Source organism: Pantoea sp. WEP (genome assembly GCF_041678305.1).
Taxonomy (GTDB): domain Bacteria; phylum Pseudomonadota; class Gammaproteobacteria; order Enterobacterales; family Enterobacteriaceae; genus Pantoea; species Pantoea dispersa.
This window is the reverse complement of record NZ_JBGNXB010000001.1, coordinates 632,775-1,094,147: the sequence shown is the minus strand read 5'-3', so window position 1 is coordinate 1,094,147 and position 461,373 is coordinate 632,775. Positions and strand designations below refer to the sequence as shown.

Sequence of the window (461,373 nt, the reverse complement as noted above, 5' to 3'; positions counted from 1 at the left end):
CATCGGCGTCGTCTCCACTGACTCGCTGAAAGCGGCACTCGCCGCCGGTGAAGGGCTGGATAACGCGCTGCTCTACGCACCGCTGGCGGTGCCTGCCGATACCTCGCTTAACGATTTACTCTCTCACGTCGCGCAGGCGCCCTGTGCGGTGCCGGTGATCGGCGAAGATCAGCAGTACGTCGGTATCATTTCCAAAAGCACGCTGTTACGCGCTTTAGATCGTGAAGGAGCCCAGCCATGAATGCACAAAACGCCAATCCATGGGAAAGCGCCAGCCAGACCAGCGCACCACCCGCCACCAGCAACGCCGCCGCAGCCAGCAGCGATCCGTGGTCCGCGACAGGTAGCAGCACGCCGGCTGACAGCAGCGCCAGCGCCGCCGATGCCTGGGGCAACGCCGCCGGCAGTACATCGGATGCTGCCAGCAGTGGTGGACACGATGCCGTCAGCAGCGCCGCCAGCAGCAGCGACTGGCTGAGCAGCGCACCGGCCGCGGCACCGGATCACTTCAGCCTGCTGGATCCGTTCCACACCACGCTGATTCCGCTGGATCGCTGGGTCACCGAAGGCATCGACTGGGTGGTAACCCATTTCCGTCCGCTGTTTCAGGGCATTCGCGTGCCGGTGGATTATATCCTCAGCGCCTTCCAGCAACTGCTGATGGGGCTGCCTGCGCCGGTGGCGATCGTGGTGTTTGCGCTGATTGCCTGGCAGATTGCCAGCCCGGCGATGGGCCTCGCCACGCTGATATCGCTGGTGCTGATTGGCATGATCGGTGCCTGGTCCCAGGCGATGGTGACGCTGGCGCTGGTGCTCACCGCCCTGCTGTTTTGCGTACTGATTGGCCTGCCGCTTGGCATCTGGCTGGCGCGCAGTGAGCGCGCGGCGCGCATCGTGCGGCCCCTGCTGGATGCGATGCAAACCACGCCAGCGTTCGTCTATCTGGTGCCCATCGTCATGCTGTTTGGTATCGGCAACGTGCCGGGCGTAGTGGTGACGATTATCTTTGCCCTGCCGCCGGTGGTACGTCTCACCATACTCGGCATCAAGCAGGTGCCGGCTGACCTGATCGAAGCCAGTGAATCTTTCGGTGCCAGCCCGCGCCAGATGCTGTTCAAGGTCCAGCTGCCGCTGGCGATGCCGACCATTATGGCTGGCGTCAATCAGACACTGATGCTGGCGCTGTCGATGGTGGTCATCGCCTCGATGATTGCCGTTGGCGGTCTGGGCCAGATGGTGCTGCGCGGTATTGGCCGTCTCGATATGGGGCTCGCCAGCGTGGGCGGCGTCGGTATCGTGATCCTCGCCATCATTCTCGACCGCCTGACGCAGTCAGTAGGTCGCGACAGCCGCAGTCGTGGCAGCCGCCACTGGTACAGCAGCGGGCCGCTGGGTTTGTTGCTGCGTCCATTCAGTAAAAAAGCCTGATTTCTTTGGGCGGCCCGCTGCGGTCGCCCGTCTCCGACGTCACACGTAAAATAAGGAATGACTATGCGCAAGACAGCTCTATTCGCCGCCGTCCTGACCACGGTTGCCGCGACGCACGTGTCCGCCGCCGACCTTCCGGGCAAAGGCATTACCGTTAAACCGGCTCAGAGTACCATTTCCGAAGAGACCTTCCAGACGCTGCTGGTGAGCCGCGCGCTGGAGAAACTCGGCTACACCGTTGAGAAGCCGAGTGAAGTGGATTACAACGTGGCTTACACCACCATTGCCGGCGGCGATGCCACCTTTATCGCCACCAACTGGCAACCGCTGCATGACGACATGTACAAAGCCGCCGGCGGTGATAATAAATTTTATCGCCAGGGCACCTACGTCAGCGGTGCCGCGCAGGGTTACCTGATCGACAAGAAAACCGCCGATCAGTACCACATCACCAACATCGAGCAACTGAAGGATCCGAAGCTGGCCAAACTGTTTGATACCAATGGCGATGGCAAAGCAGACCTGACCGGCTGTACGCCAGGCTGGGGCTGTGAAGCGGTGATTAACCACCAGATCGAGGCCTACAAACTGAGCGATACCGTGGTACACAACCAGGGTAACTACTCGGCGATGATTGCCGACACCATTACGCGCTTTAAACAGGGTAAACCGATTCTCTATTACACCTGGACGCCATACTGGGTGAGCGACGTGCTGAAGCCAGGCAAAGATGTGGTGTGGCTGCAGGTGCCGTTCTCCTCACTGCCAGGCGCGCAGAGCACAGTGGATACCAGACTGGCCAACGGCGCCAACTATGGCTTCCCGGTGAACACCATGCATATCGTGGCCAACAAAGCCTGGGCGGAGAAGAATCCGGCGGCGGCAAAACTGTTTGCTGAAATGAAGCTGCCGATTGGCGACATCAATGCCGAGAACGCCGCGATGCATGCCGGTCACGCCTCAGAAGCGGACATCAACGGCCACGTTGACGGCTGGATCAAAGCTCATCAGGCGGAATTTGATAAATGGGTCAGCGACGCCATGGCGGCGGCGAAATAAGCCCGCGCGGCACCCCGTCTCAGCCACGTGGTGCCGCCATTTTCCGCCCTTCCGCCCCGTCAGTAAGCGAAGCGTGCGCTATAGCGTACTGGTACGTCCTGTTAATTAACACAACATTGAAATAATTTTTTGGGTTACTATTACCCACATATGATTATTTACCCGCTTTTCCCACCAGCTATGTCTCCTTTCCGCCGCCCGCATCGGGTCCGTCGCGCCAGGATGAGTCTGCGTTATCGGTGGCATTCACCCTGCCACATGCCGGTTATACGGCAGACGACGAACGGAATTCATCACGCCGCTGGTGCTGGCGCGTTACCCGGACTAACCGGTGCCTTGTCGATTAACCCATTGATTTACTCCAGCAAAGCCGGCCGGGAAAAGTGTTTAGAAAACGTAAAGATCAATGCAAAGTGGTGAGCGATACTGTTCATTAATGATTGGCTTTGTTATGGTTAGCCACACAGTTATTCACCTAAGTTATTTTTACTCGCGAAATTATTCAATCCACTGAAGGTTTCGCTTAGTGAATTGATGACGATGGCGGCTTTGTCTGCAAAGCGGCTGGTCAGGGCGCAGAGCCCAGGGTTATGGACCGACCTGGAACGCCAGGTGCTGACAGTGTGACGGTGCAAACAATCACAGGCGGAAAATATGACTACGCTTAATCTGTCACCCTCATTATTATATTTGTTGCAACTAAGAGGTTTTTAATGGAAAGCTCGTTTACTCCCATTGAGCAGATGCTAAACATCCGTGCTAATCGCCACAAAGATTTTCCGCTGCAGGAGATCATCCTGACCCGTCTGTGCATGCACATGCAGGGCAAGCTGCTGGATAATCGCAACAAAATGTTGAAGGCGCAGGGAATTAACGAAACTTTATTCATGGCGCTGATTACGCTGGACGCGCAGGAAAACCAGAGCATTCAGCCTTCTGAGCTGAGCTCGGCGCTGGGTTCTTCCCGCACCAACGCGACGCGCATCGCTGATGAACTGGAAAAGCGCGGCTGGATCGAGCGTCGTGAGAGCGATAACGATCGCCGTTGCCTGCACCTGCACCTGACGGAAAAAGGTAACGAATTCTTACGTCAGCTGCTGCCACCACAGCATCAGAGCCTGCAGTATCTGTGGTCTTCGCTGACCGATACCGAGCAGGAGCAACTGGAAGCCATCACGCGTAAGTTGCTTAACCGTCTCGATAAAATGGACGAAGATCAGGTTATCGCTTCCCTGTCGCGTTAATAGCAAGAACTGCGACACAATCACCCACCGAAATCGCTATTTTAATCCCCTTTTATCCGGCCAGCGTTGCAAACGCTGGCTTTTTCGACTCGGGCGACCGTGTTGATGGATCAACACATCCCGACTAAATGGCAAACGTGGAGAACGACATGAGTGCGACAGCGGAAGCTCAAAGCCCGCAACAGCCCGCGAACAAAAAGAAGAAGCGCAAAGGTGCGCTGATCCTGCTGGCTATCGTGTTTATCGTGATTGGTGTGGGTTATCTGGCTTACTGGTATCTGGTGCTGCGCCACTTCCAGGAAACCGATGACGCCTACGTGGCAGGCAACCAGGTGCAGGTGATGGCCCAGGTTTCCGGCAGCGTGAATAAAGTGTGGTTCGAGGATACAGATCGGGTGAAAAAAGGCGACATTCTGGTGTCGCTGGATAAAACCGATGCGCAGCAGGCATTCGAGAAAGCGCAGACCGCGCTGGCCACCAGCGTGCGCCAGACGCACCAGCTGATGATCAACGGCAAACAGTATCAGGCCAGCATCAAGCTGCAACAGACCGCGCTGGATCAGGCCGAATCCGACCTGAAACGTCGCGAGCCGCTCGGTGCCGCCAATCTGATTGGTCGCGAAGAGCTGCAGCACGCACGTGATGCCGTGGCCACGGCGAAAGCCCAGCTGGACGTGGCGATTCAGCAGTACAACGCGAACCAGGCGATGATCCTGAATACCGACCTCGAAAACCAGCCGGCGGTAAAACAGAGCGCCGCTGAGCTGCGCGATGCCTGGCTGGCGCTGCAGCGCACCGACATCCGCAGTCCGATGGACGGCTATGTCTCGCGTCGCAGCGTGCAGGTCGGTTCACAGATCTCCACCAGCACACCGCTGCTGGCGGTGGTGCCGGCCACCAACCTGTGGGTTGACGCTAACTTTAAAGAGACGCAGCTGGCAGGCGTGCGCATCGGTCAGCCCGCCACGGTCATCAGTGATATCTACGGCGATGATGTGGAGTATCACGGCAAAGTGGTGGGTCTGGATATGGGCACCGGTAGCGCCTTCTCGCTGCTGCCAGCGCAGAACGCCACCGGTAACTGGATCAAAGTGGTACAGCGCCTGCCGGTGCGTATCGAACTCGATCCGCAGCAAGTGGCGCAACATCCGCTGCGTATCGGCCTCTCCACGCTGGTGAAAGTAGATACCCAGAACAAAGATGGCGCCGCGCTGGCCAGCAATGTCCGCACCCAGGCCGCGTATGAAAGTAACGCGCTGGCAATCGACCTTGCGCCGGTTAACCAGCTGATCGCTGACATTGTCCGTGCCAACGCGCAATAACCTCGCGGGAGGCTGTTATGGCACAAAAGCCGCTTGAAGGTGCGCCGTTAGTTCTGATGACCATCGCCCTGTCGCTGGCGACGTTCATGCAGGTACTCGACTCCACCATCGCTAACGTGGCGATCCCGACCATCGCCGGTAACCTCGGGGCGTCCAACTCGCAGGGCACCTGGGTGATCACCTCTTTCGGGGTGGCGAATGCCATCTCGATCCCGATCACCGGCTGGCTGGCAAAGCGCGTCGGTGAAGTGAAGCTGTTCACCTGGTCGACCATTCTGTTCGCGCTGGCCTCATGGGCGTGCGGCATGTCCGAAAGCCTGGAAATGCTGATCTTCTTCCGCGTGATTCAGGGCGTAGTGGCCGGTCCGCTGATTCCGCTGTCGCAAAGTTTGCTGCTGAACAACTACCCGCCGGCCAAGCGCAGCGTGGCGCTGTCGCTGTGGGCGATGACGGTGATCGTTGCGCCGATCTGCGGTCCGATTCTCGGTGGCTGGATCAGCGACAACTATCACTGGGGCTGGATCTTCTTCATCAACGTGCCGATTGGCGTGGTGGTGGTGATGCTGACGCTGCAAACCCTGCGCGGGCGCGAAACCAAAACTGAGATCCGCCCGATCGATATGGTCGGTCTGGTGCTGCTGGTGGTGGGGATTGGTTCTCTGCAGGTGATGCTTGACCGCGGTAAAGAACTCGACTGGTTTGGCTCAACCGAAATCATCGTGCTGACGGTGGTCGCGGTGGTGTCGCTGGCCGTGCTGCTGGTGTGGGAGCTGACCGACGATCACCCGATTGTCGATTTGTCGCTGTTTAAGAAGCGAAATTTCACCATCGGCTGTCTGTCGATCAGTCTGGCTTACATGCTGTACTTCGGCTCGATCGTCCTGCTGCCGCAGCTGCTCCAGGAGGTATATGGCTATACCGCCACCTGGGCAGGGCTGGCATCGGCGCCGGTGGGGATCATTCCGGTGATTCTGTCGCCGATCATTGGTCGCTTCGCCCATAAGCTCGATATGCGGCGGCTGGTAACCTTTAGTTTTATCATGTACGCGGTGTGCTTCTACTGGCGTGCGTATACGTTTGAGCCGGGGATGGATTTCGGTGCCTCCGCGTGGCCGCAGTTTATCCAGGGGTTCGCGGTAGCCTGCTTCTTTATGCCGCTGACCACCATTACGCTGTCCGGCTTGCCGCCAGAGCGTATGGCGGCGGCCTCCAGCCTGTCGAACTTTGTGCGTACGCTGGCGGGTTCAATCGGAACGTCAATCACCACCACCATGTGGACAGACCGCGAATCGATGCACCACAGCTACCTGTCGGAATCGGTTAATCCATTCAATCCAAATTCGCAGCAAATGTATGATCAGCTGCAAAGCATGGGCATGACGCAGCAGCAGGCGTCGGCTTATATCGCCCAGCAAATTACTAATCAGGGCCTGATTATCTCGGCTAACGAGATCTTCTGGGCATCGGCGGGGGTGTTTTTGGTCCTGCTGGTTCTGGTGTGGTTTGCCCGACCGCCGTTTGGCGCGGGCGGCGGCGGCGGTGGCGCGCACTGAGTGACAGAAACAAAAACGGGCCACAGCGGCCCGTTTTTTTATTTATGCGTTCTGACGCCACCATTCGGCGAGCAGGATACCGGTCGCGACCGAGACGTTGAGGCTTTCAACGTTGCCGGTACCGCCAATCGACAGGCTGATATCGCCCTGCTGGAATGCGCTGTCTGACAGACCTTCACGCTCCTGACCCAGTACCAGTACCATTTTGGCTGGCAGCGCTGCCTGCGCCAGCGGCGTACCGGCGTGGCTGGACGTGGTCACGATGGTGTAACCGGCTTTGCGGAACGCTTCCAGACCCGCAGCAAAGCTTTCGCCGCTGATTGCCTGGACGTGCTCTGCACCACCTTCGGCCGTGCGGACTGCGGCACCCGACTCCAGCAGCGAGGCATCATTGACCAGCAAACCTTTGACGCCAAAGTGCGCGCAGCTGCGCATGATACCGCCAAGGTTGTGCGGGTTGCTGACATCTTCCAGCGCCAGTACGCAGTCTTTGCTCTGCGCCTGCTGCAGCCATTCCGCCACCGGCATGCCCATGCGCTTCTTAATAATGAAGCACACGCCGCCGTGGTGTTCAGTTCCGGACGCTTTCGCCAGCTCGGCGTCGTCCACCACGTGATAGGCTTTGCGGTTTGCTGCCAGCCAGCGCAGGGTTTCGCGGAAGCGCGGCGTGACGCTTTGCACGAACCAGGCACGGACGATGCTTTCGGGACGGCTCTGGAACAGCGCCTGGCAGGCGTTTTCGCCGTATACGCGCGTCTCTTCCTGACGCTGACGGCGAATCAGTTCCGGGTCGATAACCGGCTTGCTGCTGGCCGCTTCGTCACCCGCATCCGCTTCAGCGGCGACTGGCGGACGTGACACGGTGCGCCACGGTGAATCACTGAAGCCGCGATCGTCCCGATCGCTGCGGCGACCGCGCGCGCTATCGTCACGCGGACCACGCGAACGCCCGGCATCATCGCCACGGGTGGTGCGCGGACGACCGCTCTCTTCATTATTACGGGTGCTGCGAGGACCAGAGCGACGATTCTCTTCCTGGCGCGCAGCAGGACGGCCGCCTTTGCCGGTACGGGGATTTGGCTTCTGACCGCCCTCCTCATCACGTACGTACATCACTTTTACCTTGCCGCTTTTGCCTTTAAATTCGTCGTTCATCTGTTCCTCCAGCATTGAGAGCGCGAAGATTACCTGATGTGTCGGCGCTTAGCTATCAACTATTGAACCTATTGCTTAATCCAGATTGAGCATAGCATTCAACCTTTTCATAATGTTCACCAATCCTAAGATTTACAGGTCCGGTTTGAGGTGACGATGAATACTGTATGTGCCTCCTGTCAGGCAACTAACCGCGTTCCAGAAGAACGTCTGGCCGACGGAGCCAAATGCGGTCGCTGCGGCGATGCGCTGTTTAGCGGTGAAGTGGTGAATGCCACGGCGGCCACGCTGGATAAATACCTGCAGGACGATCTGCCGGTCGTGGTCGACTTCTGGGCGCCATGGTGCGGCCCGTGCGTGAACTTCGCGCCGGTGTTTAAAGACGTCGCCGACGAGCGGCGCGGCAAAGTGCGCTTCGTGAAAGTGAACACTGAGGCGGAACCTGCACTCAGCACGCGTTTTCGCATCCGCAGCATCCCAACCATTATGCTGTTCAAAAACGGTGAGATGGTGGACATGCTGAACGGTGCGATGCCGAAAGCGCCATTCAACGAATGGCTCGACGAATCACTCTGATCCCCCAGGGCCAGCCACGCGCTGGCCTTGTTTTTGCCCTTCTATTACACTGGCGTTTTTCCCTGTCCGCGATGCTATGTCTGAAAATGCCGTCCTGCGCCTGCGTGCGCAGCGTTTAGCGCGTGCCACGCGCCCGTTTCTCGCCCGAGGCAACCGCGTGCTGCGCTGTCAGCGCTGCCTGCTGCCGCATAAAAACTGTCTGTGCGCGACCCTGCAGCCGCAACAGGCGCGCAGCCGGTTTTGCCTGGTGATGTTTGATACTGAACCAATGAAACCCAGTAATACCGGCCGGCTGATTGCCGACATTCTGCCGGAAACCCAGGCCTTTGGCTGGTCGCGCACCGAGCCCGACGCCGCGCTGCTGGCGGCAGTGCAGACGGCGGATTATCAGCCGATGGTGGTTTTTCCCGGTGCCTACGCCGATGCCGATCGCCAGGTGCTGACCACGCCGCCCACCGGCGGCAAGCCCCCGCTGTTTATTATGCTCGACGGTACCTGGACCGAAGCGCGCAAAATGTTCCGCAAAAGTCCGTGGCTGGATAGCTTTCCGGTGATGTCACTGAATGTGGCGACGCCGTCGCGCTACACGCTGCGCGAAGCCCACGCGCCTGGCCAGCACTGTACCGCCGAAGTGGCCGCCGCGCTGCTGGAACAGGCAGGTGACGCCTCGGCGGCGCAGGCGTTGCAGCAGCACTTTGAACGCTTTCGTCAGGCCTATCTGGCCGGTAAACCCCACCATCCAATACACGCGCAAGCAGATAATTTCTGAAGCTGGCTCGCAGCCTGACATCGACAAATCGGCAACCGGCGTAAAAGCGTTTACAATCATGCCAATCCCGAGAGCAGGAGCGAATGATGAGCCAACGTGGACTGGAAGCGCTGTTACGACCGAAATCAATTGCGGTGCTGGGTGCGTCGATAAAACCGGGCCGCGCTGGCTATCTGATGATGCGCAACCTGCTGGCGGGCGGCTTTGGCGGTCCGGTGTTGCCGGTCACGCCCAAATACAAGGCGGTCAGCGGCGTGCTGGCCTGGCCGGATGTGGCCAGCCTGCCCTTCGCCCCCGATCTGGCGATTATCTGCACCCACGCCAGACGCAATCTGGAACTGTTACAGCAGCTGGGAGAAAAAGGCTGTAAAGCCTGCATCATTCTCTCCGCGCCGGCCAGCCAGCTGGAGGCGCTGAAAGCCTGTGCCAGCCAGTGGCAGATGCGCCTGCTGGGCCCCAACAGTCTGGGCCTGTTAGCCCCCTGGCAGGGGCTGAATGCCAGCTTCTCACCGGTACCGATTGCGAAAGGACGCATCGCCTTTATTTCGCAATCGGCGGCGGTGTCCAACACCATTCTCGACTGGGCGCAACAGCGCAACCTGGGCTTTTCGTGGTTTATCGCACTGGGCGACAGCCTGGATATTGACGTCGACGACCTGCTGGATTTTCTTGCACGCGATGGCAAAACCAGCGCCATTTTGCTCTACCTGGAACACCTGAGCGACGCCCGGCGCTTCGTTTCTGCCTCGCGTAGCGCAGCGCGTAATAAACCGATTCTGGTGATCAAAAGCGGTCGCAGCCATCAGGCACAGGCGATGATCGGCACCGCCAGCGGACTGGATGCCGCCTGGGATGCCGCCATTCAGCGCGCCGGTCTGCTGCGCGTGCAGGACACGCATGAGCTGTTTTCCGCCGTGGAGTCGCTCAGCCACATGCGCCCGCTGCGCGGTGAGCGCCTGATGATTATCAGCAACGGGGCCGCCCCGGCAGCGCTGGCGTTAGATGAACTCTATGCGCGTAACGGCAAGCTGGCGACGCTGGATGAGCCCACGCTGCAGGCGCTGGCGGCCCTGCTGCCGGAGGGCATCGGGCGCGGTAATCCGCTGGATTTGAAAGATCATGCGACGCCCGCGCTGTACGTGGCCTGCGTAACACAGCTGCTCGACAGCCATGAACTGGATGCACTGATGATCATCCATTCACCCAGCGCCGTCTCTCCGGCCAGTGAAACCGCCGCGCAGATTATTGCGGCGGTGGCCGCGCATCCGCGGGGTAAGCAGGTGACGCTGCTGACCAACTGGTGCGGGGAACACTCTTCGCAGGAAGCCCGCCGCGCATTCACCCAGGCTGGCATTCCGACCTGGCGCACGCCAGAAGGTACGGTGACGGCGTTCATGCACCAGGTTGAGTATCGGCGTAACCAGAAACAGCTACGCGAAACGCCAGCGCTGCCGCTGGGCCTGACGCAAAACAGCGCCGAGGCACATCAGCTGCTGCAACAGGCACTGGATAGCGGCATTACCACGCTGGATACGCACGAGGTGCAGCCCATACTGCAGGCTTACGGGCTGGCGACGCTGCCAACCTGGATCGCCAGCGACAGCCAGTCTGCCGCTAAGATTGCCGACCAGATTGGTTATCCGGTGGCGCTCAAGCTACGCTCGCCGGATATTGCGCATAAGTCGGATGTACAGGGCGTGATGCTCTATCTGCGCAGCGCGGCAGAAGTTGAACAGGCAGCAGACGCCATCTTCGATCGCGTGCGTGAAACGCATCCGCAGGCGCGCATTGACGGCCTGCTGGTGCAAAGTATGGCGAACCGCGCCGGTGCACAGGAGTTGCGGGTGGTGGTTGAGCATGACCCGCTGTTTGGCCCGATCATCATGCTGGGCGAAGGCGGTGTGGAGTGGCAACCGGACAAGCAGGCCTCCGTAGCGTTGCCGCCGCTGAATATGACGCTGGCGCGCTATCTGGTGATTCAGGCACTGAAGAGCGGCAAAGTGCGCAGCCGCAGTGCACTGCGACCGCTGGACATCACCGGTCTGAGTCAGCTGCTGGTGCAGGTATCAAACCTGGTGGTCGACTGTCCGGAGATTCAGCGGCTGGATATTCATCCGCTGCTGGCATCCGCCAATACCTTTACCCTGCTGGACGTGACGCTGCAGCTGGCTCCGTTTCATGGCGACAGTGAGGCGCGGCTGGCGATTCGTCCCTATCCGCACCATCTGGAAGAGCAGGTACAGCTTAAAGATGGCCAGCGCTGCCTGTTTAGGCCAATTCTGCCGGAGGATGAACCGCAGCTACGCGCCTTCATCGCCCAGGTCACCAAAGAAGACCTTTACTATCGCTACTTCAGTGAGATCAATGAGTTTACCCACGACGATTTGGCGAACATGACGCAGATCGATTACGACCGGGAGATGGCGATTGTCGCAGTACGCCAGCATAACGGTGCCGATGAGATCATCGGCGTGACGCGCGCGATCTCCGATGCTGACAATATCGACGCAGAATTTTCGGTATTGGTGCGTTCCGACCTGAAGGGTCTGGGCATGGGCAGACGGCTGCTGGAAAAGATGATCCGCTATACACGCGATCACGGCCTGCAACAATTGAACGGTATCACCATGCCGCACAATACCGGCATGATTACCCTGGCGCGAAAACTCAATTTTCGTGTGAATATTCAACTGGATGATGGCATTGTCAGCCTGAATTTACCGCTGGCTGACACCGGCGACCTGGCTGTAGAGAAAGGTAAAAATCCTCCTTAACCGGCCGGTTGATGTTATTATTTACCGTTAGGATCATGATTTGATGGCAAAAGGCCATACAATGAACAGAGAAGAAGTGCACTGTGATGTTGTCTAAATTCAAACGCAATAAACACCAACAACACCTCGCACAGCTGCCTAAACTGTCACAGTCCGTGTCGGATGTGACCACGCTTTACTCGCCCGCCGAGTTTCGTGAAACCCTGCTGACGAAAATTGCTACGGCAGAAAAACGCATCTGCATCGCCGCGCTGTATCTGGAAAATGATGACGGCGGGCGCAGCATCATGCAGGCGCTGTATGCAGCCCGTCAGGCGCGCCCGGAACTGGATGTCAGCATTCTGGTGGACTGGCATCGTGCGCAGCGCGGCCGTATCGGTGCCGCGCGCGGCCTGACGAATGCCGACTGGTATTGCGAAATGGCGGCGCAGCATCCCGATATCGCGATTCCGGTGTATGGCATTCCGGTGAACACCCGTGAAGCGCTCGGTGTTCTGCATCTGAAAGGCTTTATCATTGACGATACGCTGCTCTACAGCGGTGCCAGCCTGAACGATGTTTATCTGCATCAGCATGACAAATACCGTTATGACCGTTATCAGCTGATCCGAAATCCGCAGCTGGCGGACACCATGTTTCAGTGGATTGGTGAGAATCTCAAACATTCTGAGGCCGTTAACCGTCTCGACCAGGCCGAACGTCCCTCCAGCCCGGAAATCAAGAATGAAACCCGCCAGTTTCGCCAGGAGCTGCGCAGCTTCAATTATCAGTTTACCGGTGATGCTGGCAACGAATCACTGGCCGTCACGCCGCTGGTCGGGCTGGGTAAACGTAGCCTGCTGAACAAAACCATCTTCCATTTAATGCCCTGCGCCGAGCGTAAGCTCACGCTGTGCACGCCGTACTTTAACCTGCCGGCCATTCTGGTGCGCAATCTGATCCAGCTGCTGCGTCAGGGCAAAGAGGTCGAGATCATCGTCGGCGATAAAACCGCCAACGATTTCTACATTCCGCCACACGAGCCGTTCAAGATTATCGGTGCGCTGCCCTATCTGTATGAAATCAACCTGCGTCGCTTTCTCAGCCGGTTGCAGTATTACGTCAATAACGGCCAGCTGACGGTACGTTTGTGGAAAGATGGCGACAATAGCTATCACCTGAAAGGCATCTGGGTTGATGACGAATGGATGATGATCACCGGTAATAACCTCAATCCGCGCGCATGGCGACTCGATCTGGAAAATGCGGTGCTGATTCACGATCCGCTCAACCAGCTGGCAGAGCAGCGCGATAAGGAACTGGCGTTGATCCGTCAGCACACCACGGTGGTGAAACATTTCCGCGAGCTGGAGAGCATCTCTGATTATCCGGCTAAGGTGCGTAAGCTGATTCGCCGTCTGCGTCGCATCCGTATCGATCGCCTTATTAGCCGTCTGCTGTAGCCGATGCGTGCGCTCATCCTCTGTGCGGGATTACTGTGTAGCGGATGTGCGCATGTGGCGCAGGACAGCTGGACCGGCCAGGATAAGGCGCAACACTTTTTCTCCTCTGCCGCCCTGGCTGCCGCCGGCAGTGAGATCTCTCAGCATCAACACCAGGGGCGTGGGCAAAATCTGCGCTTCGGCCTGCTCTTTTCGCTAAGCTTCGGCGTAGCCAAAGAAGCCTGGGACAGCCGCCATGCCGGGAGCGGCTGGAGCTGGAAGGATCTCAGCTGGGATGTCGCCGGTGCGGCCAGCGGCATTGCCCTGTGGAACCTGAGCCAGTAGTCACAGTGCAATCCCCTTCCCTTTGCGGTGCAGCATCAGTGATACCAGAAATGCCAGCGCGCCCATTGCCGAGACATACCAGAAGAAGGTGGTTTCGATGTCGTGCTTCTTCAGCAACAGCGCCACGTATTCGGCCGAACCGCCAAAGATAGCATTAGCTACCGCATAGGAAAGCCCTACGCCGAGCGCCCGCACTTCCGGCGGGAACATCTCCGCTTTAAGGATGCCGCTGATCGCAGTGTAGAAACTGGTAATAATCAGCGCCAGCATCACCAGCACGAACGCCAGCCCGCTACTTTGCACATTCTGCAGCAACATCAAAATCGGCACGGTACAGATAGCCGCGCCAGCGCCGAAGATCATCATTGATGCCCGCCGGCCAATCTTATCTGACAGCGCACCCACAATCGGCTGAATCAGCATGAATACCAGCAGCGCGCCGGTCATCAACGCACTGGCGCTGCGCGCATCCATACCCGCCGTGTTCACCAGATATTTCTGCATGTAGGTTGTGAAGGTATAGAAGCTCAGCGATCCGCCAGCGGTAAAGCCAAGCACCATCAGGAAGGCGCGCGAATGGTTACGCAGCAGGCCAAGAATGCTGCCGGCATCGCGATGTTCCCGGTGCTTTTTCTCGGAGGTTTCATTCAGTGAGCGACGCAACCACAGAGCGACCACGGCCAGAACCGCGCCAAGAAAGAACGGAATACGCCAGCCCCAGCTGCGCAGCGCTTCATCACTGAGGATTTGTTGCAGCACCACGACCGTCAGCACGGCTAACAGCTGACCGCCAATCAGGGTGACGTACTGGAACGACGCGTAGAAGCCTTTGCGCCCTTCCAGTGCCACCTCACTCATGTAGGTAGCGCTGGTACCATATTCACCGCCCACCGATAAGCCCTGAAACATGCGCGCCAGCAGTAAAATCACCGGTGCCGCAATGCCTATTTCGCCATAGCCGGGTAAACAGGCGATGACCAGAGAACCAAAACACATCATGCATACCGAGATCAGCATCGAACTTTTTCGGCCGTGACGGTCCGCGATGTAGCCGAATAGCCAGCCACCGATAGGACGCATTAAGAAGCCCGCCGCAAAAACGCCGGCCGTTTGCAGCAGCTGGGTGGTAGTGTCGCCGGCCGGGAAAAATACATGGGCAAAATAGAGCGAGAAGAACGAGTAGACGTAGAAATCAAACCATTCGACCAGATTGCCGGACGACGCGCCGACAATGGCCCAGATGCGTTGTTTACTGACGGCTGCCGCTTCCGGCTGGGCCGATTTTTGTTGTAAGTCGGTCATCTTTTACCTCATTTCCTTGCGAAGAACATCGCTAAAGCAATGAGTAAAGCATCTGAGGGCGGCGCGGGGGAATCAGAGCCCGTTCAGGATGACAAAATGTGACAGAGCTGGAGTTTTAGGGAGAGATTTTGCAAGGGGTGAAGTGGATTTAGCGATCGCCAGACGTAAAAAAGCCCCGGACTCTCGTCCGGGGCTTTTTTACTTATTTGATGCCTGGCAGTTCCCTACTCTCGCATGGGGAGGCCCCACACTACCATCGGCGCTACGGCGTTTCACTTCTGAGTTCGGCATGGGGTCAGGTGGGACCACCGCGCTGTTGCCGCCAGGCAAATTCTGTTTTCGTCCGCGTCTTTCGCGCTCTGACTGCGTTGCCCCGCTCGCGCCGCTCAGTCACATACTCGTGTATGCTCCTTCACGTCGTCTCGCGTGCCGCCTTGTCACAGCACAAAATCCACTGGACGTAATCCGGTGAACAAAGCTGAAAATTCTTTCGGTCTCTCGGACCAAAACGCCTCTGGCGTTGTAAGGTTAAGCCTCACGGGTCATTAGTACCGGTTAGCTCAACGCATCGCTGCGCTTACACACCCGGCCTATCAACGTCGTCGTCTTCAACGTCCCTTCAGGACCCTTAAAGGGTCAGGGAGAACTCATCTCGGGGCAAGTTTCGTGCTTAGATGCTTTCAGCACTTATCTCTTCCGCACTTAGCTACCGGGCAGTGCCATTGGCATGACAACCCGAACACCAGCGGTGCGTTCACTCCGGTCCTCTCGTACTAGGAGCAACCCCCCTCAATTCTCCAGCGCCCACGGCAGATAGGGACCGAACTGTCTCACGACGTTCTAAACCCAGCTCGCGTACCACTTTAAACGGCGAACAGCCGTACCCTTGGGACCTACTTCAGCCCCAGGATGTGATGAGCCGACATCGAGGTGCCAAACACCGCCGTCGATATGAACTCTTGGGCGGTATCAGCCTGTTATCCCCGGAGTACCTTTTATCCGTTGAGCGATGGCCCTTCCATTCAGAACCACCGGATCACTATGACCTGCTTTCGCACCTGCTCGAGCCGTCACTCTCGCAGTCAAGCTGGCTTATGCCATTGCACTAACCTCCTGATGTCCGACCAGGATTAGCCAACCTTCGTGCTCCTCCGTTACGCTTTGGGAGGAGACCGCCCCAGTCAAACTACCCACCAGACACTGTCCGCAGCCCGGATTACGGGCCTACGTTAGAACATCAAACATTAAAGGGTGGTATTTCAAGGTTGGCTCCACGCAGACTGGCGTCCACGCTTCAAAGCCTCCCACCTATCCTACACATCAAGGCTCAATGTTCAGTGTCAAGCTATAGTAAAGGTTCACGGGGTCTTTCCGTCTTGCCGCGGGTACACTGCATCTTCACAGCGATTTCAATTTCACTGAGTCTCGGGTGGAGACAGCCTGGCCATCATTACGCCATTCGTGCAGGTCGGAACTTACCCGACAAGGAATTTCGCTACCTTAGGACCGTTATAGTTACGGCCGCCGTTTACCGGGGCTTCGATCAAGAGCTTCTCCTTGCGGATAACCCCATCAATTAACCTTCCGGCACCGGGCAGGCGTCACACCGTATACGTCCACTTTCGTGTTTGCACAGTGCTGTGTTTTTAATAAACAGTTGCAGCCAGCTGGTATCTTCGACTGGCCTCGGCTCCGGGAGCAAGTCCCTTCACCTACGCGCCAGCGTGCCTTCTCCCGAAGTTACGGCACCATTTTGCCTAGTTCCTTCACCCGAGTTCTCTCAAGCGCCTTGGTATTCTCTACCTGACCACCTGTGTCGGTTTGGGGTACGATTTCGTGTTACCTGGAGCTTAGAGGCTTTTCCTGGAAGCAGGGCATCAGTTACTTCACCGCCGTGGCGGCTCGTCATCACGCCTCAGTGTTAAAGAAGACCGGATTTGCCTGGTCTTCACACCTGCACGCTTAAACCGGGACAACCGTCGCCCGGATAACCTAGCCTTCTCCGTCCCCCCTTCGCAGTAACACCAAGTACAGGAATATTAACCTGTTTCCCATCGACTACGCTTTTCAGCCTCGCCTTAGGGGTCGACTCACCCTGCCCCGATTAACGTTGGACAGGAACCCTTGGTCTTCCGGCGAGCGGGCTTTTCACCCGCTTTATCGTTACTTATGTCAGCATTCGCACTTCTGATACCTCCAGCGTGCCTCACAGCACACCTTCAGCGGCTTACAGAACGCTCCCCTACCCAACAACACATAGTGTCGCTGCCGCAGCTTCGGTGCATGGTTTAGCCCCGTTACATCTTCCGCGCAGGCCGACTCGACCAGTGAGCTATTACGCTTTCTTTAAATGATGGCTGCTTCTAAGCCAACATCCTGGCTGTCTGTGCCTTCCCACATCGTTTCCCACTTAACCATGACTTTGGGACCTTAGCTGGCGGTCTGGGTTGTTTCCCTCTTCACGACGGACGTTAGCACCCGCCGTGTGTCTCCCGTGATAACATTCTCCGGTATTCGCAGTTTGCATCGGGTTGGTAAGCCGGGATGGCCCCCTAGCCGAAACAGTGCTCTACCCCCGGAGATGAGTTCACGAGGCGCTACCTAAATAGCTTTCGGGGAGAACCAGCTATCTCCCGGTTTGATTGGCCTTTCACCCCCAGCCACAAGTCATCCGCTAATTTTTCAACATTAGTCGGTTCGGTCCTCCAGTTAGTGTTACCCAACCTTCAACCTGCCCATGGCTAGATCACCGGGTTTCGGGTCTATACCCTGCAACTTAACGCCCAATTAAGACTCGGTTTCCCTTCGGCTCCCCTATGCGGTTAACCTTGCTACAGAATATAAGTCGCTGACCCATTATACAAAAGGTACGCAGTCACCTAACAAGTAGGCTCCCACTGCTTGTACGTACACGGTTTCAGGTTCTGTTTCACTCCCCTCGCCGGGGTTCTTTTCGCCTTTCCCTCACGGTACTGGTTCACTATCGGTCAGTCAGGAGTATTTAGCCTTGGAGGATGGTCCCCCCATATTCAGACAGGATACCACGTGTCCCGCCCTACTCGTCGGACTCACAACTCATGCATCTTCGTGTACGGGGCTGTCACCCGGTATCGCGCGACTTTCCAGACGCTTCCACTGATGCACAAGCTGATTCAGGTCCTGGGCTGCTCCCCGTTCGCTCGCCGCTACTGGGGGAATCTCGGTTGATTTCTTTTCCTCGGGGTACTTAGATGTTTCAGTTCCCCCGGTTCGCCTCGTTAACCTATGTATTCAGTTAACGATGATGCACAGAGTGCACCGGGTTTCCCCATTCGGACATCGACGGCTGTAGCGGTTCATATCACCTTACCGTCGCTTTTCGCAGATTAGCACGTCCTTCATCGCCTCTGACTGCCAGGGCATCCACCGTGTACGCTTAGTCGCTTAACCTCACAACCCACAGGCGTTTTGCAACGCTGCAGACTGCAAGCATTTGAGAGACCCGAACACATCGTAAATTTCATTCTTATTACGGAGAATGAACACGACGTGTCGTTTCAATTTTCAGCTTGTTCCGGATTGTTAAAGAGCAATAACTTCGCAATGCATTCAGTAAATGCATTCTGAAGTTGTATCAACGCGGGTTCGTTGATGGTGGAGCTAAGCGGGATCGAACCGCTGACCTCCTGCGTGCAAGGCAGGCGCTCTCCCAGCTGAGCTATAGCCCCGATGAGTGTTGTAAAACGCATGAGTACCAAGGAGAATCATTTTTCAGGCAAGGCGCAGTGTCGCGACGCATAGTCTTCTATGCGAGCGGCGCTGTAACGCAGCATGAGAAATGATTTGGTAGGCCTGAGTGGACTTGAACCACCGACCTCACCCTTATCAGGGGTGCGCTCTAACCACCTGAGCTACAAGCCTGCAGGCGTTTTACGCTCTTCTCTAAAGTTCATCAGACAATCTGTGTGAGCACTTCGCGGGAAGGTATCTTCAGGTAAGGAGGTGATCCAACCGCAGGTTCCCCTACGGTTACCTTGTTACGACTTCACCCCAGTCATGAATCACAAAGTGGTAAGCGCCCTCCCGAAGGTTAAGCTACCTACTTCTTTTGCAACCCACTCCCATGGTGTGACGGGCGGTGTGTACAAGGCCCGGGAACGTATTCACCGTAGCATTCTGATCTACGATTACTAGCGATTCCGACTTCATGGAGTCGAGTTGCAGACTCCAATCCGGACTACGACGCACTTTATGAGGTCCGCTTGCTCTCGCGAGGTCGCTTCTCTTTGTATGCGCCATTGTAGCACGTGTGTAGCCCTGGCCGTAAGGGCCATGATGACTTGACGTCATCCCCACCTTCCTCCGGTTTATCACCGGCAGTCTCCTTTGAGTTCCCGGCCGAGCCGCTGGCAACAAAGGATAAGGGTTGCGCTCGTTGCGGGACTTAACCCAACATTTCACAACACGAGCTGACGACAGCCATGCAGCACCTGTCTCAGAGTTCCCGAAGGCACCAAAGCATCTCTGCTAAGTTCTCTGGATGTCAAGGCCAGGTAAGGTTCTTCGCGTTGCATCGAATTAAACCACATGCTCCACCGCTTGTGCGGGCCCCCGTCAATTCATTTGAGTTTTAACCTTGCGGCCGTACTCCCCAGGCGGTCGACTTAACGCGTTAGCTCCGGAAGCCACGCCTCAAGGGCACAACCTCCAAGTCGACATCGTTTACGGCGTGGACTACCAGGGTATCTAATCCTGTTTGCTCCCCACGCTTTCGCACCTGAGCGTCAGTCTTCGTCCAGGGGGCCGCCTTCGCCACCGGTATTCCTCCAGATCTCTACGCATTTCACCGCTACACCTGGAATTCTACCCCCCTCTACGAGACTCAAGCCTGCCAGTTTCAAATGCAGTTCCCAGGTTAAGCCCGGGGATTTCACATCTGACTTAACAGACCGCCTGCGTGCGCTTTACGCCCAGTAATTCCGATTAACGCTTGCACCCTCCGTATTACCGCGGCTGCTGGCACGGAGTTAGCCGGTGCTTCTTCTGCGGGTAACGTCAATCGGCGAGGTTATTAACCTCACCGCCTTCCTCCCCGCTGAAAGTACTTTACAACCCGAAGGCCTTCTTCATACACGCGGCATGGCTGCATCAGGCTTGCGCCCATTGTGCAATATTCCCCACTGCTGCCTCCCGTAGGAGTCTGGACCGTGTCTCAGTTCCAGTGTGGCTGGTCATCCTCTCAGACCAGCTAGGGATCGTCGCCTAGGTGAGCCATTACCCCACCTACTAGCTAATCCCATCTGGGCACATCCGATGGTGTGAGGCCCGAAGGTCCCCCACTTTGGTCTTGCGACGTTATGCGGTATTAGCTACCGTTTCCAGTAGTTATCCCCCTCCATCGGGCAGTTTCCCAGACATTACTCACCCGTCCGCCACTCGCCACCCAAAGAGCAAGCTCTTCTGTGCTGCCGTTCGACTTGCATGTGTTAGGCCTGCCGCCAGCGTTCAATCTGAGCCATGATCAAACTCTTCAATTTAAAGTTTGATTTGCTGCAACCAGTGCAGCGATGCTCTGTGAATTAAACTTCGTAATGAATTACGTGTTCACTCAGCAAAGACTTGATATTTTTTACGTCCGGAGACGCTGATATCAATCCTGCGAGTGCCCACACAGATTGTCTGATAAATTGTTAAAGAGCGGTGCGACGCGGCGTTCGGCCTGCTGTCGCGAGGTGGCGTATATTACGCTTTCCTCCCTCAGAGTCAAACACTTTTTTTTCAGCGTTTTTCTCCGGCGGGGTGAATCGCTTCACGCCCTGCTGAGCCGCCTGCGTTGCCGCTTTGCCGTCTCAGTGGTGGCGCATTATAGGGACTTCGTTTCGCCTGACAAGCGCTAATTTGCAGTTTTTGTGCGACCGCTCACTTTCCAGGCAACACGTTGCAAAAACCAGCTGATTCTTGCGAAACAGCATAAAAAAACGGGCCCTGAGGCCCGTTTTTGTCACGTTGCGTTATTGGTGCGCGACGATGGCATCGTCCTGCACATCCATTTCGATGGTTTTTCCCGGAACCAGCGCGCCAGACAAAATCTTCTGCGCCAGCGGGTTTTCAATCTGCTGCTGGATGGCCCGTTTCAATGGCCGCGCGCCGTAAACCGGATCGTAACCATTTTCGCCCAGCAGTTTCAGCGCCGCGTCGGAAATGTGCAGCTGATAACCGCGCTCTTCCAGACGCTGATACAGCCGCTGCAGCTGAATCTGCGCAATCGAGGCAATATGTTTTTCACCCAGCGGATGGAATACCACCACCTCATCAATACGGTTGATAAACTCCGGACGGAAATGGTGTCCGACGACCGTCATCACCACATCTTTCATTTCCGCGTAATCAAGCGCGCCGAAACGTTCCTGAATCAGATCCGAACCGAGGTTAGATGTCATGATCACCACGGTATTGCGGAAGTCCACGGTGCGCCCCTGACCATCGGTCAGACGCCCGTCGTCCAGTACCTGCAGCAGAATGTTGAATACATCCGGATGCGCTTTTTCCACCTCATCCAGCAAAATCACCGAATAAGGGCGACGACGCACCGCCTCTGTCAGGTAACCGCCCTCTTCATAACCAACGTAGCCCGGAGGTGCCCCGACCAGACGCGACACCGAATGTTTCTCCATGAATTCCGACATATCGATACGCACCATCGCGTCGTCGCTATCGAACAGAAAATTAGCCAGCGCCTTACACAACTCGGTTTTACCGACACCGGTCGGTCCAAGAAACAGGAACGATCCGATTGGCCGGTTCGGGTCAGACAAGCCCGCGCGGCTACGGCGAATGGCGTTCGATACCGCTTCAACCGCTTCGTCCTGGCCGATAACCCGGGCATGCAGCTCCTGCTCCATCCGCAACAGTTTATCGCGCTCGCCTTCCATCATGCGGGCCACCGGAATACCGGTCCAGCGCGCCAGCACATCGGCGATCTCGACATCCGTTACGCGGTTGCGTAACAGCTTCATGGTTTTACCTTCAGCCTGCGTGGCGCTTGCCAGCTGTTTTTCCAGCTCCGGAATTTTGCCGTATTGCAGTTCCGACATCTGGCCAAGGTCACCCACACGCCGAGCCTGCTCCATAGCCAGACGCGCCTGCTCCAGCTCGGCTTTGATGTTTTGCGTGCCGGTCAGCGAGGCTTTTTCCGCTTTCCACTCTTCTTCGAGCTCAGCATATTCGCGCTCTTTCTGATCCAGCTCGCTTTCCAGCATCTCCAGACGCTTAACGCTGGCATCATCCGATTCTTTCTTCAGCGCCTGCTGCTCCAGTTTGAGCTGGATGATACGCCGTTCGAGACGATCGAGCGGTTCCGGCTTGGAGTCAATCTGCAAACGAATACTCGACGCCGCCTCATCAATCAGGTCGATGGCTTTGTCCGGCAACTGGCGATCGGCAATATAGCGGTGCGACAACGTTGCCGCAGCGACAATCGCCGGATCGGTAATTTGCACATGGTGATGCAGCTCATAACGCTCTTTCAGGCCACGCAGAATGGCGATGGTGTCTTCCACGCTCGGTTCGGCGACGAACACTTTCTGGAAACGGCGCTCCAGCGCGGCATCCTTCTCAATGTACTGGCGATATTCATCCAGCGTGGTGGCACCCACGCAGTGCAGTTCACCGCGTGCCAGCGCCGGCTTCAGCATGTTGCCGGCATCCATCGCGCCGTCGGCTTTGCCTGCGCCGACCATGGTATGCAGCTCATCGATAAACAGAATGACGTTGCCTTCCTGCTTGGCGAGGTCGTTCAGTACGCCTTTCAGGCGCTCTTCAAACTCGCCGCGATATTTCGCGCCGGCCACCAGCGCGCCCATATCCAGCGCCAGTACGCGCCGGCCTTTCAGCCCTTCCGGCACTTCGCCGTTAATGATGCGCTGCGCCAGCCCTTCAACGATGGCGGTTTTACCGACGCCCGGTTCACCGATAAGCACCGGGTTGTTTTTGGTACGGCGCTGCAATACCTGAATGGTGCGGCGAATCTCTTCGTCACGCCCGATAACCGGATCTAACTTGCCGAGCTCAGCGCGCTCCGTCAGATCGATGGTGTATTTTTTCAAAGCCTGGCGCTGATCTTCAGCCCCCTGATCGTTCACGTTTTCCCCTCCCCGCAGTTGCTCGATGGCCTTAGCGAGTTTGTCCGCCGTGGCACCGGCAGACTTCAGTAAGTCCGCCAGCGAGCCGCGCGATTCGAGGGCCGCCAGAACAAATAATTCAGATGAAATAAAGTTGTCGCCGCGCTTTTGCGCCAGCTTGTCGCACAGATTCAGTACACGGACCAAATCCGCTGATGGCTGAACGTCGCCGTCGGTCCCTTCGACCTGTGGCAAACGATTGATGGCTTGTTCGATGCTGGTACGCAGGCTAGCGACATCCGCCCCCGCCGCGCTGAGCAGCGGACGTACCGATCCACCCTCCTGGTTGAGCAGCGCGCTCATCAGGTGCAGGGGTTCGATGAATTGATTATCGTGTCCCAGAGCAAGGGACTGTGCATCGGCCAGGGCCAACTGGAATTTGTTGGTAAGACGATCCAGACGCATGATTCCTCCCATTACAGGTCAAAATGCTACTGGAGATTAAATGAGGTCATCCCTCAAATTTTCAAGGTTAATGACCTGAGTTGTGAGCAAAAAATACGCTTACTGGATCGTCTTGCGGCGTAAGGTTATCTCAGCCAAATCAAAGTTGCCATACGCCCGGTGATTCCGTCGCGTCGGAAGGAGAAAAAATCGGCGCTTTCCTGATAGGTGCAGCGCGCGTCAGCCGTGACAGATCGCACGCCAGCGGCCTGCAGACGCTGGGTTGCCAGCAGCCAGATATCGGCAAAATATTTCTCACCGGCCGGGCGAAAAGCCGCATCGGCAGCGGCATCCTGCGCCAGGAACGCACTGCGCACCTCGGCCCCCACTTCAAATGCCTGCGGACCAATCGCCGGACCGAGCCAGGCATGAATCTCGCTCTCCGGGCAGTGAAACTGTGCCAGCGTCTGCTCCAGCACCCCATGACACAACCCGCGCCAGCCGGCATGTGCCGCGGCAACTTCGCTGCCATCATGGCTGCAAAACAGCACCGGCAGGCAGTCGGCGGTCATCACTGCACACACGACGCCGCTTTCCCGCGTTATCACCGCATCGGCACGCGGCACGGCCGCAGCCGCCGGCAGACGCGCCACCGTCTGGCCGTGTACCTGCTCCAGCCACTGCGGCATCGCCGGTAGCGCCAGTTGCTCGACCACGCGCTGACGATTGTGCATCACGCAATCCGCCTCGTCCCCGACGTGCGCGCCAAGGTTGAGGGAATCCCATGGCGCAGTGCTAACGCCGCCGTGCCGCGTGGTCGAATAAGCCTGCACGCGCGCCGGCGCTGGCCACTGCGGCACGATCCAGTCACTCATAGCCAGTCCAGCTGATCGCGGAACTCGTCGGTATCGGCTTTCAGTGCCTCAATCAGATCAACCATGTCCTGCGGCAATGACGCGTGCCACTCCATCTCAATCCCGGTGATCGGATGATAAAGACGCAGCATAGTGGCGTGCAGCGCCTGGCGGTCAAAACCGCGCAGCGTACTGATAAAAGCCTCAGAAGCGCCCTTTGGCGGACGCGGACGACCACCGTACAGCGGATCGCCCACCAGCGGATGATTAATGTGCGCCATGTGCACGCGAATCTGGTGAGTACGGCCGGTTTCCAGGCGCAGGCGTAAGCGCGTATGGGCGCGGAAATGCTCCATGATGCGATAGTGCGTGGTGGCCGGTTTACCCATCGGATGCACCGCCATGTGGGTACGCTTGGTAGAGTGACGCGCCATCGGCTCATTCACCGTACCGCCGGCGGTCATGGTGCCAATCGCCACCGCTTCATATTCACGGGTGATTTCACGCAGCTGCAGCGTTTCAACCAGATGCGTCTGCGCTGGTACCGTTTTGGCCACCACCATCAGTCCGGTGGTATCTTTATCCAGACGGTGCACGATGCCGGCGCGCGGCACGTCGGCAATCGCCGGATAGTGATAAAGCAGCGCATTCAGTACCGTGCCGTCCGGATTACCGGCGCCAGGGTGGACCACTAAGTCGCGCGGTTTGTTGATCACCAGGATGTGGTCATCTTCATAAACAATATCCAGCGGAATATTTTGCGCTTCCCAGCGCTGCTCCTCTTCGATCTCGGCATCAATCGCCACCCGCTCACCGCCGAGTACTTTCTCTTTCGGTTTATCGATGATGGTGCCGTTGACGCTGACCCGACGCTCAAGGATCCACTCTTTTATGCGGGAACGTGAATAATCAGGGAACAATTCCGCCAAAGTCTGATCTAAGCGTTGTCCAAGCTGTGCTTCGGACACCGTTGCGGTGAGTTGAACTTGTTGTGCCATATACAGCTTCTTCGTTAACGTTGGGTTTTCACGGCGATGCCGTTTAATATAATGTGCTATCGTACTGGTCATTACCGGGAGCTATACGGACAGCTTCCGCCATAACACTTTGAGGATAATCATTTCGTCATGACGCGTATGAAACATCTGGTGGCTGCTGCCACACTGAGCCTGGCACTGGTGGGCTGTTCCGGCTCATCGGACCCGGTCCCGGACAGCCCGCCGTCTGAAATTTACGCCACAGCGCAGCAAAAGCTGCAGGACGGTAACTTTAAAGCGGCGATTAAGCAACTGGAAGCGCTGGATAACCGTTATCCGTTTGGTCCTTACTCGCAGCAAGTGCAGCTGGATTTGATCTACGCGTACTACAAAAATGCCGATCTGCCACTGGCGCAAGCCGCCATTTCCCGCTTTATGCGCCTGAACCCGACGCACCCTAACATTGATTACGTGATCTATATGAAGGGCCTGACGGACATGGCACTGGATGATTCCGCGCTGCAGGGCTTCTTCGGGATCGATCGTTCCGACCGCGATCCTACCCATGCGCGTGATGCATTCCGTGACTTCTCTCAGCTACTGCGCGGCTATCCGAACAGCCAGTACGCGGCAGATGCGCAGAAACGTCTGACGTTCCTGAAAGATCGCCTGGCGAAGTATGAGCTCTCCGTGGCGCAATTCTATACCAAGCGCGGTGCCTATGTCGCCGTTGTTAATCGGGTTGAAGGTATGATGCGCGATTATCCGGACACCCAGGCCACGCGTGACGCGCTGCCGTTGATGGAAAATGCCTATCGCCAGCTGCAGCTGACGACGGAAGCCGACAAAGTCGCGAAAATCATTGCGGCGAATAGCGCGTCCTGATTTTCGTGCCATTAAAAAAGCAGCCGCTGTGGCTGCTTTTTTTGGTCAGAAAACCGTCTGAAACGGATTTTTCCGCTACGGTTAACTCATCAATCTTGCCCCTATCCCCGCTGTGCATCAAGCTTTTTTCGCCCTTTTCCCGGCCTTTCTCACAATTCGCTGGCATTGACAAAAAGTGACATTCCAATGTGATCCAGATCACACATTTTCCTGATTTGCGCGGTATGCTGGTCCTACCCAGACGGAAATGACAGAGAGGTTTAACTATGATTCTGAACATTACCAGCAAACAAATGGAAATCACTGCGGCTATCCGCAACCATGTCGAAGACCGTCTCGCCAAGCTGGAAAAATGGCAAACCCACCTGATAAATCCGCACATTGTGTTATCGAAAGAGCCGAAAGAATTTGTGGCCGATGCCACCATTAACACACCAAACGGCACGCTGGTCGCCAGCGCGAAACACGATGATATGTATACGGCCATCAATGACCTGATCGCCAAGCTGGAGCGCCAGCTAAATAAAGCACAGCACAAGCCTGAAGCACGGCGCGCCACCAGCAGTGTTAAAGATTTCACCCCTGCCGGGTAATTTATCGCTATTCAGCAACGCGCCTGCGGGCGCGTTTTTTATTGACAGCTTTTAAGCTGTGCGGTTACTCTCAGTCCACTTTATTGCCGGAATTGATCATGAAACTGCTGCCGTTCTTCTTCGCATTCTTTTTTACCTTCCCCTGATTGGGAGGCGATTCGTCGTGTGAAAATGAATGCGAAGACGAACAACAAAGCCTCCCAACCGGGAGGCTTTTTTATTGGACATTTTACAGGTGAGCCCTATGAATCCCGAGAATCCGCTGCTGGCGTTACGCGATAAGATCAGCGCCGTCGATGCCAGGCTGTTAACGCTGCTGGCTGAACGGCGCGCGCTGGCCGTTGAGGTAGCGCAGGCTAAGCTGGCCACCCATCGCCCGATTCGTGACGTCGAGCGCGAACGCGCCCTGCTGGAAAACCTCATCGCGCTGGGTAAAAAACATCAGCTGGATGCGCACTACATCACGCGCCTGTTTCAGTTAGTGATTGAGGATTCGGTGCTGACCCAGCAGGCGCTGCTGCAGAAAAACCTGAATCATCCACATGCGCACGCGCCGCGCATCGCCTTCCTCGGCCCAAAAGGCTCCTATTCGCACCTTGCCGCCCGTAAATACGCCACGCGCCACTTCGATTCGATGGTGGAAATGGGGTGTCTGAAATTCCACGACATCATTCAGCAGGTTGAAAGCGGTCAGGCGGATTACGCGGTGATGCCGATTGAGAACACCAGTTCCGGCTCGATCAATGATGTATACGATCTGCTGCAGCAAACGTCGCTGTCGATCGTCGGCGAGCTGACCATTCCTATCGAACACTGCGTGCTGGTCAGCGGTAATACCGATTTGCAGCAGATTGAAACCGTGTATAGCCATCCGCAGCCGTTCCAGCAGTGCAGCCAGTTCATCAACCGCTTCCCGCAGTGGAAAATCGAATATACCGAGAGCACGGCGGCGGCGATGGAGAAAGTAGCCGCGATGAACTCGCCGCACGTGGCCGCGCTGGGCAGTGAAGCCGGCGGTGAGCTGTATGGTCTGCAAGTGCTGGAGCGCAACCTGGCGAATCAGCAGCAGAACCATACCCGCTTCATTGTGCTCGCGCGTAAACCGATTGAAGTCTCCAGCCAGGTGCCGGCCAAAACCACGCTGATTATGGCGACGGGCCAGCAGGCCGGCGCGCTGGTTGAAGCACTGCTGGTGTTGCGTAATCACAATCTGATCATGAGCAAGCTGGAAAACCGGCCAATCAATGGTAACCCTTGGGAAGAGATGTTTTACATTGATGTGCAGGGCAATCTGCAGTCGGAGAACATGCAGCAGGCGCTGGAAGAACTGCGCGCGCTCACGCGTTCACTGAAGGTGCTGGGCTGTTATCCCGGTGAGAACGTGGTACCGGTAGAACCGCGTCTGTAAATCAAAAAGGCATCCTCGCGGATGCCTTAATCATTACTGGCGACTGTCGTTGGCGGAGCGCAGCATGCTGCGGCTCTCGACAAGGAAGCGTTTCGCGTAGTCACCAAACCAGTGTTCCACACGCTCAAAGCTGTTGATGAACGCCTGTTTATCGCCCTGCTCCAGCAGCGTGATGGCTTCACCAAAACGCTGATAGTAGCGTTTAATCAGCGCCAGATTACTTTCCGACGACATGATAATGTCGGCGTACAGCTGCGGGTCCTGCGCAAACAGCCGCCCCACCATCGCCAGTTCGAGGCGATAGATAGGCGAGGACAGCGCCAGCAGTTGATCCAGATTGACGTTCTCTTCCGCCAGATGCAAACCATAAGCAAACGTGGCGAAGTGGCGCAGCGCCTGAATGAACGCCATGTTCTGATCGTGCTCAACCGCACTGATGCGGTGTAAGCGCGCGCCCCACACCTGAATCTGCTCCAGGAACCACTGATAGGCTTCCGGCTGACGGCCATCGCACCATACCACCACCTGCTTCGCCAGGCTGCCGCTGTCCGGACCGAACATCGGATGCAGTCCCAGTACCGGACCGCTGTGTGCCGCCAGCATCGCCTGCAGCGGACGGTTCTTCACCGACGCCAGATCCACCAGAATGCAGTCATCAGGCAGCGCTGGCAGATCGGCAATGATCTGTTCGGTCAGATGGATCGGCACGCTGATGATCACCATGCCCGCATCGTGCAGCAGTTCATCCGCGCGCGGCCAGTCATCTTTATCGAGAATACGCACCTGATAACCGGAGAGCGTCAGCATCTTCTCGAACAGACGTCCCATCTGACCGCCGCCGCCGACAATCACCACCGGACGCAGTTCAGGACACAGCGTTTTGAAGCCTTTGTCATTTTCATGCGCATAGGATTCACGCATCAGACGACGCAGTACATCTTCGATCAGGTCCGGCGACACGCCGAGCGCTTCCGCTTCCTGACGACGCGAAGCCAGCATACTGGCCTCGCGCTCAGGCACATAAATAGGTAAACCGTAGCGGCTTTTGACTTCGCCGACTTCGGCCACCAGCGCCAGTCGTTTCGCCAGCAGCCCCAGCAGGGCTTTATCTACTTCATCAATTTGATCGCGCAGCGCGGTCAGTTCAGCCACCATGACTCATTACACCTCGTGTGACAGACGCGCCGACAGCACTCCCTGCAGATCCTGATGGATTTCACGCAGCAAAGTTTCAGTGGTTTCCCAGTTGATGCAGGCATCAGTGACGGAAACCCCGTACTTCATCTCGCTACGCGGTTGCTCAGAAGACTGGTTGCCTTCGTGAATATTACTTTCCAGCATCAGGCCAATGATGGAGCGGTTTCCATCTTTAATCTGCGCGATAGCCGATTCGGCTACGCCAGGCTGACGGCGATAGTCTTTGTTAGAATTGCCATGGCTGCAATCTATCATTAAGGCCGGACGCAGTCCCGCTTTCAGCATCTCTTTTTCGCACTGCGCGACATCTTCCGGGCCGTAGTTTGGCGCTTTGCCGCCGCGCAGAATCACGTGACCGTCCGGGTTGCCCTGGGTTTGCAGCAGGCACACCTGACCGGCCTGGTTAATGCCGACAAAGCGGTGCGGCATCGCGGCGGCGCGCATGGCGTTGATTGCGGTGCCGAGGCTGCCATCGGTGCCGTTTTTGAAACCCACCGGCATCGACAGGCCAGACGCCATTTCACGGTGCGTCTGCGATTCGGTGGTACGCGCCCCAATCGCCGACCAGCTAAACAGATCGCCGAGGTATTGCGGGCTATTGGGGTCGAGCGCTTCGGTGGCCAGCGGCAGGCCCATTTCCACAAGATTGACCAGCAGCTGACGCGCAATGTGCAGGCCGGCTTCCATATCAAACGAGTTGTTCATGTAAGGATCGTTGATTAACCCTTTCCAGCCGACGGTGGTACGGGGTTTTTCAAAATAGACGCGCATAACGATATACAGCTGATCCTTCAACTGTGCAGAGAGTGTTTGTAACTGACGAGCGTAATCCAGTGCGGCTTCGGAATCGTGGATCGAGCAGGGACCGCACACCACCAGCAGACGCGGATCGCGACCCGCGATGATATCCGCGATGGTCTGGCGGGAAGCGGCAATTTGCGCTTCCTGCGCCGCAGTCAGCGGGAACTTCGCTTTCAGTTCCTGTGGCGTAATTAAAATCTGTTCGTCGGCGATATGCACATTGTTCAGCGCGTCTTTTTGCATGATGGCGATCCTTTTTCACTCGTTATGCGGTTTTACGATCCTCACTGAGGATGACGCTTACTTTACCACATCATGTAAATCATGCAATCCATGCATGTACACTTTTATTACCACCCCCTTTTGAACCACAAAATAAAAGTAATTTAAAATATATAAATCATGCATTTAACAACATGATGGTCTGTAAGACCCATCAAACACCTATGTAAAGTTATAATTACACCCATCTGGCCAGGCCAGATGTTTTTTCCTTACGATATCGCTAACATGCTGTTATCCATTTAATTAGTTCAGGATCGCTCTATGTCCATCCCTGAAGTCGCCCTGCGTCCCTTTATTCTGCAGGATGCTGAAGCGTTTACGCATGCCGTTAATCAGTCTCTGAACAGCCTGCTGCCGTGGATGGTATGGGCACACACAGATTACAGCGTCGATGAAGCCGTGAGCTGGATCAATTTCACCCATCTGCAGCGTCAAAAGGGTGAAGCTGAAGAGTTCGCGATTGTCGATGGCAACGATCGATTGCTGGGCGGTGCTGGCTTACGTTATGCGCGCCAGCCCGGCGAGTTCAGCGCGCTGGGCTACTGGGTTCGCAGCGAGGCGCAGCAACAGGGCGTTGCCCGCCGGGCGGTGGCACAGCTGGTGAATCTGGCGTTCGCCCAGCCACACATAACTGTGCTGGAGATTCTTGCTGCAGAAGAGAATCACGCCAGCCGCGCCGTGGCCCTGCGCAGCGGCTTCTCGTTTGTGGATTACCGCTACGGGTTGATTGTGCTGGAGAGCGGTCCGGTCAACACGGCGATCTATCACCTCAGACGCCCATAAAAAAAGGGGCTGGCCTTATGGCCAACCCCTTGTTTGCTATTAACTTTGGGATGTCGCTTACGCGCCAAGACGCTCTTTGATACGAGCTGACTTACCGGTACGCTCACGCAGGTAGTACAGTTTGGCTTTACGCACAGCACCACGACGTTTGACAGTAATGCTGTCAATTACCGGAGAGTGAGTCTGGAAGACACGCTCAACGCCTTCGCCGTTAGAAATCTTGCGAACAGTGAATGCAGAGTGCAGACCGCGGTTACGAATAGCGATAACCACGCCCTCGAATGCCTGCAGACGTTTCTTAGAACCTTCAACGACCCATACTTTCACTTCCACGGAATCACCCGGACGGAAGGAAGGTACGTCCTGTTTCATCTGCTCTTGTTCAAGTTGCTTGATAATGTTGCTCATAATTAAATCTCTTATCCTGGGTAAACTGATAGTCAGGGAAGATTACTCTTCCACCTCATCGTTTTGTTGCTGCTGATGTTCCCGCTGGAACTCACTTAGCAACCTTGCTTGCTCTTCAGTCAGAGCCAGGTTTTCCAGAAGTTCAGGTCTTCTTAGCCAGGTACGGCCCAGCGACTGTTTCAGGCGCCAGCGGCGAATATCGGCATGGTTGCCCGACAGCAGAACTGGCGGAACCTCCATCCCTTCTAACACTTCAGGTCGGGTATAGTGCGGGCAATCCAGCAAACCTTCCGAGAACGAATCCTCATCGGCTGACGCCTGTTTCCCCAGCACGCCAGGAATAAACCGGGCGACCGAGTCAATTAACGTCATTGCTGGCAGCTCACCGCCACTGAGCACGTAATCACCGATTGACCATTCTTCATCAATCTCAGTGTGAATCACACGCTCATCTATCCCTTCATAACGACCGCAAACCAGAATTAACTTCTGACTGGTCGCCAGTTCGCAAACACCTTGCTGGTCAAGTTTGCGACCCTGAGGTGAAAGATAAATCACCTTAGCGCCTTCTCCCGCCGCCGCTTTCGCTGCGTGGATAGCATCCCGTAAGGGTTGCACCATCATCAACATCCCCGGTCCGCCGCCGTAAGGACGATCGTCCACGGTACGGTGCCGGTCGTGCGTGAAGTCACGTGGACTCCAGCTCTCTATGTTGAGCAGGCCATTTTTTACTGCCCGGCCAGTTACCCCGTACTCGGTAATAGCGCGAAACATCTCTGGAAACAGGCTAATAACACCAATCCACATCGCGTTCGCCGTTACGTTACCGGATTGTCCGGAGATCAAAAACCAGGATCCCAGTCTACTTCAATGGTGCCAGTAGCGAGATCGACTTTCTTGATAACCTGTTCATCAAGAAACGGTATTAACCGCTCCTGTACACCGAATGCATCTTTCAGGTTTGCCTTTACGACGAGAACGTCGTTCGAGCCGGTCTCCATCAAATCAATGACTTTGCCCATCTCGTAGCCGTCGAGGTTTACCACTTTGCAACCCATCAGGTCTTTCCAGTAGTAATCGCCCTCTTCCAGCGCCGGCAGCTGCGTGGAGTCAACCGTAATTTCGCAATTGGTCAACTGTGTCGCAGCGTCCCGATCGTCAATGCCTTTGACTTTGATGATCAGGTCCTGATTGTGGTGCTTCCAACCCTCAAGCTCGACCTGCTGCCATTGACCGGCGCGCTGGATAAACCAGGGTTGATAGTCGAAGATGCTTTCAGCGTCTTCAGTGGAGGAAAACACTTTGAGCCAACCCCGAATTCCGTAAGCGGCACCCATTTTGCCCAGAATGATTGGGTTAACGGGAGGCTGTGCGGCAGGTTTACTGCTCATGCTCACCACCGTGACAGATTAAGCTGCTTTTTTTGCTTCTTTGATCAGCGCGTTAACGCGATCAGAAAGCGTTGCGCCCTGGCCAACCCAGTGCTCAATACGGTCCAGATCCAGACGCAGGCCTTCAGCCTGACCAGAAGCGATCGGGTTGAAGAAACCTACGCGCTCGATGAAACGACCGTTGCGAGCATTGCGGCTGTCAGTGACGACGACCTGATAGAACGGACGCTTTTTAGCGCCGTGACGTGCCAAACGAATGGTTACCATAACATCCTCTTTAGTTAATAAAACAACCGGGCCCCATCGAGGAACGGGGCCCGGGTGCAATATAAAAAGCCCGAAAATTTTACTCATTTTGGCGCAAAAAGCAACCTGAGTGTCTCACTTTTCTGGTTCGGGCTGTGTCGCCTTAGCGGCCGGGGAATCCTGGCGGCATCATGCCTTTCATGCCACGCATCATTTTGGCCATGCCGCCCTTCTTCATTTTCTTCATCATGCGCTGCATATCATCAAACTGCTTCAGCAGTCGGTTGACGTCCTGCACCTGCATACCGGAACCTGTAGCGATACGGCGCTTGCGCGAACCTTTGATGATCTCTGGCTTCTCACGCTCTTTGCGCGTCATCGAATTGATGATGGCTTCCATGCGCACCAGCACTTTGTCATCCATCTGCGATTTAACGTTATCCGGCAGCTGGCCCATGCCCGGTAGTTTGCCCATCAGGCTGGCCATGCCGCCCATGTTGCGCATCTGCTTAAGCTGCTCCAGGAAGTCGTTGAGATCGAAACCGTCGCCGGTTTTCAGCTTCTTCGCCAGCTTTTCCGCCTGCTCGCGGTCAACTTTGCTCTCGATATCTTCAATCAGCGACAGCACGTCGCCCATGCCGAGAATGCGCGACGCGATACGGTCCGGATAAACGCCTCCAGCGCATCGGTCTTCTCACCCATCCCCATAAATTTGATTGGCTTGCCAGTGATGTGACGAATCGACAGCGCCGCACCGCCGCGCGCATCGCCGTCCACTTTGGTCAGGATCACACCGGTGAGCGGCAGCGCTTCGTTGAACGCTTTCGCGGTGTTGGCGGCATCCTGACCGGTCATGGCATCGACGACAAACAGCGTTTCAACCGGATTGATCGCGGCGTGCACCTGTTTGATCTCATCCATCATCGCTTCGTCAACGTGCAGACGGCCAGCGGTATCCACCAGCAGCACATCGTAGAACTGCAGACGCGCTTCTTTCAGCGCGTTGTTAACGATATCCACCGGCTTCTGGCTGAGGTCGGACGGACAGAAATCCACACCGACCTGCTGCGCCAGGGTTTCCAGCTGTTTGATCGCCGCCGGGCGGTAGACGTCCGCAGACACCACCAGCACCTTTTTCTTGTGCTTTTCGCGCAGGAATTTACCGAGCTTACCGACGCTGGTGGTTTTACCGGCACCCTGCAGGCCCGCCATCAGCACCACGGCCGGCGGCTGAGCATTGAGGTTCAGCGCGTTATTTTCGGCCCCCATCGCCGCAACCAGTTCGTTGCGCACGATTTTGATAAACTCCTGACCCGGCGTCAGGCTTTTGTTTACATCCTGCCCCACCGCGGCTTCTTTCACGCGGTTGATGAAATCGCGCACTACCGGCAGCGCAACGTCCGCCTCCAGCAGCGCCATACGCACTTCGCGCAGCGTATCTTTGATGTTGTCTTCGGTCAGCCTTCCGCGGCCACTGATATTGCGCAGGGTTTGCGACAAACGATCGGTTAAATTATCAAACATGCTCTCTCACTTAATAGCGTAGCGAGGCCGCCAGGGCGACACAATGCGGCGGATTATAACACGAAGCCAGGCCGATCTCTGCAATTGACCGTGAGATCGTTTGGAGCCTGCTGCCGCTGGCGCTATACTGCTTTTTTCCTTATCTGACCGACACCTGAAAGGATCTATGTTCGTTTTCGCGATCGTGGCGCTGTTCGCCTACTCTCTCAGTCTTGCATTGATCATTCCGAGCCTGCTGAAACGCAACAGCGGCTGGCGGCGTTTTGCCGTGTTATCCGCCTGCGTGGCGCTGATTGCCCATGCGGTAGCGCTGCAACAACGCATATTTGCCGTCGATAATGGACAAAACCTTAGCCTGCTGAATATTGGTTCGCTGGTCAGTTTGCTCATCTGCGCCATCATGACTATCGTCGCGTCGCGCAATCGCGGCTGGCTGCTGCTGCCGATTGTTTACAGTTTTGCGCTGATCAATCTGGCCTTCGCCACCTTTGTGCCAAACGCCTTTATCACCCATCTTGAGACCACGCCTGGCATGATGGTGCACATCGGTCTGTCGCTGTTTGCCTATGCCACGCTGATCATCGCGGCGCTGTATGCGCTGCAGCTGGCGTGGATCGACTATCAGTTAAAGAACAAAAAGCTGACGTTCACCCAGGATATGCCGCCGCTGCTCAGCATCGAGCGTAAGATGTTCCACATCACGCAGATTGGCGTGGTATTGCTGACGCTGGTGTTGTGCACCGGCCTGTTCTTTATGAATAACCTGTTCAGCCCGGAAAACATTGATAAAGCGGTGCTGTCGATTATCGCCTGGTTTGTCTACATCGTGCTGCTGTGGGGCCACTATCATGAAGGCTGGCGCGGTCGCCGTGTGGTGTGGTTCAACTGCGGCGGTGCGCTGCTGCTGACCATGGCCTATTTCGGCAGCCGCGTTCTGCAGCACCTGCTCACCTCTCACTAAAGGAATTTTTGCGTTGGAACATGTTTCAACCACCACGCTCATTATCACGCTGATCATTATGGTACTGGTCTCGGCCTACTTCTCGGGTTCAGAGACCGGCATGATGACGCTCAACCGCTACAAACTGCGCCACAAAGCCAAAAGCGGCAACCGCAGCGCGCGTCGCGTTGAGAAACTGCTGCGTCGCCCCGACCGTCTGATTAGCCTGGTGCTGATCGGCAACAACCTCGTGAATATTCTCGCCTCGGCGCTCGGCACCATTGTCGGTATGCGCCTGTACGGCGATGCCGGCGTGGCCATCGCCACTGGCGTGCTGACCTTCGTGGTGCTGGTGTTTGCCGAAGTGCTGCCTAAAACCGTCGCGGCGCTCTATCCGGAAAAAGTCGCGTATCCCAGCAGTTTTCTGCTGGCGCCGCTGCAGTACGTGATGCTGCCGCTGGTGTGGCTGCTCAATACCATTACCCGCATTCTGATGCGCATGGTGGGCATTAAGACCGAAGGGTCGATTAACTCCGCCCTCAGCAAAGAAGAGCTGCGCACCATCGTGTATGAGTCCCGCTCGCTGATGTCGCGCCGCAACCAGGACATGCTACTGTCGGTGCTGGACCTTGAAAAGGTCAACGTTGACGACATCATGGTGCCGCGCAATGAGATCGTCGGCATCAATATCAACGATGAGTGGAAGTCGATCGAGCGTCAGCTCAGCAACTCACCGCATGGCCGTATTGTGCTGTTCCGCGACTCACTGGACGATAGCGTCGGCATGCTGCGCGTGCGCGAAGCGTGGCGCATGATGGCCGAGAAAAAAGAGTTCAATAAAGAGCGACTGCTGCGCGCTGCCGATGAAATCTACTACGTGCCGGAAGGTACGCCTCTTAACGTGCAGCTGGTAAAATTCCAGCGCAATAAGAAGAAAGTGGGGCTGGTGATCGATGAGTACGGCGACATCAAAGGACTGGTTACCATCGAAGATATTCTGGAAGAGATCGTCGGCGACTTTACCACCTCTATGTCACCGTCACTGGCCGAAGAAGTGATGCCGCAAAACGACGGTTCGGTGCTGATTGAAGGCAGCGCCAACGTGCGGGAAATCAATAAGGCCTTCAACTGGACGCTGCCGGAAGAGGAAGCGCGCACCATCAACGGTATGCTGCTGGAAGCGCTGGAAGAGATCCCGCAGATGGACACGCAAGTACAGGTTGGCCATTACGACATTGATATTCTTGATGTGCAGGACAACATGGTGAAGCAGGTGCGCATCACGCCGCATCAGCCGCTGAAAGCGTCCATCGGTTCCTGAGACGATAAAAACAAAACGCCGCGATAATCGCGGCGTTTTTTATGGCTGAAGCGGCAACTAGAGTTGCAGCTCTTTGAGCTTTTCAGCCGGCAGCTTCAGATCTTCGTTACGGTTGACGCCAATGTCGTGCGCCAGCACGTTGCGCGCAATCTGCTGCGCTTCGTCCAGCGAGTGCAGCTTGTAGCTGCCGCACTGGTATTCGTTCAGTTCCGGAATCTGGTTCTGATCTTTTACCTTCAGCACATCTTCCATCGCACCTTTCCACGCTTTTGCCACGCGCTGCTCGTCTGGCGTACCAATCAGGCTCATGTAGAAGCCGGTGCGGCAGCCCATCGGTGAGATATCGACGATTTCCACGCCGTCACCGTTGAGGTGGTTACGCATGAAGCCCGCGAACAGGTGCTCCAGCGTGTGGATGCCGCGTTCGGTCAGGATGTCGATGTTCGGACGGCAGAAACGCAGATCGAAAACGGTGATGGTATCGCCATGCGGAGTGTTCATGGTCTTCGCCACGCGTACCGCTGGCGCGCCCATGATGGTGTGATCAACAGTAAAACTATCCAGTAGTGGCATACGTCACCTCCTGTTTTGAGATTTTTTTTAAAACGATGAAACTTTTCTGTTCGCCCAACGTCTGAATATATGAAAGACGCGCATTTGTTATCATCATCCCTGACAACAGAGATGTTAATTTAGGCCACAGTGATGTGGCCATTTTCTTTTCTAGCCTTCGCGACCTGCCAGATAGCTGGCAAAATCCAGTGTATCACTCTGCTCCAGCTGCTGCTGTTTCAGCACCGACTCCTGCGCCTGACGGCTAAAATCGGCTTCGGTGAGAATTTCCAGCGGCTCTTCGCACAGCAGATGACGATACTGCTCGGCCAGCGCCACGCCGGCTCCGGTCAGCCCCTGCTCTTTAATGGCTTGCAGAATGCGCGCCGAATAGGTTAGCTCAGGATCGTCAAACGACGCTACCAGTTGATCGCAAACCTGTTGATATTGCGTGCTGCCGTCGTTGCTATCCAGCACTTCAGCCACCCGGCGCAGATCGGCAAACAGCGCTTTACCGACATCAACCAGCAGATGTTCCGTATCACTGCAGCCCACGCCGATCACCTGACCCGGCTTGCGCCCTTCCAGCACCACGCGGTTCCAGTTTTTCCGGCTGCACAGCAGCTCATCTGCGCTCATCTCCGGCGCATCGGCCAGCGTACACCAAATCAGGAACAGATCGAGGAAGCGCGCCTGATCGGCGTCCACACCGATGGCAGAGAACGGGTTGATGTCCAGCGAACGCACTTCAATGTACTCAATGCCGCCGCGCAGCAGCGCATCGGACGGCGCCTCACCCGAGCGGGTCACGCGTTTTGGACGAATCGGTGCGTACAGTTCGTTCTCGATTTGCAGCACGTTGGTATTGAGCTGCAGCCAGTTGCCCTTCGCGTCTTTGGTGCCCATCGCCGCATATTCGGCAGACGGTGTTTTGATCGCCGCTTTCAGCGCAGCGACATACCCTTCCAGCGAATTGAAGGTAATGCCCAGCCCGCTTTGTGATTTATTGGTGTAGCCCAAATCACTCAGGCGCAGCGACGTGGCATACGGCAGCCACAATGTTCCTTCGCCGTTGGTTTCGAACGGCAGCTTACTTTCCCGTCCCTGCAGGAAGGAAGAGCAGATGGCTGGCGAAGCGCCAAACAGGTAAGGAATCACCCAGCCGTAGCGATAGTAGTTGCGAATCAGGCGCAGATAGCCCGCCGAGATGGTCTCTTTGCCGCTCTCCGCGTCTTTGACATCCGCCCACTCCTGCCAGAACGACAGCGGCAGCGAGAAGTTATAGTGCACGCCAGAAATAATCTGCATCAGCGCGCTGTAGCGATTTTTCAGCCCCTGACGATACAGGGTTTTCATTTTGCCGATATTGGAGCTGCCGTACTGCGCCAGCTCAATGTTGTCCACATCTTCAACATAGCCCGGCATACTGAACGGCCACATGCGCTCGTCGCCCAGCTCGCGCGCCACGTGACGGTGGATGTCGCGCAGAAACGCCAGGGAGCGATCGATGTTCTGATCCACCGGGGTGATGAACTCCAGCAGCGTTTCAGCAAAATCGGTGGTAATCCAGTCGTGCTTCAGCGCTGAACCCAGCGATTCAGGGTGGCCAGTATTAGCCAGATGACCATTCGGCTGGACGCGAAGTGTTTCACGTTCAATGCCACGGCCGATACCCTTTAACGCGTCGGGATGCGCTTCCAGCCAGGAGAGCGCTTTTGATACGTCCGGGATCACATTAACCTCCCGCTGTGTGAATAATTTATTTTTGTTCAGCATAATGTTAACCGTAGCCTCGAATCTGTGCGAATCAATGCCACCATTGCATACCTTGTAAAGTGGCGGTCGCGATAACGATATAACGCAGCGTTTTACCCAGGGCGAGAAACAGCACGCAGGGCAGCCAGGAGAAGCGCAACCACCCTGCGAGCACGCAGAGTAAATCGCCCACCACTGGCAGCCAGCTAAACAGCAGCGCTGCGGGTCCCCATCGTTGTAGCCACGTCATTGCTGTGTCGTGCCATCGCCCCTGCCCTGTTGCTGGCATCAGGCGACCAAGAAGAATGTTGGTCAGGCCGCCCAGCGTGTTTCCCACTGATGCAGCCAGTAACAATCCATAGACCGCCCCTTTCTGGGCGATCAATAACGCAATCAGCACCGCTTCTGAGCTGCCCGGAAGCAGCGTTGCACTCAGAAAGCTACTGCCGAATAACGATCCATACGTCAGAAATTCATTCACAGTAAACGGACATCAACCACATCCATGCCCGCCGCTTTAGCCGCCTGCACGCCAAAGTCAGCATCCTCGAATACCACGCAGCGCGCAGGCGCAACGCCCATCAGCTCTGCACAGCGTAAGAAGGTATCAGGCTGCGGCTTATGACGCTGGACATCGTCCGCGCCGACTACCGCATCAAACAGATGATAAACGTTGAGCGCTTCCAGCAGCGCTTTGGCTAAGCTGTGTTCGCTGCCGGTGCCAACCGCCATCGGACGGCGACCGTGATAGGCTTTGACCACCTGCATCAGCGGCAGCGGACGCACGTCTTCCAGCAGCATCGCTTTCAATGCCGCCGTTTTCTCTGCCGCCAGCTGATGCGGATCGTGCTGTGCCTGATTCTGTTCCAGAATGTAGCGGGCCAGTTGCCAGGTGGGTGCCCCGTTGAATGCCACCATCTTTGCTTCGTCCATGGTGAAACCATAGCGGCTCAGCACCTGCTGCCAGGCTTTTCGATGTGTCGGCTCGGTATCAAGAATGGTGCCGTCCATATCGAAAATCAGGGCGTCATAGTGGTCGTACATTGTGACTCCATTAACACCACAAAATGAGCCATTACTTTAGCGTAATGCGCTCAGGTTGTCGCCAGGCAGTCTTAACCGCAAATGCTTTGAAAGCATTAGCAATTTTCGTTTTCAGAATAAGGTCAGAGCGCGCGACCGGCGATAAATGGCGGTAAATGCAGTGATTTTTTTATGGAGACGGCGCGTGAGAAAATCTTTCGGAATGCGGATGTTGAATCGGGTCAGGAATGAAGCGGAACAGCGCACAAGGGCAGTTTACTTTTTATTAGATGGTGCATCCAGGAGGATGATTCGGCTGGCGCCTCACCCTGCGGGCCGTTGCTGAAGCAACGTTATCCTCCTTAGTACGTCCTGAACGATTATCGCATCATGACACACTGAGGCACTATCAATCTTGCAGAAGATGGTGCATCCAGGAGGATTCGAACCTCCGACCGCTCGGTTCGTAGCCGAGTACTCTATCCAGCTGAGCTATGGATGCATTGAGATTTTCTTTCGATGAACAAACTGAACAGACTTGAGAATAACATAGAGAATGGTGCATCCAGGAGGATTCGAACCTCCGACCGCTCGGTTCGTAGCCGAGTACTCTATCCAGCTGAGCTATGGATGCATTGAGAGATTTTCTTACGATGGACTAACTGAAATCAACCTGGGAATAATACAAAGAATGGTGCATCCAGGAGGATTATTCGGCTTGCGCCTCACCCTACGGGCCGTTGCTAAAGCAACGTTATCCTCCTTAGCACGTCCTGAACGATTATCGCATCATGACACACTGAGGCACTTTCCATCTCGGAGAAGATGGTGCATCCAGGAGGATTCGAACCTCCGACCGCTCGGTTCGTAGCCGAGTACTCTATCCAGCTGAGCTATGGATGCATTAAATGATTCTTGTACAACGCAGGGTGCTAACAACTCACCATGAAAGGAACTGCTCGTTCACTCTTACTACTCTGAAGTAAATACCATATCCGAAGATGGTGCATCCAGGAGGATTATTCGGCTTGCGCCTCACCCTGCGGGCCGTTGCTGAAGCAACGTTATCCTCCTTAGTACGCCCTGAAAGCTCATCGCTTCATGACACACTGAGGCACTTTCCATCCCGAAAAAGATGGTGCATCCAGGAGGATTCGAACCTCCGACCGCTCGGTTCGTAGCCGAGTACTCTATCCAGCTGAGCTATGGATGCATCGGAAAATGGCGGTGAGGCGGGGATTCGAACCCCGGATGCAGCTTTTGACCGCATACTCCCTTAGCAGGGGAGCGCCTTCAGCCTCTCGGCCACCTCACCTTACGCGTTCTTGCGAACCGTGCTTTTGAACTTTGTTTCCGCTCATCGGCACTGCGTGGCGCACATATTACTTTCCCGGACTTATAAGTCAAACAATTTTTCCCGACTTTTTACCGATTCAGGTTTGATTGCGCAAATGACGTGCAATCCGCATGTTTTGCCGACAAAAAGAGTGATTTATCAACAGTAAAAGCGTGCAGCAGCCGACATAATTCGCGGAAAAATCAGGAGAGCGTGAACGGATAAAAACAACGACGGGAGGAAGAGAAGCGGTAGCGCCTCGCCATATAGCGAGGCACTGAATACGTTATTGAGGTGTAATCTGTGTTTTTTCAGCCTGGATGCGCTGATAGATCTCTTCACGGTGAACCGACACTTCTTTTGGCGCGTTTACGCCTATGCGGACCTGGTTACCCTTAACACCCAGCACCGTTACAGTTACCTCATCACCAATCATGAGGGTTTCACCAACTCGACGAGTTAGAATAAGCATTCTTTGCTCCTTGAAAGATTAAAAGAGTCGGGCCTGTTCGGTCTCCCGGCCATATCCATCATATAACGCTGAACAATGCCTATGACAAATACACCATTGTGTTCTGCCATGCCAATACATTCTGCTGATAGTTAGTTTAGCCGAAATACACTACATCAACCGGACTTTGTCATTACCTGGTGCACACCGCGTTAAAAAGCGCCGAAACAGATGTTCCTGGCGCTCTTCACGATGCTTAATTTTATTTCGTTACAGCCGGTTACTCACCCACTCCGGCACGCCAGCCAGCGCGCCAGAAAGTGCCTGGGCGTCGGTTCCGCCTGCCTGCGCCAGGTCCGGACGCCCGCCGCCTTTACCGCCAACCTGCGCAGCCAGTTCGCCAATCAGCTCACCGGCCTTCACCCGATCGGTCAGATCTTTGGTGACGCCAGCAATCAGCGACACCTTACCTTCTGCAACGGTTGCCAGTACGATGACAGCAGAACCAAGCTGATTTTTCAGATCGTCCACCATCGTGCGCAGCATTTTTGGCTCGACATTGCTGAGTTCGCTTACCAGCAGTTTCGCGCCCTTCACCTCAACCGCTTTGCTACTCAGTGAAGCGCTTTCCTGCGCCGCTTGCTGATCGCGTAGCTGTTGCAGCTCTTTCTCCAGCGCACGCACGTTTTCTACCAGTCCGCGCACTTTCTCGTTCAGATTACTGTGGTTGGCTTTCACCACCTGAGCAATGTCGGTTAGCTGATCGCTCTGCGCATGCAGTTGTGCAATCGCCGCTTCACCGGTCACCGCTTCGATACGGCGAATACCCGCCGCCGTACCGGCTTCGCCCTGAATGCGGAACAGGCCGATGTCACCGGTGCGGGCCGCGTGCGTACCGCCGCACAGCTCAATGGAGTATTCGCCCATGCTGACCACGCGCACACGCTGATCGTACTTTTCACCGAACAGCGCAGTGGCGCCCAGCGCTTTCGCCTCTTCCAGGTCCATCACGTTAGTGGTGATAGGCAGGTTGCGGCGAATCTGGGCGTTAACGATATCCTCAACCGCACGAATCTGCTGCGGCTTCATGGCTTCGCCGTGCGAGAAGTCAAAACGCAGATACTTGTCGTTGTTAAGCGAGCCTTTCTGGCCAACGTGATCGCCCAGCACTTCGCGCAACGCTTCGTGCATCAGATGCGTCGCGGAGTGGTTAAGGATGATGCGGGAACGACGCACTTCATCGACCTGCGCCTGCAGGCGATCGCCCACCCGCAGCTGACCCTGGCGTAGCTTACCGATATGACCAAAGGCTTTGCCATATTTTTGCGTATCCTGCACGCTAAATTCAGCATTTTGCCCGGTCAGAGTGCCGGTATCGCCCACCTGGCCGCCAGACTCACCGTAGAACGGGGTCTGATCCAGAATCACCACCGCATCCTGCCCGGCAGCTACCTGCTCAACCTGCTGGCCGTCCACAAACAGCGCCTGCACCGTCGCCTCAAGCGACAGGTGGTCGTAACCTTTGAATTGAGTCGGCGTATCAAAGCGGATAACCGTGTTGTAATCGGTACCGAAGCCGCTGGCTTCACGCGCACGCTGACGCTGCTGCTCCATCGCCGCTTCAAAGCCCGCTTCGTCAATCTTCAGATTGCGCTCACGGCATACGTCAGCAGTCAGGTCCGCCGGGAAGCCGAAGGTGTCATACAGACGGAACACTGTTTCGCCGTCGAGGGTGTCGCCTTTCAGCTTCGCCAGCTCGTCGTCCAGCAGTGCCAGGCCACGCTCCAGCGTTTTAGCAAACTGCTCTTCTTCATTTTTCAGGGCGTTCTCAACGTGCTTCTGCTGACGCTTGAGATCCTCACCTGCTGCGCCCATCACCTCGATCAGCGGAGCCACCAGTTTGTAGAAGAACGCTTCTTTCGCGCCCAGCATGTTGCCATGACGCACCGCGCGACGAATGATGCGGCGCAGCACATAGCCACGGTTTTCATTCGACGGGATGACACCATCGGCAATCAGGAAGGCACATGAACGGATGTGGTCGGCGATCACGCGCAGTGATTTGTTGTTCAGATCGGTGGCGCCGGTTACCTGCGCCACCGCATTAATCAGCTTCGCGAACAGATCGATTTCATAGTTGGAGTTCACATGCTGCAGTACCGCGGCGATACGCTCAAGGCCCATACCGGTATCCACCGACGGTTTCGGCAGTGGCTGCATGGTGCCGTCGGCCTGACGGTTGAACTGCATGAACACGATGTTCCAGATTTCGATATAGCGATCGCCATCTTCTTCCGGACTGCCCGGAGGGCCGCCCCAGATATGGTCGCCGTGATCGTAGAAGATTTCGGTGCACGGACCGCAAGGGCCGGTGTCACCCATCTGCCAGAAGTTGTCAGAGGCGTAAGCACCGCCTTTATTATCGCCAATGCGGATAATACGTTCGCGCGGTACGCCGATGTCATTGGCCCAGATTTCAAAGGCTTCGTCATCGGTTTCGTATACGGTTACCCACAGACGCTCTTTCGGCAGCTTAAACCACTGCTCGCCCGTCAGCAGTTCCCAGGCGTAGGCAATGGCTTCTTTCTTGAAGTAGTCGCCAAAGCTGAAGTTGCCCAGCATTTCAAAGAAGGTGTGGTGACGCGCGGTGTAGCCGACGTTTTCCAGGTCATTGTGCTTACCGCCGGCACGCACGCAGCGCTGCGACGTGGTGGCACGCGAATAATCGCGCTTGTCCTGACCAAGGAAAACGTCTTTAAATTGCACCATGCCGGCGTTAGTAAACAGCAACGTCGGATCGTTGTTTGGTACGAGGGAGCTGCTGGCTACAACCTGATGTCCCTTGCTATGAAAAAAGTCGAGAAACGCTTGACGGATCTCAGCAGTGCTCTTGCTCATAAAATTCCTGGAATCACGCTAACGAACGTTCCCTTTCGCTGGCAAACCGCATGCGCCCGGCCCGCCACTGACTGAGGAACAAAAAGTGGGAATAAGATAAATTTTCTTCAATGGGAAGTAAAATCCCATCGCCTTTCAGTCGTCAATATTTCTGAAAATCGCCTGAATGTCTTCCATCATAAAGCCTTTCGACATCAGAAAGCGCTGGACTTTGCTTTTTTCCGCCCAGCTTTGCGGCAGCGGTTCGCCGAATTTACGTTTAGCGACCTCGGCCGCGCACTGGCTCCAGTCAACCTCGCTATCGAACAGCGCCTGGTTGATCTCATCACGGTCGATGCCTTTTTGCTGCAGCTCCATGCGCACCCGCTGTGGACCATAGCCTTTGCGCGCTCGACTCTGAATAAAGCGTTCAGTAAAACGCTGGTCGTTGAGCCAGCCATTCTCCTGACACCAGTCGAGCACTTTCTCCAGCAGCACTTCCGGTATCGGCTGGCTCTCCTGTTGCTGCAGCCAGGCCGCACGCTGATTGTTCAGCTGCAGTTTGCGTTTCAGCTCGTCGCGGCTATGGTCGCGCTGCGACAAAATACGCATGGCACGATCGAGTACCCGGGAAAAGGTTGGCTCCGGAGCCTGTGATGAGGTCGATGACATAGGATTACCTTGTTGTGACTGTTGCGCAGGGTAAAGCAAGAAGGCAGAGAGGAAAAGCACGGGCGGGAAAAAGCAAAACGGGAGCATTGCTGCTCCCGTGGGTATGGTTAGAAATCTTCGTTGGTTTCGCTGGCTTCTTCGTATTTATCAGCCGCGCTATCCGCTGTCGCCGCTTCTGCCGTTGCACCGGTCAGCAGCATGTCACGCAGCTTAACGTCGAGCTCATTGGCAATCGCCGGGTTCTCTTTGAGGAAGTTGGTGGCGTTCGCTTTACCCTGGCCGATTTTATCGCCGTTGTAGCTGTACCACGCACCGGCTTTTTCCACCAGCTTGTGCTTCACGCCGAGGTCAACCAGCTCGCCGAAGGTGTTGATGCCTTCACCGTACATGATCTGGAACTCAGCCTGCTTAAACGGTGCTGCCACTTTGTTCTTCACCACTTTAACGCGGGTTTCGCTCCCCACCACTTCGTCGCCCTCTTTAATGGCGCCGATACGGCGGATATCCAGACGCACGGAGGCGTAGAACTTCAGGGCGTTACCACCGGTGGTGGTTTCCGGGTTACCGAACATCACACCAATCTTCATACGAATCTGGTTGATGAAGATCAGCAGCGTGTTGGACTGCTTAAGGTTACCCGCCAGCTTACGCATCGCCTGGCTCATCATACGCGCAGCCAGACCCATGTGCGAATCACCGATTTCACCTTCGATTTCCGCTTTCGGCGTCAGCGCCGCCACGGAGTCAACGATGATCACGTCTACCGCACCCGAACGGGCCAGCGCATCACAGATCTCCAGCGCCTGCTCACCGGTATCCGGCTGCGAACACAGCAGGTTATCAATGTCGACGCCCAGTTTCTTGGCGTATACCGGATCCAGCGCGTGCTCGGCATCGATAAAGGCACAGGTTTTGCCTTTACGCTGCGCAGCAGCAATGACCTGCAGGGTCAGCGTGGTTTTACCGGAGGACTCAGGTCCGTAGATCTCAACGATACGGCCCATTGGCAGGCCACCTGCGCCCAGCGCGATGTCCAGCGACAGGGAGCCGGTAGAGATGGTTTCAACATCCATCGAGCGGTCTTCACCCAGGCGCATGATGGAGCCTTTACCAAATTGTTTCTCAATCTGGCCCAGCGCGGCAGCTAAAGCCTTCTGTTTGTTCTCGTCAATCGCCATTTCCACTCCTAATCATGCCGGGTGAGCGGGCACCGTGTATGCCTGCTCGTTCTGTTGCCGCTAATTATACTGTATAGTCATACAGTATCAAGTTTAATTTGTCAGAAATTCATCCAGCAGCGCCTGCAGCGCCCAGCTGACCGACTGACGCCGGACAGCATCGCGATCGCCGGTAAACTGCTGGCGCTGTGCCAGCACGCGGCCCTCCGGACCTGCCAGCGCAAACCAGACGGTACCGACCGGCTTTTCTGCCGTGCCGCCATCCGGTCCGGCGATGCCGCTCACCGCAATACCATAGCCAGCACCGGCCGCGGCACAGGCACCGGTCACCATTTCGCGTACCGTTTGCTCACTGACGGCACCGTGCTGCGCCAGCGTCGCCGCCTGCACGCCAACCATCTGCTGCTTAGCCTCATTGCTATAGGTAACGAAGCCGCGCTCAAACCACGCCGAACTGCCGCTGATATCAGTAAACACTTTGGCAATCCAGCCGCCGGTACAGGACTCCGCCGCCGTCACCGTCGCCTGACGATGCCTGAGCTGTTCGCCAATACGGCGGCTGAGCTGCTGAAGTTGTTCGTCGTTCATCGCCTTCTCCTGTTGTGGCGCTTCACGTTAGCAGTAAATGGTGCGGCGACAAGCCCTTTTCAACCGCCGCCGTCGCATTTTGCGCGCTGCGTTCCGGCAGGGTCAGCGCGTTTTCACCGCCACCATAAATAAACGCGGAAAGGCCAGCAAAACCTGTCCATTACTGCGCGTCGGGTAAGCGGGCAGCAGCGCCTGATGATAGTCGTGTAAAAAGTCCGCCTGCTGCGCCTCATCCAGCGCGGCAAGGAACGGACGCAGCCCGGTGGCACGCAGCCAGCTGATGATCGCCTGCGCATCCGCCATCGGGTGATAGTAAGTGGTGCGCCAGATATCGACCTGACAGCCTGCATCGCCTAATAAATCATAGTAGCGATCGCTGCTCAGCAGGCGTTTGCGTTCTGCCGCCTGAGGCGAAATATGCGCCTGCCAGCGTGAGCTGGCGGCCACCTCACGCATCAGACGATGCGACGGCTCCTGCAGGTTATCCGGCATTTGCACCGCCAGTGCACCGCCCGGTGCCAGCTGGTTGACCAGATGCGGCAACAAGGTTTCGTGGTCGGTCAGCCATTGCAGCGACGCGTTGGCATAAATGACCTGTTGCGGCTGCTCAGGCTGCCAGCTGCGGATATCGGCCTGACGAAAGTCACAGTCCGGCAGGCGTTGCCGCGCCTGTTCCAGCATCGCCTCAGAGCTGTCGATGCCGGTGATGTGCGCCTGCGGCCAGGCCTGCGCCAGCAGTTCCGTGCTGTTGCCCGGGCCACATCCCAGGTCCGTAGCAAAGCGCACTTCGTTGACGGGAATACGCGCCAGCAACTCCTGTGCCGGGCGCGTACGCTCAGATTCAAACTGACGATACAGCTGGGGATTCCAGTCTTGCATAGCAACGCTCCTGTCTGTGTGGAAGAGTCACACACTACCTGTTTTGCTGCGCGAGGCGCGAAGAGAAAAGTGCGGTTGCCGAAAAAGTGTGGATGGCGCAGCGGAGTCAGGTGCTGCAGGCTCAGGCGTGGTGATAGCGCGCAGGAGTGCGGATGTCGTTGCTCCCGCATCCTGCGGGGAAAAACAACAGGACGGCGCATGGCCGTCCTGCAATTAGTTTTTTTTCACAAACTCAGATTTGAGTTTCATCGGACCGAAGCCGTCGATTTTGCAATCGATATTGTGGTCACCTTCAACCAGACGGATGCTTTTCACTTTAGTGCCGATTTTCAGGGTGGAAGAGCTGCCTTTCACCTTGAGATCTTTCACTACGGTTACGCTATCGCCATCTGCCAGCAGGTTACCGTTGGCATCGCGCACTACCAGCCCTTCGCTGCTGTCATCCGCGCTGGCGGACCAGATATGGCCGCAGGAGGGGCAGTTCAGGTTATCACCCTCCTGCCAGGTGTAATCTGCCTGGCAGGCCGGGCAGGCAGGTAAAGTCGTCATACATATTCCTCAGTGGTCGGTATGCGATGAAGAAGGCACCGCAAAACGGGCGCCATCTTATACCCTCATACTTTATAAGGACAGAATTAAAGCATGTTGCCCTGACGCGCCTGGGCGACCGCCTGCCCCAGCTGCCATACCGCCATGGCATAGTGCGTGCTGTGGTTGTAGCGCGTAATCACGTAGAAATTAGGCAGACCGTACCAGTATTGATAGCTGGTGCCGAGATCCAGCCGCAGCAGGCTGACCTGGCTGTTGCCATCCAGCGAACCCTGCGGTGCCAGACCGCTGGCAGCCAGCGTATTCACTGAATAAGAGGTTTTGAAACCGTTCTCCAGCGCCGGTGCCTGACCGCTGGCGGGCACGGCGACGTTTTCACCGGAACGCCAGCCGTGCGCTTTAAAGTAGTTGGCAACGCTGCCGATGGCATCCACCGGATCCCACAGATTGATATGGCCGTCGCCGTTAAAATCGACCGCATACTGCTTATAGGAGGACGGCATAAACTGGCCGTAGCCCATGGCACCGGCGAAAGAGCCGCGCAGATCCAGCGGATCGTCCTGCTCGGTGCGCGCCATCAGCAGGAAGGTTTCCAGCTCGCTGCTGAAGTAAGCGGCACGGCGCGGATAGCTAAACGAGAGCGTCGCCAGCGCATCCAGCAGACGGGTTTTGCCCATCACCCGACCCCAGCGTGTTTCCACCCCGATAATCCCGACGATGATCTCCGGCGGTACGCCATACACCTGCTGGGCGCGCTGCAGCGCATCCTGATATTGATTCCAGAAGGCGACGCCGTTCTGCACGTTATCCGGGGTGATGAATTTATTGCGATAGCGAATCCACGCGCCGTTCGGCCCGCTCGGCGGCGTATAGCTCGGCGCCTGCTGATCCATCAGGCGCAGCACGTAATCCAGTCGCTTCGCCTGGCCAATGACCGCATGCAGCTGGTCGCGGTTGAAACCGTGCTTCGCCACCATCTGATCGATAAATTGTTCTGCCGCCGGATTACCGGCAAAGTCGCCAAACATCGGCTGAATGGCGTGAGAAGGTTCCAGTAAAAACCCCCCTTTCGGTGCAGGCACAACGGCGGATTGCTGCTGGGGGGCAGGCTTACTGCTGCAGGCAGCAAGCAAACAAATAAGCGGAAGAAGAGCAACCTTAAAACGCATCGGATATCCATAAGCCAGATGAAACACGAATGCTCATGGTAATCGTTCAACGAAGCGACTTACAGAGCAATGTCGTAAATTTACGCCCGTTGTGATTCTGCAGTTATGACCAGCCATATCTCTGCTCAGGTAATGAAAACGCCGCAGAGGTAAGGGGTGCACTGACCGAACTGACACTCACCTGTAGCGCGGCAGCGGCAGCGCCCGGCCGCGCTAAGCGCCGAATTTGCGTGCTGGCTCCACAGTTTTCCCCGCCGCGTAAAATTTGCTTTTTACCGCCTGTCGCAATTTGATATGGTCGCCAGCCAGAAACATCGGCTGGCGGATGAAGCGGGCTGCGCAAAAATGCTAACATCTGCCCTTTCGTTATCCGCCAGTGTGATAACCATCCATCCCCGGCTGCCCCTGTCCAGCCAGCGGAAATCAAAAGAGTGAATCCTGAGTGAGAATGAGATGAAAGGAGCAGAGCAAATGGACTTCAGTGGCCACACCCCCATGATGCAGCAATACCTGCGCCTGAAGGCCGATCATCCTGACATCCTGCTGTTTTATCGCATGGGCGATTTCTATGAGCTGTTCTACGACGATGCCAGACGCGCATCGCAGCTGCTGGAGATCTCGCTGACTAAGCGCGGTGCGTCCGCCGGTGAACCAATCCCGATGGCCGGCGTGCCCTATCATGCCGTTGAGGGCTATCTGGCGAAGCTGGTGCAGCTGGGCGAATCGGTGGCGATCTGCGAGCAGATTGGCGATCCGGCGCTGAGCAAAGGGCCGGTTGAGCGTAAAGTGGTGCGCATTGTAACGCCCGGCACCATCAGTGATGAAGCGTTACTGCAGGAGCGCCAGGATAACCTGCTGGCAGCCATCTTCCAGAGCCAGCGCGGTTTTGGCTATGCCACGCTGGATATCAGCTCCGGGCGTTTCCGCCTTAGCGAGCCGGGCGATGTCGAGACCATGGCGGCCGAACTGCAGCGCACCAATCCGGCAGAGCTACTTTATCCGGAAGATTTGCAGGCCATGACGCTGATCGATCAGCGCCGCGGGCTGCGGCGGCGTCCGCTGTGGGAATTCGAAATCGACACCGCACGTCAGCAGTTAAACCTGCAGTTTGGCACGCGCGATCTCAGCGGCTTTGGCGTCGAGCAGGCGCATCTGGCGCTGCGCGCGGCGGGCTGTCTGCTGCAGTATGTCAAAGATACGCAGCGCACCTCGCTGCCCCATATTCGTTCACTGAGTATGGAGCGCCAGCAGGACAGCGTCATTATGGATGCGGCTACCCGGCGCAATCTGGAAATCACCCAGAATCTGGCGGGCGGCAGCGAAAATACGCTCGCGGCGGTGCTGGATAAAACCGTCACGCCGATGGGTAGCCGCATGCTGAAGCGCTGGCTGCATATGCCGCGGCGCGACGTAGCCACCATCACGCGCCGCCAGGAATCAATTGCCGAACTGCAGTCGCTGAGCGAAGAACTGCAACCGGTGCTGCGCCAGGTGGGCGATCTGGAGCGTATTCTGGCACGTCTGGCGCTGCGCACCGCGCGTCCGCGCGATCTGGCACGCATGCGTCATGCCTTCCAGCAATTACCTGAACTCAATACCCAGTTAGCGGACGTGGCAGCGCCCCATCTCAACGCGCTGCGCGATCGGATGGGGGATTTCAGCGAACTGCGCGAACTGCTGGAAAGCGCCATTATTGAATCGCCGCCGGTGCTGGTGCGCGACGGTGGTGTTATCGCGCCCGGCTATAACGCCGAGCTGGACGAGTGGCGCGCGCTGGCCGACGGCGCCAGCGACTATCTTGACCGCCTGGAGATTCGCGAGCGCGAAAAACTGGGGCTGGATACGCTGAAGGTTGGCTTCAATGCTGTGCACGGCTATTACATTCAGGTCAGCCGCGGACAGAGCCATCTGGTGCCTATCCATTACGTTCGCCGCCAGACGCTGAAAAATGCTGAGCGCTATATCATTCCCGAACTGAAAGAGTACGAAGACAAGGTTCTCACGTCGAAAGGCAAAGCGCTGGCGCTGGAAAAGAGCCTGTATGACGAGCTGTTCGATCGCCTGCTGCCGCACCTCGAAGCGCTGCAGCAGAGCGCCGCGGCGCTGGCGAACTGGACGTACTGGCCAACCTGGCCGAGCGCGCCTGGACGCTCAACTACTGCCGCCCGGTGCTGCAGGAGAAAGCCGGGATTCGCATCACCGCCGGTCGCCATCCGGTGGTGGAACAGGTGCTGAAAGAGCCGTTCATTGCCAACCCGCTGTCGCTCTCAATGCAGCGTCGCATGCTGATCATTACCGGCCCCAACATGGGCGGTAAGAGTACTTACATGCGGCAGACGGCCCTGATTGCACTGATGGCCTGGATCGGCAGCTATGTGCCAGCGGAAGAGACGGTGATCGGCCCCATCGATCGCATCTTTACCCGTGTCGGTGCCGCTGACGATCTCGCCTCCGGTCGCTCTACCTTTATGGTCGAGATGACCGAGACCGCCAACATTCTGCATAACGCCACCGAAAACAGCCTGGTGCTGATGGACGAAATCGGCCGCGGTACGTCCACTTATGATGGCCTGTCGCTCGCCTGGGCCTGTGCCGAAAGCCTGGCGAATCGCATCAAAGCCATGACGCTGTTTGCTACCCACTACTTCGAGCTCACGACCCTGCCGGAGAAAATGGAAGGCGTGGTGAATGTGCATCTTGATGCGGTGGAACACGGTGACACCATTGCCTTTATGCACAGCGTGCAGGATGGCGCCGCGAGCAAGAGCTACGGCCTGGCCGTGGCGGCGCTGGCCGGGGTGCCGAAAGAGGTGATTAAGCGTGCGCGTCACAAGCTAAAAGAGCTGGAAGCGCTGTCGGGCAGTTCTGCCGGCTCAACGGTGGAGGGCTCACAGCTGCCGCTGCTGGTGGCGGAAACCTCGCCGGCAGTGGAGGCGCTGGAAGCGCTCGATCCGGACAGCCTGACGCCCAAACAGGCACTGGAGTGGATTTACCGTCTGAAAACCCTGATGTAATCAGTCACCGGCGCGTTCGCGGCGCGCCGGCCTGAATGACAGGCATAAAAAAACGGTGACCTTATGGTCACCGTTTTTATTGCCAGCTACGGCTTATTCGCGGAACAGTGCTTCGATATTCAGACCCTGCGTCTGCAGAATTTCGCGCAGACGACGCAGACCTTCAACCTGAATCTGACGGACACGCTCACGGGTTAAACCGATTTCGCGGCCCACATCTTCCAGCGTTGCCGCTTCATAGCCTAACAGGCCGAAACGACGTGCCAGCACTTCACGCTGCTTGGCATTGAGTTCAAACAACCACTTAACGATGCTCTGTTTCATATCATCGTCCTGCGTGGTGTCTTCCGGACCGTTGTCTTTCTCATCGGCCAGGATATCCAGCAGCGCTTTCTCGGAATCACCGCCTAACGGCGTATCAACCGACGTAATGCGCTCGTTGAGACGCAACATACGGCTTACGTCGTCAACTGGCTTGTCCAGCTGCTCGGCGATCTCTTCCGCACTCGGCTCATGGTCCAGCTTATGCGACAGTTCACGCGCGGTACGCAGGTAAACGTTCAGCTCTTTAACAATGTGAATCGGCAGACGAATAGTACGGGTTTGGTTCATGATAGCCCGTTCAATGGTCTGACGAATCCACCAGGTGGCATAAGTTGAGAAGCGGAACCCGCGTTCCGGGTCAAACTTCTCTACGGCGCGAATCAGGCCGAGATTCCCCTCTTCAATCAGATCCAGCAGCGCCAGACCACGATTGCTATAACGGCGGGCAATCTTTACCACCAGGCGTAAGTTACTTTCGATCATGCGACGACGAGAAGGAATGTCACCGCGTAATGCGCGACGGGCGAAGAACACCTCTTCTTCCGCCGTTAACAGTGGTGAATAACCAATCTCGCCGAGGTAAAGCTGCGTCGCATCCAGAACGCGTTGCGTCGCACCTTGTGACAGCAACTCTTCTTCAGCTACTTCATTATCACCAGGTTCGTTCTCAACGAGAGCCTTCTCATCAAAAACCTCAGCTCCGTTCTCCTCGAATTCCGCATCATCGTGTAACTCATTAACTTTCAGCGTATTCTGGCTCATAAGCGGCTCCTACCCGTGATCCAAGGGCAGAACACCTAAGGTTCTGCCGGATTATCGCTGCGGTAAATAACGCAACGGGTTTACGGATTTCCCCTTGTAACGAATTTCAAAGTGCAATCTTACTGAACTGGTTCCGGTGCTACCCATGGTAGCGATTTTTTGCCCCGCCTTAACTTCCTGTTGTTCCCGGACCAGCATGGTATCGTTGTGGGCGTAGGCACTCAGGTAATCATCGTTGTGTTTGATGATGATTAAATTACCGTACCCGCGGAGCGCGTTGCCTGCGTATACCACTCTTCCTGATGCAGTGGCGACGACAGGTTGTCCACGCGACCCGGCGATATCGATCCCTTTGTTTCCGCCTTCCGCAGCGGAGAAGTTATCGATGATCTTCCCATCAGTCGGCCAACGCCAGCTTCCCACTGGTGTTGTGCTATTAGTTGTGCTGCTAACTGTGGGCGGTGCGGTAACCGGAGCTGTGGTCGTTGCCACATTATTTGCCCCTTTCGACGGCAGCATTTTCCCGCCTGTCGAACCCGAATCATCAGAATACGTAATAACAGGTTGCTGTGCAACAGGGGTGGATTTAATTTGCGTCTGATTCGATGCCACCGGAACGCCGCCCTGCGTGGCATCCGCTGCGGTTATCGCGTTACCACCGGTGATGGTCTGACCGTTACCGTTACCCACCTGTAACGTCTGCCCGGCGCTCAGGCTATAGGGCGCCGCGATATTATTGCGCTGTGCCAGATCGCGGAAATCATTGCCGGTAATCCAGGCAATATAGAACAGCGTATCGCCTCGCTTAACGGTGTAGGTTTCACCGCCGTAGCTGCCTTTAGGAATATTCCCATAATTGCGATTGTACACAATACGACCATTTTCGGTGGTCACATTATTATTGCCACTAACCATTCCACCTGCAGGCGCGGCTGATGGTGTACCACCGCTTAACATTCCACCACGCGGCATCGCCGGCACGGTGCTGATTCTGCGCGGCGATCATGCCGCCGCCTGTGGTGGGAGCTGCAGCCATACCGCTATCACCGCTGTTGCTGCCAATCTGGCTGATGGGGGCTTGTGTGTTGTCGCCAGAGCTACAGCCTGCCAGCCAAAAACCGACCAGTGAAAGTGCCGCCAGACGGCGTAATTGAAATACTGTGCTTCCCGTGCTCATTGATCCCCCGTGATGGCAATCCTGGATAAAACTGTGTGTCGACGTTGACCGCATGATTCACTAGCTGTGCCGTCAAAAACGCGCTTTCGCATTGATTAACAAGGATAGTAACAATATCAACTGCGCCATGCCATGTAACGATTGTGAAGAAATACGTAAGATGGCTTTATGCCAGATCGCCCTGAACCAGCGGCACAAAGCGCACCGGCTCAATCGTTTCTTCAATGATTTCACCACCCTGACGACGCAGGCGCTTAAGTACCTGCTGGTCCTCACCCACCGGCAGCACCATTTTGCCGCCTTCTCCCAGTTGCGCTATCAGCGCAGTCGGAATTTCTGGCGGTGCGGCAGTCACAATAATGGCATCAAACGGACCCCGCGCGGCCCAGCCCTGCCAGCCGTCGCCGTGGCGTGTGGAAATGTTATGCAGATCGAGCTGCTTCAGGCGGCGTTTCGCCTGCCACTGCAGCCCTTTGATGCGTTCAACCGAGTAAACGTGGTTAACCAGATGCGCGAGAATGGCGGTCTGATAACCCGAACCGGTGCCAATTTCCAGCACGCGCGAGGTCGGGTTCAGCTCCAGCAGCGCCGTCATACGCGCCACCATATAAGGCTGAGAAATGGTCTGGCCGTTGCCAATCGGCAGCGCCACGTTCTCCCAGGCTTTATGTTCAAAAGCCTCGTCGATAAAGCGTTCACGCGGGACATCAGCGATGGCTTTCAGCAAATGCTCATCGTGAATACCCTGCGTGCGCAGTTGGGCCAGAAGCGTTTCGATGCGCCGGTTTACCATGCCGGATTCACCTCAGCCTGGTACAGTCCGTCGCCTGCCCTCTTCCGCGTCGCGCCGGCGCCAGGATCAACCTGTCGTAATGTCTTCACGCCAGGGAACACGCCAATGCCGGGAGTCTGAATTCCATCATCGTTGCTGAGCCGTATCCGCATCTGATTCTGACCTTTTTCATTAACCGGTCCACCGACCGCCGCGCCCGTTTTGCGCCTTCAGCGGCGCAAGCGGTCCTGCGCTGGCGGCACAAGGATGTTTGCATTCTAGCGGTGAGGCGCGGGAAGTGGTAGGCGTAAATCACGCAACCGTCGGCAGTTGTCGCAACAATAAGCAGTCAAACGCAATGGCACCCAGTAAAAAGCCCGGCGAAAAGCCGGGCTGATTTATCACCTCAATGACGATCCGGTAAGCTCACCGCATACAGATACCAGGCCGAGTGCGGCAGCCAGCCTTCCGCCCAGCGCCAGTCGTCATCCTTCCGTGTGACCGCATAACCTTCATCAAAGGCGATGCCGTCCGCCACCTGATTCGACGCGCCGGTGATGCCGTTAACGATACCGCCTGGCAGCGTGGTGTATTTCCACGAATTGAAGAACAGATAGCTGATGTGACGATAGCCGCTGCCGGTCAGCATGCTGACGTCGTACGGATTATGACCGAGGATCCAGTTGAGCTGATCCCAGGCATAGTTCTGCAGCTGCTGCGTAAAGGCTTTATCGTCCGCGAACAGCGGCATCGCCTGACGGGCGGCGGCGGCCAGCGACGCGATACGCGCGTTTTCGCCCTGCCACCACGGCGCAGCTTCGCTGTCATGCGGGAAGAAGAAGCTGGTGCGCTTCACGCCGTCTTTCAGCTGAATCAGCTGGCGCGCATAGCCAAACGGGTTACTGCTCTCTTTAGTCACCGCCAGCTCAAAGCCCAGCGAGCGTTTTACCGTCTGGCGGATGTTCGCCTGCTGCGCCTGCGGCGCGATGCGCGCATACTCCAGCAGTGCGATCACCGGCAGACCGGCATCGGACGGATGGAAGAACGGGCGTTTTTCGCCGTCGGCACGCCAGTAGTCATGCCAGTTATCCAGCGACGTCAGTCGCGCCATCAGGCTCTCCGCGCGCTGCTGCGCCGCAGCCAGATAGACCGCTTTTTGCGAGGCACGATACAGCTCGGTTGCCGCCAGCAGCGCAGTGTAATCATCCACGATGTTCTCTTTGCCGTCGTTCACCATGCGCAGATTATTTTTCTGCAGGAAGGCAAAGGCATCTTCTGCGGTTTGCAGATACTGCTGCCGCGTGAAATTGCCGTCATTCTCCATGGTGCTGGCCAGCGCCAGCGCGGCAATTGACATGCCGGCACCGGAGCGGAAGCTGGCCTGCCACGCCAGCGGGCCGACCGCCTCCTCTTCAACAATGGTGGAATCTGACTCCTTCTCTTTGATCTGCGTGCGCCAGTTGGGATTGGCGATCACCCGGTCCTGAGCCAGCTTCTCTTTGCCCGGCGACGAGATCGCCTGGAAGAAGGATTCCCCCGGCCGCTTCATGCGCACCAGGAAATCGGCACCGTACAGCCCTTCGTCGAGCATGCGCCGGCGATACTCGTCAAAGTTCGGGTTGTCACGCGCACCAAGATTTTGATAACCGCGCAGTAAGCTCCACGCCACCAGCGGCGCCTGCTGCGGATTGAAATAAGAGGTCAGATTCTGGTGCGACAGGTGCACGCCGTAATCGCCGGTGGCGTCATACCAGCCGCCGTGGACGTCAACCGTACCGCTGCCGGTGCCCGGTGGCAGCGGCAGTTTGCGGTCCGCCTTATCGAACAGGCCGGTGACGCGCTGGCTTTTGAAATAGGCAATCACATCGGACAGCGTATAGCGCTCGAGCAGATCGGCACCAATAATGAACGGCCCGGAGCGCACATCGCCGTCGCTGCTGGTGGTTTGCAGCACGTAGCGGCCCGGCGTTTGCCAGCCTGAGAAGTCGGCACGATAGAAGGTGCGATCGCCCCAGCCCGGCACGTCACCCTGCGGCTGCAGCGTGCCGCTCAGCACCGCTTTATTGGTCTCATTATCCAGCAGGGTAAATTTCACCGGCGGTTTAGCGCGCGAGTCGCCGGTCAGCTGCACGATGGCGTTTTTCGGCGCAGCAACATCGTAGCCGACCTGATTGATTAAAACGTGGGTTTCGGCGTGCGCCAGCCCGGCCAGTAACAGCGCTGCGGTCAGCGCGGAGAAGCGAATCCTCATGGTCATCATCCTTAGTGTCGTGAGTGATTGAACAGGCTAAAAGGGGCAATCATCATGAATTTGACGTCCTTTTCATCCTGGAAAACGTTGCCATAGCCGCCGCCCCAGCTGGGGTTATCGCTATGGTTGTTGTAGGCGGTGAGATGCAGCTTAAATACCGTGTCTTTGGCCCAGCCGGACTGCACCTGCCACACCAGATCGCCATTGATGGCGGTTTCCGTCAGACGCTGATGCTGCGACCAGTCGCCACCGCGCGCCGGTTTACCGTCCCAGCCCCAGGCAAACGAGCCACCGATGCTGACGCCCGGCCAGACGATGTCGCTGAGATCGATCATCAGGCCTGCAAACAGCGCTTTTTCGCCGTCGGCGTTGAAGTCAGAGCGCGAATCCCACCACATATCGATGCGGCCCGCGGAGTTGGGATAGATCGGCGTCATCGCCACGGTGTAGTAACCCTGTTTCCCCGGTGCGTGTACCGCGCTGCCCTCGAGCCGGAACTGGTAGCGATCCCACTGGTACGCCAGCGTCAGGCCCTGCTGCCAGGCAAACTCATCGTAAACATCATGGCGACCGGTACGATCCTGCGAGCCGTAGAACTGCCAGCTGACGCTGAACGGGTTATCCCACAGCGTGGTCTGACGCGCCGCTTTGGCGAAATATTTGTCGAGATAATGCGGAGATTCACCCCACGCCAGCTCCAGCGTGTTGCCGTTTTTGAAGTCATACTTCGCGCCCAGCGAGTGCAGATAAGGAATGCGTGTTTGCCGGTCGATTTCGCGAAACTCGTACATTTTGCGATACCACGGTGCTTTGTACTTGTTGGCGCCCATCCACGACAGCGACAGCGCGCCGGCAGCGCCATAGTCATAGACTGCCCCGACTTCCACGCCCTGGTAGGTGCCGGGCAGAAATCCCCACTGGGTGCCAAGCAGCGTCTGGCCGCTCGGCTGGATATAACCGGCCCGCAGCCAGTAGTCGCTGGCTTTGAGTTTCAGCGCCGCACGGTAGAGATCCAGCCCGTTACGTTCGCCGACGCCACGGTCTTCCCACATCGAAGGCCCGTGACTGAAGCTGATCTCGTTGGGATGCGCCGGGCTGCCTTCAAACAGATCCCAGGTGGCGAAGGCCGCCACATCAATGCCCACGGTATCGGCCAGATAGCCGGACTGATAATCGAGCGCGCCGGTCAGCGTGCTGTGATGCAGGTTGGTCTGATAGTGCTGATAGTGCGCGCTGTGCGGATCGAGATCTTTACGCTCACGGTGGCGCTGCCAGTAATAGACGGTGCCCTCCAGCGTGCTGTCTTCAACAAATCCTTCCGCCAGCGCCGGCGGTGCCGCGCCCAGCATCAGGGTGGCCAGCGGCAGCAGCGCTGCCTTTTTTCTCCTGGTGAATGTGTTCATGACCTTTCCTTAAGGTGCACGCGGCCCTGCGAAGCAGCCGCATGCGATTTCCCTGTTTTGGTGTTAACGAATCAGCGCATCAGGCGCCGGTTTTATTCACGCTGCGCAGCGTCCAGCGGCCGTAAATCAGCGTCAGAATGAATGGGGTGAGGAAAGCCACGGCAATTGCCGCCACTTCATAGATCATCTTCGACTCAGGGCCTTCGAACAGGCCAAGTTCAAACACGTTCAGCACCGGCAGGAAACTGTAGGTTTTCACCTGCAGCAGCCCGGTGATGCCACCGCCGAGCGCCGCGCCGATGCAGCCGAAGATAAACAGCATGCGGTACTTGAGATTGACGCCGTACAGCGCCGGTTCGGTGATGCCAAAGAACGCTGACAGCGACGCCGAGATTGCAATCTGCCGGTCGCGCAGGCTGCGGGCGATGAAGATCGCGCCGGTAACCGCGCCAAACTGCCCCATCACCGCCGACATAAACATCGCCATGATGGTGTCGTAGCCCTGCACCTGAATATTGATCAGCGCCAGCGGGATGATGCCCCAGTGCACACCAAACACCACAAATAGCTGACCAATGCCCGCCAGCAGTGCGCCGGAGATCATCGGGCTGAGCTGATAGAGCCAGCTGTAGCCGCTGGCGATGCCGACGCCAACGTAATCCGCCAGCGGGCCAATCACCGTGAACACCACAAAGCCGCAAATCAGCAGCGACAGGCACGGCACAAATACCAGCGCTGCCACCTCGGGGATCCACTGTTTCAGCCGGCGCTCAACCTTGCTCAGTAGCAGTACCGCCAGAATCGCCGGAATCACCGCGCCACCGTAAATCTTCAGGCTGATGCTCAGGCCGAACAGCGCGAAGTGCGCCGGCAGATCCGGCTGGGTCAGCGGAAACACCATCGCCGCCGTCAGCGCCAGCGCGGTGAAACGGCTGGCACCGAAACGGTCTGCCGCGGTAACCGCAATAAACAGCGGCAGAAAGACAAACACCCCGCTGGCCAGCGCGTTGAACATGGCGAACAGCAGGTCATCGTCCGCCACCCAGCCCTGCGTCTGCAGCAGCACCATGATGCCTTTGATCACCCCGATGCCGGCCAGTACGCCAATGTAGGGCGTAAAGATAGCGCCGAGCGTGGCCAGCATTTTACCCGCGACGCCGCGCTCGTCTTTGCCGGGCTTCACCGGTTCGGCCACCGGCGCTGCGCCCTGCTGCATCGCCTGATACAGCTGTTCGACCTGCGGCCCGACCACAATCTGCAGCTGCCCGGACGCGTTCACCACGCGGATGACGCCCGGCAGGCTACTGATGGCCGGCATATCGACACTGGCCAGATCGTTTATCGTCAGCCGCAGCCGCGTGGCGCAGTGTGAAATGTGGCTGATATTATCGTCGCCGCCGACCTGTTCCCTGATGGCCTGCGCCAGCTTCACGTAATCGAGTTTCATTGTTGTTATCCTTATGGCTCGCGCCCGGCGTTAGTCGTAATCACCCGGTTTGGTTTTGCTCTTCATCGCCACGCCAAAATCAGTGAATATGCGCTGCGGCAGATTGTTGCCTTTGGCTTCAGCGATGTGATGCGCGAGGATCTGGAACGGAATCACCATCAGCAGCGGCGCTATCCATTCGCTGACCTCCACGCCGAGCGCCAGCGTGCGCGCATCATCGCTCTCCCCGAGACACAGACTCCAGACGTGCGGCGTCACGCGCTGCTCATACTGGCGCAGCAGCTGCAGGCGTTCGCGCACCGGCGCCTCGACGTCGATAAAGAACAGCCGGTGCTGCGGATTGATTTCGAAATAGGGGCCGTGCATAAACGCTTCCAGTTCAATGCCCTGCGACGGCACGCGCACCGTTTCGCTGAATTTGGTCTCCATCTCTTTGATCACGCCAATCGCCGGACCAAAGCCAATCGAGATAAAGCGTGGCGCCGCAGTGAGATCGTCCTGCCAGCGCTGCCAGAAACGCTCGGTGCGGGCGATGATGTCCGGAATCGCGTCGACGCCGTGCTGCAGTTGCGTCAGCGCCTGCTGCTCCTGCTCTGCGCTGAGGCGACCGCTGTGGCGCGCACTGTGCACGCCAATCAGCATCAGCGTCAGGATCGTGGCGACATAGCCTTTGGTGACATACCCGACGCGCTCTTCGCCGTTCATGATGTCTACGGCGTGATCCACCGCCTGCGCCAGCGGACTGGTGATTTTGCTGGTGATGCCCCAGGTTGCCACGCCGTGCTGTTTTTTCAGCGCGTCAATCGCCGCCAGCGTCGAAGTGCTCTCGCCGCTCTGTGAAATCGCGATCACCAGATCGGTCGCCGGATCCCACTGCTCGTAGTGCTGAAAATGGAACGGCTCCTGCACGCTGATGCGTACGCCGGTCAGTTGCTCAACGTAATATTTGGCGCTGAGCGCGGCGTTGATGCTGGAGCCGGTGGCCAGAATCAGCACTGTTTTTGCCTTGCCCAGCACCGGTAATCCCTGCGGATAGCACGCCAGCAGATGGCTCAGCACCTCGGGTTGCTGGTGGATGTAGGTCATCATGGTGGGTTTCATTACCGCTCCTTAAACTGTTTTCCCGCCAACCTGAAAACGTTTTCAGGTTGCAAGCCAACTTATTTAATGGCGCATATTAAGTCAACGTGAGGATCGTGAAATTGCGATCGCGCTAACAAAGCGCAACGAAAGCAGGCGGAACGTTTAAGGGGAGAAGATCAGGCGGATTCGCCGGGGATCAATACCGGCTTTAGCGGTGCGCTGCAGCGCGCGTGCGGGCTTAAGCTGCCGTCCAGCTGCGCCATCATCATGGTGATAATGTTTTGCCCCAGCTGCGGATTCTGGTGATCGACACTGGTCAGGCGCGGGATAAAATACTCGCTGCCGGGGAAGCGCTCGCAGCTGATGACCGCTACCTGCTCAGGCACGTCAATGCCGCGATCGCGTAACGCGCGGATCGCGCCCATCGCCACGCGATCGTTGATTGCCACCAGCGCCTGCGGTTGCTCTGCCTGCTGCCACAGCGTATCAATCGCCTGATAGCCGTGTTCAGGATAGAAGTTATTCAGGCAGATCCAGCTGTCGCGCGGCGTAATGCCGGCCTGCTGCAGCGTGGCGTGGAAATGACTGACGCGCTCGCGCGTCACCCACACTTTGCGCGAGCCGCCAATAAACGCGATATCACGCAGGCCGCGCGCCAGCAGGTGATTCACCGCCAATCCGACGCAGTGCTGCTGGTCGCGCATCACGCACGGCCAGCGGCCAGCAGGATGCGGCTGCCCCACCACCACTACCGCCATTTTGTCCATCAGCGACTCCAGCAGCGTCAGGTAGCCGGCCGGAATCGGCGCATAGTCGCTGTGGCCGCCGAGCACGATCACCCCATCGATCTGGCTATCGATAATCGACTGAAAAATCGCGCTTTCGTCATCGTCGTGCTGAGGGCTGCGGTTGGCCGACTGGGTATCGTACAGGGTGATTTTGTAACCGATGGCCAGACAGGCCTGCTGAATCTGCGCCACCAGCGTGACGAAGTAAGGGTTAGTGATGTCAGAGACGATCACCGCGAGCGTGTAGCTCTGGCGCGATATCATGCCGCGCGCCATCAGGTTGGGGCTGAATTGATGCTCGGCGATCACCTGTTCCACCCGCGTGCGGGTTTTTTCCGATACCCACGCATGCTTGTTGAGCACGCGCGAGACGGTGGTAATCGACACACCGGCGAGTACGGCAATATCCTTGATGGTGAGATTTTTGCTCATCGTCGCCGGGTTCGCTTATTCGTCGCCGAGCGGGGCCGCCGCGCCGTTGCTCAGTAGCTCACGCACTACGCTGGTGGCAAAACTGCCGGCCGGCAGCCAGAACTGCAGCTCGAGCGTGACGTCATCCCACCAGTTCCACTGCAGATCTTTCGGCACCACCAGCATGGCGCGCCGCGCCGCATCGACGCGTTCACGCTCCAGCAGGCCGAGCAGATCGGCCGCGCCCGCCAGCTGCTGCTGTTCAAACGCCAGCGTTTCGCCCTGAGTGCCCGGCTCGCCGCGCCCGGCCAGCGGTGCGGTAATGCGCAGCTCGTGGTTATCCACACGCTGCTGCAGCGCAGGTAACTCGTCCGCCTGGGCAACAAACCAGCTGCCGCGCCCGCTGAGCTGCAGCGCATCGCCGGGCTGCACGCGATCCAGCGCACCGTCACGCTGCAGACGCGCGCTGGTCAGCTGATTGAACAGCTGGCTGCGCGCCGCCGACAGCAGAATGCCTTTCATACTGCGGTCGCGTGGACGGAATTTCTCCTCTGCCCACAGGCGCGCCTGCGTCAGGTTATTGCCGCCGCGGCCAAAGCGCTGTTCGCCAAAGTAGTTGGGCACGCCCTGCTGCTGAATCTGCTGCAGCCGCGATTCCACCTGCGCGCGATCGGACACCTGACGTACCACCAGACGAAACGCATTGCCCGCCAGCGCGCCGGTGCGCAGTTTACGCTTGTGGCGAATCACCTGCAGGATCTCCACGCCTTCCAGCTGGAAGCCGGCAAGGTTGGGCATCGCCGTGCCCGGCATGCGGAAGCACAGCGTCTGCTCGGTGACCGCGTGGCGATCTTTCATGCCGGCATAGCTGAGATCGCGCTGATGCACGCCGAGAAATTTGGCGATCGCCTCAGCGACAAAACGCGTGTTGCAGCCAATTTTGCGGATGCGCACCAGCAGCTGCTCGCCTTCGCCGTCATAGGGATAGCCGAGATCTTCAATCACCACGAAATCTTCGGGACTGGCTTTGATCACCCCGGTGGCAGCGGGCACGCCGTGCAGGTAGAGCAGCTCACTCATGCCCGATCGGCCTTCACCAGCAGCGCCACGGCTTCGCAGGCGATGCCTTCACCGCGACCGGTGAAGCCCAGCTTCTCGGTGGTGGTGGCTTTGACGTTGACATCATCCATGTGGCAACCGAGATCTTCGGCGATATTGACGCGCATCTGCGGCACGTGCGGCAGCATTTTCGGTGCCTGAGCGATGATGGTGACATCGACGTTGCCGATGCGGTAGCCCTTCTGCTGGATGCGACGCCAGGCTTCGCGCAGCAAACCGCGGCTGTCGGCGCCTTTGAATGCCGGATCGGTGTCCGGGAACAGTTTGCCGATGTCGCCCATCGCCACTGCGCCCAACAGCGCGTCGGTCAGCGCATGCAGCGCCACATCGCCGTCGGAATGCGCAATAAAGCCCTGTTCGAAGGGAATACGCACCCCGCCAATCACCAGCGGACCTTCGCCGCCAAACGCGTGCACGTCAAAACCGTGACCGATACGCATCATGCGTGCTCCTTTAACTGAATCTGAGTGAGATAGAAGGCCGCCAGCGCCAGATCTTCCGGCCGCGTTACCTTAATGTTGTCGCTGCGTCCGCTGACCAGCTCAGGATGATAACCGCAATACTCCAGCGCCGAGGCTTCATCGGTGATGGTCGCGCCTTCATTGAGCGCGCGCGTCAGGCAGGCGGTCAGCAGCGCATGCGGGAAAAACTGCGGCGTCAGCGCATGCCACAAATCATCGCGGTCGACGGTATGCGCAATGGCACCTTTGCCGGGCTCCGCGCGCTTCATGGTGTCGCGCACCGGTGCCGCCAGAATCGCGCCGACTTTGCTGTGTTCACGCACCGCCAGCAGACGCGCTAAATCATCGGGATGCAGACACGGACGCGCCGCGTCGTGCACCAGCACCCAGGCACTGTGGCGGATGGTTTGTAATCCAGCCAGCACCGATTCGGCGCGGGTTTCGCCGCCGGTGACGCGCAGTACGCGGGCATCCTGCGCCAGCGGCAGGCTATCGAACCAGCCGTCATCCGGGCTGATCGGCACCACCACCTGCTTTACCGCCGGATGCGCCAGCAGGCGCGCCACGCTGTGCTCAAGCAGGGTTAACGGACCGATGGTGAGATACTGCTTCGGACAGGCGGCCTGCATGCGGCTGCCGATACCGGCAGCCGGCACCACGGCAATCACATCCGCAGAGGAAGAGAGCTGATTCATGGTTTATCGTTGTTGGTTCTGCGCCGCTTGTTGCGCATTACGTTTGTTTTGGTCTGGCACCAGACGATAGAAAGTCTCGCCAGGCCTGATCATGCCCAGCTCGCTGCGTGCGCGTTCCTCAATCGCCTCTGAACCGCCATTGAGATCGTCAATTTCGGCAAACAGCTGATCGTTACGCGCTTTGAGTTTGGCGTTATTCGCCTGTTGTGACGCCACGTCTTCGCTGACGCGCGTGTAATCATGGATACCGTTCTTGCCCAGCCACAGAGAGTATTGCAACCATCCCAGCAGCACGAGCAGCAGTAACGTCAGTTTTCCCATCCCCGCCCCCTGAAAAACGGCTCAATCATCCCATAACTTGACGCCGGACTCCACTGCGGCAGCGAAAATGGCGCGCAAGCAGATTTGTCTGGACAAATAATGACGGGAAAAGCGCCAGACGGCAGGTAAAGTTTTGTAACCTGCCGATGCGTTTGCACATCAGCGCCGGATTACCAGCCGGAGAGAAAGGAGAACAGCAGCCAGAACAGGCACACCACCACCAGGGCGGTGATCAGGCCGCTCCACCACAGACGGCCACGCAGCATCAGGCTGAGCACGATGCCAATCAGCACCGAAACCGGCAGCAGCGCGAGGAAAAAAGGCCAGGTGTAGAGAAAGAAAAACAGCGTGTTAGAGCCGTACAGCAGAAACGGGATGCCCAGCGCACACCAGTACGAGAGAAAGCCGATCACGCCGCCCGGCAGCGATGAGCGTGGCTCATCCGGGGTGCGTTCATCTTTGCGTGCCAGCATGGGGGTAACGTTCTGCATAGAGATCCTGTTGACGCTAAAGCGCGGCAAACCGTGAGATTTGCCGCTGTCGGTTCAGGATCTGATGATATCGTGGTGGCGCAGCAGGTCTAACAATTGGCCGGTCAGTTTTGTAACCAATTGTTCACCATCCAGCTGGATTTCCGGCGCGTCCGGCGCCTCGTAAACGCTGTCGATACCGGTGAAGTTACGTAGCTCGCCGGCACGGGCTTTTTTATACAAGCCTTTCGGATCGCGCGCTTCGCACACCGCCAGCGGCGTATCGACGAACACCTCGATAAACTGCCCGTCACCGAGCAGATCGCGCACCATCTGGCGCTCGGCACGGTGCGGCGAGATGAACGCCGTCAGCACCACCAGTCCGGCATCCACCATCAGTTTCGCCACTTCACCCACGCGCCGGATATTCTCTTTGCGGTCTTCATCGCTGAAACCGAGATCGCGGCACAGGCCGTGACGCACATTGTCGCCGTCCAGCAGATAGGTGCTGACGCCCAGCCGGTGCAGCGCCTGCTCCAGCGCACCGGCCACGGTGGATTTACCCGAGCCTGAGAGCCCGGTAAACCACAGCACCACGCCACGATGGCCGTGCTGCTGTTCGCGTTCAGCGCGCGTGACCGGATGGTCATGCCACACCACGTTTTCGTCGTGCTGCGCCATTACTGACCGCCCAGCAGGTCGCGTGCGTTCCAGTGCGGGAAGTGACGCCGCACCAGCGCGTTCAGCTCCAGCTCGAAATCACTGTACTGGCCAGCCTGACTGCGCGCGGCGCTCAGCGGCTGATGGATCATGCCGGCACCGACGGTCACGTTGCTCAGGCGATCGATAAAGATCATGCCGCCGGTCACCGGGTTCTGCTGGTAAGCATCCAGCACCATCGGTTCATCAAACGTCACTTCTACCAGACCGATGCCGTTGAGCGGCAGGCTGTCGACCGCGCGTTTTTCCAGCGTATTGATCTCCACCTGATGGAGAATCTTTTCGATGCGGCCACGCGCTTTCTTGCCGGCAATTTTCACTTCATAGCTTTGTCCCGGCTGCAGCGGCTGTTCCGCCATCCACACCACGTCGACGGTCGCGGACTGCACCGCCTGCAAATCGGCTGCGGCATCCACCAGCAGATCGCCACGGCTGATGTCGATCTCATCGTTCAGCACCAGGGTAATCGCCTCACCGGCGGCCGCCTGCTGCAGGTCGCCATCAAAGGTGACGATACGCGCAACGCTGGATTCCACGCCGGACGGCAGCACTTTCACTCGCTGGCCGACGCTCACCACGCCCGATGCCAGCGTACCGGCATAGCCACGGAAGTCGAGGTTCGGCCGGTTAACATACTGCACCGGGAAGCGCATCGGCTGCGTGTCGACCACACGCTTCAGCTCTACCGTCTCCAGCACGTCGAGCAGCGTCGGGCCGCTGTACCACGGCATGGTTACGCTCGGGGTGGCGACGTTATCGCCTTCCAGCGCCGACATCGGCACAAAGCGGATATCGAGATCGTCCGGCAGCTGCGCGGCAAAATCGAGGTAATCCTGTTTGATCTGCTCGAAGGTCTCCTGGCTGTATGCCACCAGATCCATCTTGTTGATCGCCACCACCAGATGTTTGATGCCCAGCAGCGTGGCGATAAAGCTGTGGCGACGGGTCTGATCCAGCACGCCTTTGCGCGCATCGATCAGCAGGATCGCCAGATCGCAGGTTGAGGCACCGGTCGCCATGTTGCGGGTGTACTGCTCGTGCCCCGGCGTGTCGGCGATGATGAACTTGCGCTTCTCGGTGGAGAAATAGCGATAGGCCACATCGATAGTGATGCCCTGCTCGCGCTCGGCCTGCAGGCCATCAACCAGCAGGGCCAGATCGAGTTTCTCGCCCTGGGTGCCGTGGCGTTTGCTGTCGTTGTGCAGCGAGGACAGCTGATCTTCATAAATCTGGCGCGTATCGTGCAGCAGACGGCCAATCAGCGTACTTTTGCCGTCGTCGACGCTGCCGCAGGTGAGGAAACGCAGCAGGCTTTTGTGTTGTTGCGCGGTCAGCCAGGCTTCAACGCCGCCCTGCTCGGCAATCTGTTGGGCAATAACGGTATTCATCGGCGTCTCCTTAGAAATAACCCTGACGTTTTTTCAGTTCCATCGAACCGGCCTGGTCGCGGTCAATCACGCGCCCCTGACGTTCACTGGTGGTGGAGACCAGCATCTCTTCAATGATTTCCGGCAGCGTCTGCGCCTCGGATTCCACCGCGCCGGTCAGCGGCCAGCAGCCGAGGGTACGGAAGCGCACCATACGCTGCTTAATCACTTCTCCCGGCTGCAGGTTGATACGATCGTCATCAATCATCATCAGCATGCCGTCGCGCTCCAGTACCGGGCGCGGTGCAGCCAGGTACAGCGGCACGATTTCGATGTTTTCCAGGAAGATGTACTGCCAGATATCCAGCTCGGTCCAGTTGGAGAGCGGGAACACGCGGATGCTTTCGCCTTTGTTGATCTGGCCATTGTAGTTGTGCCACAGCTCCGGACGCTGGTTCTTCGGATCCCAGCGGTGGAAACGATCGCGGAACGAATAGATACGCTCTTTGGCGCGCGACTTCTCTTCGTCACGGCGTGCGCCACCGAATGCCGCATCAAAACCATATTTGTTCAGCGCCTGCTTCAGGCCCTCGGTTTTCATGATGTCGGTGTGTTTGGCGCTGCCGTGCACGAACGGGTTAATGCCCATCGCCACGCCTTCCGGGTTACGGTGCACCAGCAGCTCTGCGCCCATCGCTTTCACGGTGCGATCGCGGAACTCGTACATTTCACGGAATTTCCAGCCGGTATCAACGTGCAGCAGCGGAAACGGCAGCGTGCCCGGATAGAAGGCTTTGCGCGCCAGATGCAGCATCACCGAGGAGTCTTTACCGATGGAGTACATCATCACCGGATTGCTGAACTCGGCCGCCACCTCGCGGATGATATGGATACTCTCTGCCTCCAGCTGGCGCAGATGAGTGAGACGATTTTGGTCCATAATTTTTCCTCAAGCCAAATTGACAACGGCGGACTCGCGAGCCCCCTGCTGTGCCGAATGTTGGAACCAGGCAAGTTGCCCGTGCAGATTCACCACTTCGCCAATCACTAATAGCGCTGGCGTTGGCGCGGCAGCAGCCAGCGCCTCGAGTTGTGCTAAGGTGCCGGTCAGCACCTGTTGATCCTGACGCGTGCCGCGACCAATCACCGCCACTGGCGTTGACGGCGCGCGGCCGTGTTCGATCAGCCCGGCGGCAATTTCCGCCGCTTTCACCGTGCCCATGTAAATTGCCAGCGTCTGACGCGCGCGCGCCAGCGACGGCCAGTCGATACCGTCGCCGTCGGCGCGGCAGTGACCGGTAATAAACAGCACGCTCTGGGCATAATCGCGGTGGGTTAACGGAATACCGGCATACGCGGTAGCACCCGCGGCCGCGGTGATGCCCGGCACCACCTGGAACGGAATGCCCGCCGCCTGCGCCGCCTGCAGCTCTTCGCCGCCGCGGCCAAAAATAAACGGATCGCCGCCTTTCAGGCGCACCACGCGCTTGCCCTGCTGCGCCAGCGTCACCAGCAGCTGATTGGTCTCTTCCTGCGGCACCGAATGGGCGCCGGCGCGTTTGCCGACGCAGATACGATCGGCATCGCGTCTTACCAGCTCCAGCACCTCGTCGCTGACCAGATGGTCATACAGCACCACGTCGGCCAGCTGCATCACCTGCAGCCCGCGCAGCGTCAGCAGACCGCTGTCGCCCGGTCCGGCACCGACCAGCGTGATTTCACCCTGATTATCGGAGGTGTTTTCCAGTTCACGATCGAGCGTGCGGCGCGCCTCGTTGACGTTACCCGCCGCCATCTGGCTGGCAAACAGGCCATTAAAAGCCCGCTCCCAGAAGCGACGACGGTCAGACATTTTGTGGTAGCGCTGTTTGACTTTGTCGCGCCACTGACCGGCCACTTCGGCCATCTGTCCGAGATTGGCGGGCAGCAGCGCTTCGATTTTTTCACGCAGCAGACGCGCCAGCACCGGCGCGGTGCCGCTCGAGGAGATCGCCACTACCAGCGGTGAGCGGTCAACAATCGACGGGAAGATAAAGCTGCATTTTGGCTGGTCGTCGACCACATTCACCAGCTTGTGGCGCGCATTAGCGGCATCAAATACCTGCGCGTTGAGGGCGTTATCGTCGGTGGCGGCAATCACGAGGAAAACATCGTCCAGCTGCGCCGCGTCGAAGTGCTGAGCAATCCACTCGATGGCGTTAATGTCGCGCAGCGCCTGCAGTTCATGGCCGAGCTCGCGCGCGGCTACCCGCACGTGCGCACCGGCACGCCGCAGCAGCTCAATTTTACGCGCAGCGATTTCGCCACCGCCGACCACCAGCACCGGACGGCTTTTGAGATCGGCAAAGAGAGGCAAGTAATCCACGTTAACCTTGTTAGTTTTACAATAAGTTAACGCGACTATACGTCCCCGCCTTCTGGCAGATGAAATTACGAATTAGCATGAGTAGTTACCAAATGGAATAACGCACCGGGATTGCTGATAACAATTTGTGCTTAACAAATGATATTGCTGGTGTTTCGGAGCGATACAAATTGTGCAGGCGGCGTCACAGTTTCATACTAACTCAGAATTTTTTTACCCTGACGGGATGTCAGAAAAGGACAACCACTATGTTTGCCACTCTCCGCCGCAGCGTGCTGGCAGCACTGATTGCCGGCGGTTTGCCTCTTTTGGCGCAGGCTGCAGCGATCGCCCCTGGCCACTTTGCCGAACAGCAGCTGCGTCACATCGCTACCTATTTCCCCGGCCGCATGAGCGGCAGCCCCGCCGAGCTGATGACGGCAGATTATCTGCAGCAGCAGTTCACCCAGCTTGGTTATCAGAGCAATACCCGGCAGTTCAATACCAGCTACAACTGGCTGGAGAAACAGGGCATCACGCGCCGCCATAAAGTGACGGCGACCTCGGTGATCGCCGCACGCGCCGGCAGCGTGCCGCAGGAGATTCTGATCGTCACCCATCTGGATACCTGGACGCCGCTCAGCCAGCACGAGGCAGACAATAATCTCGGCGGCCTGCGTTTGCAGGGCGTGGACGATAACGCTTCCGGGCTGGGCGTGATGCTGGAGCTGGCGCAGGCGCTGAGTCAAACGCCGCTGCACTATGGCGTGCGCTTTGTGGCACTGAGCGCAGGCGAAGCCGGTTTACACGGTATGGATGATTATCTGGCGCGCATGAGCGTGCAGGAGAAGAAAGATACGCTGCTGGTGATCGATCTGAATAGCCTGATCGTTGGCGATCGCCTCTACTTTAATAACGGCATGAATACACCAGCGGCGGTACGCAAGCAGACCAGCGCGCGCGCCCTGCAGATTGCGCACCGTTACGGCATCACGGCCGCCAGCCACGTGCTGACCGCACGCGATTACCCGGGCGTTAATCCGTTTGATAAAGCCGGGATTCCGCTGCTGGACGTTACCGCAGCCAACTGGGCGCTGGGCAATAAAGCCGGTGAGCAGCAGCGTGCACGTTCACCGCATTTTCCGGAGGGTACGGTGCGCCACCAGACCGGGCGCGATAATCTGACTTACATCGACCACTGGCTGCCGGGGCGCATCCATCAGCGCACGCGCGACAGCGTACGCATTTTGCAGCCGCTACTGACGGAGCTGGCTAATCCGACGTTGTAAGATCTTGCCGGTTTTTGCGGGTGCGCACCGCTGCGCACCCGCAGCAATTGCGCCCGTCAGCCTTCGTGTAACCCGCACTCGCGTTTGAGGCCGAAAAAGCGCGTCTCTTCCTCGGCCATCCCCGGCTCCCATTTGCGTGTGGTGTGCGTATCGCCCACGGAGAGGTAACCTTCGTCCCACAGCGGATGGTACTTCAGCCCATGCTGCTTCAGATACTGGTGCACCTGACGGTTGTCCCAGTCGATGATCGGCAGGATTTTGAACACGCCACGCTGCACGGCCAGTACCGGCAGGCTGGCACGGCTGCCGGACTGATCGCGGCGCAGGCCGGCAAACCAGGTCTGCGCACCCAGCGTTTGCAGCGCGCGGTTCATCGGCTCGACTTTGTTCAGCTGGTTGTACTGCTCGATCCCTTCAACGCCCTGCTCCCACAGCTTGCCGTAGCGCGCTTCCTGCCAAGCCGGTGAGGTTTCGGCGCGGAAGATCTGCAGATTCAGGTTCAGCTGCTGCGTCAGTTCATCAATGAAGCGGTAGGTCTCAGGGAAGAGATAACCGGTATCGGTGAGGATCACCGGAATATCCGGGCGCTGCTGCGTGACCATGTGCAGCAGTACCGCCGCCTGAATACCAAAACTCGACGACAGCACAAAGGCGCCCGGCAGCTGCTCCAGCGCCCAGCTGACGCGCTGTTCGGCAGAGAGCTTTTCCAGCTGGACGTTGCTTTCCGCCAGCGCCATGATGCGATCGACTTTGCTGCCGCTGTTCAGGCTGGCGAGATCGGGTAGTGTCATACTGCCTCCGGGTCCCAGAAATCACGGGCGGGATCGACCACCGGCTGCACAATGCCCGCGCGAATCACGAAGTCACCAAACCCTTCATCCGCCGTGCGCTCGCTGGCCCAGCGCGCCACCAGCTCATCGATGCTGGCGAGGATTTCGTTTTCCGTGATGTTTTCGCGGTACATGCGCGGGATGCGCGTGCCGATGCGATTACCACCAATATGCAGGTTGTAACGGCCCGGCGCTTTGCCCACCAGGCCCAGTTCGGCCAGCATGGCACGCCCGCAACCGTTCGGACAACCGGTAACGCGTAACACTATGTGCTCTTCGCCGACGCCGTGGCGGTGCATGATCTCCTCCACTTTGCTGACGAAGGACGGCAGGAAGCGTTCGGCTTCAGCCATCGCCAGCGGACAGGTCGGGAAGGCCACGCAGGCCATGGAGTTTTCACGCTGCGGCGTGACCGCTTCCATCAGGCCGTGCTCACGCGCAATGGCTTCGATCTGCGCTTTCTGCGCCTCTGGTACGCCGGCCACAATCAGGTTCTGATTGGCGGTCAGGCGGAAATCGCCCTGATGCACTTTGGCAATCTCCGCGATACCGCGCTTCAGCGGACGGCCCGGATAATCCAGCAGGCGACCGTTTTCGATAAACAGCGTCAGGTGCCATTTCTTGTCGATGCCCTTCACCCAGCCGATGCGATCGCCACGGGTGGTAAATTCGTATGGGCGAATCGGCTCGAAGGTCAGGCCGGCACGCTTCTCGACTTCGGCTTTAAAGGTCTCGACGCCGACGCGCTCCAGCGTGTATTTGGTTTTGGCATTTTTACGATCGGTACGGTTACCCCAGTCGCGCTGCGTGGTGACCACCGCTGCAGCCACATCAAGGATCTTCTCCACCGGCAGATAGCCAAACTCGCTGGCGGTGCGCGCGTAAGTGGCTTTGTTGCCGTGCTCAATCGACAAGCCGCCGCCGACCAGCAGGTTAAAGCCAATCAGCTTGCCGTTCTCCGCAATGGCGATGAAGTTCAGATCGTTCGCGTGCAGATCGACATCATTGTGCGGCGGCACCACCACGGTGGTTTTAAACTTACGTGGCAAATAGGTCTCACCGAGGATCGGCTCCTGATCGGTGGTGGCGACCTTCTCCTGATCCCACCAGATCTCGGCGTAGGCGCGCGTCTGCGGCAGCAGGTGCTCGGAAAGCTTTTTCGCCCACTCATACGCTTCCTGATGCAGCTCTGACTCCACCGGGTTCGAGGTACACAGCACGTTACGGTTGACGTCGTTAGCGGTGGCCAGCGCGTCCAGTCCGACTTCATGCAGCATCTGGTGAGTTGGCTTGACGTTCTTCTTAAGAATGCCGTGAAACTGGAACGTCTGACGGTTAGTCAGGCGAATGCTGCCGTACAGCGTTTTGTCGGTGGCAAATTTGTCAATCGCCAGCCACTGCGTTGGCGTGATGATGCCGCCCGGCAGACGGCAGCGCAGCATCATGGCATGACGCGGTTCCAGCTTCTGCGCAGCGCGCTCGGCGCGGATGTCGCGGTCATCCTGCTGGTACATGCCGTGAAAACGGATCAGCAGGAAGTTATCGCCGGTAAAGCCGCCGGTCAGGCCATTGTCGAGATCTTCTAAAATGGTGCCGCGCAGGTAGTTGCTCTGCTTTTTCAGACGCTCGGCGTCGGAAAGTTTGCCTTCAACCACCAGCGGTCCAGGATGTTTTTCGCTCATTAGTAAACGTCTCGCTGATAACGGCGCTCAATGCGCAGCTCACTTAAAAATTCGTCAGCGGTTTCACGATCCATGCCGCCGTGTTCGACCACCACATCCAGTAATGCCTGTTCAACGTCTTTCGCCATGCGATTGGCGTCGCCGCAGACGTACAGGTGCGCGCCCTCTTCAATCCAGCGCCACACTTCCGCTCCTCTGGCGCGGATTTTATCCTGTACGTAAATCTTTTCGGCCTGATCGCGTGACCACGCCAGATCGATATGGGTCAGCAGACCGTCTTTAACGTATTTCTGCCACTCTACCTGATAGAGGAAATCTTCGGTGAAGTGCGGATTACCAAAGAACAGCCAGTTTTTACCGCTGGCACCGTCGTTTTCACGCTGTTGCATGAAGGCGCGGAACGGGGCAATACCGGTGCCCGGGCCGATCATGATCACCGGCGCATCCGGATTGGCCGGCAGGCGGAAATTATCGTTATGCTCGATGAACACGCGGATTTCGCCATCTTCTTCCAGCCGATCGGCTAGCCAGGTGGAAGCGCCGCCGCCGCGCTGACGGCCGTCAATTTCATAACGCACCGCGCCGACGGTAATATGCACTTCGGTTTCGCTCTCCGCCTGCGACGAGGCGATGGAGTAAAGCCGCGGCGTCAGCGGACGCAGCAGGCCAGTCAGCTGGCCAGCGTTCAGTTCGGTGGGCGCCTGGCGCACCATGTCGACAATCGGGAAACTCTGCGCGAAGCTTTGCAGCTTCGGCTTGTCGCCCGCCAGCGCCAGCAGCGCCTCATTGCGCGACAGGGCTGCATACTGCTCGACGATCTGCGGCGTGTTGACCGTCAGCTCAAAATGTTTCTGCAGCGCCTCGGCCAGCGGCAGGGTTTCTCCGCGCACCTCGACCTGCTCATCGCCTTTCAGCCATACCAGCTGCAGCAGCTCCTGTACCAGTTCCGCATCGTTTTCATACCATACGCCGAGCGCATCGCCTGGCTGGTAACGCAGACCGGAATCCCCCAGATCGATTTCGATATGGCGCACGTCTTTATCTGAGTTGCGACCGGTAATTTTCTGGTTCAGGGCAAAGCTGGCGGTGAGTGGCGCTTCTTTGGTGTAAGGACTGCTGTCCACCTGGTTGACGCTGCCAGCCGCGCTGGCTGCCAGCTGCGCTGCCGGTTCCGCCGGCACGCGCGCTTTGAGAATATCGGTGAGCTGCAGACGCCAGGCGCTGGCCAGTTCGCTGTATTCAACATCGGCATCCACGCGATCCAGCAGGCGTTCGCCGCCCAGTTCAGCCAGACGCTGGTCGAAGTCTTTACCGGCCTGACTGAAAAATTCATAGGAGGTATCGCCAAGACCAAACACGGCAAAGGCGGTATCACTCAGCTTCGGCGCTTTCTTCGACAGCAGGAATTTATGCAGCGCCACCGCCTCTTCCGGCGGTTCGCCCTCGCCCTGCGTTGAGGTCACGATGACCAGCAGTTTTTCCTGACCGATCTGTTTGAATTTATAGTCGCCGGCATTCACCAGGTTGACGCTCAGTTTCGCCGCCAGCAAATCGTCACGCAGCTGCTCGGCCAGCCGGCGCGCATTGCCGGTTTGGGAGGCGGAGATCAGCGTAATGCCCGGCACCTCAGCGGCGACTGGCGCAGGCGCGGCAACGGTGCCCGGTGCCTGATTAACCATGCCCCAGAAGTAGCCCGAGAGCCATGCCAGCTGCGTTGGATTGAAATCGGTGGTCGCGGCCTGTAAGCGCGCAATTTGCTCCGGGGATAGCGGAAGCATCGCTGGGGGTGCCTGAGTCGTCATCGCGTTAAAAATTCCAGTGTCAGAAATCCGTACCGGGAAGCGGCGGAAGAGTGGGTAGGTTACCGGCCTGTATATTAACGATTAAATAAGGCTTCGACATAATAAATAACCAAAATGACTAAGTGGTTTTTTGGGTCAGACTAACCAGTAAAAGTGGTAAATAAAGTTGTCGTAATTCAATCAGTTAATTTACGGCGTAAACGGCAGATCGGCAGAAATGCCCTTTTCAGCGCTGGCGGGTGCGAAAAATCTGCTTTTCAGGTAGACTTCAGCGGTTTTTACGTCTGAGAGCCATTATGTCTACCACGCTGTTTAAAGAGTTCCAGTTTGAAGCGGCCCACCGCTTACCTCACGTGCCGGAAGGGCATAAATGCGGTCGTCTGCACGGCCATTCATTTCTGGTGCGACTGGAAATTACCGGTGAAGTGGATGCGCATACCGGTTGGGTAATGGATTTTGCCGAACTAAAGGCGGCGTTCAGGCCGATCTACGATCGCCTCGATCACCATTATCTCAACGATATTCCCGGTCTGGAGAACCCGACCAGCGAAGTGCTGGCGAAATGGATCTGGGATGAGATGAAGCCGATTCTGCCTGAGCTGAGTGCGGTGATGATCAAAGAGACCTGCACCGCAGGCTGCGTCTATCGCGGCTGACAGTCGCGGGAAAGGTCAGAAGGTCGCCATCAATGGCGACCCTACGGTGTAATGCGATTTACAGGGTGCGCATTGATGCGCATCGGCTACCATTGGCCAGGTCGCCATCAATGGCGACCCTACGGTGTAATGAGTTTGTAGGGTGCGCATTGATGCTTACCCGCCACAATGGCGTTGATTTTGCCGGGTGCGCATTCGGTGAATCAGGCGATGTTCAGGTATTTGTGCGTCTGCATCGAAAGCCGCCAGTTGCGGGCAATGCAGGTTTCGATACACAGTCTGGTCGCCGCCTCGCCACGGCTGATGGGCTGCAGCGCCACAATGCGTTTTTTCTCATCCTGCAGGCCAGCCAGCAGCGCATCCAGCGCTTCCACATCCCGCTCACGCGCCACCGGATGTTTAATCTCATCGGCACGCTGCAGCGCCTGCGGCAGCACATCGTAGCCACCCCGCATGTTCACCTTCGGCGACACCGTCACCCAGGTGGCAGCGGAACAGTGCACTTCATGCGTGCCGCTGGTTTCAATCTGACACTGAAAACCGGCCGCTTCCAGCGCTTCGGTCAGTGGACGTAAGTCAAAAATTGCCGGCTCACCGCCGGTGATTACCACATGGCGGGCGGTCCAGCCCTGACGCTGAATGCTCTCAATCAGCGTGGCCGCATCGGCGCTGCCCCAGGCATCGCTCTCCACGGTTTTGACCAGAATGTCCCCCAGCGACGTCTCCCGATCCGCCCGCGTTTCCCAGGTATGTTTGGTATCACACCAGCTACAGCCCACCGGACATCCTTGTAAGCGGATAAAGATGGCCGGCACGCCGGTGTAAAAACCTTCGCCCTGCAGCGTCTGGAACATTTCGTTAATCGGGTAGAACATTTTTTACTCACGTCAGAAATTCGAGGCGCAGATTATGGCAGATTTTGTGCGTCGCTTCACAGCTGCTTCGTGCCATAAAAAGCAAAAGCCCCGCACGAGGCGGGGCTTGATGTCAGGCGATGTGGCCATTTAGCCACATCCGCAGCGATTACGCCTGGCCTTTAACTTCTTTCAGACCGTTGAACGGCGCTTTGTCACCCAGCGCTTCTTCGATACGAATCAACTGGTTGTACTTAGCAACGCGGTCAGAACGGCTCATAGAACCGGTTTTGATCTGGCCAGCGGCAGTACCGACCGCCAGGTCAGCGATGGTCGCATCTTCAGTTTCGCCAGAGCGGTGAGAGATGACCGCGGTGTAGCCAGCGTCTTTCGCCATCTTGATCGCAGCCAGGGTTTCGGTCAGAGAACCGATCTGGTTGAATTTGATCAGGATAGAGTTAGCGATGCCTTTCTCGATGCCTTCTTTCAGGATTTTGGTGTTGGTCACGAACAGGTCGTCGCCCACCAGCTGAATTTTGTCGCCCAGCACTTTGGTCTGGTAAGCGAAGCCGTTCCAGTCAGACTCATCCAGACCGTCTTCGATAGAAACGATTGGGTACTGTTTGGTCAGGTCTTCCAGGAAGTGGGTGAACTCTTCAGAAGTGAAGGCTTTGTTGCCTTCGCCAGCCAGCACATATTTGCCGTCTTTGTAGAATTCAGATGCTGCGCAGTCCATCGCCAGGGTGATGTCTTTGCCAAGCTCGTAGCCTGCTGCTTTAACAGCTTCGGCGATAACGGCCAGCGCTTCGGCGTTTGAACCCAGGTTTGGCGCGTAGCCACCTTCGTCACCCACCGCGGTGTTCATGCCTTTGGCTTTCAGGACTTTAGCCAGGTGATGGAATACTTCAGAACCCATACGAATGGCTTCTTTCACGGTTTTCGCGCCAACCGGCTGAATCATGAACTCCTGGATATCAACGTTGTTATCCGCGTGCTCACCACCGTTGATGATGTTCATCATTGGCAGTGGCATAGAGTATTTGCCCGGGGTGCCGTTCAGTTCTGCAATGTGTGCGTACAGTGGCAGACCTTTAGAAGCCGCTGCTGCTTTCGCTGCTGCCAGAGAAACCGCCAGAATGGCGTTTGCACCGAAGTTGGATTTGTTGTCAGTACCGTCCAGCTCGATCATGATCTTATCGATGTTCGCCTGGTCTTTGGCATCTTTGCCTTTTACCGCGTCAGCGATTGGGCCGTTAACCGCAGCAACCGCTTTGGTTACGCCTTTGCCCAGGAAACGAGACTTATCACCGTCACGCAGCTCCAGTGCTTCGCGTGAACCAGTTGATGCACCTGATGGCGCAGCAGCCAGACCAACGAAACCGCCTTCCAGATGCACTTCTGCTTCTACAGTCGGGTTGCCACGGGAGTCGATGATTTCGCGACCGATGACTTTAACGATTTTGGACATTCGATTTTCCTCAGTACAAGTTAGTCAATCCTAAGACAAACAACGCGCGAAAAGTTCGCGCGCTGTTCGTTAAACTCTTACTTCGCTAAACGCTTCTGGTGCTCCTGCGCGGCTTTCACAAAGCCAGCGAACAGCGGATGACCATCACGCGGAGTCGACGTGAATTCCGGGTGGAACTGGCAGGCTACAAACCATGGATGATTCGGGATCTCGATGATCTCCACCAGTTGATCGTCGCCGGAACGGCCTGCAATGTGCAGACCCGCCGCTTCAATCTGCTTCAGCAGCAGATTGTTTACTTCGTAACGGTGGCGATGACGCTCAGTAATGACGTCAGAGCCGTACAGCTGGCGCACTTTACTTTCCGGCGTCAGCTGGCACTGCTGGCTTCCCAGACGCATGGTGCCGCCCAGATCGCTCTGCTCGGTACGCTGTTCAACGTTACCGTTTTCATCGCGCCATTCGGTGATTAACGCAACCACCGGGTACTTACAGTCTGGCACAAATTCAGTGGAGTTGGCGCCTTCCATCCCGGCCACGTTGCGCGCGAATTCCATCAGCGCAATCTGCATGCCAAGGCAAATGCCGAGGTACGGAATGTTGTTTTCACGCGCGTATTGCGCGGTCAGCAATTTCCCTTCCACACCACGGTAACCGAAGCCACCAGGAATCAGGATAGCATCAAGATCTTTCAGAATTTCGACGCCGCGCGTTTCCACATCCTGCGAATCGATCAGCTTGATGTTCACGGTGACGCGATTTTTCAGGCCGCCGTGCTTCAGCGCTTCAATCACAGATTTGTAGGCATCCGGCAGTTCGACATATTTGCCGACCATACCGATGGTCACTTCGCCGCCCGGATTGGCTTCTTCGTAAATCACCTGCTCCCACTCGGCCAGATTGGCTTCCGGCGCGCTCAGGTTAAAACGCTTGCAGATGTAATCATCCAGACCCTGCGATTTCAGCAGGCCCGGGATCTTGTAGATCGAATCTACGTCTTTCAGCGAGATAACCGCTTTTTCCGGCACGTTACAGAACAGGGCGATCTTCGCGCGCTCGTTAGCCGGCACCGCGCGGTCTGAACGGCAAATCAGCACGTCAGGCTGAATACCAATCGACAGCAGCTCTTTAACCGAGTGCTGAGTTGGCTTGGTTTTCACTTCACCCGCCGCCGCCATGTAAGGCACCAGCGTCAGGTGCATATACATGGTGTGTTCACGGCCAACATCGACCGCCATCTGGCGAATCGCTTCCAGGAACGGCAGGGATTCGATATCGCCCACGGTTCCGCCGATTTCCACCAGCACGACGTCATGACCTTCGCCACCTTCAATAATGCGCTCTTTGATGGCGTTGGTGATGTGTGGGATAACCTGAATGGTCGCGCCCAGATAGTCGCCGCGACGCTCTTTGCGCAGCACTTCTGAGTAGATACGGCCGGTAGTAAAGTTGTTGCGGCGCGACATTTTGGTACGGATGAAGCGCTCGTAGTGACCTAAATCCAGATCGGTCTCGGCCCCGTCATCGGTGACGAACACTTCACCGTGCTGCGTAGGGCTCATGGTACCCGGATCGACGTTGATATACGGATCGAGTTTCATGATGGTCACATTCAGACCACGTGCTTCAAGGATGGCTGCGAGGGAGGCTGCGGCAATGCCTTTGCCCAGAGAGGAAACGACCCCGCCGGTCACAAAAATATAATTCGTTGTCATGCTGAACCTGAGAGTTTAGGTTTAAAGACGGTGGAATAACCAGGACGGGAAAACAGTATACCCGAAGTCGTCCGCAGCCACAATTGATGAATCACACCATCCTCCTCGCATTACAGCCTGTAACATAGCGGAGAGTGCCGGGTGAAATGTTGACGTACGTCACAAAGTTGCCGACTGGCTGAATCGAGTAAGCTCAGGCGGTGATTTTATGCGCAGAGCTGGAATAATCACCGGCGCTGCGCAGAAAGGTTGAATTAGGTTATTCGCCGGCTTTGACCTGCTGCCAGGCGGCTTCCATCTGCGCCAGCGTAGCCTGTTCCATGCTCAGCCCCTGGGCCTGAATAATATTCTCTACCTGACGAAAGCGGCGCTCGAACTTGTCGTTGGCCTTTTGCAGCGCGGTTTCCGCTTTGCTGCCGAGATGGCGTGACAGATTGACGGTAGCGAACAGCAGATCGCCAATCTCCTCTTCCAGCTTGTCGCTGTCCACTACCGCCTGCTGGGCTTCATGCATCACTTCGTCGATCTCTTCATGCACTTTATCCAGCACCGGCCCGAGGCTGTCCCAGTCGAAGCCTACGCTGTGACAGCGCTTCTGAATTTTATAGGCGCGCATCAGCGCCGGCAGCGCTTTCGGGATATCGTCCAGCACCGAGTGCTGCGACTTCTCCGCACGCTCGCGCTGCTTGATCGCCTCCCAGTTTTTCAGCACCTCGGCCGTGGAATCGACCTGGACTTCGCCGAAGATGTGCGGATGGCGACGCTCAAGTTTGTCACTGATGGCGTTGCAGATGTCATCGAAATTGAAACGCTGCTGCTCCTCGGCCATGCGGGCGTAGAACACCACCTGAAACAGCAGATCGCCCAGTTCGCCGCGCAGATCGTCAAAGTCTTCGCGCTGGATGGCGTCGATAACTTCATAGGTCTCTTCCAGCGTGTACGGCGCAATAGAGGCAAAGGTCTGCTGGCGATCCCACGGGCAGCCGCGCACCGGATCGCGCAGGGTTTGCATGATGGTGAGCAGGCGGTTTAAAGCAGTCATGAAAGTCCCCGGAACAACAAGATAAAAGCCGCCATTAATGGCGACCCTGCAGGGTAATTACGCGGTTTTGCCCGGGTGCGCATTGCTGCGCACCGGTCTCAGCAGGGCTTAATTTAAGCGGCGCGCATCGATAATATCCGGCACCTGATTAAGGCGCGCCAGCACGCGCCCCAGCACCTGCTGGTTATAAATCTCGATATCCATATCGATGGTGGCGAGCTGCTTTTTGGTGTCGCTGCGGCTGGACACGCCCAGCACGTTGACCTTTTCATTGGCCAGAATGGTGGTGATGTCGCGCAGCAGCCCGCTGCGATCGTTGGCCGTCACGCGTACCACCAGCGAATAACCGCTGGAGTAACTTTCGCCCCACACCGCATCGACAATCCGTTCCGGCGCATGCGAAATCAGTTCGCTGAGCTGATCGCAGTCGGCGCGGTGAATCGAAATGCCGCGCCCCTGGGTAATAAACCCGACAATATCATCGCCCGGAATTGGCTGGCAGCAGCGCGCAATGTGGTGCAGCAGATTGCCGACGCCCTCCACCACCACGCGGCCACTCTCTTTACGCGCCGACGACGGCTGATGCGATTTCTGCGTCAGCTGACGCAGCGCCTCGCGATCTTCCTCTTCAGCGCTCGGCTTGTTGAGCTTCGCCTGCAGGAAGTTAACCATCTGGTTAAGACGGATATCCCCGCCGCCAATCATCGCCAGCAGCTCATCCTGCGAGCTGACGTTATAACGCGGCAGCAGCAGCTTCTCGGCTTCGCGCATGCTGATATCCAGCTGGCCCAGCTCGCTATCCAGAATCTGCCGGCCGGCCGCGATATTTTTGTCGCGATCCTGTTTACGGAACCAGGCATGAATCTTCGAGCGTCCGCGGCTGGTGGTGATATAGCCGAGGTTGGGGTTCAGCCAGTCGCGGCTCGGGTTCGGCTGCTTCTGGGTGATCACCTCAATCTGATCGCCCATCTGCAGCTGATAGGTAAAGGGCACAATACGGCCGCCGATTTTGGCACCGATGCAGCGATGACCAATATCACTGTGAATGTGGTAGGCAAAGTCGAGCGGCGTGGAACCGGCCGGCAAATCGACCACGTCGCCCTTTGGCGTAAACACATAAACGCGGTCATCAAATACCTGGCTGCGCACCTCTTCCAGCATCTCGCCGGAATCCGCCATCTCTTCCTGCCAGGTAATCAGTTTACGCAGCCAGGCGATGCGCTCTTCGTGCCCTGCGGCACCGCGTGCGTTGCTGGCCGTCGGTCCTTCTTTGTACTTCCAGTGTGCCGCGACGCCCAGTTCAGCGTCCTCGTGCATCTGACGGGTACGGATCTGAATCTCGACCGTTTTGCCCTGCGGGCCCAGCACTACGGTATGAATCGACTGATAGCCGTTTGGCTTGGGATTGGCGACGTAATCGTCGAACTCGCTAGGCAGATGACGATACAGCGTGTGGACGGTACCGAGCGCGCCGTAGCAGTCCTGCAGACGTTCAGCGACGATGCGCACTGCGCGCACGTCGAACAGCTCATCAAACGCCAGCGACTTCTTCTGCATTTTGCGCCAGATGCTGTAGATATGCTTGGGACGGCCGTAAACTTCCGCACGCACGCCCTCTTTTTGCATCTCTTTACGCAGGTTATCGACGAAGTTATCAATGTATTGTTCACGATCGATGCGGCGTTCATGCAGCAGTTTGGCGATGCGTTTGTATTCGTCAGGATGGAGATAGCGGAAGCAGTAATCTTCCAGCTCCCATTTGAGCTGGCCGATACCGAGACGGTTGGCCAGCGGCGCATAGATGTTGGTGCTCTCTTTCGCCGCCAGCACGCGCTCATCTTCCGGCGCATCTTTCATCTCGCGCAGATGGGCGATACGCTCTGCCAGCTTGATGACCACGCAGCGGAAATCTTCCACCATCGCCAGCAGCATGCGGCGCACGTTATCCACCTGCTCTGAGGCCATTGAGTCGTTGTGAATGGCTTTCAGCTGGCGGATGGCATCCATATCGCGCACGCCGTGCACCAGCGAGACGATGCTTTTGCCAAAGGCCTTCTCCAGATCCTCTTCGCTCACCACGCCCGCATTGGCCAGCGGGAACAGCAGCGCGGCGCGCAGACTGTCGATGTCCATACTGAGCATGGTGAGAATTTCCACCATCTCAATACCGCGCCACAGCAGCAGAGCCTGATCTGGATGGTCGTGCGTTTCGGCTTCACAGTAGCGCCATGTTTCCGCCAGTCGTTCGCAGGATTGCGGATTACTGATACTCAAGCTGGCGATCCACTGGTCAAGGGCAAATTCCCCGGCCGTATTTAAATGCGCACTTCTAACCGCAACCATATCCTCTCCTGCCACAGCGACTTAAACATCGCTTATGTTTTGCTAAACAGCACCATGGATTCGAGATGGCTGGTATGAGGGAACATATCCAGCATCGCGACCCTTTCCAGATGGTAGCCCGCTGACAGTAATGTCTGACTGTCGCGGGCAAGTGTTGTCGGGTTACAGGAAACATAGACCACGCGTTGCGGCGCAAGTTTAACGATATGCGACATCACGCCCGCGGCCCCGGCACGCGCCGGATCCAGTAACACCTTATTAAATCCCTGCGCCGCCCAGGGCTGGCGCGAGACATCTTCCTCTAAATTGTGCTGGAAGAAGCAGACATTTCTGAGATTGTTAAGCTGAGCATTATACTCTGCCTGGCGCACTAATGCTGCAACGCCCTCCACACCCACCGCATTTTGTACGAACTTTCCTAGCGGCAATGTGAAGTTGCCCATGCCGCAGAACAGATCGAGCACCCGATCGTCCGGCTGCAGATCCAGCCAGGCAATCGCCTGTGCCACCATCTGCTGATTCACGCCATCGTTGACCTGAATGAAATCCTGCGGGCTAAAGGTTAGCTGCAAATCAAACGAGCGATAGTAAGGCTGCTCCGCGCCGAACGCCTGCAGCGCGTCACTGCCGTCCGCCAGCCAGATCATCAGCCGGTGCTCATGCGAAAAACGTTCCAGTTTTGTCCGGTCTGCAGCGGAGAGCGCATCAAGATGGCGCAGCACCATTAGCGGACCGTTATCCGCCAGCACCAGTTCCACATGCCCCAGCCGTTTCACTGCGTGCAGGCGGCTGAGACAGTGGTGCAGCGGCTGCAGCAGCGCCTCAAGCTCGGGCACCAAAACGGGGCATTGCGTCACATCAATCAGATCGTTACTGCCCGCCTGACGGAAGCCCATCTGCAGGCGCTGCTGCTTCGGCAGCCACTGCAAACCGAGACGCGCGCGCCGGCGATAGCCCCAGGGCGCAGCGCTGATGATCTCATCAACCTGCACCGGCAGCGCCGCTTCCTGACTCAGCATGCGGCCCAGCGCCCGCGCTTTGCTCTCCTGCTGCAGCGCCACGGACACGTGCTGCTGCTGGCAGCCGCCGCACACGCCGAAATGGATGCAGCGCGGTTGCTGGCGCTGCGGGCTCGGTTGTGTAATCTTTCTGGCTTTGCCGCGCGCAAACTGACGCTTGTCTTCGGTCAGGATCACCTCGGCCTGTTCGCCGGGTAGCGCGCCGCTGACAAACAGGGTTTTACCGTTATGGCGCGCCACGCCCTGACCAAAGGGATCGAGCTCGTCAATGGTGACGCTGAGACGTTGCTTCGTCGTCACGCGCTGTTTTGCGGAGTAAAATTGCGCCATAGTATTGTGAATTCTCAGTTTTCATTAGGTGTGCAGCCGTACGCGGTTTTTGCACAGGGATAAAATGCCAGGAGTCGCCAGGCCACAATTATGACCAAATACAGCCTGCGGGCGCGAATGATGATTCTGATACTGGCGCCGACGCTGATGATTGGCCTGCTGCTCAGTACCTTCTTCGTGGTGCACCGCTACAACGAACTGCAGCACCAGGTGCGCGATGCCGGCGCTAACATTATCGAACCGCTGGCGGTGTCGAGCGAGTACGGCATGACGTGGCATAATCGTGATGCGATTCGCGAGCTGGTCAGCCTGCTGCATCGCCGTCATTCCGATATTGTCCGTGCCATTACGGTTTTCGACAACAACAATCACATCTACGTCAGCTCCAATAACAACCAGAACCTCGCGCTGCTGCAAAAAGCCGATATTTCCACGCTGGCGGATGGCGTGTCGGTGGAGCGACACGGCAACCTGATGGTGCTGCGCACGCCGATCATCTCTGAACGCTATTCGGTGGACGAACTGCCGGGTGAAGACGCCAAGCCGGCAGGCAATCCGCTGGGTTATGTGGCGATTGAGCTGGATCTGCAGTCGGTGCGGCTGGAGCAGTACAAAGAGGTGTTTGTCGCCACTCTGCTGCTGCTGTTTTGCCTGTGTATCGCCATGCTGTTTGCCTATCGACTGATGCGCGACGTCACCGGCCCGATTCGCAATATGGTTACCACCGTGGACCGCATCCGGCGTGGCCAGCTCGACAGCCGCGTGGATGGCTACATGCTGGGCGAGCTGAGCATCCTGAAAAACGGCATCAACGCCATGGCGATGTCGCTCACTGCCTATCATGAAGAGATGCAGCAGAACATCGATCAGGCAACCTACGATCTGCGCGAAACGCTGGAGCAGCTGGAGATTCAGAACGTCGAACTGGACCTGGCGAAAAAGCGCGCCCAGGAAGCGGCACGCATCAAGTCGGAGTTTCTCGCCAATATGTCGCACGAGCTTCGCACGCCGCTCAATGGCGTGATTGGCTTTACCCGCCAGATGCTGAAAACCGGGCTGAGCACCAACCAGCGTGATTACATGAGCACCATTGAGCGTTCGGCCAATAACCTGCTCAGCATCATTAACGACGTGCTCGATTTCTCCAAACTGGAAGCCGGTAAGCTGGTGCTGGAGTCGATCCCGTTCCCGCTGCGCGCCACGCTGGATGAAACGCTGGTGCTGCTGGCACCGTCCGCGCATGAGAAAGGGCTCGAGATCACTGTGTGCCTGGAGAAACAGGTGCCGGATAATGTGATTGGCGATCCGCTGCGTCTGCAGCAAATTCTGATCAACCTGATTGGCAACGCCATCAAATTCACCGAGCGCGGCCACATTGATCTGCGCGTCGAGCTGCGTCATCTCAGCATCACGCGGGCGGAACTCGAGATTCAGGTGCACGATACCGGCATTGGTATCTCTGAGCAGCAGCAGTCGCAGCTGTTCCAGGCCTTTCGTCAGGCGGACGCCAGTATTTCGCGCCGTCACGGCGGTACCGGTCTTGGCCTGGTGATTACGCAGAAACTGGTGCACGAAATGGGCGGTGAAATCGCCTTCCACAGCCGGCAGAATCAGGGCTCCACCTTCTGGGTACAGGTACATCTGGATCTCAATCCTAATGCACCGGCGATTCCACGCATGCTGGACGATCTGCACGCCACGCCGCTGGCTTATATCGAACCCCACCCGGCGGTGGCGAAAGCGGTTCAGGAGATGCTGAGCATTACGCCTCTGCAGGTGCAGCACTTTGCCAGCCTTGACGATCTGCCCGACGCCCACTTCCCGCTGCTGCTGATGGGGCTGCCGGTCAGCGATCCGCATCCGGCTACGCTGTCCGATGCGCTGATTGCCCGCCTGCGCGCACACGCCGACTCGGTGCTGCTGGCGCTGCCGAGCGAAATGATGCTGTTCGCCGATGATTTGCGCGCGCGCGGTATCGCCGGCTGCATTGCCAAACCGGTGTCGCTGACGCGTTTGCTGCCGATGCTGCTCGATCTCAACATGCGTCACAGCGACGCCGCCCCGCGCGGCGTAAGACAGCCGCTGACGGTGATGGCAGTGGATGATAATCCGGCCAACCTGAAGCTGATCGGCGCATTGCTGGAGGAGCAGGTCCAGAACATCATTCTGTGCGACAACGCCAGTCAGGCGATTCATCAGGCGCGGCAGCAGCGGCTGGACGTGATTCTGATGGATATTCAGATGCCGGACATCGACGGCATCCGCGCCAGCGAGATCATCCGCAGCCTGCCACAGCACGCCAGCACGCCGATTGTCGCGGTCACGGCGCATGCGCTGGATGGCGAACGCGAGCAGCTGATCGCCGCCGGCATGAATGATTATCTCGCCAAACCGATTGATGAGGACAAGCTGAAGCAGCTGCTGCAGCGCTATGCGCCGGGCAGCGTGGCGAGCGCGGTACGACAACCGGCGATCGCGCCCTCACTCGACTGGGCGCTTGCGCTGCGCCAGGCGGCGAATAAAGCCGAGCTGGCGCGCGATCTGCTGCAGATGCTGCTGGATTTTCTGCCGGAAGTGGAGCAGCGCGTGGCGCAATGTATGGCGCAGAATGACGTCGATGGGCTGCGCGAGATTATCCACAAGCTGCACGGCAGCGCCAGCTACAGCGGCGTGCCGCGGCTGAAACAGCTGTGTCAGCAGCTGGAGAAGAGTCTGCATCAGGAGAGCGATATCGCAGCGCTGGAACCAGAGCTGCTGGAGCTGAGCGACGAGATGGCGAATGTGGCGCGCGAAGCGCGTCAGGTGCTGGGCGTGGTGTAGTCAGGGTTGTGGGTTGTGGGCTGGGCCCTCACCCTAACCCTCTCCCGGCGGGAGAGGGAACCGTGCGGTGCGATGAAGAGGAACAGCGCGAAATCCAAATCCGTGCACCATCAGCCCCCTCTCCCGCCTGCGGGAGAGGGCTGGGGTGAGGGAAAAACCGCACCGCCTCCCCCCTACAACCCCTGCCCCACCTTAATCGTGGCAGCAACATTCCTTGCCGTCAGGCGGACATTCTGCGCGGCATTGGCCAGCGCCTCTTCCAGCGAACAGATACCCGACAGCACGCTGTACACCGCGTCGATCCCGTGCTGATGCACCACACCGACATCCGCCGTCAGGCTGCCGGCAATACCGATCACCGGCTTATTGAACTGCTTCGCCACCTGCGCTACGCCAACCGGCACTTTGCCGTTGACTGACTGACTGTCGATGCGCCCTTCACCGGTAATCACCAGATCGGCATCCTGCACCTGCTGCGCCAGTCCCAGCGCTTCGGTGACAATCTCAATGCCGCGCCGCAGTTCCGCGTGGCAAAACGCATGCAGCGCCGCGCCCATGCCGCCGGCAGCGCCACCGCCGGCGATGTGCAGCACATCAATATCCAGGTCGCGCTGAATAATCGCGGCGTAATGGCCGAGCGCGGCATCCAGCTGCTGCACCAGCTGCGGCGTGGCCCCTTTCTGCGGGCCAAAAATCGCCGACGCCCCCTCTTCGCCAATCAGCGGATTGGTCACGTCGCACGCCACTTCAATGCGGCACTGCAGCAGGCGCGGATCCAGATCGGCGATATCAATCTTCGCCAGCTGCGGCAGTGCCCCGCCGCCATAGCCAATCCCGCTGCCGTCGCTGTCCAGCAGCCGGGCACCGAGCGCCTGCACCATGCCGGCACCGCCGTCGTTAGTGGCGCTGCCGCCGATGCCGATGATGATGTGATCGACGCCGCGATCCAGCGCATTTTTGATCAGTTCACCGGTACCGTAGGAGGTGGTGATCAGCGGATCACGCTGTGCCGCAGGCACCAGCTCCAGCCCGCTGGCCGCCGCCATCTCAATAAAGGCGGTACGCGCATCACCGGATAATCCGTAAAACGCGTCGACCGGCTCGCCGAGCGGCCCGGTCACCGTCAGTCTGACGATGTTGCCCTGGGTTGCCGCCACCATTGCTTCAACCGTGCCTTCTCCGCCGTCGGCGACCGGTATTTTGACATAGTCAGCGGCGGGGAAAATTTCGCGAAATCCCGCTTCTATCGCGGTAGCCACTTCCAGGGCGGACAAACTCTCTTTGTATGAATCCGGTGCGATGACAATTTTCATAGGCAATCCGAGCGCGGTAGATGACGGAAATCCGTCTGGCTTAGGCAGTACAGCGTCCGGCATCCGCAGACACCGGACGCGGGCACTACCGGGTGATCTCAACTTTGGCTAATTTTTCATAATAGCAAGCCAGCGCGCTATGATCGGACGTACCCTGCCCGTCGACTTTTAGCGCCTGCATCATCTCCATCACCGCCGCGGTCAGCGGCAGATGTGCGCCAATGCCGTGTGAGGTATCAAGTGCATTGGCTAAATCCTTGATATGCAAATCGATACGGAAGCCAGGCTTAAAGTTGCGATCCAGCACCATGGGCGCTTTGGCATCCAGCACGGTGCTGCCCGCCAGACCGCCGCGAATCGCCTGGTAAACCAGTTCCGGATTGACGCCGGCTTTGGTGGCCAGCGACAGCGCTTCTGACATCGCGGCAATGTTGAGCGCCACAATCACCTGGTTGGCCAGTTTAGTGACGTTGCCCGCGCCGATATCGCCGGTGTGCACCACCGAACCGGCCATCGCCTTAAGAACATCGTAGCACTGATCAAACAGCGCTTTATCGCCGCCGACCATTACCGACAGCGTGCCTTCAATCGCTTTTGGCTCACCGCCGCTCACCGGCGCATCCAGCATTCTGATGCCTTTTTCTGCCAGCGCATCATGCACTTCGCGGCTGGCCAGCGGCGCGATGGAGCTCATGTCGATCACCACCAGCCCCGGCTTCGCCCCTTCGATAATGCCGTTCTCGCCCAGACACACCTCTTTCACCTGCGGTGAGTTCGGCACCATGGTGATCACCACATCAACCTGCGCGGCCAGCTCTTTCGGCGTTTTCGCCACGGTGGCACCCAGCTCCACCAGTTCGGCTTCGTTGCTGGCGTTGTGGTCGCGCACCACCAGGGTGTAACCGGCTTTCACCAGGTTTTTACTCATCGGTTTGCCCATGATGCCGAGGCCGATAAATCCAATTTTCATTGCCTTTCCCCTTCGTCAGTTACTGCTTAAATTTGTCGCACAGCGCCTGCGTGGCGTGGCGGAAAACACCCAAATCGCTGCCGACGGCAACAAAGCTGGCACCCCATTCGAGATAACGGCGTGCGTCAGCCTCCACCGGCGCCAGAATCCCGCTCGGCTTACCGGCGGCTTTGGCGCGCTCAAGGATGTAACGGATCACTTTCAGCACTTCCGGATGCGCCGGCTGGCCGAGATAGCCCAGCGCCGCTGACAGATCGCCCGGGCCGACAAAGATGCCGTCTACGCCGTCCACCGCCGCGATGGCGTCAATGTTGTCCACCGCCTGCTGAGTTTCGATTTGCACCAGCACGGTGATATTGTCATTGATGGTGGCGTTGTAGTCCGCCAGCGTGCCGTACATGTTGCTGCGATGCGAAACCGACACGCCGCGAATACCGGCTGGCGGATAACGGGTCGATGCCACCGCGCGCGCCGCCTCTTCTGCGGTTTCCACGAAAGGAATCAGGAAGTTATAGAAGCCAATATCCAGCAGACGCTTGATGATGATCGGCTCATTGCACGGCGGTCGCACCACCGGCGCGCTCGGGCTGCCTTTCAGCGCCATCAGCTGCGGAATAAAGGTGGTGATGTCGTTCGGCGCGTGTTCGCCGTCCAGCACCAGCCAGTCAAAGCCCGCCAGCCCCAGCACTTCCGTGGTGAGAGGATTGGCAAGGGCGCACCAGCTGCCAATCAGGGTTTCCCCTGCCAGCAAACGACGACGAAAAGGGTTGGGCCAGGCATTGCTCATGATCTCTACTCCTGTTATTTAGCACCGCCGCCCGCGGGCGCGCGGAATAAAATCAGCGCACCAGGCACGGACGCTTGTTATCAAATGTCCAGTTCGGCACGAGGAACTGCATCGCCTGCGCATCGTCGCGCGCGCCCAGTCCATGCTGCTGATACAGCGCATGGGCCTGCATCACCTGATCCATGTCCAGTTCGACACCGAGACCCGGCTTCTGCGGCACCTGCACCATGCCGCCCTTGATCTGCAACGGCTCTTTGGTCAGGCGCTGGTTGCCCTCCTGCCAGATCCAGTGGGTGTCGATGGCGGTAATGGCGCCCGGTGCGGCGGCGGCCACATGGGTGAACATCGCCAGCGAAACATCGAAATGGTTGTTGGAGTGCGAACCCCAGGTCAGGCCGAAGTCGTGACACATCTGCGCCACGCGCACCGAGCCCTGCATGGTCCAGAAGTGCGGATCGGCCAGCGGAATATCGACCGACTGCAGCGACAGCGTGTGGCCCATCTGGCGCCAGTCGGTGGCGATCATATTGGTGGCGGTAGGCAGACCGGTGGCGCGCCGGAACTCGGCCATCACTTCACGTCCGGAGTAACCCTGTTCAGCGCCGCACGGATCTTCTGCATAAGCCAGCACGCCTTTCAGCTGTTTACCGAGCAGGATGGCCTCATTCAGCGACCAGGCGCCGTTGGGATCGAGCGTCACGCGCGCCTGCGGGAAACGCTTCGCCAGTGCGGTTACTGCTTCGGCCTCTTCACCGCCGCGCAGTACGCCGCCTTTCAGTTTGAAATCGTTAAAGCCATATTTTTCATAGGCGGCTTCTGCCAGGCGCACCACCGCGTCCGGCGTCAGCGCTTCCTCATGCCGCAGGCGATACCAGTCGCACGGATCATCGGTCTGGCTCTGATACGGCAGTGACGTTTTACGGCGATCGCCGACGTAAAACAGGTAGCCGAGCATCTCGACACGGTCACGCTGCTGTCCTTCGCCCAGCAGCGACGCCACGTTGACGCCCAGATGCTGGCCGAGCAGATCCAGCAGCGCCGCTTCGATGCCGGTCACCACGTGAATGGTGGTGCGCAGGTCAAAGGTCTGATTGCCACGCCCGCTGGCATCGCGATCGGCAAAGGTGGTGCGCACCAGGGTGAGGATATTTTTGTACTCGCCGACGGTTTTTCCGGTCACCAGCGCCGCCGCGTCTTCCAGCGTCTGACGGATTTTCTCGCCGCCGGGGATCTCGCCCACGCCCGTGTGGCCGGCGTTATCTTTCACAATCACGATATTGCGGGTAAAAAACGGCGCGTGGGCACCGCTCAGATTCAGCAGCATGCTGTCGTAACCGGCCACCGGAATGACCTGCATTGATGTAATTTTCGGGGTGTGACTCATTTCCTGCTCCTTATGCATGGCGGCGTCCAAAAGCCGGACGCTTGCGGTCGAACGACCATCCGGGAACCAGATATTGCATTGCCGTGGCGTCATTACGTGCGCCTGCCGGCAGCGATTGATACAGGGCGTTAGCCTGGCGCAGGCGATCCCAGTCCAGCTCAACACCGAGGCCGGGCTTGTCCGGCACGGCAATTTTGCCGTTGCGGATCTGCAGCGGCTCTTTGGTCAGGCGCTGATCGCCCTCCTGCCAAATCCAGTGGGTATCGATGGCGGTCGGTTTACCCGGTGCCGCTGCGCCGACGTGGGTAAACATCGCCAGCGAAATGTCGAAGTGATTATTGGAGTGGCAGCCCCAGGTCAGCCCCCACTCATCACACAGCTGCGCCACGCGTACCGCGCCGCTCAGCGTCCAGAAGTGCGGGTCGGCCAGCGGAATATCGACTGCGTTGAGCATCACCGCGTGGTTCATCTCACGCCAGTTGGTGGCGATCATATTGGTGGCGACCGGCAGACCGGTGGCGCGGCGAAACTCGGCCATGACTTCGCGCCCGGAATACCCCTGCTCGGCACCGCACGGATCTTCGGCATAGGTCAGCACCTCGTGCAGGCCTTTGCACAGCGCGATGGCTTCATCCAGATGCCAGGCGCCGTTGGGATCGACGGTGATGCGCGCGTCCGGGAAACGCTGCTTCAGTGCCACCGCCGAGGCAATCTCCTGCTCGCCCGGCAGCACGCCGCCTTTCAGTTTGAAATCTTTGAAGCCGTACCTGTCCTGCGCCGCTTCGGCTAAGCGCACCACCGCGTCCGGCGTCAGCGCCTCCTGATGGCGCAGGTGATACCAGTCGTGACCGGCCGCGTCGCCGCTCTGATAGGGCAAATCAGTCTTACGCCGATCGCCAATGTAAAACAGGTAGCCCAGCACCGTGACCTCATCGCGCTGCTGACCTGGCCCCAGCAGCTCGGCCACTGGCACGCCGAGGCACTGGCCGAGCAGGTCGAGCAGCGCCGCTTCCAGCGCCGCCACCGCATTGACCCGCAGCTCAAACGTCCAGGCACCGTTGCCGAAGGTATCGAAATCCGCCGACTGGTTACCTTTGTGCACCTGCTGCACCAGCCGGTTCATGCGCGCCACCTGCTGCCCTTTCACCTGCGGTATTGCCGCGACCAGCGTCTCATAGATGGTTTCACCGCCCGGCGCTTCGCCGACGCCGGTGTGACCGGCGCTGTCGGTCAGCACCACGATATTGCGGGTGAAGCAGGCGCTGTGCGCGCCGCCGATGTTGAGCAGCATGCTGTCGTAACCCGCCACCGGAACCACCTGCATGTCGGTAATCACCGGGGAACTTTGCGTATTCATATTCGGTTCCTTATGACCGGGGTTTGAGTTCGACACGTTTGATATCGCCGGTTATCACCAGGAAGCTGAACGCCGCCACAAACGCATGGATGCCGACATAAATCAGCGCCCCTTCAAACGAACCGCTGGTGGCGATGATGTAACCAATGGCAATCGGCGTGACGATGCCAGAGAAGTTACCGAACATATTGAACAGGCCGCCGCTCAGGCCGCTGATCTCTTTGGGTGCGGTATCGGCCATCACCGCCCAGCCCAGCGCGCCAATGCCTTTACCAAAGAACGCCAGCGCCATAAACAGCACCACTACCCATTCGGTTTCGGTGTAGTTACACATCACCATGCTGATGGAGAGCAGCATACCGATGACAATCGGGGTTTTACGCGCGATGTTCAGCGAGCCGGTTTTACGCATCAGGTAGTCTGAAATCACGCCGCCCAGCACGCCGCCGAGGAAGCCGCAGATGGCGGGAATCGAGGCGATCATGCCGGCTTTAAGAATCGACATGCCGCGCGCCTGCACCAGATACACCGGGAACCAGGTAATAAAGAAGTAGGTCAGGGCGTTAACGCAGTACTGACCGAGATAGATCCCCCACATCATGCGGGTGGAGAGCAGTTGCTTAATTTGGAACCACTTCTCATCCCAGCTCACTTTACGCTCGGCTTTCTTCGCATCCATGTTGATCAGCGCACCGCCCTGCTCCATGTACTCCAGCTCGGCTTTGTTCACGCCAGGGTGATCGTTCGGGTCATGAATTACTTTCAGCCAGATAAAGCTGAGAATGATGCCCAGCCCGCCCATGAACCAGAACACGTGCGCCCAGCCCACCTCGGCCACCAGCCAGCCCATGATCGGTGCGAAAATCACCGTGGCGAAGTACTGGGCGGAGTTAAAGATGGCGACGGCGGTACCGCGCTCCTGCGCCGGGAACCAGGCAGCAACAATACGGCTGTTACCCGGGAAAGATGGCGCTTCCGCCAGCCCCACCATGAAGCGCAGCAGGAACAGCGACACCACAATGCCGAAGCCGCTAAAGATGTCGACGAAGCCCTGCAACAGGGTAAACAGCGACCACAGGAAGATGCTCCAGAAATAGACACGTTTGGAGCCGAAGCGGTCCAGCAGCCAGCCGCCAGGAATCTGACCAATAACGTACGCCCACGAGAAGGCGGAGAAGATGTAGCCGAGGCCGACGGAATCGAGACCGATCTCCTTCGACATCGCCGAACCGGCAATCGAAATGGTGGCCCGGTCACCGTAGTTGAACGAGGTGACGATAAATAACATCACCACAATCCAGTAACGGGCGTTGGTGCGCTTCTGCACCGCTGCCGCTGTCTGGCTGTAACTATTCATGATGCACTCCTGAAATATAGCGAACGCTACATTCACTCTGACTGCATACACATCGCGTTGGGTATCAGAATGATGTTGGGTTAAACACGGCGATTGTTGTTATGGCAAAACGATGATGCGTCGTGACGAATAACCAAACGTTGAAGAACGGCAATCAGTATAGGAACAGCATCGCCGCGAAACACTGGAGGAACGCCCGAGGATAATCATCAATCCGGCACGATTTTGTGGCATTTGCCCATAACGCTGCGGCGTGGCTCACGGAACCCGCTATCCAGCCACCAGATTGCTGCAAAAGTGAACAGCAAGCGTACGCTTTGTGAGGCTCTTCACTTGCGTTTGGTAAAACGAACCAAACTGCGCGCCGATCGCGGCACAAAGCCAGTCAGTTGCACAATGCGCGGGTGAATACCCCTGCTTATACTGAGGCTGGCAAATAACGATGATGTGACGGACGTGATTTCAACCGCACCGCTATGACCGGTGCGACGAACCGGAAGGTGAGCAATGAACCGACCTCTGACAGACAAACCGCGCTACATTAAAGTGCACGACGCCGATAACGTGGCGATTGTGGTCAACGATCAGGGATTGCCCGCAGGCAGCCGCTTTGATGACGGTCTGCAGCTGACTGAGCATGTGCCGCAGGGGCACAAAGTGGCGCTGAGCGATATCGCCCTCCACGGTGCCATCGTGCGTTACGGTGAAGTGATTGGCACAGCGCTGCGCCCGATTGCGCGCGGCAGCTGGATTGAGGAGTCGCTGGTGGCGCTGCCCGCCGCCCCACCGCTGGCCAGCCTGCCGCTGGCAACTAACGTGCCGCCGCCCCTGCCACCGCTGGAAGGATACACCTTTGAAGGCTATCGCAATGCCGACGGCAGCGTCGGCACGCGCAATCTGCTCGGCATCACAACCAGCGTGCACTGCGTGGCGGGCGTGGTGGATTACGTGGTGCAGCTGATTGAGCGCGATTTGCTACCGCGCTACAGCAACGTCGATGGTGTGGTGGCGCTCAACCATTTATATGGCTGCGGCGTGGCGATCAACGCACCGGCGGCGGTGGTGCCGATTCGTACCATTCACAACCTTGCACTGAATCCTAATTTTGGCGGCGAAGTGATGGTGGTGAGCCTCGGCTGCGAGAAATTACAGCCGGAGCGCCTGCTGACCGGCACACCGGACGTACAGGCCATTTCGCTGGATGAGCGCGATATCGTGCGCCTGCAGGATGAGCGTCACGTGGGCTTTGGCGCGATGGTCGATGAAATTCTGCAGGTGGCCGAGCGCCATCTGAAAAAACTCAATCAGCGTCAGCGCGAAACCTGCCCGGCGTCAGCGCTGGTGGTCGGCACCCAGTGCGGCGGCAGCGATGCGTTTTCCGGCGTGACGGCCAATCCGGCGGTTGGCTTTGCCTCGGATCTGCTGGTGCGCTGTGGTGCGACGGTGATGTTCTCGGAAGTGACCGAGGTACGCGATGCGATCCATCTGCTGACGCCGCGTGTGGTGAACGAAGCGGTGGGCAAACGGCTGCTGGAGGAGATGGCGTGGTACGACGATTATCTGAGCCAGGGGCAAACCGACCGCAGCGCGAATCCGTCGCCGGGCAATAAAAAAGGCGGCCTGGCCAATGTGGTAGAAAAAGCGCTGGGCTCAATTGCCAAATCCGGCCGCAGCCCGATTGTCGAAGTGCTGTCACCCGGACAGCGCCCGACGCAGCGCGGGTTGATTTACGCCGCCACGCCGGCCAGCGATTTTGTCTGTGGCACCCAGCAGATGGCTTCCGGCATTACGCTACAGGTGTTCACCACCGGACGCGGCACGCCTTACGGTCTGGCGGCGATTCCGGTGATTAAAATGGCGACGCGCAGCGCGCTGGCGAACCGCTGGCATGACCTGATGGACATCAATGCCGGCACCATCGCGACGGGCGAAGAGAGTATTGAACAGGTCGGCTGGCGGCTGTTTGAGCTGATTCTGGATATCGCCAGCGGACGTAAACAGACGTGGTCAGATCGCTGGGGAATCCGTAATCAGCTGGCGGTATTCAATCCGGCACCGGTGACGTGAGGTGCAAAATTAACTTTCGGCGCGATCGGTTCCCTCTCCCGCCTGCGGGAGAGGGTTAGGGTGAGGGCCTGATTTACAACAACTTACCCCAGCTCTCCACCCACGGCGTGGTCACTGACTCTGGCTCCGGATTTTCCGTCGCATCCACCAGCAGCACCTCGCCAATACGCTGCGCCTGCTGCTCCTGCAGCGTGGCATCAAAGGTCTTACCGGCCCCACAGAAGTGGTCGTAACTGCTGTCGCCTAAAGCGATCACGCCATAGCGTAGCTCTGGCTGATAGCCCAGCTCATCGCGCACCTGCACATACAGTCGCGCGATATTGTCCGGAAAATCGCCCTGCCCGGTGGTCGAGGTAACAATTAACGCGACCTCTTTGCTGTAAGCCTGCCAGTCGGCCAGTGACGGATCTTCAAACACCTTCACCTCATGCCCCTGCGCTTCCAGCACCGGCTGCGCCTCTTCGGCAACCAGCAGCGCGTTGCCGTATACCGTACCTGTAAAAATGCCAATCTTTGCCATTTTGCCGCTCCTTTATTCTGTCGGCTTATCCTGGACTGCCTCAGCGGCAAACTCAACCCTCGGCACCTCGGGCAGTTGCTGCTGCCAGCCAAACGATTGCAGCATCTGCTGCCAGACACGATCCAGCCCGGCGCGAATCACCAGCGGTTCGCCGGTCACCGGATGCGTTAGCGTCAGCGCACTGGCGTGCAGCATCAGTCGATCCATGCCAAAGTGGGCTGCGGCACCGCGGTTCTGCCGCAGATCGCCGTGCGAGCTGTCACCAATAATCGGATGACGCAGGTGCGCCATATGGCGTCGCAGCTGATGCTTGCGCCCGGTGTGCGGCGACAGCTCAACCAGCGTATAACGTGCGCTGGGGTACTTGCCGATAGCCACCGGCAGTTCCGCCTGCGCCAGCGCGCGATAATCGGTGACCGCCGGCTGCGGCGCGCGCGGTTCCGTGACAAACTTGTCCGCAATTTTATCCAGCTCTTCCACCAGCGGATAATCCAGCGTTGCGCTACCGTCCAGCCAGCCGCGCACCACTGCGTGATAGGTCTTCTGTATCTGATGCTGTTCAAACTGCTGCGCCAGCAGCCGCCCGATTTCGCTGGAGAGCCCCATCAGCAGCACGCCAGACGTGGGACGATCGAGGCGATGCGCGGTAAATACGTGCTGACCAATCTGATCGCGCACCGTCTGCATCACCACCACTTTCTCTTTGCGATCAAGCCAGCTGCGGTGCACCAGCCAGCCCGCCGGTTTATTCACCGCAACCAGCCATGCATCCTGATAAATGATCTCCAGCATCAGGCATCCGGCGGCGCAAACAGCGCATCAAGCTGGCTGAGCGTCAGCAGCAGCGCTGCATGGCCCGGCGTGGTGGGCGGCAGGGCCATCTCATAATAAGGCGTAACGGCGAAGTTTTGCGGCAGCGCGGCGCCGGCGTCAAGCAGCGCCTGCATGCGCGGCAGCAGGACCCACTGCAGCCATTCGAGCGGCTGCAGGGTATCGAGACAGAAAGGTTGCGTGCTATTAAAGGCTTCCGCCGCCGGGGCGTGCGTCTGCCAGTGGCCGTGTTCGCGCATCACCGCTTCGACCTGCTGCAGCCGCTGAATAATCAGGTGCGTCGACATACGCTACCTCCGCGTCAAAAAGGGGCGGCAAGCATATCATTAGTGGGTGCGCGCGCAAAAACGGCATAAAAAAAGGGAGCACTGTGATTACAGTGCTCCCGGTTCGTTTGCAGCATTCCCGCCACCGCGGTGCTCCCTGCTCATCCATGACAACTGTTCCTGCGCTTTCCGTCGCCTGTCATCTTGACATTGGTCCTTAGCATCCTGGCCCGCCACATCCCGCGTGGCTCTCATTCTCCATCCTGGAGGTGTCCTTTACTCACTCCGGAGTGTCCTGCTTCATCCTGAAGCCTTCCCTGTGACGTAAACTCCGTTACGTTCCTGCCGCCTGGCTGACATTCTCCTGAACGTCTCTCAATCCGTGGCTTCCTGCCAGTGGTGACTATTCTGGCAGAAACCATCGCAATAACAAGTCAGTAAGCGCCGTTAAACGATTAAGCCATGTCTATATTTTCGGATTGATGCCATAACTGCATGATTCACAATATTTTTACATTGCGGACTTCCGGAAGTCTGCACAATGTTCTGGCGATCTCGCACAACAGTTGTGAGAGATCTCTTACAAAGGCTGCGAGAAAAGTCTGCAACTCACGAACTAACCGGTTGTAAAGCATTAAGAAATTTCTGAATATCCACCGCCAGTTTCTGCCGCTTCTTCGTACCCGGCTGCTCCACAATTACCTCGCCGGTCAGATTACACACCGCGATAACATCCTGCTCTGAATCTGTCGTGGCGATAAACAGCGTCGGGCTCTGTTTCAGACGGCGCTTCATCACCAGATGACCAATCAGGTTCTCCTGCAGGCGGGTAAAATCGTCCTCGCTCCACACCTGCAGCAGCGTCAGCGGCTGCTGTGCAAACTGCGCGTGCATGTCGCCGGCAAATTGCGTGGTATAGAACGTGGTGAGGTCCGGCTGCAGCTGAATATCCAGTGCGCGCTCAACGGCTGCCAGCGAGGCTGGCAGGGTAAAATCCTGCGGCTGCCACAGGACACGCTCATCCAGTTCACTGATGATGCAGGGCGACGGCACGCCGTACAGCTCGGCGCTGGCGGGAAAATGGCCGTGCTGCTGCTGCCAGTGCGCTACATAACGGGCGGTAAAATCGCGCAGGGCTTCTGCGGTTTGCTGCATCATTCATCTTCTCACTGGTGATCGGTTACACTGACTCCCTTTGATGGATTTTAGTGGTAACCGTTATGTCTTCTGAAAACCGGGATACGGCGCTGAGCGGCCTGACTTTGGGTAAGCCCACCGCGTATGTTGATCGCTACGATAACACGCTGCTGCAGGCGGTGCCGCGCAGCCTGAATCGCGAGCCGCTCGGGCTCTATCCCGACAACCTGCCGTTCCACGGCGCAGATATCTGGACGCTGTATGAACTCTCCTGGCTAAACAGCAAAGGCGTGCCGCAGGTCGCGGTCGGCGAAGTGGTGCTAAGCGCCGACAGCGTGAATCTGATCGAGTCCAAAAGCTTCAAACTCTATCTTAACAGCTTTAACCAGACGATTTTCGCCGACTGGGGCGCCGTGCGGCAAACGCTGGAGCGCGATCTCAGCGCCTGCGCTAATGGCCAGGTCAGCGTGGCGCTGTTTCGCCTGAGCGAAGTGGAAGGTCAGCCGATCGGGCACTTCGCTGGCGATGTCATCGACGAGCAGGATATCACTATCAGCGATTACGGCTTTAACGCCGATTACCTCGCCAGCGCAACGGGCAGCGAAGTGGTTGAAGAGACGCTGGTCAGCCATCTGCTGAAATCGAACTGTCTGATCACCAATCAGCCGGACTGGGGCTCGGTGATGATTCGCTATCAGGGCCCGCGTATCGATCGCGAAGCGCTGCTGCGCTATCTGATTTCGTTCCGCCAGCACAATGAGTTTCACGAGCAGTGCGTCGAGCGTATTTTTAACGATATTCAGCGCTTTTGTCAGCCAGCAGCATTAACCGTCTACGCGCGCTACACGCGGCGCGGCGGGCTGGATATCAATCCGTGGCGCAGCAATGTTCCTTTCACGCCGGGCTACTCCCGCCTGGTGCGCCAGTAACAGATTGCGAGATGTCTCGCAGGCCGTCGCACGGATGCGCGGTTCCACTTGAGCATTCGCGGCCGACAACGGTACTCTGGTACAGGCGCGAGGGCGACAGCGTGCTTACCGAAGGATTTTCGTCACTGCGCTCAACGGGTTAAGCGCAGCGTCATCAGTCACGCATTTGCGTGTAAAGGAGTTCTCTTGATTACACATATCAGCCCGCTTGGCTCAATGGATCTGCTCTCCCAGCTGGAAGTCGACATGCTGAAGCGTACTGCCAGCAGCGATCTCTACCAGCTGTTTCGTAACTGCTCGCTGGCGGTACTCAACTCCGGCAGCCAGACCGACAGTAGCCACGAACTGCTTTCCCGCTTTGAAAATTTTGACATCAACGTGCTGCGCCGCGAGCGCGGCGTGAAACTGGAGCTGATCAACCCGCCGGAAGAGGCGTTTGTTGACGGCCGGATTATCCGTTCGCTGCAGGCGAACCTGTTTGCCGTACTGCGCGATATTCTGTTTGTTAACGGTCAGCTCTCGGCAGCGGATCGTCTGCAGAATCAGGATGTCACCGACTCCGCGCACATCACCAATCAGGTGTTCTCTATTCTGCGCAACGCACGCGCGCTGCACGTGGGCGAATATCCCAACACCGTGGTGTGCTGGGGCGGTCACTCCATCAACGCGGTCGAATATCAATATTGCCGCAATGTCGGGACCCAGATGGGCCTGCGCGAACTGAACATTTGTACCGGCTGTGGTCCAGGCGTGATGGAAGCGCCGATGAAAGGGGCGGCGGTAGGCCATGCACAGCAGCGCTATCACGACAGCCGGTTTATCGGCCTGACCGAACCGTCGATCATCGCTGCGGAGCCACCTAACCCGCTGGTGAATGAACTGATCATCATGCCGGATATCGAAAAGCGTCTGGAAGCCTTTGTGCGCATCGCGCACGGCATCGTGATCTTCCCGGGCGGCGTGGGTACGGCAGAAGAGCTGTTGTATCTGCTGGGCATTCTGATGAATCCGCAGAACAGCGATCAGGTCCTGCCGCTGATCCTCACCGGGCCAAAAGAAAGCGCCGATTACTTCCGCGTGCTGGATGATTTCATCGTTAATACGCTGGGTGAAGCCGCGCGCCGGCATTACAAAATCATCATTGATGATGCTGCGGAAGTGGCGCGTCTGATGAAGAAAGCCATGCCGCAGGTGAAAGAGTACCGCCGCGAAACCGGCGATGCCTACAGCTTCAACTGGTCGATTCGCATTGCGCCGGATCTGCAGGTGCCGTTCCTGCCGACCCACGAAAATATGGCCAACCTCAAGCTGTTCCCGAATCAGCCAGCAGAAAAACTGGCAGCGGATCTGCGGCGTGCCTTCTCGGGCATCGTGGCCGGTAACGTCAAAGAGATGGGGATCCGCGAAATCCGGGAAAAAGGTCCGTATCAGCTGCAAGGCGATGCCGATCTGATGCACCGTATGGACGAACTGCTGCAGGGCTTCGTCGCGCAGCAGCGCATGAAGCTGCCCGGCAGTGCTTACATCCCCTGCTACGAAATCATCAAATAACCCATCAGGAAGGCAGCCTGCGGGCTGCCGGTATCACTATGTCGCTTCATCTGCTTATTATCGACGCGCTCAATCTGATCCGCCGCCTGCACGCCGTGCAGGGTTCGCCCTGTCGCGAGGCCTGCGTGGCGGCGCTGCATCAGCTGCTGGGTCACACGCGGCCAACGCACGTGGTGGCGGTGTTTGACAGCCATGACCGACAGCCTGGCTGGCGTCATCAGTTATTGCCGGATTACAAAGCGGGCCGCCCGCCGATGCCGGACGATTTACAGCAGGAGATGGCCTCGCTGCAGGCGGCCTTTGAGGCCAGCGGTGTCAGCTGCTGGGTTGCCGAACGAGGATGAAGCGGACGATCTGGCCGCGACGCTGGCAGTGAAGATGGCCGACGCCGGTCATCAGGCCACCATCGTTTCCACCGATAAAGGTTACTGCCAGCTGCTGGCGCCGAGCATCCGCATCCGCGATTATTTTCAGAAGCGCTGGCTGGACGTGCCGTTTATCGAACAGGAGTTCGGCGTCGCGCCGGCCCAGCTGGCGGATTACTGGGGCTTATGCGGTATCAGCAGCAGCAAAATTCCAGGCGTGCCCGGCATCGGACCGAAAAGCGCGCGGGAACTGCTGCTGCAGTTTGGTTCGCTCGAGGCGCTGTATCAGCAGCTGGATCAGGTACCTGAGAAGTGGCAGAAGAAGTTACGCGATCACCGCGCGATCGCCGAGGTGTGCCGACAGGTGTCAACGCTGAAGCGGGATTTGGTGTTGCAGGGGAATTTAAATACCCTGCGGTATCAGGGTCCGGTGCGTCACTGAGGTCGCCATGAATGGCGCCCCTACAGCAGCACGGCAAGCCTGAGCTGTTCAGGTAAATTCAATCCCACACATTGCGCGATGAATCGCGCCGCTACGGGTTAGTGCACCTAATTTCTGCGAAATAATTTGTGCCATCGCAGGACGGCAAGCCCGAGCTGGTCAGGCAGGTTTCAGCCCCATTCCACACCGGTTGTGGTTTTGGTAGCGGCGCAATTTATTGCGCGATGAATCGCGCCGCTACAAATGTTATGCGGCCTGCAGTTACCTGCATTAATACGAAGCAGCCAATCTGCGAAATAATTTGTGCTAGCGCAAGGCGGCAAGCCTGAGAGTCCCCGGGAGCATACATCAGTATGTGACCGGGGCGAGCAGGCGCTGCCAACGCCGCGATAGTGCAAAGAATGAAGCAGAAGTTCTGCGAAATAATTTGTGCCACCGCAGGACGGCAAGCCCGAGCTGGTCAGGCAGGTTTCAGCCCCATTCCACACCGGTTGTGGTTTTGGTAGCGGCGCAATTTATTGCGCGATGAATCGCGCCGCTACAAATGTTATGCGGCCTGCAGTTACCTGCATTAATACGAAGCAGCCAATCTGCGAAATAATTTGTGCTAGCGCAAGGCGGCAAGCCTGGGAGTCCCCGGGAGCATACATCAGTATGTGACCGGGGCGAGCAGGCGCAGCCAACGCTGCGGTAGTGCAAAGTATGAAGCAGGCGCAGCCAACGCCGCGATAGTGCAAAGTATGAAGCAGGCCTAGCGTTCGTCGCGCCGTCCGCCGACTGCCGCCCAGATCCGGCGCACATGCACGGTCACTTCTTCGCGGTCGTGATACAGCTGGCGCGCCTGGATCTGCGCGTTTACGCCCTTCTCCTTCAGCGCCGCGTCCATCATTGCCAGGTTCTGCGTGACTTCTTCATAGCGCTTTTTCATTGGCAGCTTGAGGTTGAAGATCGCCTCACGGCACCAGCCGTTGACCAGCCATTCGGTCATCAGGCTGGCGACGCGCACCGGTTTTTCCACCATGTCGCACACCAGCCAGCTGATGTTGCTGCGCGGCGGGCGAAATTTGAACCCGTCTTCGCGACAGTGCGTAACCTGTCCGGTATCCATCAGGCTCGGCGCCATCGGGCCGTTATCCACCGCGTAGACCCACATGCTGCGCTTCACCAGCTGATAGGTCCAGCCGCCGGGGCAGGCACCAAGATCGACCGCATACATGCCGCTGCCCAGCCGTTCATCCCACTCATCGGCCGGCACGAACACATGGAATGCTTCTTCCAGCTTCAGCGTAGAGCGGCTTGGCGCATCGGCCGGGAACTTCAGGCGCGGAATGCCCATGTAAAACGGCGAGTTGTTGTGCGGCAGCGAATAACCAACGTAGCAGGTGCCCGGCGCGATAAAGAACACATGCACCACCGGACGTTTATTGCTCTCATAATTCAGCAGGATTTTGCTGTCGCGCAGGCCGGCGCGCAGCGGTACCGTCAGCTTGCGGCAAAATTTGGTCAGCTCTTTGGCTTCATTGGTGTCGGGCACTTCAACGCGCAGCTCGCCGCCCTTCTCCACTACGCCGCTCAGCATACCGACGATCGGGGTGATACGATCTTCTGTCGGGAGATCGCGCAGCAGCTCGCCCACCACCAGCATTTGCCGGGCAAAAATCAGCTCTGCGAACGGCAGCGTGGCGATCAGTTTTTCCGCCTCTTCCGGCTGATAGCACTCAAACAGCACGTAACCGGCGTCATCTTTAACACGCGGAAAACCGTAGATTTCACGTTCCGCTGCTTTGGCACTGATTTCTGCCGCACACTCTTTCTCAAATCCCGGACGGCAATAGAGTAAAACTTTATTCATGGCGATCTGCCTTTCGTTTCAGACGCAGCGCGCCAATCAACATCAAAAACCAGCCAATCAGGAAGCACAGGCCCCCAACCGGCGTAACAAACACCCAAAACTTCAGGTGTGACAGCGCCAGACAATACAGGCTGCCGCTGAACAGGACGATACCCAGCGCCATCGCGGCGCTACTCCAGTAAAACCAGATATTGGCGCGACGCAGCATCGCTGCGCCAATACCGATAATCGCCAGCGTATGATACGCCTGATATTCAAGGCCGGTATGGATCCACGCCATCTCGGCCGCGCCGAGCGCTTTGCTCAGCACGTGCGCCCCAAAAGCACCAAACGCCACCAGCAGAAAGCCGCTGATGGCGGCAAATATAAACATGGCACGACTGGACATTCATTTATCCTCAAGGTGAAACCGCACATCACTGTGCGGCAGGCAACGCGTTAGTGATCGTAGCGGAAGCGGAATTTTTCTTGTTCAGTTGCGGCTTTTTCCAGAATCCACTGCCGAAAGGCGGCTATTTTACCCAGTTCTGCCTGGCTGTCATGACAAACCAGATAAAAAGCATTTTTACTCACTAAGACATCGTTGAAAGGACAGACCAGACGTCCGGCCTCAATTTCACTCTGCGCCATCACGTTATTGGCCAGCGCCACGCCCTGGCCGTGGATCGCCGCCTGCAGCACCATGGCGCTGTGGCTGAAGATCGGCCCCTGCTGAACATTGATGTGCTGCAAGCCCAGCTGACGAATATAGGATTGCCAGTCACGGCGCGAGGCGTCATGCAGCAGCGTGAAATGCGCCAGATCGGCCGGTGATTTGAGCGGATTGTCGCCAGTCAGCAGCAGCGGCGAGCACACCGGCAGCAGATATTCGGCATACAATTTCTCTACCCGCAAACCGGGCCAGTTGCCGCGGCCATAAAAAATCGCCACGTCGACATCGTCGGCCAGCTTCTCCTCATCACGGTCCACCGCCTGGATACGCACATCAATGCCCGGATAAGCCAGATTAAAGCTGGAGAGGCGCGGAACCAGCCACTGAATGGCGAAACTCGGCAACAGGCTGACGGTGAGAGCCCCTTTGGCACTGCGCGCCTGCAGTTTGCGCGTGGCATCGTTCAGTGCCGAAAAAATCTCTTTGATATCGAGATAGTAGCTTTGACCCTCTTCGGTCAGTAACAGCGAACGATTGCGCCGGCGAAACAGCTTGAGACCGAGAAAATCTTCCAGCGATTTAATCTGATGGCTGACAGCCGCCTGGGTCACAAACAGCTCCTCAGCGGCTTTGGTGAAGCTCAAATGACGGGCCGCAGCGTCGAAGACGCGAAGAGCATTAAGCGGCGGAAGGCGTTTTGACATGGTTTTCCGTACCCGGATTGACAGCGTAACACTGCAACTTATACAAAGTCGTTACGTATTAGATTTTTTAATCCGAGACATTATAATTTGTCCGTTGAGGAAGCTCCAGCAAATACCTATAGTTGCCGCACTTCCTGAGCCGGAACGAAAAGATTTCTGGAAACGTGCGAGAGATCGCAGACTTTTAGAGAGCTTTTGGCTTGTGGTCGTGATGTTGTGTTTGCATTTTGATCTGACGATTGCAGATCAAACTTTTAATTCCTGTAGATTTACCCTGTCTGTCCATAGTGATTTTAAATAGCACCGCAAATTGCGGTGCTTTTTTTTACCTGCTAGCCGGGCTTACTGGCCCATTTCCACCATCTCTTTCACATCTGAGCGGTTAATCTGCTGCTCGTTGCCATTGGCATCTTTATAGCTGATCATACCGGTTTCATCGTCAACTTTTGGTTTGCCATCCGCAACAATGGTGCGACCATCATTAGTATGCATGACGTAGTTGCTGGAACAGGCGGCCAGGGTAAAGGCCATGGTGCACACGGCCAGCACTGCGGCGAGTTTATTCATCTTCTATCTCCTTGCAGATTGATTGCATTAAACCACCCGCGTGCGCTGACCAGTGGCAGCAAACAGAGCGATCGACTGGAACAGACCGATTCGTTATGCGGGTTTCGGTTCAAACCTTGCAATAATTAGCATAACGCGCTTTTCCAGCTTTGCCAGGCCACGGCGTGGCTTTCAGCCTGGTCCTAACATCCAAGTAAGTGAGCTGAGTATGACCCATTTCTCTCCTGGCGAGTTTCGTCAGCAGTTTCCCGCGCTGAGCGATGCGGGTGTCTATCTCGACAGCGCTGCCACCGCGCTGAAGCCGCAGGCGGTGATTGACGCGACCGCGCAGTTTTATTCGCTGAGCGGCGGCACCGTCCACCGCAGCCAGTTCGCCGCTGCCCGCGCGCTGACAGCACAATATGAACAGGCGCGGGCGCGTGTGGCGCACTGGCTGCAGGCGGCGGACGATCGGCAAATCGTCTGGACGCGTGGCACCACGGAGGCCATCAACCTGGTGGCGCACAGCTGGCTGGCACCGCGTCTGCAACCGGGCGACGAGATTGTGGTAAGCGAAGCCGAGCACCACGCCAATCTGGTGCCGTGGCTGATGGTGGCGCAGGCCAGCGGTGCGAAAGTGGTGAAATGGCCGATTGGCGCTGACCGACGGCCGGATATCGCCCTGCTGCCGCAGTTGCTCAACGCGCGCACCCGGCTGCTGGCGATAGGTCAGATGTCTAACGTGACCGGTGGCTGTCCGGATCTGGCGCAGGCGATTACGCTGGCGCACGGCGTTGGGGCGAAAGTGATGGTGGATGGCGCGCAGGGCGTAGTGCACTGCCCGCCGGATGTGCAGGCGCTGGATATCGACTTCTACGCCTTTTCCGCGCACAAGCTGTATGGTCCGATGGGCACTGGTGTGCTGTACGGCAAAGCGGAGCTGCTGGACGCGATGCCGCCGTGGCAGGGCGGCGGCAAAATGCTGACGCAGGTCGATTTCAGCGGCTTCACGCCGCAGCCGGTGCCGTGGCGCTTTGAAGCAGGCACGCCGAACGTGGCGGGCGTGGTCGGGCTGAGTGCGGCGCTGGACTGGCTGGGGCAGTACGATGCGGAAAAAGCCGAACGCTGGAGCCAGCAGCTGGCCAGCCTTGCCGAAGAACAACTCAGCGCTATTCCCGGCTTCCGCAGTTTCCGCTGCGGCAGCGCCAGCCTGCTGGCGTTTGATATCGCCGGTATTCACCACAGCGATATCGTGACGCTGCTGGCGGAACAGGGCATCGCGCTGCGCGCCGGCCAGCACTGTGCCCAGCCGCTGATGGCGGCGCTTGGCGTCAGCGGCACGCTGCGCGTCTCATTTGCCCCCTATAATAATCTGCAGGACGTGGACGCGCTGGTGCGCGCCATGCACCATGCCGTGGATTTACTGAGTGAGTAACGTAATGACATCAGCCCTGCTTGCCCCCCATCCGTTTGGTGACCTGATTACCGAAGCCAGCCTGACGGAGAAGTTTGCCCATTTTCATCAGTGGGAAGATCGCTACCGCCAGCTGATTCAGCTCAGCCGCCAGCTGCCGGCGCTGCCGGAAGCGCTGAAAACGGCGGAAATTGAGCTATCCGGCTGCGAAAACCGCGTCTGGCTCAGCAGCCAGCAGCGGGCCGACGGCACGCTGCATTTTTACGGCGACAGTGAGGGGCGCATTGTGCGCGGATTGCTGGCGGTGCTACTGACAGCGGTGGAAGGAAAAACGCCCGCGGCGTTGTTAGCCACAGACCCGCTGGCGCTGTTTGATACCTTAGGGCTGCGCGCGCAGCTGAGCGCCTCGCGCAGCAGTGGTTTACAGGCGCTGGCAGAGGCGGTACAGCGTGCCGCCCGCGCGCATCAGGCAGACTGACGCGCCGCGCGCGCGAGGAATTTTTTCAGCGCGTGCGACACCGCAACAAAACCAAAGGTGGCGGTCACCATGGTGGCCGCACCAAAGCCGGCGGCACAGTCCATGCGCTTTGGCCCTTCCGCCGTGCTGCGCGAAGCGCATACGCTGCCGTCCGGCTGCGGATACACCAGCGCCTCGGTAGAGAATACGCAGTCGATCCCCAGTTTACCCTTGCTGTTTTTCACTACGCCAAAATCACTTTTCAGCCGCTCGCGCAGTTTGGCAGCCAGCGGATCCTGAATGGTTTTGGCTAAGTCACTGACCTGAATCTGCGTCGGATCGATCTGTCCGCCGGCGCCACCGGTGGTGATCAGCGGGATCTTATTACGCCGGCACCAGGCAATCAGCGCAGCCTTAGGGCGCACGCTATCAATCGCGTCAATCACATAGTCGAACCCCGCCGCCATCAGCTCCGCGGTATTGTCCGGCGTGATAAAGTCATCGATGCAGATCACCTCACACTCCGGATTGATGGCGTGAATACGCTGCGCCATCACCTCGGTTTTCGCCTGGCCGACATGCCCCTGCAAGGCATGAATCTGACGGTTGGTATTGGTAATACACACATCATCCATGTCGATCAGGGTAATTTTACCGATGCCGGTGCGTGCCAGCGCTTCGGCCGCCCAGGAACCGACGCCGCCAATGCCGATGACGCAGAAATGCGCGTCGGCAAAACGCTGCAGTGCTTCCTGCCCGTAGAGACGCGCCGTGCCGCCAAATCGCTGGCGCCAGGCGTCGCTGACAACTTTCATAGCTAACCTTTTAGTACGATGCGCAGACGCGCCCCCGACAAACCCAGGGTGCGCAGCCTATCAATTTGCGCCGATAATCAATGAACCATTATTGCCGTTTTGCGGATTGCTGAACAGCGGCTGGCCGGTTCCCGGTGCGGCTTTCAGCACCCAGACGCGGCCATAATGGTTGTAGAAGCCCGCCAGATGCGCCGCATCCGGGCCGACGCCCTGGTAGATATCGAAGTGCTGGCCTTTGATCGCGCCGCCCACGTCCAGCGCGACCATCAGGCGCATCTCATATTTGCCGTTGAATTTGCCCTTCTCATTCAGCTGCGGCACTTCAGCCAGCAGCGCCGTGCCGGCGGGAATCAGTGAACGATCGGACGCCACCGAGGCTTTGGCAATCAGCGGTACCGCGCTGGCACCGCGCACCGGCACATACTCTTCCGGCTTGAAGAACACGAACGACTGGTTGGTTTCCAGTACGTTGCGCACTTCCTGCGGCGAGTGCTCCTGCGCCCACTGCCGAATCGCCTGCATCGACATGTCTTCGCGCTTCACTTCACCGCGATCGATCAGCTCTTTACCAATACTGTGGTAAGCCCAGCCGTTCTTGCCGCCGTAACCGAAGAAACGCAGCGGACGGCCATCGCCGAAATCGACATAGCCGCTGCCCTGCACGTCCATCATAAAGTTGTCGATCAGCGAGTTGCTCCAGGCAATCACATAACGCTCATCCAGTGCGCCACTATAGATAGAAGCGCGGCTTGGCAGCTTCTGTCCGCGCGGACGCGGCGGCATGCGATAAATCGGATACTGGAATTCGCCCTGACGGGTATAACGCGCTTCCACCACCGGCGTGTAGTAACCGGTAAACTGTACGTTGCCGTAGCTGTCGGTGCCTTCCATCTGATAGGCGTTCAGGCCGAACTGGCGCAGCTGACGCGTATCGGCGCCGGAGAGCAGCCAGTTCTGAATCGCACTGTAAGTGCCGAGGTTGCGGCCATACAGACCGGACGACGCCGACTGGATCTGCTGCACCTGCAGGCCGAAATCACGGCCATTGACCGGACGCCCTTTGGCGTTCGGCTCATTCACCAGCCCGAGCGGTTGCTCCAGCTTGCCATCAATATATTGCTGACCGCGATCGGTCGGCTTAGAGCTACAACCGGCTAACAGCGCCAGAAATGCGCCAGTAAGTGCATACTTCGCCCAATGTCCTTTCATTACCTTCTCTTTTTAAGCTGGTTGTTTGCACGGCGACGATAGCAAAGGGGCAGATAGAATGAAATCTGCCGCAGGCTAGCGCGCTCACATCTGTATAATAAATCGTCCAATGGCCAAATAATTCAGCAACTGTTTGTCTATTTAGCGCTTTAACGCAAAAAAGGGGTTGCATCATCATACGCCCGGTGTATAGTGCGCATCCACGGACGCGGGGTGGAGCAGCCTGGTAGCTCGTCGGGCTCATAACCCGAAGGTCGTCGGTTCAAATCCGGCCCCCGCAACCAATTCTTCGTGATGAAGAGACAATGTGGCAAGTCGCTTAGCGCGACAGACGGACGCGGGGTGGAGCAGCCTGGTAGCTCGTCGGGCTCATAACCCGAAGGTCGTCGGTTCGAATCCGGCCCCCGCAACCAATTGTCTTAACGAAGAATACAATGTGCAAAGTCGCTCAGTGCGACAGACGGACGCGGGGTGGAGCAGCCTGGTAGCTCGTCGGGCTCATAACCCGAAGGTCGTCGGTTCGAATCCGGCCCCCGCAACCACTTCTTCTGACGAAGAACATCACAACACCCTGACGGGTGTTTTTTTGTTTCTGCGCCCGGTAAAAAGCGGCATCGCTGCCGCCCTGCCCTAACGCCGTGCCAGCACACCGCCTTTGTCAAAATACGCCTTGATACCGTACAGAATGGCTTCCGCCACCTGATGCTGATAACGCGGCGTACGCAGCTTGCGCTCCTCTTCGACGTTACTGATAAACGCCGTTTCCACCAGAATCGACGGGATATCCGGCGCTTTCAGCACCGCAAAGCCGGCCTGATCCACCGTGCGTTTATGCAGGTGGTTAATGTGGCCCATGCGCGTCAGCACTTCTTTGCCAAACTTCAGACTGTCGCTGATGGTCTGCCGCTGCACCATATCGAACATGGTGTGGTCGAGATAGCGATCGCCACTCATGCTGACCCCGCCGATCAAATCCGCTTCGTTCTGCGTCTGGGCGAGAAAGCGCGCGGCGGCCGAGGTTGCGCCGCTGGTGGAGAGCGCGAAGACCGAAGAGCCGCGCGCCGCCCGGCTGGTAAAGGCGTCGGCGTGAATTGAGACAAACAGATCGGCGCGCTGCTTGCGCGCTTTCGCTACCCGCACGCGCAGCGGTATAAACACATCTTCGTTGCGCGTCATGTAAGCCTTCATATTACGTTCTTTATCGATCAGCGCTTTCAGATAGCGTCCAATCTTCAGCACGATATCTTTCTCGCGCGTTTTGTACTTGCCGTGCGCCCCGGGATCTTCTCCACCGTGACCGGGATCGATCATGATAATAATCGGTCGATCGCGCCCGGCTTTACCCGGTAGCGGCGCCTGCGCCGGTTGATCGCGCTCCAGTTCGCCCTGGTTGTAATCCTTCAGTAACGCCAGCAGCGGATCCTCTTCCTGTGACGACTGGCTGGGATAGAGATCGACCACCAGCCGGTGGCGAATACCCGCGACCGGATCGAGGGTGAAGGTTTTCGGTGCCACGCTGCGCTTCAGCTCCAGCACCACGCGCACCGTGGTGGGATCAAACTGACCGACGCGCGCGGTTTTAATGTAGGGATCGTCCACCCGCACCAGCTTATCAATGCCTTTCAGCGCGCTGTTGATGTGCAGGTTCTGGATATCGATCACCAGCCGTTCGGGATTGCTCAGCGTGAACTGCTTATAGTGCAGCGCGACGTTGGATTCCAGCGTCACGCGCGAGTAAGTCGAGGATGGCCAGATGCGTACGGCCACAATGTGCTGACTGGCCGCAAAACCGCTGCGCGTCACGCTCAGCAACCACAGCGCACCTGCGCCCTGTAAAAGTCGTCTTCGGGTAAAAGCTTCGGACATGCCGCTCCAGCTACTGTGTTATGTCTAAAAAATCGTCAGTTGACGAGCAGAAGGCGAAAACTTTATTCAATGAGGAATGTCTTGTCTTGCCGGAAAAACCAGATAATGCAGTCTGTTAGCGTGGCTTGCATCAGGAAAATCGTAAAGTAACGTCAGGTCCGATGCTTGCAAAAAGTGGCGAAAGAGCATAAAAATACATAAATTTCGAATAACCATTCACAGAGGGTTTGCCGTGAAGGAACGCAGTACCGAACTGGTTCAGGGTTTTCGCCATACCGTTCCCTATATTAATGCCCACCGTGACAAGACGTTTGTCATCATGCTGGGTGGCGAGGCCATCGAGCATGAGAACTTCTCCAGCATCGTTAACGATATCGGCCTGTTGCATAGTCTCGGCATTCGCCTGGTGGTGGTTTATGGCGCGCGGCCGCAGATCGATGCCAGCCTCGCGCAGCAGCAGCTGGAGCCGATTTATCACAAACACACCCGCGTGACTGATGCCCAATCGCTGGAGCTGGTGAAGCAGGCGGCCGGGCGTTTACAGCTCGATATTACGGCGCGTCTGTCGATGAGCCTGAATAATACGCCGCTGCAGGGCGCGCATATTAATGTGGTGAGCGGTAACTTCATCATCGCTCAGCCGCTGGGCGTGGATGACGGCGTCGATTACTGCCACAGCGGCCGCATCCGCCGCATTGACGAAGAGGCGATCCATCGTCAGCTGGATAACAATGCCATTGTGCTGCTGGGGCCGGTAGCGGTCTCGGTGACCGGCGAGAGCTTTAACCTGACCTCGGAAGAGGTGGCGACGCAGCTGGCGATCAAGCTAAAAGCCGAGAAGATGATCGGTTTCTGCTCCGAACAGGGTGTAACCGACCGCGAAGGCACCATCATTTCCGAGCTGTTCCCGAACGAGGCGCAGACGCGGATTGATGAAATGGAGAGCGACGGTGATTTTCTCTCCGGCATCGTGCGCTTCCTGCGTGGCGCGGTCAAAGCCTGCCGCAGCGGCGTGCGCCGCAGCCATCTGATCAGCTATCAGGAAGATGGCGCACTGCTGCAGGAGCTGTTCTCGCGTGACGGTATCGGTACGCAGATTGTCATGGAGTCGGCTGAGCAGATTCGCCGCGCCAACATTAACGACATCGGCGGGATTCTCGAACTGATTCGTCCGCTGGAGCAGCAGGGCATTCTGGTGCGCCGTTCACGCGAGCAACTGGAGATGGAGATCGACAAATTCACCATTATTCAGCGCGACAATATGACCATCGCCTGCGCAGCGCTCTATCCGTTCCCGGACGAGCAAATCGGCGAGATGGCCTGCGTGGCGGTGCACCCCGACTATCGCAGCTCGTCACGCGGCGAGCTGCTGCTGGAGCGCGTGGCGCTGCAGGCGCGGCAGATGGGGCTGAAGAAGCTGTTCGTGCTGACCACGCGCAGTATCCACTGGTTCCAGGAGCGCGGCTTCACGCCGGTGGATATTGAGTCGCTGCCTGAAAGCAAAAAGCAGATGTACAACTATCAGCGTCGTTCCAAAGTGCTGATGGCAGACTTACGCTAAGCGCCACTGCTCATCAAAGCGCCGCTGAGGGCTATTCCCCGCGGCGGCGCAATCATCTACCCTCTTCTCCCCCTAAGCGATCCAGCAGCCCGCTGCGCCGCTGCGTGCGCAGCTGCACCGCGCGCCGGAACACCGCGTCATCACTGAACAGCGTCAGCTGGCTGCGCGCCCGGGTAATAGCCGTGTAAATCAGCTCGCGCGTCAGTACCGGCAGGAACTGAGCCGGCATCACCAGCGCGGTGTGGTCAAACTCCGAACCCTGTGATTTGTGCACCGTCATCGCCCATGCCGTGTCATGGGCCGGCAGGCGACTTGGCTGTACCGCTTTGATGCTGCCATCAGGCAGCGGGAAAAACACCTTGAGCAGCCCTTCCTCATCGAACAGCGTAATGCCGATGTCACCATTGAACAGGCCGAGCGCGCTGTCGTTACGCGTCACCATCACCGGACGCCCCTGATACCAGCGGCTGCCCCCTGCCGGACGCCGAATCAGCTGCAGCTGCATCAGCTTGTGCTCAATACGCTGATTGAGCCCCTGCACGCCAAATGGCCCTTCGCGCAGGGCGCACAGCAGCTGATAACGGCCAAACGCAGCAATCACCTCGGCCGGTGCGGCACGCTGGTTAATCAGCTGGAGAAATGGCCGATAGCCTTCGGCAATCTGCGTCAGCATCGCCTGATACGCTTCGGCATCGTTGAGCGGCTGGCGCACGATATCGCTAAAGCCCGCCTGAAAGGCCGCCTCGACCGCCTGCGCTTCGCCGGCGTTGACCGCCGCAGCCAGCTGACCGATGCCGGAGTGCGCCGCGAAACGGTAGCTTTTGCGCAGCAGGCAGATGGCATCGCGCACCGCCGGGGCCACCGCATCATCGGTGCCGGCAACCTCGCAGCCGGTCAGCGTGGTGAGCTGCAGCGCACGCACCGGACTGTAACCCGCCTCGGCACAGCGGCAGATATCCCCGAGTACCGCACCGGCTTCAACCGAGGCCAGCTGGTCGCGATCGCCGAGAAAAATCACCCGCGCGTGAGCGGGCAGCGCAGCGATCAGGTTTGCCATCATGCCAAGATCGACCATCGAGGCTTCATCGACCACCAGCACGTCGAGATGCAGCGGGTTACCGGCGTGGTAGCGCAGACGCTGCGTCTCCGGCTGGGCACCGAGTAAACGGTGCAGCGTGGTGGCTTCTGCCGGAAAACGCTGGCGCTCCGCATCGCTGACGTCGAGACTGCGCAGCGCCTTACCCAGCGACTCGGTGAGCCGCGCCGCCGCCTTGCCGGTAGGCGCGGCCAGCTGAATGCGCAGGGTTCCCTCACTGAGGCGAATCAGCGCCGCCAGCAGCTTCGCCACCGTGGTGGTTTTGCCGGTGCCGGGCCCGCCAGAGATCACCGCGGTTTTTTGCGTCAGCGCCACCGCCGCCGCAATTTTCTGCCAGTCCTCAGGCTGGCAGCCGAAAAAGGTATCCAGCACGCTGCGCACCTGTTCGGGCGCAAACAGCTGCGGCGCCGCCTGTGGCTGGAAAAAGCGCGCCACTTCCCCTTCGTGATGCCAGAGCCGGTGCAGATAGAGCCGGTTATCACGCAGCACCACCGGTGCCGGGCGATCGCTGGCGCTGAGCGCCTGCCAGTCCGCCAGCAGCGTCGGCCAGTCCTGCGGCTCGCCGGCGGCCTGCCAGATGGCGTGCGCCAGCTCCGGATGACGACCGCTGAACAGCCCTTCGCGGGTAAGCTGCGACAGCGGCAGGCAGACGTGACCGTCACCGGCTTCCGCGCTGAGACAGGCAGCCGCCAGCAGATGCGCGGGCCGATCGTCGTCGGCCAGCAGCCGGGCAAACTGAATATCCAGCGCCCGCAGCAGGCGCAATTCTGCCGCCTGTGCCAATAGCGTACTCATGCTACTCATGCTGCTGCTCCCGGCCCGCGAAACAGGCTATCCAGTTGTGAAACGAAATCTGATGTTGGTCGGGTATGGAACACCCCGTTATCCGGCGAGCTGCCATCCATGCCGCGTAAAAACAGATAGAATACGCCGCCAAAATGCTGTTCATAATCGTAATCCGTCAGGCGGTGCTGCAAATAGCGATGCAGTGCCAGCGTATACAGCTGATACTGCAAATCGTAACGGTGGTCGATCATCGCCTGCGCCATCGCCTGCGGTGTGTATGCCTGATGGCTCTCGCCCAGCCAGTTAGATTTGTAATCCAGCAGATAGTATTTGCCCTGCCAGCGAAATACCAGGTCGATGAAGCCTTTCAGCATGCCCTGCACCTGACGGAAGTCGAGCGGCGGCGCCTGACGCGACAGCGGATCCTGCCGCATCAACGCGTCCAGCGCCGGTGCCGTCAGCAGTCCATCAATCGGCAGATAGAACTCCATCTCGATCAGGCGATTGCCCGGTGTGATGTCGCTCAGCCGGATCCCTTCAGTGTTGAGCGGCGTGTTCACCACGCGGGTAATCCACTCGCTCAGCATCGGCTGCCAGTGCAGCGGATAGCCGCTCTGCTGCAACTGCTGTTCCAGCTGCGGCGCTAAAGGCGGCTGGGTGAAGTCGAGCGATTCAAACAGCGTATGCAGGAAAGTCCCGGGCGCTGCGCCACGCGGGAAATGGTGCGGCGTCAGCGCGGCTTCCAGCACTTCCGCCTCGCGATCTTCCCCGACCGCTTCCGCATCGAAGCCCGGCATCACATCCAGCAGACGGTGACTGCCGTGCTGCTGCAGCCCGGAGTAGCTGGTGACACGCCACGGATCGGCCAGCGCGCGCGTGACGCTGCGCGCATCCAGCGCATCGTCAACCTCGTCCAGCGCCTGCCAGCGTTCATGGCCCTGCGGCTGCGCCAGCACCACTTCGGTTCCGGTCACGCTGATGTCGTGCAGTAAACTCGCCAGCTGTTCTGCGGTGGCCGGCTCGCCGCGCTGCAGCAGGAAACCCAGCGCGCTTTTATGTAAATCGCTCTCGCCCTCTTTCTTGCGCGTGCCGCGAAACAGCGGTGCCACGCCGACGCTGCAGTGATACACCGAACGCGTCAGCGCCACGTACAGCAGGCGTAAATCCTCTGCCAGCCGCTCCTGCTCTGCCAGCGCCAGACTTTGCTCATCATTCTGCAAATCCAGCACCGCGTTGTAATGCTCGCGGTCGTGATAGAGCGCGATATCGGCCTCGCGGAAACCGGCGGCAAACGGCAGCCACACCAGCGGATATTGTAACCCCTTGGATTTATGGATAGTGACAATCTGCACCAGGTGGCGGTCGCTCTCCAGCCGCAATTGCTGGCTGGCCGACTGGCTGTCCGGTCGGGCAATTTGCTGCGCCAGATAACGCACCAGCGCGTGCGGACTGTCGAGCTGGGCCGCCGCCTCCTGCAGCAGTTCGCCGAGGTGCAGCAGATCGGTCAGGCGACGCTCGCCATTCTCTGAGGCCAGCAGGTTTTCTGCCAGCTGGCGCTCCAGCATCAGCTGACGCAGCATCGGCAGTACGCCACGCTGGTGCCACAATTGCTGCCAGCGGGCAAAGGTATCTACCAGCGCATCCCAGCCGCGTGCATCCTGATCCAGCGCGTCCAGCTGCGCGGCATCAAAGGCAAACAGCGACGTGGCCAGTGCGGTGCGCAGCATCCGCTCCTGCTCGGGCGCGAGGATCGCCTGCAGCAGCCACAGCAGTTCTCGCGCCTCGGGCGTGGTATACACGCTGTCGCGGTTGGAGAGATACACCGAAGGGATGCCGAGCTGATTGAGCGCGGCGCGAATCAGATTGGCTTCGTTCCGGCTGCGCACCAGTACCGTGATGTCCGAGGCCTGCACCGGCCGCTGGTCAGGCGTTTTGCCCAGCAGCGCGCGCTGTTGCTGACCTGCCTGCAGCCAGCGGCTGATATCAGCGGCGCACTGCTGCGCCATCAGCTGCTGGTATTCGCTGACGCTGCAGCCTGCGCCCGGCTGTAGCCAGAAGCGCAGCGCGGCCTGTTCCTCGCCGTCGATACTCAGCGACAAACGCTGATTGGGCGGCGCGGCATTGACCGGCAGAAACGGGATGTCCGCAAACAGAAACGGTGCGGGCTGGCGCATAAACAGCTGATTGACGCTCTCCACCATCGCCGGTGACGAGCGCCAGTTGGTATCCAGCGTGTAGTGCGCGTGAACTTCACTGCGCGCGCGAATATAGGTAAAGATGTCCGCACCGCGGAAGGCATAGATAGCCTGTTTCGGGTCGCCAATCAGCAGCAGCGCATGCTGCGGCTGTTGTAAATAAAGCGTGCGGAAAATACGGTACTGCAGCGGGTCGGTATCCTGGAATTCGTCAATCAGCGCCACCGGAAAGCGCTGGCGAATCGCCTGCGCCAGCTGCTCGCCGCCGGGCTGTTGCAGCGCCTCGTCCAGCCGGCTCAGCAGATCGTCAAACCCCAGCAGCGCCTGCAGGCGTTTCTCTTTACGCACCGCGTGACGCACCTCCACCAGCGCGCGTGCAATCACCAAATCGCGCAGCGACAGCGGCTGCGCCAGGAATGTATCAATGGCGGCAAACAACGGGTGCTGCGGTGGCGCGCCCTTTTTGGTTTTTTCATTGAGCACCTGCTGACCGAAACGCGCCAGCTCGGTGGGAATCTGGTAATCCGCGGTCTCGCTCTGCGCCCAGGCGCTGACTTTGCTGACCCACAGCGGCAGGTTTTTACTGCTGTAGCTGCGCTTATCAACATCAGACTGCCCGACCAGCGTCAGCACCTCTTCGCCCAGCGCCCGCCACTGCGCTTTCATTTCGGCAATGCGCGCCAGGTTGCTGCTGTGGCGCGATGTCAGGGTTTCACTGTCGTGCGGCGCCAGGCGCAGGCTGGGCGACTCGCCCTGCAGCCACGGGCGCAGCGTCGACAACAGCTGCTCCGGCCCGCTCCATTCCGCAACGATGACGCGCGCAATATCCAGCGTCAGCGGATAGCAGTGGCGCCGCCAGAAATCCGCCGTCGCCTGACGCAACAGCAGCTGTTCATCTTCAATCAGCTGCTGCTCGAACAGCATACCGGACTCAAACGCGTTGAGATTGAGCATGCGCTGGCAGAAGCCGTGAATGGTGAAGATCGCCGCCTCGTCCATCTGACGTTCCGCTGCCAGCAGCAGCGAGGCCGCCTCAGCGGGCTGGGCAATGTCGGCCAGCAGCTGCATCAGCATCGGATTTGCGCTGACGCCGCGCAGACAGGCCAGCCGCAGCTCATGAATATTTTCCCGGATACGGCCGCGCAGTTCGGCGGTGGCGGCTTCGGTAAAGGTCACCACCAGAATCTCTTCCACCGACAGCGGGCGCGCATAAGCATTCTGCCCGCCAAGTCCCAGCAGTAAACGCAGGTAGAGCAGACCAATGGTAAAGGTCTTACCGGTGCCGGCGGAGGCCTCAATCAGACGCTCACCCTGCAGCGGCAGCGTCAGGGGATTGAGCGATTCAGGGCGCTGACTCATGGTGCATCACTCTTCACGGAGAGCGACTGCTGCAGCCGGGCGACTTCATCCCAGGTGGTAAAGCCCGGCAGCGGCGCGTAATCCGCATCGTGGGTGCCATCGTGACTGCCGCCAATCTGCGAGATCATCGCCATGCCCTGCTGCGCCAGCACGGCCTGATGGAAAAAGTCAGCCAGGCTGGCCGGTGTCAGCTGCTGAATTTGCGCAATGGCTTTTTCGCGTGTATCAAACGCGAAGTTCTGGCGATTGAAATCACGACTGTAACGGTTGGCCTCTTCATCCAGCGTTTGCGGACGCTGTTTCAGATCGTTGATCAGTGCCTGCTGATACTGGGCGAAATCTTCCGCTTTCATGCTGCGCAGACGCTGTTCCGCCTGCGGATAGAACGCCTGGAAACGCTGCAGCAGATAAGCTGGCGCTTTACTGTTGCTTTGCAGCAGGAAGCCAATGCCCCACTGGCGGCCAATCGGCATCTGATAAGCGAACACCGCATAGCCCAGTTGCTCCTCGGTGCGCAGCTGATTGTAGAACCACGGCTGCACAATCTGGCTCAGCATGGTGCTGTTAGCCATACTTTGATACTCGCTGTAGCCGAGCGGCACATACAGCGTCGCCAGCGCTGAGTCGGTGCTGCTGCCGGTTTTCTGCAGGTTGGCTTTGATCGGCTTATCCACCACCACATAATTGCTGTGCCAGTAACCGTGCCCCGTGCTGTGCAGCTGCTGTTTAAGCTCTTCGCCCAGCTGCCTGACGCGATCGGCCGACAGGTTGCCGACCACCATCATTTCCGGCGTGGCGTGCTGGATCAGCGCATCGCGGTAATCCATCACCTCCTGCAGCGTGATCTGTTTCACCAGCTGGCGTCGCGCCTCACGCTGGGTATAAGGCAGCTGGGACAGCATTTGCATCGGCTGAATCGCCTGTTCAAACGCTTTGCCCTTTTCCGCTGCTTCCAGCCGATCCAGATACCAGGATTTCGCCTGCTCCAGCTGCTGCGCATCCGGCTGGAAGCTGGCGTAGCCTTCAACCAGCTTTTTCAGCAGCTCCGGCAGGCGCTGGGTGAAGCCGCTGGCATTGAATACCAGCCCGTCGTCCTCACCGGTAGAGAAGCTGATGCCGCCCACCGAAGCCTGCGAATTCAGCTCATCCAGCGCCAGGCTGGAGAGGTAGTCGTTGAGACCAAACAACACCTGCTGGCGCGCATCGCTGATCGCGGATTTGTTTCGCAGCGCGAGCGTAATAGCGGCCTTCGGCTCGCTGGCGTAGAACTGGCTCGGCATCCAGTAGATGCGCATGCTGTCACCATTGGTCAGCGCCACCGGATGATCGTAGTGCTTACCGTCAGAGGGGATGAGGGCGAAATCCGACGGAATGTAGGGATTCAGGGTCGGCAGTGACAGCGGAATCTGCTGCGCCTGCTGCTGCCAGTCGCTGAACTGCGTGGCGCTGATTTTATCCACCTGATAAGGCGCATTCACAAAGTAAGCCTGTTTGTTGTGCGGCTCAGCGGGACTGATGTACCAGATGCGGGCGTTCTGCGGCGTCATCTCAGCCAGACGGGCGTTGATCGCGGCCGCATCATAGCGGTCGGCCAGATAAGGTGCATCCAGCGTGTGCGTCACCGGCACGCGCAGCATGGTATCCACCAGCCACTCAATGTAATCCATATCGCGGGTAATTGATGGATAGCGGAAATCCAGCGCCAGCACGTGCGCGACTTCATCGAAATAGCGCTTGTCGATGCCTTGTTTGCGCAGCATATCAAGGTAGCTGAATACTGCAGCCACCACGCGATCGCGCTGTGCCAGGCCTTTGTCGGTCAGCGAAACCGAGATGGCAAACACGCCGCTGTTGCGCTCGGTCATCGGATCCGCGCCGGCATTGACGCCATCCGCCAGTCCCTGCTGCTGCAACCAGTCGTTCAGGGTATTTTTGCTGCGGTTGCCCAGCAGATAACTGATTAAGGTGTCGGTTTTGCTGCGGAACTGGTCGCTGTCGTTGGCGATGCGAAACTCAATTTTCAGCTGCTTGCGCGGCTGCGCTGGCACGTAATGAATGATGATGCCTTTCTGCGCATCGGTGACCACCGGCACGGTAATGTCCGGCACGCTGGCCTGATGATTGGCCACGCGACCAAAGGTCTCGGCAGCGATCGTCGCCATCTCCGGCAGCGGTTTGTTACTGTAAATCACCGCTTTCATCAGATTCGCCGAATAGTGGCGGTGATAGAAATCGAGCAGCGCCTGATGCAGGTTGCTGTCGGGTTTGTCACTCAGGGTATCAAGGTTACCGCCCGAATAGCGCGAGCCGGGGTGCGCCGGATTGAGGGTTTCCGCGCCAACCTGCGCCATACGCAGCCCATCGCGCGAGCGTGCCATCGTCAGCTCAGCGTTAACCGCATGCCGCTCGCGGTCCGCGTTGGTCGGGTCGAGCAGGGGTTGCGCAATCGCATCCGCCAGACGATCCACCGCCGGTTGCAGCGCATCGTTTTCAACTTCCAGGTAAAACGCGGTGCGGTACGAGGCTGTGCTGGCATTGTGGCTGCCGCCGTGCTTCTTGAGAAACTCCGCCAGGTTATCCGGCTGCGGATAATTTTTTGACCCCATCAGCACCATGTGTTCCAGATAGTGTGCCAGGCCCAGCTGACTGTCGGGATCGTCCAGAGAACCGATCGGTAACGTCAGCGCTGCCAGCGATTTCGGCGCGGCAGCATCCGACACCAGCAGCACCGTCATGCCGTTGCTCAGGGTAATGGCCTGATAACTGCGCGGATCGTGATCGCTCTTGCGGATGGTTTCATCAATCGGCTGCCAGCCGCGCCCGTCGTCGGCAAAGGCATTCAGCGCCAGCATGCTCAGCAGCAGCGCTCCTATCCAGCGTGCGTAAATCCGCATTTAAACCCCTTAACGTTACCCTTATCCGCCGGCGTTGCGCCGGTCGGGATACTCAAACACTTTCTTATATGACGGTGGCTGCCAAGGTACAGGCCGCACTTCCGTTGCTATTCATCATCCTGATGCGCGAGGCGCACCGGCAAATACCACTGACGCGCCGCAGCGATGATCTGCTGCTGCGTCGGCTCGTCCAGCGTGCGGCACAGGCGCTGCAGATAGGGATCGCTGCCTTCGCCTTCAACCTGGTAGCCACCCTGCCACGCCTGCAACAGCTTGTTGAGCGCCTTTTTCTGCGTGGCGTCATCTTCCTGAAGCTGGCCGGATTTGCTGTCAAAGCTGGCGTCCAGCCAGGCGCCGCCGGATTTATTCAGCAGCAGCAGCGGCTGCGCCAGACCCGCCTCACAGGCGGCCACATATTCAGCCAGCTGCGCCTGCGCCTGGGCAGGTGCCACGGCCGCGAAGCGCCAGCGGCTCTGTTTGCGACCATACATGCGGCTGGTGCCGTTGCCGCCCAGCGCACAATACACCAGATGTTCCAGCCACAGCAGCAGGCCATCGTTGATGTTGAGCACGCCCGGACGCCAGCGTAACAGCCCATCAGCTTGCACCTGAGTCAGCCAGCCGGTCAACTGCGTTGCGCCCAGCGTCAGGTTGACTTCCCAGCTCTCCGCCGGCAGCCGCTGCGCGCTCACTTCCGCCGCCACCTCCTGCATCTCTTCGGTCTGGCTTTGCCAGAAAAGTTCCCCGAAGGCGCCGTAAGGCAGATTACCGGCGGCGCGGTGGTGCGCATACAACTGGGCCGGATCGTCACCGTTGACCAGCGTATTGAGCAGTTCAGCATTGATCTGATAGCGCTCCAGGCTGTCCGGTGCGAACGGTTCGCTGTCCGGCAGCTCGCTCTCCTCCATCCAGAAAGCCACGCCGAGGCGCTGCTGGAACCACGCCCGCACCGGATGACGCCAGAAACGCAGCAGCTGCTCCAGCGACAGCGTGGTCAGCGGCTGAACCGGCAGCGGCTGAACAAACCCGGGCTGCGCCACGCCGCTGCCGGTCGCCGCCGGCAACCATTCTGCGGCAAAGCTCTGCACGTGGCTCCCCGGCTGGAAATTTTCCGCCGCAAACGGCATACGGCTGTGCAGGCGTTGCAAATGTGCCCGCACCCGCTGCTCACTGACGTCCGGCTCACAGGCTTCATCGCCCGGCAGACAGAAGCTTTGCGCCAGATAATCCACCAGTTCAGTCACCAGCACCGAGGGATAGCGCTCGGTGTTGTCCTGAATCGCCCGGCCAATGTAGCTGATGTACAGCTGCTGCTGCGCCGAGATCAGCGCTTCAAGGAACAGATAGCGGTCATCATCACGCCGGCTGCGATCGCCTTTCCGCGTCTGCTGCTGCATCAGGTCAAAACCCAACGGCGCCAGGGTGCGCGGATACACACCGTCGTTCATGCCCAGCAGGCACACCACTTTAAATGGGATGGAGCGCATCGGCATCAGCGTACAGAAGTTGATCGGCCCGGCCAGGAAGCGCTGGCTGATGCGCTGCTGATCGAGGCGCGCACGCAGCTCATCGCGCAGCAACGTGACCGGAATCGGCTGCTGATAGGCGGCCTGCATCCCCTGCTCAATGATCTCCTGCCACTGCGTTTCGACCAGCAGCAGCGCCGCCTCGCTGTCGGCATCGCCGCTGAAGAAGCTGTCGATCAGCTCGCGGCACAGCGGCAGCCAATCGGCCAGGGTGCGCGTCTGCGCAAGGCGCGTGCGCCAGCTGTCGAGCCGCGCCAGCAGCTCGGCCAGATGGCCCGCCAGCTCGGCGATCAGGCCGCTGGATTCGTCATACGGCAGAATGCCCTGCCAGTCGCCGTTGCGGCTTTCCAGCGCGTAGCCCAGCAGCATCCGCTGCAGGCCGAAGCGCCAGGTGTGCTGGCCGGTAACCGGCAGTGCCAGCGCTTCCACGCTGGCGTCATCCAGTCCCCAGCGGATGCCGGATTCCATCACCCAGCGGCGCAGCAGGCGCAGGCCGCTCTCCTCGACGGAGAAACGCTGTGCCAGCGCCGGCACCTCCAGCAGCGCCAGCACCTCTTCTGAGGCAAAGCGACTGTCCGGCAGTGCCAGCAGGCTGAGCAGCGCGAGAATGGCCGGATGCGCCTGACTGGCGCGCCGGTCAGAAATGGCGAACGGCAGATAGCGCTCAGGCGGGGCACTGGCAAAAGCCGCCTGAATAAAAGGCGCGTAGCTGTCGATGTCTGCCACCATGACGATGATATCGCGCGGCTTCAGCTCCGGATCGGCTTCCATCAGCGCCAGCAGGTGATCCTGTAGCACTTCCACTTCACGCTGGGCGCTGTGACACACCTGCAGCGTGATGGAACGATCGTGCGGATCGAGCCGGCGCTTGTCCATGCTGTCTGCCAGCTCGCCAGCGCTGAGCCCAATCACCGCGCGATCGTCAAGATTGAGCAGATCAGCCTGCAGGCAGTGCAGCAGATTATCCGGTGACATCTCCACAAACGCATCGATGTCGTTGGCGGCTGACTCCATCTGGCTCAGCAGAAACAGGTTGTCGCGGCCCAGCTTGCCCCACGAGGCCAGCAGTGGATTGGTCAGCTGCTGCTCGCCCAGTTCGTTAAACAGCGCTGGCGCGGCATCCGGGTCGCGGAACAGCGGCTGCGTCTCCTGCGAATGCAGGCGCAGCCGCTGGCGGCTCTGCAGCTTCGCGAGGAAGGCGTAATCCTGAATGTCGCCCCAGTAGTGACGACAGGGATTGGTAAACAGCAGGTGAATATCAATGTGGCGGCCCAGCGCTTCCAGCGCCTGCAGATAAACCGGCGGCAGCGCAGAGATACCGCAGATGAAGACGCGCTGCGGCAGCCCCGGCGGCGGCGTTGACGCCTGCTCCAGCGCCTGGATAAACCGTGCATAGAGGTTGGCACGGTGCCACATCGGCTGACCGAGGCTGCGCGTGAATTCGACCAGATCGCGCCATAGCGCCGCCTGCCACTGCTGAGCGTCGCTCAGCCCGTCCACCTGTTCGCCGCGCTCCCAGCGGTTCAGCCAGTCGGACCGGTAGACCAGATACTGGTCGAACAGATCCGCCACGCGCGCGCTGAGCTGGTAGAGTTTGCGCTGATCGTCGTCGTCATGCAGATAGCTGCGTAGCGGCTGAAACGCCTCCTGTTCCAGCAGCACCGGCAGCCGGTGCATCAGCTTCCAGCTCATGCTGGCTTTGGTGAAAGCACTCTCTTCCGGGATATCCGGCAGCACTTTAACGAACATGCTCCAGATAAAGCTGGCGGGCAGCGGAAAATCAATGTTGGCGGCAATGTTGAAGCGGTTAGCCAGCTCCATCTGCAGCCACTGCGCCATGCCCGGGCTCTGTACCAGTACCTGCTCAGCCGCGAGCGGATCGGCCAGCGGCTGGAGTTTTATCAGCTCTACCGCTAAGTCTTTCAATAAATCTAACCGATTGGAGTGGTAAACCCGGAACATAAAACTCCTTAAAGAAGGGAAAGCGCAGCCCGGTCACTCTACCCTTAATCGTCTGGCCTGCCTACCCGCCGGCATCACCTTCGCGGCAATTGAGCCGTGCCAGCGACGCCGTGCGCTGATGGGGTCCGGTGACGGTAACGCGATCCAGCACGCAGCCGCCAGGTAAACTCTGCGGCTGGTGCACAATGTGCCAGCCGGCGGTATCACGCCCGAGCAGCGCCTGCCCGGCTACCTGCCACGCCTGGCGCTGCTGCCACTGCTGGCTAAATCCCAGCGCCAGTGCGCGATGATACTGCAGCAGCGTGCTGATGGTCATCGCCAGCAGCAGCATGGTGACCAGCGTTTCCGCCAGGCTAAAACCCTGCTGTCGCCTCTGGCAACTGACACTGCTCCGCCTTCGCCAGCGGGCAGTAGTCGATCCAGCCATGCGGCTGTGGCTGCAGCTGACCGTTCCGCAGCGACACCCACTGATAGAGCACGAGCGCACGTCCGGTGCCGCGCGCCGATAATAAGCCATGATTCTCCTCCTGCCGAAGCAGACAGCTTTGCCACGCGTCGGCCTGAGCGGTCTGACACTGCCAGCCTGCGGCCTGTGGCCAGTTTTGCTGCCGGCCCCACGTTAAAGCGGCCTGCGCCTGCCAGAAATCCTGCTGATGCTGCTGCTCGTCGGCGACCAGCGCCATGCCCTGCGCCAGCTGCGTGCGCGCGGCGTGCAGCGTGAGCCCGCCCATCAGCAGTAACATCACCACCATGCCTAGCGTGCTGTTGCCACGCTGCTTCACAGATTCAACCCCTCCGCTATTATCGTCAGCTCTGCCTGCTGGCGGCCCGCCGTGGCGGCCAACTGCAACAGCAGCCGCGTGCCCTGGCGCTCAACCCGGAAGGTGCTGAGGGTGAGGAATGCCGGATCGGTGATGCGCTCCCAGCCGTTGCTGTTGCACTCGTCCACGCCGCGCTGCATCTCCAGCTGTCCGTTGCGCAGACGATAGCCGTAATAATCGCTTTCACTGTGACCGACGCCTTCCCAGCGTCCGTTACTGTTTTCGTCCCAGCGCAGCAATACACAGCTGCCGCTGCTCACCAGCGTGAGCGCCGCACCGCTGCACTGGCCGTGACAGTAACCGGCACGGCGCAGCGCTTTGGCCAGTGAGCCGGCAATCTGCTGCAGCTCCTGTTGCAGCTGGACCCGCTGCTGCAGGCGCAGGTTCTGCTCCAGCAGCAGCGGCAGAAAGCGGCCGACGCTGACCATCAGCACCGCGCCAATCGCCATGGCGATCAGCATCTCCAGCAGACTGAAGCCTCCCTGCACTATTCGCATCCCTTCTCTCCTGGCTGGCAGACCCGGATGCGCGCCCGGGCGGAGAGGATGACGCGCCAGCGGCCAGCTGCGCTCTCCAGTTCGATACTGCCGGGCCGGGCCACATCGCGTCGGCCGTAAAAGCCCGGCTCGCCGACCAGCGCGGTGATGCGCACTTCGCTATAAGGTGGCCGGAACAGCCAGCGCGACGGCAGCTGACACCCTTCTGCGCGCTGCGGCCCGGTGCCGAGGCAGCCGTTTTCGCCCGGCTGCAGCCACAGGCTGAGGTCGCGGTTGTGCCAGCTGGCGTGCGCACGCAGCCGCAGCAAAAAGCTCTGCAACTGCAGTGCGCTCTCACGCAGTTGCTGATACTGCTGCCAGCGCTGCCAGCCCTGTAAGGCTGCGATGCTGAGGATGCCGGCAATCACCATAACCAGCAGCAGTTCCGGCAGCGTAAAGCCGGCGTTTTGGGTTCTGTTCATAACCGGCACTCTGCGCCTGCCGGACGAAAAGCAACAGCGGCAAACAGAGAAGATGGAAAGCGTGCCGCAGGAAAGTTATGCCCGGTGCAGACAACACCCTTTTTTTTGCGCGTCGGATTCAGAAAATCCCCGCAGAAGCGGACGGAGGCCAGGCAAAAAAAAAGCCCTGCGCGATGGCAGGGCCTGATGCTGGAGAGCGGCAGATTACACGGCGACCGGCGCTTTGATCGCCGGATGCGGATCGTAGCCTTCGATCTCAAAATCATCGAACTGGTAATCAAAAATCGACGCGGGCTTACGCTTAATCACCAGTTTCGGCAGCGGTCGCGGTTCACGCGTCAGCTGCAGTCGCGCCTGTTCGAGATGGTTGCTGTACAGGTGCGTATCGCCGCCGGTCCAGACGAAATCGCCCACCTCAAGATCGCACTGCTGTGCCACCATATGCACCAGCAGCGCATAGCTGGCGATATTGAACGGCAGGCCGAGGAAGATATCGCACGAACGCTGGTACAGCTGGCACGACAGCTTGCCATTCGCCACGTAGAACTGGAAAAACGCGTGGCACGGCGCCAGCGCCATCTGATCCAGCTCACCGACGTTCCATGCCGAAACGATAATGCGGCGCGAATCCGGATCGCGTTTCAGCTGCTCAATCACCTTGCTGATTTGATCGATCTCTTCGCCGGAAGCCTTGCCCCAGCTGCGCCACTGCTTGCCGTAAACCGGTCCCAGATCGCCATTTTCATCCGCCCACTCGTCCCAGATGGTGACCTTGTTCTCTTTCAGGTAGCCGATGTTGGTGTCGCCTTTGAGGAACCACAGCAGCTCATGAATGATCGAGCGCAGATGCACCTTCTTGGTGGTGACCAGCGGAAAACCGTCCTGCAAATTGAAACGCATCTGGTGGCCAAAGATGGAGAGCGTGCCGGTACCGGTACGGTCGGCCTTTTCTGCGCCTTCATTCAGCACATGTTGCATCAAATCCAGATACTGTTTCATTTTACCTCACGCGTTTGTTGCTGCGGGCGACGACGATACGCCCAGACCATCATAATCACTCCGGCCAGAATCATCGGGATCGACAGAATCTGGCCCATACTGATACCGCCTTCGAACAGGCCAAGCTGGGCATCCGGCTGGCGGAAAAACTCCACGATGATGCGGAATGCGCCGTAGCCAATCAGGAACAGGCCGGAGACGCTGCCCATCGGTCGCGGCTTGCGAATAAACAGGTTGAGAATGATAAACAGCACGATGCCTTCCAGGCACAGCTCGTACAGCTGTGACGGATGGCGCGGCAGCACGCCGTACGTGTTCAGCAGTTCCTGATATTGCGGGTTGTTGGCCGCCAGCGCGAGGTCTTCGCTGCGCGAACCCGGGAACAGCATGGCGAATTTAAAGTCAGGCGCCACGCGGCCCCACAGTTCGCCGTTGATGAAGTTGCCGAGACGGCCAGCACCGAGGCCAAACGGGATCAGCGGCGCAATGAAATCAGAGACCTGGAAGAAGGTGCGTTTGGTACGGCGGGCGAAGATCAGCATCACCACGATCACCCCAATCAGACCACCGTGGAATGACATGCCCCCGTCCCACACTTTGAACAGATAGAGTGGGTTGTCGAGGAACAGCGGCAGGTTATAGAACAGCACGTAGCCGATGCGGCCGCCGAGGAACACGCCGAGGAAGCCCGCGTACAGCAGGTTTTCAACTTCTTCTTTCTTCCAGCCGCTGCCGGGTTTGTTGGCGCGGCGCACCGCCAGCCACATAGCAAACACAAAGCCTACCAGATACATCAGGCCGTACCAGTGCAGCGAAACCGGTCCGATGGAGAAGATCACCGGATCGAATTGGGGAAATGAAATGTAGCCGTTAGTCATCTTTCACCATGTTTTTTCTGCCCGCAAAAGGGCGTGGCTAAAGGGCCATACAATAAAAGGCTGCGCATCATAGCACAGCCGCTTTTCACAATTTCCGCAGAAATGTAAACAGTTAACGTCCGCCGCGAATCAGTCCGCCCAAGCCGCGCCGCTCCATGAAGGCCGACACCAGATGGCGCACTTCCGTTGCGGTGTGTGCCATCACGCCCTGCTGGCTCAGTTTCTGCGCCTCTTCATAATCGAGGTGGCGCAGCAGGTATTTGACGCGCGGAATGTTCTTGCCGTTCATGCTGAGATGGTGATAACCCAGACCCACCAGCAGCGCGACGCACATCGGATCGCCCGCCATTTCACCACACAGGCACAGCTCCAGTTTGGCCTGGCGGGCTTCACTGGCGATGGTTTGCAGCGCCCGCAGCATCGCCGGATGCAGCGAATCGTAAAGGTTGGCAACGCGGGTATTGTTGCGATCGACCGCCAGCAGATACTGGGTGAGATCGTTGGTGCCGACGGAGATAAAGTCCACGCGTTGCGCCAGATGCGGGATCAGGAACAGCATCGACGGCACTTCAATCATCACGCCAATACGCGGTTTTGGAATGGCATAACCGAGCATCTCTTCCACTTCGCGACCGGCGCGATCGATCAGGCGCCGTGCCTCTTCGATCTCGTCGATATGACTGATCATCGGCAGCAGAATGCTCAGGTTGCCCGAGGCGACGTTGGCGCGCAGCATGGCGCGCACCTGCACCAGGAAGATCTCCGGCTGGTCGAGCGTCAGACGAATGCCACGCCAGCCGAGACAGGGGTTCTCTTCACTGATCGGCATGTAAGGCAGCTGTTTGTCAGCGCCGACATCCAGCGTGCGCAGCGTCACCGGTTTGTCGTAAAACAGTTGCAGCATGCCCTGATATTGCGCCACCTGCTCCTCTTCCGACGGGAAGCCGCTTTGCAGCATGAACGGAATTTCGGTGCGATACAGGCCGATGCCGTCAACCCAGTTGTCGAGCGCCTGTTCGTGTTCCGGGCTGAGACCGGCGTTGAGCATCACCTGCACGCGCTCGCCGCTTTTCAGCTCGCCGGGCTGCTCCACCACATCTTCGGCCATTTTGCTCAGCGCGTTCTCTTCGCTGATCAGCCGCTGATACTCCTGCACCAGCACCGGCTCCGGATCGATCAGCACTTCGCCGCGATAGCCGTCTACGATCAGCAGCCGCTTGTTGAGCTGCGACGGCAGGATATCCGCGCCCATCACGGTCGGTATACCCATGGCGCGAGTGAGGATCGCCGCGTGCGAGTTGGCTGCGCCATCGCGCACCACCACACCCGCCAGCCGCTCCTGCGGCAGCTCCGCCAGCGTGGTGGCGGTGAGTTCATCGGCCACCAGCACAAAGCGTTCCGGCCAGGCGTTGGTGCCCACCAGCGTGTCGTCAAGGTGGAACAGCAGCCGCTGGCCGAGCACGCGCAAATCCCCGGCGCGCTCGCGTAAATAGTGATCCTGCAGGCTGGCAAACTGTGCGGCAAACTTCTCGATCACCGTTTTGACCGCCCACTCGGCTACCGATCCGCGCTCGATCTCGGCAAATAGATCTTTTTTCAGTCGCGCATCGGTGAGCAGGTGCGAGTAGAGATCGAAGATCGCCGCGCTCTCTTTCTGCACGCTGGCCGCGAAACGCTTGCTGAAGCGACGAAACTCGTTGCTCGCCTCGCCCATGGCGACAATCAGGCGCTCGCGTTCACGCTGTGGATCGAGCGTAGAGGCGGCGGACACCTGGTCGAGCAGCGGCTGCGTTTCATCAACCCAGCCAGGTGCAACGGCGACGCCCGGCGCGGCGGCAATCGCTTTGACGCGCGTCTGGCGGAACTGACCGAACAGCTGGCCAAGCTGCGACTGCGACAGCAGCGCGGCCATCTGCGTGGCCAGCGTAACCAGAAATGACTCTTCGCTTTCGTCGAACTGACGATGCTCTCGCTGTTGCACCACCAGCACGCCGAGCAGTTGACGCCGGCTAATGATTGGCACACCCAGAAACGAGCGGTAGCGCTCTTCTTTGACGGAGGGAATGTATTTGAAGCTGGGATGACTTTGCGCATCGGCGAGGTTGATCGGTTCGGCCAGGCGGCCCACCAGCCCTACGATACCTTCGTCGAACGCCAGCGTAACCGTGCGGCCGCGCGGCTTTTTCAGGCCGCGCGTCGCCATCAGGTAGTAGCAACGCCGATCGTGATCGGCGAGGTAAACCGAGCAGACCTCGGTCTCCATCGCCAGGCATATTTCGTTGACCAGAATGTCGAGTGCTTCATTCAGACGCGGTGCACTCGCCACTTTTTCTACAATTTCGCGCAACTGAGTGAGCATAAAGGGCGTGGCCTATCCTCTTTTACGTCGATGGGCGGCGTTGTTATTGCGCTGCCCCGCACTCTCCTGCATAGACATCACCACGCCAGCGAATTCCTTCATGACGCGGCGATACACATCGCGCTTGAAAGAGACAACCTGACGTACCGGATACCAGAAGCTGACCCAGCGCCAGCCATCGAACTCCGGCGTGCTGCTGTGTTGCACATTGATATCCGCGTCACTACACATCAACTGCAGAAGAAACCACTTTTGTTTCTGGCCGATACACACCGGCTTTGTGTCCCAACGCACCAAACGTTTTGGCAACTTGTAACGTAACCAGTTACGGGTTGAAGCAAGTATTCGAACATCTTTGCGGTGTAAACCCACTTCTTCGAACAGTTCGCGATACATCGCCTGTTCAGCGGTTTCACCCGGATTGATGCCTCCCTGAGGAAACTGCCAGGAGTGCTGTCCAAAGCGCCTGGCCCATAACACTTGTCCTTGCCTGTTACAGATTACGATACCAACATTCGGGCGGTAGCCATCATCATCGATCACTGGACTACCTCAAAGCTAAATTTGAATAGCCTGATTGTTTCATACTCCTTACAGGCGGTAAACCACTGGATATCCGCGCCGCTGACCGGATAACAATGGGATAACTCACAGATAATAGCCATGTTATAAACAGACAGGGGCATTTAACGGCGATCTTATTCACCTTTTCTGTGGATAGCTTTGTGCAGAACACGGGAATGAGTTGAATAACCGCTTCGGAAAATTCTCATGCACGCCGGGGAGAATAGCACTAAAACCACCATTTATCATAGCGATAGCCTGTTAACCCGTTCAGATACACAGCGTGAAAGCCGGTTATTCTTCCCCACGCGGTTACCGCTGCTCAAAGATCCATCACCGTTGATTTTATCCACAGAGAATGTCCTAAACCTGGGCAGAGAATGGAAAAAAAGCGCGCAGTTCGGCAAAGTCAAGGCTGTAAATGGAAACAGGGGTGGGCAAAACGTGGGGTTATCCCACTTTTCTGTGGATAACTGGGTTTAAGATCCTGTTCATTGTCGATAACAAACCGGGATAACCGCCTCTTACCCTGGTGAGCGCCTGGTCAATCGCGCTAAAAAAGCATGCTGAATCATGCTATTATCACGTTTACATTGTCCGGCACGATGTGGACAACGCGCGCTGACCTTTACTGACCATATTTTAACCAATGCGAGTTTTATCATGAATTGCCCTGCCGCCTTGCCTGCTGCGCCCCGTAACGAAGCCGAACTGCTCCAGCGTGCCCAACAGCTGGCTGGTCAGAGCTTTGCCGCGCTGGCCGCGCAACTCGGCCTGCCGATGCCCGCCGATTTACGCCGTGACAAAGGCTGGGTCGGTATGCTGCTGGAGCTGCTGCTGGGCGCCAGCGCCGGCAGTAAAGCCGAGCAGGATTTTGCGCATCTCGGTATTGAACTCAAAACCATTCCGGTCGACGCGCTGGGTAAGCCGCTGGAAACCACCTTTGTCTGCGTGGCACCGCTCACCGGCAACAGCGGCGTTACCTGGCAAACCAGCCACGTGCGCCACAAGCTGGCGCGGGTGCTGTGGATCCCGGTGGAGGGCGATCGCGCCATTCCGCTGGCCGAGCGCCGCGTGGGTTCGCCGCTGCTGTGGCAGCCGAATGCGCAGGAAGAGCAGCAGTTACGTGAGGACTGGGAAGAGCTGATGGACATGATCGTGCTCGGCCAGGTGGAGCGCATCACCGCCCGCCACGGTGCGTGGCTGCAAATCCGGCCGAAAGCGGCCAACAGCAAAGCGCTGACCGAAGCCATCGGCGAACATGGCGAGCCGATCATGACGCTGCCGCGCGGTTTTTATCTCAAGAAGAGCTTTACCGGACCGCTGCTGGCACGGCATTTTCTGCTGTAATTCCTGGTACAACTTCGCCCTTGCAGGATCGCTTTAGGCAGCGCCGCCTGCGCCGTGTATAATTCCCGTTTACTTTTCGTTTAGGAATGAAGGATTCATGTTTGACTGGATTGCTGATCCCAACGCCTGGCTGGCGCTGGGAACATTAACCATTCTGGAAGTGGTGCTGGGTATCGATAACATTATTTTCCTGTCTCTGGTGGTCGCGAAACTGCCGCAGCACCAGCAAAACCGGGCGCGCCGGCTGGGTCTGATGGGGGCGATGTTGATGCGCCTCGGGCTGCTGGCCTCCATCGCCTGGGTGGTGAGACTGACGCAGCCGTTGTTTTCCATCATGGACCACGCCTTCTCCGCGCGCGATCTGATTCTGCTGTTCGGCGGCCTGTTCCTGCTGTGGAAGTCGAGCATGGAGATCCATGAAACCATCGAAGGCGGCGAAGAGGAGCACAAAACCAATGTGCACTCTTTCTTCGGTGCCATCGTACAGATCATGCTGCTCGACATCATCTTCAGCCTGGATTCGGTGATTACCGCCGTCGGTCTGTCCGATCACCTGTTCATTATGATGGCGGCGGTGGTCATTGCGGTGCTGATGATGATGGTGGCCGCGCGCGCGATTGGTGAGTTTGTTGAGCGGCATCCGTCGGTCAAAATGCTGGCGCTGGCGTTTCTGATTCTGGTCGGCTTTACCCTGATCCTCGAGAGTTTTGGTATGCATGTACCAAAAGGTTACATTTATTTTGCGATGTTCTTCTCCATGGCGGTAGAGTGTCTGAACCTGATGCGCAGCAGGAAAAACAAAGCGTAACCTGTCAAGGGCGAGCGCATCTCGCCCTGTTATTTTAGGAATGATGCGATTACTCCAGCTGGCAAAAGCATTTATTACTACACTTTTGCTGTTGAAGTGGCTTGAGGGAGCTGAGAATGAAAGGGTTGGTAAGTGCAGTGGGCCTGCTGCTGGCGGCGCTGGCATTAAGCGGTTGCAACAGTGATTACGTTATGGCCACCAAAGATGGCCGCATGATTATGACCGAAGGTAAGCCGTCGATTGATAAAGAAACCGGTCTGGTGCAGTACACCGACGAACAGGGCCATGTTATGCAAATTAATGGTGACGAGGTTTCCACCATCATTGAGCGTTAAGTGCCAAATTGCCTCGCCTGTACGCGTTTTCCCCCTGTGCAGGCGATTTCCCGAACTTTCCCCCCTTCCTTCTGCGCCACTTCACAGGCTATAGTCCCAGAGAACACAACATTCCGTTTCATAATGAAAAAAGGAAGCCGGCAATGCATTATCACCGTATCCCCCATAGCACGCTGGAAGTCAGTCAGCTGGGGTTAGGCACGATGACGTTTGGTGAGCAGAATAGCGAAGCCGACGCCCACCAGCAGCTTGATTACGCCGTTAGCCAGGGTATTAACCTGATTGATACCGCCGAGATGTATCCGGTGCCACCGCGTCCGGAAACCCAGGGCCTGACCGAAAAATACATTGGCAGCTGGCTGCAAAAGCGCGGCAGCCGCGACAAAATCATTCTGGCGAGTAAAGTCGCCGGCCCGGTGCGCGGCAGCGATGCGCTTATTCGCCCCAACCAGGCGCTGGATCGCAAGAACATCCGCGAAGCGCTGGACGCCAGCCTGAAACGCCTTAATACCGATTACCTCGACCTCTACCAGCTGCACTGGCCGCAGCGCCAGACTAACTACTTTGGCAAGCTCGGTTATCAGTACAGTGATAACACCGCCACCGTTACGCTGCTGGAGACGCTGGAAGCGCTGACCGAACAGGTGCGCGCGGGCAAGATCCGTTACATTGGCGTCTCGAACGAAACGGCCTGGGGCGTGATGCGCTACCTGCAACTGGCGGAGAAGCACGAGCTGCCGCGTATCGTCACCATTCAGAATCCGTACAGCCTGCTGAACCGCAGTTTCGAAGTGGGTCTGGCAGAGATCAGCCAGCATGAGGGTGTGGAACTGCTGGCTTATTCCAGCCTGGCCTTTGGTACGCTGAGCGGCAAATACCTCAACGGGGCGAAACCGGCCGGCGCGCGCAATACGCTGTTCAGCCGCTTTACCCGCTACAGCGGCGAGCAGTCACAGCAGGCGATTGCTGCCTACGTGGCGCTGGCGAAACAGCACAACCTTGATCCGTCACAGATGGCGCTGGCCTATGTGCGGCAGCAGCCGTTTGTGGCCAGCACCCTGCTCGGTGCCACCACCATGGAACAGCTGAAGGTTAATGTGGAGAGTTTCAATCTGACGCTGAGCGGCGAGGTGTTAGAGGCGCTGGAAGCGATTCACCGTCAGTATACGTATCCGGCACCGTAATCTCCCTGGTGCGCGTTAACGCGCACCCTACAGGGTTTGTGTTACCCTCGCGTACCTGCTGTGGTTTTGGTGCGCGTTAACGCGCCCCCTACAGGGTTTGTTACCTTCGCTTACCTGCTGCGGTTTTGGTGCGCGTTAAGGTACGACCGGGCACATGGGTAACAGATCAGACCGGGCACACAGGTAACACTTTTTGTGGTCAGTCGATCCGGATAATACGCTTTTCTGCCCGGTCATAATACGCAAGGATGAGCCTGTCGAAGAGGATGACGTCAATGCCGTCGTCCACTTCCAGGAACCGCACGTATTCCCCCCGTAACGCCGCGCTCAGGAAGGTTCGCCCGTTCAGCCTCAGGTCGCCTTTTTCACCGACTTTGTACAGCTTCGCCCCCTCCGGATAGCCCACCTCCGGCACTTTTCCGTCCCATTTCCGCGGTGAAGGCGTCCATATTTTCGCGGGCGGCTGCTGCCCGTGCGCCTCATGCGGCTTTTCCTGATTGAACTCGTTCCGCCATCCGCTGCACCACGCCTGCTGCTCCGGCAGCGAGCCAAAGACGTCGTGGTGGCTCATGGCGACCTTCAGCGACCGGTGCATCCGCTCGTGGCGGGCGTTCTGCCCCGGACAGCCCGGCGCGGTTCTTTCCGGCTGTATCCCCAGCTTTATCAGCCACACGCTCAGCTGCGTCAGCGCGAGAATGCCCGGCGCAACGAAGGGCGAGCCGTTGTCGGTGCGGATAACGTCGGGCAGCCCGCCTTCCAGGAAGGCCCTTTCCATGCAGCCGCGCACGAACACCGTGGTCTCCGACGTGCCCGGCTCGCAGGACAGCAGGTAGCGGCTGTGGTTATCGGTAAGCGTGAAGGGGCGGCACCAGCTGCCGTCTTTCAGGCGGAAGCGCCCTTTAAAATCAGCGCTCCAGACGTGGTTATTCCTCACGGGCGTCGTGAGGCTGCGCAGGTTGCCCGGCGTTCGCTTGCGCGGCGTCCGCGGCTGAACCATTCCCGCCGCCTTCAGCAGGTCGCCGATGGTGCTGGCGGCAGGGACGCTGAAGTCAGCGCCGTTGCTGAGGAACCAGTGGCGGATTTTTTTTGGCCCCCAGTCGGGGTGCTGCTGGCGGAACTGAACGAGGCGCGCGGTGATGTCGGGGGCGATTTTATCGGGCTGGAGATGGCGGGCGCGGGAGAGATTTTCAAGCGAGGAGAGCTCGCCGGGGTTAAAGCGGCTGAGCCACTTGTAGCCGGTTTTGCGGCTGATGCCGTGGCGGTGACACAGCTGCGTCATGGATTCCCCGCCTGCCTGGCAGGCGAGGATGAATTCAAGGCGTTGCATGGTAACAGTCTCAGTCCAGGGCATAGTGAGTCTCCTCTGCTATGCCGTTTATAACTGTTACCCATGTGCCCGGTCTAAAGTGTTACCTATGTGGCCGGTTTGTACCTCAACGCGCACCCTACAGGGTTCGTTACCCTCGCGTACCTGCTGCGGTTTTGGCGTACGCGCCGGGCCAGGGTAGGGTCGCCATTCATGGCGACCTGGTCCCTTTCTGCACCGCTCAGCGACGCGCTCTCCACCACAGCACGGCAATCGCCATGGCGAACAGCGCGCCGAAGCCCACGCCCGTCGCGACCGCCGGCGCACCCAGCTTAATCGCCACGGTATACAGCCCCAGCATCAGCAGCATCGCGCTGTTCTCACCCAGGTTTTGCACCGCAATCGCGTTGCCAGAACCCACGGTATCTTTGCCGCGCTCCTGCAACAGCGCGTTGAGCGGCACCACAAAGAAGCCGCCGAGTGCACCAATCAGCATCAGTAGCAGATACGCATTCAGCAGGCTATGCTGCAGCGAGAACAGCACCACCATCACGCCAATCAGCACGCCGGCCGGCATGCAGCGCCGCACCGTTTGCAGCGTGACCAGTTTTGCCGCCGCGCCCGCGCCGATAACGATACCGATCGCCACCATGGCATTTAGCGTGGTCGGCGTTTTATTGTCCGTGATGCCCAGCGCCACCGGCACCCACAGCACCAGCAGGAAGCGCAGCGTGACGCCGGCGCCCCAGAACAGGCTGGTGCCGAGCAGCGAGAAGCGGGTTTCACCGTTACGCCACAGCAGCTGTGCCGAGGCGATAAAGCTGCGCAGCATCGCGCCAGCGTGCCAGCTCTGGCCGGGGCGCGCTGCCAGCAGACGCGGAATGAACAGATTCGCCACCACCGCCAGTGCGTAAGTGAGTGCACACACCACCAGTGCTGCCAGCAGATGCCAGTCGGCGAGCACGCCGCCTGCCACCGAGCCGAGCAGAATCGCCGCGATAGTCGACGACTCCATCAGCCCGTTGGCTTTCACCAGCCGCGCGCCGCTGGTGATCTCCGTCAGGATGCCGTATTTCGCCGGCGAATATGCCGCCGCGCCAACGCCCACCAGCGTGTAGCCGAGAAACGGATTAAAGCCGAAGCAGATCACCAGCGCACCGAGCAGCTTGAGGCTGTTGGCAAACATCATCACCCGCCCTTTGGCAAAGCTGTCGGCCATCTGTCCGACAAACGGCGCGAGCAGAATGTAAGTGGCCACAAACAGCATCTGCAGGATCGGCTGGCTCCAGTCCGGATAGAACTGACTTTTCAGCAGCGCCAGCGTGGCGAACAGCAGCGCGTTGTCGCCAAAGGCAGAGAAAAACTGTGCCACGATCACCGCCAGCATACTGCGCGACAGCAACGGCGCGTCCGGATTCACCGACTGACTCATGCCCGTTCCTCTTCTGCCAGCTGTTTCAGGCTGACGTAGTCTGGTTTGCCGCTGCCCAGCATCGGCAGCTGTTTCATGAAGCGAATATCGCGCGGCACGGCCAGCTCTGGCGCCCCCATCTCACGCGCGGCCTGCTGCAGCCGCTCGCGGCTGAGTTCACTGTCAGTGGTAAACAGCACCAGCGCTTCGCCACGCTGGCCATCGGGCCGCAGCGACGCCGCGTGCTGTTTCTCCGCCGAGGCTTTCAGGGCTATCTGCTCCACGCTCTCCAGCGACACCATCTCTCCGGCGATTTTGGCGAAGCGTTTAGCGCGCCCCTGAATCTGACAGAAACCGCCCTCGTCAAAGCTGACAATATCCCCGGTATCGTACCAGCCGGCTTCCTGTTCGCCCTCGCCGTTATCCGCCACCGGTGGCTCCAGCACGCCGGGGTTTTCCACCCGCAGGTAGCCGTTCATCACATTCGGACCGCGCAGCTGCAGCCGTCCGCCCTGCTCAATGCCGGGCACCGCAATCAGACGTGAATCCATGCCCGGCAGAATACGCCCGACGGTATGCGATTTGGCGGCCATCGGCACGTTGATTGCCACCACTGGCGCACACTCGGTCACGCCGTAACCTTCGAGGATGCGGATGCCGTACTTCTCCATGTAGATCTGGCGCGTGCCTTCCTGCAGCTTCTCAGCACCGGCCACCACGTAGCGCAGCCGGGCGAAATCGTACGGGCTGGCAAAGCGCGCATAGTTGCCGAGGAAGGTGGAGGTGCCGAACAGCACGGTGCAGTTACGGTCATAAACCAGCTCCGGCACGATGCGATAGTGCAGCGGGCTGGGATAGAGAAATACCTGCGCGCCGGTCAGCAGCGGCGTGAACAGCCCGACGGTGAGACCGAAGGCGTGGAACAGCGGCAGCGCCGACATAAAGCGGTCGCGCGGGGTGAAATCAGCCACGGTGCGAATCTGCTCCACGTTCGCCAGCAGGCTTTTGTGCGAGTGCACCACGCCTTTGGGATTGCCTTCCGAGCCGGAGGTAAACAGCACCATTGCCGCGTCTTCTGGCTGCTGCGCAACCTGCGCCCGGCGCGGCAGCAGCAGGTGCGCGAGGATCCACAGTTTGTCCTGCAGCGTGACGGTATCCTTCAGATCCTCCAGATAGATCCACTGCACCTCCGTCAGCCCCTGCGGCAGGTGCCACAGGTTGCCCTTCTCCAGGAACTGGCGCGAGGTAAACACGGTTTTCACCTGCGAGGCGGTCAGCGCCGCGCGCATGCCGTTGATGCCGGCGGTGTAGTTGAGCATGGCCGGCACGCGACCGCGCAGTGAAGCCCCGAGAATCGCTGCCGCGGTCACCGTGGCATTCGGCAGCAGCAGGCCAACGAATTCGCCCTGCTGGCTGTAGCGCTCCAGAATGCGTCCGACGCCGAGCGCTTTTTTCAGCAGTCCGGTGTAGCTGTCCGGCTTAAAGTTGATGTCTTCGATGCAGGGTTTGCTCAACCCGTAACGGGTGCGTGCATTGAGAAAAGCGTCGAACAGCGTTTCGCGCGGGCGCACCGCCATGCGCGCTTCCATCATCACATGATGTAAATGCTCACCGGCCAGCACGCGGCGGTCGCGCGCGCGTTTCGCTTCCGGCATGGGAATCACCGTGGCCGGCAGCACCGTCAGGGTAATGCGCGGGAACAGGCGGCGTTTAAACACCCCGGCCAGGCGGCCAAACGGCGTGTACTCTGCGCCTTCAATACGCATCGGCACCACGGTGGCGGCGGATTTCGCCGCGACGAAGCCAGCGCCGCTGTAGATTTTCATCAATGAGCCGGTGACGGTAATGCGCCCTTCCGGAAAGATCACCACCGGACGCCCTTCGTTGATCATGCGCACCAGATGTTTGATCGACATCGGTTTGGTGGGGTCGAGCGGCACGAAGTCGATGACCGGCCTGAGCAGGCGCATATACCACTGTTCGCTGATCGAGGAATAGACGGCGAACACCGGTTTGATGGGCAGAAACAGCGCCAGCAGCACGCCATCGAGAAACGACATATGGTTTGGCGTGATCAGCACTTTTTCTTTGTGCAGGGCAGTCAGATCGCCACGCAGTTCAACGCGCCATAACAGGCGACAGAGGAAACGCAGAACGGTAAATAGCATGCCAGCTCCTTAGCAGCGGTAAAAAATGGTTCTTACCTTGCAGGATCCGGGGATGTTCGACAAGTAGCGCAGTGATTTATCGTGATGAATTCAGGGTGATTCGCCCTGCCAGCCGCCGCCCAGCGCGGCGATCAGCGCCACGCTGCTCACCCACTGGCTGCTCTGCAGCGACAGCAGGCTCTGCTGCTCACTCAGGCTGCTGTTTTCCGTGGTAGCGACATCAAGGTAATCAATCATGCCGGCGTCATACTGGTTGCGCGTTACGCGTGCTGACTCCTGTGCCGCCACGGCGGCGCGCTGCTGCGCGGCGATTTCCCCCTGCAAGGTATTCAGTTCCACCAGGTTATCTTCCACTTCTCCCAGCGCGCTCAGCACCGTCTGGCGATAGGTGGCCACGCTGGCATCATAGGCGGCACGCGCCTGCGCCACTTTCGCCGAGGTCGCGCCAAAGTCGAGCAGCGTACCGCTGAGCTCCGGCCCCAGCGACCAGGCGCGATTCGGCAGCGACAATAAGCTGTGGATCGCTGAGGCGGTCACGCCACCGCTGGCGCTGAGCGTCAGGTCGGGATAATAACCGGCAATCGCCACCCCGACCGCCGCGTTGGCGGCCGCCACGTTACGTTCGGCATAGGCGATGTCCGGACGGCGCTGCAGCAACGCCGAAGGCAGGCTCTGCGGAATGGACGGCAGCGTGGCATCCAGCTTCGCCACCGGCAACGTAAAGTCGGCTGGCGCACGCCCCAGCAGCAGCGCCACCGCGTGCTCCAGTTGCGCGCGCTGCCACTGATAATCCTGCGCCGAAGCGCGGGCGCTCTCCAGCTGCATCTGTGCCTGCGCCAGGGTGGCGCGGGATTCGCTACCGGCGCGGTACTTGTTGTTAATCACGCTGAGATAGCGCTGATAAGCTTCAATGCTGCGCTGATAGAGCGCGATCTTTTCGTCGATGATGCGCAGCTGAAAATAGTCCTGCGCCAGCTCTGACTGGGCGCTCAGCGTGACATTGGCCAGTTCAGCCTGGCTGGCCTGCGCGCTGGCCTTATCCTCTTCCTGGGTGCGGCGCAGTTTGCCCCACAGATCCAGCTCCCAGCTGGCATTCAGCGTAGCGCTGTGGCTGTTGCTGACGCTGCGCTGACCGCTGGTGCTGGCACGGCTGCCGCTGCGCGTGCTGCTGACATCGTAGTCGAGTGAGGGAAACAGCGCCGCGCGCGACTGCGCGCTTAGCGCCTGGGCTTCGCGATACTGCGCCGCATAACTGGCGACGTTCTGGTTAGAGATGCTCACCTGGCGCAGCAGGCTGGACAAGGTGGCATCGTGATACACCGTCCACCACTCCCCTTTGCGACTGGCGTCCTGCGGCGTGGCCTGCGTCCAGCCTTTGGCCTCTTTATAGTGCGTCGGCAGCGCCATCGCCGGACGCTGATAATCGGGGCCAACGCTACAGCCAGCAACCAGTAGCGCCGCCGTCAGCGCGCCAATGTTCATCATTTTCATCAATCAGGATTCCACATGACGCACGCGCCGCCACTGACGCTGGGTGGCGCGGCTGAGACGATCCAGCCAGAGATAGACCACTGGCGTGGTAAACAGGGTCAGCAGCTGGCTCAGGGCCAGACCGCCGGCAATCGCAATCCCCAGCGGACTGCGTAAATCAGCGTCGCCACCGCTGCCCAGCGCCAGCGGCAGAGCGCCGAAGAAGGCGGCCAGCGTGGTCATCATGATCGGCCGAAAGCGCATCAGGCACGCCTGCGTAATCGCCTGCTGCGGCGACAGCCCCTGGCTGCGCTCGGCGTGCAGGGCAAAATCGATCATCATGATGGCGTTTTTCTTGACGATACCGATCAGCAAAATGATGCCGATCAGCGCAATCACCGTCAGCTGCGTATTGGTCAGCAGCAATAGCAGCAGCGCCCCGACGCCTGCCGATGGCAGCGTGGAGAGAATGGTCAGCGGGTGAATGTAACTCTCATACAGTACGCCCAGGACGATATACACCGCCGCCAGCGCCGCAATAATCAGCCACGGCATGGTGGCGGTGAGCTGAGAGAACGCTGCGGCGGTGCCGGCAAAGCCCGCCTGAATGCTGGAGGGCAACCCCAGCTGTGCCATCGCTTGCTTAATCAGCGTCTGCGCCTGCTCCAGCGACACGCCGTCGTTGAGGTTGAAGGCGATGGTGCTGGTCGCTGACTGGCCCTGATGCGCAACCGACAGCGGCGCGTTGCCGCCGCTGAAGCGGGCAAAGGCCGCCAGCGGCACGCGATCGCCGCTGTCGTTAATCACATACAGTTGTTGCAGCATGGCCGGATCGCGCGTGTCGCTGTCCTGCAGGGCCATCACCACATGGTACTGATTGAGCGTGTGATAGAGCGTGGCAATCTGTCGCTGGCTAAAGGCATTGTTCAGCAGCGTGTCCAGCATCTGCACGTTAACGCCCAGCCGCGTGGCGCGGTCGCGATCGATGTTGATCACCACTTCCTGTCCGCCGGTTTGCGCATCGGAATCCACGCTGTTGAGTTGCGGTATCGCGGCCAGCGCCGTCTGGACTTTCGGCGTCCAGCGGCGCAGCAGATCGAGATCGTCAGCCTGCAGGCTGTACTGATAAGTGGCGTTGGCGCTGCGCCCGCCGATGTGCAGATCCTGCGCGGCCATCAGGAACAGCTGCGCTCCGGCAATATGGCGGGTTTTCTGGCTCAGCCGGTTAGCCACTTCGGTGGCACTGGCGCTGCGCTGGTCAAAATCTTTCAGCCGGACAAAAAAGTTGGCGCTATTGCGCGAGCCAAACATGCCGCTGCCCATTGACGACATCACGCTGTCTACCGCCGGATCGGCCTCAATGATTTTGGTGAACGCCAGCATCTTTGGCTTCATCGCCTGGAAGGAGATGTTCTGGTCAGCGCGCAGGGCGCCCATCAGCAGGCCGGTGTCCTGATTGGGGAAAAAGCCCTTTTGCACCACGCTAAACAGAAACAGATTGAGCAGCACGGTGAGCAGTAAACTCAGCAGGGTGATCTTCTGGTGCGCCATCACCCACGCCAGGCCACGCGCGTAGGCGGCCAGCAGCGCGTTGAGCGCATTTTCGATCAGCTGATAGAGCGGATGCGGCCGCCGGGTGACCAGCGGCTTCGGCCGCAGCAGCCGGGCGCACAGCATCGGGGTCAGGCTGAGCGAGACAAACATGGAGATCAGCAGCGAGACCGTCAGCGTCACCGCAAATTCGCGGAACAGGCGGCCAACAATACTGCCCATTAGCAGAATCGGGATAAACACCGCCACCAGCGACACCGTCATCGACAGCACCGTAAAGCTCACTTCATGGGCACCGCGCAGGGCGGCACGCAGCGGACTCAGACCGGCTTCGATGTGCCGGGTGATATTTTCCAGCACCACGATGGCGTCATCAACAACAAAGCCCGTGGCGATGATCAGCGCCATCAGCGACAGGTTATCGAGACTGTAACCGAGCAGATACATCACCGCGCAGGTGCCGATTAACGACACCGGCAGCGCCAGCGCCGGAATCACCACCGCCTGCAGATTACGCAGGAAGACAAATACCACGGCAATCACCAGCAGCATCGCCACCAGCAGCGTCTCTTCGGTGTCATACAGGGAGGCGCGCACCGTTGGCGAACGGTCCACCACCACTTTGAGCTGGGTATCGGCAGGCAGATCTTTCTCCAGCTGTGGCAGCTGCGCTTTGATGGCGTCAATGGTGTCGAGCATGTTAGCGCCGGCCTGACGCTTGATGGCGATCATCACCGACGGCTGTGAATTGAGAAAGCCGGCCTGATACTGATCCTCCACCGAGTCATACACCGTGGCGACGTCATGCAGTCGCACCGCCTTACCCGCGTGGTAGCTGACTATCAGGTCGCGGTACTGTGCCGCTTTGTCCAGCTGGCCGTTACCGTCCACCATCCAGGACTGGCTGCTGCCCTGCAGCATGCCTTTCGGCAGATTGGTGGTGCTGCTGGATACGGCGCTGCGCACCGTATCCAGCGCAATGCCATAGTGCGTCAGCTGTTGCGGCTGCAGATCGATGCGGACCGCCGGCAGCGCGCTGCCCATCAGCGACACCTCGCCCACGCCCCTGACCTGCCCCATCGCCTGTTCAATTTTGCTTTCGGCGAGGTCATACAGTTCACCCGGCGTGCGCGTGGCGGAGGTAAGCGCCAGCATCACAATCGGCGCGTCCGAGGGATTCGCTTTGCGATAGGTCGGCAGCGACTCCATAGCACTCGGTAGCAGGCTGCGCGCCGCGTTTATCGCCGCCTGTACGTCGCGCGCCGCGCCATTGATATCGCGGTCAAGTTCGAACTGCAGTATCACGCTGGTCGAGCCCTGCGAGCTGGTCGACGTCATCTCCGTCACACCGGCAATCTGGCCGAGCGAACGCTCCAGCGGCGTCGCCACCGTGGCCGCCATGGTTTCCGGGCTGGCACCGGCCAGGCTGGCGCTGACCATGATGGTAGGAAAATCCACCTGCGGCAGCGGCGCGACGGGCAGCAGCCGGTAGCCCAGCGCCCCGAGCAGCAGGATCGCCAGCGTCAGCAGCAGCGTGGCAACCGGGCGAAAGATAAACAGCCGGGTGATGTTCATGGCTCGCCCCGCGCCTGCTGCTGCCGGCGCTGCACGTAGCGCTTACCGCGCTGCGCCAGCCCATCAAACCACAGATAGATCACCGGGGTGGAGAACAGCGTCAGCACCTGGCTCACCAGCAGGCCACCAACAATCACCAGCCCGAGCGGCTGACGCAGTTCAGCACCCGAACCGGAGGCCAGCATCAGCGGCAGCGCCCCAAGCAGCGCCGCCATGGTGGTCATCAGAATCGGCCGGAAACGCAGCAGGCAGGCCTGATGGATCGCTTCGCGCGGCGTCATATGCTGCTTATGCTGCGCCTCCAGCGCGAAGTCGATCATCATAATGGCGTTCTTTTTAACGATGCCAATCAGCAGAATGACACCAATTAGCGCGATCAGGCTGAATTCGCTGCCCGCCAGCATCAGCGTCAGCAGCGCCCCGACCGCCGCCGACGGCAGCGTGGAGAGAATGGTCACCGGATGAATAAAGCTTTCATACAGAATGCCCAGCACCACGTACATGGTGATCAGCGCCGCCAGAATCAGCCACAGCGTGTTGCCGGTGGCACTCTGAAACGCCGCGGTTTCACCCTGATAACGCAGCGTTATGCTGGCGGGCAGTTTAAGCTGCTGCGTGACCTGTGCAATCGCCCGCTGCCCCTCCTCCAGCGAATAACCGGGGTTAAGATTGAACGACACCATCACCGCCGGGAACTGATTCAGACGCATGTGCATCAGCGCTCCGGTCCGCGCATGCACGCTGGCGATGGCGGTGAGTTTCACCATGCCGGTGGTGGTGGTCTCACTGTCGCTGTCGCTGCCGGTTGATGCACTGCTGCTCACCGGCAGATAAACGTCATCAAATGACGCCGGCGACTGCTGATACTGCGGCGCCACTTCCAGCACCACGCGATACTGATTCGCCTGGGTAAAAATGGTGGAAACCAGCCGCTGACCAAAGCTGTTGTACAGCGCGGTGTCGACGTCAGCTGCCGTGATGCCGTAGCGCGCCGCTTTATCGCGATTCAGCTCCACATAGGCCACGCGCCCCTGATCCTGCAGGTTGCTGACCACGCCATTAAACTCCGGGCGCTGCTGCAGCGCAGCTATCAGCTGCGGCGTCCAGCGCACCAGGTTTTCGCTGTCGGCATCATCAAGGGTGAACTGGTACTGGCTCGGCGTCACCTGATCGTTGACCGTCAGGTCCTGTGCTGGCTGCAGATAAAGCTGAATGCCGGCGACCTGGCGCGCCGCCTGCTGTAGCTGCGCAATCACCTCATCAGCTTTGACGTCGCGCTGGTCAAACGCTTTCAGGTTGATCTGCAGGCGCCCGCTATTGAGGCTGGTGTTATTGCCGTCGATACCAATGGTTGAGGACACACTCTCGACCGCCGGATTTTGCAGGATCACCGTTGCCAGCGCCTGCTGACGCTGCGCCATCGCCGTGAAGGAGACATCCTGCGACGCCACGGTCACCCCCTGAATCAGCCCGGTATCCTGCGTGGGAAAGAACCCTTTCGGGATGGCAAGATACAGCAGCGCGGTGAGTGCAAAGGTTGCCAGCGCCACCAGCAGCGTCAGCTTCTGATGGTTGAGCACTACGCTGAGCAGGCGGTCATAGCCGCGGACCAGTTTGTCAAACAGCTCGCCGCCTTTGCGCGCAAAGCGTGACTGTTGCGACTCCGGAATATGCCTTAACAGCCAGGCACACAGCATAGGCGTCAGCGTCAGCGACACCACCATCGACACCAGAATCGAGACGGCCAGGGTGATGGCGAATTCGCGGAACAGCCGTCCGACCACATCGCCCATAAACAGCAGCGGAATCAGGACCGCAATCAGGGAAAACGTCAGGGAAATAATGGTGAAGCCAATCTGCTGCGAGCCTTTCAGCGCGGCCTGCATCGGCGTTTCCCCCTGCTCCAGCCGGCGCGAAATGTTCTCCACCACCACAATCGCGTCATCAATGACAAACCCGGTGGCGATGGTCAGCGCCATCAGCGACAGGTTATTGAGGCTGAAATCGGCGAGATACATCACGCCAAAGGTGCCAATCAGCGACAGCGGTACTGCCACGCTGGGAATCAGCGTCGCCGCCACGTTGCGCAGAAACAGGAAGGTCACCATCACCACCAGTGCGATCGACAGCATCAGTTCAAACTGTACGTCGCTGATCGAGGCGCGGATGGTCTGCGTGCGATCGGCAAGCACACGCATTTTCACGCCATCCGGCAGCGCCGCCTGCAGAACGGGCAGCTGCTTTTTAATGCTATCCACCACCTGAATGACGTTGGCGCCAGGCTGGCGCTGCACGCTGATGACAATCGCCGGACGGTTATTGGCCCACGCCGACTGAAAGCGATTCTCCGGCCCCTGTTCGATATGGGCGATATCTTTCAGCCGCAGCGCCGCACCGTTCTGCCAGGTGAGAATCAGATTGCCGTATTCGGCCGCGGTACGCAGCTGGTCGTTGGCGTCGATGGTCACCGAGTGATATTTGCCGTCGAAGCCGCCTTTCGAACCGTTGACGTTGCTGTTGGCGATCAGCGTATTGACGTCTTCCAGCGACAGCTTGTGCGCCGCCAGCGCTTTTGGATCCATCTGCACGCGAATCGCCGGCTGATTGCCGCCCGCCAGGGTCACCATCCCCACACCGTTGATTTGCGACAGCTTCAGCGCCACGCGCGTGTTCACCAGATCCTGCACCTCAGTCAGCGGCAGCGTGTCGGAACTGGCGGCCAGCGTGATCACCGCGCTGTCGGCCGGATTGACCTTTTTATACGTCGGCGGATTGGGCAGATCGTCCGGTAGCAGATTATTCGCCGCGTTGATCGCCGCCTGGACTTCCTGTTCGGCGACGTCAAGCGACAGATCGAGGCTGAACTTCAGGGTGATAATCGATGATCCGCCCGAGCTGGCAGACGTCATCTGGCTAAGACCGGCCATCTGACCGAGCTGACGCTCCAGCGGCGAGGTTACGGACGAGGCCATCACGTCCGGGCTGGCGCCAGGATAAAGGGTAGTAACCTGAATGGTCGGATAATCCACCTGCGGCAGCGCCGAGGTGGAGAGAAAGCGATAAGCGAACAGACCGGCGATCAGCACGCCGATCATCAGCAGAATCGTCGCCACCGGGCGCAGGATAAACAGACGAGACGGATTCATGGCTGGGTACTTTTGCTGTCGTCAGCCAGCTGGACTTTGCTGCCGTTAGTCAGACGATCGATCCCCTCGGTCACCAGACGATCGCCTGGCGCCACGCCCTGCAGGATCGCCTGACGATCTTCCCCCAGTGCCGGTCCGGTGGTGACCGCTTTGCGCGTCACGCTATTATCTTTGTTGATAATAAACACAAAGCTCCCGTCGCTGCTCAGCTGCAGCGCCTGCGCCGGAATCACCGTCGCGTTTTTCAGCGTGCCGGTTTGCAAACGCAGATTAACGAACTGGTTGGCAAACAGCGCTTCGTCCTGGTTAGGAAAGCTGGCTTTCAGTTCGATGGTGCCGGTGCTGGTATCGATCTGATTGCTGATGTACTTCACCTCACCCTGCGCCAGTATGGTGCTGTTGTCCTGATCGAAGGCCGTCGCGGGCAGGCTCTGGCCGTTGCGCAGTGCGCGCGTCAGCTGCGCGATGTAACTTTGCGGCACGCTGAACGTCACGGCGGCAGGCTGCATTTGCGTCACCACCACAATGCCGGTGGTGTCGCTGGTCTGCACCATATTGCCCGGATCGACCAGCCGCAGACCTACGCGGCCGCTGATCGGCGAGGTGATGCGGGCATACTCAATATCCAGTTTTGCGCTGGCGATTTGCGCCTGATCCGCCGCCACCGCGCCCTGATACTGGCCGACGGTAGCAATCTGGCTATCCAGATCCTGGCGCGACAGCGAGTCCTGCGCTGCCAGCTTTTTGTAGCGTGCCAGCGTCAGTTGCGCACTGTGCAGCAGCGCCTGGTTCTGGCTGAGATCGCCCTGATACTGCGCCAGCGTCGCCTGATAACTGCGCGGATCGATCTGCGCCAGCAGCTGACCGGCGCTGACTTTCTGCCCTTCAGTAAAGAACACCTGCTGCAGCTGCCCGGCCACGCGGCTGGTGACGGTGACGCTGACGTTGGGGATCACCGTGCCGAGCGCATTCAGGTACACCGGCACGTCGGCCGTCGCGGCAACGCCGCTGTGCACCATCGTTGCCGGGCCGCTCATCGGCGCCGCGCCGCGATGACCGCCTGGCGGCAGGTCGCCGGGTGCTGCGCCCCGCTTGCCGCCTGCCACACGCCAGATCACGCCTGCCGCGATCAGCAGCACCAGCAACACAAGCAGCCATTTCAGCCAGCGGGAGAAACCAGAACGGGGAGCATGGATAGTCATCAGCGTCTTCAGATCAGCAAAAGTGTGGGTAAAAACCCCGGTAAGCAGGGGATTATTTCAGCGAAAATCATCACGACGCGCATTATCGGCGGATCGCCAGAACGTTTTCTATACGCAAACCGTAAGCGTTTCGTTAAGAGATGCAGGATTTAAACCGCGCCCGGCAGCGGTCGGTAATGGCGCGCGCAGGCGCTATAAACGGGAGAGGAGGACAACTTACAGGCAAAAAAAACCCACGCATCCGCGTGGGTCGGTGCAACCGAACAGGGTGAATACCACAAGGGTATCGCTGCCGCAGCAGCCGATCTTCACACCAATCAATACCTCTGGGACCTTTATCGTCGCGCAATGGCGGCACGGATAACAGCCGCAAATCGCAACGGAGTTCGGCGAAATGCAACGAGGTGTGAAAAGCTCGACTGCGCGTTTACATCCTGATTTCGTTAAGATTTATCTGATGCCGGTTTACTGTAAATCGCGTCGGGTGCCACGTTCATGTGTTTCAGCACCGGCCCCATGATGTTGCCGAATACCGGCGCGGCCACCGAGCCGCCAAAGTGATCGCCAGCGGTAGGATGGTTAATCATCACCACCAGCGCAACTTCCGGATGGCTGGCCGGCGCGATGCCGGCGGTGTAGTTGACATAGCCGCCGTCATATTTGCCGCTGCTGCCCATCTTCTCCGCGGTACCGGTTTTGGTCGCCAGCCGGTAGCCCGGTACCGCCGCTTTCACCCCGGTACCGCCCGGCAGCACGTCACTCTCCAGCATGTGCACCACGGTTTGCACGATCTGCGGATCCGCCACCTGCCTGCCCAGCACCGGTGGCGTCACTTTGGTGATCGACAGCGGGCGATAGACGCCATACGAACCGAGCGTGGCGTATTCACGCGCAATCTGCAGCGGCGTTACGCGCAGACCGTAACCGAACGAAAAAGTGGCGCGCTCGATGTCCGCCCAGCGCTGGCGATGCAGCGGGAAGTAGCCCACGCTCTCTCCGGTCAGCCCCAGCCCGGTCGGCTTGCCGAGACCAAACGCCTGATAGGTGTTCACCAGCGCTTCCGCCGGCATTGCCAGCGCGATGTGCGAGACGCCGATGTCGCTGGATTTCTGTAAAATGCCGGTCATGGTCAGGCGCGGCCAGTGACCAACATCGCGGATCAGGTGGCCGTTGACGCTGTAGGGCGTGGTGTCGATCACCGAATCGGGGCGCACCAGATGACGCTGCAGCCCTTCCATCACCACCAGCGGCTTCACCGTCGAACCGGGCTCGTAGCTGTCGTTGATGGCGGTATTGCGCATTTGCGCCGGCGTGGCGTTGTCATAATTGTTGGGGTTGAACGATGGATAAGACGCCATAGCGAGGATCTCGCCGGTGTCGATCTTCACCAGCACCGCCGCGCCCGAATCGGCCTTGTTGAGCAGCACGCCGTCGCGCAGCTTGCTGTACAGCGTAAACTGGTCAAATTTGTCGATACTGAGCTGCACCGTCGGCGGCTGCTTCGGCGGCTCGTAATCGATCATCGCAATAATGTTGCCGTCCCCGTCCTGGCGATACACCTCTTTACCCGGCTCGCCCTGCAGTACCCGGTCAAAGCCCTTCTCCAGCCCGTTAAGCCCGTTATTGTCCGCCCCGACGATGCCAATCAGCGGCGCCGCGGCCTCACTCATCGGATAAAAACGGCTGTCGTCATACACCGAACTGATGCCTTTCAGATGCAGCTCTGCAATATCTTTGGCAATGCCCAGCTCGATTTTGCGCCCGAGATAGAGGAAGCGCTTTTTCGGATTGGCGGTGATCTGCGCGCGCAGCTCGTCCGGTCGCAGATTCAGCGCCGCCGCCAGATAGCTCCATTTGGCGCTGGTGAAATCGGGATTGGCCTCCAGCACGCGCAGCGGATCGGCGATGATATCGCGCGATGGCACGCTGAGCGCCAGCGCCTGGCCGTCGCGGTCGAGCAGCGTGCCGCGGTTGGTCGGCAGCGTCACGGTACGCAGCGAGCGCTGGTCGGCCTCGTGCTCCAGCATCGGATGATTGATCAGCTGCAGATCGCCGACGCGCGCCAGCAGCAGGCCCATGCAGCCTAATACGCCCAGACAAATCAGACGAAAACGAAACGGGTTAAACGGGGCTTTAATCTGGTCTTTTCCCAGAAATTTTTTAATCGGGGGCATGGCGATCCGCTGCGATAAAAGATGAATCCAAAGGGGTTAGCTGCAGTTATAAAGAAAGGTAAAGCGAGTTGACAGGAAAACAATGTATCAGTTCGTTTATGCCCGATTGAGGTCACCGCGACGGGACGCGTCACACCGGCAGATCGCAGGCAAAAAAAACCTGCGCATCTGCGCAGGTCGGTGTAATCAAGAAAACTGTTGATGTTCACCCATCAATACCTCTGGGACCCTGACTGTAGCAAGTTGCTCAGCGCAGAAACTATCACTCAAACGCAACAGTTACCGGCAAAATGTAACCAGCGGTGAGATTGTTAGCCGATTGTGCAACTGGCGTGTTTTTTGATTTCCACCAGGCAGCTCATGGCGTTCGGGCCCTGAGTTAACGACGAGGTCCCGATGTCGAGCGTCAGCACGTTAGGGTTGCCGGCGCGGTCCCACGGCTGCCACGCTTTGCCAAAACCGGGATCGAACCAGGCGCCGGTGGCGATGATCACCACACCGGGCGTCAGGCCGTCCGTCAGGCGGACGCCAGCCAGCATACGGCCACGCGCGTTGCTCACTTCAATCTCATCGCCGTCGCTGATACCGCGCGCGGCGGCATCGTCAACGTGCATATACAGCGTTTCGTGACCGGCGGTTTTGCCGGCCTGCACCGTGGCGGTAGCATCCAGCTGGCTGTGCAGGCGATCCGCAGGCTGCACCGAAATCATGTGCAGCGGGAACTGCGCGCTGAGCGCTGCGCCAAGCCACTCCTGCGGCGCGCGCCACTCCGGATGCCCGGCGAAATCCGCCAGCTGGTAATCGGCGATGGTCTGGCAAAACAGCTCAATTTTGCCGCTGGCGGTGTGAATCGGATGCGCCTGCGGATCGGCGCGGAAATCATCCATAAACACGTACGGCTTGCCGCCCTGCGGAATCTCAACAAAACCGCGCTGCCAGAATGCCTCGAACTCCGGGAACGCGATGTCCAGCTGCGCATGCGCCTGCGCGCACTGCTGGTAAAGATGCTCAATCCACTGCATCTCGTTGCGTCCTTCGGTAAAGCGCTCGCGGTAGCCGAGGCGATCGGCCAGATCGGCAAAAATATCAAAGTCGTTACGCGCCTGATGCTGCGGTTTAATCGCCTGGTGCATCGCCAGCACGAAGCGGTCACGCGACGAGCCGCCAATGTCGTTGCGCTCCAGCGTGGTGGTGGCCGGCAGCACGATGTCCGCCATCTGCGCCGCGGGCGTCCAGACGATATCCTGCACGATGACCGTATCCGGACGCTGCCAGCCCTCGACCAGCCGGTTGAGCTGCTGGTGATGGTGGAACGGATTGCCACCTGCCCAGTGCACCAGGTGAATGTCGGGATAGTGCAGCGTCTCGCCCTGAAACGCATACGGCTGGCCGGGATTGAGCAGCATGTCGCTGATGCGCGCCACCGGGATCGACAGGTTTGCCGGATTCGGGCCGGTGCTCATCAGCGGCGCCGGGCCTTCCTGGCGCGGATTGCCGACGCTGTTCATCGAGCCATGGCCAAAAGAGAAGCCGCCGCCCGGCAGTCCCGGCTGGCCCAGCATCGACGAGAGCGCAATCATCATCCAGTACGGCTGCTCGCCGCGATGGGCGCGCTGCACCGCATAAGCACAGGTGATGAAGCTGCGTTTGCCCGCCAGCTGCTGCGCCAGCAGTGCGATACGCGCTGCCGGGATGCCGGTTATCGCACTGGCCCACGCGGACGTTTTCGCCACGCCGTCGCTTTCGCCCAGCAGATAGGCACGCAGCTGCGGCCAGCCGGTGCAGTGGCTGGCGAGGAAAGCCTCATCGATCGCGTTGCGGCGGGTAATTTCATAGCCGAGCGCCAGCATCAGCGCCACGTCGGTGTTCGGGCGAATCGGAATCCACTCGGCGTTAACGAACGCCGGGCAGTCATCGCGCATCGGGCTGATGTTAATGATCGGCGTGCCTTTGGCGCTCAGCTGCTGCAGCGCCGGTTTCAGGCTGTGCTCGCCGGCGCCGCCGGAGGCCACCTGCGCATTTTTCAGCGCCAGGCCGCCAAAGGCGACGAAAATTTCTGCATGCTCCACCACCTGCGGCCAGTCGGTGACGCGGCCGGTGAGCGGCATATAAGTGCCAATCACGTACGGCAGAAAGAACTGTGCCGCGCCCCAGCTGTAGTTACCCTGCTGATCAACGCCACCGCCGCCCTGGAAATAGAAGCGACGAATCAGGGTGCGCGCGTGGTTAACGCGACCGGCTGATGACCAGCCGTACGAACCGTTGAAAATGCCGGAAGCGCCGTAGCGGTCGCGCACCCGGCGGTTCTCTTCCGCCACCAGATCGAGCGCGGTGTCCCAGTCCACGGCGACAAAATCTTCCCGGCCGCGCAGCGTGCGATCGCTGTTTTCACGCGACTTCAGCCACGAACGGCGCACCATCGGCTGACGGATGCGTTTATCCGAGTACACCAGTTCAGGGAGAGTGTGGATCATCGGGGAAGGATCGGCATCGGCGAAGAAAGGTTCGCAGGCAATCAGGCGCTGATTTTCGGTGACGGCGGTAAACGCGCCCCAGTGCGCAAGGTGCGGCACACGAGTTTTCATGGTTATGGGTCCGGCAGGCAGGTGTGATTCAGGCTGGCAGCATAGCACGGTGCCGTTACCGGGCTAAAGCCTCGCCGTGAGCGTCTGATTTTCCGCACTTTTGCGACAGCGCTGACATTCTGGCGGGTTGCGGCTGCCGGGCTTTTCCGTAACACTGAGAGCATGTGTAAACGTTTTCCCGGATGTCGACCATTGCATGGCTACTATTAAGGATGTTGCCCGCATGGCGGGGGTGTCGGTCGCGACCGTGTCCCGCGTCATCAATAATTCGCCCAAAGCCAGCGAGAGTTCGCGCCTCGCCGTTACCCAGGCCATGGAACAGCTGCAGTATCACCCGAACGCCAATGCCCGCGCGCTGGCGCAGCAATCCACCGAAACGCTCGGGCTGGTGGTAGGCGATGTGTCAGACCCGTTTTTTGGCGCGATGGTGAAAGCGGTCGATGAAGTCGCCGGGCAAACCGGCAACTTTCTGCTGATTGGTAACGGTTACCATAATGAGCAGAAAGAGCGTCAGGCGATTGAACAGCTGATGCGCCATCGCTGCGCCGCCCTGGTGGTGCACGCCAAGAAAATTCCCGATGACGATTTAGAGCTGCTGATGAAGCAGGTGCCGGGCATGGTGCTGCTGAACCGGCTGCTGCAGGGGTTTGAGTCACGCTGCATTGCGCTGGATGACCGCTACGGCGCCTGGCTGGCCACGCGCCACCTGATTCAGCAGGGTCATACGCAGATCGCCTTTATCTGCTCGACGCACACCATCTCTGACGCCGAAGATCGGCTGCAGGGCTACTACGATGCGCTGAAGGAGCACGGTCTGCCGTGCAACGACCGGCTGGTGGCGTGGGGAGAACCGGATGAGGTCGGTGGCGAGCAGGCAATGACGGAACTGCTCGGACGCGGCAAGCAGGTGAGCGCGGTGGCGTGCTACAACGATTCGATGGCCGCCGGTGCGCTGGCGGTGCTGAGCGATAACGGTATTCGCGTGCCGGAAGAGATGTCGCTAATTGGCTTTGATGATGTGCTGGTGTCGCGCTACGTGCGTCCGCGCCTGACTACGGTGCGCTATCCGATTGTGACCATGGCGCAGCAGGCCGCGCAGCTGGCGCTGGCGCTGGCCAACGGCACCGCGCTGCCGGAGGTGACCAATATGTTTAGCCCGACGCTGGTCAGGCGGCATTCGGTGGGTGGACCGGGTTAAACGGGTGCAGGCTTTCCCTCACCCTGACCCTCTCCCTGAGGGAGAGGGAACGTTCCAGAGCGCGGTCAGCTCTTGCGGCAGGGAGCGCGCGGTCAGCCCCCTCGCCCGCTTGCGGGAGAGGGTCGGGGTGAGGGCCAGCGCGCACCCAACCCACTATAAATCCTGCGAATACACCTTCACCTGCACCTCAGGAAACTCCAGCGCATCACACTGATACTGCCAGCCGAATCGCTCGTAGTAGCCGCCAAACGTTGACCACAGCCACACCGTTGCATAGCCGCGCTGGCGGGCGTAATCCAGCACGTGCTGCTGCAGGGCGGCGCTCAGCCCCTGCCCGCGCGCCGCTTCATCCACATACAGCGCGGCAACCCACGGATAGAGATCCTGACGGCTAATCAAATCACAGCGCCAGAACCCTACCGTGCCGTGCGGCACGTCATCGTCGTCCAGCGCGACAAAGGTCACCGGAAACGCGGCACCGTTCAGGCTACTGCGAACAATGCTGTCGTAAAACGCGCGCGAGGTGCCGTCACCAAACGCCTGCCACAGCCAGTCGGTGATCTGGCTGGCGTGATGCGGCACACTGCTGAGCGGCACGATGCGCATCAGCTCAGCTCCAGCGCCAGCAGTTCCTGAATGGTCTGCGCACGGCGAATCTCACGCGGCACGCCCTGCTCAAACAGCACTTCCGGGATCAGCGGACGGCTGTTGTAGTTGGAGGACATTGATGCGCCGTAAGCGCCGGTATCATGGAACACCAGATAATCGCCGACCTGTGCCGCTGGCAGCGCGCGGGTTTCCACTTTGCCCCCTTCCAGCTGGGTAAACACATCTCCCGACTCACACAGCGGCCCGGCCACCACGCTCTCCACATTCGCCTCACCCGGCGCGCTGCCATCGGCAGGCAGCAGCGAAATATGGTGATAGCTGCCATACATCGACGGACGCATCAGATCGCTGAAACCGGCATCCACCAGCACAAAGTGACGGCTACCCATCTGCTTCACCGCCCGCACCTGCGACACCAGTACGCCCGACTCTGCCACCAGGAAACGGCCCGGCTCGATCTCCAGCTTCACCGCATGGCCGAGGTGCGCCGCGATACGCTCGCGCGCGCCGTTCCACAGGCCGTAATAGTGCTGCGTATCAATCGCCTCCTCACCAAAGCGGTAAGGAATCGACAGCCCGCCGCCCGCCGAAATGGCCTGCAGGTCCTGGCCAAAGGCCACTACCTGATCGACCATCGCGTCGCACACCTGCTGCAGATGGCCGTAATCGACGCCGGAGCCAATGTGCATATGTAGCCCCACCAGCTGCAGGCCATGCTGCTGAATCGCCGCCAGCGCCAGCGGCAGATCGCTGTGCCAGATGCCGTGCTTGCTGTTTTCGCCGCCGGTATTAGTTTTCTGGCTGTGACCGTGGCCAAAGCCCGGATTAATGCGCAGCCAGACGCTGTGACCCGGCGAAACCGTGCCGAGCTGATGCAGCATATCCACGGATCCGGCATTCACCGGCACCTTCAGCTCGGCGATGCGCGCCAGCGTCGGTGAGTCCAGCACATCGGCGGTGAACACAATATCCTCGCCGCCCGGCTGAAAACCGGCAGCCAGCGCACGTTCGATCTCGCCGAGCGAGACCGAATCGACCTTGACGCCGGCGGCACGCATCAGGCGCAGAATATGAATATTTGAGCAGGCCTTTTGCGCAAAGCGCACCACGTCAAACGCGCTGAGCTGCGCAATACGCTGCTGAATGATTTCGGCATCGTAAGCCCAGAACGGGCCGCTGTAGCGCTGCGCCAGCGGCAGCAGATTTGTGGCGTTAAGCGCCGTCTGGGAATCGTTAAGTGGACGTGGCATGAGCATTCTCCTGAGTCGTTGCTTTCATTTAGCCACAGCACAGTGATGCAGAAAAATATCTGTTTAAGCATCAGCTATGCAAATATGATATGGGTGACACGGAGGCGACGATGGCAAAAATTAACTGGCGGCATATCGAAATCTTTCACGCGGTTATGACCAGCGGCAATCTGACCCAGGCTGCCACGCTGCTGCACACCTCGCAGCCAACAGTGAGCCGCGAACTGGCGCGGCTGGAGCAGCAGCTGGGCTTACAGCTGTTTGAGCGGGTGCGCGGCCGCCTGCAGCCCACCGTGCAGGGGCTGCGGCTGTACGAAGAGGTGCAGCGCTCGTGGTACGGTCTGGATCGCATCATGGATGCCGCCGAAGGGTTACGCAATTTCCGCCAGGGCGAGCTGTCCATCGCCTGCCTGCCGGTTTTTTCCCAGTCGCTGTTGCCGCCGCTGCTGCAGCCGTTTTTACAGCGCTATCCGCAGGTGAGCCTGAATATTATTCCGCAGGAGTCGCCGCTGCTGGAGGAGTGGCTGTCGGCGCAGCGCTACGATCTCGGTCTGACCGAAACCCAGCATGCACCCGCCGGGACTGAACGCCTGGCACTGCTGACCTGTGATGAAGTGTGCGTGCTGCCGCCGCAGCATCCGCTGTGTCAGCGGGCGGTGCTGACGCCGCAGGATTTCCACGGTGAAAACTATGTCAGCCTGTCGCGCAGCGATAGCTATCGTCAGTTGCTGGATGCGCTGTTCCATGAGCAGCAGGTGGAGCGGCGGCTGGTGCTGGAGACGCACAGCGCCGCGTCGGTGTGCGCGATGGTGCGCGCCGGGGTGGGTATTTCGATTGTTAATCCGCTGACGGCGCTGGATTACGCCGACAGCGGTGTGGTGATGCGCCGCTTCAGTATTGCCGTGCCGTTCACGGTGAGCCTGGTGCGGCCACAGCATCGGCCGGCATCGGCGCTGGTCGATCACTTTTGCGACCACCTGCAGCAGCAGGTGGCCACCTTTCCGCAGCGCATCGCCCGGCGTCTGGCTTAAGCGCGCACCGTCTCGCGCTGACCGCCCGATTTGCGGAAGGTCAGCAGACAAACCACTAATCCCGCTGCCGCCAGCGCTGCCGCCGCGACCGGCACCGCCGTCAGGCCATAGCCTTTATCGATTACTGCGCCGCCCACCCACGCACCGAGTGCGTTACCGACGTTGAAGGCCGAAATGTTGAGCGTCGACACCAGATTTGGCGCGTCTTTACCGTGGCGCACCACGTTAATTTGCAGGCCCGGCACGGTGGCGAAGGTCGCCATTGCCCACAGGAACAGGGTTACCTCTGCCAGCCACAGCGCATGGCTGGTCCAGCTGAACAGCAGCGAGAACACGGCGATCAGCGAGAAGCTGAGGATCAGGCTGAACGACACTTTCCAGTCCGCCAGTTTCCCGCCAACAATGTTACCCACCGTCAGGCCAGCGCCAATCAGGAACAGCGTCCAGCTGACACCGCGATCGCTGATGCCGGTCACCTGCAGTAGCAGCGGCGCAATGTAGCTGAACAGCGCAAACATCGCGGCGGCAAAACACACCGTCATCAGCAGCGACAGCCACAGTTTGCCGTTGGCCAGCGCGCTGATTTCGCTCGCCAGGTGTACCGGTTTTTCATCTTTGTTGGTCGGCAGGCTGACGATCAGCGCGATGAACGCGAGGATGCCAATAATCGCCACGCCCCAGAAGGTGGCGCGCCAGCCAAACAGCTGACCAAACCAGGTGCCGAGCGGCACGCCCAGCACGTTGGCCAGCGTCAGACCGGTAAACATCAGCGCCACCGCCGACGCCTGACGGCTCGGCGCCACCAGGCTGGCCGCCACCACTGAACCGATGCCGAAGAACGCACCGTGACACAACGCGGTAATGACGCGCGCCAGCATCAGCAGGTTATAGGTATAAGCCAGCGCACAGAGTACGTTGCCGATGATGAAGATGATCATCAGCAGAATCAGGGTACGTTTACGCGGCAGCTTCGCGGTCAGCAGCGCCATGATTGGCGCGCCGATGGCCACGCCCAGCGCATAGCCGCTGATCAGCCAGCCCGCAGAAGGAATCGACACCTGCAGGTCACCCGCCACTTCCGGCAGTAACCCCATGATGACGAACTCCGTGGTGCCGATGGCGAACGCACTCAGCGCCAGCGCCAGTAATGCAACAGGCATAACACACTCTCCCAAAATAATTTTGCAGGCGGGCCGCACGACGAACGCCGTACGGTTAAGACAGACGCGTATCCCTCCGACAGTGCGGGGATATTTATTTTTGAACTGCGTCACAGTCTGCTATTAAAGCACAGCCTCTGACTCTCAACCACCCGGGCGGCAGCAAGGCTATTTTGCCTGCGCGGCAATAATCCCGGCGCTGAAAAGTGTCGCTTATGCATCACTGAGACAGGACGGCGATAACAGACTACGCTTGATAACAGGTTGTGATCGCTGTCACAGCGACGGCGCTTTCTGGCATTAAATCAGGCAGTAAAGGATGGTCGCACATTGCCGATACCCCAATGGATTGCCCGGTAATGCGGCGTCAACACAACAGGGGGACAGAGTTATGCGATGGATCATCGCGCTGGCGATCGGCGGCTTAAGCGGCTGCTCGGTCGGGCACTATGAATACAGCTCAGAAGCGGCCAGGCGCGTCGATATGACCGTCACCGGCATCCCCACCGTGCTCGGCATGGGTGCGCTGGGCACCACTATCCCCCTGACGCGCGAATACAGCCTGACGGCGGCGCACGTGGCCAAATATTCGCTGTATCGGGTGAAGGCCTGGCATCCGGAGTGCGATATCGCCGTGGTTTATCATGCGAATAAAGAAGCCAACCTGCCCCCGCAGTTCCGCAACAGCCATATCGGCGACAACGTTAATCTGTATGGGTATAGCTTTATCTCCGCGCTGCCGGTGGCATCAAGCGGCAAAAACCTGATCAATACGACGCTGAGCAATGACTGGAATAAGGCCAGTTGCGTGGTGGTGGCGGCCAATGCCGGCGTGGTGAAAGGCATGTCCGGCGGCGCGGTGTATAACGCCAGCGACGACACGCTGGCCGGGGTGATTGTCGGCTATAGCAGTCGGATTGATGATAATAAGAGCGGCAAAACGCTGTTTAAAGATGTGGCACTGTATGTGCCTTATGCGCGGTTCCAGGCGTGGCTGGATGGGGTGGTGAAGTCTTAGGTTGGGTGCGCGCTGATGCCCTCACCCCGGCCCTCTCCCACGGGGAGAGGGAGAAAACCAGAGCGGCCCTCTCCCACCGGGGTACAGGCAAGTCCCCTCTCCCCACGGGAGAGGGTTAGGGTGAGGGTGAAGGCAACCTGATTACTTACCGGTCGGGCGCAGAGCCGGGAACAGGATCACGTCACGAATGGTGTGGCTGTTGGTGAACAGCATGACCAGGCGGTCGATACCAATGCCCAGACCCGCAGTCGGTGGCAGACCGTGCTCCAGCGCGGTAACGTAGTCTTCGTCGTAGAACATCGCTTCGTCATCACCGGCGTCCTTCGCGTTGACCTGTTGCAGGAAACGCTCGGCCTGATCTTCCGCATCGTTCAGCTCGGAGAAGCCGTTACCGATTTCACGGCCGCCGATAAAGAACTCAAAGCGGTCGGTGATTTCCGGGTTCTCGTCATTACGACGCGCCAGCGGTGACACCTCTGCCGGATACTCGGTGATGAAGGTTGGCTGAATCAGGTGCGCTTCGGCGGTCTCTTCGAAGATCTCGGTCACCACGCGGCCCAGACCCCAGCTCTTCTCCACTTTGATGTGCAGCGCGTTGGCAATCGCCACGGCTTTGTCAAAGTCATCCAGATCGGCGAGGTCCGTTTCCGGACGGTATTTCTTGATCGCTTCACGCATGGTGAGCTTCTCAAACGGCTTGCCGAAATCGAAGGTGTGCTCACCGTAAGGCACTTCCGTGGTGCCCAGTACGTCCTGCGCCAGGGTGCGGAACAGGCTCTCGGTCAGTTCGATCAGATCTTTGTAATCCGCATACGCCATATAGAGTTCCATCATGGTGAACTCTGGATTGTGGCGCGGCGAAATCCCTTCGTTACGGAAGTTACGGTTGATCTCAAACACGCGATCAAAACCGCCGACCACCAGACGCTTGAGGTACAGCTCCGGCGCGATACGCAGGTACATGTCGATGTCGAGCGCATTATGATGGGTGATGAACGGACGCGCGGACGCACCGCCCGGAATCACCTGCATCATCGGCGTTTCCACTTCCATAAAGTCGCGGTTAACCATGAACTGACGAATGCCGGCCATGATTTGTGAGCGAATTTTGAAGGTCTTGCGCGAATCGTCGTTGGAGATCAGGTCAAGGTAACGCTGACGGTAACGGGTTTCCTGATCGGCGAGGCCGTGGAATTTGTCCGGCAGCGGACGCAGCGCTTTGGTCAGCAGGCGCAGCTCAGAGATGTGGATCGACAGCTCGCCGGTTTTGGTTTTGAACAGCTTACCGCGCGCGCCGAGGATATCGCCGAGATCCCACTTTTTGAACTGCTCGTTATAGACGCCTTCCGGCAGATCGTCACGCGAAACGTAGATCTGGATCTGACCGCCCACATCCTGCAGGGTGGCGAACGACGCTTTACCCATGATGCGGCGGGTCATCATACGACCGGCTACGCTCACCTCAACGCCGAGCGCTTCCAGCTCGTCGTTCTCTTTGCTGTCATAGTCGGCATGCAGACGATCGGAGGTGGTGTCACGGCGGAAATCGTTAGGAAACGCCACGCCCTTTTCACGCAGCGCGCTGAGTTTTTCGCGACGCGCTTTCAGTTCGTTGTTTAACTCAAGGGCGGCATCAGCGCTCTGCGGTTGTTGTTCAGACATGTCGGTTCCTTATAGCCCTGCTTTTAAACTTGCTTCAATAAAACGGTCAAGATCGCCATCCAGTACGGCCTGGGTGTTACGCGTCTCTACGCTGGTACGCAGATCCTTGATGCGCGAATCGTCAAGAACGTATGAACGGATCTGGCTGCCCCAGCCGATGTCCGACTTGTTCTCTTCCGCCGCCTGCTTGTCGGCATTCTTCTTCTGCATTTCGTATTCATACAGCTTGGCACGCAGCTGTTTGAAGGCCTGATCTTTGTTCTTATGCTGCGAGCGGTCGTTCTGGCACTGCACCACAATGTTGGTCGGCAGGTGGGTAATACGCACCGCGGACTCGGTTTTGTTAACGTGCTGACCACCGGCACCCGAGGCGCGATAGACGTCGATACGCAGGTCGGCCGGGTTGATTTCGATGTCGATGTTGTCATCCACTTCCGGGTAAATAAATACCGAACTGAAGGAGGTGTGACGACGACCGCCTGAGTCGAACGGGCTCTTACGCACCAGACGATGAACGCCGGTTTCGGTACGCAGCCAGCCGTAAGCGTAATCACCGATGATTTTGATGGTGGCTGATTTGGTACCGGCCACTTCGCCTTCGGACTCTTCGATGATCTCGGTTTTGAAGCCTTTGGCTTCCGCCCAGCGCAGATACATGCGCAGCAGCATGCTGGCCCAGTCCTGCGCTTCGGTGCCGCCGGAGCCAGCCTGAATATCCATGTAGCAGTCGGCGCTGTCGTATTCGCCGGAGAACATACGGCGGAACTCCAGTTCACCCAGCTTCACGTCCAGTGCGTCCAGCTCGACCACGGCTTCGTTAAAGGTCTCTTCGTCGTCGGCTTCAACCGCCAGCTCCAGCAGACCCTGCACATCTTCCAGCCCCTGCTGCATCTGGTCGAGCGTTTCAACCACCGCTTCCAGCGAGGCGCGCTCTTTGCCCAGCGCCTGCGCGCGTTCAGGTTCGTTCCAGACGTCCGGCTGTTCCAGCTCGGCGTTTACTTCTTCGAGGCGTTCTTTCTTAGCATCGTAGTCAAAGATACCCCCTAAGAACGCTGCTGCGCTCGCTGAGGTCCTGGATACGATTTTTGACCGGATTAATTTCAAACATGGCTTTTCAGTCTTTTTTGACGATTCGGTGAGAGGAGATAAAAGTAACGCGCTAGTTTACCCGAAAGCGCGCCTGGTTTGTAGCTTTGCACATCAATGGCTATACCGCGTATGAACCGGCAGAAAATAATTGCGTCAGTTCTGGAAACCGGCAGGTAAGGCGGTTGCCAGAAATCCCGCTGTCACTCGCCACCGGCGCGGTGTGCCTTCAGAATTTTCCTACATAATCACGGCAATAAACGCCAGCTGGCGTCATTAAAACCCATGATTTCTCAAACAAAATCATTAAAACTCCACCATCAGAAATGTCTGGTTCGAAGCGTGATATAGCGTGATTAGCCTGCGCAATGCTGCGCTGTCCTGGCCATCAACCGGCCAGTGCGCACCTTATCCTTTCTGCACCCTGGCGGAATCTCAGGGGTTCGTGCTTCATCTATTGCGTTCTGTCTGTCAGCCACGTTGCTCAGGAGTATTCGTGACAGGGAAAGACTGCATTCAGGCCCGTTAACGTGAACGGGCGACAACATGCCCTGAGAGGCATGAGGAGTTGCCATGCATTATCCTGTTGTTACTTTTCGACCCTCACCGCGCCTGCTGGCGCTGATCATCCCGTTTCTGCTGAGCGCCTGTGGTGGCGGAGGCGGCGGTAGCGGCGGCAGCGGCAGCACCCTGACCCCGGTCACGCCGGTTGTTGAACCTGCGGTGCCGGCCACGGCCGCCAGCAATAAAGTGGGCATCATTGACTCTGGTCTGGCCCCGGGCCGCAGCGAAATTAATTACGCCAACGTGAATTTCTCCAGCTATGTCGGCAGCAACACCGCGCTTAACGACAACATGGGGATCAACGGCCACGGCACGCTGGTGGCGATGACGCTGCTGGGGCTGTCGCCTGACAGCGCGCTGTATGTGGCACAGGCATCACAAAATAACATTTTCAGCTATGACAATACTGCGCGCGCTGTGCAGGGATTAGTGGCACAGGGCGTGCGCATCTTCAATATGTCCTACGGTTCGCAGGAGCGCCTCACCAGCCAGCAGGTGCTGAGCGACGCGCGCCAGCGCTATCAGTCACTGTATCAGGGGCTTAACGCGGTGGCTGCGGCAGATGGGCTGGCGGTGATGATCACCGGCAACAACAGCGGCGCTACGCCGGCACCGGACGTGCTGACACCGCTGATGTATAACGACCCGCAACTGGCGCGTAATCTGCTGGCGGTCACCGGCATCATGGATCATACCGGTTATGATCTGCCGGGACGCGCAGCCGGCACCGGACCGTTTGACGCCTGCGGCGCGGCCGCCGCATGGTGCCTGACCGCGCCGGGTTATACCGATTATCTTTATCAAAATTCTGACGGCAGCTGGGTAAAGGTGCGCAGCTTCGGCACCTCATTTGCCGCACCGCGCGTGACGGCTGCGGCTTCGCAGCTGCTGCAGCGTTTCCCGTGGATGAGCGGCCATAACCTGCAGCAAACCCTGCTGACCACCGCCACCTACCGCAGTGATGCGCACGATAACGTCGCCGACAGCGCGAACGGGCGGCCATACAATGAGACGTTCGGCTGGGGCGATCTTAACGCCGCCAAAGCCTTAAACGGGCCGGGACAATTCCGGGCAGAGGACTTCAGTGCGCGCCTCGACGGCGGCCAGTATGTGTTCAGCAATGACATCAGCGGCGATCGCGGGCTGGTGCTGGACGGCAGCGAACGCGGCGGTACGCTGCAGCTGACCGGCAACAACAGCTATCAGGGCCTGACGCAGGTCTCCGCCAATAGCCTGCTGATTGACGGTACGATTGCCGGCAATGCGCTGGTAAACGGCAGCGGCAAACTGGGTGGCAGCGGACGCATCGGCGGCAATCTGGTCAACCAGGGATCGGTTAACGGCGGCCTGCAGGTAGCGGGCAACTATCAGCAAAGCGCCGACGGTACGCTCAACGTCACGCTGAACAATCCGCTGCGCGTGACCGGCAACGCGGCGCTTGACGGCACGCTAAACCTGGCGCCGCCCTCCGCCAGCTACGTGGTGAAACAGCAGGAAACGCTGCTGACCAGCGGCGGCGGCGTGAGCGGTCAGTTTAGCCAGGTCAATACCGGCGTATTTCTCGACGGTTCAGTCAGCTATGACGCCCACAGCGTTACCGGCCAGCTGACGCGCAAGAACACCGCCGCAGCGGCACAGGCGATGGGAATGGACAGTGCCAGCGCGCAGCAAACCAGCCGCAACCTGGAGCAGGCGTTTGAGCTGGCGGACCGCTGGCAGGGTCAGGCGACGCTGAGCAGTGCGCAGCAGTCAGCGCTGGCGGCCGCAGGCGCCTTCCAAACGCTGGCGGACACCCGCAGCGCACAGGCGGCGATCAACTCCCTGTCCGGCCAGGCGCATGCCTCCGGCAATGCGGTGCTGTTTAACGCACTGGATTATCAGACGCGCCTGCTCAACAACCGCATTGATGATGCCAGCGAACAGGGGCGCTTTGGCTTCTGGCTGGAGAGCGGCCAGCTGCGCGGCTCGCTCGATCAGGACGGCTATCTCGGCAACCGCTATCGCAATACCCTGACCGCGCTGGGTGCCGACAGCGACTTTGGCCTGCCCGGCCTGCGCCTCGGCATCGCCTGGACGCACACTCAGCTTGATGCCACCTATGACGACACCGGCGGCAACAGCCAGAACAGCCTGCAGGGCGTAATGCTGTATGGGCGCTATGCGGTGACACCAGCCTGGTACTGGCAGGGCAATCTCAGCTATCAGCATGGACGCGACAAACTGCAGCGCCTGGTGCTGCTGGATGAAGCTGCACCGGTCTCCTCTTCCGCCCGCACTGACAGCTGGCAGGCAGCGTTACAGAGCGGCTATCGCTGGACGCTACAGGAGGATTATCGCATTGAGCCCTATCTCGGCTGGCGTGAAACCGGCCTGCAAACCGGCAGCTTCAGCGACAGCGGCAGCGCGTTTGGTCTGCAGGGCGACGGCGACAGCTATCGCCGCAGCGTCGGTTACGGTGGCCTGAATCTCAGCGCGCGCCAGGACTGGTCGGCGGGCTGGTGGAGCATGCTGAGCCTGTACGGCGAATACCAGTACGCGTTCAGCAATCCGTCGATGGACGTCAGCGCGCGCTGGAGCGGCTTCGGCAGTGGTCAGCAGAGCTTCACCATCCCGGGTATGCAGCTCGATCGCCGCTCGCAGTGGTTTGGTGCGCGGGTTGATCTGGTGCAGTCGGCACGCGCGCGGCTGTTCCTGCGTGCCGACCGCCACGTGGCCGATCGCGGCGATGAGAAGGTGCTGCGCGGCGGTGTCGACGTCACGTTCTAAAGGTTACGACTGCGGCCAGATATGGTCGATGATCAGCTGTACCGAGCGGTTGCCGCGGTATTCGTTGATATCCAGCTTGTAGGCCAGCTGCACCTGACGCACGCTGCTGTCTGGCCACAGGCTGGTGTCGACGTTAAAAGCGATACCATCCAGTAACGGGCCGCCGCCCAGCGGCTCGACCATCACCTTAAGGTGACGCTCGCCCACCAGACGCTGCTGCAACAGCTTAAACTGACCGTCGAACACCGGCTCCGGAAACGCCTGGCCCCAGGGGCCGGCTTCCCGCAGCATTTCCGCGGTGTGCAGGGTAAACTCCTGCGCATGCAGTTCGCCATCGGACCACATCACACCCTGCAGCGCCTCGCCTTCCAGCCATTCGTCGATCAGTGCGGCAAAGCGCTGGCGGAACTCATCATACTTCGCCTCTTCCAGCGACAGCCCCGCCGCCATGGCGTGCCCGCCAAATTTGATGATCAGCCCAGGATAGAGCGTGTCGATACGTTCCAGCGCGTCGCGCAGGTGCAGCCCGGCAATCGAACGGCCAGAGCCCTTCAGCGTGCCGTCACCGGCGGGCGCGAAGGCGATGACCGGACGGTGGAAGCGCTCTTTCAGGCGTGACGCGAGGATGCCAACCACGCCCTGATGCCACTCCGGGTGATAAAACGCCAGCCCGAGCGGCAGATCGCGATGCTGGCGCTCCAGCTCATCGCACAGCGCCAGCGCCTCGCTCTTCATGCCCTGCTCAATCTCTTTGCGCGTCTGATTAAGCGCATCAAGTTCGCTGGCCAGCATGCGCGCCTGGGCAATATCTTCCGTCAGCAGCAGCGCAACGCCAACCGACATGTCGTCCAGCCGGCCGGCAGCATTGAGGCGTGGCCCGACGGCAAAACCGAGGTCGCTGGCCGCCAGCTGACGCGCATCGCGGTTAGCAATCTCCAGCAGCGCGCGGATGCCGGCACGGCATTTGCCGGCGCGGATGCGGCTCAGCCCCTGCCACACCAGAATGCGGTTGTTGGCATCCAGCGGCACCACGTCGGCCACGGTACCGAGCGCCACCAGATCCAGCAGTTCGGCCAGATTGGGTTCACTGCGCCCGTCGCTGAACCAGTTCTGCTGACGCAGATGGGCACGCAGCGCCAGCATCAGATAAAACGCCACGCCGACGCCCGCCAGCGAACGTGACGGGAATGCGCTGTCGCTCAGGTTAGGGTTAACGATGGCTTCTGCCGCCGGCAGCGTTTCGCCCGGCAGGTGGTGATCGGTGATCAGTACCGGAATGCCGTGCTGGTGCGCGGTATCGACGCCCGCGAGCGACGAAATGCCGTTATCCACGGTGAGGATCAGCTCGGCGCCACGCGCGCGCGCCTGCTCCACCACTTCCGGGCTCAGGCCATAGCCGTCCTCAAAGCGGTTCGGCACCAGATAATCGACGTTGCCGCCCATGCTGCGCAGCGCCAGCACGGTGAGCGCAGTGCTGGTGGCACCATCGGCATCGAAATCGCCCACTACCACGATGCGGCGTTGCTGCTGCAGCATCTGGTGCAGCAGCGTCACGGCGCGCTCAATGCCGCCAAGACTTTGCCACGGCAGCAGGAATTTCGCGCCGCGTTCCAGTTCGGCGGCGTCTTTGACACCGCGCTGCAGGTAGAGACGACGCAGCAGCGGCGGTAAATCATCGGGTAACTGCGCGTCGGCCTGGGCTTCACGCCGACGTAATTCTACAGAGTGCATCACTGTGTCTTAACCACCACGCTTCTGGCCGTCCAGCACCTGCTTCAGCTCCTGCGGTCCCTGGTAGCCAGGGATCATCATGCCGCTGTCGGTGAGGATGGCTGGCGTGCCCTGAATACCAAACAGAATGCCCAGCTTGTAGTGCTGGTCGAGATTGATTTTGCAGCTCGCCGGCGCATCCATTTGCGGTGCGTCGCCTTTCATTGCGGCATCAAATGCCTTGTTGCGATCGGCACTGCACCAGATGGCGGTCATGGCTTTCTCCACCTGGCCGTGCAGGCCTTCACGCGGGAACGCCAGATAGCGCACGGTGATGCCCAGCGCGTTGTAGTCAGCCATCTGTTCGTGCAACTTGCGGCAGTAGCCGCAGGTAATGTCAGTGAACACGGTGATCACGTGCTGCTCTTTCGGCGCTTTGTAGACAATCATTTCCGGTGCCAGCGCGGCGACTTTTTTCTCCAGCAGCTGATTGGTGACATTCACCGGCTGCGCGCCGCTGACATCGTACAGCGGGCCCTGAATCATGTGCTTGCCGTCTTCGGTGACGTACAGCACGCCACTTTCGGTCATCACCGTTTTGATACCCGGCAGCGGCGACGGCTGGATTTCCGCCTGCTGCATACCCAGTTTTTTCAGTGATTGCTGAATCGCGCTGTCATCGGCATGGGCCAGCGCAGAAAAGGCGCTGACCAGCAGAGCCAGCGTCGTAACGGTTTTTTTCATCTCAAATCCTTGTTGCCGCTGCTCAGGCGCGCGGATGATGCTGTTGATGTAACTGACGCAGGCGCTCAGTCGCCACGTGCGTGTAAATCTGGGTGGTCGACAGGTCGCTGTGCCCCAGCAACATCTGTACGACGCGTAAATCGGCACCATGGTTCAGTAAATGTGTGGCAAATGCGTGGCGCAGCACGTGCGGTGACAGCTTTTCGCTGTCGATGCCGGCAAGGGTGGCATAGTGTTTGATGCGATGCCAGAAGGTCTGGCGTGTCATCTGCTGCGCGCGGTTGCTGGGGAACAGCACGTCAATGGTCTGTCCGTTCAGCAGCCAGGGCCGCCCGTGTTCCATATAGTGCTCCAGCCAGTAAATGGCTTCTTCACCTAATGGCACCAGCCGCTCTTTATTGCCTTTACCGATGACGCGCACCACGCCCTGACGCAGGCTGACATCACTCAACGTCAGACCGACCAGCTCAGAGACGCGCAGCCCGGTAGCGTACAGCAGCTCCAGCATCGCTTTGTCACGCAGTTCGAGCGGTATGTCCGTTGCCGGGGCCTGTAACAGGCGCTCGACCTGATTTTCTGACAGGTCTTTTGGCAGGCGCTGCGGCAATTTCGGCGCTGATAACAGCGCGCTGGGATCGTCACTGCGCAGCTTTTCGCGGTACAGATACTGAAACAGACGGCGCATTGCGCTCAGGGTACGCGCTGAGCTGGTGGCTTTGTAACCGCCCTCAATCCGCTCAGCCAGAAACTGCTGTAAATCAGCGGCTTCCAGCGTCAGCAGCGTGCGCTCATGGTGGTGCAGCCAGGCAGTGAGCGTCTGCAAATCCTGACGATAGGACGCCAGCGTGTTCTGCGCCAGATTGCGCTCAATCCAGAGCGCGTCGAGAAACTGTTCTATCAGATCGCTGTCCTGCACTGTTGCCCCTCGCCGTGTGAAATCGTGCTCATTATGCCTGAAACTGGCCTGCTTCTGGTACAATTGCGCCAGAGTGAGTTTCAGTCAGAGCATTAATTGCATGAATATCGGTCTGTTTTACGGTTCCAGTACCTGTTACACCGAGATGACGGCGGAGAAAATCCGCGACTTTATCGGTGAAGAATTAGTCACGCTGCATAACCTGAAAGATGACGATCCGTCGCTGATGGAGCAGTACGATTTACTGATTCTCGGTATTCCGACCTGGGATTTCGGCGAACTGCAGGAGGACTGGGAAGCGGTGTGGCAACAGCTGCCGGCGCTCAACCTGCAGGGCAAAATTGTGGCGCTGTACGGCATGGGCGACCAGGTCGAGTACAGCGAATGGTTCCTTGATGCGCTGGGTATGTTGCACGAACTGCTGCTGCCGATGGGCGTGCAGTTTGTCGGTTACTGGCCGCTCGACGGCTACCAGTTCACCAGCAAAAAACCGCTGACCGCCGATGGTCAGCAGTTTGTCGGTCTGGCGCTCGACGACGTTAATCAGTTTGAGCTGAGCGAAGCGCGCGTCGAGCAGTGGTGCGAACAGATTCTGACCGAAACCGCCGCGCTGCTTTAATGCGGCGTCGCGCCATCCAGTAAAAAACAGCGGGCGCGTAACGCGCGCCACGCGTCGGGCGGCATACTGTCGTGCAGCAGCCACAGCCGCCAGCGCTGCCCGCGACGGTTACGCAGCACCAGCAACACGCCCCACGGTAGCCAGTCCGGCTGCCGTTGCGCCTGCCAGCGTTCACCGCGCCAGTACCAGTCCCCCTTGTCATCCAGCATGATCGCTCCGCAGCGCTGCTGCAGGCGACACGCGTTACGCCAGCACTGCAGTGTCAGCAGGATCACTACCGCGATCTGAACCCAGGCCCAGCCCGCCGGCCAGCGACAGCTCAGCAACAGCGCGCCACACAGCCCGAACAGCGTCACATTCAGCACCCGCGCGCTGCGTGACGCGTGCAGATTACATTGCCACCGGCCCGCGTTCACGGTTGCGCTGCTGAATCAGTTTCACCATGCGTTTGAACTCGGGATCGGCCGGTTCGCCGTGGTTCATCATCCAGTTAAACAGGTCCGGATCGTCGCTCTTCAGCAGCGCGACAAACACCTGTTTGTCGCTGTCGCTCAGCGAATCATACTCATATTTAAAGAACGGCATGATCGAGACATCCAGCTCCAGCATGCCGCGACGGCATGCCCACTGGACGCGCGCTTTGTCATGAATATCCATGTGTCTTCTTCCACAGCTGATAACAGTGGCGCTCAGTGTACCTGCTTTTTCGCCGCGCTGCAGGCGTGCAACCCGACGCTGCACGCGGTGACGCACAGCAATGCCACCGGTTACAGAGTTATCACGCGATTTGTGCGCCAGATTCCGCAAACAGGTTGCAATGGCGCACTGCTCTTTTAACATTGGTAAGCATATTACTGAATAAACCTTATTGATCAGGACGGACTCATGCCGATTTTCACCCTTCCGCCTCGCCAGCCCGCTGCGGCGTCGCGCCTGCCTTTAACGCTAATGTCGCTCGAAGAGTGGGCGCTGGTATCGGTGCAGGGCAAAGACAGCACCTCTTATCTGCAGGGTCAACTGACGCTGGACGTGGCGGCGCTGGACGCAGCGCAGCATCGCCCGGCGGCGCACTGCGATGCCAAAGGCAAAATGTGGAGCAATCTGCGTCTGTTCCATCGCGGAGAAGGTTATACCTACCTGGTGCGCCGCAATCTGCGCGAGCAGCAGGTGACCGAACTGAAGAAGTATGCGGTGTTCGCCAAAGTGACCATTGCGGCCGATGATGACGCGGTCCTGCTCGGCGTTGCCGGTTTTCAGGCGCGCGCCGCGCTGGCTAACGTTTTCACCACGCTGCCGGATGCCACAACCCCAGTGGTGCAGCAGGATGACACTACCCTGCTGTGGTTCGCCGAACCAGCCGAGCGTTTTCTGCTGGTCACCACACCGGCGCAGGCCGAAGTGCTGCAGCAGAAGCTGGCCGGGGAAGCGCAGCTGAATGACAGCACGCAGTGGCTGGCGCTGGATATTGCGGCGGGCGTGCCGGTGATCGACAGCGCCACCACGGCGCAGCTGATTCCGCAGGCCACCAACCTGCAGGCGCTGGATGCCATCAGCTTCAAAAAAGGCTGTTATACCGGCCAGGAGATGGTGGCGCGCGCCAAATTCCGCGGCGCCAACAAACGTGCGCTCTACTGGCTGGCGGGCAGCGCCAGCAAAGTACCGGACGCAGCCAGTTCGCTGGAGTTGCAGATGGGCGACAAATGGCGTCGCACCGGCACGGTGCTGAGCGGCGTACAGCTGGATGATGGCAGCGTGTGGGTGCAGGCGGTGCTGAACAACGATCTGGAGCCGGACAGCGTGCTGCGCGTTGAAGGCGATGAAAGCGGGAAGCTGACCATTCAGCCGCTGCCCTATTCGCTGGAAGAGTAACGGTTACGGCTGATATGCCTCAGGGTCGCCATCAGTGGCGACCCTTGCCTTGTTACATTACGTAAAAATAGATGGCGCAAAAGTGCAGCACGCTGCCGCCCAGCACGAAACCGTGCCAGATGGCATGATTGTACGGGATACGGCGCGACACATAGAAAATCACCCCGAGCGAATAGACAATCCCGCCCGCCGCCAGCAGCCAGACGCCGCCGGCCGACAGTTTGGTTGCCAGCTGATAAATCACCACCAGTGACAGCCAGCCCATGCTGAGATAGGTCACCAGCGACAGCACTTTAAAGCGATGCGCAATGGTCAGCTTAAAGATGATGCCCGCCAGCGCCAGACTCCAGATCACCACCATCAATCCCTGCGCCAGCGGCGATTGCAGCCCGACCAGCAGAAACGGCGTGTAAGTCCCGGCGATCAGCAAATAGATGGCGCAGTGGTCAAATTTCTTCAGCCAGTATTTGGCGCGCTGGTGCGGAATGGCGTGATACAGCGTCGAGGCGAGGAACAGCAAAATCATGCTGCCGCCGTACAGGCTATAGCTGGTAATGGCAGTGATATTCGCCTGCATTTCAACGGCCTGGGTCAACAGCAACACCAGCCCCACGATGCCAAACACACAGCCCAGGCCGTGGCTGATGCTGTTGGCGATCTCTTCGGCCAGTGAATAGCCCTGGGCAATAAGTCGGTTCTGTACCATGGCATCGGATTCCTGAACATCGTAACGAAAGTTGTGCTTTTTCTGTGCACCAGAGTAGCGAAGAACAATTTCAGAGTACACATGTACGCTAAAATTATTCTGTGAAGAGGTGTGACAACCCAGCGGCAAACCAATCTGTTACACTGAGGCTTCTTTTTGCCGTGAGCGCCGCCCGAATGTTTTCACACAGCGACCTGTCCCGTTTGAATGACCTTGAGATGCAGGTTTATCACTTCATCATCAAACACCGGGAAAGTGTCAGTTATATGACCATCCGCGAACTGGCGGCGCAGGCGGGCGTCTCGACCACCACGGTGCTGCGCTTCTGCCGCAAAATGCACTGTGACGGCTGGTCAGAATTTCGCATCCGTTTTCGCCTGGCGCAGGAGCAAAGCGCGCCGGTGCTGCTTCCCTCCGGCGTCGGAGAAATGCTGAGCTTTTTTAAAAGCATCAACAACGCAGAATTTGATCAGCAGATTGCCACCGCAGCGCAAATGATCATTGAGGCTGAGCACATTTTCTTTATTGGTGCCGGTACTTCAGGCAGTCTCGGCAAATATGGTGCACGCTATTTTTCTAATATTGGTAAATTCAGTCATCACATCGATGATCCTTATTACCCGGTGAGTAAGAGCGCCTGGGAAAATGCGCTGGCGATTATTTTATCCGTCTCTGGCGAAACCGAAGAGATCCTGCGCTTTGCCAGTCAGTTCAGTCTGCATCACTGTAAAATCATCTCCATCACCAATCACGACAACTGCTCGCTGGCGAAAATGGCGGATTTCAATCTCTCCTATCATGTGCCGCAGGAGAAACTGCCTGACCGCTACGATATTACCACCCAGGTACCGGTCATTTATATTCTGGAGACGCTGGGCCGTTATATTGCCCGCCTCACGCAAGTATAAAACAGCCTGTTTTTTGGCGGTAACAAGTCACATTTCCGCGCCGGTGTTATAGCGTGACTTTGCTATTTCAGTTGTTACACTGCGGGCAGTGTTATTTTCGCCAACAGCGTGACGAGGTATTGAAATGAATGAAGGATTGCAGTTACCCAACGGATTTCTCTGGGGCGGCGCGGTGGCAGCCCATCAGGTTGAGGGCGGCTGGGATCAGGGCGGCAAAGGCGTCAGCATCGCCGATGTTCTCACCGGCGGGGCACACGGCGTTGATCGCGTCATCACGCCCGGCGTCCAGCCCGGCCAGCACTATCCCAACCATCAGGCGGTGGAATTCTATTCACACTACAAACAGGACGTGGCGCTGTTTGCTGAGATGGGTTTCAAATGCTTCCGCACCTCGATTGCCTGGACGCGCATTTTCCCCAACGGCGATGAACTGCAGCCCAATGAAGCCGGCCTGCAATTTTACGATGACCTGTTTGATGAACTGCTGAAATATGGCATCGAACCGGTGATCACCCTGTCGCACTTTGAGATGCCTTATCATCTGGTTAAAGAGTACGGCGGCTGGGCCAGTCGCAAAGTGGTCGATTTCTTTGTGCGCTTCAGTGACGTGGTGATGACGCGCTATCGCCATAAGGTGAAGTACTGGATGACCTTCAATGAAATCAATAACCAGCGCAACTGGCAGTATCCGCTGTTCGGCTACTGCTGCTCCGGCGTGGTGTTCACCGAGCATGAAAAACCGGAACAGACGATGTATCAGGTGATGCATCACCAGTTCGTTGCCAGTGCCAAAGTGGTGAAGCGTGGCCACGAAATCAACCCGGATTTCCAGATTGGCTGCATGATCGCCATGGTGCCGGTCTATCCGTTCTCCTGCCATCCGGACGATGTGATGCGCGCACAGGAGTCAATGCATCAGCGCTACGTGTTCAGCGATGTGCAGATGCGCGGCGCGTATCCGGCTTATACGCTGAAAGAGTGGGCGCGCAAAGGCTATCACATTGAGATGGAAGCCGATGACGCCGAAACGCTGCGTCAGGGCTGCTGCGATTACATCGGTTTCAGCTACTACATGAGCAATGCGGTGGACACCAAAGCCAGCGGCGTCGACGACCCGATCACCGGCTTCGACGGCGTGGTGCCTAATCCGCACGTCAAAGCGTCCGACTGGGGCTGGCAGATTGACCCGGTCGGCCTGCGCTACGTGCTGAACGCGCTGTATGAGCGCTATCAGAAGCCGCTGTTTATTGTTGAGAACGGCTTTGGTGCCATTGATAAAGCCAATGCCCAGGGCGTGATCGAAGATGACTACCGCATTGATTATCTGCGTGCGCACATCGAAGAGATGAAAAAAGCGGTGGCGCTGGATGGCGTTGATCTGCTGGGTTATACGCCGTGGGGCTGCATCGACTGCGTCTCCTTTACCACCGGCCAGTACAGCAAGCGCTACGGCTTTATCCACGTCGATAAAAACGATGACGGCAGCGGCAGCTTTGCCCGCTCGAAGAAGAAGAGTTTCGCCTGGTATCAGCAGGTGATTGCCAGCAATGGTGAAGTGCTGTAACCGCTAATGGCACGCGACGTATAGATGTGCGCCGCGCGCAGACAGGCTGTGACGTGCGGCTTAACGGCCGCCTGATGCATCAATAAAGCTGCCGGTGACGTAGGAAGCGGCGTCACTGGCCAGCCAGGCGATGGCGGCTGCGATCTCCTCCGCCTGACCGCCGCGCTGCATCGGCAGCGATGCCGCGAGACGATCAACGCGCCCCGGCTCGCCGCCGTCGGCATGCATATCGGTGTAGATCAGCCCTGGCCGCACGCTGTTGACGCGAATCCCCTGCGCCGCCACTTCCAGTGACAATCCTCTGGTCAGCGTGTCCATCGCGCCTTTCGACGCCGCATAATCGACATACTCATTGGGCGAGCCGGTACGCGCGGCCGCTGACGAGACGTTAACAATGGCGCCGCCCTGGCCGCCGTGTGCGGTGCTCATGCGTTTTACCGCTTCGCGGCAGCAGATAAACGTGCCGGTGACGTTAGTTGCCAGCACGCGCTGAATGCGCGCAGCATCCAGATCCTCAACACGGCACTGGGAGAAGAGAATACCGGCGTTATTCACCAGCACGCGCAGCGCGCCCGGCTGCTGATCCAGCTGGCGGAACATGCGCACCACCTGCGCTTCATCGGCAATATCCGCCTGTAAGGCAAACGCGCTGCCGCCCTGCGCTTCGATATCTGCTACTACCTGCAACGCTTCTGCTTCGCGCTGCCGGAAATTGATTGCCACGCGATAACCTGCCTGCGCCAGCAGCAGCGATGTTGCCCGTCCAATTCCGCGGCTACCGCCGGTGACCAGTGCCAGATCCATATGCTTCTCCCATAAAAAAAGGCCGACAAATCGGCCTTGAGTATTACTGAAGGGTTTGGATTATGCCTGCTGATTACTGGTATTCGCTCATCGGAACGCATGAACAGAACACATTGCGATCGCCAAACACATCGTCGAGACGCTTAACGGTCGGCCAGTATTTGTTGGCGCTGCCGGCCGGGAAGACCGCCAGCTCGCGGCTGTACGGATGAGTCCAGTCGCCGACGATTTCCATCTGGGTATGCGGTGCATTCACCAGCGGGTTGTCGTCAGCCGGCCATTCACCGTCGGCTACGCGATCGATTTCCATGCGGATCGCCAGCATCGCGTCAATAAAGCGGTCCAGCTCGATTTTGCTCTCGGATTCGGTCGGCTCGACCATCAGCGTGCCGGCGACCGGGAACGACATGGTCGGCGCATGGAAACCATAGTCGATCAGGCGTTTCGCGATATCCAGCTCGCTGATGCCGGTCTGCTCTTTCAGCGGACGAATATCGAGAATGCACTCATGCGCCACGCGGCCGTCGCGGCCGGCGTACAGAATCGGGTACGCCGACTGCAGCCGGCTGGCGATGTAGTTGGCGTTGAGAATCGCCACCGAGCTGGCCTGCTTCAGCCCTTCGGCACCCATCATGCGAATGTACATCCAGCTAATGGGCAGAATAGATGCGCTGCCGAACGGCGCCGCAGAAACCGCGCCCTGCTGGGTCAGCACGCCGTCAATCTGCACCACGCTGTGGCCCGGTACGAATGGCGCCAGATGCGCCTTCACCCCGATCGGCCCCATGCCCGGACCGCCACCGCCGTGCGGAATGCAGAAGGTTTTGTGCAGGTTGAGATGCGACACGTCAGCGCCAATGTAGCCAGGCGTGGTGATCCCGACCTGCGCGTTCATGTTTGCGCCGTCGAGGTACACCTGGCCGCCGTACTGATGCACGATCTGGCACACTTCGCGAATGGTCTCTTCGTAGACGCCGTGCGTCGACGGGTAGGTCACCATGATGCACGACAGCGCGTCACCGGCCTGCGCCGCTTTTTCACGCAGATCGCCGAGATCGATGTTGCCCTGCTTATCACAGGCCACCACCACCACCGCCATGCCCGCCATCTGCGCGGACGCCGGGTTGGTGCCATGCGCCGAGCTCGGGATCAGACAGATTGTGCGGCCCGCTTCATTACGGCTCTCATGATAGCGACGGATGGCCAGCAGACCGGCATATTCGCCCTGCGCCCCAGAGTTCGGCTGCATGCACAGCGCATCGTAACCGGTGAGCTGGACCAGCCACTGGGACAGCTGACCGATCATCTGCAGATAACCGCTCGCCTGCTCTGCCGGGCAGAACGGGTGCAGTTCAGCAAATTCCGGCCAGGTGATCGGAATCATTTCGGCGGCGGCATTCAGTTTCATGGTGCATGAGCCGAGCGGGATCATCGCCTGATTCAGCGCCAGATCCTTTTTCTCCAGGCTGTGCATGTAGCGCATCATCTCAGTTTCGCTGTGATGACGGTTGAACACCGGATGGGTAAGGAATTCGCTGGTACGCTGCTGGCCTGCCGGAATAGCGCTGTTTTCCGCCGCCACCGCGGCGTCCAGCGCCTCGATATCCTGACCGTGCGCGTCACCCAGCAGAATGGCAAACAGCGCCAGCACGTCTTCACGCGTGGTGGTTTCATCCAGCGTGATACCAACCGCATTGAGGATATCGCTGCGCAGATTGACGCCGAAGCTCAGCGCACGGTTCAGCACCGCCGCTTTGTCCGCGACTTCAACGGTCAGCGTATCGAACCAGCTGTGATGGCGCAGCTTCAGGCCGCCGTTTTGCAGGCCTGCTGCCAGAATCGAGGTCAGACGGTGAATGCGCGAGGCAATGCGTTTCAGTCCGGCCGGGCCATGGTAAACCGCGTACAGGCCGGCGATATTCGCCAGCAGCACCTGTGAGGTACAGATGTTGGAGTTGGCTTTCTCACGGCGGATATGCTGTTCGCGCGTCTGCATCGCCATGCGCAGCGCGGTGTTACCGGCGGCATCGCGTGACACACCGATGATACGGCCCGGCATGGAGCGCTTGTGCTCATCACGGCTGGCAAAGAAGGCCGCGTGCGGACCGCCGTAGCCCATCGGTACGCCAAAGCGCTGGGCGGAACCAAAGACGATATCAGCACCCTGTTTGCCCGGCGCTTCCAGCTGCACCAGCGCCATGAAATCCGCCGCCACGCTCACCACCACTTTGCGGCTTTTCAGCTCAGCAATCAGTTCACGGTAGTCGTGCACTTCTCCGCTGGTACCGACCTGCTGCAGCAGCACGCCAAACAGATCGTCGTGCTCGCGGGCTTTTTCGGCGCGATCAATAATCAGCTCAAAGCCAAAGGTTTCGGCGCGGGTGCGCACCACATCCAGCGTTTGCGGATGGATGTCATCGGCGATAAAGAATTTGGTCGCGTTTTTCAGCTTGCTGACGCGTTTAGCCATCGCCATCGCTTCGGCGGCCGCGGTGGCTTCATCCAGCAGTGAAGCTGAAGCGATATCCAGCCCGGTGAGATCGAGCGTCAGGGTCTGGAAATTAAGCAGCGCTTCCAGACGGCCCTGCGACACTTCCGGCTGATACGGCGTGTACGCCGTGTACCAGCCCGGGTTTTCCAGCATGTTGCGCAGAATCACCGGCGGGGTGATCACGGCACTGTAACCCATTCCAATCCAGGATTTGTAACGCTGATTCTGGCTGGCAATCGCTTTCAGCTCTGCCAGCGCCTGCTGTTCAGTCGCGGCATCGCCTACCGCCGGCGGGCCTGGCAGCTGGATATCAGCAGGCACAATTGAAGCGATCAGCGAAGCCAGCGAGCTGGCACCAATCGCTTCCAGCATGGTGGCCTGCTGCGCGGCATCAGGACCGATATGGCGCTCAATAAAAGCACCGTTATGTTCGAGCTGGCTGAGAGTCTGGGTCATTTACAGTACATCCTGAATCGGGCTGGGTGACAAAATGGCATTAAATCAGGCAGATAAAAAAGAAGGCGCCGCAGTGCAGCACCTTCAGAGACTACCGGTTACTCGTCGATGGACTTTTTATAGGCCTCGGCATCGAGCATCGCGTCGAGCTCGGACTCGTCGCTGGCTTTGATGCGGAACAGCCAGCCGGCGGCGTACGGTTCGCTGTTCACCAGCTCCGGGGCATCGCCCAGCTCTTCGTTGACCGCCACGATTTCACCGCTCAGCGGGGCATAGATATCCGATGCCGCTTTCACGGATTCGGCTACCGCACAGTCGTCACCGACGGCAAAGCTGGCGCCCACGTCAGGCAGGTCGACAAACACCATGTCGCCCAGCAGTTCCTGCGCGTGTTCGGTGATGCCCACGGTAAACGTACCGTCAGCTTCTTTACGCACCCACTCGTGGCTATCACGGTACTTCAATTCATTTGGCACATTGCTCATCGCCATTTCTCCTGAAAAAAAATTACTGAGCGACCGGCTTGCCGGCGCGAACAAAAATAGGTTTAGTCACTTTCACCGGCATTTCACGATTGCGGATTTCAACAATCGCCTGCTCACCGATACTGGCCGGCACGCGCGCCAGCGCAATGCTATAGCCCAGCGTTGGCGAGAAGGAGCCGCTGGTAATGATGCCCTGCTGCGGCTGGCCCTGCGCATCGGTAAAGCGCACCGTCAGACCGTTACGCAGCACGCCTTTTTCGGTCATCACCAGCCCGACCAGTTTTTCCGTGCCGTTCTCGCGCTGCGCTTCCAGCGCTTCACGGCCAATGAAATCACGGTCGCCGGGCTCCCAGCTGATGGTCCAGCCCATGTTGGCGGCCAGCGGCGAAACGCCTTCATCCATCTCCTGACCATACAGATTCATGCCAGCTTCGAGACGCAGCGTATCGCGTGCGCCCAGTCCGGCTGGTTTCACGCCCGCGGCCAGCAGCTGCTGCCAGAAATCTGCGGCCTGAGCGGCAGGCAGGGCGATTTCATAACCGGCTTCACCGGTATAACCGGTCGTGGCGATAAACAGATCGCCGGCCTGTACGCCAAAGAACGGCTTCATGCCTGCAACCGCGTCACGCTGTGCCGCGCTAAACAGGCTCTGTGCTTTTTGCTGCGCGTTCGGTCCCTGTACGGCGATCAGCGCCAGATCGTCACGCTCGGTGAGCGCAACCCCAAACGGCTGCGCATGCTCAGCGATCCACGCCAGATCCTTCTCGCGCGTGGCGGAGTTGACCACCAGGCGGAAGAAATCTTCGCTCATAAAGTAAACAATTAAATCATCAATGACGCCAGCTGAAGCATTCAGCATGCCGGTATAGAGGGCTTTGCCGGGCTGAGTCAGTTTGGCGACGTCGTTGGCCAGCAGGTAACGCAGAAATTCACGGGTGCGCGCGCCGTGCAGATCGACAATGGTCATGTGGGAAACGTCAAACATTCCGGCATCGTTGCGCACCGCATGGTGCTCATCCATTTGCGAGCCGTAGTGCAGCGGCATCATCCAGCCGTGGAAGTCCACCATGCGGGCACCGCAGGCCTGATGCTGTTCGAATAGAGGCGTTTGCTGAGTCATAACCATCCTGTGAAGACAAGTGAGTGTGACGCGCCTGCGCCGTCAGTTTTGAGCGACGCAAACGTTCTCTTTACGCTGAAGTTACCACCGAATCCGGCAATTAACCATAAGGAAAACGAGGGTGAAACCTTATCATCCTTTGTGCTGCCCCGGCAGCTATGCCAGCACATCTCACTGCATTTATGTGATTTACCGCGCATATAATTCACCTGATGCGCAGTAATTCAGCCGAATAATGGAAGCTGTACCGCAGACAAGGGAAATGGTTCGGGGACGAAAAGCATTTAGGATTAGTTAAAGTAATGCGAATTGAGGCCTGAAATTAGAATAAATCAAATGAAGGGCAATTTAGGTGCAGCGATGCACAATAATGGTGCCGGGGCGGGTTTTGCAGTGACGTTACCGGGTGCGCACAGGGTCGCGATGGATAGCGACAACGCTGTGCAGTTCGTTGATTCATGAGCGGCAGCCGACTGCCACGCCCATCCTTGAGGGGATCGCGTAACGTCAGTGCAGGAAAAACGGCACCTGAAACGGTGCCGTAATAAGGAGGGTTAGCGGATCCAGCCGGGCAGGTCGTTGAGACCCATGGCCTGCTTCAGCAGTAACGGCTTCACGCCAGGCAGCGTGTCGGCCAGCTTCAGCCCGACGTCGCGCAGCAGTTTTTTCGCCGGATGGTGCCCGGCAAACAGTTCACGGAAACCCTGCATGCCGGCCAGCATCAGCGCTGCGCTGTGCTTGCGGCTGCGTTCATAACGACGCAAATAGAGATGCTGGCCGATATCTTTGCCCTGCTGATGCAGACGGCGGATTTCGCCAATCAGCTCGGCGGCATCCATAAAGCCGAGGTTAACCCCCTGCCCGGCCAGCGGATGGATGGTATGCGCCGCATCGCCCACCAGCGCCAGCCGGTGCGCAGCAAAGTTGCGGGCGTAACGCGCCATCAGCGGGAAGGTTTTCCGTTCGCTTTCCACCTGGCACAGACCAAGGCGCATATCGAATGCCACCGACAACTGCTGGTTAAACAGCGCTTCCGGCATGGATTGCAGTCGCGCCGCTTCCTGCGGTGACAGCGACCAGACGATGGAACACAGGTGCGGATCCTGCATCGGCAGGAAGGCCAGAATGCCGTCGCCGTGGAACACCTGGCGCGCAATGGCATCGTGCGGCATATCGGTGCGTACGTTGGCCACCAGCGCGTGATGTTCGTAATCCCAGAAGGTAATCGGGATATCCGCTTTGTCACGCAGCCACGAGTTGGCCCCGTCCGCAGCAATCAGCAGGCGCGCGCTCATCATGCTGCCGTCCTGCAGGGTAATAAAGGCTTCGTTATCGCCAAACGCCACCTGCTGCAGCTGAGCCGGCGCAATCAGCGTCACGTCGCTACACTGGCTGGCGCGCTGCCACAGCGCACTGTGAATCACTTCGTTTTCAATGATATGTCCGAGGTGCGACAGCCCCTGCTGCTCGTCATCAAAGCTGATCGAGCCAAAGCTGTCCAGATCCCACACTTCCATGCCGTGATACGCGCTGGCGCGCAGCGCGAGGATGGTGGACCAGACATCGAGTTTTTGCAGCAGACGCTCGCTGGCGGCGTTGATGGCCGAGACGCGAACCGACGCTGGCGCCGCCGCATCAAATTGTGGCTCAGGCGCTTTTTCCAGCACCGCAACGCGCAGGCCGCTGCCCTGTAAGCCACAGGCCACCGCCAGACCGACCATGCCGCCACCGGCAATCGCCACATCAAATGTTTGCATTGCTGCCCCTTAATTCATGCTTAACGCTTAACCCAGCCGAGCGTGCGCACGGCAAGTGGGTTTCGCAGCCATGGCAGGTGGTCCATTGCCACCAGCCCAAGATTTCGTCCTGCCACCAGCGGGGCATAACGGTTGGCGAACAGCCGCACCAGACCGTCGGTGACGCCAATGGTCGCCGCGCGATCCGGCTGGCGGCGCGCAGCAAAATGGTGCAACACCGCGTGGCTGCCCGGATCCTGCTGGTGACGATGCGCCGCCGCAAGGGTTTCCGCCAGTGACATCACATCGCGCAGTCCGAGGTTAAAGCCCTGCCCGGCGATCGGATGCAGCGTTTGCGCCGCATTGCCAACCAGCGCCAGCCGGTGCGTCACCTGACGCTCTGCGGTCTGCAGCGCCAGCGGATAGATTTCGCGCTGGCCGGCGTGAGTAAAGCGCCCCAGCCGCCAGCCAAAGGCGCGCTGTAATTCATGCAGGAAGGTGGCATCGTCCCACTGCTTAACCGTGGCTTCGGCGGCCGCCGGATGACACCACACCAGCGACAGACGGTTGCCGGACATCGGCAGCAGCGCCAGCGGGCCATGCTGCGTGAAGCGCTCAAACGCGCGGCCCTGATGCGGTAACTGCGTCGCGACATTGGCAATCACCGCCAGCTGCTGGTAGTCGTCGCGCTGCCAGCGAATGCCGCAGGATGCCGCCAGCGGCGAGCGTGCGCCGTCAGCGGCCACCAGCAGCGCGCCCTGTAACGTTGCGCCGCTGCTGAGCGTCGCCTGCACGCTATCGGCGCTGCGGGTTACTGAGGTCACGTGATCCGGGCAGCACAGCGTCACGCCGGGTGCCTCACGCAGACGTTTAAACAGGCGCTGTCCCACGTCATACAGCTCGACCACGTTGCCCAATGCCGACAGCTGATAATCCTCAGCCTGCAGCTGAACAAACCCGCTGTGCCCGCGATCGGAGACGTGGATGTGGGTAATCGGCGTGGCGCAATCCGCCAGCGAACGCCACAGGTCAATTTCCGCCAGCTGCTGACAGGTGCCCGCCGCCAGCGCGATGGCGCGCCCGTCAAAGCCCGGGTGCGCGCGGCTGTCCGGCTGGTGACGCTCAATCAGCGTCACCGGCAACTGGCCCTGCGTCAGATGCGAAATCGCCAGTGCCAGCGTGGCGCCGGTCATGCCGCCGCCTGCAATCAGAATACTCATACGCCGCGCGCCGCCGCCATCAGTGCTTCGATCGCCTCAGCGTCTTTTACCACGCTGTCGGTCAGGTTTTCATTACCGTCGGCGGTGATGACGATGTCGTCTTCGATACGGATACCGATGCCACGATACTGCGCCGGCACTTTGGCATCCGGCGCGATATACAGGCCCGGTTCAACGGTGAGCACCATGCCGGGTTCAAGCAGGCGGTCGCGGCTGGGCGTGCCGTAGTGGCCGACGTCGTGCACGTCCAGCCCCAGCCAGTGACCAAGGCCGTGCATAAAGAACGGACGGTGCGCCTGCTCTTCAAACAGCGTATCGATATTGCCTTCCAGAATGCCCAGATCGACCAGACCGGTGATCATGATACGCACCACTTCGTCATTGACTTCATGGATGCTGATGCCCGGGCGGAACATCGACAGCGCCTTATACAGCGAGGCGAGCACGATGTCGTAGATCTCGCGCTGCGGCTGGCTGAATTTACCGTTAACAGGGAAGGTGCGGGTGATATCGCCAGCGTAGCCATGGAATTCGCAACCGGCATCAATCAGCACCAGATCGCCGTCGCGCATTTCGCTTTCGTTTTCGGTGTAGTGCAGAATGCAGCCGTTCTCACCGGAGCCCACAATGGTGTTGTAAGACGGAAAGCGCGCGCCATGGCGGGTGAATTCGTGATGGATTTCGCCTTCCAGCTGATACTCAAACATGCCGGGACGGCACGCCTGCATCGCACGGGTATGTGCCAGCGCGCTAATTTTTCCTGCGCGGCGCAGAATGGCGATCTCGTCTTCGCTTTTAAACAGGCGCATCTCATGCACCCAGGGACGCCAGTCGGTCAGCGTCGCCGGCGCGCTGAGGTTTTGCCGGAAACCACGGCGCAGTTTCTCCAGCGCGCTGAACACCAGCGTATCCGCTTCCGCGTATTCACCCTGTGCGTGATAGACCACGTCGAGTCCGTTGAGCAGCTGGTGCAGCTGCTCGTCAATCGCATCCCACGGCAGCGCGCGGTCAACGCCCAGCTTCGCCGGTGCGGCTTCCTGACCAAGCCGACGCCCGAACCAGATCTCCGCCGTCAGGTCGCGTACGCGGTTAAACAGCACGCTGTGGTTATGATTGTCATCGCTCTTGATTAAAACCAGCAGCGCCTGCGGCTCGTTGAAGCCGGTGAAGTACCAGAAGTCGCTGTTCTGGCGAAAGGGATATTCGGTGTCGTTGCTGCGCGTCACTTCAGGTGCAGCAAAAATCAAAGCCGCGCTGCCAGGCGCCATGCGGGCGATCAGCGCCTGACGACGTTGCCGGAAGGTTTCCAGTGTAATCATATTTGCACTCCCTGTAGAAAACGGGCAGCGACCTGCCCACGATGACGCGCTTAGTGTAGCGTAGGTTTTTGCACTTCCGGTGCGGTCGGCGTGCGTGGCCGGGTGAAGGTGTCATGGCACAGCAGCGCGGCAACGCGCACGTACTCAATCACCTCTTCCAGCGACTGTTCGAGCTCTTCCTGATCTTCATCTTCATCGTAGCCAAGTTGCGCAATGGTGCGCAGATCGTCAATCGCTTCGCCGGTCTCACCGGTCACTTTGTCCAGCTTCGGCTGCGTCACGCCCAGGCCCAGCAGGAAGTGATTGACCCAGCCGGCCAGCGCGTCAGCACGATCGAACACCGTGATGTCATCCTCATCCGGCAGCATCAGCTGGAACAGGAAACCCTCTTCATCCAGCGTGTTGACCAGGTTTTCATGCAGCGCCTGTAGCGGCTGCGACAGGCTTTGCGAGAACGCCATGCCCTCGTTAGTCAGGTCGTGCACCAGGGTTTTCCAACTGCTGTCCTGATTGCCGCCGCACAGAATGCCACACAGCAGTCCGTGCATCTCGGCGGGCGTCATGCCTACGCCCTGCTGGGAAAGTGCCGCGGCCAGCGCGTTGTAAGTGGGTGTTGCGTTCTGTAAAGACATAAGCTTTGGTCGTCGTTGGCAGAATAAGTTCGTGTTATGCTACCACCAGGTGCCTCAGGGTTTCCAGAAAAGGGGTTGTAACTTATCACGCGGGTCTATATAGTTGCGCACCTCCCAACCCATTGACAGGTAAGGGAGATGCGAACGAAGTAATCAGTCAGGATGGTGGCATGTCTGCACAACCGGTAGATATTCAGATTTTTGGTCGTTCATTGAGAGTGAATTGTCCGCCTGAACAGCAAGATGCGCTGAATCTGGCCGCAGAGGATCTCAATCAACGGTTGCAAGATTTAAAAGTTCGCACTAGAGTCACAAATACAGAGCAGCTGGTGTTCATCGCCGCGTTAAACATTTGCCACGAGCTGGCACAAGAGAAAGGTAAAACGCGCGATTACGCAGCCAATATGGAACAACGTATCCGTATGCTGCAGCAGACCATTGAGCAGGCATTAGTTGAGCAAGGTCGCATAACTGAACGTCAGGGCCCTAAATTCGAATAACACTTCATGGTACTCGTGTTAGAGTAACGGTGAAGTCAATTTTCTCTGAGATGTTTGCAAGCGGGCCAGTCCCCTGAGCCGATATTTCATACCAACAGAGTGTGACGCTCTGTAACCTGTGAGCATGCTCGGTCCGTCCGAGAAGCCTGATGGTTACGACGGCATACTCACCTTGAACCAAGGGTTCAAGGGTTACAGCCTGCGGCGGCATCTCGGAGATCTCCTCTTAGTTCCACCCTGTTATTCCCGGTGTGATAATGTGGCTATCAACAGCCTTATCAGCCGGGGACATCATGCCAGCACTCTCTCTTCTCGACCGACAGGATATTCGTCAGCATGTGCGCCATCTGCGCCGCAACCTTACGCCTGAGCAACAGGTTGAAGCCGCCGATCTGCTGGCTGAACATGCCATCAATTTTGCCCCGCTAGCCAGCGCACAACGCATCGCGCTGTTTCTCTCCGTTGATGGCGAAATCAATACCCGACCGCTGATTGCCAAACTGTGGCAGCAAAAGAAGCAGGTCTTTCTGCCGGTGCTGCACCCGTTTGCGCCCGGTCACCTGCTTTTTTTGCGTTACACGCCAGAAACCCCGCTGCGACCTAACAAGCTGCGCATCCCTGAGCCGCCGCTGGATATTACGCAGCTGGCGACGCTCGATCAGCTGGATGTGATGCTGGTACCGCTGGTGGCATTTGACGCGCAGGGACAACGCTTAGGCATGGGCGGGGGTTTTTACGATCGCACCCTACAGCACTGGCAGCAGCATGGCTTTTTACCGCTGGGTATTGCGCACGACTGCCAGCGCGTGGATGCGCTGCCGGTGGCGGCCTGGGATGTGCCATTGCCGGCGATTCTCACGCCGTCAAAGCTGTGGCAGTGGGAAACGCTGGCGGGATAAAGACAGGGCGCCCAGCGGCGCCCTGCGCTGTCAGTACAGCAGACGGGCGCGAATAGTGCCCGGAATCGCCTTCATCAGTTGCAGCGCTTTTTCCGCCACATCCTCTTCGGCATCAATATCGATAACCACATAACCCATCACTGGCGAGGTTTGCAGATACTGAGCGGCAATGTTGATGCCCTGCTCGGCAAAGATCTGGTTGATGGCGGTCAGCACGCCTGGACGGTTTTCATGGATGTGCAGCAGGCGGCTGGCGCTGGCAGCGTGCATCGGTAGCGAGACTTCCGGAAAGTTTACTGCGGAGAGCGTCGAGCCGTTGTCAGAGTACTTGGCCAGCTTGCCAGACACTTCCAGACCGATGTTCTCCTGCGCTTCCTGCGTTGATCCGCCGATGTGCGGCGTCAGGATCACGTTGTCGAATTCGCACAGCGGCGAGTTAAACGGATCGCTGTTGGTTGCAGGTTCAACCGGGAAGACGTCGATGGCCGCACCGGCGAGGTGTTTGCTGGCCAGCGCATTACACAGCGCCGGGATGTCGATCACGGTACCGCGCGCGGCGTTGATCAGCAGCGCACCAGGCTTCATCAGCGCCAGCTCTTCGCTGCCAATCATGTTCTGCGTGGACGGCGTTTCCGGCACGTGCAGGCTGACCACATCACTCATGTTCAGCAGGTCAGAGAGATGGCGCACCTGGGTGGCATTGCCCAGCGGCAGCTTGTTTTCGATATCGTAGAAAAATACGTGCATGCCGAGGCTTTCCGCCAGCACGCCGAGCTGCATCCCGATATGGCCGTAGCCAATGATACCCAGCTTCTTACCACGCGCTTCGTACGAACCGGTGGCGATTTTATTCCAGATGCCGCGGTGTGCTTTGGCGTTGGCTTCCGGAATGCCGCGCAGCATCAGCAGCATTTCGCCGATCACCAGTTCCGCGACCGAACGGGTATTGGAGAACGGGGCGTTGAACACCGGCACGCCGCGTTTCGCTGCCGCGCTGAGATCAACCTGGTTAGTACCAATACAGAAGCAGCCAACCGCCACCAGCTTTTCAGCCGCCGCGAAGATCTCTTCAGTCAGTTGGGTACGGGAACGGATACCAATGAAGTGGGCATCGCGGATGGAGGACTTCAGCGTCTCAGCATCCAGTGCGCCTTTGTGGAACTCGATGTTGGTGTAACCTGCGGCGCGCAGATTATCCAGCGCACTCTGGTGAACGCCTTCCACCAGCAGGAACTTAATCTTGTCTTTTTCCAGTGATACCTTTGCCATTTCCCGACCCTATTCAGAATTCAACGAGGACTACCATAAGGTAGCCTTCTGTCAAAATATCAAAATTTTCCGGCGCGGCAATACAAACGATTGCCTGCACGCCAGCACGCGCCCACGTGCAGACAACACAAATCCACACAAAATCGTGAGATGACGAGAGCGCAAAGTACGAACCTGCTGTTGATTAATCATTTGTGACATAAGTCACCAAATTTCACTGCAGCAAGAAAAGATGTTTTGCGGATGGAAATAACCGGCGCTGGCGGCGCGCCGGTGAGATCAATTGGTGATGGTTTTCACGCCGTCCGGCGTGCCAATCAGCGCGATATCCGCTCCGCGTGCGGCAAACAGCCCCACGGTGACGACACCCGGCAGCGCATTGATGGTTTTTTCCAGCGCAATCGGGTCAAGGATGCGCAGATTATGTACGTCGAGAATAATGTTGCCGTTATCCGTAACCACGTGCTGACGATACTCCGGCAGGCCGCCCAGCTTCACCAGCTCCCGCGCCACATAAGCGCGCGCCATCGGAATCACCTCCACCGGAAGCGGGAAGTTGCCCAGCACATCGACCTGCTTGGACGCATCAGCGATGCAGATAAATTTCTGCGCCACCGCCGCGACAATTTTCTCACGCGTCAACGCTGCGCCGCCGCCCTTGATCATCTGCATCTGTGGATTGATCTCATCAGCCCCGTCGACATACACCGACAGCGCATCCACGTTGTTGAGATCGAACACCGGAATGCCCAGCGATTTGAGCTTTTCGGTTGAGGCTTCCGAACTGGAAACCGCGCCCTCGATCTGATCCCTGATGGTACCAAGCGCGTCAATAAAGTGCGCCGCCGTTGAACCGGTGCCTACGCCAACAATGGTGCCTGGCTGCACGTACTGCAGCGCTGCCCAACCTACCGCTTTTTTCAGTTCATCCTGGGTCATGGTATGTTTAAAACCTGTGCGACATCGAAGTGCGCGTAGTATAAAACAAGGCGCTGTCAAAAAGCGCGGCTGACCGACGTTGGATGTAAGCCTTTGGAAGCCAGCCCGCAAAAACGCGTCGGCCGCACAGCTTCGCCGTTTTATGGCATAGTAGTTTCCACCCTGAACGAGAGAGAACAACAATGAAACGCCCGGATTATCGAACGCTTCAGGCGCTGGATGCTGTGATTCGCGAACGCGGCTTTGAGCGTGCCGCCCAGAAGCTGTGCATCACGCAGTCTGCGGTGTCGCAGCGCATTAAACAGCTGGAAAATTTATTTGGTCAGCCGCTGCTGGTGCGTACCGTGCCGCCGCGCCCGACCGAGCAGGGACAAAAATTGCTGGCGCTGCTGCATCAGGTGGAACTGCTGGAAGAGGAGTGGCTGGGGGATGATAACGGTGGCACCACGCCGCTGCTGCTGTCGCTGGCGGTGAACGCCGACAGTCTTGCTACCTGGCTGCTGCCGGCGCTGAAAGATGTGCTGGCCGACTCGCCGGTGCGCCTGAATCTGCAGGTGGAAGATGAAACCCGCACGCAGGAGCGTTTACGGCGCGGTGAAGTGGTCGGCGCGGTGAGTATCCAGCCGCAGCCGTTGCCAAGTTGCCTGGTGGATCAGCTGGGTGCGCTGGATTATCTGTTCTGCGCCTCGCCGGAGTTTGCCGCGCGCTATTTCCCCAATGGCGTGACGCGCTCGGCGCTGCTGAAAGCCCCGGCGGTGGCGTTTGATCACCTTGACGATATGCATCAGGCCTTTTTGCAGCAGAACTTTGATTTATCGCCGGGCAGCGTGCCGTGCCACATCGTGAACTCGTCAGAGGCTTTTGTGCAGCTGGCGCGTCAGGGATCGGTGTGCTGTATGATTCCGCACCTGCAGATTGAGCGCGAGCTGGCGCAGGGAGAGCTGGTTGATTTGACGCCGGGTCTGTATCAGCGCCGGATGCTGTACTGGCACCGTTTCGCGCCGGAAAGCCGTCTGATGCGCAGCGTGACCGATGCGCTGATTGCCCACGGCCACCGCGTATTGCGCCAGGATGAAGTTGCGGCCTGATCCACATTTTCAGGCTGTATGTTCATCATTTTTCCTGGTGCGCATAAATACGCACCCTACAGTAAACAATTGTGGTTCACGTAGGGTCGCCATTTATGGCGACCAGGAAACGCTAACAGCTTGTGATTACTGCGCCGTATTCGGTTTGATTTCGAATACCACATCCACCTGATCGTCAAAATGGATGCTCTGCTGCTCGTAGGTCTGCTGCGCGGTGGTGTCCGCTGCGGCACCGGCCGCTTTGTACATGCGCGCCATCGGCATCGGCTGGTAGTTAGCCACGTGATAGCGAATGCTGTACACCGGGCCCAGTTTGGCGTTGAAGCCTTCCGCCAGGGCGCTCGCCTGCTGTGTGGCATTGGCAATCGCCGCTTTACGCGCCTGATCTTTGTAGCTGTCCGCGTTAGCCACGCCCAGCTCAACAGAACGAATCTCATTCAGGCCCGACTTCAGCGCGCCGTCCAGCAGCTCATTCAGCTTATCCAGCTGGCGCAGCGTCACTTCCACCTGACGCACCGCACGGTAGCCTTTCAGCACCGATTTACCCTCTTTGGTGTAGTCATACTCCGGCTGGGTGCTGAGATTAGCCGCATCAATATCTTTCTTCTCGATGCCGTTCTTTTGCAGGAAATCAAAATATTGCGCCACGCGGTCGTCAGCCTGTTTTTTTGCATCCGCCGCGTCTTTCGACGAAACATTCACCACGATGGAGAGCGTCGCCATATCCGGACGGGCATCCACGCTGGCCTGTCCTGATGTCACAACGTGCGGTCCGTTCGGCACTTCTCCCGCCTGGACCAGACCGGACAGTGCGCCCGTGCTCATTACGGCGGCCAGCGCCAGTGCTTTCAGTTTCACGAAAGTCCTCCTTGAAGGGTTCAATTTGCAGGTCGCCACTATGGCGAAACCCAAAACACATTACTATGCGTGATGGTCTGAGTTTGAAATTAGCAAAAAGTTCGGCTTTGCTCAGGTTTAACGTATCCGCGATCGCAAATTTATCGCTACAGATTCGCTGAAAAGCGCCGCCTGCGTTTCTATTAAAGAAACACTTCTGCCCCTCGGGAGAGTTGTATTATGACAGAACAGCCACTTAGCCAAAGCGCGGTCAGCGTGCGAGCCGGACGCACACGCTTTATGATGCTGGCACTGGTGTTTATCAACATCATCATTAACTACATGGATCGCACCAACCTGTCGGTGGCCGCCACGCAGATGGCCGGTGAACTGCGCTTCACGCCGCTGGAGATGGGGCTGATCTTCTCGGCGTTCGGCTGGATCTATGCGGCGCTGCAGATTCCCGGCGGATTCCTGATCGATCGTCTCGGCGCGCGGCTGGTATACGGCGCGGGGCTGTTTGCCTGGTCGCTGATCACCGCACTGCACGCTTTTGCCAGCAGCTTCGGCGCGCTGTTCGGTCTGCGCCTCGGCGTGGGTGCTTTCGAAGCGCCGGTGATGCCGGCTAACAATCGGGTGATTTCCAGCTGGTTCCCCGAGCAGGAGCGCGCCAGTGCAATTGGCATCTACTCGTCCGCACAGTTTGTTGGCCTCGCCTGTATGACGCCGCTGCTGTTTCACGTGCAGGCTGCGTTTGGCTGGCGCGGGCTGTTTCTGATTACCGGCGTGGCGGGCATGATTTGGGCGCTGGTGTGGTATCTGCTGTATCGCGAGCCGAACCAGCACAAAGGTGTATCAGAGGCTGAACTTAACTATCTGCGTGACAATGGCGCACTGCTGGAAAATCGCCAGGGCAGCCAGCCGCCGCGTGCACGCTGGGCCGATCTGGCGCAGATGTTTCGCAGCCGCAAGCTGGTCGGCATCTATATTGGCCAGTTCACCATCTCCGCCACCTTCTGGTTTTTCCTCACCTGGTTTCCCACCTATCTGGTGGAGTATCGCCATATGGACTTTATCAAGAGCGGCTATGTGGCGTCGCTGCCTTACTTCGCGGCGTTTTGTGGTGTGCTGCTGGCTGGCTTTGCCTCAGACCGCATGATCCGGCGCGGCGTGTCAGCCAGCGTGGCGCGCAAGCTGCCGGTGATCCTCGGCCTGTTCCTCACGCTGTTCATTTTGGGTGCTAACTACACCGAAGATTCGCGGCTGATCATCCTGTTTATGTCGCTGGCGTTTTTTGGTAATGGCCTCGCGACCATCACCTGGGTGTTTGTTACCGCGCTGGCGCCGCGCCATCTGATCGGTCTGGCCGGCGGCGTATTTAACTTTACCGGCGCGCTGTCATCGATCGTGGTGCCCATCGCCATCGGCGCCCTGATTGACGGCAGTAACTTCGCGCCGGCGCTGGCCTTTATCGCCGTGCTGGCCGCTATTGGCATCTGCAGCTATCTGTTTGTGGTAGGAAAAATTGACCATGTCAGCGCGCGCTGATGAGCCGTTTCGCCAGCGCGTGCAGCTGTTGCAGACGCTGCGCCAGCTGGTCCTCATCGGCCTGCCAGATTTTGGCGAAGGCCAGCGCCGCACGATTGTTATTGATCGGCTGCGCCATACTGATTTCGCCGTCCTCGCGATGCCACACCAGATAATCCCCGGTGCGTTTGCGCGCCAGCAGTGGCGCAATCTGCGCCCACTGTTCGTCACTGAAGCGTGGCCGCAGCACCTCGTCACTCTCCGCCGCCAGCAGCGCGACGCCAATCACCGACTGCCACGCGGGCAGCATGCGGAATCCGGCCAGCGCCTGGCTGGTGCTGGTACGCTCGCCGGGCTCCGAGTGCCAGATGTAGATGACCTGGTCCTCCCACAGCACGCCAAGCGCCACCACGATATCGCGCGGCGCGTGCGCCTCCAGCTGCGGCAGTGCCGAAGCAAACAGCGACGATCCACGAATGGCCTGCGCCGCCAGCGCATGAATGCCCGGGCCCGGCAGGTAGCGCCGGTGTTCATCCTGAATCGTCAGGCCGATGGACGCCATGGTCATCAGCAGACGGTTTACCCGTGTGCTGTTCATCCCCATCTGGCGCGCCAGTTCACGGCCGCCGACCGCTTTGTCACTGGATACCAGATATTGCAGGCAGCGAATTCCGTCAATCAGGCTCTGGTTGGGTTGCGAAGACATAAATCACCTTGTGACGGTAAAAATTCAATCTTAGCAGCCTTCAGGCGGGAGTAACCTCATGATGCAAACTTTCTCTTCTCAGGCCGCGCGTGCCTTTCCGTTGCAGTCATTACACGCCGATGTGCTGGTCGCCGGTGGCGGTCTGGCTGGCGTGTGCGCCGCGCTGGCTGCGGCACGCGCGGGCCAGCAGGTGGTGCTGATTCAGGATCGCCCGGTCCCCGGCGGCAACGCCTCCAGCGAAGTGCGGCTGTGGGCCAACGGCGCGACGTCGCATATGGGTAATAACAACCGCTGGGCGCGTGAAGGCGGCATCATGGGCGAGATCATGGAGGAGAACCTGTGGCGCAACAAAGAGGGCAACCCGGTGCTGTTCGACATGGTGCTGCTGGACATCGTGCAGGCGCAGCCGCGTCTGACGCTGCTGCTCAATACCGTGGTCAGCGACATCGAAAAATCCGCGCAGCGCCTGCAGGCGGTTCAGGCTTTCAACGCCATCAATCAGACCCGCTATCGCGTGACGGCCGACCAGTTTATCGATGCCAGCGGCGACGGCGTGCTCGGCTATCTGGCCGGGGCAGCGCACCGTGTGGGCGCAGAATCACCGCAGGAGTTTGGCGAAAAAATGGCGCCGGGCGAGCAGTTTGGCCACAAGCTCGGCCACTCGATTTATTTTTATACCAAACGCAGCGCGCAGCCGGTGCGCTTTGTACCGCCCTCCTTTGCGCTGAAAGAGATCACCGCCATTCCGCGCTATAAACGCCTGAGCTCCGATCTCAACGGCTGCGATCTGTGGTGGCTTGAGTGGGGCGGCCGGCTGGATACCGTGCATGAAAGCGAAACCATCAAGTGGGAGCTGTGGAAAATTGTCTGGGGCGTGTGGGATTACATCAAAAACTCCGGCGAGTTTGCCGATGCCGACACGCTGACCATTGAATGGGTCGGGCTGATTCCCGGCAAGCGCGAGAGCCGACGCTTTCTCGGCGACACCCTGCTGTGTCAGCAGGATATCATCGCGCAGCGCGACCACTACGATGCGGTGGCCTACGGCGGCTGGTCGATTGACCTGCATCCGGCCGACGGCGTGTACAGCGCTCACGACGGCTGCCGCCAGTTCCACAGCAAAGGCACTTACACCATTCCGTTTCGGGCGCTGTACAGCCAGTCGCTGGATAATCTGCTGCTGACCGGCCGGCTTATCTCTGCCACGCACGTTGCCTTTGGCAGCGCGCGCGTGATGTGCACCTGTGGCGTGCTGGGCGAAGTGGTGGGCCGCGCGGCGGCGCTGTGTCAGCAGCATAACCAGACACCGCGTCAGCTGGCGCAGCCGGAGCATATTGGTCAGCTGCAGCAACAGCTGCTGCGCCACGGCGCGTTCATTCCGCGTCAGCAGCTGGCGCATCCGGCCGGTGCCGCTCAGGTCAGCGCCAGCAGCACCTTCGCGCTGCACGCCCTGCCCGCGGATGGCGGCTGGCACGCCCTCACCTCGCGCTGCGCCCTGCTGCTGCCGCTTAAAGCCGGAGAACACCTGCCGGCGCTGACGGTGCAGCTGCGGGCGTCATCCGCGCAGACGCTGCAGGTTTCACTGCTGACCAGCGACAATCCGGCCAATACCTGCGGCGATCGGCTGCTGGCCACGCACAGCCTGCATATCGACGGTGAAGAGGCGTATTCGCTGCCGTTTGACTACCGTGCGGAGTGCGATCGCTACCTGTTTATCGCCTTTGAAGAAAATCCGGCGGTTGAAGTGGCGCTCACCCGTCAGCGCCTGCCGGGCATCATGATGGTCTTCAACAGCCTCAATCCGCGCGTCGCGAAACGCACCCGGCAGATAAACGACGGCGATTACGGCGTGGATGAGTTTGACTTCTGGCTACCGCGCCGCGCGCCCAATCAGATCCTGATTGCGTTTAGTCTGGCGACGCCGCTGCGGTTGTGGCACTGCGACTATTTGCTCAACGGTAAACTGCGGCCGGAAAGTCACACCAACGGCTGGCTGCCGGCAGCGGACGATCGCCAGCCGTGGGTGTGCTGGCAGTGGCCGGACGCGCAGCGCGCCAGCCAGATTACGCTGCTGTTCGATAACGATTTCGATCATGCGATGGAAACGGTGCAGATGGGCCATGCGCAGGCGGTGACGCCGCACTGCACTACCCATTATCGCCTGTGGCTGGATAACACGCTGCTGGCCGAGGTCAGCGATAATCATCACTCGCTGTGCCATCATGCGCTGCCCCCGGATACCACGTTCCGCCAGATTCGGCTGGAGCTGCTGGCCAGCGCAGGCGCCCTGCCCGCGCTTTACGGCCTGCATGTGCATCACCAGCCGGCGATGCCCTGACGCGCCAGCTGCAGGGCGATAAACCACATCACGCCGCCCACCAGCAGATTAATGATGCGCTGCGCGCGCATGGTGCGCAGGCGCGGCGACAGCCAGGCGGCCAGTAGCGCCAGACCGAAAAACCACAGCAGCGAGGCGCTGGCGGTGCCGAAAGCGAACCAGCGGCGCGCCTCCGCCGACGGCAGCTGACTGCCGAGGCTGCCGAGCACCACGAAGGTGTCGAGATAGACATGCGGATTGAGCCAGGTCACCGCCAGCATAGTCGCGACAATGCGCCAGCGCCCCTGCTTCAGCGCCGCCTCTGACGCCAGCGTGACATCGCCCTGCCAGGCACTGCGCAGCGCGCCCCAGCCATACCACAGCAGAAACGCCACGCCAGCCCAGGTGATCAGCATCAGCAGAACCGGCGACTGCTGCAACAGCGCGCTGCCGCCAAATATTCCGCCACAGATCAGCGCAATATCGCTCAGTGTGCACAACGACGCGGTCATCAAATGGTAATGGCGCTTAATGCCCTGGTTCAGGACGAAGGCATTTTGCGGGCCCAACGGCAGGATCAGCGCAGCGCCAAGGGCAAGCCCTTGTAAGTAAACAGATAACACAGAAGAGTTCCTGAAAAAGTAGTATTGCTGTGCAGTATAGTGAGGCGCGGATATTAGCGGAAATGGAAAGAATTAATCGGTCATTAGCGGAACTGATAAAACAAGGGCACCCGCCGGTGCCCTGATAACTTACTCGCTGCGCGCAGGCTGCTGCGCCTCGCTCTGCACCTGATGCAGGTGCACGTCCATCTGCGGATAAGGAATACCGATACCGTGCGCATCCAGCGTGCGCTTGAAGTTCTTCATCAGATCCCAGTAGACGTTCTGCAGATCACCGCTTTTGCTCCAGCAGCGCACCACAAAGTTCAGCGACGAAGCCGCCAGTTCGTTCAGGCCAATCTGAATATCCAGATCTTTCAGCACGCGCTCGTCAGCTTCCACCACTTCACGCAGCAGCTCGATCACCTGATCGACATCCGCATCGTAGGCGACGCCAATAATGAACTCGTTGCGGCGGATAGGTTCGCGCGAAAAGTTAACGATGTTGCCAGCGATGATTTTGCCGTTTGGCACCACCACGATTTTGCCGTCAGCGGTTTTCAGCGTGGTCGAGAAGATCTGTACATTCTGTACGGTCCCCATCACGCCACCGAGATCGACGAACTCACCGGTGCGGAATGGACGGAAGGTCACCAGCAGTACGCCTGCCGCCAGGTTGGAGAGCGATCCCTGCAGTGCCAGACCGACGGCCAGACCGGCAGCACCGAGCACGGCAATCACCGAGGCGGTCTGCACACCGACGCGGCCCAGCGCGGCAATAATCGTGAAGGCAATGATACCGTAGCGCACCAGCGCCGAGAGGAAATCAGCCACGGTGGCATCAATATGACGCGCGACCAGCAGGCGATTGACGCCGTTTGATACCACGCGCGCGATAATCATCCCGACAATAATGATGGCGATAGCCGCCACGATGTTCACCGCATAGCTGAGGATCAGCGCCTGGTTGCGCACCAGCCAGCCACCTGCATTGTTAATGCCGTCAACGACGTTAAGATCTTCCATTTGTTAGCCCTGTTGTTGAGTTTCCCGCAGGAAAGTACAAAAACTGCCAGATTCAATCCGACACTCCCGAGTACAAGGGTAAACAATAATGGGGCGAAGCGCCAAAAATGTGCTGTATAAACCGGGATTTCCAGACGGGACGCATAAAAAAAGGCCCTTTCGGGCCTTTTTTGTACGGTAAGCAAAAATTACAGTACGTCGACAGCGTTCAGCTCTTTGAAAGCCTGCTCTAAGCGCACAACCATGGAAGATTGTGCCGCACGCAGCCAGACGCGTGGGTCGTAGTATTTTTTGTTCGGGCTGTCAGCACCGTTCGGGTTACCAAGCTGACCCTGCAGGTACGCTTCGTTGGTTTTGTAGTACTGCAGGATGCCGTCCCAGGTTGCCCACTGGGTATCGGTATCGATGTTCATCTTGATCACGCCGTAGCTGATAGACTCTTCGATTTCTGCAGCAGAAGAACCGGAACCGCCGTGGAACACGAAGTCCAGCGCGTTGTGCGGCAGGCCGTGTTTCTCTGAAACGTATTTCTGCGAATCACGCAGAATGGTTGGAGTCAGTTTCACGTTGCCTGGCTTGTACACGCCGTGCACGTTACCGAAGGACGCAGCGATGGTGAAACGCGGGCTGATTTTGCTCAGCTCGGTGTAAGCGTAATCCACGTCTTCTGGCTGAGTGTACAGTGCAGAAGCGTCCATGTGGCTGTTGTCCACACCATCTTCTTCACCACCGGTGCAGCCCAGTTCGATTTCCAGCGTCATATCCAGTTTCGCCATGCGCGCCAGATATTTAGAAGAAATCTCGATGTTCTCTTCCAGTGACTCTTCAGACAGGTCGATCATGTGTGAAGAGAACAGAGGCTTACCGGTTTTTTTGAAGTGCTCTTCGCCAGCATCCAGCAGGCCGTCGATCCACGGCAGCAGTTTCTTCGCACAGTGGTCGGTGTGCAGGATTACTGGCACGCCGTACTGTTCAGCCATCAGATGCACATGGTGTGCACCAGCGATTGCGCCGAAAATCGCGGCGCCCTGTGGTTTGTCGGTTTTGAAACCTTTACCGGCGATGAAGGCAGCACCACCGTTGGAGAACTGAACGATGACCGGCGCTTTAACTTTAGCCGCAGCTTCCAGTACCGCGTTGATGGAATCCGTGCCGACGCAGTTAACGGCTGGCAGAGCGAATTTGTTTTCTTTCGCTACTTGGAAAATTTTCTGAACGTCATCACCAGTGACAACGCCGGGTTTTACGAAATCAAAAATTTTAGACATGGTTGTGTCCTGTTTCGTTTATCGTCCACTCCCCAATGGGAATGCGATCTGTTCGCCCACAGCGGGCAAGCCTTCAGACAGCGCCGAAGCGCTGCCCCCAAAAATTACTGCTTCGCGCGCTCTTCCAGCATGGCTACTGCCGGCAGTTTTTTGCCTTCCACGAACTCGAGGAACGCACCGCCACCGGTAGAGATGTAGGAGATTTTGTCCTCGATACCGAACAGGTCGATAGCCGCCAGGGTATCACCGCCGCCGGCAACAGAGAACGCGTCGCTGTCTGCGATAGCGTTGGCAACGATTTCGGTGCCCTTACGGAAGTTCGGGAACTCAAACACGCCAACCGGACCGTTCCACAGAATGGTTTTTGCGTCTTTCAGCAGTTTCGCCATGTTTTGTGCGGTTTCGTCACCGAAGTCCATAATTTCTTCGTTATCCGCTACTTCGGAAACCTTTTTCACGGTTGCCGGGGCAGTTTCGGAGAATTCCGTGCCGACGCGTGAATCGGTCGGTACCGGAATGCCGTACTGGTCGCGCAGGCCTTTAGCGGCCTCAACGAAGTCTGGCTCGTACAGCGATTTGCCGACGTTGTTGTCGATCGCCACGAAGGTGTTAGCGATACCGCCACCGACAATCACGGTGTCAGCGATTTTCACCAGCGACTGCAGCACGTCGAATTTGGTCGACACTTTAGAACCACCCACCACGGCGACCAGCGGACGCTGTGGATTGCTCATCACTTTGCCCAGTGCTTCCAGTTCGGCAGACAGCAGCGGACCGGCACAGGCGATAGGGGCGAATTTGCCCACGCCGTGAGTGGACGCCTGCGCGCGGTGCGCGGTGCCGAATGCATCCATGACGAACACGTCACACAGCGCGGCATATTTCTTCGACAGGGTTTCGTCGTCTTTTTTCTCGCCTTTGTTGAAGCGAACGTTTTCCAGCACCACCAGTTCACCCGCGCCCACTTCAACGCCATCGAGGTAGTCTTTCGCCAGGGTCACGTTAGTGCCGTTCAGTTTTTCTTTCAGGTAGTTAACAACCGGCAGGAGGGAGAACTCTTCGTTATATTCACCTTCGGTCGGGCGACCCAGGTGAGAGGTAACCATCACTTTCGCGCCCTGTTTCAACGCCGCTTCGATGGTAGGCAGAGAAGCACGAATACGTGCATCTGACGTCACTTTCCCTTCTTTCACTGGTACGTTGAGATCGGCACGGATCAGAACGCGTTTACCAGCAAGATCCAGATCGGTCATCTTAATTACAGACATGGTGAACCCTCTCGTTGATTCTCATAAGTTTTGCCAGACGCAGTCCGCGTCTTACCTGAAACCGCTTGCGGCCATTGCTAACGTGGTGTCGATCATGCGGTTAGCAAAGCCCCATTCGTTGTCACACCAGACCAGGGTTTTGATCAGGTGGTGACCGCTGACCCGCGTTTGCGTGCCGTCCACTATGGCACTGTGCGGATCGTGGTTAAAATCTACTGAGACTAACGGTAATTCCGTATAGTCAACTATACCACGAAATGCCCCCTCTGACGCGTTTTGCAGCAACGCGTTGACCTCACACGCCTTCACCGCCTGGCGCACCGAAACGCTCAGATCAATGGCGGTCACGTTGATCGTTGGCACGCGCACCGCGATAGCCTCGAAGCGATCGTTAAATTTCGGAAAAATACGGGTAATGCCAGCGGCAAGACGCGTATCGACCGGAATGATCGACTGACTGGCGGCACGGGTACGGCGCAGGTCGCTGTGATACGCGTCAATCACTTGCTGATCGTGCATCGCCGAGTGAATGGTGGTCACGGTGCCCGACTCAATGCCAAAGGCGTCATCCAGCAGCTTGATCACCGGAATAATGCAGTTGGTGGTGCAGGATGCGTTGGAGACAATGCGGTCAGTTTGTTTAAGAGCCTGTTCGTTAACGCCGAACACTACGGTGGCATCCAAATCGTTGCCGCCGGGATGCGAGAACAACACTTTTTTCGCGCCAGCCTGCAGATGCGCTTCACCATCGTCGCGGCTGCCGAACACGCCGGTGCAGTCCAGCACGATATCGACATTCAGCTCGCGCCACGGCAGCGCGGCAATCTCCGCCTGATGCAGGATACGGATGGTATCGTCACCAACCCACAGCTGATCGCGCTCCTGGCGGACGTCAAAGGCAAAGCGGCCGTGGCTGGTGTCGTACTTCAGCAGATGCGCCATGCCAGCCGCTTCCGCCAGTTCGTTAATCGCCACTACGGTGATTTCCGCCCGGCGACCGGTTTCATACAGCGCACGCAACACGTTGCGCCCGATACGACCAAAACCATTTATTGCGATACGAATGGTCATCTCACTTCCTGCAGCCACACCTGAAAAAACGTGCCAAATACCTTGAGCGTTTCGCTGCGTTTTGTACAGGGAATTCTTGCCCGGTTACGGTTGCTGACGGAGAGCACACGGCTGCAACTGAAACGGTTCAGCGAGAATAAAGCATGGAAGGAATAACAGGAATGATTGCGATCAACTGTGCTGCTGATTATTGGATCTGCGTCACAAATTCAGGCAATGACAATTATTACTGCAGGAATAATTGAACCGTTTCAGGTTCAGGCGATAACAGGGCCGCCGATCTGCACATCGGTGTCGCGGCGCAATTTATTGCGCGTGGTAAAGCATGAGGATGGCAGCAGAAATGCGCGATGAATCGCGCCGCTACAACGCACAGCGGCGCGACGGGTTACGCGAAATTACAGAATCGATTTCGCGGTTTTCACCACGTTGGCCACGGTGAAGCCGAACTCTTCGAACAGCTTCTCAGCTGGCGCTGACTCACCGAAGGTGGTCATGCCAACGATGGCACCGTGCAGGCCGGTGTATTTAAACCAGTAATCCGCAATACCGGCTTCGATAGCAACGCGTGCGCCAACTGCTTTCGGCAGCACAGACTCACGATAAGCCGCATCCTGCTTATCAAACGCATCAGTAGACGGCATGGACACCACGCGCACCTTACGACCTTCCGCGCTCAGCTGCTCGTAAGCGCCGACTGCCAGCTCAACTTCAGAACCGGTCGCAATCAGAATCAGCTCCGGCGTGCCGTCGCAATCTTTCAGCACGTAACCACCGCGCGCCACGTTAGCCAGCTGCTCAGCGCTACGATCCTGCTGCGCCAGGTTCTGACGCGAAAAGATCAGGGCTGATGGGCCGTCAACGCGCTCGATAGCGTATTTCCACGCCACCGCAGATTCCACCTGGTCACACGGACGCCACAGGCTCATGTTCGGGGTGGTGCGCAGGCTGGCCATCTGCTCAACCGGCTGGTGCGTCGGGCCATCTTCACCCAGACCGATAGAGTCGTGGGTATAAACCATCACCTGACGGATTTTCATCAGCGCCGCCATGCGTGCCGCGTTACGCGCGTACTCGACGAACATCAGGAAGGTTGCGGTGTACGGCAGGAAGCCACCGTGCAGCGCGATACCGTTGGCGATGGCGGTCATACCAAACTCACGCACGCCGTAATGAATGTAGTTACCTGCGGCATCTTCATTAATCGGCTTCGAGCCAGACCACATGGTCAGGTTGCTTGGCGCCAGGTCAGCCGAGCCTCCCAGATATTCCGGCAGCAGCTTACCGAAAGCTTCGATGGCATTCTGCGACGCTTTACGGCTGGCGATTTTTGCCGGATTAGCCTGCAGCTGCTCGATGAACTTCTGCGATTCCGCCTGCCAGTTAGCAGGCAGCTCGTTGTTCACGCGGCGTTTGAATTCGGCGGCCAGTTCCGGATGTGCAGCGGCGTAAGCAGCAAACTTCTCGTCCCAGGCTTTCTCTTTCGCCTGGCCGGCTTCTTTGGCATCCCACTGTGCGTAGATTTCAGAAGGAATCTCAAATGGCGCGTAGTTCCAGCCCAGCTGTTTGCGGGTCAGCGCGATTTCGTCGTCACCCAGCGGGGCACCGTGCGAATCGTGCGTACCGGCTTTGTTCGGGGAACCGAAACCGATGATGGTTTTGCACATCAGCAGCGATGGCTTGTCGGTGACCGCTTTGGCTTCTTCTACCGCTTTTTTGATCGCGTCGGCGTCGTGACCGTCCACGCCACGCACCACGTGCCAGCCGTAGGCTTCGAAGCGTTTGGCGGTGTCGTCGGTGAACCAGCCATCCACGTGACCGTCGATCGAGATGCCGTTGTCGTCATAGAACGCCACCAGCTTGCCGAGCTTCAGGGTACCGGCGATGGAGCACACTTCGTGCGAGATGCCTTCCATCATGCAACCGTCGCCCATGAACACGTAAGTGTGATGGTCTACGATGTCATGGCCCGGACGGTTGAACTGCGCCGCCAGCGTGCGCTCAGCAATGGCGAAGCCCACGGCGTTCGCGATGCCCTGACCCAGTGGGCCGGTGGTGGTTTCTACGCCTGCGGTGTAGCCGTATTCCGGGTGACCTGGGGTTTTAGAGTGCAGCTGACGGAAGTTCTGCAGCTCGCTCATCGGCAGGTCATAGCCGGTGAGGTGCAGCAGGCTGTAAATCAGCATCGAGCCGTGGCCGTTGGACAGCACGAAACGGTCGCGATCTGCCCACAGCGGGTTAGTTGGATTGTGGTTCAGGAAATCACGCCACAGCACTTCAGCGATATCGGCCATGCCCATTGGGGCACCCGGATGTCCCGATTTCGCTTTCTGTACTGCATCCATACTTAACGCGCGAATGGCGTTGGCAAGCTCTTTACGAGAGGGCATCTTCTACTCCAGGTCGGATTAATGCTCCGCCACGCTTAACTGATTGTAATTAATGAGTTATAAGGCGAAGCGAGAAAAAAGTCGCACATCAATGTACATGAAAATCGGGGCAAAAGTACATGTATCAGGATGCTAAATCTGCGGTTCAGGGTTGCATTTCGGGGCCTGTCTGCTAGCCAATCCGCCCCTGGCACGCTATAACCAATGCGTTTAAACACCTGCGTGGTTTTTCAGGTGTTTGTTTTCTCTACTTGTTACTCAAAGGATGCTGATATGAAAATTCGCGCCATGGTTGTCGCGCTGGGAATGGTTTCGCTGCTGAGCGGCTGCGAAGGAATGGATAATAACGCACTGTTGCAGTCTGGCGCGCAGGCGTTTCAGGCTTACTCACTGAATGACGCCCAGGTTAAAGAGCTGAGCGATCAGTCATGTGCCCAGATGGATAAAGAGAACCAGCTGGCGCCGGCCAACAGCAGCTATCAGCAGCGGCTGAACAAAATCGCCGCCGCGCTGGGCGATAACATCAACGGCGTACCGGCCAACTACAAGGTGTATCTGACCAAAGACGTCAACGCCTGGGCGATGGCGAATGGCTGTATCCGCGTTTATAGCGGTCTGATGGATATGATGAGCGACAACGAAGTGGAAGGCGTGCTCGGCCATGAAATGGGCCACGTCGCGCTCGGCCATACGCGCAAAGCAATGCAGGTGGCTTTCGCGACCACGGCGGCACGCAACGCTGCGGCGTCGGTGGGCGGCGTAATCGGTTCGCTGTCGCAGTCACAGCTGGGCGAGATGGGCGAGAAGCTGGTTAACGCGCAGTTCTCACAGACCCAGGAGTCGCAGGCGGATGACTATTCGTACGATCTGCTGAAGAAGCGCGGCATTAATCCGCTTGGTCTGGCGACCAGCTTCGAGAAGCTGGCGAAGCTGGATCAGGGCCGCCAGAGCTCGATGTTTGACTCGCATCCGGATTCTGAGTCGCGCGCGCAGCATATTCGCGACCGCATCGCGGCGGATGGTAAGTAGTCGCCGGTCTTCCCCTCACCCCAGCCCTCTCCCGCACGCGGGAGAGGGAGCAGTCCGTGCTGTTCTCACCGCCAGCTCGATCGCCCCCTCTCCCGCACGCGGGAGAGGGGGCAGTCCGTGCTGTTCTCACCGCCCGCTCGATCGGTTCCCTCTCCTGGGGGAGAGGGTCAGGGTGAGGGCAGCCGTCCGCACCGCGGCGGATGGTAAGTAGTCGCCGCTCTTCCCCTCACCCCAGCCCTCTCCCGCTCGCGGGAGAGGGGGCAGTCCGTGCTGTTCTCACCGCCAGCTCGATCGCTTCCCTCTCCCGCACGCGGGAGAGGGAGCACTCCGTGCTGTTCTCACGGCCCGCTCGATCGGTTCCCTCTCCTGGGGGAGAGGGAGCAGGCCGTGCTGTTCTCACCGCCCGCTCGATCGGTTCCCTCTCCTGGGGGAGAGGGTCAGGGTGAGGGCAGCCGTCCGCACCGCTGCTTAACCTTTATTCGCCGCCTGCACGTGCAGCATATCCAGCGCCAGCGTCGCAGCGGCCAGTGAGGTCAGGTCGGCGTGATCGTAGCCCGGTGCCACTTCCACCAGATCCATCCCCACAATGTTCATACCCTGCAGGCCGCGAATCAGCTTGGTGGCTTTATCGCTGGTCAGGCCGCCAATCACTGGCGTACCGGTGCCTGGCGCGTGGGCCGGATCGAGGCAGTCGATATCAAATGTCAGGTACACCGGCAGATCGCCCACGGTGCGCTTCACTTCGGCAAGAATATCGTCCACGCTGCGGTCATTAACCTGCGCGGCGTCCAGCACGTTGAAGCCCAGGCTCTTATCGAACTCGGTACGGATACCAATCTGCACCGAATGCTGCGGATCGATCAGCCCTTCCTGCGGCGCAGTGTAGAACATAGTGCCGTGGTCAAAAGTCGGGCCGTTGGAGTAGGTATCGGTATGCGCATCGAAGTGCACCAGCGCCATCTTGCCGAAGTGTTTAGCGTGCGCGCGCAGCAGCGGCAGTGTGACATAGTGATCACCGCCAAAAGTCAGCATGCGCTTGCCATTAGCCAGCAGCTTTTCCGCATGCGCCTGCAGCTTATCGGACAGATCCTGTGAATCGCCGAAGGCGTACACCAGATCGCCACAGTCCACCACGTTGAGGCGCTGACGCAGATCGAAATCCCACGGCCAGCGGCAGCCTTCCCACGCCAGGTTAGTGGAGATCTGACGGATCGCACCCGGCCCTAAACGGCTGCCCGGCCGGCCTGACGTTGCGGCATCAAACGGCACACCGGTAATCACCCACTCGGCGTCGCTGTCGTAAGGCTGGAAGTTCAGCGGAAAGCGCATGAAACCGAAGGCGTTAGAAACCAGGGAGTTGTCGTACTGATTGCCCAGCGTGTTGTACATAACGAGTCCTCTTAAATCCTTAAATCGGTTAGCCAGTTAAGGTATAGATGAAAAAAATCCCCTCCGCGTCGTTAGGCCCGACGAGGAAGGGATTGATGGGCGTGATTATCGCCGAGAATGCCGCGCATCGCAATTAGCGCTCGCGCATCGCCTCTTTGGCCTTGTTAAACGGTTTGACCAGATAATCCATGATGCTCTTCTCGCCGGTTTTGATATCCACGGTGGACACCATGCCCGGGCTGATGGCAAAGCGCCGGCCAGCCTTGTTCTGCACATAGTCGTTATCAGTACGAATAAACACGCGGTAGTAGTAAATCTCCGGTTTGACTTCGTCCTGGATGGTATCCGGCGAAATGCTTTCCACCACGCCGTTCAGGCCGCCGTAGATGGCGTAATCGTAAGCGGAGATTTTTACCACCGCGCGCTGGCCGGGATGGATAAAAGCAATATCGCGCGGCGACAGGCGCGCTTCAATCAGCAGCCGATCGTTCATCGGTACGATGTTCATCAACTCACCGTTGGGCGGAATCACCCCGCCCACCGTCGAGACTTTGATGTTTTTCACGATGCCGCGCATCGGCGCGCGGATGGTCAGACGCGTTACGGTATCTTCGCGTCCTTTAATCACCTGCGCCAGGCTGTCGGCTTCGGCGCTGGCCTTCGCCAGCTCTTCACGCGCCTGCACGTAATACTGCGAGCGCATATCGGTAAGTTTCAGCTCCAGGTCGGACTTATCGCGCTGTAAGCGCAGCACTTCCACGCTGCTGGCGGCACCGGTTTTCGCCAGCCGCTGGGTGATCGCCAGTTCGCGATTAGCCAGCGCCAGCGACTCCTTAAACTGCCGGGTTGCATCATTAAGCTGGGCGCGTTTGGTGTTATACAGCCGGGTTTCCGCCGCGATAAGATCCGGGTAGCCCTTCAGCTCGGCGGGAAACGTGAGCGGATCATCGTTTACTTCCGCACGCAGGCGCGAGGCCGCTGCCAGTGCGGCCCGGTAGCGCGCCGCGCTCTCGCCGACGCTGGACTGCGAGCGCGTGGCATCCAGTTTCGCCACGATCTGCCCGGCCTGCACGCGATCGCCCTCATGCACATACAGTTCCGTGAGAATGCCGCCTTCCAGCGACTGCAGCACCTGCTCGCGCGAACTGGGGATCACCTTCCCGGTGCCGGTTGAGACCTCATCCAGCATGCCAAACCACGCCCACACCAGCGCCACCATGATCAGCCCGGTGCTGATGACGATCAGCCGCACTGCGCCGGTGTAGTGGCTTTCCGATTTCAGTTCACCGAGCAGATCGTCGGACGAATCCACTTCTGCGGCGGTCACCAGCCGCAGTTTTGCCGGCAATTGTTTCATCATGCCTGTCCCTCCCCCGCCGCTCCGCTGGCGCGCGGTGCCGGCAGCGCGTTCTCTTTCGGGCTGTCCATTACCAGCTGCCCCTCTTTCAGTACCAGTATGCGATCCACCAGCGACAGAATCGCCGCGCGGTGCGTCGCCACGATCAGCGTGCGGCCATTCAGCCAGGCACCCAGCCGCTCAATGAAATCCTTCTCGGTATGATCGTCGAGCGAAGCGGTCGGCTCATCCAGCAGCACGATATTAGGATCGCGCAGCAGCATGCGCGCCAGCAGCAGCGACTGGCGCTGACCGCCGGACAGCCCGACGCCGCCCTCCATTATCGGATGATCGAGCCCGAGCGGCAGACGGCGAATAAAATCGGCCCCGCCACTGACCGTCAGCGCGGCAAAAATCGCTTCGTCGGTGGCGTGCGCCGCGCCCATGGTGAGGTTTTCCCGCAGCGTACCGTGGAACAGCCGCGCATTCTGCGTCAGCAGCCCGACGTTGCGCCGCACGTCCGCGACATCAATATGCGGCAGGCTAAGATTGTCCAGCCGCAGCTCGCCGCCCACCAGATCCATGCCGCCAGCCATCGCCTGCAGCAGCGTGGATTTGCCGGAGCCGTTGCGCCCCAGCACGGCGATGCGCTCACCCGGCTTGATGGTCAGCGTCTTGATGCGCAGCGCCACCGTCAGCGAATCGCTGTAGTAGCGGAACATGGCATCGGTGAACTGATAGTGGCCAAACAGCACCGGACAGTGAATGCGCGTTTCGTCTTTACTGTTCTCCACCGGCAGATTCATCAGCGCATCGAGGCTGCTCTTCGCCGCTTTTACCTGCTGCCAGCGCGCCAGCACGCCACACAGCGTCGCCATCGGCGCAATCATGCGCGAAGACAGCAGCGACGCGGCGACAATCGCCCCGGTGGTGATATCGCCGTTGATCACCATCGGCGCCCCGACCACGATCACGCTGGCGTACACCAGCCCCTGAATAGTGACGCCCCAGCTGATCAGCGCATGCATCACTTTGCGCATCTCGACGCCCGACTGCGCGGTGATGCGAATATAGCTGTTCCACTGCTGCAGAAAGCGATCCTCCGCCTGCATCAGCTTGATATCTTCCAGCCCCTGCACGCTCTCCACCAGCACCGCGTTGCGCAGCGTCGACTCTTTCAGGTTTTGCTGCGCCAGCTTCGCCAGTTTTTTCTGGCTCAGCACGCCGGGCAGGATCATCAGCAGCACCGCCACCGGCGCGATCCACGCCAGCTGCGGCGCGATGATCGCCATCACCAGCATAAACAGCAGGAAGAACGGCATATCGACAATCGCCGTCACCGTGGTCGACGTCACCATTTCGCGCACCGCTTCCAGCTCACGCAGCTGCGAGATAAAGGTACCGGTCGATCGCGGTACCGCGCTGTTACGCAGCCGCAGCGCGTGGCCGAACACGCGATCGGAGACGCGCATATCGGCGCGCTTGCCGAGCAGATCGGTGACGTGATCGCGACCGACGCGCAGAATATAGGTGAACACCACCGAGAGGATCACCCCGATATACAGCACGTACAGCGTGGGGTACGACTGCGCCGGGATCACCCGATCGTACACCTGCATCGAGAAGATGATGCCGACCAGCGCCAGCAGGTTGATCAGGAACGATCCCAGCATCACGTAGCCGTAAGGACGCATGTCGTGCAGCACCAGACGGCGCAGCCAGTCGGGCCTGACCGTGGCGAGATAGCGATCGACACGGCTATCTTTGGCGGCCGTCACCGGACGCAGCGCCGCGGCGTAGCGGATCTGCGGCAGTAGCGTGTTCAGCGCGATCGGCGCCGGTTGTTCATCGCCGGCCAGGTGCACGCGCACCGTGTCATCGCCATCAAAGCTGGTGATGACGCCGACCTGGCCGTCGCTCAGTTCCACCGCCAGCGGCAAGCGCCAGCTGCTGATCTCCCACTGATGCTCTTCATACAGCTGCAGCGACAGTCCGGCCTGACGCGCCAGATGGCGCAGCGCTTTATCACGTGACTGTTTGCCCTGCCATTCGCTGGCAGCCATGATCATGCCCGGCGAGCACGGCAGGCGATAATGGGTCGCGATGAGAATAATGGCGGTGGCCCAGCCGTGTAGCGGCACCTCGCCACCGGCGGCGCTGGCGGGATTGCCATTGGGTGCGTCCGGAATCTGTAATTGCGTCATGGCTGGATCTCCACGGACTGGATGCGCTGGTTATTCAGCGCAAACGCTGACCGCATCTGCCCGGTGCTGTATAAGCAGTCGAGCTGCAGTGAACGTAACTGACTGATGGTTTGCTGCATGGCGAAGCGCGTCTGAAACACTTCCTGTTCGGCGTTTAGCACGTCCAGCAGCGGACGGGTGCCGAGCTGCAAATACTGATCCTGATACAGCTGCTGCGTCTTCTCGCCCAGCGTCTGCTGACGCGACATGATCGCCAGGCTCTGCGACAGGCTCAGCGCTTCGGTTTGCGATTCGCTGAGCTGCTGCTGCGCTTTGAGACGCGCCGAGTTCACCGCCGCATTGGCCGCCTGCAGCGCGCTGGCCGCCGCATCGCGCGCCGCGGTAATGCCGCCACCCTGATACAGCGGCATCTCAACTTTGACGAACGCGGAATACTGGGTGCGGTCGAGCGTTTCGCTGCCGGAGTAGTGATTGTTGAGGTAATGCGTGACCTGCGGTTCCAGCGAAATAGTGGGTAAATTCTGCGCGTTGGCGTTATCCAGTTTGGCCTGCGCCTGCCGCGCCTGCGCCCACGCCGCCAGCACCGCCGGATTGGATTTGTCGTCGGCTTTGCCCACCGCGCAGGCGCGCGTCAGGCTGGGCGGAAACGCATCGCTGACCTTTTTCACCAGTGGCCAGCCGAGATAACTGGCCAGCGTGGCACGCCAGCGGTTGAGGCTGGCCTGATACTGGGTCAGCGTGGTGCGCGCGCCTTCGATACGCGCGTCGGTCTGGGTGGCGTCCGAGAGCGATGCCGCCCCCTCTTCATTGCGCTGACGCGCCAGATCGCCAATCTTACTCAGCGCCGTCAGCTGATCCTGGGCGATCTTCACCAGCTGCTGATAGCCCTGCACCTGCACCAGCGCGGCGGCGGTGTCGTGCGCGACGGTATCAATACTCACCAGCACGCTGGCCTGCTCCTGCGCCACCCCGGCTTCGGCGGAGCGCACCGAACTGCTGACTTTGCCGAAGTCATACAGCATCTGTGATACCGACAGCACAAATGACGGGCTGAAGCCTTTTTCGCTGTAGGCGTTGCTGTAGCCGTTGTTCATGCCGGCACTGATTTGCGGATAGTATTTGGCCTGCGCCACATCGACCAGGCTGGCCTGCTCCAGCATTTTGCCAATCGCCTGTGCGATGTCCGGATGCCACTGGATGGCACGCTGCACTGCCTGGTTAAGGGTTAAGGTATCCGGCACGTTAGCCAGCGCGGGTTCGGCCACCTGACCGGTTAAGGAGGGAAGATCCTGCTGCTGCGCCAGACCGGCTGAGGTTATGCGCCCCGCCTGCGTCACGGCATCACTGGCAGCCATAAGATGAGAACTGTGAAAAAACACAATGCCAGCACACAGGGCGCTGAGCTTACAGGTACGGCGAGTTGTTGCGCCTGATTGCATCAGATCCATCGATTGTTCACCAGTAAAAGAGAGAAAGGGGCACCTCCCTGTGCCCGTTATGCTTCCCTGCGTTACACCCACTAAGCCGTGTGGTTTTGATGCGGTTGCTGCAGCAACTCCTCCAGTGAGACGTTTACGCCTTCCAGGGTAATCAGCTGCGTACTGCTGTACCCCGTGCCGCTGCCGTCACGGTCAATTGACAACACCGTATTGCCGTCCGCGGTATGATCCACTTTCACAAAATCATTGATATTACTGGTGGAATCATTCCAGCCGATCAGCAGACTGCTGACGTCGATCTTGTCACCCTGCGCGACGCTGAAGTCGGTCCAGGTGTCGTGACCGTTGCCGCCGGTGGCATCTGCGCTGCTCAGCAGGTGGTAAACCAGCGTATCTGCGCCGGCACCGCTGGTAATGGTGTCGTCGTAGGCGCTGCTGGTGAGGCTGTCAGCCGCGGCGCTGCCCGTGATGGTCGGGTGAAGCTCAATGGTAAAGGTGTTGCTGGTGATGGTGCCGTCGGACGACGCCAGGGTGTAGGTAAACACCTCCTTATGCGTGATGTTCTGGATATTCACATCCGCGTTCAGGGTATAGGTATAGCTACCATTGGCGGCGATGGTCAGCACACCAAAGTCCCCGGCCACCGCCGTGCTGCCCACGCTGCTCACGGTGGTGAGATCGCCGTGCTCATTGAGGATGCTCAGCGTGCCGCTGTGGCTGACATTGCTGTCTCCCCAGATGCTGCCGCTGGCATCATGCTCGCTGCTGGTGGTGGTTTCCGCCGCCAGACTGGTGGTGGCGAACAGCGCGGTGACCGCACCGTTATGCAGCGTCACCGTCAGCGTCGCCGAGGTCACTGCACCGCTGGCATCCCGCACCGAGTAGGTGAAGGTGTCTGCGGATGGCAGGGTATCGATATCCAGCCCGGCCTTCAGCGTGTAGGTGTAGTTACCCTTCGCATCAATGGTCAGCGTACCGTAGGTGGTGTTGATCACCGTATTGCCGCTGGACGCCACCGCGCTGCTGCCCACCGACGCCACTGCCGTGCCGGACGGAATCGTCCCGGCGATGGAGCTGGTGTCGTTGGTCAGCAGGTTACCGGTGACCGTCGCAGCGGTGGTGACCGCCAGCGTGGTGAAATCCGACACCGTGCTTACCGTGGTGGTTGGCAACACGCTAATGTTGGTGGTGGCTGCGACCACCACCGCATAGTTGCCGGTCCCCAGTCCGGTGTAGGTGACGTTTGCCCCTTTCAGCGTACCGATCGTCAGCAGCGCGTTAATGTAGTTGGTCTTGATACTGATCAACTGCCACGAGCCGTTCGCCTGCTGTTCGTACAGGTTTAACGAATAGTTGGCGGCCACGCCGAGACTGGTCACCGAACCGTTGAGCGTCACGGTACGGCTGTCATCGTTACCCACGCTGAACAGGTAAGCATTACCGTTATTCAGTACGCTGGCATTGAGCACCGTACCCAGCCCCACGGTCAGCAGCGCGGTGTGCGACGAGTTGACCGTACCGTTGTTCACAGTTGCCTGCGTGCTGGTGTAATCCACCTCGTTGCTGTCGTTGGTCGCCACGATGCGAATCGCACCGGTCAGCGAAGCCCCCGGCGAGACGTTACCGGCGCGATCCGTCTGGATCACCGAGAGCGGCGCACCGGTGATCTGCGCGGTGGTGAGCGTCACCGACCAGTTGCCGCCGCTGCCGACCGTGGTGGTGCCGAGCGCGTTGCCGCTGGCATCGCGCACCGTCACCGTGGCCCCCACTTCACCGCTACCGGTGACAAGGGTACCGGCGCTGTTGATCGCCAGCCCGCTTACCGCCGCCGGAGGCAGGGTATCGACATTTACCGTCGCCGTGATGTTGCCGGTGCTGACGTTACCCGCCGCATCGGTCACCGTGGTGCTCAGCGTGTGCGCGCCGTTCGCCAGCGTGGCGGTGGTGAAGCTCCAGCTGCCATCACTACCCGCGGTCACAGAACCAATGGCGCTGGCACCGTCGTAGATGGTGACCACGGCACCCGCTTCCGTGGTACCGCGCAGCGTTGGCGTGGTATCGCGCGTAAAGGCGCCGTTCGCCAGCGTCACCGGCGTACCGCTGATGTCATCAATGATGGTCAGCGTACTGGCGACCGGCACCACGGTATCGACGATCAGCGTGGTCGACACCTGCGGGCTGACGTTGCCCGCCGGGTCGGTCTGCGTCACGTTGAGCGTGTGGCTGCCGTTGCTCAGCGCGTTACCTACCACGAAGCTCCAGCTGCCGTTGCTGCCAACCGTGGTGCTGCCCAGCAATGTGGTGCCGTCGTACACCGTGATACGCGCGCCCGCCTCGCCGTTGCCGCTCAGCAGTGGCGTGCTGTCGTTGGTGACGCCGTTATTCGGAATGGTCACCGCCGTGCTGCCGTTGTTGTTGAGCGCCAGCAGATTGGTGATGGCCGCCGGTGCCGTGGTATCGATGATCACCGTGGCCGCGGTGGTGCCGCTGACGTTACCTGCCGCATCCGTTACCGTCACCGTGATCGGGTGCGGCCCGGCGCTCAGCGCCGTCAGAGGCGTGAAGCTCCAGCTGCCGTCCGCCTGCACAATCGCCGTGCCCAGTGCCAGACCGTTGTCCAGAATGGTGACGCGTGCCCCGGCCTCCGCCGCGCTGACGCTGCCGCGCAGCGTTGGCGTGGTGTCGTTGGTCGCGCCGCCGTTGACGATGGTGGCACCGGTCGCATCATTAATAATGGTGAGACTGGTGTTCGCTGGCGCCACCGTATCCACGGTGAGGTTAATCACCTCGGAACGGGGACTGACGTTGCCCGCGCTGTCGGTCACCGTCACGCTCAGTGCGTGGGCGGCATTGCTCAGCGTCGGCGAGACGAAGCTCCAGCTGCCGCTGGCGTTAGCCTGCACCGTTCCGAGCAGCGTGTTGCCATCGTAAACCGTGACAATCGCGTTCGCTTCCGCCGTGCCCTGCAGCGTCGGCGTGCTGTCGTTGGTGACTCCGTTATTGACGATAGCCACACCGGTGACGTCGTTGGTCAGCGTCAGCCCGGTTGCCGCCAGCGGCGGTGCGGTGTCGACGGTCAGCGCAAGGGACGCTGCGGGACCGGTATTGCCTGCCGCATCGGTGGCCGTCACGCTGAAGGAGTGTAAACCGTCAGACAAGGTGCCAGTGACGAAGCTCCAGCTGCCGTTGCTGGCGGCGGTTACCGAACCCAGCACCGTATCACCATCGCGGATGGTCACGATGCTGTTGGCTTCCGCCGTGCCGCTCAGGCGTGGCGTGCTGTCATTAGTGACGCCACCCGCCGCAATCGCCACCGGCGTGCTGCCGTTGTTGTTCACCGCTGCCAGCCCGGTGATAGCCACTGGCGGCGTGGTGTCGATCACCAGCGTGGCGCTGGTGGTGGCACTGACGTTACCGGCCGCATCGGTGACCGTGACGTTGAGCGTATGAAGCGTTTCGCTCAGCGCCGTGGCTGGCGTCAGCGTCCAGTTGCCGTCACTGCCCACCTGCACGGAGCCGACCAGCGTAGTGCCATCCAGCACGGTGACAATGCTGCCCGCCTCCGCCCGGCCGCTCAGCACCGGCGTGGTATCGCTGGTGACGCCGCCATTCGGGATGACGCTGCCGCTGACGTCGTTGGTGACCACCAGCGTGGCCGCGCCCGGCGCAACGGTATCGACGGTGATAGTCACCGGCGTGGTGCGCGGGCCGGTATTGCCCGCCGCATCGGTGACCGCCACGCTCAGCGCATGCGCGCCGTTACCCAGCGTCGGTGAGACAAAGCTCCATGCGCCGCTGCCGTTCACGAGCGCCGTGCCCAGCAGCGTATTGCCGTCATAAACGCTAACCGTGGTGTTGGCCTCGGCGCTGCCGCTCAGCGTTGGCGTGGTGTCGTTAGTCGCGCCGCCAGCCGGTATGCTGACGCCGGTCACATCGTTAGTGATGGTCAGGTTGGTGGCCACCAGCGGTGGCGTCGCATCAACGATCAGCGTCACGCTGAGCGCCTCGCCGGTGTTACCCGCCGCGTCCGTTTCCGTGACGCTGAAGGTATGGCTGCCGTCGCTCAGTGCCGCAGAGGTGTAACTCCAGTTACCACTGCTGCCGACCGTCAGCGAGGCCACCACATCGCCATCGAGGCGAATGGTCACCACGCTGCCCGCTTCTGCCACACCGCGTAACAGTGGCGTGTTGTCATTAGTGGTACCGCCGTCAGCAATCGTCACCGGCGTGCTGCCGTTGTTGTTGCTGGCCGTCAGCGTCAGATCGTCCGGCGCCAGGGTATCAACGATTACCGTCGCGCTGGTGCTGGTGCTGACGTTGCCCGCCGCATCGGTCACCGAAACGCTCAGGGTGTGCGATCCTTCACTCAGCGCTGCCGCTGGCGTGTAACTCCAGTTGCCGCCGGACGGCACGGTCAGTGTGGTCAGCACATCACCATTGTTGAGGATGGTGACCGTGCTGCCCGCTTCCGCCACGCCGCTCAGGGTTGGCGTGGCATCGCTGCTGTAGCCGCCGTTGAGCACCGGCTGCGCGGTATCATCGTTGGTGATGACCAGTGTCGAAGCGTTCGGTGCGATGCTGTCCACAGTGAAGCTAAGCGCCGGTGTGCGGTCGCTGCTGTTCCCCGCCGCATCGCTGACGCCCACGCTCAGCGCGTGCGTCCCTTCGCTCAATGCTGGCGTGGTCAGCGTCCAGCTTCCCCCTGCGCCCACCACCACCGACGCGATAGCGGTGTTGCCATCGTACACCGTGACCAGGCTGCCCACATCGGCGCTGCCACTGAGTACCGGCGTGTTGTTATTGATGACGCTGCCGTCGCTAATCGGCACCGCCGTGCCGCTGCGATCGTTGCTGATCACCACATCAGCGGCCACCGCCGGCGCGGTGGTATCCACGGTGAAGCCGAGGGTAGCCGATGGCGTCCCCTCATCACCGCCAGGGTTTTGCGCGGTGATGTAGTAGGCGTAGCTGTTATCACCTAATGGTGACGTTGGCGTATAGCTCCACTGGCCGTTAGCATCCGCCGTAACGCTGGTGATTACCGCATCCGTATTAGCGTCATAAATACGAATCAGCTGACCGGGTTCGGCAGAGCCGCTGAAGGTTGGCCTGGTGTCGCGGGTTACCGCGCCGTCTGCCAGCGTCACCAGCGTCGTGCCCGTGTCGTCAGTGATTTGCAGCGTCGAGGTGGCTGGCGGCAGATCGGCCTGCACGTCAAGGCTGAACGCCGGCGTCGCCGTGCTGACGTTGCCCGCCGCATCGGTCACGGTCACGGTGAAGCTGTGAAGTCCGTTGTTGAGCGCCGCGGTCGTAAAGCTCCAGGCCCCGCCCGAGCCGGCCAGCGCGGTGCCCAGCAGCGTGGTGCCATCATAGATGTTCACCGTGCTGCCGGCTTCTGCCGTGCCGCTCAGGGTTGGCGTGTTGTCATCGGTCGACGCACCGTCATCCAGCGGGCCCGTCGTGCCACCCACGTTGTCGGCGACCACCAGGTCAGGAACCGCGTCTGGCACCAGGGTATCGACGGTGACATTCACCGGCCCCGCCGGCTCGCTGACGTTGCCAGCGGCATCCACCACCTGCACCGAGAAAGCGTAGCTGCCATCCTGCAGCGCGCTGGTTTCAAAGCGCCATACGCCATTGGCATCGGCGACCACCGAACCAATCACCGTATCGTCCTGCAACAGATTGATGATGGCACCGGCCTGCGCCGTTCCGCTCAGTACCGGCGTGGTGTCGTTGGTAAAGCTGCCATCCACCAGCGGCAGAGCGGTCGGACCGTTATTGGCGTTGACCTCAAACGACAGCACCGGATCCGGCCCGACGGTGTTAACCGTCACGCCAATGCTCACCGGGTCGCTGGCGTTACCCGCGTTGTCACTGACGACGACCGTCAGCGTGTAGTTGCCGTTATCCAGCGGCGACGTATTCAGGCTCCAGTTGCCTTCGCTGTCCACCGTCGCCGACCCCACCAGCACGTTGCCGTTGTACACGTTGACGAGACCACCCGGCTCACCGCTGCCGCTCAGCAGCGGCGTGTTGTCGTTGGTGGCGCCACCGTTGGCGATGGTGACAAGGTTATCCGGATCGTTGTCATTCTGCAGCAGCACGGCGCTGACCGGCTGCGGCGGCGTGGCATCAACCTGAACGGTGAAGCTGGAAGACGGCGCACTGACGTTGCCGAGGCTGTCCGTCACCGTGGCCGTCAGGGTGTGCTGACCATCGGTGAGCACGGGCGACAGGAACACCCATTCGCCAGCAGCATTGGCGGTGGTCGAACCCAGCACCACATTGCCATCGTAAATGGTCACCAGGCTGCCAGCCTCCGCCGTACCGCTCAGGCGTGGCGTGTTGTCATTGGTATAGGTGCCATCGGGCACCAGTACCAGATCGGTGCCGTTGTCGTTATTCACTTCCAGCGTGGCCTGGGCCGGTGCCTGGCTATCCACAGTAAAGGTAATCGGTGCCGACGCCGGTCCGGTGTTACCGGCCGCATCGGTGACCGTCACCGTCAGGCTGTGCGCCGCGTTGGTGAGGGTTGGCACGTTGAAACTCCATGCGCCGTCACTGCCCGCAATCGCCGTACCAATCGGCGCGCCATTATCCAGAATGTTCACCGTGCTGCCCGGCTCAGCAACGCCCGCCAGCAGCGGCGTGGTATCGCTGGTGGTCGATCCCGACGGAATATCCACCAGCGCACTGCCGTTGTCATTGGAGAGACTGATTTCCGTCACCTGATCCGGTGCGGTGGCGTCAATCACCAGCTGTGCCGTGACCGGCGCGCTAACGTTGCCCGCCGCGTCGCGCGCCACAACGGTTAAGGTGTAGCTGCCGTCACTCAGCGCACTGGCTGGTGTGAAGCTCCAGCTGCCGCTGCTGCCCACAGTGACGCTGCCCACCGGACCATCCTGCGAGGTAATCACAATCAGGCTTCCCGGATCGCCGCTGCCGCTCAGCACCGGCGTGTTGTCACTGGTTAAGCCGCCGTTCGGGATGGTGACCGGATCGCCGTTGCCATTGTCGCTGGCGACGCTCAACTGGGTGACCGCCGACGGTGCTACGGTATCGACGGTGATCGCCACGCTGGCGCTCGGTGCGCTGACATTGCCGGCGGCGTCGGTGACCGTCACGCTGAGGCTGTGCGAGCCATCGGTCAGTTCAGGTGAGAAGCTCCATGCGCCGTCGTTACCTGCCGTCGCCGTGCCGATCGGCGTCTGTCCGTCATAGACGATGATGGTGCTATTCGGCTCTGCCGTTCCGCTGAGCAGCGGCGTGCTGTCATTGGTGTTGCTGCCTGAGGTGATTGGCGTGGCCGGATCGACATTGTTGTTCACCAGCAGCAGATCGACGACCGCGTCCGGCGCCGTGGTATCCACGGTAAAGCTAATTGGCGCGGAAGGATCGCTGACGTTACCCGCCGCATCAGTCACCGTTACCGTCAGGCTGTGATCGCCCTCGTCCAGCGTACCGGTAACAAACTGCCAGCTGCCATCGGCGCCCACGGTCACAGAACCGATCGGCGTCGTGCTGTCGCCATCGTAGACAGTGATGATACTGCCCGCCGTGGCGCTGCCGGAGAGCTGCGGCGTAGTGTCGTTGGTCGCGCCATTGGCGGCAATCGCCACCAGCGTGCTGCCATCGTTATTGCTCAGCACCACGTCCACTGGCGCTGCCGGTGGCGTGAGATCAACGGTGAAGGTGTACGGCGCGGACTCCGGCCCGACGTTGCCTGCCGGATCGGTGACGCTGGCCGTCAGGCTGTGACTGCCCGCTTCCAGGGCGGTATCAGGCGTGAAGCGCCAGCTGCCGTCATTGCCGGCGGTAGCCGAGCCGATGATCACGCCGTTGTCGCGCACGATCACCACGCTGTCAGGCTCGGCGCTACCGCTCAACACTGGTGTGGTGTCGTTGGTCGCCCCGCCAGAGGCCACCGGTACGGCCGGATCAACCTCATCGTTCACCAGCAGCAGGCCGGTCGGCTCAGCCGGTGCCGTGGTATCCACGGTAAAATCAATCGCCGCGGACGGTGCGCTAACGTTGCCCGCCGGGCTGGTAACCGTGGTGGTCAGGCTATGTTCGCCCTGGCTCAGCGTCGGTACCGCATAGGTCCATGTGCCACCGGCACCCACCAGCACGCTGCCCAGCACCGTGTTGCCATCGAGGATGGTGACGGTACTGCCGGCATCGGCGGTGCCGCTCAGCTGCGGCGTGGTGTCGTTGGTCGCGGTGCCGCTGTTAATCGGCTGCAGCGTCTCGCCGTTATCGTTGTTCAGCACGACATCAACGGCAGCAGACGGCGTGGTGAGATCGATAGTGAAATCAAACGCATCAGATGCCGGCCCGCTGTTGCCCGCCGTGTCGGTGACAATGGTGGTCAGGCTATGCGTGCCCGCCTCCAGTGCCGGATCCGGCGTAAAGCTCCAGTTGCCGTTTGCATCGGCCTGCGCCGAGCCAATCACGCTGCCATTGTCGTAAATCGCGACGAGGCTGCCCGGCTCCGCGCTGCCGCTGAACAGCGGCGTGGTGTCATTGGTGACGCCATCCGCCGCGATCGGCAGCGGCGTTGCGCCCTGATCGTTAACCAGCAGCAAGTCTGCGGCGGGCGCCGGATCGGTGAGATCGATGTTCACCTCCAGCGGAGCAGAAGGTGCGCTGGTATTGCCAGCCGGACTGGTTTCGGTCGCCGTCAGGCTGTGCTGCCCCTCGCCCAGCGCGGTGGCTGGCGTGAAGCTCCAGCTGCCGTCGTCGTTGACGGTGGTGGTGCCCAGCACGGTATTGCCATCCGAGACGGTGATGGTGCTGCCGGCGGTGCCGCTGCCGCTCAGGACTGGGGTGGTGTCGTTAGTAGCACCGCTGGTGATCAGCACCGGCGTGCCGCTCTGATCATCACTGAGCTGCACATTGCCCGGCGCGGCTGGCGTGGTGGTATCGATGGTAAAGCTGAGGGCGGCCGAGGGTTCGCTGGTATTGCCAGCGGTATCGGTCACCGTCGTCGTCAGGCTATGGTCGCCCGCTGCCAGCACCGGTGCGGTGAAGCTCCAGCTGCCGTCGTTGCCGACGGTGGCGGTGCCCAGTACCGTATCGCCATCGGAAATGGTCACTGTGCTGCCCGGTTCCGCGCGGCCACTGAGCACCGGCGTGGTGTCATTGGTGAGGCCATTGCTGACCGGCACCGGTGTGCCGCTCTGGTCGTTGCTGAGCAGCAGCTCGCTGGCCACAGCGGGTGCGCTGGTATCGACAATAACAATCACCGCCGTACTGCCCGGCCCGGTATTGCCCGCCGTGTCGGTAACGGTGGACGTCAGGTTGTGCTGCCCTTCGCTCAGCGGAGCGGTCGGGGTGAAGCTCCAGCTGCCGTCGCTGCCTGCCGTCGCTGTGCCCAGCACCGTATCGCCGTCGCTGACGGTCACCGTGCTACCGGGTTCAGCGGTACCGCTCAGGGTTGGCGTGGTGTCATTGGTGCTGCCGCCCGCGGCAACCGGTGTGCCGTCGCCATTGCTGAGCTGCAGATTGCCTGCCGCCGCCGGTGCCTGCGTATCGACGGTGACGGTTACCGGTGTTGACGCTGGTCCGGTGTTGCCAGCCGCATCGGTCACGGTGCTGGTCAGGCTATGGCTGCCATCGCTGAGGGGCGGCGTGGTGAAGCTCCAGTTGCCATCGTTGCCCACCGTGGTGCTGCCAATCACCGTACCGCCATCGGAGATAATGACCACACCGCCGGCTTCGCCGCTGCCGCTCAGGGTTGGCGCAGAGACGTTAGTGCTGCCTGTGCCCAGCGGATCGCCGTCATCGTTGGTCAGCTGGATGCCTGTCGGTGCCGCGGGCGCGACGGTGTCGATGGTGATGGTGATCACCGGCGAATCCGTCACCGTGCCGCTGCCGTTATCGGCGCTGGCGCGGAATGCGTAGGTGCCGTCGGCCAGCGCCGCTGGCGTGAAGCTCCACTGTCCGTTGCTGCCCGCGACCACGCTGCCCAAAACCGTGCTGCCGTTGTACAGGGTGACGAGATCGCCCGCCCCGGCCTGGCCGCTGAGAATCGGCGTGCTGTCGGTGGTGCTGTCGTTATTGGCCAGTTCAACCAGCGTGCTGCCGTTATCATCGGTGACAATCAGCAGGCTGCTGGTGGCCGGCACGCCCGCCTCGATGTTGACCGTGAACACCGGCGATGCCGGACTGACGTTGCCGGCCGCGTCAGTCACCGTGGTGGTCAGGCTGTGCTGCCCGTTGGTGAGCGCATCTGGCGTAAAGCTCCAGCTGCCGTTGCTGCCGGCGGTAACGCTACCGAGCAGCGTGGTGCCGTCATAGATACGCACCACCGCGCCCGCTTCTGCCGAACCGCTCAGGGTTGGCGTGCGATCGTCGGTGGTCTGGCCGGAAGCCAGCGCGCCGGTGGCGCTGCCCGCGTTATCCGTCACCTGCAGGCCGCTGACGGCGGCAGGCGCGGTAGTGTCAACGCTAAAGGCGATCGGCGTTGATGCCGGGCTGACGTTGCCGGCGGCATCGGTCACCGTGGTGCTCAGGCTGTGATTGCCCTCGCCCAGCGCTGGCGTGGTGAAGCTCCAGCTGCCGTTACTGCCCACGCTGACGCTGCCGAGAACGGTGTTGCCGTCGCGAATCGTGACAATACTGCCGGCTTCCGCCGTGCCGCTCAGCAGCGGTGTCGCATCGTTAATCGTGCTGCCGCCCGTCACCGGCTGTGCGGTACTGCCGGCATCGTTCAGCAGTGCCAGATCGCTGGCTGCCGCCGGTGGCGTGGTATCAACCGTAATGTTCAGGGTGACGGTGTCAATCACATTGCCGTCAACGTCGGTAATGGTGGCGCTGAACGCGTGGCCGCCCTCACTCAGGTTGCTCAGGGCAAAGCTCCACTGCCCATTGCCATCGGCGGTGGTGCTGCCGAGCAGATCGCCGCCGTCAAAGATGCGAACGAGGCTGCCCGCCCGGGTCAGCCCGGCGAGGATCGGGCTGTCGTCATTGGTGACGGCGCCGTTTTGCAGTGAGACAAGGGTATTGCCGCTGTCGCCCACCAGCTCAATGCTGGCGCTGGCGGGTGGCAGCGCAGCGTCCACATTGACCACAAATTCCGCGGTCGCGCTGCTGACGTTGCCCGCCGCATCAGTTTGCGTAACGGTCAGGCTGTGGCTGCCGTTGCTGAGCGCTGGCGTGGTAAAGCTCCAGCTGCCGTTGGCCCCGACAAGGGTATTGCCCAGGAGCGTGCTGCCGTCGTAAATGCTGATCAGCGCACCGGCTTCGCCGCTGCCGCTCAGGGTAGGAGTGTTGTCATCGGTGGTAGCGCCCGACGTCAGCGGGCCCTGGCTGGCACCCACGTTGTCGATCACCTGCAGATCGCCGATCGCCGCCGGTGCGGTGGTATCGACAGTGACCACAATAGCCGCTGACGCCGGACCGGTGTTGCCGGCGCTGTCGGTTACCGTGGTAGTCAGGCTGTGATTGCCGTCGCTGAGCGCTGGCGTGGTGAAGCTCCAGCTGCCGTTACTGCCGACGATCGCCGTGCCGAGCACGACGTTGCCATCGCGTACCGTAACGGTGCTGCCGGCCTCTGCCGTGCCGCTCAGCACCAGCGTGTTGTCATTGCTGCTGCCGCCGGCGGCAATCGGCGTCACCGTGCCATTGCTGTCGCCGGTCAGCAGCAGATCGCCTGCCGCGCCGGGCGCCACGGTATCAATGGTGACCGTCAGGGTGACGGAGGTGGTGACGTTACCGGCGGCGTCGGTGGCAACCGCGCGGAACGCATAAGTACCATCTGCCAGCGTGGCGGGAGTGAAGCGCCACTGACCGCTGCCGTCGGCAATAGTACTGCCCAGCAGCGTGGTGCCGTTGTACAGCGTGATGACGGCGTTAGCGCTCGCCAGGCCGCTCAGCACCGGCGTGCTGTCTTTGGTGCTGGCGCCATCGCTCAGCGTGCGCAGCGTGGCATCGCTATCGTCGGTAATTTGCAGCGAACTGCTGGTTGACGGCAGGCCCGCCTGAATCGTCACCACAAACGGCGAGGACGCAGCGCTGACGTTGCCGGCAGCGTCCGTCAGCGTCACGGTCAGGCTGTGGCTGCCATTGCTCAGCGCTGGCGTGGTAAAACTCCAGTTGCCGTTCGCGCCCACCAGCGCCGTGCCGAGCAGCGTCTGACCATCGTAAACGCTGACCACAGCGCCCGCTTCACCACGGCCGCTCAGGGTCGGCGTGTTATCATCGCTGCTCGATCCGTTTGGTACCGGCGTGGTGCTGCCGCCGCTGTTGTTGGTCAGGGCCACGTCCGTGGCCACTGCCGGTGGCTGCGTATCGACAGTGAAATCAACCGGGCTGGTGGCCGGACTGGTGTTGCCGGCAGCATCGGTGACGGTAACCGTCAGGCTGTGCTGCCCTTCACCCAGGGCGGGTGTCGTGAAGCTCCAGCGGCCATCGGCACCGACGGTGACCGTTCCCAGCAGCGTGGTGCCGTCGTAAATACTGACAATGGTCCCCGCTTCGGCCGTGCCGCTCAGCGTAGGCGTGTTGTCATCGGTGCTGGTGCCGCCCGTGATAGCGCCCTGCACGCTGCCCGCGTTATCCGTGATCAGCAGATCGCTGACCGCCGCTGGTGCCGTGGTATCACCGCCGCCGCCATTGTCGCCGCCGCCGTTATCCCCACCGCCGCCGCCGCCACCGCCGTTGTTACCGGCGATCAGCGCACCGATACCGGCCAGCGCGGCGCCGGCGATACCAAAGGCGGTTAGTGTTCCGTCACCCGTGACGTTTTCCGCTAACAGCCCTTCCGTGCTGTCGATAGAGACAAACTGGAAGCCTTCTGTGCCGGGATCTTCCACCCACCACAGCGCGCCTTTGTCGTCCTGCAGCACCAGATCGCTGTCGCCGTTAGCATCGTAGAATTTATGAATAACAACGACTTCACCGGATTTAGTGGTGACCACTAAATCACTACCATTGCGTGTGAAAGACTTAATATCAGCCTGATTAAGGTTGAGCTTAACCACACTGGGAGCAGTCAAATTAACCTGATTACCGCTCACTTCAGTAGCAATCGTTCCGCCTTTAGGCGTTACAGAGATATTGTTCATTTTATCGATATCCCGCGCAGTTATAAGCTTAATGGCATCCATAAAAACGCCCGGTATCGCCAGACACCGGTATTCTTCGCGAATAATTCAATGAATTACTCACATCCTCTCCAGGCCGGTTTCATCTGCCAGAGGCACAGTGAAAACGCGCTGAGTCGTTATTTGCCGCCCGTGCGAAAAATAGCTCTGCCGAACTCTTTTCAGACTTGCGCCAACAAATCAGTGAGATAGACGCTCTTCCAGTGGTAGCCTTGCATGCCGTAAATTGATTTTTGCGACAGCAAATCAACCTGACGTTGATGTTCAACGCCCTCAATAATCACGCCGCGACATAATTGATTGAGGTGGTCGAGCAGAATGTCGAAAGTGCGATCTTCGCCAAATTGCCAAAAAAATTTTTTATCAATCTTGACGATGTCGAATATTCCGCTATCGAGCATGGTCAGGTTGGAATAACCCGGACCAAAGTCATCGAGCCATAACGGGGCCGGCGTGATTTTGGCTACGCCTTTCAGGATCAGCAGGTCGGCGCTATTAAAGCGTGCGGTGAAGAAGGCAGAGATTTCCAGCCGTAATCGCGTCAGCGCGGCCAGTTTTCTTTGTATTTCAGCATCTTTAAAAATGCCTGAAACAATATCTCTGTCTACATTAACGCTGATGACCTGCTCAAACCCCGCATGGTAAAGCTGAATAAGTTTTTCGACCTGGTGGAGGAATAACTGCCATTTTTCGTCAGCAGAAAGCCGACTGAAGAACCCTGCATCCCTGTCAGGGTTACGCTTATTATTGGTATCTGCATCATCTGCGAAACGCGTCAACAATTCCCATGCCACCACTTCACCGGAAATAGCGTGAACCGGCTCCAGCATCAGAATGTAGTCGGATTTGCAGCGCATTTTACGATCCTTACACTGGCTGATAGCGCGTTAAACCGTCAGCTTTTCTCATGTGATTCGTAAGGGAAACATCGATAAAACTTAACACCTTAACTGAAGGTTAACTTACAACTTACATTTTGAAAAATAGATTTCAGTGAACAACAGCATGAACTTTAATCGTTTATACCAATCAATAAAGCTTCATTTTCACTGCATGTTTCACATAAAGATCAGATAATTCTTAGACTCAGGATTTTTGATTGGCGGCCTTGACAAAAAATAAAATCCATACTCAATTGATTAATAAGCAATAAATTATACGTCATTGGTATAAATTCTGGCTTTGTCCTTAATATGAGATAATGTACTGCTTAAAGCGGGATTCCAGAAAGCGTCAAAAAAACCGACAGCCTGCACAGCGCTCACCTAACGCCTTATGCTTAAATTTTTATTATAGATAGCCAGAAACTCATAAAAGAGAGATTGGTCATTAGCGGGCAGGTGCAACACTAAGCCACAGATTTAAAAAACGTTTTTTTCACTACCGATGCGCTTTCGCTGCTGAATTAAGCAGATAGCTTTTGTTAATAAACGGTTTGAATTTGCTGTTTCGACCGGGATAATTTCAGAGTGATAGCGATCACGAATTGAATAAATGGCGGGAAGGATTGTCAGGGAAGGTGATAATAACGGGCTCCAGCCGGAGCCCGTTGCGGGAAATACATTTACTCGTCTTCGAGATAGGTATAGCCGTAAAGCCCACTCTCAAACTCTTCAAGGAACTGCGCCCGCAGCTCTTCGTCAATATCCTGCTGCTGTTTTACCTGATCGCGGAATAACGTCATCAGATCGTTAGGATTGAGCTGCACGTATTGCAGCATATCCGCCACGGTATCCCCTTCATCAGACAGCTGCACTTCTACGCTGCCATCCGGGAAGGCGAAGACGTCAACCGCTTCGGTATCGCCAAACAGGTTGTGCATATTGCCGAGGATTTCCTGATACGCCCCGACCATAAAGAAGCCCAGCATCGGTGGATTATCCACATCGTATTCCGGCATTGGCATGGTGGTGGCAATACCGTCGCCGTCAACGTAGTGATCGATGGTGCCATCGGAATCACAGGTGATATCCAGCAGTACCGCACGACGCTGCGGGGTTTTGTTCAGTCCTTCCAGCGGCAGCACCGGGAACAGCTGATCGATGCCCCACGCATCCGGCATCGACTGGAACAGCGAGAAGTTGACGTAAATCTTGTCCGCCATGCGCTCCTGCAGCTCATCAATGATCGGCCGATGGGCGCGGTTGCTCGGGTCAAGGTGCTGCTGAATATAGTGGCAGATGCTGAGATACAGCTGCTCTGCCCAGGCGCGCTGACCGAGATCGTAGGTGCCTGACGAATAGCCGGTATGGATGTCGAACAGGTCCATCTGGCTGTCATGCAGCCATTCGCGCAGCGAACGGCGTACGCTCGGCTCGTGCATCTCCTGCCAGGTATCCCACAGGCTCTGAATCGGGCGCGGTGAGTCGGCATCCGGTGCGACCGGCGTACTGAATTCATTGCGCTCAACGCCGATGATGTTGGAGACCAGCACGGTATGATGCGCGGTCACCGCACGCCCCGATTCCGTAATCACGGTCGGATGCTCCAGACCGTGCTCTTCACAGGCGTCGCCGATGGCCCAGATCACGTTGTTGGCGTATTCGTTCAGGCCGTAGTTGACTGAGCAGTCTGACTGCGAACGCGTGCCTTCGTAGTCAACCCCAAGCCCGCCGCCGACGTCAAAGCACTTGATGTTGACGCCCAGCTTCGCCAGCTCAACATAGAAGCGCGCCGATTCACGCACGCCGGTGGCGATATCGCGAATATTGGACATCTGCGAGCCGAGGTGGAAATGCAGCAGCTGCAGGCTGTCGAGACGACCCGCTTTGCGCATGATATCGACCAGCTGCAGCACCTGCGATGCCGCCAGACCAAATTTGGATTTCTCGCCGCCGCTCGACTGCCACTTGCCGGAACCCTGCGATGCCAGACGGGCGCGAATGCCGAGGCGCGGCACCACATTCAGCCGCTCGGCTTCTTCCAGCACCAGGCGCACTTCGGTCATCTTCTCAATCACCAGATAGACTTTATGGCCGAGCTTTTCACCAATCAGCGCCAGACGGATATATTCGCGGTCTTTGTAGCCGTTACACACAATCACCGAGCGGGTTTTCCCGGCGTGCGCCAGCACCGCCATCAGCTCAGCTTTGGAACCCGCCTCCAGCCCCAGCGGCTCGCCGGAGTTGACCAGCGATTCAATCACGCGCTTATGCTGGTTAACTTTGATCGGGTAAACCAGGAAGTAGTCGCCCTTATAGCCGTAGGATTCACGCGCGCGTTTAAAGGCGGCATTAATCGAACGCAGACGGTGCTGCAGAATTTGCGGGAAGCAGAACAGCGCAGGCAGGCGCTGGCCGTCGGCCTCGCGCTCTTTAACCAGCTTCGCCAGGTCAACGCGCACCTCCGGCTGATCCGGATCCGGGCAGACGCTGATGTGGCCGAGTTCGTTGACGTCGTAATAGTTGTTTCCCCACCAGGCAATGTTGTAGGTGCGCAGCATTCTGCTTGCGTCCTGATCGTTCATCGCCACCTCCTGCATCGAGCGGAGTACACCCTGTTCGCCAGCTGACGAACCCTTGATATTCTTCATGTCGTCAGACATCACGAACCTCAATTTTCCGTTGAAATATGAAAAAGTTGCCGGATTTTGCTGCTACTGCGCCGGATGGAAATTTCCTCATTCTGCTTATCTTGCCTCAGCAGGTTACCGTGCGCCTTACTGAGGTTAAGTGTAAAACACCGTGCCGGAAGCGGTGAACAACGGGGCAAAATCGTCCCGCATCACCTCACCACAGACGAGTGAAACACAGCAGAGAAACTGGGGGAATAGCTTAGCCGGCGCTCGTGTCGGGATAATTACCGCAGCGCAGAAAACTTCGACGAGAGAAAAGAGCAGAACTGGAAATGGAAAGGCGTGCCAGCGCGCCAGAACGGCGCCGTGAACCGAAGAGAGCGAAAATGTGGTTCATTGTTTTTATCACCTCCAGCGCCTGCTAACAGCATGCGGAAACGGAGTGGATGAAAATCAGATCAACAGCCTCTGACAGCGCGACGCACGGGGGCGTCATCCATGGGACAACTGCGGCGTTTTATACAGTCTGACGCGGCAAAATGCAAAATCTTTGTCGGCGCGCTGCGGCGGGTGTCAGGAAAATATTCCAGTTGATCTGTAGCGATAAATGCGGATGGCGAAAAAGCACTGGAAAAACGCGCACTGAGTGACCTAAAATAGCCGTCCAGATGGTTTTCCATCTAAACTGATTAACATCCAGGCGGTGTGAGCCTGGTACGCTGACACTTCCTACTGCTTGCGGCTTTGCCTGAAGGGGCGTCGAGCTGGCATCATCCCGCTTACGCTATGCAGTCGAATTCAAACCATTTGCAAGGTAAAGAACAGAATGGCTAAACACCTTTTTACATCCGAGTCCGTATCAGAAGGACATCCTGATAAAATCGCCGATCAGATTTCCGATGCCGTGCTGGACGCCATCCTTGAACAGGATCCCAAAGCACGCGTCGCCTGCGAAACCTACGTAAAAACCGGTATGGTGCTGGTTGGCGGTGAGATCACCACCAGCGCCTGGGTCGATATCGAAGAGATCACCCGCAATACCGTACGTGAAATCGGCTATGTTCATTCCGATATGGGCTTTGATGCTAACTCCTGTGCGGTGCTGAGCGCGATTGGTAAACAGTCGCCGGACATCAACCAGGGCGTAGACCGTACCGATCCGCTGGAACAGGGCGCGGGCGACCAGGGCCTGATGTTTGGTTACGCCACCAATGAAACCGACGTGCTGATGCCGGCACCGGTGACCTACGCGCACCGTCTGGTGCAGCGTCAGGCTGAAGTGCGTAAAAACGGTACGCTGCCATGGCTGCGCCCGGATGCCAAAAGCCAGATTACCTTCCAGTACGACGGCGGCAAGATTGTCGGTATCGATGCGGTAGTGCTGTCAACTCAGCATTCAGAAGAGATTTCTCAGGCCGATCTGCGTGAAGCGGTGATGGAAGAGATCATCAAGCCGGTACTGCCGACCGAGTGGATCAACGCCAGCACCAAATACCACATCAACCCAACCGGTCGTTTCGTGATCGGCGGCCCGATGGGCGACTGCGGCCTGACCGGTCGTAAAATCATCGTCGATACCTACGGCGGCATGGCCCGTCACGGCGGCGGCGCGTTCTCCGGTAAAGATCCATCGAAAGTTGACCGCTCAGCGGCTTACGCTGCGCGCTACGTGGCGAAAAACATCGTTGCCGCTGGCCTGGCCGATCGCTGCGAAATCCAGGTTTCTTACGCGATTGGTGTGGCAGAACCGACCTCAATCATGGTGGAAACCTTCGGTACCGAGAAAGTTTCAACCGAACAGCTGACGCTGCTGGTGCGTGAGTTCTTCGACCTGCGTCCATACGGTCTGATTCAGATGATGGATCTGCTGAAGCCAATCTACAAAGAAACCGCTGCCTACGGTCACTTTGGTCGTGAACACTTCCCGTGGGAACAGACCGACAAAGCCGCCCAGCTGCGCGAGGCCGCAGGCCTGTAATCTCCGCGGGTGCGGGCAACGGCTCTCACCCCGAGCTTATCTTAGCGGAGAAGGTAAATCGAGCCCGCGCAAGCGGGCTTTTTTACCGGCGAAATTTCCACGCTTTCGTCCCTGACCGCTTCCCCTATCCCGCCTCTGCACCATCACACTTTTTGTCTACAGCACCGCAGGCGCATTTTTCAGCGCTGTCTACACTGTTAGCACTGCGCTTACAACAAAGTGTTAACGATTACATTTTGAAATCCTTTTAATATCTTCAATTTAGAGATTTTTCAGCGTAGTAACGATGATGAAAATGCGTTATTTTCAGCGTCGTCTGATAGCCGATATTTATAGTGATGTCAGAAACTTAAAGGGTGCTATACCTTACTGGTTATGTGACTGATTCGGGCAAAAAATGCTGGATTACAGGGTTTCAGCGTGTGTAACCGATTACATCGATGTGATCGTACTCACTTTTTCCCGCAGGCAGCTTACTTAACATTGATAAAAACAAAGATGGATAAACTTCGGAGGCAATATGCCTGGTAATACTCACAAAAGCAGAACCTCAAACAAGGCGATGACCCTGTTTGTCTGCTTTCTGGCCGCTCTGGCGGGCCTGCTGTTCGGTCTGGATATCGGCGTTATCGCCGGTGCTCTGCCCTTCATCGCGAAAGATTTCAACGTTACCGCACATCAGCAGGAGTGGATCGTCAGCTCAATGATGTTCGGTGCTGCAGTCGGTGCCGTGGGCAGCGGCTGGATGTCTTCGCGTCTCGGCCGTAAAAAGAGCCTGATGGCCGGTGCCATCCTGTTCGTTATCGGTTCACTGTGGTCAGCGATGGCGCCAAACCCGGAAATGCTGATTGCCGCACGCGTGGTGCTCGGCCTTGCCGTCGGCGTTGCCTCTTATACCGCCCCGCTGTATCTCTCGGAAATCGCACCGGAGAAGATCCGCGGCAGTATGATTTCCCTGTATCAGCTGATGATCACCATCGGTATTCTCGGCGCTTACCTGTCGGACACCGCGTTCAGTGCCTCGGGCGACTGGCGCTGGATGCTGGGCATCATCACTATTCCGGCGGTGCTGCTGCTGGTTGGTGTGGTGTTCCTGCCAAACAGCCCGCGCTGGCTGGCGGCGAAAGGTGACTTCCGCGATGCGCAGCGCGTGCTGGATCGCCTGCGTGACACCAGCGAGCAGGCGAAACGCGAGCTGGATGAGATCCGCGAAAGCCTGAAGATCAAACAGTCCGGCTGGCAGCTCTTCCAGAGCAACAGCAACTTCCGCCGCGCGGTGTTCCTCGGCGTGCTGTTGCAGGTGATGCAGCAGTTCACCGGCATGAACGTCATCATGTACTACGCACCGAAAATCTTCGAAATCGCCGGCTTCGCCAATACCACGCAGCAAATGTGGGGCACCGTGATCGTGGGTCTGGTGAACGTGCTGGCCACCTTTATTGCTATCGGTCTGGTGGATCGCTGGGGCCGTAAACCAACGCTGGTGCTGGGCTTCCTGGTGATGGCAGCCGGCATGGGTATCCTCGGTACCATGCTGCACATTGGCATCAACTCTGCCGGTGAGCAGTACTTTGCCATCGCCATGCTGCTGATGTTCATTGTTGGTTTCGCGATGTCAGCCGGTCCGCTGATTTGGGTACTGTGTTCTGAAATTCAGCCGCTGAAAGGGCGTGATTTTGGTATCACCGTCTCTACCGCGACCAACTGGATTGCCAACATGATCGTGGGTGCCACCTTCCTGACCATGCTGAACTCGCTGGGCAACGCGCCGACTTTCTGGGTCTACGCCGCGCTGAACGTGTTCTTTATTCTGCTGACGGTCGCGCTGATTCCGGAGACCAAAAACGTCTCGCTGGAGCACATCGAGCGCAACCTGATGTCGGGCAAAAAACTGCGCGATATCGGCCAGCAGTAAGGCCAGATGCGTTAACCGGGGCTGCCGCAGGGCGGCCCTTTTTTTATCTGCCGCCTGTGCGCATGCAGTTGCGTACCCCGCGGCAACGCCTTATGCTGCCGCACATGAAAACGCCACGTCTGCCCATCGCCCTGCAACAAGCCGTCATGCGCTCGCTGCGCCATTTTTTGCAGCTGGCTCAGCAAAAACTCGAACGTCATTTCGAAGAGCCGACGCTGGTTTATCAGCAGCGCGGCACGGCCGCAGGCACCGCGTGGCTGGAGCAGTGGCAAATTCGCCTCAACCCGGTGCTGCTGCTGGAAAACCAGCAGGCTTTTATCGATGAAGTGGTGCCGCATGAACTGGCGCATCTGCTGGTGTGGAAAACCTTCGGCCGCGTGCCGCCGCACGGCAAAGAGTGGAAGTGGATGATGGAGGACGTGCTGGGCGTGCCCGCCCGCCGCACCCATCAGTTCGCAATCACTTCGGTGCGCAGCAATACCTTCCCCTATCGCTGTCGCTGCCAGCAACATCAGCTGACGGTACGCCGCCACAACCGCGTGGTGCGTGGTGAGAGCGAATATCGCTGCGTGCATTGCGGTACGCTGCTGCAACCCGGTGAATACGCAGCGAATTAGTCCGCGATTCTCATTCCCCGCGCCCGACCATTCTGTTACCCTGCCGCCCTTTTTCGGTACCAGGTTATTTTGTGGAATATGTCTCGCAAAACGCTGTTATTACTCTCTCTGCTGGTCGCGCCGCTCAGCGCGTACAGCCTCAGTCTCACCCATTACAACCAGAACAATTTTCAGCAGGCGAAAGTGGTCGCGGCAAAGATCAACGCGGATGCGCCGGCGGATTTTTACTGCGGCTGCAAAATCAGCTGGCACGGTAAAAAAGGCGTGCCGGATCTCAGCAGCTGCGGCTATAGCGTGCGCAAGAACGCCAACCGCGCGGAACGCATCGAGTGGGAACACGTCATGCCGGCGTGGGAGTTTGGTCATCAGCGTCAGTGCTGGCAAAATGGCGGACGGAAAAACTGCAGCAAAGACGCAGACTACCGCCGCATCGAAAGCGATCTGCACAACCTGCAGCCAGCCATCGGTGAAGTGAACGGTGACCGCAACAACTTTCAGTACAGCCAGTGGAACGGTGGCGAGCAGCAGTACGGTCAGTGCAGCATGAAGATCGATTTTAAGCAGAAGCGCGCCGAGCCTCCCGAGCGCGCGCGCGGCGCCATCGCCCGCACCTACTTCTATATGCGCGACCAGTATCATCTGCGCCTGTCACGCCAGCAAACCCAGCTGTTCACCGCGTGGAACAAGCAGTATCCGGTCACGCCGTGGGAGTGCGAACGCGACCAGCGCATCGCCGCGGTGCAGGGAAATCACAATTCCTGGGTACAGCAGGCTTGCCAGCGCTGAAAGCGCTACCCTACACTAGCTTTTTTCGATTGGGCCGCATCGCGCGATGCGGCATAACGCCGGCAGGAACCGCATGCGCATACCCCGCATTTATCACCCCGAAGCTCTAACCGTTAACAGTGAAGTTCAGCTTGATGAGGATGCCGCCAACCACGTCGGCCGCGTGCTGCGCATGAGCGCCGGACAGCAGATCGAGCTGTTTGATGGCAGTAATCTGACTTTTAGCGCCGAAATCACCCAGGCCGACAAAAAGCGTGTAAAAGTAAAGGTCCTTGCCAGCCAGCCTGACGATCGCGAATCCCCGCTGCACTTACACCTCGGTCAGGTGATGTCGCGCGGTGAAAAAATGGAATTCACTATCCAGAAATCGATCGAACTGGGCGTGAATGTGATTACGCCCTTGTTTTCTGAACGCTGTGGCGTAAAGCTGGATGCCGAACGCCTGGCGAAAAAGATTCAGCAGTGGCAGAAAATAGCCATCGCCGCCTGCGAGCAGTGCGGTCGTAATCGCGTGCCGGAAATCCGCGCCGCGATGACGCTCGAAGCCTGGTGTGCCGAAGCGGATGACGGCCTGAAGCTCAACCTGCATCCGCGCGCCAGCCACAGCATCAATACGCTGCCGCAGCCGGTTGAGCGCGTACGGCTGCTGATTGGCCCGGAAGGCGGCCTGTCGGCAGAGGAAATTGCCATGACGGCGCAGCACGGCTTTACCGATATCCTGCTCGGTCCGCGCGTTTTGCGCACCGAAACCACGGCGCTCACCGCCATCACGGCACTTCAGGTGAGGTTTGGTGACCTCGGTTAAGGGATACTTTCAGCCCGAAGACACACGCAGATAACTGACCAGCACAACGCTTTCGCACGGAACGGGGTGGCTGAATTCCCCTTTGAGGAGAGAATAATGATTAAGCTTGGCATCGTTATGGACCCGATTTCGTCCATCAACATTAAAAAAGACTCCAGCTTCGCCATGTTGCTGGAAGCACAGCGCCGCGGTTATGAAATTCACTACATGGAGATGGGCGATCTGTCGCTGCGTGGTGGCGTGACTTACGCGCGCACCCGGCTGCTGAGCGTCGAGCAGAACTACGATCAGTGGTATACGTTTGGCAGCGAGCAGACTATCCCGCTGGCCGATCTTAACGTGGTGCTGATGCGTAAAGACCCGCCGTTTGATACCGAGTTCATTTACGCAACCTATCTGCTGGAGCGCGCGGAAGAGCAAGGCACGCTGATCGTTAACAAACCGCAGAGCCTGCGTGACTGCAACGAAAAACTCTACACCGCCTGGTTTGCCGACCTGACGCCAGACACGCTGGTGACGCGCAACAAAGAGCAGCTGCGCGCGTTCTGGCAGGAGCATGGCGATGTAATCTTCAAGCCGCTCGACGGCATGGGCGGCGCGTCGATTTTCCGCATCAAAAAAGATGATGCCAACTTCGGCGTGATCACTGAAACGCTGACCAACCACGGTCAGTTCTTCTGCATGGCGCAAAATTATCTGCCGGCGATCAAAGACGGTGATAAGCGCGTGCTGGTGGTCGATGGTGAACCGGTGCCATACTGCCTGGCACGCATTCCGCAGGGCGGCGAAACCCGTGGCAACCTCGCCGCCGGTGGCCGCGGCGAAGCCCGTCCGCTGAGCGACAGCGACTGGGAAATTGCCCGCCGCGTAGGTCCGACATTGAAAGCCAAAGGGCTGATTTTTGTCGGCCTCGATATTATCGGTGATAAACTGACAGAAGTTAACGTCACCAGCCCAACCTGCATCCGCGAAATCGAGGCGGCGTTCCCGGTCTCCATCACCGGCATGCTGATGGACGCGATTGAAAAACGTTTGGGCTGAGGATGCCGCAGGAGTGAGAGCTCCGTGAACCACCCAAAGCCGGTGCAGCCGTTCAGCACCGGCTATTTTTGGTAAACGAGTGAGAATGAATTTACAGCACCATTTCTTGATTGCGATGCCGTCGCTGCAGGACCCTTTCTTCAAACGCTCGGTGGTGTATATCTGCGAGCATAACGAAGAGGGTGCCATGGGTTTGATCGTTAACAAGCCGATGGACAACCTGACGGTCGAAGGCATCCTGAAAAAACTTAAAATCAGCCCATCAGAACGCGATCCTGCCATCAAACTGGACAAACCGGTGTTTGCCGGTGGTCCGCTGGCGGAAGATCGTGGCTTTATTCTGCACTCGGCCCAGCGCGTGTTCTCCTCCAGTATCCGCATTTCTGACAATACGGTGATCACCACTTCGCGCGATGTGCTGGAAGCGATCGGCACGCGTGAACAGCCAGAGAACGTGCTGGTAGCGCTGGGTTATTGCGCATGGGAGAAGGATCAGCTGGAAAATGAGCTGCTGGAGAATGCCTGGCTGACCACGCCTGCCAATACGCAGATCCTGTTCCAGACGCCGATTGCCGAACGCTGGCGTGAAGCCGCGCGCAGCATGGGTGTGGACATCCACAACATGACCAGCGATGCAGGGCACGCCTGATGGCCAGTGAAACGCTGCTCGGCTTTGACTTCGGCACCAAAAGCATCGGCGTTGCCATCGGGCAACAGCTGACCGGCACTGCGCGCCCGCTCACCGCGCTGAAAGCGCAGGACGGCACGCCGGACTGGGAGCTAATAGGTAAGCTGCTGAAAGAGTGGCAGCCGGATTACGTGGTGGTTGGCCTGCCACTCAACATGGACGGCAGCGAACAGCCGCTGACGGCGCGCGCGCGCAAGTTTGCTAACCGGCTGCACGGCCGCTTCGGCGTGCGTGTGGAGCTGCAGGATGAGCGTCTGAGCACCGTTGTAGCGCGTGCCGATCTGTTCGAACGCGGCGGCTATCGCGCGCTGCAGAAAGGCCATATCGATTCGCAGTCTGCGGTGATTATCCTGCAGGACTGGTTCGAGACGCATTAAATCAGCCCGAATGCGGCCGCGCGGTTTCGCGCCGCCGTGTCGGTGGTTCTCAGGGCACGTCCCTGCTCAAATCAATCCCGCCTCGCGCCGGGCCTGCTCGCTCTGGGCGAAAGTTTGCATCCCTGCCTGCGCACCGGTCTGCAACACACCAGGCAGCTGATGCATTTTGCCTTCGCGGATCAGGTTAGCGACCGCCGGCGTCGCCACCAGTACTTCAAACAGGCCAATGCGGCCACCGGCTTTGGCGGCGACTAAACGCTGCGCCAGCACCGCTTTCAGGCTGCCGGCCAGCTGCGTGCGCACGAGGTTTTTCTCCTCGGCCGGAAACACATCCACCAGCCGGTCCACCGCCTGCGTCGCGCCGCGCGTATGCAGCGTGGCCAGCACCAGATGGCCGGTCTCAGCAGCGGTCAGCGCCAGGCGGATGGTTTCGCTGTCGCGCAGCTCACCCAGCAGGATCACATCCGGATCTTCACGCAGCGCCGCTTTTAATCCGAGCTGAAACGAAGCGCAGTGCGCGCCGATTTCGCGCTGCTGAATCAGCGAACGCTGGCTGTGATGGACAAACTCGATCGGATCTTCCAGCGTAATAATGTGGCGCGCCTGCTGACGATTGAGGCTATCCACCAGCGCCGCCAGCGTGGTGGTTTTGCCGCTGCCGGTCGCGCCGGTGATGAGGATAAGCCCTTCCTCCAGTTGCAGCAGCGAGCGCACCACGTCCGGCAGCTGCAGGCTCGCCATATCCGGTGGCTGGCTGGCAATCAGCCGCAGCGCCAGCGCCAGTCCGTGACGCTGGCGGAACAGATTGGCGCGCAGCCGGCTGCCGTTGCCGAGCGTGATGGCGAAATCGACGTGACCGCTGCTGGCTAACTCGCTGCGCTGCGCGGCGCTAAGCCACTGCTCGCTAAAGGCCTGCAGCCAGCGCTCAGGCAAGGTGTGCTGTTGCGGTATTGGCTCCAGCACGCCCTGCCGGCGCCAGTGCGGTAAATGTCCGCTGCAAAGGTGCAGATCGGCCGCATTATGCTTTACACTAAGCGCCACAACGTCATCCAAATCCATTTAACTTCTCCTGACTATGACTTCCATTGAGCACAACTTACAGCAAGTGCGCGAGCGGATCGCTGCTGCCGCCGCGCGTTGCGGCCGCGCGCCAGAAGAAATTGCGCTGCTTGCAGTGAGCAAAACCAAACCTGCGAGCGCTATCGCAGAAGCCATTGCCGCCGGACAGCGCGCCTTCGGTGAAAATTACGTGCAGGAAGGGGTTGAAAAAGTTGCCGAACTGGCCGCACATCCTGATCTGCAATGGCACTTTATCGGGCCGTTACAATCCAATAAAAGCCGTCTGGTGGCGGAAAACTTTGCCTGGTGCCATACCGTTGACCGTCTGCGTATCGCGCAGCGGCTGAACGATCAGCGTCCGGCCGCGCTGCCGCCGCTCAACGTGTTAATTCAGGTAAATATCAGTGACGAGCACAGCAAATCTGGCATCATGCTGGAGGCCGTCGCCGGGCTGGCACAACAGATTGCCGCCCTGCCGCGTTTGCGCCTGCGTGGACTGATGGCGATTCCGGCGCCCGAGCAGGATTACGCGCGCCAGCTGGCGGTGTGCCAGCAGATGGCCTGCGCGTTTCGCGCCTTGCAACAGGACTATCCTGGCGTCGATACGCTTTCTCTGGGAATGAGCGACGATATGGATGCGGCGATAGCCGCAGGCAGTACGATGGTGCGCATCGGCACCGCGGTATTTGGCGCGCGGGATTATGCACGCCCTTCACAACAATAATTGAGGAACCTCATGTTAACACTGACGTTTTTAGTCAAAACGCTGATTGATCTGTACGTGATGGTGCTGCTGCTGCGCATCTGGATGCAGTGGTCACGCTGTGACTTTTACAATCCGCTGGCGCAGTTTGTCGTGAAGATCACCCAGCCGATTGTTAAACCGCTGCGCCGCATTTTGCCGGCGCTGGGACCGATTGACACCGCGTCACTGCTGCTAGCATTCGTGCTGACCACGCTGAAATATCCGATTCTGCTGCTGATTCAGGTCGGGGTGTTCTCCGTCGATCCGACCAACCTGCTGGTGGGCCTGCTGTCGCTGGTCAAATCCGCCGGCTATCTGGTGTTCTGGGTGATCATCATTCGCTCGCTGATGAGCTGGATCAGCCAGGGACGCGGTGCGATGGACTATGTGCTGATCCAGCTGACCGAACCGCTGATGGCCCCGATTCGCCGTATCCTGCCGGCGATGGGCGGCATCGATTTCTCGGCGATGATCGTGATTCTGGTGCTGTATGCGCTGAACTTCCTCGGTATGGACCTGTTCCCGGGTCTCTGGTACCTGCTGTAATTCATTAATCTGGAACTGTTATGCAAAAAGTTGTGCTCGCCACCGGTAATCCGGGCAAAGTACGTGAACTGGCCGATCTGTTAGCGGCCTTCGGCCTGGATATCGTGGCGCAAACCGAGCTGGGCGTAGAGTCTGCCGAAGAGACCGGGCTGACCTTTATCGAAAACGCCATCCTGAAAGCGCGTCACGCGGCGCAGATCACCGGCCTGCCGGCGATTGCCGATGACTCCGGGCTGGCGGTCGATGCGCTGGGCGGCGCACCGGGCATTTACTCGGCGCGCTATGCCGGCGTTGATGCCAGCGACCAGCAGAATCTCGACAAACTGCTGCAGGCGCTGGAGCAGGTGCCGGACGGCGAGCGCCAGGCTCAGTTCCACTGCGTACTGGTGTACGTGCGTCACGCCGCCGACCCGACGCCGCTGGTGTTCCACGGCAGCTGGGCCGGGGAGATTACCCGCGCGGCCGCCGGTGAAGGCGGTTTCGGTTATGATCCGATCTTCTACGTGCCGGCTCTGGGTAAAACCGCAGCCGAGCTGAGCAAGGATGAAAAGCGTGCCGTGTCGCACCGGGGTAAAGCATTGACGCTGCTGCTGGAAGCGATGCGCAATGCCTGAGTTACCACCGTTAAGCCTTTATATCCACATCCCGTGGTGCGTGCAGAAATGTCCGTACTGCGACTTCAACTCGCACGCGCTTAAAGGCGAAGTGCCGCACAGCGAGTATGTGCAGCATCTGCTCAACGATCTTGACCAGGATCTGCCGCTGACCGCCGGGCGCGAAGTGCGCACCATTTTCATCGGCGGCGGCACGCCCAGCCTGCTGAGCAGCGAAGCGATGCAGCAGCTAATGGATGGCGTGCGTGCGCGCCTGCCGCTGGCGGCGGACGCCGAAATCACCATGGAGGCCAATCCGGGCACGGTGGAAGCCGATCGCTTCAGCGGCTATCAGCGGGCGGGCATTAACCGGATTTCGATTGGCGTGCAGAGTTTCAGTCCGCAAAAGCTGACGCGCCTGGGCCGCATCCACGGTCCGGACGAGGCGGTCCGCGCGGCACAACTGGCGGCCGGTCTCGGCCTGCGCAGCTTTAACCTCGACCTGATGCACGGCCTGCCGGATCAGTCGCTGGAAGAGGCGCTGGACGATTTGCGCCAGGCAATTGCCCTTAACCCGCCGCATCTGTCGTGGTATCAGCTGACCATTGAGCCCAACACGCTGTTTGGTTCACGCCCGCCGGTATTGCCGGATGACGATGCGCTGTGGGATATCTTTGAGCAGGGTCATCAGCTGCTGAGCGCCGCAGGCTATCAGCAGTATGAAACCTCGGCCTACGCCAAACCGGGCTATCGCTGCGAGCATAACCTGAACTACTGGCGCTTCGGTGATTACCTCGGCATCGGCTGTGGCGCGCACGGCAAGCTGACGCAGCCGGACGGGCGCATCGTGCGCACGGTGAAAACCCGTCATCCGCGCGGTTTTATGAAGGGCAACTATCTGGATAAGCAGCATGACGTGCCGGACGAGGACAAGCCGTTCGAGTTCTTTATGAACCGTTTCCGCCTGCTGGAAGCCGCGCCGCGCGCCGACTTTCAGCGCTACACCGGGCTGGACGAGGCAGTGATTCGCCCGCAGATCGACGCAGCCATCGCCGCTGGTTATGTGCAGGAGCAGCCAGAGCACTGGCAGATCACTGAAAAAGGCAAGCTGTTCCTGAATTCGCTGCTGGAGCTGTTCATGTAAATTCAGCGGAGAAGGCGCGCACCTTTTCCGCTGGCAGCCGTGCTGGGCGGCACGGCTGCATCTGTTACGCTCAGGCGACCATCACCTCATTATTGATTAACAGCGTCGCGCTGTGGTCGAGACTCTCAAACACCTGCCACACTTTGCCACCGCTCTGCTGCGTCCCCTGCTGCTGCCACTGCTGATAAAATTGCGTGCTATCGCTGAGCTGCACCACGTCGCCGGCATCACCATCAATCAGCCAGCTGCGCGTGCGCTCTGGCAGCAGCACATTCTGGTGCGCCTGCTGTAACAGCTGCTGCGCATCCAGCTGCAGCAGATTGTCCCCTGAGCCAGTGAGATCGATATGCTGCAGGCCGCTGATATGCTGCGTCAGCTGTTGATAATCAAGCTGCTGATGTTCTCCTTCCAGCACCAGCGCAGAGAAGTCCTGCAGCAGTGGTCCGCTGTGCGCCGCCAGCCACTGCTGCACATCATTCAGATGCAGCTGCGCGCCCTCCTGTTCCAGCGTTTCCGGCAGCGTATGGTGCTGTACCAGGCTCTCGTCTTTGCCCCAGCGCACAGTATCAATAATCCAGCCCACATCGCGCTTCACCAGCACGTTCCAGCACAGCACTTTTTTATAGGTATCCGGATCTTCACCTGAATGGACGTCAATATAGCCAATCTGCTGACCCGCCGGAGCCTGCCAGCTAAAGGTGTTCAACCCCTGCTCAGACCGGCTGGCGCCGCCGGGCTGCAGGTATTCGCGCCCCAGCAGCTCACCGCTGGGGGAGAAGATATCCACGTAGGTATCGCAATTGTGGAGATAGCCATAATTGAACTCCACGTAATTGGTGGCGCCAAAATCAAACTGCACGATCGAATGATCCAGCATCTCAATCGCTTTGCTTTCATAACCATCCGGCCGGTTCATGATGCCGGTATAGAAACAGTTGTTGCTGGTGCCATGTTTCAGTTCGGTGACTTTCAACCCGCCGTACTGATACACCCGGCCGGTTTGCCAGCTGGTATTGGCACGGCAGTTCCAGTTCTCTTCACCAGAACTGTGCTTTACGCCAGAGTCATAGTTAATCGCCCAGTTGGGCGCATAGTCACTGACGTTACCCGCCACATCGACCGCTTTTACCGTAAAGTTGTTGCTGCCCGGCTGCATGTCGCGGTCCGGCGTAATCTGCCAGCGGCCATCGGCCCCCACCGTTGCGCTGCCGGCTGCCACGCCGTTCTGGTACAGCGTCACCTGACTGTAAGGCTCGGCCTGTCCGGAAAAATCGAGCCGCTTATCGTCGGTGGTTTGGCCCGGCAGCACCGGCTGGATGGTGCCGACGTCATCGATAGCCTGCAGGATGGTGGGCGTGTTGATACGGGTGTCGATGGTCAGCGTCCAGCTGTCGCTCCATTGACTGACGTTGCCGGCTTTATCGCTGCTGCGGCTGCGAAAACGCCAGTCGCCGTCCGGCAGCAGATCCTGCGGCGGCGTCCAGTGCCAGTGGCCGCTGCTGTCGACGGTGGCCGTACCGCCGACAACCCACTTTCCGCCCGGTGCGGCATACTGAATGCGCACCACGCTGCCGGGCTCGGCTTCGCCGTGCAGTTCCGGCCGGACATCATCGGTGGGTTTGCCGCGGCCAAACTGGCCCTGATACAGCCCGCGATTGTCGTAGTAATAGCTGAACGTCGGCGTTTCCGGGGTAAGCGTATCGAGATGAAAGGTCCACTTCGGCGACGGCTGACTGCGGTTGTCGGCGCGGTCCTCGGCCTGCGCCGTCAGGTTATAGGTTCCGTCCTGCAGCAGATCGAGCTGTGCCTGCCAGTTGCCCTGCGCATCGGCACGCACAGAGGCGAGAAGTTGGTTGCCATTATAGAGATAAACCAGCGCGTTGGCTTCGGCCTGCCCGCGTACCACCGGCTGATCATCGTTGGTATAGCCGTTACGCCTGATGCTGTTACCGTCCTCCACGCCGCCGGCAACGTGATCCTCTATCGCTTCGATGATCGGTCTGGCGGGCGGATGAGTATCGATATTGTAATCAACGCGCGTGGGTGCGCTGTGATTGCCGGCGGCATCCACGGCGGTGAAGGTTAGCTGGTATTCACCATCGGCCATCGGCTGCGGCGGCATCCACTCGAAGTGGCCATTGATCACTGGCACGCGTAGCGGATTGCCACCGTTAACCGTTAGGATGACTTCAACGGCGTCCGGCGTTTGCACCGTTCCCTGCCAGCGTTTTTGCGGATCGTTGTACCAGCCGCGTTCGGCAACGATAACCACAGGGGGTGATAAAACCGGGTGTGAACTGGAAGCAGAGGTGTCAGAAAATAACATAAAATTTCCTTAAAAATTAATAATTTCAATAGGCTGAATGCCCGTTGATATAGTTATTAATGCGGAAATTTTGCCGTTATCAGATTCGTCCCGAATCTAAGACAATCTGTTAAATCACGGCTTAAAAGCTGCGGGGATAAAAAAGGCGCCACTGTTCAGAAGAACAATGACGCCGTGATGTTCCGTGCATTCAGCGGCAACGCGGCTGGCTTAGCCCTTTACGTTCTGCATCAGCGTCTTGCGCTGGCTTTCCAGTTTGGTCACCCGGTTACACACTTCATGACCGAAGTTCTGGAAATCCTGTTCCTGATTGTTCCATTCAGTCTGAATCGACTGCTGTAGCCCGCCGAGGTTGCCCATCAGCGCCTGCAGCGGATTGCTGCCGCTGGCGGCCTGTTTGGTGCCCATCTCGTTCAGGCTATCCTGCAACACCCCGCCCAGCGTGCTCTGCACCAGCTTCTCGCCGTCGGCGCGCACCTGCTCAATGGCCTGATGGTGGAAAGTCAGGCCATCCGGGCGATGCTCGATGATGCGGTTCATCTGCTGCTTCAGCTGACCGTTCAGCGTGGTCAGGCGATTGCGCACATTGCTGTCCGCCCCGAGTTTTTCGACGATCACTTTATCCAGCGCCACGCGGCCCCGTTCCAGACGGGTGGTTGCGCCGCTGTCGACCCACGGCAGATCGCGACGCAGCGCGTTCTGGTAGTCAATCGCCTGCTGGCGCGTGGCGTTATCGACGCTCACCGACTTGCCGTTGAACTGCACATCGCCCTGCGGCGTGATTTCAAGATTGCCGTTGCTGCCCACCACCTGCACGCTCTGGGGTTTGATGATCACATCATCCTTTGGATTGACGCTGCACTGATAGTCAGCATGCGCCTGAGCTGCCGCCAGCAGCAGCGCGGCGAGAAGAGCCTTACGAACCATGAAATCTCCTGAGTATTCTGTGCGGGAAAGAGCAAGACAGTTTGCGGTTGTTACCAGGTCACCATAAATGGCGACCCTACAAAGGACCTTCTCCCGCAGGGTATGCATTTATACGCTTCAGCATGCAGTCCTGGTCGCCATAAATGGCGACCCTACAAAGGACCATCCCCCGCAGGGTACGCATTTATACGCTTCAGCATGCGGTCCAGGTCGCCATAAATGGCGCCCCCGCAAGGGCAATCCCCTGTAGGGTGCGCATTTATGCGCAACAGCATACTGCAATAAAACTTAGTCCCACCAAACGTCGAAGAGTTCAGTGACCTGAATATCGGCGAGATTTTTCTTTTCCAGCCAGTTACGCACCAGCTCGCGGTGCGCGTCGGTGCATTTGCCGGTCTGCTGCAGACACACCAGCCCTTCCCACACCAGATAGCCGCTGCCGTCATAGGCCAGACCATTCGGATCGATCACCTCATTGATGAACTGATCGAGCGTGGCATCCACCTCTTCCTCGCTGGTGCCTTCGGCAAAACGCCAGGCAACAGAGAAGCCCAGCTCCTGAAACTCATCAACATGCAACTTTTTACGTAAACGGCGGCTACGTTTTACAGCCATTATTTCACCCTCTCAAACATCAGATCCCATACGCCATGGCCCAGTCGCTGCCCGCGCTGCTCAAATTTGGTTAACGGACGCGTTTCCGGACGCGGCACGTAATTCTGGCTCTCCGACTGATTGCTATAGCCATCGATGCTGCTCATCACTTCCAGCATGTGCGTGGCGTACTCTTCCCAGTCGGTCGCCATGTGGAACACGCCGCCCAGCTTAAGCTTGCGCAGCACCAGCTCGGCAAACGGTACCTGGACGATGCGGCGCTTGTTGTGGCGCGCCTTATGCCATGGATCCGGGAAAAACAGCTGCACCATGCGCAGCGAATTGTCCGGCACCATGTTTTCCAGCACTTCCACCGCGTCGTGACACATCACGCGCAGATTCTGCACGCCAGCCTCTTTGGCCGAGGCCAGACAGGCACCGACGCCCGGCGCATGCACTTCAATGCCGAGGAAGTTCTGATGCGGATTGTTCTGCGCCATGGTCACCAGCGAGGCGCCCATGCCAAAACCAATCTCCAGCACCAGCGGCGCTTCGCGGCCAAACAGCGCAACCATGTCCAGCGGCTGCGGCTGATACTCGACGCCCATCTCCGGCCAGTAATTGTCGAGCGCGAGCTGCTGTCCTTTCGTTAAGCGCCCCTGGCGGCGCACAAAACTGCGGATACGGCGTAAAGGCCGCCCGTTCTCATCAAATTCCGGGGTGATGACGTCATTAATCATGTTGAAACCTGCTGGTTAGCCTGTTCAGGGAAACGGGCATTATGCAAAGTTAAGTAACAGAAGCAAGCCTTTGCAATCTTCCGGTTTACACCCTGATGTCTCTGTGCTGGAATTCCTGCCTGATTGTAGAGTAAACACGGAAAATTTCCTTCTTATGATGCAGGCGCCGCAGTTCGCGCAACAGGTGCTGGAGTGGTACCAACGCTTTGGCCGTAAAACTCTGCCGTGGCAGCTGGAGAAAACGCCCTACAAGGTGTGGCTCTCCGAAGTGATGCTGCAGCAGACGCAGGTTGCCACCGTTATTCCCTATTTCGAACGCTTTATGGCGCGCTTCCCCACGGTTGCCGACCTGGCCGCCGCGCCGCTTGATGAAGTGCTGCATCTGTGGACCGGCCTCGGCTATTACGCACGGGCGCGTAACCTGCACAAGGCGGCTAAACAGGTGGTTGAGCTGCATGGCGGCGTATTCCCGCCCCATTTCGATGAGGTCGCGGCGCTGCCGGGCGTCGGCCGCTCCACGGCGGGCGCGATCCTGTCGCTGTCGCTCGGCCTGCATTTCCCGATCCTCGACGGCAACGTAAAACGCGTGCTGGCGCGCTGCTATTCGGTGAGCGGCTGGCCGGGCAAAAAAGAGGTGGAGAAGCGCCTGTGGCAGATCAGTGAAGACGTCACGCCAGCGGAAGGCGTCAGCCAGTTCAATCAGGCGATGATGGATCTCGGCGCGTTAGTGTGTACTCGCTCCCGCCCAAAATGCGACATCTGCCCGCTGAATAGCGGCTGCGCGGCCTATGCACAGGGCAACTGGGCCGATTATCCCGGCAGGAAGCCGAAAGTCACGCTGCCAGAACGCAGCGGCTGGTTCCTGATGCTGCAGCACGGCGACGAGGTGTTTCTGGAACAGCGTCCGCCGGTGGGTTTGTGGGGCGGCCTGTTCTGCTTCCCGCAGTTCACCAGTGAGCAAGCGCTGACTGACTGGCTGGCGGCGCGCGGCATCCACGCGAAACCGCAGCAGCTTACCGCGTTTCGCCACACCTTCAGCCATTTCCACTTAGATATTGTGCCTATGTGGCTGGCGTGGCCTTCCTCCGGGTCGCTGATGGATGAAGCCGGCGGTCTCTGGTATAACTTAGCGCAACCACCGTCAGTGGGGCTGGCCGCGCCGGTAGAGCGCCTGCTGCATGAGCTGCGCCATCCCCGGCAGCTTCAACTGCGAACCCGTTTGACCGAAGAGGAAGAGTAATGAGCCGCACCATTTTTTGTACTTATCTGCAACGCGACGCTGAAGGCCAGGACTTTCAGCTCTATCCTGGCGAACTGGGTAAGCGCATCTACAATGAGATTTCCAAAGAGGCCTGGCAGCAGTGGATGTCTAAGCAGACCATGTTGATCAACGAGAAGAAGCTCAACATGATGAACCCGGAAGATCGCAAAGTGCTGGAGAAGGAGATGGTGAATTTCCTGTTCGAAGGCAAAGATGTGCACATTGAAGGTTACACCCCGCCAGAAAAATAAACGTTCAGGGCCTCCCTTTGAGGCCCTCTTTTTCGAGTCAGGCACGCATTCACAATGAATAAAAAACTGATAGCACTGCTGGTCATCGCACCCCTGTTAGTCTCCTGCTCCGGACAAAAAAAATCGCAGTACCATGAAGAGTGGGTTAAGGACACCAACGGTTTTGACATTCTGATGGGGCAGTTTGCCGCTAACATCGAGAATATCTGGGGAATCAATGAGGTTCTGATCGCCGGACCCAAGGACTACGTCAAATACAGCGATAACTATTACACCCGCAGTCACATCAACTTCGACAGCGGTAGCATCACCATTGAGACCATTTCCGGCACCGATCCGATGGCCAGCCTGCGTCAGGCCATCATCACCACGCTGTTGATTGGTGACGATCCGGGCAACGTCGATCTCTACTCCGACGCCAACGATATTCAGATCAGTAAAGAGCCGCTGCTGTACGGCCAGGTGCTGGATAACACCGGTCAGCCGATCCGCTGGCAGGGACGCGCCGGTAACTTTGCTGATTACCTGATCCAGAACAAACTGCAGAAACGCACCTCCGGGCTGCACGTTATCTGGTCGGTGACCATTCCGATGGTGCCTAACCACCTCGACAAACGTGCGCATAAATATCTGCCGCTGGTGCGTAAAGCCGCCGAACAGTATGGCGTTGATGCCTCGCTGATTCTGGCGATCATGCAGACCGAATCGAGCTTTAACCCCTATGCGGTAAGCAACGCCGATGCGCTGGGTCTGATGCAGGTGGTACAGCATACTGCCGGGGTCGATGTGTTCCGCATGAAGGGCAAATGGGGTAAACCGAGCCGCAGCTATCTGCTCGATCCGGCCAATAACATTGATGCCGGTACCGCATATCTGTCGCTGCTGCAGAAGAGCTATCTCGGCGGGATTCAGGATCCGCTGTCGCGCCGTTACGCAGTGATCACCGCTTATAACGGCGGGGCGGGCAGCGTGCTGCGCGTGTTCTCCAGCGATAAAGACCGCGCCTTCGCCACCATCAACGGCATGTCACCGAGCCAGGTGTATCAGACGCTGACCACCAACCATCCGTCGGCCGAGTCGCGCCGCTATCTGTACAAAGTGAGCCAGGCACAGCGCAGCTACCACCGTTATTGATTCGCGCTCATCGCCACCTTCTCCCGCCTGCGGGAGAAGGTGGCGTGCGGTAGGGAACAGCCCCCTCCTACAACATCATATTCGCCACTAACCGCTTGTGCCCGCTGTCATCCTCCTCGGTGTAAACCCCCTGCAACTCCGGTGAAAAGCCCGGCAGCAGATTGATACCCGCTTCCAGCGCGAGGAAATAGCGCTGCACTGCCCCGCCCCAGGTTTCGCCTGGCACCACGCACAGCACACCCGGCGGATACGGCAGCGCACCCTCGGCGGCAATGCGCCCTTCGGCGCTGGCGATCGGCACCAGCTCAACGTCACCGCGAATATACGCCTGATGCGCATCCTGCGGATTGACCTCGACTTTCGGGAAACACGCCTGACGGAACATGTCGCGCTGCAGATCCTTGACGTCGTAGCTGACGTACAAATCGTGCATCTCCTGGCACAGGCGACGCAGCGTGTAGCCCTGATAGCGCTCGACGTGTCTGCGATACACGCTCGGCAGCACTTCGGCCAGCAGCGCATCTTCCCGCACGTGCTGTTCAAACTGCTCCAGCATCGCCACCAGATGCGCCATTTTTTCCGGCGTTTCCGCTGGGGTCAGCAGGAACAGGATTGAGTTGAGATCGCACTTCTCCGGTACGATACCGTTCTCGCGCAGATAGTTGGCGAGAATGGTGGCCGGAATGCCAAAGCGGGTGTATTCGCCGCTGGTGGCATCGATGCCTGGCGTGGTGAGCAGCAGCTTGCACGGGTCCACCAGATACTGCCCGGCATCATAACCGGCAAAACCGTGCCACTTCGCGCCCGGTTCGAAGCTGAAATACGCCGGATCGGCGGCGATGGCGGCGGTTTCTGCCACCTGCCAGGGCTTGCCGTGTACCTGCTCCGGCAGGAAGGGCTGAATCAGGCTGCAGCGCTCGAGGATTGCTTTGCGTGCCTCAATGCCCAGCGTGACGCAGTCGTGCCACATGCTGCGCCCCGCTTCGCCCTGATGCATTCTGGCGTTGATATCCAGCGCAGCGAACAGCGGATAGAACGGGCTGGTTGAGGCGTGCAGCATAAACGCGTTGTTCAGGCGCTTGTGTGGGCAGAAACGTTTCTGGCCGCGAATATGGTTATCTTTCTTGTGAATCTGCGAAGTCTGCGAGAAGCCCGCCAGCTGCTTATGCACCGACTGGGTGACAAAGATCCCCGGGTCGTTCTCGTTAAGCTCCAGCGTCAGCGGCGAGCAGCCGGCCATCAGCGGAATAAACTGCTCATAGCCCAGCCATGCCGAATCAAACAGAATGTAGTCACACAGATGCCCGATGCGATCCACCACCTGGCGCGCGTTGTATACCGTGCCATCGTAGGTGCCAAGCTGGATGATCGCCAGCCGGAACGGACGCGGCTGATCCGCGCGCTGTGGCGCGACCTGGCGCACCTGCTCGCGCAGATACGTCTCGTCGAAACAGTGCGCATCAATGCCGCCAATAAAGCCAAACGGGTTACGCGCCGCTTCCAGATAAACCGGCGTGGCGCCTGCCTGGATCAGCGCACCGTGGTGGTTGGATTTGTGGTTGTTGCGGTCAAACAGCACCAGATCGCCGCGCGTCAGCAGCGCATTGGTCACCACTTTGTTGGCGCTGGAGGTACCGTTCAGCACGAAGTAGGTTTTATCGGCGTTGAACACGCGCGCGGCATATTTCTGCGCATCCTTGGCCGAGCCTTCGTGGATCAGTAAATCGCCCAGCTTGACGTCCGCGTTACACATATCGGAACGAAAGACGTTCTCGCCGTAGAACTCATAAAACTGGCGTCCGGCCGGATGGCGGCGGAAAAACGCCCCGCCCTGATGGCCCGGACAGGCAAAGGTGCTGTTCTGCATATCGACATAGCGCGTCAGGGTGTCGAAAAACGGCGGCAGCAGTTCCGCCTCGTACGCCTGCGCCGCCTGCTCCAGCGCCTGCCACTCTTCCGCTGCGCCGTTGATCTCTCCGGTTACCCCCGGCAGCGTCAGCACCGCGTCATCAAAGGCGTTCGCGACAAACACCGGCAGATTGAAGCCGGTCTGGCGCAGCAGCGTCAGCACGCCGCTGCGTGTATCGGCCAGCGAGACCACTACCGCGGCTACGTCGGTGAAATCGGTATTATCCAGCGTCACCACGTCGCGCGCGGTGTTGAGACTCAGGCTTGGCGCTACCGCTACGCTGGCAGCAATTTTCAATGGGTTCATAACACAAATCCCCGTAATGAAGGATGAGTGGGTGCCAGTGGCACAGCAATGAGGAAATTTCCCCGGCGAATAACGTCCGGCGGCCGCAACCGATAGACATCAGTAAAGCCAGATCGCGTCTGTCTTTACTCATATCCAACAGCGAACGGGGCGTAGCCTCACCGCATGGTGAGCGGGAAATGCGAACAACAGATGACAGAGGCGCGCTTGTCATGAAGCGCACGGCGACAAGTGCAGATGTGCATTGTACCGGGCATGGCGGCGTCCTCAGCGATGAAGATGGGGAAGAAATTCGGGCGACATGATGGCATCTTTTTTTACCGGGAACAACCAATCAGCGCGGAATTTTAATGCAGAACACCAACGTGCTACTTCATTGATTTACATGAACAATAGTTAAGGTGTCTATTTTTAACTGCCTGAATAGTCGAAGATTACGCAAAGTTATGCAGAATGTAACACCGGTGCGATAGCGACCGCCTGCCGCGCCCATCCGCCTGGCACTCCCTGCAGCAGAAGCGTACTATGGAGCGCACTTCTCCCAACCAGCCGGAGGCTGCATGTTCAAGGCACTGGTCATTGAAAATGATGAACAGGGATACCGCACATCCCTGCAGGATCTGTCAGAGCAACAATTGCCCGATCAGGATGTTACCCTCGAAGTAAGCTACTCCACCCTCAACTACAAAGACGCGCTGGCCATCTGCAATAAAGGGCCGATTGTGCGCCAGTTTCCCATGGTGCCGGGCATCGATTTTGTTGGCCGGGTGATCCACAGCCGTCATCCGGAGTGGCAGCAGGACGATGTTGCGCTGCTCACCGGCTGGGGCGTGGGTGAAAAACACTGGGGCGGGCTGGCGCAGAAAGCCAGCGTCTCCGGCGACTGGCTGGTCAAGGTCCCGGCGGCGCTCAGCCCGCTGCAAACCATGGCAATTGGCACCGCCGGCTTTACCGCGATGCTGTGCGTGCTGACGCTGGAAAAACAGGGCATCACACCGCAGCACGGTCCGGTACTGGTTACCGGTGCCAGCGGCGGCGTGGGCAGCTTCAGCGTGAGCCTGCTGGCGCGTCTCGGCTATGAGGTCGTGGCATCCAGCGGCCGCGCCAGCGACAGCGCCTACCTGCTCGATACGCTCGGCGCCTCCGCGATTATCGACCGTAACGAACTGAGCGCGCCCGGCAAACCGCTGGCGAAAGAGCGCTGGGCCGCCGCGATCGATAGCGTCGGCAGCCACACGCTGGCCAATGTGTTAGCCGGGATCCAGCGCGACGGCGTGGTCGCCGCCTGCGGCATGGCGCAGGGCCTCGATCTGCCCACCAGCGTCGCGCCGTTTATTCTGCGTGGCGTTACGCTGGCCGGCGTGGACAGCGTGATGTGCGCCAAACCGCTGCGTCAGCAGGCGTGGCAGCGTCTGGCGGAACTGGTTGACGGCGCGCTGCTGGAGCAAATGACCAAAGTGATTCCACTGAGTGAGGCGCGCGCAGGCGCAGAACAGCTGCTGGCGGGCCAGGTGCGTGGGCGGCTGATTGTCGATTGCCGCCAGGCGCCCTGACCCGGTGCAGGGTGCAGTTATGGCCGCAACTGTATCTGCGGCCGATCCTGCGCTGGCGGCGTAACCACCTGCAGGTCGGCCTGATACCAGCGCGTCAGGATCGGTTCGGTCATTACCGCGTGCGGCGTGCCCTGCGCCACCAGCTGGCCGTGGTGTAACAACAACACCCGATCCGACCACAGTGAGGCCAGATTCAAATCGTGCAGCACCGCGCAGACGCTAAAACGGCCATTGCGCGTCAGCCGGTGCAGCAGGCGCAGAGTGGACTGCTGCCAGTAGAGATCGAGCGCGGAGGTGGGTTCATCCAGCAGCAGCCAGCCGCGCGGGCCGTCGTCATGCCACAGCTGCGCCAGCACCCGGGCCAGCTGCACGCGCTGCTGCTCCCCGCCCGACAGCGACCGATAGTCGCGCTGCGCCAGCGGCGCGCTGCCGGTTAACTGCATCACCTCCTGCACCACCGCCTGGCAGTTACCGGTCGGCCAGGGTGCGCGCCCCATCGCCACCACGTCGGCAGCCGGCAGCGGAAAGGTGACGCTGTTTTGCTGGCGCATCACCGCGCGGCGCTGCGCCAGCGGTTCGCGCGGCCAGGCCGCCAGTGGACGATCGCCCAGCCAGCATTCGCCGGCGTCCGCGTGCAGAAAGCCGGTCAGCAGCCGCAGCAGCGTCGACTTACCGGCACCGTTAGGACCGATCAGGGCAACCATTTCGCCCGGCGGCAGCGTCAGGGAGACATCATCGATTAAGGTACGCGTTCCCCGGCAAAACCGCAGTCCGCGCGCCTGCAACTGCTCACTCATTCAGCCCCCTTTGCTGGCGCAGAATCTGCCACAGGAACCACGGCCCGCCCAGCAGACTGGTTAGCAGCCCGACCGGCATTTCGGCCGGAATCACCACGGTGCGCGCCAGCGTATCCGCCAGCAACAGCAGAATCGCTCCCGCCAGCGCCGCGCCCGGCAGCAGCCAGCGGTGGTCACTGCCGAGACAAAAACGCATCACGTGCGGCACCACCAGCCCGACAAAACCGATAATGCCGCTGACCGCCACCGCCGTGCCCACCAGCAGCGCACTCAGCACCAGCAGCTGGCGCTGCGTGCGTTTAACATCGACGCCCATATAGTGCGCGTCCTCTTCGCCCAGCTGCAGCAGATTGAGGCGACGCGCGCGCGTCTGCACCAGCAGCAGCGCCGGAACGATCAGCAGCGCACACACCAGCAGGCTCGGCCACTGGGCACCCGTCAGGCTGCCCATGCCCCACAGCGACAGCTGACGCAGCTGCTGGTCGTTGCTCAGCCACGACAGCACGCCAACCGCCGCGCCGCATAGCGCATTAATCGCAATGCCCACCAGCAGCAGGCGCGCCAGCTGGCCCTGCGCCAGCCGGCTAAAGCTGAAGATCAGCAGCGTTACTACCAGGCTGCCGGCAAACGCTGCCAGCGAGGGCAGCCACAGCGCCAGCAGCGGCGGCAGGCTGACCGGCAACACCACTGAGAGCGCCACCGCCAGCCCGGCACCGCTGCTGATACCCAGCAGTCCGGGATCGGCCAGCGGATTACGAAACAGCCCCTGCATCACCGCGCCGGACACCGCCAGCGCCATGCCAGTCAGCATCGCCAGCAATACGCGCGGCAGGCGAATTGTGAGCCAGATTTGCCAGGCCAGATCGCTAAGCGGCGCCTGCCACAGCGTGCGCAGCGACAGCGGCATCGCGCCGAGGTTGGCCGCCAGCAGCATGCACACCAGCATGCTGAAACTCATTAACATCAGCCAGCGCATCATCAGGCGGTTAATCATGCTGCACGGCTTCCGCCGCATGGCGCAGACGCAAAATCGCGCCCGGCGTATCGAGGCCGAAACTCAGCAGCGCCATCTCATCAATCACCAGCAGCGCGTGATGCTGGCCGGCCGGCGTCAGCTTCAGGCCCGGCAGCGCCCACACCGCCTGTTCGCCTCCCAGCGTGCGCAGCCCCTCTTCGCCGACCACCACCAAATCCGGTGCTGCCGCCACGACGCCCTCCTGTGACAGCTGCTGATAGTGCGGCACCGCGCCCATGGCATTGACCAGGCCGGCAGCGCGAATTGCGCCGTCAGCGCCGGTCTGCGCACCAGCCGCCTGGGTGCGTAAACCGCCATGCGCCATGATAAACAGCACTTTCACCGGCAGCGGCTGCTGCGGTAGCTGCGCACGCTGTTTGTTGACCTTAACGATCAACGCGCGGGCCGCCTGTTCACGCTGCAGCGCGTTGCCAATGGTGGCGATTTTGTCCGTGATGGCATCGAGGCGGTTATCCCCACTGACCTCCACCACTGTTACCCCGGTGTCCGCCACCTGCTGCAACACCAGCGACGGTTTAGCCAGCGCGCTGGCCAGTACCAGCGTCGGTTTCAGTGCCAGAATGCCTTCCGCGTTGAGCTGGCGCATGTAGCCGACATCCGGCAGCCTGGTGGCCGCCGCCGGATGCTGGCTGGTGCTGTCGCGCGCCACCAGCTGCGCCTGCGCATCCAGCGCGTAGACGATCTGCGTTACATCGCCCCCAATAGTAATGATGCGCTGCGCCGCCCACGCCGGCAGCGTCAGCAGAGCAAGCAGTGTCAGGATCAGCGCTTTCATGCGGCGGCTCCTGTCGGCGTCAGCGCCATCACCTGCTCGCGCCAGCGTGCCTGTTCCGGCGTGCCCTCGCTGCGCTGGCCGTACAGCTGGGCAATCTGCGTGCCATCGGCAGCGAACAGCTCCAGACTGGTGACGAAGCCATCGCCGCCCGGCTTGCGCGTCACCCAGCTCTCGTGAATGCGATCCGCCATCAGATGCAGCGTGAACGTGGGGTTAAAAACGTTAATCCAGTTATCCAGCGGCACCACTTTCCCGATTGTGCCGGTAAAGATCTGGGTACAGCCGCGATTGCCGACGAAAATCATGATTTCATTGCCATCCTGCTGTACCTGGGCCAGCAGCGTTGCCAGCGCGGTGTTGCTCACCTGACGCGCTAAATCATCCGGCACCGCGCGAAACGCCTGCGGCCGCGAGAGATGGTGACGCTTCAGCAGACCAAAGAACTGATGCACATCGGTCATGGCACGCCACTCCGCTTCGACAGTGCCGGCATCCACCCTGTCGCTGAACGGCGTGGCACTAACCGGCTGCGGCTGCAGCTGAGGCGCGTGCGCCAGCCGGAAGCGCTCAATCAACGCCTGCCACGCCGGCATCTCCGTTTGCGCGGTGGTGTAAATTTTCAGCACCGCATCAGCGTGACGATCGAAAATCTGTATGCTCTGCCGTTCGCCGTGCGCGGTCTGCTCGTGCAGGAAGAAAGCACTGTGCCACTGCGCGGGAAACAGACGCTGGTCGAGCGCACGCGGATTAAGCACCAGCCCGCCATGTTCGCCGAGATGCAGATTGCTGTAGGTTCCCACCTGTTCGTGCACCGCCCAGGCATTGCGCGTAATACTTTTGGTCTCACCCACTGCCGCCAGCGCCGTCAGCAGCGCCGGAAAATCGGCGCGCAGCGGCTGCGCGTCGTGGCCCACGCGCGCTTCGCACAGCTGTGCTTCCCCTATGCCCATCAGCGCGGCTAAATCACGCGCGTACATTTTTGGCTGCTGGCCTTTCAGCGCCAGATAATGTTGATAGCGTTGATGCATTGCGCTTGCTCCCGTGAAAATGCCCTGCGCCACCGCAGGGCGAAAAGTGATTAGAAGTCGACGTTCACGCCCAGTTGCCAGGTGCGTCCCGGCATCACGGCCAGATTGATGTCGTTGCGCTCCTGCGCGCTGGCGCTGGTCAGCGTGCGGCTGCTGAGGTAATCCCAGTATTTACGATCGGTAATGTTGTAGACACCGCCGCTCAGCCTGACGTTTTTCGTCAGCTGCCAGTACGCGGTGGCATCGATCAGGCCGTAGCCCGGCACGCGCATGTATTCGCTGCTGGCGTCGCTGATGGCCGCCCCGCTGTTGCTGTAGCTCTCACGGTTGGTGGCGCTGGCCTGTTTGCCTTTGACGAAGGTGGCGGTGAGCGCCGCGCCGTAACCGCGCGCTTTGTCGTCCCACGCGACGCCGACAATCGCTTTTAGCGGCGCGACACTGTCGAGATCGATGTATTTGTCGCCCAGATAGCGGGATTTCGCTTTCCCCTCGCTGTAGCCGAGCGCGAACGTGCTGCTCAGGCCATCCACGGTCGGGAACCAGCTGCCGTAGTTGACGCGGGTACTGATCTCCGCCCCATAAATGTAGGCTTTGTCGCGGTTCTCAGCCTGATAGCTGGTGTAGATGTTGGCCGGAACATTGACGAACATCGCCGGGTTGGTGGCGCGGCGATAGCGGGTGTAGGCAATAAAGTTTTTGTAGGTGTTGTAGAACACCGAGGTATTGAGGGTGATGCCGTCGGTCGGCTGTCCTTTCAGACCCCACTCAAAATTGTTGCTGGTCTCGGTTTTCAGATCGGCATTACCAATCAGCGCATACTGCGCGCTGCCGGCGTAGCTTGAACCAAGGTTCCACGAGCCGTACAGCTGGCTGGTGGTCGGGAACTCCACGCCGCGCTTATATTGCAGCCAGGTGGTGAGCGCCGGGTTGATATCGTACTGGAAGGTCAGTGACGGCAGCACTTCGGTGTCTGAATTGGTCTTGCCGTACAGTTTTTCCACCTGCTCTGCGGTCAGCACCGTGCTGCCGTTGGTCAGATCGCCGAGGTTCTTCGGTTTGGTGCTTTGATGAATAACGCGCACGCCGGGAATCACCGCGAAATTGTGGCTATCGAGATCGAAATTGATTTTATCCTGCAGATAACCGGCCACGGTCCAGGAACGGCTGTCTGACTGCGGCTGGGTGATGGTGCCGAAGGTGCCTGGGTTCGGCTCCTGGCGGAACGGACGCTCGCTGTTCTCCACGCGCGCGTTGACGCCGCCGCTCAGCTCGTGGCGGCCGAGGGTTTTGCTGGCGCGCGTGTCAAACCCTAAGGTATCGACGTTGTAGTCAGAGTAGACGAAGCCGTACTGACTGGCGCTGGTCGGTAACCAGGTGGTGTCGTGCGCCTCGGTTTGCTGCCAGTAAACCCGCGTGGTCAGCGTATCGATCATCTCGTTGTACGGCGTCCACTCATCAGCAAGATTAATGCCCCAGCGGCGCGAATCGCTCTGCTGTTGCGCAGTGCCCCAAATAGTGTTGCCGCTGCTGCTGTCCCAGGTATCGTAGTGGGTGTGATTGGTTTTGTGGTAGTAGTCGAAGGTGGCGCTCAGCTTGTGCTGATCGTTTGGCTGCCAGATGCCCGACGTCATAAAGGCATCCGAGTGCCAGTTGGCCGGGTAGGCGTCTTTTACGCCGCTGTTGTTGCGCGTCTGCTGGCCGTCGCGGCGGCTGTAAACAAACAGGCCGCGCAGTTCATCATCCCCTGCCGCCGTAGTGATGCCGTTGTGCCAGCTGCGATCTGCAGAACTGTAGTCGCTCTGATAACCGAAATAGTGGGTTTTATCGCTGCTGAGGTAGTCGTCCGGCGACTTGTTATGAAACGATACGTTACCGCCGATTGCGGTGTTAGGTTGTTCCACCGATGTAGCGCCCTTCTCAATTTCGACGCTGCCAAACATATACGGGTCGATGTAGTCGCGACCGATACCGAAGGTATTGTTACCGGCGCGACTGACGTACGGACGACCGGTGGCGTCCGGTACCGGAATGCCATCAATATCCAGACCGACACGGTTACTTTCCAGACCGCGAATGTTGTAGCCGGTGTAGCCTGCACGGTCAAAGCCGCTTTTACCGGCTGACGAACCGCCCGCCGCACCAGTGGCGCTGACCAGCGGCTCATAACGCATGATCGAACCGAAGTCATTGGCGCCGCGTTTTTGCAGATCGCTGGCGGTGAGCGTGGTTTTGCTGCCGGCCTGCTGCTTAGGTGCGGTAACGGTCATTACCGGTTCATTGCTGCTGTTGTTCTCTGCGGAACGCGCCAGCGTACTGCTGTCGCTGGCGGCATAGCTGCAGGCTGCGTGAATGGCTGAAGCAAGAACAGCGACGTTAAACAGACGCTGCCGGAAATTTCCCTGAAGGTGTAAAGACATGCGCGAAATACCTGGTTAATTGTTAGTATTCGCTCACTTATTTGCTGCCAGAAAAACACGGCTTTATGCTAAAAACCGTGAAACAGCGCGTCACGCTGGCCAGATAATATTATCGATCCCGGCACCTGTGGCACAGTGTCATGCGCGCTTGAGTGCACAGCTGCCGTATATAACTGGCGGCGGTGCCGCAGGGATGCCTGTGGGATTTATAGAGAGTAAAATGATGACGAAAACAATTTAATGCAATTGCTAATCATTATCAATATCATTTGCATCAAGGTGTATCTTTGTGCGCACAATTTGTTAACCCATGATTAATCAGGCACTAACAGGAGGGATAAGATGGCAGATAAACCGGCAGTAACCATTCACTACTGTACCCAATGTAACTGGCTGCTGCGTTCGGCGTGGATGGCGCAGGAGCTGCTGCATACCTTTGCCGGCGATCTCAGCGCGGTCACGCTCCAGCCCGGCAGCGGCGGCGTGTTCGAGATCAGCATTGATGGTCAGGTAATTTGGGAACGCAAACAGGAAGGCGGCTTTCCCGATGCGGCAGCACTGAAGCAGCGGGTGCGCGATGTCTGCTGGCCGGGTCGCGAACTGGGGCACGTGGACAAGAAGAAACCGTAACGCGCTTAGCTGTTGGCGATCTTCTCTGCCGCGTCCTGCAGCGCCGCCACGACAATTTCCACCGTGGCCGGTGAAATCTGCTCCTGCGACAGCCGGTGATTGAGCGTATAGCGAAGCGTATGGATCGCCTGCTCCACCTGTGGAATGCTGCGGTTGTTGACCAGAATCGCCAGCGAAGTGAGCCGCCCGATAATCACCGCCACGTTTTCGCCATTTTCCGCCAGCAGCGCGCGGCCCGCATCGTTGAGCGCGTAGGCTTTGCGCGTGGCCTGGGCATCCACTACGCGGATGGCATCCATCTCTTCCAGCAGCGTCAGGTTGGGATAAATAATGCCGGGGCTGGGGAAATATTCGCCTTTCGACAACTCTTCCACCGATTTGATCAGCTCATAACCGTGCGCCGCGCCGCTGGCCAGAAAGTGCAGCATCAGCAGGCGAATATCACTGGCATCCAGCATCCTTTCGCGCCGCTTTCTGCGTGCGCCGGCACAGCTGGCACGCTGTGCCGCATCGGCGTGCTCTGGAACATCCCGCTGCTGTTTCATCGCCTTCCCGGGGTCAGTTGAGGGAGGTTGATAGTAGTCTGGTGCCTGGTAAAATTCAACACAGGCGGCAGCGGGCCGGCGCCGGTTATTTCTGATGCCAGTAAGCGACGGCGCGCACCAGGTCGCTGTGCGCCGCACGTTGCTGAGTAAAGTAATCGCTCAGCTGTTTCACCGCCGCGCCTTCGCCGGTCAGCCAGATGAAGTAGTCATCAGCAGGCAGCACAATCGGGTCCAGCAGCGGCGTCAGCGCCTCAGCCTGCATGTTGCCGCTGCCAAGCCAGCTCACCGTGACATCCGGCAGGTCGCCAAGATACGCGCGGCCGACTGGCTCATCAACACAGGCCAGCAGATGAATCTGTTGTGCCTGCATTTCCTGATAGCGGCGCTTAAACGCCGGCAGACCGGTCTCATCACAGACATAAATCTGACAGGCATAATCCACCGGCACGACGCATGAGCCGCGCGGGCCGCCCATCGCAATGCGATCGCCCGGCTGAGCGGCACTCGCCCAGCTGCTGGCGACGCCGCCGTCGTGGATGTAAAAATCCAGCGTCAGCGAATCGCTGCCGTTAAAGGCCAGCGGCGTATAGTCGCGCGCCGCCGGACGCACGCCGTCAGGCCAGACGATGCCTTCGTCGGTCATGTGTGGCAGCGCCAGCGCACCGCCCGGCGTATCCGGGAAAAACACTTTGATGTGGTCGTCAAAAGAGGGCGAGTGAAAACCCGCCAGATCGCTGCCGCTAAAGACGATGCGCCAGAAGGCATCGGCCACCCGCGTTTTGCTGGCGACGGTGATGTGACGGAAGCGTAATTCATTGCGCACGCGTTGTGGAGCGCGGTGGTGAGTCGGGTTTGGCAACGTTTCTCTCCCTGCAGCGACGGTCCCGCGCTACTGCGCTGCCGCACACCGCTGATGGTGCATATTATCGAAAATCATTCTCATTAAACGCCTTGCAAGATACCTATGATATATTTTCGACGCAATGCCGAAAAATGCTATTGGCGAAAACGGAACCGGTTTTTGCAAGGTGAGGACGCGTTTTTTGGCGGGGATTTTCACGGCTTGAGGTCGCCATAAATGGCGCCCCTACAGCGTGTCCGCGTATTTTTGAAAGGTAACGGCTGTCGGGGATGTGAATGACGAAAAACAATGCCGTTGAATATCTGCACGGCAGAACTGCGCATAAAAAAAAGCGGAGAGTCGCCTCTCCGCTTGTTACTGTCTGCGCACCCGATTAGCGGGTCAGATCGTCAAAGAACTTCTTTACGCCGTCGAAGAAGCTTTTCGAACGCGGGCTGTTTTTCTCGCCGGTAGGTCCGCCGAAGCTCTCTTCCAGCTCGCGCAGCAGCGCTTTTTGCTTGTCGTTGAGGCTGACCGGGGTTTCCACCACCACGCGACACAGCAGATCGCCGACCGCACCGCCGCGCACCGACTTCACGCCTTTGCCGCGCATGCGGAACAGTTTGCCGGTCTGAGTTTCTGCCGGCACTTTCAGCTTCACGCGCCCGTCGAGCGTCGGCACTTCAATCTCGCCGCCCAGCGCTGCCATGGCAAAGTTGATCGGCACTTCGCAGTACAGGTTGTTATCTTCACGCTCGAAGATCGGGTGTTTCTTCACCGAAACCTGCACGTACAGATCGCCAGCCGGTGCGCCGTGTTCGCCCGCTTCACCCTCTCCGCTGAGGCGGATACGGTCGCCGGTATCGACGCCTGCCGGGATTTTCACCGACAGCGTTTTCTGGCGCTCAACGCGGCCATGGCCGTGACAGGCGTTGCACGGATCTTTAATCACCGAGCCGCGACCGTGACAGGTCGGACAGGCTTGCTGCACGGTAAAGAAGCCCTGACGCATCTGTACCTGGCCCGCACCGTGACAGGTCGGACAGGTCTGCGGCTGGGTGCCCGCTTTGGCGCCGCTGCCGTGGCAGACATCACACTCTTCCAGCGTTGGAATGCGGATCTCTTTGGTCACGCCGCGTACCGCTTCTTCCAGCGTCAGTTCCATGTTGTAGCGTAAATCGGCGCCACGTGAGGCGCGCTGACGGCGACCACCACCAAAGATATCGCCGAACACGTCGCCAAAGATATCGCTGAAGTCGGCACCGCCGCCACCAAAGCCGCCGCCGAAGCCGCCACCACCGCCCTGCTCAAACGCCGCATGACCGTACTGATCGTAAGCTGCACGCTTCTGCGCATCGGTGAGGATCTCGTAGGCTTCCTTGACCTCTTTGAATTTCGTCTCGGCCTCTTTATCGCCCGGATTACGGTCCGGGTGATACTTCATCGCCAGGCGCTTATAGGCCTTTTTGATTTCGCGCTCATCGGCGGATTTTGAGACGCCTAAGATCTCGTAAAAATCACTCTTAGCCATTTTTCTCTGCCCTTAACATGATCGCACGGGCGTGGAGAGATCTCCGACGCCCGTGCTGGTTTCAACGGCTGTCAGGCCAGCCGTCGCGCCCGGTCAGGGGCAATTATTTTTTATCTTTCACTTCTTCGAATTCAGCGTCGACAACGTCGTCATCTTTCTTCGCCGAAGCGTCGCCGGCATCCGCTGCGCCGGCCTGAGCCTGTTGCTGCGCCAGTTCCATCAGCTTGCTGGACACTTCCATCAGCGCCTGCATTTTGGCTTCGATTTCTGCTTTATCTTCGCCTTTAAGCGCGGTGTTCAGCTCGTTCAGGGCAGACTCGATCGGTGCTTTGTCTTCCGCTGACAGTTTGTCACCGGCTTCGTCCAGCTGCTTACGCGTGCTGTGCGCAATCTGGTCGCCCTGGTTACGCGTCTGCACCAGCTCTTCGAATTTACGGTCTGACTCGGCGTTAGCTTCCGCGTCACGAACCATTTTTTCGATCTCTTCCTCGTTCAGGCCAGAAGAAGCTTTGATGGTGATCTTCTGCTCTTTCCCGCTGTTTTTGTCCTTCGCAGACACGTGCAGAATACCGTCAGCATCGATGTCGAAGGTCACTTCGATCTGTGGCATACCGCGCGGCGCAGGCTGAATACCGTCGAGGTTGAACTGGCCCAGCGATTTGTTATCCGCCGAACGCTTACGCTCACCCTGCAGCACGTGAATGGTCACGGCAGACTGGTTGTCTTCAGCAGTCGAGAACACCTGGCTGTGCTTGGTTGGGATCGTGGTGTTCTTGCTGATCAGCGACGTCATCACGCCCCCCATGGTTTCGATACCCAGCGACAGCGGGGTCACGTCCAGCAGCAGAACATCTTTTACTTCACCGGCCAGCACGCCGCCCTGTACCGCAGCACCCACAGCGACCGCTTCGTCCGGGTTCACGTCTTTACGTGGCTCTTTACCGAAGAATCCGCCACTTTCGCCTGCACCATTGGCATACGCGTCTGACCACCGACCAGGATCACGTCGTTGATGTCAGAAACCGACAGGCCAGCATCGTTCAGCGCCACTTTCAGCGGCTCAATCGAACGGGTAACCAGATCTTCCACCAGTGATTCCAGCTTCGCGCGGGTCACTTTGATGTTCAGGTGCTTAGGACCAGTCGCATCCGCCGTGATGTACGGCAGGTTAACGTCGGTCTGCTGCGCAGAAGAGAGCTCAATTTTCGCTTTCTCTGCCGCTTCTTTCAGGCGCTGCATCGCCAGCGGATCGTTGTGCAGATCGATGCCTTGATCTTTCTTGAATTCGGCAACCAGGTAGTTGATCAGACGGCTGTCGAAGTCTTCACCACCCAGGTGGGTATCACCGTTGGTCGCCAGTACTTCAAAGGTTTTCTCGCCGTCGACTTCGTCGATCTCAATGATAGAGATATCGAAGGTACCGCCCCCCAGGTCATATACCGCGATGGTGCGGTTGCCCTGACCTTTATCCAGGCCGTAAGCCAGTGCCGCTGCGGTCGGTTCGTTGATGATACGTTTTACGTCCAGACCCGCGATACGGCCGGCGTCTTTAGTCGCCTGACGCTGCGCATCGTTGAAGTAAGCTGGAACGGTAATAACCGCTTCGGTTACCGGCTCACCGAGGAAATCTTCCGCGGTTTTCTTCATTTTTTTCAGCACTTCTGCAGAGATCTGCGGCGGTGCCATTTTCTGGCCCTTCACGTCCAGCCATGCGTCACCGTTGTCAGAACCGATGATTTTGTACGGCATGATTTTGATATCACGCTGCACTTCTTCGTCCTGGAAACGACGGCCGATCAGGCGCTTGATTGCAAACAGGGTGTTCTGCGGGTTGGTCACCGCCTGACGTTTAGCCGGTTGACCGACCAGAGTTTCGCCATCCCCGGTATATGCAATGATTGACGGTGTAGTGCGATCGCCTTCGGCGTTTTCAAGCACGCGTGCTTTGCCACCGTCCATAATCGCCACACATGAGTTGGTTGTACCCAGGTCAATACCAATAATCTTACCCATCTAAACGTCTCCCACTTAAATTCTTTGCCAAATTGGGTTGTGAAGCAGAGATGCGGTCATGCTGACCACTTTCAACTGCTGCGGCAGATTTTTTTGCTGCCTCACAATGCTTGATGACAACTAAATGGGGCCGCTTCGAAGCGCATCAAGGGTTAAAACTAAAAAAAATTTAGATTCTCTTACCGCGTGAGATCAAAGTGCGGCAAAAGCCACCTGATTATGATGCAGCGCCCGCGCCCCATCGCTGTTGGCGCGGGCGTTAAACCAATAAACAATAACGCTGCTGCTGAGGAATTATGGGCAACACTACGCTGGCGAATCCCGCCCCACTGGGCCTGATGGGTTTTGGTATGACCACCATCCTGCTCAACTTACACAACACCGGTCTGTTTGAAATGGATGTGATTATCCTGGCGATGGGCCTCTTTTACGGCGGCATCGCGCAAATCCTTGCCGGGCTGCTGGAGTATAAAAAAGGCAACACCTTCGGCCTGACCGCCTTTACCTCGTACGGCAGCTTCTGGCTGACGCTGGTGGCGATTCTGCTGCTGCCAAAAATGGGACTGGCCGCGGCCGCCGATGGCCATTTCCTCGGCGCTTATCTGGCGCTGTGGGGTATCTTCACGCTGTTTCTGTTCTTTGGCACGCTGCGGGCCGCAAAAATGCTGCAGTTTGTGTTTGCCAGCCTGACGCTGCTGTTTGCGCTGCTGGCTATCGGTCATCTGCTGGATCATGCGGCGCTGCTGCGCATCGCCGGCTGGGTGGGCATCGTCTGTGGTGCCAGCGCCTTTTATCTGGCGATGGGCGAAGTGCTGAACGAGAAGTTTGAGCGCAGCGTGTTGCCGATTGGCGAGTAATCAACGGCGCGCGGAGCCGCCATGCCGCTCCGCGCGCTGTCATTACGATGAATGCAGCGAGACATCCAGCTGCGCATTAGCCTGGCGGCTGTCATGCCATAACCACAGCGCCACCAGCATGCCGATCAGCGCCAGCGCCAGCACGTACCAGGCCGGCGCCATCGGCGTCAGCGACATCATCAGCGTCACGCTGATCGGCGTCAGGCCGCCAAAGATGGCGTACGACACGTTGTAAGAGAAGGAAATGCCGGTGAAGCGCACCGCCGCCGGAAACGCCCGCACCATAACAAACGGCACCACGCCGACCACGCCGACGCTCAGTCCCGCCAGACCGTACCAGATGAACAGCATCTGCGGCGTGCCGCCAAGCTGCTGGAAAAAGCTCCAGCTGCACAGCGCCAGCAGCAGCGAACCAATCAGTAAGGTACGCGCCGCACCGTAGCGATCGACGATCCAGCCCGCCAGCACGCAGCCGATCAGCAGCATTACGGTCGCTAAACTGTTGGCCTGCAGACTGAGCGCCGCTGGCACGCCGTGCTGCTTCTGCATCAGCGTCGGCGCCATCAGAATCACCACCACAATACAGGCTGATAATAGCCAGGTAAGCAGCATCGACACCGCAATGCCGCGCTTATGGCTGGCGAGAATGGTCTGTAGCGGCAGCTTTTCCGCCAGCGCTTTGCGCTGCTGCATCTGACGAAATACCGGGGTTTCATGCAGCCAGCGACGCAGATACATCGCCAGCAGGCCAAACAGGCCGCCGAGGAAGAAAGGAATGCGCCAGCCGTGATCGCGTATCGCCGCCGGCGAGAGCGAAGTATTCAGCACCGTCGCCACCAGCGAACCGAGCAGAATGCCGGCGGTTAAGCCTGCAGTCAGCGTGCCGCAGGCAAAGCCGATGCGTTTCTCCGGCACATGCTCCGCAACAAACACCCACGCGCCCGGCACCTCGCCGCCAATGGCCGCGCCCTGCAGTACGCGCATCAGCAGCATCAGTAACGGTGCGGCAATGCCAATGCTGGCGTAGGTGGGCAGCGCGCCCATCGCCAGCGTCGGCAGCGCCATCAGCAGAATACTCAGGCTGAACATCTTCTTGCGCCCGACTTTGTCGCCAAAGTGCGCCATGATGATGCCGCCCAGCGGGCGCGCCAGATAACCGGCGGCGAAGATGGCAAACGTCTGCACCTGACGCAGCCATTCCGGGATGTCTGGCGGAAAGAACAGCTCGCCAATCACCGCAGCGAAGAAGACGAAGATGATAAAATCGTAGAATTCCAGCGCCCCGCCCAGGGCAGCCAGCGCCAGGGTTTTGTAGTCCTGGCGGTTGAGTCGACGCGTTGTCAGCGAATCCATAAGAGTGCGGTATCCAGAGGCCATGTCAGTATAGTTGTAAAGCTGCGGTTACTATACCGTCAATATTTTGCCACACCAGTCACTCTGCATTTTATGCCTGAAAACGGCAATTTTCAGATGTTTGTCTCACGTCGTGCGCTTTTCGGGCGAAAAGCTGCTACCACCTCCGGGTGGGTTTCGACGTAAGGCCCTTCCAGCAGCTGTAAACAATAGGGTACAGCCGCGAAAATCCCTGGCACTTTCACCGTACCGTCATCCGCTTTCAACCCTTCCAGCGTCTCTTTAATCGATTTCGGCTGTCCCGGCAGATTGAGGATCAGCGACTGCTTGCGGATCACGCCCACCTGGCGTGACAGAATCGCGGTCGGCACAAACTGCAGGCTGATCTGCCGCATCTGCTCGCCAAAGCCGGGCATCTCGCGGTCGGCTACCGCCAGAGTCGCATCCGGCGTGACGTCGCGCCGGGCCGGACCGGTACCGCCGGTGGTCAGCACCAGGTGGCAAAAACGTTCATCGACCAGCTCGCAAATCGCCTGCTCAATCATCGGCTGTTCATCCGGAACCAGGCGGGTTTCAATCTCAAACGGTGTCGCCAGCGCAGCGCTAAGCCAGCTTTCCAGCGCCGGAATGCCCTGATCCTGATAGATGCCGTTAGCGGCCCGATCGGACACGGAAATTAAGCCAATACGTAAAGTATCCATAGAGTTATCGCTGTGTTGACCGCGGGGCGGTGAGAAAAAGGGGAATGGCAGAAAGGATAATACAAAGCATCAGCGAGGGAAACGCGAAAACCGTGGCGACCGGCAGCCGCCACGGCATATCACCTTACAGCAGTTCGGCGATCATCTTCTCAAGTTTGCCCTGGTCGATGGCAAAGTTGCGGATACCTTCGGCCAGTTTGGTCACCGCCATTGGATCCTGGTTGTGCTGCCACAGGAATTCCGCTTCGGTCATTTTAGCCGGACGCGCTTTCACTTCGCCGCTGTAGCTCAGTTTACGCTCTACGCTGCCTTCGCTCTCGGCCAGCTCTTTCAGCAGGCCTGGGGAGATAGTCAGGCGGTCGCAACCGGCCAGCTCAATGATTTCGCCGACGTTACGGAAGCTGGCGCCCATCACCACGGTTTCATAGCCGTGCTGCTTGTAGTAGTTGTAGATCTCAGACACGGATACCACGCCTGGATCTTCATGCGCTGCGTACTCTTTCTTGTCGGTGTTCTGCTTGTACCAGTCGAGGATACGGCCAACAAATGGCGAAATCAGGAACACGCCCGCTTCGGCACAGGCACGCGCCTGGGCGAAGGAGAACAGCAGCGTCAGGTTACAGTTGATGCCTTCTTTCTCCAGCTGCTCCGCCGCGCGGATGCCCTGCCAGGTTGAGGCCAGTTTGATCAGGATACGATCGTTGCTGATGCCGGCATCGTTGTACAGCTTGATCAGGCTGCGTGCTTTCGCGATGCTCGCTTCGGTGTCGTAAGAGAGACGCGCGTCAACTTCAGTAGAGATACGTCCCGGGATCAGTTTGAGAATTTCCAGACCAATGTTGACGGCCAGCTTGTCAGAAACCAGCGCCAGCTGCTCTTCTTTGTTGCTGCTCTGCTGACGTGCCCAGCTAATGGCTTCGTCAATCAGTTTGCGGTATTCAGGAATTTGCGCAGCGTTGAGGATCAAAGAAGGGTTAGTGGTGGCATCCTGCGGTTGGTAGAGTTTCATTGCCGCGATATCACCGGTGTCGGCGACCACAGTAGTCAGCTGACGCAAGGAAGTAAGTTTGTCCGTCATGGTTCTCTTTTCTCTTAAGTTGACTGTCAGGGTGTAAAAGGCTGTTGCGATAATATCACGCAGGCTAAGCGGCGCAACATCGCCGCGTGCCCTTTACGATAGCGCTAACAAATGGGAGCGATTTGCCGATCCGTGCAGCTTTTTTGCTACACTCGTCGCGACATTTTTCCCATCTATCCCCTGAAAACAGCGGGTCAACGAGGACAGACACAATGCTGATGGTTATCTCGCCAGCCAAGACACTGGATTATGAAAGCCCGCTGGCAACGTCACGGTTTACCCAACCGGCGCTGTTAGAAAAATCACAGCAGCTGATTGACGTGGCGCGCGATCTTTCTCCGGCGCAAATCGCTTCGCTGATGGGCATCAGCGACAAACTGGCGCACCTCAACGCCGACCGTTTCAGCCAGTGGCAGCCGCCCTTCTCACCCGATAATGCGCGGCAGGCAATTCTGGCCTTCAAAGGTGATGTTTATACCGGTTTGCAGGCAGAGACCTTCAGCGAAGCCGACTTTGATTTTGCCCAAAAACACCTGCGTATGCTTTCGGGCCTGTATGGCCTGCTGCGCCCGCTGGATTTGATGCAGCCGTACCGCTTAGAGATGGGCATCAAACTGGCGAATCCGGCCGGCAAAGATCTCTACAGCTTCTGGGGCGACCTGCTGACGCAAAAGCTCAACGACGCGCTGGCGGAACAGGGCGATGACGTGCTGATCAACCTCGCCTCCGATGAGTATTTCAAAGCCATCAAGCCGAAGCAGCTGAATGCCGAGCTGGTTAAGCCGGTGTTCCTCGATGAGAAAAACGGTAAGTTCAAGGTGATCAGTTTCTACGCCAAGAAGGCGCGTGGCCTGATGAGCCGTTACGTGATTGAGAAGCGCCTGACGAAACCGACGCAGCTGAAGAAGTTTGATGTTGACGGTTATTTCTTTGATGCGGCGGAGAGTAAGGGTAACGAGCTGGTATTTAAGCGCCGCGAGCAATAACGCCAGCTTCACCTGAATCGTAGCGGCGCAAATCATTGCGCGTCTGTTAAAAACTCGCGGGTTAAATCGCGCCGCCAGAAAAATGCATAACGGGCCGATGTGACCGGCCCGTTGGGTATTTACTTCAGCAAAAACGCCCGCAGCGCGGCGAAATCCGCCTTCATGGCATGCGACAGCAGCGGCAAATCGGCGCGCGCGGCCAGCGCTTCCGGCAGCGGCAGCGGCTGGCCGAGAATCTCTTCCACGCTCTCCTTAAACTTCGCCGGATGCGCGGTGCCGAGGAACAGGCCAAACTCCCCTTCCTGCAGCTGATCGCGCAGCAGACGATAGGCAATCGCCGCGTGCGGTTCTGACAGGTAACCCAGCTCTGCCAGCTCGCGCATGGTGGCTTTGGTGGTCTCATCCGACACCGCGCCGTAGGCCAGATCGGTCAGGCGCCAGGTTTTGCGGCGGAACAGCTCTTCCACACGTGGCCAGTTGTTAGGCTGGCTGACATCCATCGCGTTCGACAGCGTTGCCACGGTCGCGTTCGGCTGCCACTGACCGTCGGCAAGGAAGCGCGGCACGGTATCGTTGGCGTTGGTCGCGGCGATAAAGCGCTTGATCGGCAGACCGAGCGATTTCGCCAGCAGACCGGCCGTGAGATCGCCAAAGTTACCGCTTGGCACCGACACCACCAGCTGATTGCGTTTCTCCTGCGGCAGCTGCGCCACCGCCTCAAAGTAATAGCAAATCTGTGCCAGCAGACGGCTGATATTGATGGAGTTTGCCGAGTTCAGGCCGATGGCTTTCTTCAGCTCTTCGTCATCAAACGCCTGCTTCACCAGCGCCTGGCAGGCATCGAAGTCGCCGTCGATCGCGATGGTTTCGATGTTGCCGCCCAGCGTACAAAACAACTTCTCCTGCAGCGGACTGATTTTGCCCTGCGGATACAGGATGACCACGCGCACGTTTTCCATGCCGTAGAACGCGTGCGCCACCGCTGCGCCGGTATCGCCGGAGGTCGCGGTCAGAATGGTGATCTGCTCATCTGCGCCAGACACGTAAGACAGCATCTGCGCCATAAAGCGCCCGCCGAAATCTTTAAACGCCAGTGTCGGACCGTGGAACAGTTCGAGGCAGGCCACATCGTCGCTCACCTGGCTCACCGGTGCCGGGAAGGCAAAGGCGTTCTTCACGCGCTCGGCCAGCTGGTGCGCGGCAATTTCATCGCCGATGTAAGCAGAGAGAATCTTGCTGCTGCGGCTGACGAAATCCATCTCCAGCATCGCATCAATGTCGGTCAGCTCGAATTCAGGCAGTTCCAGCGGGAAAAACAGCCCCTGCTGCGAGCCGAGGCCCTGTTTCACGGCCTGCGCGAAGCTAACCTGCTCGTTATGATCCTTAAGGTTGTAGAGTTTCATGCGTTATCCCAGTTTACGTGCGCCAGCCGTATCAAGACGGCAGATATGGACGAAGCCTTCCTCATTCTGCAGATAGTGCTGGCTCAGCCAGTCCGCCATCCGCTGTGCCGTTGCCATCTCGTTGCAAACGGCGAAAAGTGTCGGGCCAGAGCCCGAAATACCGCAGGCCAGCGCGCCAATGTCGCTGGCAGCCTGCCGCGCCTCAGCAAAGCCCGGCAGCAGTTTGGTGCGATACGGCTCGGCGATCACATCCTGCATCAGTTTAGCCGCCAGCAGCGGCTGACGGGTGTGGCAGGCGTGAATAAAGCCGGCCAGCAGACGACCATGTTTGATGGCATCCTGCTTGCGATACTGCGCCGGCAGGATGGCGCGTGCTTCCGCCGTGGAGACTTTGATGCCCGGATAAGCCATTACCCACAGCCAGTCAGCAAAGCACGGCACCTCCTGGCTGATGATCCCGTTCTCTTCAATCATCAGCTGTACGCCGCCCAGGAAGCACGGCGCGACGTTGTCATAGTGCACGCTGCCGGAGATGCGCCCTTCCAGCTCGCCCATCAGCGCCAGCAGCTCGGTGTCGTTAAGCGGCTGGCCGCAGAACTCATTCATCGCCATCAGGCCGGCCACCACCGAGCAGGCGCTGGAACCGAGGCCTGAGCCAATCGGCATGTTTTTCTCCAGCGTCATCGCCACCGGAACGTCTTTACCAATCGCCTGGCAGAAACGCTGCCAGCACTGGTAAACGATGTTTTCCTGCGGTTCGGCGGGCAGTTTGCTGACAAAGCGCCCTTTATTCTGCAGGCTAAACTGGTCTGCCGCTTCGACCGACACGCAGTCGCCCAGCAGCGAGCCATCCACCGGCGAAACCGCCGCGCCCAGCACATCAAAGCCGACGCTGACGTTACCTATCGAGGCCGGTGCATAAATTTTTACCATCATTAAACTCCCAACTTCCACGTCAGCGTGCGCAGCAAATCGGCAAACACACCCGCCGCGGTGACATCATTCCCCGCGCCATATCCGCGCAGAACCAGCGGGATCGGCTGATAATAGCGGCTGTAAAACGCCAGTGCGTTCTCGCCGTTTTTCACTTTGTACAGCGGATCGTTGCCGTCCACCGCATCGATTTTAACTTTGCAGGCGCCGCCCTCTTCAATCGCGCCGACGAAGCGTAACACTTTACCCTCATCACGCGCTTTGGCAACGCGCGCGGCAAAGGCGTTGTCCAGCTCCGGCAGCCGCGCCATAAACTGATCGACGTCGGCGATGTCCGTCAGGCTGGCGGGCAGCAGCGGTTCGATGTCGATGTCGCTCAGCTCCAGCTGATGACCCGCCTCACGCGCCAGAATCAGCAGCTTACGCGCCACGTCAGTACCGGACAGGTCGTCGCGCGGATCCGGTTCGGTAAAGCCCAGCTCGCGCGCCATGCGGGTGGCTTCGGACAGCGTCACGCCCTCATCCAGCTTGCCAAAGATAAACGACAGCGAGCCCGACAGGATGCCGGAGAACTTGATCAGCTCATCGCCGGCGTTCAGCAGGTTCTGCAGGTTTTCAATCACCGGCAGACCGGCACCGACGTTGGTATCGTAAAGGAACTTACGGCGCGATTTCGCCGCCGCCGCACGCATCTGCTGGTAGTAATTCCACGACGAGGTATTGGCCTTTTTATTTGGCGTGACCACATGGAAACCTTCGGCGAGGAAGTCCGCGTACTGATCGGCCACCGCCTGGCTGGAGGTACAGTCGACGATCACCGGGTTGAGCAGATGGTACTCTTTCACCAGACGAATCAGCCGGCCGAGGTTAAACGGCTCTTTGGCTTCCGCCAGCGCCGCCTTCCAGTTGCTGAGGTCGATGCCGTGCACGTTGGTCAGCAGCGCATGCGAATTGGCAATGCCGCACACGCGCAGATCGATATGCTTGCCCTTCAGCCACGCCTGCTGACGGTGCAGCTGCTCAAGCAGCGCGCCGCCGACGCCGCCGACGCCCACCACAAACACTTCGATCACCTGATCGGTGGCGAACAGCATCTGATGCACCACGCGCACGCCGGTGGTGACGTCATCGTTGCTGACCACGACGGAGATGGAGCGCTCAGAGGAGCCCTGAGCAATCGCCACGATATTGATGTTGGCGCGTGCCAGCGCCGAGAAGAATTTAGCGGAGATGCCGCGCAGCGTGCGCATGCCGTCGCCCACCACCGAAATCACCGCCAGCTGCTCCAGCACGTCGAGCGGATCGAGCAGGCCATCTTTCAGTTCGAGGTAGAATTCCTCTTCCAGCACGCGACGCGCGCGCGCCTGCTCGCTCTGCGGCACGCAGAAGCTGATGCTGTATTCGGAGGAGGATTGGGTTATCAGCACCACGGAAATGCCGGTGCGCGACATCGCGGCAAACACGCGCGCCGCCATGCCCACCATCCCTTTCATGCCCGGACCGGAGACGTTAAACATCGCCATGTTATTCAGATTGGTGATGCCTTTTACCGGATTTTCATCCACTTCGCCTTCGCCGCCAATCAGAGTGCCCGGTGCCTGAGGATTGGCGGTATTTTTGATTAAGCACGGAATCTGGAACTGGGCAATCGGCGCGATGGTGCGCGGGTGCAGCACTTTGGCGCCAAAGTAGGAGAGCTCCATCGCCTCCTGATAGGACATCGACTTCAGCAGACGCGCATCCGGCACCTGACGCGGATCGCAGGTGTAAACGCCATCGACATCGGTCCAGATTTCACAGCAGTCCGCGCGCAGACACGCCGCCAGCACGGCCGCTGAGTAGTCGGAGCCGTTACGCCCCAGCACCACCAGCTCGCCCTTCTCATTGCCGGCGGTGAAGCCCGCCATCAGGATCATGTGATCGGTCGGGATCTGGCTGGCCGCGATACGCCGGGTGGATTCGGCGATATCCACAGTCGATTCAAGATAGTGGCCCACCGCCAGCAGTTTCTCGACCGGGTCGATCACCGTCACTTTGTGGCCGCGCGCCTGCAGCAGCGCTTCCATGATGGCAATAGACAGCTTCTCACCGCGACAGATAATGGCGGCGTTCACGGCATCCGGGCACTGACCCAGCAGGCTGATGCCGTGCAGCACCTGTTTCAGCTGGGCAAACTCCAGCTCAACGCGGGTTTTCAGGCCATCGTAATCGAAACCAGGCTGAGCGTCGGCCAGCCCCTGCAGCAGTTCGGCAAAAATGCGTTCGGCATCGCTGATATTTGGCAGCGCATCCTGGCCGCTGATGGTTTTCTCAATCATCGCTACCAGATGATTGGTGATTTTCGCCGGCGCAGAGAGCACGGTGGCAACCTGTCCCTGTTGCGCATTGCTTTCCAGAATGTCTGCCACGCGGAGAAAACGTTCCGCATTGGCTACCGAGGTTCCGCCGAATTTCAGCACTCGCATGATTGAAGCTCTCCTGAATTTTTGCCGAAAAAAAAGCCCGCACTGTTGAGGTGCGGGCTTCTTTCTTTTGTTTTTCCTGTATGCGTCAGCCCGCACCGTTACCTGTGGTAATGGTGGTGGTAATAATAATGGTGGTGTTCAGGCTGTGGTTACGCATTGAGATTTTTTCTGTCTGTCTTTGTCTTGTCCGTCTGCCTTCCAGAAGTAAAGCAAAGCGCACGTTAAGTCAACGAATTTGTCTTTGCACCCGAATGGTGCTGCTGCGCAGTGCTGCGCCGCAGACGCCGAAACGGATTGCGATCGTTCAGGCAGCGTCACAGACGCCCGATCACTCACTGTCCGGAGCCGGTTTTCCCGAGCAATTATCTATAAGTTTTTTTTCTACGTCGTGCAGCAAACGGTGCAGCATGGCGCTGTCGCGCTGCTCAAGCAGACCGATGCGCTGATCGATCCAGTCCGCCAGCTTGGCATCATTGCTGACCTCCAGCGTCACCAGCAGCTGATGAAAGCGCTGACGCAGCGCCTGCAGCTGCTGCGCGTTAGCCGCCTCAACCGGCGCGGCCGCTACCTGATGCAGCGCCGACAGCTGATAGCAGTACACCATCACCGCCTGGCCGAGATTCAGCGAAGGATAGTCCTGCGCCATCGGAATGCCGGTCAGCAGATCGACCTGTTCCAGCTCCTCATTAGTCAGCCCGCTGTCTTCACGGCCAAACACCAGCGCGATGCGATTCAGCCACTGACGCTTCTCCTGCAGGATGGTTTCGACCTGCGCCGGCGTGGCGTAATAGCGAAACTTCGCCCGGCTGCGGGCGGTCGTGGCTACGGAAAAATCGACATCCGCCAGCGCGGCGCTCAGCGTGTCATAGGTTTTCACGTGGTCAAGAATCTCACCGGCGCCGTGGGCCACACGCCGCGCGGCCGGATCCTGCCAGGCGTCACTGGCGACAATACGCAACTCGCTAAATCCCATGGTTTTCATGGCGCGGGCGGCCGCGCCGATATTCTCCGGGCGAGCGGGTGAGACAAGGATCAGGGGGAAATGCATGATTTTTCCATCGAACGGTTAATAACCCGACCTATGTTGGCATGCAGGCGACAAAATACCAACCGCACGGGCCTGAGAAAATAAGATGTTAAGGATGTTAAAACAGGGCAAAAATGCCGGGCAGGCGTAATTATGCGTAATAAGCAAAATTTATGCGCTAAACCCATATTAAAACATTATTTTTCATGCAATTAAAAAGTTATTACCTGCAGGTTTTACTTTTGCGCTGATGCAGCTGAAATGTAGCGAAAATGCTGCTTTTTGTGAGCTAAGCTGGCATTCCAGTAGAAGTTTTTCATAAAAGTGTTAACGTGCTACACTTGCATTTGATATAAGTCAACGAAGCGTTGTTTTTATGCTTATCGGTTGTTGTTGGTGCTGTTAGGTTGCTGTTAATACGGTTAGGATAAGCGCCAGTCCGATACCCACGGGGCACGCAAATATTCATCCTGACTGGCTGAGCTAACACTGAAGTTGACGTAGATGGATGGTGTATTCCGAAGATCATTTCGTACACCGGTTGCGAACGGCCCACTGTTCAGTGGAACAGTTATGGCAACCGCCGTACGCCCTGTTTTCGATTTGTTGGCAAATTTTAGGTAGCGAAACATGCAGACCCCGCACATTCTTATCGTTGAAGACGAACTGGTCACGCGTAACACCCTCAAAAGTATTTTTGAGGCCGAAGGTTACGTGGTCTATGAAGCCACCGACGGCGCCGAGATGCATCAGGTTTTGACCGATAACGACGTCAATCTGGTGATTATGGATATCAACCTGCCGGGCAAAAACGGTCTACTGCTGGCGCGTGAATTGCGCGAACAGGCTAACGTCGCCCTGATGTTCCTCACTGGCCGTGATAACGAAGTGGATAAAATCCTCGGTCTGGAGATCGGTGCCGACGACTACATCACCAAGCCGTTCAATCCGCGTGAGCTGACGATTCGTGCGCGCAACCTGCTGTCGCGTACCATGAATCTGGCGATGCCGAGCGAAGAGCGCCGTCAGGTCGAGAGCTATCGCTTCAACGGCTGGGAACTGGATATTAACAGCCGCTCGCTGATCAGCCCGAACGGCGATCAGTACAAGCTGCCGCGCAGTGAGTTCCGCGCCATGCTGCACTTCTGTGAAAACCCAGGCAAAATCCAGACGCGAGCTGACCTGCTGAAGAAGATGACCGGTCGCGAGCTGAAGCCGCATGACCGCACGGTGGATGTCACCATTCGCCGCATCCGCAAACACTTTGAGTCGACGCCGGATACGCCGGAAATCATCGCCACTATCCACGGCGAAGGCTACCGCTTCTGCGGCGAGCTGCAGGATTAAGCGTCCGTCGCGAAACAAAAAAACGCCCGTCAGGGCGTTTTTTTATCGGCTCAGTGCCACGGCATAATCGGCACCGCGCTCAGCGCATTTTTCGGTGAGCCATCGACCACTTTATCCGAATAGCTCAGGTACACCAGCGCATGACGTTTCTGGTCAAAGAAGCGCACCACCTGCAGCTTTTTAAACACCAGTGAAGTGCGTTTGCGGAACACCACTTCACCCTGCGCCTTGCCCTGCGCGATTTTATCGCTAAGCTCTATCGGTCCCACCTGCTGACAGGAGATGGCCGCGTCGGAAGTATCTTCCGCCAGACCCAGTCCGCCCTTAATACCGCCGGTTTTCGCCCGGCTGATATAACAGGTTACATTTTTAACGTCGGGGTCGTCGAAGGCTTCCACCACGATCTTATGATCGGGGCCAAACATCTTGAATACGGTGTCAACGGAGCCGATCTCCTCGGCCAGCACGCTCTGACTCAACATAAATGTTGCCAGCGTGACTATAAGATTGCGAGCTATTGTCATTGAGTTACCATTGCAAACGGAATAGATGTGAATGTAATGTACTGTTAATCGAACCGAGAACCAAACCTAACGGGTCACAACCCGCATTGATGTAGCACAGTTAACTGGCAAACCACCCCCGCGCCGTTGTGCAATTCGTGCTACTATTCGGTGACTTCATCGTTGCGCCACCAGAGAGTTATGAGGATGTTTTATGGACCAAGCCGGTATCATTCGCGATTTGCTTGTCTGGCTGGAAAGCCATCTGGATCAACCCCTTTCGCTCGATAACGTTGCGCTAAAAGCGGGCTATTCCAAGTGGCACCTGCAGCGAATGTTCAAGGAAGTTACTGGCCACGCCATCGGCGCGTATATCCGCGCCCGCCGGCTGTCCAAGGCCGCCGTCGCGCTGCGTCTCACCAGCCGGCCGATCCTCGACATTGCGCTGCAGTATCGCTTCGATTCGCAGCAAACCTTTACCCGCGCGTTTAAAAAGCAGTTCAATCAGACACCTGCGTGGTATCGCCGCTCGTCGGAGTGGAATTCGTACGGCATTCGCCCGCCGATTCGCCTCGATGATTACCCGATGCCGCAAGCGCAGTTCGTCACGCTGCCGGAAACGGTGCTGGTGGGGCAAACGCAAAGCTATACCTGTACGCTGGAGCAGATCTCCAGCTACCGCGACGAGATGCGCATTCACTTCTGGAAGCAGTTCCTGCTGGAGACCGATACCGTGCCGCCGGTGCTGTACGGCCTGCATCAGGTACGCGCCAGCCATGAGAAGGATGATGAGCAGGAGATTCTGTACACCACGGCGGTGCCGGCCGACCAGCAGGCGCTGAGCATGCAGTCAAACCAGAGCGTGATTCTGGAAGCCGGGGATTATGTGCAGTTCAGCTATCAGGGACCGCGCACTGCGCTGCAGGAGTTTATTCTGTTGCTGTACGGCACCTGTATGCCGACCCTCGGCCTGGTGCGCCGTCAGGGCCAGGATATTGAGCGTTTCTATACGCACGGTGGCAAGAAGCGCAGCGAGCCGCCAATGGAGATTCGCTGCGAATATCTGATTCCAATTCGTCCGCAGCAGTAACGGGCGTTGCCGAAGGTCGCCATGAATGGCGACCCTACAGAAAATTCACCGTTTGTCGCCGATGCGCATTGCCCGTGCACCCCGTAGGGTGCGCATTGATGCGCACCGATACGCGATCATTGATACGCACCGATACGCGGTCATTCTGCGTCATGTGCTACCGCGCTTAACGCTGCAGCTCATCCAGCGCCGGGGCATCCAGATGCGACACATCACCGGCCGTCTCCACCACCCAGCCGGCGGCGAGCCAGGCGCTTTGCTGATGATCGACGCGCGAAATCGAGCAGTTACGCAGACGCAAACGGCGCTCCGCATGGGCCGGCAGCCCGAGAATGGTACTCACCAGCACACCCAGCGCCATGCCGTGGCTCACCAGCAGCGGACGGCTACCCGCCGGCAGATCGAGACAGGCGTTGAGCGCGGCATGCATGCGCGTTGCCATCTCCTCCATCGACTCGCCGCCCGGAATCCGGCCGCCTTCGGTGCCATCCACCAGCGCTTTACGCCAGCTCTCCTCTTCCGCCGTCAGGCCGTCGAGCGGACGCTGCTCCAGACAGCCCATATTGAGCTCGCGCAGGCGGGCATCGAGCGTCACCGTACAACCGCAGGCATCAGCGATAATCTCCGCGGTGCGCCGGGTACGTCCTAAATCGCTGGCAATCACGTGAGTAATGCCCAGCGATTTCACGCGCTCGCCCACCTGATGCGCCTGCTGCTCACCTTTATCCGTCAGCGGACTGTCGGACTGCCCCTGAATGCGTCGGGCCGCATTCCAAACCGTTTCACCGTGACGAACAAGATAGACCTGTAACATGCTTAATTTCCGTTATACTGCGACAAATTTGTCTTGAGGGTTCAGGTAATTATGTACCATGTTGTCGCAGCCACCATCAATCCGGCAAAAATCCGCGCAATTGCTCAGGCGTTCAACGACGTTTTCGGCGAAGGATCCTGCCATATTGAAGGGGTCGAGGTCGAGAGCGGCGTCGCCGCGCAGCCCTTAAGCGATGCCGAAACGCGAACTGGCGCACGCCAGCGCGTGGCGAACGCGCGTCATGTGCGGCCACAGGCGGATTACTGGGTGGCGATTGAAGCGGGCATCGAGGGCGACTGCGCCTTTGCCTGGATGGTGGTGGAGAATGCGCAGCAGCGCGGTGAATCCCGCTCTGCCAGCTTTACGCTGCCACCGGTGGTGATGGCCGGTCTGGCTGCCGGGCATGAGCTCGGTGACGAAATGGCGCGCTTAACCGGCGTAGAGAATATCAAACACAAGGGCGGTGCGATTGGCGCCTTCACCCACGGCCTGCTGAGCCGCTCCAGCGTCTATCATCAGGCCCTGATTCTGGCGCTCTGTCCGTTTACTCACCCGCTGTATCAGCAGTGATCAGCTGCGCCCGAGGCGCGCTTCCAGCCAGCGTTTCAGCTCGGGCGGCGCCTCTTTCAGACTATTGGATCCACGGGTGATGGTGGCAATCCCGACGCCCAATTCGTTTTTCAGCTCGCGCTGACTGATGTCACCGTTGATCAACGCTTCGATAATGCGCAGGCGCGTGCCTAAGGCTTCGCGCTCATCCGGCGTCATCATCAGCTGCAGCAAGGGCAGCGCTACGTCATCGGAAAACGCGTTGTGCATCAGGTCGATGAAACGCAGCCAGTTGTCTTCAACCGGCTGCGGGGAAAGGGGTTGGCTCATGAAGGCTTCCGTACTCATTAACGAGTACGGAAGCATAACACAGTCAGTAACGGCGATTCCACTCGCCGTCGGCGAGAATCTTATCCGGCTTGCCCATGAAGTAGCGGTAATAGGCATCGTAGGCCAGCACGTTTTTTACGTAGCCACGGGTTTCCGAGAAGGGAATGGTTTCGATAAACGCCACCGCATCCAGTTTGCCGCCGCTGGTATTCAGCCAGCTGCGCACCCGCCCCGGGCCGGCATTATAGGCGGCAGAAGAGAAGATGCGGTTCTGACCAAACTGCTGATAGACATACTCCAGATACTGCGTACCAATCTGAATATTGGTCTGCGGATCGAGCAGCTGACTGCTGTTAACGTAACCCGGAATGTTATACATCTTCACGGTATGGCTGGCGGTGCCCGGCATCACCTGCATCAGGCCACTGGCGCCAACTGGTGAGCGCGCTTTCGGGTTCCACGCACTCTCCTGACGAGAGATCGCCATGGCGTAGCTTGGCGTGATGCCCTTATCGCTGGTGTATTGCTGATACAGATTGCGCCACGCCAGCGGGAAACGCTCTTTCAGGCTATCCCACATTTTCGCGGTGATGGTGGCCTGTACGCTGAGATCCCACCAGTCCTGTTCATTGGCGTAGCGCGCCAGCATCTGCTGCTGGGTGCGGGTTTTACTGCTGATCAGGTTGGCCCACTCGCTGCGCGCCAGGTTATCCAGCCCCCAGTACATCAGCTCGCGCACGCGCGCCATCTCCGGCCCCTGCACCACGCTATTGTCCGCCGCCGGTGCCTGATCCACCTGCAGCGGATACTCTACGCCCAGCCGCTGTGCCGCCACCATCGGATAGAAGCCGCGCTGCTGCATCAGCTTACGCAGAATCTCTTCCGCTTCCTCTTTGCGCCCCTGCGCCATCAGTAAATCGGCCTGCCAGTACTGCCACTCATCTTTCTCTTTGGCTTCCACCGGCAGACGGGCAATCCAGGTGTTCAGGCCGCGACGGTCATTTTCACTCAGCGCCAGCCGCACGCGCCGCTCAATCAGCGCGGTGGATTCGCTGTTCATCACCACCGCATCGCGCCAGCGCGCCTGCTCCGAGGTGAGATCGGCGCCCATCATGCGCCACACCACCGTCTCTTTCAGATCCTGCTCTTCCGCCGGACTCATCTTCTGCGCCTGAACCAGCTGCGGGATCATCATGCGCGCGTTGTCCATATCCTGACGCGCCACGCGGGCAAAGGCGTAGCTGGTGGCCATGCGGGTAAAATCGGTCGGGCCGAGGGTGCTGGCAAAGGTGGTGACGGTCTGGGGATTCTGCTGCAGCGCAATCAGCGCGCTGGCGGTGGTTTGGTAATCCGCCGGCAGCATTTTCGCCAGGTAATTAACCAGGCTGTCGTTGCCGGCTTTCATCGCCAGGCGGATGCGTTCGAGGATGGTGATCGGCGACAGCTGCCCTGACGCCTGCCACACCGAGAACAGCTTGTCGCAGTCGTTCGGTAACGCTGTGCCGCGCAGCCAGATGGCTTTGGCCCCGTCAAACGCCGCCTGCTGCTGGCCGGTCGCCCATTTGGCGTAGTACCAGTTACAGCGCGCCTGCACCGGCTTTGGCTCATCCGGGCTGAAGCTGAGCACGCCCGGCCAGTCCTGGCGGTGCGCCAGCACGTTAACAAAGCGCGTCTGCAGCGAGCGCGCCGGCGGCAGCGTGGGATACTGCTGAATAAAGTTTTTCACCGCCAGCCCGGTCTCCTGATCGAGATCCTGCGCCAGCAGGCGGTACTGCAGGTACGGATAGAGCGGATAATCCTGCAGCGTTGGCATCAGCTGCTCAACCTGATCCATCTGTTTGTTGTCCCAGGCCTGTTTGATCTGCGCATAGCGCTGTCGTTGCTGATCCAGCGAATCGGCCCACACGCTGCCGGCCGTGCTGACCAGACAGATCCCTATCATCCAGTTACGCCACTTCTCCACTCCGCTCTCCTCATTGCTTCGCTCCAGCTTATGCCGGACTCCCTTCATGCTAACCAGGCCAACCGGCTCTTGCCACGTTCTTCACAAAATTTACCCAGGCGCACCGTGATTGTTCAGCGCCTGCGCCGCAATTGTGCAAATAATCATCAGAAAAACTTATTACCCATCAAATAGCTACGCGTTTTCATTCAGTTACAACTCTGGCACGCGCTTTGCTCTGTTGAATGCCATCTTGTATACCAGCTGGAATTCACTCATGGCATCGACCTTCGGTTTTACGCTTCAGGATTGGCAACGTTGCGCACAGCAGGATGCACAGCAGATCCCTGCACTGCTGGCCGCACATCTCGACGCACTCGATAACCAGGATAATGCCTGGCTGTACCTCGCTTCGCCGGCCCAGCTGCTGGCGCAGGTTGAACCGCTGCTGGCGGCGTATCAGCGCAATCCGGCCGCGCTGCCGCTGTTTGGCGTGCCGTTTGCCGTCAAAGACAACATCGACGTGGCAGGCTGGCCGACCACCGCCGCCTGCCCGGCGCTGACGTATCAGGCCGCAGCCGATGCCTTCGTGGTGGCCAGGCTGAAAGCGGCAGGCGCTATCGTCATCGGTAAAACCAACCTCGACCAGTACGCGACCGGTCTGGTGGGCACCCGCTCGCCGTATGGCGCGGTGAGCAATACCTTTAATCCGGCCTACGTCAGCGGCGGTTCCAGCTCCGGCTCCGCGTCAGTGCTGGCGCGCGGCCTGGTCGGCTTCTCGCTCGGCACCGATACCGCCGGCTCCGGCCGCGTACCGGCAGGTTTTAACAATATCGTCGGGCTGAAGCCGACCAAAGGCTGGTTCTCGGCCAGCGGCGTGGTACCGGCCTGCCGTCTCAATGACACCATCTCGGTGTTCGCCCTGACGGTTGCCGATGCCTTTAGCGTCGCCAGCATCGCGGGCGGCTACGACGCCGATGACGCCTATGCGCGCCAGTCGCCACGCAGCGCACCGGCCAGTTTCCAGCCGCAGCCCTCGCTGGCGATCCCTGCCGCGCCGCAGTTTTACGGTGACCAGCAGGCGGAAGCGGCGTGGCTCAGCGCGCTGGAGCAGCTCACGGCGAGCGGTGCGACGCTGCACCCTATCGACTTCGCCCCTTTCCACCAGCTGGCAGAGCAGCTCTATTACGGCCCGTGGGTGGCTGAGCGCACCGTGGCGGTCGGCGAGATGCTCGACCGCCCGGAAGAGATGGATCCGGTGGTGTACGGCATCGTCAGCAGCGGCCGCCAGTACAGCGCCGTCGAGGCGTATCAGGCCGAATACCTGCGTGCCGAACTGACGCGCCAGATCCAGCAGACGCTGGCCCGGTTCGATGCACTGGTGGTGCCGACCTCGCCCACCATTCATACGCTGGAAGAGATGCAGCAGGAGCCGGTGCACTACAACTCGCAGTTCGGCACCTATACCAACTTCACGAACCTGGCTGACCTCAGCGCGCTGGCGCTGCCTGGCCCGTTCCGCGCCGATGGGCTGCCTGCGGGCATCACGCTGATCGCCCCGGCGTGGCACGACCGCGCGCTGGCGACGTTTGGCCTGCGCTGGCAGCAGCAGCTGGCGCTGCCGCTCGGGGCCACCGGCAAAGCGCTGCCGCCGCAGCCCGCCGCGCTGCCGCCGTCGCCTGACCACGTGCGCGTGGCGGTGGTCGGTGCCCATCTCACCGGCATGCCGCTGAATTTCCAGCTCACCACGCGTCAGGCGGTGTGGGTCGAAGAGACGCAAACCGCCAGCCACTATCGCCTGTTCGCCCTGCTTGATGGCCCGATCAAAAAGCCCGGCCTGCTGCGCGGCGACAGCGGTGCCGCCATCACCGTCGAACTGTGGGACATCCCGCTGGCGCGCTTTGGCGAATTCGTCGCGGAAATCCCGGCGCCGCTCGGCATCGGTTCGCTGACGCTGGCGGATGGACGCATCGTGAAAGGCTTTATCTGCGAACCGGCAGCGCTGACGCAGGCGCTGGAAATCACTGAATTCGGCGGCTGGCGCAACTGGCTGACGTCACAGGGGAATCACTAATCATGTTCAGCACCGTTCTGATTGCTAACCGTGGCGAAATCGCCTGCCGCGCCATCCGCACCCTGAAGCGCCTCGGCGTAACCAGCGTGGCGGTCTATTCGGATGCCGACCGCAACGCGCGTCACGTTACCGAAGCCGATGTGGCCATCGCCCTCGGCGGAGACAAAGCCAGCGACAGCTATCTGCGCATCGACAAAATTCTGGCCGCCGCGCAGCAAAGCGGCGCGCAGGCCATCTGGCCCGGCTACGGTTTTCTCTCCGAGAGCCTGCCGTTTGCCGCCGCCTGCGAAGAGGCCGGCATCGCGTTTGTCGGCCCGACCGCGCAGCAGATTGGCGAATTTGGTCTCAAGCATCGCGCCCGTGAGCTGGCCGCCAGCGCCGGCGTGCCGATGACGCCGGGCACGCCGCTGCTCAGTTCGCTGCAGGACGCACTCAGCGCGGCGGAAGATATCGGCTATCCGGTGATGCTGAAAAGCACCGCCGGCGGCGGCGGCATCGGTCTGACCCGCTGCGCCGACGCCACGGCCCTGGAGAACGCATGGGAGAGCGTGCGCCGTCTGGGCGAGCAGTTTTTCAGCGATGCCGGCGTATTTCTTGAACGCTGCATCGATCGTGCGCGCCACGTGGAAGTACAGATTTTTGGCGACGGCAAGGGCAAGGTGATTGCGCTGGGCGAACGCGACTGTTCGCTGCAGCGCCGCAATCAGAAGGTGGTGGAAGAGACGCCGGCCCCTAATCTGCCGCAGGCCACGCGTGAAGCGCTGCTGGCTTCAGCGGTGCGGCTGGGCGAGCTGGTCAATTACCGCAGCGCCGGCACAGTGGAGTACATCTATGACGCCGCGCAGGACGCGTTTTATTTCCTCGAAGTGAACACCCGCCTGCAGGTGGAGCATCCGGTGACCGAGTGCGTCACCGGCCTTGACCTGGTGGAGTGCATGCTGCAGGTGGCGGCAGACGATGCCATCGACTGGGATCGTCTGCAGCAGCCACCGCACGGCGCATCGATTGAGGTGCGGCTGTACGCCGAAGATCCGCTGAAAAACTTCCAGCCGAGCCCGGGCGTGTTAACCCACGTCAGCTTCCCGCCGGGGGTGCGCGTCGACGGCTGGATCGAGACCGGCAGCGAAGTGACGGCGTTTTACGATCCGATGGTAGCCAAACTGATCGTGCATGGCGAAACGCGCGACGCCGCGCTGGCGAAACTGCAGCAGGCGCTCGACGCTACCCAACTGCACGGCATCGCCACCAATCTCGATTATCTGCGTCAGATCGTGGCGACCGACGCCTTCCGCAGCGGCAACGTCTGGACGCGCTTCCTTGACGGCTTTACGCCGGCGGCCAGCGTCATCGAAGTGCTGCAGCCGGGGACGTTCAGCAGCATTCAGGACTTTCCCGGCCGCCTGGGCTACTGGGACATCGGCGTGCCGCCGTCCGGCCCGATGGATGACTTCGCCTTCCGCCTGGCCAACCGTATCGTCGGCAACCACGCCAGTGCCGCCGGGCTGGAGTTCACCCTGCAGGGCCCGACGCTGCGTTTCCACAGCGATGCACTGATTGCGCTGACCGGTGCCGACTGTCCGGCCGATCTCGACGGCAGCGCGGTCGACTACTGGCAGCCGGTGGCGGTGAAAGCCGGACAAACCCTGACGCTGGGCCGCGCGCAGAGCGGCTGCCGCACCTATTTAGCGGTGCGTAATGGTTTCGATGTGCCGGAGTATCTTGGCAGCCGCGCCACCTTCTCGCTGGGCCAGTTTGGCGGCCACGCCGGACGCACGTTGCGCGTCGCCGACATGCTGCCGATCTCCCAGCCAGCGCTCGCCGCCTGCACCACGCCAGCCCCGGTCAGCGAACCTGAAGCGCTGGATCGCGCGCTGGTGCCGCACTACGGCAGCGAATGGCGCATTGGCGTGCTGTACGGCCCGCACGGCGCACCGGATTTCTTCACCCAGGCTGCCATCGATGAGTTCTTTGCCAGCGACTGGCAGGTGCATTACAACTCTAACCGGCTGGGCGTCCGTCTGGTCGGGCCTAAACCCAGCTGGACGCGCGCTAACGGCGGTGAAGCCGGGCTGCATCCGTCTAACGTACACGACTGCGAATACGCCATCGGCGCGGTGAACTTTACCGGCGACTTCCCGGTGATCCTGACGCACGACGGTCCGAGCCTTGGTGGCTTCGTCTGCCCGGTCACCATCGCCAAAGCCGAGCTGTGGAAAGTCGGCCAGGTCAAACCGGGCGATCGCATCCGCTTCCACCCGATCAGCGCCGACGAAGCGGTCGCGCTGGAGAAAGCCCAGGCGCACAGCGTAACCACGCTGCGCAGCCAGCACGCACCGGCCTTCGCGGTGCCGTCGCTGGCGGCGAGCGACATCGGTTCTGCCACCCTGTTAGCGGCGCTGCCGGCAACCGCCACCACGCCTGCGGCGGTCTACCGCCAGGCGGGCGACAAATATGTGCTGATTGAGTACGGCGATAACGTGCTGGACCTGGCGCTGCGCCTGCGCGTACACCTGCTGATGCAGGCGCTGCGCCAGCGTGCAGAACCCGGCATTGAAGAGCTGTCGCCCGGCGTGCGCTCGCTGCAGGTGCGCTATGACAGCCTGGTGATCGGTCAGCAGCAGCTGATGACGCTGCTGCTGGAGCTGGAAGCCGGGCTGGGCGACGTCAGCGCGCTGAAAGTGCCGTCGCGCATCGTCTGGCTGCCGATGGCGTTTGAAGACAGCGCCACGCTCGGCGCGGTGGAGCGTTACCAGGAGACGGTTCGCGCCAGCGCGCCGTGGCTGCCGAATAACGTTGACTTCATTCAGCGCATCAATGGACTGGCGAGCCGCGAAGCGGTACGCGACACCCTGTTTGCCGCCAGCTATCTGATTCTCGGTCTCGGCGATGTCTATCTCGGCGCGCCGTGCGCGGTGCCGATCGATCCGCGCCATCGCCTGCTGAGTTCCAAATACAGCCCGGCGCGCACCTTTACCGCCGAAGGCACGGTGGGCATTGGCGGCATGTACATGTGCATCTACGGCATGGATTCACCGGGCGGCTATCAGCTGGTGGGGCGCACGCTGCCCATCTGGAACAAGTTCCTGCAAAACGATCAGTTTGCCGCCGGCGAACCCTGGCTGCTGCGCTTCTTTGACCAGGTGCGTTTCTATCCGGTGAGCGAAGCAGAACTGACGCAACTGCGCGACGATTTCCGCGCCGGCCGCGCCCGCATCCGCATCGAGCAGAGCGAGTTTGATTTCGCGGCCCATCAGCAGTTCCTCGCCGACAACGCGCCGGAAATCAGTGCCTTCCGCAAACGTCAGGCCGCAGCGTTTGAGCAGGAAGTCACGCTGTGGGCGCAGGAAGAGCAGGAAGCGCCGCTCACCCGTGAAGAGACGCTGGGGGTGGCCGACGCAGAGGACGACGCGCTGGCAGTGTGCGCTGACATGAACGGCAACATCTGGAAAGTGCTGGTTGCGCCGGGCGATACGGTGCAGGCCGGTCAGACGCTGATCATCGTGGAAGCGATGAAGATGGAGCTGGCGATTGTCGCGCCGCAGGCCGGCACGGTGAAACGCATTGCCTGCCAGGCGGGCCGTCCGGTAAGTCCGGGCGACACCCTGCTGTGGCTGGCTTAAGGAGCAGGTATGAACAGTAGCGCGCCCCGCAGCAAAGGCCGTCCCGAAGCGCTGGCCGAAAAGGTTTATCAGGCGCTGAAGCAGGACATCTTTGAATTCCGTCTGATGCCGGGTGACCGCTTCAGCGAAAACGAAATCGCCGAGCGGCTGGCGGTGAGCCGCACGCCGGTGCGTCAGGCGCTGTTCTGGCTGGAGCGCGAAGGCTACGTCGAGGTGTGGTTTCGCAGCGGCTGGCAGGTGCGGCCGTTCGATTTCGCCTACTTCGAGGAGCTGTACGACTTCCGCACCGTGCTGGAACGCGAAGCGGTGCGCCGCCTGTGCGCGCTGCCGCCGCTGGCCTGCGCGGAAACCCTGACCGCGCTGAAAACCTTCTGGATCGACGATGCCCGGCTGGCAGATGGCAAAGCGGTATCAGCGCACGACGAAGCGTTTCACATGGCGCTGGTGGCCGCGGCAGGCAATCAGGAGATGGCGCGCATCCACGCCGAGCTGACAGAAAAAATCCGCATCATTCGCCGTCTCGACTTCACGCGGGATGACCGGGTCGATGCCACGTACCGCGAGCACGCTCAGATCTTACGGGCGATTTTTCAGCAACACACCGAGGAGGCACAGCGCATTTTAACCGACCACATTGCCGTCAGTAAGGCCGAGGTCAGGAAGATTACGTTGCATATGTTACAGCAGGCTCGGCTTCAACCCATTGAATAACAACAGATAACACAGTTAGGGGTTTAAATGATGAAACGACGTTCGTTGCTTAAAGCTTTCGCGCTCTCCGCTACCGTTGCCAGCATGGGCTTCGCCTTTACCGCACAGGCGGCAGACACCATCAAAGTCGGCATTATGCATTCGCTGTCCGGCACCATGGCGATTTCCGAAACGCCGCTGAAAGATGTGGCGCTGATGACCATTGATGAGATCAACGCCAAAGGCGGTGTGCTGGGCAAGAAGCTGGAACCGGTGGTGGTCGATCCGGCCTCGAACTGGCCGCTGTTCGCCGAAAAAGCGCGCCAGCTGCTGACTCAGGACAAAGTGGCGGTGGTGTTTGGCTGCTGGACGTCGGTCTCGCGCAAATCGGTGCTGCCGGTGTTTGAAGAGCTGAACGGCCTGCTGTTTTATCCGGTGCAGTACGAAGGCGAAGAGATGTCGCCGAACGTGTTCTACACCGGCGCCGCGCCGAACCAGCAGGCGATCCCGGCGGTGCAGTATCTGATGAGCGAAGATGGCGGCAGCGCCAAACGCTTCTTCCTGCTCGGCACCGACTATGTCTATCCGCGCACCACCAACAAGATTCTGCGCGCCTTCCTGCATAGCAAAGGCGTGCAGGATAAGGATATCGAAGAGGTGTACACGCCGTTTGGTTACAGCGATTACCAGACCATCGTATCCAATATCAAAAAATTCTCCGCCGGTGTCAAAACCGCGGTGATCTCCACCATCAACGGTGATTCCAACGTCCCGTTCTACAAAGAGCTGGCGAACCAGGGCATTAAAGCAACCGACATTCCGGTGATCGCCTTCTCGGTGGGGGAAGAAGAGCTGCGCGGCATCGATACCAAACCGCTGGTCGGTCAGCTGGCGGCGTGGAACTACTTTGAGTCAGTGGATAACCCGACTAATGCGAAGTTCGTGGCCGACTACCGCGCTTACGCCAAAGCGCACAACCTGCCGAACGCCAGCACCGTAGTGACCAACGATCCGATGGAAGCCACCTACGTTGGCCTGCACATGTGGGCGCAGGCGGTAGAGAAAGCCGGCACCACCGATGTGGACAAAGTGCGCGCCGCGATGGCTGGACAGACGTTCAAAGCACCGGACGGCTTCACGCTGACCATGGACAAAACCAACCACCATCTGCACAAGCCGGTGATGATTGGTGAAGTGGAGGAGAACGGCCAGTTCAACGTGGTGTGGCAGACCGAACAGCCGGTACGCGCCCAGCCGTGGAGCCCGTATATCGCCGGGAATGATAAGAAGCCGGATTATCCGGTTAAGTCGGCGCAGTAAGGGGAGGCTGATGGTCCTCGCCCTATGGCCCTCACCCCGGCCCTCTCCCAGGGGGAGAGGGAGACGCTGCTGCATGTGAGGGCTGCTGCATGTGAGTGAGGCGCTCTTCATTCGCTCGATCGGTTCCCTCTCCCGCTTGCGGGAGAGGGTTAGGGTGAGGGCCAGACAACGCCCTAACCCTGATAAGGGCCACACCGCACCCAACGTAACCATAACAGGATGATCACCATGACACTCCGCCGTATTCTCAGCTGCCTGCTGTTACTGCTGCCGTGGCTGGCGCAGGCCGGTGATGGCGCTGACTTCGCCGCCGCCAGCCGCACGCAGCAGGCGACATTGCTGCAGCAGTGGGCTGCGGCGCCGCAGGCCAGCCGCTTGCCGCTGCTGCAGGCGCTGCGCAATGAAAGCGTGGTTATCGACCAGAACAAACAGCCGTTCAGCAAACAGGCTGACCAGCTTCTGCCGCTCGACAGCGCCCGGCAGCCGGACGGCGAAACCAAAAAACTCTTCATGAACAACCGGCTGCGCGTGCTGATTGCCAGCGCCCTCGCCGCCCACCAGCTGGTGAGTGACGATGCGGCGACTCGCCTGCGCGCAGCGCAGCAGTTACAAAACGATGCCGCGCCTGACCAGCTGCCGCTGATTGAACAGCGCCTCGCCGCCGAACAGGACAGCAAGGTGCACGCGGTGCTGGCGATGGCCGCCGCGAATCTGCAGCTCGCCAGCCCGGACGCCGCGCTGCGCCTGAAAGCGGTCACGCTGCTCGGTGAATCGGGCGATCCGGCGATGCAGGCCAGCCTGACGCGCCTAACCCAGGTCAGCAACGAACCCGATGCGCAGGTGCGCGCCGCTGCGGCCGCCAGCCTGCAGCACATCAGGCAGCGCCTGATGTGGGGCGACTGGCTCGGGCAGGCGTTTACCGGCCTGTCGCTCGGCTCCATTCTGCTGCTGGCCGCGCTCGGCCTGGCGATCACCTACGGCCTGCTGGGCGTAATCAACATGGCGCACGGCGAGATGCTGATGCTCGGCGCCTACGCCACCTGGCTGGTGCAGAACCTGTTCCAGCAGTTTGCGCCGCAGTGGCTGGCGTGGTACCCGCTGCTGGCGCTGCCGGTGGCCTTCGCCGTCACCGCCGTGATGGGCATGCTGCTGGAACGCACCATCATCCGCCACTTATACGGTCGCCCGCTGGAGACGCTGCTCGCCACCTGGGGCATCAGCCTGATGCTGATTCAGCTGGTGCGCATGCTGTTTGGCGCGCAGAACCTCGAAGTGGCCAACCCGGGCTGGCTGTCCGGCGGCTGGCAGCTGCTGCCGAATCTGGTGCTGCCGTATAACCGCATCGCGGTAATCCTGTTTGTCATCGCGGTGCTGGCGCTCACCTGGCTGCTGCTGAATAAAACCCGGCTGGGGCTGAATGTGCGGGCGGTCACGCAGAACCGCGCCATGGCCGACTGCTGCGGCGTGCCGACCGGGCGCATCGATATGCTGGCGTTTGGCCTGGGTTCCGGCATTGCCGGACTCGGCGGCGTCGCGCTGTCGCAGCTGGGCAATGTCGGGCCGGAACTGGGTCAGGGCTACATCATCGACTCATTCCTCGTGGTGGTGCTCGGCGGCGTCGGTCAGCTGGCCGGCACCGTGGTGGCGGCTTTTGGTCTCGGCATCCTCAACAAAGTGCTGGAGCCGCAGATTGGCGCGGTGCTCGGCAAAATCCTGATCCTCGTGCTGATTGTGCTGTTTATCCAGAAACGTCCCCAGGGTCTGTTTGCCGTTAAAGGGAGGGTGATTGACTGATGAGCCAGCCACTGACCTTACGCGCGGTGCGCAAAGCGCCGCGCCTCAGCCTGATTCTCGGCGTCATCGTGATCGCGCTGCTGCTGGTGCTGCCGTTCTGCGCCCTGCTGCCCGCCAGCCATCCGCTGGCGATCTCCACCTATACGCTGACGCTGGTGGGCAAAATCCTCTGCTATGCGATTGTCGCGGTGGCGCTGGATCTGGTGTGGGGCTACGCCGGGCTGCTGTCGCTCGGCCACGGGCTGTTTTTTGCCCTCGGCGGCTATGCCATGGGCATGTACCTGATGCGCCAGGCTGCAGGCAGCGGTTTGCCGGCGTTTATGTCGTTTCTGTCGTGGAATGAGCTGCCGTGGTTCTGGGCCGGTAGCCAGCACTTTCTCTGGGCGCTGTGTCTGATTGTACTGGTGCCGGGCCTGCTGGCGCTGCTGTTTGGCTTCTTCGCCTTTCGCTCCAGAATCAAAGGCGTCTACTTTTCTATCATGACGCAGGCGCTGACTTACGCTGGCATGCTGCTGTTTTTCCGCAACGAAACCGGCTTTGGCGGCAACAACGGCTTTACCGGTTTTACGACCCTGCTCGGTTTCAGCGTCACCGCCACCGGCACGCGTATCGCACTGTTTATCGCGACCGTGCTATTGCTGCTGCTCAGCCTGGCGCTGGGCTTTGCCCTGGCGCGCAGTAAGTTTGGACGCGTGCTGACGGCGGTGCGTGATGCAGAAAACCGCCTGATGTTTATTGGTTACGATCCGAAGGGCTTCAAACTGTTCGTCTGGACGCTCTCTGCCATGCTGTGCGGGCTGGCTGGTGCGCTGTACGTGCCGCAGGTCGGCATCATCAACCCGAGTGAAATGTCGCCGACCAACTCGATTGAAGCGGCGATTTGGGTGGCGCTCGGCGGACGCGGCACGCTGATTGGCCCGCTGCTGGGTGCGACTATCGTCAACGGTGCCAAAAGCTGGTTCACCGTCGCCTTCCCGGAATACTGGCTGTTTTTCCTGGGCCTGATGTTCATCCTGGTCACGCTGTTCCTGCCGCGTGGCGTAATTGGCCTGCTGCGCCGGAGGCGTCATGACTGAGCAACTGTTTACCCAACCGCACCCGGCGGATCGCTATCGTCAGCAAACCGATCCGGTGCTGCTGCTGGAGAACATCAACGTCTCGTTTGACGGCTTCCGCGCGCTGACCGATCTGTCATTGCAGATCGGCGTCGGCGAGCTGCGCTGCGTGATCGGCCCGAACGGCGCGGGGAAAACCACGCTGATGGACGTGATCATCGGCAAAACCCGGCCGGACAGCGGCCAGGTGATCTACGACCAGGATACCGATCTGCGCCAGCTGTCGCCGGTCGAAATCGCCCGCGCCGGCATTGGCCGCAAGTTTCAGAAACCCACGGTGTTTGAAGCGCTGACGGTGTTTGAAAACCTCGAGATCGCGCTGAAAAACGATAAATCGGTGTGGGCCAGCCTGCGCGCCCGGCTTAGCGGCGAGCAGCGCGATCGCATCGACGAGGTGCTGAAACTGCTGCGGCTCGGCGGCGAACGCCAGCGGCAGGCGGGTCTGCTTTCGCACGGGCAGAAGCAGTTCCTCGAAATCGGCATGCTGCTGGTGCAGGAGCCGCACCTGCTGCTGCTGGACGAACCGGCAGCTGGCATGACCGATGCCGAAACCGACTACACCGCCGAGCTGTTCCGCAGCCTGGCGGGCAAGCACTCACTGATGGTGGTGGAACATGACATGGGCTTTGTGGAAACCATTGCCGACCACGTGACGGTGCTGCATCAGGGCCAGGTGCTGGCTGAGGGATCGCTGCGCGAGGTACAGGCGGACGATCGGGTTATCGACGTATATCTGGGGCGCTAAGATGTTACAGGTAGCAGAACTGCATCAATATTACGGCGGCAGCCATATCCTGCGCGGTCTGTCGTTTGAGGCCCGCCCGGGCGAGATCACCTGCCTGCTGGGGCGCAACGGCGTGGGCAAAACCACGCTGCTGAAGTGTCTGATGGGGCTGATTCCGGTCAAATCCGGCGAGGTTCGCTGGCAGAACCAGCTGATTAACACGCGCAAGCCCCACCAGCGCGTGCAGGCCGGTATTGCTTATGTGCCGCAGGGGCGCAAAATTTTTCCGCGTCTGACGGTGGAAGAGAACCTGCTGATGGGGCTGGCGCGCTTCTCCGGCGCCCAGGCCAGCCGGGTACCGGAGGAGATCTACCAGCTGTTTCCGGTGCTGCGCGAGATGAAAACGCGGCGCGGCGGCGATCTGTCAGGCGGCCAGCAGCAGCAGCTGGCGATCGGCCGGGCGCTGGCCTGCCAGCCGCAGCTGTTGATTCTTGATGAGCCGACCGAAGGGATCCAGCCGTCGGTGATCAAAGAGATCGGTGCGGTGATCCGTCAGCTGGCGCAGCGCGGTGACATGGCGATCCTGCTGGTTGAGCAGTTTTACGATTTCGCCGCCGAACTGGCCGACAGCTATCTGGTGATGTCGCGCGGCGAAATTGTGCAGCGCGGCGCGGGTGCGAATATGGAGAGCGAGGGCGTGCGCGGGCTGGTGGCGATTTAGCCGCGCGGCGGGCGGGCAGGCAGAAGACAGGTTGTTAATCTGCAAGAAAAAACTTATGTTTACCCTCCACCCGGCCATTCCGGCCGCAGCGAAGGTTGAGCGAACTGTTACTGATGGAAACCCGCCGCGACGAACGAATCAATAAGCTGGCGCAGGCGCTGAAACACAGCGACACCCTGCACTTAAAACAGGCCGCGCAACTGCTGGGCGTGTCAGAAATGACCATCCGCCGCGATTTAACCGGCGCGACGCAGGGCGTGGTGCTGCTGGGTGGCTATGTGATGCGCGACCCGCGGCAGAACGTGGCGCACTATTTTGTCAGCGACCAGCAAAACCTCAACGTCAGCAAGAAACGTCTGCTGGCACAGCGGGCTGCCGCGCTGGTACAGGCCAACGACACGGTGTTTTTCGACTGCGGCACCACGTTGCCGCTGGTGATCGAAGCGATCGATAACGATCTGCCCTTCACCGCCATTTGCAGCGCGATCAACACCTTTCTGGCATTAAAAGAGAAGCCGCACTGTCGAGTGATTCTGTGCGGCGGCGAATTCCACGCCGATAACGCCGTGTTTACCCCGCTCGAGCAGGTCACGGTGCTGGATGCGCTCTGCCCCAATAAAGCCTTTATCTCTGCCGCCGGCATGGACGCCGCGCAGGGTGCCACCTGTTATAACCTCAATGAACTGCCCATCAAGCATCTGGCGCTGCAGCGGGCGCAGACCAAAATCGTGGTCGGCGACAGCAGCAAGTACGGCAAGGTACTGCCGGCGCGCATTGGTGACTTCTCGCTGTTTGATATGCTGGTCAGCGACAGCCCGCCTCCGCCCGCGCTGCTTGCCGTGCTGCAGGCGGCCAGGCTCACCCTGCATTGCGGCTAGCATTATTCCGCCGCTGCGGAAGATTGCGCGCAATGCGGCTGTGATTGCCGGGTGAAAACGGCTAAACTTCAGCATCTGACGTTCCACCCATTACAGACCAAGAGGCTCATCACAACGTGGCTCAATTCGTCTATAGCATGCATCGCGTCGGCAAAGTGGTTCCGCCGAAGCGTCACATTCTGAAGAATATCTCCCTTAGCTTTTTCCCTGGCGCCAAAATTGGCGTACTCGGCCTGAACGGCGCGGGTAAATCGACCCTGCTGCGCATCATGGCCGGCATTGATAAAGATATCGAAGGGGAAGCTCGCCCGCAGCCGGGCATCAAAGTCGGCTATCTGCCGCAGGAACCTCAGCTGAACCCGGAACACACCGTGCGTGAGTCGGTGGAAGAAGCCGTCGCGGAAGTGGTTGGCGCGCTGAAGCGTCTCGACGAAGTGTACGCGCTGTACGCCGATCCGGATGCCGACTTCGACAAGCTGGCCGCTGAGCAGGGTCGTCTGGAAGAAGTGATCCAGGCACACGACGGGCACAACCTGGAAACCCAGCTGAACCGCGCCGCCGATGCCATGCGTCTGCCGGAGTGGGATGCCAAAATCGCCAACCTGTCCGGTGGTGAACGCCGCCGCGTCGCGCTGTGCCGTCTGCTGCTGGAAAAGCCAGACATGCTGCTGCTCGACGAACCGACCAACCACCTGGATGCCGAATCCGTCGCGTGGCTGGAGCGTTTCCTGCACGACTTCGAAGGCACCGTGGTAGCCATCACCCACGACCGTTACTTCCTCGATAACGTTGCCGGCTGGATTCTGGAGCTGGACCGTGGTGAAGGCATTCCATGGGAAGGCAACTACTCTTCATGGCTGGAGCAGAAAGATCAGCGTCTGGCGCAGGAGGCTTCTCAGGAAGCGGCGCGTCGCAAATCGATCGAGAAAGAGCTGGAGTGGGTGCGCCAGGGCGCGAAAGGCCGTCAGTCTAAGGGCAAAGCCCGTCTGGCGCGCTTTGAAGAGCTCAACAACACCGATTATCAGAAACGTAACGAGACCAACGAACTGTTCATTCCACCTGGCGCGCGCCTCGGCGACAAAGTGCTGGAAGTGAAGAATCTGAGCAAAGCGTATGGCGATCGCGTGCTGATTGACGATCTGTCGTTCTCGCTGCCGAAAGGCGCCATCGTCGGTATCATCGGTCCTAACGGCGCCGGTAAATCGACGCTGTTCCGCATGATGTCAGGCCAGGAGCAGCCGGATTCCGGCAGCATTGAGCTGGGCGAAACCGTGAAGCTGGCGTCGGTCGATCAGTTCCGCGATGCGATGGATAATTCAAAAACCGTGTGGGAAGAAGTTTCTGGCGGTCAGGACATTATGCGCATCGGCAACACCGAAATGCCAAGCCGCGCTTATGTCGGTCGCTTTAACTTCAAGGGTACCGATCAGGGCAAACGCGTCGGCGAACTGTCCGGCGGTGAGCGTGGTCGTCTGCACCTGGCGAAACTGCTGCAGGTGGGCGGCAACCTGCTGCTGCTCGATGAGCCAACCAACGACCTGGATATCGAAACCCTGCGCGCACTGGAAAACGCCCTGCTGGAGTTCCCGGGCTGCGCGATGGTGATCTCGCACGACCGCTGGTTCCTCGACCGTATCGCCACCCACATCATCGACTATCAGGATGAAGGTAAAGTGGAGTTCTTCGAAGGTAACTTTACCGAGTACGAAGAGTACAAGAAACGCACCCTCGGCGCCGAAGCGCTGGAGCCGAAGCGTATCAAGTACAAGCGCATGGCGAAGTAATCGCTGTGATAACAAAAAGGCGCCGCGGCGCCTTTTTTGTTGTGCTGCGCTAGCTGCCCAGCATCTGCTTCACCAGCTCGACGCAGCGCAGGAAGCGTGTGTCGTAGTCATCCTCTTTGACGTGCACATATTCAATGTGATTTTCACGCAGCATGGTGACCAGCATCGACTGGAACTCACGGCGATCCATCGAACTGCCGAGGCTGCGCAGGCCGTCGGCCACCCACGGCACATTATTTTCCAGCAGAATCACCAGGTCAAAGCGGTACTCATCGATCAGCGCCTGCACGAACGGGTGCTCGCGCCCTTCATACTTAAGGCAGAACGCCTGGGTAGTGATGAAGTCAGTGTCGATAAACGCCACTTTGTTGGCGTATTTGACGGCGAAATCGATGTATTGCGCCTGGCCGAGCGCGATTTTGTCGTAGTCGGAGTATTGCAGCGCCATCTCGTCGCCGCCGAGGTGCGAGAAGACATAATCGCGGCCATACTCCCACGCGCTGGTGGTGTTAAAGATGTTGGCCAGCTTGTTGACCAGCGTCGATTTGCCGCTCGATTCACCGCCGAGCACCGCCACGGTGCGCACGAAGAACGGCTTCACTTCAGTCGGGATGTACTCCCAGTAGCGGAACGGATCCTGACGAATCTGGCTGCCGCTGATGTTCATAAACGATCGATGCGGATCGATCACCACCGCCGGAATACCCAGATGCTGCTGATACATCGGCGCATCCGGTTCTTCGCTGGTATAGACGCAGTCGGGCTCAATGCCCTGCTCCGCGAGGAAGGTTTTCACGCCAGCGCTCCACACATCCCAGCCGTGCGGATAGGGCTCGATGCCCTCTTCGTTGAACGAATGGATGCGGATGTTTTTCTGGTACTTGAAGGTCTGCAGCAGCCAGCGCAGACGATCGCTGATGGTGGGCTGCTGCGACATGGCGCTGTTCTCAAACAGCTGGCGATCGCGCGGATCGTCATGGCCCATGATGATGTGCAGCTCATCGACCTGGCTACAGGCGCGCTGGATCAGGTAGATGTGGCCAGTGTGCAGCGGATAGAACTTCCCGAACACCACGCCCACGGTTTTGTCGCGACGCGGGAATTCCAGCCCGAGAAAACGGTGCAGCGCTTCCAGCTTCTGCGCGCTCGGGCTTTTGATTTTGGCATTCAGCAACTGGCTCAGATAGCCTTTGGTCATCCCGCTGGCATCAGCCACCTGCTGCAATGTATGTCCCTGCTGGCGAATCGCGGTTTTCAGATAGTCAAACGATGACATGTGGTGCCTCCTGCATGGAATTAGAGGGATGGTGCGCGCGGGCCCTCACCCCGGCCCTCTCCCGCCCGCGGGAGAGGGGAAAATCCTGAACAGAGCGATAAATGGCAGATTAACGCCGTACTTTCCGCCGCTCCGATCGGTCTCCTCTCCCGCCCAGCGGGAGAGGAGGAAAATCCTGAACAGAGCGGTTAACAACAGATTGGTACCGTACTTCCCGCCCCTGCGAACGGTTCCCTCTCCCGTAAGCGGGAGAGGGTTAGGGTGAGGGAAAAGGTGGAGCACAAGCCCAACCTCCCCCCAACAACTCAACTTACAGCTCGTCCAGAATCGCCAGCGCGTCCGCCAGTTTCTTCGCGCTATACACCTTCATACCGTCAATCGCCTTCTTCGGCGCATTCCCTGCCGGCACAATGGCGCGCTTAAAGCCGTGCTTGGCCGCTTCGGAAATGCGCTCCTGGCCGCTCGGCACCGGACGAATCTCCCCGGCCAGTCCGACTTCGCCAAAAATCACCAGATCCTGTGGCAGCGGGCGATCGCGCAGGCTCGACACCATCGCCAGCAGCAGCGCCAGGTCTGCACTGGTCTCGGTGACTTTGACGCCGCCGACCACGTTCACAAACACGTCCTGATCGGCCATCTGCAGGCCGCCGTGGCGGTGCAGCACCGCCAGCAGAATCGCCAGACGGTTCTGCTCCAGCCCAACCGCCACACGGCGCGGATTGCCCATCATCGAATGGTCCACCAGCGCCTGAATCTCAACCAGCAGCGGGCGCGTGCCCTCCCAGACCACCATCACCGAACTGCCGGAGGTGATCTCATCGCCGCGTGACAAAAAGATAGCAGACGGGTTACTGACTTCGCGCATGCCCTGCTCGGTCATGGCAAATACGCCCAGCTCATTCACCGCGCCAAAGCGGTTTTTGTGGCTGCGCAGCGTGCGGAAGCGCGAATCGGCATCGCCGTCCAGCAGCACCGAACAGTCAATGCAGTGCTCCAGCACCTTCGGCCCGGCCAGCGAGCCATCTTTGGTGACGTGACCGACCATGATGATCGCCACGCCGCGCGTCTTGGCGAAGCGCGTCAGGTAAGCGGCGGTTTCCCGCACCTGCGCCACGCTGCCCGGCGATGACTGGATCTCCGCCATGTGCATCACCTGGATCGAGTCGATCACCATCAGCTTCGGCTGCTCCTGCTCGGCGATCAGGCAGATCTGCTCGATGCTGGTTTCCGACAGCATATTGAGGTTTTCCGTCGGCAATCCCAGACGATGGGCGCGCATCGCCACCTGCTGCAGCGACTCTTCGCCGGTGACGTACAGGGTTTTCATCCCTTCCGCCAGCTTACACATCACCTGCAACAACAGCGTTGATTTACCGGCGCCAGGGTTACCGCCAATCAGTATCGCGCTGCCCGGCACCACGCCGCCGCCCAGCACGCGGTCAAACTCTTTGAAACTGGTCGAGAAACGCGGCAGCGCTTCCAGACTGATCTCCGACAGCTTCTGCACCCGGCTGGTGCCGGCGCTACCGGCATAGCCGCTCAGGCGCTCATTGCGCGCGGCCGCAGGCGAGGCGGCAATGCGCACCTCGGTAATGGTATTCCAGGCGTGACAGGCGCTACATTGCCCCTGCCAGCGCGGATAGTCAGCGCCGCATTCGTTACAGACGAAGGCGCGTTTTGCCGCTTTGGCCAAATCAAATCCTCAGTTAACGCTCTTCGTGAATCAGGCTGCCGGTGAGAATGCAGAACACTCCCATCAGGTCAGCATGGCGGATAATCACTTCCGTCTGCTCATTCACTTTGGGTTTAGCATGATAGGCGATACCCAGCGCCGCGGTTTTAATCATTGGCAGATCGTTAGCACCATCGCCAATCGCCACGGTTTGTTCCGGTGCGATGTCAAAGCGCTGGGCCAGACTGTTCAGGGTATCGGCTTTAAATTGCGCGTCGACGATTTGCCCCAGCACTTCGCCGGTCAGCTTACCGTCACGCATTTCCAGTTCGTTGGCTACCGCAGCGGCCAGATGCAGCGTCTGCCGCAGGTGATCGGCATAGAAGGTGAACCCGCCCGAGGCAATCGCCACCTGCCAGCCCAGCGCCTGCAACTTGTGCACCAGCGTGGTCAGGCCCGGCATCAGCGGCAGCGTGTCGCGCACCTGCTTCAGGATGTTGGCGTCAGCGCCAGCCAGCTTCGCCACGCGCTCGCGCAGGCTGGCTTTAAAATCCAGCTCGCCGCGCATCGCGCGCTCCGTCACTTCCGCCACCTGCTCGCCACAGCCCGCCAGTTTGGCGATCTCATCGATGCACTCGATCTGGATGGCGGTGGAATCCATGTCCATTACCAGCAGCCCTGGCGTTTTCAGATGGGGAATTTTGCCAAGCGGCGCCACATCAAAGCCAGCCTCATGCGCCAGCTTGCTGGCACGCGGTGTCAGCGAGCCCGCCAGCCGGATTACCTGATACTCATCGACATTCCACGCGCTGACGATCACCATCGCCGCGCCCAGCTGATGCTGATAATCGGTCAGTTTTTGTTTATCGAGCCCGCGCCCATACAGTAACCAGCCAGTCCGACCGGCACGGTAATCCAGCGGCATCACTTCATCACCGCTCAGGGAAAGGGGTAAACCCGGCCAAAGAGAGACATCGGCGGGCAGATCGCACCAGGTAAGACGATTTGGCATTACAGCTCCTGTAGGGACAACAAAACCACGCAAGAGGCTACCTTGTCTGCGCGGGTTCTGGCAACATAATTGCCAGCCTTTCTGCTGTTACGTCACACGGGTTTCTGATGGTCAAAACCGCACTGAAATTTCGCCTGCATCGCACGGTGATCGTTCTTATCTCGCTGGCGCTGTTAGTGGTGCTGATGCAGGGCGCATCATGGTTTAGTCTTGGCCATCAGATGGCCCGTTCCGAACAGGTCGAGGAGCTGGCGCACACGCTGACGCGCCAGGTGGCGTTCAGCCTGAAACCGCTCATGGATAACAGTGACGATAACCGCACGCAGATTGAAGCCATCCTGAATCAGATGACGGATAACAGCCGTGTGCTGGACGCTTCGGTCTATGCCGACGACGGCAGCCTGGTGGCCCACAGCGGTGAGAGTATTAATGTGCGCGACCGCCTGGCGCTCGACGGTAAACGTGCCGGTAGTTATTTCAATCATCAGATTGTCCAGCCGCTGGAAGGGAAAGAGGGCCCGCAGGGTTTTCTGCGTATTACGCTGGATACCCATGTGCTGGTGACGGAATCGCGTCAGGTAGATAACACCACCAATATTCTGCGCCTGATGATGCTGCTGGCGCTGGCGATCGGCATTATCCTGACCCGTACCCTGCTGCGCGACCGCCGCACCCGCTGGCAGCAATCCCCGTTCCTGCTGACGGCCAGCAGAACGGTGAAAGAGGATAAAGAGGAAGAGACGGCGGCGGAGAGTGTGGAGACGGAGAGGAAAGAGGGTTGAGTTCATTTGGGCGGTGCGGTCTGATCGCTTGCTGAAACAAGGTTTGACACCGGTCGGGCGGTGACAGTCAGGATAGAGGCGGCTGCCTGATTCTGACGGCGGGCGGCTCAAGAGAAAAAAGCCGGAGGATCGTTAAGAGCGTTTTCGGCTTATTCTAATTCTTTCTTATTTTTTCAAACCGATAGGCAACATCGACTAATACCTTTATCACTCCATCCTCATCTGGCCAATAAAAAATGAACAGTAGATAACCTGGCATATAAACCTTTGGCTCCTTTATCTTAATCATTTCTTCGCTCAATAGTGTTATTAGAAAAGGTCTATCTATAAAATACTGCATTCATCGTATTACCGTCATCATCTCTAATCAGCTTATTCATTTCAAATTATTAAAATAAATAATATTTTTTGCAGAAGCCGAAATCATCCGTGACATGATGAATGCTATGGTGATGAAATAATTTTTAGCCACGTTACTTCAGGAGCGAATGGATTAATGCCCCTTGATGTTATTCCATTCTCAATACTCAACCCATTTTTTATCTTCAAACCCTTTTCGATAATTACAGACAATCGTCCCTGTACGATTATGAGGATCATAAGCAGCATCAACGTGCCCCCATGCCCCTGACACTGGAAGCTCAGCCGTAAATTCATCACTAAACCATTTTCTTAACCCTCGGGTAACATTACCTTCAGGTTTTTTTTGTTTACCCATCAAAAGCTTTTCAGGTGAGAATCGCCAACTACTAAGTTGAGAATTAATGTCATTAGGCTGCAAAAAATCAACTATAAGATAAATATCACCAAACTTCCTGTCACCTTTAAGTATGGTTCTATACGATACAGTCTTATTTTCTTTTTTTTCAGGCCACCCCTCCCACTTTACATGAAAGTTATCAAATAAATTTTTTTTTGTTACCTCTGGACCCAACATCAATGAGTTTTTAAATGTAATAACTCCCTTCTCTAAGTCGAACATAATTTTACACTCCAATATCAAATGGTAAACCTATGGGTTCCAGGACTGTTTTATAATTAGATATGAAGAATTTCGTCCCACAACTGCTCCCAAACTACCAGTATCCTGGGATGGTTTAGCGGGGTAACGATTATGCTATGTGAGAATAACTAACCTAAAAGTAAATTTTCATAACTGAACAGCGCAGTATTTTTCGCTATAGTATATAATATCGAGCAAGCTAATTTATGAAATATAAAAATTAACTGTTAGAATAAATTACTCCGCCTATATTCACGCCACTTTTCCTGATCTTCGAATGCTGTTTTATAGTTACAAACAATCATTCCTACACTATTCCATGGATCATAGGAAGCATCAATATGCCCCCATTCTCCTCCTGTAGGTAATAAAACTTGCGTTTTTTTAAAAAACCAATCCCTTAAACGCTTTGTTACTTTCCCTGATGCTTTTTTTTGCTGACCTTCTATCAGTCCTTCTGGAGCAATAAACCATGTAGCAACGAGTGCATTTTCGTTAACTGGCGGTTTAAAAGTAACAATTAAATAAACAAAACCATCATATTTATTACCTAATTTCAATCTATAGGATACAACTTCCCCATCATCGTTTCTTAACCAATCCTCCCATGGATGCAGATTGGTAATAATTTCTTTTTTCTTCTGGAAAAGAGATATTTTTATATTCTCATCAAAGATTATAACGTCAGCCTTACACGATATTTGCAAGATCATACTCCTAAACCAAATGGAGATCCTATTGGCTCTAATACAATTTTATAATTAGAGATAAAGAATTGCGTTCCGCCACCTTTACCAAAACCAAGAGAAGGATCTTGTGATAAAGCCTGGCCAGTACCTGCAACTGTAGTTTTTTTAATTCGGTAAGCCTGTACCATTTTTCTATAACCGTATGTTGGGTGGGGAAGTACCTGCAGACTCTGCCATAATTTTGTTCTGCTACCATCAGCAGCATCTAAAGTGGCTTTGTCTAAATAGAAACCAGATTGTCCGGGTGCTCCGCCATAGACAATATCCCCTTCTTTTAAGAAAGTATTTTACCATTTATCGCGCCCCTTATAAATACCATGACCTTGCCATTGTCTGCCACGGGGATCGCTTCAGGCTTATTTAACTATATTTCTTTTTCTAAATAACTATCGACTGCTTTTTCCATTCTATCCAAAACATTAGTAATTGGATTAAGGTAGTCGTTATACATGTCTGCATAACGACGGGCAAAGCCTCTTAAGATATTACTCTTTACTTCATCATTAATAACTTCCACTTTTAAATTTTCAAGATCATTAATAAAAGCCCGCAAATCTTCTTTGCGCTCATTTTTTATAACAGCTTCAATATTATCAATTGCTCTATCTATTTCAGATAAGAGGGATTTTTTATACAAGATTAATATTCCTCATGAGGAAAGATAACTCTTCACTACTTCTTCAGCATCAGACATTTGATAAAGAAGAGGATTATCATAATCATTATATATTCCTAAATAAGCTTTAACTGAGTTATGTATTTCGTTGTACGTCAAAACATCCATTTCAATATCATGAATTCTTTTCTTATATTTATCAATAATATTATTGAGTTCCACCTTATGAAAAACCAATCTTTCTTTTTCTAGATCCGAAAGAGTTTTCCTTAATATATTTAATGCTTCGATTTTTGTTTTCATAACATTATTACATCACTCATCTCCTTTCAGTAAAAAATAGAGATAACATTACTGCCATATGTCTAACAGTTTGCTCCATACATCTCTCATATTTTCACCTTGTACAGAGTAGTCATTGAACTCTTCTGTGTAATCAATAAAAGTTTGGTGAATAGACCTGATCGGGACATTCCTTTCATACCTTGAATCCTCAATTATTTTCTTAAGCTTATGCAAGTAATACGGATCCCTCACTCTCCCCGCAAAGTAATTATCAAGGAAATCAAGCACTTCACTGTAGGACTCATAGTTCATTCTTACTCCTCAGGAAGAATATTAACATCATCGAAATTTATAACTCGCTTGTCTGCGTATAATTGCTCGACACCACCTTTTCCATATCGCGGATATGCTTTAGTAAAAAGCTCTAATGGTTTACCCGGTTCATTTCCAAACATTGTTGGGTGCCGAACCTGAGGAATGCCATTTTCAAATAATTGAAGAGTATCAAATTGCCCTCTCAACCTACCATCACTCCAGGAAATATCTTCAGGATTAAGAGGATTAACTTTATCAATACCTTTTATTTGAAAAGCATCTCTTGTTGCTTTTCCACTATTAAATTCATCGAAACCAAAATAGGTGAACAGAGCACTCTTATCAGAGAGCAGCTTTTGTCCCCACGCATTTAAGCTGCCATCATCGTTCTTATATCGTACAAACCGATACGCTGTCGCTCGCATTGTTGCACTAGGCCCATCAGGACCAACATAAAAATCAGGCTTACTTTTATTTCCATTGTTGCTGCACTTTCTCAACCCCACGCATCCACCCACCCTAGCGAAGTCGGCGCATACTGGTACAGGTTCAGCCCACCCGCCAGTCCTATCTGGTCATAGGGAGGACTCTAACATCGTCATACCTTTTAGTGGGATTAACATGCTGCTTTTATTATCTTTTCATGGGGGCCTTTCCCACTTTCAGCAGGCTGTCAACACGATGAACATGGACGCGTGCTTTTGCCCTGCCCACGCGACCGCCCAGCCATGACCTTCCCTGTCTGTACTCCTAAATACTACCAGCCACGCTTTGAACGGCAACCCGTGCACGGCAGCTTGCTGTTCGCCGGGCACGGCCGGCACAGAGCCCACTGGTGATGCCACTACCACTTGGATTTACCGGGGGTAGCGGCTGCATGTGGCGAAGTTCGGGGTCGGTAAGAAGTTAACCATGCAGGTTGAACAGGGCTGTCTGATCCTGACGGCAGGCAGCTAAAATAAAAAGCCGGAAGGATCTTTAGGATCGCTTCCGGCTTTTTCTCAGCAATAGTGGAAATATATATCACTTATTAAATCGCCATCTGCCTGTTCGACAGTGACTGCTTTAACTTTATTAAAGTCGGCTAAAATCCCTTTTACTGGAACATCATCTCTGGATATATATTCATAGAAAGGTTCTCTTTCATTCTCAGGTACATATTTATTTATCAAATAAATAAGATTTTCTCTTAACTCTTTATCTGTCATAGCATTTACTCTGGAAGAATACTGACTTTATCAAAGAAAACAGAATAGCCTTTTTCTGTCGGCAATAATTGTAATGCACCACCTCTACCATATTCTGGATATGCGCTAGTGAAAAGCTCATACCCGGGCCCTTTATCGCCGTTGGCAAGTGGAACCTTAACTTGTGGAACGCCATTCTTGTAAAGCTGTAGCGTATCAAACTCTCCCAATAATCGGGCATCACTCCACGAATCAGGATTACCTTTTTCATAGAAAATTTGATAAGCATCTCTGGCCTCACTACCAGTTTTATATTTTGTATAACCAAAATAGCTTAATGGTGCCGATTTATTTTCTATCGTTTGTTTAGCAAATTTACTGTTCATATAACGATATGCAGTTGAAGGCATCGTCGCACTTGGTCCATCAGGCCCGACATAAAAATCAGGTTTACACCTATTCAGCCCCAGCGGATCTATCCAGCTGAACGCATTCGGCGCATACGCATACAGGTTTATCCCACCCGCCAGCCCTATCGGGTCCTGCTGCGTAAACCGCGCACTGTCCGGATCGTAGTAACGAAACAGATTGTAGTGCAGTCCGGTTTCACGGTCCAGGTACTGGCCCTGCATACGCAGGTTCTGGTCGTAGCCGGGCAGTTGCTGATGAGTTTCGCGCAGCAGCTTGCCCCATGCGTTATTGATGCCTTCCCAGCTGATGCGGCCTTCGCTGTCTGTCAGGCGTTCCGGCATGCCGTTAGCGGCATTGTGGAACCAGAAAATCTCCGCGCCCTCATTGCCGTCAATACGCGCCAGCGGTTCATAGCTGTTTGCGTCGCTGTATACGTAGGTCAGTGGCACATCGTCGTGTATTTCCTGCAGCAGACGAAAACCGTCCCAGACGAAGCGGGTGAGGGTCGCTGCTCCGGACGGCTTGCCGTGCAGCAAACGCTGCACGCGCTTGCTGATGCGGCGCCCGAGCGGATCGTAGCGGAAACTCACCTGCACCTGAGGCTTGTTGCGATCGCGCGGTTCGCTGACGACTTCGATCAGGCGATGCTCGTCATCATAGCGGTAGCGCGAGCGCGTCTGACCGTCATCCTTTTCACTGGTGCGACCGTGCACGTCATAGCGCCAGCGGATGCCGTTCAGCTGCGTAACACGGTTGTGCGTTACCGCTGCTGCCGCGCTGCGGTCCAGCGGATTGCCCGCGCCATCCCACTGCCACGTATCATTACCGGGCTGTACACCTTCCTGCGCCAGCAGACGGCCCGCGCTGTCGTAGTGCCAGAGCGTCTGGCTGAAAGGATTGTCGTCGCGCTGTTCGCGAATCAGGTTGTTGCCGTAGTCGAAATCACGCCGGCGTGACCAGCGGCGCGGTGCCGGGCGCTGTGCCTCACCGTCGAACACATCGCGACGCACCAGCCGACCCAGCCGATCGTAATCGCTGCGCGTGGTCAGTCCGCCCTGGCTGCGGCTCAGTTCGCGGTGTAGCGTATCGCGCGTAAATTCGCTGACCGGCAGGTTATCCAGCGCGATGCTCAGCAGATGGCCACTGCCGTAATACAACTGTTTCAGCTGGCGGCCATCCGGCAATGTCAGCGCAGTGCAGTTGCCCAGCGCGTCATACTGCCACGCCAGGCTGCCCTGATCGCCCTGCTCCGCTATCACGCGACCAGCTTTGTCATACGCGAAAGTAATCGCCTGCTCGGCTTCACGGCTCCACTGGTTTTCCCCCAGTGGCAGATGCTGCGCCACGCTTGCCAGCTGGCCCGCCGCGGTATAGTCATAGCGCGTCTGGCCTTCCGGGGTGATGCGCGCCATTAGTTGCCCTGCCGGGCTGAAGGCGAAGCGGTGCGTAATGGCCTGCGGGTGACCGGCGGCGAAAGTGCGGGCAACTGCGCGTCCGGTGGCATCGTAGTCGTAGCGTGTTGCCACACCGTCCAGCCCGATCTGCGCCAGCAGCAGCGAATCTGCGCCCCATTCGAAGTGGTAGCTTTCGCCGTTCTGATTTTGCAGCGAGATTAAACGTCCACGGCTGTCCCAGCGGCGCTGCACCTCTTCGCCCTGGGCGTTTCGCGAGAGAGTCAGTCTGCCGGCCTGGTCGTAAGCGAATTCGCTGCGTTTACCGTCTGCCGAGGCATACGCCACTGGCAGACCACGTTCGCTCCACTCCAGACGTTCTTCCCAGCCTTCAGCACGTTCCATCTGCCGGGGCCGCCCGGCGGCATCATAGTAGTATCGCGTTTCTTCGCCATCGGCTGCTGTAACACAACTAATCCAGCCCAGCGGATGATAACGGTAACGCGTAGTCTGGCCGGAGCAGTCCGTCTCGCGAATGACCTGCCCGGCATCGTTATATTCACGGCGATAGCGATTGCCCGCCGCATCAATCTCTTCAGTGATCAGCCCAAACTCATCGCGCAGATAACGCGTGCTGTGCCCGAGCGCATCGACCACCCGTTCCAGTCCGTGATGGATATCGTAGTAATAACGGATGGCAGCGCCGCCAGGTTGGGTGATGACGCTGGGCAGGGCACGATGCGTTAACCACTCTGTGGTCTGCGCATTGCCATCAGCATCCTGCTCTTCAATGCGGTTACCGAGCTCGTCGTAGGTAAAGTTCACCGCATGGCCGAGCGGGTCAATACGGCGCGTCAGCAGTTCATTGTCATCCCACTCGTAGCGCCATTGCTCGCCGCGCTCGTCGATGTAGCAGGTAATCAATCCCTGTGCATTCCAGTGATGCTCGCGCTGCTGACCATCGTAGGTAGAAACGCGGGTAATGCCCGCCGTGAGATCGTACTGCATACGGCAGCCATCGCCGCTGCTGGTGCGACTTTCTATCACCCGCCAGTGATCAAACAGCTGCCAGCGATACTCGCTCTCCAGCCCGCCCGGCAGGCGGTGCCACACCATCAGGCCATCCACGTTATAACGGAAACGGCGCGTTTCAATGCCTGCCGCATCGGTGACGCTGGCAAGCTGGCCATTATCATCAAAGCTCCAGTGCATCAGCGGCCAGTGCTGTTCACCGTCAAAGTGACTGGCAGCGGTAACACGTTGCGGATGGCGTTCGTCGTTGTAGTGCAGCGTCACGTCAATCGCCAGCGGTTCATCATGGATGCGCACCAGCCGGCTCTGCTCATCCCAGCCCATCTCCAGCGCGTTGCCGTACTCGTCGCTCAGCGAGGCGAGACGCAAGAGCTGCGGGTTTCTGGCGGTGGGTTTGTACAAGCGCCAGACCGCGCCGTCATCGTCAGCGATTGCCACGTCACCGTGCGCATTGCGTCGCACCATCAGTCCTTCGCTGATGCTGTAAAGCACCTCTTTTTCACCGGGCAAGGCAAAACGCAGTTCGCGGCCGTTGTCATCAAACCAGGTGGCCTGATTGCCTTCCAGCGTCAGATAGCTGTCGAACACCGTCGACCAGCCACGGCCAAACAGGCCGACGCGCTGCGTCAGACTGTTATAGCTGCGCTGCCAGCGCAGGGGAAAACGTCCCGGCAGCGAGAAATCACGCTCGGCATCATCATTCAGCACTTTCACGCCGGTAGCGGCATGTACCGGGTGTAGCGCGGAAAATATCGCGTTGATAGACATATCGGCCAGCATGCCGCCGCCCGCCATTGCCAGCGCACACGGCATATTTTTCAGGATCTGACCAGGGCGACCGCGGATCAGCGACAGGCCGATCATCGCCAGCGCCAGTCCCGGCTGTTTGCCGCTTTTGATATCCCGCACCGTTAGCGTTTCACCGCCAATGATGACGTTGGCTGAAACATCATCGCTGATGGTCGCGCCACAGGTGGTGCGATCTTTAGCACGTGCCGCCGGCTGGCCGTTGATGAATACGCTTTTAGATCCTTCAGCGAGATACTGTGGCCCGCTGTGTTTCTCGCACGCAACTTTATCCTGTTCCAGCGGCGAGGTACCTGCGGCAGCAGAGGCAATCGTCGGCTGCCACATCGCCCCGGCGAACTGGTCGGCAACCGCCAGCAGTTTGCCGGCATAGTCGGCAAAAAATCCGGCCGACTGCGCTTCCGGTAACGGCGTATCGCCTGCCGTCAGTTCGCCTGCCGCTCGAGCCGCCGCTAAGCCATTGATGATCACATTATCCGAACCGCTGGCAATGACACCCGCAGGCGACGGAGGAAACAGCATGTCACCAATACCATCCGCAGCCGCGCTGATGTCGTCCGTGATGCCTGCCACATTCGCCACCGCACCCGCAATGATACCGCTCAGCAGACAGCTACTGCCTACCGCCGCCAGCGCACCCACGCCAACCAGCGGAGCAGCTACGGTAGCCACACCGGCAACAATCGCACCCATCGCGGCGTAGACCGCACCTTCAGCGACGATACTGGTGATATCGGCAAAAATACTGGAATGAATGATGTCATCGCCCTGGCGGGCCGCGTGCTTATCCATAATTATCCCTTCCGTGGGGCGTTCAGTGTCAGGCTCTGTTTGAAGGCATGCCAGCGTGCCCCGTCTTCTTCATCAAAAGGCCGCATGGCTGAAAAAGTAAATATCATCAACGTATTGGTTTCAGGCACGTTTACTGCCAGCTGACGTTGCCACAGTGCCTGCCCGTTGCGATCAAAAGCCGTTTCCACTTCGATGGCGCGCAACGTGTTGTCGGCTCCCGCCAGCACGCGTGTAAATTCGCTCTGCTCTACATGGCCCATCTGGCTGCGCAACGTATCCCACTGACGATGAAACTCCTGCTCAAAATCGCTGCCTTCAGCGATTGGCCCACGACTGACGATCAGCGCCAGCCCGGTGGCTTCATCGCGCAGAATATTCATGCTGGTGTCCTGCCAGCCAGCCGGAAACAGGGCGAACGCGCCCTCGTTGAATTGGTAGTGCATGTTGGATATCCGTTAGAGGAAATAAGTAGAAGTTGTGGGAAATATTGGCTGGTGAGTTTTGGAATACTCAGCTTAACGTTTATTTTTCGAAAAAATATACTTCACCATAAATGGAAAGCAAAGAGTAATCTAAAAAGATTAGAATAAGGCTGGATGTTTGAGCACATCTTTCGATTATTTTACTCACACCTCAATTTTCTTGTACCTAAAAAGACACCGCTCGGTTTGCACAAGCAGCGCCTTTATTCTCAACTCACTGATAAAATGCAGGAAAATGAAATTCAGTCATCTATATTAAAGACCATCATGATATGACTAACTTTGCCGCGCTCAATTTGGAATAAAATACGTTTTCCATCACCGTCATAATAGAGCCAGTATTGATTATCACTATCATCCACCGCGCCACTTCCATACTTACTTTCCAACTGCACCTTGCTATCGCCAACTGAAATGCCTCTGGCCGTTTTGACACCCGGCTTATTAAGGGTTATCTGTGCAATTATGTAACTATCTATATCACGATTCTGCTTATCCCATAGTAAATTAGAAGAATAAACATCGTAACCATCGTAATGGTGTTGGTAATATTTGTAACTACTTTCGCCGGAAGGTATTTCCCCCGTAAAGCTCTCGCTGAGTTGAACCCCTGCATTTTTCTTTGCAGATTCATTCCACGTAGCCCCTAATGCAAAAGGATGATTGTTAATTTGCACGGTAAAATCTGAAGATGAGATAGGTGAAATTGCACTTGCATGATTAATAATTGTCTCAGCAGCATTTGCAGTTAAGATTGATGCTGACGCAATAAAAATCAGTAAATACATTTTTTTAAAAAAAGAAATCATCCAACCATCCTTCTTATTTAAATTCCGGAACATCATATGAGAGATTTGCATTCGGAAAACTATCAAACATTCTCTTCATACTTTTAGTTTGCGCTGTCGCCCAGTTAACATCAGTTGCATATTGGTGTGTACCTGGAGATGCAGGATTCCAGCGCATTTTATACAATGTATTTTGACCTGATCCAACAAATTTATCTGATATCCACTTTGCGCCGCCATCAATAGCTTTTTCTGGAGTTGTCCAACCTTGTTTATACGCGTAATTTGCTCCTGTATTTACAGCGTTACCATCAAGCGCACCAATGCCATACATATTGTAAACTTTGGTACCATTAACCATTACACCTTTAGCAAGCTCACTTGTGCCATTACCGGTTTCCAGTGCAGAGTGTGCTGCCAGGTAAGCCTCGTTTATATTATATTTTTTTGCCGCGTCAAGGTAAGTTTGCTCCTGTCCGGCAAGAGTTCCTTTGCCTTTAAGGAAATTACTCATATCATCTTTACTAATCCCAGAAGATGATGATAAATCAACAAATTGATATTTGTCTGTTCCATCCATATGGTTGGCAGGATCGACATACTTTTTGATGTCAGCTTCAGTTGCTGGGACAAAACCTTTTTTGGTATTGCTCCACTTAACTGGGGTTGCTTTAAGTCCCTTTTGTTTCTTGACCATATCATCTACAGAATAATCATACTTACTCTTTTTATCGGTGGAACCCTCTGTTTTACCTACACTAGTATCTTTAGATTTTTCTGCAGCTTTCGGCGCAGCCGGAGCCGCCTGTCCTTTCTGTTTAGGGGGGAACAGATTCTCCACCGCTTTACTGATATTCTGTTTGTGATCGGCACCAGGCGCACCGGTGCCGGGCTTTGCACCGTCAGTATTCAGGTTCAGCTTGCCGCCGGACGTTGTAATGTGGCCATCGCCCTGCACGAAAATATTGAAGCCTTTACCGACGATATTAATGTGGCCGTTAGCGTTGAGTTCAATGGCGCTTTCACCGCATTCCAGACGCAGCTTGGTGCCGGATCCCAGAACATAGGTATCAACTGCCGCGTCCAGCTTGCCTTGTCCGGTCAGGAGCTCCTCGCCGCCTTTGATACCGTGTACACGGTTGGTCTCAACGCGGTACAGCTCATTACCGCCAGCATAATGGCTGTGGTTGTTGGCGACCGAGTGGCTGGCATCGTTTTTAACGTGCGTATCCATGTTTTTCTGCGCCTGGATCCAAAGATGCTCCTCGCCCGCCTTGTCCTCGAAGCGCAGCGCGTTTGCCGTGTCCGCCGTGCCGTCCTTCGAACGGCTTAAAAACCCCATCTGCGTCGCCGCCGCCGGCAGCGCCCACGGCGGCATGCTCGCCTCGTTGTACACGCGACCGATGATCAGCGGCCGGTCCGGGTCGCCGTTGATGAAGTCCACCACCACCTCGTCGTTCACCCGCGGGATCTGCACGCCGCCGAACCCCTGGCCCGCCCACGCGCTCGACACCCGCACCCAGCACGAGCTCGTGTCGTCGCCCTTCGCCAGGCGGTCCCAGTGGAACTTCACCTTCACCCGGCCGTAGCGGTCCGTCCAGATTGACTCCCCCGCCGGGCCCACCACCTTCGCCGTCTGCGGCCCGTGCGTCTTCGGCCACGCCGTCGCCGGCTCCGCGCGGTACGTCACCGACGACGGCAGCACCGTGAACGCGATGTTGTGCCGCGCCCCGCCGCCGCCGCTCGCGTACCCGTTCTCCTCAAAGTCGTACCGCGCCGACGTCACCAGGTACTCACCGTTGTCGCTGAAGTGCGGCGCGTTCACGATGCCGAACCGGTACCCCGGCGCGATGCCCGTCGCCGTCCCCGTTCCGCTCACGCTGTGGTGCGCAACCTGCCACACCTCCTGGCGGATGCGCGTGTAAAACTCGCCGTGGCTGTGGTCGACAAAATGGCCCGGCCAGTCGTACACGTCCACCGCCCCCGGCACCGGCGACACCGGGTTCTGCCGCGCCTGCAGCATCCACGCGTTCGGCTTGCGGAAGTCGTAGTCGTCCGTGCTGTACATCCCCGGCGTCACGCTCTCGCACAGCGACCACTGGCTGATGCCCTCCTCCGTCACGCTCCCGCCCGACGCCGTCACGTGGTACGGTATCGTCTCGTAGCCCGCGAACGCCTCGTGCTGGTCCGCCCCGTCGCACAGCACCATCACGTGACGCTCCGCCTCGTGGCGGAACCAGTAGTAAATCCCCTCCAGCTCCATCAGCCGGCTGATGAAGTCGAAGCTGCTCTCCTGGTACTGCACGCAGTACTCCCACACCCGGTAGCTGCTGCCCAGCCGCGTCTCCACGTTCACCCCGTTCTCCTGCAGCAGCGTCTGCACTATCTGCGGCACCGTCTGGCCCTGGAATATCCGCAGGTTGCGGTCGCGGCGCATCGGCCACAGGTCCGGCTCCACCCGCAGCTGGTACACCGCGTAGCGCGTCCCGCTCAGCTCCTCGCTGCGCACCGCCACCCGCGTGATTTTGCCGTTGAGGTAGCGCGGCGACAGCAGGCTCTGCGTCGGCAGCGTGAACGTGACCGGCTGCCCCAGCAGCGCGTGCCGGTCGATGCGCGCGTCCGTGGCCAGCAGCTCGGCGTTCAGCTCAAACGACTGCGACAGCGCCTCGGCGCCGGTGAGTTTCCAGAACAGCAGGCCGTCCATCGGCAGCTGTGCGGTGATGCGTGAGAACATAAGCAGATTCCGTAACTTATTTAAGTGATTGAGTCATCGGGGAAGGTTAAACGCCAGGGAGTGAAATGCAGCATATAAGCATTACGCTAAAAATTAACGTCCGGTCTTGTAGTGCTTTTTTCTTATTTCATATGCGGGAACTGTCCAATCAGTCAGATATTGATCACGACCGGCAATGTTCCGCTAGCTTGAGGCTTTTTGTCAGCACAACCCAGTAGTGCAGCATTTATTCTCTGACCGAAGCAAAAAGGCATTTTCAGAAGTGCTGCCCGATCTCTTCTTTAAAGAAACCCAGCACAAGGGGAAAAACAGAGGCTGTATCGATGTTCATAACCGCTTTCCCTTCTTAATTTAGTTCGCCAGCCAAATACCGTAATAAATCACTACAGAGCCAAGAGAAACCACACATTTTGCAAAGATGAGCATGCCAGGCACCAACTTACTGGCAACCGGTGAAAATCGGGCATAACTATCAGCATTATATTTTTCGTGAAAACCCACAATACCACTAAATAAAGTGCAAATCATTATAATCATAAACTTCATGCCAAGAATAAATATAAAAGAAAGACCTATTTCTTCCATCAAATCCCCAGCAAGACCATTGCTGAAGCCGGGAACAATTAACACTAAACCTTTAAGCACAAAGGCAAGCACTACAATACCAGCCAGAATACTTATAAACATCTTACCAAACCCTGCCCATTCTTTATTATTATAAAAATCCTTTCCATTCCAGACATAATAGACTGTTACAATCCAAAAAAAGAAAAATGCTAATATTTTCATCTTAAAATCAACCAATGTATATTTAAACTCTAATCAAAACCGTTGCCCAACCGTTAAAGATAGCGCCATCTGCCCCACTGTTGCTTGCAATTTTATCTAAACGTTCCCTTTTTATCAAAAAGCAGATCGTGTAAACGCTTTATGACAACTTTCAAATCCACTTCGCACGCTAATCTCAATAACAAAGCAATTCTGTCGTTGGCTTTAAGCGTGACCGAATAATTTTTTATTGAAATAAGCGGCAACGCCTATTGACGCCCCTAGCGCTCCATGCCGCGCCTGTAACTTCACAAGTCAATATTTAAAATATCTAAACCAGTTTAGATAGCACTGCCAAACAAGACACCATAAAGCATAAGCACGCAATCCAACTAAATCACACCCTTTACAGCTCCAAAAAGTCATTGAATTGTACTTATTACACATTAATCATAAGCGTCAAAATTCCTTTGGAATTATAACGCTTATGAAAAGCATGATAAAATTAAAGATAACATTCAACCTTACAAAAAAACAGATAGCAAGACACCAGTAAATTTAATACCAACAAAAGTCAATCTTTGTCACTAAAAAACCTCATTCCATATATAGTCAAATCACTATCAAAAAAACGGAATCGATGTAATTCACTATACACCCACTCTATAAAATATCGTTCAACCACTATCTAAAAGACAGGTACAGCCAGTGAAGATAAAAACATCACCACTATCAGCACTCGTGATCGATGCGTTGTTAATTTCGTGGTTTTAAAAATAAAAAATATAGTTAATCGACTTCATCCGGAGCCATAGAGTATAGAGCCTCAGCATGAGAAAGAATTTTATCTTTAAAAGCTATCTTGTTTATCCATTCATCAGGAATACCTGACAACCCATATAAAGCACCAGCTAATTGTCCAGCAGTTGCGGCGACACTATCCGCATCATCAGCTAAGTTAGCAGCAAGTAATACTGCATCTTTGAAACTATTTGTATGCCAAACCGCCCACATCACTGCTTCAAGAGTATCAATGACATAACCAGAAGATCGGATTTGTTCACGGTGCTTTAACTTATATTCACCAGCATTAATAATTAGTACACGAAGTGAAGTAGACATTACATGTGGGGAAAAGCTTTCATCTTTTCCGTAACCGTTCAACAAATAATGTAGAATTATATTAAAAAAACGGCAACTGTCTATTGATTCAGCAGCCCCATGTGTTGCCCGACTTTGAATAGCAGCATCTCTCCAACCATCAATCAAAGATTTCCTGCGGAAAATAGCTGTTGGAGTATGCCGGATCAGTGCTGCATTTCCCGCTGTATCAGGGGATGTATTTCCAAACCAACAAGAGCCATTAATCATTGTTTGTTCAAGAGCAAATCGTGTTGTATTCCGTATATCAAAACATGTTCCACTGGAACTATTTGTGCCTTTTTTGTACCAGCTAATGAGTTTATCCCTGAATTTATCTGTGTCGCACTTCCTGCTTTCAAGATAAGTTTCAGCGAGGCACAAAGCCATTGAAGTATCGTCAGTCCATTCTCCGGGCTTGAGGTTAAATGGACCCTTTCCAATCATATCATGTACGCTAGCCCTATCTCTTGGAATATACTCCAGCGTGGTACCAATAGCATCGCCAACAGCTAGCCCCATTAAAGCACCTTTACACTTATCTAATACTTCGTGATCAGTAACTCTTTGAGGCAATGACATCATCCATTCCGGTTTGCTTTTGTCTTTTGAGTCCTCACATAAAACCTTAGGTTCGTACTCCATTCTATTTTTAAGCTGCCGGGATACTTTAGGGATTAAATGTGAATATCGCTCTGCGTAGAGATAAATCTCAAAATCATCTTTTTTTAGATCAATCATCACACCACCAACGTCCTTATCTCAAGTTATACCAGATAAGCAACTTACCAGCTTAAGCCATGGCTGATCACCTGCCTTGATAAATAACACAAAACTTTGCCAAGGTTAATCATACAAAATAAAAACCTCGCCAATTAAATTAAATTGAAGTCTTTTTTACTTATCTCTTTATCTTTAAAAACAGCATAATTACTTCTTATTTCACTCGAAATTTTTTTGAGACCTTCAGTTTCATTAGAGTTAATGAGGTCAGTTACAATAAAATACCTCTCGACATCAAATTTATAATCCCCCTCACTGAAAATCACCTTCATAACATAATAATAATCATCACATTTATATAGCGTAAAATCCCAAGGATTGATTGCAATTTTCAATTTACTCATTACAATTTATCTCCAGTTGTTAAATCTATCACGTTGTAACCCCCCCTTTCTTCACCCCCTCAGTTTTTATTACAGCTTCAAGATCGCCCTTCGATAATATTGCTCCACCTTCTGTTTGGTATGGTTTGTTCTTAACCGACCATGTATCAAGTGAAGGTAGTGACACACTCCCGAAAATTTAGACCTATTGCTAAATTTTATTTTAGATTAATCCATTTCGTCTGGTGACAGTGTGAAAATTTTTTCTGCAAAATCGATAATTTTATCTTTATAAACTATTTTATCGCGCCATTCTTTCGGAATGCCTGAGAAACCATATAATGCTCCAGCGAGCTGGCCTGCAGTGGCTGCTACGCTGTCTGCGTCGTCAGCAAGATTTGCAGCCAGCAAAATGGCATCCTTAAAGTTATCAGCATGCCATACAGCCCACAGAGCCGCTTCTAAAGTGTCAATAACATAGCCTGTTGACCTAATCTGATCGCGAGATTTTGATTTGTACTCGCCAGCGTTGATTATTAATATGCGGACTAATGCTGACATTTTGTGGGGTGAAAAAGCCTCTTCCTTACTATATCCATTGAGCAGATAATGCAGGACAACATTAAAAAACTGACATCCATTAATAGATTCAGGAGCTGAGTGTGTCGCCATGCTTTGAATACTCGCATCTCTCCATCCATCAATAAAAGATTTCCTTCTAAAAATAGCTACAGGAGCATGGCGTATCAGAGCTGCATTACCCGCTGAATCTGGAGATGTGTTACCAACCCAATCTGGACCATTAGATATTACCTGTTCCAATGCAAAGCGAGTTGCATTTCCTATATCAAAACACGTTCCATTTGAACTGTTGTGCCCCTTTTTATACCAATCAATCAGCCTTTCTCTGAAAAAGTCGGTATCACAAAACCCTCTATTGATGTATGTTTCAGCCAGGCAGAGTGCCATTGAAGTATCATCTGTCCATTCTCCAGCACTAAGATTGAAAGGTCCTCCCCCAAGCATGTCATCAATTTTATATTTATCTCGAGGCTGAAATTCGAGAGTTGTTCCTACCGCATCACCTACAGCAAGCCCTAAAAGCAACCCTTTTGCTTTATCCAATGAATCATGATCAGAGTTTTTCTGTTTTAATGTCTGCATCCACTCAGGTTTACTCTGTACCTCATCTGGCATTGGCTGCGGCTCATATGACATTCTATTTTTCATTTGTCGTGAAGCTTCTGGAACCAAATAAGCATATTTTCTGGCATAAATCTTAAGTTCAAAATCTGACATCCTGAGATCAATCATTATAACTCCTCATAACTCAAGAAAAGCTGCCCATCTACATCTACACAATTTACGACTTTAAACTTAGTGCCAGGTGGGTATAAAACCTCCGCTTCATCCGGAGCAGACTCGACCTCATTATTTTGTGAATTAAACTTAATGCTATCGATAATTGCCCGATACTGCTTTTGATAATATTCACTAAAATGTCCAGGGCAAGTACCTATCTAACAGACGATCTCCTTCCCGCCTGGCTCATCCTCAAAGAGAAGAATGGTTTGCTTTTGCTTTATCTGCATACCACCATTCTCAAAATGATAAAAACTTCAATTGTTGGTAAACAATCAAACACGATAAGTTGTGATGTAACGCTATTGAATGCCTGAACGGTAGTCCTCATCTCCTGAATCATCCGGGCAGCAACTTTCCTACAGTCTCATCCTATTGGCAAAAGGTACTGGCTTAGGGTGCCAGCATCAGCACTTTGAACTGACTTGGCACGATTCGCATGCCAATCGCATTGGTGGAGTTTTGCAGGCTCATGCTGGTCAAGCGGGTTGCCGGCGTGCCTTTGAGTAATACGGTGAATGACCCGGTAAGGTGGCGCGATGGGCCCATTACCGTACCCGATGCCACACCCGTTGCTACTCCAGGGTTATCGCCGTTCGTCAGTGGCGTGACGGTTGCCATATTATGCGCAGGCATCCCCATAAACAGGATGTTCAGCGCATTAGGAATAGCGGTAGGCCCCAGGGCAATGTCCGGATAAGGGATCGGTACCGGCGCAGGTGTGGGTGTCAGGCAGACATCCGGAAAAGCTAAATCCACGCCAAATAGCTGACAGTTTGCGAACATTGTTGCTCCTTAACCCATATGAATCTGTTCAGAGTCGACTTTCGTAATGGCTTTTGAGGTGATAACCGTATTGCTGGCATGCAGGCGGGCGTAATCTTCAGCTTTCATATCAAGCTGACCGGCCCGGACCTGTTCAGTATTACGGGTGGTACGTAGCAGGTTATGGCTGACCTGCGTAATGGTTTGCCACACCGATTCCGCACGCTTGCCAACGATGCGCGAAAGGCTAACCCAGGCAGAGATCTTATCACCGCTGTAATTCATGTCGCTGATGTGGCAATCACCCTGTTCAGCGCTGATGCGCAGCGCGGAACTGCTCAGGCTCAGCTCCCCCGTACTGTGAATATGTAAATCACCAGGCACGCTCAGCTCAGCCTGTTGCGCATTCGCACGCTCCAGCACCGCCAGCAGCCAGATCTGGTTTTCGACGCTGGTCACCAGCACCGTGTCTCCCACCTGTGGCGCAATCACGCAGCTGGCTGCACGCCGGCAATGCCAGCCACGTCCTTCACACTCAACGGTGAGGCTGGCATCAGCGAAGCAGTGCGTCACCACACCCGCTGACTGCACCGGCGGTAAAATGGCCTGCGCCAGTTTATGATTTACGTTGTTCATAATTTTGCTCCTTAACGGCGGCTCTGGCGCTGAGCGCTCCAGGCCTCTGCAGCCAGTAGTTCTTCATCAAATTCAATGATGCCCTGACGGCCAGAGAACTGAGCGTTCTCCTGGCGCGCCCGGTGCATACGCGTACGGGAAAAAGTGGCACCACGAAGATCGGCCATGCGCAAATCGGCGGCGGAGAAATCGCTGTAGGTCAGATCGCAGCGAATAAACAACGCCTGCCTGGCGTTAACCTGCTGCATGATGCTCTGGAAAAAGCGGCTGCCGCTGAAATCAGTGTGCATCAGCGTCGCACCGGCAAAAATAGCCTGATCAAAAAGGCTGCCTTTACACTGCGCGTTGCTGAGGTTGGCTTCCATAAACAACGCCTGGCTGGCATTCACCTGATTAAGCTGCGCGGCTTTTAGCGATGCGCCTTTGAAGTTGCACTGCACAAGGTGCGCACCATTGAACAGCGCGTCATCCAGCGCGCAGTCCGTGAACTGGCAGCCGGTGAAGCGCTGTCTTTCGTAATTTTTACCGCGCTGGTCACAGTTGAAAAATACCGTGCGCTCAAATTCGCCGGCGGTCAGCGAGGTCTGACGCAAATCAATACCGTAAAACGTGGTGAGCAGGCTTTTGCAGTTGTCGAAGCGGCACGCCTCCAGCGGTGATTCAAAAAAGATGCAGCGGTCAAACAGAGCCTGGGTGAACTGGCTCTGTGTCAGCGCACACTGCATAAACTGGGTAGTAAACAGTGCGCAGCGAGAAAAGTCACTGTCAGTCAGTTCACATTGATTCAATACGGTTTCGGTCAGCCGGGTGTCCGTCGCCTGTAATCCAGCCATTTCGCACTGATTGAATACCGTCTGCTCCAGTCTGGCATTATTCAGCCTGACCCGGGAAAGCTGACACTCAGTGAACACCGTTTCCTGCAAATTAGCGCCCTGCAAATCCGCGCCCGCCAGTGAAACGTCCTGAAATACGCCGCCGGCAAGATCGCATCCACGTAAATCCAGGTTCTCCAGGCTAAGTTCACTTATTACCTCGCCCTGCTTAATACGCTGCTGCAATTCTGCTGCGCTGAGCGTGGTCATACAATTTCTCCATCACGCTTAGGAAGCGTCTTGATACGCTTGGTCCACGCGCCGTCAAGCTCAGTGGTATTACTGGTAAAGGCCTGAGATAAATCAGCGCGAAACAGATTCGCACCGCGAAACCGTGCCCCACCCAGCTGGCTTTTTTGCAGTAGTGCACCCATCAGACTGGCATCGGTAAAGTCAGCATCACGAAAATCAGTGCGCACAAACATACTGCCCGTCATATTAGCGCGCCGGAAATCAGCAGCTTGACACGCGGCCTCGCTCAGATCGCTGTTCTCCAGTTTTGCCAGCGTAAAGTTCGCACCGTTTAGCGGCGTCTGGCGCAGATTACTCTGGCGCAGCGTCGCCTCGCTAAAGTCTGCACCGTTCAGAGAACTGCCGGCAGCGACTGCGCTGGCTGTCCATGTTGAACCGCTAAAGTCTGCTCCGTTTGCCTGGGTCTCTACCCACGAGCAGCTGTCCAGCACGGCCTGCCTGAATGAAGCCTGCTCCAGCGTGGATTTTAAGAACGTCGTCTTACTGAGCGTGGCCTGTAAAAAATCAGGACCGGGAAGGTTCAGCTCCATAAAAACGCAGCTCTGCAGTGTCGCGCGATGGAAGCGACACTGAGTAAACCAGGTTTCGCGGAATAGCAGGCCACTGAAAGTGGCGTCGCTGAACGTACAGTCATCGAACAGCGTTTCCTGCAGTTGCGTATCTTTGAACTGCGCGCCGGAAAAATCGCTGTGGCAACACTGCGCCAGCACCAGAGTGGCGTTTTCAAAATTACAGCCGCGCAGAGAGGTATGATGCAGTTCAGTGCGTGCCAGCATTGCACTGTGAAAGCTGGCGCCGTCCAGCTGGCAGTGACTTAAATCGGCGCACTCCAGCAACGCTTTGCTGAAGTTCGCGCCGCGCAGGTCCATACCCGAGAAATCCGCACCGGTCAGATCCATACCGCTGAAGTTACCGCCCTGCGCCAGGGTGCGCTCCGCGCGCTGACGGATAATCTGTGCCAGATCGCCTTTCAGGCGTCTGGCCGGCGGCTGGCTGTTGACTGACATCAGGTACATCTGATGCAGCGTATCGCGGCTTTGGGCCAGCTTCTTCTCACTCAGCGTGTCTTTATTACGGTGCAACATTTCCTGCATGCGAAACAGCGTTTCCGGCCCCCGCGGCTGATGCTCATCACTCTGGCTCTGCGGGTACTTTTCTTCCATCTCACGTTTGCGCTGCTCAGCTTTCGCCTGCATCTCCTGTGCCTCCAGCTCCATTTTCTCAATGAATTCCGGCAGGTCTTCGAGTCGGGGCAGTTCAGGCTCTTCCGGTTCGCTCAGCAGGTCACCGACTTCGCCGCCGCTGGACGTCATGCGCGCGCGATGCTGTTCACGTAACAGGGCAGCACGATTCTGCATGTTTTCCCGCATCGGACTGGAAGTCTGTTCGACCTGGTTATCAACCCAGGCACCGATCGTCTCTTCCGGAATTAAATCTTTTTCACGAAAGGAGAACAGCGCACCTTTCTCTTTATCAACACGCTGCGTGAGTACTTTACGGTAATGACTGACCGACCGGGATGACCCCTGTTTCTCCAGCGCGGGCATCAGTTGCATGACATCAGCTGCGTCATCTTCGTTGATGCGCACGCTGCCCTGCCACAGCAGGATCATTTGCTCAAGATGCGGAAAAAACCATACCGTCGTCGCACGCAGGGCAATCTCTTCGAAAAGCGTTTCGTCACCGCGCTGGCGGTTGATGAAACAGCGCGCCTGCCAGGGCGGGAGTTTACCCTCCTGCAGCGGTTTTTGTGGATGCATATTCCAGATACGCCATGCAGCCTGTTCCGGTAGCGCGTCGCGATCCTGCCACCATTGATCGGGGCTGGCAGCATTGAATACTTTCCAGTCAATATCACGCGCAAAGCCCGGAAAATCATTCTGCAACCAGTTGGTATCGTACTTTTTTCCCATACGGCTAAAGCGACGCGGCCAGCTGATGTCGAGTGGTCCAAAACCCGCAGGTTCGGGTTTTTGTTTAGCGTGAGTGAGGCGACCTGCCATGGCTTCAATATTAGGTAAGCGAATGAATTCATGCCCCTGATGCACTTCGGAATGAATCCCTAAGCCATAAGGATTTTCATCGTGCCCTTCCCCGCCAAACGCCCGGCTCCAGTCGAGCCGCATTGATTCAAACGGTTGCGGCTGCGTTATCTGGTTTCCAACCCAGTAGCGATCGCCAAACACCGCCAGCGATTTGCTCAGCGTGTCGACGTCAATGCGCGCTGCGCAGGCGGTTTTGTCGTGCTGGTGATGGGTATATGCATGGCCTGTGGCAAGAAACTCTGCACGCACTTTTGGAATGGCCAGATCCAGCACGCCCCCGCTGGTTTGCAACTCACTGGCGGCCAGTTGCCACAGCTCCATTTCCGGACGGAGCTGCGGCTTTTCCCCCATGTCAGTCAGCGCAAGCACCGTGACGCCCAGATGATTTTTACCCTGCCAGCGAAACGGGCGATTAAGTACGCTCAGGCGCAGAGGCTTAATGATTTTCATGCCTGGGTTCCTTTTGAAACGACAGATAAAACAAATACCGGGCCTGATCCCGACCCGGTATTGAGAATGGTGTAGGTATTTATACTTCTTTTGAAAGGACTGAGACTGCATTAAAAATATGTATTAATTTACTTCCAATGCTAATTAAAAATGGATTTATGCATATGCAGTGCAAAATTTCCAGGCTGCTCTTTTTCGTAAGTCAGTTTTATTGTATTTCCGACCCGATACATCGTCAGTTCTTCTGCTCTGATCACGTCACGGCTTTGGCCCTCATAAACCTGACCATCCGTATTATGAAAGCGTACTGTGATAAAGACATTTATTAATAGACTGCCATTTCCACCGCGAGTATAGACATCAGTAATTTCACCTTGCGTTTCGATGCCATGCTTCTTCAGATAGCGCTTACGCTGATTATTTTTAACATCTTTAATGATAAGCTTAAAAATGATAAAAGAAAAAAGAAACAACACAGACAAAACAATGAAATATGATAAATAGAGAATAATTAGCCCACTCCTAAATATACTTCATAACACATGATAAAAATAACAAAAAAGCACAACACAGCCCAGGCAATGTCATATCAAAATCATAAAGCGCAATATTACATCGATTATCTAGCCATAAAGCTAATAAAAGCCACTAATATAAAATATCGATAATAGCAACTTTTGGTGGCTTATCTTCGTTATATTTTACAATTACCCCAATCCCTTTCTTTAATTTATGTATATCATTTGGTCGCACTAATCCTTTACCAGAATATATATTCTCTTTTCCAGCAACAGTAAGAGGCACATTAAAATCATAGAAAAAGTCGTTGCCATATTTGGTGTCTGTTTGTGACCAACTTTTAGGTTCAATAGTTATTACATTGCCTTGCCATTCATCTCTGGTTTTCCAGTTTTTTATTTCAATCAATTCATTCTTGTTTGGTTTGAAGATTAAAAACATCACAAACAAACCAATAACAGTCATTATGATTCCGATAATAAATGGGGTTTCGGTTAAAAAATGCACTTCCACCTTCATATAAATAAATGCTTTTTTATTTTTTCAATAAAGTCAATCGGATGGTCAACTTTTACCCCGAGTAATAGCCCACGGTTTATCATATAAAACATTATTTTAAAAGACGTATATGTAACTTGCGCAATAATTTTATATTGTACAAAGGAGTTACAACCTGATCTAATAGTTAAAGTTATAAGTTATAAGTTATAAGTTATAAGTAGTCATAGGGTTGCCTGCTCCCTAATAGATAACAGGCACGCTATTATTTTAACGATGCACCTTCTATTTCAATAATAAAAAATCAGGATTTGCATTACTGCAAGTTAAAGAAAACTCTTTACCAGGCTATTATTTATCAATATCTGAGGTAAAAATAAAAATCTTGTCCTCCCCTGAATGTAATGAACCATCTTTAGTCGTATAATCAAAATACAAGTGCACATTAGTATACTGGTACATTCACCCAGGGTAACTTTCTATTTTGGTTATTCTAGCTTGAGTAATGACACCATTTTTTCTAATTCACCCATTCAATAATTCTTTATTCACACTCCTGATTATAAAAAACAAAAAATTATAACGAAAATTAAAAAAAATGGCATAGCCTTTAGCAAAAAACATCATTGCATTCATTAGGCTACTTTTTATAACCAATTCTCTACTGGATTACCCGTTAACAATACAACATTAATTATGTGTCATTAATAATGAAAGTTGCATATTACTCCATTTCAATGGTGGCCACAAAAACACTATCCGGATCGTCAGGCATATAATATATAATGGCAGTATTCTCTCGCATAATTTTTATCAAGTTTTGTGGTGATAAAAATTTCTTCACTGAGACTTGTACTGGGCCAGATTGAGACTCAAATGACAATATCATCTTCATCTTTGTATTCCCAGTACCACTAGCACCTACTTTTTCCATACTTAAAACTTTAGCTTCTACCCTGACACCATCTTTTTTAAATTTATCGTATTTTTCACCGGTGCTATAGCAATAATAAACGACTCCGCAAATTATTATAGAAGCTAAAATCATCGTACCTAAAACTGACAGAAACATTGTTTATTTATCCTATGGTGAAAAGCTCATCGAAATAAGCCCTGATATCCGATTTAGCTAAACTTAATTTATTTCCTGACCTAAATCTTACATCCCCATCAGATAAGACAATATTTTTTAACTATCTACAACATTATGAGCTATTATCAAGTCTGAAAGCCCATCAGAAATACCTGCAATCGAAATTTGAGTGCCTTTTACATTGCCAGACAAAAACGAGCCTCTATTTCTACACTGGCAGTATTTTTTATAATTATTTTATTTGGTAAAGTTATCAAAATCTCACTGGTAACAGTAGCAATGGAAAGGACGACATCAATTATCAACGGAGCATCAGTCAGTAGACTTATGATTTTTCCTTTTCAATCTGATAAAAATAATATTATTAAAAAACAAACCCAAAAAGTCATTTAGCCAGTCATATCAGTTACCACAGTGTTTATTCAATCATTCATTTGCATTAACTTTTGGTTGTTATCCTTAGTAAAGACTAGTTTAGTTATTTTATTTTACCCCCTCACCAAATTAAGCCCAACTGATAGCAGTTAAGATTAATAAAAACCATGTTTAAAGTTTTTCCAACAAACATTAATTTACAGTTAAATCTTAACCTTTTTATTAAATTTCAATGATTTGATTGCCATTCATATGAAGTCTACTTTGTCTTCTGAATGATACATTAGCATTAACCCTATATCCCTCTTTCATAAAAAAACCTGACATATATTTAAACACCATAATCATGAGTTCATCATGCAAAATAGCCCTAAAAACCTCTGATGTAAGTATTGTTAATATAACAACTCACAATAGAGGCCATATAACATGAATTGATTTAGCACGGTATAAATTAGCTTACGTTTATAATGATATTTTTGAGTTTTTTACGTCCCCCTTTTTATAACCAATCATAATTTCATTCCCAGCCATATACTTATTTGATTCGTTTCTCTTAACAGTTATTATTTCACTTTTTGTTACAGAGAAGCCATCTTTAGTTACGAACTCATAATTCACCTTTAACCTATCACTATCCATAACCTGATCCAGGTAGTCTACTTTTTTAATTTTTGCATTAGCATAAACTATTTCATTTAGTGTCTTATAAGAGGTAAACTTATTTTTCACCTCTTTAATAATGGAGAAGATGATTACACAACCTAACACTGAAAATATAATAGTATGAATGGCTCGAGGGAAACTTGAAAAATCAAACATTAAAAACTCCTAGTTGAACATTTGTAGAGCTGCGTTTTTTATCGCTATAGTTACAGTAGTGGCTTCACCAGATCCGACCCTAAATTTGAAGCCTTTATTGTAAAAAATAACAACCGGATTGTTTTCCATTTTAAAACCAGTCATACCAAAATTCGAAGCGGTGAAGGAAGCGGCCGTTCCTGTAAATGCAACTTGCTTTCCTTTCCACTCAACAGCCCACGGGGTATCAATGTTAACTTCATCAGAACTTTTGATCGTTATTTTATTAGGTGAAGTAATCATGGCCTCACCAGTAACAATTTCCTGCGTCCAACCACCAAGAATTTTAGTGGTAACACCACCGACGACTTTATTATGTTGCCCACCAGAGTTAATAGTTAAATTATCGCCATTCTGAATTACTGTGTTACGCCCGCCAGAATTAACATCTGTGTTTAAATCCCCGTCTTCAATAGTTGTGTCTTGATTTCCCTGAGAAATGCGCGTTTTCTGATCACCAGTGATTTCGTTAAGTTCACCTTTACTGCTAATAGTCAGGTGACGCCCTTCTTTTATGTTTACAACCTCACTATTATTAAAGTTTTTCAGCTCAACATCGTCAACCGTCGTTGTGCGCTTCTGCTTGTAGTGGAAAGTTGCATCGCCAGTGATCTCATCGCTTTGATCTTTGCCGATCTTTGTCGTGCGGCAACCGTCTATTGATACGGTCTTGTCATTCTCCACCGAAATGTTCATGTCTTTTTCAGCATGCATATTAAGCAGCTCACCGCCCGGCTTGTCCTCAAAGAACAGGAAGCTGGCGTTGTCATTATGGCCATCTTTACTGCGCGTCATAAAGCCCATGCGCGTGGCGTCTTCGGGAAGGTTCCAGGGTGGCATACTCGCTTCGTTATATACGCGCCCGGTAATTATCGGGCGGTCAGGATCACCGTTGATGAAGTCTACAACAACTTCATCACCAACGCGCGGGATCTGCACCCCGCCGAACCCCTGACCCGCCCACGCGCTCGACACCCGCACCCAGCACGAGCTCGTGTCGTCGCCCTTCGCCAGGCGGTCCCAGTGGAACTTCACCTTCACCCGGCCGTAGCGGTCCGTCCAGATTGACTCTCCCGCCGGGCCCACCACCTTCGCCGTCTGCGGGCCGTGCGTCTTCGGCCACGCCGTCGCCGGCTCCGCGCGGTACGTCACCGACGACGGCAGCACCGTGAACGCGATGTTGTGCCGCGCTCCGCCGCCGCCGCTCGCGTACCCGTTCTCCTCAAAGTCGTACCGCGCCGACGTCACCAGGTACTCACCGTTGTCGCTGAAGTGCGGCGCGTTCACGATGCCGAACCGGTACCCCGGCGCGATGCCCGTCGCCGTCCCCGTTCCGCTCACGCTGTGGTGCGCAACCTGCCACACCTCCTGGCGGATGCGCGTGTAAAACTCGCCGTGGCTGTGGTCGACAAAATGGCCCGGCCAGTCGTACACGTCCACCGCCCCCGGCACCGGCGACACCGGGTTCTGCCGCGCCTGCAGCATCCACGCGTTCGGCTTGCGGAAGTCGTAGTCGTCCGTGCTGTACATCCCCGGCGTCACGCTCTCGCACAGCGACCACTGGCTGATGCCCTCCTCCGTCACGCTCCCGCCCGACGCCGTCACGTGGTACGGTATCGTCTCGTAGCCCGCGAACGCCTCGTGCTGGTCCGCCCCGTCGCACAGCACCATCACGTGACGCTCCGCCTCGTGGCGGAACCAGTAGTAAATCCCCTCCAGCTCCATCAGCCGGCTGATGAAGTCGAAGCTGCTCTCCTGGTACTGCACGCAGTACTCCCACACCCGGTAGCTGCTGCCCAGCCGCGTCTCCACGTTCACCCCGTTCTCCTGCAGCAGCGTCTGCACTATCTGCGGCACCGTCTGGCCCTGGAATATCCGCAGGTTGCGGTCGCGGCGCATCGGCCACAGGTCCGGCTCCACCCGCAGCTGGTACACCGCGTAGCGCGTCCCGCTCAGCTCCTCGCTGCGCACCGCCACCCGCGTGATTTTGCCGTTGAGGTAGCGCGGCGACAGCAGGCTCTGCGTCGGCAGCGTGAACGTGACCGGCTGCCCCAGCAGCGCGTGCCGGTCGATGCGCGCGTCCGTGGCCAGCAGCTCGGCGTTCAGCTCAAACGACTGCGACAGCGCCTCGGCGCCGGTGAGTTTCCAGAACAGCAGGCCGTCCATCGGCAGCTGTGCGGTGATGCGTGAGAACATAATAAATCCCTGATGATTAACTGTGTGGATCGAGCAACCAGACGCCTTCTTCGCTGATGGTCAGCGTTTGCTCGCGCGTGCCGCCCTGGCCGCTGATGGCAAAGGTATAATTGCCTGGCGCCAGCTGCAGCGCGGCAAAACCGTTGGCAGCAGGCACCAGCGCCTGCGGTTTGCCATTCACCTGGACGCGTTCGCCCTGCTGCAGCTTGATGTAAACCTGCGCAACCGGCTCCGGCGGCGGAGCAGGCTGCGGCTCCGCTTCGCGCGGTTTTTCCGGCGTTACCGCTACCGTTGCGGCTGGCGCTGACGACGCTGACGGCGCTGAAGGTGAAACTGCAGGATCAGCAGCTGGCGCGCTGTTTTGCACCGTCTCTGCCGGCGCCGCAGGCTCATCGCCCCCGGACATCAGCAGCCCCACGCACAATCCCACCAGTACGCCCGCAGCTACCAGCCCCGGCAGCGCAAAGCGATGGCGCAGCAAAGATTTCACCGGCGAAAGCGTTTCGGCTTCGTTCGCCTCTTCCACCGGCACCAGCATGGTGCCCGGTCCGCTGATTTTGGCGCTCAGCAGCGGTTCCGGTTCGCGCTCTGGCAGCGCCATCAGCCCGGCAAAGGCATCAATATCCTGCGGCCGATCTTCCGGTTTGAGCGCCAGCGCGCGGTCCACCGCCGTCAGCAAGGCCTGGGAGTAGCCCGGCAGGCGGCGCGCGGCCAGCGACTGGTAGTTATCTTCGATGCTGCGCACCACGCTCACCGGCGGTGGCGCCCCGGTGATCAGTGTGTGCAGCACCGCGCCCAGCGCGTAAATATCCGTCCACGCGCCCTGTTCGCTTTCGTCGTTATCGCTGTATTGCTCGATGGGCGCATAGCCCGGACGCAGCATGGTTTCGCTCTCATCCGACAGGTTACCAATGGTTTTACGCGCAGAGCCAAAATCCAGCAGCACCGGCTCACCACTGCTCTGAATCTGGATGTTATCCAGCGAGATATCACGGTGCAGGTAACCAGCGTCGTGGATGGTTTTGATCGCACCCAGCAGCGGCGGCAGCAGGCGACGAATCCAGGCTTCATCCACCAGCTGCGGATTGCGCTCGCGCAGGTTCGATAAGGTGGTGCCGCTGTAAAACACCGTGCCCATATAAGCGGTGTCGTTCTGCACCCAGAAACGCAGCACGTGCAGCAGATTAGGATGGTTGAAGCGGGCCAGCAGGCGCGCCTCCTGAATAAAGCTGTTCAGCCCGGCATGAAAGGTTTTGCTGAAGCGTTCGCTGCGCAGCACCAGATTCAGGTCATCGCTGCGCACCGCCAGCGAAGCCGGCATAAACTCTTTGATGGCGATATCACGCTCCAGCTGATGATCCCAGGCACGATAAACAATGCCAAAGCCGCCACCACCGATCACTTCTTTAATTTCAAACTCATTGAAACGGTAACCCACCGGCAGAGCGTTGGGTACGTTGAGGGGATTATCGTGTTCCGACATTTTCGAAAACTCTCTGATCACTAACGGCTTTAGACATCGAACTGGCAAACAAACTCGCCCTGCTCACAGCGTACCTGCACGCGACGATAGCGTTCATCGCGGGCGTGGGCGCTGAGCAGCATCTGGCTCATCTGCGGCAACAGGGTATTGGTAAGGATGGCGTCGACCATGCGGCCACCGGACTCCACTTCCGTGCAGCGCTGCACGATCTGGCTGATGACCGAATCGTCAATCTGCGCGCTGATGCCGTGGTTGTCGGCGAGGCGCTGAACAATGCGGCCCAGCTGCAGCCGGACGATTTCCGCCAGCATCGCGTCGCTCAGCGGGTAATACGGCACCACCAGCAGGCGCCCCAGCAGCGCCGGCGGGAACACCTCCAGCAGCGGTTTACGCAATGCGGTGCTCAGCGCTTCCGGATCCGGCATCAGCTCCGGATCGGCGCACATCGCGCTGATCAGCTGCGTACCGACGTTGGAGGTCAGAATAATGATGGTGTTACGGAAGTCGATATGGCGCCCTTCGCCATCCTCCATCCAACCTTTATCGAACACCTGGAAGAACAGCTCGTGCACATCCGGATGCGCCTTCTCGATCTCATCCAGCAGCACCACGCTGTAGGGACGACGCCGCACCGCTTCGGTCAGCACGCCGCCTTCGCCATAGCCCACGTAGCCCGGCGGTGCGCCTTTCAGGGTGGAAACGGTGTGGGCTTCCTGAAACTCGCTCATGTTGATGGTGATGATGTTCTGCTCGCCGCCGTACAGCGACTCGGCCAGCGCCAGCGCGGTTTCGGTTTTGCCGACGCCGGAAGGACCGCACAGCATAAAGACGCCGACTGGTTTGTTCGGATTGTCGAGGCGCGCGCGTGAGGTGCGCACGCGTTTGGCGATCAGATCGAGACCGTGCCGCTGGCCAATCACGCGCTGGTTGAGCGTATCGGCGAGATTGAGCACCGCGTCGATTTCGTTTTTCACCATGCGCCCCAGCGGAATCCCGGTCCAGTCTGCGACCACGGCGGCCACCACGCTGGCATCCACGGCGGCAAACAGCAGCGGCGCTTCGCCCTGCACCTGCTGCAGCTGCTGTTGCGTCGCGTCCAGCTCATCGCGCAGCGCGGCTTCGCCCTCCGTCACGCAGCGCGCCCGCAGGGCGATCAGCTGATCGACCAGTTCACGCTCCTGCTGCCAGCGCTGCTGCAGCGCATCGCGCTCGGTTTCCAGCGTCGCGCGCAGGGCAGCAACCGCCTGCGAACGCGCCGCATCGCCCAGCCCGACTTTGCTTTCGCGCGCAATGATCTCTGCTTCAATCTCCAGCGCGGCCAGACGATGCAGGCAATCTTCCAGTGCCGCAGGCTGTGCGCCCTGGCTCACCGCCACGCGTGCGCAGGCGGTGTCCAGCAGCGCCACCGCTTTGTCCGGCAGCTGGCGCGCCGGAATGTAACGATGCGACAGCTTCACCGCCGCGCTGACCGCCTCATCCAGCAGCAGTACCTGATGGTGCTTCTCCAGCGCGCTGACGGTGCTGCGCAGCATCAGAATCGCTTTGGCTTCATCCGGCTCCTGCACCTGCACGGTCTGGAAACGACGCGTCAGCGCCGGAGCTTTCTCAATGTACTTTTTGTATTCGGCCCAGGTGGTGGCACCGATGGTGCGCAGCTGGCCGCGCGCCAGTGCCGGTTTCAGCAGGTTGGCGGCATCGCCGGTGCCCTGCTGGCCGCCAGCACCGACCAGCGTGTGGATCTCGTCAACGAACAGCACAATCGGCGTCGGGCTGGACTGCACTTCATTAATCAGCGCCTGCAGGCGCGCTTCAAATTCGCCTTTCATGCCGGCACCGGCCTGCAGCATGCCGATATCCAGCAGCCACAGCTGCACATCCCGCAGCGGAGCCGGTACGTCGCCAGCGGCGATACGCAGCGCCAGGCCTTCGACCACTGCGGTTTTGCCAACGCCCGCTTCGCCGGTCAGCAGCGGGTTGTTCTGCCGGCGACGCATCAGAATATCCACCATCTGGCGGATCTCTTCATCACGGCCGGTGACCGGATCGATGCGTCCTTCGCGTGCGCGCGCGGTGAGATCCTGCGCGTACTGCGCCAGCGTGCTGGTGCTGGCTGCCGGTGCGGCACTCTCCGCGCCCGGCTGTGCCACCAGTGCCTGCTGTGCTTCTTTACTGCTGGTGAGCAGCGTGTCGAACTGCTCCAGCAGCGCATCAGCATTGATACGGCCAAACTGGCCGGAGATGCCTTTCAGCACGCTGGCGAGGTTGAAGGTTTTGAGCATGCCAATCAGCAGATGGCCGCCGCGAATGCGCGTCGCACCGTACTTCAGCGAGGCGTAGACCCAGGCGCGCTCGACGGCGCTGTCGATGTGTTCGGCGAGATCGGAAACCGCGCTCGCACCGCGCGGCAGGCGGTCGAGCGCCGCGACGATATCCCGCGTCAGCGCGTTTTCATCCAGTGAAAAATGGCTGATCACCCGCTGTAAGTCGCCATCCTGCTGCTGCATCAGCTGGTGCAGCCAGTGCACCAGCTCAACATAAGGATTACCGCGCAGTTTACAAAAGGCGGTGGCGCTTTCCAGCGAGGTAAATAACAGCGTATCCAGTTTGCCGAATAACACGGCACGGCTGATTTCTGACATATCGGGTCTCTTTAATGAAAGAAGCAGGCTGTGTAACAGGGAAAAGCGATTGGGCTAGCTTGCGGCTGCCTCAACCTCAAACATGAAATCTTCGCGATCCTGCGGCTGTGGCGCGTGTCCCAGCCAGCTGGTGTAGCCCAGCCGGGCATTGCCTCCCAGCGTGACGCTCTGCACCTCTTCCGCCGCCAGGATCAGGCTGAGGTCCCACTGCATCTCGATGCCGAGATAGTGACGCACCCAGTCGCGCACTTCGCGCGCGCCCGGCGCATCCGGCAGAAAGTGGGCATACTGCTGCGCGCTCAGCGGACCGAGCCGCAGGCGAAAACGGTGCTGCACATCGCGCACCGCCACACCAAGGAACGCCGATTCGCCCAGCCGCGGCATCTGGCGTCCGGCTCCCAGCCGCGCCTGATCGCGCGCGTCCAGCGTCAGCCACTGCGGCACGTTCTGTGCCAGCTGCACCGGTACGCCAAAGTAGTGACGCAGAATGCGTACCAGCCCTTCAGCGTCGTGACCGTGGCGGCTAAGATGGCCGACCAGCATCAGCCGCGCATGCAGGCTGAGCGAACTGGCCTGCTGCTGCGCCGGTAAACCGATGCCGGCCAGACAGGCAAGGTAATCAACAAAGCGGCTGTTATCGGCGCGATCCAGCGAGACGGCCGGCTGCGCATCGGCCCAGGCGCGATAAAACAGCAGCGTGGCGCGATGGTGAAAGATGTCGGCAAATGCCGCCAGGCTGTGATCCTGATGGTGCACGATGCGCTCGTGCACATATTCCGTCAGGTGGGTCGGCAGCGGACCGTTGGGGCCAAACAGGCCAAAGCTGTAAATCGCCACGTCATGGCGCGCGTCCTCTGCGCGCGGCTGCACGCTGGCCAGCGTTGCCGGGGCAAACGCCAGCGACGGTTGCTGACCAATGCGCAGCGCTTCGAACTTCGGCAGCGGCGCGCGTCCCAGCGGATAGCGCTGGCCGCCCTGCGCATCCAGCCGGCGCAGCAGCTGAAACAGATCGTAGCGCCACGGTGCCGCCATCACTGCCTGCCAGAAATCGTCCGGCAGCCGCTGGGCGCGCTGCAGCGGAATGATCTGCGCCTCGCTCATAGCAGCGCCTTCCTGCCCATGCGCGGCGGCCAGTAGCCCACCTCGCCGCGCTGCTGGCTGTTGAGGGTGAATTCGGTAAAGCTATTCAGCGCCACCAGCCGGCTGCACACGCGTTCCAGCACGCTGCCGAGCAGCCACGGGCTGGCACCGGAGAATGCCTGTTCGTCGACCTCCAGCGTGATGCTGACGCCGCGCGCAAACACCACCGGGCCCGGTTCCGGCACCCGGCGATTGACCGCGCTGAGCTGGCAGTGGCGAATACCGTCAATCTGGCGCGCCACCGCCGCTTCGGCGAGATTAGCGTACAGGCTCAGCAACTGGCGCAGCGCGGCGGCGCCCTGGCCGTCGCTGCTGTCCATCAGGCTCAGGTAGTTCATCTGCAGGTGGCTGATCAGACGCCACGCGGAGAGCCCTTCGGCCAGCGCCGGACGCGGCGGCGTCGGGCCTTTACATAATTTCAGCTGACCGACCGGGATCGAATCCGGCATGACGAAATTGCCCTGCTCCTGCTGCAACAGCATCAGCGGCAGGTCACGGCTGGTGCAGAGCACGTCCGCCGACAGGTAGCGCATGTCGTCGCGCCACGGCGTGTGATGCTCATCCACCAGCGACAAAAACACTTCCGAGCCGATATAGCCGGTGCGCGTGCCGTAACGCTGCGCCTGCTCAGACAGCGTGCGCTGCTCGCGGCGCAGCGAGAAATAGGCACCGTAATCGCCGTCGTCGCCGCTGAAGGTGCTCCAGAACGGGCGGAATAACTGCTCTTCGCGCTTGCCCTCAACGGTGGCGAACAGCCGCTGCACCGAGTGCACTTCGTAGTCCAGCGGCCGGATGTTATCCACCACCAGATGATATTCGTGCTGGCTGTCGCTGACCTTCAGGCGCTCGGCCGTTTTGGGAAACAGGTTGATCACCGGCGTGCAGTGCAATGCCAGATGGCTGCTGTCCACCACGCTTTCCAGCGCGCTGTCAGCCTTATCCAGCAGGATGATAATGTCGAATTCCTGTGCGTTATCGCAGCGGCGCAGAAACGGTGCCAGCTGGCTCAGGCTGATGAACTGGAAACGCGCCGGAAAGGCAAAATACTCCTGCAGCAGCCGGTAGCCGTCGAAGTTACGCAGATCGTCCGGCAGCAGCGCCTGCTCTGGCGCAAAGCCTTCCTGCTGTAACGCGTCATCCGGCAGCACCTGGCGCAGCGGTTTCTGTTCGACCGATTGCAGGACGATGCCGACGCGGTGCTGCATCAGCAGCTCCAGCAGTTTCTGCGCCTGAATGTCCGGGCCGCTGAGATACAGCATTAAATCGGCGACATTCAGCTGACTGAGCGACGAGATGCCTTCGCAGGCGATACGCATGCGCAGCGCGCTGGCGGCACCGCGACCGCTGAGCTTCAGTTCGCCCAGCGGCAGATCGCCCGGCACGCCGCCGAGTGAAACGTCGCTGATGCGCAGCGGATGCAGCGTGACATCGTGCGCCGTGGTGTAACTGCAGGTGACGCCGCTTTTTTTCAGGTGCTGGCTCTCCATCATGGTGCCGCGCGGCACGTGGAAGCCATTGCTGATGTCGCCTTTGCGGCTGTCCGGCGTGAGCTGTGCAATCGCCATCGACGGCGTAGGTGACAGATAAGACGGCGCAATCATCTCCAGCAGCCGCTGCGAAAAGCGCGGGAATTCGGCGTCCATTTTGAGCTGCACGCGCGACGTGAGGAAAGCAAAGCCCTCCATCAGCCGCTCAACGTAAGGATCGGCGACTTCGATGCCGCGCATCCCCAGCCGCCCGGCGACTTTCGGATAGCGCGCAGCGAACTCCGCGCCCAGCTCACGCAGATAGGCCAGTTCGCGGTTGTAGTAGTCGAGCAGTTTGCTGTCCATGATTAACCTGCATCCAGTAGTTCAAAATGACCGCTTTCCAGATCAACCTGGGTGCGGAACAGAAACTCCAGCGGATAAGGCACGCACCACAGGCGGCCTTTTATTTCAATCGATAACACGTTGTGCAGGCTGAGCGACTTCAGATCGCTGACGCAGCGTACCTGCAGCCCCTGCGGCAGAATGCGCGGCTCGAAATGCAGAATGGCATCGGTCATTTTGCGCTGCATATCCTGCCATTCGATGTCGGAGATATTCTGTCCGGCCAGCGGCGCCACGCCAAAATTCCACACCGAGCGCTGCACTTCACCAAAGGCGCTGAGATCCTGCTGGGCTTCGTTGTTGATGGTGTTGAACAGCCACTGCAGATCGCGCAGCACGTGGCGGCGCAGCGTGCTGTGGGAAATCAGCGTGGTATTGCTGGCTTCGCTCTGCTTGTCCGGCGCGTTGTCAGTCAGACGATCAAGTAACGAGGATTGCAGCTTGTCGCGCGCGGTTAGCGCATCGCGATTTTTACGCGCGCGAAAACCGCCATGCAGCTGGGCATAGCCGTCGTTGTGCGAGCTGTTATCACGGCTCATCGCTGCCGCCTGGCTGGAACGTCAGCTGCTGCAGCGTCAGCAGCGGATACTCGCCGCTATCGCTCAGCCACAGCTTCTGGCCATGGCCGGTAAACTGGCTGTCATCGTGGCCCAGCGGCTGCCATTCCGTGACGCTGGCGCGCAGATAACGCTCATCCGCCCCCGGCAGCAGCGGATAGCGCACCGGGATCTGGCAAATCTGCTCGCTGCCATCCACCAGCTGCACGCGCGTATGGCGCCAGACCAAATCGGTCACGCTGGCGGGTGCCTGAAATTCCATCTCGCGGATCGCGGCGAACGGAATCCAGTAATAGCGGCCGTTGGCGATGGCTTCGCACACCGGCCCGAAGCGGCTGTCGCCGTCCATCAGCCACGCGAAGTCTGCCGTCTGTTCCTGCTGCTGCAGCTGGCCCGGATTGGCTTCGGCCTGCGCCAGCGCGGCGGCACGTTGCTCCGCACCCTGCGCGAAGTCACCGCGGATGTCGGCGGTCAGCGCAGCCAGCAGGGTTTCGCACCACGCCCACGCGCTGCCCGGCAGCTGCGGCTGCGCCTCGCCGCGCAGTACCGCTTCACGCTGCTGCTCACCGGCAATGGCCTGCTGCAGTAAGGTGACGGTCGGCTGCGCCTGGGGCGTCAGCGCCAGCCACGATTGCAGCTGGGTTTGCGCGCGCGCCCAGTTGCCCGCCAGGCACAGCAGCTGCACAAACGCCGCGCGCAGGTCGGCATTGGCCGGGCTGGCCTGAATCTGGCGGGTGATATCGGCGAGGTTATCGGCCAGTGAGGCACTGGCCAGGCGCGATTGTAACGACTTCATGCAAGCTCCTTTTGCGTTAGTTGATGGTGCGGTAAACCGCGGCGGCGGGATCTTTCAGCTCCGGATGCAGCTGCTCTACCAGCTGGACTTTCAGCGGTGCACTGGCGCTCAGCCACGGCGACCACACTTTGCGTACTTCCTGCAGCCGTGCGCGCAGTGCGCTCTCATCGGCGGCATCGCTGGCGGGCATCTGCACCACCACCTGATCCGGTGCCTGCCAGCCGTTGAACTGGCTGCTGAACGGCAGCACCAGCCAGCTGTCTGGCGACTTCTCGTTGCTCAGCACCATGCGTTCGCTGTTGACGGTAGTGATGCTGAGCTCGGCGCTCTGCTGTTTGTTATTCAGGCCGGCAATCGGGAAGCCCTGCAGGAACGTCACCACCACGCTTTTCGCCGCACCGTTGCCCATCTGCGTCAGGCTGCTGCGGCCGCTCAGCCAGCCATCCTGACCGCAGCTCAGCCCCTGTTTTGACGGCACGAACAGCGCGCTGGTCTGCGCCGGATGCTGCCACCAGGTGCGGAAGTGACAGCCGTCGAGCAGGCTGAACTGCAGCCACGGCGTGGTATCGGCCTGCGGCGAGTTGAGCACCGGCGCGGCAGGGGCAACCGCAGCGGTCTCTGGCTGCTGCACGGGCGCGGGCGGCGGCGTTACCACCGTTTGCCACTGCTGCGCTTTGGCAGCGCTACCGCTGGCGATCGGGTTGCCATTATCATCGTTGAGCGCCCAGTTGAGCTGCTGCAGCGCTTTACACTGCGATGCCATCAGCCCGGCGACGCGCGGCAGAAAATCCTCCAGCGCCGCGACGTTTTTCGCGCCGTGGGTGACGATGCGCAGATCAACATTGCGCTTACACCAGCTCGCCAGCTGGTTATCTTTCACGTCATCAATCCAGACATCCAGTTTCTGTGCCGGGGACTGCACGATGCGATAGTTCTCAGCAAATGCGTGCGTGCTGAGCAGCAGCGCAGCCAGACCCAGTAATCCATGTTTCATGTTGGCGTTCTCAATCTCGAAGAGGGAAAAACTGCGCCGCTTCGGACAGCGAGTGCAGTAAGGTGGTGTCCTGCGGTGAGCCAATCCAGACGGCCAGCGCGCTGAAGTTATCCTGCTGACCGTTATCCGGCTGACCGTTGCGGATGATTTGCTGCATCAGCGTCAGCCACTCTTCCGGTGTATTGACCATGTGCAGCGACTGCTGCATCTGCTCCAGCGTCACGCCGTGCCAGAAGCCATCGGTGCACAGCAAAAAGGCGTCGCCGTCTTCTATTTCCACCACATCGCTGTAGCTGGCGTCGCGCTGCTCATCGCCCATGCCGAGGGCAAAATAGAGCAGGTTGCTGTTGATACCTTCGGTCTGGTGGCCGGCATCTTTCATCTGCTGCACCAGGCTGTGGTCGGTCGTCACGTGATAGAGGTAGCCGCGGCGAAACAGATACAGCCGGCTGTCGCCCGCGTGCGCCCAGTAGGCCAGCTCGTAGTCGCGGTCGACAAACAGGCTGACCAGCGTGGTGCCCATGCGGCTGTGCTCGCTGCTGGCTTTCTGCTGCTGGCGAATCGCGTGATTCGCGTGGTTGACGTAGTTGCGAATCGACTGCGCATCCAGGTGCGCGTTACCGTCGAACGCCTCCATCAGGCTGCTGCGCGCGATGCGGGCGGCCACGTCGCCGCCGGGAAATCCTGCTACGCCGTCGCACACCACGAAGCAGGCTGAGCGTTCGCCGATTACCTCACCGGTTTGATCCTGATTGCTGGCGCGGTCGCCCTGATTCGACGTGGAAGCAATGGTGATATTCATGCGTCATCCGTGTGGGTTTGTGAATCTTTGTACTGATTAACTTCCAGGTCGTAGGCATGCAGGAAAGCTTCGCCGAACAGGGTATGGAAATCGTCCTCAATCTCGCCCGCCGTCTCGCCGTAGCGCTCAACAAAATGCTCCCACAGCGCAGCTTTGCGGCTGCCCGGCAGGCCGAGGCGCGACAGCGATCCCGCCTGGCGGGCTTCCTCTTCCAGCTGATCCGGATTAAAGGATTGCAGCATCGAAGCGATGATGGCGCGGATCCCGGCGATCATGCCGAGCTGATGGGCCTGCAGATCGATCAGCGCATCACGCACCGCCTGACGCGGCGGCATGAAGCCCGGCATGCGGCTGCCAAACATCTGCATCAGCACGGTTTTGCCGGACGGCAGCAGTTTAAACGGGTTGTTGGCATCGTCGAGGATCACCGTCATATCCGCTTTAACGCCACGCTTAAGAATCGAACGTGACGACAGCAGCGCAACGGTGCCCTGCGAGAACATGCTCAGCATCTGGCCAAACTGCAGCATCTGCTCGCGGTCGAACTGCGGCGTGGGCTGCAGATCGCGCAATCCCATGCCTTCCAGCAGTGCATCCAGCAGTTCGCCTTTCAGCGCGTCGCCGCTGTTGTGGCTGGCTGTCGCCTGGCTGGCGGGTGCCGGGTTCTGATGGCTGGAAGCCACCGGATCGATACGCAGCCGCCCTTTCGGCGTCGGCGACGGTACACGTTGCACCGCCTGCGGCGTGGGCAGCGTAATGCCGCCGTAATCCATCTGCGGCGCGACCGTCTCTGGCTGCTCCGCCTGCGGTTCGATCAGCGGCGACGTGGCCTGGGTTTCGGTGTCATCAAACAGTGGCGAACTGCTGAGATCCGCCAGCTCGACCGGTGCCGTCTCCGGCGAGGGTTCACTGGGCGTTTCCGGCTGGGCGACGGGCTGCGGTTGAATCGTCTGTGCCGGCGCGATCTCCGGCTGCGCCAGCGGAACCGCATTGCCCATCATCAGGCCGAGCGGATCGTCGTGGTTGCGCACGTCGCTGCTGCTCTGGCTGCCAAACAGGCTGAGCGGATCGAGCTCGGTGGCACTTTCGACCTGCGGCTGCGCGGCGGCATTCTGCTGCGCCGACAGCGTGCTGGGGGTGCGATCGTCGAAGATACTTTCCTGCGCGAATAGCGCATCGCCTTCATCGAACAGGCTGGTGTTTTTCGGCTGCTGGCCAATATCCAGCGGCGCATCGTTCACCAGCTGGGCCAGCGGATCCTCCGGGTTGCGATCGAGGCTGGCCGGCGCGGTGAGCGGATTGGCCTCCGGCAGCACCTCGGCCGCTGCTTTGCGCTTCGACAGATCGTCGGAGATCGAGAACTCTTTGGCGAGGCTGTCCCAGATCTCGCTGGGGATCGCGGCGGTGCTGGCATCTTTTTCCGCCGGTGGCGCATCAGCCATTACCGCCGCCTGTATCACCGGCTGCGGTGCCAGCGTGGCGGCCTGCGGCTGCTGCGCGCCGTTGAGATCGTTGACCAGCAGCTGGTAATCATCGATGCCCAGCACGTCGCCATCCTGTAATTCCACCTGACGCCCGCGCTCCAGCGGGATGTCATTGAGCAGCACGCGCGTCACGTTGCCCCGGTTGGTGAGGCGGCATTCGCCAGCGGCGGTGATGTGCACAATCGCCTGCAGGCGAGAAATGGTGCGATCGTCATCCGGCAGCACCAGATTGTTGTCCACTCCGCGGCCAATGGTGCCGCCGGGTGGCATAAAGTCACAGCGGGTTTGCGGCGGCTGGTGGCCGGGTTTAGTCGTTATTATCGTAAAGCGCATAACGGGTTCCTGCGGTTAGCGGTTCGGCATCTATATTGCGCGGCTCTCCGGGAAAGACGCGGAATATAGGAAGCGGGTGATACGATGCTGCGAGCGATATCAGGTGATTGAGGCAGTGCGTTAAAGCACGATGCGTTGTGTCATATTTGCCATTTAATCTTTTCGTTGGCTTTGAAATGATTGCAATTTTGTAGCGGCACAATGAATTGCGCGATGAATCGCGCCGCTACAATATGTGCGTGGTGCTGTGTCAGTACACAGGTTCAAGACGATTAGCTGGGATGTAGCCAGATAATGAGCCTGTTAAATCCGGCTGGCTTTCATCATAATTTGCAACATAAATCCACTCTTTATTGATAGTTTTAATTTTCACCAGTGGCGTTTGTGCAGAAACGGTAGCGGCAGATTGACTACCTGATTCTGGCTGAGTAAATAACTCACTTTCCTGAATACCTTGTTTTAATCGCAGGGTAATTAACCACGGATAACTATCACACCCCTTGTCAACCGAAGCTTTGTTAATCTGTTGCGCTGTAAAGTTAATAAATGTCGCCTGATAGACGTTATTATCACATTCAGTTGTTACTTTAAGATTATCTAACTCCAGCATTCCATATTGATCGACATGCCCTTCTTTATACTCAAAAAATTCATCTGAAACTTTCATGAAGTTTTTTATGATAAATGCATGCGATATCTTAGATGTTTCGAGATTGATAGTTTCATGAGAGCTATTTTCATTATCCACAATGAAGCGTAACTGAAGGTTTGGGAAGTTAATATTGTTATGCCATTCAGGTAACCAGTAGGCCTGTAGCGTACCATATTTAACAATATTGCCAGCCAGGGCGCAGTGGCTTATGAATAAATTTAAGAGTAATAATTTGAAAATCCCTTTCATTGTCGTTACCGCCAGGTCAGATGTTAAACAGGTTTGTTAATAGGGCAATTGCTTAAGTAATACTGTTCGCTCTTTATTGATGCGCACTATACAGATATTGGTTGCTACCTCGTGAGCGTTGCTCCCTTCCTCTGCATCAAAAGCTTCCAGCTTACACTGTCCATCACGGTACTTTAGCCAGCCACGTTGGGTATTTGTTAATGTACTGAGGTAATCATCCACCAGTTTTTTATCCGCACGGTATGATGATGTAATCCGTTTTTTGGCCGCAGTGTATTCCTGATTCAACGCGTCTTCAGCTAACTGCTTCTCATGAAGCGTGCATTGATAAACTGCGCTATCTGAGGGTTCGCTGGAACAGAGGACTGCAGCGAAAGCCGATTTATTCATTACTAAAAGAAGAGTAAAAAGAAATAACTTTGAGAACCTCACGCAGCCTCCTGAACAAATCAGTGTGTATATTTATAAATTAAAATAGTTACGGCACCTGAAAATAATAGCAGCGCACTGATTAAGTTTAGGTTATGCACTATGAGCAACCATTTTATCTTTTCAGATGGGAGATTCTGCACAAAATTATATGTTTCAGCACTAACCCGCTCATTTTTCTTATGATACATGGTCACCCCTTTATAAAGCCGTGCGAAATATGAGACCTTGTTATGATGAAATAATGATGGAAAATGATTAGCAACCTGCGTGGTAATATCGATCTGCAGGTTAACACGCTGAAACTCACTCATTATAAAATCAAATTTCCGCTGATTACTCTTGAACAGGATAAATGCCCATACTTGCAAAATGCAACCCGAGCCTATCAAAGCAGCTGATATTGATAGTAATAGGTCCACAGTAGTTTTCCATAATCATGACTGTCCCAGCTTCAGGAGCTATGTCCATCGCAGATGCTGCGACTGATTAACTATAATAGTGTCTCCAGATTATAAACCCCACGCCTCCCCCAATCATGAAAAAGGCAGTAACCAGGTTTAAAGTATGCAGACGCAGCAACCAGTTTATTTTTTCTTTCGGCAGGGACTGAATGAAATCATAGGTTTCCTTGTTTACCCTTTCATTCCTTTTATGATAGAGCATGACACCTTTATAAAGATAAGCAAAATAAGCTATTTTAAGCGGATGAAAGGATGAGCTAAAGTAAGAGGAAATGTTCGTCGTGATGTCTAGCTGAAGATTTCTCTGTCGAAATTCAGACAAAATAACTTCGAATTTCTTGATATTTCTTCTAAAAATCACATAGCCAGAAATTTGTAAAACGATCGATAAAAGAAAAGAAAATACAGATAGAAAAATTAAAGCATCAGGAAAATTCATAAAATTTTATCCATTGTAAATCCTGTTAGCCAACCACCTACCTCGCCAGCAACATATCCACCTACAGCAGCTCCAACCAGTGAGCATGTAAGATAACCTATCGGTCCAGTACCTATTCCCAAAGCAACGCAAACAAACTGACCTGAGGCTGCACCAAATGTACCACCATAAACGCTTGCCATTGTACTCGCTGCAAATTTAGCGTATTCGGTTACGGCAACTTTAGCACACTCATTTTTCCGGTCCACCGTACAAGCCTGATAGACCTCATTCGTCGTATTTAAGGCACCAAATCCTACAGCTACCAACCCCCCGGCTTTCATAAACTTAGCTGCTTTCGCTGCACCATCTACGTAGGTTGAGTAGCCACGAATTGCTCCCACTCCAGCGGTTTGCCAGTCGTGCACAATGGATGAACTGGACAAATTCAATGCATGTTTAATTTTATCGTAGGGTCTCAAATTCAGAATCAATCGCGAAACGCGATTGAGCAGCTGTTCGAGTTCGCCAAACAGACGGCGACGCTCAACAAAAAACTGCTCACCAAATAGTGTGCCTGCCGTTAGGTACTGGTTGCGATAGGCATTTTCAATGGCAGTAAGTTTATTTGCTATTTCTGAGAAGTATTTCTCGCCTGCATCACCGATCAGACCCGAAGCTTGATCCATATAATTGGTAATAGCAGCGATCGAAGCATAATGCCGGTTGAAAAAGTTAGCCTCATCAACGGATAGATGCGCCAGACTATTGTTGGTTGTCGCTTTTGCCGTTGCCAGGGCACTCATTGCCGCAGGATGATTGTTTCCTTCCGGATCAGCAACGATCAGGATTTGTCCCGGTTTAGCCCATGCGACATCAGCATTTAACTGCAAAAAGTAATTTGCCGCCGGCATGTTGCGCGTACCGTACAGCCACATCGCTTGCTCGGTGAGGCTTCCAGGGCGTTGCACTACACAAAATCCCGGTTCGATGGAAGTTTTACCTGTCATCACAATCTCCTTTTGCAGTTAAATATTTATTTAGTTAAAAGATAATCTTATTAACATCTCTTCTGTAAGTTGTATCCCGCTCAATTATATTTTCAGATAAGTATTCTGAAATATTTATAGCGGCCCCACAGGGCCGCTTAATAAAGCAATTACGCTTCTTTATTTTCTTTGATGTTCCAGCCAGCGCTGCTTTCAGCGCCTTTACCACCTGATGAGCTCTGCTCCCAGTATTGCTGTTTCACTTTGGCAGCCTGGAACGCGTAAGTCACGCTCAGGGTATCGCCATTAGCAGCACCGGTATAATCAACTTTTGACACCAGCACATCTTCCAGTGTGATACGTGCGTATTCAATCTGTGTGCCGCCTGCTTTGCATACGGACAGCTCTACTTTGCTGATATGCTTACCGCTGGCGCAATTTTTCAGGATTGCAGTGGTGGATTTGTCAATCAGTGCATTTACGCTCAGGTCAGCAAAATTCACTTTACCTGCACCGCCGCCGCCGCCAATAGACATATTACCCGGCTGGTTAGCACCCCAGTTGAAAGAGGTAATATCAGTCCAGCCGGTGTGGTTGGAGTCTTTAGACTCGCCGGTCACACCATCAACTTTTAAAAACATATCAATAGCCATAATTATCTTCTCTTGCTTGATTTACGTTCTGCTTTGATAAAGCATCGTTATGGCAAACAGGAAAGCATGGGGCTGAATAAAACAGTCCATATTTTACCTCTGCCTCGTTTTCTGAATATTGCTACATGGTTTATTCAGAGAGTGTTTTTATTGTCCCACTGGATGGAGCAATAAAAAATAGTGAATCCTTTAGTTCCTCGATATTAATATCTAAACGTGGAGCCGGCTCGCAAATAAGCGTTCTGCATCTGCACGGTAACTGCGAAGCTTTGTGAGCATTCAGACCGCCATACATGACGGCCTGATGCAGTTAATCAATTCTCGTTCGATTTGAGTGAAGGCAGTTTAGATACCAGACGCAGTGACACCGTCAGGCCTTCCAGCTGGTAGTGCGGACGCAGGAAGAATTTCGCGGCGTAGTAGCCCGGGTTATCTTCCTGCTCTTCCACGCTCACCTCGGCGGCAGCCAGCGGCTTACGCGATTTGGTTTCCTGTGACGAGTTCGCCGGGTCACCGTCGACATAGCTCATCACCCAATCGTTCAGCCAGCGCTCCATTTCATCACGCTCGCGGAATGAACCGATCTTGTCGCGCACGATGCACTTGAGGTAGTGCGCGAAGCGGCAGCAGGCAAACAGATACGGCAGGCGTGCAGCCAGACGTGCGTTGGCGGTCGCATCGGCATCATGGTATTCCGCAGGCTTTTGCAGTGACTGCGCACCAATAAAGGCAGCAAAGTCAGAGTTTTTGCGGTGCACCAGCGGCATGAAGCCGTTTTTCGCCAGCTCGGCTTCACGACGATCGCTGATGGCAATCTCCGTCGGGCATTTCATGTCTACGCCGCCGTCATCACTCGGGAAGGTGTGGCACGGCAGGTTTTCAACCGCACCGCCAGACTCGACGCCGCGGATCGCGGTGCACCAGCCGTACTCTTTGAAAGAACGGTTGATGTTGGCTGCCATGGCGTAGGCGGCGTTGCTCCAGGTGTAGCCGTTGTGATTTGAGCCATCGGTCTGCTCTTCAAAATCAAAGCTATCCACCGGATTGGTGCGAATGCCATACGGCAGGCGCGCCAGGAAGCGCGGCATGACCAGGCCGAGATAACGAGCATCTTCCGATTCACGCAGGCTGCGCCAGGCGGCATATTCGGTGTTCTGGAAGATTTTGGTTAGATCGCGCGGGTTCGCCAGCTCTTGCCATGACTCCATCTGCATGACGGTCGGCGCGGTACCGGTGATGAACGGGCAGTGTGCCGCCGCGCTGATACGCGCCATTTCGCCCAGCAGCTCCACGTCCTGCGGGCTGTGATCGAAATAGTAATCGCCCACCAGGCAACCAAACGGTTCGCCACCGAACTGACCGTACTCCTGCTCATAAATCTTCTTAAACAGCGGACTTTGATCCCAGCCAGCGCCTTTAAAACGCTTCAGGCTACGTCCCAGCTCCTGCTTGGAGATGCTCATGAAACGGATTTTCAGCATCTCGTCGGTTTCGGTGTTATTCACCAGGTAGCTCAGACCGCGCCACGCGCTCTCCAGCTGCTGAAACTCTTCATGATGAATAATCTGGTTGATCTGCTGTGACAGCTTGTCGTCAATCTCAGCGATCAGCGCCTGGATGGTGCGATAGGTATCATTCGAGATGGTGACGGTGTTTTCCAGCGCCTGCTGCGCCAGCGTCTTCACGGCACTTTCGACGGCTGCACGCGCCTGATCGCTGGTTGGACGAAATTCTTTGTTCAGCAGGGCGCTGAGTTCATTCTCGCTGTAGTGCGCGGCGCCCTGTTGCTGCTGATGCGAAGACTGGGTCATGATTACTCCTCCTTACCTTCAGCGCTTTCATCCTGCTTCGGCAGATGGGTCAGCGCTTTTAACAGCGTTGGATCCTGCAGAATCTTACCGATCAGCTCTTCCGCACCGTTTTTGCCGTCCATGTAGGTCAGCAGATTCGAAAGCTGGGTACGCGCTTCCAGCAGGTTGCTCAGCGGTTCGACTTTGCGGGCAATCGCATCCGGTGAGAAATCGTCCATGCTCTCAAAGGTCAGTTCGACGTTAAGTTTGCCTTCGCCGTTGAGCGTGTTATCCACCTGAAACGCCGCGCGCGGCTTCAGCGCTTTCATGCGCTCATCGAAGTTATCGATATCAATTTCCAGGAATTTACGCTCATCAAGGCTCGCCTGCGGCTCGAGTGGTTTACCGACCAGGTCCGCCATGACGCCCATCACAAACGGCAGCTGAATTTTGCGTTCCGCGCCATAAATTTCCACGTCATATTCAATCTGAACGCGAGGCGCGCGATTGCGGGCAATGAACTTTTGCCCACTGGATTTCGTTGGTGCCATGGTTTTCTCCATTAAGGGTGCGCGGGTAAAGTTTCGCAGGAGGCGCGCAGGTCTCGCTGCGTTGAGTTGTTACGCTCGCTTAGTCGCGGCGTCCAAAGATATTTTCCAGCTGATGCACGCCGTCTGGCGCCAGATCGCGGATGATGTCCATAAAATCGAGTTCAATCAGCCGCTGTACGCGGTCGATCATCAGCGGTGCCGGATGGCTGGGTTCGTGCTGAGCAAAGTAGTGCTTCACCTTCTCCAGCATCAGCTGCGCATCGGCGCGCGAACTGAGCTGCACGCTGCGCCAGTCAGCCGTGCGAACCGCTGCGGCGGGCGCGGCGACGCTCGGTTCCGGCGGCGGCTCTGTTACCACGGCAGGCTGCAGCGCGCTGAGGTCAGTGGCCTGACAGCGTTCGGCGATCATGGCGATCTGCCTGCGCAGCTGCGACAGCTCCGGCACCGCCGCTTCACCCAGCTGTTCGGTCAGAGTTTCGGTAATAGTTTGCAAACGCTCACTTATCTGTAGCACCGCTTCAATACCGGGCTGCTCACCGCGCGCCAGCTCATCGGTCAGGCGCGGCAGACCGCCAGGATAGTCCGCGACTTCGGTCTTGCTGCCGTCGCACAGCGCTGCGGCATCGCGCAGCGTGATGCCATCCGAGGCGTAGCGCAGCAGCCAGCTCTGGCGTACCGCGCTGCTCAGCGCTGATTTATCGCCCAGCAGCGCCACCGCGTTGATGCGGTAAAACGGATCCTGTTCGCCGTACTCTTCCAGTCGCGGCCACAGCGGCTCCCAGTACAGCAGCAGCGCCTGCTCAATCAGCTTCAGTCCCTGCGCATAGCCCGGCAGCCCTTTCAACTCGGTCCAGGCGTGAGTAAGCGCTAACATCACTCGCAGGTCTTTGCTGCGGCTGAGCAAGTCAATCGCCAGCTTTTCGACTTTATTCCAGTCGGCTGATTCAGCCGGGATAATGGTCTCACCAAATTGCTGTTCGGCTTTACCGGTACTGGCCTGCTCCATCGCCTGGTAATCCGCGTGATACTCCAGGTTGTCGCCGCAGGGGTTATCACTGCTGACCGGCGCCAGCAGCGCGTCAATATTCATCGTCATAGCGGTTGGCCTCAGGATTCAAACATCGGAGGATAAAGTCCGTTTCGTCCGGGTTTTGCCCCGCCGGCCGGGTCAAACAGCAGTGAGAACAGCTGTGCGGTGAAGTTGCCGCTGTGCACCTGGGTGTAAAGCGGGAAACCGTCGCTCTGGTTTGTCCACCAGAAGCTGGTGTAAAACTGCGGGTCGAAGCTGTCACCCGGCAGTTTCCAGTTGAGCGTTGACGGCTCGCCGTCGCCAATCACCTGTAAAATGTCCGATTGTTCGCCGTCAGTTTGCGGCTGCTGGGGCTGCGGAATACTCAGCAGCGCCTGGTCGAGCTGCTCTGGCGTACCGCCGTTTTGCACCACGCGCAGCAGCATATTGCCGACCTGCTGATACCACTCGCCCGAGCGGGCCAGCAGCGCCGGTGACCACTCGGCAGGAGTAAAATGGCGCAGCGCGCACAGCGGATAGTTGCGGCCGACGCTGTCGCGGGCGGCAATCAGGCAGCCCATCTGGATCAGCTGACTGCCGAGCATCGGCGGCACGACAAAATTCCACACCGGCGCTTTGAGAAAGGCGCGCGACGGGGCGTTTTTACTCTCTTCACTGGTTTGCCAGTGATGCAGTCCGACCTGAAACCAGTTCGACCACTGCCGGTACAGCACATCGGGGAAGCGTCGCTTCACAAAGTCACCCGAGCTGGGCAATTTGCCGTACCAGCCGGGTGCTGCGTAATGAGTCATTATCAGGTCCTGTTTCAGGGGCAGCTAAAGCCGGGAAGCTGGAACGGGTTACGAATACTGCCAGGGGTGAACGACAACGTGACCTGATGGCCATCGACGTTAAAACTGGCCTCGCGGGTCAGGCCACCGACCGCGGTTAAGCGAGCGCGATCGAAGAAGCGGTTCAGCGCCCACGGACCGCTGGTCACCAGTGTTGAGGTGGTACCGTTGGTCAGGCCAAGCTGCATCCGCACCTGGCTGGTGCCGCCCGGTCCGGGCCAGCTCACCATCTGCACCGCCTGCGGGCCGTGGCTGTAACGCAGAATCTGGCCATCGACGTCGAGCGTCAGGTTGAGAATGTCGTTATCCATTTTCACCGTACGCAGCGTGACGCGGAACGACGGCGTGGTCGCCCCGTTAGCAAAGAAGGCATCACGAATCGACTGCGCCTGCTGGAACGGACGCAGCAGCGCCTCACCGCCCGGCAGCGTTTTGCCGTCGATGCCTGGCGTGAAACGCCACGCCGCGTTGGTGGTATCCACTTTGCTGGCCAGATTGTCGCGGAAGAAGCTGTCCATCAGCCCACTGCCCGGCGCGAACATGCGCGCCAGATCGTCCGGCGTTACTTCGCTGCGCGCATTGCGCACCAGCGGGTAACGGCCGGCAATCGCCTGGCGGCAGAAGCTGCCCACTTCCATGGTGATGCGCTTGCGCACGTTATCCATATCGCGGCGCTGTGCATCGCTGCTGGCGCCCACAGCCATGCTGGAAACCATATTCTGCAGCGAACCCGGTAAGCGACCGGCGCTGGCCTGCAGACGACTGATGGCATCGCCGGACGGCGGCGGCATGCCGCTATTGGCGGCGTCCTGCACCGCCGTCAGGTAGCGGTAGAGATCGTCGATCTGATGCAGAAAATCATCCACCGCCAGCACTTTACTGCCCTGCTGCAGCGGCTGTGCCAGCTCCAGCACAGGCGCGAAGTGCACCGCCACCGCCTGCTCCGGTGCCTGCTGGGCGGCGCCCTGGCCCGGCGCCGCGCTGGCTTTGGAGGAACTGAACAGCGCTTCTAAAGTGCGCGTGGCGCTGTTGCCCGTCGCCGGCTGTGCCTGGGTATTTTGCTCATCCGGCTGTGCGCGGTTCAGCGTCAGCAGCTTACTGAGGTTAACCACCAGCTGGCGCAGCGGCGAGTGGTTGCCCGACAGCAGACGTGCGGTGTTGATGCGCTGCGACAAATCCGCGCTGCTGTTGAGCTGGATATCGCTGAGGAACTGCTCCCACTGGCTGATGTAATCCTGCACGTAGAGCTGGCGCACCGCGAGATCGGTCTGCTGACTGTTCTCCGGCGAGGCAACGCCGCCCAGCACCCAGACATCATCCTGAAACAGCGCCTGCGTGACCGGTGCGATTTGTTTATCAACGTGCTGCCAGTAACCGTCAGGCGTGAACAGGCCGGCCACGCCGTCATTGACTGATTTGCCGCTTTTGCGTGAAAACACCAGCTCACTCTGCGGCCCGCCCAGCGCCGCGAGGGTGACCGGTTGCAGGCTGCCGTCACGCTGCAGCAGGCGCTTCAGACGTCCGTAGACGCGCTGCGACAGCGGCATTTGGTTAATCAGCGCCTGCTCGCGCTTTACCAGCGCGTCATCCTTCGCGTACGGCGAGGACTGAATCTGTGTCTCCAGCAGCTGCTGCAGATGCCACGCCAGCTGTTTCACTTCCTGCTGCGTCACGTTTTGCGGCAGTTCGCGGCTAATATTCAGCATCAGCCAGGCATGCAGGAACTTGCCGTCATAATGTTTTGGCTGATACAGCATCTGGTAAGCTTTCAGCGCTTCGTAGCTGTAATCCGCATCGCTGCCGTTGTCGTTACGCAGCCAGCGGGTGATGTTTTGCGCCACCTGCGGCAGCAGCAGCTGTTTCAGCGCTTTGTCATACAGGGTGCGCGTGGCATCGCTGACTTCGGTACCGCGATACAGGCCCATGCGGCGCGTCAGCGGGGGATCTTCCAGCGAGAAGTCAGCGCTCTTTGGCAGCTGCAGCAGCGTGTTGAGATACGGCACCAGCGCAAACAGATCGCCATTGCCCTGCCGTTCCAGCTGTTGTCCCAGCTGTTCCATCTGCGGCGTTTTACCCGCCATCTCCTGTAAATAGGCTTTGTTTTTACTGTAGCTGGTGAGCCACAGCGCTCCGGCAATCAGTACCAGCACCAGCAGCGCCAGATAGCCGGACCACAATCCGGCGCGATTGCGCAGCTCCCACCAGCGGTTACTGCCTGCCAGGCCTGACTCCTGGAAGATGACATTTTCCAGCACGCCTTTCAGGAAGAAGCTCTGGCCTTTGTTCGGCGGGATCGGTGACGCTTTGTCGACCTGGTCCCAGCTGCCGGACTCGCCGCTGCGCTGTCCCGGCAGATGCAGGGCGCGGCTCAGCTCGCCCATCACGCGGTCAAACGGCAGCCCTTCCTGCGTCCCGCTGGCGAAATAGATACCGCGCGGCGCGAACTGGGTTTCGAAATCAGAGCGGGCAAACAGCGTATCCAGCGCCTCCGCCAGCAGCGGGCGTAGCGCGGCGAACTCCTGCGGGAACAGATAGCTTTCCGCCCGCGCCTGCGCATCGCTTTCCGCCAGCAGCGTATCGGCCAGGCCGGCATCCAGACGCTGCTGCAGCAGTGAATACTCCTGCTGAAACTGGCTGTTGAGCTCAAACTCTGCGGTCGATGCCTGCGCCCACGGGAAGGTAAAGCCCCAGATTTGCTCGCGCTGGGTTTTATCCAGCGCAGCGAAATAGCTGCGGAAACCTTTGAGCAGGTCGGTTTTGGTGACCAGCACATAAACCGGGAAGCGAATGCCAAGGCGATCGTGCAGCTCCATCAGCCGCTGACGCAGTGCGATCGCCTGATTGCGCTGCGCTTCCGGCGATTGCGTCAGTAAATCGGACACGCTGAGCGTGACAATCACGCCATTGACGGGCTGACGGCCGCGATATTTACGCAGCAGGTCGAGAAAGTGATGCCACTCGCTGGCGTCGCGCTCCTGCTGACTCTCCTGGGTGGTATAGCGGCCAGCGGTATCCAGCAGCACCGCTTCGTTGGTGAACCACCAGTCGCAGTTGCGCGTGCCGCCGATGCCGCGCAGCGCCGCTTTGCCGAACTTGTCCGCCAGCGGGAACTGCAGCCCGGAGTTGACCAGCGCGGTGGTTTTACCGGCACCCGGAGCGCCAATGATCATGTACCACGGCAGCTGGTAGAGGTATTGATGGCTGAAGCGCTGCGCCCAGAAAGGCGCGCCCTTGCTGCTGGCGCGCTGGAAGTGCGCTTTTTTCAGCATGTCGGTGGCTTCGGAGAAACGGCTCGCCAGCACCTGTTCTTCATTGGTCAGGCGTTTGCGATCCTGCTCCGGCGCATCGCTTTTGCTGGTTTCGAGGCTCGACATCAGTTTGCGGTTGAGCCAGAAGTTATACAGGCGCGGAATCGCCTGGCTCAGCCCCCACACCAGATAGAGCAGCGCAATACTGATGATGCGGTTCTGCTCTGGCTCCAGCGGCCGCGAGTCGACAATGGAAAACACCGGGCCAATCACCCAGATGATAAAGGAGAGCGCGGTAATGCCGACAAAACCCCAGGCGAGGCGGCTGGTCAGCACCGCAAAAAGCATATTCAGCATGGATTAGTTCCCTCTCGCCAGGCCGTTGAGTTCCGCTTGCGTCGCATCCGGCGCGACCAGCAGAGTAATTTCTACGCGACGGTTGCGGGCGCGATTCTCCGCGCTGGTGTTCGGCACCAGCGGATGGCTTTCGCCACGCCCTTCGGCTTTAACCCGCGACGGTTGTGCCAGCTGCTGCTGCAGCAGGGTTTGCACCGACTGCGCGCGCGCCAGGGAGAGTTCATAGTTGGAGGCGAAGCGGGCGCTGCGAATCGGCACGTTGTCGCTGTAGCCAATCACCAGAATCTTCCCGCTGACGTTATTCATCGCGGCGGCAATGCGCTGAATCACCGCATCGTAGCGGCCACGCACTTCGGTGGATGCCGAGGCGAACAGGCCATCGCCCTTGAGCGTGACCACGCTCTGGTCGGCTTCATCGCGCACCGCCACCAGGCCGGCATCAATTTCCGGCTTGAGGAACGCTTTCAGGTTCAGCGTGGCGGGCGGCGGCGGTGCCGGATTGCTGATTTTGACTTCCGGCAACGCGGTCTGATAGATGCTGGCCAGCACCGGCGAGGTGTAGTCGCCGAGACGCCAGTTCAGAACGATGTAGAACAGGCAGGCAGCAAAGCCGGCCACCGCCGCACAGGCCCACAGTGGAATCATCGGCCGCCACAGCTTGCGCAGCACCGGCTGATCGGTGGGATGCGGTGACAGCGCCGCCGGGTAACTGCCGCGCACGCTTTTGATCATCTGCAGCAGACGCTGTTTGATGGTTTCCAGCTGCGAACGCCCGTTATCCAGCACGCGGTAGCGCCCTTCAAAGCCGAGCAGCAGACAGAAATAGATCAGCTCCAGCAGCAGGATGTGCTGACGCGGATTTTGCGACAGCTTGGCCAGCAGCTGGAAGAACTTCTCACCGCCCCAGGTTTCATTGTGAAACGTTACCAGCAGGCCGTTGCTGGTCCACACGCCGCGGCTGCCCCACGGCGTCAGCGCCGCCGCTTCATCCAGCGCGGTGCACAGGCAGTAGCGCGCGCCGACGATCACTTCATAACTCAGCCCCGACTGCTGGCAGCTGAGCTCAAAGCGACGGATCTGATCGATCAGCTGCTGGCGCAGTCGCGCCGGATCGTCGTGCGAGACGGAGTGGCGAATCTGCGGGATCGCGTTAATCAGCGGATTCGCCGCGGCGACCAGCACATTCTGATGGCTGACATCCTGCTGTGTGACGTCACTGTTCGGTTTCTGTTGTTCCTGCATCATGCGGCGTGCTCAGTTTTGATTATTCTGACTGACTACGAATGGCCCAGAACTCCATGTTCAGGCCCGGAAACTCACCGGCCAGATGCAGCGCAAAGGCACCTGAGCGCTCCATCTCCTGCCACAGCTCGCTGTTCTTATCGAGCTCAAAATAGCTGTAGCCGGCATGCCACGGAATTTGCGGCGGCGCGCCCGGCATGGCTTTCAGCGCCAGTCCCGGCAGCTGCAGCTGCACCAGATCGCGGATTTTGGTGACGGGCGCGACTTTCATCTGCGCCGGGAAGTGGGTTTTCAGCGCCTCGGCCGGCACGCTGGCTTTGACCGCCAGCACAAAGCCGAACTCGCGCACCATGCTGCTTTCCGGCACCGTGGCCACGTTGAGGCCGTGCGAGCGCTGCGTCAGCGGCAGCTGGATGGCGCTCTCTTCCATCACCTGCGACAGTCCCTGGCGCAGCAGCAGCGTTAAGCGGGCAAAACAGCTGTACAGATCGTCATGGTCATACAGCGGCAGCGCGTCCGGGGTGCGCGCCGGCATCCAGCTGCTCAATTCAGCGGCCAGCTGCAGCCAGTGACTGTAGAGCGTTTCCGGGTGCAGCAGCGGCAGATGCTGTAAGTGCGCGTGCAGGCCAAGCTGACGGTTGAGCAAGGTCAGCAGCATAAAATCGACCATGTCGGCACTGTTAAAACGGCCGGTACCCGGCGTGCGCTGGCTCAGCTGCTGGCTGCGCTGCTGAATCAGGCCGTGCAGGTCATTGAGCATGCTTTGCAGCGGCCGGCTGGCGTTGAGCGTCAGCATCGGCGGAATGTAATCGGTATCGAGGCGCACGTGGTTATCGCTGCGTTTTTCAATCACCTGCGCCACGCCCATCGCCGTCCACTCCGCGGTGAGATCCTGTTCCAGCATCAGGCGCAGGCGCAGTTTGCCGAACTGAACGGTGGCAGAGCCGACCGCCTGAGCGTTGTCATCTTCGACTTCGGCTTCCCACGCCAGATAGCGCGCCAGTGAATCCTGCGTCTCCTGAAACGCCACCGCTTCGCGCCCGTTGCGCCGGGCCGGGATCGCCAGTACCACTTTGCTGCGATCGACATTCGCCGGCAGATCCAGCGGAGCCGGACCGTGCTGTGGCTGGCTGAAAGAGAAGAAGGTGCCGTCAGGCAGACATCCGCTGGCGGCACTCAGCGCCAGTTTTCCCTGGCGCAACAGCGCTTCATCAAATTCGAGATCAAAAAAACCCCAGGTGTAGGCGCGCTGCGACTGCCCCCACTCGCGCAGGGTGCTGTGTAGAAAATTTTCCGACTGCTGGAAATGGTGAGGGCGCAGGAACATCCCCTCGGTCCAGACAACCTTTTCGGCTCGGTTCATAGGCATCCTTACTGCTTAACCACGCGCAGGCCGTTGATATCCGCCACGACGCGGGCATTCAACTCACCATCGTTATTTTTCCAGAACTGCCAGAATGCGCTGTCGTCGCCATCCGGGAAGGGCAGCGCGAGACGCCAGACTTTACCGTCCAGCGCCTGATACTCGGCCATGATGCCGATGAAGCGCGCTTCCGGCAGGCTTTTCGCGCTGAGGGTTTTACTCAGCTGACCTGACATCAGGAAGAACTGCTGATTGTTGAGCAGCGTGCTGCCCAACGCGGTGGCGGGCTGGTTCTGCAGGGAGTAGAAATCAGCGGACATGAATTCCGCATCGGAGGTCAGCAACATCACCCGAACTTTGAGCGGCGCACCCGCGTTGATCTGCGGATGCGCCTGAAAGTCGAGATTGTAGCGTGCAACCGGCGCCGGACTGTTGCTGCTGCAGGCGGCCAGCAGGCAAGCCAGCAGCAGTAATCCGGCGCGGCGGAGAGAAATCATCGTCATCATTCAGCCCTCCCTGCTTACCGTGTTAGTTGATGATCCAGGTGCCGCTGTTGCTGTTCTGGCACGCTTTGCTGTCGCCATCCACCGCGACGCAGGTCTTTTTCTTGCTGCTGGCGCGGGCGCGACGCTTCGGCTGATCCGCTTTGATGGTCTGCTCATACAGCGCACTTTTCACCACCGCGCGGAACGGGACATAACCGATCAGCTGCACCGCAGGCTGAGCCGCCGGCTGCTGCGCTTTTTTGTCATCGGCCGTTGCAGTCTCAGGCTGCGCTTCGTCTGCGGCCTGCGCCGACTCGCCAAGTGCCAGCCAGTTGTTTTCAACCTGGCCAATCACGGTGTAGGTTTCACCGCTTTTCAGCGTATCCACCACTTTGCCGCCGAAGCTCGGGCGGGTCATGATCGAAGCCGGATAGAGCGCGCGATAAGCCTCGTTCACCGGGCTGAACTGTGCCGGCGGCTGGACGGCATAACGGTGCGACAGCGTGACGCCGTCAACGGTGCTGCTGACAATCGTGTCGTCTGTCATCTTTGGCGGTGCTTTACAGCCAGCCACTGCGAAAACAAACATCAGGCCCAACGCCATACGGAGATTCACCATTTTCTTCATGTTTAGTTCCATTAACGCCTAAAAAGTGGCCAGAGGCCGGTTAAGAGCAAAATGAACCGTGCGCACGGCGGGAGCCGACGTCGATTCAGTACCAGTTGAAAAGTTGACCCTTTAATGAGTGTGGCTAACGCATCGCGCCAGCGAGGCAAAAATTGATCAGTCTGAATTAAGTATTAAAAATGCAACATTAGTGACAGGGATGATGTCGGAAGAATTCTGATCGTTTCACAAACGATCAGCAACATGATCAATTTTTGCTAAGCGAAGGGGTCGGCTACAGCCAAACCTCGGTTTCTCTTATGCCATCCCTGGTATAAAAACTATCACGTTTAATGAATCTGGTTAATCGGTAACGATTAAGAGGATAACAGCAACAACTTACGGCATTCGCTGATAGCAGTGCTATTTATTGAGATATATCAACAACATATAAAAGACTGGAAACATCATAGCTACCGCACGAGCCAGGTAAAACCTGCCCGTGAGCATGCAATCACAATCCATTTGTTAATGTCTGACGGAAGTTTACAGAAGCCTGACAAAATTTCAACGCGCCGCTAGCAGAGGAAATTAGTTCAGTAAAGGTTAACAAATATTTTTAATGCAAATTTGCGTCACTATTGCCCGTAAACCTAAGACTATTCTTAGCAATCCATTAAAAATGTGAAAGATTGTAAATGAAAGATGAAATTTTGCTCGCGCGATCATTAAAAATTGTCATAAAAAAAATGGCGCTGAGCGGCATGCATTTTGTCTGCGCGCGATAAAACCCAGGCAGGCGGTAAAAAAGGGGTGATAAAGGCAAACTGGCAGTTAAAAAAACCAGCCAGGCGAACCAGGCTGGTTTAATTCGCTAAAATAGCGGGTGTCGGGATTGTTAAGCAGTGAGAATAGATTGCAGCTCAGGCAAGGTTTTCACCTGCCAGGTGGGCGTGATGTGCGCCGGCAGCGGACGCGTGCCGTGATCGATCCAGCAGGTTTTCACACCGGCATTCATACCACCAAGAATATCCGATTCCGGCGTGTCGCCGACCATTAATACCCGGCGGCGATCGGGATTGCCCAGCAGCTGCAGCGTATGGTCAAAAATCGCCGCGTCCGGCTTGGGTACGCCCACCTGTTCGGAGATCACCAGCGCGTCAAAGTAGTCACGGAAGCCGGTGCGTTCAAGGCGCGCCTGCTGCAGCGCCGTAAAACCGTTGGTGATGATGGCGATTTTTACCTTGCCCTTGAGCGTATCCAGCAGGCGGGCTGCGCCATCCAGCGGCAGGCAGATCTCGGCCATCGCATTAAGAAAGTCGCTGTTAAGCACTTCCGGCGCCACGCGCAGTTTTTCGCCCCACAGCGTGAAGCGGCGCGTCTGGAGCTGTAACGCTGAAATGGTGCCGTTCTGGTAATCGACCCACAGCGGTTTGTTGACGGCCTGATAATCAGCGTAATCCTGATCGCTGAAGTGCACGTCGTAGCTGGCAAACATGCGCTGCAGGCCGGCGAAGGCGTCAAAGTGGAAAAGTGTGTCATCCGCATCGAACAGGATGCAGTCCCAGTCGTTTAACATAGTGCCCCTTTTGAATAACGTCAGAGCGTGAGCGCCATGATGATGGCATCCTCGCGCCCGCTGGCGGTGGGATAGTAGTTTGGCCGCACGCTGACCTGATGAAAATCCAGCTGCTGATACAGCGCAATGGCGGGCTGATTGGAGGCGCGTACCTCCAGCCACAGCGTCATCACCGCACGCTGCTCCAGTTCGGCAATCAGCTGCTGTAGCAGCTGACGCGCATAGCCGCGGCGCTGGAACGCGGGATCGACCGCGATGTTGAACAGCGATGCTTCATCCAGCACCACCTGGGTGATGGCGAAGCCGGCCAGCTGGCCGTCCGCGTGCAGGCAAAGATTGACGTAACGTTCGCCCTGATTACTGGCAAAGGTCTGCTCGCTCCACGGAAACGCATGCGCGCGGCGCTCGATTTCCAGCAGCCGCGGCTGTAAATCAGGGGTGATGAAAGAGATGGCTGTCATGGTTACACATCTGTTGCCACAGCGCGCGTTTGGCCGCGCCGCTGCTGATTAATTCATTGAAAACGGCGCTGGTGAACGTGATGCCGTTAAAAGGATGATCGCTGGTCACACCCAGCAGCCAGCCAGCACAGTCGACCTGCTCCGGCAGCATCGGCAGCTGTTCTGGCGTCAGCGTCATTACCTGCCCCGGCTGAATGCTCAGCGTCCGCAGTACGTCGCGCACCAGCGGCTCCTGCAGATCCGGCGCCTGCTCAGCGACCAGCACCAGCCGCGTGTCCGGCGTTAGCGTGACGGCAATTTCACCTTGCAGCACGCGCGGACGTCGCAGCTGATACTGCGTAATCCCCATTTGCTGTAGAAGCCAGTCGCGCCTTGTGCTCATGCTGTTACCTGTAATCCTGCCAGAATGCGACGCTATGCTAGCAAACCCATCGAACATGCGCCAACAAAGCACTATAATCGCCGCTCTGATTTAACAGGAGCGTTCCATGTCTGCTTTTACCCCGGCCAGCGAAGTGATTCTGCGCCACAGTGATGAATTTACCGCCCGCCACGTACTGTTCGCCGGCGACCTGCAGGATGACCTGCCCGCCCAGCTGGAGACCGCGTCGAGCCGCGTGCACACTCAGCAGTACCATCACTGGCAGAACCTCAGCCGCCGCCTCGGTGAACGGGCAGTGTACGGGCTGGTGGCCGGTGCGGCCGACGTAGCCGGTTGCGACACGCTGGTCTATTTCTGGCCGAAGAACAAACCGGAAGCGCAGTTCCAGCTGCAAAACCTGCTGTCGCTGCTGCCGCTGGGCTGCGATATTTTTGTCGTCGGTGAAAACCGCAGCGGCGTGCGCAGCGCCGAAGGCATGCTGGAGAGCTGGGCCACGCTGGAGAAGATCGACAGCGCGCGCCGCTGCGGGCTGTATCACGGCCAGCTGACGCAGCAGGCCAGTTTTGACGCCAGCGCGTTCGGCAATCGCTATCAGCTGGACGATCTCACCATTCATACCCTGCCGGGCGTGTTCAGCCGCGACGGGCTGGATATCGGCAGCGATCTGCTGCTTTCCACTCTTACGCCGCATACCAAAGGCAAAGTGCTGGATATCGGCTGTGGCAGTGGCGTATTAGCCGCCGCGCTGGCGCAGCATTCGCCGAAAGTCCGGCTGTGGCTGTGCGATGTGCACGCCGCCGCCATCGAGGCGAGTAAAGCCACGCTGGCCGCTAACGGTCTGGAAGGCGAAGTGTTTGCCAGTAACGTGTTCTCGGACGTCAGCGGCCGTTTTGATCTGATCATCTCTAACCCGCCGTTCCATGATGGTCTGCAAACCAGCCTTGATGCCGCCCACACGCTGATTCGCGGTGCGGTGAAACATCTTAACAGCGGCGGCGAGCTGCGCATCGTGGCCAACGCCTTCCTGCCTTATCCGCAGGTGCTGGATGAAACCTTCGGTAACCATGAAGTGCTGGCGCAGACCGGCCGCTTCAAAGTGTATCGCGCCGTATATGGCCGCGGCGCGAAAGCGCGCTAAGCGTAGTAAAATCCGCGATGCGACGGGGAAAACGTTGCTTTTTGCAGCAGTCGTTTCACCGTCGCAAAATATGTGTTGACGCAATGAGTAAAATCTCTAAAATGCGCCTCCGTGGTTAGCAATACTGTAATGTATTGCAGGCAGGCGAAGGTGGCGGAATTGGTAGACGCGCTAGCTTCAGGTGTTAGTGTCCTTACGGACGTGAGGGTTCAAGTCCCTCTCTTCGCACCAATAATCACAGAGTTTATATCGCGTGCACTGCGCGAAGGTGGCGGAATTGGTAGACGCGCTAGCTTCAGGTGTTAGTGTTCTTACGGACGTGAGGGTTCAAGTCCCTCTCTTCGCACCATGCGGTGATATAAACAGACAACTACGATGCGAAGGTGGCGGAATTGGTAGACGCGCTAGCTTCAGGTGTTAGTGTTCTTACGGACGTGAGGGTTCAAGTCCCTCTCTTCGCACCAACGTTGTCACACTTCTTCTGCAGTACATTCCCATTGATTGTTATCGCTGCTATCACGCCTTTGCGTGATATTGTCGTTTCTGCTCGCCGTTAAATGACGTGAAAATTCACCGAGATAGCCGCCAGACCGCCCGCCAGCGCCAGGCAGGAAGGCAGCAGCAGATAATGCCGCAGACGATGGTGGAACAGCATCACCACGGTAAGCAGCAGCGCGACAATCATCACTAAGCGCCACTGGCTGAAACTCGGCTCCCACAGCGCAAACACCGGCATGGCCGCACAGGGCAGCAATACGCCCCAGCCGCTATCCAGACGTTTTCCCATCACCCAGCTTACGCCCCACAAGCCGCAGGCGGCCATCATCGCCATGATCATCGCGCAACCCTTCAAATGATAAATATTCCCATTATCATATGACAATATTTCTCATCTTGCAGCGAATTTTTTGCCCTGCCCGCGCCGGATGACAGAATTACTGGAAAATGATAGATTGCCGCCGATAACTATTTTGATAACACAGCAAAAACGTGCTCACTATCCGCGTTGTGGGATTATTTCCTGCGGGTAGCGCTTTGATATTTCAGGGCTGTCACGAGTAATAATAATGAAATTACAATCTTATGATGAGTTGAAACACAGCAAGTATCGGCTGTCGCTGATGCTATTTTTGTTTTTGAATGTCGCCGTTTCGCTTTTTTGTCTGCTGCCGTTTTTCGGCACGGATAATCCCATCAATTCGCTGCCGGTAACACTGGTGGCGGGCTTTAGCACCACGCTGCTGGCGCTATGTTTAATCGCGCCGAATCTAAAATTCCCGTTATTAAATCCTGTCGCATTGCTATTAGGCGCGCTGTGGGCCTGGCATATCAATCATCGTTACCATCTGGTGTTTTATTTTGACGGTAGCTTTTTAATAATCAGTCTGCTGAGCGTATTTTTTATCAGCGCGATTGCCCTGAGTGATTATTTGCTTGCGTTCTGTTTACATATTACGCCACCGGTATTAACCGTACTGTTACTGGACGATGGTCAGCATTTAATGACCATTCTGTTCACCATTACGCTGCCGCTGATCGGCTTCTCGCTGCACCATTTGATGCGCCGCCGCTTCGACACCTTCACTCTGCGGCTGGTGCGCCAGCTGTATGAGGAGAAGCAAAGTTTCAGCGATTTGAGCATGCTTGATCCGCTCACCGGCCTGTATAACCGGCGCGGGCTGAAGAACCGGCTGGATACCATCATGGAAAATCATGCCGGCAGCCACTTTGTGCTGCTGCTGGATATTGATCACTTCAAGGCCTACAACGATAACTACGGTCATGCCATGGGCGATCAGGCGCTGGCGCGGGTGTCGGTTGCCATTCGCGATGCGGTGCGCTCGCGCGATGTGGTGACGCGCTACGGCGGCGAAGAGTTTCTGGTACTGATGACCAACGTTAATGCCTCGATTGCCATGAAGCTGGCCGAACGCATCCGCCAGTATGTGGTTGATCTGGAAATTCCCCACCGCTTCAATGATAAAGTTTCGACCCACGTGACCATCAGCGCCGGTATCGCGCCGATTTTCGCAGAAGACTTCGACCAGGCGGTGGCCAACGCCGACCGCGCGCTGTATGTGGCGAAGAATCAGGGACGTAACACCATTCTGGCGTGGGAGGATTTACCGAAACTGGCGCCGGTAAGCAGCGATATGGTGTAAGCGGTGCGGCGACAACGCCGCGCCCGCTCCGGGGGATTTCACGCAAAATGCGCGGTGGCCAGGCAGTGAGCGCTGCTGGCATCTTGCTCAGTGAATCGGGAACGATTATCATTTGTTTTTCGCTTCCCGTTTTCACTCAGGAGCCGCATGGCCATCATCACGCGTCAGGATCATCGCTTTAGCGCGCATCCGCTGATCTTTATGCAGAGCGATCGCAGCTTAGCCAGCGCGCTGGAAGATCTGATGTGCGACCAGCGCAGCTACATGCGGGAAAACGTGAAGCTGGGCCAGCCGGCCCCCGCAGGCACCCTGACGCTGGCCGAATGGTCCACGCCGTTTCACTATCGCCGCCTGACGCAGCGTTACAGTGACTATCTCTATCGCCACCATCCTGATGTTCCGCAGGAAGCCAAACCGCTGCAGTCGCTGTGGGCCCAGTGGTATTTTGGCCTGCTGCTGCCGCCATTAATGCTGGCGCTGCTGCAGGAGCCGCGTGCGCTCGACTGCTCGCCGCAGCGCATTCACGTTGAGTTCCATGAAAACGGCCATCCCTGCGCCTTCTGGATTGATGTGCAGGAGGATGAGGATGCGCGCTATCTCACTCCGCAGCAGCGTATCGAACGCCTGATTCAGCATGGCCTGATCCCCGCCGTTAACGGCATGGCGCAGCACGGTGACATCAACGCTCGGCTGATCTGGAACAACTTAGGCTTCTCGTTTTACTGGTTCCTTGGCGAACTGCAGCAGCAGCTGCCTGCGGCCACCCGGCATCAACTGGAACAGGCGCTGTTTTTCAGCAAATCCCTGTCCGACGGCAGTGATAATCCGCTGTATCGCACCATGATCCCGCGTAACGGCGCGATGGAGCGCCGCAGCTGCTGCCAGCGCTATCGCATTCCGGACGTCGAACGCTGCGGTAACTGCACGTTAAATGCCGTGTAAGCGCGGCGTATTCTGTTACAGATTCTCCGTTTCTCCCGTTTACAGCTTTCCCGCCTTATGGCAGCTTTTACGCTCTGTTTTTACCGGAGAAAAAAATGAGCCTGGAGTCGGTACGGCACTTCTTTGCCGAACACGCACCGGATATCGACATCATCGAGATGCCGGAAAGCACTGCCACCGTAGAACTGGCCGCACGCGTACATGGCGTGGCGCCGGGGCAAATCGCCAAGACCCTGTCGCTGAAAGTGAAAGAGAGCGTGGTGCTGATTGTCACACGCGGCGACGCCCGGCTGGATAACCGCAAGCTGAAGGCAGCGCTCGGGGCAAAAGCGCGCATGCTGAGCGTGGATGAAGTGGTGAACTGGACCGGCCATCCGGTCGGCGGCGTGTGCCCGTTCGGGCTGGAAAATCCGCTGACCGTCTATTGCGATGTGTCGCTGCGCAGTTTCGATGAAGTGTTACCTGCGGCCGGTTCGATTCACAGCGCGGTGCGCATTTCGCCGCAGCGCATGGCTGAACTCACGGCGGCGAAATGGATTGACGTCTGCGAGGCGCGTTAACGCGTCTCTTTCGCCACCGCCCCGGATATTTCGATGCCGCGCGTCTCGCGGCCAAACGCCACGAACACGCAAATTAGTACCGCCACCGTGCCGGCGACAATCACCATGCCCAGCCCGTAGTTACCGCCGTGGGCTTCGGCGATGCGTGACTGCAGCGTGGCGTTGACCGAAGCAATTAAATTCCCCAGCTGGTAAACGAAGCCCGGCAGTACCGCACGCGCATTGGCCGGCACCAGCTCGGTCAGGTAGGTCGGCACCACGCCCCATGCGCCCTGCACCATAAACTGCATCAGGAACGCGCCGATACCAATCGCCCAGGAACCGCTGGAGAACGCCCACAGCGGCAGCACCGGCAGCGCCAGAAACGACGCCAGCATGATGGCTTTTTTACGCCCGATACGCTCGGACAGCGAGCCGAACGTAATGCCGCCGAGCATCGCCGCGATGTTATAGCCGATGGCGATAATACTCACCGTGTGGGCGTCAAACTGATGCTGCACTTTCAGGAACGTCGGGTAGAGATCCTGCGTGCCGTGGCTGAAGAAGTTAAAACAGGCCATCAGCAGCACCATGTAAATACAGATTTTCCAGTGCTGGCGGATGATGGGCAGCAGCGCGTGATTTTCTTTACGCTCGCGTGCCGCCAGCCATACCGGCGATTCCGGCACTTTAAAATAGATAAACGGCAGCAGCAGAATCGGCAGCGCGCCAATCAGGAACATGCCGCGCCAGCCCACCTGTTCGAAGAACAGGCCAAACACTATCGACGCCAGCAGATAGCCGCACGGATAACCAGCCTGGAAGATGCCGGACATCAGGCCGCGCGAACGGTCGGGAATGGTTTCCATCGCCAGCGAAGACGCCACGCCCCAGATGCCGCCCATCGCCACGCCGTAAATTACGCGGAAGGTCAGGAAGGCAGCAAAGCTGGGTGACCATGCCGACAGCAACTCAAACAGCGAAAACAGCACGATGTTGAGCATCAGGATCGGCCGGCGGCCATATTTTTCCGCCAGCCGGCCAAAGATCAATGCGCCTACCGGCCGTACGGCCAGCGTCAGCATAATGGCAATGGAAACATCGGAGACGCTGGTGTTGAAGTAGCGCGCAAGATCGCTGAGCACAAACACCAGAATAAAGAAGTCGAACGCATCCAGCGTCCAGCTGGCGAAACTGGCGAAAGCCACGTTGCGCTGGGTCGCAGTCCAGTTAAACATAAGGGTATCCTGTCTGATTGCTTCCGGCTCGCGGCCAGATTTTTATTGGAACGTTATCCAGCGAATGGTTGCACTGGTTATTATTGTGTTAACCATTTGTATATAGCATGTCAGAAAGGCGCCGCGCGGCGGGGAATTGTCAGCGAGTGATTCGCGATGTAAGGAAGCGTGTCGGCAGGAAAGCGGCGCACGGTACTCCGGCCGGGAGACCGCGCGCCGCGGCAAAATCTCAGCGCTTCAATCCGTTGAACGTCTGCTCAATCACTTCCAGCAGCAGCGGATTGTTTACGTTCTGCATCACATGCACCAGTGCGCCCGCGTCCGCCGGCACGCCGACGTCCAGCCGCAGCGGCGTGCGATAGCGCCAGGTCTTGCCGCGCGTGGCACCGGGACGCAGCTCAATATCGACGTGATAATCCACGCCGTCCGCCACGCGCTGGTTGAGCAGCCAGGCAATGACCAGCGCATCGTGGATCCAGCAGCCCGGCAGATGGCGGGTGCGGATGGAGTAATCAATCCACGGTCGCAGCGTTTCACGCACAAACTGCGGCAGTGGATGATCGCAGGCGGTCAGGCGCGTGAGATCCTGATGGGTCAGCAGCGTCTGCGTGGTGGCATCCATCGGCACCAGCGTGATGGTGGCGCCGCTGTGCAGCACCTGATGCGCCGCTTCCGGATCGAGGCCAAAATTGGTGTCTTTGATGTAGTCATCCAGCGCAAATACGCCGCCCATGATGACGATCTCCGCTACGGAATCCGCCATCTGCGGATAGCGCTGCAGCGCCTGCGCCACGTTGGTCAGCGGGCCGATCGCCACCAGCGTAAACTCGCCGGGATTGTCACAAATCAGCTGGCCCATCACGCCCGCCGCATCGTTGCCGTCCGCTGACACCGTCTGCGGCTGACGCACGCCGCGCCACAGTTCGCCCTGCGCCGGGTCGGCGACGTTATCCAGCCGCGCGCGCCACGGCGCCGGATCTTCGCGCAGCGCCTGCAGCGCGCCCTGCACCACCGGAATGTTCAGTCCGAGCCGCTGCAGCAGATCTTTAGCCACCCGCGCTCCCACCGCGCTCGGTGTGTTGCCGCTCACGGTGGTGATCAGCTCAACGGCCAGCGCGCGTGACGCCAGCGCTAAGGCCAGCGCCAGCCCGTCATCGGTGTTAGCGCCAGCAATACCATTCCCCGGATCACAATCAATAATTAGTCTTTTCATAATGTTATATATTTATTTTTGTTGAGATAGCTGGCAGCCACAGGACTCACCGATCTCCAGATGGTGAGGAAATTCGGCCAGCTGCGCCTCGCCATGACCGTTTTTCAGCATGGCGATGGCGCTGCGTGCCATTTCGCGCAGCGGCTGGCGCACGGTGGTGAGCGTGGGCACATGAAAGGCCGACTGCTCGGTACCGTTGAAACACACCAGGGCGACATCGTGCGGCACGCGCAGGCCATGTTCGGACAGCGCGCGGATACAGCCAATCGCCTGCCCTTCGTTACTGGTAAACAGCGCGCGCGGCACCCGGCCGCTGGCAATCATGCGCTGCCCGGCGTCGTAACCGCCCTGGCGCGAATAGCCGGCCGGAAAAATCAGCGCTTCATCTATCGTCAGCCCGTGCTGCGCCATGGCGTCGCGCCAGCCCTGAATACGATCCTGCGCGTTAAGCATCTCACGCGGACCGCTGATCATGCCGACCTGCTGATAGCCGTGGCTGAGCAGATGCGCCGTGACCTGGCGCGCCGCTTCACGTTCGTTCACGCACAGCATGCTGACGCCGGGGCGCGGTTCGATGCGGTCCAGCATCACCAGCGGCGTTCCGCTCGCCTGGATGACATCAATATAGGGATGGCGATCGACGCTGGTGTAAAACAGGCCATCAACCTGACGATTCAGCAAACCCTGAATCAGCTCCAGCTCGCGCTGGCGGTCGTCGCCGGCATCGCCCAGCAGCATCACGTGGCCGTGGTTCAGCGACTCCTGCAGCAGCACGTGCGCCATTGAGGCGACAAACGGGTTTGCGATATTTGGCACGATCAGGCCAAAGGTTTTGGTACTGCCGGAGGCCAGTGCGCGCGCCACCGCATTCGGGCGATAGCCGGTTTGCTGGATGGCAGCCAGCACGCGCTGACGCGTGGCTTCGGCCACCGGACGCGGTCCGTTGTTGATCACATAGCTGACCACCGCCACCGAGGTTCCGGCGGCTTTGGCGACGTCACTGCGTGTCACATTTCCGGTTGGGGATTTCGCCAATATTGCCTCTGCGTTAATGCCGCTGGCCGGAAATACCGGCCAGCGTAATCAAAGAATGTTGCACGATCCTGCGCGTCAGATAGCATCCTCCGGCAGATTCAGATCGCGTCCGCGCGTTTCCGGTGCCACAAAGGTGGTGAGGAAACCGATGGTCGCCATGGCCGAGAAGTACACGGCAATTGGCAACCAGTGGCCGGTAAACGACAGCAGCGCCGCCGCCACCAGCGGTGCGGTGCCTCCTGAAAGGATAGACCCCAGCTCTTTGGCAACCGCCATTTTGGTGTAACGGTGTTTAACGCCAAACATCTCCACGCCCCACGCCGCCTGCACGCCAAAGATGCCCAGCGACGCCAGCGCCATGCCCACTACAATCACCGGAATCACGATGGCCGGCTCGCGGCTGTCCATCAGGCTAAAGGCGGGCCAGGCGTAAACCATCAGTAACAGGCAGAAGCCGCGATAGGTGATGCGTCGGCCAAAGCGGTCTGACAGCCAGCCGGCAAACGGGATGATCAGGAAACCGAGCAGCGAGGCGATGAACACCGCGGTGGTCGGCACCGATTTGTCCAGCATCAGCACTTTGGCGACGTAGCCGACGATAAAGCCCTGTGCCAGATAGGACGGGCCGTTCTCACCGATGCGCAGGCCCACCATGGTCCAGAAGGCGCGGCTGCGCTGCCAGAAGCTGCGGCTGTCGGGTTGCGTCGCGCTTTGCGCCAGCGTTTCATGGCGCTGCGCCTGCAGTTCCGCCTGCTGACGCTCAAACACCGGCGTTTCACGCAGATGACGGCGAATCCACAGCGCGACCGCAGCAATCAGCACGCTGCTGAGGAACGGAATTCGCCAGCCCCAGTCGAGCAGCGTGGCTTTATCCATCTGAATCACCGCCAGCCACACCAGCGACGCAATCAGCGTGCCGCTGTTGGAACCAAGCGCAATCACCGACGACACCAGGCCACGGCGCTCAACCGGCGCGTATTCACCCAGCATCACCGTGCCGCCCGAGAGCTCAGCGCCGGCGCCCAGCCCCTGCGTGAAACGCAGCAGCACCAGGCAGGCCGGCGCCCACAGGCCAATCGTTGCATAGGAAGGAATCAGGCCGATCAGCGTGGTCGAAGCGCCCATCAGAATGATGGTGCTGATCATCACCACCTTGCGGCCCTTGCGATCGCCAATCCAGCCAAACAGCAGCGCCCCGATCGGGCGTGCAATAAAGCCGACCGACCAGGTGGCAAAGCTGGAGAGCAGCGCCATCGCCGGGGTGGCTTCGGGGAAGAACACATCGCCAAAAATGATGCCGGCAGCGAGGCCATACAGGGCGAAATCCGCGTATTCCATCGCGGTGCCCAGCCAGCAGGAGAAGGTGGCGCGCCAGAAATCTTTGCGCCCGGAGGTGGTTTCCAGCCGCGCATCGGCGGCGGAAGCATGTGAACCTTGTTGCGTAACGGAGTGATGTACCGTCATAACCATTTCCCTGAAAGAGGTGAAAACAGTAAACGCCCATCCGTGGGTCGGTTCCCTGGCAACAAGCGGAACTCCCCGGTGGCGACGTTCAGTAGGCAAACCTGGATGAAAGGTCAGTAAAGAATTCCCTGGTGTTGGAATTCATCTATTTGCCTGATTTCGCCGATGTTTTTTTCATCGATCGCATTAGCACGGCAAATGTAACTGGGTCATCTCAAGGCCAACTTCGTCTCTGTCACCGTGAGTTGTCACTGTGAAGACAGTCTATCTACGCGCGTAGATAAATCAAGTGATCAACAGGAAAATAATTAACTTATCTTCACAATGGTGCAGGAGAAAAAGATAAAAACGGCGTTAATTCATGACATTACATTACAGCCAGCGTCATTAAAAAATCCACGCACGCTGCGTGATTAACGACTATTGCTTATCATTGGCAAAAACGGCGACCAAACTTTCACCGCGCCGTTTTCGCACATTTCAGTTAAGTTTTGATGACACCCGGGCATTATTCTTAAAACCGCCCGGGCCGCGCGAAATCCTGCGCGCCTGCAGTAGACTGGATGACCTTCACTCAGGAGCATTATGACCATTATCCTCATGCGACACGGCAAGCCAGACCATCCGGTAAGCGGGCGCTTTACGGCGCGGGCGCTGGCGGACTGGTGTGAAGGCTACGACCAGGCAGTGATTTGTGATGCGCCGCCGCCGCGCAGTATGGCGATTGCGCGCATGGCCAGCGTGATTGCCTGCAGCCCGTTGCCGCGCGCGCGTTCGTCGCTGGCGCGGCTCGGTCTGCAGGCGCAGGACGTGGATGAGGTGTTCAGTGAAGTGGCGATGCCGCAGCTGCCGTTTGCGCGACTGCATCTGCCGCTGACGCTGTGGCTGGCGCTGCTGCGCCTGCTATGGCTGTGCGGTTACGCCGGGCGCGTGGAATCAGTGCAGCATGCCCGGCAGCGCGCGCAGCGGGCGGCAGACAAACTGATTGCCCTGTCGCAACAGGGCACGGTGCTGCTGGTGGGCCACGGTATTATGAACAAACTGATTGCGCGCCAACTGCGCAAGCGCGGCTGGCAGGCAGAAAAACACGCCAGCAGCCGTCACTGGAGCAGCGCGATTTATCACCGGCCGTTTATTTGATGGCGGCCGTCGTACTCAGGACGACAGCTGAAAGTAGCTCAGAACTTCGCAGCCGGTGCCAGCCTGCGGCGTGGCGATGACCTTCATCTGCGTCAGATCGATCAGGCTAAGCGAACCGTCACCCTGATTAGCGATCAGCAGGCTGCGGTTATCGGCGCTAAAACAGCCATCCATCGGCTGATTGCCGACCGCAACGTCACCCAACGGATTAAGCAAGTCGTCAAACAGCGTCACCACTCCTTCCCCGTCGCCAATCGCCACCAGCCGCTCACCGCTGGCGCTGAAGCGCACCACCTGGCACGGCTGCTGATGGCCAGGCAGCGTGATGCGCTGGCGGATACGATGGCTCTGACGATCCACCACATACAGCAATGGCGCGTCTGCCGCGCTGGCCACCAGGTAAGGGTGCTTTGGCGAGGCGGCAATGCCGGCAATCGGTCCCGGCAGCAGGATGTTGTCAATGATGCGCCCTTCCGCCTCGCACAGATCCACCACCGTGATGCTGGCGTCCTCTTCGTTTTCGGTAAACAGCTTGCGGCCGCTGGGCGACAGCGTCAGCCGGTGCGCGTTGTGCGACGGCAGCCGGATGGTTTTCTCCAGCGTGTCGCTGTGCGGATCGATCACCGCCACCGCGGCACTGTGTTCACAGCACAGATACACTTTGCCATCGCGTCCCAGCTGGCCGCTGTGCGGCGCCTTGAGCGGTGACAAATCGATAAAACCGCGAATCTGCCGCCGGCGCAAATCGATAATCGCCACCTTGTGCCCCGGATGCGGATTGTCGCCGTGGACGCCATCACCGTAGATCGGCACATACGCCTTCTCCAGCGCGGGCAGCATCAGCAGCTCATGCGGTCGCGGCGGTAAGGCATTCAGCTCCTGCTCAACGGCGAAGCTATCGGGATTGAGAAACAGCACGCGGTTGCCCTGCTTATCAACCGCCAGTAACCCACGCTTGTGTGGCTGCATAGTGCCTCCTTTTTTTCGTTGCCTGCTCTAAGCGTAGCTAACCTGCTTCCGCGTTGGGCAAGCAGCGGCGAGGCCAGAGGAAAATACAGCGCGGTTAACGGACCGCCGATCGCTCATTTTTATTCCGCGCCGCGGCCTGCGCCTGCAGGAGGTTATTATATTAGGAATAATCTTAATCGGTTAAAAATAAAAAACGCCGTACCTCATCATTTTATTGATACCTCTTTTTAGCCATCCCGGATCCCGGCGTTTCCGGTAAATCTGAAAGCGAAAAAAATTCGTAGCCTTGCCGCTGCGGATCGATTATTAAGCAAGGGTAGTCTTTTTACACACAGCCGTCAGGACACATAAGCGCGCTCAAGCCGCCAGCATCAGGGAATCCTTGCTCCCCATAATCACAATAATCAGGTGCATCATGACAAAAAAACGTCTCCAGCCAGCCCTTACGCTCTGGCAACACTGGCAGAGAATCGCCTTCACCGTCCAGACATTACTGCAGAAAAAACAGCATACTGCGCTCTGCGCGCCGGAATATGATCCCAGCGAAGAGGACAATATCGTGTTGCTTTCGGGTGAGAAAGCGCTGCCGGAAATACCCAAAAAAATCTGGATGTACTGGGACAATGAATATTTACCGAAATCGATGGCGTTAAATATCCAGCAGCTGCGTCAGGATAATCCCGACCATCAGGTGTATGTATTAAACCGTTTAACGCTTAAAGAAGTCCTGCCGGATTTTATTTTTACCTCGACACAATTAAGCGAGCAGCAAAAAAGTGAAGTCATTCGCCTCGAATTATTATTACGCTACGGCGGTATTGCGATTGACTGCAGCACGCTGTTATTTGAAGACCTGAGCTGGGTGCACCGTGCGCATCAGGAACGCCGCATGGATGTGATTGGCTATTACCGCGAAATTGCCACCGTCAACTATCTGGCACCGGTGATTGAAAACTGGTTTCTCGCCGCTGCGCCCAATAATCCTTTTATTCGCGAGTGGCAAAAACAGTACGCGCCGATCAAGCATCTGGGGGCGCACAACTATTTTAATGAGCTGGCAAAGCGCGATGATTTTGCCCTGCTGACGCAGAAAATCGCCGAGCCGGCACAGCAGCTGGGTTCGCTGGCGCAGCAGGCGGCGATGCGCGAACATCGCCGCGTGAACCTGTATCTGCGTAAATGTGAGGCCAACGCGTATTACTATCAGCGGCTGAACAACTGGCAAAGTGACGCCTTTGCGCACACGGTGCTATTTCATCAGCGCCCGCATACGCCGCCGCCGGTGATCAAGCTGAGCGGCATTGAGCAGCTACATCTCGACTTCAATCTGCGTCTCGGTAACTATAACCGCCGCAGCCTGCTGGGGGCGATGATGCAGCCCAGCGCACCGCTCAGCGCGCCGCTGGCCTCACCCATCAACAAAGCGCGTGCGTAGCCAGTGGATAAAGGTGGTGACGGCACGCGGTACCTGCGCTGCGTAAGGCCGCACCACCCACAGGCGGTCGGCAAAGGCATCGACCGCCTGCCACTCCGGCAGCACCTGCTGCAGCGTGCCGCTGGCCAGCGCCGCGCTGGCGCTGAAGTCCGGCAGCATAGCAATGCCCAGCCCCTGCAGCGCAGCGTCACGAATCGACTCGCTGTTATTAGTGGCGAAATTACCCTGAATCTTCACCTGCACCGTTTCGCTGTCATCGCTGTGCAGACGAAAGCGCCACTGCGGCGACTCCAGCCCGCGCGGATAATAGAGGCAGTTATGCTGCTTCAGCGCCTGCGGCGTATCTGGCGTGCCGTGACGGGCCAGATAATCCGGCGCGGCCACCAGCAGCGTGCGCGTTTCACACAGCGGCAGCGCGACGTGCGTTTCCGGCAGCTGCTGGCTGTGGCGAATGGCGAGATCAAATCCTTCGCTGCCCAGCGACACCAGCCGATCGCTGACGTTGAGCTGCAACCGCACCTGCGGGTAGTCGCGCAGAAAGTCGCCGATAATCGGCACCAGCTGCTGCCGGGCAAACGCCACCGGCGCGCTGATGCGCACCAGACCGCGCACCGGCCCGGCTTCGTCACGCACGCTAAAGAAGCTCTGCGCGATGCGCGCAAACGGCTCGCGCAGGTCGTCCACCAGCTTTTCACCGGCCGACGTCAGCCGCACGCTGCGCGTGGTGCGCTGCACCAGCGCCACGCCCGCCATCTGCTCCAGTTCTTTGATTTTCTGGCTCATCGCCGCTTTACTGACATCCAGGCGTTCAGCCGCGCGGGTAAAACTGCCCTGTTCCGCCAGCACCGTCAGCCAGTGCAAATGCACCCAGAGTGCATCGGTTTTAATTTCTTTCATCAGAATTGTTCAAAATAATAAATAATCATTTTAATCAGCGCGCTTTTTCTTTCCGGCAGCAAGCGGCAGCATAGCGTTTCATCCTACTCTTTCCGCGTGGGCAAAAACGAGGATTTATTGATGCCGTTACTGACTTTTGATGTAATTCAGGGCCGTTCTGAAGCAGAGATTCGCACCTTACTCGACGCCGCGCATCGCGCGGTACTCACGGCATTTAAGGTTCCGGCGCGCGATCGTTACCAGATTGTTCATGAAAACAAGCGTTATCAGATGGTCTTTCAGGATACCGGGCTGGGCTTTACGCGCAGCGACAATCTGGTGATGGTGCGCGTGTACACCAGCCCAAGAAGTGAAGAACAGAAAACGCACTTCATGGCAGAGTTAGCGCGCGAGTTGCGGGAGAATTGTGGCGTGCAGGGCAACGATCTGATGATCAGTTTTATCACCAACAGCAAAGGTGACTGGAGCTTTGCCGACGGCGAAGCGCAGTATCTCACCGGTAAGCTGTAACACCCGCGCCCGCCCTGGCTGGCAGCAGCGCGCCGGTTGCTGCCAGACTAAATCAGACTCCGCCTAAACCCGCCTTAAACGATTCGCAATGCATCGCACAAATCTGGTTGGATGTGTTGCAGCCCTGTGACAGCCAATATAGATTGACGCAAAACCCCCGCAGAGGGCCGCAGACGCAGGTAACGCGTTCTTATTACTTAATGTGAGGATCTGCCGTTGGAGTTGCTTTCAATAGTGCTCTTTTTGGCTGCGATCGCAGTCTATTCGTATAAAGCCGGGCGAAATAAATTCTGGTTTATCCTGATCTTGCTGCTGCTCACCCTGTTCATCGTGCTCAACGCCACGCTGTATGCCAGCAACTATTTTACCGGCGATGGCATCAACGATGCGGTGCTCTATACCCTGACCAACAGCCTGACCGGCGCGGGCGTGAGCAAATATGTGGTACCGGCGCTTGGCTTGATCATCGGCCTGTTTTTACTGTTTTGTTTTCTCTCCTGGGTGCTGCGCCGGCATAAACGTCCGCATCATCTCGGCTGGAGCCTGCTGGCGATCGCCTGTGCTGCCGGCTCGGTGCAAACCACGCCGGCATTTCGCCAGGTAAAAGAGCTGATCGCTTCTCACGCGCGTCAGGCCGATTCGGATTTCGAAACCTATTACAAAACGCCGAACAAGCAGATTAACGCGCCGAAGCTCAACCTGGTGTATATCTACGGCGAAAGCCTTGAGCGCACCTACTTCGATCAGCAGGCGTTTCCTGGCCTGGCACCGGAGCTGAGCCGCGAAAAAGATCACAGCATTGACTTCAGCAACACCGAGCAACTGCCCGGCACCGATTACACTATCGCCGGCATGGTGGCGTCGCAGTGCGGAATTCCGCTGTTTGCGCCGTTCGACGGCAACGCCTCGGCTTCGCTTTCCAGCTTCTATCCGCAAAATATCTGCCTCGGCGATATCCTCAAACACTCCGGCTATGAGAACTGGTTTATTCAGGGCGCAGACCTGCGCTTTGCCGGTAAAGACACTTTTTTGCTGTCACACGGTTTTGACGCCGCCAATATGTACGGCTCGCAGGAGCTGAAGAGCCGCGTCGCCGACCCCAGTTACCGTAACAACTGGGGCTTTTACGACGATACGGTGATGGATGAAGTGTTTGAAAAGTATGAGGAGCTGTCGCGTCAGCAGAAACGCTTTGCGCTGTTTACGCTCACCGTGGACACCCACCATCCGGACGGCTTTATTTCGCGCAGCTGTCAGCGCAAAAGTTACAGCTATGATGGTAAACCCAACCAGTCGTTTAGCGCGGTGGCCTGTTCCCAGGAGCACGTGGCGCGCCTGATTGCCCGCATCAAAGCCTCGCCGTGGTTTAAAAACACCGTGATTGTGGTGAGTTCCGATCATCTGGCGATGAATAACACGGCGCATCAGTATCTGATCAAGCAGCCGCGCCGCGATCTGTTTATGGTGATCCGTGGCGATCAGCCGCAGGCCGAGGTGCTGGACGGTAAGCGCAGCACGCTGGATAACGGCGCCACGGTGCTGGATATTCTCGGCGGTGATAACGCGATTGGCCTTGGCCGCAGCGGGCTGTCTTCGGCCTCGCTCTCCAGCCAGTTCGATGACATGGCGAAGAAGGTCACGGCGTGGAAAGCCGATATCATTCAGCTGTGGAATTTCCCCAGCCAGATGAAGACGTTCACCATCGACCAGCCCAAAAATACCTTTAGCTTCTCGGGCGCGACGTTCAGGCTGCCGATCCTGTTCCGCGTATCCGATCATCAGGTAGAGCCGCTGCCGGAAGGCGAATACGCCGCGCCGCTACGCTTCCAGCTGGCCGATTTTGCCGCCAGCGATAAGTTTGTCTGGGTCGATCGCTGCTTCAAAATGGGCCGGCTGTGGCAGCCGGCGCTGGCGCTGTCGACCGATCTCTGTCTGGCGATGGGCCAGACCGGCGGACAACCCACGGTGACGCGCATCGACCAGCCGGTGTGGCAGGGCAAAGCGCAGTTCCCGCAGGTGAAAGTCAGCGCGGCGACCTATCAGCTCAACGAACAGCAAATGCGCATCGAGGATAATGCCATTCGCTACCAGGCGGACAGCTTCCTGCTGACCGTGCCGGGCGCGCCGGCCAGCGTGAAGCGCTTTAGCGGTATTTCACGGCCGGAAAGCTGGGGACGCTGGTCGAACGCCAACCTCGCGCCGGAGGTGAACATTGAATATGTCGATCCGTTGCCGGCGCGTTTTGACGTAGTGATCACCGCACGCGCCTATGGGGCTAACGCCCATCGACCGATTCCGGTGCGCGTCGGCGATCAAGTGCAGCAGCTCAATCTGGGTGACGCGTTCTCCACGCAAACGCTGCATTTCACCAACCCCGGCGCCAGCCGCAACCTGATCATCACGCCGCCAGAACCACAGCTGTCTAATCTCGGCAACATCACCGGTCAGGATCCACGCAAACTCGGTATCGGCATGGCGGAGATAAAAATAATTCCGCAGCCCGAAAAGTGATAAAAATGCGTGCCAGACCAGGGCCTGCCAGCGTGCAGGCCCTTTTTATTGCCGCTTAGCGTTACTCATTGTACGAATTGATATTTTTCGAGACGTCGCGCAAAATCCACATCATCACATGGTGCAACTATCACCACCTGGATAACCTTGCAGGCAACAGGAAAGGCGACCAGGAGCAACAGGGATGATACCGACGATGATGAACACCCATAAGGCATTCAAAGCGCTGCAGCAGGCGGGCGTGGCCGATCACCAGGCCGAAGTGATGGTCGACATTTTTGCCGAAATGCAGCAGGAAAACAGCCTGACTAAAACGCACCTTTCGCAGGCCATGGAAGGCGTGATGCGGGCAAATCACGCCACCGCGCAACGTGTCGATAAACTGGCACAGAGCCTCAGGCATTTTGAAAATGAGGTCCGCCATACGTTTAAAGCCATTGAGCTACGGTTTGATAACGTCGATGAGCAATTCCGGAAAATTGATCAACGATTCAAAAAAGTGGATGAGCAATTCAGGCTAATCGATCAACGCTTTGAAAAAGTAGATGCACAATTCAGAGAAATCGATAAACGCTTTGAAAAGGTAGATGCGCAATTCAGGACAATCGCTCAACGTTTTGAGCAAATCGATGAACAATTCAGGAAAATCGATCAGCGTTTTGAACAAATCGATGAGCGATTCAGGCAAATTGATAAACGCTTTGAAAAAGTGGATGAGCGTCTGCTGGATCTCGACCATCGCATGCAGCTCGGTTTCAATGAGCTCAAACGCGATAATCTCTGGCATCGGCGGCTGATGATGGCGATGGCCAGTGCCTTTGTGTTGTCAGCCGCCAAATATATTTTTGCCGGTTAGCCGGGCAGCCAGCCCGGCGCGCGCGTCAGGCCTGACGTAATGTCTCCAGCCTGGCGCGTTGTTGCCCGCGAGCGTCGAAATTGTCTGCCGCCAGCCAGCGCTCAAATCCCAGCTTCACCTGCGGCCATTCGCTGTCGATGATAGAGAACCAGGCGGTATCCCGGCTGCGATTTTTATACACCACCACCTGACGAAACGTGCCTTCATAACGGAAGCCCAGCCGCAGTGCGGCGTTGTACGACGGCTGGTTACAGCTGTCGCATTTCCACTCGTAGCGACGATAGCCGAGTTGTTCGAAGGCGTAACGCATCAGCAGATAGTGGGCTTCGGTGGCCATGCGGGTTTGCTTCAGCAGCGGAGAGAACACCACAAAGCCGACTTCCATCACACCGTGCTGCGGTTCAATGCGCATCAGCGCCAGCGAGCCGACCGCCTGCCCGCTTTGCCGGTCAATCACCGCGAAGTGCAGGTAATCCGGACTCTGCTGGCACTGCTGCGCAAACGCCAGATAAGACGCTTCATCGTCAAAGCGCCCGACCGGCAGCCAGGTCCAGTCGCGGTCATCTTCCGCCAGCGCATAAGCCGCATACAGCTCGCGACCGTGACGTGCGGCATCCAGCGGCTCCAGCCGGCAATATTGTCCGGTGAAAATCTGCCCCTGCGGCAGCGGGCGCGGCTGCCACGCCTCCAGCGCCGGGCCGATGGGTTGTCCATAACGATTGGTCTGCGGTGACATACGGCGATTCCTTCTGTGTGAGAGTGACAGCGTGCAGCGTGCCACTTTGCTGGTTCAGGAAAAAGCGCCACAATGTGATAAATCGATAGATCCACGGAGGCGCCGATGCGCGCACTAAACCGGCATTCGCTGCTGCTGGCACCGCTAGAGGCCGACGGCAGCCTGACACTGCAACAGCAGCTGTATCAGCGGCTGCGCCAGGCGATACTGAATGGTCAGCTGGCGGCGGGCACACGCCTGCCGGCGACCCGCCAGCTGGCGGCTGAACTGCAGGTGTCGCGCAATACGGTGATCGCCGTCTGGTCACAGCTACAGGCGGAAGGATTTATCCTCAGCGACCGCCAGGGAAGCCGCGTCAGCCGGCTGGCGCACACGCCGCTGCCCGCGCAGGCGTCCGACGACAGCACCGACTGGCCGGTTTCCGCGCGCGCTGCCGGGTTGCACTCGCTGCATCGCCTCTCCAGTCAGGAGCTGGCGCTGCGCCCGAGCACGCCGGCGCTGGCGCATTTCCCGCTGGCGCAGTGGCGTCGCGCACTCAATCAAACCGCGCAGCAGGCACAGCTGCTGGGCTACGGCGATCCGCTGGGTGAGCTGGCGCTGCGTGAGGCGCTGGCGCAGCATCTGGCGCTGGCGCGCGGCGTGCGCTGTGCGCCGCAGCAGATTGTGATTACCGAAGGCGCGCAGCAGGCGCTGACGCTGTGCGTCGCGCTGCTCACCAATCGTGGTGACACCGGCTGGGTGGAGGAGCCGGGCTATCGCGGCGCCAAAGCGGCGATGCGCCTCGGTGATCTGCAGATCGAGCCGATTGCGGTGGATGCGCAGGGACTGGCACCGACAGCGCAGGACTGGCAGCAGCGCCCGCCGCGGCTGATTTACACCACGCCAACGCATCAGTATCCCACCGGCGCGATCATGAGCGCCGCGCGCCGGCTGGCGCTGCTGGCGGCGGCACAGCGGCATCAGGCGTGGATTATCGAAGATGATTACGACAGCGATTTTCGCTACAGCGGCGAGCCCATCGCCGCGATGCAGGGCATGGCGCAGCCGACGCCGGTGATTTACATCGGCTCCTTCAGCAAAACCCTGTTTCCGGCGCTGCGCATCGGCTACATGGTACTGCCCGCCCCGCTGCTGCCGCGGCTGCGGCCGGCCTTGCATGAGCTGTTACGCGGCGGTAACCGGCCGGAACAGCAGGCGCTGGCGCTGTTTTTACGCAGCGGGGATTTCAATCGCCACCTGAGCAAAATGCGCCGCCTGTATCGTCAGCGGCAGGCCACGCTGCGGGCTGCGCTACAGGAGACATTTGGTACTCAGGTGCCGCTGCTGGGCGGTGAATGCGGTATGCATCTGGTGTTGCCGCTGGCGGATACGGTGGATGATGTGGCGCTGACGGCGCAGCTGTTTCGCCATGGCTATGCGCCTGGCGCGCTGTCCGGCTTTTATCTGGGCGAGCAAAAACAGCAGGGACTGGTGCTGGGATACGGTAATACCAGCACCAGTCAGATAATGGCAGGCGTGGCGCAGTTAGCGCGCCTGCTGCCGGGCATCAACCCTTGAAGAAAATGTCGCCGGATTTGCCCATCACGATCTTGCCGCTGTCGTCGGTGATCAGGATGTAGTTAGCGTTGATGTAAGCCCAGTGCGTGCCTTCCTGCGGTGCAGGCAGGTGGCGCGGCTGCCACTCAACGATGGTGTACTGCTTTTTACGGTACTCATCCGGCACGACGTCACCGACTTTATACTCTTTGTAATCGATGATGATAGTGTGCAGATCGTAATTATTGGCGGCGGATGGCGCTTCACCCGGACCGTTTTGTGACGGGCGAATCGGCGCGACATCGCCACTGGATTCTGCCGGTTCACTGCTGGCGGGCGCATCGCTGGTGGCCGCTGGCGCTGAGGCGTCCGGTGCGGTTTGCTGCACCTGTGGCGGCATCGGTACGCTATCGGTTTGCTCACCTTCTGCCAGTGCTGCTGGCGTCAGGCTTAAAGCGCCCAGAAAAATTCCTGCTGAAAGAAGGGTGACGTGTGTCCTGCGCATTGGTGATTTCCACTCTGGTTAATTATTTAACTGTCCCATTTACTGACAAGCGCCACGTGCGGAAGGTTCCCGCGCCGCGCTTTGCGCGTCAAATTTCGCTCCACAGCATACCTCAGGCGGCGCGCTTTGCTGAGCAGCAAAATTGCAAGCAACCGTGTTCAGCATCCGGCGATCTTTACGAGCCAAATCACGCAGCAGCGCAATGCCGAGATAGTTGCTCCAGTTGAAGGCGTTTTGCAGCACCACGATGGCATTGCCGTGGGCGCGATCGTAGCCAATAAAGCTGGCATAACCGCCAATATACCCCACCTGATAAGTGATCTGCTGCTGATCATAGGTATCGGTTACCCAGGCGATATTCTGCGCCTGGTTGCCATGCTGCTCATAAGGATAATTGACCTGCGCCAGCGCCTGACCGAGCGCGCCGTGCGCATCGCTGTGCAGATGCGCATCGAGGTAGCGAATCAGATCGCGCGCATTGCTGTACAGGCTGGCGGCCGCCACCATATTGCCGCGAAAGGCCCAGTCCGGCGTCAGCTGACCACGCGCGATCAGTTTCGGCTGATCGCCGGCGTGGCCCAGCGCGCGCCACGGATAGCCGCGCAGAGTTTGCGGATGGAAGCTGCTGCTGGTCATGCCGAGCGGACCAAACAGCTGATGCTGCGCCAGCGTTTCAATGTCCTGATGCAGGCGATGCTGCAGAATATAGCCCAGCAGCGCATAGCCGAGATTGGAGTACTGCGCCGCCGGGTGCGCGGGGGCGCTGAAATCGGCCAGATAACTCAGCACGGCATCGCTATCCAGATTGCCGTAAAAATTTTCGCCGCTGCGCAGGTAAGCCATAAATTTCAGGAACATCGGCAAATCCATATCCTGACGTGGCAGCCCTGAGGTGTGCGTGACCAGCTGCAGCAGCGTGATACGTTTTGCATCCTCACTCAGCGGCACGCCGCGCGGCAGTAGCGTGGCCAGCGTGTCGTTCCAGTGCAGCTCGCCGCGATCCACCAGCCCGATAATGACCTCTGCGGTAACGCCTTTACTCAGCGAGCCCAGTGCAAACAGCGTATCCGGCGTAATGGGATAACGCTGGCGCGCATCGGTGACGCCATAGCTGTAAAACTGCGGCGCGCCGCGCTGGTGAATAATGGCGATGCTGATGCCGGTCACCTGCTTTTGCTGCATGTAGTGGCGCACAATGTCATCGACGTTTTCATGGAAGGAGGCGTGGGAAAGATAGACGCGATCGCCCACCGGTGCGGACGTTTGCGACAGCGTTCCGCAGCCGCTGAGCAGCAGACACAGGGCTGACAGCCGCAGGTGCAACCAGGCGCGAGAAAGCGTCAGCCGCTGAAGTCTGACGAAGCGGGAAATAGCCATCAATTGATAAGTTATTTTTTATGTTATGCAGCAGGTGCCACTGGTGTTGGTGGCGAAATATACCACAGAACAGCGGGTGCGCCACCTGTCAGCCGCAGGTGGCGCCGGGCATTATTGATTAACCGGGATAACCGATCCTTTGTAGTGCTGGTTGATAAATTCAGCAGTTTGCTTTGATTCGAGATCTTTCGCTAACGCGAGAATGCGCGGGTCGCTGGCCAGCTTTGGCGTGGTGACCAGCACGTTGGCATACGGATTATCCTTTGCCTGTTCCAGCGCCAGCGCGTCTTTTGACGGCACCAGCCCGGCCTGCAGGGCATAGTTACCGTTAATAATCGCCAGCTGCGCATCATCCAGCGCGCGCGGCAGCTGCGGCGCTTCAACTTCAATGATCTTCAGATGATGCGGGTTGTCGCTAATGTCCGCCGTGGTCACCAGCGAACTGGCGCTGCGGCTTTTCAGTGTAATCAGGCCGTTGGCCTGCAGCAGATAGAGCGCGCGGCTCAGGTTAGTGACGTTGTTGGGCACCGCCACCTGCGCACCATCCGGCAGATCTTTCAGTGATTTCACTTTGTGCGAGTAAATCCCGAGTGGCTCAATATGCACGGTCGCTACCACGGCAAATTTTTCGCCCAGCGCTTTTTCCTGATCGCGCAGATAAGGCACATGCTGGAAATAGTTGGCATCAACATCGCCTCGCGCCAGCAGCTCGTTGGCGTTTAAATTGCCGTTAAGCTCGATCACCTTCAGGTCGAGCTGTTTGTCGGTTTGTTTGATGTAGTTGAGAATCTCACTGTGCGGCACCGGATCGGCGGCCACGCGCAGTGCCGCGGCGGACGCCACGCTGCTGAATAGGGCCATCAGGGCCAGTGACGCTATCATCGTTTTCTGCATGGGCTTTCCTTACGTTTCTTATGATTTCACTGTGCTTAATGCATCAGCGTAATAGCGCTGCGCCACATCGCGATGGGAACGCAGACGCCCTTTGAGGTAGTTCCAGCCCACTTCGCGCAGCAGCGGATTGTCAGGATCGCTGGTCGGGCCGTGGGCTTCTGCCGCCAGCTGTGGCGGCAGCTGATACAGCGGTACTTCGGCATCCAGCTGCGCACCGAGGAAAAAAGCGATCGACACGCGTTCACGATTAGCCGGCGGCGACACCACGCGGTGCACGGTGGCGCGCAGATACCCATTGCTGGCAATCTCCAGCAGTTCGCCGATGTTAACCACGAACGCGCCCGGCTTGGGCAGCGCATCCACCCAGTGACCGGGTGACACTTCCACCTGTAAACCGGGCTGATCGTCCTGCAGCAAAAAGGTGAGGAAGCCGGAGTCTTTGTGCGCGCCGACGCCCTGCTGGCTGGCTTCTGCTGCCTGACCGGGATAACGAATCAGCTTGATGTGCTCATTGGGCTGGGTGCCATACAGCGCGTCGAACGCATCCGGCGGCAGCGCCAGCGCTTTAGCAAAGGCCCGCAGCAGGCGCAGCGCGATGGCGGTCATCGCCTGCTGCCAGGCGTGCATCACCGGACGCAATTGCGGTAACGCCTCCGGCCATAAGTTAGGCCCCTGTAGCCGTTTCCACGCCGGATCGCCCGGCTGCAGCGTCAGCGCCGCGCGTTCGGCACCGATATCAAACTGTTCACGCTGATCGCGCTGGTCGCGGGTGTATTCCACGCCGGCGTGGTTGTAGCCGCGAAAATGCGGCGAGTGGATCATTGCCACGCGCTGCTTCTCCGCCTGCGGCAGGGCAAAAAACGCCCGCGTGATACTCTGCACGTTGTGCAGCAGTTGCGGGTTGATGCCGTGATTGACCAGATAGAAGAAACCGACGTCACGCGCGGTCTCGCGCAGCTGCGCCAGGTAAGCTGCCTGCTCTGCGTCCGGTAATTCCAGCAGGGCCAGATCCAGTACTGGCAGGGTATCCGCCATGATGTTGTCTCCTCGCTATCGGTAAATCCTGCGTTTACGCTGACATTCGCCGCCGTTTCCCGCCAATACTGTTGCGCGATAAGTTATGGCGATTCCTTTTTAGGCGCACTTCGGCTATCGATATGCAAAAAGCGGTAAATCAGGCGCGCTGCCGCTATAATCGCGCCCAGCAATTTTTGCCCACCAATGCACACCGCAGGAGACGCCGGATGAATCAGGGTCCGTTAACCGAAAAAGAGCTGAACTGGCTTGATGACATGCTGGAAAAATATGGCAACGAACACTCCGTGGTGGACACCGCCGAACTGGACGGCATGCTGACCGCCCTGCTCTCCGGCCCGAACGATATCGAACCGAGCGAATGGCTGGTGGCGATTTGGGGCGGTGAGAAGAAGATTCCTCAGTGGGCGAACGCGCGCGAAATGGACCGCTTCATGGCGCTGACCTTCCAGCACTTTAACGACATCGCCGAGCGGCTGGCGGAGTACCCGGAGCAGTTCGATCCGCTGTTCGGCGAGCAGGAGATGGAAGGCCAGCTGTTTACCGTGGTGGAAGACTGGTGCTACGGCTACATGCGCGGCGTGGCGCTCGATGCGGACTGGGCGCAGCTGCCGGCGGCACAGCAACCGGCGCTGCAGGCGATTGCGCTGCACGGCAGTGAAGCGCAGCTGGCGCAGCGTGAAGCCTTCACCCCGGACGCGTTTGAGGCCAGCATCGAGGCGATTCGTCCGGCGGCGCTGGAACTGCACGAATACTGGCAGGAACAGCGCATGGCGCAGCCCGATCCGGCCCCGCAGCTGCCGCATTTTGCCGGTGAAAAAACCGGCCGCAACGATCCCTGCCCGTGCGGCAGCGGCAAAAAGTTTAAGCAGTGCTGCCTGAATAAAGCCTGAGACGCTCACCTCAACGCAGGCCAGCGCTAAAACTGGCCTGCGCACCGCGTTATTTCCCGGACGCGAGAAACGCCATTACCGCCGCATTCAGCGGCGCGGGGCACTCTTCAGGTAACCAGTGACCGCAGCCAGGTAACACTTTGCCGGTGACCTGCGAGGCGTAGCGGCTGACCACCTGCTGCTCATAGGCACCCAGTCCGCCGTGACCGCCACCGCCAATCGCCAGCATCGGCACAGCAATTTTCTCGCGGGAGAGCTCTTTATTGTCCGCCACTCCCTGATTCAGCACCCGGTAATATTCAAAGGCGGCGTTCAGGCTGTGCGGTTTTGCATAGGATTTGCTGTAAAGATCGAGCAGCGCCGGGGTGAACACCGCTTTGTTGGCGGCATGTTCTTTGATGAAATGCTCGAAGAACAGGCGCTCTTTACCGGCGATCAGCTGTTCAGCGAGCTGTCCCTGCGCCGCAAAGAAGCTGAAGTGCCACACCAGGGATTCGCCTTCGGGCGTAAAGGCCGGGAACTGATAGATGCTCTCATCCGGGATCGGCGCTTCCATAAAGATGGCGCGGCGGATGCGGTCCTGATGTTTCACCAGCAGCGGATAGGTATTCCAGATGCCAATGTCGTGCGCCACCAGATCGAACTTTTTGCCGCCGGCGAACTGTTGTGCCAGCTGATAAAGCAGCGGCGCGACATCGGTGGCGCGATACGAATGCGGCACGTCAGACTGCCCCAGCCCCGGCAGATCCACCGCCACGACGGTGTGGTTTTTTGCCAGTTCCGGCATCAGCTGGTGCCACTCGTACCACGTCTGTCCGAAACCGTGCACCAGATACACCAGCGGTCCGCTGCCGCCCTTCACATAATGCAGGCGCACGCCATCCACAGTTTGATAGCTGCTGGTGAAACCGGCGGGCAGCGGGAATTCATCCGCGGCGGTGCTGGCGGCGGAAAACAGCGCGGCCGAGGCAAGCAGCAGGGTTAACAGTAATTTTTTGAACACGTGATTGATCTCCATTTTGTGATAATGCCATTTAAAACAGTGAATTAAATTTTCATGTACGCACGGCTGGTCAGTGACCTTGTACGCGCTGGTGCCGCGCGCCGGCCTGGAAACCGTGCTGACGCGCCTGCAGTGCGATGAGGAAGCCAACCGCCAGCAGCAACAGCAGCGCCAGCGGGAAGGACGCCACGCCCCAGTGAGTAAGCAACACGCCACCGGCCAGACCGCCGCCGGCAATCGCGCTGTTCCACACCACCACGTTCATCGACAACGCCACATCCGCGCCCTCGCCCGCCGCATCCGCCAGTGCCGTTTGCAGCAGCGTGGCCGCCCCGCCAAACGTCAGCCCCCACAGCGCCACGCCGACATAAACCAGCAGCGGCAAGCGCGCCAGCCAGATGAACAGCAGCGAGACCAGCGCAAACAGCGCCAGACTGCCGAGCACGGCGACGCGCAGGTGGTGATCGACGAGGCGACCGGCCAGGCCGATAGCCGCCAGCGCCGCGATGCCAAACACCAGCAGCACGCTGTCCACCTGCCCGGCGAGGCCCGCCTGGGTAACGAACGGCGCAATGTAGGTGTAGAGAATGTTGTGCGCCGTCATCCACGCCAGCACCACGCCCAGCACCGGGCGCACGCCTGGCGTCATGAACACCGTGCGCAGCGGCAGACGCTGATCGCTGCTTTGTCCCGGATAGTCAGGTACCCGCAGCAGCACCCAGCCGATCAGCAGCAGCGTCATCGCTGACATGATGCCGAACGCCGTGCGCCAGCCCACCGCCGTGCCCAGCCAGGTGCCGACGGGAACGCCCAGCGCCAGCGCAATCGGTGTGCCGACCATCGCCACGGCGAGCGCTTTGCCCTGCTGATGGACCGGCACCATGCGCCGCGCATAGCCAGCCAGCAGGCTCCAGGCGAGTCCCGCCGCTGCGCCGGCGAAAAAGCGCGCCACCAGCGTCAGTGCGAAGTGGGTCGAGAACGTGGTGATGGAGTTAAAAATCAGGAAGCCGACGATAGCCAGCAACAGCACGTTACGGCGGCGCCAGCCCTGGGTAGCGATGGTCAGCGGAATCGCCGCCAGCAGCGAGCCAAGCGCATAAACGGTTACGGTCTGCCCGGCCAGCGCGGTGGAAATGCCGAGGCCCGCCGCCATCTGCGGCAGCAGTCCGGCCGGTAAGGTTTCGGTGATGATGCAGATAAAACCGGTCATAGCCAGCGCCAGCAGCGCGCCCAGCGGTAGCGGCCGGGTTTTATCCGCGGCGGTATTCAAAGTCGTCACAATCAGCGTTCCCGATGTCATCAGCGTGCAGGTAAGGCGCGCGCCTGGTGTTGAAATTATATATACCGATCAGTATATAAATTGGCGAAGTGCGACAACCTGTTACGGTTCAGGAACAACCCTGCGGATACGCTATCCGCCGCCCGCCGGCACAAATATATACTGATCGATACATTAATTGACGCGCGAGACCGTTGTCAACGACTTATGTATCGATTAGTATTTAAGCATTAAGCTTAACGGAGCACTGAGATGGCCACTATGGGACGGCCGCGTACGTTCGATCGTGATGCGGCCATTGAACAGGCGATGAAGATTTTCTGGCAGCACGGCTATGAGTCGACATCGTTAACACAGCTGAAGGCGGGAATTGCCGGCGGTATTTCTGCACCGAGCTTTTACGCGGCTTTTGGCTCGAAGCAGGCGCTGTTTCAGGAGTGTGTGCAGCGTTATCTGTCGACTTACGCGCAGGTGGTGGAGCCGCTGTGGGATAACAGCCTGCCGCCCCGTACCGCAATGGAGACCGCGCTGCGGCGCTCGGCCAGCATGCAGTGTGAGTCCGGTCATCCGCTGGGATGTATGGTCGGCCTGGGCGTGATGAGTGCGCCTTCCGCCGAACACGCGGATGTCACCCAGCCGCTGGCGCGCTCACGCGCCCGCACGCTGGCAGGCATGACGGCCTGCGTGCAGCGCGGCATCGACAGCGGCGAACTGCGCGCCGACACCGATGCCGCCGCCCTCGCCATCGCCCTCGACGCTTTTCTGCTGGGCGTGTCGGTGCTGGTGCGCGATGGCGTCAACGGTGCGCAGATCGATACCGCCATCGCCCACGTCATGGCCGTGTGGGATGCGGCAAAATCCGGGACGGATTAAGCGCCCCAGCCGCCTGGCGACGCACGCTGAATATTACCCCGCCGGTTTGACTTCGGTGACCAGCGTTGGCAGTTGCCATGCGCCGCCGGCGCGGATGGCACGACACATACCGGTGGTGGCCTCGCTGCTCTGCAAGAACTGGCGGCCATCCCACACCCATGCAGCGGTGCTCCAGCAGTCACCAATGCCGCGCCCTTTCTGTGCTTCGCTGATCACGCCGTCGTGATAATCAGATCCGGAATCGGTGATCAGCTGCGGCGTGCCCTGCAGCGCGTTATCCAGCAGCCAGAAACCATAGCCTTCGTTGTAAGCCCCGCGCCAGCACAGCGCGGCAATCAGCACGTGCTGCGCATCCACCGGCGTCAGCGTAGGCGGTTCTGCGCCCTCTTCCGGCTGATCGTCGGACGGCGCGAGATTGTCACAGCTGTCGTCATCGGTCAGCGAGGCAATCAGCTTTGGCTTGACCTGCGCCAGTTCGTCCGGCGTCAGCGGGCGCGGCGCGGCTTTCAGCACATGGACCTGCTGAATCACCGGCATCGCCATTGCCGCCGGTACGCTGGCTTCCGGCTGGTTGCCTTTACGCACCAGCGCGCCCGGCGTGTTCAGCCGTCCCTGCGCCTCATCCATTTTCAACAGCGTGGCAAAGGCCCCGTTGCCGGAGAGCTCAAACGGCTCGGCCGCACCGCGAAACTCCACTCTGGCGCTGCCTTTGATGGCGGCGATCAGCGCCTGGGTCTGCGCGTCGCTTAGCGTCCACTCATCGTTCTCCGCTTTGCTGACTTCGCCCAGCGCGCGATCGTCAATCCACAGCGCCAGCGCATTCACCTGCTGCGCATCATCGTCGCCGGTATCGGCCAGCACCACGCGCCCGTGCGTCAGGCTGTCTGGCCCGCCGGCGCGTGTCAGCAGCACCGATCCGCCCGCGCCCTCTTCGGCGCTGTAGCCGGCGGCGCGGCAGGTCAGCGTATTATCACAAGCCAGCTCCCAGTCTTTATGGCTAAACGAGACGCCTTCGTCGGCCCACAACGGCGTGCTCAGGCTGGCGAACAGCGTCAGCGCCAGCAGCAATCGGCTTTTCATGCCATCTCTCCCTAATGGTAAAGGTGGCTAGTGTGATGATTTTTGCGGCGCGGGAGAAGTGAATTTTTTGCGGCGGGTCTTATTCCATCGCTGCCTGTGGTTGTGGCTGACGCGCCATCAGGCTCAGCGCCACCAGCATCGCCAGCGCCACGGCAATTGCGCCAGCGAGATACACCGAAGCCACGCCGCGGTGGGCGGCCAGCGCGCCCGCCAGCGGACTGGTGACTGCCAGCGCGATATCGAGAAACGCCACGTAAGCCCCCATCGCCAGGCTGCGGGTGTGCGGCGGCGCACGGCGCACCGCTTCCACGCCGAACGCCGGAAAGGCCAGCGAATAGCCAAAACCGGTCAGCGCCGCGCCGAGATAAACCAGCGTCGCGCTATCCGCGCCCCAAATCAGCAGCTGACCGCAGGCTTCAATCAGCACGCACACCAGCGCGACGCGCGCGCCGCCCAGCTTATCCGGCAAATGGGCAAAGAACAGGCGCGCCGCGATAAACGCCACGCCAAACGCGGTGAACGCCAGCGACGCGTTGCCCCAGGCCCTGGCCGCAAACAGCAGCGCGATAAACGCGGTGATCATGCCAAAGCCGACGCTGGCGAGCGCCAGACCCAGTCCCGGCCGCCACACCGCGCCCATGACTTTGTAGAACGGCGTGCGTTTGGTCGAGGTCGGCGCGACGGCGCGCACCTGGGTGATAAACATCAGCGGCAGCAGCGGTACCACGATGATCGCCATGGCGATGCCGGTGAAGTGCCAGCCGTGATAAATCGCCACGCCCAGCGGCGCACCCAGCGCCCAGGCCCCGTAAATCGCGATACCGATCCACGCCATCACTTTACCAGCATTGGCTGGTCCCACCAGCCCGAGTCCCCAGCCGAGCGCGCCGGTGGCCAGCAGGCTCTCGCCCAGCGCCAGCACCACACGCCCCAGCAGCAGGATGGCTACCGAGCTGGCAGGCCGATCAATGAACAGCAGCGAAATCAGGTAGATCACGCCGGAACTCGCCACCACCAACAGCCCGGCCAGCACCGCGCGTTTCGCGCCGCGCATATCGGCGAAGTTGCCCGCCCACGAACGCGTCAGCAGCGACGCGACAAACTGCGCGCCGATGACCGTGCCGATCGCCAGCGTATCCATGCCGAGATTCTGCTGCAGATGCAGCGGCAGCACCGGCAGCTGCATCCCCATGGTGAGAAAAGCGATAAACACCGCCAGCGTCACCGGCAGCAAGGTGATAAATACATTATTTTTCATCGATATAATCCAGAAAAACTGCCGCACGCAGCGGCAGCGTGATATCAGAGATGGGTGTAATAGGCAGGCGTATCGAGCTCGCTCAGCAGGTCCGGGCGGGTTGCAGACCAGTCCAGCAGCGTGCGCGTGCGCTGGCTGGAGACCGCCATGTTGCCCGCCGCCATGTTGGCGAACCAGCCAAAGTGCGCCCGGTCGCGCTCGCCGCTGGGTAATCCGAGCTGGCGTCCTATCGTCTCCGCGATAGCGCGGAACGGCACCGCCTCATCGGCCACCGCGTGATAAACGCGCTCGGTGACGCCCTGCTCCAGCGCCAGCCGATAGACGCGCGCCGCATCGCGACGGTGCACGCCGGACCAGCAGTTCTCACCGCTGCCGCACCAGGCGGAAATCCCGCTCTCACGCGCCAGCCGCACCAGAATCGGCACAAAACCATGGTCGCCGAGGCCATGCACTGACGGCGCCAGCCGCACTGTCGCCACATGCACGCCGCGCTGCGACAGCGCCTGCGCCGCCGCTTCCGACTGACGCGGTGACACCGGCTGCGGCTGATCCAGTTCCGTCGCCCCGCGCGCCATACCGGACAGGCCGGACGTCACCAGCAGCATGCGATCCGATCCGGCAATCGCCTCGCCGAGCAGCTCGATTACCTGACGGTCCTGCTCGCAGTTCTGCACGAAGCGCGAGAAATCGTGGTTGAACGCGGTATGAATGATGGCGTCCGCGGATTGCGCGGCGTCACGCAGCACGTCAGCATCTTCCAGCGAACCGCGAATAACCTGTGCGCCAGTGACGGCCAGCGCCACGGCTTTTTCCGCCGAACGCGCCAGCCCTGTTACCTGATGGCCTGCCGCGATCAACTCTTCCACCACCGCTGAACCCACCCAGCCGGTGGCTCCGGTGACAAATATCTGCATGGTCTTCTCTCCTGCACGTTAAAACGCGAGTGTTTCGTCGTGTTGATATGATGCGTGCTGTGGAGCGGTGGCGCTAATCGCATCAGCAATGCAGGAGCAAGCCTTGTCGGACAAGGCCTGAGGGCATGAAGACCGCGACTTATTCGGCGAGAGTTCAGGTTTACAGCGCCGCGACAATCTGCTGGCGCAGCCATTGCTGGGCGGGCTCGCGATGCAGGCGCTCGTGCCACAGCATCAGGATGTCAAACCCTTCAATCTCCAGCGGCGGTGCAAGCACGCGGAGCTGCGGCGCGTTTCGCACCAGGCGCTCCGGCAGCACGGCGACCAAATCACTGCTGGCCAGCGTGTCGAGCATAAACAGAAAATGCGGCACCGAGAGCGCGACGCGGCGCGTGCGGCCGAGCGTTGCCAGCGCGCGATCGGTGGCTGCGCTGAAGCCGCCGCCATCTGGCGAAACCATCACAAACTCCAGCTGGCAAAAGCGATCCAGCGTCAGGGGCTGCTGCAGCTGCGGATGATCGTGCCGGCCGGCCAGCACGTAGCGCTCGCTGAACAAGCGGCGCTGATGCAGCGTCGGCGGTGCGTTGTCGCCGGTGTGAAACACCACATCCAGCTCGCCCTTCTCCAGTTGCTGCGCCACCTGCGGCGGATTGAGCGCGAATACCGCCATGCGGCTGCGCGGTGCCGCTTCACGAATGAGTTTCAGCGCCGGCAGGATCAGCGCCGATGACATGTAATCGGTGGCGGCAATGCGCCAGGTGAGCTCCGCGCGCGCCGGATCGAACGCTGCCGGCGGTGCCACCGCGCGCTCCAGCGCTTCCAGCGCCAGACGCAGCGGCTCGCGCAGAGCCTCGGCGCGGGCGGTGGGCAGCATGCCGCGCGGACCGGGCAACATCAACGGATCGTCAAACAACACCCGCAGGCGCGCCAGCTGGGCGCTCACCGACGGCTGCGACAGATTGAGGCGCTGCGCCGCGCGCGTCACGTTCTGCTCCACCAGCAACACGTCTAAGGTGTGCAGCAGATTCAAATCCAGCGAGTGAATATTCATGTCATCTATACCTGAGATATCAGCAATTGATTTCTACTATAGCCAGCACTGGCTTAACCTGCAGCGGTTTTCATCTCACAGGATACCGCCATGAATGTTTTGATTGTGTATGCCCATCCGGAACCGCGCTCGCTGAACGGATCGCTGAAAGACTTTGCCGTGAATCATCTGCAGCAGGCGGGCCATCAGGTGCAGGTGTCAGATCTGTACGCCATGAAGTGGAAAGCGCCGCTGGATGCCGCCGATACGCTGGCACCCCCGGTGGGCGCGCATTTTGATGCCACGCTGGATTCGCGTTTCGCCTACGACAACCAGTTGCAGGCAGCGGACATTGCAGCCGAGCAGGAGAAGTTGCGCTGGGCCGACACGGTGATTTTTCAGTTTCCGCTGTGGTGGTTTTCGATGCCGGCAATCATGAAAGGCTGGTTTGACCGCGTGTATGCCAACGGTTTTGCCTATGGCGTCGGCGAGCATAACGATCATCACTGGGGCGATCGCTACGGCGAAGGCACGCTCGCCGGCAAGCGCGCCATGCTGGTGGTAACCACCGGCGGCTGGGAGTCGCACTACGCGCCGCGCGGCATCAACGGCCCGATTGAGGATCTGCTGTTCCCGATCCAGCACGGCATGCTGTTCTATCCCGGCTTCAGCGTGCTGCCACCGCTGGTGCTGTATCGCGTGCAGAAGTCGGCGCAGGAACGCTATGCTGGCTGGTGCACCGCGCTGGCGCAACGGCTGGATCGCTTAGCGCAGGATCAACCGATTGCCTTCCGTCGCCAGAACGGCGGTGAATATGCGATTCCGGCGCTGACGCTGCGCGAGGATCTTGCTGAAGGTGAGCGCGGATTTGGTGTTCACGTGGCACGCTGAGCCGCTGACCGCCAAACCGCAGCGGCGCGCTGCCGCGTCATTCAAACAGCCAGCGCCCCGCCTGCGCCGACGCAATCAGCATGCCCAGCGTGAAATCCGGCACCACCGGCACTTCACGCTTGTTGAACGGGTTGAGGATTTGCGCTAGTGACGGTTCGTCCGGGTAGTAGGTTTCAATAGCGAAATTCGCGCGATCGACCGCGAACTCGCTGAAAAACTCCTCCATCAGCGCGGCGGCTTCGTCGCGCTCGAAGTTGAGATCGCTGTCGATATCAATCTGCGGCGTGAGCGTTTTCTGCTTGAACAGATACACGCCGTCATAGCGCCGCACCAGTTCATAGATACGCTGTTCGAGTTGCTCTGTCATCGTCGCCTCTTCGCCTGTGCTGATAGGATCGCAGGGCATTTTGCCATGCCTTGCCGCGAGGCAGGAGGAAAAAAATGCCAGCCGTGAATACGTATCGCAATCCTGCATAAAAATCCCGATAGCCATTGCTACCGGGACCCTTATCACTTAAGCGGCAGATAGATATCCGTCAGCAATTCATGTTCCGCCACCTCATGCACGAAGTTGTGATAGTGGAAGAACAGCGGGAAATCGCGCAGCTCTTCACCGCTAGCTGGCAACCATTCGCTGTAGAGCGAACGCGCCAGCTCGGTCAACGCGCTGTGCGAGCCGTGATGACGCAGCACCGCGCAGCGTCCGCCGGGAATGGTGCTGTTGACGACGCCAAAAGCGTTGTCTTCGTTGATCGGTGCAGTCACCGAGCCGCAAAGGTGATACTGAAAATCCCCGGCTGGCGTGCTGGCCGGATCGTGCGGCGCGACGCCGAACGTCTGGCTGCTGCGCACCGGCGATGCTCCGCTGCTTTTGCGCCAGGCAATAAACTGCGCCGCCGTTTCGTTGATGCGCTGCGGATCGCCGTGATGCGTGAGCATCGCCACCGGCGTGGTGGGAAACATTTTAATCTCAACTGACATACTCTCTCTCCGTTTGACGGGTGGCTGAGGCATGCGCTGATGCCAGGTAATCCACACCGGCTGCTGACGAAATTCACTCGGCGTCACGTCAAATACCTGTTTAAAGGCGCGACTGAATGATTCGGCATGCTGAAAACCGGCATCGAGCGCAATCTCAATGATTTTCTCGTGCGGATTGAATGCCAGCCGGTACGACGCCCGTTTGAGCCGCATCAGCTGGATGTAACGCCCCGGCGGCATGCCGCACCAGGCGCTGAACTGGCGGTGAAAGTGGTACGGCGAAAAGTGCGCCACTTCACTCAGTTGCTCCAGCAGCAGCGCTTCATCAAGATGGCGTTCGATGTAGTCGAACACCTTGTCAAAGCGCTTGCGGTAGGTCTCGCGGTGATCATTTTTGTTTACTGGCATAGCATCCTCTCTGGGGAATGAGTATGCCCGTGTGGCGGAGAGTGGGCCTGATGGATCTTGCTCAATTAATGCCGCTATAGGGATGTCATTTTGAATACATCTTGCTTTAACAAATAAATCAAAGACGTTTCATCTACTAAAAACGGATTATCTTCCATTCGCATTTGATATGATTTTATTATTAAGTGGGGGACAGCCAATTCTTTTAAGCTTTTCGGATTCAAATCTCAATTGTGCTGGAGATGCTGGACTTAAATTACTCGTTAAGTAGTAAATATTATCCAAATGTGTTACCACAGAAAGTTGAATAACCTTATCACTCATCGTTGCCCTTGAGAAAACATCAGGAATTTTAAGCTCTTCATAATCAGATTTTAAATAACATTCAGATGCAAAACCTAACCCCACCCTGCCTATAACCTTTATCAAAATACCATCTGAAAACTTAAGGGAAAATACCATGAAAAAGCAAACAAAAAAAACCAAGCAATAAAATGTCAATTCTTTATGTGTTTTATAAGCCAGCGCCATTTGGAAAGTAAGGAATATCACCACGTAGTATAGGATAGAAACGGTCATGCAAGCTTTAAACACACTGACGCCTCCAAGGCCATCTTGAAAGACCATAACTATTATGGCGAAACCAAGACATCCAAAAAACATTGGTGAGAATAAAGCCATTAGACAATGGGTTACATGGATAAGGCGCTTATAAAGCGTAGTATTCTTAGTCCTATACTTAGTCAATGCCATGATATATATAGCAACAACTACAGCAATTAAGAACATTGAAAAAATAATCAATGTTAAGTTTTCTAGCAGGATAAAGTATGGCCAGGATGATAACAAAAAACATCCTAAAAACAAAAAAATGATTGGATATCTTCTTATCGATTTAACCTTAGAACAATATATTAAATTTTTGACAAGGAATCGAGCAGTGAAATGCTGACTAAAAATAATTATTGTCAACAACGCTGAAATTATCATAGTGATAATAAAGGATGCCGATCCAAATACAATCAAAACATTCACTTTTACCATATCAACAAAGTCTATATTATATGATAGGCAAATATTTAATAACAGCACTCCTCCATAAATTATTATCATTGGGCCTAACAAAGGAATCACAACTCTCAATCCTTTAATGAAAAATTTGAAATCACTCCGGTAATTTCCTTCCAAATTTTTATTCATTCTCAACCCCATTTACTTTTTGACATCAAAAATAAAGTCATTAAAATAACATAAAAAACAAAACAAAGAAAAACCTAAATTACTATAATTAAAAGATGAGGAAAGCTGTTTATTTAATTTAAGCATAAAAAAACCAATGCGACATAAAATAAAAACCTAAGCGATAACATGTGCACTCGAATGCTTTAGCTTCATTACCTTTATCAAGCAAAAAGTTATTGTTATACACTTTCTATAAAATTCATTACAGATACGTATCTCTTCTCGCGTGAAATTTATTATATCATCTATCTGCGCTTCAGAAAAAATCCTGCTAAAGCTTTATATCTATAGCTAAAGCAATGAATTATGCTAACATCATGAAGGATAGGCTTCAGTGACTATGGATATTTTTGTTTAATTTTTACCCCACCTTAAATAAAATATCACTATCTTTAAAATTACCTTTCAGAAAACTAATCTCCTATACGCACAGGAAAACCATTCACCGTTATTACTTTATCAATACGTACTATTTATCACTACTGCCTTCTAACACTTTTCTAAACAGCCACAGTAAAGGCAGCTCATATATTCGAGCCTGACAGGTAATAACTTTCTCTTTTTCATTGTGTATGTATATTTAAAAGAATGGTGCAAAAACATGTTGTCATATCTCAAATTAAAATTTAATGGTCAATATTCTACATAAACATTATAACTCAAGCCTTTTGTTAAAACTTTAAACTTATAATCACCAAGTTTTACGCGATCTTAATGGATTACAAGTATAATAGAGATGGACATTAATTGAATTTACGGTGAACAACCGATATCTATAAGTGAGTTTGTTCTGCTGGTCCAGCTGGATTGACTATGAAGTGTACCCCAACGACCGGCTGTTGGAAGTAATCTAAACCGATCAGTCAAAGCTAAGTCTGCACCTATCAGGATCACGACAAAAGATATGTGACAGGATAACGAGAAAGTGAATAAAGCACCAAGCTCACATAACCTACTGATTAAAAACAAAAATACCTTCACAAAAGAGTTATTTTCCAATTAACAGTACACAGAATTTCCAAACCTTCAGGTAAAATTTTTTGAGTTTGGAAGGCGTTACGCAATTTTTTACGTAAAAAAACTGTAAATTTCGCCTTGAGTTACGTAAAATATCACGTAATCAAATTCATTCGATTTTTATACGGATTACAGCATGGCTAGTGTTGATGCAGATTACTGCTACTCTTTTCCAGCTATACGTGGCATTCAGGCTGGTCGTCCTTTCTACATCGCCACGTGCCCGATGCGCATCATTCCCAAGATATTCAGCTTTGATGAAAATGACGTACCGCCTGAGCTACGCGCACAGCGCACACTGAATAAATCGCGTATCCCCGAAATGGTGCGTTATCTTCTGGAAAATCCAAAAGATTATGTGTTCTCCGCGCTTACAGCATCCATTGCCGTTGACGTCCAGTTTGATGAGCACCCAGGTACAAACAACCTGGGAACGTTATGCGTACCGATGGATGCGCAAATTCTGATCAATGACGGTCAGCATCGTCGTAAAGCAATCGAAGATGCTTTAGAAGCACGCCCAGAGCTGGGTCAGGATAACATTCCGGTGCTCTTTTTTGTCGATGAAGGATTAAAACGCAGCCAACAGATGTTTGCCGATCTGAATAAATACGCTATTCGTCCCAGCCCGTCACTGGCATCGTTGTATGATCATCGGGATGCCAGTTCAAATCTGGCACGTTATCTGGCAATGTCCGTAGAGCCGTTTGTCGGAATGACTGAACTGGAAAAATCCGGTATCAGTCAGCGATCAAATAAATTATTTACGTTAAGCAGCATCAAACAAGCTACCCGTGCGTTGCTGGGAAAAGATCCTAAAGAGGGAAATTTTGAAGAATGTACCCAGATAGCAACTCGCTATTGGCAGGCTATTTATCATGTAATGCCGGACTGGCAGTTAGCCGCAAAAAAAGAAGTATCACCGGTTCAACTACGTCAGGACTATGTTCACGCTCACGGCATTGGTTTGCAGGCACTCGGACAACTGGGGTATGCCCTGCTGATAGACTACTCCGAGCAGTGGCCGGAGAAAATTGCTGCACTCAAAACCTTTAACTGGCGCAGAAACAATCCGGATCTGATCAAACGCGCGATGCAGCACGGCAAGCTGAGTAAAACCAGTACGGCGATCCAGCTTACCTGCAATGCATTAAAAACCGCGCTCTCAATTCCCCTCACTCCTGAAGAAACAGGAGCTTGAAGATCAAATGGTTGTCTCATGAGTAAATTAGTTCAGGCCTATGATTTGGCCGAATACGAAGATTTTATTAATCAGGAGCAGTTCGCTGGACGCCCTCTGGCCGAATATGTTGCTGAGGTTCAAAGAATTTATTGTGCGGATAAGCGTCCGTGGGTAATTGGCTATAGCGGCGGGAAAGATTCTTCCGCAGTGATCACGCTGGTGTATCTGGCCCTGCTAGGCCTGCCCCCGGAAATGCGCAGCAAAGATGTTTTTCTGGTGTCATCAGATACACTGGTGGAAACACCAGTGGTCGTGGATCTGATTAAGAAAACAATGTTGCAGATTGAAGCAGGCGCAAAACGTAACGGCCTGCCGATCACACAACATGCAGTAACGCCTAAAACGAATGAAACCTTCTGGGTCAATTTGCTGGGGAAAGGTTATCCGGCCCCAACCCGTAGTTTTCGCTGGTGCACTGAGCGTATGAAAATCAATCCAGTAAGTGACTTTATTAAAGATAAAGTCAGCCAGTTTGATGAAGTTATCGTCGTGTTGGGTTCGCGCAGTAGCGAAAGTGCTTCTCGCGCGCAGGTAATAGCAAAGCATAAAATTGATGGCTCTCGCCTTGCCAGGCACACTACGCTGGCAAATGCATTTATCTATACCCCCATTGATACCTGGGATGTAGAAGATGTCTGGAAGCTGCTGCGCGGTGCGTTTCGCTATGCCCCAGAAGATATTACTGAGTGGGAAAGCCCTTGGGGCGGCAATAACCGCCCGCTATGGACACTCTATATGGACTCTTCCGCACAGGGCGAGTGTCCACTGGTGATCGATGAAAGTACCCCTTCCTGTGGTAACTCCCGCTTTGGCTGCTGGACCTGTACCGTAGTCACCAAAGATAAAGCGATGGAAAGTCTGATCAAGAATGGCGAAGAGTGGATGTCCCCTTTGCTGAAATATCGCGATCTTTTGGCATTTACCACAGACCCCGTGAATAAAGATACGTTCCGCAATTATAAGCGCCGTACCGGTAAAGTGAGTTATCAATATGCCAAAGACGGCGAAGAAATCAGTGCGGAACGTAAGCATGTTCCCGGCCCTTACTGGCTCAAATATCGTCAGAAGTGGCTTAAAGATTTGCTTGAAATTGAGCGCGATTTGAACAATCAGGGCCATACCATCACGTTAATTACGCAGCCGGAGCTACACGCTATTCGACAGGAATGGCTGAAAGACCCTAATGAGCCGGACTGGTACGATACTTTGCCAGGTATTTACCGCGACGTTTACGGGAAAGACCTGGACTGGGTTATTGACGACCAGTCACGTTTCAATGCTAGCGATGCGGAACTGCTTGAGCAGATCGCCCAAGGGTTTGAGGTAGTTCCTGAGATGGTTATGAAACTGATTGAGCTTGAGGTTTCTATGGAAGGACTCAGCCGCCGTCAGGGTATCTTCGACAAACTTGGCACCATCTTGAAACAAGACTGGGGCAGTCTCGAGGAGATTAAACAGCAGCAACAAGCCTTACAGAAACGGAACGACCGAGATATTCATCAGGATGAAGTAGCAAAATTGGAAGCCGAACTACAGATCTTGCAGCGCAGAATTGCCGAAGTGAGCGAGCCAACTCTGCTTACCAGTGAGGAAAAAGAACGTGTTAATTAAACAGCTGGTATTGCGTAATTTCCGTGTATTCAATGGTACTCATGTCATTGACTTGGCCCCGAGAAAGCGCCGGAACGATGATAACCCGCGTCCAATAGTTCTTTTCGGTGGTCTTAACGGAGCAGGAAAAACATCAATTCTGTCTGCAATCCGCCTGGCATTGTATGGTCGGTTAGCGTTCGGCCCAGCAACTCAACAACAAGAGTATGTTGAAGAACTCAGCGCATTAATTCACAAAGGATTAACGACTGATGAACGGCCAAATGAAGCTTCGATTAAACTTGTTTTCACCTATAATAAAGGCGGGCATGAAGCTGAGTTTACCGTCACGCGCACATGGAAAAAAGGGAAAAAGGATCAACTTTCCCTCCAGCAAGATGACCAACTTCTTGAAGAGTTGGATTATGATCAATGCCAGGGTTTCTTGAATGAATTAATTCCGCATGGAATTGCCGATTTGTTCTTCTTTGATGGTGAAAAAATTGCAGAGCTCGCTGAAGATGACTCTGGTAATGTTCTGCGTACAGCCGTACGTCGCTTGTTAGGTTTAGATCTCATCGCGAAACTTCGTAATGATTTGATGATCTTTGTTAAGCGTCAGCAATCCAGCCAACTAGCAGACTCCCAACAACAAAAACTTGCTGAACTTGAAGAACAGGTTAAGCAGTTTGCTTTTCAGACAGAGCATATTTTAGAAAAAGCTGATTTTGCCAAAATACGAATTGATTTTCTATCAAAAGAAATCAACCGATATGAAGCACTTCTGAATGCGCAAGGTGGTGCTTTTGCTCAGACAAAAGCAAAAGAAAAACAGAAAGTTGACACTCTGTTAAAAGAAAAAGATCGCCTTGAAAAAGCATTGCGCCATGAATGCGATAGCTCACTACCTTATGCTCTGGCACCTAAGACTCTAGGGCTATTGCTTGAGCAAATTAGTGCAGAGATACAAATTAAGCAGGCAAACAGTTTTGAAAAGGAATTAACTCAATTTCTTACGCAGCTGAAAAATGATATTTCATTCCGTTCAGGAACTACTGGCAAAATTGCTGCCGAATCAATTGAAGATAATCTGAAAGATTATCTGGCTGGAAAACCTAAAGGTGAGCTGTTATTTGACATCTCCGAACGCGAAGCTGGGATGATCCAACAATCGATCGAAAAGGACAGTAAGAAAGCGTGGCAGCGTTTTGATCTTTATCGTAACCAATTGGCTGAAGTTGAAGAGCAGCTTGAGCAAGCCGCGGCAAACATTGCTCGTGCACCGGAAGATGATCAACTTATCGATATATTTGAAAAAGTTCGGGAACTTGACCGTAAACGCGAGAGTAAACGGCAGGAGTATCGCTCGCTGTTGGAAGAAGCAAAACAAACTAAACAGCTGCAACTGGACTGTGCTCGTCAGGTACAAAAAACACACGATCTGGCACGTAATCAACATAACTCCGATAGTGCATTTAATAATGCTCAAGAAACAATCAACCTACTTGACCGCTACAGTGAACTTTTAACTCAAGCAAGGGTGAAAACGCTATCAGCGAATTTTGAAGGTGCTTACCGTAAATTAGCTCGTAAAGAGGATTTGCAGCTCAATGCACACATCAACCCTGAAACGTTTGATGTGGAATTAGTGGATGAAAACGGCTCGGTGATCAATCGCAAGCTACTCTCTGCCGGAGAGAAACAGATTTATGCGATTGCGATTCTTGAGGCCCTGGCAAAAACTTCTGGTCGTGATTTGCCGGTAATCATTGATACTCCATTAGGCCGTTTAGACTCTCAACATAGAGATAAACTGATTAACCACTACTTCCCGTTTGCCAGTCATCAGGTGGTGTTGCTGTCTACAGATACCGAAGTGGACGAGCGTTATTTCGTCGATCGACTGCGTGATGATATTTCTCATGCTTATGAAATAGTGTTTAATGCACATACCAAATCATCTGCGCTGAAGCCTGGCTATTTCTGGGAATTAACCAAGGAGGCTATCTGATGCTCCCGAATCGAATGTCTCTTAGTCGTCAGACTGAAGACCAGCTTAAAAAGCTAAAAGGATTTACGGGGATTACGCCCAATATCGCGGCTCGACTGGCATTTTTCCGCTCAGTGGAGAGTGCATTTCGTTATTCACCTGAGCGGGATAGTAAGAAGCTGGATGGCTCTCTGGTGCTGGATAAAATTACGTGGCTAGGGGAAACATTGCAAACTACAGAACTGGTGTTGAAGATGCTTTATCCACAATTGGAGCAGAAGGCAATGATTAAAGCATGGGCTGCGCATGTTGAGGATGGGATTACTGCGTTGAGGAATTATCGGAGTTTAAAGGATTTGGTTCAAGTACTATAAAAAACCGCAAGGTCTGAGAATGTTATATTTCATATCAGGCCTTGCGAAATATATCATCCTATTTGAGTAACCTCACATAATCGTTATAATCTTTATGTTCAACTAGATCAGTAAGAGATTTCAATTTTATTCTAATCAATGATATGTTCTTCATTCGTGTTGCACCAATTCCTGATGCAGTAAAGAAAATATCAGAAAAATCAATATCCACAAGCAGTTCTAATTTTTCATCAATACCATTGAGCTCATAATCAGATGTCGACAGTAAATATTGCCTAAGAATTTCAAACTGCGTTTGAAAACCGATTGTTTTTAATAAATAGCTGTTATCCGATTGATGAATCCATAATATTTCTTTGATTTTAGTGAAATATTTTATTATTACCCCTTCAATTTCATCGTCTTTATATTCTATATATAAATCTCTTAACGGCTGGGAAATCATTTTTCTTGATAGAGCACTTCGGCCATTTTTATTTTTGAAGTTAAGAAGTTCATCTCTATCCTTCTTGGGATTATTAGTTATCAATTTCATCACACCATCAACAATAGTTGATAGAGAAATTAATTTCATAGAGGAACTAGTATCATCAATGTCGGAAGGCGCCCCTAGCTTTATTTTATCTTTCAAAGGTTCACAATATTTATTTAATCTTCTAGCTATAAATACAGCTAATTTTTCTGGTGACCATTCTTTCTTATCTTCTTCTTCAACTCTAAATCCATATAAATCATATGCAAGGCTTTTGTTAACATTTTTTTGATTAAAATTTATGGTAGCGAAAATATATGCCTGATATGGCGCAGGAAGATCAATAAATACAGAACATAAAAGCTCCATATTTTCACGCTCTGAATACCCAAACCCTGATAGTCGATGCTGCCCATCAATTATTGTTGCTACAATATTGTTTTCCGAAGGTATAACTAAGGTATATAAATTCCCATTCTTTTCCACTCGCCATCTAATATCATAATCCTCGATCAAATTCCCGTCCTTATCAAAATTGGCACCAAGAATTATAGAATTTGGGAATGTTGACTCAACACTGTCAATATACTGGCCTATTTGTTTGCTACGTTTTAAATCCAACTCACGCTGGTTACCTTTTAAAAGCGAAAAGATACCTTCTTGAAGATCGGATTTTTTATATTCAGCTCTAGAGCTAAAAGCAACTTTTGATAACAGATCCGAACGCATAGAAACTGCATAAAATGATCCAATTGGTTGCTCTATTTTAATTGCTGGAAGTCTAATTTCATTACTCATACGCTCCCCCCAAGCATCTCATTAATGCCTTTTGGATCATATCTTGATGTATTAACATGGTTAAGCAGCCAAACTAACATTGTAAAAAATAAAGAGATGTGAACCCAACTCACCCCCCATAATAATGGAATCCCATTTGTTACAACACCTTTGACATATCCGATGCACAATAATATCACACCTAGCAAAACTATTAATTTAGTTACTCCAGGAGATTTAGCATCATCATTTTTATCCATAAAAAGCCTTGCTTCTAGTATTATAAACAATGTCACAAGACCAAATGTTAAAACATTCATTGGATCAAAAACTGCATTCGCGCCAGAAGCCCCTAAAAAAGGAGGAAGCCATAGCCCCATACTTCCTAGGAAGAAATATGCAATAAACTCTCGCCAGAAAGAAAGAGCACACACAGCATTTACACATCTTATCCCAGTAGACTTAATGTAACTGTCACTTGATGTAATAGTATTAGAGTCATCACTCATCTAACACCTCCATAAATCATAACTAGAATCATATCAGCTCCCAAAAAGCCCGATCACGCATCTTCTTAACCCGCTTATCCCCATCCACATACAGGCTAAAATGCTTCTCAAGCTGCCGAATCTGTCCCATCAAAGACTCTTGCTCACCTTTATCATCGACATTAAATACAGCCTTAATATCCGCATTCCGAATCTCAGAAACACGATGGATCACCCATGTTAAAATATAGGAAGCATAATTATTTTCCCCGGTCTTAAAGTGAGTGATCTCCTGCGTTGACAGGATCGCACCAACGCCATACTCACGGCCTTCTTTAAGGATCTTACGCAGGCTGGAGAAATCCTGGCGCATGAAGTTATCGGCTTCATCCACCAGAATCATTTTCGTGAGCTGACGGTAATCCCCCCGTACTACGGGTTTACCGCGCTTTTGCATCTGAGCGTAAAACAGATCCAGCGTGAGTGCGACCACCAGGTTTTGCACTTCTGGCGGGTAGCTAGCCAGTTCAATCACGGTGACGCCGTCAATCAATTCGTACAAGCTGGTCATCTTCTCCGGGATGGTCTCGAATATCTTATAACGCGCCAGTTTAGAAAGTGCTGCGTAAAGTGAATCTTCTTCAACCTTCTCCTGATCGAGGAATCGCTGCCATACATCTTCAATCGTCGGTGCAGTCCTTGACCATGTTGTCGGATCTTCCGGTGAAATACCTGCCGCTTCGTAGCATTCTAAAATTAGATTTTCTAGTTTGAGCTGCTGCTTATGGCCCAGCCCATAAGCTTTCGCCATTGTTTCCGATAGTCCACCAGCGGTGTGGATTGGTAGCATTGGCGTATCGCCAAACAGAGATAAGGGGTTGTAAGGCAGCTTAAATAATTTGTGCTTTTTGGCCCCCGTAGCATCAATAAAAGCCTCGTCCACATAGTCTGATTTGTAGTCGAAGATCAGCAAACCAATAGGTTTACCATCAACGTTGCAAGACTGATTACGCATCAACTGTGTGACCAGCGATTTAGTAAACTGGGTTTTACCGGTGCCCATCGTTCCAATAATGCCGGTATTGGTATTCATGAACTTCGCGGTGTTAGTTGGTTCCCAATGTAACGGACTCTGTCGCGCAGCATCATGACCAAACAGGATCTGTAATGGAGTATCGCTAATATCAGTAGTCGCCACAGTTACAGCAGGCGGTAGCGAGTCCGGTTCCGAAATGGATTGCGCAGTAGTCGGCGTTGTGACTTCTACCATGACTTCGGGTTGTAACGGACTGGCATCACACTCTGGCTTAAGCCGATATTTTTCCGGCACCCGGTAACGTTCGGCAAGAGGTAATTCATCCCCCTGTGCGGCAATCAGCGAAGGCAGCAGTGAATAAGGGATTTCAATCTGTAAGATATTCTCCGCTGTCTCTTTATAAGAGAGATCGAAACAGGTTGCGCTGTCGACATGTGCCACGACGAAGCCATCCACATAGTCGGCCAACTCACCTAATTGATAGTCGCCCGTTAACCACCATTCGCGTCGTTCCAGCAAGGAAGCCAGTTTGTTGCTATCCAGCACACCGTACAGACGCAGTTTCTCCACCTGCATCAGTACCTGACGAATAAAGAGCGCCCGGTACAATTGTGATGCCAGCGTTTGTGGTTCCAGAAGGTCCTGCTGTAAGTAGCGTTTCAACTCACGAGCCTGTTGGCCTGCATAGCTGTAGTCAGGCCGCGCCCCGGTTTTAACTTCCAGCGGTAACAGATAGAGGCGGTTTTCTTTGAAACCCACAAAGAGCACATCATCAGAGATCGCGCCGTTACGATAACCCTGTAAATTTCTGGATAAATCGCTCTCTTTCATTTTCAGCCCGACATTGCCGGAGACACGGATCATTTCGGCCACCGATAACGGAATCCAGCAAATGTCGGACTGGTGCAACATAGATTGCACGAATTTGTATGCACCTATAATGCCGTGCTTCTCTTTACGCTCTCGTTCATTGGAGCGCAGCATCTTCAGCAGCCATTCGCCGTTAAAGGCATTAAATTCAGCCAGCAAATGCTGACTATCAACAGCAGGTTGCCCTGACTGGCTTCCGGTCTGGAGCAACCGCAGGAACAAATCAACCTGCTTCGTGACGGTGACGGCATCATAGCCTGCACAACTGGTGTACTGGTCAGAATAGTGGATAAGTACTACATCTTTCTGACTGGTGAAAAAGTCGAGAGTGACTTTTGGATCAATAATGGTGGTCCAGAGCGCGCTATTGTAGGAGTAATTGAGCAGCTGTTTAAAATTACCGCTCACAGCCAGGCCGATCCCTTGTCCATGATACTGGCTGTTGCTTTGACGTGCAGGTTGCCACAGGCAGCCGATTAGTCGGGCAAGACGCAAAGCGCCATAGCACTCAGTATCCACATTACGAAGTCCAAACGCGGTAAAGTAAGCATCCCCCTGAGTTTCGGCACCTTCCCCAGCAATCAACCCATGACACAATACCCCACTGGACGCATCTTCAATGCTGATCTGGCGGCAATCCACAGGTGCTGTATTGGTGAAAAATGCCAGATGTGCATAGTCCAGCTTGTCGCTTTCTGACGGCAGGACAAACTTGCTGAACGTTAACCGGCTACGCAGCAGGTCAATCAGCATATCGGCTTCCGCCCGCCATACGCCGCTGTTCAGATCGAGATCGTTTTTAAGCTGCTCATAGCTACCACTTTCTGCAAAGTGATCGAACATATTTGGTTGCAAACGTTCATCGTAGCAGTTCACATGAATCGAAATAGCCTTCTCTTTTTCTTGCTTAAAATATTCTACTAATCCTAGAAACAGCTCTTTGGCGTTCCCTTGATTAATGGCATTGATAATTAACGCACTGTTTTCAACGCTCTGGAACAACCGGGCGTAAGCGTCCGTGAACTCATTAAGTTTCTCTTTTACCAGACGTTTAACGTAGTCATGGCTGACCTGCCGCTGGGGAACCACATCAATCCAGAAGCGGTTTTCATCCACCGGCTGTAGTTGTGCGTATTCATGCTCACTGTGATAAACAAACGGCACTAACCCGGAAACCATCAAGCGATCAAGAGTGATCGGCGGTAGTGAGGCAAATGATGCCGAATTGTGCTGTTCCGACTCCGCAACGATAGTTTCTGCCAGTTGTAGATGGTAGGCCAGCACCAGAGGATGCAGCGGAGAGAGGCGCTCATGGCTATCATTGCGACAGATCCCAAGATGCAGAAGACGTTTCTCATGCGCTGTTAGCGCTCTGCTCAGGCCTATTTGCTGGAGTGACTGTTCAAATGTAGTAACAATGTAGCTAACTAGTGCGCGATATTCCGCTGACCACGACACCAGACTAGGCAGGGTGTTACAACGATGATAGTAGGCAAATAACTGCTCATAAGCGTTATGGAGATCGGGGTAGCTTGCAAGAAGTTCATCCAGCGTAAACTCGCTATCGTCACTTCCTGTACCCAGCAGACGTTGCTCAATTAATGAGGCTTCCATTATCAACAACTGCTGGCGTACACCGACGACCTTGTGTTCAATATTATCTAGTATGATGCGCCCTTTTAGTCGGTTCCAGGTTGCATTGCCCTCTTCCTTAAACAATTTGTTGAAACGACTTTGGTCAAAAAGCAGTGGCAGCGTTAGCCCCTCTTCTGCTCCCGGTCCCTCTATGTTAAACGACAGACGGGAATCGCCAGAAACGATAGCAAACTGAACCAGGTCACTTTGATTTGCCAGCGTCTCAAAATTCACCTGAGCATAATGCTGGCAGTCTATGTCTTCGCTCTCGTCATTCAATGTATAGGTCAGGTTGCCAGACTCGGCAATACGCAGCGTGTTATCTTCCAGTTGCAGGGTTATTTGATCTTTACCTGGCTCAACACGGTAGCAGTGCTGAATATCGTTTAGCCAGAATTGTCCCTGCTCGACCAACAGCAGGCGAAATTTATACTCTTCAGCTGAATTATTGCGGTTGGTCAGTTCGAGACTTAAGAAGCAGGGATGCCCACTAAAAGGCACCGACGCCATAATGCGGGAAGTTTTGCCACCCGCCCGGCTGGTGCGCCAGAAAGGTGTATTTTTTAACAGACGATTATGGGCAATCTTTATCTGGTTGTCCTGAAGATCATTACCCTGAAAACTAAACTCCAGCTCAGCCTTTGATTGCCCTGGCTGTACCTGCACCAGCAGGCTGATGTCACGTTTGCCTGCCTTACTGGCGCTTTTCGCCCGTTGCCAAACCTCGCCGTTTTCAACAGAGACGTTCTCCAGCACAAGTTTTTGTTCACTATTCTGTTCTTTCTCTTTCCTGTAATCGGAGAAATCGAGCTCACGCCAGTCATCTTTATCGTAAAAATGCTCCTGAATGAATTTTGAACTAAACTCAGGCAGCACATTCTCCAGCTGTCCACTGTAGCGTTCAACACTATCTTCTATCTGGCGATATAATTTCCGATTTTCATTCAGTCGGGTGCGTAGCTGCTTCTGGCTATAGTTCAGTAGTTCATCATCTTTAAACAGATGAAGCTCGGAGAAATCCAGATTGCCATCATCCAGCAAGCGATACAGCGACGAGAAACCAAATACGGTCGCGCCTTCATCCAGTACCGTCGCCAGTTGATCCTCCAGCAAACAGTGGGACAATTCCGAACGTTTACTGCCTGTGGTAATGAGCTTTTCAAGTTGCTGACTGAAAGTTTGTGGATACCAGATAGCATCCGGTGCAGCTACGTCTTTCGTGCTGTTAATCAGGGTATCGAGCATACTGTTATGAATAATCAACAGCGCTGTTTGGGCAAAAATACCGCTGCGCCCTGCAACTTCATCGCGCAAATGAGAAATGTAGTTTTCTGTAAATGCTGGAGCCTCGGCTCCGTGCAGTACAGGAATAAGCTGAACACCATTGCAGGGGAGGCAATCAATATATTGCCCTGGCGCAATTTCCAACTGATTGCCGTCCGCCAGAGAGACGAATGCTTCCCAAAGTTTTAGGGCATTATCGGGATCGGGAGATTTGAACTGATAGCGCTCGCCGGGCTGAATGATGCCACCTACCCATTCAATGAAGGTTTCTGCCAGATAGGTTTCATACTGTTTTACGGACATACACGGCGTCTCCACTATCACTCATTCGCTCTACATTTCCCATGCGTTCATAAAACGCCACCAACGTTTGCGCCGACTGGTTGTCCAGATAAAAACCGCGCTGTTCAAAACCACGCAACAGTTCATGAAGGCGGAGTTTGTCATTTTTGCCTACAGTGAGATTAGTCAGTAACAGAAGCCGATCCTGATTCAGCACCAGCACTTTTCCTGCCCGACCACGGACCTGAATGAAGTCAGTGCAAATCTGGCTTTCCAGCTCCTTAATGTAGTTCTTATTTATATCCGCGCGGTTAGTTTTTTTATCCTGGAATTGCTCTACGGCAACGGATAATAGCTGTTTGAAAGCACTTTCCATATTTGTTGCGCGATCACGAGCAGGAAGATCTCGTTCTTCCTTACTAATAAATTTCTGTATGTAATCATTGATCTGATCTAACACTTGATTTGGGGAATCCGAATAATTCAAACAATCCTGATATGCCTGCCAGAGAGGGCGTTTTTTCTCACCTTTTACCTGCAACACTTCCAGCGCGGAAAGTATCGGGAACAGTTTTTCGCTCTGGCTGGCGAACAGCTTATAGCCATAACGTTTCACCTTTTCCCTTTCGGAGCTGGCTTTCTCGCTATCAAGAATAAAAAACAGTGATTTGCTTTGTGGTTCGCCGTCCTGCCAGTTGTCCAGATTGAGCGCCAACTGAGCACACCAGCTGAAGGCGTACAAACGCAGGGTGTTAGTCAATTCTTGTAAAAGGTATTGTGGGTGCTCCGCCAAAAACGACAGATCGGACTGAAAACACGTTACCATATAAGGAAGATACGGTTGCTCCTCGGCAAACGGTCCTTTCCCCAACAGCTTTATTTTTTCATTGAGCTTATTCAGCATTTGCTGCTCGATGAAGTTCAGTCTGTCCTGTATGGGATAACTAAGGCTAAAATCTCCCATCAAATTAGCAAAAAGCGTTCCAAGTCGTTTATCTGCCGTTGAACCCGCACTTATTTTTTCACCATTAAACTGGGCGTGGAACAGTAAAAAAAGTGGGGATACACGGTAAATATCCTGACTGGAAAAATACATCCGTTCCAACACGGACCAGAATGCAGGCTCATCAAGCAGCTCCTGCAGATATGTTTTACAATCTTCACGGAATTGTTCGGGATCGTAAGCTTCAATTTTGCGTTTCAGGGCGTAGCTAAGAACCAGACCGGTGACGAATTGCCAGCTAATATCGTTATTTTTATTGCGCACAGGCAGGTAACTATCCAGTAGGTTATTACCCACTTTTAACTCGTTTGCGATAGGGTACATTCTGCTAACCCTCCATACCGCTAATCGTGATCATATCGTCATCCGCCTTTGCACGATAAACCCGTTGTCTGCCATCATAAAATTTGATTTCGTTGCTGGATTTAGCCTGCTCCGCGATCAACTCTACAATCTCATCCAGTAACACGATGGCATTTTTATCGTATTTATTCGGACGATAGCCATTATTCAACTTGTCTAATAATTCGAACAAATTAAGCCCGATATGGATATGCGGCAGTGGATTTCGCCCAACCTTTAAATAGACATCGAAGCCAGTTGGATGAGCCGTGTTTTTATTACGGATAGCATCCCAATCAGGCTTCACCTCTACCGGTGCGGTTATTTTTACCCCACCAAACTCACCCAAAAAGAACTCTTCTTTTTGCATACTTAATTCAGGTGCTTTGCGATTAGCATAGCGCTGGATACCCGCGATAAGCTCAAAAGCATAGAAGCGATTCAGTGATCTTTTTTGCTCAGAATCTGCTGTGTAATTTTTATGCAAATGCCAGATTTCTGAGTAACGCTCAAACAACGATTCGTTAAAAAACGCGGAGAATTTCCGATGATAATTATTACCCAACGACTCGTGCTGCAACAGCCAGAAAAGACGGATCAAGGAGGTTGCGTCACCGGGCTTAACGCTCTGGCGATCAAACTTAATGTGCAACGGCTCAAGTGCGGCTAAAAAATCATCAAGTTCGGAGTCAACCAGTCCCAGTTCATAGCGCAAAACAAATTGATCAAGTTCATAGGTGTGCAATCTGGCGGGGTCAAAATCAGAAACTTTTTTAATCAGATCATTTTCTGCACCGATGAACAGGTTATCAAATAAGTAGCCAGGCCCCATCAACAGATGGTGCAGAAAGTCTAACAGCGTTCGGGTAGTCACAAACTGGTCTTTGATCAACCGCGCTTTAAAAAGCTGCGTAATTAATACATTCTGCACGCCAGACATGCAAAGCAATTTATAGTTTGCGACCTCTTTTAGATCTGGATTAATTGACTCATCGCGCCGAAAGATAAACTGAAATAAATTATTATCATCGTCACGAGTTAAGTTATCTAATAAGGTTTTAATAAATAATGAATAGTTTTTATTTTCGTTAAACTGGAATTTAGGATAGTGTTCAAAATCAAAAAAAGAACAATTCTCGTTACGGTAAGGACGGCTTGCATCCTGCTGCCCTGATAAAAATGAGTCAATTGCAGACCTAATCACCTTATGGCATTCAGCGCCTTCTCGGGCAAAGTTAGCAAGCATTCCGGTGTTGATGCCAATGAGCAAAGGAGATGACTGCTGATGATGATTAACAAATAACTCATTCAAAGCATCGATGGCTGATTGTCGAGGGGCAAAGCTATGAGTCGCATCCAGATGGAAACTAAATCGCCGCTGATAACGCGGATCTGACTGACAGCGGGTTAAAATTTCGGACTTCCCGTCCCCGCTACTACCGCACAAAAAAATGATTTCGCCGGGTTTAGCAACATCCAGATAGCGTTGCAATTCAGTTTCAATCTCTTGTTTAACAAAGAGTTGTTCCTTCAACTGATCTAACTCATCCTTCTGGCGGTGTGTCACGGTGGTGACGGAAAACGAAGATGACTTCGCAAGTACACCCAACGCTTTACGTAATGTGATTGCGCTCATAACTTCATGTTCTCTAAAGTAGGAATACACCTATTCTATAAAAGCTACTTACTGATATCTATAGGCTCTTTAACACTTTCATTACGAGCAATTTCAGCATCGTACATTTTTCACCCACCAACGAAACACATCCAGAGGTTAATTATTTTTATATTAATTAAACACATACACTAGATGTTACCCCGATTGATTTTTGCTTAGTCAAACGGACTACCTCCATATCCCAATTCGCATCCAAAAAATCAGCCCACCACTGCAACATCAGTCTGCGCTCATCCAGATGCTCGGCCTTATGAATATAAGCCGCACGCACAGAGTTACGCTCCATATGACTCATCTGCCTTTCAACCGCATCCCTCGACCACAATCACGATTCTATCAATGAACTACATGCCATCGTCCTGAAACCATGCCCACAGACCTCTACCTTTGTGTCATAACCCTTTACGCGCAGTGCCTGATTCATCATGTTTTCGCTCATCGACTTGCGAGGGTTATGCTCGCCAATAAAAACAAAATCACGATTGCCACTGAGCTTATGAAACTGTTTAAGGATGTCCAATGCCTACCGAGATAGCGGCATCAGATGAGGTGTACGCGTCTTTGAACCACAGTGTGAGTGTTTAATCCCTTCGAAATCTTCTCGTTCTGTCGGCATCGCTCACATTGCCCTTTCAAAATCTATTTCAGACCAACGAGCAAAACGCAATTCGCTAGAGCTAATGAACATCAACAAGGTGGGTACAAACATTATCGAACCGGGAAACACTCGCAGTCGTAACCACATCAGTAAATTGATGTGGATTGAATCAGGTTGACTTAGGTTGAATGAAAAGCGAAGAAAGCCTCACGGAGCCAGAATCCCAGACACAAAAAAAGCCGCTAGTAAGCGACTTCGTTGCATCAGATGGTGCCGAAGGCCGGACTCGAACCGGCACGTATTTCTACGGTTGATTTTGAATCAACTGCGTCTACCGATTTCGCCACTTCGGCACTGAAGAGGATGCGGAAAACGTGGGCGATTATACCGTTACGCGCTTGCGGCGCAACCGGAATCGATGGGGATGTGCGCTAAGCGTCGAAAAAAGCAGCGCTGCCAAAAACGCTGCGCAAAACCCCGGCAATCGCCTCCGGAACACTCCCAAACTCGCGCGCGGCGGCCACTTCTCCGGAACTTTCTGCCGCTGCATGCCTCTTAACCACAACTGACGCAGTCAGACGTATAAGCACAACGAGGTTGAGATGAAAAAAGCAACACAACGGTTAGTTTGGGGATGGGGTATCGCGGCGGCTCTGGTGGCCGGCAGCGCATCGGCGGCGAGCTGGCAGGATCAGCTGAGCAGCGCCGCATCGCAGCTGTCGCAGCAGAACAGCGGCAACACCGCCACCAGCAACACGCAGAACGGCGGCCTGTCGCTCTCTTCGCTCAGCGGCCTGCTGAACGGCGGCGATAAAGCGGTGAGCGCCAATAGCATGACCAACGCCGCCGGCGTGATGGAATATTGCGTGCAGCACAACGTGGTGGATAACAACGTGAAGTCGGTGAAAGATCAGGTGCTGAATAAGCTGGGCCTGAGCAGCACCACCGCGCAGCAGCAGAAAACCGATTACCAGCAGGGGATTCAGGGCCTGCTGAATACCGGCAACGGCCAGCAGCTGAATCTGCAGAGCCTGAGCAACTCGCCAATGGGTGAGAAGCTGAAAACCAAAGCCTGCGATGTAGTGCTGAAGCAGGGCAAAAAATACATCGGCATGTGATTCCTTCGCGCGGGTTCAGAGGCCGCCTTCCTGCCGTCTGAATCGCCGCTCACCTTATGCCAGCCGGCGCGGGCTGTCCCCCGCGCCCTCTTCTCACCCCACGCTGCCGCTATACTGCCAGCAACGTCCGCGTCGCATCCGCCACGCGCGCCAGCAGCGCCCTCGCCTGTTCAAACGACTGAATATTGGTGTAGCCAATCACCAGGCCATAGCGCTTTTGCGTCTGCGCGTACCAGCCCGACAGCGGCCGCACGTATAGCGCCTGCTGCGCCCACAGCGTCGCCAGCGCCACGTCCTGCGTGCCGCGCCGCAGAAACGCCACGATGTGCATACCGCCGTCGGTCAGTTCAAAGGTAAACAGCCCCGGAAAACAGGCTTCGATGGCCTCCAGCATCATACGGCGCCGCTGCTGATACAGGATGCGCATCTTTTTGATGTGGCGATAAAAATGCCCTTCGCTGAGAAACTGCGCGAGGATCTTCTGCGGCAGCAGCGGCAGGCCGGTTTCCAGAATCTCGCCTAGCTCGCCGAACTGCGCCAGCGTCTGCTGCGGCATCACCAGATAGCCGATGCGCATCGCCGGCATCATGGTTTTGCTGAAGGTGCCGGTGTAGATCACCCGGTCGTGCACATCCAGGCTTTTCAGCGCCGGAATCACCTTACGCGTGTAGTGAAATTCGCCGTCGTAATCATCCTCAATAATCCAGCTGTCATGCTGCTGCGCCCACGCCAGCAGCTGATGCTTGCGCGGCAGCGACAGGCTGACCGCCAGCGGGCTCTGGTGCGTTGGCGTCACCACCGCAAAGCGCGCGTCGGCGTGATAGCGCAGCAGATAATCCACGTCGACGCCCTGCCCATCCACCGGCACATAGTGCAGGTTGGGTGCGATGCGCTTCAGCAGCTGCTGGCCGAAGAAGTAGCCGGGATCTTCGAACAGCACTTTGTCGCCCGGCTGCGCCAGCACCGCCAGAATCAGCCGCAGGTTGGCGCGGTAGCCGCTGGTGATGAAGATCTGTTCCGGCTGGCAGTTGAGGCCGCGCGAAATGTTCAGGTAGCTGGCGATGGCCGCCCGCAGCGGCGCATATCCCATCACCGGCGGTATCATCATCTCGTCCGGCCGCAGGCTGCGCGCCGCTTTCGCCGACATCAGCCGCCACTTTTTATGCGGAAACTCGTCCAGCGCCGGTATGCCGAGCCGCAGCTCGCCTTTGCCCTCGGTCACCGGCAGCAGCGCGGGCGTCGTCGCCGGTGCGCGCGGTGGCGTGGCTGCGCTCGCCAGCTTCAGCTGCGGATTAACGCGCGTGCCCTTCGCGCCCTGGCTGACAAAATAGCCTTCGCCGATGAGGATCTCATAGGCGGCCTCCACCGTTTTACGCGCCACCTGCAGTTCGCCCGCCAGCACGCGGATCGCCGGTACGCGATCGCCCGGCCGGAGCTGTCCGGCAAGAATCTGCTGCCGGAAACGCTGGTAAATCTCTTTGTAACCCACGCGTCACTCCTTCCTCAGCCACTGCGCTATGTCCTACCTGTTTTCACGCGTAATGGCCCTGTTCGCTCAGACATAGCAGTTTAAGATGCAGGCATTCCCCCCGCAATACGGATGACAGCCATGAATATTGTGCATTACGCCACCGCAGAACAACTCGCGCGCTGCTACCCGCTGATGCGTGCGCTGCGCGGGCGGCTGGCGGATGAGGCGCAGTTTATCGCTCAGGCGCAGCGTCAGCAGGCGCAGGGTTATCGCCTCGCCGGTATCGAACATCAGGGAGAGCCGGCGGTGCTGGCCGGTTATCGCCTGCTGGAGAATTTTATCCATGGCAGCTTCTGCTACGTCGATGACCTGGTGAGCGATCCCGCGCTGCGCGGTCAGGGCTTCGGCGCCGCGCTGCTCGACGGCTTAGCGGTGCTGGCGCGTGAGTACGGCTGCCGCCGCATGGTGCTGGATACCGCAATCAGTAACACCCGGGCGCAGGCGTTTTATCAGCGCTGCGGCTATCAGGCGCTCGGCCTGCATTTTTATCGCTCTATCGTATGAGGAATCACTGCATGAATGTGCTGCACATTAAAGTCAGCCCGGATCTGGCGGGATCGGCGTCGCGCATCGCCTCGGCGCGTCTGATCGAAAAGCTGCGCAGCCGCCATCACGATCTGCACGAGACGGTGCTGGATCTGGCGCAACAGCCGCTGCCGCATCTGGATGCCTTTACCATCAGGGCTTTTTTTACCCCACCGGAGGCGCGTGATGAAGCGCAGCGTAACGCCATTCGCACCTCGGAACAGCGGGTGGATCAGCTGTTTGCCTGCGACACCCTGGTTATCTCATCGCCAATGTGGAACCTCGGGCTGCCGTCGGTGCTGAAAGCCTGGTTCGACCATATTACCCGCGCCGGCCGCACTTTCGCCTTTACGCCCGAAGGCACCAAAATCGGGCTGGTGAGCGGCAAAAATGTTTACTGCGTGATGGCCAGCGGCAGCGTGTTTGCCCACGGGCCCTTTATGCAGGATGACCAGTTCACGCCGTACGTGCGCGCGGCGCTGGCGTACATCGGCATCAGCGATGTGCAGTTTATCCGCGTCGACGGCACGCACGACCCGCTCAGCCGTGCCCGCGCGTTACCCGAAGCACTCGAAACCATTGAACGTCTGTTCTGACGGAGGAAAATCATGACTCAACGCGTTAACCATTTCAAAACCACCCCGGCGCTGGCCAAAGCGATGTCGGATTTGTCGAACAGCGTCGCCAGCGCGTCGCTGGAGAAGTCGCTCAGGCATCTGGTGGATATCCGCGCCTCGCAGCTCAACCACTGCGCGTTCTGCCTCGATATGCACATCAAGCAGGCGGCGATTGACGGCGAGCACGAGCTGCGGCTGCACCATGTGGCGATCTGGCGTGAATCGCCGCTGTTCAGCGCGCGGGAGAAAACCGCCTTTGCCCTGACTGAAGCGCTGACGCGCATTGGCGAGCACGGCGTTGACGAGGCGCTATACGGCGAGCTGCGCGCGCACTTCTCCGAGGTGGAGATCAGCGAGCTGACCTTTAAGGTCGCGGTGATTAATACCTGGAACCGGCTGATGATCCTGTCGCAGATGGCACCCGGCGCGCTCGACAGCGCTTACGGGCTGGATCGTGCTGATTTGCGGTAATTTTTATCGCCAGTGGCTGCGGCTGCTGGCGATAGCATGTTTTTCTGCGCGCCCTGACGCTATAGTGAAGTTTTGCACCACACAGGACACCGCGCATGAAAGGCATCAACATTGCGATTTACTTCGATCCCGACCTGATTCGCATCTGCGTTCACCAGCCGGATGACAGCTACCTCAGCCAGACGTTTCATTACGCCGACAGCGTGATTGAGGAGATTTATCAGTGGCTGGAGCAGTTCACGCCGGGTCGCACCCACATTTGCCTGATTGAGCACGACACCGCCGATATCCTCGCCGATGAGCTGGTGGACAACGGTTATCACGTGCATCAGGTGAGCCAGCATGCGCTGCTCAGCTGGTTCGCCAGTGAGCCGCCCGCCACGCCGGACGGCTCGCCGGTGCGCGCGCTGCTGCGCTATCTGGAGAACGAGAAGCCGGCAGAGTATCAGTCACGCACGCCGCAGATTGAAGCGCTGATGGAGTTGCTGGATGAGCTGGACGATCTGGAAGGCGTGGAGAGCGAGGAAGATGAGGATAACCTGCCGGATAACGTGCTGCGCCTGATGAAGCAGAAGAAAATCAGCGCCAGCGACGCCGCCCAGCGCCTGTTGCCAGACGTGAATGAACGCATTCGCGAGCATCTGATTCATTATCCCGAGCTGATGACGCCGGATCTGCTGGAAGATTTTTTCCCCGAGTTGCTGGAAGCGATGGAAACGCCGAAGCATTGATGCTGTCCAGGTGCGCATAAATGCGCACCCTACGAAAAAACCGGTGTACAGGGTACTGTAGGGTCGCCATTCATGGCGACCGTTGAGCTGGCAGCTGCGCGCATAAATGCGCACCCTACGAAAAAATCGGTGCACAGGATACTGTAGGGTCGCCATTCATGGCGACCGTTGCGCTGGCAGCTGCGCGCCTGATATTAACCAGGGAATAAATCATGCTGGAACTGTTCAAAGCCATCGGGCTCGGCCTGGTGGTGATTTTGCCGCTTGCTAACCCGTTAACCACCGTGGCGCTGTTTCTCGGCCTCGCGGGTGACATGAACTTTCAGGAACGCAATCGCCAGGCGCTGCAGGCGTCGATCTACGTGTTCCTGATTATGATGGTCGCCTGGTACGCCGGTAACGCGGTGCTGCACACCTTTGGCATCTCGATTCCCGGCCTGCGCATGGCCGGCGGGCTGATTGTCGCCTTTATCGGCTTTCGCATGCTGTTCCCCGCCAAACCGGTCGGGCATTCGGTGGAGGCCAAACACAAGCTGGATGAACTCGACGCCAGCGACGATCCGCGCGAAACGGTGAATATCGCCTTTGTGCCGCTGGCAATGCCGAGCACCGCCGGACCGGGCACCATCGCGATGATCATCAGTTCGGCCTCGACGGTGAAAGCCGGCGTCGATTTCCCCGCGTGGGTGGTGGCCATCGCGCCGGTGCTGACGTTCCTGGCGGTGGCGGTGATTTTATGGATTTCGCTGCGCAGCTCCGGCGCCATCATGAAGCTGGTCGGCAAAGGCGGCATCGAAGCGATTTCGCGCCTGATGGGGTTTTTACTGGTGTGTATGGGCGTGCAGTTTGTCATCAACGGCGTGCTGGAAGTGGCGCACACCTTTCATTAAAAAATAAAAAATCGCACCCTACGTTAGCGGCGCGATTCATCGCGCAATGCCCGACCTCACGCGACGCCGGGCATTGCCCTCAGGACAGCGCGCCAGGTCGCGCCGCTACGTTTTAATGCAGCGTTTTCCGCACATCCGCCACCTGCTCTTTCGTCACTGCCGGCGCGTGGTTGCTCCAGCCCTGACGAATAAAGGTGGCCAGCTGCGCCACTTCATCATCGGTCAGACGATACGCAAACGGCGGCATCGCCAGCGTCGACGGCGCTTTCTCCGTTGAGGGCTGCTGCGCACCGGCCAGAATGGTGTGAATCAAGCCGCTGGGGTCCTGCGCATTGACGATAGTGCCCTGATCCAGCTCCGGGAAGATCCCCGGTGCGCCTTTGCCGGTGACAAAGTGACAGGCACCGCAGTTGTCGAGATACAGACGCTCGCCTTCGCTCAGATTCTTCGCCGCCGTCAGCTTCGCTTCGGTCTTCTGCTGCGCCTGCACGTCGTACGCCTGCAGCGGCGGATTGCCGCCGAGGAACTTGAGGTAAGCGGCAATTGCTTGCAGATCGGCATCCGTCATATGCGAGCTGGAGTGCTCCACCACGGACGTCATCTCGCCGCCCACTGCGGCTTTATCGTTACGTCCGGTTTGCAGATAATCGACAATCTCCTGCTCGCTCCAGCGTGGCACACCGCGCAGCGATGGCACCTCCCAGTTATTCAGGCTGCCGCCGGCGAGGAAGCGATCGTCGCTGCTGTCCAGCGCCTTCTCGTTCATGCCGAGGCCGCGCGGCGTGTGGCAACTGCCGCAGTGGCCGAGGCTTTCCACGATGTAAGCACCACGATTAACCTGCGCTGACGCGCCGCTAATCGGCTGGAACGGCCTGTCCGAAGTAAACGCCCAGTTCCAGAAACGCATGCCCCAGCGCTGGCTGAACGGGAAGCTCAGCTTGGTTTCCGGCGGCTGTTCGCTGTCCGGCTTCACGCCCTGCATGAAGTAGACGTACAGCGCGTGCAGGTCTTCATCGCTGATTTTGGCGTAATCCGGGTACGGCATCGCCGGGTAGAGGCGCGAGCCGTCCGGCAGTACGCCTTTGCGCACCGCGTCCGAGAACTGCTGCTCACTGTAGTTGCCGATGCCGTGCTGTTTATCCGGCGTGATGTTGGTGGAGTAAATGGTGCCGAGGTTCGACTCAATCGCCAGTCCGCCGGCGTAATCCGCTTTGCCGGCTACGGTATGACACGCCATACAGTCGCCAAGGCGCGCCAGATACTCGCCCTTTTTAATCAGTGATGCGTCATCTGCTGCCTGCGCCTGCACCGCACAGCTGCCCAGCAGCACCGCGTGAGCGATTAACAATGATTTTAATTTCATGTGCTTATGCCTGTACCAGTGGGCCGGGATTCTGCAAATAGTGCTCTTTAATAGCCTGCGCCGCCATCAGGGTAATCGCGCCGATGGTGTCGGTCGGGTTCGCCTGGAAGTTCTGCGGGAAGGCGTTACCGCCCGGCACAAACACGTTGTGCACATCCCAGCTTTGCAGGTACTTGTTCAGCGCCGAGGTTTTCGGGTTGTCGCCCATCACCGCGCCGCCCACGTTGTGGGTAGAGACGTATTTGGTCAGGTCAAAGTCAGCGCCCATCGGCAGGAAGCTCATGCTCATGCTGTCCGGATTCAGCTCTTTGGCGATGTCGCCAACGATGCCTTTCAGGTGCTGCTGCAGCTTGAGCTCGTTCTGTTTCCAGTTAAAGGTCATGCGCAGCAGCGGCTGACCGCGATGGTCGGTGTAGTGCGGATCCAGATCCAGATAGATATCGCGGTACGACTGGCAGGTGGTGGTAATACTGATCTTCATCGAATGGTTGTACCACTGCTCCAGCCCCTCTTTGTACCCCATGCCCCAGCTCGGTGTGCCTTTCGGCAGCGCGGTGCCAATTGGCGTACCGGTCGCCTGCGAACTGTGGATTTTGGCGCCGCCGAGGAATCCGAGTCCCGGACCGTCGAAGTTGCCAGGCGAGATGTCGTTAAACATCTGACCGGTCGCGCCAGCGGTGGCGAAGGCGTTGAAGTTTTTGTCCTTGAAGAACAGTGTGGCGCCGCCGTTGGAGAGAAACGCATAGTTACGCCCGACGACGCCCTCTTCGGTGATCGGGTTGTAGGGCTTGCCGATGCCGGACAGCAGCATCAGGCGCACGTTGTACAGCTGGAAGCTGGAGAGCACCACAATCTTCGCCGGCTGGAACACTTCGTTGCCGTCAGCGTCGAAATAGAGCACGCCTTTCGCAGTTTTGCCGTCGTCGTGCAGTACCACTTTGTACACTTCCGCGTGCACTTCATAGGAGAAGTTCGGCATGCGCTTCAGCGCATCCATCACCGCCGTCTGCGGCGAGGCTTTTGAGTAGTTCAGGCACGGATATTTAGAGCAGTAGCCGCAGTAGTTGCAGGGAGCGATCTGGTTGCCGTACGGGTTTTTCCACGCGCGTGAGACGCAGGCTGACGGGTTCGGGAACGGATGATAGCCGAGCTTCTTTGCCGCCTCTTTGAACATCACGTTGTTCAGCGTATCGTCCAGCGCCGGCAGCGGATACGGCTCGGAACGCGGGCCTTCAAACGGATCGCCGCCTTCCAGGATCTGCCCGCGCAGGTTACCGGTGGTGCCTGACTGGCCGCAAATCAGCTCAAACTTGTAGAAATACGGCTCGATCTCATCCCAGGTGAATGGGAAATCCATCACGCGCATGTCATCCTGCAGGATGCCGGGCTTATACGCCTGATCGACATAGGTTTTCAGTTTGATATCAGTCGGCGTCGGGCGAATCAGTACCGCCGTCCAGTGCATGCCCGCGCCGCCGACGCCGGTACCCGGGGCAAACGCGCCCCATTTACGGGTCGGCAGCGCCGTCTGGTCCATGTTGTAACGCACGGTGACCGCCACTTCTTTCGGCGTGGCGAACACTTTATTGCGCACGTTATAGGCGTACTCATCGGCCGGTTTCGGGTAAGCGAAATCCGGGTAGTCGCGCTCGCCGCCGCGCTCAAGGGCGCGCACGTCCAGTCCAGCCAATGCCAGCTCGATGCTCATCAGCGAGCCGGCCCAGCCGAGGCCGCACACCACGACGTCGACTTCTTTCTTTGTAATCTGTGCCATGTTTTTCTGTCTCACATACCAAATACGGGGATTCAGGCGCGTTCGCCCATCAGGCTGACCGGTCCGAGCGGATACGGCACGTTGTGCTGCTTCACCCACTCGGTGAAGCTGGCGCGTGCCCCCGGGAAGCCGATGGCGATCCAGGCTTTCATGCCTTTGTTGCCGCCGTACATCGGGTCAGCGAGGTAGCCGTGTTTGGTATCGGAAAGCAGCTGGCTGAAGAACTGCGAGGCTTTCAGGTTCGGTTCGCCCAGCGCGGCGAAGTCGATACCGTCGTTTTTATTCACTTTGGTCAGCACCGCGTCTTTCTCAACCAGCGTCAGCTGCGAGAACGCTTTGTGGTAGGTGCTCTGCGTCCACTGCTCCACCAGTTTGATGCCGGTGCGATACATCTGCTGCGGCGTGAACGGGATCTGATAGCCCATGGTGGCGGGCGCGTGCACATCAAACGGCCCCTGCAGGTAGATCTCTGCGCCGAACTCCGGGCTGTGCAGCTGCTGGTCAATGAAGATCGGCACGTTGGTTTCCAGCGCACCCGGCGCTTTGCCGTTGCCACCGGCGGGGATCAGGCGATCGGTCGCGGCCAGAATAAATTGCCACTCCTCAGCGCTAAAAAAGATCGGTTTATAGTCGGCAAGGTCCGGTGCTGCCATTTCCGCAGCCTGGGCTGCAGTCAGTCCTTTTAAAACCAGGTCGCTTAATGGCAAAGCCAGCAACGACCCAAGTAAAAACTTACGTCTGGTGGTCGGTTTTTCTAAAAGCATGGCGCGACGACTCTCACTTGCTAAGAAAGGGAATTATTTTTGTTAATAGATTTATAAATCGGCAAACAAGCTGGCAATCTTATGGATACAAATATTTCAGGATGTAAGCATTAAATTATAAATGTGTTTTGATGAGAAACCATCAACCTGACGAAAAGTCGCCAGGGGCTATGGACGCGCTTTCGCAGCGGGAATTGCGCTTTTAACCGTACAAATGCAAGGAGATTAGCGTCAGAGACTGGGCAAATGACTGAAACAAATCGGCGTGAGAAATAGTCGCTTAGCTTAATTAATCAGAAAAAATCATACTTCCATACCAGAGCTTATGCTTATCAATAACCGCTTATTGGCTGAATGCGCAACGTCTGAGCGATTTATTTCCTGAATATGACAGCGCGCGCACAAAATAACCGATTAGTTAATTGCCGGTATTAATTGTTATTTCCGGCACAGCTCAGAACAAACCGGCATTTAGCCAGCAGCGCGACAGCGATAAAGTCGTCGCATCAATTACTCAGGATAATCATGATGCGAGCACTCTTATTGTTCTTCACCTTATTCAGCAGCGCCTTTGCCCTGCAGGCCGCCACGCCAAAAGACACGCTGGTGGTGGCCGTGCCGCTCGACGGCATTATCAGCTTCGACCCGGCAGAAAGTTTTGAGACCGTCAGTAACAGCGTGCAGCGCAATATTTATCAGACTCTGGTAGAGGCCGATCGCGATGCGCCACAAAAACTCGCGCCGCTGCTCGCCACCTCATGGCAGCCCGGCAGCACGCCGCACAGCCTGGTGTTCAATCTGAAACCGGATGCGCATTTCGTTAGCGGTAACCCGGTGACCGCGCAGGACGTGGTGTTTTCGCTGACGCGCGCGGTGCAGCTCAATAAAGCCCCGTCGTTTATTCTCGCTGAGTTTGGCTGGACGGCGGACAACATCGCCAGCCAGCTGCGGGCGGTGAACGATCATCAGCTGGAGATTCAGTGGCCGGCGCAGATTGGTCAGGACCTGGCGCTGCGCCTGCTGACCGCGCCGGTAGCCTCGGTGGTGGACAGCAAAACCGTGCAGCAGCACATCATCGCCAACGACAGCGGCAACGGCTGGCTGCACACTCACTCCGCAGGCAGCGGCGCATTCAGCATCCAGCAATACGTGCCGCAGCAGGCGCTGGTGCTGAGCGCAAATCCGCACGCCAGCCCGCAGCCGCAGCTGAAACGCATCCTGCTGAAAGGCGTGGCCGATGCCGGTGCGCGCCGCCTGCTGATTCAGCAGGGCGATGTCGATGTGGCTTACCAGCTGGGCCCGGACCAGATCGATGCGCTGAAAAACGACCAGCAGTTGCGCATTGAGGCCTTCCCGTCGAGCCTGGTCTATTACCTGGCGTTTAATACGCAAAACAAAGCGCAGCCGGCGCTGGGTAATCCGGCGCTGTGGCAGGCGGCGCGCTGGCTGGTGGATTACAACGCCATTTCACGCGATCTGCTGAAAGGCCAGTACCGTATTCACCAGAGCTTCCTGCCGCAGGGCTTTGATGGCGCGCTGGAGAATCAGCCGTTCCATTATGATGTGGCCAAAGCTAAAGCGATCCTGGCGCAGGGCGGTATCAGGCCCGGCAGCAAATTCTCGCTGACGGTGATCAATCAGCCGCCGTACATCGACGTGGCGCAGGCGCTGCAGGCCAGCTTTGCCAAAGCCGACGTGCAGATTGAGCTGCAGCCGGTGGCGGAATCGGAACTGTGGGGCAAAATGCGCGGCCGTGATTTCCAGTCGATCTTTATTTACTGGGGCGCCGACTATGTGGATCCGAATACCAACGCCAGCGCCTTTGCCTATAACGTGCCGGGCGGCTCGAAAACGCTGGCGTGGCGCGTTGGCTGGGAGATTCCCGAACTGAGCGCGCAGACGCGCACCGCAGCCGGTGAGAGCGACGCCAGCCAGCGCCGCACGCTGTATACCGCACTGCAACAGCGCGTACAGCAGGATTCGCCGTTCGTGGTGATGCTGCAGGGCGCACAGCAGGTGGCGGTACGTAATAACGTCAGTCACGTGCAGCAGGGCATCGGCGTGAGCCTGCTGTTTTTCGATGCGGTAGAGAAGAGGTAGGTCGGTACGCGCTGCCCCTCATCCCAGCCTTCTCCCGCCCGCGGGAGAAGGGCCAATCGCGCGGGCAGCAACCGGAACGCCCCTTATTTTTCACCCAAATATCCCTCTCTCTCCCGCGCACCGCTTGCTATTCTTTGAGTCATTACGCAATGCCGGAGAGCGCAACCATCATGACTACCCCACTGCTGATCGCCCAGACGCCTGACCTTCAACTGCATCTGCTGCCCGCCATGGCTAACCGTCACGGACTGATAACCGGTGCGACCGGCACCGGTAAAACCGTGACGCTGCAAAAGCTGGCAGAATCCTTCTCCGCCATCGGCGTGCCGGTGTTTATGGCCGATGTCAAAGGCGATCTTTCCGGCATTGCGACCGCGGGCGACAGCTCGGAAAAGCTGCTGGCGCGGCTGGCGAAGATTGGCGTCACCGACTGGCAGGCGCAGAAAAATCCGGTGATGCTGTGGGATATCTTCGGCCAGCAGGGCCATCCGGTGCGCGCAACGGTGTCCGATCTCGGCCCGCTGCTGCTGGCGCGACTGCTCAGCCTCAACGAGGTGCAGTCCGGCGTGCTGCAAATTATCTTCCGTATCGCCGACGATCAGGGCCTGCTGCTGCTGGACTTCAAAGATTTGCGCGCCATGACGCAATACATCGGTGACAACGCCAAAGCGTTTCAGACGCAGTACGGCAATATCAGCAGCGCCTCGGTGGGCGCCATTCAGCGCGGCCTGCTGGCGCTGGAGCAGCAAGGGGCAGAACACTTCTTTGGTGAACCAATGCTGGATATCCGTGACTGGATGCGCTGCGATGCTGACGGCAAAGGCTTCATCAATATCCTGGCGGCGGAAAAGCTTTATCAGCAGCCGAAACTCTACGCCACCAGTCTGCTGTGGCTGCTGGCGGAACTGTATGAACAGCTGCCGGAAGCCGGCGATCTGGACAAACCGAAGATGGTGTTCTTCTTTGACGAAGCGCATCTGCTGTTTAACGACGCGCCGCCGGTGCTGCTGGAAAAAGTGGAACAGGTGATTCGCCTGATTCGCTCGAAAGGCGTTGGTGTGTACTTTGTCACGCAGAATCCGGCGGACATTCCGGATAATGTGCTCGGTCAGCTGGGTAACCGCGTGCAGCATGCGCTGCGTGCCTTCACGCCGAAAGACCAGAAAGCGGTAAAAAGCGCCGCCGAAACGATGCGCGCCAACCCGGCGTTTAATACCGTGGAGGCGATTCAGGCGCTGGGCACCGGCGAGGCGCTGATCTCTTTCCTCGATGAGAAAGGCAGCCCGTCGATGGTGCAGCGCGCCATGGTGATCGCGCCGGGCTCGCGCATGGGGCCGGCCACTCCTGATGAACGCAACAGCCTGATCAACCATTCGCCGCTGTACGGCAAATACGACAGTGCCGTCGATCGCGAATCGGCGTTCGAAATGTTACAGCAAGGCGTGCAGGCCGCGCCGCAGCAGGCCGATGCGCCGCCCAGCAAAGGCAATAGCGTGGCGGTGGATGACGGCATTCTGGGTGGGCTGAAAGAGATTCTGTTCGGCAGCACCGGGCCGCGCGGCGGCAAGCGCGACGGCGTGGTACAGAGCGTGGCGAAAAGCGCGGCGCGCCAGGTGACCAATCAGATCATCCGCGGCGTGCTGGGCAGTCTGCTCGGTGGACGCCGCCGTTAATCGCCCTCTGCTATGATCGTGGTATGGATAAATATCAACAATTAAAACGGAGCAAGCGTCTGGCCCTGTCGCTGCTGCTGATTGCCGCCGCGATCTTCGTCGTGACGCTGTTTCTGCCGCCCACGTTCTGGGTGCTGGGGCTGAAGGCGATTGCCGAAGCGGCGATGGTCGGTGCGCTGGCCGACTGGTTTGCGGTGGTGGCGCTGTTTCGTCGCGTGCCGGTGCCGTTTATCTCGCGCCATACGGCAATCATTCCACGCAACAAAGATCGCATCGGCGAGAATCTTGGCCGCTTCGTGCAGGAGAAGTTTCTCGATACCGATTCGCTGCTGGCACTGATTCGCCGCCACGATCCGTCACAGCTGCTGGCGCAGTGGCTCAATATGCCGGGCAACGCCGATCGCATTGGCCGCCATCTGCTGCAGGTGATGCGCGGTTTCCTCGATCTTACTGACGATCAGCGTATTCAGCGCTTTTTGCGCCGCGCGGTGCACCGCGCACTGGATAAGGTCGATCTGACCCAGTCCAGCGCGCTGCTGCTGGACAGCCTGACCAAAAACAATCGCCATCAGGAACTGCTTGACGCTGCTGTGCAACAGCTGCTGCGTCTGCTGCACAAACCCGGCACGCGCGAGTTTATCGCGCTGCAAATTGTGCGCTGGCTGAAACGCGAACATCCGATCAAAGCCAAAGTGCTGCCGACCGAATGGCTGGGCGAACACAGCGCCGAGCTGGTCGCCAACGCGGTGGATTCGATTCTGGATGAAGTGGCGCGCGACCAGGGCCACGAATTTCGCCTCGGTTTTAACCGCGCGGTACAGCGCCTGATAGAGCGACTGAAAAGCGATCCGGAGATGGCCGAACGGGCTGAGACCATCAAACACTGGCTGAAAGAGGATGAGTCATTTAACCGTTATATCGGCGAGCTGTGGCAGGACCTGCGCCGCTGGCTGAAGAGCGACCTCAACAGTGACGATTCGCGCGTGCAGGAGCGGGTGCGGCTGGCGGCGCTGTGGCTGGGCGAAACGCTCGCCGCCGATGAAGCACTGCGTGCCTCAATGAATCAGCATCTGGAAGACGCTGCGCGCAGCGTCGCGCCCGAGTTTGCGGCGTTTCTCACCCGTCACATCAGCGATACGGTGAAGAGCTGGGATGCGCGCGAGATGTCGCAACAGATTGAGCTGAACATTGGTCGTGATTTGCAGTTTATCCGCATCAACGGCACGCTGGTGGGCGGTACCATTGGCCTGGTGCTGTTTTTGCTGTCACAGCTGCCGGGTTGGGTGCAGACGTTGCGCTAACGGTGCGGGCATCGACCTGGTCGCCATGAATAAAAAAAGGTCGCCATGAATGGCGACCCTACGGTAACGGTGCGGGAATGACAGGGGCGCCCTGAATCGCGCCCCTGCAACCCTCACTACCGCCGTTTCAGCAACAGGTACAAACTGATGGCGAAGAATGCGCCGCTCGGCAGAATCGCGCCCAGCACCGGCGGTAAACCGTACACCAGACTCAGCGGCCCGAAGATCTGATCCAGCACGTAGAACAGGAAGCCAAAGCTGATGCCGGTGACCACGCGCACGCCCATCGATACGCTACGCAGCGGACCAAAGATAAACGACAGCGCCATCAGCATCATCACCGCCACCGACAGCGGCTGGAAGATTTTGCCCCACATATTCAGCAGGTAGCGCCCGGATTCCTGGCCGCTCTGTTTGAGATATTTGCTGTAGTTATACAGACCGCTGATCGACAGCGCGTCCGGGTCCAGCGCCACCACGCCCAGCTTGTCTGGCGTCAGATTGGTTTTCCATTCGCCGCTCAGGCTCTGTGAACCGGTAATCTGCTTCGGATCTTTCAGGTCCGACTCATCCACCTGCGACAGCTCCCACAGTTTGCGATCTTTATTCCAGACCGCGGTGGCGGCATAGCGCACGCTCAGCAGACGCCGCTGATCGGTAAAGCGATAGATACTGACGCCGTCGATCTCGTTGTCGCCTTTAATGCGCTCAATGTAGATAAAGTCGTTGCCGTCTTTCGCCCACAGGCCGTTTTGCGTCGAGACCAGCGAGCCGCCGTACAGCTGCTGCGCCCGGTAGTTACGCGCCATCTGCTCGCCCTGCGGGGCGACAAACTCGCCCACCGCCATGGTCAGCAGCACCAGCGGAATCGCGGTTTTCATAACCGCCAGCGCCACCTGCAGACGGGTAAAGCCGGAGGCCTGCATCACCACCAGTTCGCTGCGCTGCGCCAGCGTGCCCAGCCCCAGCAGCGCGCCCAGCAGCGCCGCCATCGGGAAGAAGATCTCGATATCTTTCGGCACGCTGAGCAGCGTGTAATAACCGGCATCCAGCGCGGTATACGCGCCCTGCCCGGTTTTACGCAGCTGATCGACGAACTTAATGATGCCCGACAGCGACACCAGCATGAACAGCGTCATCATGATGGTGTTGAAGATGGTTTTGCCGATATAGCGGTCAAGGACCTTAAACATCACACGGATCCTCCACGGCTAAAGCGCGCGCGGAAACGGCGCATCGGCACGGTATCCCATACGTTGAGCGCCACCGCCAGCGCCAGATACGCCAGGTTGACCACCCACATCCAGATCGCCGGATCAAACCGGCCTTTCGCCGCGTTGGAGCGCAGTGAGCTCTGCAGCAGGAAGAAGATCAGGTAGAGCAGCATTGCCGGCAGCATCGACAGCACGCGGCCCTGCCGCGGGTTAACCACGCTGAGCGGCACCACCATCAGCGCCATCACCAGCACAGCGAACACCAGCGTCAGACGCCAGTGCAGCTCCGCCTGGAACTGCGGCGTTTTGGTTTTTATCAGCGTGCTGATATCGGCCTGATCGGCATCGTTAGGATCGAGCACCGCCTCTTTGTATCCGACCAGCGCCTGATAATTGACGAAGTCGGTTATGCGGAAGTCACGCAGCAATGCCGTGCCTTCGAAGCGCGTGCCTTTATCCAGCGTCACCGTCTGCGAGCCATCTTTGTGCTGCTCCATGTGACCGCTGTCGGCCAGCACCACCGATGGCCGTGCATTGCCCTTCGGCCGCAGCTGCGCCAGGAACACGCTGCCGAACTTGTTGCCTTTCACGTCTTCGACGAACAGCACGGTATTGCCGTCGCTGGAGGTCTGGAACTGCCCCGCCGCCAGCGCCGCCGCTCCCGGGTTGGCTTTGGCATTTTGTGTCACTTCATCCTGATAGCGCGAGGACCACGGGCCAAGCCAGATCACGTTGACCGCCGCCACCAGCGAGGTGAACAGCATCAGGATCATCGCCGCTTTAATCAGGACGCCTTTACCCAGCCCGCAGGCGTGCATCACCGTAATTTCACTTTCGGTGTACAGCCGCCCAAGGGTCATTAAAATCGCCAGAAACAAGCTTAGGGGCAGGATAAGTTGTGCCATTTCAGGCACGCCAAGTCCTAACAATGTCAGAACCAGATTTGTTGGGATTTCGCCATCCACCGCCGCACCCAAAATCCTGACTAACTTCTGGCAAAAGAAGATAAGTAGCAGGATGAACAGGATAGCCAGCTGGCTTTTGAGCGTTTCCCGAACCAGATATCTAATGATGATCACGCTTAGTACGCCTGTGAAAACTTGTCTTTTTGCAGGAAAATCGCTAGTTTCAACGCTTATCAGCCATTTTTCTTCATCAATGGCCGTCATGGTAGCTAAAATAGTATGACGAACGCGTTAGGGTGGTGAAAAAACAACACATTGTCACCCCACTCATTATGGCCGCCGGCGTTAAATTGTCATGGCGTCGCAACAAATTAATGGGTTACGAACGCGCTACATTCTAACGACAGCTAAGGCCGTTGTCTTTAAGATTCAGGAGAGTGCATGGAGTTCAGTGTAAAAAGCGGTAGCCCGGAAAAACAGCGCAGCGCCTGCATTGTGGTTGGCGTTTTCGAACCGCGTCGTCTGTCACCGATTGCCGAGCAGCTGGATAAGATCAGCGATGGCTACATCAGCGCGCTGCTGCGCCGCGGTGAGCTGGAGGGCAAAGTGGGCCAGACGCTGCTGCTGCACCATGTGCCAAATATCCTGTCCGAACGTATCCTGCTGATCGGCTGTGGTAAAGAGCGCGAGCTGGATGAGCGCCAGTACAAACAGGTGATTCAGAAAACCATCAATACCCTGAACGACACCGGATCGATGGAAGCGGTGTGCTTCCTGACCGAGCTGCACGTTAAAGGGCGCAATACCTACTGGAAAGTGCGCCAGGCGGTAGAAACCTCTAAAGAGGCGCTGTACAACTTCGACCAGCTGAAAAGCAACAAAGTTGAGCCGCGCCGTCCGCTGCGCAAGCTGGTGTTCAACGTGCCGACCCGCCGTGAGCTGACCAGCGGTGAGCGCGCTATTCAGCACGGTCTGGCCGTTGCCGCCGGCGTCAAAGCGGCGAAAGACCTGAGCAATATGCCGCCGAATATTTGTAACGCCGCGTATCTGGCGTCGCAGGCACGTCAGCTGGCCGATGCGTACAGCAAAAACGTCACCACCCGCGTGATTGGCGAACAGCAGATGAAAGAGCTGGGCATGAACGCCTATCTGGCGGTCGGTGCCGGTTCGCACAACGAGTCGCTGATGTCGGTGATTGAGTACAAAGGCAGCAGCGACGCCGATGCGCGCCCTATCGTGCTGGTAGGTAAAGGGCTGACCTTTGACTCCGGCGGCATCTCCATCAAACCTGCCGAGGCGATGGATGAGATGAAATACGACATGTGCGGCGCGGCGTCGGTGTACGGCGTGATGCGCATGGTGGCGGAGCTGAATCTGCCGCTGAACGTGGTCGGCGTGCTGGTGGGCTGTGAGAACATGCCGGACGGGCGCGCGATGCGTCCGGGTGACGTGCTGACCACCATGTCCGGCCAGACGGTTGAAGTGCTGAATACCGATGCCGAGGGCCGTCTGGTGCTGTGCGATGCGCTGACCTACGTTGAGCGCTTCGATCCGGAAGTGGTGATTGACGTCGCTACCCTGACCGGCGCCTGCGTGATCGCGCTGGGCCATCACGTCAGCGGGTTGATGTCGAACCACAATCCGCTGGCGCACGAGCTGATTAGCGCATCAGAGCAGTCGGGCGACCGCGCGTGGCGTCTGCCGATGGCCGACGAGTATCAGGAGCAGCTGGAATCTAACTTTGCCGATATGGCCAACATCGGTGGCCGTCCGGGCGGCGCAATTACCGCCGCCTGCTTCCTGGCACGCTTTGCGCGTAAGTTTAACTGGGCGCACCTGGATATCGCCGGCACCGCCTGGCGCTCCGGCAAAGCCAAAGGCGCGACCGGCCGTCCGGTGCCGCTGCTGTCGCAGTTCCTGCTGAACCGCGCTGGCCTGAACGGCGACGATTAAGAGCCGGGGCGAATGCTGCAACGGTGCGTATGGATGCGTTAAATACCGTGCGGCCATTGAAACGGTGCGCATGAATGCGTTAAATACCGTGCGGCCATTGATACGGTGCGCATGAATGCGCACCCTACGGTGTAGGGTCGCCGTTCACGGCGACCTGATTATCAGCAGCCCGGTTTACAGGGTCGCCATTGATGGCGACCTGATTATCAGCCGCACGGTTTACAGGGTCGCCATTCATGGCGACCTTATTATTGGACGCCGCAATCTTACTGTCGCACAATGCGCCCCACTGTCATTGATGGAAATAACCTGCCATGAAAAACGCCACCTTCTTCGTGATGGAGTCTGAAAGCGCCAGCGACGGCTTAAGCGCCATCGAAGCGCTGGTGTGCGAGTTGGCCGCCAGCCGCTGGCGAGACGGTAAGCGCATCCTGATTGCCTGCGAAGATGAACAGCAGGCCAATCGGCTGGATGAAGCACTGTGGCAGCGTCCGGCCAACGCCTTTGTGCCGCACAACCTGGCCGGCGAAGGCCCGCGCTACGGCGCGCCGGTTGAGCTGGCCTGGCCGCAGCGACGCGGCAGTGCGCCGCGCGATCTGCTGATCAGCCTGCTGCCGCAGTTCGCAGATTTTGCTACCGGTTTCCATGAAGTGATAGACTTCGTACCTTATGAAGAATCCCTGAAACAACTGGCGCGCGACCGCTATAAAGCGTATCGCAGCGTTGGTTTCCAATTGAATACGGCGACGCCACCCCCGCCGCAAACGACATAGCAGATATGGAAAAGACATATAACCCGCAAGATATCGAGCAGCCGCTCTACGAGCACTGGGAACAGCAGGGCTACTTCAAACCGAATGGCGATACCAGCCAGGAAAGCTTTTGCATCATGATCCCGCCGCCGAACGTCACAGGTAGCTTGCATATGGGTCACGCCTTCCAGCAAACCATCATGGATACCATGATCCGCTACCAGCGCATGCAGGGTAAAAACACCCTGTGGCAGGCAGGTACGGACCACGCCGGTATCGCCACGCAGATGGTGGTTGAGCGCAAGATCGCCGCTGAAGAGGGCAAAACGCGTCAGGATTACGGTCGTGACGCCTTTATCGAAAAAATCTGGCAGTGGAAGGCTGAATCCGGCGGCACCATCACCCGCCAGATGCGTCGCCTCGGCAACTCGGTTGACTGGGAGCGCGAGCGCTTCACCATGGATGAAGGCCTGTCCAACGCGGTGAAAGAAGTCTTCGTCCGTCTGTACAAAGAAAACCTGATCTACCGTGGCAAGCGCCTGGTGAACTGGGACCCGAAACTGCGCACGGCGATCTCTGACCTCGAAGTGGAAAACCGCGAGAGCAAAGGCTCAATGTGGCACATTCGCTATCCGCTGGCGGACGGCGTGAAAACTGCCGAAGGCAAAGATTACCTGGTGGTGGCCACTACCCGTCCGGAAACCCTGCTGGGCGATACCGGCGTGGCGGTCAACCCGGAAGATCCACGTTACAAAGATCTGATCGGCAAAGAGGTGATCCTGCCGCTGGTGAACCGTCGTATTCCGATCGTCGGCGACGAACACGCCGATATGGAGAAAGGCACCGGCTGCGTGAAGATTACCCCGGCGCACGACTTCAACGACTACGAAGTGGGCCGTCGTCACAAGCTGCCGATGATCAACATCCTGACCTTTGATGGCGACATCCGCGAGCGTGCGGAAGTGTTCGACACCAACGGTGAAGTCAGCGATGCCTGTTCCGATGAAATTCCGCCGCAGTTCCAGAAGATGGAGCGTTTTGCCGCGCGTAAAGCGATTGTCGCCGCCGTTGACGAGCTCGGCCTGCTCGACGAAATCAAACCACACGATCTGACGGTGCCCTACGGCGACCGCGGCGGCGTGGTGATCGAGCCGATGCTGACCGATCAGTGGTACGTGCGCACGGCCCCGCTGGCGAAAGTCGCGGTGGAAGCGGTAGAAAACGGCGACATTCAGTTTGTGCCGAAGCAGTACGAAAACATGTACTTCTCGTGGATGCGCGACATCCAGGACTGGTGCATCTCGCGTCAGCTGTGGTGGGGCCACCGCATTCCGGCCTGGTACGACAACAATGGTAACGTCTATGTTGGCCGCAGCGAAGAAGAAGTGCGTCAGGAAAACAATCTGGCCGCCGACGTGACGCTGCGCCAGGATGACGACGTGCTTGATACCTGGTTCTCTTCCGGCCTGTGGACATTCTCTACGCTGGGCTGGCCGGAGAACACCGAAGCGCTGCGCACCTTCCATCCTACCAGCGTGCTGGTGAGCGGCTTCGACATCATCTTCTTCTGGATTGCGCGCATGATCATGCTGACCATGCACTTCATCAAAGATGAGAACGGCAAGCCGCAGGTACCGTTTAAAACCGTCTACATGACTGGTTTGATCCGCGATGAAGAAGGCCAGAAGATGTCCAAGTCGAAAGGCAACGTCATCGATCCGCTGGATATGGTGGACGGCATTTCGCTGGAAGATCTGCTGGAGAAACGCACCGGCAATATGATGCAGCCGCAGCTGGCTGAGAAGATTCGCAAACGCACCGAGAAGCAGTTCCCGGACGGTATCGTGCCTTCCGGCACCGATGCGCTGCGCTTCACCCTCGCCGCGCTGGCGTCCACCGGTCGTGACATCAACTGGGATATGAAGCGTCTGGAAGGCTACCGCAACTTCTGTAACAAGCTGTGGAACGCCAGCCGCTTCGTGCTGATGAACACCGAAGATCAGGATTGCGGCCAGAATGGCGGCGAGCTGAAGCTGTCGCTGGCGGATCGCTGGATCCTGACGGAATTCAACAGCACCGTGAAAGCGTACCGTGAAGCGCTGGATAGCTATCGCTTTGATATCGCTGCCAACATTCTGTACGACTTCACCTGGAACCAGTTCTGTGACTGGTACCTGGAGCTGACCAAGCCGGTGATGAACAGCGGCAGCGAAGCGGAGCTGCGCGGCACGCGCAACACGCTGGTGACGGTGCTGGAAGCGTTACTGCGCCTGGCGCATCCGATCATCCCGTTCATTACCGAGACCATCTGGCAGCGCGTGAAAGTGCTGAAGAACATCGATCACGATACCATCATGCTGCAGCCGTTCCCGCAGTATGACGCGGCGAAGGAAGACGCGGAAGCGAAGGCCGATATCGAGTGGATGAAGCAGGCGATTGTGGCGGTGCGTAATATCCGTGCCGAAATGAACATCGCGCCAAGCAAACCGCTCGACGTGCTGCTGCGCGACTGCTCGCCGGCGGCGCAGCGTCGTGTTGAAGAGAACCGCAACTTCCTGTCGCGCCTGGCGCGTCTGGAAAGCCTGACCATTCTGCCAGCCGGCGAGAAAGGTCCGGTCTCGGTGACCAAGATTGTTGATGGCGCGGAGCTGCTGATCCCGATGGCAGATCTGGTCAACAAGGAAGCCGAGCTGGAGCGTCTGGCGAAAGAGCTGGTGAAGCTGGATGTCGAGATCGAGAAGATTCAGACCAAACTGGCTAACGAAGGCTTTGTATCGCGCGCACCGGAAGCGGTGGTAGCGAAAGAGCGCGAGCGCGTAGCCGAGCTGGAGCAATCAAAAGCAAAACTGATTGAACAGCAGGGCGTGATTGCGGCATTGTAAGCGCTTCAGTCCTGACGCTTAATCGAAGCCGGGCACTGCCCGGCTTTTTTCTATCGGAAGATTATGATGACCACCGCCACGCCACTTAACCTGCAGGTGCGCCCGATTGTCGCCGCCGATAATCCGCGGATTGCGCAGGTGATCCGCGATGTCTCCGCCGAGTTCGGCCTGACGGCGGATAAAGGTTATACCGTGTCCGACCCGCAGCTCGATCGGTTGTTTGAGCTGTACAGTGCGGCGGACAGCGCCTACTGGATCGTGGAGCATGAAGGTCAGGTGGTCGGCGGCGGCGGCGTGGCACCGCTGGCCTGCAGCGCACCGGATATCTGTGAGTTGCAGAAGATGTATTTCCTGCCGTCGGTGCGCGGGCTGGGTTTAGCGCGCGAACTGGCGCTGCGCGCAATGGATTTTGCCCGCCAGCGCGGGTTCCGGCGCTGCTACCTGGAGACCACCGGCAGCCTGACGCGCGCCATTAAACTCTATCAGTCGCTGGGCTTTGAACAGATTGCGGACGCGATGGGCTGTACCGGCCACGTGGATTGCGAAGTGAGAATGCTGCGGGTGTTGTGAGGGAAAAACCACTCACTTCTCTACCGCAACGCCCTGCGCTAGCTGACCAATTAACGCCCCCAGCGTCTCTACCGCCGCCTCGGCACGTGCATCCCATGGCCAGGCGGTGTTGAAACGGAAGCAGTGGCTGAAACTCTCGCTGCTGGAAAACAGCTGGCCCGGCGCAATACTGATGCCCTGCTGTAGCGCCAGATGATACAGCTGCGTGGCGTTAATCTGCTCCGGCAAGGTAATCCACAAAAAGTAGCCTCCAGGCGTATCGCTGATGTGCGCTTCGGCGGGCAGCACGCGGCGCAGCGCCTGCTGTGCCAGCTGTTTGCGCTTCGCCAGCGTCTGACGCAGCTTTTTCAGATGCGTGTCATAGCTGCGGGTGCTGAGAAAATCCGCCAGCGCCAGCTGCATCGGCGTGCTGGTCGAGAGCGTACTCATCATCTGAATGCGCTGCACGCGCTGCGCATAGCGCCCCGCCGCGACCCAGCCCACGCGAAATCCCGCCACCAGATTTTTCGAAAAGCTGCCGCAGTGCAGCACGTAACCCTCGCGGTCGAACGCTCTGGCCGGCAACGGCTTATCGTGGCCGTGATACAGGTCGCTGTAGACGTCGTCCTCTATCATTGCCACCTGATAACGCGTCAGCAGTGCCACCAGCTGCTGTTTGCGCCCGGCGCTGAGGGTAAAGCCGAGCGGATTCTGCCGGTTGGTCATCAGCCAGCAGGCTTTCACCGGCCAGCGCTGCAGCGCCTGCTCCAGCTCATCCAGATCGATGCCCTGCTCCACATCGCTGGCGATAGCAATCGCGTTCAGCTTAAGCCGTTCAATCGCCTGCAACGCGCCATAGAAGGAAGGGTTCTCAATCACCACCCAGTCGCCCGGTTCGGTCACCGCCTGCAGACTGAGGTTAAGCGCTTCCATCGCACCGTTAGTAATGACGATGTCATCCGGCGACAGCGTAATGCCCTGCTGCGCATAACGCTGGGCGAGGATTTTTCGCAGCGCTTCATTACCGGGCGGCAGATTATTCAGGGCATCGGTGGGTTTAAGATTGTGCGAGACCTTCACCAGCGAGCGCATCAGCTGGCGCTGGGGAAACAGTTCCGGATCGGGGAAGGCAGAACCAAACGGCATGATGGCCGGATCGCGCGTCGCCTGCAGAACATCAAACACGAAGCTGTTGGTATCGGCCTGGTCGGTTTTAGCGATCGCCTGGGTTGGCAAACGCGGCCGGCTTTCCGCCGCGCGCGGTGCCACGTAGTAGCCCGACTGCGGCTTCGACACAATCCAGCCCTGGCTCTCCAGCACCTCGTAAGCGTGCATCACCGTCATCAGGCTGAGTCCGCTCTGCTCCGCCTGCTGGCGCAGCGACGGCAGCTTTTCACCCGGCGGCCAGATGCGTGCTTCGATTTGCGTACGTAGCTGATCTACCAACTGCTGGTATTTGGCCATGGCTCCATTCCCTGCGACCTGCGTGCGCGCCAGTATAGCCTGCCAGCCATTGCTGCGGCTAAAAATCCGTGTTCTTTTCCCGCGCGCCGCCAGTTTTCCTTCAAGACCTTTCTCGTTGGGAGAATTATCCGATCAACTAATAATCGCCGCCTGTCGCTTGATGCGGACAGATTCACCAGGACGTTAATTATTAGCAAACAGGAAAACCTCATGAGCACAGCACTCACCAACGCAAGACAACTCTGGACCACCGATCCGCAGCGCACCTTTAGCGGCTCCTCACCAGCCGAAGCCGGCGGTATCATGGAAATTGTGATGGACAGCACCGTCTATACCGTCTCCATCGCCGCTGACGGCAGCTGGAGCTGGCAGCCGCCGTTTCCGCTGGCTGAAGGCCCGCATAACCTCTCCGTGCGCACCATCGATCGCGCCGGAAATATTGGTGCTCCATCGCTATTAATCGTTAACGTTGACCTTACCGCGCCGGACCAGCCGCTGATTATTGGTGCCGGGGATGATTTCGGCGATAAAACCGGCCTGGTCAGTTCCGGCCAGCAGACGGATGACCGTACGCCGACCCTGAAAGGCGTGGCCGAGCCGGACAGCATTGTGCGCCTGTACAATGCGCAGAACCAGCTGATTGGCAGCGTTAAAGCCAGCAGCAACGGCTACTGGGAAATTACCCCGACGCTGGCTGACGGTGAGCATTCACTGTATGTCACCGCCACCGATGGCCGTGGCTACGTCAGTCAGGCATCGGAGGTATTTACGCTGACCGTTGCCGATGACTCTGTAGTCCCGGTTCCCGGCAAGGTGGAAATCACCCACGCGCAGGATGACGCCGGTGCCGCACAGGGCAAGCTGCTGGACGGCGCGCTGACCGATGACACCACGCCAACGCTGCACGGTACTGCGCCAGCCGGCAGCCACGTGCTGATTCAGTACCGGGACGTGAACGGCCAGTGGGTTGACGGCGGTTACGCCACGCTGATCGGCACCCAGTGGATCTGGACACCGGATCAGGCACTGGGTGAGGGCAAATGGGAGTTCCGCGCTTACGCCGGCAGCGGCTGGACCGACGAGTTCACGCTGGAGATCGATTTAACGCCGCAGAGCGAACTCGCAATCACGCATGCGTGGGATGATTTTGGCATCAATACCGGTCTGTTACACAGTGGCGCAATCACCGATGACCGCACGCCAACGCTGAACGGTCGCGCTGAGGCTAACAGCATTGTCTATATTCACTTCCGTAACGCGTTGAGCGACTGGGAAGTCCTGGGCAGCGTGCAGGCTGGCGCGGATGGCAGTTGGGTGTATGAAACCGACCGTATCTCACCGGGAAGCTATCAGTTCTCGGCCAGTGATAATGCTAAGGCGCACAACAGCAACAGTGATTTTGCATTGACGATAGCCAGTGATACGGGTTTAACACCACAGATCACCAGTGCGTTTGATAACTTTGGTAAATTAACCGGCGCGTTAAAATCCGGCGCGACAACTGACGATGCGACACCAGAAATTAGAGGTGTGGCTGAAGCCAACTCAGTGGTATACGTCGAATATCGTTCTCAGGATGGCAACTGGAATACAGGCCACTCAGTTAAAACAGATCACGCAGGCAACTGGTCATTTATTCCTGAAGAAGATTTGCATCGTGGCAAATGGCAATTTATAGCCAGAACGAGTGAATCAGGTGAAGAATCTTCACTATTCAATCTCAATATTCAGGCAGATATTACAGGAAAAACATTTTCAGAAACATTCGCTTCAATACCCTTAGGGAAAGTATCTCCATCAGGACTACAGATTGACGGAGCAGTGATTAAGTTTTCTAACATGAGCAATCCAAATTCGTTAGTGATTGCTGACACACATAGTTCTCGACACCTGTACGCGGGTCCGGCTGGAACGAATGTTTCAGCAACGATTGACATTGTTTTTGACTATTATGCCAAGTCATTTTCCGTAGATCTGTTAGGAATTGAGTACTCATCGAATCCAGCGACCATCAAGGTTTATGATCAATATAACAATGTCATTTATACTACGACACATACCCAAGATCGTCCATGGAAAACAACCAGTTATACTGCACCAGATGGAAAAATGATCGATCATGTTGAAATAATAATAAAAAATGAGGGTTCGGGACTGGATATTGACAATATTAAATACACCGCTTTAGATTACAAAAATAACTCTATAAATGAATCCAACATTAATAATGACGAAAGCGGACATATTCAAAGCGATGTAGTTGTCAGTTCGCTTTGTCATTCATCGGAAATTCTTATCGATAATTATGACAAAAAGGTAAATTTAAGTGTTGAAGATATATTAAATAAGGGAATGAAAAATCTCTTTATTGATGATGATCACTCGCAAATAGTGGTGCATGGTGATAAAGGATCCACTGTGCATCTCGAAGATATTCTTCCAGATGAACAATTGCTTACGAACTGGACCCAACAAACCGGCACCGTCACCATCGCTGGCGTGCAGTATGAAGTCTATTCCCACAACGGTAATGATGCTGAACTGCTGGTGCAGGAAGGGGTGAAAGTCGAGCTGGTGTGAGTTTTTTCTCCTCCTTTTTAGGTGAGCTTGAGGTAAAAGCCGTAGCAGGGATGCTGCGGCTTTTTTTGTTGGGTTAGGTGCGGTCTGGCCCTCACCCCCGGCCCTCTCCCGCACGCGGGAGAGGGAGAAAAGACACACAGCGCGTACGCGGGAGAGGGAGAAAAGACACGCAGCGCGCACGCGGGAGAGGGAGAGGGAGAAAAGACACACAGCGTGCACGCGGGAGAGGGAGAAAAGACACACAGCGTGCACGCGGGTGAAGGTGAAAAACACTCAGCGCGCACGCGGGAGAGAGGAGCTCCAGGCGGCAGAAACCAGCCCCTACTCCGCCGCCGTCAGCGCCGCGGGTTTGTCTTTAACAAAATCCGGTAGCTCGCTGATGCGCTCTGGCGGTAGCGGTTTGCCCAGCAGGAAGCCCTGCAGGGTGTCGCAGCCGAGCCCGGTGAGGAACGCCTGCTGATCCTGGGTTTCCACGCCTTCGGCCACCACTTTGAGATCCAGCGACTGCGCCAGCGCGACGATGGCGGAGACGATGGTTGCGTCTTCCGATTTCGCCTGCAGTTCGTTAACAAAGGCGCGGTCGATTTTCAGCTCGCTGGCCGGTAAGCGTTTGAGATACAGCAGGCTGGAGTAGCCGGTGCCGAAGTCATCAATCGAGGCTTTTACCCCCATGCTGGTCAGCTCGGTGAGGATGCGCACGCTCTCTTCCGGATCGCGCATCGCCGTGGTTTCGGTGACCTCCAGCGTCAGCAGCTCGGCCGGGATCTGGTGCTGTTCCAGCGCCTGCGTCACGGTGTCGACCAGGTTGCACTGCTCAAACTGCAAGGCAGAGAGGTTCACCGCCACCGACCAGTGCGGATGGCCCTGCTGATGCCAGATGTGCAGCTGGCGGCAGGCCTCGTTGATCACCCAGTTGCCAATATTAATGATCATGCCGGTCTTCTCGGCGATCGGTAAAAACTTGTCCGGCGTCAGCAGGCCGCGCGTCGGGTGCTGCCAGCGCAGCAGCGCTTCGAAGCCAATGATCGGCCCGCTCGGCGCGCAGTACTTAGGCTGATAGAACAGACGCAGCTCGTTGCTATCCAGCGCCTGCCACAGATCGTTATTAAGCTGCAGCTGCGACTGCGCCAGCGTGTTCATGGACGGCTGGAAGAAGTTGTAGCCGTTACGGCCGTTGTTCTTGGTGTGATACATCGCGGCGTCGGCGTTAAACATCAGCTCGCGCTCGTCCTTGCCATCACCGGGATAAACAGCGATGCCGATACTCAGCGACACCATCAGCTCGTAGCGTGACACGCTAAACGGGCGATCCACGGCTTTAACCAGCGCATCCGCCACCGCTGCGGCATCATTGGGATCGCCGATCTCAATCAGCAGCACAAACTCGTCACCGCCCAGCCGCGCCAGCGTGTAGTGCCCTTTCATCTGGTCGGTCATGCGTTCGGTTACCGCAATCAGCAGGTTATCGCCGACGTGGTGACCAAAGGCATCGTTGACCGCTTTGAAGCCGTCGAGATCCATAAACATCAGCGCAAAGTGCGAGCGCTCGCGGTTGGCCTTGTTGATCGCCTGCTCGAGGCGATCCTCCAGCAGGATGCGGTTCGGCAGTCGCGTCAGGTTATCGTGCAGCGCCAGCTGGGCCAGCTCGCGATTGGCCTCCGCCAGCGAGCGTGCAAGGATTGAGGTGCGCGCCTGCATACGCGCGTCGAGCATCGAAACCAGCAGCGTAATGCCGAGGATCGCCAGCGTCACCACCGTGACCAGCATCGCCAGCCAGTCGCTGTTCACGCCGTGATGGGTGGCGTGACTGTGCATCGGGAAGTTCGCCGCTGCCATGCCGGTATAGTGCATACCGGCAATGGCACAACCCATCACCACGGCCGCCCCGACGCGCAGTAGCGTGACGCGGCCATGTCCTTCGCGCAGGTTGAACGCCAGCCACAGCGCGGCACCGGAAGCCACCAGCGCAATCAGCACCGAAACCGCAATCCAGCCCCAGTTCCAGCTGATGCCCGGCTCAAACATCAGCGCCGCCATGCCGGTGTAGTGCATCGCCACCACGCCGGAACCCAGCACCAGCGCGCCGCCCAGCAGCCGTCGCCACGGCAAGTCGCCGGACGAGCACACCAGCCACAGGGCAAAGATGGAGGCGAGAACCGCCACCACCATTGAGGCGGCGGTGAGCAGCGGATCGTAGCTCATCACCATATCCAGGCTCATCGACAGCATGCCGATAAAGTGCATGGCCCAGATACCCACGCCCATGGCGAAACCGCCGCCCAGCAGCCAGACCAGCGCCACCCGGCCGGTGGAGGAAGCGACGCGCCCCGCCATATCCAGCGCGGTAAACGAGGCCAGCATTGCTACCAGTATCGAAACGATAACGGTAAACGCATCGTACGAAGTCACTAACATAGTGATTTCCCATATAAAAAAGCTGTGTTAAGTCAGCTGTGGTATTGTTGAAATGAAAAAGAAAATGTTGGTTTTATAATTGAAATTATCGGCAGACCGGCTGCCGATATGAGTCACTGAACGATGAAAGCTTCCGATGTGAAGGAGAACAAAAATTGCTGGTCAGGCGCCGGTGAGCGGCAGCACGTTATCAGGAAAGTGCGGCGCAATCTGCGTTGATGCAGTGAATTCGCCGATGCGCTCCGCCGGCGTTGGTTTGCCCAGCAGATACCCCTGCAGCGTGTCAAAGCCGAGACCGGTCAGCAGGCGCTGCTGCTCTTCGGTCTCCACGCCCTCCGCCACCATGCGCAGGTTAAGGCTTTGCGCCAGCGTCAGCATGGCGGTCACCACGGTTGCATCCTCACTGTCGGCACGCAGGCTGTTAATAAAGGCGCGATCAATCTTCAGCTCGCTGGCCTCAAGATGCTTGAGGTGCAGCAGATTGGCGTAGCCAATGCCAAAGTTGTCGATGGCCACTTTGACGCCAAGCCGCTGCAGTTCGGCGATGCGCTGCTGGCTGAACTGCGGATCGCGCATGGCGATGTTTTCCGTGATTTCCAGCATCAGCGCGCCTTCCGGCAGCTGGTAGCGCTGCAGCGTCTGGCGCAGCGTGTCGATCAGATCGCGCTGATGAAACTGCAGTGCGGAGAGGTTAACCGAGACGCTCCAGTCGCGATTGCCCTCGTCATGCCACTGCCGCAGCTGGCGGCAGGCTTCGTTGATCACCCAGTTGCCGAGCGCCACAATCTGGCCGGTTTTCTCGGCGCGCGCCAGAAACATATCCGGCATCAGCAAGCCGCGGCGCGGATGCTGCCAGCGCAGTAACGCCTCAAAACCCATCAGAATGGTCCCGCCCGCGCGAAATTTCGGCTGGTAGAACAGGCGCATCTCCTGGCACTCCAGCGCGTTCCATAAATCGTTGGCCAGCGCCAGCTGATGCTGCGCCACCGCGCTCATCACCGGTTCAAACAGGCTCCAGCCGTTACGCCCGCTGTGCTTGGTGTGGTACATGGCCGAGTCCGCGTTGAACATCATCTCCTGCGGGCTGCGGCCATGCTGCGGGAAGATCACAATACCGATGCTGAGCGAGACGCGCAGCGAGTAACGATCCAGCTCAAACGGTGCATCAATGCTGTGCACCAGCCGCTGCGCCAGCGCTTCAGCCTGCGTTGCCGCGTACTGCGGACACAGCATGACAAACTCATCGCCGCCGAGGCGCGCCAGCAAAATGTCCGCTTCCAGCTGGGTGCGCAGCCGTTCCGCCACGGCAACCAGCAAACGATCGCCGACGTGATGCCCCCAGGTATCGTTCACCGCTTTGAAGCCGTCGAGATCCATAAACATCAGGGCAAAGGGCTGGTCATACAGCGTCGCGTGTTTGATTTGCGTGCTGAGCTGCTGGTCCAGCATGACGCGATTGGGCAGTGCAGTGAGATTATCGTGCAGCGCCAGCTGGCGCAGCTCGCTGTTGGCGCGCCGCAGCCGGGCGGCAAGACGCGCCGCGCGCAGCTGGGCGTCCAGCATCGAGATCAGCAGCGTCAGACCGAGAATGGTGAGCGTGATGATGGTTACCCACACCGCCAGCCCCTCCTGCCCCATGCCGTGGTGCTGCATGCTGCCGGGCGCGCTGAACTGCGCGGCCGCCATGCCGGTGTAGTGCATGCCGGCAATCGCCACCCCCATCGCCAGCGCCGCGCAGGCGCGCATCAGCAGCAGGCTCTCGCCATGGCGCAGATGGAATGCCAGCCACAGCGCGGCACCGGATGCGCCGTAGGCAATCAGTACCGACAACGCCACCAGGCGCAAATCCCAGTGAATGGCGGGTTCGATCAGCAGCGCCAGCATGCCGAGATAGTGCATGGCAACCACGCCGCTGCCGAGGATCACCGTGCCACGCAGCAGCCGGCGGCGCGTCAGATGGCTGCCCTGCAGGCCCTGCGCAAAGGCGAAGATGCTGGTGAGAATTGCCATCAGCAGCGAGAAGGCGGTGAGCGGAATGTCATAGCGCATGGTCATCGGCATCATCATCGCCAGCATGCCAATGAAGTGCATCGCCCAGATGCCAATGCCCATCGCCGTACCGCCGGCCACCAGCCACAGTTTCGCCAGCAGGCCGCGCGACACGGCGACGCGCCCGGCGGTATCCAGCGCCGTAAACGCCGCGATAAACGCCACAATCAGCGAAACGGCAACCAGAACGCTATCCCAGGTAACCAGCAACATGTGCGCTCCTCAACTCAACCCGCGGCGGCGCAGGTGCGGTATCGTCAATTAACAACAGAAAAAGTGGAAACATCAATGAGAGGCAGCTAATGACCACCCGCGCTGTGGCGACACGAAAACAGATCCATAAATAACTGGAGGTATTGCACGGCTATTTTTTATTCTCATCGTCTGTCGCGGCCGGGAAAAGTAATGATATCTGATTAATGCATGAACATAGCATTGAACCTGAAGTCGCGGTAGAGGGGGAAAACACTTGCCGTTTGGTTTTTTTAACGGGCCGCCAGCCCTTGTTATGACTGCGTTATCGGCGAAAAGGGAGAATTGATTAGCGAAAATTCTCCGGTGCGTTGTACAAGCGGCAAAAGGGTGTTCTATAGTAAATAAAACTGATATAAATCACTAACTCAGCCTTTAAGAATTTTCTTAGGTGGCAGGGCATTAAGTTCGTTTGCCGATCGCGGCGTCTTGTTATTTACGGGTTCGTTTCATTAATAAATCACCAGGCGAAAAAGCACTGACCTTGGATAATCAGTAAGGATTGATTATGAAACTCAAGCTTTTTCTTTTGGCTACCAGCCTGAGCGCCGCGCTCGCCCCTGCAACGGTTTTTGCTGCCACCACAACGGGAACCATCAATGCCACATTGACGCTCACCACCGGCTGTCTGGTGAACGGTCAGTCCGCCACCAGCGGGGTTAACTTCGGTACCCTGAACTTCGGTAGCAGCGCTGCAACCTTTGATACCTTAAACGCCACCCTGGTGGGTGCATCCGGGAACGGCATTTTTGTCCGCTGCACCACCGGCCAGACCTTCAATGTGCAGGTCACCAGCAGTAATCCGGCACCGGCCACTATTTACGGTACGGTGAGCGGCCAGCCGCGTTACCTGATCCTCGGCTCCAACAATACGCAGGGCATTGCTTACACGCTGTACAGCGACGCCGCGTTTACCACCGCCATCGCCAACAACACCAACATTGCCGCCAGCGGCACCACCGATCCGACGCTCGGCACCAACTATGCCATTTACGGTCGGGTAGTCGGCGGCGGCTTTAACCCACTGATTCCGGCCGGTACCTACACCGATACTATTAACGTGGCGGTGAATTACTGAAGCCAGCGGTGGGGTAAGAAGGATGGTCTGGCTGCTGCGCGCTGGCAGCCTGGCCCTGCTGATAGGGAGCGTCCCGGCCTGGGGTTTGCCGACGGCCACCTTCCAGGTCTCTGCGTCAGTGGTGGCAGGCTGCGTGATTTCCGGTACCAATACCGGCGTGTTTGGCACGCTGAATTTTGGCACCCAGTCGGGCGTGGCGAGCAGCAGCGTCAGCGCCAGCTACGTGCAAAGCACCACCCTCACCCTCGCCTGCACGCCGGGTACCGCCCTCAGCATGAGCATCAATGGCGGCAGCAATTACACCAGCAGCCGCAATCTCAAACACACCAGTAACACCGATACCGTGGCGTACAGCCTGTATACCAACGCAGCGCACACCACAACGATTCCGGTTAACTCGCCGGTGGCGCTGAGTTACAGCAACGCCAATAACATCGTGCTGCCGATTTATGGCCTGTTAACCCTGCCCGGCCCGACGCGCGCCGGGACCTATACCGATACGTTAACCGTCACCCTGAGCTGGTGACGGCAGCATAAAAAGGATGAAAGATGATGAGCCTGCGCGCCCTGCTTCTGTGGTTTCTTCTGGCCCTTTCGCCCGCCAGCTTCGCGGCCAACTCGCTGATGATCTGGCCGATTGATCCCGCCATCAATCCGCAGGAAAAAGCCAGTGAACTGTGGCTGGAGAATCGCGGTAACGCCACCACCATCATGCAGGTGCGCATCTTCAACTGGCAGCAGATTGACGGCCAGGAACAGTATCAAACGCAGCAGCAGGTGGTCGCCAGCCCGCCGATGGTGCGGCTGGAACCGGGGCAGAAGCAACTGGTGCGCCTGATTCGCCAGAGCACGCCGCCCGCCGGCGTGGAGCAAGCCTATCGCGTGGTGCTGGATGAGATCCCGACGCCGCGCTCGCCGGGCGAGAATCAGGCCGGGCTGACGTTTCAGATGCGCTACTCGGTGCCGCTGTTTGTCTATGGCGATGGCCTGACGCGCGACAGCACCAAAGCCGATCTCAGCTGGCGTCAGGTCAGCCGCGACGGCAAACGCTGGCTGGAGCTGACCAATCGCGGCAACGGCCACGCGCGCCTGAGCAACGTCACCGTCGGCGGTCGCGCGCTCGGCAACGGCCTGTTTGGCTATGTGCTGGCTAACAGCAGCCACCGCTGGCCGCTGAACAGCCCGGTGAGCGGTGAACTCGCGGCCGAGGTGAATAAAACTCACTGGCGCAGCGCTGCCGCGCGCTGATGAAGCTGACGCCGCCTCCCTGCGCGCTGGCGGTGACCAGCGTGCTGTGCTTTTCCCCGCTGAGCAGCGCAGAGACTTTCTCTGAGCTGCCACCGCCGCCTGCCGTCAGCCACAGCGCCAGCGGCCAGCAATACATGCTGGAACTAGTGGTAAACCAGCGCGAACGGGGCGAGATTGTGCCGGTCGAGCGGCGCGACGGTGAGTTCTGGCTGCGCAGCGGCGATCTGCAGCGCGCCGGCATTCCGGCGGCGAAGCTGGCTGGCGAACAGGTCGCTCCCGGTCAGTTGGGTGAGGTTAAAGTGGAATACGATGAACGCCGCCAGCGCCTGCTGCTGACGGTACCGCCCGCCTGGCTGCCAGAGCAGACGCTCGGTCAGCCGCAAAATGGCCCGCGCTATCCCGGCCAGGCCAGCAACGGCGCGCTGCTCAACTACGACCTTTATGCCACGCGCACCGACAACGCCGGTTCGCGCCTCTCCAGCTGGAACGAGCTACGCCTGTTCGGCCCGGCCGGCCAGTTCTCCAGCAACGGTGTCTATATTCAGCAGCTTGCGGGTGACACCCGCGGCCAGCAGCAGGGTTACATTCGCTACGACACCTGGTACAGCAACGAGAACGAGAACGCCGCGCTGAGCTGGCGCGCCGGGGATTTGATTACGGATGCGCTGGGCTGGAGCAACAGCGTGCGCCTTGGCGGCGTGCAGATCGCGCGTGACTTCAGCGTGCGACCGGATCTGGTCACCTACCCGCTGCCCGCCTTTAGCGGCCAGGCGGCGGTGCCGTCGTCAGTCGATCTGTTTATCAATGGTTACCGCAGCGCGCAGGCCAACGTGCAGCCGGGGCCGTGGTCGCTGACCAATGTGCCATTCGTGAACGGGGCGGGCGATGCGGTGATCACCACCACCGACGCGGTCGGTCGTCAGGTGACGACGACGCTGCCGTTCTACGTCTCCAGCAGCCTGCTGAAAACCGGCCTGTCTGATTACGCCTTCTCCGCCGGGGCGATTCGCGAGAACTACGGCATCAAAAACTTTGATTACGGCGCGGCGGCGGCCAGCGGATCCTATCGCTACGGCCTGCGCGACTGGCTAACGCTCGAATCGCACGCCGAAGGCAGCAGCGACGTGGCGATGGGCGGTGCCGGCGCGCTGGTGAAGCTGGGCAGCCTGGGCGTCATCAACGCCGCGCTGGCGCAGAGCCAGCTGGACGGCAGGCCCGGCACCCAGTACAGCTGGGGTTACCAGTACAACAACAGCTGGTTCAGCCTCGGCACCCAGCACACGCTGCGCAGCGCGGATTTCGGCAACCTGGCGCTGGTCGGCAGCCGCGGCGACAGCGCCAATACCAGCTATTCGCTCGCCAGACGCAGTGCGCAGTACACCGCCAGCCTGTCGCTCAGCCAGTACGGCAGCCTCGGTCTGGCGTATCTGGACATCGCCGGCGGCAGCGGCGATCGCACCCGCCTGTGGAATTTATCGTGGAGTAAAAACCTGTGGGGCAATAGCAGCCTGTACATCTCCGCCAGCCGCGACCAGCAACAGGGCGACTGGAGCGGCGCGATTTCGCTGGTGATTCCGTTTGGCGAACAGAGCAGCGCATCGATCAGCGTCGAGCGCGATCAGCAGGGACAAAGCAATCAGCGCCTGTACGTGTCACGCGCCATGCCGAGCGACGGCGGTTTTGCTTACGATGCGTCATGGGCGCATCAGGGCGGCGACAGCGGCGATTATCGTCAGGGCAGCCTGCGCTATCGCAATAACAAGATCGATACTTCCGCTGGCTTTTACGGCGACGATGACAACACCACGCAGTGGGCCGATTTTACCGGCTCGCTGGTGCTGATGGACAACCATGTGTTCGCCGCCAACAACATCAACGATGCCTTTGTGGTGGTGAAAACCCGCTATCCGGACGTGACGGTGCGCTACGAAAACCAGACGATGGGCCGCACCGATGACGCTGGCTATTTGCTGGTGCCGTCCATCAGCAGCTATTACGGCGCGAAGTACGATATCGATACCCTCGATCTGCCGGCTGACATGACCGCGCCCAAAGTGGAACAGCGCTTCGCGGTGAAGCGCAAAAGTGGCTATCTGCTGAATTTCCCGGTGGAGCGCCTGCGCGCCGCCAGCGTGATCCTGCACGACAGCGACGGCCAGCCGCTGCCGGTCTCCAGCCAGGTGTTGCGCCGCGATCGCGCCACCGAATATGTCGGCTGGGACGGCATCGTGTGGATGGAAGATCTCAGCGCCAGCAACCCGATGCGCGTGGTGACGCCGGACGGACGCCAGTGCGAGACCACGCTGGCTATTGCTGAGGGGCAGCCTAAAGCGCTGCAGACTTACGGTCCACTCACCTGCCCGTTGCCGCCTGCCGCGCCCGGTACGGCAGTGAATGCCGCCAACAACTCACAGTCAGGGATCTCGCCATGAGGAAATTTCTGTTCTTACTGCTGTGGCTGCTGCCGGCCAGCAGCTACGCGCTCTGTTCGCTTTCGGCCCCCAGCGCCAGCTTTGGCACGCAAACCACGTTTTACGTGCAGTCGACGGCAGTCAATACCTCCAGTAACACCAACGTTAACTGCGGCACCGGCACGCTCAACCTGCTGGGCAGCGATTACGTCGCCTATGCGTTTACCACCGCCAACTACCTGAGCGGCACGCGCGCCACTATGAAGGCGTCTGCCAGCGGCACCGATAACGTGCCGATTCAGCTGTGCATCGACAGCGCCTGTGCCACCGAACTGCGCCAGGGCGGCAGCTATCGCTGGAACTCTTCCGCGCTGCTGGCGCTCGGCAACAGCCTCAATTTTGTCATTCCACTCTATTTCCGCACCGTGCCTGGCCAGGTGATTGCCGCCGGCAGTTACACCACCACCATCACGCTGACGGTGAGCTATAACGTGTGCGCCGGGTTGAACGTAGCGGGCGCGTGCGTCGGCACGGTGCAGAGCAGCAGCGGGACGGCGATGCCGATCACCGTGAATATGGTGATCACCAACGACTGCACCACCATTACGGCGCCGAACGTCAGCTTCGGCAGTGCCCCGCTGGTCGGTAGTTTTTCTACCGTGCAGCAGACAATTAACGTGGTGTGTTCAAAGGGCAGCACGTATACGGTAGGACTGAGTAATGGCAGCTATTACAGCGGCACCACGCGCCAGATGGCGAGCGGCACCAACCGGCTGGCGTACGATATTTATAAAGGCACCACCACCACCAATCGCTGGGGCCCGAGCGGCAGCGACCGCTGGAGCAGCGCGACCTCGACATCGCTCAACGCGGATACCGTGACGCGCAACTTTACCTATACGGCGCAGATTCTGACTACGCAGAATACGCCCGCAGCGGGCAATTACAGCGATAGCGTGGTGGTGGATGTGGCGTTTTAGCGGGGTGGGTAAGGAGTGGGCTGATCGAGCGGGAGTTGAGGTGGAGTGCAGGTCTGCGAAACCGCACTGAACGGTTCCCTCTCCCGCGTGCGGGAGAGGGTTAGGGTGAGGGCCAGCAGGCAGAGCAGGAGCTGGCTTGCCCCCTCATCCCCCGCCTTCTCCCGCCAGCGGGAGAAGGGGCTGATCGAGCGGGTGTCGAGGTGAAGTGCAGGTTTGTGAAACCGCACCGAGCGGTTCCCTCTCCCGCGTGCGGGAGAGGGTTAGGGTGAGGGCCAGCGGGAGAAGGGGCCGATCGAGCGGGCGTTGAGGTGAAATACAGGTCTGCGAAACCGCACTGAACGGTTCCCTCTCCCGCGTGCGGGAGAGGGTGAGGGCCAGTGAGAGAATGTTAAAGTGAGGACCAGCGCATACCAGCTCTAACTACAGCGACGCGCCCACTACCGTTGCACTGTGCCGCGCCTGGTACTGTTTCACCATGCGGCCGATCAGCAGCGTGCCTACCAGACCGCACACCGCGGCAAACGACAGCCAGACACCCGGCATCGCTTTATCGCCTGTAGCATGAATCAGATAGCTCGAAATCGCCGGCGTAAAACCACCAAACAGCGCGGTCGCCAGGCTGTAGGCCAGCGAAAAGCCCGAAGCGCGCACTTCAGCCGGCATGATCTCCGCCAGATACACCACCATCGCGCCGTTATAGCTGGCGTACAGGAACGATAACCACAGCTCCGCTTCCACCAGGTGCGCAAAGGTCGGCGATCCCACCAGTCCGTGCAGCACCGGCCAGGTCGTCAGGATCATCAACACGGTAAAGGTAATCAGCAGCGGCCGCCGCCCGATGCGGTCCGACAGCGCGCCCATCACCGGCAGCCAGAACAGGTTCGAGATGCCGACAAACAGCGTCACGAGGAAGCTCTGCTTGTCACTCATCATCAGCACGGTTTTACCAAAGGTCGGGGTAAACGCGGTAATCATGTAAAACATCACCGTGGTGGTGACCACCATCAGCATGCCGGCCAGCACCAGCGCCCAGTTCTGCCCCACTGAACGCACAATCTGGCCCATAGACGGATGCGATTTGCGCTGGCTGAACGCTTCGGTCTCTTCCAGCATGCGGCGAATCCAGAACAGGAACGGCACAATCAGACAGCCGACCACAAACGGAATACGCCAGCCCCATTCGGTCACCGCGTCCTTCGCCAGCAGATGATTAAGCCCCAGCCCCAGCAGCGCGGCGAAGATCACCGCTACCTGCTGGCTGCCCGACTGCCAGCTGACGTAAAAGCCTTTGCGGCCTTTGGGGGCCACTTCAGACAGATAAACCGAGACGCCACCCAGCTCCACGCCCGCCGAGAAGCCCTGCAGCAGGCGGCCCAGCAGAATCAGAATCGGCGCCGCCGCGCCCAGCGTGGCGTAGCCTGGCACCAGCGCGATAGTCAGCGTACCGAGCGCCATCAGGCCGAGCGTCAGCAGCAGCCCTTTGCGCCGGCCGTGATGGTCAATGTAGGCCCCCAGTATAATCGCCCCGAGCGGACGCATCAGGAAGCCGGCGCCAAAGGTCATCAACGTCAGCATCAGCGAAGCAAACGGATCGTCGCCCGGGAAAAAGGTTTTTGCAATGGCGGTGGCGTAGTAGCCAAACACCATAAAATCGTACATCTCAAGAAAGTTACCGCTGGTAACGCTAAAGATGGTTTTGGCACCGCCCTGCGATGACTTTTGTAAAGTGTGACTTGAGCTCATATCGTCCTTCCTGGTTTTTCTCCTGTTTTAGCCTGCCGGCGCGTGAATAGATGTGATCCTGTTCACCATTGCACTTTACAAAAGTACAAACAAAGGTAACAAAGGATTAACAAGACCGATCCGATCAGCTTATGAGGAAAGTTAATAATTCTGGGCTTTTGCGCTGGCTGGCGCGGGACAGACTATCGACCTTTCCGGTGACATAACTTCAGCACCATCAGGCCTAAGCAAGCCATGTCATGAGCTTTATCCTGCTCTTTTTAATGCCTTTTTCATTAGCAGAACTTATTAAGATCAGTCTTAGAAACGAGACGATTCTGGTACATGGCGCTATCCCCTCCCCCGTTAAGCTGGGCAGGCAACGGTAATCACGCCGTTGATGATTTTGGTGGAGAATACTTATGCTAACACCTCTCAGCTTTGACCCCTTTTCATCCATTAATACCTTACGAGTGGGCACACCTTATCCGCTGCTGAGCGGCAGCCTGCCGGCGCAGGCCGGTGAAATCATTGAGTTCATTATCAACGAACACCGCTACAGCACGCCGGTTGCCGCCGACGGCAGCTGGTCATTTCAGCCGCCGTTCTCGCTGAGCGAAGGCAGCCATGACATGGTGGCGCGCATCGGCAACAGCGGTGAACCGCATCCGTTCTCTGTTGACGTCGCGCTCTCGGTGCCGGACAAACCGGCGATCACCGCGCTGTTTGACGACGTCGGCAGCGAAACCGGCCCGGTCGGGCGCGGACACACCATTGATGACACCACACCCAAAGTGCAGGGCTATGCGCTGCCGGGCAGCATGGTGCGGCTGTACGATCACGGCAGGCTGATTGGCAGCACCGTGGCCAGTAAAAGCGGCGAATGGTCGCTGGAGCCGCTGCTGGGTGCGGGCGGGCATCAGCTAACCGTCACCGCCACCGACGAGTTTGGCCGCGTCAGCGAACCTTCTGACCACTTCGACATCACTGTGGTTGCCAGCGGACCGGTGCCGCCAACCATCAGCTACGCCATTGACGATGTCGGCACCGTGCAGGGCCAGCTCGCCAGCGGTTCCACCACCGACGACTTCTCGCCGCTGATCGTGGGCCGCGCGGAGCCGAACAGCATCGTTTATCTGTTCGCGCAGAACGATCACGGCGGAATCGGCTATAAAGGCAGCGTTAAAACCGATGCCAACGGCGACTGGGTGATTCAGTCGCGCGCGATGATCAGCGGTGACGGCATCTACACCTTCTATGCTTCTTACGAGAACAGCAAAGACGACTACCGCCCGGATTTCAGCCTTAATATGTCGGCGCTGGAGAATCTGCGTCCGGCTATCGACTGCGCGCGTGACGATACCGGCGCCCATACCGGCCAGGTGTACCATCGCGGCACCACCGACGATAAAACGCCGGTGCTGGAAGGTCGCGGTGCACCGGGCAGCATCGTCGAGATTGAGTACAACCTGAGTAACAGCGGCTGGCACAGCGCGGGCAGCGTGATAGTCGATGCGCAGGGCAACTGGCAGTTCGCCGGCTTTGAACTGACCTATTTTGGCGAATGGGGTTTCCGCTCGCGCGGCGTGGCCGATGGCAAAGCCAGCGCGTGGAGCGATAAGTTCGAACTGCTGGTGATCCCCGGCGCGCCGCTGGAACCGACCATCGACTACGCCTGGGACAACGCGGGCCCGCTGCAGGGGCCGGTTTATCAGCACGACTCAACCGATGACACCACGCCCACGCTGCACGGCAGCGGCACGCCGGGTCAGGTGATTGAGATCGAGTATGGCGTGCAGGGCGAAGGTCTGCGCCACGCCGGCAGCGTGCTGGTCGATGCCGACGGCAAATGGAGCTTTACCTCACCCTATCTGCATCAGCCAGGCGTGTGGGAATATCAGGCGCGCGCCTCAACCGGCGAGATGAAGAGCAACTGGAGCAGCAAATTCGTGCTCGACGTCAGCCCGGACGCCGCGTTCGATCAGCAGGCGCAGGATGAAGCCCAGCCGGATGCGCTGACGCTGCACCAGCTGCTGAGCGAAGGTGGCAAAGGCCTGTTCGTTGAGGATGACAGCACCCAGCTTCTGGTTAACGGCAAGCCAGGCGACAGCGTGCAGCTGCAGGATATTCTGCCGGCAGGTGAAGCGGTCGACGGCTGGACGCAGCAGACCGGCACGCTGACCATCGCCGGTACGCAATATCACGTCTGGAGCCACGGCGACGCCGAACTGCTGGTGCAGGACGGCGTGCAATTGCAACTGGTATAACCCCCCGATGCCGTGCGCGCAGCACGGCATCATCCTGCCCTCTTTCCCCGGTTTTTCACCCGCTCGGACTTTTCTCCCTTCGGGACAGGTCTCATACAGCGTTTTACGTCATCTATTACAAAATGCGCCCTTTATAACAAGGCGCAGCGGCCCTCGCTGCAATGGACCCAACGTAAAATACAGGAATAATCTCCATGGATCTGTTTGATTTTAAAGAGGTGAAGTACCTCGAGCGCGACACCAACACCCCAACCTTTCTCGGTGAAATCAAGTCAGAAGCGGGTAAAGGCGGCCAGGTAATGATTACCCTCGGCGACAGGAATTTCTTTGTCGATATCAACCCGCAGGACGGCAGCTGGAAGTGGACGCCACCGGAAGCGCTGGCCGATGGTGAATACAGCATCTCCTTTATGACCATCGACACCGCCGGTAACGTCAGTACGCCGACGCAGCGCACGCTGATCATCGACACCACGCCGCCGGTCGCACCAACCCTGCTTAACCTGTATGACGATCAGGGCTCCATCACCGGCAGCTTCGATGCGGGCAAAATGACCGACGACCGCCGTCCGACCCTGACCGGCATCGCGGAGAAAGGCGTGATTGTTTATCTGAAGGAAGGCGATACGGTTATCGGCAGCGCGAAGGCGGATGAACATACCGGGATGTGGAAGATCGAGCCGGAGATTGACCTCACCGACGGTCAGCATGATTTGACGCTGGTGGCGAGTGAAACCTTTGCGGACAAGGTGCGCGAGGGTGAGCCGTCGGATGAGTTCACAATTATTATAGGTAAAGACGGCGAAGTACCGGTCGATCCGGGCGGCGTGGCGAAAATCATTGATGCCGTTGATAACGTCGGCAACGTGACCGGCTCATTGAAGAGCGATGGTATCACCGATGATACCACGCCAGAGCTGCGCGGCAGCGCGCCAGCAGGCAGCGTAGTGCGGATTCAGTACCGGAATGCTCAGGGTGAATGGGTAGATGGCGGTAATGCAGTAATGAACGGCACCAGCTGGAGCTGGACACCAAACCCGGCGTTAAGCGAAGGCAACTGGCAATTCAGAGCAAATGCCGGCGACGAGTGGAGTAACGAATTCACCCTTAATATTGATTTGGCGCCTGCAAGCGAGACCACGATTGCTTACGCCTGGGATAATTATGGTCTTGCCACTGGCATGTTAGGGAATTCCGCCCGGACAGATGACCGCACACCTACGTTACATGGGCGTGCCGAAGCAAACAGTATTGTTTATATTGAATATGGCAAAGCTGGAGCCCCCTGGATTCCAGGTTATTCAGTTCAGGTTGGTGCTGATGGTAACTGGGAATTTACACTACCTATCGAATTAGGTAATGGTAACTGGGAGTTCCGGGCAAAAAGTGGTAATAGTGGCGCATTCACACCCAAGTTCAAACTCAATGTGATTGATAATAATCTTGCTCCAACTATTGATTTCGCCCTGGATAATGTGGGTAAAACACAAGGAAAATTAGCATCTGGTAGTATAACTGACGATACAACTCCCGAGCTACAAGGCCATGCCGAAGCCAACAGCACTGTCTATATAGAATACTATCTTGGAAACAGCAGTAAAAACATCGCCTCAGTGACTGCTAATATATATGGAGAATGGACATTTTCCCCGCCAAGACTTAATTATGGGAACTGGACTTTCAATGCTTATACAAACGAAAAAGCACAGAGTACATTTGAAATAAACGTCAGAGAAACCGACTTTACCAGCAGTCGCGAAGATTTTAGTAATGGAGCATTTATACTTATACCAGGTAACACAGTCACTTTAGCCTCCGGCATCAAAGTATATCATTATTATGGGCTCGCCTATCAAAAGGATAGTTTAACGATCGGAAATGATTTTCATAACTCTAACTTTTCTACTAACAAACAATCGGCCGTTTATTTTTATATTGAGAAATCAAACTACTTTAAGTTTGATGCTGCTTTTGGATACAGCCAATATAATACAGTATCTTTTTACAATGAAAAAAATGAGCGTATAGGGTCAATTGTAGTTGATAAAAAATATGGCCATCATGCTTATGAGTTTATTGCCCCAGAAGGAGAATTAATAAGTAAAGTATCGGCGTCCAATAGTTCCTGGACAGACTATGCTGGAAGATCATACTATGACATTTTCTCCTTAGACAATTTCGACTGGGGTATAAAGGATAATGTTGTCAAATCCACTGATGGATCATTAAATGAAATTTCCACATTTGACGCCGATGCGTTTATTGCACTGGATAATTTAACAGTAGAAGAAATTTTCTCTAAAGGAACCAAAGATCTCTTCATCGACGACGGCAAAACCCAGCTGATGGTCAACGGCAATCAGGGCGACACCGTACGCCTGGAAGATATCCTGCCTGAAGGCAGCGAGCAGGAGGGATGGACCGAGCAAACCGGCACCGTGACCATCGCCGGGAACCAGTATCACGTGTTCAGCCACGGCGACGCGGAACTGCTGGTACAGGACGGCGTAACGGTGAATCTGGTTTAACCGCGGTTCGGCACCGCATCCTGACATGGCGGCCTGCTCCGGCCGCCGCAATAAAAAAGGTCGTCATAATTGACGACCTTACAGATAAGCTGGCTGGGTTTACGCCGGTGAAACTATTTCTTCACCGTCTCCATGCCCATCAAACCAATCTTCAGATAACCCGCTTCACGCAGCTGATCCATCACCGACATCAGCGTTTCATAATCCACTGACTTATCCGCCTGGAAGAAGATGGTGGTCTCTTTGTTGCCTTCGGTTTGCGCGGTGAGCGCGTTCACCAGCGTCTCTTTGGTCACCGCATCGTTACCGATGTAGATCTGTTTATCGGCTTTGATCGACAGATAAACCGGCTTCTCCGGACGCGGCTGCGGCGCGCTGGTCGAGGCAGGCAGATTGACGCGCACATCCACCGTGGCGAGCGGCGCGGCGACCATGAAGATGATCAGCAGCACCAGCATGACGTCGATAAACGGCGTCACGTTGATTTCGTGCATTTCGCCATCGCCGACCGCATCATCGTTTAAACGCATCGCCATAATACTTACCCTACGCGCAGTTTCTGGGCCGCCGCCGGACGGTTAACTTCTTTTGCGGTATCGACATTGCCGAGGTCCAGATCGCGGCTCTGCAGCAGCAGCAACTGCGCCGCCACGTCGCCGAGCGAAGCTTTGTAGCTGGCAATCATGCGGGCGAAGACGTTGTAGATCACCACCGCCGGGATTGCCGCCACCAGGCCAATCGCCGTCGCCAGCAGCGCTTCCGCGATGCCCGGTGCCACTACCGCGAGGTTGGTGGTCTGGGTTTTCGCGATACCGATAAAGCTGTTCATGATGCCCCACACGGTGCCGAACAGACCGATAAACGGCGCGACGGAACCGATGGTGGCGAGGAAGCCGTTACCGCGACCGGCGTGGCGGCTGAAGCCCGCGACGCGACGCTCAAGGCGGAAGCTGGTGCGCTCTTTGATGCCGTCAAGGTCTTCGCTGCCGGCGGAGAGTTCCAGTTCGTTACGCGTGTCGGCGAGCAGCACGGCACTGTGGCTGTTGGCTTTGAAGTTTTCGGCCGCGCGATACGCGTCATTCAGTGAGCGCGCTTCGCCCAGCGCCAGCTGTTCACGCTTCAGGCGACGTTTCGCCCCGCTCAGCTCTGCATATTTGCCAAAGAAAATCGCCCAGGTAACGACCGAGGCCAGCAACAGGCCGATCATCACAATTTTTACCACGATATCGGCATGCTGATACATGCCCCAAACGGAGAGGTCCGTTTGCATCAAGTCACTGGCTACCACGCTGCGTCTCCGACTTCTGTTGCACCGTTCACGATTGAAGCGCGGATCATAGCAAAAAAACCGACCGAAGTGATAGTGGTTCTCATTACTATTTACAAAGCTGTAACCCGCTGAATTGATACGGCGCAATGTTTAGCGCGATAAATCGCGCCGCTACGGTTGGGTGCGGTTTGTGGACTGGAGCAACTGGCGCGGACGAACATCCCGTACGGGTCGTAGCGGCGCAATTTATTGCGCTTTGCTTTTCCGCCGCGTAATAAAAGCCACAACCAGCCTCTTTCCGCGATTGTGCTGGCGTCACTCTGATATTCGGCAAACGGGCTCAACCCCGCGCCGCGATTCGTGGTAAGTTGGATGCTTTGTGAGACGTGTCAGGAAAGGCAGTGATGGCAACGAAAAAAATTGATACCCGGCTTGTCACCGCGGGACGCAGCAAACGTTACACTCAGGGCTCGGTTAACAGCGTCATTCAGCGCGCATCCTCACTGGTTTTTGACTCCGTCGCGGACAAACAACGCGCCACCGCCGGACGCGCCAGCGGTGAACTGTTTTATGGCCGGCGCGGCACCCTCACCCATTTTTCCTTCCAGGATGCGATGACCGAACTGGAAGGCGGCGCCGGCTGCGTGCTCTATCCGTGCGGTGCGGCCGCGGTCGCCAATGCCATCCTCGCGTTTGTCACCAGCGGCGATCACATTCTGGTCAGCGGCGCGGTGTACGAACCCACCCAGGATTTCTGCACCAAAATTCTCGCGAAGCTTGACGTCACCACCACCTGGTTCGATCACTGCATCGGCAGTGAAATCGGCGAGCTGGTGCAGCCGAATACCCGCGTGGTGTTCCTCGAATCACCGGCTTCCATCACCATGGAAGTGCAGGATATTCCGGCGATTGTCGCGGCGGTGCGCGCCAAAGCACCAGACGCGGTGATCATGATTGATAATACCTGGGCGGCGGGCGTGCTGTTTAACGCGCTGGAGCATGGTATCGACATTTCTATCCAGGCCGGCACTAAATACATCATCGGCCACAGCGATGCGATGATCGGCACTGCGGTCGCCAACGAACGCTGCTGGGCGCAGCTGCGCGAAAACTCCTACCTGATGGGCCAGATGGTGGATGCAGACACCGCGTACATGGCCAGCCGCGGCCTGCGCACGCTGGCTACGCGTCTGCGTCAGCACGAAGAGAGCGGCCTGCGCGTGGCCGAGTGGCTGGCGGCGCAGCCGGAAGTGGCGCGCGTCAACCATCCGGCGCTGGCGCAGTGCAAAGGCCACGAGTTCTGGCGGCGCGACTTCAGCGGCAGCAGCGGGCTGTTCTCATTCATCCTGCATGAAAAACTCACCCCGGCGCAGCTGGCAAATTATCTCGATCGCTTCCACCATTTCAGTATGGCCTACTCGTGGGGCGGCTTTGAATCGCTGATTCTGGCGAACCAGCCGGAAGAGCTGGCGGCAATTCGTCCGGCGGGCGGCGTGGATTTTGACGGCACGCTGGTGCGTCTGCATATCGGTCTCGAGCACGTTGACGATCTGCTGGATGACCTGAAAGCCGGCTTTGCCCGCCTGCATGCGTAAAAAGATAAACCAAACTTAAACCATCCGGTGCGGCGTAGCGGAGATCAACGATTACGCCGTCCCGGACGGTTAAAATACAAGCCTTGTGACTCGATGGGATAGCTGATGGGTGTTTTACATGAGATTGTCCAGGCGCTGTGGCATCAGGATTTTGCCGCGCTGGCCAATCCGGATGTGGTGTGGATTGTCTACGGCGTGATGTTTCTGACGCTGTTCCTGGAAAACGGTTTGCTGCCTGCCTCGTTCCTGCCCGGCGACAGCCTGCTGCTGCTGGCAGGGGCGATGATCGCCAAAGGCGTGATGGATTTTGTGCCGACCATGGTGATTCTGACCACCGCCGCCAGCCTCGGCTGCTGGCTGAGCTATCTGCAGGGGCGCTGGCTTGGTAATACTAAAATCGTCAAAAGCTGGCTGATGCATTTGCCAGCGCAGTACCATCAGCGCGCCTGGCACCTGTTCAATCGCCACGGCCTGATGGCACTGCTGGTTGGCCGCTTTCTGGCCTTCGTGCGCACGCTGCTGCCCACCATGGCGGGCATTTCGGGTTTGCAGAACGGGCGTTTTCAGTTCTTCAACTGGCTGAGCGGCGCGCTGTGGGTCGGGATTGTAGTGGCGATGGGCTACGGCATCAGCCAGGTGCCGTTTATCAAGCGCCACGAAGATCAGGTGATGGCGATCCTGATGGTGCTGCCTATTGTGCTGCTGTTTCTCGGCCTCGGCGGCAGTATTGTGGTGATCTGGAAAAAGCGTCGCCAGAAAGCCTGACCTCTGTAAAGCGCCGCCGTTTCAGGCGGCGTCAAACGGCTGCAGCGCCCCGGTCTGACGCGCACGGCTCGCCTCTTCTCCCGGCGTCACGCCAAAGTACCGTTTAAACTCCCGCGAAAACTGTGACGGGCTTTCATAGCCGACGCGCACGGCGGCGGCGCTGGCCTTCAGCCCATCCTGCAGCATCATTAACCGTGCCTGATGCAGCCGGTAACGCTTGAGATACTGCAGCGGCGAGGTCTGGGTCACCGCCTTAAAGTTATGGTGAAACGCCGAGACGCTCATGTTGACCTCCGCCGCCAGCATTTCCACGCTCAGGCTTTCGGCAAAGTGGTTCTCGATGCGGCGCAGCGCCCGGGCCACCTGGCTGAACTGCGTCTGGCGATTGACCAGTGACAGCAGCGCGCCGCCAATCGGCCCGGTCAGTACGTAATAGATGATTTCACGCACCAGCTGCGGGCCGAGCACGCGGGCGTCACGCGGTTTATCCATCACATCCAGCAGCCGTTCCGCGGCGCACAGCATCTCCTCGCTCAGGAACGCAGAGTGAATGCCGGAGGTTTGCGGCTGCGGCTGAAACTGCTCGTCATCGCCAATGCTTAACAGCAGATCCTGCAAACTGGCCGGATCCACGGTGAGACTCATGCCGGCCAGCGGCTGCTGCTGCGTGGCGTCGGTTTCGCACTCCACCGGCAGCGTGACCGTGAGCATCAGATATTTGGTGGCGTCGTAGCGAAACACCGTGCTGCCGAGGTAGCCGGTTTTGTGTCCCTGAAACAGGATCACGATGCCCGCCGGATACAACATCGGCGTGCGCGGCAGCGGTTCCTCAGCGTAGATCAACCGTACGTTTTCCACCGCACACAGCGGCTTTTGTGGCTCGCGCATCAGCGTGATCACGCGCTGCGCCAGCTGGCGGCAAAGGGCATCGTTCGGCATGGCACTCTCTCGGGCAGCAAAAAACGCAGTGTGCCGCATTGCTGCATAAAGCTCCAGATGGCTGGAGAATCAGGCAAGATTTTTGCAGGATTGCACCGGGCGAAAGTGCCGTTCGGTTGCCACAATGATCCTCAGGTCAGGTTTGTTGACTAGACTTAAGCACATCGTTTCTACGGTAAGTCACTGCAACCGATAAGGAGTCACTATGGCAGAGCAACCCCGGATTAAACTGCACGACGGCAACATGATGCCGCAACTCGGCCTTGGCGTCTGGCAGGCCAGCATTGATGAAGCGCGCAATGCGGTGCTGGAAGCGCTGAAGGTCGGCTATCGCTCCATCGATACCGCCGCTGCGTATAAAAATGAAGAGGCGATTGGCCAGGCGCTGCAGGAAACCGACGTAGCGCGCGATGAAATCTTTATCACCACCAAACTGTGGAATGATGACCAGCAGAATGTTGAACAGGCGATGGAGACCAGCCTGAAGAAGCTGCAGCTGGAGCAGGTGGATCTGTATCTGATGCACTGGCCGTGCCCGCAGAAAGACCACTACGTCGATGCGTGGAAGAAAATGGTAGAACTGCAACAGCAGGGCCTGGCGAAAAGCATCGGCGTGTGTAACTTCCATGAAGCGCACCTCAAGCGGCTGATTGATGAAACCGGCGTGTCGCCGGTGGTGAATCAGATTGAACTGCATCCGATGCTGCAGCAGCGCACGCTGCATGCGTGGAATGCACTGCATCAGATTCAGACCGAGTCGTGGAGCCCGCTGGCGCAGGGCGGCGAAGGCGTGTTTGATCAGGAGATCATTCGCGAGCTGGCGAAGAAGTACAGTAAGACGCCGGCACAGATTGTGATTCGCTGGCATCTGGACAGCGGCCTGGTGGTGATTCCGAAGTCGGTAACGCCGGCACGCATTCAGGAGAACTTCCAGGTGTTTGATTTCCGGCTGGATAAGTCAGAAGTGAGCGAGATCGCGAAGCTGGATAAAGGCAAGCGGCTGGGACCGGATCCGGAAGAGTTTAATGGATGACGTGGGTGAAGGATGCCATGGGTGAAGGGTGCGGTTTGCCCCCTCACCCCGGCCCTCTCCCGCACGCGGGAGAGGGAGGTGTCCGCGCGAATCTGAAGCGGTGTGCCAGTGGGTAATACTGTGCAACCAGGCCCCCTCACCCCGGCCCTCTCCCGCACGCGGGAGAGGGAGATGCCCGCGCGAATCTGAAGCGGTGTTCCAGTGGGTAATACGGCACAAAACGGTTCCCTCTCCCGCTGGCGGGAGAGGGTTAGGGTGAGGGAACAGCAACGCTCCTCACCCGACCGGATTCACCACCATCTGCCCTGCCGTACCGCGATCGGCGAGCTCCAGCGTCTGGCTGTAATAGACAAACGGGAAATGCTCTGACGAACTCTGCGGGAAACTCACCAGCAGTTCGACATCGCCATCCACCCAGACCGTATCTTTCCAGCCGCGATCTTCTCCCATCGACTGCGCGCCGTTGACGCTCTTAATCAGGAACATCACGCCCTGAATATGCAGCGACTGCGGTCGGTCGGCGTGAATGATCCAGCGCTCAAAGGTGCC

Annotated in this window: 360 protein-coding genes, 14 tRNA genes, 3 rRNA genes, 1 other RNA gene, 8 pseudogenes and 2 other annotated features (2 of these 388 running past the window's edge); of the genes and pseudogenes, 128 read left to right on the top strand and 258 right to left on the bottom strand. The window is 57.7% G+C overall.

The genetic code is table 11. From position 1 onward, the window contains the following. The 6 genes from proV to emrB form a co-directional block, all read left to right on the top strand. On the top strand, positions 1-241 hold the 3' portion of the coding sequence (gene proV / locus ABVR31_RS04945; RefSeq protein ID WP_372771953.1) for a glycine betaine/L-proline ABC transporter ATP-binding protein ProV. 956 nt of this gene lie to the left of the window's left edge; 241 of the gene's 1,197 nt are visible here — the last part of the coding sequence; its start codon lies off the left edge, out of view; its stop codon occupies positions 239-241. Continuing rightward, positions 238-1,428, top strand: a complete 1,191-nt coding sequence (gene proW, locus ABVR31_RS04940; protein WP_372771951.1) for a glycine betaine/L-proline ABC transporter permease ProW — start codon at positions 238-240, stop codon at positions 1,426-1,428. The genes proV and proW overlap by 4 nt, the downstream gene beginning before the upstream one ends. 63 nt (positions 1,429-1,491) lie before the next feature. Beyond that, positions 1,492-2,487, top strand: a complete 996-nt coding sequence (gene proX / locus ABVR31_RS04935; RefSeq protein ID WP_372771949.1) for a glycine betaine/L-proline ABC transporter substrate-binding protein ProX — start codon at positions 1,492-1,494, stop codon at positions 2,485-2,487. A 713-nt stretch (positions 2,488-3,200) separates the two neighbouring features. Continuing rightward, the gene (gene mprA, locus ABVR31_RS04930) at positions 3,201-3,731 is read left to right on the top strand and encodes a transcriptional repressor MprA (protein WP_021506466.1); all 531 of its coding nucleotides are present in this window, start codon (positions 3,201-3,203) and stop codon (positions 3,729-3,731) included. A gap of 149 nt (positions 3,732-3,880) precedes the next feature. After that, positions 3,881-5,053 (top strand): multidrug efflux MFS transporter periplasmic adaptor subunit EmrA, encoded by a 1,173-nt coding sequence (gene emrA / locus ABVR31_RS04925; protein ID WP_222951720.1) that lies wholly within the window; start codon positions 3,881-3,883, stop codon positions 5,051-5,053. A gap of 17 nt (positions 5,054-5,070) precedes the next feature. Beyond that, positions 5,071-6,606: a multidrug efflux MFS transporter permease subunit EmrB gene (gene emrB / locus ABVR31_RS04920; RefSeq protein WP_021506464.1), complete on the top strand. Its 1,536-nt coding sequence runs from the start codon at positions 5,071-5,073 to the stop codon at positions 6,604-6,606. 42 nt (positions 6,607-6,648) lie between these two features. Here emrB and ABVR31_RS04915 read toward each other — a convergent pair whose 3' ends face one another. Further along, positions 6,649-7,761, bottom strand: coding sequence for a tRNA/rRNA methyltransferase (locus tag ABVR31_RS04915; RefSeq protein WP_372771946.1), 1,113 nt, complete (start codon positions 7,759-7,761; stop codon positions 6,649-6,651). 156 nt (positions 7,762-7,917) lie between these two features. On the opposite strand from ABVR31_RS04915, the gene trxC reads away from it, so the two are divergent. From trxC to ABVR31_RS04890, 5 genes are all read left to right on the top strand, one after another. Next, the gene (gene trxC / locus ABVR31_RS04910) at positions 7,918-8,337 is read left to right on the top strand and encodes a thioredoxin TrxC (RefSeq protein WP_021313847.1); all 420 of its coding nucleotides are present in this window, start codon (positions 7,918-7,920) and stop codon (positions 8,335-8,337) included. A 76-nt stretch (positions 8,338-8,413) separates the two neighbouring features. Continuing rightward, a complete protein-coding gene (locus ABVR31_RS04905; protein ID WP_372771944.1) occupies positions 8,414-9,106 on the top strand; it encodes a tRNA-uridine aminocarboxypropyltransferase in 693 nt (230 codons plus the stop codon). An 86-nt stretch (positions 9,107-9,192) separates the two neighbouring features. Continuing rightward, the gene (locus ABVR31_RS04900; protein WP_372773975.1) at positions 9,193-11,880 is read left to right on the top strand and encodes a GNAT family N-acetyltransferase; all 2,688 of its coding nucleotides are present in this window, start codon (positions 9,193-9,195) and stop codon (positions 11,878-11,880) included. 83 nt (positions 11,881-11,963) lie between these two features. Beyond that, positions 11,964-13,322, top strand: coding sequence for a CDP-diacylglycerol--serine O-phosphatidyltransferase (gene pssA, locus ABVR31_RS04895; protein WP_176428114.1), 1,359 nt, complete (start codon positions 11,964-11,966; stop codon positions 13,320-13,322). Positions 13,323-13,325: 3 nt separating this feature from the next. Further along, complete coding sequence (locus ABVR31_RS04890) at positions 13,326-13,646, top strand: YfiM family lipoprotein (RefSeq protein ID WP_372771942.1); 321 nt, start codon at positions 13,326-13,328, stop codon at positions 13,644-13,646. On the opposite strand, the gene ABVR31_RS04885 is transcribed toward ABVR31_RS04890, so the two are convergent. The 9 genes from ABVR31_RS04885 to rluD all read right to left on the bottom strand — a co-directional run bounded on the left by ABVR31_RS04885 (position 13,647) and on the right by rluD (position 25,343). Next, positions 13,647-14,948, bottom strand: coding sequence for an MFS family transporter (locus ABVR31_RS04885; protein WP_372771940.1), 1,302 nt, complete (start codon positions 14,946-14,948; stop codon positions 13,647-13,649). 211 nt (positions 14,949-15,159) lie between these two features. Next, a 5S ribosomal RNA gene (rrf, locus tag ABVR31_RS04880) occupies positions 15,160-15,275 on the bottom strand. A gap of 197 nt (positions 15,276-15,472) precedes the next feature. After that, positions 15,473-18,377 (bottom strand): 23S ribosomal RNA (locus ABVR31_RS04875). A 202-nt stretch (positions 18,378-18,579) separates the two neighbouring features. After that, positions 18,580-18,655, bottom strand: a tRNA-Ala gene (locus ABVR31_RS04870). Positions 18,656-18,771: 116 nt separating this feature from the next. Then, a tRNA-Ile gene (locus ABVR31_RS04865) sits at positions 18,772-18,848 on the bottom strand. A 74-nt stretch (positions 18,849-18,922) separates the two neighbouring features. Then, a 16S ribosomal RNA gene (locus ABVR31_RS04860) occupies positions 18,923-20,464 on the bottom strand. The 16S, 23S and 5S rRNA genes sit together here with 2 tRNA genes alongside, the layout of an rRNA operon. A gap of 474 nt (positions 20,465-20,938) precedes the next feature. After that, complete coding sequence (clpB, locus tag ABVR31_RS04855; RefSeq protein WP_088517859.1) at positions 20,939-23,512, bottom strand: ATP-dependent chaperone ClpB; 2,574 nt, start codon at positions 23,510-23,512, stop codon at positions 20,939-20,941. A gap of 125 nt (positions 23,513-23,637) precedes the next feature. Further along, positions 23,638-24,366 (bottom strand): purine nucleoside phosphorylase YfiH, encoded by a 729-nt coding sequence (yfiH, locus tag ABVR31_RS04850; protein ID WP_372771938.1) that lies wholly within the window; start codon positions 24,364-24,366, stop codon positions 23,638-23,640. After that, positions 24,363-25,343 carry a 23S rRNA pseudouridine(1911/1915/1917) synthase RluD gene (gene rluD, locus ABVR31_RS04845; RefSeq protein WP_372771936.1) on the bottom strand — a complete coding sequence of 327 codons (981 nt, stop codon included), beginning with the start codon at positions 25,341-25,343 and terminating at the stop codon, positions 24,363-24,365. Before rluD ends, yfiH begins: the two co-directional genes overlap by 4 nt. Before the next feature lie 129 nt (positions 25,344-25,472). Here rluD and bamD point away from each other — a divergent pair, with 129 nt between their 5' ends. Continuing rightward, positions 25,473-26,207, top strand: coding sequence for an outer membrane protein assembly factor BamD (gene bamD, locus ABVR31_RS04840; RefSeq protein ID WP_372771934.1), 735 nt, complete (start codon positions 25,473-25,475; stop codon positions 26,205-26,207). Here the strand turns inward: bamD and ABVR31_RS04835 are convergent. Next, positions 26,182-26,409, bottom strand: a complete 228-nt coding sequence (locus ABVR31_RS04835) for a hypothetical protein (RefSeq protein ID WP_372771932.1) — start codon at positions 26,407-26,409, stop codon at positions 26,182-26,184. The genes bamD and ABVR31_RS04835 overlap by 26 nt on opposite strands. A 64-nt stretch (positions 26,410-26,473) precedes the next feature. Between ABVR31_RS04835 and raiA the strand changes: the two genes are divergently transcribed. The 3 genes from raiA (at position 26,474) to pheA (ending at position 28,208) form a co-directional block, all read left to right on the top strand. Next, a complete protein-coding gene (gene raiA / locus ABVR31_RS04830) occupies positions 26,474-26,800 on the top strand; it encodes a ribosome-associated translation inhibitor RaiA (RefSeq protein ID WP_021507319.1) in 327 nt (108 codons plus the stop codon). A gap of 97 nt (positions 26,801-26,897) precedes the next feature. Next, positions 26,898-27,022: a sequence feature (Phe leader region), on the top strand. After that, complete coding sequence (gene pheL / locus ABVR31_RS04825; protein WP_121497579.1) at positions 26,899-26,946, top strand: pheA operon leader peptide PheL; 48 nt, start codon at positions 26,899-26,901, stop codon at positions 26,944-26,946. (Overlaps the previous feature by 48 nt.) 22 nt (positions 27,023-27,044) lie before the next feature. Beyond that, positions 27,045-28,208, top strand: coding sequence for a bifunctional chorismate mutase/prephenate dehydratase (pheA, locus tag ABVR31_RS04820; RefSeq protein ID WP_021507320.1), 1,164 nt, complete (start codon positions 27,045-27,047; stop codon positions 28,206-28,208). Positions 28,209-28,241: 33 nt separating this feature from the next. On the opposite strand, the gene tyrA is transcribed toward pheA, so the two are convergent. Both tyrA and ABVR31_RS04810 read right to left on the bottom strand, forming a co-directional pair. After that, positions 28,242-29,363 (bottom strand): bifunctional chorismate mutase/prephenate dehydrogenase, encoded by a 1,122-nt coding sequence (gene tyrA, locus ABVR31_RS04815; protein WP_021507321.1) that lies wholly within the window; start codon positions 29,361-29,363, stop codon positions 28,242-28,244. Positions 29,364-29,369: 6 nt separating this feature from the next. Further along, a complete protein-coding gene (locus ABVR31_RS04810) occupies positions 29,370-30,449 on the bottom strand; it encodes a 3-deoxy-7-phosphoheptulonate synthase (RefSeq protein ID WP_372771929.1) in 1,080 nt (359 codons plus the stop codon). Between the two features lie 303 nt (positions 30,450-30,752). Here ABVR31_RS04810 and ABVR31_RS04805 point away from each other — a divergent pair, with 303 nt between their 5' ends. Next, on the top strand, positions 30,753-31,274 hold the full coding sequence (locus ABVR31_RS04805) for a GNAT family N-acetyltransferase (RefSeq protein ID WP_127834475.1): 522 nt from the start codon (positions 30,753-30,755) through the stop codon (positions 31,272-31,274). Positions 31,275-31,331: 57 nt separating this feature from the next. Here the strand turns inward: ABVR31_RS04805 and rplS are convergent, their stop codons facing one another. The 5 genes and pseudogenes from rplS to ffh form a co-directional block, all read right to left on the bottom strand. After that, positions 31,332-31,682 carry a 50S ribosomal protein L19 gene (gene rplS / locus ABVR31_RS04800; protein WP_021507324.1) on the bottom strand — a complete coding sequence of 117 codons (351 nt, stop codon included), beginning with the start codon at positions 31,680-31,682 and terminating at the stop codon, positions 31,332-31,334. A gap of 42 nt (positions 31,683-31,724) precedes the next feature. Further along, entirely contained in the window at positions 31,725-32,489 is a 765-nt protein-coding gene (gene trmD, locus ABVR31_RS04795; protein ID WP_021507325.1) for a tRNA (guanosine(37)-N1)-methyltransferase TrmD, read from the bottom strand. 35 nt (positions 32,490-32,524) lie between these two features. After that, entirely contained in the window at positions 32,525-33,073 is a 549-nt protein-coding gene (gene rimM, locus ABVR31_RS04790; RefSeq protein WP_372771926.1) for a ribosome maturation factor RimM, read from the bottom strand. A gap of 18 nt (positions 33,074-33,091) precedes the next feature. Beyond that, positions 33,092-33,340 (bottom strand): 30S ribosomal protein S16, encoded by a 249-nt coding sequence (gene rpsP / locus ABVR31_RS04785; protein WP_007893313.1) that lies wholly within the window; start codon positions 33,338-33,340, stop codon positions 33,092-33,094. A 142-nt stretch (positions 33,341-33,482) separates the two neighbouring features. Continuing rightward, a pseudogene (ffh, locus tag ABVR31_RS04780) lies at positions 33,483-34,843 on the bottom strand (signal recognition particle protein). Between the two features lie 166 nt (positions 34,844-35,009). Here ffh and ABVR31_RS04775 point away from each other — a divergent pair. Further along, on the top strand, positions 35,010-35,804 hold the full coding sequence (locus ABVR31_RS04775; protein ID WP_010617128.1) for an inner membrane protein YpjD: 795 nt from the start codon (positions 35,010-35,012) through the stop codon (positions 35,802-35,804). 13 nt (positions 35,805-35,817) lie between these two features. Then, complete coding sequence (locus tag ABVR31_RS04770; protein WP_021507328.1) at positions 35,818-37,104, top strand: HlyC/CorC family transporter; 1,287 nt, start codon at positions 35,818-35,820, stop codon at positions 37,102-37,104. A gap of 57 nt (positions 37,105-37,161) precedes the next feature. Here ABVR31_RS04770 and luxS read toward each other — a convergent pair whose 3' ends face one another. The 17 genes from luxS to mltB form a co-directional block, all read right to left on the bottom strand. Then, positions 37,162-37,677 carry an S-ribosylhomocysteine lyase gene (luxS, locus tag ABVR31_RS04765; RefSeq protein ID WP_010617126.1) on the bottom strand — a complete coding sequence of 172 codons (516 nt, stop codon included), beginning with the start codon at positions 37,675-37,677 and terminating at the stop codon, positions 37,162-37,164. Between the two features lie 150 nt (positions 37,678-37,827). Further along, positions 37,828-39,432, bottom strand: a complete 1,605-nt coding sequence (gshA, locus tag ABVR31_RS04760; RefSeq protein WP_372771923.1) for a glutamate--cysteine ligase — start codon at positions 39,430-39,432, stop codon at positions 37,828-37,830. 31 nt (positions 39,433-39,463) lie between these two features. After that, complete coding sequence (locus tag ABVR31_RS04755; protein ID WP_088517867.1) at positions 39,464-39,892, bottom strand: YqaA family protein; 429 nt, start codon at positions 39,890-39,892, stop codon at positions 39,464-39,466. Further along, on the bottom strand, positions 39,889-40,455 hold the full coding sequence (gene yqaB / locus ABVR31_RS04750) for a fructose-1-phosphate/6-phosphogluconate phosphatase (protein WP_058771641.1): 567 nt from the start codon (positions 40,453-40,455) through the stop codon (positions 39,889-39,891). Before yqaB ends, ABVR31_RS04755 begins: the two co-directional genes overlap by 4 nt. A 404-nt stretch (positions 40,456-40,859) precedes the next feature. Further along, positions 40,860-40,936: transfer RNA gene (locus ABVR31_RS04745), tRNA-Arg, on the bottom strand. Between the two features lie 55 nt (positions 40,937-40,991). Further along, a tRNA-Arg gene (locus ABVR31_RS04740) sits at positions 40,992-41,068 on the bottom strand. Between the two features lie 192 nt (positions 41,069-41,260). After that, positions 41,261-41,337, bottom strand: a tRNA-Arg gene (locus ABVR31_RS04735). A 233-nt stretch (positions 41,338-41,570) separates the two neighbouring features. Next, positions 41,571-41,647 (bottom strand) — tRNA-Arg (locus tag ABVR31_RS04730). Between the two features lie 9 nt (positions 41,648-41,656). Continuing rightward, positions 41,657-41,749, bottom strand: a tRNA-Ser gene (locus tag ABVR31_RS04725). A 307-nt stretch (positions 41,750-42,056) separates the two neighbouring features. Beyond that, the gene (gene csrA / locus ABVR31_RS04720) at positions 42,057-42,242 is read right to left on the bottom strand and encodes a carbon storage regulator CsrA (protein WP_058759760.1); all 186 of its coding nucleotides are present in this window, start codon (positions 42,240-42,242) and stop codon (positions 42,057-42,059) included. 249 nt (positions 42,243-42,491) lie between these two features. Then, the gene (gene alaS, locus ABVR31_RS04715) at positions 42,492-45,119 is read right to left on the bottom strand and encodes an alanine--tRNA ligase (protein ID WP_021507332.1); all 2,628 of its coding nucleotides are present in this window, start codon (positions 45,117-45,119) and stop codon (positions 42,492-42,494) included. A gap of 135 nt (positions 45,120-45,254) precedes the next feature. After that, positions 45,255-45,770, bottom strand: a complete 516-nt coding sequence (locus tag ABVR31_RS04710; RefSeq protein WP_241493870.1) for a regulatory protein RecX — start codon at positions 45,768-45,770, stop codon at positions 45,255-45,257. 107 nt (positions 45,771-45,877) lie between these two features. Next, positions 45,878-46,948, bottom strand: a complete 1,071-nt coding sequence (recA, locus tag ABVR31_RS04705) for a recombinase RecA (protein ID WP_021507334.1) — start codon at positions 46,946-46,948, stop codon at positions 45,878-45,880. Between the two features lie 93 nt (positions 46,949-47,041). Next, the gene (gene pncC, locus ABVR31_RS04700) at positions 47,042-47,536 is read right to left on the bottom strand and encodes a nicotinamide-nucleotide amidase (RefSeq protein WP_010616727.1); all 495 of its coding nucleotides are present in this window, start codon (positions 47,534-47,536) and stop codon (positions 47,042-47,044) included. 102 nt (positions 47,537-47,638) lie between these two features. After that, a complete protein-coding gene (tam, locus tag ABVR31_RS04695; protein WP_141496289.1) occupies positions 47,639-48,415 on the bottom strand; it encodes a trans-aconitate 2-methyltransferase in 777 nt (258 codons plus the stop codon). A 213-nt stretch (positions 48,416-48,628) separates the two neighbouring features. After that, the gene (locus ABVR31_RS04690) at positions 48,629-48,964 is read right to left on the bottom strand and encodes a zinc ribbon domain-containing protein YjdM (protein WP_088516493.1); all 336 of its coding nucleotides are present in this window, start codon (positions 48,962-48,964) and stop codon (positions 48,629-48,631) included. A gap of 86 nt (positions 48,965-49,050) precedes the next feature. After that, entirely contained in the window at positions 49,051-50,133 is a 1,083-nt protein-coding gene (gene mltB / locus ABVR31_RS04685) for a lytic murein transglycosylase B (protein ID WP_031279678.1), read from the bottom strand. A 453-nt stretch (positions 50,134-50,586) separates the two neighbouring features. On the opposite strand from mltB, the pseudogene mutS reads away from it, so the two are divergent. Then, positions 50,587-53,147 (top strand): annotated as a pseudogene (mutS, locus tag ABVR31_RS04680) (DNA mismatch repair protein MutS). 93 nt (positions 53,148-53,240) lie between these two features. On the opposite strand, the gene rpoS reads toward mutS, so the two are convergent. From rpoS to cysG, 17 genes and pseudogenes are all read right to left on the bottom strand, one after another. Then, positions 53,241-54,233, bottom strand: coding sequence for an RNA polymerase sigma factor RpoS (gene rpoS, locus ABVR31_RS04675; RefSeq protein WP_021507339.1), 993 nt, complete (start codon positions 54,231-54,233; stop codon positions 53,241-53,243). A 51-nt stretch (positions 54,234-54,284) separates the two neighbouring features. Then, positions 54,285-55,410, bottom strand: a pseudogene (nlpD, locus tag ABVR31_RS04670) (murein hydrolase activator NlpD). A gap of 166 nt (positions 55,411-55,576) precedes the next feature. Next, positions 55,577-56,203: a protein-L-isoaspartate(D-aspartate) O-methyltransferase gene (locus tag ABVR31_RS04665; RefSeq protein WP_021507341.1), complete on the bottom strand. Its 627-nt coding sequence runs from the start codon at positions 56,201-56,203 to the stop codon at positions 55,577-55,579. 385 nt (positions 56,204-56,588) lie between these two features. Further along, positions 56,589-58,433 carry a glycoside hydrolase family 9 protein gene (locus ABVR31_RS04660; protein WP_372771918.1) on the bottom strand — a complete coding sequence of 615 codons (1,845 nt, stop codon included), beginning with the start codon at positions 58,431-58,433 and terminating at the stop codon, positions 56,589-56,591. A gap of 11 nt (positions 58,434-58,444) precedes the next feature. Next, on the bottom strand, positions 58,445-59,836 hold the full coding sequence (locus ABVR31_RS04655; protein ID WP_372771916.1) for an OprD family outer membrane porin: 1,392 nt from the start codon (positions 59,834-59,836) through the stop codon (positions 58,445-58,447). A 79-nt stretch (positions 59,837-59,915) separates the two neighbouring features. Beyond that, positions 59,916-61,283 (bottom strand): PTS transporter subunit EIIC, encoded by a 1,368-nt coding sequence (locus ABVR31_RS04650; RefSeq protein WP_059010923.1) that lies wholly within the window; start codon positions 61,281-61,283, stop codon positions 59,916-59,918. Positions 61,284-61,313: 30 nt separating this feature from the next. Then, on the bottom strand, positions 61,314-62,384 hold the full coding sequence (locus tag ABVR31_RS04645; protein WP_315655400.1) for an SIS domain-containing protein: 1,071 nt from the start codon (positions 62,382-62,384) through the stop codon (positions 61,314-61,316). A 158-nt stretch (positions 62,385-62,542) separates the two neighbouring features. Beyond that, positions 62,543-63,586 (bottom strand): LacI family DNA-binding transcriptional regulator, encoded by a 1,044-nt coding sequence (locus ABVR31_RS04640; protein WP_150361125.1) that lies wholly within the window; start codon positions 63,584-63,586, stop codon positions 62,543-62,545. Positions 63,587-63,601: 15 nt separating this feature from the next. Then, on the bottom strand, positions 63,602-64,645 hold the full coding sequence (gene truD / locus ABVR31_RS04635; protein WP_372771913.1) for a tRNA pseudouridine(13) synthase TruD: 1,044 nt from the start codon (positions 64,643-64,645) through the stop codon (positions 63,602-63,604). Beyond that, on the bottom strand, positions 64,642-65,124 hold the full coding sequence (gene ispF, locus ABVR31_RS04630; RefSeq protein ID WP_031279680.1) for a 2-C-methyl-D-erythritol 2,4-cyclodiphosphate synthase: 483 nt from the start codon (positions 65,122-65,124) through the stop codon (positions 64,642-64,644). The genes truD and ispF overlap by 4 nt, the downstream gene beginning before the upstream one ends. Next, positions 65,124-65,840: a 2-C-methyl-D-erythritol 4-phosphate cytidylyltransferase gene (gene ispD / locus ABVR31_RS04625; RefSeq protein WP_336700491.1), complete on the bottom strand. Its 717-nt coding sequence runs from the start codon at positions 65,838-65,840 to the stop codon at positions 65,124-65,126. Before ispD ends, ispF begins: the two co-directional genes overlap by 1 nt. A 3-nt stretch (positions 65,841-65,843) precedes the next feature. After that, complete coding sequence (ftsB, locus tag ABVR31_RS04620; protein ID WP_021507350.1) at positions 65,844-66,161, bottom strand: cell division protein FtsB; 318 nt, start codon at positions 66,159-66,161, stop codon at positions 65,844-65,846. Between the two features lie 170 nt (positions 66,162-66,331). Next, positions 66,332-66,652 (bottom strand): DUF3561 family protein, encoded by a 321-nt coding sequence (locus tag ABVR31_RS04615; protein WP_021507351.1) that lies wholly within the window; start codon positions 66,650-66,652, stop codon positions 66,332-66,334. Positions 66,653-66,706: 54 nt separating this feature from the next. Then, positions 66,707-67,312, bottom strand: coding sequence for an adenylyl-sulfate kinase (gene cysC / locus ABVR31_RS04610; protein WP_021507352.1), 606 nt, complete (start codon positions 67,310-67,312; stop codon positions 66,707-66,709). Continuing rightward, complete coding sequence (gene cysN, locus ABVR31_RS04605) at positions 67,312-68,739, bottom strand: sulfate adenylyltransferase subunit CysN (protein WP_058759743.1); 1,428 nt, start codon at positions 68,737-68,739, stop codon at positions 67,312-67,314. The genes cysC and cysN overlap by 1 nt, the downstream gene beginning before the upstream one ends. Positions 68,740-68,749: 10 nt before the next feature. Then, positions 68,750-69,658, bottom strand: coding sequence for a sulfate adenylyltransferase subunit CysD (gene cysD, locus ABVR31_RS04600; RefSeq protein ID WP_021507354.1), 909 nt, complete (start codon positions 69,656-69,658; stop codon positions 68,750-68,752). Positions 69,659-69,667: 9 nt separating this feature from the next. Next, positions 69,668-71,083, bottom strand: a complete 1,416-nt coding sequence (cysG, locus tag ABVR31_RS04595) for a siroheme synthase CysG (RefSeq protein ID WP_059010912.1) — start codon at positions 71,081-71,083, stop codon at positions 69,668-69,670. Between the two features lie 248 nt (positions 71,084-71,331). On the opposite strand from cysG, the gene ABVR31_RS04590 reads away from it, so the two are divergent. Then, positions 71,332-72,351: an aminopeptidase gene (locus tag ABVR31_RS04590; protein ID WP_058775990.1), complete on the top strand. Its 1,020-nt coding sequence runs from the start codon at positions 71,332-71,334 to the stop codon at positions 72,349-72,351. 56 nt (positions 72,352-72,407) lie between these two features. Here ABVR31_RS04590 and ABVR31_RS04585 read toward each other — a convergent pair whose 3' ends face one another. The 3 genes from ABVR31_RS04585 to cysJ are packed head-to-tail and all read right to left on the bottom strand — an operon-like array spanning position 72,408 to position 76,665. Beyond that, on the bottom strand, positions 72,408-73,142 hold the full coding sequence (locus ABVR31_RS04585) for a phosphoadenylyl-sulfate reductase (RefSeq protein ID WP_058759741.1): 735 nt from the start codon (positions 73,140-73,142) through the stop codon (positions 72,408-72,410). Then, positions 73,139-74,863: an assimilatory sulfite reductase (NADPH) hemoprotein subunit gene (gene cysI, locus ABVR31_RS04580; protein ID WP_021507358.1), complete on the bottom strand. Its 1,725-nt coding sequence runs from the start codon at positions 74,861-74,863 to the stop codon at positions 73,139-73,141. Before cysI ends, ABVR31_RS04585 begins: the two co-directional genes overlap by 4 nt. Then, complete coding sequence (cysJ, locus tag ABVR31_RS04575; RefSeq protein ID WP_059010908.1) at positions 74,863-76,665, bottom strand: NADPH-dependent assimilatory sulfite reductase flavoprotein subunit; 1,803 nt, start codon at positions 76,663-76,665, stop codon at positions 74,863-74,865. Before cysJ ends, cysI begins: the two co-directional genes overlap by 1 nt. Before the next feature lie 293 nt (positions 76,666-76,958). Between cysJ and queD the strand changes: the two genes are divergently transcribed. Continuing rightward, positions 76,959-77,321, top strand: coding sequence for a 6-carboxytetrahydropterin synthase QueD (gene queD, locus ABVR31_RS04570; RefSeq protein WP_176428100.1), 363 nt, complete (start codon positions 76,959-76,961; stop codon positions 77,319-77,321). Between the two features lie 203 nt (positions 77,322-77,524). Here queD and queE read toward each other — a convergent pair whose 3' ends face one another. The 6 genes from queE to rlmD form a co-directional block, all read right to left on the bottom strand. Next, positions 77,525-78,196: a 7-carboxy-7-deazaguanine synthase QueE gene (queE, locus tag ABVR31_RS04565; RefSeq protein WP_021507361.1), complete on the bottom strand. Its 672-nt coding sequence runs from the start codon at positions 78,194-78,196 to the stop codon at positions 77,525-77,527. 148 nt (positions 78,197-78,344) lie between these two features. Continuing rightward, the gene (gene eno / locus ABVR31_RS04560; RefSeq protein WP_021507362.1) at positions 78,345-79,643 is read right to left on the bottom strand and encodes a phosphopyruvate hydratase; all 1,299 of its coding nucleotides are present in this window, start codon (positions 79,641-79,643) and stop codon (positions 78,345-78,347) included. Between the two features lie 77 nt (positions 79,644-79,720). Next, entirely contained in the window at positions 79,721-81,358 is a 1,638-nt protein-coding gene (pyrG, locus tag ABVR31_RS04555; RefSeq protein WP_021507363.1) for a glutamine hydrolyzing CTP synthase, read from the bottom strand. A gap of 259 nt (positions 81,359-81,617) precedes the next feature. Then, positions 81,618-82,400 carry a nucleoside triphosphate pyrophosphohydrolase gene (gene mazG / locus ABVR31_RS04550; protein ID WP_125310165.1) on the bottom strand — a complete coding sequence of 261 codons (783 nt, stop codon included), beginning with the start codon at positions 82,398-82,400 and terminating at the stop codon, positions 81,618-81,620. A gap of 108 nt (positions 82,401-82,508) precedes the next feature. Further along, positions 82,509-84,743, bottom strand: a complete 2,235-nt coding sequence (relA, locus tag ABVR31_RS04545) for a GTP diphosphokinase (protein WP_372771907.1) — start codon at positions 84,741-84,743, stop codon at positions 82,509-82,511. A gap of 32 nt (positions 84,744-84,775) precedes the next feature. Continuing rightward, positions 84,776-86,092, bottom strand: a complete 1,317-nt coding sequence (gene rlmD / locus ABVR31_RS04540) for a 23S rRNA (uracil(1939)-C(5))-methyltransferase RlmD (protein ID WP_372771905.1) — start codon at positions 86,090-86,092, stop codon at positions 84,776-84,778. Positions 86,093-86,182: 90 nt separating this feature from the next. On the opposite strand from rlmD, the gene barA reads away from it, so the two are divergent. After that, positions 86,183-88,912, top strand: coding sequence for a two-component sensor histidine kinase BarA (gene barA, locus ABVR31_RS04535; protein ID WP_150059300.1), 2,730 nt, complete (start codon positions 86,183-86,185; stop codon positions 88,910-88,912). A 173-nt stretch (positions 88,913-89,085) separates the two neighbouring features. On the opposite strand, the gene ABVR31_RS04530 is transcribed toward barA, so the two are convergent. The 6 genes from ABVR31_RS04530 to ABVR31_RS04505 all read right to left on the bottom strand — a co-directional run bounded on the left by ABVR31_RS04530 (position 89,086) and on the right by ABVR31_RS04505 (position 96,080). Further along, entirely contained in the window at positions 89,086-90,225 is a 1,140-nt protein-coding gene (locus ABVR31_RS04530) for a glycerate kinase (protein WP_125310159.1), read from the bottom strand. Positions 90,226-90,310: 85 nt separating this feature from the next. Next, positions 90,311-91,195, bottom strand: a complete 885-nt coding sequence (gene garR / locus ABVR31_RS04525; RefSeq protein WP_058771604.1) for a 2-hydroxy-3-oxopropionate reductase — start codon at positions 91,193-91,195, stop codon at positions 90,311-90,313. Between the two features lie 19 nt (positions 91,196-91,214). Further along, a complete protein-coding gene (gene garL / locus ABVR31_RS04520) occupies positions 91,215-91,982 on the bottom strand; it encodes a 2-dehydro-3-deoxyglucarate aldolase (RefSeq protein WP_021507370.1) in 768 nt (255 codons plus the stop codon). A gap of 52 nt (positions 91,983-92,034) precedes the next feature. Next, entirely contained in the window at positions 92,035-93,366 is a 1,332-nt protein-coding gene (gene gudD, locus ABVR31_RS04515) for a glucarate dehydratase (RefSeq protein ID WP_058757045.1), read from the bottom strand. Positions 93,367-93,376: 10 nt separating this feature from the next. Then, positions 93,377-94,723 carry an enolase C-terminal domain-like protein gene (locus tag ABVR31_RS04510; RefSeq protein ID WP_104094368.1) on the bottom strand — a complete coding sequence of 449 codons (1,347 nt, stop codon included), beginning with the start codon at positions 94,721-94,723 and terminating at the stop codon, positions 93,377-93,379. 10 nt (positions 94,724-94,733) lie between these two features. Further along, positions 94,734-96,080, bottom strand: a complete 1,347-nt coding sequence (locus ABVR31_RS04505; RefSeq protein WP_058771607.1) for an MFS transporter — start codon at positions 96,078-96,080, stop codon at positions 94,734-94,736. A gap of 507 nt (positions 96,081-96,587) precedes the next feature. On the opposite strand from ABVR31_RS04505, the gene garD reads away from it, so the two are divergent. Further along, on the top strand, positions 96,588-98,147 hold the full coding sequence (gene garD, locus ABVR31_RS04500) for a galactarate dehydratase (RefSeq protein ID WP_132467002.1): 1,560 nt from the start codon (positions 96,588-96,590) through the stop codon (positions 98,145-98,147). A 73-nt stretch (positions 98,148-98,220) separates the two neighbouring features. On the opposite strand, the gene ABVR31_RS04495 is transcribed toward garD, so the two are convergent. From ABVR31_RS04495 to syd, 4 genes are all read right to left on the bottom strand, one after another. After that, entirely contained in the window at positions 98,221-98,667 is a 447-nt protein-coding gene (locus ABVR31_RS04495; RefSeq protein ID WP_021507375.1) for a flavodoxin, read from the bottom strand. Positions 98,668-98,679: 12 nt separating this feature from the next. Further along, positions 98,680-99,459 carry a tRNA pseudouridine(65) synthase TruC gene (gene truC / locus ABVR31_RS04490; protein ID WP_058757049.1) on the bottom strand — a complete coding sequence of 260 codons (780 nt, stop codon included), beginning with the start codon at positions 99,457-99,459 and terminating at the stop codon, positions 98,680-98,682. Continuing rightward, the gene (locus tag ABVR31_RS04485) at positions 99,459-99,785 is read right to left on the bottom strand and encodes a YqcC family protein (RefSeq protein ID WP_058771608.1); all 327 of its coding nucleotides are present in this window, start codon (positions 99,783-99,785) and stop codon (positions 99,459-99,461) included. The genes truC and ABVR31_RS04485 overlap by 1 nt, the downstream gene beginning before the upstream one ends. Before the next feature lie 588 nt (positions 99,786-100,373). Further along, positions 100,374-100,922, bottom strand: coding sequence for a SecY-interacting protein (gene syd / locus ABVR31_RS04480; protein WP_372771900.1), 549 nt, complete (start codon positions 100,920-100,922; stop codon positions 100,374-100,376). A gap of 62 nt (positions 100,923-100,984) precedes the next feature. Between syd and queF the strand changes: the two genes are divergently transcribed. The 3 genes and pseudogenes from queF to xni all read left to right on the top strand — a co-directional run bounded on the left by queF (position 100,985) and on the right by xni (position 104,188). Further along, a complete protein-coding gene (queF, locus tag ABVR31_RS04475) occupies positions 100,985-101,830 on the top strand; it encodes an NADPH-dependent 7-cyano-7-deazaguanine reductase QueF (RefSeq protein WP_058757052.1) in 846 nt (281 codons plus the stop codon). Positions 101,831-102,016: 186 nt separating this feature from the next. Further along, the gene (gene ppnN / locus ABVR31_RS04470) at positions 102,017-103,381 is read left to right on the top strand and encodes a nucleotide 5'-monophosphate nucleosidase PpnN (protein ID WP_021507381.1); all 1,365 of its coding nucleotides are present in this window, start codon (positions 102,017-102,019) and stop codon (positions 103,379-103,381) included. A 38-nt stretch (positions 103,382-103,419) separates the two neighbouring features. Beyond that, positions 103,420-104,188: pseudogene (gene xni / locus ABVR31_RS04465) on the top strand (flap endonuclease Xni). Positions 104,189-104,939: 751 nt separating this feature from the next. On the opposite strand, the gene rlmM reads toward xni, so the two are convergent. The 4 genes from rlmM to ABVR31_RS04445 all read right to left on the bottom strand — a co-directional run bounded on the left by rlmM (position 104,940) and on the right by ABVR31_RS04445 (position 107,963). Then, positions 104,940-106,040 (bottom strand): 23S rRNA (cytidine(2498)-2'-O)-methyltransferase RlmM, encoded by a 1,101-nt coding sequence (gene rlmM / locus ABVR31_RS04460; RefSeq protein WP_288424824.1) that lies wholly within the window; start codon positions 106,038-106,040, stop codon positions 104,940-104,942. After that, complete coding sequence (locus ABVR31_RS04455) at positions 106,033-106,428, bottom strand: DUF423 domain-containing protein (protein WP_021507384.1); 396 nt, start codon at positions 106,426-106,428, stop codon at positions 106,033-106,035. The genes rlmM and ABVR31_RS04455 overlap by 8 nt, the downstream gene beginning before the upstream one ends. A 50-nt stretch (positions 106,429-106,478) precedes the next feature. Further along, positions 106,479-107,396 carry a transcriptional regulator GcvA gene (locus ABVR31_RS04450; protein WP_010616414.1) on the bottom strand — a complete coding sequence of 306 codons (918 nt, stop codon included), beginning with the start codon at positions 107,394-107,396 and terminating at the stop codon, positions 106,479-106,481. 342 nt (positions 107,397-107,738) lie between these two features. Then, on the bottom strand, positions 107,739-107,963 hold the full coding sequence (locus ABVR31_RS04445) for a YgdI/YgdR family lipoprotein (RefSeq protein WP_010616412.1): 225 nt from the start codon (positions 107,961-107,963) through the stop codon (positions 107,739-107,741). 208 nt (positions 107,964-108,171) lie between these two features. Between ABVR31_RS04445 and csdA the strand changes: the two genes are divergently transcribed. Both csdA and csdE read left to right on the top strand, forming a co-directional pair. Then, positions 108,172-109,377, top strand: a complete 1,206-nt coding sequence (gene csdA, locus ABVR31_RS04440; RefSeq protein ID WP_058771611.1) for a cysteine desulfurase CsdA — start codon at positions 108,172-108,174, stop codon at positions 109,375-109,377. 4 nt (positions 109,378-109,381) lie between these two features. Then, on the top strand, positions 109,382-109,834 hold the full coding sequence (csdE, locus tag ABVR31_RS04435; RefSeq protein WP_021507386.1) for a cysteine desulfurase sulfur acceptor subunit CsdE: 453 nt from the start codon (positions 109,382-109,384) through the stop codon (positions 109,832-109,834). On the opposite strand, the gene tcdA is transcribed toward csdE, so the two are convergent. Together tcdA and mltA are read right to left on the bottom strand one after the other, a co-directional pair. Next, a complete protein-coding gene (gene tcdA / locus ABVR31_RS04430; protein WP_021507387.1) occupies positions 109,822-110,628 on the bottom strand; it encodes a tRNA cyclic N6-threonylcarbamoyladenosine(37) synthase TcdA in 807 nt (268 codons plus the stop codon). The genes csdE and tcdA overlap by 13 nt on opposite strands. A 60-nt stretch (positions 110,629-110,688) precedes the next feature. Next, entirely contained in the window at positions 110,689-111,837 is a 1,149-nt protein-coding gene (gene mltA / locus ABVR31_RS04425) for a murein transglycosylase A (protein ID WP_021507388.1), read from the bottom strand. 207 nt (positions 111,838-112,044) lie between these two features. Between mltA and ABVR31_RS04420 the strand changes: the two genes are divergently transcribed. From ABVR31_RS04420 to ABVR31_RS04410, 3 genes are all read left to right on the top strand, one after another. Beyond that, positions 112,045-112,121, top strand: a tRNA-Met gene (locus ABVR31_RS04420). A 52-nt stretch (positions 112,122-112,173) separates the two neighbouring features. Continuing rightward, positions 112,174-112,250 (top strand) — tRNA-Met (locus ABVR31_RS04415). Between the two features lie 52 nt (positions 112,251-112,302). Then, positions 112,303-112,379: transfer RNA gene (locus ABVR31_RS04410), tRNA-Met, on the top strand. 88 nt (positions 112,380-112,467) lie between these two features. Here ABVR31_RS04410 and amiC read toward each other — a convergent pair. Next, entirely contained in the window at positions 112,468-113,703 is a 1,236-nt protein-coding gene (gene amiC, locus ABVR31_RS04405) for an N-acetylmuramoyl-L-alanine amidase AmiC (protein ID WP_372771896.1), read from the bottom strand. A gap of 232 nt (positions 113,704-113,935) precedes the next feature. Here amiC and argA point away from each other — a divergent pair, with 232 nt between their 5' ends. After that, a complete protein-coding gene (gene argA, locus ABVR31_RS04400) occupies positions 113,936-115,264 on the top strand; it encodes an amino-acid N-acetyltransferase (RefSeq protein WP_372771894.1) in 1,329 nt (442 codons plus the stop codon). Positions 115,265-115,316: 52 nt separating this feature from the next. On the opposite strand, the gene recD is transcribed toward argA, so the two are convergent. The 12 genes from recD to rppH all read right to left on the bottom strand — a co-directional run bounded on the left by recD (position 115,317) and on the right by rppH (position 133,640). Further along, positions 115,317-117,164, bottom strand: a complete 1,848-nt coding sequence (recD, locus tag ABVR31_RS04395) for an exodeoxyribonuclease V subunit alpha (protein ID WP_372771892.1) — start codon at positions 117,162-117,164, stop codon at positions 115,317-115,319. Further along, complete coding sequence (gene recB / locus ABVR31_RS04390; RefSeq protein WP_372771890.1) at positions 117,161-120,700, bottom strand: exodeoxyribonuclease V subunit beta; 3,540 nt, start codon at positions 120,698-120,700, stop codon at positions 117,161-117,163. The genes recD and recB overlap by 4 nt, the downstream gene beginning before the upstream one ends. Further along, positions 120,697-123,594 carry a pitrilysin gene (gene ptrA, locus ABVR31_RS04385; RefSeq protein WP_211725623.1) on the bottom strand — a complete coding sequence of 966 codons (2,898 nt, stop codon included), beginning with the start codon at positions 123,592-123,594 and terminating at the stop codon, positions 120,697-120,699. Before ptrA ends, recB begins: the two co-directional genes overlap by 4 nt. 107 nt (positions 123,595-123,701) lie before the next feature. Further along, a complete protein-coding gene (gene recC, locus ABVR31_RS04380) occupies positions 123,702-127,082 on the bottom strand; it encodes an exodeoxyribonuclease V subunit gamma (RefSeq protein WP_372771888.1) in 3,381 nt (1,126 codons plus the stop codon). A 61-nt stretch (positions 127,083-127,143) separates the two neighbouring features. Then, positions 127,144-127,434, bottom strand: coding sequence for a prepilin-type N-terminal cleavage/methylation domain-containing protein (locus ABVR31_RS04375; RefSeq protein WP_315656540.1), 291 nt, complete (start codon positions 127,432-127,434; stop codon positions 127,144-127,146). 1 nt (position 127,435) lies between these two features. Further along, positions 127,436-127,864: a DUF2509 family protein gene (locus ABVR31_RS04370; RefSeq protein WP_064511411.1), complete on the bottom strand. Its 429-nt coding sequence runs from the start codon at positions 127,862-127,864 to the stop codon at positions 127,436-127,438. Further along, on the bottom strand, positions 127,861-128,400 hold the full coding sequence (locus tag ABVR31_RS04365) for a prepilin peptidase-dependent protein (RefSeq protein ID WP_372771886.1): 540 nt from the start codon (positions 128,398-128,400) through the stop codon (positions 127,861-127,863). The genes ABVR31_RS04370 and ABVR31_RS04365 overlap by 4 nt, the downstream gene beginning before the upstream one ends. After that, a complete protein-coding gene (locus ABVR31_RS04360) occupies positions 128,391-128,861 on the bottom strand; it encodes a prepilin-type N-terminal cleavage/methylation domain-containing protein (protein ID WP_315656513.1) in 471 nt (156 codons plus the stop codon). The genes ABVR31_RS04365 and ABVR31_RS04360 overlap by 10 nt, the downstream gene beginning before the upstream one ends. A 204-nt stretch (positions 128,862-129,065) precedes the next feature. Continuing rightward, positions 129,066-129,860 carry a thymidylate synthase gene (gene thyA, locus ABVR31_RS04355; RefSeq protein ID WP_021506704.1) on the bottom strand — a complete coding sequence of 265 codons (795 nt, stop codon included), beginning with the start codon at positions 129,858-129,860 and terminating at the stop codon, positions 129,066-129,068. After that, positions 129,857-130,738 (bottom strand): prolipoprotein diacylglyceryl transferase, encoded by an 882-nt coding sequence (gene lgt / locus ABVR31_RS04350; RefSeq protein ID WP_021506703.1) that lies wholly within the window; start codon positions 130,736-130,738, stop codon positions 129,857-129,859. The genes thyA and lgt overlap by 4 nt, the downstream gene beginning before the upstream one ends. Positions 130,739-130,850: 112 nt before the next feature. Then, positions 130,851-133,097, bottom strand: coding sequence for a phosphoenolpyruvate--protein phosphotransferase (ptsP, locus tag ABVR31_RS04345; protein ID WP_104188424.1), 2,247 nt, complete (start codon positions 133,095-133,097; stop codon positions 130,851-130,853). 12 nt (positions 133,098-133,109) lie between these two features. Further along, entirely contained in the window at positions 133,110-133,640 is a 531-nt protein-coding gene (gene rppH / locus ABVR31_RS04340) for an RNA pyrophosphohydrolase (RefSeq protein WP_031279497.1), read from the bottom strand. Between the two features lie 684 nt (positions 133,641-134,324). Here rppH and mutH point away from each other — a divergent pair. From mutH to ABVR31_RS04320, 4 genes are all read left to right on the top strand, one after another. Further along, positions 134,325-135,011 (top strand): DNA mismatch repair endonuclease MutH, encoded by a 687-nt coding sequence (gene mutH, locus ABVR31_RS04335; RefSeq protein ID WP_058757065.1) that lies wholly within the window; start codon positions 134,325-134,327, stop codon positions 135,009-135,011. Between the two features lie 97 nt (positions 135,012-135,108). After that, positions 135,109-135,819 carry a TerC family protein gene (locus ABVR31_RS04330; protein ID WP_021506699.1) on the top strand — a complete coding sequence of 237 codons (711 nt, stop codon included), beginning with the start codon at positions 135,109-135,111 and terminating at the stop codon, positions 135,817-135,819. Positions 135,820-135,935: 116 nt separating this feature from the next. Continuing rightward, entirely contained in the window at positions 135,936-136,154 is a 219-nt protein-coding gene (locus tag ABVR31_RS04325) for a YgdI/YgdR family lipoprotein (protein WP_372771882.1), read from the top strand. A 143-nt stretch (positions 136,155-136,297) separates the two neighbouring features. Next, positions 136,298-137,338 carry an NADP(H)-dependent aldo-keto reductase gene (locus ABVR31_RS04320; protein WP_021506697.1) on the top strand — a complete coding sequence of 347 codons (1,041 nt, stop codon included), beginning with the start codon at positions 136,298-136,300 and terminating at the stop codon, positions 137,336-137,338. A 199-nt stretch (positions 137,339-137,537) separates the two neighbouring features. Here the strand turns inward: ABVR31_RS04320 and ABVR31_RS04315 are convergent, their stop codons facing one another. The 9 genes from ABVR31_RS04315 to ABVR31_RS04275 form a co-directional block, all read right to left on the bottom strand. Beyond that, positions 137,538-138,665 (bottom strand): DDE-type integrase/transposase/recombinase, encoded by a 1,128-nt coding sequence (locus ABVR31_RS04315; protein ID WP_372771880.1) that lies wholly within the window; start codon positions 138,663-138,665, stop codon positions 137,538-137,540. Between the two features lie 220 nt (positions 138,666-138,885). Continuing rightward, a complete protein-coding gene (gene lplT, locus ABVR31_RS04310) occupies positions 138,886-140,076 on the bottom strand; it encodes a lysophospholipid transporter LplT (protein WP_372771878.1) in 1,191 nt (396 codons plus the stop codon). Next, the gene (aas, locus tag ABVR31_RS04305) at positions 140,073-142,223 is read right to left on the bottom strand and encodes a bifunctional acyl-ACP--phospholipid O-acyltransferase/long-chain-fatty-acid--ACP ligase (protein ID WP_325924938.1); all 2,151 of its coding nucleotides are present in this window, start codon (positions 142,221-142,223) and stop codon (positions 140,073-140,075) included. Before aas ends, lplT begins: the two co-directional genes overlap by 4 nt. Positions 142,224-142,313: 90 nt before the next feature. Then, a complete protein-coding gene (locus ABVR31_RS04300; RefSeq protein ID WP_372773972.1) occupies positions 142,314-143,705 on the bottom strand; it encodes an efflux transporter outer membrane subunit in 1,392 nt (463 codons plus the stop codon). 12 nt (positions 143,706-143,717) lie between these two features. Further along, entirely contained in the window at positions 143,718-146,819 is a 3,102-nt protein-coding gene (locus tag ABVR31_RS04295; protein ID WP_372771876.1) for an efflux RND transporter permease subunit, read from the bottom strand. Beyond that, the gene (locus tag ABVR31_RS04290) at positions 146,816-149,965 is read right to left on the bottom strand and encodes a multidrug efflux RND transporter permease subunit (protein ID WP_372771874.1); all 3,150 of its coding nucleotides are present in this window, start codon (positions 149,963-149,965) and stop codon (positions 146,816-146,818) included. The genes ABVR31_RS04295 and ABVR31_RS04290 overlap by 4 nt, the downstream gene beginning before the upstream one ends. Continuing rightward, the gene (locus ABVR31_RS04285; RefSeq protein WP_372771872.1) at positions 149,962-151,167 is read right to left on the bottom strand and encodes an MdtA/MuxA family multidrug efflux RND transporter periplasmic adaptor subunit; all 1,206 of its coding nucleotides are present in this window, start codon (positions 151,165-151,167) and stop codon (positions 149,962-149,964) included. Before ABVR31_RS04285 ends, ABVR31_RS04290 begins: the two co-directional genes overlap by 4 nt. Positions 151,168-151,610: 443 nt before the next feature. Continuing rightward, positions 151,611-153,341, bottom strand: a complete 1,731-nt coding sequence (locus ABVR31_RS04280; RefSeq protein WP_021506690.1) for a penicillin-binding transpeptidase domain-containing protein — start codon at positions 153,339-153,341, stop codon at positions 151,611-151,613. Between the two features lie 311 nt (positions 153,342-153,652). After that, positions 153,653-155,926 carry a molybdopterin-dependent oxidoreductase gene (locus ABVR31_RS04275; RefSeq protein WP_372771870.1) on the bottom strand — a complete coding sequence of 758 codons (2,274 nt, stop codon included), beginning with the start codon at positions 155,924-155,926 and terminating at the stop codon, positions 153,653-153,655. 196 nt (positions 155,927-156,122) lie between these two features. Here ABVR31_RS04275 and galR point away from each other — a divergent pair, with 196 nt between their 5' ends. Further along, positions 156,123-157,124, top strand: a complete 1,002-nt coding sequence (gene galR, locus ABVR31_RS04270) for an HTH-type transcriptional regulator GalR (protein WP_031279486.1) — start codon at positions 156,123-156,125, stop codon at positions 157,122-157,124. Positions 157,125-157,277: 153 nt separating this feature from the next. Here galR and ABVR31_RS04265 read toward each other — a convergent pair whose 3' ends face one another. Further along, positions 157,278-157,730: a GNAT family N-acetyltransferase gene (locus ABVR31_RS04265; RefSeq protein WP_058757074.1), complete on the bottom strand. Its 453-nt coding sequence runs from the start codon at positions 157,728-157,730 to the stop codon at positions 157,278-157,280. Further along, positions 157,730-158,983, bottom strand: a complete 1,254-nt coding sequence (lysA, locus tag ABVR31_RS04260) for a diaminopimelate decarboxylase (RefSeq protein WP_372771868.1) — start codon at positions 158,981-158,983, stop codon at positions 157,730-157,732. Before lysA ends, ABVR31_RS04265 begins: the two co-directional genes overlap by 1 nt. A 110-nt stretch (positions 158,984-159,093) precedes the next feature. Here lysA and ABVR31_RS04255 point away from each other — a divergent pair, with 110 nt between their 5' ends. Then, complete coding sequence (locus ABVR31_RS04255; protein WP_159377858.1) at positions 159,094-160,014, top strand: LysR family transcriptional regulator; 921 nt, start codon at positions 159,094-159,096, stop codon at positions 160,012-160,014. Here ABVR31_RS04255 and ABVR31_RS04250 read toward each other — a convergent pair. Continuing rightward, complete coding sequence (locus tag ABVR31_RS04250) at positions 160,011-161,174, bottom strand: MFS transporter (protein ID WP_058775879.1); 1,164 nt, start codon at positions 161,172-161,174, stop codon at positions 160,011-160,013. The genes ABVR31_RS04255 and ABVR31_RS04250 overlap by 4 nt on opposite strands. 391 nt (positions 161,175-161,565) lie before the next feature. Here ABVR31_RS04250 and ABVR31_RS04245 point away from each other — a divergent pair, with 391 nt between their 5' ends. After that, positions 161,566-162,192: a hypothetical protein gene (locus ABVR31_RS04245; RefSeq protein WP_021506683.1), complete on the top strand. Its 627-nt coding sequence runs from the start codon at positions 161,566-161,568 to the stop codon at positions 162,190-162,192. Between the two features lie 141 nt (positions 162,193-162,333). Here the strand turns inward: ABVR31_RS04245 and lysS are convergent, their stop codons facing one another. Beyond that, a complete protein-coding gene (lysS, locus tag ABVR31_RS04240; RefSeq protein WP_021506681.1) occupies positions 162,334-163,854 on the bottom strand; it encodes a lysine--tRNA ligase in 1,521 nt (506 codons plus the stop codon). Between the two features lie 9 nt (positions 163,855-163,863). Continuing rightward, positions 163,864-164,962 (bottom strand): peptide chain release factor 2 gene (gene prfB, locus ABVR31_RS04235; RefSeq protein ID WP_104093670.1). Its coding sequence is split into 2 segments (ribosomal slippage): positions 163,864-164,886 and positions 164,888-164,962, totalling 1,098 coding nucleotides; the frame shifts between segments, so codons are not numbered across the junction. A gap of 551 nt (positions 164,963-165,513) precedes the next feature. On the opposite strand from prfB, the gene ABVR31_RS04230 reads away from it, so the two are divergent. Then, complete coding sequence (locus tag ABVR31_RS04230; RefSeq protein WP_371221515.1) at positions 165,514-168,270, top strand: autotransporter domain-containing protein; 2,757 nt, start codon at positions 165,514-165,516, stop codon at positions 168,268-168,270. Between the two features lie 3 nt (positions 168,271-168,273). Here ABVR31_RS04230 and recJ read toward each other — a convergent pair whose 3' ends face one another. From recJ to xerD, 3 genes are read right to left on the bottom strand one after another with little or no spacing between them, the layout of a single operon-like run. Then, positions 168,274-170,001: a single-stranded-DNA-specific exonuclease RecJ gene (gene recJ / locus ABVR31_RS04225; RefSeq protein ID WP_371221516.1), complete on the bottom strand. Its 1,728-nt coding sequence runs from the start codon at positions 169,999-170,001 to the stop codon at positions 168,274-168,276. 9 nt (positions 170,002-170,010) lie between these two features. Next, positions 170,011-170,724: a bifunctional protein-disulfide isomerase/oxidoreductase DsbC gene (gene dsbC, locus ABVR31_RS04220; protein ID WP_021506677.1), complete on the bottom strand. Its 714-nt coding sequence runs from the start codon at positions 170,722-170,724 to the stop codon at positions 170,011-170,013. 22 nt (positions 170,725-170,746) lie between these two features. After that, positions 170,747-171,640 (bottom strand): site-specific tyrosine recombinase XerD, encoded by an 894-nt coding sequence (gene xerD / locus ABVR31_RS04215; protein WP_058757089.1) that lies wholly within the window; start codon positions 171,638-171,640, stop codon positions 170,747-170,749. A gap of 100 nt (positions 171,641-171,740) precedes the next feature. On the opposite strand from xerD, the gene fldB reads away from it, so the two are divergent. Further along, on the top strand, positions 171,741-172,259 hold the full coding sequence (gene fldB, locus ABVR31_RS04210; protein WP_021506675.1) for a flavodoxin FldB: 519 nt from the start codon (positions 171,741-171,743) through the stop codon (positions 172,257-172,259). On the opposite strand, the gene ABVR31_RS04205 is transcribed toward fldB, so the two are convergent. Next, positions 172,256-172,675: a protein YgfX gene (locus ABVR31_RS04205; RefSeq protein ID WP_058757090.1), complete on the bottom strand. Its 420-nt coding sequence runs from the start codon at positions 172,673-172,675 to the stop codon at positions 172,256-172,258. The genes fldB and ABVR31_RS04205 overlap by 4 nt on opposite strands. Continuing rightward, on the bottom strand, positions 172,650-172,916 hold the full coding sequence (gene sdhE, locus ABVR31_RS04200) for an FAD assembly factor SdhE (protein WP_010616925.1): 267 nt from the start codon (positions 172,914-172,916) through the stop codon (positions 172,650-172,652). Before sdhE ends, ABVR31_RS04205 begins: the two co-directional genes overlap by 26 nt. 228 nt (positions 172,917-173,144) lie before the next feature. On the opposite strand from sdhE, the gene ygfZ reads away from it, so the two are divergent. Next, complete coding sequence (gene ygfZ / locus ABVR31_RS04195; protein WP_372771867.1) at positions 173,145-174,128, top strand: tRNA-modifying protein YgfZ; 984 nt, start codon at positions 173,145-173,147, stop codon at positions 174,126-174,128. Positions 174,129-174,180: 52 nt separating this feature from the next. Here the strand turns inward: ygfZ and ABVR31_RS04190 are convergent, their stop codons facing one another. Beyond that, positions 174,181-174,834, bottom strand: coding sequence for a hemolysin III family protein (locus ABVR31_RS04190; RefSeq protein ID WP_021506671.1), 654 nt, complete (start codon positions 174,832-174,834; stop codon positions 174,181-174,183). A 176-nt stretch (positions 174,835-175,010) separates the two neighbouring features. On the opposite strand from ABVR31_RS04190, the gene ABVR31_RS04185 reads away from it, so the two are divergent. Together ABVR31_RS04185 and ABVR31_RS04180 are read left to right on the top strand one after the other, a co-directional pair. After that, entirely contained in the window at positions 175,011-175,742 is a 732-nt protein-coding gene (locus ABVR31_RS04185) for a MurR/RpiR family transcriptional regulator (RefSeq protein WP_058757092.1), read from the top strand. A 124-nt stretch (positions 175,743-175,866) separates the two neighbouring features. Beyond that, positions 175,867-177,306 (top strand): 6-phospho-beta-glucosidase, encoded by a 1,440-nt coding sequence (locus ABVR31_RS04180; protein WP_372771866.1) that lies wholly within the window; start codon positions 175,867-175,869, stop codon positions 177,304-177,306. Positions 177,307-177,366: 60 nt separating this feature from the next. Here the strand turns inward: ABVR31_RS04180 and ABVR31_RS04175 are convergent, their stop codons facing one another. From ABVR31_RS04175 to ABVR31_RS04140, 8 genes are all read right to left on the bottom strand, one after another. Next, positions 177,367-178,110, bottom strand: a complete 744-nt coding sequence (locus ABVR31_RS04175; RefSeq protein WP_058781310.1) for an SDR family oxidoreductase — start codon at positions 178,108-178,110, stop codon at positions 177,367-177,369. Between the two features lie 73 nt (positions 178,111-178,183). Beyond that, the gene (gene gcvP, locus ABVR31_RS04170) at positions 178,184-181,057 is read right to left on the bottom strand and encodes an aminomethyl-transferring glycine dehydrogenase (RefSeq protein ID WP_021506667.1); all 2,874 of its coding nucleotides are present in this window, start codon (positions 181,055-181,057) and stop codon (positions 178,184-178,186) included. A 98-nt stretch (positions 181,058-181,155) separates the two neighbouring features. Further along, on the bottom strand, positions 181,156-181,542 hold the full coding sequence (gcvH, locus tag ABVR31_RS04165) for a glycine cleavage system protein GcvH (RefSeq protein WP_215481486.1): 387 nt from the start codon (positions 181,540-181,542) through the stop codon (positions 181,156-181,158). A gap of 22 nt (positions 181,543-181,564) precedes the next feature. Beyond that, a complete protein-coding gene (gene gcvT / locus ABVR31_RS04160) occupies positions 181,565-182,662 on the bottom strand; it encodes a glycine cleavage system aminomethyltransferase GcvT (protein ID WP_372771865.1) in 1,098 nt (365 codons plus the stop codon). Between the two features lie 554 nt (positions 182,663-183,216). Then, positions 183,217-184,419, bottom strand: coding sequence for an FAD-dependent 2-octaprenylphenol hydroxylase (gene ubiI / locus ABVR31_RS04155; RefSeq protein WP_372771864.1), 1,203 nt, complete (start codon positions 184,417-184,419; stop codon positions 183,217-183,219). A 20-nt stretch (positions 184,420-184,439) separates the two neighbouring features. Next, complete coding sequence (gene ubiH, locus ABVR31_RS04150) at positions 184,440-185,618, bottom strand: 2-octaprenyl-6-methoxyphenyl hydroxylase (protein ID WP_372771863.1); 1,179 nt, start codon at positions 185,616-185,618, stop codon at positions 184,440-184,442. Beyond that, the gene (gene pepP, locus ABVR31_RS04145) at positions 185,615-186,937 is read right to left on the bottom strand and encodes a Xaa-Pro aminopeptidase (RefSeq protein ID WP_104188393.1); all 1,323 of its coding nucleotides are present in this window, start codon (positions 186,935-186,937) and stop codon (positions 185,615-185,617) included. Before pepP ends, ubiH begins: the two co-directional genes overlap by 4 nt. Before the next feature lie 50 nt (positions 186,938-186,987). Next, positions 186,988-187,569, bottom strand: coding sequence for a YecA family protein (locus tag ABVR31_RS04140; protein WP_325924900.1), 582 nt, complete (start codon positions 187,567-187,569; stop codon positions 186,988-186,990). A gap of 170 nt (positions 187,570-187,739) precedes the next feature. Between ABVR31_RS04140 and zapA the strand changes: the two genes are divergently transcribed. From zapA to ABVR31_RS04125, 3 genes are all read left to right on the top strand, one after another. Next, positions 187,740-188,069 (top strand): cell division protein ZapA, encoded by a 330-nt coding sequence (zapA, locus tag ABVR31_RS04135; RefSeq protein ID WP_021506660.1) that lies wholly within the window; start codon positions 187,740-187,742, stop codon positions 188,067-188,069. 39 nt (positions 188,070-188,108) lie between these two features. Continuing rightward, a non-coding RNA gene (gene ssrS, locus ABVR31_RS04130) (6S RNA) lies at positions 188,109-188,292 on the top strand. A gap of 70 nt (positions 188,293-188,362) precedes the next feature. Continuing rightward, the gene (locus ABVR31_RS04125) at positions 188,363-188,968 is read left to right on the top strand and encodes a 5-formyltetrahydrofolate cyclo-ligase (protein ID WP_058757099.1); all 606 of its coding nucleotides are present in this window, start codon (positions 188,363-188,365) and stop codon (positions 188,966-188,968) included. Between the two features lie 30 nt (positions 188,969-188,998). Here ABVR31_RS04125 and serA read toward each other — a convergent pair whose 3' ends face one another. Both serA and rpiA read right to left on the bottom strand, forming a co-directional pair. Next, positions 188,999-190,237, bottom strand: coding sequence for a phosphoglycerate dehydrogenase (serA, locus tag ABVR31_RS04120; RefSeq protein WP_058757100.1), 1,239 nt, complete (start codon positions 190,235-190,237; stop codon positions 188,999-189,001). 279 nt (positions 190,238-190,516) lie between these two features. Then, positions 190,517-191,176 (bottom strand): ribose-5-phosphate isomerase RpiA, encoded by a 660-nt coding sequence (gene rpiA / locus ABVR31_RS04115; protein ID WP_021506657.1) that lies wholly within the window; start codon positions 191,174-191,176, stop codon positions 190,517-190,519. A gap of 182 nt (positions 191,177-191,358) precedes the next feature. Between rpiA and ABVR31_RS04110 the strand changes: the two genes are divergently transcribed. Continuing rightward, complete coding sequence (locus tag ABVR31_RS04110; RefSeq protein WP_021506656.1) at positions 191,359-192,264, top strand: LysR family transcriptional regulator ArgP; 906 nt, start codon at positions 191,359-191,361, stop codon at positions 192,262-192,264. Positions 192,265-192,390: 126 nt separating this feature from the next. Here the strand turns inward: ABVR31_RS04110 and ABVR31_RS04105 are convergent, their stop codons facing one another. Next, on the bottom strand, positions 192,391-193,122 hold the full coding sequence (locus tag ABVR31_RS04105) for an oxidative stress defense protein (RefSeq protein ID WP_058771547.1): 732 nt from the start codon (positions 193,120-193,122) through the stop codon (positions 192,391-192,393). A 219-nt stretch (positions 193,123-193,341) separates the two neighbouring features. On the opposite strand from ABVR31_RS04105, the gene ABVR31_RS04100 reads away from it, so the two are divergent. Continuing rightward, a complete protein-coding gene (locus tag ABVR31_RS04100) occupies positions 193,342-194,649 on the top strand; it encodes an MFS transporter (protein WP_059011508.1) in 1,308 nt (435 codons plus the stop codon). On the opposite strand, the gene ABVR31_RS04095 is transcribed toward ABVR31_RS04100, so the two are convergent. Then, complete coding sequence (locus ABVR31_RS04095) at positions 194,636-195,334, bottom strand: hypothetical protein (RefSeq protein WP_058781302.1); 699 nt, start codon at positions 195,332-195,334, stop codon at positions 194,636-194,638. The genes ABVR31_RS04100 and ABVR31_RS04095 overlap by 14 nt on opposite strands. A 61-nt stretch (positions 195,335-195,395) precedes the next feature. Here ABVR31_RS04095 and ABVR31_RS04090 point away from each other — a divergent pair, with 61 nt between their 5' ends. Next, the gene (locus ABVR31_RS04090) at positions 195,396-197,672 is read left to right on the top strand and encodes an FAD-dependent oxidoreductase (RefSeq protein WP_371221687.1); all 2,277 of its coding nucleotides are present in this window, start codon (positions 195,396-195,398) and stop codon (positions 197,670-197,672) included. Here the strand turns inward: ABVR31_RS04090 and argO are convergent. The 6 genes from argO to tkt all read right to left on the bottom strand — a co-directional run bounded on the left by argO (position 197,651) and on the right by tkt (position 205,276). Next, positions 197,651-198,274 carry an arginine exporter ArgO gene (gene argO, locus ABVR31_RS04085; RefSeq protein ID WP_159377874.1) on the bottom strand — a complete coding sequence of 208 codons (624 nt, stop codon included), beginning with the start codon at positions 198,272-198,274 and terminating at the stop codon, positions 197,651-197,653. The two genes, ABVR31_RS04090 and argO, sit on opposite strands and share 22 nt — an antisense overlap. A gap of 129 nt (positions 198,275-198,403) precedes the next feature. Further along, entirely contained in the window at positions 198,404-199,279 is an 876-nt protein-coding gene (gene mscS, locus ABVR31_RS04080) for a small-conductance mechanosensitive channel MscS (RefSeq protein WP_372771862.1), read from the bottom strand. A 188-nt stretch (positions 199,280-199,467) separates the two neighbouring features. Next, the gene (gene fbaA, locus ABVR31_RS04075) at positions 199,468-200,547 is read right to left on the bottom strand and encodes a class II fructose-bisphosphate aldolase (RefSeq protein ID WP_021506649.1); all 1,080 of its coding nucleotides are present in this window, start codon (positions 200,545-200,547) and stop codon (positions 199,468-199,470) included. 104 nt (positions 200,548-200,651) lie between these two features. After that, a complete protein-coding gene (gene pgk / locus ABVR31_RS04070) occupies positions 200,652-201,815 on the bottom strand; it encodes a phosphoglycerate kinase (RefSeq protein WP_021506648.1) in 1,164 nt (387 codons plus the stop codon). A 51-nt stretch (positions 201,816-201,866) separates the two neighbouring features. Beyond that, positions 201,867-202,886, bottom strand: coding sequence for an erythrose-4-phosphate dehydrogenase (gene epd / locus ABVR31_RS04065; RefSeq protein WP_150059335.1), 1,020 nt, complete (start codon positions 202,884-202,886; stop codon positions 201,867-201,869). Positions 202,887-203,284: 398 nt separating this feature from the next. Then, positions 203,285-205,276, bottom strand: a complete 1,992-nt coding sequence (gene tkt, locus ABVR31_RS04060) for a transketolase (protein ID WP_059011510.1) — start codon at positions 205,274-205,276, stop codon at positions 203,285-203,287. A 273-nt stretch (positions 205,277-205,549) separates the two neighbouring features. On the opposite strand from tkt, the gene ABVR31_RS04055 reads away from it, so the two are divergent. Next, the gene (locus tag ABVR31_RS04055; protein ID WP_021506645.1) at positions 205,550-206,305 is read left to right on the top strand and encodes a M48 family metallopeptidase; all 756 of its coding nucleotides are present in this window, start codon (positions 205,550-205,552) and stop codon (positions 206,303-206,305) included. A 468-nt stretch (positions 206,306-206,773) separates the two neighbouring features. Here ABVR31_RS04055 and speB read toward each other — a convergent pair whose 3' ends face one another. The 7 genes from speB to speA form a co-directional block, all read right to left on the bottom strand. Further along, positions 206,774-207,694, bottom strand: a complete 921-nt coding sequence (gene speB / locus ABVR31_RS04050) for an agmatinase (protein ID WP_021506644.1) — start codon at positions 207,692-207,694, stop codon at positions 206,774-206,776. Positions 207,695-207,827: 133 nt separating this feature from the next. Beyond that, on the bottom strand, positions 207,828-209,051 hold the full coding sequence (locus ABVR31_RS04045) for an HlyD family type I secretion periplasmic adaptor subunit (RefSeq protein ID WP_372773969.1): 1,224 nt from the start codon (positions 209,049-209,051) through the stop codon (positions 207,828-207,830). Further along, positions 209,051-211,234, bottom strand: coding sequence for a type I secretion system permease/ATPase (locus tag ABVR31_RS04040; RefSeq protein ID WP_058757106.1), 2,184 nt, complete (start codon positions 211,232-211,234; stop codon positions 209,051-209,053). Before ABVR31_RS04040 ends, ABVR31_RS04045 begins: the two co-directional genes overlap by 1 nt. Next, the gene (locus ABVR31_RS04035; protein ID WP_372771861.1) at positions 211,231-212,682 is read right to left on the bottom strand and encodes a TolC family outer membrane protein; all 1,452 of its coding nucleotides are present in this window, start codon (positions 212,680-212,682) and stop codon (positions 211,231-211,233) included. Before ABVR31_RS04035 ends, ABVR31_RS04040 begins: the two co-directional genes overlap by 4 nt. A 71-nt stretch (positions 212,683-212,753) precedes the next feature. Continuing rightward, the gene (locus ABVR31_RS04030; RefSeq protein WP_372771860.1) at positions 212,754-225,743 is read right to left on the bottom strand and encodes an Ig-like domain-containing protein; all 12,990 of its coding nucleotides are present in this window, start codon (positions 225,741-225,743) and stop codon (positions 212,754-212,756) included. A gap of 200 nt (positions 225,744-225,943) precedes the next feature. Continuing rightward, a complete protein-coding gene (locus ABVR31_RS04025; RefSeq protein ID WP_058776232.1) occupies positions 225,944-226,639 on the bottom strand; it encodes an EAL domain-containing protein in 696 nt (231 codons plus the stop codon). A gap of 707 nt (positions 226,640-227,346) precedes the next feature. Continuing rightward, positions 227,347-229,326: a biosynthetic arginine decarboxylase gene (gene speA / locus ABVR31_RS04020; protein WP_071813582.1), complete on the bottom strand. Its 1,980-nt coding sequence runs from the start codon at positions 229,324-229,326 to the stop codon at positions 227,347-227,349. A gap of 796 nt (positions 229,327-230,122) precedes the next feature. Between speA and metK the strand changes: the two genes are divergently transcribed. The 8 genes from metK to ruvX all read left to right on the top strand — a co-directional run bounded on the left by metK (position 230,123) and on the right by ruvX (position 237,503). Next, positions 230,123-231,274 (top strand): methionine adenosyltransferase, encoded by a 1,152-nt coding sequence (metK, locus tag ABVR31_RS04015; protein WP_021506636.1) that lies wholly within the window; start codon positions 230,123-230,125, stop codon positions 231,272-231,274. A gap of 520 nt (positions 231,275-231,794) precedes the next feature. Beyond that, entirely contained in the window at positions 231,795-233,189 is a 1,395-nt protein-coding gene (locus ABVR31_RS04010) for a sugar porter family MFS transporter (protein WP_031279461.1), read from the top strand. A 104-nt stretch (positions 233,190-233,293) separates the two neighbouring features. Continuing rightward, positions 233,294-233,806 carry a SprT family zinc-dependent metalloprotease gene (locus ABVR31_RS04005; RefSeq protein ID WP_372771859.1) on the top strand — a complete coding sequence of 171 codons (513 nt, stop codon included), beginning with the start codon at positions 233,294-233,296 and terminating at the stop codon, positions 233,804-233,806. 78 nt (positions 233,807-233,884) lie between these two features. Further along, the gene (gene endA, locus ABVR31_RS04000; protein WP_058757110.1) at positions 233,885-234,592 is read left to right on the top strand and encodes a deoxyribonuclease I; all 708 of its coding nucleotides are present in this window, start codon (positions 233,885-233,887) and stop codon (positions 234,590-234,592) included. A gap of 73 nt (positions 234,593-234,665) precedes the next feature. Further along, positions 234,666-235,397: a 16S rRNA (uracil(1498)-N(3))-methyltransferase gene (gene rsmE, locus ABVR31_RS03995; protein ID WP_372771858.1), complete on the top strand. Its 732-nt coding sequence runs from the start codon at positions 234,666-234,668 to the stop codon at positions 235,395-235,397. 96 nt (positions 235,398-235,493) lie between these two features. After that, on the top strand, positions 235,494-236,438 hold the full coding sequence (gene gshB / locus ABVR31_RS03990) for a glutathione synthase (protein WP_021506631.1): 945 nt from the start codon (positions 235,494-235,496) through the stop codon (positions 236,436-236,438). 85 nt (positions 236,439-236,523) lie between these two features. Next, positions 236,524-237,087 (top strand): YqgE/AlgH family protein, encoded by a 564-nt coding sequence (locus tag ABVR31_RS03985; RefSeq protein ID WP_021506630.1) that lies wholly within the window; start codon positions 236,524-236,526, stop codon positions 237,085-237,087. Next, complete coding sequence (gene ruvX, locus ABVR31_RS03980) at positions 237,087-237,503, top strand: Holliday junction resolvase RuvX (RefSeq protein ID WP_372771857.1); 417 nt, start codon at positions 237,087-237,089, stop codon at positions 237,501-237,503. The genes ABVR31_RS03985 and ruvX overlap by 1 nt, the downstream gene beginning before the upstream one ends. A 66-nt stretch (positions 237,504-237,569) precedes the next feature. Here the strand turns inward: ruvX and ABVR31_RS03975 are convergent, their stop codons facing one another. Next, a complete protein-coding gene (locus ABVR31_RS03975) occupies positions 237,570-238,562 on the bottom strand; it encodes a type IV pilus twitching motility protein PilT (RefSeq protein ID WP_372771856.1) in 993 nt (330 codons plus the stop codon). Positions 238,563-238,578: 16 nt separating this feature from the next. On the opposite strand from ABVR31_RS03975, the gene ABVR31_RS03970 reads away from it, so the two are divergent. Genes ABVR31_RS03970 through hemW form a run of 4 tightly spaced genes read left to right on the top strand, consistent with a single transcriptional unit; the run spans position 238,579 to position 241,590 of the window. Then, positions 238,579-239,286, top strand: a complete 708-nt coding sequence (locus ABVR31_RS03970) for a YggS family pyridoxal phosphate-dependent enzyme (RefSeq protein WP_372771855.1) — start codon at positions 238,579-238,581, stop codon at positions 239,284-239,286. 12 nt (positions 239,287-239,298) lie between these two features. Continuing rightward, positions 239,299-239,853: a YggT family protein gene (locus ABVR31_RS03965; RefSeq protein WP_021506626.1), complete on the top strand. Its 555-nt coding sequence runs from the start codon at positions 239,299-239,301 to the stop codon at positions 239,851-239,853. Positions 239,854-239,873: 20 nt separating this feature from the next. Further along, entirely contained in the window at positions 239,874-240,467 is a 594-nt protein-coding gene (locus ABVR31_RS03960) for an XTP/dITP diphosphatase (RefSeq protein ID WP_059011651.1), read from the top strand. Beyond that, complete coding sequence (gene hemW / locus ABVR31_RS03955; RefSeq protein WP_058757116.1) at positions 240,460-241,590, top strand: radical SAM family heme chaperone HemW; 1,131 nt, start codon at positions 240,460-240,462, stop codon at positions 241,588-241,590. The genes ABVR31_RS03960 and hemW overlap by 8 nt, the downstream gene beginning before the upstream one ends. 70 nt (positions 241,591-241,660) lie before the next feature. Here hemW and ABVR31_RS03950 read toward each other — a convergent pair whose 3' ends face one another. The 4 genes from ABVR31_RS03950 to trmB form a co-directional block, all read right to left on the bottom strand. Next, positions 241,661-243,916 (bottom strand): Ig-like domain-containing protein, encoded by a 2,256-nt coding sequence (locus ABVR31_RS03950; protein ID WP_372771854.1) that lies wholly within the window; start codon positions 243,914-243,916, stop codon positions 241,661-241,663. Positions 243,917-244,126: 210 nt separating this feature from the next. Further along, a complete protein-coding gene (locus ABVR31_RS03945; protein WP_372771853.1) occupies positions 244,127-244,843 on the bottom strand; it encodes a DUF2884 domain-containing protein in 717 nt (238 codons plus the stop codon). 288 nt (positions 244,844-245,131) lie between these two features. After that, entirely contained in the window at positions 245,132-245,458 is a 327-nt protein-coding gene (locus ABVR31_RS03940; RefSeq protein ID WP_021313105.1) for a YggL family protein, read from the bottom strand. Further along, positions 245,458-246,177, bottom strand: coding sequence for a tRNA (guanosine(46)-N7)-methyltransferase TrmB (gene trmB / locus ABVR31_RS03935; RefSeq protein WP_021506621.1), 720 nt, complete (start codon positions 246,175-246,177; stop codon positions 245,458-245,460). Before trmB ends, ABVR31_RS03940 begins: the two co-directional genes overlap by 1 nt. 154 nt (positions 246,178-246,331) lie before the next feature. Here trmB and mutY point away from each other — a divergent pair, with 154 nt between their 5' ends. Genes mutY through mltC form a run of 3 tightly spaced genes read left to right on the top strand, consistent with a single transcriptional unit; the run spans position 246,332 to position 248,823 of the window. Next, positions 246,332-247,417, top strand: a complete 1,086-nt coding sequence (gene mutY / locus ABVR31_RS03930) for an A/G-specific adenine glycosylase (RefSeq protein ID WP_372771852.1) — start codon at positions 246,332-246,334, stop codon at positions 247,415-247,417. After that, positions 247,417-247,689 (top strand): oxidative damage protection protein, encoded by a 273-nt coding sequence (locus ABVR31_RS03925; protein WP_010617014.1) that lies wholly within the window; start codon positions 247,417-247,419, stop codon positions 247,687-247,689. Before mutY ends, ABVR31_RS03925 begins: the two co-directional genes overlap by 1 nt. Before the next feature lie 54 nt (positions 247,690-247,743). Further along, on the top strand, positions 247,744-248,823 hold the full coding sequence (mltC, locus tag ABVR31_RS03920; RefSeq protein ID WP_021506619.1) for a membrane-bound lytic murein transglycosylase MltC: 1,080 nt from the start codon (positions 247,744-247,746) through the stop codon (positions 248,821-248,823). 67 nt (positions 248,824-248,890) lie between these two features. On the opposite strand, the gene ABVR31_RS03915 is transcribed toward mltC, so the two are convergent. Beyond that, positions 248,891-251,038 (bottom strand): ornithine decarboxylase, encoded by a 2,148-nt coding sequence (locus ABVR31_RS03915; RefSeq protein WP_372771851.1) that lies wholly within the window; start codon positions 251,036-251,038, stop codon positions 248,891-248,893. A 560-nt stretch (positions 251,039-251,598) separates the two neighbouring features. Here ABVR31_RS03915 and ABVR31_RS03910 point away from each other — a divergent pair. Next, positions 251,599-252,591, top strand: coding sequence for an MDR family oxidoreductase (locus ABVR31_RS03910; protein ID WP_222951663.1), 993 nt, complete (start codon positions 251,599-251,601; stop codon positions 252,589-252,591). Between the two features lie 17 nt (positions 252,592-252,608). Here ABVR31_RS03910 and ABVR31_RS03905 read toward each other — a convergent pair whose 3' ends face one another. The 5 genes from ABVR31_RS03905 to ABVR31_RS03885 are packed head-to-tail and all read right to left on the bottom strand — an operon-like array spanning position 252,609 to position 258,644. Further along, positions 252,609-253,388 carry a heme ABC transporter ATP-binding protein gene (locus ABVR31_RS03905; RefSeq protein WP_222951662.1) on the bottom strand — a complete coding sequence of 260 codons (780 nt, stop codon included), beginning with the start codon at positions 253,386-253,388 and terminating at the stop codon, positions 252,609-252,611. Then, entirely contained in the window at positions 253,381-254,382 is a 1,002-nt protein-coding gene (locus tag ABVR31_RS03900) for a FecCD family ABC transporter permease (protein WP_372771850.1), read from the bottom strand. Before ABVR31_RS03900 ends, ABVR31_RS03905 begins: the two co-directional genes overlap by 8 nt. Beyond that, on the bottom strand, positions 254,375-255,199 hold the full coding sequence (locus ABVR31_RS03895) for a hemin ABC transporter substrate-binding protein (protein WP_372771849.1): 825 nt from the start codon (positions 255,197-255,199) through the stop codon (positions 254,375-254,377). The genes ABVR31_RS03900 and ABVR31_RS03895 overlap by 8 nt, the downstream gene beginning before the upstream one ends. After that, entirely contained in the window at positions 255,196-256,227 is a 1,032-nt protein-coding gene (locus tag ABVR31_RS03890; RefSeq protein ID WP_372771848.1) for a hemin-degrading factor, read from the bottom strand. Before ABVR31_RS03890 ends, ABVR31_RS03895 begins: the two co-directional genes overlap by 4 nt. Positions 256,228-256,277: 50 nt before the next feature. Continuing rightward, complete coding sequence (locus ABVR31_RS03885; protein ID WP_372771847.1) at positions 256,278-258,644, bottom strand: TonB-dependent receptor domain-containing protein; 2,367 nt, start codon at positions 258,642-258,644, stop codon at positions 256,278-256,280. Positions 258,645-258,986: 342 nt separating this feature from the next. Between ABVR31_RS03885 and ABVR31_RS03880 the strand changes: the two genes are divergently transcribed. Continuing rightward, positions 258,987-259,274: a SelT/SelW/SelH family protein gene (locus ABVR31_RS03880; protein WP_288424710.1), complete on the top strand. Its 288-nt coding sequence runs from the start codon at positions 258,987-258,989 to the stop codon at positions 259,272-259,274. Between the two features lie 5 nt (positions 259,275-259,279). Here the strand turns inward: ABVR31_RS03880 and ABVR31_RS03875 are convergent, their stop codons facing one another. From ABVR31_RS03875 to dnaK, 4 genes and pseudogenes are all read right to left on the bottom strand, one after another. After that, positions 259,280-259,819, bottom strand: coding sequence for a PadR family transcriptional regulator (locus ABVR31_RS03875; protein ID WP_372771846.1), 540 nt, complete (start codon positions 259,817-259,819; stop codon positions 259,280-259,282). Positions 259,820-259,904: 85 nt separating this feature from the next. Continuing rightward, positions 259,905-260,678 carry a siderophore-interacting protein gene (locus tag ABVR31_RS03870; protein ID WP_264250687.1) on the bottom strand — a complete coding sequence of 258 codons (774 nt, stop codon included), beginning with the start codon at positions 260,676-260,678 and terminating at the stop codon, positions 259,905-259,907. Between the two features lie 376 nt (positions 260,679-261,054). Continuing rightward, the gene (gene dnaJ, locus ABVR31_RS03865) at positions 261,055-262,191 is read right to left on the bottom strand and encodes a molecular chaperone DnaJ (protein WP_021508663.1); all 1,137 of its coding nucleotides are present in this window, start codon (positions 262,189-262,191) and stop codon (positions 261,055-261,057) included. A 103-nt stretch (positions 262,192-262,294) separates the two neighbouring features. Further along, positions 262,295-264,204 (bottom strand): annotated as a pseudogene (gene dnaK, locus ABVR31_RS03860) (molecular chaperone DnaK). Positions 264,205-264,500: 296 nt separating this feature from the next. On the opposite strand from dnaK, the gene satP reads away from it, so the two are divergent. Continuing rightward, on the top strand, positions 264,501-265,061 hold the full coding sequence (satP, locus tag ABVR31_RS03855) for an acetate uptake transporter (protein WP_136547120.1): 561 nt from the start codon (positions 264,501-264,503) through the stop codon (positions 265,059-265,061). A gap of 42 nt (positions 265,062-265,103) precedes the next feature. Here the strand turns inward: satP and ABVR31_RS03850 are convergent, their stop codons facing one another. The 3 genes from ABVR31_RS03850 to tal all read right to left on the bottom strand — a co-directional run bounded on the left by ABVR31_RS03850 (position 265,104) and on the right by tal (position 268,193). Then, a complete protein-coding gene (locus tag ABVR31_RS03850) occupies positions 265,104-266,414 on the bottom strand; it encodes an MFS transporter (RefSeq protein WP_372771845.1) in 1,311 nt (436 codons plus the stop codon). A gap of 113 nt (positions 266,415-266,527) precedes the next feature. Further along, the gene (gene mog, locus ABVR31_RS03845; RefSeq protein ID WP_372771844.1) at positions 266,528-267,115 is read right to left on the bottom strand and encodes a molybdopterin adenylyltransferase; all 588 of its coding nucleotides are present in this window, start codon (positions 267,113-267,115) and stop codon (positions 266,528-266,530) included. Between the two features lie 124 nt (positions 267,116-267,239). Then, the gene (gene tal, locus ABVR31_RS03840) at positions 267,240-268,193 is read right to left on the bottom strand and encodes a transaldolase (protein ID WP_058757131.1); all 954 of its coding nucleotides are present in this window, start codon (positions 268,191-268,193) and stop codon (positions 267,240-267,242) included. A 212-nt stretch (positions 268,194-268,405) separates the two neighbouring features. On the opposite strand from tal, the gene yaaA reads away from it, so the two are divergent. Continuing rightward, positions 268,406-269,179, top strand: coding sequence for a peroxide stress protein YaaA (gene yaaA / locus ABVR31_RS03835; protein ID WP_058757132.1), 774 nt, complete (start codon positions 268,406-268,408; stop codon positions 269,177-269,179). 119 nt (positions 269,180-269,298) lie between these two features. Here yaaA and thrC read toward each other — a convergent pair whose 3' ends face one another. The 5 genes from thrC to ABVR31_RS03810 all read right to left on the bottom strand — a co-directional run bounded on the left by thrC (position 269,299) and on the right by ABVR31_RS03810 (position 275,028). Next, the gene (thrC, locus tag ABVR31_RS03830; RefSeq protein ID WP_021508656.1) at positions 269,299-270,582 is read right to left on the bottom strand and encodes a threonine synthase; all 1,284 of its coding nucleotides are present in this window, start codon (positions 270,580-270,582) and stop codon (positions 269,299-269,301) included. A gap of 3 nt (positions 270,583-270,585) precedes the next feature. Continuing rightward, positions 270,586-271,515, bottom strand: a complete 930-nt coding sequence (gene thrB / locus ABVR31_RS03825) for a homoserine kinase (protein WP_372773967.1) — start codon at positions 271,513-271,515, stop codon at positions 270,586-270,588. Between the two features lie 2 nt (positions 271,516-271,517). Beyond that, complete coding sequence (gene thrA / locus ABVR31_RS03820) at positions 271,518-273,980, bottom strand: bifunctional aspartate kinase/homoserine dehydrogenase I (protein WP_021508654.1); 2,463 nt, start codon at positions 273,978-273,980, stop codon at positions 271,518-271,520. Positions 273,981-274,006: 26 nt separating this feature from the next. Then, positions 274,007-274,130 (bottom strand) — a sequence feature (Thr leader region). Continuing rightward, positions 274,066-274,137 carry a thr operon leader peptide gene (gene thrL, locus ABVR31_RS03815; RefSeq protein ID WP_128601299.1) on the bottom strand — a complete coding sequence of 24 codons (72 nt, stop codon included), beginning with the start codon at positions 274,135-274,137 and terminating at the stop codon, positions 274,066-274,068. (Overlaps the previous feature by 65 nt.) Positions 274,138-274,308: 171 nt before the next feature. Next, the gene (locus ABVR31_RS03810; RefSeq protein ID WP_031279901.1) at positions 274,309-275,028 is read right to left on the bottom strand and encodes a tRNA/rRNA methyltransferase; all 720 of its coding nucleotides are present in this window, start codon (positions 275,026-275,028) and stop codon (positions 274,309-274,311) included. 609 nt (positions 275,029-275,637) lie between these two features. Here ABVR31_RS03810 and arcA point away from each other — a divergent pair. Further along, entirely contained in the window at positions 275,638-276,354 is a 717-nt protein-coding gene (gene arcA / locus ABVR31_RS03805) for a two-component system response regulator ArcA (RefSeq protein WP_021508652.1), read from the top strand. A gap of 50 nt (positions 276,355-276,404) precedes the next feature. On the opposite strand, the gene creA is transcribed toward arcA, so the two are convergent. Continuing rightward, positions 276,405-276,878, bottom strand: coding sequence for a protein CreA (gene creA / locus ABVR31_RS03800; RefSeq protein ID WP_022548913.1), 474 nt, complete (start codon positions 276,876-276,878; stop codon positions 276,405-276,407). Positions 276,879-277,071: 193 nt separating this feature from the next. On the opposite strand from creA, the gene robA reads away from it, so the two are divergent. Continuing rightward, positions 277,072-277,947, top strand: a complete 876-nt coding sequence (gene robA / locus ABVR31_RS03795) for an MDR efflux pump AcrAB transcriptional activator RobA (protein WP_021508651.1) — start codon at positions 277,072-277,074, stop codon at positions 277,945-277,947. 166 nt (positions 277,948-278,113) lie between these two features. Here the strand turns inward: robA and gpmB are convergent, their stop codons facing one another. After that, a complete protein-coding gene (gene gpmB, locus ABVR31_RS03790) occupies positions 278,114-278,761 on the bottom strand; it encodes a 2,3-diphosphoglycerate-dependent phosphoglycerate mutase GpmB (protein ID WP_021508687.1) in 648 nt (215 codons plus the stop codon). Between the two features lie 51 nt (positions 278,762-278,812). On the opposite strand from gpmB, the gene yjjX reads away from it, so the two are divergent. Continuing rightward, complete coding sequence (gene yjjX, locus ABVR31_RS03785) at positions 278,813-279,331, top strand: inosine/xanthosine triphosphatase (protein ID WP_021508686.1); 519 nt, start codon at positions 278,813-278,815, stop codon at positions 279,329-279,331. Here the strand turns inward: yjjX and trpR are convergent, their stop codons facing one another. Together trpR and sltY are read right to left on the bottom strand one after the other, a co-directional pair. Continuing rightward, entirely contained in the window at positions 279,332-279,640 is a 309-nt protein-coding gene (gene trpR, locus ABVR31_RS03780) for a trp operon repressor (RefSeq protein WP_021508685.1), read from the bottom strand. A gap of 43 nt (positions 279,641-279,683) precedes the next feature. Beyond that, a complete protein-coding gene (gene sltY, locus ABVR31_RS03775; RefSeq protein WP_058757134.1) occupies positions 279,684-281,603 on the bottom strand; it encodes a murein transglycosylase in 1,920 nt (639 codons plus the stop codon). A gap of 256 nt (positions 281,604-281,859) precedes the next feature. Here sltY and atzF point away from each other — a divergent pair, with 256 nt between their 5' ends. The 10 genes from atzF (at position 281,860) to ettA (ending at position 296,302) form a co-directional block, all read left to right on the top strand. Further along, positions 281,860-283,656 (top strand): allophanate hydrolase, encoded by a 1,797-nt coding sequence (gene atzF / locus ABVR31_RS03770; RefSeq protein WP_127834546.1) that lies wholly within the window; start codon positions 281,860-281,862, stop codon positions 283,654-283,656. Positions 283,657-283,658: 2 nt separating this feature from the next. Then, entirely contained in the window at positions 283,659-287,276 is a 3,618-nt protein-coding gene (gene uca, locus ABVR31_RS03765) for an urea carboxylase (RefSeq protein WP_372771843.1), read from the top strand. Between the two features lie 9 nt (positions 287,277-287,285). Then, positions 287,286-287,987, top strand: a complete 702-nt coding sequence (locus ABVR31_RS03760) for a GntR family transcriptional regulator (RefSeq protein WP_150361297.1) — start codon at positions 287,286-287,288, stop codon at positions 287,985-287,987. 30 nt (positions 287,988-288,017) lie between these two features. After that, positions 288,018-289,286, top strand: coding sequence for an urea ABC transporter substrate-binding protein (gene urtA / locus ABVR31_RS03755; RefSeq protein ID WP_372773965.1), 1,269 nt, complete (start codon positions 288,018-288,020; stop codon positions 289,284-289,286). Positions 289,287-289,514: 228 nt separating this feature from the next. Next, positions 289,515-291,080, top strand: a complete 1,566-nt coding sequence (gene urtB / locus ABVR31_RS03750; protein WP_215800662.1) for an urea ABC transporter permease subunit UrtB — start codon at positions 289,515-289,517, stop codon at positions 291,078-291,080. Next, positions 291,080-292,156, top strand: a complete 1,077-nt coding sequence (urtC, locus tag ABVR31_RS03745) for an urea ABC transporter permease subunit UrtC (protein ID WP_372771842.1) — start codon at positions 291,080-291,082, stop codon at positions 292,154-292,156. The genes urtB and urtC overlap by 1 nt, the downstream gene beginning before the upstream one ends. Then, positions 292,149-292,940, top strand: a complete 792-nt coding sequence (gene urtD, locus ABVR31_RS03740) for an urea ABC transporter ATP-binding protein UrtD (protein ID WP_372771841.1) — start codon at positions 292,149-292,151, stop codon at positions 292,938-292,940. Before urtC ends, urtD begins: the two co-directional genes overlap by 8 nt. 1 nt (position 292,941) lies before the next feature. Beyond that, positions 292,942-293,640, top strand: a complete 699-nt coding sequence (gene urtE / locus ABVR31_RS03735; protein ID WP_372771840.1) for an urea ABC transporter ATP-binding subunit UrtE — start codon at positions 292,942-292,944, stop codon at positions 293,638-293,640. Between the two features lie 113 nt (positions 293,641-293,753). Further along, complete coding sequence (gene deoR, locus ABVR31_RS03730) at positions 293,754-294,518, top strand: DNA-binding transcriptional repressor DeoR (RefSeq protein ID WP_058757230.1); 765 nt, start codon at positions 293,754-293,756, stop codon at positions 294,516-294,518. 116 nt (positions 294,519-294,634) lie between these two features. Further along, entirely contained in the window at positions 294,635-296,302 is a 1,668-nt protein-coding gene (ettA, locus tag ABVR31_RS03725) for an energy-dependent translational throttle protein EttA (protein ID WP_071813584.1), read from the top strand. 49 nt (positions 296,303-296,351) lie between these two features. On the opposite strand, the gene nadR is transcribed toward ettA, so the two are convergent. The 3 genes from nadR to serB all read right to left on the bottom strand — a co-directional run bounded on the left by nadR (position 296,352) and on the right by serB (position 300,262). After that, positions 296,352-297,578, bottom strand: a complete 1,227-nt coding sequence (gene nadR / locus ABVR31_RS03720) for a multifunctional transcriptional regulator/nicotinamide-nucleotide adenylyltransferase/ribosylnicotinamide kinase NadR (protein WP_010618490.1) — start codon at positions 297,576-297,578, stop codon at positions 296,352-296,354. Positions 297,579-297,888: 310 nt separating this feature from the next. Further along, on the bottom strand, positions 297,889-299,271 hold the full coding sequence (radA, locus tag ABVR31_RS03715; protein WP_021506810.1) for a DNA repair protein RadA: 1,383 nt from the start codon (positions 299,269-299,271) through the stop codon (positions 297,889-297,891). 13 nt (positions 299,272-299,284) lie between these two features. Beyond that, positions 299,285-300,262: a phosphoserine phosphatase gene (gene serB / locus ABVR31_RS03710; protein ID WP_021506809.1), complete on the bottom strand. Its 978-nt coding sequence runs from the start codon at positions 300,260-300,262 to the stop codon at positions 299,285-299,287. 107 nt (positions 300,263-300,369) lie between these two features. Here serB and ABVR31_RS03705 point away from each other — a divergent pair, with 107 nt between their 5' ends. Next, the gene (locus ABVR31_RS03705) at positions 300,370-301,044 is read left to right on the top strand and encodes a YtjB family periplasmic protein (protein WP_021506808.1); all 675 of its coding nucleotides are present in this window, start codon (positions 300,370-300,372) and stop codon (positions 301,042-301,044) included. Positions 301,045-301,564: 520 nt separating this feature from the next. Here ABVR31_RS03705 and ABVR31_RS03700 read toward each other — a convergent pair. The 51 genes and pseudogenes from ABVR31_RS03700 to ABVR31_RS03450 form a co-directional block, all read right to left on the bottom strand. Beyond that, positions 301,565-302,026 carry a hypothetical protein gene (locus tag ABVR31_RS03700; protein ID WP_372771839.1) on the bottom strand — a complete coding sequence of 154 codons (462 nt, stop codon included), beginning with the start codon at positions 302,024-302,026 and terminating at the stop codon, positions 301,565-301,567. 248 nt (positions 302,027-302,274) lie between these two features. Continuing rightward, entirely contained in the window at positions 302,275-302,760 is a 486-nt protein-coding gene (locus ABVR31_RS03695) for a hypothetical protein (RefSeq protein ID WP_372771838.1), read from the bottom strand. Beyond that, positions 302,757-302,924 carry a hypothetical protein gene (locus tag ABVR31_RS03690; protein ID WP_372771837.1) on the bottom strand — a complete coding sequence of 56 codons (168 nt, stop codon included), beginning with the start codon at positions 302,922-302,924 and terminating at the stop codon, positions 302,757-302,759. Before ABVR31_RS03690 ends, ABVR31_RS03695 begins: the two co-directional genes overlap by 4 nt. A 236-nt stretch (positions 302,925-303,160) precedes the next feature. Then, positions 303,161-303,433 carry a hypothetical protein gene (locus ABVR31_RS03685; protein WP_125312225.1) on the bottom strand — a complete coding sequence of 91 codons (273 nt, stop codon included), beginning with the start codon at positions 303,431-303,433 and terminating at the stop codon, positions 303,161-303,163. 12 nt (positions 303,434-303,445) lie between these two features. Next, on the bottom strand, positions 303,446-303,715 hold the full coding sequence (locus ABVR31_RS03680) for a hypothetical protein (RefSeq protein ID WP_238561542.1): 270 nt from the start codon (positions 303,713-303,715) through the stop codon (positions 303,446-303,448). Positions 303,716-304,011: 296 nt separating this feature from the next. Then, the gene (locus ABVR31_RS03675; protein ID WP_372771836.1) at positions 304,012-304,518 is read right to left on the bottom strand and encodes a hypothetical protein; all 507 of its coding nucleotides are present in this window, start codon (positions 304,516-304,518) and stop codon (positions 304,012-304,014) included. Next, positions 304,512-304,589, bottom strand: a pseudogene (locus tag ABVR31_RS03670) (sugar-binding protein); the annotation flags it as partial. The pseudogene ABVR31_RS03670 and the gene ABVR31_RS03675, both read right to left, overlap by 7 nt. Positions 304,590-305,013: 424 nt before the next feature. Beyond that, the gene (locus ABVR31_RS03665; protein ID WP_238561540.1) at positions 305,014-305,220 is read right to left on the bottom strand and encodes a hypothetical protein; all 207 of its coding nucleotides are present in this window, start codon (positions 305,218-305,220) and stop codon (positions 305,014-305,016) included. 5 nt (positions 305,221-305,225) lie between these two features. Beyond that, complete coding sequence (locus ABVR31_RS03660) at positions 305,226-309,632, bottom strand: RHS repeat-associated core domain-containing protein (RefSeq protein ID WP_372771835.1); 4,407 nt, start codon at positions 309,630-309,632, stop codon at positions 305,226-305,228. Positions 309,633-309,634: 2 nt separating this feature from the next. After that, positions 309,635-310,075 (bottom strand): DcrB-related protein, encoded by a 441-nt coding sequence (locus ABVR31_RS03655; protein ID WP_058771505.1) that lies wholly within the window; start codon positions 310,073-310,075, stop codon positions 309,635-309,637. Between the two features lie 281 nt (positions 310,076-310,356). Next, on the bottom strand, positions 310,357-310,923 hold the full coding sequence (locus tag ABVR31_RS03650; RefSeq protein WP_058757147.1) for a hypothetical protein: 567 nt from the start codon (positions 310,921-310,923) through the stop codon (positions 310,357-310,359). A 13-nt stretch (positions 310,924-310,936) separates the two neighbouring features. Next, positions 310,937-313,636 carry a type VI secretion system tip protein TssI/VgrG gene (gene tssI / locus ABVR31_RS03645; RefSeq protein ID WP_058757148.1) on the bottom strand — a complete coding sequence of 900 codons (2,700 nt, stop codon included), beginning with the start codon at positions 313,634-313,636 and terminating at the stop codon, positions 310,937-310,939. A 351-nt stretch (positions 313,637-313,987) separates the two neighbouring features. Further along, complete coding sequence (locus ABVR31_RS03640) at positions 313,988-314,425, bottom strand: hypothetical protein (RefSeq protein WP_372771834.1); 438 nt, start codon at positions 314,423-314,425, stop codon at positions 313,988-313,990. Positions 314,426-315,193: 768 nt separating this feature from the next. Continuing rightward, the gene (gene tri1 / locus ABVR31_RS03635) at positions 315,194-316,285 is read right to left on the bottom strand and encodes an ADP-ribosylarginine hydrolase Tri1 (protein ID WP_372773962.1); all 1,092 of its coding nucleotides are present in this window, start codon (positions 316,283-316,285) and stop codon (positions 315,194-315,196) included. A gap of 134 nt (positions 316,286-316,419) precedes the next feature. Beyond that, a complete protein-coding gene (locus ABVR31_RS03630) occupies positions 316,420-316,671 on the bottom strand; it encodes a hypothetical protein (protein ID WP_372771833.1) in 252 nt (83 codons plus the stop codon). Positions 316,672-316,878: 207 nt separating this feature from the next. Next, positions 316,879-317,964, bottom strand: coding sequence for an ADP-ribosylarginine hydrolase Tri1 (gene tri1 / locus ABVR31_RS03625; protein ID WP_238561532.1), 1,086 nt, complete (start codon positions 317,962-317,964; stop codon positions 316,879-316,881). Between the two features lie 441 nt (positions 317,965-318,405). Beyond that, positions 318,406-318,798: a DUF4150 domain-containing protein gene (locus ABVR31_RS03620; RefSeq protein WP_014605535.1), complete on the bottom strand. Its 393-nt coding sequence runs from the start codon at positions 318,796-318,798 to the stop codon at positions 318,406-318,408. Between the two features lie 9 nt (positions 318,799-318,807). Next, on the bottom strand, positions 318,808-319,413 hold the full coding sequence (locus tag ABVR31_RS03615) for a DUF3540 domain-containing protein (protein WP_058771634.1): 606 nt from the start codon (positions 319,411-319,413) through the stop codon (positions 318,808-318,810). Positions 319,414-319,424: 11 nt separating this feature from the next. Continuing rightward, positions 319,425-320,495, bottom strand: coding sequence for a pentapeptide repeat-containing protein (locus tag ABVR31_RS03610; RefSeq protein ID WP_372771832.1), 1,071 nt, complete (start codon positions 320,493-320,495; stop codon positions 319,425-319,427). After that, on the bottom strand, positions 320,492-323,032 hold the full coding sequence (locus ABVR31_RS03605; RefSeq protein ID WP_372771831.1) for a DUF2169 domain-containing protein: 2,541 nt from the start codon (positions 323,030-323,032) through the stop codon (positions 320,492-320,494). The genes ABVR31_RS03610 and ABVR31_RS03605 overlap by 4 nt, the downstream gene beginning before the upstream one ends. Before the next feature lie 140 nt (positions 323,033-323,172). Beyond that, positions 323,173-323,508, bottom strand: coding sequence for a DUF3592 domain-containing protein (locus tag ABVR31_RS03600; RefSeq protein WP_058771637.1), 336 nt, complete (start codon positions 323,506-323,508; stop codon positions 323,173-323,175). A 172-nt stretch (positions 323,509-323,680) separates the two neighbouring features. Further along, positions 323,681-324,070 carry a hypothetical protein gene (locus ABVR31_RS03595; RefSeq protein WP_238561531.1) on the bottom strand — a complete coding sequence of 130 codons (390 nt, stop codon included), beginning with the start codon at positions 324,068-324,070 and terminating at the stop codon, positions 323,681-323,683. Positions 324,071-324,773: 703 nt separating this feature from the next. Then, positions 324,774-325,121 carry a DUF3592 domain-containing protein gene (locus ABVR31_RS03590; protein WP_058771638.1) on the bottom strand — a complete coding sequence of 116 codons (348 nt, stop codon included), beginning with the start codon at positions 325,119-325,121 and terminating at the stop codon, positions 324,774-324,776. A gap of 861 nt (positions 325,122-325,982) precedes the next feature. Next, positions 325,983-326,339, bottom strand: coding sequence for a hypothetical protein (locus tag ABVR31_RS03585; RefSeq protein ID WP_372771830.1), 357 nt, complete (start codon positions 326,337-326,339; stop codon positions 325,983-325,985). Positions 326,340-326,348: 9 nt separating this feature from the next. Beyond that, the gene (locus ABVR31_RS03580) at positions 326,349-328,574 is read right to left on the bottom strand and encodes a type VI secretion system Vgr family protein (protein ID WP_081316053.1); all 2,226 of its coding nucleotides are present in this window, start codon (positions 328,572-328,574) and stop codon (positions 326,349-326,351) included. A gap of 16 nt (positions 328,575-328,590) precedes the next feature. Beyond that, positions 328,591-330,057 (bottom strand): serine/threonine protein kinase, encoded by a 1,467-nt coding sequence (locus ABVR31_RS03575; protein WP_372771829.1) that lies wholly within the window; start codon positions 330,055-330,057, stop codon positions 328,591-328,593. A 29-nt stretch (positions 330,058-330,086) separates the two neighbouring features. Then, on the bottom strand, positions 330,087-332,696 hold the full coding sequence (gene tssH / locus ABVR31_RS03570; RefSeq protein WP_372771828.1) for a type VI secretion system ATPase TssH: 2,610 nt from the start codon (positions 332,694-332,696) through the stop codon (positions 330,087-330,089). A gap of 54 nt (positions 332,697-332,750) precedes the next feature. Beyond that, positions 332,751-333,797 carry a type VI secretion system baseplate subunit TssG gene (tssG, locus tag ABVR31_RS03565; protein WP_058775983.1) on the bottom strand — a complete coding sequence of 349 codons (1,047 nt, stop codon included), beginning with the start codon at positions 333,795-333,797 and terminating at the stop codon, positions 332,751-332,753. Further along, positions 333,794-335,668, bottom strand: a complete 1,875-nt coding sequence (tssF, locus tag ABVR31_RS03560; protein WP_372771827.1) for a type VI secretion system baseplate subunit TssF — start codon at positions 335,666-335,668, stop codon at positions 333,794-333,796. The genes tssG and tssF overlap by 4 nt, the downstream gene beginning before the upstream one ends. Positions 335,669-335,670: 2 nt before the next feature. Continuing rightward, positions 335,671-336,246, bottom strand: a complete 576-nt coding sequence (tssE, locus tag ABVR31_RS03555; RefSeq protein ID WP_021506795.1) for a type VI secretion system baseplate subunit TssE — start codon at positions 336,244-336,246, stop codon at positions 335,671-335,673. Next, positions 336,236-337,060, bottom strand: coding sequence for a type VI secretion system accessory protein TagJ (locus ABVR31_RS03550; RefSeq protein ID WP_058757158.1), 825 nt, complete (start codon positions 337,058-337,060; stop codon positions 336,236-336,238). Before ABVR31_RS03550 ends, tssE begins: the two co-directional genes overlap by 11 nt. A 16-nt stretch (positions 337,061-337,076) precedes the next feature. Continuing rightward, positions 337,077-338,054 carry a hypothetical protein gene (locus ABVR31_RS03545; protein WP_150059367.1) on the bottom strand — a complete coding sequence of 326 codons (978 nt, stop codon included), beginning with the start codon at positions 338,052-338,054 and terminating at the stop codon, positions 337,077-337,079. A 10-nt stretch (positions 338,055-338,064) separates the two neighbouring features. Further along, entirely contained in the window at positions 338,065-338,856 is a 792-nt protein-coding gene (locus ABVR31_RS03540; protein ID WP_021506792.1) for a PP2C family serine/threonine-protein phosphatase, read from the bottom strand. Next, positions 338,853-340,673 (bottom strand): type VI secretion system-associated FHA domain protein TagH, encoded by a 1,821-nt coding sequence (gene tagH / locus ABVR31_RS03535; protein WP_372771826.1) that lies wholly within the window; start codon positions 340,671-340,673, stop codon positions 338,853-338,855. The genes ABVR31_RS03540 and tagH overlap by 4 nt, the downstream gene beginning before the upstream one ends. Positions 340,674-340,923: 250 nt before the next feature. Beyond that, complete coding sequence (locus ABVR31_RS03530; protein WP_315656308.1) at positions 340,924-341,574, bottom strand: hypothetical protein; 651 nt, start codon at positions 341,572-341,574, stop codon at positions 340,924-340,926. Between the two features lie 36 nt (positions 341,575-341,610). Then, positions 341,611-342,006 (bottom strand): lysozyme inhibitor LprI family protein, encoded by a 396-nt coding sequence (locus ABVR31_RS03525; protein WP_315656306.1) that lies wholly within the window; start codon positions 342,004-342,006, stop codon positions 341,611-341,613. Between the two features lie 486 nt (positions 342,007-342,492). Continuing rightward, positions 342,493-342,906, bottom strand: a complete 414-nt coding sequence (locus ABVR31_RS03520; RefSeq protein WP_288444639.1) for a hypothetical protein — start codon at positions 342,904-342,906, stop codon at positions 342,493-342,495. Further along, positions 342,903-343,895: a hypothetical protein gene (locus ABVR31_RS03515; RefSeq protein WP_058757163.1), complete on the bottom strand. Its 993-nt coding sequence runs from the start codon at positions 343,893-343,895 to the stop codon at positions 342,903-342,905. Before ABVR31_RS03515 ends, ABVR31_RS03520 begins: the two co-directional genes overlap by 4 nt. A gap of 149 nt (positions 343,896-344,044) precedes the next feature. Further along, positions 344,045-344,527 (bottom strand): Hcp family type VI secretion system effector, encoded by a 483-nt coding sequence (locus ABVR31_RS03510; protein WP_372771825.1) that lies wholly within the window; start codon positions 344,525-344,527, stop codon positions 344,045-344,047. Positions 344,528-344,841: 314 nt separating this feature from the next. Next, entirely contained in the window at positions 344,842-346,338 is a 1,497-nt protein-coding gene (gene tssC, locus ABVR31_RS03505) for a type VI secretion system contractile sheath large subunit (RefSeq protein WP_058757164.1), read from the bottom strand. Between the two features lie 2 nt (positions 346,339-346,340). Next, positions 346,341-346,868: a type VI secretion system contractile sheath small subunit gene (tssB, locus tag ABVR31_RS03500; protein ID WP_021506786.1), complete on the bottom strand. Its 528-nt coding sequence runs from the start codon at positions 346,866-346,868 to the stop codon at positions 346,341-346,343. A gap of 79 nt (positions 346,869-346,947) precedes the next feature. Further along, positions 346,948-347,958: a type VI secretion system protein TssA gene (gene tssA / locus ABVR31_RS03495; RefSeq protein ID WP_058771462.1), complete on the bottom strand. Its 1,011-nt coding sequence runs from the start codon at positions 347,956-347,958 to the stop codon at positions 346,948-346,950. 17 nt (positions 347,959-347,975) lie between these two features. Then, positions 347,976-348,689, bottom strand: a complete 714-nt coding sequence (gene tagF, locus ABVR31_RS03490; protein ID WP_021506784.1) for a type VI secretion system-associated protein TagF — start codon at positions 348,687-348,689, stop codon at positions 347,976-347,978. Positions 348,690-348,703: 14 nt separating this feature from the next. Then, positions 348,704-352,333: a type VI secretion system membrane subunit TssM gene (gene tssM / locus ABVR31_RS03485; RefSeq protein ID WP_372771824.1), complete on the bottom strand. Its 3,630-nt coding sequence runs from the start codon at positions 352,331-352,333 to the stop codon at positions 348,704-348,706. A 3-nt stretch (positions 352,334-352,336) separates the two neighbouring features. Next, entirely contained in the window at positions 352,337-353,578 is a 1,242-nt protein-coding gene (locus ABVR31_RS03480; RefSeq protein WP_021506782.1) for a DotU family type VI secretion system protein, read from the bottom strand. 19 nt (positions 353,579-353,597) lie between these two features. Then, positions 353,598-354,938 carry a type VI secretion system baseplate subunit TssK gene (gene tssK / locus ABVR31_RS03475; RefSeq protein WP_372771823.1) on the bottom strand — a complete coding sequence of 447 codons (1,341 nt, stop codon included), beginning with the start codon at positions 354,936-354,938 and terminating at the stop codon, positions 353,598-353,600. Between the two features lie 8 nt (positions 354,939-354,946). Then, positions 354,947-355,444: a type VI secretion system lipoprotein TssJ gene (gene tssJ, locus ABVR31_RS03470; protein WP_021506780.1), complete on the bottom strand. Its 498-nt coding sequence runs from the start codon at positions 355,442-355,444 to the stop codon at positions 354,947-354,949. A 22-nt stretch (positions 355,445-355,466) separates the two neighbouring features. Continuing rightward, positions 355,467-356,063 (bottom strand): SH3 domain-containing protein, encoded by a 597-nt coding sequence (locus tag ABVR31_RS03465; protein WP_088516709.1) that lies wholly within the window; start codon positions 356,061-356,063, stop codon positions 355,467-355,469. 865 nt (positions 356,064-356,928) lie between these two features. After that, entirely contained in the window at positions 356,929-357,609 is a 681-nt protein-coding gene (gene yjjG, locus ABVR31_RS03460) for a pyrimidine 5'-nucleotidase (RefSeq protein ID WP_021506777.1), read from the bottom strand. 20 nt (positions 357,610-357,629) lie between these two features. After that, complete coding sequence (gene rimI / locus ABVR31_RS03455) at positions 357,630-358,070, bottom strand: ribosomal protein S18-alanine N-acetyltransferase (protein WP_058776442.1); 441 nt, start codon at positions 358,068-358,070, stop codon at positions 357,630-357,632. Next, entirely contained in the window at positions 358,042-358,452 is a 411-nt protein-coding gene (locus ABVR31_RS03450) for a DNA polymerase III subunit psi (protein ID WP_031279565.1), read from the bottom strand. Before ABVR31_RS03450 ends, rimI begins: the two co-directional genes overlap by 29 nt. 106 nt (positions 358,453-358,558) lie before the next feature. Between ABVR31_RS03450 and rsmC the strand changes: the two genes are divergently transcribed. The 4 genes from rsmC to ABVR31_RS03430 all read left to right on the top strand — a co-directional run bounded on the left by rsmC (position 358,559) and on the right by ABVR31_RS03430 (position 360,054). Then, positions 358,559-359,590 carry a 16S rRNA (guanine(1207)-N(2))-methyltransferase RsmC gene (gene rsmC, locus ABVR31_RS03445; RefSeq protein WP_058776440.1) on the top strand — a complete coding sequence of 344 codons (1,032 nt, stop codon included), beginning with the start codon at positions 358,559-358,561 and terminating at the stop codon, positions 359,588-359,590. A gap of 144 nt (positions 359,591-359,734) precedes the next feature. Next, positions 359,735-359,821, top strand: a tRNA-Leu gene (locus ABVR31_RS03440). 31 nt (positions 359,822-359,852) lie between these two features. Further along, positions 359,853-359,939, top strand: a tRNA-Leu gene (locus tag ABVR31_RS03435). A gap of 28 nt (positions 359,940-359,967) precedes the next feature. Further along, a tRNA-Leu gene (locus tag ABVR31_RS03430) sits at positions 359,968-360,054 on the top strand. Positions 360,055-360,143: 89 nt separating this feature from the next. On the opposite strand, the gene ABVR31_RS03425 is transcribed toward ABVR31_RS03430, so the two are convergent. Continuing rightward, positions 360,144-360,428, bottom strand: a complete 285-nt coding sequence (locus ABVR31_RS03425; RefSeq protein WP_058757170.1) for a DUF1435 domain-containing protein — start codon at positions 360,426-360,428, stop codon at positions 360,144-360,146. A 229-nt stretch (positions 360,429-360,657) separates the two neighbouring features. On the opposite strand from ABVR31_RS03425, the gene ABVR31_RS03420 reads away from it, so the two are divergent. The 3 genes from ABVR31_RS03420 to ABVR31_RS03410 all read left to right on the top strand — a co-directional run bounded on the left by ABVR31_RS03420 (position 360,658) and on the right by ABVR31_RS03410 (position 363,254). After that, positions 360,658-361,752 (top strand): diguanylate cyclase, encoded by a 1,095-nt coding sequence (locus tag ABVR31_RS03420; protein ID WP_058757171.1) that lies wholly within the window; start codon positions 360,658-360,660, stop codon positions 361,750-361,752. 147 nt (positions 361,753-361,899) lie between these two features. After that, the gene (fhuF, locus tag ABVR31_RS03415) at positions 361,900-362,694 is read left to right on the top strand and encodes a siderophore-iron reductase FhuF (RefSeq protein ID WP_104093732.1); all 795 of its coding nucleotides are present in this window, start codon (positions 361,900-361,902) and stop codon (positions 362,692-362,694) included. A 95-nt stretch (positions 362,695-362,789) separates the two neighbouring features. Next, entirely contained in the window at positions 362,790-363,254 is a 465-nt protein-coding gene (locus tag ABVR31_RS03410; protein ID WP_021506770.1) for a YbaK/EbsC family protein, read from the top strand. On the opposite strand, the gene ABVR31_RS03405 is transcribed toward ABVR31_RS03410, so the two are convergent. The 4 genes from ABVR31_RS03405 to ABVR31_RS03390 form a co-directional block, all read right to left on the bottom strand. Continuing rightward, positions 363,251-364,471 carry an MFS transporter gene (locus ABVR31_RS03405; RefSeq protein WP_372771822.1) on the bottom strand — a complete coding sequence of 407 codons (1,221 nt, stop codon included), beginning with the start codon at positions 364,469-364,471 and terminating at the stop codon, positions 363,251-363,253. The genes ABVR31_RS03410 and ABVR31_RS03405 overlap by 4 nt on opposite strands. A 229-nt stretch (positions 364,472-364,700) precedes the next feature. Next, positions 364,701-365,684, bottom strand: coding sequence for a nucleoside hydrolase (locus ABVR31_RS03400; RefSeq protein ID WP_372771821.1), 984 nt, complete (start codon positions 365,682-365,684; stop codon positions 364,701-364,703). A 12-nt stretch (positions 365,685-365,696) separates the two neighbouring features. Further along, complete coding sequence (locus ABVR31_RS03395; protein WP_372771820.1) at positions 365,697-366,719, bottom strand: LacI family DNA-binding transcriptional regulator; 1,023 nt, start codon at positions 366,717-366,719, stop codon at positions 365,697-365,699. 75 nt (positions 366,720-366,794) lie between these two features. Continuing rightward, positions 366,795-368,183 carry an MFS transporter gene (locus ABVR31_RS03390; protein ID WP_372771819.1) on the bottom strand — a complete coding sequence of 463 codons (1,389 nt, stop codon included), beginning with the start codon at positions 368,181-368,183 and terminating at the stop codon, positions 366,795-366,797. A 585-nt stretch (positions 368,184-368,768) separates the two neighbouring features. Here ABVR31_RS03390 and ABVR31_RS03385 point away from each other — a divergent pair. Beyond that, complete coding sequence (locus tag ABVR31_RS03385) at positions 368,769-369,323, top strand: histidine phosphatase family protein (RefSeq protein ID WP_152390455.1); 555 nt, start codon at positions 368,769-368,771, stop codon at positions 369,321-369,323. A 15-nt stretch (positions 369,324-369,338) separates the two neighbouring features. Here ABVR31_RS03385 and ABVR31_RS03380 read toward each other — a convergent pair whose 3' ends face one another. Further along, positions 369,339-370,292, bottom strand: a complete 954-nt coding sequence (locus tag ABVR31_RS03380) for a YncE family protein (RefSeq protein WP_021506763.1) — start codon at positions 370,290-370,292, stop codon at positions 369,339-369,341. Positions 370,293-370,707: 415 nt separating this feature from the next. Between ABVR31_RS03380 and ABVR31_RS03375 the strand changes: the two genes are divergently transcribed. Then, positions 370,708-371,727, top strand: coding sequence for a glycosyltransferase family 32 protein (locus tag ABVR31_RS03375; protein ID WP_371221565.1), 1,020 nt, complete (start codon positions 370,708-370,710; stop codon positions 371,725-371,727). Here the strand turns inward: ABVR31_RS03375 and ABVR31_RS03370 are convergent. Then, positions 371,701-372,624 (bottom strand): LysR family transcriptional regulator, encoded by a 924-nt coding sequence (locus ABVR31_RS03370; protein WP_371221566.1) that lies wholly within the window; start codon positions 372,622-372,624, stop codon positions 371,701-371,703. The two genes, ABVR31_RS03375 and ABVR31_RS03370, sit on opposite strands and share 27 nt — an antisense overlap. Positions 372,625-372,744: 120 nt before the next feature. Between ABVR31_RS03370 and ABVR31_RS03365 the strand changes: the two genes are divergently transcribed. The 3 genes from ABVR31_RS03365 (at position 372,745) to ABVR31_RS03355 (ending at position 376,501) form a co-directional block, all read left to right on the top strand. Then, entirely contained in the window at positions 372,745-373,134 is a 390-nt protein-coding gene (locus ABVR31_RS03365; RefSeq protein ID WP_058757180.1) for a tautomerase family protein, read from the top strand. Between the two features lie 210 nt (positions 373,135-373,344). Then, positions 373,345-375,645 carry a phosphatidylglycerol--membrane-oligosaccharide glycerophosphotransferase gene (gene opgB, locus ABVR31_RS03360; protein WP_371221689.1) on the top strand — a complete coding sequence of 767 codons (2,301 nt, stop codon included), beginning with the start codon at positions 373,345-373,347 and terminating at the stop codon, positions 375,643-375,645. Positions 375,646-375,829: 184 nt separating this feature from the next. Further along, entirely contained in the window at positions 375,830-376,501 is a 672-nt protein-coding gene (locus ABVR31_RS03355; RefSeq protein ID WP_088516716.1) for a hypothetical protein, read from the top strand. A gap of 25 nt (positions 376,502-376,526) precedes the next feature. On the opposite strand, the gene ABVR31_RS03350 is transcribed toward ABVR31_RS03355, so the two are convergent. After that, complete coding sequence (locus tag ABVR31_RS03350) at positions 376,527-377,237, bottom strand: GNAT family N-acetyltransferase (RefSeq protein WP_088516717.1); 711 nt, start codon at positions 377,235-377,237, stop codon at positions 376,527-376,529. 105 nt (positions 377,238-377,342) lie between these two features. On the opposite strand from ABVR31_RS03350, the gene ABVR31_RS03345 reads away from it, so the two are divergent. Continuing rightward, positions 377,343-378,794 (top strand): PLP-dependent aminotransferase family protein, encoded by a 1,452-nt coding sequence (locus ABVR31_RS03345; protein WP_372771818.1) that lies wholly within the window; start codon positions 377,343-377,345, stop codon positions 378,792-378,794. Here ABVR31_RS03345 and ABVR31_RS03340 read toward each other — a convergent pair. The 4 genes from ABVR31_RS03340 to ABVR31_RS03325 form a co-directional block, all read right to left on the bottom strand. Then, positions 378,784-379,278, bottom strand: coding sequence for an RcnB family protein (locus ABVR31_RS03340; protein ID WP_031279558.1), 495 nt, complete (start codon positions 379,276-379,278; stop codon positions 378,784-378,786). The genes ABVR31_RS03345 and ABVR31_RS03340 overlap by 11 nt on opposite strands. Positions 379,279-379,317: 39 nt before the next feature. Beyond that, positions 379,318-380,655, bottom strand: a complete 1,338-nt coding sequence (locus tag ABVR31_RS03335) for a serine hydrolase domain-containing protein (RefSeq protein ID WP_372773959.1) — start codon at positions 380,653-380,655, stop codon at positions 379,318-379,320. A gap of 111 nt (positions 380,656-380,766) precedes the next feature. Beyond that, positions 380,767-381,549: a MetQ/NlpA family ABC transporter substrate-binding protein gene (locus ABVR31_RS03330; protein WP_372771817.1), complete on the bottom strand. Its 783-nt coding sequence runs from the start codon at positions 381,547-381,549 to the stop codon at positions 380,767-380,769. A gap of 18 nt (positions 381,550-381,567) precedes the next feature. Continuing rightward, positions 381,568-382,587, bottom strand: coding sequence for an isopenicillin N synthase family oxygenase (locus ABVR31_RS03325; protein ID WP_058780927.1), 1,020 nt, complete (start codon positions 382,585-382,587; stop codon positions 381,568-381,570). Between the two features lie 206 nt (positions 382,588-382,793). Between ABVR31_RS03325 and ABVR31_RS03320 the strand changes: the two genes are divergently transcribed. Further along, positions 382,794-383,477: a YecA family protein gene (locus tag ABVR31_RS03320; RefSeq protein WP_058757188.1), complete on the top strand. Its 684-nt coding sequence runs from the start codon at positions 382,794-382,796 to the stop codon at positions 383,475-383,477. 49 nt (positions 383,478-383,526) lie between these two features. Here the strand turns inward: ABVR31_RS03320 and ABVR31_RS03315 are convergent, their stop codons facing one another. After that, on the bottom strand, positions 383,527-384,480 hold the full coding sequence (locus ABVR31_RS03315) for an alpha/beta fold hydrolase (RefSeq protein WP_288421123.1): 954 nt from the start codon (positions 384,478-384,480) through the stop codon (positions 383,527-383,529). A 70-nt stretch (positions 384,481-384,550) separates the two neighbouring features. Further along, positions 384,551-385,690, bottom strand: a complete 1,140-nt coding sequence (locus ABVR31_RS03310) for an MFS transporter (protein ID WP_288421294.1) — start codon at positions 385,688-385,690, stop codon at positions 384,551-384,553. A 321-nt stretch (positions 385,691-386,011) separates the two neighbouring features. Here ABVR31_RS03310 and ABVR31_RS03305 point away from each other — a divergent pair, with 321 nt between their 5' ends. Next, the gene (locus tag ABVR31_RS03305) at positions 386,012-386,632 is read left to right on the top strand and encodes a TetR/AcrR family transcriptional regulator (protein ID WP_372771816.1); all 621 of its coding nucleotides are present in this window, start codon (positions 386,012-386,014) and stop codon (positions 386,630-386,632) included. Between the two features lie 33 nt (positions 386,633-386,665). Here ABVR31_RS03305 and ABVR31_RS03300 read toward each other — a convergent pair whose 3' ends face one another. The 4 genes from ABVR31_RS03300 to ABVR31_RS03285 form a co-directional block, all read right to left on the bottom strand. Further along, complete coding sequence (locus tag ABVR31_RS03300) at positions 386,666-387,712, bottom strand: DUF1176 domain-containing protein (protein ID WP_372771815.1); 1,047 nt, start codon at positions 387,710-387,712, stop codon at positions 386,666-386,668. Positions 387,713-387,791: 79 nt separating this feature from the next. Continuing rightward, positions 387,792-388,970 (bottom strand): arabinose transporter, encoded by a 1,179-nt coding sequence (locus ABVR31_RS03295; protein WP_088516723.1) that lies wholly within the window; start codon positions 388,968-388,970, stop codon positions 387,792-387,794. Between the two features lie 44 nt (positions 388,971-389,014). Then, a complete protein-coding gene (locus ABVR31_RS03290) occupies positions 389,015-389,884 on the bottom strand; it encodes an SDR family oxidoreductase (protein ID WP_058776425.1) in 870 nt (289 codons plus the stop codon). Between the two features lie 160 nt (positions 389,885-390,044). Next, positions 390,045-390,935, bottom strand: a complete 891-nt coding sequence (locus ABVR31_RS03285; protein ID WP_372771814.1) for a LysR family transcriptional regulator — start codon at positions 390,933-390,935, stop codon at positions 390,045-390,047. Between the two features lie 90 nt (positions 390,936-391,025). On the opposite strand from ABVR31_RS03285, the gene ABVR31_RS03280 reads away from it, so the two are divergent. After that, entirely contained in the window at positions 391,026-391,805 is a 780-nt protein-coding gene (locus ABVR31_RS03280) for an NAD(P)H-dependent oxidoreductase (protein WP_372771813.1), read from the top strand. Between the two features lie 37 nt (positions 391,806-391,842). Here ABVR31_RS03280 and ABVR31_RS03275 read toward each other — a convergent pair whose 3' ends face one another. The 3 genes from ABVR31_RS03275 to ABVR31_RS03265 form a co-directional block, all read right to left on the bottom strand. Further along, positions 391,843-392,172: a DUF1493 family protein gene (locus ABVR31_RS03275; protein WP_058757234.1), complete on the bottom strand. Its 330-nt coding sequence runs from the start codon at positions 392,170-392,172 to the stop codon at positions 391,843-391,845. 143 nt (positions 392,173-392,315) lie between these two features. Beyond that, on the bottom strand, positions 392,316-393,194 hold the full coding sequence (locus ABVR31_RS03270) for a GyrI-like domain-containing protein (protein WP_372771812.1): 879 nt from the start codon (positions 393,192-393,194) through the stop codon (positions 392,316-392,318). Positions 393,195-393,341: 147 nt separating this feature from the next. Next, positions 393,342-394,394 (bottom strand): hypothetical protein, encoded by a 1,053-nt coding sequence (locus ABVR31_RS03265; RefSeq protein ID WP_372771811.1) that lies wholly within the window; start codon positions 394,392-394,394, stop codon positions 393,342-393,344. A gap of 1,195 nt (positions 394,395-395,589) precedes the next feature. Between ABVR31_RS03265 and dndB the strand changes: the two are divergent. The 4 genes and pseudogenes from dndB (at position 395,590) to dndE (ending at position 400,650) form a co-directional block, all read left to right on the top strand. Then, positions 395,590-396,676: pseudogene (gene dndB, locus ABVR31_RS03260) on the top strand (DNA sulfur modification protein DndB). Beyond that, positions 396,673-398,307: a DNA phosphorothioation system sulfurtransferase DndC gene (gene dndC, locus ABVR31_RS03255; RefSeq protein ID WP_372771810.1), complete on the top strand. Its 1,635-nt coding sequence runs from the start codon at positions 396,673-396,675 to the stop codon at positions 398,305-398,307. The pseudogene dndB and the gene dndC overlap by 4 nt, the downstream one beginning before the upstream one ends. Then, positions 398,297-400,297 carry a DNA sulfur modification protein DndD gene (gene dndD, locus ABVR31_RS03250; protein ID WP_372771809.1) on the top strand — a complete coding sequence of 667 codons (2,001 nt, stop codon included), beginning with the start codon at positions 398,297-398,299 and terminating at the stop codon, positions 400,295-400,297. The genes dndC and dndD overlap by 11 nt, the downstream gene beginning before the upstream one ends. Continuing rightward, positions 400,297-400,650 (top strand): DNA sulfur modification protein DndE, encoded by a 354-nt coding sequence (dndE, locus tag ABVR31_RS03245; protein WP_211725744.1) that lies wholly within the window; start codon positions 400,297-400,299, stop codon positions 400,648-400,650. The genes dndD and dndE overlap by 1 nt, the downstream gene beginning before the upstream one ends. A gap of 58 nt (positions 400,651-400,708) precedes the next feature. Here the strand turns inward: dndE and ABVR31_RS03240 are convergent, their stop codons facing one another. From ABVR31_RS03240 to ABVR31_RS03210, 7 genes and pseudogenes are all read right to left on the bottom strand, one after another. Then, positions 400,709-401,920 (bottom strand): DNA phosphorothioation-associated DGQHR protein 1, encoded by a 1,212-nt coding sequence (locus tag ABVR31_RS03240; protein WP_278707645.1) that lies wholly within the window; start codon positions 401,918-401,920, stop codon positions 400,709-400,711. Then, on the bottom strand, positions 401,917-402,408 hold the full coding sequence (locus tag ABVR31_RS03235; RefSeq protein WP_211725746.1) for a hypothetical protein: 492 nt from the start codon (positions 402,406-402,408) through the stop codon (positions 401,917-401,919). The genes ABVR31_RS03240 and ABVR31_RS03235 overlap by 4 nt, the downstream gene beginning before the upstream one ends. A 28-nt stretch (positions 402,409-402,436) precedes the next feature. Beyond that, positions 402,437-407,515 carry a DNA phosphorothioation-dependent restriction protein DptH gene (gene dptH, locus ABVR31_RS03230; RefSeq protein ID WP_372771808.1) on the bottom strand — a complete coding sequence of 1,693 codons (5,079 nt, stop codon included), beginning with the start codon at positions 407,513-407,515 and terminating at the stop codon, positions 402,437-402,439. Continuing rightward, positions 407,496-408,821, bottom strand: coding sequence for a DNA phosphorothioation-dependent restriction protein DptG (gene dptG, locus ABVR31_RS03225; RefSeq protein WP_372771807.1), 1,326 nt, complete (start codon positions 408,819-408,821; stop codon positions 407,496-407,498). Before dptG ends, dptH begins: the two co-directional genes overlap by 20 nt. A 4-nt stretch (positions 408,822-408,825) precedes the next feature. After that, positions 408,826-410,475, bottom strand: coding sequence for a DNA phosphorothioation-dependent restriction protein DptF (gene dptF / locus ABVR31_RS03220; protein WP_372771806.1), 1,650 nt, complete (start codon positions 410,473-410,475; stop codon positions 408,826-408,828). A 157-nt stretch (positions 410,476-410,632) separates the two neighbouring features. Continuing rightward, positions 410,633-411,214 (bottom strand): annotated as a pseudogene (locus ABVR31_RS03215) (tyrosine-type recombinase/integrase); the annotation flags it as partial. Between the two features lie 169 nt (positions 411,215-411,383). After that, a tRNA-Leu gene (locus tag ABVR31_RS03210) sits at positions 411,384-411,468 on the bottom strand. A gap of 249 nt (positions 411,469-411,717) precedes the next feature. Here ABVR31_RS03210 and ABVR31_RS03205 point away from each other — a divergent pair. After that, a complete protein-coding gene (locus ABVR31_RS03205; RefSeq protein ID WP_104093767.1) occupies positions 411,718-412,233 on the top strand; it encodes a DUF2501 domain-containing protein in 516 nt (171 codons plus the stop codon). Between the two features lie 109 nt (positions 412,234-412,342). Here the strand turns inward: ABVR31_RS03205 and ABVR31_RS03200 are convergent, their stop codons facing one another. Continuing rightward, positions 412,343-413,722, bottom strand: a complete 1,380-nt coding sequence (locus ABVR31_RS03200) for a PLP-dependent aminotransferase family protein (protein WP_372771805.1) — start codon at positions 413,720-413,722, stop codon at positions 412,343-412,345. 120 nt (positions 413,723-413,842) lie between these two features. Between ABVR31_RS03200 and ABVR31_RS03195 the strand changes: the two genes are divergently transcribed. From ABVR31_RS03195 to ABVR31_RS03175, 5 genes are all read left to right on the top strand, one after another. Beyond that, positions 413,843-414,268, top strand: coding sequence for a GNAT family N-acetyltransferase (locus ABVR31_RS03195; protein ID WP_372771804.1), 426 nt, complete (start codon positions 413,843-413,845; stop codon positions 414,266-414,268). A gap of 11 nt (positions 414,269-414,279) precedes the next feature. Continuing rightward, entirely contained in the window at positions 414,280-414,885 is a 606-nt protein-coding gene (locus ABVR31_RS03190; protein WP_371221598.1) for an FMN-dependent NADH-azoreductase, read from the top strand. 12 nt (positions 414,886-414,897) lie between these two features. Next, positions 414,898-415,377: a carboxymuconolactone decarboxylase family protein gene (locus tag ABVR31_RS03185; RefSeq protein WP_372771803.1), complete on the top strand. Its 480-nt coding sequence runs from the start codon at positions 414,898-414,900 to the stop codon at positions 415,375-415,377. 95 nt (positions 415,378-415,472) lie between these two features. Next, a complete protein-coding gene (locus ABVR31_RS03180; protein ID WP_021506729.1) occupies positions 415,473-416,108 on the top strand; it encodes a hypothetical protein in 636 nt (211 codons plus the stop codon). A 212-nt stretch (positions 416,109-416,320) separates the two neighbouring features. Beyond that, entirely contained in the window at positions 416,321-416,998 is a 678-nt protein-coding gene (locus ABVR31_RS03175) for a MarC family NAAT transporter (RefSeq protein ID WP_021506728.1), read from the top strand. Between the two features lie 112 nt (positions 416,999-417,110). Here the strand turns inward: ABVR31_RS03175 and ABVR31_RS03170 are convergent, their stop codons facing one another. Genes ABVR31_RS03170 through ABVR31_RS03160 form a run of 3 tightly spaced genes read right to left on the bottom strand, consistent with a single transcriptional unit; the run spans position 417,111 to position 420,899 of the window. Further along, a complete protein-coding gene (locus ABVR31_RS03170; protein WP_372771802.1) occupies positions 417,111-418,361 on the bottom strand; it encodes a cytochrome c in 1,251 nt (416 codons plus the stop codon). Positions 418,362-418,365: 4 nt separating this feature from the next. Next, complete coding sequence (locus ABVR31_RS03165; RefSeq protein ID WP_125311423.1) at positions 418,366-420,135, bottom strand: GMC family oxidoreductase; 1,770 nt, start codon at positions 420,133-420,135, stop codon at positions 418,366-418,368. 32 nt (positions 420,136-420,167) lie between these two features. Continuing rightward, positions 420,168-420,899, bottom strand: coding sequence for a gluconate 2-dehydrogenase subunit 3 family protein (locus ABVR31_RS03160; protein WP_222951607.1), 732 nt, complete (start codon positions 420,897-420,899; stop codon positions 420,168-420,170). Between the two features lie 525 nt (positions 420,900-421,424). Here ABVR31_RS03160 and ABVR31_RS03155 point away from each other — a divergent pair. The 3 genes from ABVR31_RS03155 (at position 421,425) to ABVR31_RS03145 (ending at position 425,973) form a co-directional block, all read left to right on the top strand. Beyond that, the gene (locus tag ABVR31_RS03155; RefSeq protein WP_372771801.1) at positions 421,425-422,999 is read left to right on the top strand and encodes an ABC transporter substrate-binding protein; all 1,575 of its coding nucleotides are present in this window, start codon (positions 421,425-421,427) and stop codon (positions 422,997-422,999) included. A 170-nt stretch (positions 423,000-423,169) separates the two neighbouring features. Beyond that, positions 423,170-424,672 carry a helicase HerA-like C-terminal domain-containing protein gene (locus ABVR31_RS03150; RefSeq protein ID WP_372771800.1) on the top strand — a complete coding sequence of 501 codons (1,503 nt, stop codon included), beginning with the start codon at positions 423,170-423,172 and terminating at the stop codon, positions 424,670-424,672. Positions 424,673-424,695: 23 nt separating this feature from the next. Beyond that, entirely contained in the window at positions 424,696-425,973 is a 1,278-nt protein-coding gene (locus ABVR31_RS03145) for a DUF445 domain-containing protein (RefSeq protein ID WP_372771799.1), read from the top strand. Between the two features lie 116 nt (positions 425,974-426,089). Here the strand turns inward: ABVR31_RS03145 and lptG are convergent, their stop codons facing one another. After that, the gene (gene lptG, locus ABVR31_RS03140; protein WP_021506721.1) at positions 426,090-427,166 is read right to left on the bottom strand and encodes an LPS export ABC transporter permease LptG; all 1,077 of its coding nucleotides are present in this window, start codon (positions 427,164-427,166) and stop codon (positions 426,090-426,092) included. After that, positions 427,166-428,266 (bottom strand): LPS export ABC transporter permease LptF, encoded by a 1,101-nt coding sequence (gene lptF / locus ABVR31_RS03135; RefSeq protein ID WP_031279533.1) that lies wholly within the window; start codon positions 428,264-428,266, stop codon positions 427,166-427,168. Before lptF ends, lptG begins: the two co-directional genes overlap by 1 nt. A gap of 267 nt (positions 428,267-428,533) precedes the next feature. Here lptF and pepA point away from each other — a divergent pair, with 267 nt between their 5' ends. The 4 genes from pepA to ABVR31_RS03115 all read left to right on the top strand — a co-directional run bounded on the left by pepA (position 428,534) and on the right by ABVR31_RS03115 (position 434,249). After that, positions 428,534-430,045 carry a leucyl aminopeptidase gene (gene pepA, locus ABVR31_RS03130; RefSeq protein WP_021506719.1) on the top strand — a complete coding sequence of 504 codons (1,512 nt, stop codon included), beginning with the start codon at positions 428,534-428,536 and terminating at the stop codon, positions 430,043-430,045. Positions 430,046-430,359: 314 nt separating this feature from the next. Then, entirely contained in the window at positions 430,360-430,818 is a 459-nt protein-coding gene (locus ABVR31_RS03125) for a DNA polymerase III subunit chi (RefSeq protein ID WP_058757215.1), read from the top strand. A gap of 5 nt (positions 430,819-430,823) precedes the next feature. Further along, positions 430,824-433,679 carry a valine--tRNA ligase gene (locus tag ABVR31_RS03120; protein ID WP_058757216.1) on the top strand — a complete coding sequence of 952 codons (2,856 nt, stop codon included), beginning with the start codon at positions 430,824-430,826 and terminating at the stop codon, positions 433,677-433,679. Positions 433,680-433,742: 63 nt separating this feature from the next. Beyond that, a complete protein-coding gene (locus tag ABVR31_RS03115; RefSeq protein ID WP_370586218.1) occupies positions 433,743-434,249 on the top strand; it encodes a GNAT family N-acetyltransferase in 507 nt (168 codons plus the stop codon). A gap of 12 nt (positions 434,250-434,261) precedes the next feature. Here the strand turns inward: ABVR31_RS03115 and ABVR31_RS03110 are convergent, their stop codons facing one another. Then, on the bottom strand, positions 434,262-435,692 hold the full coding sequence (locus ABVR31_RS03110) for a PLP-dependent aminotransferase family protein (protein ID WP_372771798.1): 1,431 nt from the start codon (positions 435,690-435,692) through the stop codon (positions 434,262-434,264). 210 nt (positions 435,693-435,902) lie between these two features. Between ABVR31_RS03110 and ABVR31_RS03105 the strand changes: the two genes are divergently transcribed. Then, positions 435,903-438,272: an Ig-like domain-containing protein gene (locus tag ABVR31_RS03105; RefSeq protein ID WP_372771797.1), complete on the top strand. Its 2,370-nt coding sequence runs from the start codon at positions 435,903-435,905 to the stop codon at positions 438,270-438,272. Between the two features lie 321 nt (positions 438,273-438,593). Here ABVR31_RS03105 and ABVR31_RS03100 read toward each other — a convergent pair whose 3' ends face one another. Both ABVR31_RS03100 and ABVR31_RS03095 read right to left on the bottom strand, forming a co-directional pair. Next, positions 438,594-440,687: a bifunctional diguanylate cyclase/phosphodiesterase gene (locus ABVR31_RS03100; protein WP_288421076.1), complete on the bottom strand. Its 2,094-nt coding sequence runs from the start codon at positions 440,685-440,687 to the stop codon at positions 438,594-438,596. A gap of 162 nt (positions 440,688-440,849) precedes the next feature. After that, positions 440,850-442,949 (bottom strand): bifunctional diguanylate cyclase/phosphodiesterase, encoded by a 2,100-nt coding sequence (locus ABVR31_RS03095; protein ID WP_288421075.1) that lies wholly within the window; start codon positions 442,947-442,949, stop codon positions 440,850-440,852. A gap of 547 nt (positions 442,950-443,496) precedes the next feature. Here ABVR31_RS03095 and ABVR31_RS03090 point away from each other — a divergent pair. From ABVR31_RS03090 to ABVR31_RS03070, 5 genes are read left to right on the top strand one after another with little or no spacing between them, the layout of a single operon-like run. Continuing rightward, positions 443,497-444,066: a spore coat protein U domain-containing protein gene (locus ABVR31_RS03090; RefSeq protein WP_021509578.1), complete on the top strand. Its 570-nt coding sequence runs from the start codon at positions 443,497-443,499 to the stop codon at positions 444,064-444,066. A gap of 22 nt (positions 444,067-444,088) precedes the next feature. After that, entirely contained in the window at positions 444,089-444,592 is a 504-nt protein-coding gene (locus ABVR31_RS03085; RefSeq protein WP_215800634.1) for a spore coat U domain-containing protein, read from the top strand. 23 nt (positions 444,593-444,615) lie between these two features. Then, on the top strand, positions 444,616-445,314 hold the full coding sequence (locus ABVR31_RS03080) for a molecular chaperone (protein WP_371221606.1): 699 nt from the start codon (positions 444,616-444,618) through the stop codon (positions 445,312-445,314). Next, on the top strand, positions 445,314-447,746 hold the full coding sequence (locus ABVR31_RS03075) for a fimbria/pilus outer membrane usher protein (RefSeq protein ID WP_372771796.1): 2,433 nt from the start codon (positions 445,314-445,316) through the stop codon (positions 447,744-447,746). The genes ABVR31_RS03080 and ABVR31_RS03075 overlap by 1 nt, the downstream gene beginning before the upstream one ends. Further along, positions 447,743-448,705, top strand: a complete 963-nt coding sequence (locus ABVR31_RS03070) for a spore coat U domain-containing protein (RefSeq protein ID WP_141496425.1) — start codon at positions 447,743-447,745, stop codon at positions 448,703-448,705. Before ABVR31_RS03075 ends, ABVR31_RS03070 begins: the two co-directional genes overlap by 4 nt. Positions 448,706-449,125: 420 nt before the next feature. On the opposite strand, the gene ABVR31_RS03065 is transcribed toward ABVR31_RS03070, so the two are convergent. Beyond that, positions 449,126-450,448, bottom strand: a complete 1,323-nt coding sequence (locus tag ABVR31_RS03065; RefSeq protein WP_215800631.1) for an MFS transporter — start codon at positions 450,446-450,448, stop codon at positions 449,126-449,128. A gap of 401 nt (positions 450,449-450,849) precedes the next feature. On the opposite strand from ABVR31_RS03065, the gene ABVR31_RS03060 reads away from it, so the two are divergent. Continuing rightward, positions 450,850-452,694: an Ig-like domain-containing protein gene (locus ABVR31_RS03060; protein ID WP_372771795.1), complete on the top strand. Its 1,845-nt coding sequence runs from the start codon at positions 450,850-450,852 to the stop codon at positions 452,692-452,694. A 194-nt stretch (positions 452,695-452,888) separates the two neighbouring features. Continuing rightward, positions 452,889-455,222 (top strand): Ig-like domain-containing protein, encoded by a 2,334-nt coding sequence (locus ABVR31_RS03055; protein WP_372771794.1) that lies wholly within the window; start codon positions 452,889-452,891, stop codon positions 455,220-455,222. Positions 455,223-455,335: 113 nt separating this feature from the next. On the opposite strand, the gene exbD is transcribed toward ABVR31_RS03055, so the two are convergent. Next, entirely contained in the window at positions 455,336-455,758 is a 423-nt protein-coding gene (gene exbD / locus ABVR31_RS03050) for a TonB system transport protein ExbD (protein ID WP_021509588.1), read from the bottom strand. Positions 455,759-455,763: 5 nt separating this feature from the next. Then, positions 455,764-456,492 (bottom strand): tol-pal system-associated acyl-CoA thioesterase, encoded by a 729-nt coding sequence (gene exbB, locus ABVR31_RS03045; protein ID WP_222951597.1) that lies wholly within the window; start codon positions 456,490-456,492, stop codon positions 455,764-455,766. Between the two features lie 404 nt (positions 456,493-456,896). Between exbB and metC the strand changes: the two genes are divergently transcribed. Together metC and ABVR31_RS03035 are read left to right on the top strand one after the other, a co-directional pair. After that, positions 456,897-458,087, top strand: coding sequence for a cystathionine beta-lyase (gene metC / locus ABVR31_RS03040; RefSeq protein ID WP_150059415.1), 1,191 nt, complete (start codon positions 456,897-456,899; stop codon positions 458,085-458,087). Positions 458,088-458,192: 105 nt separating this feature from the next. Beyond that, a complete protein-coding gene (locus ABVR31_RS03035) occupies positions 458,193-458,852 on the top strand; it encodes a DedA family protein (protein ID WP_021509591.1) in 660 nt (219 codons plus the stop codon). A 21-nt stretch (positions 458,853-458,873) separates the two neighbouring features. On the opposite strand, the gene ABVR31_RS03030 is transcribed toward ABVR31_RS03035, so the two are convergent. Next, a complete protein-coding gene (locus tag ABVR31_RS03030) occupies positions 458,874-459,791 on the bottom strand; it encodes an AraC family transcriptional regulator N-terminal domain-containing protein (protein ID WP_372771793.1) in 918 nt (305 codons plus the stop codon). 205 nt (positions 459,792-459,996) lie between these two features. Here ABVR31_RS03030 and dkgA point away from each other — a divergent pair, with 205 nt between their 5' ends. Further along, positions 459,997-460,824 carry a 2,5-didehydrogluconate reductase DkgA gene (dkgA, locus tag ABVR31_RS03025; RefSeq protein ID WP_021509593.1) on the top strand — a complete coding sequence of 276 codons (828 nt, stop codon included), beginning with the start codon at positions 459,997-459,999 and terminating at the stop codon, positions 460,822-460,824. Positions 460,825-461,100: 276 nt separating this feature from the next. Here the strand turns inward: dkgA and ftsP are convergent, their stop codons facing one another. Beyond that, positions 461,101-461,373, bottom strand: the 3' portion of a protein-coding gene (gene ftsP / locus ABVR31_RS03020) for a cell division protein FtsP (protein ID WP_104093788.1). It continues 1,155 nt past the right edge of the window; 273 of the gene's 1,428 nt are visible here — the last part of the coding sequence; its start codon lies off the right edge, out of view; the stop codon is at positions 461,101-461,103.

Coding starts and splice junctions, on each gene's coding strand:
- cysJ (WP_059010908.1), bottom strand. CDS start 76,665: ATGACGACTCAGGCACCCCCAGCGATGCTTCCGCTATCCCCGGAGCAA.
- tam (WP_141496289.1), bottom strand. CDS start 48,415: ATGCAAGACTGGAATCCCCAGCTGTATCGTCAGTTTGAATCTGAGCGT.
- gshA (WP_372771923.1), bottom strand. CDS start 39,432: ATGCTGAACAAAAATAAATTATTCACACAGCGGGAGGTTAATGTGATC.
- tssF (WP_372771827.1), bottom strand. CDS start 335,668: ATGGACAGCAAACTGCTCGACTACTACAACCGCGAACTGGCCTATCTG.
- ABVR31_RS04140 (WP_325924900.1), bottom strand. CDS start 187,569: ATGTCTTTACAGAACGCAACACCCACTTACAACGCGCTGGCCGCGGCA.
- ABVR31_RS03410 (WP_021506770.1), top strand. CDS start 362,790: ATGAGCCTGGAGTCGGTACGGCACTTCTTTGCCGAACACGCACCGGAT.
- ABVR31_RS04450 (WP_010616414.1), bottom strand. CDS start 107,396: ATGTCAAAACGCCTTCCGCCGCTTAATGCTCTTCGCGTCTTCGACGCT.
- rsmE (WP_372771858.1), top strand. CDS start 234,666: ATGCGCATACCCCGCATTTATCACCCCGAAGCTCTAACCGTTAACAGT.
- cysI (WP_021507358.1), bottom strand. CDS start 74,863: ATGAGCGAAAAACATCCTGGACCGCTGGTGGTTGAAGGCAAACTTTCC.
- mazG (WP_125310165.1), bottom strand. CDS start 82,400: ATGACTGCTTTAAACCGCCTGCTCACCATCATGCAAACCCTGCGCGAT.
- ABVR31_RS03390 (WP_372771819.1), bottom strand. CDS start 368,183: ATGACGGTACATCACTCCGTTACGCAACAAGGTTCACATGCTTCCGCC.
- dndE (WP_211725744.1), top strand. CDS start 400,297: ATGCTCCCGAATCGAATGTCTCTTAGTCGTCAGACTGAAGACCAGCTT.
- ABVR31_RS03300 (WP_372771815.1), bottom strand. CDS start 387,712: ATGAAAAGCCGATTGCTGCTGGCGCTGACGCTGTTCGCCAGCCTGAGC.
- ABVR31_RS04290 (WP_372771874.1), bottom strand. CDS start 149,965: ATGAATCCGTCTCGTCTGTTTATCCTGCGCCCGGTGGCGACGATTCTG.
- ABVR31_RS04030 (WP_372771860.1), bottom strand. CDS start 225,743: ATGAACAATATCTCTGTAACGCCTAAAGGCGGAACGATTGCTACTGAA.
- ABVR31_RS03090 (WP_021509578.1), top strand. CDS start 443,497: ATGAAACTCAAGCTTTTTCTTTTGGCTACCAGCCTGAGCGCCGCGCTC.
- ABVR31_RS04640 (WP_150361125.1), bottom strand. CDS start 63,586: ATGAGCAAAAATCTCACCATCAAGGATATTGCCGTACTCGCCGGTGTG.
- robA (WP_021508651.1), top strand. CDS start 277,072: ATGGACCAAGCCGGTATCATTCGCGATTTGCTTGTCTGGCTGGAAAGC.
- queE (WP_021507361.1), bottom strand. CDS start 78,196: ATGTTCTACCCGATTAACGAAATGTTCCAGACGCTGCAGGGCGAAGGT.
- trmD (WP_021507325.1), bottom strand. CDS start 32,489: ATGTGGATTGGTGTTATTAGCCTGTTTCCAGAGATGTTTCGCGCTATT.
- ftsB (WP_021507350.1), bottom strand. CDS start 66,161: ATGGGAAAACTGACGTTACTGCTGCTCGTGCTGCTGGGATGGTTGCAA.
- ABVR31_RS03905 (WP_222951662.1), bottom strand. CDS start 253,388: ATGAGTGAGCAGTTGCAGGCGCGCGGACTGCGGTTTTGCCGGGGAACG.
- fhuF (WP_104093732.1), top strand. CDS start 361,900: ATGGCCATCATCACGCGTCAGGATCATCGCTTTAGCGCGCATCCGCTG.
- ABVR31_RS04775 (WP_010617128.1), top strand. CDS start 35,010: ATGTTCGTTTTCGCGATCGTGGCGCTGTTCGCCTACTCTCTCAGTCTT.
- ABVR31_RS03940 (WP_021313105.1), bottom strand. CDS start 245,458: ATGGCTGTAAAACGTAGCCGCCGTTTACGTAAAAAGTTGCATGTTGAT.
- uca (WP_372771843.1), top strand. CDS start 283,659: ATGTTCAGCACCGTTCTGATTGCTAACCGTGGCGAAATCGCCTGCCGC.
- ABVR31_RS03910 (WP_222951663.1), top strand. CDS start 251,599: ATGTTCAAGGCACTGGTCATTGAAAATGATGAACAGGGATACCGCACA.
- ABVR31_RS04585 (WP_058759741.1), bottom strand. CDS start 73,142: ATGACACTACCCGATCTCGCCAGCCTGAACAGCGGCAGCAAAGTCGAT.
- nadR (WP_010618490.1), bottom strand. CDS start 297,578: ATGTCATCGTTTGACTATCTGAAAACCGCGATTCGCCAGCAGGGACAT.
- ABVR31_RS03660 (WP_372771835.1), bottom strand. CDS start 309,632: ATGGATAAGCACGCGGCCCGCCAGGGCGATGACATCATTCATTCCAGT.
- tcdA (WP_021507387.1), bottom strand. CDS start 110,628: ATGAAAGTTGTCAGCGACGCCTGGCGCCAGCGATTTGGCGGCACGGCG.
- ABVR31_RS03385 (WP_152390455.1), top strand. CDS start 368,769: ATGACCATTATCCTCATGCGACACGGCAAGCCAGACCATCCGGTAAGC.
- recA (WP_021507334.1), bottom strand. CDS start 46,948: ATGGCGATTGACGAGAACAAACAGAAGGCTTTAGCTGCCGCGCTGGGC.
- ABVR31_RS03035 (WP_021509591.1), top strand. CDS start 458,193: ATGGGTGTTTTACATGAGATTGTCCAGGCGCTGTGGCATCAGGATTTT.
- metC (WP_150059415.1), top strand. CDS start 456,897: ATGGCAACGAAAAAAATTGATACCCGGCTTGTCACCGCGGGACGCAGC.
- pncC (WP_010616727.1), bottom strand. CDS start 47,536: ATGAACGACGAACAACTTCAGCAGCTCAGCCGCCGTATTGGCGAACAG.
- tssB (WP_021506786.1), bottom strand. CDS start 346,868: ATGGCACCAACGAAATCCAGTGGGCAAAAGTTCATTGCCCGCAATCGC.
- yjjG (WP_021506777.1), bottom strand. CDS start 357,609: ATGTTAAACGACTGGGACTGCATCCTGTTCGATGCGGATGACACACTT.
- satP (WP_136547120.1), top strand. CDS start 264,501: ATGGGCAACACTACGCTGGCGAATCCCGCCCCACTGGGCCTGATGGGT.
- fbaA (WP_021506649.1), bottom strand. CDS start 200,547: ATGTCTAAAATTTTTGATTTCGTAAAACCCGGCGTTGTCACTGGTGAT.
- ABVR31_RS04190 (WP_021506671.1), bottom strand. CDS start 174,834: ATGGTACAGAACCGACTTATTGCCCAGGGCTATTCACTGGCCGAAGAG.
- ABVR31_RS03880 (WP_288424710.1), top strand. CDS start 258,987: ATGGCAGATAAACCGGCAGTAACCATTCACTACTGTACCCAATGTAAC.
- ABVR31_RS03295 (WP_088516723.1), bottom strand. CDS start 388,970: ATGAAAAATAATGTATTTATCACCTTGCTGCCGGTGACGCTGGCGGTG.
- ABVR31_RS03350 (WP_088516717.1), bottom strand. CDS start 377,237: ATGTCACCGCAGACCAATCGTTATGGACAACCCATCGGCCCGGCGCTG.
- truD (WP_372771913.1), bottom strand. CDS start 64,645: ATGAGTGAGCTGCTCTACCTGCACGGCGTGCCCGCTGCCACCGGGGTG.
- ABVR31_RS03165 (WP_125311423.1), bottom strand. CDS start 420,135: ATGGCACAGATTACAAAGAAAGAAGTCGACGTCGTGGTGTGCGGCCTC.
- ABVR31_RS03585 (WP_372771830.1), bottom strand. CDS start 326,339: ATGTTTGATTTTTCAAGTTTCCCTCGAGCCATTCATACTATTATATTT.
- emrA (WP_222951720.1), top strand. CDS start 3,881: ATGAGTGCGACAGCGGAAGCTCAAAGCCCGCAACAGCCCGCGAACAAA.
- ABVR31_RS03380 (WP_021506763.1), bottom strand. CDS start 370,292: ATGCAGCCACACAAGCGTGGGTTACTGGCGGTTGATAAGCAGGGCAAC.
- ABVR31_RS03420 (WP_058757171.1), top strand. CDS start 360,658: ATGAAATTACAATCTTATGATGAGTTGAAACACAGCAAGTATCGGCTG.
- ABVR31_RS03115 (WP_370586218.1), top strand. CDS start 433,743: ATGATGACCACCGCCACGCCACTTAACCTGCAGGTGCGCCCGATTGTC.
- ABVR31_RS04590 (WP_058775990.1), top strand. CDS start 71,332: ATGTTTGCCACTCTCCGCCGCAGCGTGCTGGCAGCACTGATTGCCGGC.
- ABVR31_RS04365 (WP_372771886.1), bottom strand. CDS start 128,400: ATGCGAATAGTGCAGGGAGGCTTCAGTCTGCTGGAGATGCTGATCGCC.
- urtC (WP_372771842.1), top strand. CDS start 291,080: ATGAGCCAGCCACTGACCTTACGCGCGGTGCGCAAAGCGCCGCGCCTC.
- recD (WP_372771892.1), bottom strand. CDS start 117,164: ATGAGTAGCATGAGTACGCTATTGGCACAGGCGGCAGAATTGCGCCTG.
- ABVR31_RS04280 (WP_021506690.1), bottom strand. CDS start 153,341: ATGCCCCCGATTAAAAAATTTCTGGGAAAAGACCAGATTAAAGCCCCG.
- gcvT (WP_372771865.1), bottom strand. CDS start 182,662: ATGACTCAGCAAACGCCTCTATTCGAACAGCATCAGGCCTGCGGTGCC.
- ABVR31_RS03100 (WP_288421076.1), bottom strand. CDS start 440,687: ATGTTAGTGACTTCGTACGATGCGTTTACCGTTATCGTTTCGATACTG.
- lplT (WP_372771878.1), bottom strand. CDS start 140,076: ATGAGTCAGTCGGTGAATCCGGACGCGCCGTTGCTGTCGCGCAGTATG.
- rplS (WP_021507324.1), bottom strand. CDS start 31,682: ATGAGCAACATTATCAAGCAACTTGAACAAGAGCAGATGAAACAGGAC.
- tssJ (WP_021506780.1), bottom strand. CDS start 355,444: ATGATGACGATGATTTCTCTCCGCCGCGCCGGATTACTGCTGCTGGCT.
- ABVR31_RS04665 (WP_021507341.1), bottom strand. CDS start 56,203: ATGGTAAACCGGCGCATCGAAACGCTTCTGGCCCAACTGCGCACGCAG.
- ABVR31_RS03105 (WP_372771797.1), top strand. CDS start 435,903: ATGAGCACAGCACTCACCAACGCAAGACAACTCTGGACCACCGATCCG.
- trpR (WP_021508685.1), bottom strand. CDS start 279,640: ATGAGCCAACCCCTTTCCCCGCAGCCGGTTGAAGACAACTGGCTGCGT.
- ubiI (WP_372771864.1), bottom strand. CDS start 184,419: ATGCAAACATTTGATGTGGCGATTGCCGGTGGCGGCATGGTCGGTCTG.
- tssG (WP_058775983.1), bottom strand. CDS start 333,797: ATGAGCGAGGCGCAGATCATTCCGCTGCAGCGCGCCCAGCGGCTGCCG.
- ABVR31_RS03510 (WP_372771825.1), bottom strand. CDS start 344,527: ATGGCTATTGATATGTTTTTAAAAGTTGATGGTGTGACCGGCGAGTCT.
- ispD (WP_336700491.1), bottom strand. CDS start 65,840: ATGAATCAGCTCTCTTCCTCTGCGGATGTGATTGCCGTGGTGCCGGCT.
- amiC (WP_372771896.1), bottom strand. CDS start 113,703: ATGTCCGAAGCTTTTACCCGAAGACGACTTTTACAGGGCGCAGGTGCG.
- pepA (WP_021506719.1), top strand. CDS start 428,534: ATGGAGTTCAGTGTAAAAAGCGGTAGCCCGGAAAAACAGCGCAGCGCC.
- ABVR31_RS03205 (WP_104093767.1), top strand. CDS start 411,718: ATGAAAAAAGCAACACAACGGTTAGTTTGGGGATGGGGTATCGCGGCG.
- ABVR31_RS04505 (WP_058771607.1), bottom strand. CDS start 96,080: ATGAATAGTTACAGCCAGACAGCGGCAGCGGTGCAGAAGCGCACCAAC.
- pepP (WP_104188393.1), bottom strand. CDS start 186,937: ATGATTACACTGGAAACCTTCCGGCAACGTCGTCAGGCGCTGATCGCC.
- tri1 (WP_372773962.1), bottom strand. CDS start 316,285: ATGATTGATCTAAAAAAAGATGATTTTGAGATTTATCTCTACGCAGAG.
- cysC (WP_021507352.1), bottom strand. CDS start 67,312: ATGGCGCAGCACGACGAAAACGTGGTGTGGCATGACCATCCGGTCACG.
- deoR (WP_058757230.1), top strand. CDS start 293,754: ATGGAAACCCGCCGCGACGAACGAATCAATAAGCTGGCGCAGGCGCTG.
- tssM (WP_372771824.1), bottom strand. CDS start 352,333: ATGCTGAATATGCTTTTTGCGGTGCTGACCAGCCGCCTCGCCTGGGGT.
- ptrA (WP_211725623.1), bottom strand. CDS start 123,594: ATGCGGATTTACGCACGCTGGATAGGAGCGCTGCTGCTGAGCATGCTG.
- ruvX (WP_372771857.1), top strand. CDS start 237,087: ATGGCCAGTGAAACGCTGCTCGGCTTTGACTTCGGCACCAAAAGCATC.
- rlmM (WP_288424824.1), bottom strand. CDS start 106,040: ATGAATAAAGTTTTACTCTATTGCCGTCCGGGATTTGAGAAAGAGTGT.
- galR (WP_031279486.1), top strand. CDS start 156,123: ATGGCTACTATTAAGGATGTTGCCCGCATGGCGGGGGTGTCGGTCGCG.
- ABVR31_RS03595 (WP_238561531.1), bottom strand. CDS start 324,070: ATGAAGGTGGAAGTGCATTTTTTAACCGAAACCCCATTTATTATCGGA.
- tri1 (WP_238561532.1), bottom strand. CDS start 317,964: ATGATTGATCTCAGGATGTCAGATTTTGAACTTAAGATTTATGCCAGA.
- relA (WP_372771907.1), bottom strand. CDS start 84,743: ATGGTTGCGGTTAGAAGTGCGCATTTAAATACGGCCGGGGAATTTGCC.
- ABVR31_RS04360 (WP_315656513.1), bottom strand. CDS start 128,861: ATGAACAGAACCCAAAACGCCGGCTTTACGCTGCCGGAACTGCTGCTG.
- ABVR31_RS03425 (WP_058757170.1), bottom strand. CDS start 360,428: ATGATCATGGCGATGATGGCCGCCTGCGGCTTGTGGGGCGTAAGCTGG.
- endA (WP_058757110.1), top strand. CDS start 233,885: ATGTCTCGCAAAACGCTGTTATTACTCTCTCTGCTGGTCGCGCCGCTC.
- ABVR31_RS04005 (WP_372771859.1), top strand. CDS start 233,294: ATGAAAACGCCACGTCTGCCCATCGCCCTGCAACAAGCCGTCATGCGC.
- rsmC (WP_058776440.1), top strand. CDS start 358,559: ATGTCTGCTTTTACCCCGGCCAGCGAAGTGATTCTGCGCCACAGTGAT.
- tssC (WP_058757164.1), bottom strand. CDS start 346,338: ATGACCCAGTCTTCGCATCAGCAGCAACAGGGCGCCGCGCACTACAGC.
- tssH (WP_372771828.1), bottom strand. CDS start 332,696: ATGTCAGAAATCAGCCGTGCCGTGTTATTCGGCAAACTGGATACGCTG.
- ABVR31_RS03925 (WP_010617014.1), top strand. CDS start 247,417: ATGAGCCGCACCATTTTTTGTACTTATCTGCAACGCGACGCTGAAGGC.
- recB (WP_372771890.1), bottom strand. CDS start 120,700: ATGAGTCAGCGCCCTGAATCGCTCAATCCCCTGACGCTGCCGCTGCAG.
- ABVR31_RS03185 (WP_372771803.1), top strand. CDS start 414,898: ATGACTCAACGCGTTAACCATTTCAAAACCACCCCGGCGCTGGCCAAA.
- luxS (WP_010617126.1), bottom strand. CDS start 37,677: ATGCCACTACTGGATAGTTTTACTGTTGATCACACCATCATGGGCGCG.
- ABVR31_RS04040 (WP_058757106.1), bottom strand. CDS start 211,234: ATGACGCAATTACAGATTCCGGACGCACCCAATGGCAATCCCGCCAGC.
- rimM (WP_372771926.1), bottom strand. CDS start 33,073: ATGAGCAGTAAACCTGCCGCACAGCCTCCCGTTAACCCAATCATTCTG.
- dndC (WP_372771810.1), top strand. CDS start 396,673: ATGAGTAAATTAGTTCAGGCCTATGATTTGGCCGAATACGAAGATTTT.
- rimI (WP_058776442.1), bottom strand. CDS start 358,070: ATGACAGCCATCTCTTTCATCACCCCTGATTTACAGCCGCGGCTGCTG.
- ABVR31_RS03290 (WP_058776425.1), bottom strand. CDS start 389,884: ATGCAGATATTTGTCACCGGAGCCACCGGCTGGGTGGGTTCAGCGGTG.
- hemW (WP_058757116.1), top strand. CDS start 240,460: ATGCCTGAGTTACCACCGTTAAGCCTTTATATCCACATCCCGTGGTGC.
- queF (WP_058757052.1), top strand. CDS start 100,985: ATGTCTTCTGAAAACCGGGATACGGCGCTGAGCGGCCTGACTTTGGGT.
- ABVR31_RS03970 (WP_372771855.1), top strand. CDS start 238,579: ATGACTTCCATTGAGCACAACTTACAGCAAGTGCGCGAGCGGATCGCT.
- ABVR31_RS04885 (WP_372771940.1), bottom strand. CDS start 14,948: ATGACCGACTTACAACAAAAATCGGCCCAGCCGGAAGCGGCAGCCGTC.
- garL (WP_021507370.1), bottom strand. CDS start 91,982: ATGAGCAATGCCTGGCCCAACCCTTTTCGTCGTCGTTTGCTGGCAGGG.
- ABVR31_RS04035 (WP_372771861.1), bottom strand. CDS start 212,682: ATGGATCTGATGCAATCAGGCGCAACAACTCGCCGTACCTGTAAGCTC.
- ABVR31_RS03150 (WP_372771800.1), top strand. CDS start 423,170: ATGACTACCCCACTGCTGATCGCCCAGACGCCTGACCTTCAACTGCAT.
- ABVR31_RS04295 (WP_372771876.1), bottom strand. CDS start 146,819: ATGAACATCACCCGGCTGTTTATCTTTCGCCCGGTTGCCACGCTGCTG.
- ABVR31_RS04890 (WP_372771942.1), top strand. CDS start 13,326: ATGCGTGCGCTCATCCTCTGTGCGGGATTACTGTGTAGCGGATGTGCG.
- tyrA (WP_021507321.1), bottom strand. CDS start 29,363: ATGGTGGCTGAACTGACCGCGCTGCGCGATCAAATTGATGAAGTAGAT.
- ABVR31_RS04455 (WP_021507384.1), bottom strand. CDS start 106,428: ATGTCCAGTCGTGCCATGTTTATATTTGCCGCCATCAGCGGCTTTCTG.
- ABVR31_RS04250 (WP_058775879.1), bottom strand. CDS start 161,174: ATGCCTGTTGCATTACTGGCGCTGGCGCTGAGTGCGTTCGCCATCGGC.
- urtE (WP_372771840.1), top strand. CDS start 292,942: ATGTTACAGGTAGCAGAACTGCATCAATATTACGGCGGCAGCCATATC.
- thyA (WP_021506704.1), bottom strand. CDS start 129,860: ATGAAACAGTATCTGGATTTGATGCAACATGTGCTGAATGAAGGCGCA.
- gudD (WP_058757045.1), bottom strand. CDS start 93,366: ATGAGTCACACCCCGAAAATTACATCAATGCAGGTCATTCCGGTGGCC.
- ABVR31_RS03950 (WP_372771854.1), bottom strand. CDS start 243,916: ATGTTATTTTCTGACACCTCTGCTTCCAGTTCACACCCGGTTTTATCA.
- truC (WP_058757049.1), bottom strand. CDS start 99,459: ATGCTGGAGATCATTTATCAGGATGCATGGCTGGTTGCGGTGAATAAA.
- ABVR31_RS04710 (WP_241493870.1), bottom strand. CDS start 45,770: ATGTCATCGACCTCATCACAGGCTCCGGAGCCAACCTTTTCCCGGGTA.
- ABVR31_RS04300 (WP_372773972.1), bottom strand. CDS start 143,705: ATGAACATTGGCGCGCTGACGGCGGCGCTACTGGTTGCTGGCTGTAGC.
- ABVR31_RS04265 (WP_058757074.1), bottom strand. CDS start 157,730: ATGCGCATCGTGCCGCTCAGCAGTGTGCCGCATCACGCCAGCCAGATC.
- dptH (WP_372771808.1), bottom strand. CDS start 407,515: ATGTCCGTAAAACAGTATGAAACCTATCTGGCAGAAACCTTCATTGAA.
- tagF (WP_021506784.1), bottom strand. CDS start 348,689: ATGACTCATTACGCAGCACCCGGCTGGTACGGCAAATTGCCCAGCTCG.
- ABVR31_RS03370 (WP_371221566.1), bottom strand. CDS start 372,624: ATGAAAGAAATTAAAACCGATGCACTCTGGGTGCATTTGCACTGGCTG.
- ABVR31_RS03620 (WP_014605535.1), bottom strand. CDS start 318,798: ATGTTCGCAAACTGTCAGCTATTTGGCGTGGATTTAGCTTTTCCGGAT.
- lgt (WP_021506703.1), bottom strand. CDS start 130,738: ATGACTAACGGCTACATTTCATTTCCCCAATTCGATCCGGTGATCTTC.
- speA (WP_071813582.1), bottom strand. CDS start 229,326: ATGTCTGACGACATGAAGAATATCAAGGGTTCGTCAGCTGGCGAACAG.
- mutH (WP_058757065.1), top strand. CDS start 134,325: ATGAATTGCCCTGCCGCCTTGCCTGCTGCGCCCCGTAACGAAGCCGAA.
- ptsP (WP_104188424.1), bottom strand. CDS start 133,097: ATGCTCACTCAGTTGCGCGAAATTGTAGAAAAAGTGGCGAGTGCACCG.
- metK (WP_021506636.1), top strand. CDS start 230,123: ATGGCTAAACACCTTTTTACATCCGAGTCCGTATCAGAAGGACATCCT.
- mltA (WP_021507388.1), bottom strand. CDS start 111,837: ATGAAAGGACATTGGGCGAAGTATGCACTTACTGGCGCATTTCTGGCG.
- exbB (WP_222951597.1), bottom strand. CDS start 456,492: ATGCAAACGGACCTCTCCGTTTGGGGCATGTATCAGCATGCCGATATC.
- ABVR31_RS04810 (WP_372771929.1), bottom strand. CDS start 30,449: ATGCAAAAAGACGCGCTGAACAATGTGCATATCGCCGACGAACAGATT.
- ABVR31_RS04615 (WP_021507351.1), bottom strand. CDS start 66,652: ATGCAGAACGTTACCCCCATGCTGGCACGCAAAGATGAACGCACCCCG.
- ABVR31_RS03305 (WP_372771816.1), top strand. CDS start 386,012: ATGGCCACTATGGGACGGCCGCGTACGTTCGATCGTGATGCGGCCATT.
- mscS (WP_372771862.1), bottom strand. CDS start 199,279: ATGGAAGATCTTAACGTCGTTGACGGCATTAACAATGCAGGTGGCTGG.
- yaaA (WP_058757132.1), top strand. CDS start 268,406: ATGCTGATGGTTATCTCGCCAGCCAAGACACTGGATTATGAAAGCCCG.
- mutY (WP_372771852.1), top strand. CDS start 246,332: ATGATGCAGGCGCCGCAGTTCGCGCAACAGGTGCTGGAGTGGTACCAA.
- ABVR31_RS03055 (WP_372771794.1), top strand. CDS start 452,889: ATGGATCTGTTTGATTTTAAAGAGGTGAAGTACCTCGAGCGCGACACC.
- ABVR31_RS03655 (WP_058771505.1), bottom strand. CDS start 310,075: ATGCACTACCAATTCAACGAGGGCGCGTTCGCCCTGTTTCCGGCTGGC.
- ABVR31_RS04090 (WP_371221687.1), top strand. CDS start 195,396: ATGCAAACTTTCTCTTCTCAGGCCGCGCGTGCCTTTCCGTTGCAGTCA.
- gpmB (WP_021508687.1), bottom strand. CDS start 278,761: ATGTTACAGGTCTATCTTGTTCGTCACGGTGAAACGGTTTGGAATGCG.
- ABVR31_RS03680 (WP_238561542.1), bottom strand. CDS start 303,715: ATGAAAACAAAAATCGAAGCATTAAATATATTAAGGAAAACTCTTTCG.
- yqaB (WP_058771641.1), bottom strand. CDS start 40,455: ATGTACGACCACTATGACGCCCTGATTTTCGATATGGACGGCACCATT.
- ABVR31_RS04330 (WP_021506699.1), top strand. CDS start 135,109: ATGTTTGACTGGATTGCTGATCCCAACGCCTGGCTGGCGCTGGGAACA.
- tkt (WP_059011510.1), bottom strand. CDS start 205,276: ATGCCCTCTCGTAAAGAGCTTGCCAACGCCATTCGCGCGTTAAGTATG.
- speB (WP_021506644.1), bottom strand. CDS start 207,694: ATGTACAACACGCTGGGCAATCAGTACGACAACTCCCTGGTTTCTAAC.
- tal (WP_058757131.1), bottom strand. CDS start 268,193: ATGACGGACAAACTTACTTCCTTGCGTCAGCTGACTACTGTGGTCGCC.
- recC (WP_372771888.1), bottom strand. CDS start 127,082: ATGTTCCGGGTTTACCACTCCAATCGGTTAGATTTATTGAAAGACTTA.
- dnaJ (WP_021508663.1), bottom strand. CDS start 262,191: ATGGCTAAGAGTGATTTTTACGAGATCTTAGGCGTCTCAAAATCCGCC.
- creA (WP_022548913.1), bottom strand. CDS start 276,878: ATGACAATAGCTCGCAATCTTATAGTCACGCTGGCAACATTTATGTTG.
- eno (WP_021507362.1), bottom strand. CDS start 79,643: ATGTCCAAAATCGTTAAAGTCATCGGTCGCGAAATCATCGACTCCCGT.
- rlmD (WP_372771905.1), bottom strand. CDS start 86,092: ATGGCGCAATTTTACTCCGCAAAACAGCGCGTGACGACGAAGCAACGT.
- ABVR31_RS04445 (WP_010616412.1), bottom strand. CDS start 107,963: ATGAATAAACTCGCCGCAGTGCTGGCCGTGTGCACCATGGCCTTTACC.
- ygfZ (WP_372771867.1), top strand. CDS start 173,145: ATGCCGATTTTCACCCTTCCGCCTCGCCAGCCCGCTGCGGCGTCGCGC.
- ABVR31_RS03235 (WP_211725746.1), bottom strand. CDS start 402,408: ATGAGTGATGACTCTAATACTATTACATCAAGTGACAGTTACATTAAG.
- ABVR31_RS04125 (WP_058757099.1), top strand. CDS start 188,363: ATGCCAGCACTCTCTCTTCTCGACCGACAGGATATTCGTCAGCATGTG.
- rpsP (WP_007893313.1), bottom strand. CDS start 33,340: ATGGTAACCATTCGTTTGGCACGTCACGGCGCTAAAAAGCGTCCGTTC.
- yfiH (WP_372771938.1), bottom strand. CDS start 24,366: ATGAGTGACTGGATCGTGCCGCAGTGGCCAGCGCCGGCGCGCGTGCAG.
- cysN (WP_058759743.1), bottom strand. CDS start 68,739: ATGAATACCGTTATTGCCCAACAGATTGCCGAGCAGGGCGGCGTTGAA.
- ABVR31_RS03450 (WP_031279565.1), bottom strand. CDS start 358,452: ATGAGCACAAGGCGCGACTGGCTTCTACAGCAAATGGGGATTACGCAG.
- ABVR31_RS03320 (WP_058757188.1), top strand. CDS start 382,794: ATGAATCAGGGTCCGTTAACCGAAAAAGAGCTGAACTGGCTTGATGAC.
- ABVR31_RS04320 (WP_021506697.1), top strand. CDS start 136,298: ATGCATTATCACCGTATCCCCCATAGCACGCTGGAAGTCAGTCAGCTG.
- csrA (WP_058759760.1), bottom strand. CDS start 42,242: ATGCTTATTCTAACTCGTCGAGTTGGTGAAACCCTCATGATTGGTGAT.
- ABVR31_RS03190 (WP_371221598.1), top strand. CDS start 414,280: ATGAATGTGCTGCACATTAAAGTCAGCCCGGATCTGGCGGGATCGGCG.
- ABVR31_RS03665 (WP_238561540.1), bottom strand. CDS start 305,220: ATGACAGATAAAGAGTTAAGAGAAAATCTTATTTATTTGATAAATAAA.
- ABVR31_RS03530 (WP_315656308.1), bottom strand. CDS start 341,574: ATGAAAGGGATTTTCAAATTATTACTCTTAAATTTATTCATAAGCCAC.
- dkgA (WP_021509593.1), top strand. CDS start 459,997: ATGGCAGAGCAACCCCGGATTAAACTGCACGACGGCAACATGATGCCG.
- thrB (WP_372773967.1), bottom strand. CDS start 271,515: ATGGTAAAAATTTATGCACCGGCCTCGATAGGTAACGTCAGCGTCGGC.
- ABVR31_RS04255 (WP_159377858.1), top strand. CDS start 159,094: ATGGCAAAAATTAACTGGCGGCATATCGAAATCTTTCACGCGGTTATG.
- exbD (WP_021509588.1), bottom strand. CDS start 455,758: ATGGCGATGCGTTTAAACGATGATGCGGTCGGCGATGGCGAAATGCAC.
- ABVR31_RS04185 (WP_058757092.1), top strand. CDS start 175,011: ATGTTTTCACACAGCGACCTGTCCCGTTTGAATGACCTTGAGATGCAG.
- urtD (WP_372771841.1), top strand. CDS start 292,149: ATGACTGAGCAACTGTTTACCCAACCGCACCCGGCGGATCGCTATCGT.
- thrC (WP_021508656.1), bottom strand. CDS start 270,582: ATGAAACTCTACAACCTTAAGGATCATAACGAGCAGGTTAGCTTCGCG.
- garR (WP_058771604.1), bottom strand. CDS start 91,195: ATGAAAATTGGATTTATCGGCCTCGGCATCATGGGCAAACCGATGAGT.
- csdA (WP_058771611.1), top strand. CDS start 108,172: ATGACCCATTTCTCTCCTGGCGAGTTTCGTCAGCAGTTTCCCGCGCTG.
- ABVR31_RS03405 (WP_372771822.1), bottom strand. CDS start 364,471: ATGTTTAACTGGACTGCGACCCAGCGCAACGTGGCTTTCGCCAGTTTC.
- tssE (WP_021506795.1), bottom strand. CDS start 336,246: ATGAGCCGTGATAACAGCTCGCACAACGACGGCTATGCCCAGCTGCAT.
- arcA (WP_021508652.1), top strand. CDS start 275,638: ATGCAGACCCCGCACATTCTTATCGTTGAAGACGAACTGGTCACGCGT.
- ABVR31_RS04645 (WP_315655400.1), bottom strand. CDS start 62,384: ATGAAACCCACCATGATGACCTACATCCACCAGCAACCCGAGGTGCTG.
- ABVR31_RS03240 (WP_278707645.1), bottom strand. CDS start 401,920: ATGAGTAATGAAATTAGACTTCCAGCAATTAAAATAGAGCAACCAATT.
- tssI (WP_058757148.1), bottom strand. CDS start 313,636: ATGTTCTCACGCATCACCGCACAGCTGCCGATGGACGGCCTGCTGTTC.
- ABVR31_RS03365 (WP_058757180.1), top strand. CDS start 372,745: ATGCCGTTACTGACTTTTGATGTAATTCAGGGCCGTTCTGAAGCAGAG.
- ABVR31_RS03885 (WP_372771847.1), bottom strand. CDS start 258,644: ATGTCTTTACACCTTCAGGGAAATTTCCGGCAGCGTCTGTTTAACGTC.
- ABVR31_RS03545 (WP_150059367.1), bottom strand. CDS start 338,054: ATGAAACATGGATTACTGGGTCTGGCTGCGCTGCTGCTCAGCACGCAC.
- ABVR31_RS03465 (WP_088516709.1), bottom strand. CDS start 356,063: ATGGAACTAAACATGAAGAAAATGGTGAATCTCCGTATGGCGTTGGGC.
- ABVR31_RS04650 (WP_059010923.1), bottom strand. CDS start 61,283: ATGAAACTCGATTACGTGAAGCTGGCGCAGGCCATCAGGGAACAGGTC.
- ABVR31_RS03070 (WP_141496425.1), top strand. CDS start 447,743: ATGAGGAAATTTCTGTTCTTACTGCTGTGGCTGCTGCCGGCCAGCAGC.
- ABVR31_RS03605 (WP_372771831.1), bottom strand. CDS start 323,032: ATGAAAATCATTAAGCCTCTGCGCCTGAGCGTACTTAATCGCCCGTTT.
- ABVR31_RS04900 (WP_372773975.1), top strand. CDS start 9,193: ATGAGCCAACGTGGACTGGAAGCGCTGTTACGACCGAAATCAATTGCG.
- ABVR31_RS03630 (WP_372771833.1), bottom strand. CDS start 316,671: ATGAGTAAATTGAAAATTGCAATCAATCCTTGGGATTTTACGCTATAT.
- ABVR31_RS04655 (WP_372771916.1), bottom strand. CDS start 59,836: ATGAACACATTCACCAGGAGAAAAAAGGCAGCGCTGCTGCCGCTGGCC.
- cysD (WP_021507354.1), bottom strand. CDS start 69,658: ATGGACCAAAATCGTCTCACTCATCTGCGCCAGCTGGAGGCAGAGAGT.
- dsbC (WP_021506677.1), bottom strand. CDS start 170,724: ATGAAAAAAACCGTTACGACGCTGGCTCTGCTGGTCAGCGCCTTTTCT.
- ABVR31_RS04010 (WP_031279461.1), top strand. CDS start 231,795: ATGCCTGGTAATACTCACAAAAGCAGAACCTCAAACAAGGCGATGACC.
- ABVR31_RS03515 (WP_058757163.1), bottom strand. CDS start 343,895: ATGACAGGTAAAACTTCCATCGAACCGGGATTTTGTGTAGTGCAACGC.
- ABVR31_RS03340 (WP_031279558.1), bottom strand. CDS start 379,278: ATGCGCAGGACACACGTCACCCTTCTTTCAGCAGGAATTTTTCTGGGC.
- ABVR31_RS03915 (WP_372771851.1), bottom strand. CDS start 251,038: ATGAACCCATTGAAAATTGCTGCCAGCGTAGCGGTAGCGCCAAGCCTG.
- ABVR31_RS04915 (WP_372771946.1), bottom strand. CDS start 7,761: ATGAACGACGAATTTAAAGGCAAAAGCGGCAAGGTAAAAGTGATGTAC.
- tssK (WP_372771823.1), bottom strand. CDS start 354,938: ATGAACCGAGCCGAAAAGGTTGTCTGGACCGAGGGGATGTTCCTGCGC.
- pgk (WP_021506648.1), bottom strand. CDS start 201,815: ATGTCTGTAATTAAGATGACCGATCTGGATCTTGCTGGTAAACGCGTT.
- ABVR31_RS03275 (WP_058757234.1), bottom strand. CDS start 392,172: ATGACAGAGCAACTCGAACAGCGTATCTATGAACTGGTGCGGCGCTAT.
- ABVR31_RS04315 (WP_372771880.1), bottom strand. CDS start 138,665: ATGCAACGCCTTGAATTCATCCTCGCCTGCCAGGCAGGCGGGGAATCC.
- ABVR31_RS03175 (WP_021506728.1), top strand. CDS start 416,321: ATGCTGGAACTGTTCAAAGCCATCGGGCTCGGCCTGGTGGTGATTTTG.
- ABVR31_RS03120 (WP_058757216.1), top strand. CDS start 430,824: ATGGAAAAGACATATAACCCGCAAGATATCGAGCAGCCGCTCTACGAG.
- ABVR31_RS03270 (WP_372771812.1), bottom strand. CDS start 393,194: ATGCCAGTAAACAAAAATGATCACCGCGAGACCTACCGCAAGCGCTTT.
- serA (WP_058757100.1), bottom strand. CDS start 190,237: ATGGCAAAGGTATCACTGGAAAAAGACAAGATTAAGTTCCTGCTGGTG.
- trxC (WP_021313847.1), top strand. CDS start 7,918: ATGAATACTGTATGTGCCTCCTGTCAGGCAACTAACCGCGTTCCAGAA.
- fldB (WP_021506675.1), top strand. CDS start 171,741: ATGAATATCGGTCTGTTTTACGGTTCCAGTACCTGTTACACCGAGATG.
- ABVR31_RS03540 (WP_021506792.1), bottom strand. CDS start 338,856: ATGAATATCACCATTGCTTCCACGTCGAATCAGGGCGACCGCGCCAGC.
- ABVR31_RS03375 (WP_371221565.1), top strand. CDS start 370,708: ATGACAAAAAAACGTCTCCAGCCAGCCCTTACGCTCTGGCAACACTGG.
- ABVR31_RS04055 (WP_021506645.1), top strand. CDS start 205,550: ATGAAAATTCGCGCCATGGTTGTCGCGCTGGGAATGGTTTCGCTGCTG.
- ABVR31_RS03355 (WP_088516716.1), top strand. CDS start 375,830: ATGATACCGACGATGATGAACACCCATAAGGCATTCAAAGCGCTGCAG.
- ABVR31_RS03945 (WP_372771853.1), bottom strand. CDS start 244,843: ATGGTTCGTAAGGCTCTTCTCGCCGCGCTGCTGCTGGCGGCAGCTCAG.
- ABVR31_RS04095 (WP_058781302.1), bottom strand. CDS start 195,334: ATGTCTTCGCAACCCAACCAGAGCCTGATTGACGGAATTCGCTGCCTG.
- alaS (WP_021507332.1), bottom strand. CDS start 45,119: ATGAGCAAGAGCACTGCTGAGATCCGTCAAGCGTTTCTCGACTTTTTT.
- ABVR31_RS03080 (WP_371221606.1), top strand. CDS start 444,616: ATGATGAGCCTGCGCGCCCTGCTTCTGTGGTTTCTTCTGGCCCTTTCG.
- ABVR31_RS03030 (WP_372771793.1), bottom strand. CDS start 459,791: ATGCCGAACGATGCCCTTTGCCGCCAGCTGGCGCAGCGCGTGATCACG.
- serB (WP_021506809.1), bottom strand. CDS start 300,262: ATGCCAAATCGTCTTACCTGGTGCGATCTGCCCGCCGATGTCTCTCTT.
- ABVR31_RS03760 (WP_150361297.1), top strand. CDS start 287,286: ATGAACAGTAGCGCGCCCCGCAGCAAAGGCCGTCCCGAAGCGCTGGCC.
- urtB (WP_215800662.1), top strand. CDS start 289,515: ATGACACTCCGCCGTATTCTCAGCTGCCTGCTGTTACTGCTGCCGTGG.
- ABVR31_RS03145 (WP_372771799.1), top strand. CDS start 424,696: ATGGATAAATATCAACAATTAAAACGGAGCAAGCGTCTGGCCCTGTCG.
- pyrG (WP_021507363.1), bottom strand. CDS start 81,358: ATGACAACGAATTATATTTTTGTGACCGGCGGGGTCGTTTCCTCTCTG.
- ABVR31_RS04045 (WP_372773969.1), bottom strand. CDS start 209,051: ATGAAACAATTGCCGGCAAAACTGCGGCTGGTGACCGCCGCAGAAGTG.
- ABVR31_RS03965 (WP_021506626.1), top strand. CDS start 239,299: ATGTTAACACTGACGTTTTTAGTCAAAACGCTGATTGATCTGTACGTG.
- ABVR31_RS03160 (WP_222951607.1), bottom strand. CDS start 420,899: ATGCTTTTAGAAAAACCGACCACCAGACGTAAGTTTTTACTTGGGTCG.
- ABVR31_RS04180 (WP_372771866.1), top strand. CDS start 175,867: ATGAATGAAGGATTGCAGTTACCCAACGGATTTCTCTGGGGCGGCGCG.
- mprA (WP_021506466.1), top strand. CDS start 3,201: ATGGAAAGCTCGTTTACTCCCATTGAGCAGATGCTAAACATCCGTGCT.
- ABVR31_RS03590 (WP_058771638.1), bottom strand. CDS start 325,121: ATGTTTCTGTCAGTTTTAGGTACGATGATTTTAGCTTCTATAATAATT.
- ABVR31_RS03095 (WP_288421075.1), bottom strand. CDS start 442,949: ATGTTGCTGGTTACCTGGGATAGCGTTCTGGTTGCCGTTTCGCTGATT.
- ABVR31_RS03575 (WP_372771829.1), bottom strand. CDS start 330,057: ATGTCGGAACACGATAATCCCCTCAACGTACCCAACGCTCTGCCGGTG.
- syd (WP_372771900.1), bottom strand. CDS start 100,922: ATGATGCAGCAAACCGCAGAAGCCCTGCGCGATTTTACCGCCCGTTAT.
- ABVR31_RS03480 (WP_021506782.1), bottom strand. CDS start 353,578: ATGATGCAGGAACAACAGAAACCGAACAGTGACGTCACACAGCAGGAT.
- ispF (WP_031279680.1), bottom strand. CDS start 65,124: ATGCGTATCGGTCACGGTTTTGACGTGCACGCGTTTGGCGGCGAAGGT.
- ABVR31_RS04510 (WP_104094368.1), bottom strand. CDS start 94,723: ATGAATACGCAAAGTTCCCCGGTGATTACCGACATGCAGGTGGTTCCG.
- ABVR31_RS04530 (WP_125310159.1), bottom strand. CDS start 90,225: ATGAAAATTGTCATCGCACCGGATTCATACAAAGAGAGTTTGTCCGCC.
- ABVR31_RS03705 (WP_021506808.1), top strand. CDS start 300,370: ATGGTCAAAACCGCACTGAAATTTCGCCTGCATCGCACGGTGATCGTT.
- ABVR31_RS04275 (WP_372771870.1), bottom strand. CDS start 155,926: ATGAAAACTCGTGTGCCGCACCTTGCGCACTGGGGCGCGTTTACCGCC.
- ABVR31_RS04325 (WP_372771882.1), top strand. CDS start 135,936: ATGAAAGGGTTGGTAAGTGCAGTGGGCCTGCTGCTGGCGGCGCTGGCA.
- garD (WP_132467002.1), top strand. CDS start 96,588: ATGAACCGACCTCTGACAGACAAACCGCGCTACATTAAAGTGCACGAC.
- ABVR31_RS03700 (WP_372771839.1), bottom strand. CDS start 302,026: ATGTTCGACTTAGAGAAGGGAGTTATTACATTTAAAAACTCATTGATG.
- rpiA (WP_021506657.1), bottom strand. CDS start 191,176: ATGACCCAGGATGAACTGAAAAAAGCGGTAGGTTGGGCAGCGCTGCAG.
- ABVR31_RS04690 (WP_088516493.1), bottom strand. CDS start 48,964: ATGACGACTTTACCTGCCTGCCCGGCCTGCCAGGCAGATTACACCTGG.
- trmB (WP_021506621.1), bottom strand. CDS start 246,177: ATGATTAATGACGTCATCACCCCGGAATTTGATGAGAACGGGCGGCCT.
- urtA (WP_372773965.1), top strand. CDS start 288,018: ATGAAACGACGTTCGTTGCTTAAAGCTTTCGCGCTCTCCGCTACCGTT.
- clpB (WP_088517859.1), bottom strand. CDS start 23,512: ATGCGTCTGGATCGTCTTACCAACAAATTCCAGTTGGCCCTGGCCGAT.
- rluD (WP_372771936.1), bottom strand. CDS start 25,343: ATGGCACAACAAGTTCAACTCACCGCAACGGTGTCCGAAGCACAGCTT.
- ABVR31_RS03330 (WP_372771817.1), bottom strand. CDS start 381,549: ATGCAGAAAACGATGATAGCGTCACTGGCCCTGATGGCCCTATTCAGC.
- ABVR31_RS04495 (WP_021507375.1), bottom strand. CDS start 98,667: ATGGCAAAGATTGGCATTTTTACAGGTACGGTATACGGCAACGCGCTG.
- yjjX (WP_021508686.1), top strand. CDS start 278,813: ATGTACCATGTTGTCGCAGCCACCATCAATCCGGCAAAAATCCGCGCA.
- lptG (WP_021506721.1), bottom strand. CDS start 427,166: ATGTTTAAGGTCCTTGACCGCTATATCGGCAAAACCATCTTCAACACC.
- ABVR31_RS03695 (WP_372771838.1), bottom strand. CDS start 302,760: ATGATCTTGCAAATATCGTGTAAGGCTGACGTTATAATCTTTGATGAG.
- ABVR31_RS04485 (WP_058771608.1), bottom strand. CDS start 99,785: ATGTCGACGCACCTGATTATTCAGCGGCTGCAGCAGGTCGAAGCGGTG.
- atzF (WP_127834546.1), top strand. CDS start 281,860: ATGGCATCGACCTTCGGTTTTACGCTTCAGGATTGGCAACGTTGCGCA.
- barA (WP_150059300.1), top strand. CDS start 86,183: ATGACCAAATACAGCCTGCGGGCGCGAATGATGATTCTGATACTGGCG.
- gcvH (WP_215481486.1), bottom strand. CDS start 181,542: ATGAGCAATGTGCCAAATGAATTGAAGTACCGTGATAGCCACGAGTGG.
- ABVR31_RS03310 (WP_288421294.1), bottom strand. CDS start 385,690: ATGACCGGTTTTATCTGCATCATCACCGAAACCTTACCGGCCGGACTG.
- ABVR31_RS03520 (WP_288444639.1), bottom strand. CDS start 342,906: ATGAATTTTCCTGATGCTTTAATTTTTCTATCTGTATTTTCTTTTCTT.
- ABVR31_RS03875 (WP_372771846.1), bottom strand. CDS start 259,819: ATGAAACAGCAGCGGGATGTTCCAGAGCACGCCGATGCGGCACAGCGT.
- ABVR31_RS04100 (WP_059011508.1), top strand. CDS start 193,342: ATGACAGAACAGCCACTTAGCCAAAGCGCGGTCAGCGTGCGAGCCGGA.
- ABVR31_RS03895 (WP_372771849.1), bottom strand. CDS start 255,199: ATGAAAGCGCTGATCCTGACACTGCTTGCTCTGCTGACGCTGCCGGCG.
- ABVR31_RS03285 (WP_372771814.1), bottom strand. CDS start 390,935: ATGAATATTCACTCGCTGGATTTGAATCTGCTGCACACCTTAGACGTG.
- bamD (WP_372771934.1), top strand. CDS start 25,473: ATGACGCGTATGAAACATCTGGTGGCTGCTGCCACACTGAGCCTGGCA.
- lysS (WP_021506681.1), bottom strand. CDS start 163,854: ATGTCTGAACAACAACCGCAGAGCGCTGATGCCGCCCTTGAGTTAAAC.
- ABVR31_RS03075 (WP_372771796.1), top strand. CDS start 445,314: ATGAAGCTGACGCCGCCTCCCTGCGCGCTGGCGGTGACCAGCGTGCTG.
- lysA (WP_372771868.1), bottom strand. CDS start 158,983: ATGCCACGTCCACTTAACGATTCCCAGACGGCGCTTAACGCCACAAAT.
- ABVR31_RS03900 (WP_372771850.1), bottom strand. CDS start 254,382: ATGATTAACCGCCTGATGATGCGCTGGCTGATGTTAATGAGTTTCAGC.
- epd (WP_150059335.1), bottom strand. CDS start 202,886: ATGACCATTCGTATCGCAATAAATGGTTTTGGTCGTATCGGGCGCAAC.
- thrA (WP_021508654.1), bottom strand. CDS start 273,980: ATGCGAGTGCTGAAATTCGGCGGAACCTCGGTAGCCAATGCGGAACGT.
- ABVR31_RS04805 (WP_127834475.1), top strand. CDS start 30,753: ATGTCCATCCCTGAAGTCGCCCTGCGTCCCTTTATTCTGCAGGATGCT.
- ABVR31_RS03610 (WP_372771832.1), bottom strand. CDS start 320,495: ATGACCACGCTCAGCGCAGCAGAATTGCAGCAGCGTATTAAGCAGGGC.
- ABVR31_RS03550 (WP_058757158.1), bottom strand. CDS start 337,060: ATGAAGTCGTTACAATCGCGCCTGGCCAGTGCCTCACTGGCCGATAAC.
- ubiH (WP_372771863.1), bottom strand. CDS start 185,618: ATGAGTATTCTGATTGCAGGCGGCGGCATGACCGGCGCCACGCTGGCA.
- emrB (WP_021506464.1), top strand. CDS start 5,071: ATGGCACAAAAGCCGCTTGAAGGTGCGCCGTTAGTTCTGATGACCATC.
- pheA (WP_021507320.1), top strand. CDS start 27,045: ATGAATCCCGAGAATCCGCTGCTGGCGTTACGCGATAAGATCAGCGCC.
- ABVR31_RS03265 (WP_372771811.1), bottom strand. CDS start 394,394: ATGAATAAAAATTTGGAAGGAAATTACCGGAGTGATTTCAAATTTTTC.
- ABVR31_RS04245 (WP_021506683.1), top strand. CDS start 161,566: ATGCGATGGATCATCGCGCTGGCGATCGGCGGCTTAAGCGGCTGCTCG.
- ABVR31_RS04660 (WP_372771918.1), bottom strand. CDS start 58,433: ATGAGGATTCGCTTCTCCGCGCTGACCGCAGCGCTGTTACTGGCCGGG.
- ABVR31_RS03690 (WP_372771837.1), bottom strand. CDS start 302,924: ATGGTACAGGCTTACCGAATTAAAAAAACTACAGTTGCAGGTACTGGC.
- tssA (WP_058771462.1), bottom strand. CDS start 347,958: ATGAATATTGACGCGCTGCTGGCGCCGGTCAGCAGTGATAACCCCTGC.
- ABVR31_RS03170 (WP_372771802.1), bottom strand. CDS start 418,361: ATGAAATTAAAATCATTGTTAATCGCTCACGCGGTGCTGCTGGGCAGC.
- proX (WP_372771949.1), top strand. CDS start 1,492: ATGCGCAAGACAGCTCTATTCGCCGCCGTCCTGACCACGGTTGCCGCG.
- ABVR31_RS03065 (WP_215800631.1), bottom strand. CDS start 450,448: ATGAGCTCAAGTCACACTTTACAAAAGTCATCGCAGGGCGGTGCCAAA.
- ABVR31_RS03085 (WP_215800634.1), top strand. CDS start 444,089: ATGGTCTGGCTGCTGCGCGCTGGCAGCCTGGCCCTGCTGATAGGGAGC.
- ABVR31_RS03345 (WP_372771818.1), top strand. CDS start 377,343: ATGCGCGCACTAAACCGGCATTCGCTGCTGCTGGCACCGCTAGAGGCC.
- ABVR31_RS03890 (WP_372771848.1), bottom strand. CDS start 256,227: ATGCATCAACGCTATCAACATTATCTGGCGCTGAAAGGCCAGCAGCCA.
- ABVR31_RS03615 (WP_058771634.1), bottom strand. CDS start 319,413: ATGAACAACGTAAATCATAAACTGGCGCAGGCCATTTTACCGCCGGTG.
- ABVR31_RS03125 (WP_058757215.1), top strand. CDS start 430,360: ATGAAAAACGCCACCTTCTTCGTGATGGAGTCTGAAAGCGCCAGCGAC.
- tagH (WP_372771826.1), bottom strand. CDS start 340,673: ATGCGCTTTACGATAATAACGACTAAACCCGGCCACCAGCCGCCGCAA.
- dptG (WP_372771807.1), bottom strand. CDS start 408,821: ATGTACCCTATCGCAAACGAGTTAAAAGTGGGTAATAACCTACTGGAT.
- proW (WP_372771951.1), top strand. CDS start 238: ATGAATGCACAAAACGCCAATCCATGGGAAAGCGCCAGCCAGACCAGC.
- raiA (WP_021507319.1), top strand. CDS start 26,474: ATGATTCTGAACATTACCAGCAAACAAATGGAAATCACTGCGGCTATC.
- sdhE (WP_010616925.1), bottom strand. CDS start 172,916: ATGGATATTCATGACAAAGCGCGCGTCCAGTGGGCATGCCGTCGCGGC.
- ABVR31_RS03180 (WP_021506729.1), top strand. CDS start 415,473: ATGAAAGGCATCAACATTGCGATTTACTTCGATCCCGACCTGATTCGC.
- ABVR31_RS03060 (WP_372771795.1), top strand. CDS start 450,850: ATGCTAACACCTCTCAGCTTTGACCCCTTTTCATCCATTAATACCTTA.
- ABVR31_RS04025 (WP_058776232.1), bottom strand. CDS start 226,639: ATGCGCTGCAAATCCGACTACATTCTGATGCTGGAGCCGGTTCACGCT.
- ABVR31_RS03580 (WP_081316053.1), bottom strand. CDS start 328,574: ATGTTCTCACGCATCACCGCACAGCTGCCGATGGACGGCCTGCTGTTC.
- dptF (WP_372771806.1), bottom strand. CDS start 410,475: ATGAGCGCAATCACATTACGTAAAGCGTTGGGTGTACTTGCGAAGTCA.
- ABVR31_RS03335 (WP_372773959.1), bottom strand. CDS start 380,655: ATGGCTATTTCCCGCTTCGTCAGACTTCAGCGGCTGACGCTTTCTCGC.
- ABVR31_RS03975 (WP_372771856.1), bottom strand. CDS start 238,562: ATGGATTTGGATGACGTTGTGGCGCTTAGTGTAAAGCATAATGCGGCC.
- ABVR31_RS03400 (WP_372771821.1), bottom strand. CDS start 365,684: ATGAAAAGACTAATTATTGATTGTGATCCGGGGAATGGTATTGCTGGC.
- ABVR31_RS04175 (WP_058781310.1), bottom strand. CDS start 178,110: ATGGATCTGGCACTGGTCACCGGCGGTAGCCGCGGAATTGGACGGGCA.
- ABVR31_RS03280 (WP_372771813.1), top strand. CDS start 391,026: ATGAATGTTTTGATTGTGTATGCCCATCCGGAACCGCGCTCGCTGAAC.
- ABVR31_RS04905 (WP_372771944.1), top strand. CDS start 8,414: ATGTCTGAAAATGCCGTCCTGCGCCTGCGTGCGCAGCGTTTAGCGCGT.
- ABVR31_RS04285 (WP_372771872.1), bottom strand. CDS start 151,167: ATGACTATCCATGCTCCCCGTTCTGGTTTCTCCCGCTGGCTGAAATGG.
- ABVR31_RS03155 (WP_372771801.1), top strand. CDS start 421,425: ATGATGCGAGCACTCTTATTGTTCTTCACCTTATTCAGCAGCGCCTTT.
- ABVR31_RS03850 (WP_372771845.1), bottom strand. CDS start 266,414: ATGGATTCGCTGACAACGCGTCGACTCAACCGCCAGGACTACAAAACC.
- aas (WP_325924938.1), bottom strand. CDS start 142,223: ATGCTATTTACCGTTCTGCGTTTCCTCTGTCGCCTGTTATGGCGCGTT.
- recJ (WP_371221516.1), bottom strand. CDS start 170,001: ATGCACTCTGTAGAATTACGTCGGCGTGAAGCCCAGGCCGACGCGCAG.
- csdE (WP_021507386.1), top strand. CDS start 109,382: ATGACATCAGCCCTGCTTGCCCCCCATCCGTTTGGTGACCTGATTACC.
- ABVR31_RS04110 (WP_021506656.1), top strand. CDS start 191,359: ATGAAACGCCCGGATTATCGAACGCTTCAGGCGCTGGATGCTGTGATT.
- gshB (WP_021506631.1), top strand. CDS start 235,494: ATGATTAAGCTTGGCATCGTTATGGACCCGATTTCGTCCATCAACATT.
- rpoS (WP_021507339.1), bottom strand. CDS start 54,233: ATGAGCCAGAATACGCTGAAAGTTAATGAGTTACACGATGATGCGGAA.
- ABVR31_RS03195 (WP_372771804.1), top strand. CDS start 413,843: ATGAATATTGTGCATTACGCCACCGCAGAACAACTCGCGCGCTGCTAC.
- ABVR31_RS03110 (WP_372771798.1), bottom strand. CDS start 435,692: ATGGCCAAATACCAGCAGTTGGTAGATCAGCTACGTACGCAAATCGAA.
- mltB (WP_031279678.1), bottom strand. CDS start 50,133: ATGCGTTTTAAGGTTGCTCTTCTTCCGCTTATTTGTTTGCTTGCTGCC.
- ABVR31_RS03960 (WP_059011651.1), top strand. CDS start 239,874: ATGCAAAAAGTTGTGCTCGCCACCGGTAATCCGGGCAAAGTACGTGAA.
- ABVR31_RS03650 (WP_058757147.1), bottom strand. CDS start 310,923: ATGATTTCTTTTTTTAAAAAAATGTATTTACTGATTTTTATTGCGTCA.
- mltC (WP_021506619.1), top strand. CDS start 247,744: ATGAATAAAAAACTGATAGCACTGCTGGTCATCGCACCCCTGTTAGTC.
- ABVR31_RS03640 (WP_372771834.1), bottom strand. CDS start 314,425: ATGAAAATATTAGCATTTTTCTTTTTTTGGATTGTAACAGTCTATTAT.
- zapA (WP_021506660.1), top strand. CDS start 187,740: ATGTCTGCACAACCGGTAGATATTCAGATTTTTGGTCGTTCATTGAGA.
- gcvP (WP_021506667.1), bottom strand. CDS start 181,057: ATGACCCAGACTCTCAGCCAGCTCGAACATAACGGTGCTTTTATTGAG.
- mog (WP_372771844.1), bottom strand. CDS start 267,115: ATGGATACTTTACGTATTGGCTTAATTTCCGTGTCCGATCGGGCCGCT.
- ABVR31_RS03985 (WP_021506630.1), top strand. CDS start 236,524: ATGAATTTACAGCACCATTTCTTGATTGCGATGCCGTCGCTGCAGGAC.
- ABVR31_RS04230 (WP_371221515.1), top strand. CDS start 165,514: ATGCATTATCCTGTTGTTACTTTTCGACCCTCACCGCGCCTGCTGGCG.
- ABVR31_RS03810 (WP_031279901.1), bottom strand. CDS start 275,028: ATGCATTTCCCCCTGATCCTTGTCTCACCCGCTCGCCCGGAGAATATC.